Source organism: Halobacillus faecis (genome assembly GCF_007991335.1).
Lineage (GTDB): Bacteria > Bacillota > Bacilli > Bacillales > Halobacillaceae > Halobacillus > Halobacillus faecis.
Genome location: NZ_BJYD01000012.1, coordinates 57,672 through 382,740, shown reverse-complemented (window position 1 = coordinate 382,740; position 325,069 = coordinate 57,672). Strand labels below are relative to the sequence as shown.

Annotated in this window: 292 protein-coding genes, 2 tRNA genes, 2 pseudogenes and 5 riboswitches (1 of these 301 running past the window's edge); of the genes and pseudogenes, 98 read left to right on the top strand and 198 right to left on the bottom strand. The window is 44.1% G+C overall.

Annotated features, from left to right (window positions below):
• Positions 1-153 precede the first annotated feature (153 nt).
• A complete protein-coding gene (locus HFA01_RS08250) occupies positions 154-1,119 on the bottom strand; it encodes an NAD(P)/FAD-dependent oxidoreductase (protein WP_146815081.1) in 966 nt (321 codons plus the stop codon).
• A 138-nt stretch (positions 1,120-1,257) separates the two neighbouring features.
• A complete protein-coding gene (locus HFA01_RS08245) occupies positions 1,258-4,413 on the bottom strand; it encodes an efflux RND transporter permease subunit (RefSeq protein WP_146815079.1) in 3,156 nt (1,051 codons plus the stop codon).
• Between the two features lie 115 nt (positions 4,414-4,528).
• Between HFA01_RS08245 and HFA01_RS08240 the strand changes: the two genes are divergently transcribed.
• The gene (locus tag HFA01_RS08240) at positions 4,529-5,374 is read left to right on the top strand and encodes a TetR/AcrR family transcriptional regulator (RefSeq protein ID WP_146815077.1); all 846 of its coding nucleotides are present in this window, start codon (positions 4,529-4,531) and stop codon (positions 5,372-5,374) included.
• 59 nt (positions 5,375-5,433) lie between these two features.
• On the opposite strand, the gene HFA01_RS08235 is transcribed toward HFA01_RS08240, so the two are convergent.
• The 3 genes from HFA01_RS08235 to HFA01_RS08225 form a co-directional block, all read right to left on the bottom strand.
• Positions 5,434-5,889: a hypothetical protein gene (locus tag HFA01_RS08235; protein WP_115823467.1), complete on the bottom strand. Its 456-nt coding sequence runs from the start codon at positions 5,887-5,889 to the stop codon at positions 5,434-5,436.
• 36 nt (positions 5,890-5,925) lie between these two features.
• Positions 5,926-7,146, bottom strand: a complete 1,221-nt coding sequence (locus HFA01_RS08230; RefSeq protein ID WP_146815075.1) for an NAD(P)/FAD-dependent oxidoreductase — start codon at positions 7,144-7,146, stop codon at positions 5,926-5,928.
• A gap of 511 nt (positions 7,147-7,657) precedes the next feature.
• A complete protein-coding gene (locus tag HFA01_RS08225) occupies positions 7,658-7,855 on the bottom strand; it encodes a DUF2188 domain-containing protein (protein WP_146815073.1) in 198 nt (65 codons plus the stop codon).
• 135 nt (positions 7,856-7,990) lie between these two features.
• Positions 7,991-8,101, top strand: a riboswitch (SAM riboswitch).
• Between the two features lie 108 nt (positions 8,102-8,209).
• On the opposite strand from HFA01_RS08225, the gene HFA01_RS08220 reads away from it, so the two are divergent.
• Both HFA01_RS08220 and metX read left to right on the top strand, forming a co-directional pair.
• On the top strand, positions 8,210-9,904 hold the full coding sequence (locus tag HFA01_RS08220) for an O-acetylhomoserine aminocarboxypropyltransferase/cysteine synthase family protein (protein WP_146815071.1): 1,695 nt from the start codon (positions 8,210-8,212) through the stop codon (positions 9,902-9,904).
• Positions 9,905-9,927: 23 nt separating this feature from the next.
• On the top strand, positions 9,928-10,980 hold the full coding sequence (gene metX, locus HFA01_RS08215; protein ID WP_146815069.1) for a homoserine O-acetyltransferase MetX: 1,053 nt from the start codon (positions 9,928-9,930) through the stop codon (positions 10,978-10,980).
• A 54-nt stretch (positions 10,981-11,034) separates the two neighbouring features.
• Here the strand turns inward: metX and HFA01_RS08210 are convergent, their stop codons facing one another.
• From HFA01_RS08210 to HFA01_RS08165, 10 genes are all read right to left on the bottom strand, one after another.
• Positions 11,035-12,417: a polysaccharide deacetylase family protein gene (locus tag HFA01_RS08210; protein WP_146815067.1), complete on the bottom strand. Its 1,383-nt coding sequence runs from the start codon at positions 12,415-12,417 to the stop codon at positions 11,035-11,037.
• 301 nt (positions 12,418-12,718) lie between these two features.
• Positions 12,719-13,555 (bottom strand): tryptophan 2,3-dioxygenase, encoded by an 837-nt coding sequence (kynA, locus tag HFA01_RS08205; RefSeq protein WP_281290471.1) that lies wholly within the window; start codon positions 13,553-13,555, stop codon positions 12,719-12,721.
• A 13-nt stretch (positions 13,556-13,568) separates the two neighbouring features.
• Positions 13,569-14,213 (bottom strand): DUF4166 domain-containing protein, encoded by a 645-nt coding sequence (locus HFA01_RS08200; RefSeq protein ID WP_146815065.1) that lies wholly within the window; start codon positions 14,211-14,213, stop codon positions 13,569-13,571.
• 404 nt (positions 14,214-14,617) lie between these two features.
• A complete protein-coding gene (locus HFA01_RS08195) occupies positions 14,618-16,144 on the bottom strand; it encodes an RQC-minor-2 family DNA-binding protein (protein ID WP_146815063.1) in 1,527 nt (508 codons plus the stop codon).
• 82 nt (positions 16,145-16,226) lie between these two features.
• The gene (gene rpiA / locus HFA01_RS08190; RefSeq protein WP_146815061.1) at positions 16,227-16,925 is read right to left on the bottom strand and encodes a ribose 5-phosphate isomerase A; all 699 of its coding nucleotides are present in this window, start codon (positions 16,923-16,925) and stop codon (positions 16,227-16,229) included.
• Between the two features lie 701 nt (positions 16,926-17,626).
• Positions 17,627-18,259 (bottom strand): response regulator transcription factor, encoded by a 633-nt coding sequence (locus HFA01_RS08185; RefSeq protein ID WP_146815059.1) that lies wholly within the window; start codon positions 18,257-18,259, stop codon positions 17,627-17,629.
• The gene (locus HFA01_RS08180; protein WP_146815057.1) at positions 18,256-19,296 is read right to left on the bottom strand and encodes a sensor histidine kinase; all 1,041 of its coding nucleotides are present in this window, start codon (positions 19,294-19,296) and stop codon (positions 18,256-18,258) included. The genes HFA01_RS08185 and HFA01_RS08180 overlap by 4 nt, the downstream gene beginning before the upstream one ends.
• On the bottom strand, positions 19,293-20,012 hold the full coding sequence (liaF, locus tag HFA01_RS08175) for a cell wall-active antibiotics response protein LiaF (protein ID WP_146815055.1): 720 nt from the start codon (positions 20,010-20,012) through the stop codon (positions 19,293-19,295). The genes HFA01_RS08180 and liaF overlap by 4 nt, the downstream gene beginning before the upstream one ends.
• 67 nt (positions 20,013-20,079) lie before the next feature.
• Positions 20,080-20,721 (bottom strand): PspA/IM30 family protein, encoded by a 642-nt coding sequence (locus HFA01_RS08170; RefSeq protein WP_146815053.1) that lies wholly within the window; start codon positions 20,719-20,721, stop codon positions 20,080-20,082.
• A 21-nt stretch (positions 20,722-20,742) separates the two neighbouring features.
• On the bottom strand, positions 20,743-21,090 hold the full coding sequence (locus HFA01_RS08165; protein WP_146815051.1) for a lmo0954 family membrane protein: 348 nt from the start codon (positions 21,088-21,090) through the stop codon (positions 20,743-20,745).
• Positions 21,091-21,222: 132 nt separating this feature from the next.
• Between HFA01_RS08165 and HFA01_RS08160 the strand changes: the two genes are divergently transcribed.
• Both HFA01_RS08160 and HFA01_RS08155 read left to right on the top strand, forming a co-directional pair.
• Positions 21,223-21,885, top strand: a complete 663-nt coding sequence (locus HFA01_RS08160) for a nuclease-related domain-containing protein (protein ID WP_146815049.1) — start codon at positions 21,223-21,225, stop codon at positions 21,883-21,885.
• Between the two features lie 112 nt (positions 21,886-21,997).
• A complete protein-coding gene (locus HFA01_RS08155) occupies positions 21,998-22,177 on the top strand; it encodes a hypothetical protein (RefSeq protein ID WP_146815047.1) in 180 nt (59 codons plus the stop codon).
• A gap of 60 nt (positions 22,178-22,237) precedes the next feature.
• On the opposite strand, the gene HFA01_RS08150 is transcribed toward HFA01_RS08155, so the two are convergent.
• A complete protein-coding gene (locus tag HFA01_RS08150) occupies positions 22,238-23,338 on the bottom strand; it encodes a M24 family metallopeptidase (protein ID WP_146815045.1) in 1,101 nt (366 codons plus the stop codon).
• Positions 23,339-23,519: 181 nt separating this feature from the next.
• Here HFA01_RS08150 and HFA01_RS08145 point away from each other — a divergent pair, with 181 nt between their 5' ends.
• The gene (locus tag HFA01_RS08145) at positions 23,520-23,921 is read left to right on the top strand and encodes a hypothetical protein (protein WP_146815043.1); all 402 of its coding nucleotides are present in this window, start codon (positions 23,520-23,522) and stop codon (positions 23,919-23,921) included.
• Between the two features lie 34 nt (positions 23,922-23,955).
• Here the strand turns inward: HFA01_RS08145 and HFA01_RS08140 are convergent, their stop codons facing one another.
• Positions 23,956-24,543 carry a biotin transporter BioY gene (locus HFA01_RS08140; RefSeq protein ID WP_146815041.1) on the bottom strand — a complete coding sequence of 196 codons (588 nt, stop codon included), beginning with the start codon at positions 24,541-24,543 and terminating at the stop codon, positions 23,956-23,958.
• 129 nt (positions 24,544-24,672) lie between these two features.
• Positions 24,673-25,170, bottom strand: a complete 498-nt coding sequence (locus HFA01_RS08135; RefSeq protein ID WP_146815039.1) for a carboxymuconolactone decarboxylase family protein — start codon at positions 25,168-25,170, stop codon at positions 24,673-24,675.
• A gap of 113 nt (positions 25,171-25,283) precedes the next feature.
• Here HFA01_RS08135 and HFA01_RS08130 point away from each other — a divergent pair, with 113 nt between their 5' ends.
• Positions 25,284-26,732, top strand: a complete 1,449-nt coding sequence (locus HFA01_RS08130) for an HsdM family class I SAM-dependent methyltransferase (RefSeq protein ID WP_146815037.1) — start codon at positions 25,284-25,286, stop codon at positions 26,730-26,732.
• Positions 26,733-26,786: 54 nt separating this feature from the next.
• On the opposite strand, the gene HFA01_RS08125 is transcribed toward HFA01_RS08130, so the two are convergent.
• Positions 26,787-29,066, bottom strand: coding sequence for an ATP-dependent DNA helicase (locus tag HFA01_RS08125; protein WP_146815035.1), 2,280 nt, complete (start codon positions 29,064-29,066; stop codon positions 26,787-26,789).
• A gap of 173 nt (positions 29,067-29,239) precedes the next feature.
• Between HFA01_RS08125 and HFA01_RS08120 the strand changes: the two genes are divergently transcribed.
• The 3 genes from HFA01_RS08120 (at position 29,240) to cysK (ending at position 31,824) form a co-directional block, all read left to right on the top strand.
• On the top strand, positions 29,240-30,163 hold the full coding sequence (locus HFA01_RS08120; protein WP_146815033.1) for an SGNH/GDSL hydrolase family protein: 924 nt from the start codon (positions 29,240-29,242) through the stop codon (positions 30,161-30,163).
• A 17-nt stretch (positions 30,164-30,180) separates the two neighbouring features.
• Complete coding sequence (locus HFA01_RS08115) at positions 30,181-30,816, top strand: YpmS family protein (protein ID WP_146815030.1); 636 nt, start codon at positions 30,181-30,183, stop codon at positions 30,814-30,816.
• A gap of 78 nt (positions 30,817-30,894) precedes the next feature.
• Complete coding sequence (gene cysK / locus HFA01_RS08110) at positions 30,895-31,824, top strand: cysteine synthase A (protein WP_146815028.1); 930 nt, start codon at positions 30,895-30,897, stop codon at positions 31,822-31,824.
• 250 nt (positions 31,825-32,074) lie between these two features.
• Here cysK and HFA01_RS08105 read toward each other — a convergent pair whose 3' ends face one another.
• On the bottom strand, positions 32,075-32,686 hold the full coding sequence (locus HFA01_RS08105; RefSeq protein WP_146815026.1) for a trimeric intracellular cation channel family protein: 612 nt from the start codon (positions 32,684-32,686) through the stop codon (positions 32,075-32,077).
• A gap of 295 nt (positions 32,687-32,981) precedes the next feature.
• Here HFA01_RS08105 and HFA01_RS08100 point away from each other — a divergent pair, with 295 nt between their 5' ends.
• The 4 genes from HFA01_RS08100 to HFA01_RS08085 all read left to right on the top strand — a co-directional run bounded on the left by HFA01_RS08100 (position 32,982) and on the right by HFA01_RS08085 (position 35,496).
• Positions 32,982-33,518 carry a helix-turn-helix domain-containing protein gene (locus HFA01_RS08100; protein ID WP_146815024.1) on the top strand — a complete coding sequence of 179 codons (537 nt, stop codon included), beginning with the start codon at positions 32,982-32,984 and terminating at the stop codon, positions 33,516-33,518.
• An 11-nt stretch (positions 33,519-33,529) separates the two neighbouring features.
• Positions 33,530-33,676, top strand: coding sequence for a sporulation histidine kinase inhibitor Sda (gene sda / locus HFA01_RS08095; RefSeq protein WP_246139297.1), 147 nt, complete (start codon positions 33,530-33,532; stop codon positions 33,674-33,676).
• 82 nt (positions 33,677-33,758) lie between these two features.
• Positions 33,759-34,463: a YqjF family protein gene (locus tag HFA01_RS08090; RefSeq protein WP_146815022.1), complete on the top strand. Its 705-nt coding sequence runs from the start codon at positions 33,759-33,761 to the stop codon at positions 34,461-34,463.
• A 79-nt stretch (positions 34,464-34,542) separates the two neighbouring features.
• A complete protein-coding gene (locus HFA01_RS08085; protein WP_146815020.1) occupies positions 34,543-35,496 on the top strand; it encodes a ring-cleaving dioxygenase in 954 nt (317 codons plus the stop codon).
• Positions 35,497-35,545: 49 nt separating this feature from the next.
• Here the strand turns inward: HFA01_RS08085 and HFA01_RS08080 are convergent, their stop codons facing one another.
• Positions 35,546-37,495, bottom strand: a complete 1,950-nt coding sequence (locus HFA01_RS08080) for an aconitate hydratase (protein ID WP_146815018.1) — start codon at positions 37,493-37,495, stop codon at positions 35,546-35,548.
• Between the two features lie 319 nt (positions 37,496-37,814).
• Here HFA01_RS08080 and HFA01_RS08075 point away from each other — a divergent pair, with 319 nt between their 5' ends.
• Together HFA01_RS08075 and HFA01_RS19155 are read left to right on the top strand one after the other, a co-directional pair.
• Complete coding sequence (locus HFA01_RS08075; protein ID WP_146815016.1) at positions 37,815-39,095, top strand: helix-turn-helix transcriptional regulator; 1,281 nt, start codon at positions 37,815-37,817, stop codon at positions 39,093-39,095.
• The gene (locus tag HFA01_RS19155) at positions 39,092-39,217 is read left to right on the top strand and encodes a hypothetical protein (protein ID WP_281290470.1); all 126 of its coding nucleotides are present in this window, start codon (positions 39,092-39,094) and stop codon (positions 39,215-39,217) included. Before HFA01_RS08075 ends, HFA01_RS19155 begins: the two co-directional genes overlap by 4 nt.
• A 173-nt stretch (positions 39,218-39,390) precedes the next feature.
• On the opposite strand, the gene HFA01_RS08070 is transcribed toward HFA01_RS19155, so the two are convergent.
• The 6 genes from HFA01_RS08070 to HFA01_RS08045 all read right to left on the bottom strand — a co-directional run bounded on the left by HFA01_RS08070 (position 39,391) and on the right by HFA01_RS08045 (position 45,936).
• Positions 39,391-40,797: an MBL fold metallo-hydrolase gene (locus HFA01_RS08070; RefSeq protein WP_146815014.1), complete on the bottom strand. Its 1,407-nt coding sequence runs from the start codon at positions 40,795-40,797 to the stop codon at positions 39,391-39,393.
• A 175-nt stretch (positions 40,798-40,972) separates the two neighbouring features.
• On the bottom strand, positions 40,973-41,482 hold the full coding sequence (locus tag HFA01_RS08065) for a DUF6933 domain-containing protein (RefSeq protein WP_146815012.1): 510 nt from the start codon (positions 41,480-41,482) through the stop codon (positions 40,973-40,975).
• A gap of 91 nt (positions 41,483-41,573) precedes the next feature.
• Positions 41,574-42,287: a trehalose operon repressor gene (gene treR, locus HFA01_RS08060; protein WP_146815010.1), complete on the bottom strand. Its 714-nt coding sequence runs from the start codon at positions 42,285-42,287 to the stop codon at positions 41,574-41,576.
• 15 nt (positions 42,288-42,302) lie between these two features.
• Positions 42,303-43,988: an alpha,alpha-phosphotrehalase gene (gene treC, locus HFA01_RS08055; RefSeq protein ID WP_174787812.1), complete on the bottom strand. Its 1,686-nt coding sequence runs from the start codon at positions 43,986-43,988 to the stop codon at positions 42,303-42,305.
• Between the two features lie 25 nt (positions 43,989-44,013).
• The gene (treP, locus tag HFA01_RS08050; RefSeq protein ID WP_146815008.1) at positions 44,014-45,423 is read right to left on the bottom strand and encodes a PTS system trehalose-specific EIIBC component; all 1,410 of its coding nucleotides are present in this window, start codon (positions 45,421-45,423) and stop codon (positions 44,014-44,016) included.
• Between the two features lie 24 nt (positions 45,424-45,447).
• Positions 45,448-45,936, bottom strand: a complete 489-nt coding sequence (locus HFA01_RS08045) for a PTS sugar transporter subunit IIA (RefSeq protein WP_146815006.1) — start codon at positions 45,934-45,936, stop codon at positions 45,448-45,450.
• A gap of 294 nt (positions 45,937-46,230) precedes the next feature.
• On the opposite strand from HFA01_RS08045, the pseudogene HFA01_RS08040 reads away from it, so the two are divergent.
• The 4 genes and pseudogenes from HFA01_RS08040 (at position 46,231) to trhO (ending at position 50,611) form a co-directional block, all read left to right on the top strand.
• A pseudogene (locus tag HFA01_RS08040) lies at positions 46,231-47,418 on the top strand (MFS transporter).
• A gap of 59 nt (positions 47,419-47,477) precedes the next feature.
• The gene (locus HFA01_RS08035) at positions 47,478-48,026 is read left to right on the top strand and encodes a cysteine hydrolase family protein (protein ID WP_146815004.1); all 549 of its coding nucleotides are present in this window, start codon (positions 47,478-47,480) and stop codon (positions 48,024-48,026) included.
• Positions 48,027-48,222: 196 nt separating this feature from the next.
• Positions 48,223-49,584 (top strand): MFS transporter, encoded by a 1,362-nt coding sequence (locus HFA01_RS08030; RefSeq protein WP_146815002.1) that lies wholly within the window; start codon positions 48,223-48,225, stop codon positions 49,582-49,584.
• A gap of 85 nt (positions 49,585-49,669) precedes the next feature.
• Positions 49,670-50,611: an oxygen-dependent tRNA uridine(34) hydroxylase TrhO gene (trhO, locus tag HFA01_RS08025; protein ID WP_146815000.1), complete on the top strand. Its 942-nt coding sequence runs from the start codon at positions 49,670-49,672 to the stop codon at positions 50,609-50,611.
• Between the two features lie 198 nt (positions 50,612-50,809).
• Here trhO and thiD (HFA01_RS08020) read toward each other — a convergent pair whose 3' ends face one another.
• On the bottom strand, positions 50,810-51,613 hold the full coding sequence (gene thiD, locus HFA01_RS08020; RefSeq protein WP_146814998.1) for a bifunctional hydroxymethylpyrimidine kinase/phosphomethylpyrimidine kinase: 804 nt from the start codon (positions 51,611-51,613) through the stop codon (positions 50,810-50,812).
• A 108-nt stretch (positions 51,614-51,721) separates the two neighbouring features.
• On the opposite strand from thiD (HFA01_RS08020), the gene HFA01_RS08015 reads away from it, so the two are divergent.
• The 4 genes from HFA01_RS08015 (at position 51,722) to HFA01_RS08000 (ending at position 55,154) form a co-directional block, all read left to right on the top strand.
• Positions 51,722-52,033: an MGMT family protein gene (locus HFA01_RS08015; protein WP_146814996.1), complete on the top strand. Its 312-nt coding sequence runs from the start codon at positions 51,722-51,724 to the stop codon at positions 52,031-52,033.
• Between the two features lie 43 nt (positions 52,034-52,076).
• On the top strand, positions 52,077-53,015 hold the full coding sequence (locus HFA01_RS08010) for a PD-(D/E)XK nuclease family protein (RefSeq protein WP_146814994.1): 939 nt from the start codon (positions 52,077-52,079) through the stop codon (positions 53,013-53,015).
• An 84-nt stretch (positions 53,016-53,099) separates the two neighbouring features.
• Positions 53,100-53,735 (top strand): SDR family oxidoreductase, encoded by a 636-nt coding sequence (locus HFA01_RS08005; protein WP_146814992.1) that lies wholly within the window; start codon positions 53,100-53,102, stop codon positions 53,733-53,735.
• 147 nt (positions 53,736-53,882) lie between these two features.
• A complete protein-coding gene (locus tag HFA01_RS08000; RefSeq protein ID WP_146814990.1) occupies positions 53,883-55,154 on the top strand; it encodes a tetratricopeptide repeat protein in 1,272 nt (423 codons plus the stop codon).
• Between the two features lie 31 nt (positions 55,155-55,185).
• On the opposite strand, the gene HFA01_RS07995 is transcribed toward HFA01_RS08000, so the two are convergent.
• Positions 55,186-56,061, bottom strand: coding sequence for a 5'-3' exonuclease (locus tag HFA01_RS07995; RefSeq protein ID WP_146814988.1), 876 nt, complete (start codon positions 56,059-56,061; stop codon positions 55,186-55,188).
• A 195-nt stretch (positions 56,062-56,256) separates the two neighbouring features.
• Between HFA01_RS07995 and adh the strand changes: the two genes are divergently transcribed.
• Both adh and HFA01_RS07985 read left to right on the top strand, forming a co-directional pair.
• A complete protein-coding gene (gene adh, locus HFA01_RS07990; protein ID WP_146814986.1) occupies positions 56,257-57,777 on the top strand; it encodes an aldehyde dehydrogenase in 1,521 nt (506 codons plus the stop codon).
• A 53-nt stretch (positions 57,778-57,830) separates the two neighbouring features.
• A complete protein-coding gene (locus HFA01_RS07985; RefSeq protein WP_146814984.1) occupies positions 57,831-58,199 on the top strand; it encodes a DUF779 domain-containing protein in 369 nt (122 codons plus the stop codon).
• A gap of 67 nt (positions 58,200-58,266) precedes the next feature.
• On the opposite strand, the gene HFA01_RS07980 is transcribed toward HFA01_RS07985, so the two are convergent.
• Positions 58,267-59,001 carry a GNAT family N-acetyltransferase gene (locus tag HFA01_RS07980; RefSeq protein WP_167506205.1) on the bottom strand — a complete coding sequence of 245 codons (735 nt, stop codon included), beginning with the start codon at positions 58,999-59,001 and terminating at the stop codon, positions 58,267-58,269.
• 102 nt (positions 59,002-59,103) lie between these two features.
• On the opposite strand from HFA01_RS07980, the gene HFA01_RS07975 reads away from it, so the two are divergent.
• Positions 59,104-60,111, top strand: coding sequence for an NADP-dependent oxidoreductase (locus HFA01_RS07975; RefSeq protein ID WP_146814980.1), 1,008 nt, complete (start codon positions 59,104-59,106; stop codon positions 60,109-60,111).
• Positions 60,112-60,178: 67 nt separating this feature from the next.
• Here HFA01_RS07975 and HFA01_RS07970 read toward each other — a convergent pair whose 3' ends face one another.
• Positions 60,179-61,003 carry an STAS domain-containing protein gene (locus HFA01_RS07970; protein ID WP_146814978.1) on the bottom strand — a complete coding sequence of 275 codons (825 nt, stop codon included), beginning with the start codon at positions 61,001-61,003 and terminating at the stop codon, positions 60,179-60,181.
• A gap of 111 nt (positions 61,004-61,114) precedes the next feature.
• Here HFA01_RS07970 and HFA01_RS18885 point away from each other — a divergent pair, with 111 nt between their 5' ends.
• A complete protein-coding gene (locus HFA01_RS18885) occupies positions 61,115-61,276 on the top strand; it encodes a hypothetical protein (protein ID WP_167506204.1) in 162 nt (53 codons plus the stop codon).
• A gap of 436 nt (positions 61,277-61,712) precedes the next feature.
• Here the strand turns inward: HFA01_RS18885 and HFA01_RS07965 are convergent, their stop codons facing one another.
• Genes HFA01_RS07965 through HFA01_RS07955 form a run of 3 tightly spaced genes read right to left on the bottom strand, consistent with a single transcriptional unit; the run spans position 61,713 to position 64,453 of the window.
• On the bottom strand, positions 61,713-62,084 hold the full coding sequence (locus tag HFA01_RS07965; RefSeq protein ID WP_146814976.1) for a thiol-disulfide oxidoreductase DCC family protein: 372 nt from the start codon (positions 62,082-62,084) through the stop codon (positions 61,713-61,715).
• Positions 62,085-62,105: 21 nt separating this feature from the next.
• Positions 62,106-63,851 (bottom strand): aminodeoxychorismate synthase component I, encoded by a 1,746-nt coding sequence (pabB, locus tag HFA01_RS07960; protein WP_146814974.1) that lies wholly within the window; start codon positions 63,849-63,851, stop codon positions 62,106-62,108.
• Complete coding sequence (locus HFA01_RS07955) at positions 63,848-64,453, bottom strand: anthranilate synthase component II (protein ID WP_146814972.1); 606 nt, start codon at positions 64,451-64,453, stop codon at positions 63,848-63,850. Before HFA01_RS07955 ends, pabB begins: the two co-directional genes overlap by 4 nt.
• A gap of 177 nt (positions 64,454-64,630) precedes the next feature.
• Here HFA01_RS07955 and HFA01_RS07950 point away from each other — a divergent pair, with 177 nt between their 5' ends.
• The 3 genes from HFA01_RS07950 (at position 64,631) to HFA01_RS07940 (ending at position 67,368) form a co-directional block, all read left to right on the top strand.
• Positions 64,631-65,986 (top strand): sensor histidine kinase, encoded by a 1,356-nt coding sequence (locus tag HFA01_RS07950; RefSeq protein WP_146814970.1) that lies wholly within the window; start codon positions 64,631-64,633, stop codon positions 65,984-65,986.
• Positions 65,964-66,584: a response regulator gene (locus HFA01_RS07945; RefSeq protein WP_146814967.1), complete on the top strand. Its 621-nt coding sequence runs from the start codon at positions 65,964-65,966 to the stop codon at positions 66,582-66,584. Before HFA01_RS07950 ends, HFA01_RS07945 begins: the two co-directional genes overlap by 23 nt.
• Positions 66,585-66,645: 61 nt before the next feature.
• Complete coding sequence (locus HFA01_RS07940; RefSeq protein WP_146814965.1) at positions 66,646-67,368, top strand: Bax inhibitor-1/YccA family protein; 723 nt, start codon at positions 66,646-66,648, stop codon at positions 67,366-67,368.
• Between the two features lie 95 nt (positions 67,369-67,463).
• Here the strand turns inward: HFA01_RS07940 and HFA01_RS07935 are convergent, their stop codons facing one another.
• From HFA01_RS07935 to HFA01_RS07925, 3 genes are all read right to left on the bottom strand, one after another.
• Positions 67,464-68,750 (bottom strand): alpha/beta hydrolase family protein, encoded by a 1,287-nt coding sequence (locus HFA01_RS07935; protein WP_146814962.1) that lies wholly within the window; start codon positions 68,748-68,750, stop codon positions 67,464-67,466.
• Between the two features lie 136 nt (positions 68,751-68,886).
• A complete protein-coding gene (locus tag HFA01_RS07930) occupies positions 68,887-70,059 on the bottom strand; it encodes an MFS transporter (protein WP_146814960.1) in 1,173 nt (390 codons plus the stop codon).
• Between the two features lie 165 nt (positions 70,060-70,224).
• The gene (locus HFA01_RS07925; RefSeq protein ID WP_146814958.1) at positions 70,225-71,265 is read right to left on the bottom strand and encodes an ATP synthase beta subunit C-terminal domain-containing protein; all 1,041 of its coding nucleotides are present in this window, start codon (positions 71,263-71,265) and stop codon (positions 70,225-70,227) included.
• A 152-nt stretch (positions 71,266-71,417) separates the two neighbouring features.
• On the opposite strand from HFA01_RS07925, the gene HFA01_RS07920 reads away from it, so the two are divergent.
• Positions 71,418-72,170 carry an alpha/beta hydrolase gene (locus HFA01_RS07920; RefSeq protein ID WP_146814956.1) on the top strand — a complete coding sequence of 251 codons (753 nt, stop codon included), beginning with the start codon at positions 71,418-71,420 and terminating at the stop codon, positions 72,168-72,170.
• A gap of 299 nt (positions 72,171-72,469) precedes the next feature.
• Here HFA01_RS07920 and HFA01_RS07915 read toward each other — a convergent pair whose 3' ends face one another.
• Entirely contained in the window at positions 72,470-73,861 is a 1,392-nt protein-coding gene (locus HFA01_RS07915; RefSeq protein ID WP_146814954.1) for an amidase, read from the bottom strand.
• A 14-nt stretch (positions 73,862-73,875) separates the two neighbouring features.
• The gene (locus tag HFA01_RS07910; RefSeq protein ID WP_146814952.1) at positions 73,876-75,153 is read right to left on the bottom strand and encodes a sensor domain-containing diguanylate cyclase; all 1,278 of its coding nucleotides are present in this window, start codon (positions 75,151-75,153) and stop codon (positions 73,876-73,878) included.
• A 273-nt stretch (positions 75,154-75,426) separates the two neighbouring features.
• Between HFA01_RS07910 and HFA01_RS07905 the strand changes: the two genes are divergently transcribed.
• Positions 75,427-76,035, top strand: coding sequence for a hypothetical protein (locus tag HFA01_RS07905; RefSeq protein ID WP_146814950.1), 609 nt, complete (start codon positions 75,427-75,429; stop codon positions 76,033-76,035).
• Between the two features lie 223 nt (positions 76,036-76,258).
• Here HFA01_RS07905 and HFA01_RS07900 read toward each other — a convergent pair whose 3' ends face one another.
• From HFA01_RS07900 to HFA01_RS07885, 3 genes are all read right to left on the bottom strand, one after another.
• Positions 76,259-76,963: a CAP domain-containing protein gene (locus tag HFA01_RS07900; protein WP_146814948.1), complete on the bottom strand. Its 705-nt coding sequence runs from the start codon at positions 76,961-76,963 to the stop codon at positions 76,259-76,261.
• 80 nt (positions 76,964-77,043) lie between these two features.
• Positions 77,044-78,189 (bottom strand): DEAD/DEAH box helicase, encoded by a 1,146-nt coding sequence (locus HFA01_RS07895; protein ID WP_146814946.1) that lies wholly within the window; start codon positions 78,187-78,189, stop codon positions 77,044-77,046.
• A 733-nt stretch (positions 78,190-78,922) separates the two neighbouring features.
• Positions 78,923-79,363 (bottom strand): SRPBCC family protein, encoded by a 441-nt coding sequence (locus tag HFA01_RS07885; protein WP_146814942.1) that lies wholly within the window; start codon positions 79,361-79,363, stop codon positions 78,923-78,925.
• A gap of 137 nt (positions 79,364-79,500) precedes the next feature.
• On the opposite strand from HFA01_RS07885, the gene HFA01_RS07880 reads away from it, so the two are divergent.
• Both HFA01_RS07880 and HFA01_RS18880 read left to right on the top strand, forming a co-directional pair.
• Complete coding sequence (locus HFA01_RS07880; protein WP_371860322.1) at positions 79,501-80,910, top strand: Na+/H+ antiporter NhaC family protein; 1,410 nt, start codon at positions 79,501-79,503, stop codon at positions 80,908-80,910.
• Positions 80,911-81,074: 164 nt separating this feature from the next.
• Positions 81,075-81,245 (top strand): hypothetical protein, encoded by a 171-nt coding sequence (locus HFA01_RS18880; protein ID WP_167506203.1) that lies wholly within the window; start codon positions 81,075-81,077, stop codon positions 81,243-81,245.
• 139 nt (positions 81,246-81,384) lie between these two features.
• On the opposite strand, the gene HFA01_RS07875 is transcribed toward HFA01_RS18880, so the two are convergent.
• The 9 genes from HFA01_RS07875 to HFA01_RS07835 form a co-directional block, all read right to left on the bottom strand.
• The gene (locus HFA01_RS07875; protein WP_146814938.1) at positions 81,385-81,870 is read right to left on the bottom strand and encodes a GyrI-like domain-containing protein; all 486 of its coding nucleotides are present in this window, start codon (positions 81,868-81,870) and stop codon (positions 81,385-81,387) included.
• Between the two features lie 188 nt (positions 81,871-82,058).
• The gene (gene argF, locus HFA01_RS07870) at positions 82,059-83,015 is read right to left on the bottom strand and encodes an ornithine carbamoyltransferase (protein ID WP_174787811.1); all 957 of its coding nucleotides are present in this window, start codon (positions 83,013-83,015) and stop codon (positions 82,059-82,061) included.
• Entirely contained in the window at positions 83,015-86,017 is a 3,003-nt protein-coding gene (carB, locus tag HFA01_RS07865) for a carbamoyl-phosphate synthase (glutamine-hydrolyzing) large subunit (protein WP_146814936.1), read from the bottom strand. The genes argF and carB overlap by 1 nt, the downstream gene beginning before the upstream one ends.
• Entirely contained in the window at positions 86,007-87,071 is a 1,065-nt protein-coding gene (locus HFA01_RS07860; RefSeq protein ID WP_146814934.1) for a carbamoyl phosphate synthase small subunit, read from the bottom strand. Before HFA01_RS07860 ends, carB begins: the two co-directional genes overlap by 11 nt.
• 111 nt (positions 87,072-87,182) lie before the next feature.
• Positions 87,183-88,343 (bottom strand): acetylornithine transaminase, encoded by a 1,161-nt coding sequence (gene argD / locus HFA01_RS07855; protein WP_146814932.1) that lies wholly within the window; start codon positions 88,341-88,343, stop codon positions 87,183-87,185.
• Entirely contained in the window at positions 88,340-89,149 is an 810-nt protein-coding gene (gene argB, locus HFA01_RS07850) for an acetylglutamate kinase (RefSeq protein ID WP_146814930.1), read from the bottom strand. The genes argD and argB overlap by 4 nt, the downstream gene beginning before the upstream one ends.
• Positions 89,112-90,338: a bifunctional ornithine acetyltransferase/N-acetylglutamate synthase gene (gene argJ, locus HFA01_RS07845; RefSeq protein WP_371860320.1), complete on the bottom strand. Its 1,227-nt coding sequence runs from the start codon at positions 90,336-90,338 to the stop codon at positions 89,112-89,114. The genes argB and argJ overlap by 38 nt, the downstream gene beginning before the upstream one ends.
• Positions 90,339-90,358: 20 nt before the next feature.
• The gene (gene argC / locus HFA01_RS07840; RefSeq protein ID WP_146814926.1) at positions 90,359-91,396 is read right to left on the bottom strand and encodes an N-acetyl-gamma-glutamyl-phosphate reductase; all 1,038 of its coding nucleotides are present in this window, start codon (positions 91,394-91,396) and stop codon (positions 90,359-90,361) included.
• 437 nt (positions 91,397-91,833) lie between these two features.
• A complete protein-coding gene (locus HFA01_RS07835) occupies positions 91,834-93,141 on the bottom strand; it encodes a lysine N(6)-hydroxylase/L-ornithine N(5)-oxygenase family protein (RefSeq protein ID WP_167506202.1) in 1,308 nt (435 codons plus the stop codon).
• Positions 93,142-93,336: 195 nt separating this feature from the next.
• On the opposite strand from HFA01_RS07835, the gene HFA01_RS07830 reads away from it, so the two are divergent.
• Positions 93,337-93,798: a GNAT family N-acetyltransferase gene (locus tag HFA01_RS07830; RefSeq protein WP_246139296.1), complete on the top strand. Its 462-nt coding sequence runs from the start codon at positions 93,337-93,339 to the stop codon at positions 93,796-93,798.
• A gap of 265 nt (positions 93,799-94,063) precedes the next feature.
• Here HFA01_RS07830 and HFA01_RS07825 read toward each other — a convergent pair whose 3' ends face one another.
• Positions 94,064-94,774: a GntR family transcriptional regulator gene (locus tag HFA01_RS07825; RefSeq protein WP_146814920.1), complete on the bottom strand. Its 711-nt coding sequence runs from the start codon at positions 94,772-94,774 to the stop codon at positions 94,064-94,066.
• A 211-nt stretch (positions 94,775-94,985) separates the two neighbouring features.
• Between HFA01_RS07825 and HFA01_RS07820 the strand changes: the two genes are divergently transcribed.
• A complete protein-coding gene (locus HFA01_RS07820; RefSeq protein ID WP_146814918.1) occupies positions 94,986-96,338 on the top strand; it encodes a 6-phospho-alpha-glucosidase in 1,353 nt (450 codons plus the stop codon).
• A 78-nt stretch (positions 96,339-96,416) separates the two neighbouring features.
• Positions 96,417-97,973, top strand: coding sequence for a PTS transporter subunit EIIC (locus tag HFA01_RS07815; RefSeq protein WP_146814916.1), 1,557 nt, complete (start codon positions 96,417-96,419; stop codon positions 97,971-97,973).
• Positions 97,974-98,105: 132 nt separating this feature from the next.
• Here HFA01_RS07815 and HFA01_RS07810 read toward each other — a convergent pair whose 3' ends face one another.
• The 5 genes from HFA01_RS07810 to HFA01_RS07790 form a co-directional block, all read right to left on the bottom strand.
• The gene (locus tag HFA01_RS07810; RefSeq protein WP_146814914.1) at positions 98,106-98,759 is read right to left on the bottom strand and encodes a LysE family translocator; all 654 of its coding nucleotides are present in this window, start codon (positions 98,757-98,759) and stop codon (positions 98,106-98,108) included.
• 68 nt (positions 98,760-98,827) lie between these two features.
• Entirely contained in the window at positions 98,828-99,283 is a 456-nt protein-coding gene (locus HFA01_RS07805) for a cupredoxin domain-containing protein (protein WP_146814912.1), read from the bottom strand.
• Between the two features lie 229 nt (positions 99,284-99,512).
• Positions 99,513-100,415 carry a vanadium-dependent haloperoxidase gene (locus HFA01_RS07800; RefSeq protein ID WP_146814910.1) on the bottom strand — a complete coding sequence of 301 codons (903 nt, stop codon included), beginning with the start codon at positions 100,413-100,415 and terminating at the stop codon, positions 99,513-99,515.
• 55 nt (positions 100,416-100,470) lie between these two features.
• Complete coding sequence (locus HFA01_RS07795; RefSeq protein WP_246139295.1) at positions 100,471-102,288, bottom strand: ABC transporter ATP-binding protein; 1,818 nt, start codon at positions 102,286-102,288, stop codon at positions 100,471-100,473.
• Positions 102,288-103,988, bottom strand: a complete 1,701-nt coding sequence (locus HFA01_RS07790) for an ABC transporter ATP-binding protein (RefSeq protein WP_146814908.1) — start codon at positions 103,986-103,988, stop codon at positions 102,288-102,290. Before HFA01_RS07790 ends, HFA01_RS07795 begins: the two co-directional genes overlap by 1 nt.
• 346 nt (positions 103,989-104,334) lie before the next feature.
• On the opposite strand from HFA01_RS07790, the gene HFA01_RS07785 reads away from it, so the two are divergent.
• Positions 104,335-104,532, top strand: a complete 198-nt coding sequence (locus HFA01_RS07785) for a hypothetical protein (protein ID WP_146814906.1) — start codon at positions 104,335-104,337, stop codon at positions 104,530-104,532.
• A gap of 16 nt (positions 104,533-104,548) precedes the next feature.
• Positions 104,549-104,914 (top strand): winged helix-turn-helix transcriptional regulator, encoded by a 366-nt coding sequence (locus HFA01_RS07780; protein ID WP_146814904.1) that lies wholly within the window; start codon positions 104,549-104,551, stop codon positions 104,912-104,914.
• A gap of 45 nt (positions 104,915-104,959) precedes the next feature.
• Here the strand turns inward: HFA01_RS07780 and HFA01_RS07775 are convergent, their stop codons facing one another.
• From HFA01_RS07775 to HFA01_RS07730, 10 genes are all read right to left on the bottom strand, one after another.
• Complete coding sequence (locus HFA01_RS07775) at positions 104,960-105,946, bottom strand: Gfo/Idh/MocA family protein (RefSeq protein WP_146814902.1); 987 nt, start codon at positions 105,944-105,946, stop codon at positions 104,960-104,962.
• Positions 105,947-106,020: 74 nt separating this feature from the next.
• A complete protein-coding gene (locus HFA01_RS07770) occupies positions 106,021-106,716 on the bottom strand; it encodes an SGNH/GDSL hydrolase family protein (protein ID WP_146814900.1) in 696 nt (231 codons plus the stop codon).
• 66 nt (positions 106,717-106,782) lie between these two features.
• Complete coding sequence (locus HFA01_RS07765; RefSeq protein WP_371860319.1) at positions 106,783-107,568, bottom strand: CAP domain-containing protein; 786 nt, start codon at positions 107,566-107,568, stop codon at positions 106,783-106,785.
• A 342-nt stretch (positions 107,569-107,910) separates the two neighbouring features.
• Complete coding sequence (locus HFA01_RS07760) at positions 107,911-108,117, bottom strand: hypothetical protein (RefSeq protein WP_146814896.1); 207 nt, start codon at positions 108,115-108,117, stop codon at positions 107,911-107,913.
• Between the two features lie 75 nt (positions 108,118-108,192).
• A complete protein-coding gene (locus tag HFA01_RS07755) occupies positions 108,193-109,632 on the bottom strand; it encodes an aldehyde dehydrogenase family protein (protein WP_146814894.1) in 1,440 nt (479 codons plus the stop codon).
• Complete coding sequence (locus HFA01_RS07750) at positions 109,629-110,693, bottom strand: homoserine dehydrogenase (RefSeq protein ID WP_146814892.1); 1,065 nt, start codon at positions 110,691-110,693, stop codon at positions 109,629-109,631. The genes HFA01_RS07755 and HFA01_RS07750 overlap by 4 nt, the downstream gene beginning before the upstream one ends.
• Positions 110,690-111,886 (bottom strand): M20 metallopeptidase family protein, encoded by a 1,197-nt coding sequence (locus tag HFA01_RS07745; protein WP_146814890.1) that lies wholly within the window; start codon positions 111,884-111,886, stop codon positions 110,690-110,692. Before HFA01_RS07745 ends, HFA01_RS07750 begins: the two co-directional genes overlap by 4 nt.
• Before the next feature lie 12 nt (positions 111,887-111,898).
• Positions 111,899-113,092, bottom strand: coding sequence for a cystathionine gamma-synthase family protein (locus HFA01_RS07740; RefSeq protein ID WP_146814888.1), 1,194 nt, complete (start codon positions 113,090-113,092; stop codon positions 111,899-111,901).
• Positions 113,073-114,047, bottom strand: coding sequence for a cyclodeaminase (locus tag HFA01_RS07735; protein WP_146814885.1), 975 nt, complete (start codon positions 114,045-114,047; stop codon positions 113,073-113,075). Before HFA01_RS07735 ends, HFA01_RS07740 begins: the two co-directional genes overlap by 20 nt.
• Positions 114,048-114,060: 13 nt before the next feature.
• Positions 114,061-115,263: a M24 family metallopeptidase gene (locus HFA01_RS07730; protein ID WP_146814883.1), complete on the bottom strand. Its 1,203-nt coding sequence runs from the start codon at positions 115,261-115,263 to the stop codon at positions 114,061-114,063.
• 190 nt (positions 115,264-115,453) lie between these two features.
• Between HFA01_RS07730 and HFA01_RS07725 the strand changes: the two genes are divergently transcribed.
• Together HFA01_RS07725 and HFA01_RS07720 are read left to right on the top strand one after the other, a co-directional pair.
• Entirely contained in the window at positions 115,454-116,674 is a 1,221-nt protein-coding gene (locus tag HFA01_RS07725; RefSeq protein WP_146814880.1) for a threonine synthase, read from the top strand.
• Between the two features lie 108 nt (positions 116,675-116,782).
• The gene (locus tag HFA01_RS07720; protein WP_146814878.1) at positions 116,783-118,537 is read left to right on the top strand and encodes a methyl-accepting chemotaxis protein; all 1,755 of its coding nucleotides are present in this window, start codon (positions 116,783-116,785) and stop codon (positions 118,535-118,537) included.
• Positions 118,538-118,705: 168 nt separating this feature from the next.
• Here HFA01_RS07720 and thiE read toward each other — a convergent pair whose 3' ends face one another.
• The 5 genes from thiE to thiW all read right to left on the bottom strand — a co-directional run bounded on the left by thiE (position 118,706) and on the right by thiW (position 122,203).
• Positions 118,706-119,320, bottom strand: coding sequence for a thiamine phosphate synthase (gene thiE, locus HFA01_RS07715; RefSeq protein WP_146814876.1), 615 nt, complete (start codon positions 119,318-119,320; stop codon positions 118,706-118,708).
• Positions 119,320-120,075 (bottom strand): hydroxyethylthiazole kinase, encoded by a 756-nt coding sequence (thiM, locus tag HFA01_RS07710; RefSeq protein WP_146814874.1) that lies wholly within the window; start codon positions 120,073-120,075, stop codon positions 119,320-119,322. Before thiM ends, thiE begins: the two co-directional genes overlap by 1 nt.
• A complete protein-coding gene (thiD, locus tag HFA01_RS07705; protein ID WP_146814872.1) occupies positions 120,066-120,878 on the bottom strand; it encodes a bifunctional hydroxymethylpyrimidine kinase/phosphomethylpyrimidine kinase in 813 nt (270 codons plus the stop codon). Before thiD (HFA01_RS07705) ends, thiM begins: the two co-directional genes overlap by 10 nt.
• Complete coding sequence (gene tenA, locus HFA01_RS07700; RefSeq protein WP_146814870.1) at positions 120,875-121,561, bottom strand: thiaminase II; 687 nt, start codon at positions 121,559-121,561, stop codon at positions 120,875-120,877. The genes thiD (HFA01_RS07705) and tenA overlap by 4 nt, the downstream gene beginning before the upstream one ends.
• Positions 121,562-121,603: 42 nt before the next feature.
• Positions 121,604-121,709: riboswitch (TPP riboswitch) on the bottom strand.
• 5 nt (positions 121,710-121,714) lie between these two features.
• The gene (gene thiW / locus HFA01_RS07695) at positions 121,715-122,203 is read right to left on the bottom strand and encodes an energy coupling factor transporter S component ThiW (protein ID WP_146814868.1); all 489 of its coding nucleotides are present in this window, start codon (positions 122,201-122,203) and stop codon (positions 121,715-121,717) included.
• A 93-nt stretch (positions 122,204-122,296) separates the two neighbouring features.
• Positions 122,297-122,406: riboswitch (TPP riboswitch) on the bottom strand.
• Between the two features lie 108 nt (positions 122,407-122,514).
• Here thiW and HFA01_RS07690 point away from each other — a divergent pair.
• Positions 122,515-123,051, top strand: coding sequence for a DUF3221 domain-containing protein (locus HFA01_RS07690; RefSeq protein ID WP_146814866.1), 537 nt, complete (start codon positions 122,515-122,517; stop codon positions 123,049-123,051).
• Between the two features lie 22 nt (positions 123,052-123,073).
• On the opposite strand, the gene HFA01_RS07685 is transcribed toward HFA01_RS07690, so the two are convergent.
• From HFA01_RS07685 to ku, 5 genes are all read right to left on the bottom strand, one after another.
• A complete protein-coding gene (locus HFA01_RS07685) occupies positions 123,074-124,744 on the bottom strand; it encodes a PucR family transcriptional regulator (RefSeq protein ID WP_146814864.1) in 1,671 nt (556 codons plus the stop codon).
• A 17-nt stretch (positions 124,745-124,761) separates the two neighbouring features.
• Entirely contained in the window at positions 124,762-125,727 is a 966-nt protein-coding gene (locus HFA01_RS07680) for a threonine/serine dehydratase (protein ID WP_146814862.1), read from the bottom strand.
• A gap of 591 nt (positions 125,728-126,318) precedes the next feature.
• Complete coding sequence (locus HFA01_RS07675) at positions 126,319-126,966, bottom strand: Fic/DOC family protein (protein ID WP_246139294.1); 648 nt, start codon at positions 126,964-126,966, stop codon at positions 126,319-126,321.
• Positions 126,920-127,099 carry a hypothetical protein gene (locus HFA01_RS07670; protein ID WP_146814860.1) on the bottom strand — a complete coding sequence of 60 codons (180 nt, stop codon included), beginning with the start codon at positions 127,097-127,099 and terminating at the stop codon, positions 126,920-126,922. Before HFA01_RS07670 ends, HFA01_RS07675 begins: the two co-directional genes overlap by 47 nt.
• 74 nt (positions 127,100-127,173) lie before the next feature.
• Complete coding sequence (gene ku, locus HFA01_RS07665) at positions 127,174-128,010, bottom strand: non-homologous end joining protein Ku (protein ID WP_115823132.1); 837 nt, start codon at positions 128,008-128,010, stop codon at positions 127,174-127,176.
• A gap of 143 nt (positions 128,011-128,153) precedes the next feature.
• On the opposite strand from ku, the gene ligD reads away from it, so the two are divergent.
• On the top strand, positions 128,154-129,908 hold the full coding sequence (gene ligD, locus HFA01_RS07660; RefSeq protein WP_146814858.1) for a DNA ligase D: 1,755 nt from the start codon (positions 128,154-128,156) through the stop codon (positions 129,906-129,908).
• A 96-nt stretch (positions 129,909-130,004) separates the two neighbouring features.
• Here the strand turns inward: ligD and HFA01_RS07655 are convergent, their stop codons facing one another.
• The 9 genes from HFA01_RS07655 to HFA01_RS07615 form a co-directional block, all read right to left on the bottom strand.
• Positions 130,005-131,561, bottom strand: coding sequence for a fatty acid--CoA ligase (locus tag HFA01_RS07655; RefSeq protein WP_146814856.1), 1,557 nt, complete (start codon positions 131,559-131,561; stop codon positions 130,005-130,007).
• A 173-nt stretch (positions 131,562-131,734) separates the two neighbouring features.
• On the bottom strand, positions 131,735-132,502 hold the full coding sequence (locus tag HFA01_RS07650; protein ID WP_146814854.1) for a 3-hydroxyacyl-CoA dehydrogenase: 768 nt from the start codon (positions 132,500-132,502) through the stop codon (positions 131,735-131,737).
• 2 nt (positions 132,503-132,504) lie between these two features.
• On the bottom strand, positions 132,505-133,647 hold the full coding sequence (locus HFA01_RS07645; RefSeq protein ID WP_146814852.1) for a thiolase family protein: 1,143 nt from the start codon (positions 133,645-133,647) through the stop codon (positions 132,505-132,507).
• Between the two features lie 12 nt (positions 133,648-133,659).
• Positions 133,660-134,808, bottom strand: a complete 1,149-nt coding sequence (locus HFA01_RS07640; RefSeq protein ID WP_146814849.1) for an acyl-CoA dehydrogenase family protein — start codon at positions 134,806-134,808, stop codon at positions 133,660-133,662.
• A gap of 314 nt (positions 134,809-135,122) precedes the next feature.
• Positions 135,123-135,863 (bottom strand): Cof-type HAD-IIB family hydrolase, encoded by a 741-nt coding sequence (locus HFA01_RS07635; RefSeq protein ID WP_146814847.1) that lies wholly within the window; start codon positions 135,861-135,863, stop codon positions 135,123-135,125.
• A gap of 93 nt (positions 135,864-135,956) precedes the next feature.
• Positions 135,957-137,144 carry a M20 family metallopeptidase gene (locus HFA01_RS07630; protein ID WP_146814845.1) on the bottom strand — a complete coding sequence of 396 codons (1,188 nt, stop codon included), beginning with the start codon at positions 137,142-137,144 and terminating at the stop codon, positions 135,957-135,959.
• Positions 137,145-137,156: 12 nt separating this feature from the next.
• Positions 137,157-137,993: a MetQ/NlpA family ABC transporter substrate-binding protein gene (locus HFA01_RS07625; RefSeq protein WP_146814843.1), complete on the bottom strand. Its 837-nt coding sequence runs from the start codon at positions 137,991-137,993 to the stop codon at positions 137,157-137,159.
• 12 nt (positions 137,994-138,005) lie between these two features.
• On the bottom strand, positions 138,006-138,668 hold the full coding sequence (locus HFA01_RS07620) for a methionine ABC transporter permease (protein ID WP_146814840.1): 663 nt from the start codon (positions 138,666-138,668) through the stop codon (positions 138,006-138,008).
• Positions 138,658-139,686 (bottom strand): methionine ABC transporter ATP-binding protein, encoded by a 1,029-nt coding sequence (locus HFA01_RS07615; protein ID WP_146814838.1) that lies wholly within the window; start codon positions 139,684-139,686, stop codon positions 138,658-138,660. Before HFA01_RS07615 ends, HFA01_RS07620 begins: the two co-directional genes overlap by 11 nt.
• An 81-nt stretch (positions 139,687-139,767) precedes the next feature.
• Positions 139,768-139,887: riboswitch (SAM riboswitch) on the bottom strand.
• 351 nt (positions 139,888-140,238) lie between these two features.
• Here HFA01_RS07615 and HFA01_RS07610 point away from each other — a divergent pair.
• Positions 140,239-140,622 (top strand): DUF302 domain-containing protein, encoded by a 384-nt coding sequence (locus HFA01_RS07610; protein ID WP_146814836.1) that lies wholly within the window; start codon positions 140,239-140,241, stop codon positions 140,620-140,622.
• Positions 140,623-140,707: 85 nt separating this feature from the next.
• Here the strand turns inward: HFA01_RS07610 and HFA01_RS07605 are convergent, their stop codons facing one another.
• Positions 140,708-141,421: a DUF421 domain-containing protein gene (locus tag HFA01_RS07605; protein WP_246139293.1), complete on the bottom strand. Its 714-nt coding sequence runs from the start codon at positions 141,419-141,421 to the stop codon at positions 140,708-140,710.
• Between the two features lie 151 nt (positions 141,422-141,572).
• Here HFA01_RS07605 and HFA01_RS07600 point away from each other — a divergent pair, with 151 nt between their 5' ends.
• The 8 genes from HFA01_RS07600 to HFA01_RS07565 all read left to right on the top strand — a co-directional run bounded on the left by HFA01_RS07600 (position 141,573) and on the right by HFA01_RS07565 (position 145,986).
• The gene (locus HFA01_RS07600; RefSeq protein WP_146814834.1) at positions 141,573-141,830 is read left to right on the top strand and encodes a metal-sensitive transcriptional regulator; all 258 of its coding nucleotides are present in this window, start codon (positions 141,573-141,575) and stop codon (positions 141,828-141,830) included.
• Between the two features lie 63 nt (positions 141,831-141,893).
• Complete coding sequence (locus HFA01_RS07595; RefSeq protein WP_146814832.1) at positions 141,894-142,373, top strand: DsrE/DsrF/DrsH-like family protein; 480 nt, start codon at positions 141,894-141,896, stop codon at positions 142,371-142,373.
• 16 nt (positions 142,374-142,389) lie between these two features.
• Positions 142,390-142,686: a rhodanese-like domain-containing protein gene (locus HFA01_RS07590; protein WP_146814830.1), complete on the top strand. Its 297-nt coding sequence runs from the start codon at positions 142,390-142,392 to the stop codon at positions 142,684-142,686.
• Positions 142,687-142,719: 33 nt separating this feature from the next.
• Complete coding sequence (locus HFA01_RS07585; protein WP_146814828.1) at positions 142,720-143,283, top strand: sulfurtransferase TusA family protein; 564 nt, start codon at positions 142,720-142,722, stop codon at positions 143,281-143,283.
• Positions 143,284-143,327: 44 nt separating this feature from the next.
• The gene (locus HFA01_RS07580) at positions 143,328-144,458 is read left to right on the top strand and encodes an MBL fold metallo-hydrolase (protein ID WP_146814826.1); all 1,131 of its coding nucleotides are present in this window, start codon (positions 143,328-143,330) and stop codon (positions 144,456-144,458) included.
• A 67-nt stretch (positions 144,459-144,525) separates the two neighbouring features.
• Entirely contained in the window at positions 144,526-144,756 is a 231-nt protein-coding gene (locus HFA01_RS07575; protein ID WP_089654675.1) for a sulfurtransferase TusA family protein, read from the top strand.
• A 79-nt stretch (positions 144,757-144,835) separates the two neighbouring features.
• A complete protein-coding gene (locus HFA01_RS07570) occupies positions 144,836-145,612 on the top strand; it encodes a sulfite exporter TauE/SafE family protein (protein WP_146814824.1) in 777 nt (258 codons plus the stop codon).
• 188 nt (positions 145,613-145,800) lie between these two features.
• A complete protein-coding gene (locus HFA01_RS07565) occupies positions 145,801-145,986 on the top strand; it encodes a hypothetical protein (protein WP_146814822.1) in 186 nt (61 codons plus the stop codon).
• 98 nt (positions 145,987-146,084) lie between these two features.
• On the opposite strand, the gene HFA01_RS07560 is transcribed toward HFA01_RS07565, so the two are convergent.
• Positions 146,085-148,001, bottom strand: coding sequence for an LTA synthase family protein (locus HFA01_RS07560; protein WP_146814820.1), 1,917 nt, complete (start codon positions 147,999-148,001; stop codon positions 146,085-146,087).
• A 254-nt stretch (positions 148,002-148,255) separates the two neighbouring features.
• Here HFA01_RS07560 and HFA01_RS07555 point away from each other — a divergent pair, with 254 nt between their 5' ends.
• Entirely contained in the window at positions 148,256-148,828 is a 573-nt protein-coding gene (locus HFA01_RS07555; protein ID WP_146814818.1) for a biotin transporter BioY, read from the top strand.
• A 163-nt stretch (positions 148,829-148,991) separates the two neighbouring features.
• On the opposite strand, the gene HFA01_RS07550 is transcribed toward HFA01_RS07555, so the two are convergent.
• The 7 genes from HFA01_RS07550 to HFA01_RS07520 all read right to left on the bottom strand — a co-directional run bounded on the left by HFA01_RS07550 (position 148,992) and on the right by HFA01_RS07520 (position 155,019).
• Positions 148,992-150,650: a b(o/a)3-type cytochrome-c oxidase subunit 1 gene (locus tag HFA01_RS07550; RefSeq protein WP_146814816.1), complete on the bottom strand. Its 1,659-nt coding sequence runs from the start codon at positions 150,648-150,650 to the stop codon at positions 148,992-148,994.
• Positions 150,647-151,120 (bottom strand): cytochrome c oxidase subunit II, encoded by a 474-nt coding sequence (locus tag HFA01_RS07545; RefSeq protein ID WP_146814814.1) that lies wholly within the window; start codon positions 151,118-151,120, stop codon positions 150,647-150,649. The genes HFA01_RS07550 and HFA01_RS07545 overlap by 4 nt, the downstream gene beginning before the upstream one ends.
• Positions 151,121-151,132: 12 nt before the next feature.
• On the bottom strand, positions 151,133-151,258 hold the full coding sequence (locus HFA01_RS07540) for a cytochrome C oxidase subunit II (protein ID WP_146814812.1): 126 nt from the start codon (positions 151,256-151,258) through the stop codon (positions 151,133-151,135).
• A gap of 739 nt (positions 151,259-151,997) precedes the next feature.
• Positions 151,998-153,341: a sensor histidine kinase gene (locus HFA01_RS07535; RefSeq protein WP_146814810.1), complete on the bottom strand. Its 1,344-nt coding sequence runs from the start codon at positions 153,339-153,341 to the stop codon at positions 151,998-152,000.
• On the bottom strand, positions 153,338-153,769 hold the full coding sequence (locus tag HFA01_RS07530; protein WP_146814808.1) for a GAF domain-containing protein: 432 nt from the start codon (positions 153,767-153,769) through the stop codon (positions 153,338-153,340). The genes HFA01_RS07535 and HFA01_RS07530 overlap by 4 nt, the downstream gene beginning before the upstream one ends.
• 13 nt (positions 153,770-153,782) lie before the next feature.
• A complete protein-coding gene (locus HFA01_RS07525) occupies positions 153,783-154,439 on the bottom strand; it encodes a response regulator (RefSeq protein WP_146814806.1) in 657 nt (218 codons plus the stop codon).
• Complete coding sequence (locus HFA01_RS07520) at positions 154,414-155,019, bottom strand: hypothetical protein (RefSeq protein WP_146814804.1); 606 nt, start codon at positions 155,017-155,019, stop codon at positions 154,414-154,416. The genes HFA01_RS07525 and HFA01_RS07520 overlap by 26 nt, the downstream gene beginning before the upstream one ends.
• A 143-nt stretch (positions 155,020-155,162) precedes the next feature.
• On the opposite strand from HFA01_RS07520, the gene HFA01_RS07515 reads away from it, so the two are divergent.
• The gene (locus HFA01_RS07515; protein WP_146814802.1) at positions 155,163-155,411 is read left to right on the top strand and encodes a DNA alkylation repair protein; all 249 of its coding nucleotides are present in this window, start codon (positions 155,163-155,165) and stop codon (positions 155,409-155,411) included.
• Positions 155,412-155,439: 28 nt separating this feature from the next.
• Here the strand turns inward: HFA01_RS07515 and HFA01_RS07510 are convergent, their stop codons facing one another.
• From HFA01_RS07510 to HFA01_RS07455, 13 genes are all read right to left on the bottom strand, one after another.
• Positions 155,440-156,798: a hypothetical protein gene (locus tag HFA01_RS07510; RefSeq protein WP_146814800.1), complete on the bottom strand. Its 1,359-nt coding sequence runs from the start codon at positions 156,796-156,798 to the stop codon at positions 155,440-155,442.
• On the bottom strand, positions 156,798-157,490 hold the full coding sequence (locus tag HFA01_RS07505) for an ABC transporter ATP-binding protein (protein WP_146814797.1): 693 nt from the start codon (positions 157,488-157,490) through the stop codon (positions 156,798-156,800). Before HFA01_RS07505 ends, HFA01_RS07510 begins: the two co-directional genes overlap by 1 nt.
• A 144-nt stretch (positions 157,491-157,634) precedes the next feature.
• The gene (locus HFA01_RS07500; RefSeq protein ID WP_146814795.1) at positions 157,635-158,234 is read right to left on the bottom strand and encodes a hypothetical protein; all 600 of its coding nucleotides are present in this window, start codon (positions 158,232-158,234) and stop codon (positions 157,635-157,637) included.
• A gap of 9 nt (positions 158,235-158,243) precedes the next feature.
• Positions 158,244-159,431, bottom strand: coding sequence for a ParM/StbA family protein (locus HFA01_RS07495; protein WP_146814793.1), 1,188 nt, complete (start codon positions 159,429-159,431; stop codon positions 158,244-158,246).
• 399 nt (positions 159,432-159,830) lie between these two features.
• A complete protein-coding gene (locus tag HFA01_RS07490; protein ID WP_146814790.1) occupies positions 159,831-160,793 on the bottom strand; it encodes a S8 family peptidase in 963 nt (320 codons plus the stop codon).
• 1,070 nt (positions 160,794-161,863) lie between these two features.
• Entirely contained in the window at positions 161,864-163,219 is a 1,356-nt protein-coding gene (locus HFA01_RS07485) for a murein hydrolase activator EnvC family protein (RefSeq protein ID WP_146814788.1), read from the bottom strand.
• Positions 163,220-163,272: 53 nt separating this feature from the next.
• A complete protein-coding gene (gene ftsX / locus HFA01_RS07480) occupies positions 163,273-164,166 on the bottom strand; it encodes a permease-like cell division protein FtsX (RefSeq protein ID WP_146814786.1) in 894 nt (297 codons plus the stop codon).
• Positions 164,167-164,629: 463 nt separating this feature from the next.
• A complete protein-coding gene (locus tag HFA01_RS07475; protein ID WP_146814784.1) occupies positions 164,630-164,911 on the bottom strand; it encodes a hypothetical protein in 282 nt (93 codons plus the stop codon).
• A gap of 59 nt (positions 164,912-164,970) precedes the next feature.
• Positions 164,971-165,681, bottom strand: a complete 711-nt coding sequence (gene cuyB, locus HFA01_RS07470) for a cysteate racemase (RefSeq protein WP_146814782.1) — start codon at positions 165,679-165,681, stop codon at positions 164,971-164,973.
• A gap of 46 nt (positions 165,682-165,727) precedes the next feature.
• Positions 165,728-167,275 (bottom strand): Mur ligase family protein, encoded by a 1,548-nt coding sequence (locus HFA01_RS07465; RefSeq protein WP_146814780.1) that lies wholly within the window; start codon positions 167,273-167,275, stop codon positions 165,728-165,730.
• Between the two features lie 135 nt (positions 167,276-167,410).
• Complete coding sequence (locus HFA01_RS07460) at positions 167,411-168,601, bottom strand: carboxylate--amine ligase (RefSeq protein WP_146814778.1); 1,191 nt, start codon at positions 168,599-168,601, stop codon at positions 167,411-167,413.
• Positions 168,602-169,325: 724 nt separating this feature from the next.
• On the bottom strand, positions 169,326-169,490 hold the full coding sequence (locus HFA01_RS18875) for a hypothetical protein (protein WP_167506200.1): 165 nt from the start codon (positions 169,488-169,490) through the stop codon (positions 169,326-169,328).
• Between the two features lie 274 nt (positions 169,491-169,764).
• Positions 169,765-170,559 carry an RDD family protein gene (locus tag HFA01_RS07455; RefSeq protein WP_146814776.1) on the bottom strand — a complete coding sequence of 265 codons (795 nt, stop codon included), beginning with the start codon at positions 170,557-170,559 and terminating at the stop codon, positions 169,765-169,767.
• Positions 170,560-170,651: 92 nt separating this feature from the next.
• On the opposite strand from HFA01_RS07455, the gene HFA01_RS07450 reads away from it, so the two are divergent.
• A complete protein-coding gene (locus tag HFA01_RS07450) occupies positions 170,652-171,626 on the top strand; it encodes a stage II sporulation protein M (RefSeq protein ID WP_146814774.1) in 975 nt (324 codons plus the stop codon).
• Here the strand turns inward: HFA01_RS07450 and HFA01_RS07445 are convergent.
• From HFA01_RS07445 to HFA01_RS07425, 5 genes are read right to left on the bottom strand one after another with little or no spacing between them, the layout of a single operon-like run.
• Positions 171,604-172,962 (bottom strand): DUF58 domain-containing protein, encoded by a 1,359-nt coding sequence (locus HFA01_RS07445; RefSeq protein WP_146814772.1) that lies wholly within the window; start codon positions 172,960-172,962, stop codon positions 171,604-171,606. The genes HFA01_RS07450 and HFA01_RS07445 overlap by 23 nt on opposite strands.
• Complete coding sequence (locus HFA01_RS07440) at positions 172,913-173,839, bottom strand: AAA family ATPase (protein ID WP_146814770.1); 927 nt, start codon at positions 173,837-173,839, stop codon at positions 172,913-172,915. Before HFA01_RS07440 ends, HFA01_RS07445 begins: the two co-directional genes overlap by 50 nt.
• Positions 173,836-174,963, bottom strand: a complete 1,128-nt coding sequence (locus HFA01_RS07435) for a DUF4350 domain-containing protein (RefSeq protein WP_167506199.1) — start codon at positions 174,961-174,963, stop codon at positions 173,836-173,838. The genes HFA01_RS07440 and HFA01_RS07435 overlap by 4 nt, the downstream gene beginning before the upstream one ends.
• Positions 174,960-175,598 carry a DUF4129 domain-containing protein gene (locus HFA01_RS07430; RefSeq protein ID WP_146814766.1) on the bottom strand — a complete coding sequence of 213 codons (639 nt, stop codon included), beginning with the start codon at positions 175,596-175,598 and terminating at the stop codon, positions 174,960-174,962. The genes HFA01_RS07435 and HFA01_RS07430 overlap by 4 nt, the downstream gene beginning before the upstream one ends.
• Positions 175,599-175,613: 15 nt before the next feature.
• The gene (locus HFA01_RS07425; protein WP_146814763.1) at positions 175,614-176,543 is read right to left on the bottom strand and encodes a hypothetical protein; all 930 of its coding nucleotides are present in this window, start codon (positions 176,541-176,543) and stop codon (positions 175,614-175,616) included.
• Between the two features lie 99 nt (positions 176,544-176,642).
• Between HFA01_RS07425 and HFA01_RS07420 the strand changes: the two genes are divergently transcribed.
• A complete protein-coding gene (locus HFA01_RS07420) occupies positions 176,643-177,287 on the top strand; it encodes a GrpB family protein (protein ID WP_167506198.1) in 645 nt (214 codons plus the stop codon).
• Positions 177,288-177,313: 26 nt separating this feature from the next.
• Here HFA01_RS07420 and HFA01_RS07415 read toward each other — a convergent pair whose 3' ends face one another.
• The 4 genes from HFA01_RS07415 to gltB all read right to left on the bottom strand — a co-directional run bounded on the left by HFA01_RS07415 (position 177,314) and on the right by gltB (position 188,163).
• Entirely contained in the window at positions 177,314-178,696 is a 1,383-nt protein-coding gene (locus HFA01_RS07415; protein ID WP_146814758.1) for a dipeptidase, read from the bottom strand.
• Between the two features lie 1,076 nt (positions 178,697-179,772).
• Positions 179,773-181,809, bottom strand: a complete 2,037-nt coding sequence (locus HFA01_RS07410) for a catalase (RefSeq protein ID WP_146814756.1) — start codon at positions 181,807-181,809, stop codon at positions 179,773-179,775.
• A gap of 266 nt (positions 181,810-182,075) precedes the next feature.
• Positions 182,076-183,563 (bottom strand): glutamate synthase subunit beta, encoded by a 1,488-nt coding sequence (locus HFA01_RS07405; protein ID WP_146814754.1) that lies wholly within the window; start codon positions 183,561-183,563, stop codon positions 182,076-182,078.
• Positions 183,564-183,582: 19 nt separating this feature from the next.
• Positions 183,583-188,163: a glutamate synthase large subunit gene (gene gltB, locus HFA01_RS07400; RefSeq protein WP_146814752.1), complete on the bottom strand. Its 4,581-nt coding sequence runs from the start codon at positions 188,161-188,163 to the stop codon at positions 183,583-183,585.
• Positions 188,164-188,527: 364 nt separating this feature from the next.
• On the opposite strand from gltB, the gene HFA01_RS07395 reads away from it, so the two are divergent.
• On the top strand, positions 188,528-189,583 hold the full coding sequence (locus HFA01_RS07395) for a DmpA family aminopeptidase (RefSeq protein WP_146814750.1): 1,056 nt from the start codon (positions 188,528-188,530) through the stop codon (positions 189,581-189,583).
• Positions 189,584-189,653: 70 nt separating this feature from the next.
• On the opposite strand, the gene HFA01_RS07390 is transcribed toward HFA01_RS07395, so the two are convergent.
• From HFA01_RS07390 to glgB, 10 genes are all read right to left on the bottom strand, one after another.
• Complete coding sequence (locus HFA01_RS07390; protein WP_146814748.1) at positions 189,654-190,478, bottom strand: YihY/virulence factor BrkB family protein; 825 nt, start codon at positions 190,476-190,478, stop codon at positions 189,654-189,656.
• 59 nt (positions 190,479-190,537) lie between these two features.
• A complete protein-coding gene (rpoN, locus tag HFA01_RS07385) occupies positions 190,538-191,854 on the bottom strand; it encodes an RNA polymerase factor sigma-54 (protein ID WP_167506197.1) in 1,317 nt (438 codons plus the stop codon).
• A 334-nt stretch (positions 191,855-192,188) separates the two neighbouring features.
• Positions 192,189-193,553, bottom strand: coding sequence for an FAD-binding oxidoreductase (locus HFA01_RS07380; protein WP_146814744.1), 1,365 nt, complete (start codon positions 193,551-193,553; stop codon positions 192,189-192,191).
• 250 nt (positions 193,554-193,803) lie between these two features.
• A complete protein-coding gene (locus HFA01_RS07375) occupies positions 193,804-194,178 on the bottom strand; it encodes a PH domain-containing protein (protein WP_146814742.1) in 375 nt (124 codons plus the stop codon).
• Positions 194,179-194,189: 11 nt separating this feature from the next.
• Positions 194,190-196,109: a glycoside hydrolase family 13 protein gene (locus HFA01_RS07370; RefSeq protein ID WP_146814741.1), complete on the bottom strand. Its 1,920-nt coding sequence runs from the start codon at positions 196,107-196,109 to the stop codon at positions 194,190-194,192.
• A 24-nt stretch (positions 196,110-196,133) separates the two neighbouring features.
• Positions 196,134-198,572 (bottom strand): glycogen/starch/alpha-glucan phosphorylase, encoded by a 2,439-nt coding sequence (locus HFA01_RS07365; RefSeq protein ID WP_146815095.1) that lies wholly within the window; start codon positions 198,570-198,572, stop codon positions 196,134-196,136.
• A 29-nt stretch (positions 198,573-198,601) separates the two neighbouring features.
• Positions 198,602-200,032, bottom strand: a complete 1,431-nt coding sequence (glgA, locus tag HFA01_RS07360) for a glycogen synthase GlgA (RefSeq protein WP_146814739.1) — start codon at positions 200,030-200,032, stop codon at positions 198,602-198,604.
• 117 nt (positions 200,033-200,149) lie between these two features.
• Positions 200,150-201,256: a glucose-1-phosphate adenylyltransferase subunit GlgD gene (gene glgD, locus HFA01_RS07355; RefSeq protein ID WP_146814738.1), complete on the bottom strand. Its 1,107-nt coding sequence runs from the start codon at positions 201,254-201,256 to the stop codon at positions 200,150-200,152.
• A 12-nt stretch (positions 201,257-201,268) separates the two neighbouring features.
• Complete coding sequence (locus HFA01_RS07350; RefSeq protein WP_146814735.1) at positions 201,269-202,429, bottom strand: glucose-1-phosphate adenylyltransferase; 1,161 nt, start codon at positions 202,427-202,429, stop codon at positions 201,269-201,271.
• Complete coding sequence (gene glgB, locus HFA01_RS07345; protein WP_146814733.1) at positions 202,419-204,338, bottom strand: 1,4-alpha-glucan branching protein GlgB; 1,920 nt, start codon at positions 204,336-204,338, stop codon at positions 202,419-202,421. The genes HFA01_RS07350 and glgB overlap by 11 nt, the downstream gene beginning before the upstream one ends.
• Before the next feature lie 713 nt (positions 204,339-205,051).
• Here glgB and HFA01_RS07340 point away from each other — a divergent pair.
• From HFA01_RS07340 to HFA01_RS07330, 4 genes are read left to right on the top strand one after another with little or no spacing between them, the layout of a single operon-like run.
• Entirely contained in the window at positions 205,052-205,465 is a 414-nt protein-coding gene (locus HFA01_RS07340; protein WP_146814731.1) for a DUF948 domain-containing protein, read from the top strand.
• A 19-nt stretch (positions 205,466-205,484) separates the two neighbouring features.
• Positions 205,485-205,934 carry a DUF948 domain-containing protein gene (locus HFA01_RS07335; RefSeq protein WP_089650611.1) on the top strand — a complete coding sequence of 150 codons (450 nt, stop codon included), beginning with the start codon at positions 205,485-205,487 and terminating at the stop codon, positions 205,932-205,934.
• Positions 205,931-206,155, top strand: a complete 225-nt coding sequence (locus tag HFA01_RS19070) for a hypothetical protein (RefSeq protein ID WP_246139292.1) — start codon at positions 205,931-205,933, stop codon at positions 206,153-206,155. Before HFA01_RS07335 ends, HFA01_RS19070 begins: the two co-directional genes overlap by 4 nt.
• On the top strand, positions 206,155-206,676 hold the full coding sequence (locus tag HFA01_RS07330; protein WP_246139291.1) for a hypothetical protein: 522 nt from the start codon (positions 206,155-206,157) through the stop codon (positions 206,674-206,676). Before HFA01_RS19070 ends, HFA01_RS07330 begins: the two co-directional genes overlap by 1 nt.
• 223 nt (positions 206,677-206,899) lie before the next feature.
• Here the strand turns inward: HFA01_RS07330 and HFA01_RS07325 are convergent, their stop codons facing one another.
• The 3 genes from HFA01_RS07325 to HFA01_RS07320 all read right to left on the bottom strand — a co-directional run bounded on the left by HFA01_RS07325 (position 206,900) and on the right by HFA01_RS07320 (position 210,526).
• Positions 206,900-208,183 carry a globin-coupled sensor protein gene (locus HFA01_RS07325; RefSeq protein WP_167506196.1) on the bottom strand — a complete coding sequence of 428 codons (1,284 nt, stop codon included), beginning with the start codon at positions 208,181-208,183 and terminating at the stop codon, positions 206,900-206,902.
• A gap of 689 nt (positions 208,184-208,872) precedes the next feature.
• Positions 208,873-209,040, bottom strand: a complete 168-nt coding sequence (locus tag HFA01_RS18870) for a hypothetical protein (protein WP_167506195.1) — start codon at positions 209,038-209,040, stop codon at positions 208,873-208,875.
• 61 nt (positions 209,041-209,101) lie between these two features.
• Positions 209,102-210,526, bottom strand: a complete 1,425-nt coding sequence (locus tag HFA01_RS07320; RefSeq protein WP_146814728.1) for an NAD(P)H-binding protein — start codon at positions 210,524-210,526, stop codon at positions 209,102-209,104.
• 375 nt (positions 210,527-210,901) lie between these two features.
• Between HFA01_RS07320 and HFA01_RS07315 the strand changes: the two genes are divergently transcribed.
• From HFA01_RS07315 to HFA01_RS07305, 3 genes are all read left to right on the top strand, one after another.
• The gene (locus HFA01_RS07315) at positions 210,902-212,116 is read left to right on the top strand and encodes a dicarboxylate/amino acid:cation symporter (RefSeq protein ID WP_146814726.1); all 1,215 of its coding nucleotides are present in this window, start codon (positions 210,902-210,904) and stop codon (positions 212,114-212,116) included.
• Positions 212,117-212,312: 196 nt separating this feature from the next.
• Complete coding sequence (locus HFA01_RS07310; protein ID WP_146814724.1) at positions 212,313-213,707, top strand: sodium/glutamate symporter; 1,395 nt, start codon at positions 212,313-212,315, stop codon at positions 213,705-213,707.
• Between the two features lie 163 nt (positions 213,708-213,870).
• The gene (locus tag HFA01_RS07305) at positions 213,871-215,268 is read left to right on the top strand and encodes a DHA2 family efflux MFS transporter permease subunit (RefSeq protein ID WP_146814721.1); all 1,398 of its coding nucleotides are present in this window, start codon (positions 213,871-213,873) and stop codon (positions 215,266-215,268) included.
• Positions 215,269-215,330: 62 nt separating this feature from the next.
• Here HFA01_RS07305 and HFA01_RS07300 read toward each other — a convergent pair whose 3' ends face one another.
• From HFA01_RS07300 to HFA01_RS07285, 4 genes are all read right to left on the bottom strand, one after another.
• A complete protein-coding gene (locus HFA01_RS07300) occupies positions 215,331-215,681 on the bottom strand; it encodes a YidH family protein (protein WP_146814719.1) in 351 nt (116 codons plus the stop codon).
• A gap of 151 nt (positions 215,682-215,832) precedes the next feature.
• Complete coding sequence (locus HFA01_RS07295) at positions 215,833-217,137, bottom strand: PucR family transcriptional regulator (RefSeq protein ID WP_146814717.1); 1,305 nt, start codon at positions 217,135-217,137, stop codon at positions 215,833-215,835.
• A gap of 178 nt (positions 217,138-217,315) precedes the next feature.
• Entirely contained in the window at positions 217,316-218,863 is a 1,548-nt protein-coding gene (pruA, locus tag HFA01_RS07290) for an L-glutamate gamma-semialdehyde dehydrogenase (protein WP_146814715.1), read from the bottom strand.
• 32 nt (positions 218,864-218,895) lie between these two features.
• The gene (locus HFA01_RS07285) at positions 218,896-219,813 is read right to left on the bottom strand and encodes a proline dehydrogenase family protein (RefSeq protein WP_146814713.1); all 918 of its coding nucleotides are present in this window, start codon (positions 219,811-219,813) and stop codon (positions 218,896-218,898) included.
• A 340-nt stretch (positions 219,814-220,153) separates the two neighbouring features.
• Between HFA01_RS07285 and HFA01_RS07275 the strand changes: the two genes are divergently transcribed.
• Positions 220,154-220,852 (top strand): bacteriorhodopsin, encoded by a 699-nt coding sequence (locus HFA01_RS07275; RefSeq protein WP_167506194.1) that lies wholly within the window; start codon positions 220,154-220,156, stop codon positions 220,850-220,852.
• Positions 220,853-220,997: 145 nt separating this feature from the next.
• Here HFA01_RS07275 and HFA01_RS07270 read toward each other — a convergent pair whose 3' ends face one another.
• Positions 220,998-221,432, bottom strand: a complete 435-nt coding sequence (locus tag HFA01_RS07270) for a universal stress protein (RefSeq protein WP_146814709.1) — start codon at positions 221,430-221,432, stop codon at positions 220,998-221,000.
• Between the two features lie 266 nt (positions 221,433-221,698).
• Here HFA01_RS07270 and desA point away from each other — a divergent pair, with 266 nt between their 5' ends.
• From desA to HFA01_RS07255, 3 genes are all read left to right on the top strand, one after another.
• The gene (gene desA / locus HFA01_RS07265) at positions 221,699-222,748 is read left to right on the top strand and encodes a Delta(5) desaturase DesA (protein ID WP_146814707.1); all 1,050 of its coding nucleotides are present in this window, start codon (positions 221,699-221,701) and stop codon (positions 222,746-222,748) included.
• Positions 222,749-222,815: 67 nt separating this feature from the next.
• A complete protein-coding gene (locus HFA01_RS07260) occupies positions 222,816-223,946 on the top strand; it encodes a sensor histidine kinase (protein WP_146814705.1) in 1,131 nt (376 codons plus the stop codon).
• A 2-nt stretch (positions 223,947-223,948) separates the two neighbouring features.
• Entirely contained in the window at positions 223,949-224,557 is a 609-nt protein-coding gene (locus HFA01_RS07255; RefSeq protein ID WP_146814703.1) for a response regulator transcription factor, read from the top strand.
• Between the two features lie 131 nt (positions 224,558-224,688).
• Here HFA01_RS07255 and HFA01_RS07250 read toward each other — a convergent pair whose 3' ends face one another.
• Positions 224,689-226,317: a methyl-accepting chemotaxis protein gene (locus HFA01_RS07250; RefSeq protein WP_167506192.1), complete on the bottom strand. Its 1,629-nt coding sequence runs from the start codon at positions 226,315-226,317 to the stop codon at positions 224,689-224,691.
• A gap of 142 nt (positions 226,318-226,459) precedes the next feature.
• Positions 226,460-227,719 carry an MFS transporter gene (locus tag HFA01_RS07245; RefSeq protein WP_146814699.1) on the bottom strand — a complete coding sequence of 420 codons (1,260 nt, stop codon included), beginning with the start codon at positions 227,717-227,719 and terminating at the stop codon, positions 226,460-226,462.
• 277 nt (positions 227,720-227,996) lie between these two features.
• Positions 227,997-228,175, top strand: a riboswitch (Lysine riboswitch).
• Between the two features lie 122 nt (positions 228,176-228,297).
• On the opposite strand from HFA01_RS07245, the gene dapA reads away from it, so the two are divergent.
• On the top strand, positions 228,298-229,194 hold the full coding sequence (dapA, locus tag HFA01_RS07240; protein ID WP_146814696.1) for a 4-hydroxy-tetrahydrodipicolinate synthase: 897 nt from the start codon (positions 228,298-228,300) through the stop codon (positions 229,192-229,194).
• Positions 229,195-229,343: 149 nt separating this feature from the next.
• Positions 229,344-229,529: a hypothetical protein gene (locus tag HFA01_RS07235; protein ID WP_146814694.1), complete on the top strand. Its 186-nt coding sequence runs from the start codon at positions 229,344-229,346 to the stop codon at positions 229,527-229,529.
• A gap of 35 nt (positions 229,530-229,564) precedes the next feature.
• On the opposite strand, the gene HFA01_RS07230 is transcribed toward HFA01_RS07235, so the two are convergent.
• On the bottom strand, positions 229,565-230,632 hold the full coding sequence (locus tag HFA01_RS07230) for a branched-chain amino acid aminotransferase (protein ID WP_371860314.1): 1,068 nt from the start codon (positions 230,630-230,632) through the stop codon (positions 229,565-229,567).
• A 157-nt stretch (positions 230,633-230,789) separates the two neighbouring features.
• Here HFA01_RS07230 and HFA01_RS07225 point away from each other — a divergent pair.
• Positions 230,790-231,170 (top strand): annotated as a pseudogene (locus tag HFA01_RS07225) (bacitracin ABC transporter permease); the annotation flags it as partial.
• A 61-nt stretch (positions 231,171-231,231) separates the two neighbouring features.
• On the top strand, positions 231,232-231,852 hold the full coding sequence (locus HFA01_RS07220; RefSeq protein WP_146814690.1) for an NUDIX hydrolase: 621 nt from the start codon (positions 231,232-231,234) through the stop codon (positions 231,850-231,852).
• 178 nt (positions 231,853-232,030) lie between these two features.
• On the opposite strand, the gene HFA01_RS07215 is transcribed toward HFA01_RS07220, so the two are convergent.
• A complete protein-coding gene (locus tag HFA01_RS07215) occupies positions 232,031-232,942 on the bottom strand; it encodes a hypothetical protein (RefSeq protein WP_146814688.1) in 912 nt (303 codons plus the stop codon).
• Between the two features lie 404 nt (positions 232,943-233,346).
• Between HFA01_RS07215 and HFA01_RS07210 the strand changes: the two genes are divergently transcribed.
• Positions 233,347-234,807 carry a DASH family cryptochrome gene (locus HFA01_RS07210; RefSeq protein ID WP_146814686.1) on the top strand — a complete coding sequence of 487 codons (1,461 nt, stop codon included), beginning with the start codon at positions 233,347-233,349 and terminating at the stop codon, positions 234,805-234,807.
• Positions 234,808-234,820: 13 nt separating this feature from the next.
• Here the strand turns inward: HFA01_RS07210 and HFA01_RS07205 are convergent, their stop codons facing one another.
• Positions 234,821-235,513: an LppM family (lipo)protein gene (locus HFA01_RS07205; RefSeq protein ID WP_167506190.1), complete on the bottom strand. Its 693-nt coding sequence runs from the start codon at positions 235,511-235,513 to the stop codon at positions 234,821-234,823.
• Positions 235,514-235,742: 229 nt separating this feature from the next.
• Here HFA01_RS07205 and ymzB point away from each other — a divergent pair, with 229 nt between their 5' ends.
• Positions 235,743-236,084: a protein YmzB gene (gene ymzB / locus HFA01_RS07200; protein ID WP_167506189.1), complete on the top strand. Its 342-nt coding sequence runs from the start codon at positions 235,743-235,745 to the stop codon at positions 236,082-236,084.
• A 54-nt stretch (positions 236,085-236,138) separates the two neighbouring features.
• On the opposite strand, the gene HFA01_RS07195 is transcribed toward ymzB, so the two are convergent.
• Positions 236,139-236,507, bottom strand: a complete 369-nt coding sequence (locus HFA01_RS07195) for a hypothetical protein (protein WP_089650642.1) — start codon at positions 236,505-236,507, stop codon at positions 236,139-236,141.
• 197 nt (positions 236,508-236,704) lie between these two features.
• On the opposite strand from HFA01_RS07195, the gene HFA01_RS07190 reads away from it, so the two are divergent.
• Positions 236,705-238,207 carry an esterase/lipase family protein gene (locus tag HFA01_RS07190; RefSeq protein ID WP_146814681.1) on the top strand — a complete coding sequence of 501 codons (1,503 nt, stop codon included), beginning with the start codon at positions 236,705-236,707 and terminating at the stop codon, positions 238,205-238,207.
• An 89-nt stretch (positions 238,208-238,296) separates the two neighbouring features.
• Here the strand turns inward: HFA01_RS07190 and HFA01_RS07185 are convergent, their stop codons facing one another.
• From HFA01_RS07185 to HFA01_RS07170, 4 genes are all read right to left on the bottom strand, one after another.
• Entirely contained in the window at positions 238,297-239,748 is a 1,452-nt protein-coding gene (locus HFA01_RS07185) for a sucrose-6-phosphate hydrolase (RefSeq protein ID WP_146814679.1), read from the bottom strand.
• Between the two features lie 3 nt (positions 239,749-239,751).
• Positions 239,752-240,708 (bottom strand): carbohydrate kinase family protein, encoded by a 957-nt coding sequence (locus HFA01_RS07180; RefSeq protein WP_146814677.1) that lies wholly within the window; start codon positions 240,706-240,708, stop codon positions 239,752-239,754.
• Positions 240,709-240,810: 102 nt separating this feature from the next.
• The gene (locus HFA01_RS07175; RefSeq protein ID WP_146814675.1) at positions 240,811-242,184 is read right to left on the bottom strand and encodes a sucrose-specific PTS transporter subunit IIBC; all 1,374 of its coding nucleotides are present in this window, start codon (positions 242,182-242,184) and stop codon (positions 240,811-240,813) included.
• 205 nt (positions 242,185-242,389) lie between these two features.
• Complete coding sequence (locus HFA01_RS07170) at positions 242,390-243,220, bottom strand: PRD domain-containing protein (protein ID WP_146814673.1); 831 nt, start codon at positions 243,218-243,220, stop codon at positions 242,390-242,392.
• Between the two features lie 781 nt (positions 243,221-244,001).
• Here HFA01_RS07170 and ahpC point away from each other — a divergent pair.
• The 3 genes from ahpC to HFA01_RS07155 all read left to right on the top strand — a co-directional run bounded on the left by ahpC (position 244,002) and on the right by HFA01_RS07155 (position 248,388).
• Positions 244,002-244,565 (top strand): alkyl hydroperoxide reductase subunit C, encoded by a 564-nt coding sequence (ahpC, locus tag HFA01_RS07165; protein WP_146814671.1) that lies wholly within the window; start codon positions 244,002-244,004, stop codon positions 244,563-244,565.
• Positions 244,566-244,579: 14 nt separating this feature from the next.
• On the top strand, positions 244,580-246,115 hold the full coding sequence (gene ahpF, locus HFA01_RS07160; RefSeq protein ID WP_146814669.1) for an alkyl hydroperoxide reductase subunit F: 1,536 nt from the start codon (positions 244,580-244,582) through the stop codon (positions 246,113-246,115).
• A 395-nt stretch (positions 246,116-246,510) separates the two neighbouring features.
• Positions 246,511-248,388 carry an LTA synthase family protein gene (locus HFA01_RS07155; protein WP_146814667.1) on the top strand — a complete coding sequence of 626 codons (1,878 nt, stop codon included), beginning with the start codon at positions 246,511-246,513 and terminating at the stop codon, positions 248,386-248,388.
• 191 nt (positions 248,389-248,579) lie between these two features.
• On the opposite strand, the gene HFA01_RS07150 is transcribed toward HFA01_RS07155, so the two are convergent.
• The 10 genes from HFA01_RS07150 to HFA01_RS07105 all read right to left on the bottom strand — a co-directional run bounded on the left by HFA01_RS07150 (position 248,580) and on the right by HFA01_RS07105 (position 261,314).
• On the bottom strand, positions 248,580-250,577 hold the full coding sequence (locus tag HFA01_RS07150; RefSeq protein WP_146814665.1) for an acyltransferase family protein: 1,998 nt from the start codon (positions 250,575-250,577) through the stop codon (positions 248,580-248,582).
• Positions 250,578-250,763: 186 nt separating this feature from the next.
• Positions 250,764-252,602 (bottom strand): cell wall-binding repeat-containing protein, encoded by a 1,839-nt coding sequence (locus tag HFA01_RS07145; RefSeq protein ID WP_167506188.1) that lies wholly within the window; start codon positions 252,600-252,602, stop codon positions 250,764-250,766.
• Between the two features lie 427 nt (positions 252,603-253,029).
• Positions 253,030-254,016, bottom strand: coding sequence for an aldo/keto reductase (locus tag HFA01_RS07140; RefSeq protein WP_146814660.1), 987 nt, complete (start codon positions 254,014-254,016; stop codon positions 253,030-253,032).
• 91 nt (positions 254,017-254,107) lie between these two features.
• Positions 254,108-254,719, bottom strand: coding sequence for a TetR/AcrR family transcriptional regulator (locus tag HFA01_RS07135; RefSeq protein WP_146814658.1), 612 nt, complete (start codon positions 254,717-254,719; stop codon positions 254,108-254,110).
• Positions 254,673-255,935: an MFS transporter gene (locus HFA01_RS07130; protein WP_146814656.1), complete on the bottom strand. Its 1,263-nt coding sequence runs from the start codon at positions 255,933-255,935 to the stop codon at positions 254,673-254,675. The genes HFA01_RS07135 and HFA01_RS07130 overlap by 47 nt, the downstream gene beginning before the upstream one ends.
• Positions 255,936-256,095: 160 nt before the next feature.
• Positions 256,096-256,500, bottom strand: a complete 405-nt coding sequence (locus tag HFA01_RS07125) for a VOC family protein (RefSeq protein ID WP_146814654.1) — start codon at positions 256,498-256,500, stop codon at positions 256,096-256,098.
• Positions 256,501-256,828: 328 nt separating this feature from the next.
• On the bottom strand, positions 256,829-258,340 hold the full coding sequence (locus tag HFA01_RS07120) for a malate:quinone oxidoreductase (protein WP_146814652.1): 1,512 nt from the start codon (positions 258,338-258,340) through the stop codon (positions 256,829-256,831).
• A 278-nt stretch (positions 258,341-258,618) separates the two neighbouring features.
• Complete coding sequence (locus HFA01_RS07115; protein WP_146814650.1) at positions 258,619-259,308, bottom strand: LrgB family protein; 690 nt, start codon at positions 259,306-259,308, stop codon at positions 258,619-258,621.
• The gene (locus tag HFA01_RS07110) at positions 259,301-259,672 is read right to left on the bottom strand and encodes a CidA/LrgA family protein (RefSeq protein WP_146814647.1); all 372 of its coding nucleotides are present in this window, start codon (positions 259,670-259,672) and stop codon (positions 259,301-259,303) included. The genes HFA01_RS07115 and HFA01_RS07110 overlap by 8 nt, the downstream gene beginning before the upstream one ends.
• 370 nt (positions 259,673-260,042) lie before the next feature.
• Positions 260,043-261,314, bottom strand: a complete 1,272-nt coding sequence (locus HFA01_RS07105; RefSeq protein ID WP_146814645.1) for a COG3650 family protein — start codon at positions 261,312-261,314, stop codon at positions 260,043-260,045.
• A gap of 260 nt (positions 261,315-261,574) precedes the next feature.
• Here HFA01_RS07105 and HFA01_RS07100 point away from each other — a divergent pair, with 260 nt between their 5' ends.
• From HFA01_RS07100 to HFA01_RS07090, 3 genes are all read left to right on the top strand, one after another.
• Positions 261,575-262,126 carry a DICT sensory domain-containing protein gene (locus HFA01_RS07100; protein ID WP_146814643.1) on the top strand — a complete coding sequence of 184 codons (552 nt, stop codon included), beginning with the start codon at positions 261,575-261,577 and terminating at the stop codon, positions 262,124-262,126.
• A gap of 62 nt (positions 262,127-262,188) precedes the next feature.
• Positions 262,189-262,800: an ECF transporter S component gene (locus HFA01_RS07095; protein WP_246139289.1), complete on the top strand. Its 612-nt coding sequence runs from the start codon at positions 262,189-262,191 to the stop codon at positions 262,798-262,800.
• A complete protein-coding gene (locus HFA01_RS07090) occupies positions 262,797-264,020 on the top strand; it encodes a methyl-accepting chemotaxis protein (RefSeq protein ID WP_146814641.1) in 1,224 nt (407 codons plus the stop codon). The genes HFA01_RS07095 and HFA01_RS07090 overlap by 4 nt, the downstream gene beginning before the upstream one ends.
• Before the next feature lie 188 nt (positions 264,021-264,208).
• Here the strand turns inward: HFA01_RS07090 and HFA01_RS07085 are convergent, their stop codons facing one another.
• Both HFA01_RS07085 and rlmH read right to left on the bottom strand, forming a co-directional pair.
• The gene (locus HFA01_RS07085) at positions 264,209-266,044 is read right to left on the bottom strand and encodes a M6 family metalloprotease domain-containing protein (protein WP_146814639.1); all 1,836 of its coding nucleotides are present in this window, start codon (positions 266,042-266,044) and stop codon (positions 264,209-264,211) included.
• 376 nt (positions 266,045-266,420) lie between these two features.
• Complete coding sequence (gene rlmH, locus HFA01_RS07080; protein WP_146814637.1) at positions 266,421-266,900, bottom strand: 23S rRNA (pseudouridine(1915)-N(3))-methyltransferase RlmH; 480 nt, start codon at positions 266,898-266,900, stop codon at positions 266,421-266,423.
• A 162-nt stretch (positions 266,901-267,062) separates the two neighbouring features.
• On the opposite strand from rlmH, the gene HFA01_RS07075 reads away from it, so the two are divergent.
• Positions 267,063-267,368 (top strand): hypothetical protein, encoded by a 306-nt coding sequence (locus HFA01_RS07075; RefSeq protein WP_146814635.1) that lies wholly within the window; start codon positions 267,063-267,065, stop codon positions 267,366-267,368.
• Between the two features lie 110 nt (positions 267,369-267,478).
• Here the strand turns inward: HFA01_RS07075 and HFA01_RS07070 are convergent, their stop codons facing one another.
• The 9 genes from HFA01_RS07070 to HFA01_RS07030 form a co-directional block, all read right to left on the bottom strand.
• Positions 267,479-268,762, bottom strand: coding sequence for a GntP family permease (locus tag HFA01_RS07070; protein ID WP_146814633.1), 1,284 nt, complete (start codon positions 268,760-268,762; stop codon positions 267,479-267,481).
• Between the two features lie 18 nt (positions 268,763-268,780).
• The gene (locus HFA01_RS07065) at positions 268,781-269,959 is read right to left on the bottom strand and encodes a thiolase family protein (RefSeq protein ID WP_146814631.1); all 1,179 of its coding nucleotides are present in this window, start codon (positions 269,957-269,959) and stop codon (positions 268,781-268,783) included.
• 18 nt (positions 269,960-269,977) lie between these two features.
• Complete coding sequence (locus HFA01_RS07060) at positions 269,978-270,754, bottom strand: 3-hydroxybutyrate dehydrogenase (RefSeq protein ID WP_146814629.1); 777 nt, start codon at positions 270,752-270,754, stop codon at positions 269,978-269,980.
• 12 nt (positions 270,755-270,766) lie between these two features.
• Positions 270,767-271,447: a 3-oxoacid CoA-transferase subunit B gene (locus HFA01_RS07055; RefSeq protein ID WP_146814628.1), complete on the bottom strand. Its 681-nt coding sequence runs from the start codon at positions 271,445-271,447 to the stop codon at positions 270,767-270,769.
• 18 nt (positions 271,448-271,465) lie between these two features.
• Positions 271,466-272,161, bottom strand: a complete 696-nt coding sequence (locus HFA01_RS07050; protein WP_115823022.1) for a CoA transferase subunit A — start codon at positions 272,159-272,161, stop codon at positions 271,466-271,468.
• A 204-nt stretch (positions 272,162-272,365) separates the two neighbouring features.
• Positions 272,366-273,730: a sigma-54 interaction domain-containing protein gene (locus tag HFA01_RS07045; protein ID WP_174787810.1), complete on the bottom strand. Its 1,365-nt coding sequence runs from the start codon at positions 273,728-273,730 to the stop codon at positions 272,366-272,368.
• Positions 273,731-273,893: 163 nt separating this feature from the next.
• Positions 273,894-275,168 carry a M48 family metallopeptidase gene (locus tag HFA01_RS07040; RefSeq protein WP_246139288.1) on the bottom strand — a complete coding sequence of 425 codons (1,275 nt, stop codon included), beginning with the start codon at positions 275,166-275,168 and terminating at the stop codon, positions 273,894-273,896.
• 65 nt (positions 275,169-275,233) lie between these two features.
• On the bottom strand, positions 275,234-275,701 hold the full coding sequence (locus HFA01_RS07035; RefSeq protein WP_146814624.1) for an NUDIX hydrolase: 468 nt from the start codon (positions 275,699-275,701) through the stop codon (positions 275,234-275,236).
• Positions 275,702-275,875: 174 nt separating this feature from the next.
• The gene (locus HFA01_RS07030) at positions 275,876-276,979 is read right to left on the bottom strand and encodes an endonuclease (protein ID WP_246139300.1); all 1,104 of its coding nucleotides are present in this window, start codon (positions 276,977-276,979) and stop codon (positions 275,876-275,878) included.
• Positions 276,980-277,266: 287 nt separating this feature from the next.
• Here HFA01_RS07030 and HFA01_RS07025 point away from each other — a divergent pair, with 287 nt between their 5' ends.
• Positions 277,267-278,628, top strand: a complete 1,362-nt coding sequence (locus HFA01_RS07025; protein ID WP_146814620.1) for an FAD-dependent oxidoreductase — start codon at positions 277,267-277,269, stop codon at positions 278,626-278,628.
• Positions 278,629-278,890: 262 nt separating this feature from the next.
• Here HFA01_RS07025 and ltaE read toward each other — a convergent pair whose 3' ends face one another.
• Complete coding sequence (ltaE, locus tag HFA01_RS07020; protein ID WP_146814618.1) at positions 278,891-279,913, bottom strand: low-specificity L-threonine aldolase; 1,023 nt, start codon at positions 279,911-279,913, stop codon at positions 278,891-278,893.
• Positions 279,914-280,160: 247 nt separating this feature from the next.
• On the opposite strand from ltaE, the gene HFA01_RS07015 reads away from it, so the two are divergent.
• A complete protein-coding gene (locus HFA01_RS07015) occupies positions 280,161-281,501 on the top strand; it encodes an alanine/glycine:cation symporter family protein (protein ID WP_146814616.1) in 1,341 nt (446 codons plus the stop codon).
• A 108-nt stretch (positions 281,502-281,609) separates the two neighbouring features.
• Complete coding sequence (locus HFA01_RS07010) at positions 281,610-282,311, top strand: DUF2306 domain-containing protein (RefSeq protein ID WP_146814614.1); 702 nt, start codon at positions 281,610-281,612, stop codon at positions 282,309-282,311.
• 406 nt (positions 282,312-282,717) lie between these two features.
• On the opposite strand, the gene HFA01_RS07005 is transcribed toward HFA01_RS07010, so the two are convergent.
• From HFA01_RS07005 to HFA01_RS06965, 9 genes are all read right to left on the bottom strand, one after another.
• Positions 282,718-283,944: a S1C family serine protease gene (locus HFA01_RS07005; RefSeq protein WP_146814612.1), complete on the bottom strand. Its 1,227-nt coding sequence runs from the start codon at positions 283,942-283,944 to the stop codon at positions 282,718-282,720.
• 80 nt (positions 283,945-284,024) lie between these two features.
• Positions 284,025-284,819 (bottom strand): MBL fold metallo-hydrolase, encoded by a 795-nt coding sequence (locus tag HFA01_RS07000; protein WP_146814610.1) that lies wholly within the window; start codon positions 284,817-284,819, stop codon positions 284,025-284,027.
• Positions 284,820-284,833: 14 nt separating this feature from the next.
• Positions 284,834-285,748 carry a two-component system regulatory protein YycI gene (yycI, locus tag HFA01_RS06995; protein WP_146814608.1) on the bottom strand — a complete coding sequence of 305 codons (915 nt, stop codon included), beginning with the start codon at positions 285,746-285,748 and terminating at the stop codon, positions 284,834-284,836.
• Positions 285,749-285,762: 14 nt separating this feature from the next.
• A complete protein-coding gene (locus HFA01_RS06990; RefSeq protein ID WP_146814605.1) occupies positions 285,763-287,136 on the bottom strand; it encodes a YycH family regulatory protein in 1,374 nt (457 codons plus the stop codon).
• Positions 287,133-288,971: a cell wall metabolism sensor histidine kinase WalK gene (gene walK, locus HFA01_RS06985; protein WP_146814603.1), complete on the bottom strand. Its 1,839-nt coding sequence runs from the start codon at positions 288,969-288,971 to the stop codon at positions 287,133-287,135. Before walK ends, HFA01_RS06990 begins: the two co-directional genes overlap by 4 nt.
• 6 nt (positions 288,972-288,977) lie before the next feature.
• Positions 288,978-289,682, bottom strand: a complete 705-nt coding sequence (yycF, locus tag HFA01_RS06980) for a response regulator YycF (protein WP_146814601.1) — start codon at positions 289,680-289,682, stop codon at positions 288,978-288,980.
• A 230-nt stretch (positions 289,683-289,912) separates the two neighbouring features.
• Positions 289,913-291,196: a peptidoglycan DD-metalloendopeptidase family protein gene (locus HFA01_RS19150; protein WP_146814599.1), complete on the bottom strand. Its 1,284-nt coding sequence runs from the start codon at positions 291,194-291,196 to the stop codon at positions 289,913-289,915.
• A gap of 446 nt (positions 291,197-291,642) precedes the next feature.
• Positions 291,643-291,715: transfer RNA gene (locus tag HFA01_RS06970), tRNA-Phe, on the bottom strand.
• A gap of 168 nt (positions 291,716-291,883) precedes the next feature.
• Positions 291,884-291,960: transfer RNA gene (locus tag HFA01_RS06965), tRNA-Asp, on the bottom strand.
• 125 nt (positions 291,961-292,085) lie between these two features.
• Here HFA01_RS06965 and HFA01_RS06960 point away from each other — a divergent pair.
• Positions 292,086-292,568 carry a hypothetical protein gene (locus HFA01_RS06960; RefSeq protein ID WP_146814597.1) on the top strand — a complete coding sequence of 161 codons (483 nt, stop codon included), beginning with the start codon at positions 292,086-292,088 and terminating at the stop codon, positions 292,566-292,568.
• A gap of 26 nt (positions 292,569-292,594) precedes the next feature.
• On the opposite strand, the gene HFA01_RS06955 is transcribed toward HFA01_RS06960, so the two are convergent.
• Entirely contained in the window at positions 292,595-293,137 is a 543-nt protein-coding gene (locus tag HFA01_RS06955; protein WP_146814595.1) for an LOG family protein, read from the bottom strand.
• Between the two features lie 118 nt (positions 293,138-293,255).
• Positions 293,256-294,545, bottom strand: a complete 1,290-nt coding sequence (locus tag HFA01_RS06950; RefSeq protein WP_146814593.1) for an adenylosuccinate synthase — start codon at positions 294,543-294,545, stop codon at positions 293,256-293,258.
• Between the two features lie 347 nt (positions 294,546-294,892).
• Between HFA01_RS06950 and HFA01_RS06945 the strand changes: the two genes are divergently transcribed.
• Positions 294,893-295,675, top strand: coding sequence for a DeoR/GlpR family DNA-binding transcription regulator (locus HFA01_RS06945; protein ID WP_146814591.1), 783 nt, complete (start codon positions 294,893-294,895; stop codon positions 295,673-295,675).
• Entirely contained in the window at positions 295,666-296,523 is an 858-nt protein-coding gene (locus tag HFA01_RS06940; protein ID WP_146814589.1) for a Cof-type HAD-IIB family hydrolase, read from the top strand. Before HFA01_RS06945 ends, HFA01_RS06940 begins: the two co-directional genes overlap by 10 nt.
• A gap of 121 nt (positions 296,524-296,644) precedes the next feature.
• Here the strand turns inward: HFA01_RS06940 and dnaB are convergent, their stop codons facing one another.
• From dnaB to HFA01_RS06920, 4 genes are all read right to left on the bottom strand, one after another.
• The gene (gene dnaB, locus HFA01_RS06935; RefSeq protein WP_146814587.1) at positions 296,645-298,006 is read right to left on the bottom strand and encodes a replicative DNA helicase; all 1,362 of its coding nucleotides are present in this window, start codon (positions 298,004-298,006) and stop codon (positions 296,645-296,647) included.
• Between the two features lie 181 nt (positions 298,007-298,187).
• Positions 298,188-298,634 (bottom strand): 50S ribosomal protein L9, encoded by a 447-nt coding sequence (rplI, locus tag HFA01_RS06930; RefSeq protein WP_146814584.1) that lies wholly within the window; start codon positions 298,632-298,634, stop codon positions 298,188-298,190.
• Positions 298,631-300,604, bottom strand: coding sequence for a DHH family phosphoesterase (locus tag HFA01_RS06925; protein WP_146814582.1), 1,974 nt, complete (start codon positions 300,602-300,604; stop codon positions 298,631-298,633). The genes rplI and HFA01_RS06925 overlap by 4 nt, the downstream gene beginning before the upstream one ends.
• Positions 300,605-300,637: 33 nt before the next feature.
• Positions 300,638-301,582, bottom strand: coding sequence for a YybS family protein (locus HFA01_RS06920; RefSeq protein WP_146814579.1), 945 nt, complete (start codon positions 301,580-301,582; stop codon positions 300,638-300,640).
• Between the two features lie 163 nt (positions 301,583-301,745).
• Between HFA01_RS06920 and HFA01_RS06915 the strand changes: the two genes are divergently transcribed.
• Positions 301,746-302,561: a histidinol-phosphatase HisJ family protein gene (locus tag HFA01_RS06915; protein ID WP_146814577.1), complete on the top strand. Its 816-nt coding sequence runs from the start codon at positions 301,746-301,748 to the stop codon at positions 302,559-302,561.
• Positions 302,470-303,072 (top strand): NUDIX domain-containing protein, encoded by a 603-nt coding sequence (locus HFA01_RS06910; protein WP_146814575.1) that lies wholly within the window; start codon positions 302,470-302,472, stop codon positions 303,070-303,072. The genes HFA01_RS06915 and HFA01_RS06910 overlap by 92 nt, the downstream gene beginning before the upstream one ends.
• Positions 303,073-303,125: 53 nt before the next feature.
• Here HFA01_RS06910 and HFA01_RS06905 read toward each other — a convergent pair whose 3' ends face one another.
• The 3 genes from HFA01_RS06905 to HFA01_RS06895 form a co-directional block, all read right to left on the bottom strand.
• A complete protein-coding gene (locus HFA01_RS06905) occupies positions 303,126-304,643 on the bottom strand; it encodes an AbgT family transporter (RefSeq protein ID WP_146814573.1) in 1,518 nt (505 codons plus the stop codon).
• Positions 304,644-304,845: 202 nt separating this feature from the next.
• Positions 304,846-306,429, bottom strand: coding sequence for a phosphoglycerate dehydrogenase (serA, locus tag HFA01_RS06900; RefSeq protein ID WP_146814571.1), 1,584 nt, complete (start codon positions 306,427-306,429; stop codon positions 304,846-304,848).
• Between the two features lie 2 nt (positions 306,430-306,431).
• Positions 306,432-307,592 carry a pyridoxal-phosphate-dependent aminotransferase family protein gene (locus HFA01_RS06895; protein WP_146814569.1) on the bottom strand — a complete coding sequence of 387 codons (1,161 nt, stop codon included), beginning with the start codon at positions 307,590-307,592 and terminating at the stop codon, positions 306,432-306,434.
• Positions 307,593-307,863: 271 nt separating this feature from the next.
• Here HFA01_RS06895 and HFA01_RS06890 point away from each other — a divergent pair, with 271 nt between their 5' ends.
• Positions 307,864-309,537 (top strand): peptide ABC transporter substrate-binding protein, encoded by a 1,674-nt coding sequence (locus tag HFA01_RS06890; protein ID WP_371860323.1) that lies wholly within the window; start codon positions 307,864-307,866, stop codon positions 309,535-309,537.
• 122 nt (positions 309,538-309,659) lie between these two features.
• Positions 309,660-310,286: a YczE/YyaS/YitT family protein gene (locus HFA01_RS06885; protein WP_146814564.1), complete on the top strand. Its 627-nt coding sequence runs from the start codon at positions 309,660-309,662 to the stop codon at positions 310,284-310,286.
• Between the two features lie 79 nt (positions 310,287-310,365).
• Here HFA01_RS06885 and hmpA read toward each other — a convergent pair whose 3' ends face one another.
• Positions 310,366-311,565, bottom strand: a complete 1,200-nt coding sequence (hmpA, locus tag HFA01_RS06880) for an NO-inducible flavohemoprotein (protein ID WP_174787814.1) — start codon at positions 311,563-311,565, stop codon at positions 310,366-310,368.
• Between the two features lie 203 nt (positions 311,566-311,768).
• On the opposite strand from hmpA, the gene HFA01_RS06875 reads away from it, so the two are divergent.
• Positions 311,769-312,206, top strand: a complete 438-nt coding sequence (locus HFA01_RS06875) for an Rrf2 family transcriptional regulator (RefSeq protein WP_146814559.1) — start codon at positions 311,769-311,771, stop codon at positions 312,204-312,206.
• A gap of 147 nt (positions 312,207-312,353) precedes the next feature.
• On the opposite strand, the gene rpsR is transcribed toward HFA01_RS06875, so the two are convergent.
• The 7 genes from rpsR to HFA01_RS06840 form a co-directional block, all read right to left on the bottom strand.
• Positions 312,354-312,581, bottom strand: a complete 228-nt coding sequence (gene rpsR, locus HFA01_RS06870) for a 30S ribosomal protein S18 (protein WP_115822996.1) — start codon at positions 312,579-312,581, stop codon at positions 312,354-312,356.
• A gap of 21 nt (positions 312,582-312,602) precedes the next feature.
• Complete coding sequence (gene ssb, locus HFA01_RS06865) at positions 312,603-313,091, bottom strand: single-stranded DNA-binding protein (protein WP_115822995.1); 489 nt, start codon at positions 313,089-313,091, stop codon at positions 312,603-312,605.
• Positions 313,092-313,103: 12 nt separating this feature from the next.
• A complete protein-coding gene (rpsF, locus tag HFA01_RS06860) occupies positions 313,104-313,397 on the bottom strand; it encodes a 30S ribosomal protein S6 (protein ID WP_089650708.1) in 294 nt (97 codons plus the stop codon).
• Positions 313,398-313,536: 139 nt separating this feature from the next.
• Complete coding sequence (gene ychF, locus HFA01_RS06855) at positions 313,537-314,634, bottom strand: redox-regulated ATPase YchF (protein ID WP_089650709.1); 1,098 nt, start codon at positions 314,632-314,634, stop codon at positions 313,537-313,539.
• A 353-nt stretch (positions 314,635-314,987) separates the two neighbouring features.
• The gene (locus tag HFA01_RS06850) at positions 314,988-315,182 is read right to left on the bottom strand and encodes a DUF951 domain-containing protein (protein ID WP_146814557.1); all 195 of its coding nucleotides are present in this window, start codon (positions 315,180-315,182) and stop codon (positions 314,988-314,990) included.
• Positions 315,182-316,129: a mechanosensitive ion channel family protein gene (locus HFA01_RS06845; RefSeq protein ID WP_371860313.1), complete on the bottom strand. Its 948-nt coding sequence runs from the start codon at positions 316,127-316,129 to the stop codon at positions 315,182-315,184. The genes HFA01_RS06850 and HFA01_RS06845 overlap by 1 nt, the downstream gene beginning before the upstream one ends.
• Positions 316,130-316,181: 52 nt before the next feature.
• The gene (locus HFA01_RS06840) at positions 316,182-317,201 is read right to left on the bottom strand and encodes a YkvI family membrane protein (RefSeq protein ID WP_146814555.1); all 1,020 of its coding nucleotides are present in this window, start codon (positions 317,199-317,201) and stop codon (positions 316,182-316,184) included.
• A gap of 89 nt (positions 317,202-317,290) precedes the next feature.
• Between HFA01_RS06840 and yyaC the strand changes: the two genes are divergently transcribed.
• Positions 317,291-317,917, top strand: a complete 627-nt coding sequence (gene yyaC / locus HFA01_RS06835) for a spore protease YyaC (protein WP_146814553.1) — start codon at positions 317,291-317,293, stop codon at positions 317,915-317,917.
• Positions 317,918-317,920: 3 nt separating this feature from the next.
• On the opposite strand, the gene HFA01_RS06830 is transcribed toward yyaC, so the two are convergent.
• The 4 genes from HFA01_RS06830 to noc all read right to left on the bottom strand — a co-directional run bounded on the left by HFA01_RS06830 (position 317,921) and on the right by noc (position 321,318).
• On the bottom strand, positions 317,921-318,625 hold the full coding sequence (locus tag HFA01_RS06830; RefSeq protein ID WP_146814550.1) for a DUF554 domain-containing protein: 705 nt from the start codon (positions 318,623-318,625) through the stop codon (positions 317,921-317,923).
• A 106-nt stretch (positions 318,626-318,731) separates the two neighbouring features.
• Positions 318,732-319,580 (bottom strand): ParB/RepB/Spo0J family partition protein, encoded by an 849-nt coding sequence (locus tag HFA01_RS06825; RefSeq protein WP_146814548.1) that lies wholly within the window; start codon positions 319,578-319,580, stop codon positions 318,732-318,734.
• Positions 319,561-320,334 carry a ParA family protein gene (locus HFA01_RS06820; RefSeq protein ID WP_146814546.1) on the bottom strand — a complete coding sequence of 258 codons (774 nt, stop codon included), beginning with the start codon at positions 320,332-320,334 and terminating at the stop codon, positions 319,561-319,563. Before HFA01_RS06820 ends, HFA01_RS06825 begins: the two co-directional genes overlap by 20 nt.
• A gap of 117 nt (positions 320,335-320,451) precedes the next feature.
• Positions 320,452-321,318, bottom strand: a complete 867-nt coding sequence (noc, locus tag HFA01_RS06815; protein WP_146814544.1) for a nucleoid occlusion protein — start codon at positions 321,316-321,318, stop codon at positions 320,452-320,454.
• Between the two features lie 633 nt (positions 321,319-321,951).
• Here noc and HFA01_RS06810 point away from each other — a divergent pair.
• Positions 321,952-323,136 carry an MFS transporter gene (locus HFA01_RS06810; RefSeq protein WP_146814542.1) on the top strand — a complete coding sequence of 395 codons (1,185 nt, stop codon included), beginning with the start codon at positions 321,952-321,954 and terminating at the stop codon, positions 323,134-323,136.
• Positions 323,137-323,196: 60 nt separating this feature from the next.
• Here the strand turns inward: HFA01_RS06810 and HFA01_RS06805 are convergent, their stop codons facing one another.
• Positions 323,197-323,721 (bottom strand): GNAT family N-acetyltransferase, encoded by a 525-nt coding sequence (locus HFA01_RS06805; protein WP_146814539.1) that lies wholly within the window; start codon positions 323,719-323,721, stop codon positions 323,197-323,199.
• Between the two features lie 169 nt (positions 323,722-323,890).
• On the opposite strand from HFA01_RS06805, the gene HFA01_RS06800 reads away from it, so the two are divergent.
• Both HFA01_RS06800 and splB read left to right on the top strand, forming a co-directional pair.
• A complete protein-coding gene (locus HFA01_RS06800) occupies positions 323,891-324,151 on the top strand; it encodes a transcriptional regulator SplA domain-containing protein (protein ID WP_146814537.1) in 261 nt (86 codons plus the stop codon).
• A protein-coding gene (splB, locus tag HFA01_RS06795) for a spore photoproduct lyase (RefSeq protein ID WP_146814535.1) crosses the window boundary here: on the top strand, positions 324,145-325,069 show its 5' portion. The gene runs 104 nt beyond the window's last position; the window shows 925 of its 1,029 coding nt (coding positions 1-925); it begins with the start codon at positions 324,145-324,147; its stop codon lies off the right edge, out of view. Before HFA01_RS06800 ends, splB begins: the two co-directional genes overlap by 7 nt.

Genomic DNA, 325,069 nt, shown 5'->3' with positions numbered 1-325,069 from the left:
TTTGGCGCGATCCGGCGCTCCTTTGGCGCGATCCGGCGCTCCTTTGGCGCGATCCGGCGCTCCTTTGGCGCGATCCGGCGCTCCTTTGGCGCGAAAGGTCATCCTCGAAACGGATGACCTTTCGCTTTGTTAGGCAGAACGCCTAAAATAAGCTCACCAACTCAAATAGGCTGCTGCATCTTTCCCTGAGAGATAAGCACTTTCAAAGCGCGTGCGTCCTGCTCCATCATTCAATCTTAAGAACGCATCACCGGCGACTACGAGACGTCCATCCCCAGATAGATCGACATAAGGCTGCCTCATTACTTTTTTGGCCTGGGCATATCTCCAACGCTTCAACTGTTCAGACTCGAGCTGCTTCCAGTTCAAGTACCCAGCGGCTTTTTCTTTAATTAATGACATCACATAATCTTCGCCATAATGCTTACGGGACCATTCCGCTTCCATGTACACGCTTACAATCGTATCGTCTGATATCCCCTTTTTCCGATGATCAACCATTCGTTCCATTCCTTCAGGCAAGCCAACATCTACATGACCTCCGTCTGGCAGTTCTGTCTCTTCTTTGAATTGGAAAATGCCAACATACGTAGGTTCGAAATAAATGTCCTTGAGTTGTTTCAATTCTTCTTCATCGACCTCCACCTCACTATTTTTCAAAAGTTCGATGATTTGAGGGGCGGGCATCGTCAGAAGTACTTTATCAGATTGCCACTCCTTTCCATCTTCACTATAAAGGCGGTATCCTCCCTCTACTTCAAGCAGTTTGACTACTTTTGTATGTAGGGAAGTTGGAAGGTCTGCGGCTAACTGCTTCGCAAGGCCGTTCATCCCCTGAACAGCGGTGTAACGAGGGTATTTCTCTCCAAACCATTGTTTAATCCATCCTTGTTCAAGCCAATTCTCCACCTCTTCTCCAAGCTCATCTGTTCTCACAGTGAAAAATTGCGCACCGTGATCGGCCCGTCCATCTGCTACTCTTCTCGTTGCCAGTCTTCCGCCAACACTTTTACTTTTATCTGTTAACAATAGATTGCTTCTTCCTTGTTTCTTTAATCTCCGTGCTGCGGTTATGCCAGACAGTCCGGCACCTACGATCGTAATTTCATAATGTTCCATCCGAACCCCTCCATTCAACGATTTATAGTCCATTCCCACTGCCATATCAATAAAAACAATGAACTCTCTACGAATACAAAAAAAGAACATCCTCATCGTTTGAGGATGTTCTTATTCTACCAAAATCTATTTCGTAGTTTATGTCTTTTTCTGTCTACGGAACTTCATTAAAGTTTCGTACGCGAGTGGTACGATGAGTAGTGTCAGCAGTGTGGAACTTGCTAACCCACCGATAACCGTAACCCCAAGACCTTTACTGATGATCGAACCGCCTTCAAATCCAAGCGCCAGCGGAAGCAGGGCTCCGATTGTGGCAAGGGCTGTCATCAAGATTGGACGGAGTCTTGTCATTCCTGCATCCAGTAAAGCTTCACGTGTAGAGAAGCCTTCTTTTTCTTTATAGATGACACGGTCAATAAGAACAATCGCATTGGTTACGACAATTCCAATCAGCATCAATGCACCGATCATGGCAGAAATACTAAGCGTTTCTCCACTGATCAATAATCCGAGAACCGCTCCGATAATAGTAAACGGCAAGGAGAATAGAATCGCAAGTGGCGCAAGTCCTCCGCCAAAGAAGACAACGAGGATCAAGTAAACGATCGCGATAGCCGCGAGCATCGCTAACCCTAATTGGGAGAAGGATTCATTGATGTCTTCCGCTACTCCTCCCTGGGTAATTTCAACTCCGGATGGCGTATCGATATCCTGCACTTTTTCATTGACCTGTTGAGAAACGGCACCTACATCATCCACCGTAATCTCTGCGCTGACACTTGCATACACGCGTCCATTTCTCCGTGTAATTGTATCAGCTGTTGTTCCCTCTTCGACTTCGACAAGTTCACTGATGGCGACTGCCTGACCCGTTGGGGAGGTAATTTCTTTCCCAGTTAAGTCTTCAATTCCAGTAATGTCTTCTTTCTCTACTTCAAGATAGACATTCAGTTCGTCTCCATCCCGTTCAATTGTCGTAATCACGGGCTCCTGACGGTTCTGTCCGAGCTCCATGCCGATTTGAGCAGCTGTGAGACCTAATTCACTAAGACGTTCATGGTCGGCTACAAGCGTATATTCCTCGTAGGATTCTGAAAGGCTGGAATCGACGTTTCTCAAATTCTCTTCATCGGCAAGAAGTTCTTCAACTTCCGTTACGACTGGTTTGATTTCTTCTGTATTATCGCCGTACACACGCAGTTCAAGGCCACTGCTTGATCCTGCTCCAGAGAAGTCCTGACTCATCCATTCGCCGTTTTCAGTTTGTTCATTCAAGCTGTCTATAACGCGTTGCGTTTCTTCCGAAAATTCTTCGGTATCATCAGCATATTCCACGTAGAACATCGCCTGGTTCGAAGCCCCAGGGTTCATCGGGTTTTCGCCTCCGACAGAGTATTGAACCGTCTCTGCTCCATCACGGTCCATAAAGAACTGCTGTGCATCTTCAGCGATACGTTCCACGTCGTCTGACGTTTGGCCCGGTTCAGGGCTGAAGGTTGCAACGACCATCTTTTGTTCTTGCTCAGGAAGGAAACTTGTTCCTACAAGTGGAAGAAGTGCGATACTTCCGACAAGAACCAAGACAGCAATAATGCTAGAGATAATTTTATGGTTCAGCGTGCTGTTTAGGATCTTTTTATAAAAGAGAGCGAGTTTTCCTGCCCCTTCTTCATGTGTACGCCCCTTGATTTTCGATTCTTTTAATAGAGAATGAGAAAGCATCGGGACAATGGTAACAGCCACAAGTAAAGAGGCTAACAAGGCAAAAACAACGGTTAGTGCAAATGGTAAGAATATTTGACCGACTGTACCTTCAACAAGGCCCAGTGGTAGGAACACCGCGATCGTTACAAGCGTCGAAGAAAGAATCGGCATAAACATCTCTTTCGTCGACTCACGAATCAATGCTTTTCCTTTTAACTTCTCTTCCGATAACGACATCCGCCGGTATATATTCTCAACAACAACAATCGAGTCATCCACCACACGTCCAATCGCAACCGTCATGGCTCCAAGGGTCATGATATTCAACGTGATGTCCATCCAGTTTAAGAATAGAATGGCAATCAATAAGGATAACGGAATGGAAATGACGGAAATCAGTGTCGTCTTGATGTTGCGCAAGAACAAAAGAATAACGAGGACGGCGAATATTCCACCAAACAATGCCTTATTAAGCATGGTACTGACAGACTCTTCAATCGGCTCGCCTTGGTCAAAGGAGTACACAAACTCTACCCCATCCAGCTCTTCCTGGAAAGATTCTGTTTCCTCTTTTACAAGGTTTACGACATCAACCGTATTTGCTTCTTGTGATTTGATAATCTGCAGGGAAATGGAATCTTCCCCATTGGTACGGGAGATGGATTCAGCCTCTCCAACGACCTCCACATCAGCAATTTCGCCCAGGGTAACAGTCGGAATGCCATCCATCGCTGGCATGTCACCAGTCGTCGCTCCCTCTCCCTGACCTCCTTGCTGTGCTTCTGGAGGAATTTGCTCTGCTCCTTGTGAAGGCATTTGTTGACCTTGCTGAGCCCCTCCTGCAGAAGGAATAGCAGGGATCTGCAATTCTCTCAATTCTTCTACACTTGTAAGGTTTCCATCAATGACGACAGATTTTTGAGTATCATCAAATGTGTACAAACCTAACGGGAAAGAAACATCCGACCCTTGAATGAAACGTGTAATGGTTTCTTGGTCGAGACCCCGTTCATTCAATACTTCTTCATTCATATCAATCCGGACTTCCTCAAGCTGCTGACCGGAAACCTGCACATCCGCGACACCTTCAAGTCCCTCAAGAGAAGGCACAACCTCTTCTTCTACGGTTGTCGTCAATTGTTCAAGAGACCCATCTCCATTGATGGCACTCAAGCTCACAACAGGAAAAGCGTTGAAGTTCAGACGGGATACGGAAGGCTCTTCTGCCCCTTCCGGCAAAGCCACCTGATCGACTGCTTCTTGCAATTCATCCTCCGCTTCATCTAAACTTTTATCAAAGCTATATTCCAATTGAAGCGAAGAAGCATTTTGAAAAGAGGAAGAACTGACTGTTTTCACTCCACTCAAATTGCTTACTTGCTGTTCAAGTGGTTCTGATATTTGATCAGCCACCTCTTCTGGTGTAGCCCCTGGATACGTCGTGGTCACCGTAATGATCGGCGGCTCGATATCTGGTATCGTTTCAAGCTTCATATTCAATCCTGCATATAACCCTGCAGCGGTAATGAGGATTGTCATAAGCCAAATCGCAAATTTGTTATTCATCGAAAAATCGATGATTCGTTTCATACTTCAATCTCCCCTTTATTGACCAGTTAGTCATAGCACTATAAAATATAAATGACCAACTGGTCAGAGGTCAAGAGAAAACATCAACTTCTCCACATTATAAGGAGCGTCAACCATGGAACAAAAATCAATATATATTATCGAACAGTCCATCAAACTGTTTGCAAAAAAAGGATTCAGCTCTACTTCCGTTCAGGAAATCGCAAGTGCATGCGGAATATCCAAAGGAGCATTCTATCTCCATTTCAAATCGAAAGATGCTTTGCTCCTTGACATTTTCAATTATTACTATCAGCGGATCCAGACGCGCATTGATGAAATCCAAAAACTCGATGCTGATGACCGTACTAAGTTTATGAAACAGTTGCAGGTTACATTCGAAGAACTGGCCGATCATCGTGAATTCATCATTATGCAAATCCGGGAACAAGCCATACCATTCAATGAAAATATTGAACAATTCCTTACTCAAATGCGGGTGAACTCTTACCTTTTCTACAAAAGCCACTTGGAAAACATCTATCATAAGCGGGTGGACGAAATCGTATGGGAAGTCAGTCTAATTCTGCAGGGGATGTTCAAAGGATATATGGATCTAATCATTATCGAAGGGGCTGATTTGAACCTTGAAGCCCTATCGGAAGCGATGTTACGTAGAACAGACTACATCGTCGAAGGCTTTGAGAAGAGCGGTGACCAACCAGTCATTACAGGAGGAACCATGCGCCAGCTCTTACCTGTTAACTTCTCCGGGGAAGAAAAAGAGCAGCTGTTAGCGAGTTTAGAGGAACTAGCTAATGAAGGGGATCAGGATATTAAAGATACCGTGCATGTCCTGACGGAAGAGATGAAGAGAGACCAGCCTCGCCCTGCGATATTAAAGGGAATGCTAGCAAATCTCGAAGGATTATCGGGTTTCAAAGAAGCGATCGCTAGAATTAAGCAGTTCTACCAATTATAAAAAAGTCTCCCACCATCCTATAGGTATAACAAAAGCTCAGGCATGACCTGAGCTCTTAGTTATACTCGCTCTGCTTCTAGTACTTCATCCAAAATTGGATAGACAGCTTCCACGCCTTCTTCCGCGACTAAACAAGCTACACCAAGCGGGGTTTCCCAAAAGGAATCAGGAATATAAGGATTCTTAAGTCCTGCCGGTTGGTAAAGCGAACGGTAGATGCGATTCAAATGCTGTCGTGTCTCTTCTGGGTCTCTTTCTTTTTCACCACGAGCAATTAAAAATACGTAGCGCATCGACTGAAACAAGTTGTCTCCAGGCATAAACGTATACTCCTTAAAGAATTTCAGCTGTTCCTGCGCTTTTTCTTTCAACCCGGATTGGACCGCCAGATCATCGAGATGTTGTTGCAAATGGTTGTGCACTTGTTGAAAAACTCTCCGTTTTTCATCCTGCATGACTTTATCATTATAGATTTCCTGCAATTTTGTAAATGCGGTTTCTTTCGTCCATTCCATCTTGATCACCTCACTACCTACATTCGACTTTTATCGCTAGGATTCCTTTTTAAAACCGAACTGTTCTGCTTCCATTTGCATTGCTGTATGAAGAAGAGGAAAATCAGCAGCATCGTTTTCTAAATGGCGGGATAAATTCGGTACAAGTTTGTTCCATACCATTGGGTTTGCTGCCATCGATTGAAATAATGCCACTTCATTATCTGTCCATTTTCTTAAGGACTGGATATATTGAAGGGTCATTTGGAAACCAGGGAGAAGCTGCTCATCCCTCTTCCTTGCGAATTCCTTCATCGCCTCTTCTTTCGAGATTCCTTTATCTATTTTCAAGCAGGCATCAGCCAATAAGAATGATTGCATAAAGGCATCATTGATCCCTAAACCTGTACTCGGGTCTTTGCTGTGACCAGCATCTCCGATTAACGCCCAGCCATTACCATAAGCCGTTCGGAAAAAGTTCGGCATGCCTGGTGTTCCAATGATTTTCCCTTGAAGCTTAGCACCTTTCATTCTTGCTTTCATTCCGTACAGTTGATCAAACGTTTGTTTAAATGATTCTTCCGGGTTTTTCATCATCGCTTTGAATTCTTCTGGATGGATTTCTATACCCAGGCAGTCCCGGTTCGACTCCATTGGAAAAACAAAGCCGATGCGACCTTCATGAAGAAAGATCTCTGTAGCAGGTTCGGGCAAAGGTTCTATCCCCTCAAAATATCCGTAGATGACCGGGCGCAAGGGCTTCGTTTCTTCATACTTCTCTGCATCTGTCCAATGAGCAATGTTCGAGTTTTTCCCATCAGCCCCAACAACTAGATCAGCATGGACATCATGAAGTTCTCCTTTTTCTAATAGACGGACACCAACGACCTTCCCCTCTTCCCAGATCAGTTCTCTTGCCGATGTCTCAGGTTTAAAATTGACGGATGGGAAAGTGAGCGCACGTTGGATCAGCATAGAGTCAAGTTTGTCTCTTCTAGGGATAATGGTATAGGAGGTCCTCGGCCCTTCTACGAAACTACTTCCAATATAGGTCCTCATTCTCGCTACTTTTCTCAAACCTGACTCTTCGAGTTGCTCAAGCACACCTAATTTTTCTAAGAATCCTGTGTGGGACATAAAATGTGTGGATAATGTATCACTTGGAAAACTGGCTTTATCAACAAGGAGGACTTTCTTCCCCATCTCTCCTAATAAAATAGCTAAACTTGCGCCGGCTACACGTGCACCGACGATAATGACATCATAATGATCATTCATAATTGCACACACCTTCACGTATCGTTTACCTCCATCATAACTGGAGCACCACGAAAACTCTAGAGCGGTTTGTTGTAGATAAGCTCCCGTTTGTGGAAGACCCTCCAACTTGGTACAAGGGTTCGTTCCTCCCTTACATCGAAAGGGGTAGTTGGGAAGCTGCGAGACTCCCGTGGGAGAAAGGAGATAGGCGAGATCCCGCAGGAAGAAATCCGAGGAAGCTCCCCACTCCCCCACAGGAAAGTGTTCGAATGCGGAATCGCCCTGGTAGACACGACTGGCATAAGCAGAACAGCAATGGAATGTCCTCTTTCATTCCTTTGCTGTTCTGCTTATGACGCGAGTGTCTGGGCGATGGAGCTGGACGAGTAGCTTCCCAGCCACCCCTGACGCCCAACAAGGCAACGAACCCCGGAAACATCTCGAAACTTAGTCTTCAAGAATCGTGCCCTTTACTTTAATAACCAATCCATCTATGGACATAAAAAAACTCCCGCGACGGGAGTTTTCATTAGTAGGTGCGCTCTTCTTCAACTTCATGGTTTTGATCCATGATTTGAAGCTTGCTCGGTTTGTTTTCTTTTGCGATTTCCTCCGCTTTGGCAACAGCGGTATCACGCTCATCATAAAGGTCTGTCGGCGCGACATCCTCGATCTTTACGAACCAGCCGGTTACATCTTTATTAGGTACAACACTATATTGTTTCATGAACTTCACTCCTATCTCATAGACTTAATTATCCATTCCCACAGCAGGAAGGGTTCAAACGTATTGAAATGGTTTGACAATAAGAAAGGACGGCTTTATAATTTTAAAACAAGTCAGAAAAATTAAATAAAATTACTCTTATCGAGAGCGGCAGAGGGACTAGGCCCTACGACGCCCGGCAACCTTCAAGTTAAAACCTTGAAAAGGTGCTACATCCTACAGGTCACATGATCTGAAAGATAAGGGGAGGTATGAGATACATAAAGCCCTCTTCTTACTTAAAGAAGAGGGCTTTTCGTTTTCCCTCTTCTACAAAGTGGATGCCCTAGGAAAAAATCAGAGGAGGAATTTCCCATGAGTTTACCATTCCATACGTTCGGTCCTGAAACAAATTTGCTTCATGGCGGTCAAGAGCCTGATCCCGCTACAGGGTCACGTGCCGTACCGATTTATCAGACGACATCGTATGTTTTCAATGATACGGAACATGCTCAAAACCTTTTCTCGCTTGCGGAACCAGGCAACATTTATTCACGAATCGGAAACCCGACCGTCGATGTTTTCGAACAGCGGATCGCCCTTCTTGAAGACGGTGCTGCTGCCGTGGCGACAGCATCAGGCATGTCTGCCATCACCATGGCCATCCTGAATGTCGCTAAAGCCGGAGACGATATCGTGACTTCCACGAACCTTTATGGGGGGACATACAATTTATTTGTCCACACCCTTCCCCGTTATGGAATCAATGTCCATTTTGTTGAAGGAGAGGATCCCGAATCATTCGCCAAGGCGATTACTCCTCACACAAAAGCCATCTTTGCGGAAACCATCGGCAATCCGAGTTTAAATATCCTGGACATTGAAGCGATCGCAGATGTCGCGCATGATCACCACATCCCCTTTATCATTGATAACACATTCGCTACTCCGTATGTGTGCAGACCGATCGACTGGGGTGCTGACATCGTTGTGCACTCCGCCACGAAATGGATTGGCGGACACGGAACGGCCATCGGTGGAGTTGTCGTTGATAGTGGACGTTTTAACTGGAACCATGAAAAGTTCCCTGGATTCACAGAACCGGATGAAAGCTATAACGGCATCCGATTCGGGGTGGATGCAGGCCCTGCTGCTTTTGCTATAAAATTGCGCGTACAGCTGCTTCGAGATATCGGCGCCTGTCTAAGCCCTCAAAACGCATTCTTACTTCTGCAAGGACTGGAAACTTTACACTTACGAGTGAAGACACATGCGAATCAAGCTTTAGAAATTGCTGAATATTTAAATCAACACGAAGGCGTCGAGTGGGTGAATTATCCAGGCTTAAAAGACCACCCCACTCACACCTTAGCCGAAAAGTACTTTCATTACGGTCATGGATCGATCGTTGTTTTCGGGATTAAAGGAGGGCGCGATGCAGGTCGGAAACTGATTGACCAAAGTACCATCTGGTCACATGTAGCCAATGTCGGGGATGCCAAATCTTTAATTATCCATCCAGCCTCTACCACTCACCAGCAATTAAGCCATGAAAACTTGAGTAAATCTGGTGTAACAGAAGAACTTGTCCGCTTATCTGTGGGGTTAGAATCTGTAGAAGATTTAATTCAGGACCTGGACAACGCCATTTATCATGCCAATGGATTTAGAAAATCATACGGTAAAAGCAAGCACGCGGCGGAACCCGTTTTATCTTCATCCCTGGACCGTTCGAACGGGGAGTTGAGAAAAAGAGTCATCGGGATTGTATGCGCGAGTTCTCTTCTTGTGGAGCAGCACAAGTTGGAAAGACTGGGATTTGATGTTGTTTCCTTCTCTAACATGGAGGAACTACAAAGGGAAACGAATGTCAACTGGGATATCGTTTATGTTGAGGAAGCGGATGAGGAGATCTTGAACATAGCGAAAGAAGTAAAACCGACACTACTCTGGTCACGAAAACCAATCAACCACGAAGATGCAGCCATCATTTCCGGGGTGAGCCTTTATGAAGCTGTCGTGAACATCCGATCAGGGAAAGATCTATCCACTTCCCTCGTATCGGTCTAGTGAAAGAAAGGAGAATGATAAGCATGTCATTAAGAAACCCCGCCAGCCACCCACGAACCAATCAAACGATATCGATTGGCACTTTCATCTTTGAGTCTGGTGAAGAGCTCGGAAATGTCGAACTTGCCTACGAAAGATACGGGCCGACGAATGCTCCCGTCATCCTCGTATGCCACGCATTAACGGGCAACCAGCTCGCTGTCGGTTCAAGGGATGAACGTGGCTGGTGGGCCGGTTTGATTGGTGAAGATTGTCCAATTGATACCAATCGATACCAAGTAATCACCTTCAATGTTCTTGGCGGGTGTCACGGGTCTACAGGGCCTGCGAGCATCAACCCGGACACAGGCAAACCGTACCGTCAGACTTTTCCCAAAGTAACCATTCGCGATATGGTTCACGCTCAATATGAAGCATTAAACCGCTTAGGCATCACTCATGTCCATGCGGTAGCAGGCGGATCACTTGGAGGTATGCAGACGTACGAATGGGGGCTCCTTTATCCTGATTTTATGGATAAATTATTCATCCTCGCAGCGACGCCCTATCTAAGTGATTACGGCATCGCTTTTAATCATATTGGTGCTAGAGCGATAAAGAGTGATCCTCATTTTAGAAATGGAGACTATCATTCAAACGAAGACTTAAGGGGATTCGAGATTGCCCGGATGACCGGTATGGTCACGTACCGAAGCAGTACCTTATTTGAAAAAAGGTTTGACCGGTCCTATCACGCCGATACCTCTTATGAAATTCAATCTTATTTGGATTATCAAGGGGATAAGATTAAAGAACGTTTTGATGCTAACAGCTATCTCTACCTTCTCGAGGCGATGAACAACCACGATATCGGACGAGGAAGAAATGGATGGGCACAAGCAGCGAAGCAATACAAAGCGGAGGTTCATACCTTCAGTTTTGAACATGACCTTCTTTATCCAGAAGCATTAATCCAGCCATTCTCTGCCACCTGCGAAAAAGGAGAGCACCACCACATACACACCGACTATGGGCATGACGGATTCCTTGTAGAGTTTGACCGTTGGGGCAAATGGGTGGCAGAACAATTAATATAATTCCATCGTGATGGCTCTACCTGAAGAAGTGAAAAATAAAAAACCGTTCCGTTTTTAATTAAAAACGGAACGGTTTTCTTGTTTATCAATGATATGACCAACAGGAACAACTTCATACCCTTCAGCGTACAGCCCTTTTAATAGGAGATCCACGGTTTCTACTGTAGAATGTTGAAGATCGTGAAGCAGAACAATGGAATCTCCTTCCATTTCTGAAAGGATATCCTCAGCGACCGTCTCCGGTTTTAGATCTTCCCATTCCTCACTATAAATCGTCCATGGCGCAACAATGTTTTCTTCCTGATCGTTTGCAGAAGGAAGATTTCCAAAAGGTAACCGTAGTAAATCCACCTTCTGCCCTGTCACTTGCTCCAGAATCGTTTGAGTAGAAGTAAGCTGCTGGTTGATCTGATCGTCTGACAAGCGTCCCAAACGTGGATGATTCCACGTATGGTTTCCAATTTCATGCCCGCGTTCACTCACTTCACGAGCCACTTCAGGATAGTAACCTACCCGTTTCCCGATCATGAAGAAAGAGGCTTTCGCTTCATACTTGTCCAGTACATCAAGGATTTCCCTCGTTACTTCAGGGTGAGGACCATCATCGAAGGTTAAAGCCACTTCTTTCCTTTCCCCATGTAAATGGTTATCTAGAGAAAAGTCCTTGTAATGATTGTCGGTTCCCTTGTCCTCTGAAGTTGTGTTATCCACTACATCAGGTGCCTCTATAAAGGCATCTGTGTACTCTGAACGAAGAAGTCTGGATACTTTATCTTTCTCGATCATCACACGGTATGGTTCTTGACTAGCTGGGGCATCTATAAAAACAAGCAACCCTTCCCCCGTAAAAGCGACATCTTCGTAAAATTCAGGTTTCGCCTCAACCTTATCCATAAGCTGTGAGTTTCCTTCACCTGCATCGCCCATCTTCTCTTTCGTCCACTCGTGGAGACGATCGACATAATAGATATCTTCCTTAAATAATTCTTCCAGCGACAAAGCTTTTCCGTTCTTCTTATCGAAATTCATGATGGTCTGGTTGGTCATAACTCCGCCTGCACCAAGGTCCATCGTTTCTATGAATCTTACAACGAAAAACCGTTGATTTTGATGAATGACTTCAAAATCAATGTGCAATTCATGCGCCTGGCTTCCATCATTCTTTTGTTTACTTTTGTAGCTTTCTTGCTTAAATAAAGCTTTCTGCTGATTCACATAATCTATAATCGTTTGGTCGATTTGGTTATTCGGTGTTTGTGGATAATGTGCGGTCATATGATACTCTTCAAATTCACTAATATCTGTTTCTATACGAACGTCATACATGACCTGAATATCTGTCTTCTCTCCCGACTCTTCATTAGCATTTGCAATGAAAGAACAGCCGGACGCCGTCAACAAAACAAACAAGATGGTATATATAATCGGTTGTCTCATGCTTTTCCCTCTTTATCTCATAGTCACACAATCTATTGTAACACAAATGTAACAATGACGTAATTACTTCGATATATTCAGTAAATTAAGTTAATTCGGCAAACTCCTTTTCCAAAATCACTCCCTATTCTTAAAGACTCTAGTATCGGGACTTGGGTTGATTAGATAAGAGCTCCGAGGAATGGCACGCTTTCCGTGGGAGTGCGTTGAGCCTTCTGATACTGGGGCCTGTGGGGTTTCTGAGTCTTCCAGAATCCTATCATTTAGCGGAATAAAAAAGAACTCTCCCATCAGGAGAGTTCTAGATGTTGGTGCGGACATCCCATAATTCGGGAAAAAAACGATGATCGAGGACTTTCTTTAAATAGCCGACACCGGAGGAGCCGCCTGTCCCTTTTTTGTGACCGATGATTCGTTCGACTGTTTTCATGTGACGGAAACGCCATTGCTGGAGACTGTCTTCAATGTCAACAAGCTTCTCCCCCAATTGGTACAAGTCCCAGTATTGCTCTACATCTTTATAGACATTTGTCCAGGCAGCTTCTACACTGGCATCTTTTTCATACAGCTGCATGTAATCGCGGTCCAACAATTTTTCTGAGATTGGAAAACCCGAATCAGATAGCTTTTCGATGGCAGCATCATAGAGACTTGGTGCACGATAGGCCACTTCAAGACCACGTTGCAAATCAGGATCTTTCTCGTAGATTTTTAAAACGTGAGAAGTTTTGTACCCCAATGCAAATTCAATCATTCTGTACTGATAGGATTGGAAGCCGGAAGCCTGTCCAAGGTGATCGCGGAACTCCATATATTCTGATGGAGTCAATGTTGAAAGGACATCCCAGGCTTGAATAATCTGTTTCTGAATGCTGGACACTCGAGCCAGCATCTTAAAAGCCGCCTGCATGTGATTTTTTCTAATCGCTTCTATAGCTGCTTGAAGTTCATGCAAAGTCAACTTCATCCATAGTTCACTGACTTGATGAATGACAATAAAAAGCATCTCATCATGGTGAGTGGATAGACGATTTTGAGCAGATAGCAGTTCCTCCAAGTTCAAATATTCCCCATAGGTCATTCGGCTTGAAAAATCAGTATGGACTTTCTCGCTTCCATCATTTTTATGAGTGGTCACTGGTGATCCTCCTTTATTCCAATACGCCGCGTTCAGGAATGTTGTTGAAAGTCATCGGTAGAAATTCCGTATGAACCGTCCCCTCATACATAAGAAGCGTACCTAAGACGGGGTGTTCTGCGTGTACATGAACTCGAAAAGCGCCTTCCTCTTCATCATAATGTTCGTACACGCTGGTCGTCGGATTGGCCATGGACAAAAGGCCATCCACATTCATTACTTTCGACTCCATATAAAGACCGCCTTCTGCTGTGACATGGAGGTCCAGCTCGGTTTGTATGAGTCCTGTCTTTCCTAGATCATCAACGATACAACCTTTTTCTTCATCAAATCGCATGGCTGCATCAAACCCTCGAATAGAGTACGGAAAGAAAAACCTCCGAATCCAGCTGATGGTTTCACGTCCTCTTTCATCTTCATAGATATAATTCTCAAGAGTGAACGGGACATCTTTCCCTCGTTCTGCAAAGACGAGGTGATCTTTTGTTCCTACCTGAAGAAAAGGACGAAGCAATGGATGTGTCCCTCTGATTTCAGTCATTCTCCCTTGTCCAAGGATCATTAAGTTTTGTTTACTCGTCAAACCGTATTTCTTTTGAAGCTCAGGATGAAGATGATGGAATTGCTCACCTAGTGCTCGATGAAAAATCGACTTCATAGAAAAACTCCTCCCATAACAGGGTGCCATCGGTATTTCATTGGATGGTTATCCATTAATGGCCCTGCACATTTATGTAACGTTCCATTTTTAAATAGGGTGAATATAAAGCATGAAATGAATCAAATCAGAATATGGTTTTATTTAGAAACCTCTTTTCTCTGATGTATGTAATGGCATTATAGCACAAGTAACCGCTTTCTATTATACATGCAACGAAATAAGACCTGCCTTTCAGCAGGTCTTATTCCTTGAGTTTGTAAAATAGCGGAAGTATCACAAAAGCGTTTATCGTATTTCAAATTCATGTTGTGTCTGAGAAGACCTCCGTGATATGAGCTGACGAAAGATGGTGTAAGGAACGGCCATTCACACTTTGCTTTACCCTCCGTCATAAAAAGCCATCACATGACTTCTTCTGCGTAGTCGCTGATGGTGTAGCCTTTTTGTTGTTTCATAAGCCATCCCTGTTTTTCTAGCTGATTGAAAAGCTTTTGAATATGTTTTTCAGGCCAACTTGCAAGGATGCCGAACCACCGCGTTTCGTGCAAGTGGAGTTGTCTCAGCTTGTTAGTCGCTTTTCCGGCGAGCACTTGTACTAAGGTATGGGCCGGGTAATCCGTTCCATAATAGTAGATCAAGTCAAGCACTTGTTGAGTTTCTGCATAGGTGAGTGATCTCCCTTTGACGGTAATGATCACATCATTCTCTTCATAGCGAACCTCATTCAACTTACTTTTCAACTCTTCTAAGACGTGGCTTGTCATTGGATATACACTTTCCGGAACAATCTTTTGCCAATTACGTAGTTCCTTTAACATTCTTACGTCATCGAGCTCAATTCTAGAAAGCCACAACAGTTCAGAGTCAGACGTCCGTTCTGGGATCCGGCTCCGATTTAATTTATCATACATGTAAAGGAGCGGATGCGATTCCATATCTTCTGCTTTCCGCTGGTAGCGTTGAATTTGTTTGACGAGATCTAAACTCTCATCAAGCGTTTTTCTGGCGACAGTCAACTGTTTTTTCAAACCCCTTAACTGAACCAATTGTTCAAGGAGGCGCTGATTTTGCTCAGCGATTTCATTGAACTGCTTCTCAATGGTTATCACTCGCTTCGTGGCGCGCTCCACATCGAATTCCTCTTCAAGAGCAACTCTATCTTCATCAATATAATAAAGCAGGGTATAGTCGCACCTTTCACAAGAACAACAGATACATCGCTCCTTTGAAAGAAAGGTGAGCGATTTCTTATGAGCACAACTTCCTTCTCTTCCTTCCAACCAATCCGCCGGTAAAGTGCGGAAAGGGCGCATAACGATGTTGACTCTGTGCCGCCAATAGGCCACATCCTCCGGGTAATTAAGAACCGATAGGAGGGCGGATTGATTCATGACTTCAACCGCATCAATGACTTCCCTTTTTTCATGGAACAATCGTACGATGGGGTGATTATGAAAAGCGGCAGCTATTTTATCGAGCCAATCCTTGCGGTCGTGTTCACTTATATGGGATAAGAACAGATAGTCCTCAAGTACCTCCCCTACGTGTTCGTAAAGTTGTTCCGAGGAGAGTTGAGTGAAATCTGTACTGTATAAAAACTCTTCTTTAAAAGGTAGTCCATGTTCTTCCGACAAGGACCTCCATAAAAACAATTCTGGGCGCAACAAATGTGGGTGGATTGTTTCTTCTTTTTCAAAAGAAACCGGTAGGACAGCTCTTCCTGACAACCCTAGGTAGGGGCGAATTTTCGCAACATCAAGAGCTTTGTCGTTGATTTGATCCACGATTGCGTCGTTAAGCCTGGATAGTAACCCCCGTTCAAATTTATGTCCAATCGACCGGATTTGTTTGTTCTTCTTTCCGATCGGTGCAAGTACTACATACGGGTATCGTTGATCCTGGTAAGCAATCCTGTTTGGCAGTCCCATAATGATTCCCCTTTGAATAAGGATTTACTACTATTATAGAAAAAGTATTACGATGTACCAATAAATATAAGTAAAATGGGCGTCATACTGTTAAAATTTCCACGGAATACCCAATGAAAAGCCCCGTTTCTATGACACCTGGGATGGCACTCAACTCTTTTTCCAATGTATCGGGTATATGAGCAAACCTTACATCCATCAGCACATTACCAGCCTCAGTTAAAACCGGACCATCTTTTGCTTTCGCCATACGCATCTGCACGTGATCACAATCAAATTTTTGAAGGGTTGTTTCTACAAGATGAACCGCTCGTGGATCCACTTCTAATGGAATCGCAAACTTTTCTCCCAGCTTAGCTACATGCTTGCTATCGTCAACTAAAATATACGTTTTTGCAGCGCTTGCCATCACAAGCTTTTCAGCAAATAGCGCTCCCCCTCTTCCTTTTATGAGACGACCTTCCCTATCCACCTCATCCGCACCATCAAATCCCCAATCCGGTTGATGATTAAGAAGAGAAGTCGTTGTCAGTCCATAATAACTGCAGTTCATTTCTGCCTCCTTTGAAGTAGGAACAGCCAATATCTCAAGCCTCTCCTCTGCTACTCTTTTAGCAATCTTTTCAAGAGCAAGAAATGATGTCGATCCCGATCCAATACCAATGACATCTCCATTCTTTACAAAGTGGCTCACTTGTTGAGCGACCTTATCTTTTCGATCACGATTTGAAATTTCCCCAGACCAGATCGCCTGATCCGCTAGTTTATTCTTCCATTTCACAGGTATCACCTCTTTCTTTGGTATTCCCGAATGACTTGGAAAACAAGCATGGGTGATAAAGAAAGTGTATCAGAGGAAGGACCTCCTTCCTTTTCACATAACAAAACTTTGTCATTCTTAACGTTGCCTTCACATAAATATAAGGTAATCCATTGTTCTAAAGAAAGAAGGGGATGAAATGAAACGTGTGTACTGGAAGTTGTTCATCTTCTATCTCATCCTCATCACAGCCATCGTACTCGTCACATTGAATCAATAAACCCTAAGATGATTCTCCATAAATGCTCCCGATTGTGGAATACTCAGTTTCGATACTTTTGTTGAGTGGATAGAGCTGCGGGGAATATCTCGCTTTCCGCGGGAGCGGGGTAATCCTCCTCGAGCTTCGCTCTGTGGGGTCTCACCATGCGCTTTCATGCACATGGTAATCAGGAGGGAAATGAACTCCTAAAAACCCAATTCTGCATGCGAAAGGCTTGTTATAGAGTGCTTTATGCTTATACTATCAGGATAGTGGAAGGCGTCCTCCCACAGGAAAGCGATTAGCTCCCCAACCACCGTTGACGCTCAACCCGGCAACGAACCCCGAAAATTCTCGAATCCGTGCCTTCAACAATCCTGCCTTATTTTTGAACAAGCGTTTAATTCATGTGGAATCATCTATATATCCAAAAAACCTCGACCGCTCCATGGTCGAGGTTTTACTTGATTAAGTCGTGTTTGAAAGCATAGATGACCGCTTGGGTCCGGTCGGATACTTGGAGTTTTCCAAGGATGTTGCTGACGTGGACTTTTACGGTTTTCAGGGCGATGAACAATTGATCGGAGATTTCCTGGTTGGTTTTCCCTTCCGCCATTAAAAGGAGAACTTCTTTCTCTCTTGCGGTGAGCTGGTCGTGAAGTTCCACTTCATCAGGCGTACGCATTTTGGTCATAATCTTGCCTGTCACTTCAGGCTCTAGTATGGTCTGGCCTCCATATGTAGAACGAATGGCTTTGGCGATTTCTTCTGCTTTCGAAGTTTTTAACATATAACTCGTCGCTCCCGCTTCAAGTGCGGGGTACACTTTTTCATCATCCAGAAAACTTGTGACGATAATAACTTTAGCTTCCGGCCATTGTGCGGTTATACGTTTCGTTGCTTCTATACCATCCATCTCGTCCATGACTAAGTCCATCAAGATGATATCAGGCCGATGTTCCAATGCAAGGTCTACGGCTGCCTTTCCATCGTCCGCTTCCGCAATAATCTCGATATCTGGTTGTGCAGATAAATAGGCTGATACACCGATACGCACCATTTCATGATCATCAGCAAATAATACGGTAATCATTCTTCCTCGCCTCCTTTTATCCGATGAGGGACTTTCACTTCTAAGCGGGTTCCCTGTTCCTTCACGCTTACAACTTTCAATGTCCCCCCCATTTCAAACACTCGTTCCTGCATGTTCTGCAGTCCATATGAACTCGTCTTCGCTTCTTCCACATCAAAACCTATGCCATCATCGACGATGCGCAGGATAATGTTATGATCCCTTTCAATTAACATGACACTCAAGGAATGAGCTTTCGCATGCCTTAAGGTATTTGAAACCGATTCTTGAAGAATTCGGAAAAGCTGATCTTCGATGCCTTTTTCAAGCTTCAAGGGTTCAACGGACCATTCAATGTCCATTGGTACTTTTTGTGTAAGTTCATAAAGCAGCTCTTCTGCTCCTTCCGACAGAGACTTATCCTTGAGTGCTACAGGCCTTAAATGAAGAAGCAATGCTCTCATTTCAAGCTGGGACTGGTGGATCATGCGTTCAACCATCTGCATTTGTTTTTTCGTTGCCTGCCAATCACCTGAATCGGTTTCATTAATGGCAGACATCATCATGGAAGCTGCAAATAATTGCTGACTGACGGAATCATGAAGTTCTCGAGCAAGCCGGTTCCTTTCCTGAATCACCACTTCCTGCAGACTCTTTTCACGTTCTTCCGCTCTCTCTGTAACCATACGTTGAGCAAGCTCCGTTTGTTTCGTCATTTTTTCTTCCAGTTGCTTAAGAGCAAGGTCAATCTGCTCCATCTCTTTCAGATCAACCTCTTCATCCACAAGCTCGTTTCCCTTCGTCAATTCTGTCACACGATGTTCAATGTTGAAGAGCTGCCTGCGCCAAAACCATCCCTGGATGACTCCGACTACAAACCCGAAAGATAAAGAAATGAATAAAACGAAGAAAATATATGGAAGGTCAAATACCTCCCGTTCCAAAAGCTCTCCCCACGAGCCAAATGGAAAAGCATAGAATGTAATGGCCAACAACAATATAGTGAATCCGAAAAAAGTCAGGATGCCGGATAACAATTGTCTATGCCATACATTCATACGCGCTTCACCTCAAGCTCTCCGGAAACCACAGACGTGATAATTTTCACGCGTGGCTTTTCTTTTCGATATCCATCGGTTTGATAAGAAAGAACCTGGTTAAGCACTTTCGACTTTTTATATTGAAAGATGGAAGCACGTCCAATGAGCGCACTATGATGGATGCTGACCTCTACTTCATAAGGGACATAAACGGTCAGGTTACCCATCCACTGACGTATGGAGATAACCGCCTCATCGTGAGGGAGCACCGTCTGACTCAAATCGACAATTCGATCCCCAAACCCACCATGTATGTTAATGTCCGTCCATTCATAAGAGGTTTTAGGTGTAGCCTCATCTCCAAAGAACTTCTGCCTTAATACTGGTTCCTGATCAGGGATTTCCTGGTGATGCTCGATGATTTCAGGCCGGATATGTTCGGGCTTTTCTTTTGATTTAAAATAATCTCTCAGGAACATGAGAATCAATGCAATGACGAGAAATCTTACAGCAATCATACTTAAAACTGTGAAGATTAAACTGATCAAACCAATCCAAAAAAGGATCTTTCTCCACAACGGCCGATAGTTCTTCCATCCGATATACATTAGAACTCCGGAGAAAAGGACAGAAAATACAAGTCCACCGTTGAAGAAGACGATCTCTACAACGAGGAGAATCACCCCTATGATTAAAATTGTGTTGATCGTATCAGTCGATAGCTTTTTAAGCATAAAGGTCATCCCCCTCTCTTAAATCGATAAAGACGCAGAAATCTGCGCCTTCATCATACCATGTTTTCTATTTAGCAGGTACTTCCTCCCGTTTCTCCATTTCTATTTCCAACTGTGCCATCTTACTGTCAAACGTATTGTGGTAGTAGGCACTGTTCACTTTGTACTCCAGGTCCTCAATGTAACGGTCGATTTCTGAAAATCTGGAATAAGGCTTGTCCGCTGTGTCCTCAATCACACGATTCATCCGGTGATGAGCCCGTGCAATATTTTCGCGCCCCATCAGTTCCATCCGTTTCAAATGCATGTCCTTCAGTTTATGCTTCATTTCTTCATATTTGCGCTCAAGGGCCTCCAGCTGTTCCATGCTGTCCCTTCTAGATGCTTGAAGACGATCGGCTCTTGATTCATATTCCTTCTGCTCTTTGACGGCAAATTCATACATCGTGGATTCCCCTGCTTTTTCAGCAACTTCAGCCTGACGTCTGCGCTTGTCCGCCATATCCTGTGCTTTCTGGAACTCGCGGGAAAACTCATCTTTCAACCGATACTGCCGCTCCACAAGTTTTCTGACTTTCTCCGTTTCTTTTTCACTTTCACGCAAATATTGATTTAACATCGCGATTGGGTTCTTTTGTTCTTTTTGATCCAACGCCTCATGCAGGTCAGCGGTAATGGAATCTTTCAACCTCGTAAATAAGTTAGCCATACTGTGTATCTCTCCTTTGGTTTATTTGTTCATTTCTGCCCATTGACGTTCAAAGTTGGTAAAAGGATCATCGGACTTGGTTGAACGGATCTCTTCGCTTTTGCTTGTCCAATTTTTATAGATCCAGTAAAGCGCAAAAGCAGCGGCTACACCAATCACAGCATAAATATTGGAGACAGCTACGCTGAGAATGATCAGTCCGACAACGACCCAGCCGATCTTTCCGGCTGTGGAGTCACTTTTCATGAACTGTTTGAACACAACATAGAGCAACCAGACACTGACACCCAGGAGGATCATCGGTCCTAAATTGGCGAGCAATACGGTAAGAGCGACTAATCCAGCCAGGAATAGTAAAAATTTCTTCATCGTTTTTCCCTCCTTGCTGATTTCTTGTCTTTATCATATCGAGAATCAAATCATGTCGTAATGAGCCAGAGATATATTTTCAACTAAGACCAGAGGCGTATTGTATGATAAAGGAAAAGGAGAGTGATCGTATTGATTGAGAGCAGAACCAAATCGAAGGAGCATAGACAAGCAGAGGCTTTACTTCCTCGTCTGGATGGAACACACCCTTTCCATAAAGACATTCATGAACATCTTATGAAACTGAATGCCGGGCACCACGGTGAAACCACCACAGATTTCTACCTTCAGTACCTCCCCAACCTTCCCACGATGAAGAACGTCAAATTGTTCGATGGCCTTCAACACTTCCAACTGGATTTCCTTCTCTTCACCCCTTCTTCTTTAATCATCCTTGAAGTAAAAAACATGAAGGGTGAGCTCAATTTCGACTTTGATAACCATCAGCTCGTTAGAATTCTGGAAGGCCGACAAGACGTGTTCCAGGATCCATTTTTACAAGTCCATCATCAAACCTTTCAACTTTCCCGTTGGCTCCATATGAATCAACTGCCTGTGCTCCCCATCCATTCTCTGATTGTCATTCCCAATTATGGAACAAAGGTTACAACCATCGGCGAGGACGCGGAGAATAAGAGAGCTAGGATCGTCAGACCAAAACAACTGCCAAAGATCATTGAACAATTCTCTCGTGGTGACGCCTTTCTGCCCAACCAACAGGAACATTTAATGAAGTCGATCAAGCAGAAACGTTCCTCTTATCCATCATCAGTGATGAACAAATTTAAGTACTAAGGATGACCTCCTTCCTGGTGTCTCGTGCCCCGGTTGCCACATCATAGGCATGGAACGAAGGCGCGATCACTGGTGTTGCCCTAAATGCGGAGCGAAATCCAGGAATGCCCACATGAGAGCAATAAAAGATCAACAACTGATTTTCGGTAGAAATGAGATCACGAATGCAGAATTTCGCTGGTTTGTAGGACTTGAATCTAGAAAAGTCGCTCATAAACTATTGAAAGAAGGTTGTGTAAATGTAATCGCACGAGGAAAGTATTCGAAATATATCCTCTCCGATTTGGGTTAGAGGACATTAAACACTTGTTAGAGGACATTAAAAAGGCCGCCCAAAAAGGCGGCCTTTCTTTTATTCAATGATACGCAGTTCCTTTGGTGTTTTTGTCAATGTCACATATCCGTCTGCTGTAACGAGTACATCGTCTTCCAAACGCACCCCGCCGACTTCCGGATCATAGATCCCAGGTTCAATCGTGTACGTCATGCCCTCTTTCAAGACACCATCATTCAAATGGCTCATGGAAGGAAATTCGTGCACGTTGATTCCAAGACCGTGACCAATGCGGTGCGGGAACTTGTCTCCGTAACCTGCATCTGTGATGACGTCACGTGCGACTTGGTCAAGATCACCGATTCGTGTTCCCGGCTTACTGATGGCAAGCGAAGCGTCCAGGGCTTCCTTAACTTTATTGTAAATCGCCTTCTGTTCTTCATTTACCGAACGATAGGCAAACGTGCGGGTAATATCGGACGTATAGCCTTTCCATACGACGCCGAGGTCGAATAAGACAAAATCCCCTGCCTTCAGACGACGGTTACCAGGATTCCCGTGGGGTTGACCTGACTTTTCACCGAACAGGACCATCGTGGAGAAGGACATTTCCGCAACGCCTTTTTTCTTCAATTCATATTCAATCTTAGCGAGAACTTCCATTTCGGTGATTCCCTCTTCAAGGGCTTCCACACCAACGCTCACACCGAAGTCAGCAAGCTCCGCCGCTTCTTTCATAATGCTAATTTCATGATTATCTTTGACGACACGCATGTCGTTCAATTGTCCTTCAATATCTTCAACCTTCACATCTTCAAAGAGCTCAAAAAAGGATTCACTGCGCCCGTAGGAAAGAACTTGTTTTTCTATCCCTACCGTTTTTACGTTTGTAATTCCAACCTCATTCATCTTATCCGCCATCATCTGCCATGGGTTTTCGTGATCGGCATAACCAATCACTTCCTTCGTCCATCCGGCATCACGGAGTTGACCTTTTTCCATCCCAGGCAGGACTGCAACCGGATCGGCTTCAGGGAAAACAAGCAATCCCAGCAACCTTTCATGAGGATCCGTATGGAATCCTGTTAAATAGAAAAAGTTCTCTGTTGAATTAATAAACGCTGCATCAACGTTCGTATCTTTTAGGTATTGAGAAAATTCTTCTAATCGATGTTCCACATTCATCACTCCTCTTCGCTTCTTTTTTCATCATAGCTCAATCTTTGAAGCAATCCAAATGACACAAAAGTCCGACAAATGGGAGTGAACGTTTAGCGACACTTTCACCTTTTCCATTCTCATTATGGAGAGCATTCGATATAATGGCGAAAGGTGAATAAAAAACAGGAGGTGAACAGTTATGGACCGTACTCGTTTTTTTGTGCGGGTAGCTGCTATTTATGCACTAATTGGCGCATTTATGGGTTCTCATATGGCCGGCGGAGGAGGATTGCAACTAAGCGCAATTCACGCTCACATCCTCGTTGTTGGATGGCTTTCCCTTTTTGCTTTCGGTATTTATTATAGAGTGTTTTCCATACCCAAGGATTCTAAGCTCGCGACAGCGCACGTATGGACATCCTTCTTTGGTGTGTTCGGTTTAACCGTTGGAATGTGGCTGTATTATACCCAGCCACTTCCAGGTTTGAGCACGTTCAATACGATTTTCTTCATCGTGGGAGGGACAGTCCTTCTAATTGCTTTCGTATTATTCGCAATCATGACTTTCGTACATGGAAAACAAATTTCCGAAAACGCATAAAAAAAGATCCGCTCATAGAAGCGGGTCTTTTTTCTTAGGCGGCTTGCCTTAACGGCGTACGTTGTAACAGTGTCTTTTCTAGTCGGATAGCAAAGAACGCGGACACGATGGCTAAGCCGATATCTTTAATTAAAAATGGCACCATACTTGACCAAGCCAAAATAAAACCTATGCCATCCCCTCCAACCCAGAAGTTCATAGCAAGATAGAAAAGATTAACACCAATAAAATAGTTCAAGACAATCCCGACAAGAGCTGCCGTAATATAGGTCGGGAGGTTCCGTTTAGACTCTGCAATTTTTCCAACCGCATAAGCGACGACAATAAAAGATAAAATAAATCCAAATGTTGGGGAGATGAGTGTGGATATTCCCCCTTTAAATCCAGCAAAAATTGGCGCACCCACTAGTCCTAAAAGGGCATAAACAAGAACGGAGAATGAGCCTAATCTGCTACCCAGCACGAGTCCTGCGAGAATAGCAAAGAATGTTTGAAGCGTCAGCGGTACACCCATGACTTGTAGAAATGGCATGAATGCGGTGATGTTGGCTCCAATCGCCATGAGAGCAACGAATAAGCTTCCCAAGGTCATGTCGTAAGCCGATAAACGAGATGTTTTCATTACGGTGTCCTCCTACATATAAAATCTCTTTAACTATTATTAAGATACGAGAATCCACACCATAATGTCAACTGGATTTTTTTATAGTTAACAAAAAAGAGCGCCGTTTAAAAAACCGGCACTCTTTTTTTATAAACCCACCCCCATCGAAAGTTGGTTCGTATAACTTGTATAAGCAACGATTTGATTCAACGCTGCTATTTTCTCCTCATCATACCCCTGCTTTTTCAATCGTTCCACATCTTCTTTCGTCACTTCTACAGGTTTTGCAATTAAGCGCTCCGCATAAGTAAGTACAGCTTTCCATTCCTCACTCATGTCAGATTCCTTGTAATGGCTGAGCCAATTCAACACATCTTCTTGATCTACCAGCTCTTCAAGTAATTTGGAGTGACTAGCCGTGCAGTATTTACAGCCATTCTTCATGGAAACGAATGTGATGACCGCTTCTCGCAAGTCGTCCGGAATGTCTGTTTCTTTCATCGCTTTCTGCAAGGGGAGGAAAGCTTCATATAATTTTTCATTATTCGCCAGCAGCCGATCAAATAACGGAGCCGGGTTTGGAATAGTGTTTTGTACGTTAAGTTCCTTCATATCTTTTTGTTTTACAGGTTTAATCCATGGCATTGCTAAAACACTCCTTTGTCATTCTTTTTAACTAGGTAATAATTACTTAATAAATGGTGACTTATTCCTTTATTTGTAGTAGTATAGACTCAAAAAGTAGGAGGGGGGAGTATATGTTTTCTCCTCAAAGGACGATGGGGCAATATACAACCCCGAAAGAAACGGTGCATTATATGACTCGGAAGCTTTTATCAGAACTTCCTACAAAGAGCAACATGAAGATTCTTGATCCCGCAACCGGGGACGGAATTTTCATCCATACATTGTTGGAAGAAGGCCTTTCAGCAGAAAACCTCTATGCTTTTGATATCGACCGAAATACAGCGGCTCCTCATCCAGAAATTCATTTCCACTATGCAGATTTTCTAAAGGTTGATCAACCAGGGCAATATGACGCCATCATAGGCAACCCTCCCTACAAATCTAAACGTCAAAGTCCTTACTTTTCCAAAAACCGAGAAATAATTCAACGTGATTTTGGAAAGGTTGGTATTCATAACTTATACTCCCTCTTTATTCACAAAGGCATACAATGCTTGAAACCCGGCGGAGTAATGACAATGATTGTACAAGACTCATTCCTTACAAATATCTACTACAAAAGCTTTCGTGAATTTCTACTAAAAGAGACCGAAATCAAAGAAATCATTCTCGCTCCAAGACGCCTTTTCCATAAAGGGAAGGCCGATGTACGGACAGCCATCATTACGCTGAAGAAAAAAGGAACTGGAGCAGTTACCTCTTCACAAATGAGGCTTGTGGACCGTCTGAACGAGCAAAATTACGATCATCCACCAGCGGACCACATCCAGTACCTATCACAGCAAGCGTATGAGCAGATGCCCGCTAGAAATTTTGCGATCAATGTGCCTGAAGATATCCTGACACATTTCGAAGGCTCTTACCGAAACCTGGGAAATGTCCTTAAAGGAGGGACAGGTATATCTACCGGAGATGATCGTTCTTTCTTACGGTCATTCAAGGACGGACATGTGCCTCCCGAATGGATTCCTTTTTATAAAAATGGCGGAAGGAAAGATGCCTGGTATTATGAACCGAAATACTATATCCACAAAAATTGGCCGGACTATGTCGAGAAAAATACGAACTTCACGGTCCGGAACCGCTCCTATTTCTACCAGAAAGGCATTACCTGCTCGTCCATGGGGGTGGACTTCTCCGCTGCCTTACTTCCAGAAGGATCCTTGTTCGGTGTGAACGCCAACCTCTTTCCAGAACAGGAGGAAGATCTGTACTACTTTCTCAGTCTGTTAAACAGCAAGTTGATGAAATATATGGTGAGAAAAGTCCTCAACCGAACCAACATGATCACGTCTGGCTACATCAAGAAGATTCCGTACATAGAACCTGACCCTCTGCAAAAGCAGGTAATGATTGAAATAGCTCGTAGTATCGTTGAAAAGAAGAAAGAAAATCCATCTTTTCAAACGGATGAATGGCAGTCGCTGGTGGATCAAACCGTTTATGAAATCTATAACATATCGAATTCCAGTCGTTCAAAAGTCCATGATTTCTGCCATGATATAATGGAGAAGATTTGACTCTTCTCCCCCTCTCCTCTTCTTTTCCGTCACAATATTTCCTGGGAAATCAAATCATTTAAGAATTCGATAATTTCCCCAATCATCAGGTAGAAGCTGCAAATATTTGCGCGAAAGAAAGCGGTCATCGACAAGCTGAATCGACCCGTGGTCTTCTTCTGAACGGATCAACCGCCCTCCCGCCTGCAACACCTTGTTCATACCTGGGTAAACATAAGCGTAATCATAGCCATTTCTTCCTTTTTGATTAAAGTAATCTTTGATCAATTCCTTTTCGAAGCTCCTAGGAGCAAGTCCGATACCTACTACGGCTACACCGTTTAACCGATCTCCTCGAAGGTCTACACCTTCAGAAAATATACCTCCCAGCACTGCGAAACCGACGAGTCGACCTCCTTCCTCAAATTGAGCAAGGAAGTCTTCTCTTCTTTCTTCATCCATTCCACGCTCCTGCATGACCGCATTCACAGAAGAGAAGTTTTTGAATTCACGATAAACCATTTCCATGTAATGATAGGAAGGGAAGAAGAAAAGGTGATTCCCTTCGTGGAGCTCCACCTGATCTTGCAGGCGTTTGATCAGTTCGCCAACCGTCTTCTCCCTGCTCTTAAACCTCGTCGACAAAGGGGTGATCATCACATCAATTTGCGATGGGTCATAAGGCGACGGTAAATGTAAGATATAATCCTCTTTGGTTCCCCCAAGCATCTCTTTATAATAAGCAAATGGCGAAAGAGTCGCTGAAAAAAACACCCCTGACCTGAAGGTTTTCGTCGTTTCACGCAGGACGTGTGAAGGATCGAGACAAAACAGCTTTAATATAAAGTCTCCATCGCTCGTACTTTCCCCCAACAATCGATAGTGTTCGTCTACATATTCGAGAATTTTCATGAATCTCTGCGACTGAAAATATACATCCAGCAGCTGTTCAGATCTTTCCCCTTCCGTATTCTCCTGTAAAAGCGACTCCGCCTCTGCCAGAAAGCGTTCTATGTTTTCTTCCAACTCTCCAGGTACCTGTTCCAGTTGGATGAATTCCTCCGTGGGAGAATAAAAACGATCTAAATCTTTTCCAATTGCTTCAGCCACTTTAACCAAGTTCTCTTCCGCGCCTTCCCATTCAACCGCAACGCTTTCATAGGATTGCTTGGCAATGGAAGCTGAATACATCTCACGAGCACGCTCTACAAGGTTATGGCTTTCATCCACGAGCAGCGCTGTTTTTTTCTTCCGATCTGGCATCAGACGTTTCAGAGAAACGCGAGGATCAAAGATGTAATTATAGTCACCAATAATCACGTCACACACATCTGTGAGGTCCAATGAAAATTCGAAAGGGCAAACTTTATGTTTCCTTGCATAGGATTCAATAACCGAACGTGTCATTTGTGTTTCATGAAGGAGGATATCGATAATAGCTCCATTAATTCGGTCATAGTAGCCGTCGGCAAATTCACAGTATTCCGGCTGACAAATCGTCTCTTCCTGGAAACATATTTTATCTTTCGCCGTCAAGGTAACCGACCGGAGCCTGAGTCCCGTCTCTGCCATCTTCAGTAAAGCTTCTTCAGCTGTTGCTCTTGTAATCGTCTTGGCCGTTAAATAATAGATTCGTTCCAAGCCTTCCAGCTGCAACGCTTTAATTGCCGGGAAGAGGGTGGATATCGTCTTTCCAATCCCGGTCGGCGCTTGAGCAAACAGGTTCCTCTTCTCTTCAACCGTGCGGTAAACACTACCCGCTAGTTTACGCTGACCTTCACGATAACTCGGAAATGGAAAGTTTAAATCTGGGACAGTTTTTTCTTTTTGTTCTCGAATATGAAGAAGAATCCTTGCATAAGACGCGTATTCGCTGACTGTATCTTCCATGAATTGATGCAATTCCTCGTATGTAAATGTCCGGAGAATCCGCTTCTTTTCTTTCGTTTTTTTCTGGACATACGTCAACTGCACCCGGATGTTCTGAAGCTCTTCTTGGGCTGCATAGATAAAGGCATACCCTTTTGCCTGAGCCCAGTAAAGGGGATAAGTGGTATCATCAATTTCCTCAAGATCCCTTGAAGTAGACTTGATTTCATCAATCACCGGTCCTTCCTCCGTGTCTAATAAACCATCGCACCGGCCCTGGACTTTTAGGTTAACCCCTTCCTGATGAAACTCATATTCCAGAAATACTTCGGATTCGTCCTTTTCTTTATATTTCTTTTGCACCTCCTGATGTATGGCCGTTCCTTCCACGAGCGCTGTATTCGTTTGGAAACGCTCGTCGATACTTCCCGTCCTGTACACATAGGAAACAAGGTCTCGAACAGAAATCGTCATTTGTGTGTCCATCGATTTCCCTCCCTGCTAAGTGGTTTTGTTTTCTTACCCTCATCTTCTTACACTCTTTTCCGTATGTCTATTGTATAGGACCATGATATAATTGTGGTTAAAACTTTTCATTTCCCATCGGTTAGGAAGAACATATAATAGAAGTGAGATTACCCTTCAGGAGGGATTCAGATTTGAAAAAATGGAGATGGATGGCAGCCGTCGCACTCTCCTTCGTGATCGCCTTTTTTATCGTAGCAGCTTTTATATATACCCCCGAAGAAGAACCGTCGCCTGAATCAAGCAACTCAGAGCAAACAGCGGAAACCATTCCCGCTCAAGACCAACAGATTGAACCGGAAGAGGAAGAGGATGAACAGGAAAGTGAAGCAAATGAAGGGAAACTAAGCGAAGGGTTGCGTGAGGTCTTTACTAGTGTGATTGAAAATGCTCGGGATGTTTTCCTTAAAGATGACCTTCAGATCGTAGCTATAGGTGATTCTCTGACTCAAGGTGTCGGAGACTCTACAGAAAATGGTGGTTATATTGGAATCCTTGAAGAAACTTTCAATGCCAACCCGAATACAGAGACCTTGGATATAACAAACTATGGAAAAAGAGGGAATCGGACAGACCAAATGCTCGAACGGATGGAAGATGAACAAATCACTGATTCCCTGCAAGAAGCAGATTTGATTCTGATTACTATAGGTGCCAATGATGTCATGAAAGTAGTAAAAAATAATTTTACGAGTTTGAATTACCAGGACTTTGTTGAGGAACAAGAAGGTTATGAAGACCGTATGCGTGAGATCTTCACGAGGGTTCAAGAATTGAATCCTGATGCTCCTGTGTATCTACTGGGGCTCTACAACCCTTTTAACCAGTACTTTACGAACATTCCCGAACTCGGACAAATTATGGGGGATTGGAATGACATTAGTCGTCGAGTAACCGATGACTACGAACAGGCCACGTTCATTCCCATTAGGGACTTGTTTGAAGGAAACGAAGAAGAGCTCCTTTGGGAAGAAGACTTGTTCCATCCCAATGAAAGAGGTTATAAAAAGATGGCGGAGCGCGTGTTACAATACATTAGAGAAGACATCGAACAATAACAGGTGGAATGTATAAGATGAAACGACTATTGTTAAATAATAAATGGAGAACGTCCTTTTGGCTTTTAGCTCTAATCAATTTAGGAGTTGTCATTTGGCTTGTCGCTTTAGTTTTTCTGCCAAGCTCTTATACCATCGTTAATGTGGATCAGGAAAAAGAAAGCCCTGATGCAGAGTTCACCATCGTTTCTACGAAAGAAAACATGGAGCAACTCGCCAATGAATACCTCTCAGAACTTTCAACCCAGACCGTTTTCGACTATTCCATCACCTTAGACCGAAATGTTACGTTATCAGGGAACATTAAAGCCTTCGATCAGGTCATCCCTATCAATGTAGAGCTGCATCCTGAAGTGCAGGAGAATGGTGATCTTGTTTTAAGGCAAGAGAAAATTTCCTTAGGGAAACTCCCCCTACCTAATAAAAAGGTATTGGAATTCGTGAAAGACAACTATAACTTACCTGAATGGGTCATCGTAAACCCTAACGAAGAAAACATTTATGTTGCTGTCACTCAAATGGACACGGCAAGCAATTTTAATGTGAAGGTCGACCGCTTCAATTTAAATTCCAACCAGCTGGCATTTAAAATTGCTGTCCCAAGCAACACTTTCCAATTCGCACAACGAGTTGTAAATGAACATATGGAGTGATAAGCAAAGCAGATGAATCCGCCCATGCAATTATGATAAAATTGGACTACCATTCCCAACAATAAGGAAGTGACAGATATGCGTGTGGTTAACAATATTGCCGATCTAATTGGAGATACACCTTTAGTTAAGCTGAATCGTATTGCGCCAGAAGGCGGAGCCGATATCTATATGAAGCTGGAAAAGTACAACCCAAGCGGAAGTGTCAAAGACCGTGCCGCTTTCAACATGATGGAACAGGCGGAGAAAGATGGACACCTTAAAAAAGGAGCAACGATCATCGAACCGACCAGTGGAAACACAGGGATCGGAATTGCTATGAACGCTGCTGCAAGAGGATACAAAGCCATTCTTGTCATGCCGGATACGATGACTCAAGAACGGATCAACCTTTTGAAGGCCTACGGTGCGGAGATCGTTCTGACACCTGGGGATGAAAAAATGCCAGGAGCCATCGCCAAAGCGAAAGAATTGGTCGATGAAATTGAAGGAAGCTTTATGCCTATGCAATTTGAAAACATGGCTAATCCAGACGCCCACCGCCATACAACGGCGGCAGAAATTATAGAAGCTATGGAGGAGCTCGGCAAACCTCTATCCGCTTTCGTTTCTACTGCTGGAACAGGCGGTACCATTACAGGAACAGGTGAAGAGCTGAAAAAACGTTACGAAGACGTAACCATCCATGTAGCAGAACCCGCGGGCTCCCCTGTCCTTTCCGGTGGAAAACCTGGAAAGCATAAGCTTGTTGGGACAAGCCCGGGATTCGTTCCATCCATCTTGAACCAGGAAGTATATGACGAAATTTTCCAAGTGACAGATGAAGATGCCTATGACATCACTCGCAGGCTTGCTCGTGAAGAAGGCTTGCTCCTTGGGACTTCCTGTGGGGCCGCCTGTTGGGCAGCCATTCAGGTTGCAAAAAAGAAAAAGCCGGGAGAAGTGATCGTATGTATCGCACCAGACACCGGTGAGCGTTACCTCTCAGGTGACTTATTCCGCTATTAAAAACAATGAAGCACTCAGAGAGCTAAACCTCTGAGTGCTTTTTATATCCTTTTTCCACTATAGCTCTCGATTGTGGAAGACTCAGTTTCGAGATAACCGTGGTTCGTTTACCATATGGGGGGTCAGGGGTGGCTTGCCGCTCTATCGCGGAAAGCGAGTTACACCCCGAAGCCCCAATCCACTCAACAGGAGTCTCGAGATCAAGTCCTCCGGAGTTATTCCATACCCTACAAGATACCTCTTCAGTAATTTACAGACGGTATAGGTCTCTGAAGCGTAAATGCCAGCCTAGGTGGAAGGAAGCAACACGGCAAATGATAACGAGCAAGAATATCATATACGTTTGCCAGGCGCTTTCGATATCGACCCACCCTACCCCTATAAGGAGCCCCGCCATTAATGCCCACACGGCGTAAATTTCCTGGTGCATGACCATCGGCCTGCGCTGAGCCAGAACATCCCTTGTTACCCCTCCCCCGACGCCTGTCAGAATTGCTGCGAAGATAATCCCCCCAAGAGGAAAGCCATTTTCTATAGCAAAAGATGCTCCTTGAAGAGCAAAGGCAGATAAACCGATCGCATCCGGGTATATATTCCAACGGTCCCACGTCATAACCCACGTCTTAGGGAAGAAATAGACAATGGCAATGGTACCAAGGGCTACATAAAAGAGGTAGCCTTGTTCCCAAACATGGACGACCGGTACATCTAGAGCAATATTCCTGATGATTCCTCCCGCGAATGGTGTCGCAATACCAAGAATAAACGTGCCAAATATATCATACCTTTCATTTAACGCGACAATAGCCCCACTAAAAGCAAACGCCGCCACGGCTAGTATGTTCAATATATCCCATGTCATAATGATTCCCCTCCCTGAAGAAGCTTATTTTGTAATTTTTCCGTTTCTTTCAGACTGATTGATTATAACAAATTCTCATCAATAAAATAGGCGTTTTTTTATATTCTTGCTAGAATAATAATGGTAGAAAGAGAATGTATGAGGATACACCTCCTATGGTCCTTGTATCACCTTGAATGGAGAATGTAACGATAAATTTAAGGAAAATCCATGATATTGTAGCAATCTGCCACAAGGAATCCAGCTACAAAAAACGAACTAATTATATGAAAATAGAAATCAGGATGTGGAAAAAATGAGAAGATGGCTAATTCAATTAAGAAAAGAACAACAATTAACACAACAAGAAGTTGCAGCAGGAGCCCACATTGACCGTGCCTATTATGCTCAAATCGAGAATGGCACAAGAAATCCAAGCATGACGGTCGCTTCTCGCATTGCTTCCTACCTTCATATTAATCCTTCACTCTTTTTTTCCGAACATTTGAGTGAGCCTTTTGAAGCAGCACTCACAGGTTCCCCCATTACCATTGCCCACTGTGATCTTGAACATCGTTACACATGGCTCTTCAATAATCACCCTGACTTTACGATGAGTAAAGTCATCGGGAAAAGGGTGGACGAAATCTTTCAACATGAAGCGACAGAGGAATTACTGAATATAAAGAAAAAAGTAGTGTTAGAAAATAAACCAATAAGAAAAGTGGTATCTTTCCCCCTCTCAGAGGGGACCATCGTCTATGATACCTTCTGCAAGCCCATCCACGATTCCAAGGGCAATATCATAGGAACGGCCAGTGTTTCGATGGAAATGATAAAACCGACTATGTAGGGGGCCAAAAAATGATCATTGAGCAGCTCTCTTCAAGGTTATTAAAAGATACACTCCTAAGAGCTATAGACTTGAAGCTTGAAGACGAATTCATTTATATGTTGAAAGAGGAAATTTCAAAAAGAGAAAAGGAAGAGAAGTTAATGAATAAACTATAATTTTTAATACTCCATCATCATGAAAGCACTGAGATGTATGATTCAATGATCCTCAGGGTAAACCATGATAGAGGTGATATACATGGACCGAAATCATTGGATTATGCATCAAGAATGGAATGACTTGATTTTTATGCATTGGCCTGTCCCGGCAGAAGTATTACGCCCTTTCATTCCTTCTGCCTTTACTATCGACCAGTATGACCATTCAGCCTGGATTGCCATCGTTCCCTTCCGCATGCAAAATATCCGCTTTCGTGCTCTCCCCTCTCTCCCATTTGGAAATCAACTGCTTGAATTAAATGTTCGCACATACGTTACGTTCAAAGGTGAACCAGGGGTCTATTTCATCACTCTCGATGCCAACCACCCTCTTGGTGTGTTTTTAGCCCGTACCCTGTTTGGACTGCCTTATGTCCACGCGAAAATGAGAATGGACCATACAGAGACGGGGTATCATTTTACAAGCAGACGAACCCACGAAGGATATCCAGCTTCTCATTTTCACGCAAGCTTTCATACAGTATCGAAACCGGTACACGCTCAGCCCGGATCTCTCCTTTATTGGTTAACTGAAAGGTATGCCTTGTGGGTGGTAAAAGGCCGTTCTAAGATTTACAAAGGTCCTATTCTCCATAAGAACTGGAGGCTGCAAAAAGCGGAAGCGAATATCCAAATCAACCAACTTGTGGATTTCCTGCCCCCTTCTATATTTGAAACAAAGCCTATCACTTATTTCTCAAAGTCACTGCACACGAGGATTTTTCCTTTTGAAAGAAAAGGCTAAACAGGAGCTTTGACAGTTATATATAAAAATAATATAATTATCTCGAATTCAAGATTATTGAAAACAAGGAGGAATGACCATGCAACTCAAGGGCATTCATCACGTTTCAGCTATTACCGCCAATGCAAAAAGCAATTATGATTTCTATACAAAAGTTATGGGCATGCGCTTAGTCAAGAAAACAGTCAATCAGGATGCACCTTCCATGTATCACCTTTTCTATGCTGATGAGGAAGGTCGACCTGGAACAGACTTAACCTTTTTCGAAATTCACCGTGCAGGCCATACGTATCCCGGAACGCGAAGCATCTCCACCACATCGCTTCGTGTAAAAAGCGATGAAGCTCTGAAGTATTGGAAGAAACGCTTCGAAGAACATTCTGTTGAACAAGATGAGATTAGAGAAAGACACGGTCGAAACACGCTCTTCTTCCGTGATCCCGAAGGACAACGGCTCATTCTCATATCTGATGAAAGCAATAGCGGTGTAGAAGCCGGAAAAGCATGGGAGCATTCTACTGTACCCGAGGAATATGGGATTACCGGACTTGGTCCCGTTCACCTCACCGTAAACGATACAGCTAAAACGGAAAAAGTCCTTACCGAGCTCTTAGGATTTCGGAAAAAAGGAACTTATGAGCAATGGGTCGTTTATGAAACCGGAGAGGGAGGAACCGGAGCAGAAGTTCATGTGGAAGAAGAGCCCGATGGCCAGCCCGAAAAACCAGGCCGTGGAAGCGTTCATCATGTAGCCTTCCGTGTAAATGATGAGGATGAACTTAAGAAATGGCAGGAAATCATTCAAGCCGCAGGTTATCCAAACTCTGGCCTTGTTGATCGCTACTACTTCAAGTCCCTGTATTTCCGTGAGGCCAACCACATCCTTTTTGAACTTGCTACTGATGGACCCGGTTTCGCTACAGATGAGGACGTAGATCATCTTGGAGAGAGCCTTGCTCTCCCCCCCTTTCTAGAGCACAAACGTAAGGAGATTGAAGAAAGCTTGACTCCACTGGACACATCAAGATCATAAATACATCTATACTAAAAACTCCGGCGGGGTGAACCCAGCCGGAGTTTCTTTATGATTCCAATCTGTTTTTCACCCAGTTGATTAAGCCTCCCATTTGCATGATTTCAATCTGTCGATCAGACAGGGCATGCTCAAGTTTCAGAGTTTTATCTTTTCCTTTTACTTCAACTTCCACTTGAGGAGACTGCTTAATTTTATCTCTAAGACCTTTGAATACAAGGACATCTCCTTGCTCCAAGTCATTGAGGTCGGATGGGTCGGTAAAGGTCAATGGCAATACTCCAAAGTTAGCAAGGTTCTGCCAGTGAATCCGTGCAAAGTCTTCCACAATGGCCACTTTAAGACCGAGATATTTCGGTGCGAGAGCTGCATGCTCACGACTGGACCCTTGCCCATAGTTCGCCCCGGCCACGACAGCGTGACCGCCGTCCTCTCTCGCTTCCATTGCGCGATCGTAATACGTTTCGTCAACAATTTCGAACGTAAATTTACTGATTTCAGGTAGGTTGCTTCGATAAGGAAGGACACGAGCTCCACCTGCTAGTATTTCATCTGTGGAAATATCATTTCCCATCTTAAGTAAAATAGGCAGTTCCAGATCATCCGGAAGTTCACCCATCTCAGGGATGGAGGCCACATTTGGACCTTTGACTAATTCTACATCTTTCGCTTCCTCAAAAGATAAAGGTTCATCAAGTAATCTTGTGTCCACCGTTGGATTGTCCAAGTCCTTCACCTTTGGAAAGTCGAACGCTGATTTTCTCGGGTCTGTAATCTTTCCTGTCAGAGCTGAGACGGCAGCCGTTTCAGGACTGCATAAGAAAACACTATCCTCTTTTGTACCTGATCGCCCCGGAAAGTTCCTTGGGGTCGTACGTAAACTGTTCCTGCCTGTTGCAGGCGCCTGCCCCATTCCAATACATCCGTTACAGCCGGCCTGGTGCAATCTCCCCCCCGCTTGAAGGAAGTTAGCGATATGACCTTCCTGGGACAAGTCAATCAACATCTGACGGGAAGTCGGGTTCAAATCAAAGGATACACCATCCGCAATATGCCTTCCTTCTACAATTTTCGAAGCAATTGCGAAGTCCCGGTACCCAGGGTTCGCTGATGAACCAATATACGACTGGTAGATGGGCTCTCCTTCCACTTCTTCTACTGGAACGACATTTCCCGGACTTGATGGTTTGGCCACCATCGGTCCTAATGAAGAAAGATCCAGCTCATCATGTACGTCATACGTCGCATCATTATCTGCAACTAGTTCTATCCACTCATTTTCTCTTCCTTGAAGCTTCATAAAGCGCTTCGTTTCTTCGTCTGATGGAAAAACCGTACCTGTGGCTCCAAGCTCAGCACCCATGTTGGCAATCACGTGACGATCCATGGCTGTTAAGTTTTTCAAACCAGGACCATAGTATTCAAAGACATGGTTGACACCGCCTTTGACTCCATGCCTTTTAAGCATCTCTAAAATGGCATCCTTCGCACTGACCCAGTCTGGAAGCTCTCCCGTCACTTTTACTCCCCAGACTTTCGGCATTTTTACATAGAAAGGCTCACCAGCGATGGCCATAGCTACATCAATTCCGCCTGCGCCCATGGCAAGCATCCCCATACAACCATTGGCACATGTATGACTGTCCGAACCAAGCAGCGTCTTTCCAGGCTTCCCAAGCCGCTGCATATGAACAGGGTGGCTCACACCATTTCCCGGTCTACTAAAATGCAATCCGAATCGCTTTGCGGCACTCTCAAGAAAAAGGTGATCATCCGGGTTTTTGCTATCTTCCTGAATTAAGTTGTGATCCACATATTGCGCGGAAGCTTCCGTTTTTGCCCGATCAATGCCCATCGCTTCCAGTTCAAGCATAACCATCGTCCCGGTCGCATCCTGTGTAAGCGTTTGATCAATTTTCAGTCCAATCTCCGATCCCGGATTCATCTCCCCCTCTACCAAGTGATCCTTAATTAATTTTTGTGTGACGTTATATCCCACAATTATTCCTCCTTCTCACTTGTAGTTCATGACGGTCTTGATGATACTTTTTATAAAATTCCTATACCTTTTATACCCGTTATGTTGTATGATTACTCATAGGTTCCAAAAAGTTCCTCTTTGAAGGCGAAAGAGAACCATAAAATGGGAATCTATGAAAGTCCCCCTCCCAAAGTCCCCTTTAAGCCACAAATTTTTCCCGACTTGGGAAACTAGTGAATTTTGTTGAAAATCCCAGAACGAACATGTATTCTAAATATAGATTTGAAAGAGCAAACACTCTGAAAAATCAACAGTTGATCAACTAGGTGTGAGAAAAATGGAATATGGTAAAGTGCTTCGATTCCATCGCGTGAAGCAAGGTTTAACCCAAAACCAGCTCGCAGATGGGATAATCTCGCCGGCGTATTTGTCTAAGATTGAGAACGACCAAACCGTTCCCGCGTTCGAGGTACTTGAACACCTCTATGAACGTCTAGGGCTCGATTTCCATGACTCTTCTTATCATCACCCTTCCAAAGAAAAATTGAAGGAATGGTATGAAATGATCGTCTTTAAACGGAAAGAAGAGGCCAGGGAGTTAAAGGAAGAACTTAAACAACAAAAAGATACGCTGAATAATCATCATTTGTATATATTTTTCGAGTTGTTCCGCATTCGCCATCTGTTATTAGAAAATGAGGTGGAGGAGGCTTATGAAGCATGGAAAAATATCCGTCAGCATGAGGATACATTTGATGAAGAGATGAGGTATTATTTCCATTTAAGCACGGGATTACTCAAGTATTACCGTGGGGATTTTGAAGATTCCTTCCAACAATTAATGGAAGCTAAAAACTACAGTGTTTCAGTCGAGGTAAAAGAGTGGGAAGAAAGCGATCTATACTATTTACTCGCACTAAGTTCATCCCAATCCAACCATATCTCTGCATCCATATTTTATGCAGATCAAGCTCTATCCCTTTACCAAAAACAATATAACCTTGGTAAGAGCGCAGACTGTCATATCCTTTTAGGGATTAATTATGGTCGATTGAAAAACTATGCCAAATCACTTGAAAATTACCATCTAGTTAGCAAAATAGCTACCCAAACTAACAATCACTATCAATTAGGTGTGATCTATCACAACATCGGTGTGATAGAAGCTCGTAGAGGACAGTATGAAACTGCTCTTTTAAACTACAAAAGAAGCTTACCCTACCGTACTGATACAGCTTCCGATTTGGAAATCTTTGAAACTATTCATTGCTTAATATTAGAAAACTATAAATTAAGCAATTATGAAGATTGTAAAGAATGGATTCAAAGAGGATATACCCATTTAAGGTCCTCAAAGTTGGATACTACAACGGACGAAATTCATTTAAACGTATATTCCATGCTTATTGAAAAGGACAACCACACCATTGATTACCTGGAAAATATTGCAATCCCTCACTTTCAAAATAAAAAATTGCCTAGATTTGTTATCAGATATTCGATAATAGTTTCTGAACTCTTAGAAGGAGAAAGAAGCTATAAGAAATCAACAAAATACCTTAGGTTAGCAATTGATTTGTTAAATAAATACTCTAATTTAGGAGGGACTGTTTTATGAAAAAGCTTTTAAGCTTAATTGCACTAGTTGGCCTTGCTGTTTCTCTTTCAGCAGGTGTAACCTACACCGACAGTGCTATGGATGAAACTTATCCTAGACCACTAGTTGTGGATCAGATTTAATTTTCTGTAACATTAATTTTCATTTTTAATTTTGTGTGTTAATTCAATTTTTATATAATTAACACCTCCCCTAATCCTATACCTATACAAACTTTTGCCTCTATCTTTATGGTAGAGGTCTTTTTTTGCTTTAAAAAACCTGCCCGGAGATCTCCGGGCAGGTTTTTGAGTGACTAAGATTTTATTTTTTCTTTATGCTCTTTCCAGGCTGAAAATCCACCTTTCAAGTTCAATACATCCTTGTATCCATAGGCCTGCAATAAACTTGCAGCAATCGCTGACCTCATGCCTGACTGACAATGGACAATCGGTGTTTTATTGGAAGGTACATCCTCTATACTCTCTTTCAGCTTTCCGAGCATGATGTGCTGAGCTTCTTCGATATGGTCATCGTCCCATTCACTATCATTCCTTACATCGATGATGACATAATCCTCATGACCTCTGAATTTGTTTTCGAGCTCTTCTGCTGTAATGCTTGCATAGGTTTCTAATCCACCATAGCCATTAACCTCTGATTCATCCACATAACCAACAAGGTCATCCAACCCAATCGACTCTAAAGAACGCTTAATTGCCGGGATGGTTTCATCAGACGCGATGACTACAACCTTTTGATCATATTCAATCAACCAGCCTGCCCAATTCGTAAACGAACGATTATAAGGGATGTTGATTGTTCCTTTTAAGTGTCCGTTTGAGAATTGAGATGATGGTCTTGTATCCACCACCATATACTCATCAGAAATATATCCATCCAAATCCGAAACCGAAATATGCTCTACATCTCGACCCTTTTCCAGAGATGGACCCTCTTTGTTCAGCTTTTTCATCATGGAAAAATACTTTGGTGGTTCAGGTTGTCCCTCTAATAATTCTTCGGTGAAAGCTTTCTCATCGGTGTGCTTTAATGCCCAGTTGTTTTCTTTTTCATAGCCTATCGTGGAAGAAGGTACAGCCCCCAGTGATTTGCCGCAGGCACTTCCTGCCCCGTGTCCAGGCCATACTTGTACATAATCCGGAAGTTCTTTAAAACGTTGAACGGATTGGTACATATCCGCTGCTCCCTTATTTGCTGTACCCTCTGCGCCGGCAGATTTTTCAAGTAGATCCGGTCGTCCTACATCGCCAACGAAGACAAAGTCTCCGGTAAAGACTCCCATGGGTACAGAAGAACCTCCTCCTTCATCCGTTAACAAAAATGATAAGCTTTCAGGTGTATGACCAGGAGTATGGATGACGTCGAGTCTCACATTTCCTACATAAATTTCATCGCCATCTTTTACAAGCTTACAATTGATTTCATTCAGGTATTGATACTTCCAGTCCTCATCACCTTCATCAGAAAGGTACAATTTGAGGTTCTTTTCGTTCGCAAGCTCCCTTGCACCTGAAAGAAAATCTGCATGGATATGTGTCTCTGCAGCCGCTGACAGATGAAACCCTTCTTTTTCAGCTGTTTCATAGTAGGGGGATAAATTTCGAGCAGGGTCAATGACCATGGCTTCCCCTGTCTTTTGACAGCCAATCATGTAAGACATCTGTGCTAATTCTTCATCAAAAAAAGATTTGAAAAACATTATATAACCCTCCATTTATATGAAATCCTTATTATGTAATATACCCTCATGTGTATCATAGAAACATAACTCCTTATTATTATTATCCACCTAAGCTATAAAATCCTTCATAAAGGAAACGTATTCAAATTCTTGAACAACTGTTGAGAAAACAAAAAGCAGCAGTGCCTTAGCACTACTGCTTTTCAAAGTAACGAGTAAATTCTTTATATGGAGTAATCTGATCCAAATTAGAAAATACGAGTTGTTTATTATTAAATTCATTTATTGCAGCAGCATCTATATCTTCGTATGCCTTACCTGCTACCTTATCTTCAGAGAAAAATTTAACTTCGTTCAGCATACCGAGTACTTTCCGGCTTTTCGTTTTGGTATAAACGATTTCATCCGCCGCCTCTAACATTTGATCGGCGATCTTTTTCTCTATCCCTAACAGTTGAAACAATTGCTTTAATGAGCCTTTAATGACACTGTCGAGATGTTGAAATTGCTGCTTTCTCAAACCGAACAACGTCAGATTCAACCCCGTTGCGTTATTCATCAACAGAAGACATTTTCTACGATTGATTGTGACGACGTTTGCATGCCACTGGTATATTTCCGGTACATCCTTATATTCTTCTAAGTCTTCAATTGGTTGGTCGATTTCATTTTGTAACTTTTTTGTTGCCCCGATTACGAACATTTCGCCCACCTCGTCCTTACTATTCGATATTCCTATTCTAACGTGTAACGCTAAAAAAACAAAGAGGGACCCGACATGGTCCCCCTTCCCCTTACACCTTTGTTCTTCTTGCAAAGTCGACAAATTGAAATTTATCTGGTCTGTGCCTGGATTCTGTAAACTGAAAGGCGGTTGTATCTCCTAAATAGACATAACTGCGAATGACAACAACTTGGTTGTGACCATTTAAATCCAGAAATTCTTCATCTTCAACCGTCACGGGCTCGACCACAATTTCTTTCTTTGCAAAGCTGATATCGAGCCCCAGTTCATTTTCTATATAATGATAAAGCGACGTCTGAGCAATATCTTTTGTAAGATCAGGCACAAGATCCTGCCTTAAGTAATCTTTATCTAGAATGATTCGCTCCCCGCCAATTTCCCTTGAACGGACGACCTTCCAAAGATAAGAACCTTCCTGACAATTTAGTTGACGACAAACTTTTGCCTCTTTCACAAGGGTGAGTTCGTGAACATGCGTTTGAAAACTCTGGCCCAAACGATCCGAGAGCTCTTTAAAGCTCGTCAGCCCTGAGACCGGGAACTCAAATTTATCCCGGTCAAGAACAACCGATCCTTTCCCACGCACTTTTTGAATGTAACCATTCTGAGAAAGCAGGTTTAAAGCTTTACGGATGGTCTCTCTTGATGTCTCAAATCGTGCGCACAATTCGTGCTCAGAAGGGAGAGTACCTCCTGCTGCGTACTCTCCCTTCTGAATATCTTTGACGAGATTATGATAAATCTCGACATATTTGTTTTTCATACTGCGCCCCCTCACCTATTCATCGGTAAGATGATAAACGACCGACTCGTACGGGCGAAGGCTGATGTCACGGTAATCTTTTGTAGAATCATAATAGTTGCTTAGAAGGATGTCAGCCTCACCGGTTACATGGGCATCTTCTGGCAGTGTGAACGTCGTTTCTTCACTGTAGAAGTTATTCACAACAAGCAACTGTTCCCCATTCCATTCACGTAGATAAGCAAACACCTGGTTATGGTCTGGTGTCAACAAACGATAATCTCCGTGTGTGATGATGTCGTGAGACTTACGTAATTCAATTAATTTTTGATAGTGGTTGAAGATGGAATCTTCTTTGTTCATGACCACTTCTGCATTAATTTCTTTATAATTATCCGCTACATCAATCCATGGGGTTCCTTCAGTAAAGCCGGCATTTTCTTCTCTATTCCATTGTACAGGAGTACGAGAGTTGTCACGAGACTTCTGTTTTAAAATCTCAATGATCTCCTTTTCACTGACCCCTTTTGCTTTGAACTCTTCAAACATATTCAGCGATTCGACATCCCGGTAACGGTCGATGCTTTCGAACTTAGGATTGGTCATCCCAAATTCCTCTCCCTGATAAATGTAAGGTGTTCCCTGCATCATATGAATGGTCGTAGCAAGCATTTTGCCGGATTCTTCGGGATAGTTTTCATCGTCTCCGAATCTTGACAATACACGAGGCTGGTCGTGGTTACACCAGAATAAGGCGTTCCATCCATTTCCTTTATTCATTTCCCTCTGCCATTTGGAAAGAATCTGTTTTAACTCATGGAAATCAAAATCAGCGACCGTCCATTTTTCACCGTTTGGATAGTCCACTTTCAAGTGATGGAAGTTGAATGTCATACTCAGCTCTTCACGGTCAGGAGCCGTATATTTAATACAGTGCTCGATACTCGTTGATGACATTTCTCCAACGGTCATTAAGTCGTAGGGTTTAAAAACTTCACGGTTCATTTCCTGCATGAATTCATGCACACGAGGTCCGTCCGTATAGTATTTGCGCCCGTCTCCGGGTGCAACACTCCCATCATCATTCGGAAACTCCTGATTTTTGGAGATGAGGTTGATCACATCAAGGCGGAATCCATCCACACCTTTTTCACCCCAGAAACGCATCATTTCGTAGATGTCTTCACGCATCTGTTCATTTTCCCAGTTTAAATCGGCCTGAGTAACGTCGAACAAGTGCAAGTAGTACTGCCCTGTTTGCTCGTCATACTCCCACGCATTACCGCCGAATTTAGATTGCCAATTCGTCGGCTCTTCCCCGTTTACAGGATCACGCCAGATGTAATAGTTACGATAAGGATTGTCTTTTGACTTTTTAGCCTCTTGGAACCATTGATGTTCCGTAGACGTGTGGTTGACAACGATGTCCATGATGAGCTTCATGCCACGGTTATGTGTTTCTTCAAGCAGCCTTTCAAAGTCCTGCATCGTCCCGTATTCATCATGGATGTCATAATAGTCGCTGATATCATATCCATTATCATTTTGAGGAGACTTGTACATCGGGGTCAGCCAAAGCACATCGACCCCGAGTTTATGCAAGTAATCCAATTTCTCAATAATACCCTGGATATCACCGACACCATTTCCTGTCGTGTCATTGAAGCTTTTCGGATAAATTTGATAAACGACAGCTTTTTTCCACCAAGGTTGTTCAATCATTGTAGCACCACCGTTTTATTAATTTTTATACGTCTTTTTTACGCTTCGCATAGAGGTACGTTCCTACGAGCGGAAGGACAATGACGATGACCATACCGATAGCAAAGTCCAGCCAGTACTCCGCAACGATTGAGAAGATCCCAGGCACACCACCGACTCCGATAGAGCTTGCCAATACTCCTTGCGCAGAGATATAAAGACCAGCGATGGCAGAGGAAGTAATGGCAATGATGAATGGATACTTAAAGCGCAGGTTCACCCCGAATAATGCTGGTTCTGTAATCCCAAGCCATGCAGAGATACCAGAAGATACACCCAAACCTTTGAGCTTATCATCTTTTGAAGCTAACCAGATGGCGAATGCAGCAGAACCTTGAGCGATATTGGATAGAGCAAGCATCGGCCACAAGAATGTTGTTCCCGTGCTCCCAACCAACTGAATATCCACAGCAAGGAATGTATGGTGCATACCTGTAATGACGAGCACCCCGTATAAACCACCGTAAATAAGACCGCCTAACCACGCGAAAGTATCGAATGTTGCTACAAGGGCATCTGTGATCCAGTTACCGATAGCAAAAGTAATTGGTCCAATAATGATGAATGTCAAGAACCCTGTTACTAACAAGGAAATCGGTCCAACAAATAGCAACTGTATATTATCAGGGATACGGTTACGTAAGAATAGTTCTATTTTAGTCAATAAATAAGACGCAACAAGAACGGGCAGGACTTGTCCCTGATAACCGATCTTCTCAACGGTTAATCCGAATAAATCCCAAGTCGGTACTGACCCTTCAGCTACGGCATCCCCGTATGACCACGCATTCAGTAGATCAGGGTGTACAAGCACGAGACCTATGACAATACCTAAGATCGGACTACCTCCGAATTTCTTAACCGCGGACCAACCGATGAGTCCTGGTAAGAACACAAAGGCCGTATTGGCTATGATAATGATCATGTTCGCTATTCCAGACCATTGTGGATACACATCAATAATGGACTGTTCGTCCCAGAATATCCCCTGAGCTGTCAAGATATTATTAATACCAAGCAGCAAACCAGCGGTTACGATCGCTGGAAGGATCGGAATGAAAATATCAGCAAGCGTTTTAATGGCTCTTTGAAGAGGGTTCATATTTCCTTTAGAAGCCTCTTTTACTTCTTCTTTGGAAGATTCACCGACTCCAGCAAGAGCTACGAACTCTTTATAAACTTTATCAACAGTCCCCTGTCCGACTACAATTTGAAACTGACCATTTGTTGAGAATGACCCTTTTACCGCATCAATATTATTCAGCTTTTCCTGATCAACTATGCCTTCATCATGTAACGCCAATCGAAGCCGTGTGACACAGTGGGTTGCAGCAGACAAGTTTTCCTTCCCGCCGATAGCTTCTAAAATCTGCTCGGCCTGTTTCTTATGGTTCATTTTCTCTACCTCCTGAAGTGTTTTTTACTTTTTCTTCACCGTTATTAATGGTGTAGAACCTGCGGTCAATTCAACTTCTTCAGCCACATGCACATCAAAGTCATCACTGTTCGTGATAATGATCGGTGTTACTGTGCTCTTCGCCTTTTCTTTCACAAGGTCCAGGTCAAAGGAAATCAATTTGTCTCCTACTTTCACTTTGTCCCCTTGAGAAACAAAAGCTTCAAAGCCTTCTCCATCCATTGCAACGGTTTCAAGACCAATATGGATTAGAATTTCTGCACCACTCTTGGTTTCCAAACCTACCGCATGCTTCGTTGGGAACAATTGAACAATCGTACCTTCCACAGGGCTAAGTACTTCGCCGTCTTTTGGTTCTACTGCAATTCCTTCCCCCATCATTTTCTGTGAGAATACGGGATCTGGCACTTCTTCCAGAGTTACCTTCTTTCCTGATAATGGTGAAGCCACTTTCAATTCTGTCTCTTTATTTCCAAACAATTTCTTAAACATATGTTTCTCCTCCTCAAACGCTTTCAATGAAGCCCTTGTAACTTGTATATACATCAGTTATCTATGATTATAATTTGTATATACATGTTTTGCAACCGTTAACAACCAGGAGATATAATTGGAATTCCCTTCCTTACCAATAAAAAACTTATAACTGCAAAAAAATCTGGAACATAGTTGTTCAAGGTTCCCCTTTATATGGAATTGTGTTATATATTTAGGGTGTCGAAATAACAAGGAAGAAGGGATATTATCCTTACTAACGAATCCCAGGCGAAACGGAACCTGTGGATCATGTGGTTTGCCAATTTTTTTATAGCTGGCAGTATTACGATGGTCCTGCCGTTTTTATCTTTATATATAGAAGAACTCGGGAGTTATCCAGATGCCTATGTCCAAACCTAGTCTGGATGGGTGTTCGGTATCACGTTCGTGTCCGCTTTTCTATGTTCTCCAATCTGGGGGAAAATTGGAGATAAATATGGGAGAAAGAACATATTAATTATCTCTGCTACAGGACTTGCACTCTCTGTATTTCTTATGGGGAACGTATCCTCCGTGTGGCAACTCTTTCTCCTCCGTTTATTCATGGGTGTCTTCACAGGATTCATTCCCATGTCACAAGCACTGATTTCTACCCAGACGCCTAAAAATATCGCCGGCCAAGTTCTAGGTTCATTGCAGACAGGTAGTATCACTGGAAGTTTAATGGGACCGTTGCTCGGAGGTTGGATTGCAGATTCCATTGGATATGCGTCTACTTTTCAATATGTATCCATTACAATCGCTCTTTCTGCTCTCATCGTATTCTTTGGGATTCATGAACAGCGGATTAAAAAAGAAGGAGACCATGAGAAAACAAGCTATCAATCCAAAGAGGTGCTTGCCCACATCTTCAAGCACCCCGTGCTATTCATGGTTATGATTGTTTCTTTATTTGTGCAAATGGCCCATTTCAGTATTCAACCGATCCTTTCATTATTCGTCGGTGATTTGCACGGCCCGGAAAACATAGCTTTGTTCTCAGGAATCGCCTTTTCAGCAGCAGGGCTAGGGAACTTGATGATGGCCAAACAGTGGGGGAAAATCGCCGATCATATCGGTTATGTGAAGATCCTCGTTTTCCTTTTATTCATGGCAGGAATCGTTTATCTCCCTGCCGCCTTCGTAACGAACATTTGGCAACTGGTTGTCCTCCGCTTTTTGTTAGGAGTATCCATTGGCGGCATTATCCCTGTACGTACCGCTTACATCCGCCAAGAGGCCCCAGTCGCCATGCAGGGTGAAGTATTAGGTTATAACACAAGCATCCGTTTCCTCGGAAATATCATTGGTCCATCTATGGGCGGTATGATTGCTGGGGCTTACGGGTTTTCTATGGTATTTTTCGTTACAAGTGCTCTCCTTGTGCTCTCAGGGGCACTTTTGTTCATGGCTATGAATCGTAAAGTGACCTCCGCAAAGCATATTCCCGACTTTTGAGTGCACGCTTCTGCCTCCCTTCTGTTAAGATAAGTGTAAAGACACCGGGAGGGGATATAGTGAAACGTGCTTTAATTGTCATCGATTACACGAACGACTTTGTAGAAAATGAAGGGGCATTGACCTGCGGACCACCCGCTCAAGCGCTGGAAAAGTACATTCATGATGTAACGGAAACATTTATCACTGAGGAAGACCTTGTCGTATTTGGAGTCGACGTTCACGAAGAAGGTGACCCTTACCATCCCGAGACAGACCTTTTCCCTCCTCACAACATCCGGGGAACAAAAGGACGAGAGTTGTACGGATCACTAAAGAATCTTCACGAAGAGAATCAGCATAAGCCCAATACCCTTTACATGGATAAAACCCGTTACAGTGCCTTCGCTGGAACAGACTTGGATTTGAAGCTGAGAGAACGCGGGATCACCGATCTCCACCTTGTTGGAGTCTGTACAGATATCTGTGTGCTCCATTCAGCTATCGATGCATATAACCTTGGTTATCACATCCATGTACACAAAGATGGAGTTGCAAGCTTTAATGAAGCTGGCCATGCATGGGCTTTATCACACTTTGAGACAACCCTGGGTGCAAAAGTTCTATAACACGGAAGGCACTGAGTAGTTGTTGATCCATGGGACAATAAGTTCACCTCTGAACCTAACTCTGCCTCAGAACATAAATAAACTCCCGTTGCAGCCGTCAACGGGAGTTTTTACGCTTGTCATTTTTCTCTCTAGGAAACTTGTGGTATAGTATTTCGAGTGTCTAATGAAATAATAGAAAGGAAGAAGAGACGATATGCCACTGACCTCTCGTCCTTCCCAGGAACATTTTCGTACGGTATTCATTTTAGCAGCTACAATTTTGATTGTTGTGATGAACACAACGATGTTCAACATTGCTTTACCAAATATATTAAAAGATTTCTCGCTCATGCCTTCCGAAGGAGCCTGGATTGTTTCAGGTTACTCGATTGTGTTAGCGATTTTCACGATTACCTTTACGCGCTTGTCTGACTATATGCCTATCCGGACATTATTAACGATAGGGATCTGTATTTTCAGCCTTTCTTCCATCATCGGATTTTTAGCGGACAGTTACGTTTGGCTGTTGATTGCTCGGCTATGTCAGGCGGCAGGAGCGGCAGCGATCCCAGGTTTATCCATGGTCTTCGCCGGAAGGTACATCCCTATGACAAGACGAGGAAGCGCCTATGCATTGATTGCCTCAGCAACATCCTTAGGATTTGGACTTGGCCCCGTGATCGGCGGGTTAATTACCGATTATCTTAATTGGAACTACTTGTTCATCGTGACCATCATGGTTTTTCTCGTAATCCCGGTCCTGTACAAGTTTATGCCTGTTGAAAAATCTGAAAAAGGGCGTTTTGATGTTATCGGGGCTTTTCTATCCGGTATCAGTGCCACCATGTTTTTACTATACATTTCGACGTTAACTCCATACTACTTGCTGAGCGGGCTCTTGGCTGCTTCTCTCCTATGGTGGAGAGTCAATCGGACGAATGCGCCTTTTATCCAGCCTGAACTTGTAAAGAACAGCCATTACCGCCGAATTGTCTTTACAAGCTATATAGGATTCACTCTACACTTCGCTGTGCTGTTTTTAATGCCGATCATGCTTGAGCAAGTATATGGACGCGGGGCAGCCGCCATTGGATTTATCATTTTCCCCGGCGCTATGCTATCAGCTGCAGCTGCCATTTATGTGGGACGACTGATTGATGCCTACGGAAACATCAAAATCCTATTTTTGTCGCAAGTTCTACTCATGATCTCAGCCCTCATTTTCTTTTTCCTGGCTGGAAAGAGTCCGTATATGATTATGATTGCTTATATGTTTACAAGTTTCGGGTTCTCTAGTTTATCTTCCAGTTCAACAAATGAAGTTTCACGAATTCTGCCTAAAGAGCAGATCGGTGCCGGAATCGGTCTTAAACAACAGATGCAATTCATCGGTAGTGCGACCGGCTCTGTGCTTGCTGGTATATTATTAGAGTTTAGTTCTCAACCTTATACAGCCGAGAATTTTATCCTGCCGTTCGGTTCACTGATCGTTTTAATGACGGCTTCCATCATCGTCTTGTGCCTCTATTCATACAGGATCAGACGCATGGAATTTGTTCAAAAAACTGACATTTGAAATCCGGATACAAATCGAATAAGATGGAGTATGGACATTTCTGTTATTTACTACTGTATAGATATAAATATAGGAGGAATCACTTATGAGCTCAAAAGATTACCGAGTTCTGCTGTATTATAAGTATGTCGACCTTCCTGACTATGAAGAATATTGCCAAAACCACCTGAAATTCTGTAAAGACCTTGGTTTGAAAGGACGTATTATCGTTTCTCACGAAGGGATGAACGGAACGGTTTCAGGTACCGTTGAACAAGTGGAAGAATATATGAACTATGTACGCTCTGATGAGCGTTTTGCAGATATCCACTTCAAAATTGATGAGCATGAAGGACACGCTTTCAAGAAAATGCATTGTCGCGTGAAACCTGAGCTAGTCAACTGGAGTATTGAAGAAGATGATATCGATCCGAAAACGTTCGGCGGTAAACATTTGAAGCCAAAAGAATTCAATGAAATGCTGAAAGATGAAGATACCATTGTCATTGACGGCCGTAATGAATATGAATACCGCATCGGCCACTTCCGAAACGCGATTCAGCCGGATGTCAACCACTCCCGCGAGTTCCCTGAATGGATCGCCGAAAATGCCGATCAATGGAAGGATAAGAAAGTCCTTACCTACTGCACAGGCGGAATTCGCTGCGAAAAATTGACAGGTATTCTTAAGAAAAACGGTGTCGAAGACGTGTATCAGCTTGAAGGTGGAATCACCACTTACGGCAAAGACCCAGAAGTCAAAGGTGAGCTCTTCGATGGAAAAATGTATGTATTCGACGAGCGTATCTCTGTTCCGATCAACCAAGTAGAAGAAAAGGTCATTGCAGAGTGCGAACATTGCGGGAAAGCAGAAGATCGTATGGTCAACTGCAGTAACCCGGTATGTAACCGTCAATATGTATGCTGTAAAGAATGTGAAGAAGAGCAACATGCCGCATGTACAGCAGAATGTAAAGAACACCCAGAAAACCGCTGGGATGTTGTCCGCAAGAAACAAATTGATAAATACGACCGCATCAACGGTTAATCCCCATCCCCTCTCTCACCATGTGTGAAGAGGGGATTTCTTATATCATACATATGGATGGCAGAAGACTTAATTTCGAGATGTTTTCAGGTTTTGTTTGCCTGGTTGAGCACCTGGGTGGCGGGGGGTGACTCGCCGCTCCAGTCCACCTCACACAAAAGCCTCGAAACTTAGTCTTCCGCGATTCTGCCATATACTTTAATCACTGATCATTCTATGAGCGGCATGGTAGGTGGATCCTATGCCGCGGTCGAAGGATAAGGCGTGGCGAATGGCGCTTGTTACGAAGGACTTCGCCCGTCTGACCGCATCTTCGACAGAATACCCATTGGCAAGTTCTGCCGCGATGGCAGCGGAATACGTACATCCCGCCCCACTCGTATGAATAGTCTCCACTCTCTCCGTTTCAAGTTCGGTAATGCTTGATCCGTCATAGAGCATGTCGACCGCTGGGTATCCTTTTAAACTGCCTCCTTTTACAAGCACATACTCTGCCCCAAGATGATAAAGGTCCCTTGCCACAACCTTCATATCTTCAGGAGTTTCAGGGACTTCACATTGAAGCATTCTTGCCGCTTCATGTAAATTAGGGGTTACGACTTTTGCCAGAGGGACAAGTTCTTTTGTGAGGGATTCAATCGCCTCATCTTTTAATAACTGAGATCCCATCTTTCCAATCATCACAGGATCTACCACTACATTCGTGACTTCAGACGCTTTAATAAGACCGGCCACTTTTTTTATAATTTCGTCGGTGAACAGCATGCCCGTTTTAAGGGCATCCACTCCCACATGTTCGAATGAAGCATAGATTTGGGCTTCTATGGCATCGATTGGGTGGGTGAAAATTCCTCGTTCTGTTTGTTTATTATTCGCTACAATGGCAGTAACCGCACTCATGCCATAAACATTGAATTCTTGGAACGTCTTAAGATCTGCTTGAATGCCGGCACTCCCCTGTGCAGCAGAACCGGCAATTGTTAATACTTTAGGTATGCTCATCCTAGTCGTCTCCTCTCTGTCATCTATAGAAATTGTATCAGTAATAGGGGGAAGCTTCTATTCACAAAGCCCCGCCATCTTGTAAAATTTAAGTAAGGAGGCCGATTAATGCAACCATTCACACAACGGATTATTCAAATCATCCTTAGTATTCCAAAAGGGCGTGTTATGTCATACGGACAAATTGCGGCATGCGCCGGAAACCCCAGAGCGGCAAGACAAGTCGCCCGTGCGCTTCACAGTATGAGTGAAAAGCATGAACTCCCTTGGCATCGTGTAGTCAATGCAAAAGGAGAAATTGCTGTGAAGGACCCCTCCAGGCAACGTCAACTTTTAGAAAAAGAAGGCGTTGTTGTCATTCATGATAAAATATCAATGAGAGAATACCAACACGATGCTCTTCTCTGTTTTGAAGAATAGAAGTGGAACACTAAATCTATGAAACTAACGAAGGATGTTACTCATGTTTGAAGTGAAACCCTACCCGGAATTATCCTGGTCTCTGTCCAGGCATAAAACGATGTTATCCTGCCTTAGAAAATATGCGTACGATTATTATGTATCCCATAATGGATGGCTCCGTTCGGCTGACACATTGGCCAAGCAAGCGTACCGTTTGAAAAAAATGACCAACTTGGAAATGCACTTCGGAAGTGTGGTCCACGATTTGATCTATCAAACCATTCAACGCGTATTAAAAAACCAATCGGTCATGACGGAACAGGAATTTATGGATGAAGTCCGCCACCATTTAAACCGAGGATTCATTGAATCAACGAAGAAAGAGCATTTGTGGATGAACCGACCGAAGCACTATACGATGCTTCACGAAATCTATTACAGTCAGACAGACACACTCCCTGAAGCGAAAGTGCGCAAGATCACGGACCGCCTCCAAAAAACGGTCGCCAATTTTCACTCAAGTAAAACATTTACTGATGTACGCAACAAAGAACAGATGAAGTTTATGGAATCCGAAACCTTCCGCTTCCTTAAGACGGACGAAGCGAAAGTTTATATTGTGATGGACCTTGTATATAAGGATCTTGATAATGAGAAATGGATTATTGTGGATTGGAAAACGGGAAAATCTTCCGATGAGGACCGGAACCAACTTGCTCTTTATGCTCTTTATTTAAGACACGAGCATGGAATTGAATCCCTTGACGATATCATCATACGAAACGAATATTTAGTGGATGGTACACACGTCGAACATCTTTTAACAGAACAGGATCTCATCAATGTCCAGCACTTGTACCAGATCAGTATGGAGCAGATGAAACTCTATTTAGAGGATACAGGGAAGAATGAACCCCTTCCTATCGAACAATTCCCTATGCAGGATGACCCTAGAGTCTGCGCGCGTTGTAACTACCAGGAGCTTTGCTTCCCTTCTTGAGGGCAGGTCTGTATGTTTACCAGATACGGAAACAGGCTAAATAAGTATTGTAATCTTATTTCCCAGAAGGAGTCGTGATTATAGATGAAAGTACTCGTAGCAGGAGCAAACGGAAATACAGGACGACTACTTATTCAACATTTAAAGGCCGATGGTCATGAACCATACGGCATGATCCGTAAAGAAGAACAAAAAGCGACGGTTGAAAAATTGGGCGGCACCCCAGTACTCGCAGATCTGACGAAGGATGTCGGTTATGCGGTTAAAGGGATGGACGCTGTCATGTTCGCCGCTGGATCAGGCTCAAGTACAGGTGCGGACCAAACCGAAGCCGTTGATCGTGATGGAGCCATCAACCTTGCGAAAGCCACAGAAAATCTTGGCATAAAGAAATTCATTATGTTGAGCGGTATGGGTGCGGGCGATCCAGAACGAGGCCCTGAAGAATTGAAGCATTACCTTGAAATGAAAGGGGAAGCAGATGACTTCCTGAAATCGACTGAGCTTGACTACACCATCGTACGTCCTGGCGGCTTGACGAACGATGAAGGGACAAGCAAAATTCAGGTAGGCGAAACGGTTGAAAGAGGCACGATTCCTCGCGCAGACGTAGCCAAAACAATGATCGCTTCCCTACAAGAACCAAATGCTTATCATAAAACATTTGAAATGATTTCAGGAGATACTCAAATCGAAGAAGCCCTGAAGACACTATCTTGATCAAAAAGCTCAACCACTCCATGTGGTTGAGCTTTTTACATATCTCCTCCATATACCTATAAAACCCTTAAAAGTAAAAGATAACCATTGAATGCAACGATATTTTGCTATAATGTAAGTAATTGGCGCTTTAAAGGAGTAGTGAATATGAAAGGCTCGTTAATTAAACAACATCGCAAATTTAAGAATTTGACCTTAGAAGAACTTGCATCAGGTATTTGCTCTGTCTCCTATCTGAGTAAAATCGAACATGATACCATTAACGCCAGTGATGAAATTTACCGTCTGTTAGGAGAGCGGTTGAATATCAAGTTGACTGATATTAACCAAGAATTCGACGAATCCATTCATCAGCAGCTGCTGGAATGGCATGAAATTATTCAACGTCGAGACCTCCAATTAATGGAAGAGTATTTCCGAAAATGTACAGATGCATTAGAATCAAACCAAAATACAGAACTCAATCATTTATATACGATCGTTAAAGCTCGGCACACTATGAAGTTGAATGAAGGACCGCTCTCCGATGAAGATTTAAAAGAGATTGATGATTTATATCCATATACAAATGATGAATATAAATTCTTCTATCATAAAACGGTCGGAATCCATTATCTTTTGAAAAACCACCAACTAAAAAATGCCCTTCATCATTTCCACAAAACAGAAGAGCTTTTAAATAAGCTTCCATTTACGGATAGTGAAACCTATTTTCATTTAGCTCTGACTTATTCCCAAACAAGAGCATCAGTGGAGTCAAATTTTTATGCTCATACAGCCTTGGAAGGATATATTAAAGATTTTGATTATGAACGAATTGTTGATACCTACATGATCATTGCCCTTAATTATAGAGCTTTGGAAATATACCCTATCGCAGAAGAATACTTCTTAAAGTTAAAAAGGATTTCCAAGTATCATTTGAAGTCCATTGATGAAAGAAGAGTTTATCATAATCTTGGGTATATATATGCAAATCAGGAAAAATATGAAGACGCTATTGATTATTTAGAAAAGGCATATAATATGACGCTTGAGATGAAAGATGATTATTTTTACGTGAATACGATTTATTCTCTTGCCTCCACCCACTTCTATGCAGGAAATATAGAGAAAGCATGGGAGCTTATTGAGAAAGGCGAAAAAAGCGCAGAGGAATATGACATTAACTTCTTTAAGTATAAATTCTTTGTACTTAGGAACACAGCCTTAGAAAAAACAATGGAAGACTTTTTTATGGACAAGCTGGAAAATGAGATCATTCCGTATTTTAGAGAGAATAATGAATATGGAAGTTACAAAAATTATTGTGAAATGTTAGGTAACCTTTATTATGAGAAGCGAATGTACAAAAAAGCAGCCATGTATTTTAAAGAGGTTAACAACTACCGAAAAACACAAAAAAAGGATTTATTATAAAAAGGTCGGAGGGCACGCGCCTCCGACCTCTTTACATCCGTACGATATTTTTTTCCCAGTTTTTAAATTCAAGCTCATCAAACTTGGCGCTCATCTTTTCGTCATCGATATAGAAGAGGGCTTCTTCTAATGAACAATCCACATCTGCTTCACAATGAATGGCCGCTAGTTTTCTGGACAAGTGCAGCATTTCCAGGCTGTCTTCAATCTTCGTACGCTGCCCCTTTGTCAATTCTTCAATATTCTCCAGGATACCTTCGATGGATCCATATTTAAGAAGGAGCTTAAGAGCTGTTTTCTCTCCAATTCCTTTCACACCAGGATAGTTATCGCTAGAGTCTCCCATGAGAGCTTTCAAGTCAATCATTTGCTGAGGCGTAATTCCTTTTTCTTCTGTAAAGGTGTCCTCTTGATATTCCGCATAATTGCCATACCCTTTCTTTAATAAGACGACATGCACGTTTGGCTGCAACAGTTGAAGAAGGTCCTGGTCCCCTGTTAATAGGAAGACTTGGGAATGTTCACTGTACGCCCGACTCAGCGTTCCCATGCAATCATCCGCTTCATACCCAACTTGGCCAACGTTGGGAATATCGAGAGCCTCTACGACTTCTTTAGCTAGATCAAATTGTGGAATCAATTCTTCAGGAGGAGCTCCCCGATTCGCTTTGTAATCGGGAAAGAGATCATTACGGAACGTCTTACTCCCCATATCCCAACAGCAAATGACGTGCGTGGGCTGATAGGTTTCTATTGCCGTAAACATGTGTTTCATCATGCCATAGACTCCATTGGTCGGAATACCTTTACTGTTGATCATATAATAATTGCTCATAGCTGTGGCATAGAACGCACGGAAAAGCAGCGCCATGCCATCAATAAGCATCACTCGATTGGTCGTTGTCATTATTAAATAACTCCTTTTACCTATGAATAATTCTATTATAACAATCTTTCCCCTTTGTTCGTACTAGAAATTTTCACATATTTGTCTGTAAATTGACAATATTCTGTACAAGTGATAGTTTAAAAAGTAAGCGCGCCTACTTACATAAATATTTTTGTAAGCGGTTGCAAAGTAAACCACTAGGAGGATGTTTTTATGGTATATGCTTTTCCTAATACAGAAGGATCTAATGTTCAGTTCAAGAAACGCTATGACAACTTCATTGGCGGAGAGTGGACAGCGCCTGTCAAAGGACAATATTTTGATAATGTTACACCTGTAACGGGACAAACGTTCTGTCAGGTCGCACGTTCGACGGAGGAAGATATTGAGCTTGCACTTGATGCTGCACACAAAGCAAAGGATGCCTGGGGGAAAACGTCCGTGGCGGAGCGTTCTTTGGTCCTAAACCGCATTGCAGACCGCATGGAGGAAAACCTTGAGAATTTGGCCATTGCGGAGACGTGGGAGAACGGAAAAGCTGTCCGTGAAACTCTGAATGCTGACCTTCCGCTTGCCGTTGATCACTTCCGTTATTTCGCTTCGGTCATTCGCTCCCAAGAAGGTTCCATCGGCGAAATTGATAACGATACGATTGCTTATCATTTCAACGAGCCACTAGGAGTCGTTGGTCAAATCATTCCATGGAACTTCCCACTGTTGATGGCGACGTGGAAAATAGCTCCCGCTCTCGCTGCCGGAAATGCGATTGTCCTGAAGCCTGCCGAACAGACACCGGCATCAATTATGTATCTACTGGAATTAATTGAAGACTTGCTGCCTGCAGGGGTATTGAATGTCGTCAACGGTTTCGGTTTAGAAGCTGGTAAGCCGTTAGCCCAAAGCCCTCGCATTAGTAAAATCGCTTTTACTGGAGAAACGACAACCGGGCGAATGATCATGCAATATGCCTCTCAAAACATCATTCCTGTTACTTTAGAGCTTGGTGGAAAATCACCGAACATCATTTTTGAGGATGTCATGCGTGAAGATGACGATTTCTTAGATAAAACAATTGAAGGAATGGTCATGTTCGCTCTAAACCAGGGTGAAGTATGTACATGTCCTTCCCGCGCCCTCATTCAGGAGTCGATTTACGATGAGTTTATGGAACGTGCCATCAAACGCGTGAAAGAGATTAAGACAGGAAATCCACTTGATCCTGAAGTGATGATGGGTGCTCAAGCTTCATCAGAACAACTGGAGAAAATCTTATCTTATCTTGAAGTCGGTAAAGAAGAAGGAGCCGAGTGCCTCACTGGAGGAGCACGGAATCAAATGGAAGGTGATTTCAAAGACGGATACTACGTGGAGCCGACAGTATTCAAAGGCGATAACAGTATGAGGATCTTCCAGGAAGAAATCTTCGGTCCAGTCCTGTCTGTGACGACGTTCAAAGATAAAGAAGAAGCAATGAAGATCGCCAATGACACCCTTTATGGTTTGGGTGCTGGTGTGTGGACACGTGATATGAATACAGCTTACCGTTTCGGCCGTGGCATTGAAGCCGGCCGCGTTTGGACCAACTGTTATCACGCCTACCCTGCCCATGCAGCTTTCGGCGGATACAAAATGTCCGGGGTCGGCCGTGAGAACCACAAGATGATGCTCAGCCATTATCAACAAACGAAAAACATGCTCGTCAGCTACAGCCCGCAGAAGCTTGGATTCTTTTAAAATAAGCGCGTAAAAACTCCTTGATTTTCGGCATAACGAAAGGAGCTGAAAAGATGGTTGAACGTGTAAAAGCAACGGACGCTGCTCTTGATTTAATTGAAAGGCTGAAAGAGAAACACGGCCCTCTTCTTTTCCACCAATCGGGTGGATGCTGTGACGGCAGCTCTCCGATGTGTTATGAAGAAGGTGACCTCATGATTGGCAGTCAAGATGTGTTACTTGGAAGGATCGGAGACACTCCTTTTTATATCAATAAAAAGCAGTATGATTACTGGAAGCACACCCAACTGATCATTGATGTCGTTGAGGGACGCGGTGGGATGTTTTCCCTAGAAGGAGTCGAAGGAAAGAGGTTCCTTACTCGCTCGCGCGCCTTTACGGATGAGGAGTACAAAGAATTGAAGGAAAGTATAGAGTCGTAAAGAAAAACGTCCAGGGGATTCCTGGGCGTTTTCTTATTTCCTACATAAATCCTTCTCTACTCTTCCATCACTTGGAGTGTTTGTACACGCCAACCCTTTCTGTTACCGTACACCCGCATTTCTCAAAAACTTTCAACATCGGGCTATTTTGAACACTTGTCGCACCAATACTATAGGAAGCTTTGAAATGATGTTTAAGTAGGCTCAATCCCTCTTTATACAAAGCAGCTGCTTTGTTCTTCCCTCGTTCTTCCGGAACCAGCCCAAAGTAGAAAATCCTCCCTTCTTCCTTTGTACCCGGTTCAATGTGCGGCATGACCACTCCTATAGGGGTGCCATTTTCATAAGCGGTCAAACAGGTATCTACATAACCCGGCCCCAGTTCTTTTTTCACGCTTTTCATTTGCTCCTCCATGTTCAAGGACTGGGGAGCGTTTAAGGACCCTTCCATCGATCTGCGCCACGTCTCTTTAAAAACGACCTCCTCTTCCTTTCTTAGCGAAATGAATTTAAAACGTTGCGCTTTTCCAATCCCCTCACCTACCTCATCCAAGTGACACCGGACAAAATAAACCTCATCATGCTGCTTGTATCCAAGACCTTTTATGTATCCCTTTGTCTTTTCTTTAAAGGTGGAGGGGACAAGGATTGTCCGGTTTTTCACTTCATCATATGTTGAATCTTCGACAAACGTAAGAGCCAAGGATTGCAGTTCTTCATCTGTGAGATCCTGTGTGTTTTCAATGGTCACGAAGTTTTCTCCTTCCACGAACTTCACCTTTTCATAAAGTTTGTGATTCATACTTCCACCTCCCTTTTGTCTATCGTACCTTACATCTTCAAACATATCATTTCCCAATAAAGGATGAGACCCGTTATGATACAAGCAAGGAGAGTGATAAAAATGAACAAAGAAATTCAATTAGTCAAACGTCCAGAAGCCGCTCCTACACATGAACATATTAAAATGGCAGAAGCTGAGCGTCCTGTTCCATCTCAAGGGGAAGTACTGGTCAAACTGCTTTATGTCTCCGTGGATCCTTACATGAGAGGCCGTATGAGCGCCGCTAAATCGTATATTGCTCCCTTCCAACTGAACGAACCGATGGAAGGTGGGGTCGTCGGGGAAGTTGTGGAATCGAAAGCGGAGGCTCTACAAGAAGGTGATATTGTCACAGGGATGCTTCCGTGGAAAGAGTATGCAGCAGCTCCAGCAGACACACTCAGAAAAGTAGATCCAAGCCTTGGACCCGTCACTACATCTCTCGGAATTCTTGGCATGCCTGGATTAACTGCATATTTCGGACTGACGGATATCGGGCAGCCAAAAGAAGGCGAAACCTTAGTGGTTTCAGGCGCTGCCGGAGCAGTTGGCTCTGCTGTTGTCCAAATCGGTAAAATATCAGGCTGCCATGTGGTCGGTATTGCCGGTTCAGATGAAAAATTAGCGTACTTAAAAAATGAACTTGGCGTTGATGAAGTCATCAACTACAAATCAGAAAGTGTACCTGAACGTCTCGAAGAAGCTTGTCCAAACGGCGTAGATATTTATTTTGATAATGTCGGTGGCGATATTTCAGATGCTGTCTATCCATTATTGAACAAATTCGCACGCATCGCCCAGTGTGGCGCCATCGCATCCTACAATGTTCCGAACGACCAAGGACCACGGATGCAGATGCACTTGATTAAATCCAGTGCGCTCATTAAAGGGTTCACAGTCGGTGATTATCAAGATCGATTCAAAGAAGGATTCTCTCACTTGGCTCAATGGCTTCAGGAAGGTCGTTTAAAATATGAAGAAACGATTACAGAAGGGTTTGAGAATATCCCGGATGCATTCTTTGGATTATTTGAAGGTGCGAACCTTGGTAAACAACTTGTCAAAGTTGCAGAACCCTCTCAAAAGTAATGGTCTTTAAAAAATAGACGTAAAAAGGACTGAGAAATGTTATTTCTCAGTCCTTTTCTTTATCACATTATGAATCACCATGATGAATGTAAATGCCGATCTCTTCTAGAGCTTGATGCAAACCTGCCTTCGTATGGACTTGAGCGAAATCTACACCCATATCTACAAGGGATTTTGCTGTTTCCGGTCTTAATCCGGTTAAAGTCGCATGAACACCAACAAGTTCAAGAGCATGAACGACCTGGTAAATGTAGTTAGCTATTACCGTGTCAATCACCGGAACACCGGATACATCAATAAAAAGGTAATCCAATTCAAATTCCGAACTCTTATTTAAGGAGGTTTCCATGATTAACTGTGCACGGTTGGTATCCACTTCTCCGATTAATGGAAGCACAGCTACCCCCTTTGTGATCGGGACAACAGGCACAGACAGTTCAGCCATCCGCATTTCTTTTCTTTCCCACTCCATACGAATATTCCGGGAGTACGTTTGACTAAAATGTTTCGTAATTTCATCTAATACTTCATTAACGGTTTTGCAGACGTGGACCACCGTAGAAGAAGAAAACTCATCGTTGGATAACTCTTCGGAAAATATCCCCCAAATCGCTCGACGCACAAAGTTCATCGTTCGAATGGATTGATCCAACTCAACTTCCGCCTCTACCTTTTGCTCTCCTTCACGATCTGCCCACATTTCAATGTGCTGCATGGAAAAAGCGCCATCACCGATAATTACGTTACCGATATAGGAGAATAGTTCTTCCCAATTCGCTGTTCGAATGGTAGCTGCACCAAACTCCTCTGCTTTCAACTCTCGCACTCGTTCAGCTAATTGGTCCGAGTGTTTCTCGATTTTTTCACCGATATATGTAATTTCTTCTCTCATCTTGGATACCCCTCAGCTCAAATTATTATCCAATAATAATGTAACACAGAACACTAGATAAAACGAACGTCGTCCGGTATGATAAAGGAAGTTTACGCATAGGAGGACATTATGAATAAAGTATCATTGGTATTGTTTCTGATTTTATGTTTATTGTTTCTTTCTCACGGTCTTTATCAAGGCATCTCAAACGGCCAGTGGACATCCCTAACCTTCGCCATCATCGTCATCGCTCTCGGTTCATACAGCATGCTAAGAAAAAAACACAAATAACCCTTCCCCACAATAGCTCCCGATTGTTGCAGACTCAGTTTTTCATACTTTAGGGAGCTACAGGAGTATATACTTTTCAAGCAAACATTCTGATTGTGAAAGCTCGATATACAGATCTTTTTAACTAGAAATCATTGATTTTAGAAGATGTTTTACCTTGTATGTGGGTTCCACTTCACACCACCATCCAAGCTGATTTTCCAGAAGTGGTTTCGAGAATCTGCCTTGGCAAAGAGGCGAAGGGGAATGGCGAGACTCCTGCGGGAAAAGAGTGCTAGGTGAGACCCCGCAAGGCGTCAGCCTGAGGAGGCTCATCGCGCTCCCGCGGAAAGCGAGCTATTCCCCGTAGCCCCTATCCACTCAATAAAAGTCTTGAAACTGAGTCTTCCACAATCCTGCCATTTACCATAATAAAAACCCTCGTTAATGAGGGTTTTTATGCGTATCTGGGAAGGTCATAGCGGCCGAACCATTGGTGTCTGTGATCAGAAAACCAGCGATACAACGGAGAACCAATCCGGTCGACTCCCGGGAACGAGAGAAGAATGCCGATCACAGCGAATAAAGGCAAAGAAAGCAGTAGTTTCCGAATGGTTTCAAAACCTTGTTTCACTTCTCCTTCTTTTGTAAGCATATGAATCTCATCCAGCGTATTCCGGCCTTTCAAGTAAGGGTACTTCCCCGTCCCTTCTGTCTCCTGGACAGCTACCCATTTAATTTGATGAAGCCAATCGAACGTCAGGAACGTTTTCTTCACATAAAAACAAAACGGACATTGTGCGTCATAAAAAACAATATGTTTTTTCATAAGACCAAACACTCCTTTGATTTATTGAGCGTTCTCCTGGAGTTCAACCTTCACCCAGCCTCTAACTGCGTTAATCATCCATATTTCATCGAACTTGTGGATATCCTCTTTATAAAGAACCTTTTCTTTCAGTTTTCCACACCTTAATAAATCTTTCCTGTACGTTCCCGACAATAATCCACAATCAACAGGAGGCGTATAGTATTGACCGTTGAGGTGTACGACGAGATTAGCTATTGTGAATTCCGTCAACTCACCTCTTCGATTCCATAGCAACGTCGCTTCTGCTTCGTCGGATTGATGCCGTTGATAGACTTCCCGATGAGTGGTTTTATGAAACAGAAAACGATCCTCTTCGTTTACTGGATTTTCAGATAATGTACCTGTAACACAAGAAGCGGATGGCGTTAAACCATGGACTTCTAGTTCAGCTTTCCCTTCTTCATCAACAAGCATGCGTGTTTTATAGATTCCACTTGGATAAGCGGCCGTTACTTGAGAGCATTTATTTTCTAAATCATTTCTTTTAATGGGATAAGCGAAGTACGAAGCCGATGCCATGATTCGGTCCAGGTGATCGTCGAGTAAATCAATCGTGCCATTTTCAAGCTTCATTGTCTCCAAAAGTTGAAATCTTGGCCGATCTTCGGTGAGAAGGCGCGCCTTTGTCTTCAATTCCTCAAACTCTCCTTCTGATGTTGAGTCCCACGTAATGCCTCCACCTGTACCATAAACAGCTTTTTCTTGCTTTTGATCAATCATGACTGTACGAATAGGGACGTTGAAAATGGCTTCTTTATCCGGCGTCATATAACCGATGGCGCCGCAATACACCTCGCGTGGCGAGTCTTCTAATCTATGAATGTATTCCATGGTCCTCACTTTTGGAGCCCCTGTAATCGAGCCACACGGAAACAATGCTTGAAATAACTCGTACATCGTGTAATTCTCCGGTAAACGGCCTACCACCGTCGAAGTCATCTGGTGGACTGTTGGATAAGTTTCCACTTCGAACAGCTTGGGGACATGGACACTCCCAGGCACAGCGATTCTGCCTAGATCATTTCTCAACAAATCAACAATCATTAGGTTCTCGGAGCGTTCCTTTTCTGATGTATGAAGATGCCGGCACATGGATTCATCTTCTTCGTCATGACGTCCTCTTGCTGCTGTACCTTTCATTGGCTTTGTTTTCAATTGGTTTCCATCGACCCGGAAAAACAACTCTGGAGAAGCAGATAGGATCCGCCTTTCTCCCATGTTTAAGTAGGCACTATAGGAGGACTTCTGATTTCTCACAAGCTTTCTATAAAAAGAGTAATCATCTCCAGAGAAAGAGGCTTCCATTCTGGTTGTAAAGTTCACCTGATACGTATCGCCCCGTTCAATCCCCGCTTTCACTTCTTCTATCCCTTTTTGATAGGAAGCATAATTCCCGCGCAACTCCCAGTCCGATACTTGAAATGGCTCAGAATCTGCATTCACCCAATCTGATTCGAATCTATCGAACACTCCGAACCACACAAGCGGCCATTCCGGATTAGAATGAACGCGAAGGGCCTGATCAAAAGCTGGGGCAGCTTCATAGGATACATAACCAGCTACATAGTAACCGTCGTCGAGCCAATGTTCTACTCGTTTGAAGACTGACTTCACCTCGGTCAATTCATCTGTAGTGAGGACCTCTACCGGGTTTTTAAACACTTTTGGCTCACGATTCCCCTGAGCATTTGAGAATTCAAACTGCAAAAAAGGTGAGGTTGTCATACACCCACTCCCTCTCTTCTACTTGCCTTATAGCGAACAGCCCGTTCATAAAAGTTCCGAAGCAGGTCATACCCGTACTCCGTCAATATCGACTCGGGATGGAATTGGATCCCTTCCATCATCTTGTCCCGGTGGCGTACACCCATAATGACACCATCTTCAGATAGAGCAGTAACTTCTAGCTCTTCAGGTAATGAAGGGAAATCTGCCTGAAGAGAATGGTAACGGGTGACTCGGAATGATCCGGGTAGCTTACGAAACATGATTCGGCCATCATTCGTAATAGTTGTCACTTTCCCGTGCATGGGTCGATTTCCTTTGACGATGATTCCACCAAAATGTTCGACCATCAGCTGGTGCCCGAGACAAATGCCTAATAAGGGAATTTGTCCACCAAAATGGCGCAGGACATCCTTGCAGATCCCTGACTCCTCCGGTCTCCCTGGTCCTGGAGATAGGACAATAAGGCTGGGGTCGAGCGAACGAATCTCTTCAATCTGCCATTCGTCGTTCCTTTTCACCACCACTTCTGAGTCCATCTGTTTAAAATATTGCGCTAAATTGTATGTGAATGAATCATAGTTATCAATGATTATAATCATAGTTGCGGACACCTTTCATCCTGAATATATGTCTATTATACTACCGCGTGCCAGGTTTCCATAGATGATAAGAATGGAAAATCATCACTTTGTAGTGCTTCAAAGGAAAAAAGAATCGAAAATATCAGTCTCATATATTAGAATATATAGAAAGATCTCGTCGTTAGGGTGACTGCCATGATATCGGAATTGCTAAAGTCGAAGAGTATATGGATTAAAATCGTTCTCATATTGATTGGGATGACGATGCCGCTGTGGCTGAGCGTTGAGAGGTCGGGTCTAGCCGCTGTCATCGAGAGACTTCAGGCCGCTCCATCAGGGGCTACACTAATGATGGCTGCCTTCGGCCTCGTCATGTTAAACACGGTAAGAGCCCTCCCCCATTACATCGGGGCCCTTCTTCTTGGAGATGAGCTTGGAGTGAAGTTGAGCCGGCCATGGCTGAAGGTTGCCGTTCCTGTAGTAATCATCCCATTGGTTTACGCCATGATTAACGGGTACAATTCAATCAACTATCACTTCGGCGGGCCGGCCATTTTTCTTTTATTATCAATCGCCGTTCTTCATTTTTTAGGAAATGGTCAATTACGCCCTGTATTCAAAGCTTTCATTCTCGCCCAATTGCTTTTGGGTTTCCAATGGCTGGATACGGTACTTTTCCTAAGCTCCTTCGGATTTGGCGGTGGGGAAATTTCCATGGAAGTGAAAAGAATGGCCGCGGAGTTAGGATTCGGAAGTACGTTAAGTTTCTACAGCCTCGTCTTTTTTGCGGTATTCATCGTAAATGCAACCTTTCTTGCCGTGTACTTAACTGTTGCAGAACAAAAAGCCAAAATGAGACAGGACTTGGATATCGCCCGGCTCGACATGGTAGAGTCACGTTCTGGTAGAGAAGCACTCCATCTTGTTCATGACTTAAAAACTCCCTTATCCCTGATGGAGGGACTGAACAGCCTCATTCAAATGAAAACAAAGGACGAAGAAATCCTTCAGTACACCAACAAAATTTCTTCTTCTATTCAAGCAACCAGCGATATGGTTTCTGAAATCTTGTATCACGAGAAGAAAAATTGGTGCACATTGAAGACATTCATCGAATATGTACGCGCAAATAAACTATCAGATTCAGCCACCATCTATGCGTTCGATTTAGCCGCCGATGAAAATATTGAAATCTATATTAATAAAATTCGGATGACACGAGCGCTTGTCAACTTAATTGATAATGCCAGTGATGCCGTCGAAGGAAAAAAAGACGCCAAAGTGACCATCGCTACTAAAGTAGAGCAAGCAGGCATACGGATTGGTGTAAAAGACAATGGACATGGCATCAGCCAATCCAATATCAATAAAATTTGGAACGCAGGATACAGTACGAAATCCCATCCTGGTGTAGGGCTGACATTCGTTAAAAATGTCGTCCAAGAACACGGAGCAGAGCTATCGATTGAAAGCGAACAAGGGGTAGGAACGATATTCTGGATCCATTTACCGAAGGAGAGAGTACGAGATGAAAATACTGATCATGGATAATGACGAATCCTTACGTTACATGCTGACAGAGTTTTGTAAACATGCCGGGTGGGAATCAGACACAGCAGTGAACGGACGCGAAGGTGTCGGTATGTTTTTAAAAGGAACGTATGACGTCATCCTTGTCGATTACCATATGCCGGAAATGGATGGCCTTCAAACTGTCAGGGAAATTCGAAAACACAATACCTTTGTTCCTATTCTCGTGCTGACGGTAGATGAACGACAAGAAGTGGCTGACCGCTTCCTGGAGGAAGGCGCCACCGACTTTGCCTTAAAGCCAGTAAAAGCTCCTGACCTCATTTCCAGAATCAAGCTACATGCCCAAATTGCTAATATGAAAAACAAGCAAGAAGATGATGATGACGTATTCACCGCCAAAGGAATCAGCAAAGGAACATTAAGTTCCATATCAAACTATTTACAGGAAAATCGTGATGCCTACCCTGTGGACGTCATTTCAAAGGAGATTGGCCTTGCCTACCCCACCGTATACCGGTACCTCATGCACTTGCTAGAGGAAGGCAAAGTCAAGCAAGTGGTCAGCCATCAGAAAATCGGACGACCGAAAAAGCTTTACAAGTGGTATGCCCATTAAGTGTCTCTCGTGTCCAGGAAGGGTATATCCCATAGAAGATGCATAGAGAAGGAGTGGTAAGATGAGATCGGGAAATCCCGTTTTAAAAGATGATACATTTCAGCGTTCTGCGTCATCAGGAAAGGCGATGACCCTGGGCGGTACGACTGCAAAAATAGCCCTCCTGTTTATATTTTTGGTAGGTACAGCGGCGTACACATGGTACCAGTACTCACTGGGAGTCGATGTGACACTTATGATGATCATCGGCGCCATTGGAGGGCTTATTTTCGCTTTAATTACTGCCTTCTTCCCTAAAGCTGCGCCCGTCACTGCTCCAATATACGCAGCGCTCGAAGGCTTTTTCATCGGCGGCATTTCCGCCTTTGTCGAGGGAGCTTATTCGGGGATTGTCATTCAAGCAGTCAGCTTAACACTGGCCGTGATGGGAGCTTTATTGATTCTTTATGCAACAAGAGTCATAAAGGTCACCAGAAACTTCCGGCTGATGGTCGTTTCCGCCACGTTAGGTATTTTTCTCGTTTATCTAGTCAATTTCATCCTGAACTTTTTCGGTATGACCGTCCCCTATCTCCATTCCAGCGGTCCTATCGGAATTGGCATCAGCCTCTTTATTGTGGCCATCGCTGCTTTGAATCTCGTTCTTGATTTTGATTTCATTGAAAAAGGCGTCAACCGTGGCGCGCCCAAGCACATGGAATGGTACGGAGCTTTCGGCTTAATCGTAACCCTTGTCTGGTTATACATCGAAATTCTCCGCCTCCTTCAAAAACTTAGACGCTGAACGATCAAAAAGAGAGGGACCGCCTAAATAGGCGGTCCCTCTTTTTTCTTGCTTTATTCAAACTCCTTTATCTCTAAGGTTCAGCTTTACGTCCTTTACTGGTCAAAGCCGTGTTGGTTCAGAAATTCAATCATGCCCTCTACAAGTCCATCCGCAAGAGGCAGGTCAGGGTTTGTGTAGGTGGCTAAGTTTTCATCTCTATTCTCAGGAGCTTCCTTCAGCACATGATTCATCCCATCCACAAGCATGAGTTCCGCCTCTGGCTCTGCTTTTTTCAAGAGCTGCGCTTCCGAATCTGGTACTTGAATATCATTCGTGCCATTCACAATTAATGTCGGAACATCCAATTCAGCCAATTGCTCAGCAGGATCGTATGCCATCCATGAAAGGAGAAAAGGTTGGACATCTGGAGCAAAAACCCCTTGCAGAGACTGGCTGACATCATCAACCGTCTTTCCATCCCGCATTTCCCCAAGTATTGTTTGACTTTCTTTGAACAAGTCTTCCGGTAAACTGTCACCGAGTTGATTTTCTAATACATGATCGATGGTCTGACCTGCCCCTGCCAAGGAAATAAATGCTTCTGTCGTTTCAGCACCTGCCGCCATCATTCCGACAAGGGAACCTTGACTGTGACCAATCACAGCTATGTTCGTAATGCGTTTATCATCTTCTAACGTTTCCAGCCATTGTTTAGCATCATCAATGAAAACTTCAAATCTCATTTCACTGTTGCCAGTTACGGCATTCATATTTTTGCCTGCGCCTCTTTTATCATATCTTAAGGAAGCAATCCCTTTGTCCGCTAAGGATTCCGCCAAAAGTTTGAGACTATTATTGTTTCCTGCACCTTGAGAGTTTCCATTCCGATCCGTCGGTCCTGAACCCGGGATAATTAAAGCAACAGGATAGGGACCTTCATGATCAGGCAGCAATAACTCGCCATATAATTGTCCTGTAGAGGTTTCAATGGACAAGAACTCCCCTTCTTCTTTCCCTTCCCTTTCACCTTTTGTCAATGAGAATGGAAACGTTTGTCCGTTCTGTGTAAAAGTTCCGCTCAACCGCTCTCCATCTAGTTCTCCATCAAACTGAACAGACTGCCCTGGTAGAGGCATTTTAAAAGAAACATTTCCTTCCTTGGCAGCTATTTCAGTTAATGAAAAATCTGTAACGTTCTGTGCAGGAATAGTGATTGTCCCTTGCCAATCTTCTCCTGACTTAAAGTCGACCAAAATGTTCAATGGTTGATTGGGGATTTGAATTTCCCCCTCCCAGTGACCTTCCAACTGTTTATCTTCCTGGCCTTCAGCTTCCTCATTTTTTCCGTTGCAGCCGGTAATGATAAAAAGTACAAGACCTATTAAAAATAGCTTCTTCATCGTCATCCTCCCTCATATCTACCATTTTACAAGAGATGAAGGAAATTTATAACTAGATGAGAGCAAACCATTTCAATTGTTGTGGGTGATCGCCCTTCACAAAAACACTCCGCCAATAGTGACGGAGTGCTTACATCTAGGCTTGAGTCTGACTTGATTTCTTACTATTGAGGAAGAACGTTGTTATGAACATAAGAGCAAGGAAGACAATCACGATACTGAAACCACCGGCCATTCCGAAAGCTTCAGAAGCTAGTCCGACAATGTAACCCGCAATACCACCGCCGATTCCTGCAGCGATATAAATGAGTCCAAGCGCTGAACCACCTGTTTTAGATAACTGAGTACCAAACGCTGTCGCGGTCGGGAACAAGGTTGAGAAAAACAATCCTGCCCCAGCGAACAAGTAAGGGAAATTCTCAGCGACTAGGAAACTGGCTCCTACCATTAACAAAGCGCCGGCAGAAAACGTAATTAAAATAATGCGCTCATTAATCCAATTGGTCAAATAGGCGACACCAAGGCGACCTGCCATGAAGAAGATGGAGAAGACAGACAAGATGGTGGCTACCATGTCCTCTTTATTCGCCGTTGACATGCCGCCCAGGTCAAGTGACTTCAAATACGTCGGGAAGAAATTCATGAACGACACTTCCGCAGATACTTGGAAGACAAGAAAAATCATGAGAAAAACAAACTGAGCGTCTTTCAACATAGGGATGAATGCTTTCAAATCGATTTTTTCTGCTTTTCCTGATGGAAAAGCTACGCTTGTAATATAAATGATCACAGCAACTAAACTGACGGCAATTCCTATATAAAAATAACGCCACGATGCAAATTGGAACATGTAGTTTAGAAACTGTGGAAATAGCACCATTCCTAATCCGTAAACACCCATGGCAAGGTTGAACATCTGATTTTGCTTTTTCGGGTATGCCGCAGGAACGATTGCATTGGAAGCGACACCGAGTGCCCCTAAACCGAACCCTACAATCATATAGAAACCTAAGAAGAACATAATATTAGGTGCAAGACCTGTTCCGAGGAAACCAAGCCCCATGATGATAGACCCGATGATCGTCATCGTTCGCAAGCCTTTTTTATCGGTATAGTAGCCAATGAGAACACTAGCAAGCGTGAATCCGAGTTGGAAAATAAGAACGACCAGCCCGAATTGACTCATATCGAGTCCCAGGTCCTTTTCTACCTGATCGAGTACTATTCCTTTTGTATTGGTTACACCACCCGAAATAAATTGGGTGAACATAAGAATAATTAATGCATGTATACTTCTTCCCTTTGTCATTTGGGTACCTCCTGAAAAGTTGTTTATATTTCGAACGTTTTCAGGAGATTCCCCGCTAATTTACAGCTGAAACTGTCTTTTTTCATGTAAACGTTTTTTCATGAAAATTTTTTTCTTCCCTATATCCTACCGTATGCTTCTGTTTCATCCTCCATATATTTCAATTTAATCCATACTGCCGATCATAGAGAATTCGTCGACTCCTTTGTGATCGTAGACCCCATCCGTAATTTTCCTTACGTCTGCAAGCATCTTTTTAATTGGAACATGAGCCCCTTTCACACCTGTAAATGCCTCGGCTACAAAAAATGGCTGGGTTAGGTAAGACTCTAATCTTTCTCCACGCTTAAACAGCTGCTTATCTGCATCTGACAAAGGGTCCATCCCACTCGCACGAACGATAGATTTCAATTCACGGTACCGACGCAACATTTTTTGAGCTTTTTGTTGGGTTGAAAAATGCTCCTGATCCAAGTTGGCACCTTCTAAAACGGAAGACGTGGAGTAGATCGGATGGATTGCGGGATACATATGACGCGCAGACAGGTCCATATCAAACTGCCATAAGGTCTCAAGAGGTCCATATGGCAAATCTTCATCTACAGCTTCCCCTTTCAAATCCACGAGAAATGTAGTAACGGACGCCTCCCCTGCCCATTTTTCCTGAAGACGATAAATGCTTCCATTCTGCACATGAGAACGATCGGATACGAAAATAACTTCATGGGTTTTAGACGCTTGAACAACTGCCTTCTCCGCTTCGTCTATAGAGAGGTGGATGGAATCTACATCAGCTGTAATGTCCGAAACCTCCGGATGATCTCCTTTGGGCTGAAGCATGACAATGAAGTATCCTTCTTTTTTCAAGCGATGAAAGATTTCTGCTAAAACTACCAACTGCCCCATACCCGGCCTGGCTACTAAACCAGCCGTTCCACCTTTAGCCAATGGCGCGAACAAATCGACCGTCTTGATTCCCGTTTCAATCATTTCGAATTTCTCCCCTCTGATAATCAGTTCATCCACACTACACTCCGCTAAGCTTGCCAAAGCGACCAACGTCCGCACTTCGGTTCTACCCAACGCAATTTTACCTGTACAAAGATTCGAAACTGTTGCAGGCCTTAACCCCACAGACCTTGCCGCTTTCGTTAAGTTCGGCACCCGTCTTCTTAAAAGCGCAACATTCAAGTGAATAGATTCCATCATTTACCTCCTTTGTTACTTTATACAGTAATATAAATTACCCTTAAAAGCAATAACTTTTACTTTAAAAAGTGATTTTAATTACTTTTAAATTAAAAATTAAAATTTACTATTTTATGATAAACTGTTAAGAAAGCTTTGGAGGTAGGGAAATGGAGAAGATTACTTTTCGAAATAACCAAGGATTGAAACTAAGAGGGGTTTTTCAAAAGGGGACAAATGACAAGTTGATCATCATGTGCCACGGCTTTCGTTCCAACCGCTCATCGCGAGGTCGATTCGATCGCTTTGCAGAACGTTTCCAACACCTCGGATACAACGTGATGCGGTTTGATTTTGGTGGATGTGGAGAAAGTGAAAACCGCCCGTTAACCCTCGAAGCTGAAATCAGTGATCTTACAGCTGCCATTGATGATGCCGTATCCAGGGGATTTACTGAAATCGCTCTATACGGCCACAGCTTAGGAGCACGCGTCTGCCTGGAAAGCTATCAACCCACTTATATTAAAACCATGATTCTTACAGGAGCAGGGACCGGTCCTGTTACATACGATTGGACAGAAGAATTCACTTCCTCTCAACTAGAGGAACTAAAGGAAACCGGTTATCTGAAACAACCTATGGAAGACCTTTATCGTGAAGAGATTGTCATATCAAAGCAGATGTTAGTAGACTTTGAAAAAGTAAATCAGGAGGTGTTGCTGTCCTCTATCCAATGCCCTGTCCTGATTGTGCATGGGGACCAGGGAGAAGAAGAAATTTTACTGCCTTTGACCCAAAAGGGAATGAAATGGCTCCCACCTTCCTCGCAGTTGACGATCATTGAAGGAGCCCCTCACAGCTTTGAGGGTTACCTTGACCACGTTGAAAAAGCAGCGACCAACTGGCTCCACAAACACTTCTAACTAACGCTTCCTATACTTGAAGACTCAGTTTCGAGATGCTTTCGGGTTTCGTTTGCCAAAATGGGAATCAGGGGCGGAGGGGAATGGCGAGACTCCTGCGGGAAAAAAGTGCAGGGTGAGACCCACAGGACGAAGTCCGAGGAGGCTCACCGCGCTCCCGCGGAAAGCGAGCTATTCCCCGCAGCCCCCACCCACTCAAAAAAAGTCTCGAAACTATGTCTTCAAGAAACCTGCCATATTGTTTAATAAGGGACAAAAGTAAAGAACCAGAAATCCCATGGCAGGGACTTCTGGTTCTTTTAGATGATTTCGTTATACTTGTGCCACCACGGGCGTGCTTCTTCAAGCTGGGAGGCCAACTTCAACAGGGTTCGTTCATCGCCGAATCTCCCGGTGAAATGGGAACCAATCGGAACATTTTCTTCATTCCAATAGAGAGGAATACTCATCGCCGGTTGTCCCGTTACGTTTGCTACAGGTGAAAGATGGGCATAGGCGGCAGACACATTCAATATCTCATCAATTGTTTTTTCTTCCCCGTTATAACAACCTAAAGGTAAAGCGGACTTAGAATTGACGGGATGTAAGAGCACATCATACTGATCAAAGAACGAGTGAAATTTCACACTTTCCGTAGCTAGGAACATACGTGCTTGCTCGTATTCCATTGCGGTGTAGCCTTCCGCTTTCTTAATCAATGTCGAAAGCATTTTCTCCAAATTCTGCTCATTAGGCTTAACCCCATTCATTTTTGCAGCCCCTTTGACAGCCAATGCGCCACCGACGACCCATACAGTAACGAATGCATCCATGAAGCGATGGAGATCAAAATTTGGATAAGCAACTTCTACTTTATGGCCGAGCGATTCACAAAGCTCCGCCGTATTACGAATGGCAAATTGCACATCTTCTTGGATCGGCATCCGTTCTCCGAAGTCCGCCATATAAGCAATTTTCAATGAGCCCAGATCGTCATGAGAAATTCCGGCATAAGGGTCCTCTTTCGCCGGGGTTGCAAATAGATCACCTTTTTGCGGTCCTTCTAGTAGATCAAGGAGTGCAGCACTGTCTCTTACTGATTTCGTTACCCCATGGCTGACAGCAAGACTGTTCAAATGCATGGAAAAAGGAGTCCTACCCCTCGTCGGTTTCAACCCAAACAAACCACAGTTGGAAGCGGGGATTCGAATCGATCCTCCTCCGTCGCTGGCATGTGCAAAAGGAACCATACCGGACGCAACAGCAGCTGCTGCTCCTCCGCTTGAACCTCCAGGTGAATATTTCTTGTTCCATGGGTTCTTCGTAAACCCTAAATGGACAGATTCCGTAGCAGGCGTAAAGCCGAATTCAGGTGTATTGCTTTTCCCAATAAAGGTAAGCCCTCCTTTTCTGAAGCGTTTGACGATTTCATCATCCCCACTCGCCTCAAAACCTTCCATCATCTTAGAGCCGTAGGACAATGGATGTCCTTCGACAGCATTCAAATCTTTGATCAGAAAAGGAAGGCCCCGAAAATATCCGTCTGCATTCACAGGTTCATTTATGTAGTGGACAACAGCATTTAATTCAGGATTCTTACGTTCCATGACTGCTTTATAGTGATGAATGACTTCCGATATATCCAATTCTCTGTTTTCTAGTTTCGCTTTTAATGCAATAGCATCAAACTGATGAAGCTCTTGGATTTCCAATGCGGATTCCCCTTTCATGAACCATAAGTATAAACCGACACACAACTTCTCCCATTTTCTTTCGCCTTGTATAGTGCTCGATCTGCTTTGGTAAGAAGTTCTCCCTGATCCATCCCATGTTCGGGATATATGGAAACTCCAATCGACACACTGATTTCAATCTCACACCCTTGCAGATGAATGGGTTGGAGCACACGATCCAGCATTCGATCCGCCACTTTACGAGGGTGATTGGTGTCCGCTAAGTCTGATAAAAGAATAACAAATTCATCGCCACCCAGACGAGAGAGCATATCCGTTTTCCTTAACCCCTGACTGAGACGTTTTGTAAAGATGACAAGTAATTCATCACCGATTTGATGTCCATAGCGATCGTTGATTTGTTTGAAATTATCCAGATCAAAGAATAATAAGGCCAAAATCGAGTCTTGATGGTTTACCCTCTTCAACTCATCCTCCAGTTTTTCAAAAAAGTACCGCCTGTTCGGAATATTTGTTAACTGGTCATGGTAAGCCATCTCTTTTAATTGATGCTGCTGTTTTCTTCGTTCCGAAATGTTGCGGCAAATCGTCTGGACGGCCTTAATTTGGTGGTATTCAACAAGACCTCCATGTAACTCGACATCCATGATCGATCCATCCAATTTTTGAAGTTGACGTTCAATCGGACCTTTTACATATCCGCCCGACAATAACGTATTCAGACGTTTGCGCACATCTTCATACGGTTCATTATAGAGGAATTTTTTTATATCCTGACCAAGTAACTCTACAGCTTTCTCCGCTCCCAGTAAATCCATTCCTGCCTGATTCACATAAATGATGCGATCTTCTTCATCATGCAGAAAAATCGAGTCCGGAGAAGTTTCGACGACCGATTCATAACGACTTTCACTTTCTATACGTTGACGCTCTTTCTCTTCAATCAGCTCCATCATTTGGGCCGATTCCATTTTTATGTATAGCAGATAAGTTTCTCCCACTTCTACCGATTGAATAGAATAAGAAATCTGAAACGGATTAGGGGAACGCTCAGAGCTCTCCACTAAATGATTGCGATGGTTCTCCGATCTTTCCATCGTCTCCTCAATATGGTGTCGTTTCGCCTCACAATAAAGGTCATCTAAAGCACATCCTTCCAGGTCTCCATACACCCGTTGCATCGTGGCATTGATATAGGTGAAAATCATCTTCCCTTTTACATTTTGAATGATAGCTAGCGCATCACTCAAATGATGAGATATGTTTTTTAATAGTGATGGTTGGTTGATTAAGGAATGGATGGTATTCATATATAAGCACTTCTTTCCTGTTAAAAATAAGGTGAAAAGAACTAGAAAATAATGTATTAACTTAAAAAATTATAACACTAGTTCATTATTCCCTTCCATTTATAAACAGACTTTTTACATTTTTCTTAATCATCCGCCTTACTTACTCTCACTGACCAGCAAACCCAACATCCTGTGTTTTATTTTATTTCAATAATGGCGATCATTTTCTACATAGGTTTACCTGAATTTGGGGAGGGTAAATAAACCGAAAGCTTTCAGGAGATGAGCCAAATGAAGGTCTATAAAAATTTTGTCCTTCCATTCCTTCTATACTCCCTATTCATTCTCGCTGCTTCGGCGATCCATTACCTTTTATCGCCACCCCCGTTTCAATATGTCAGGAGTATCATTTTCTTCGGATTAGCCCCTGCTTTAATCCTTTATGCGAATGACAAACAACTTTGGTTCCGTTTCAGTCTCCGCTGGGTTATAAAAGTAAGCCGGCGCCCGGTTTTAAGTTCAATCCTCTTCGTAGCAGGGGCACTCGTAAGCTTCGATTTGGCTTTTCACCTTCCGTTTAGCCAGTATGTTCACCTCTTTCTTTTATGGTTCGGGTCTTTCTTTTACTGGGCACATTTATTGCTGCAGTGCTCTTTCATCAACCCCCCTAACTACATGAGACGCTTTCTGTATATAATGCTGACATCACTATTATTTGTGCTTTATCATGAAGCTTCTTCCTACTTCAATGGAGTGTATGAATCTGAGGCCTTTTTTTACACAGGTGTGATGATCATGATTATCCAACTGTTTGCCTTAATCATGCAGTGGGCCGATGCTGAGAAAAATACTGATCCTGTAAACGTAAAAGGATATTTCAAATCCGTCTCCAAAAACTAATCTCCCAACGCTTTCCTTTAAACTTGAAATGTTTAGACTGTTTCCGTTACATTTGTTCAATATAAGAGACGAGGGGAAACGAACAGCCATCCTGGTGAATAGTCTGCACCCTAGTGCTTTTACCTGAGGAAGCAAAGAGTTGCACAGCCTTCTCTGATATGCAGGAAAAGGATAGAAAAAGCCGGATTCCTGTAATTACAGGAATCCGGCTTTTTTTCATTCGTTAACGAGGGGTCATAAATAATTGTGTCCAGTATCTCTTATAAGGCCCTGCACCTTCCATGTATCCTACACCAATATGCGTGAAGTCTTCATGTAAGATGTTGGCCCTATGGCCGTCACTGTTCATCCAACCTTCTACAACTTCCTCAGGAGTCCGTTGACCTGCGGCAATGTTTTCCCCTGCTGCCTGGTAACGGAAATCGAACTCGTCCATCATATCAAATGGCGAGCCATAGGTCGGTGAGGTATGGCTGAAATAACGTTTGTCCGCCATATCCTGCGACTTCACATTGGCTAATGCGCTCAAACGATTATGCGTTTGTAATGGCTTGAGTCCCCGCTCTTCCCGCTCTTTATTGACCAAGGCAACAACCTCTTGTTCGAATTCTTTCAATTCATATCCAGAGAGTGAATCCCCTGATACCCGTTCAGTCGGGGAATCTGAAGCTGCTTGCTCTTCAGGAGGTTCATCGGGGTATTTCCATTCCACATCTTCAAGGAATTGAAAGAACGACTGGACATCTACTGCAAAGTTTTGAAACTCGTTTTTTATATCTGTATTCTCTACTAAGCCCTGCACATGTTGCGATACCCTTTCATAGGAAGCCCGTGGGCCTTCTTTCCAAAAGTCCTGGGCAGATACTGGTGTCGCAATGACGATGATCACAAACAAGGCCACAAGAAAGAGAAAAAACTTTTTAATCATATGGATTCTCTCCTTACTTCACGCTAGAAGTACTCTCTTCCAGTATTCCATGGCATCGCTACGAAGGCAAACGGCAATATTTAACGTTGGGAGAACCTTAATTTCCCTTTATAAATCTCTGCTTTGTGGAGGGACAGCTCCAAATCACGCGCAAACTTCTTCAAACGTTTCTCTTCTACAGGGTTTACCAGGGAAACCACCGTTCCTTCTTGAGAACCAATTCTCCCGGTCCGACCTGCACGGTGGATATAGGATGTCATATCTTTAGGAACATCAAGGTTAATGATATGGTTGATTTCTATAATATCCAGCCCTCTTGCAGCCACATCTGTTGCAAGTAGTAATGGATATTCCCCTTTTCGGAATTCCTTAATCGCCTTCGCCCGTTGTTCTTTTTTGGCATCACTGTGCAACAAGCCAATATCCAGGTGTTTGTACGTAAGTTTCTCGGCCATGACGTTAAGCTTGGCAATATCCTGCATAAAAGCAAGACCTTTAAATGCTTCCATACGCGCCAGTTTTCTTAATGTCTCGATTTTTTCTCTGTCTTCACAAACAATATAGGTATGAGTCACATCCGGTTTTTTCAGTTCTTCTGTGACCCGGATCACTTCTGCTTCTTCATCCATGAAAGTTTGAGCTATTTCAATGACCTCGTCAGGCAAGGTCGCGGAAAACAACAACGTCTGCGTATCACGCATCGTACTTTTCAACACATCTTCAACGGTATGGATGTGTTCTGGAACAAGTAGTTGATCTGCTTCGTCCATAATGACGGCTTTGATTTCATGCGCCTTCAATTTTTTCTTTTGTATCAATTCATACACACGACCTGGTGTGCCAACCACGATGTGGGGCTTTTTCTTCAGCTTGTCCATCTGTCTCTTGATATTCGCTCCACCAATCATCGTCATGCTGGTGATGCCGCTTCCCTTTGTCCAAGTCTGGACTTCCTGATGAATCTGCATAACTAATTCATGAGAAGAAGCCATAACCAACACTTGTGTATGCTTCTGCTCGGGGTCTACTTTTTCAATGAGAGGGAGTAAATAAGCCAGAGTTTTTCCACTGCCTGTAGGAGCTTCAGCTACTACATCTGTTCCTTGTAAAATGAAAGGAATGGTCTCTTCCTGAACTTTCGTCAAGCTCTCATATCCTGAAACCTGCCATGCCTCTTTCGTAGATGGGGATAATTCCTCAAACCACGATTGATTGATCTCTGTCATCTATAATCTTTCCTTTCCATATATCTTTAGAATTCCTACTATACCCTTCTATTACCCACCCCGCCCTTCAATTAAAGCTCCCGATTGTGGAAGACTCAGTTTCGAGACTTTGGTTGAGTGGGTGGGGGCTGCGGGGAATAGCTCGCTTTCCGCGGGAGTGCGGTGAGCCTCCTCGGACTGCGTCCTGTGGGGTCTCACCATACACTTTTTTCCCGCAGGAGTCTCGCCATTCCCCTCCGCCCCTTTGCCATATCAATATTTCGAAACCATTTTCGGAATAATCGGCTTTTATCCACTTGGTAATTGGAGGAGAATGAACTCCGAAGGTCGCTACTTTGAATGTGAAAAATCTTGCTATAGAGCGCTTTACGCTTATAACACCAGGATAGTGAAAGGCACCCTTCCACAGTAGAGGGGTTCGTTTCTCACCTTCTTGGAATGGGGTGGCTGGGAAGCTGCGAGACTCCCGTGGGAGAAAGGAGATAGGCGAGATCCCGCAAGGCGGTAGCCCGAGGAAGCTCGGCTCTCCCCCACAGGAAAGTGAGTTGCTTCCCAGCCACCCCTAACGCTCAACAAAGCAACGAACCCCGAAACTTCTTGTGATCGAGTCTTCCACAATCCTGCCATTTAGTTGAAGAGGGAGTTTTTTATATAAAAAATAGACCTCTTTCCATATTGGATAATGGAGAGGCCTTTCATACATGATCCATAGCTTATTCTTATTATACCACCATTAAGAAGAAGATTCGATAAACTTCTTCAAATGCTGAAGGTGGTCTTGGTCTTCTTTTTTGATGATCTGCTTGATGAGCGGTTTCATCAATTTGTTTCGTAAGCCTTCCGTGTAAAGCTCCCCTTGGAAGTCTACCCTTGTTCCTTCTGAAGTTTGTACGAACTCATAATGATACCGTAAATCCAATCCATGCTGATGACTGCGGACAGAGTATTTGCGATTGGGATCAAAGTCGGTGACCTCAATGATTGATCGTGCTTTTCTGCCTCTGATTTCACGAGTTTCCTGGAACCTGTACCCTTCTTTGACAGGACCTTCACTCAAGAGTTGTACATCAATGACTGTATCCATAATTTCAGGGCTGTTGCTGAAATCCGTAGCCATCTCAAAAACTTCTTCTACCGGCTTTTTGATGGTGATGGACTGATTCATAAAAGCCATAAGCATCCTCCTCTGTAAAAAGCTCTATCCCCTATATTCGCCTTCCACGCTCCGACTCCTTTTTTACGTGACAAGAATATCCTGGCAAAACACACACAAGCTAAAGGAAGCACTCAAGAAAAGCGAGGTATATGTATATGGGTTGGATCTCCGTCGTTCCTTTCATCGTGGTCATTATTGCAGCTATATGGACCAAACAAGTTATTCCTAGTCTATTATTCGCTGTTGTCGTGGCTGGTTACATTATCGACCCGCACTGGCTGGGCGGAATGATGACAGCCTTAGGGTTCATCATTGAAGGATTGAGAGATGAAGCCAACTTGAAGATCATCCTTTTTCTATATGCCTTCTCCGCTCTCATTGGACTTGTGAAAATGTCCGGAGGCATCAAAGGATTCGTCAAAGAAGCAACAGAACGGATTGATCATAAAAAAGGAGCGTTCATCCTCACCTGGTTGTCTTCATTAGGGACTTTCAGTGCCCCAAGCTTTCGGATCGTTACCATCGGACCTGTGATGAAAGCCTTGAGAAGGAATATTCCAATGACAAAACAGGAGCTTGGATTTGTCATTGAAACGACAGCCTCTCCTCTCGTTGTCTTAATTCCAATTGCCACGGCATTTGTAGGATACATGACTTCGGTTATTGAACTGTCTTTGCAGCAAGCGAACACCGAAGGAGACGCTTATTCCTTATATATCAGCAGCATTCCGTTTAATTTCTTCGCCTTTTCCATGCTGGCTGTCGGTTTCTACATGAGTTTTTTCCATAAAAATAAGAAGCCTGCAACCGATGCAGAAAACATGGATCAGGAAAAAAAGGAAGATGATGATCAGTGGGAAGACTGCCACCCAGCGGTTACGAAAAACCTCCCTGCTCAACCATGGCATTTAATTGTTCCGTTGATCAGCGTCATCGTCCTGACGTTCTTTCTTATGTATATGGTCGGAATCAGAGATGGAAAATCAGGGTTTGATGCTCTGATCAATGCCAATGTTCTTGATGCTATGGTGCTAGCCGTTGTCCTTACCTTAATTGGATTTGTCGTTTATTTAAAATTTCGTAACGAGGAGCTAAGGAAAATGATGAATACCCTCGTCGATGGAGGAAATGAAATGATGAGCGTCATCGTTCTTCTTGCCATGGTGTGGGGGTTGAGCAGCGGATCCGAAGCATTAAAATTTGCAGATACCATTTCTAAGTCTTTCGATTGGATTCCCGCAGGATTTGTAGCCGTTATCCTATTTGTAGTCGGCTGCGGGCTTTCATATTTCATCGGGTCTTCCTGGGGCACCTGGGGAATTCTCATGCCTGTTGGTATATCGATCGCCACTGTAGCCGGAAGTTCACTGCCCATTGTCATCGGAGCTGTTTTTGCCAGTGGAACATTCGGGGCTTTCGCATCTCCTTTAAGTGATGATACGAATACGACAGCTGGAATTTTGAATTTGAATCCGATTAAGTATGCAAAATTCAAGCTGAAACCGGCTCTCATTGCGGCCGGATTCGCTTCTGTCCTCTATTTTGGTTTGTCTTTCTTTTTATAATTAAAAATGAAAGAACCCTTCTCATATGTCCGTTGCACAATCCGAAAAAAATAAGCACAGCTTCCAGCTTGAGTAAGACTGTTCAGCCAGAGGATGTTTTTTGAATTGAAGCACCCTTCTTCCAGACAGTCCACTATGATACGGTATGGTCGGAGGGTTCCAAAATGAAAGACTATTCTATTTACCTTTGGTCTACGGTGTTTCTCAGTTCAATGTTCGGTTGGGGTCTATTCCCTTTAGTAGGAATAGGGGCTTTTGCCATACCTGTGATCGCTCTTTTAATCTTGATTTCTAATCAACTGAATCGATTGGAAAGTAAATGGGATCAAAAGTGATTGATGAATGTGAAGTTATGAACAGAAAGTCCAGTACACGCAGCCAATTCGTCGGTGCCTGGCACTAAAAGAAGAACATTAAAAAAAGACACGGAAAAGCAAGGAGACACTACAACGTGCATCCTTGCTTCCCTTTGTACTATTTAATTGGTAAAAATAAGCGATAACTCGTTTCAGCACCTGTATAAGGTTTGTATTCCTCGAATCCGAATCCTTCCACCTGTTGATAGCCTTCATCCTCGATCCACTTATGCAAATAAGCGTAAGGATTGAAGTCATGAACCGAAGGGTCATATTCAAGCATGGCATACGTATGAGCAGGGATGGTCTTTGTAATCATGTTTGGCGGAATTTTCTCGAAGCTATCGACCTCTACAGCAGCAATCCAATAAAAGGCATCGGTCATCTCATTCCAATTTGGCGGATCGACGAACATTCCGATGGAACGTGGCGCGTTGACCCTGTTTCTTACTTTCGGCAAATTGGTCGTATGGAACTGCTCCATCAATCGCGGAATTTTATATTCCCGTTCATCCATCATGGTTTGACAAGAGACACCCACGACCTTGATATTGGACCTACGAACAACCTGGGGTTCCACAGCGGTTGTCAATTGCTTACTCATTGCATGGCCACTCCTTTTGGTTTTGAATATTCTCCCTAACTACTTCCACATCGATCCTAGATTTCCTTGTAAAATTTGTGCGTTCGATGAAATTCGTAGCCTTTCGACCTTCTTTTTACATGATTTTATTTTATGAGGTCCTATTCCTATATCCTATTGTTGGTTCGGTCTGAATTATGCTCATAAATTCACTTCCATCCGACGACCGCTTGTAATATGGCCTTTTGGACATGCATCCGATTTTCAGCCTGCTGAAAGACCGCCGAATGACTCCCGTCAATGACGCTTGCTGTTACTTCTTCTCCTCGATGGGCAGGAAGACAATGCAAAAAAGAGACATTCGATTTAGCTTTGTTTATTAACGCTTCATTTACTTGGTAGTCTTTGAAATCCAACAGACGTTTTTCACTCTCCTCTTCCTGCCCCATACTTGTCCAAACATCTGTGTAAATAACATCCGCATCCTTCACGGCCTTTTCTGGATTCTGTTCCAGTACAACGGATCCGCCATATCGCTTGGCAAGCGCTTGAGATTTCTCAGTAATCAAAGGGTCAGGCTGGTATCCGTCAGGGGCAGACACGACCATTTCCATCCCCATCATAGCCGCTAATATCATCAGTGAATGAGCGACATTGTTACCGTCACCGATGTAAACAACCTTCACTCCGCATAGGCGACCTTTCAGTTCTAAAATGGTGAAGATATCAGCTAAAGCCTGACACGGGTGATAGATATCGCATAAGCCATTAATAACCGGTACAGAGGCGTGTTCAGCAAGCTCTTTTAATCTTCCGTGCGAGTTCGTTCTGAACATGATGGCATCAACGTATCCAGAGAGCACACGAGCCGTATCCGCAATGGTTTCACCGCGGCCGACCTGGATGTCTCTCGTGTTTAAATAAAGGGCATGACCGCCCATTTGAACCATGCCAACTTCAAAGGAAACACGTGTCCGCGTTGAAGATTTTTCAAAAATCATCGCTAGGTTTTTCCCTTTCAGTGATTGGGAATAGGGGTTTTCTTTTAAGTGTTGAGCCTGCGCTAACAATTGGGATACCTCAGCTTGATTATAATCAAGCCAAGTCAGAACGTCTTTCCCGTGCATTGAACCATCTGTTGAATACATTTGTTCCATTAAATTCATTACGATCGCACTCCTTCACGTTTATTACCCGGCAGAGGGGCGGGGACGAAATCTTTACAAGTCAACGATTGGATATAAGCATTGAACGTCGCTTTTTCACTAAACACTGTCATTCCATTTTTCACCGCCTGAATTCTGCGTTCGCTATCCTGTGAACTTGATCCATCATTGAGATAAATGGATGCTTCCTCAACCTTGAGCCACTCGTCAAAGTCCTTGAGTGAAAAAGTGGAATCCCCTTCAACAAAGCAGGAATCTCTTACTTCTAGCGCATTCGGTAAATGGGAGAACACTTTTCGTAAGGCTTCTTCTGTGGTCTTTCCAAGGCACATCCCCTCACCCGTTGATTTCATATTCGGACCAAGCTTATGATCCACTTCCGTCAATGCATAGGAGGAGAATACAGGATATTTCACGGCGGTTTGCTCAAACACAGGTGTTGGGATGGAGGTCACATCGACTTCACCGGATGTCAGTACGCGGACGGCTAAATCAACAAGGGGAACGTCTGCCACCTTGCTCACAATCGGTACCGTTCGACTCGCTCTCGGGTTCACTTCCAACACATACACGTTTTCTCCACTCAGTAAAAACTGGATGTTCATGATTCCTTTGTAATTAAAATGGCGTACGATTTTATGGCTGTAGGATTCAATGGTCTTCTTGACTTCATCACCAAGCGTGGATGGAAAAAGGGCCATACTGTCTCCGGAATGCACGCCTCCCGGTTCTAAATGTTCAATGACCTCAGGAAGATAGATATTTTCACCGTCCGCCACGAGGTCCACCTCTACTTCTTTTCCTTGCATAAAGGTGTCTAGAACAATCGGGTAGTGGCGATCATCCGCTTCTTGGAGTGACTGTCTCAACTCATTCATATCTTTGACAATGACCATCCCCTGACCGCCGATGACATAGGACGGACGGCAAAGAATCGGAAATGAGTAATGCTCTGCTGCTTTTAAAGCTTCATTTTTTGTATGACAAGTGGTTCCTGAAACATATGGGATGTTCAAATCATTTAAAGCCGCATAGAATTTATCTCTGTCCTCGAGCGCATCTAAAACGTCTGTCTCAACTCCAGCAAGCGGAACCCCTTCCGCCTCTAGATCGGCTGCTAAATTGATGGCTGTCTGCCCGCCAAATGATGTGAATACAAGGTCAATGTCTTCGTGATTAACGATGGACGTTATGATTTCTTTTTGAATCGGTTCAAAGTATAGGCGATCCGCTGTTTCATAATCCGTACTGACGGTTTCCGGATTGTTGTTCACCATAATTGTCGTCCATCCTTGTTTTTGCAGACTTTGGATGGCTTTCACAGCACTATAATCAAATTCAACTCCCTGACCGATTCGGATCGGGCCGGATCCGAGAATCAACGCTTTTTTCTTCCCGAGAAGTGGTGAAATTTCATTCACACCTGCAAATGTGCTGTACACATAGTTTGTAGCTGCTTCGAATTCTGCTGCACATGTATCGACAAGCTTGAATTGACGAAGAATCCCGAAAGCTTCTCTCCTCTTTTGCACTTCTTTTTCAGATATCTTAGCAAGGTGAGCAATCTCCTTATCCAAAAAACCACAGACTTTCACTTTTCTTAGAAGCGCTGCATCCAATGTTTGCTGCTGCAGACACTTTTCTAAATCGACAAGATTTTTCAGTACATGTAGAAAGAAGCGATCAATCTTCGTATTTTCGTGTATCGTCTCCAAACTTTCTCCTTTTCTTAGGAGGTGGAGAATAGCGAAGTAACGCAAGTCTGTTGGTTTCTCCAGGTGATCCCATGGATTCTGTATGTCGGGAATGTTCGTATCCAGAGATTGGACGGCTTTTTGAAAAGCCCCTTCCAACGTCCGGTCGATGGCCATGACTTCACCTGTCGCCCTCATCTTCGTCCCAAGCTTACGGTCCGCTTCTGAAAACTTATCGAACGGCCAGCGCGGGAATTTAACGACAACATAATCAAGCGCCGGCTCAAAGCTTGCGAACGTATAGCCGGTAAGTGGATTTTCGAGCTGGTCAAGTGTATAGCCCAAAGCCACCTTGGTCGCCATTTTGGCAATCGGATACCCCGTGGCTTTCGAAGCCAGGGCTGATGAACGACTCACTCGGGGATTAATCTCGATCACATAGTATTGACGACTTTCTGTATCAAGCGCGAATTGAACATTACAACCACCGATCACATCGAGTTCAGAAACAATCTTGAACGCCGCTGTTCGGAGCATTTGGTAATCGTTATCCGACAGTGTCTGGGAGGGAGCGACAACAATGGAGTCTCCCGTATGAACGCCCACGGGGTCGAAGTTTTCCATATTACAAACGGAAATACACGTCCCATTGTGGTCCCGCATGATTTCATACTCAATTTCCTTGAAACCTGCGATACTCTTCTCGACGATGACCTGGTGGATCGGACTCGCTTTGAGCCCCGTCGCAATCAACTCTTCCAGTTCTTCCGGTCTGTGAACGATTCCACCCCCACGTCCTCCAAGCGTGTAAGCAGGACGACTGATAATCGGGTAACCCACTTTTTTAGCAAATGCCTCCGCCTGCTCAATCGTCGTAATCACTTCACTCTCGGGAACGGGTTGGGACAATTCATGCATCAACCCGCGGAACAATTCTCTGTCCTCCCCTTTTTTAATGGAATGGACACTGGTCCCTAACAACTCGAGATCATATTTCTTGAGAACGCCTTCTCTTTCCAATTCAACAGCTAGATTGAGAGCGGTCTGTCCCCCGAGGCCAGCAAGAAGCGCATCCGGTCTTTCTAAATCAATAATTTTCGTTAGGCTTTCCACAGTCAATGGTTCACAATAAACTACATCAGCCACGTCATGATCTGTCATGATGGTTGCAGGATTGTTGTTGACGAGGACGACTTCACACCCTTCCTCTTTTAGAGCGAGACACCCCTGCGTACCTGAGTAATCAAATTCTGCGGCCTGGCCGATCATGATTGGCCCTGATCCAATGACTAGCACTTTATGAGACATGTGTCTTCACTCCTTTGTTCTTAACAATCGTAATAAAATCATCAAACAACCATTCTGCGTCTTTCGGTCCGGGATGCGCCTCCGGATGGAACTGTGCGGACATAATCAATTTCGACTCATGCATTAAACCTTCGATGGAACCGTCATTGACGTTGTAAAACCTCGGTACGAGCGGCGTACCATTCAAGCTGTCTTCTTTGACCACATAATTGTGATTCTGCGAGGATAGAAACACTTTACCTGACACTACGTCTTTGACTGGATGGTTCGCTCCTCGATGGCCGAATGTCAACTTCGTTGTGTCTCCTCCAAAAGCAAGAGCGATGACCTGATGCCCCATACAAATCCCGAAAGCCGGAAACTTTTCCAAAGCCTTTTTCAGAAGTGGTAAAACGTCCCTGGTATCCTTCGGGTCCCCTGGGCCATTCGATAGCACAATGGCGTCCGCCTGAAGCGTCTCCAGCATCTCGACCTGGGTGAAAGGAAGAACCGAAACCCGAATCCCTCGTTCAAGGAGGGCATTTAAAATCGATTTCTTCCAACCAAAATCGATCAAAGCCACGTGCATGCCCGTTTCTCCATAACTCTCAATTTTTTCACCACTTACCTGTTGAATTTGATCCGTCTTTTTAGGCAGGAAGCGATAATCAGCCTCGAAAGAAAGGGCGGCTTGCTGCGTTCCTTCTGCACGGATCGCCTTGGTCACTTCCCTCGTATCTACTTCTGTCATGTATGGAATGTTTTGTTCGTTCAAGTATGTGCCTAGAGACTTTTTTGATTGAAAATGCGAAGGAACATCTGCACAGTGGTACATGACCACACCACTGACTTGAATCTCCTGGCTCTCTCCGTCCTCATCGTTGATTCCATAATTACCTATCAATGGATACGTAAACACCACAATCTGTCCTTTATAAGAAGGGTCAGTGAGAACTTCCTGATAACCTGTCATGCCGGTGAAGAAGACAATCTCACCCTGAACGTTTCGGTCAAAATTCGGTGAAATTTCTCCTTCGAACGTTGTGCCGTCTTGTAAACTTAAGTATCCTTTCATTCCATCACCCCACAAAATGAATATTTATTATATATTACGTATTTTTATACATTGAATTTCCAGGAAAGACGGTGCTGAACACGACTGTGAACATCACCGTCTATACAATTGTTATGCTTTTTGCAGACTTTCTTCATGCTGTTGGATCGATTCAGTAATTAAAGCAACAGCTTGGTCCATTTCCTCATATTCCACAGTCAATGGAGGGAGCAGCCTCAATACATTCGGTCCGGCTACCACAGCCAGGAGTCCTTTTTCCCTTAATGAGTGAACGATTTGAATCGCTTCACCAGATATGGATATCCCCAACATCAAGCCTTTTCCGCGTACTTCATTCACAATATTAAACCGTTCCAATGAGCTTTCCAGCTTCTCTTTAAATACTGTGCCTTTCTCCGAAACAGCTTCCAGGAAATCAGAAACAAAGATTTTCTCCAGCGTCGCTTTCACCGCTGTTGAAGCTAACGGATTCCCACCGAACGTAGAACCGTGGGATCCAGCCGTGAAGGAATCTTTTAATTCAGCTTTCCCTACCATTGCCCCGACAGGGAACCCACTTCCAAGACCCTTAGCAGCTGTAACGATGTCAGGATCCAGTCCATGGTGTTGATAGGCAAAGGCTTTTCCTGTACGACCGATTCCGGTTTGAACTTCATCAATGATTAAAAGGGCGCCTAATTCCCGGCATTTATCTTCGACCGTTTTCAGAAACTCTTTGGTCCCCGGTACGACTCCACCTTCTCCCTGGATGACCTCGACCATGATTGCAGCCACATGGCCGTCATGCACTTCCTCTATTTTTTGTACATCGTTATAAGGGAAGTATTCAAAAGTCGGAAGCAGAGTACCGAAGCCTTCATGAATCTTTTCCTGCCCGGTTGCACTCATCGTAGCAAAGGTCCGCCCATGGAACGATTGCTTGAATGTAATAATCTTCTCTCGCCCTGTATGTTTACGGGCAAGTTTGATAGCCGCTTCATTCGCTTCTGCCCCACTGTTACAGAAAAAGACGTAATCGAGTCCAGACGCTTCACTCAATAAATCCGCCGCTTCCTGCTGGACGGGTATTTGGTACAGGTTTGATACATGCCAAACCTGGTTCAACTGTTCTTGTAACGCTTCCTGAACTTCTGGAGGTCGATGCCCGAGATTGCAGACAGCTATTCCGGATACAAAATCTAAATAGTCTTTACCTTCATCATCGGTCACCGTTGTTCCCTGACCAGATACAATGGTTAACGGAAAACGATTATACGTAGGAAATAAACTCACTCAACGGTCTCCTTTCTTTTCGCTCGGATGGATGTGCCATTCAACATGTCACCTTCCATCAAAGGTTTTTTTCCACTTACTATCTTAACTTCTTCTAAATGGTCGGATAAGGCTTCCGTTGCAGAATGAACTTTCGGAATCATTCCACCATAGATGGTTCCTTGATCAATCATTCCTTCAATTTCTTCGGGGGTTGTGAGTGCAAGTATTTCATCTTCGACGAGTATGCCTGGGACATCCGTCACATAAAGGAGTTTCTCAGCACCGACAGCTGTAGCAATAGCTCCAGCAGCCACATCGGCGTTGATATTTACCGTCTGATGATCATCCGTTCTCCCAAAAGGGGCAACCACTGGAAGATAGCCTTCATCAATAAGCTTTTGGAGTAGCACTGGGTTCACATCTCTAACCTCTCCTACAAGTCCGAGATTTTCCTTATCCAAATAATCGGCTTGCAACAATGAGGCTTCAGATCCTTTGACTCCGACGGCTTTCATTCCCTTTTTCATAAGATGGCCTGTGATTTTCCCATTTACAGAACCCCCAAGAACCATTTCTACAACCTCGAGCGTCTCCGGAGTCGTTTTTCGTAACCCGTCATAAAATTCACCTTCGATATTCAGTTGATCCAGCAATCTTGTAATCGCAGGACCTCCGCCATGAACAATGATCACTTGATAATGTTTCTGCAGGTCCTGAAAGCTGTTATAAAAATCATCGGTGAGTTGATCGAGCATACTTCCTCCGAGCTTTATGACAATAACAGGCTTAGGTTCTGTAACTGGCATTGATTTTGACGTAGTCATATGTCAAGTCACACCCCCACGCCGTGCCTTCTCCGTCTCCTTCACGAAGACGGATGGTAATTTTCACTTCTTCATTATCCAAGTCTTCAGTAGCCTGTTCTTCAGAAAATGGACACGGGGTCCCGTTACTGAATACCAATTGATCTTCAATGTAAATATCACACTGATTCGGATCCAATTCAGCCTCACTGTGGCCAATCGCACCGACAATCCTTCCCCAGTTGGCATCCAACCCATAGACAGCTGTCTTCACCAAGCTTGAACCAACCACTTTCTTACCTATAACTCTCGCTTCTTCGTTTGTACGAGCACCGGTAACCACTACTTCAATCAGCTTTGTGGCCCCTTCTCCATCTTTAGCGATTTGTTTGGCAAGATCTTCACAAACGAGCTGAAGAGCGGTTTGAAAAGCTTCCCAATCCGGGTGTTCTTCTGTCAATGGTTCATGATCTATTTCCCCATTGGCAAGCGTCAGCACCATATCATTCGTTGAAGTCTCTCCATCAACCGTTATCTGGTTGAAGGATTTATCGATAGAAGAATTTAACGCGCGTTTTAAATCACTGGATTCAATGGTAGCATCTGTCGTGATAAAGCCAAGCATTGTCGCCATGTTCGGGTGAATCATCCCGGAGCCTTTGGCTGCTCCACCGATGGAAACGGTCTTTCCTCCCACCTGCACCTGATAACATGCATGCTTTTGACAAGTGTCTGTCGTAAGAATCGCTTGCTGAAAATCTTTGTACCCTGTTCCTGAAATCTCTACGTTCTCACAGCCGTGGGCGATTTTCCCCATCGGAAGCTGCTGTCCGATCACCCCTGTGGACGCTACAGCCACGTATTCATTCGGGATATCAAATCTTTTTGCAATCATACGACGCATCTCATAAGCATTGGCAAGACCTTCTTCTCCTGTGCATGCATTAGCGACTGCACTATTGATGACAACGCTTTGTATTTTCCCTTGTTCCGCAATGCTTTCCTGCGTCACTTTGAGAGGCGGGGCCTGGAAATGGCTTTGAGTGTAAACAGCCGCTGCAGAAGCCGGTCGCTCACTCATAAGAAGAGCGAAGTCCTTTTTTCGGTATCTTAATCCGCTATGAATCCCACCAGCCTTGTAACCTTTCGGTGTCAGAATGGAACCATCCGCTATTTTTTCAATTGTTTGGGTGTTCTTCGCTTGTATCAAACCATCTCTCCCTCTCTTCATTAAGGATAAACCGGCAGTGGCGCAAGCCCTGTTCTCTCATCATATTGGAATACAAGATTCATATTCTGGACCGCCTGACTGGCCGCCCCTTTCATTAAGTTATCAATGACACTTACGATGGTGACCCGATTCGTTCGGGCATCGATCGTAAGACCGATGTCACAGAAATTAGATCCGTACACATCTTTCGTACACGGAAACCCACCCGATTCCCTCACTCTGACGAAAGGCTGTGACTCATAGTAGCTCTTAAACTTCTGACGTAAGTCCTCTTCACTCATCTCTTCTTTTAACTGAAGATAAATGGTCGCCATGATTCCTCTCGTCATCGGAACGAGGTGTGTTGAAAAGGTGACTGGCTCCATTTGATCGTCCCAAATGGATAATTGTTGTTCAATTTCCGGGATATGCTGGTGTTGATTCACTTTATAGATTTGAAAATTCTCCTGGGTGTGAGCAAAATGGGTGATTGGATTTGGATTTTTCCCAGCCCCTGACACCCCTGATTTCGCGTCAATCACGACCGAGTCAGACTTCACCAATCCTTCTTTGACTAGTGGTCCCAAACCAAGTAGTGTCGCTGTCGGATAGCACCCTGGATTGGCAATAACATCCGCCTTCTCTATTCGTTCTTGATTCCACTCTGGTAGCCCGTAGACGGCAGCTTCAAGCGTCACATCAGGAGCTGCTTCTTTTTTGTACCATTGTTCATAAGATCCAGAATCTTTCATTCTTAAATCGCCAGAAAGGTCAATGACCTTTGCAGGACCACCCTGCAGTTGGGGTGTCAATTTACTAGAAACACCGGATGGAGTCGCAAGGAAAATGACGTCCAAATCTTTCCTCATCTGCTCCGGAATTAAATCATGTAACACATAAGATTCTCCCCCTTGAAATTGAGGGTAAATGTCTTCAAATTGCTCCCCTGCCTGGGAAGATGAATATAAGGTTATCGCTTTAACTTGTGGATGATTTGTTAATAAGCGGAGCAATTCAATTCCGCCGTACCCGGTCGCACCTACGATCCCTGCTTTCACTTTGAATCCACCTCTATGTATATTTATTATTTCATCTGTATATTTACAATATTATTAACCCTTAGGAAGCAGATGTCAATAGATTACCATCACAATTTGTTAGTTTTACAGATTCTTAATGTGTACACTGCCTGATCTCAATAATTCCTATTGAGATCAGATTGTAAAAAGATAAGGAAGAACGGCGACTTATCCACATGTGTATAAATGGCCATCCCCCTTCACGCTATCTGCTTTTATTCACATATGCACAATTTTATACACATTATCAACAGTACCCCCTGCGCTATTGACTCCAATAAAAGTTCCCTTCCCCTACATACGAAGTATCAAGATTTCGCATGAGGAAAAAGCACGCTCCCTCTCCTGCTCCCCTTACAAACACCACGAAAGCATATAAAAAACCCCCAGCCGTGAATGGCTGGGGGAAATGATTTTCAGACGTTGAAGGACTGGAAAATGTTTTTTTCGTTCATTGGGAAAACTTCGCGTCCCACGAGGTGGTTGATGATCACTTTATTCCGGTGGATCGACAACCCAAGGTTGGTGGAACCTACGCCGTGGGTATGGGAGATCCCACTGTGCACATAAATTTCATTGGCTGTCTCTTCTGACGTGACAAGCCGATAATCTGCGGTCACCTTATATCTTCCTTCTTCATCCCATACAAGGAAGTCTTCCAAGTGGTGGACAAAGTCCGGAACATAAGGCTTATAGCCCGTTGCTGCAATCACAAGATCCGTTTGATGCGTGAATGTTTCCTTTTTCTGATAGTGGTAACATTCGAGTTCATAGCCACCATCAGCTTTAGGACGGACATCCTTCACTTCACTAAGCACCTGCAGTCCGACATTCAGGTCTTCTCGCCCGACTGAATACTCGTAAAGGAGGTTGTAAATATCATTGATTGTATGGTTACTGATTCCTTTATAATAGAGGCCCTGATTGGCGAAGATTTCATCTTTTTGCTTTTGTGGAAGCTGGTAAAAATAATTCACATAGTCCGGTGAAAAGTGCTCGAGGCTTAGCTTCGATTCTTCCATCGACTCAAAACTCGCCGAGCGTGTAATCCAATCAAGTCGATAGCCGCAATCGCGTTGTTCTTTCAGAAGTTCGCGGAAAGTTTCGGCAGCACTTTGGCCGGAGCCGACAACCGTAATCGAGTCCGCTTTTCTGCAGCGGTCCTGGTTCGGCAGGAAATCGGCTGTGTGGAAAACGTCTTCTGAAGGGGCATCTTGGAATGTGCGTGGCATGACCGGCACACTTCCGGTTCCCATTACTAAATTCTTCGTATGGTAAACCTCTGTTTCTCCATTTTCTACATTCGTCACTTCTACCTCGAAAAGCTCTTCGTTATCATTGTAATGTTTTATATTCGTGACTCTTTTTCCAAATCGGCAGCTGTCGACCTGTCGAGCTACCCATTGGCAGTAGTCATTATATTCTCTTCTCGGGATGTCGAGCCGCTGCAAAAAGTAAAACTGATACATCCGCTCATTTTTACTGATATAGTTCAAAAAGCTATATTTGTTCGTCGGATCCGCCATCGTCACCAAATCAGCGATAAAAGGAACTTGCATTTTTGTCCCTTCAATCAACATTCCTGGATGCCAGTCAAAAGCACTATTCTGTTCAAAGAAAAGGGGTTCAACATCCTCTATTTCATCCAGCAGGGCAGCCAGACTCAAATTAAAAGGTCCTACACCTACACCAATCAAATCATAGATCTTTTCTCTTTGTTCCATCATCGACGACTCCTTTATGTTACGTTCCTAAAATGTTTGGGGAATCTTCTATTCCCAAAAATCACCCTGAGCTTTCCCACTCCAAAGATGGTGTCTTTTCAGAAAAATTCCCGATTTCTGAAAAGGATGTACTACCCTTATGTTATCATATCCACATCCTTACGATAATAGCCGAACATGAAGGAGGAGGAACCTGTGAATCCTATTCATTTGGTGGAAACGAAAGACCGTCGCCGTTTCATGGCAGACCTTCTGCTAGCTGATGAATCAGAAACCATTATTGAGAGCTATATCGATGATGGTTCGTTTTATACCATTCACCTGGATGATGTCCATATTGGTGTGTGTTTGTTCGTGTTCTCTGGAGAGGACACGGTTGAAATCAAGAACATTGCCATACAAGAAGCCTATCGAGGAAAAGGATATGGGAAACAAGTCATTGACGCATCCTGTTCACTTTTTTATAAGAACGGGTACAAAGAAATGCTCGTCGGAACTTCTAATTCCAGCATTGAAAACTTAGCCTTTTACCAGAAAGCTGGTTTTCGGTTCCATGAAATCCACCATGATTTCTTTCTGCAATACTCGGAACCTTTTTATGAAAATGGGATAAGAGGAATGGACATGGTTTATTTCCGCAGACCTCTAACCCCCTAAGGTGGAGCTAAATGTAAAAAAACAGAAGGGGTATTTATCTTCTCTTTTTCTCAGTGTTGAATCCATGTTGTCATGCGTGATTCGATGCTTCATAATACCTCCCCGCCTTTGTAACAACGGGCCCCGGTCCTCCAGGGATTAGACATTACGGAAGAGTGACTTCATGATTAGGAAAAGCTCCTTATCAGAGGTCTGTACACGATTTAAATTGGAAGAAACGAAAAAAGCACAGGGGGTTATATCTCCTGTGCTTTCTATGAAATATTCATGGTCTTGAAGCCCTGAGTGTGAACTTGTATTCATCACTCTTGAAATGATTTTCACTATATTCAAAGATCGTTCCATCACTAAAAACACTATATGACTGGATTTTTAGGATCGGCATAGATGTCTCCACAGTAAGTGCTTCTGCAATATCTGGTGATGGCAGTACTGGAATAACTTCCTGGAAACTATCTTTAATCTTCATCCCCACTTCTTTTTCTATATAATCGTATTTCGAACCGGTCATGATCCCATAGGAAAGATTAGGAAACATGGAAACAGGCAAATACGTATCCTCCACTACATAGGGGACATCGTCCACAAGCCTTTGACGGCGTACATAGAAGACCTTCTCCCCATCGGAAAGTTTAAGCATTCGTTTCACCTGATCGTCTGCTTCTTTCAATTCGAAATGTAAAATTTTGTTTACGGGTTCTTTGTTTAAACTTCTCATTTCTTCCGTAAAACTCAACAGCTCGAAGATGTTGTGTTCAATCTTCTGTTCTTTTACATAGGTACCACTCCCTTGTACCTTCTCAAGAAGCCCCTCTTCGACCAGGCCTTTAATCGCCTGTCTGACCGTCACTCTAGAAGCCTCGTACCTCTCTGACAGATGCATTTCTGTAGGGATCGCTTCTCCTTCTTTCCATATTCCCGATTGGATTTCCTCTTTGATTTGTTGAGCAATTCTACGATATAACGGTGCAGCCATTCTTATTCCTCCTATTACTAAAGACTTGGAATGCGAGGATGCGGCGTTCCATTCCCACATATGTAACCAAGTCAAAACCTATCTTTATAACCATTATAACGAAATGTTCAAAAAAATACGATACAAATGTTGACGCTTTCAATAATATGTATTATATTCATATTAAGTTAAAAATAAAACAAATCCAATACCTTTACTGGAGGTCTAAAATATGAAAAAACAAAACCTTGTCGTTGTCGGTGGCGGCAGCACGTACACGATCGGTATGATCATGAGTCTTGTAGCAGAAAAAGAGCAGTTTCCTTTGAAAACGATTACCTTCTATGACACGAACGCAGAACGTCAAGAGAAAATTGCGAAAGCATCAGAAATCATCCTTCGTGAAAAGTATCCGGAACTGGAAAGCTTCCACTACACAACGGATAAAGAAGAAGCTCTTACAAATGCAGATTTTGTTTTCGTTCAGATTCGCACAGGTGGCCTCGCGATGCGCGAGCAGGACGAGCAAATCCCTCTAAACCATGGAGCCGTCGGTCAGGAAACGTGCGGACCGGGTGGGATGGCTTACGGACTGCGTTCCATCGGAGATATGATTGACCTTGTCAACGATATCCGTCATTATTCTCCAGATGCCTGGATCCTAAACTACACAAACCCGGCAGCAATTGTTGCAGAAGCCCTGCGCCGCGAGTTCCCGGAAGATAAAAAACTATTGAACATCTGCGATATGCCGGCAGCGATCATGGTCAGCTATGCAGGCATCCTTGGAAAAGACGTCTTTGACCTTGTACCAGAATACTTTGGACTTAACCACTTCGGCTGGTTTACTAAAATTCTAGATAAAGACGGAAACGATCACACGGACACGATCAAACGTGCCATCACAGAGGACGGCTTTATTCCTGAAGATGCAGAGATCGCCAACGACCCTTCCTGGATCAAAACGTTCAAACAGGTGGAGCAAATGGTGACGGACTTCCCTGAATACTTGCCGAACACTTACTTGCAATACTATCTTTACCCTTCCCAAATGGTAGAAAAAGAAGATGTGACCAATACACGTGCTCGTCAAGTCATCAATGGTCGTGAAAAACGCGTACACACACTTGCAGATCAAATTATTGCAGATGGTACAACTGAAAATGTTGAACTTGAAGTGGACATCCATGGACGTTATATGATTCGCGTTGCCGCTTCTATGGCTTACAATAATGGTGACATATTCATCGTCATGGTTGAAAACAATGGTACGATTGCCAACCTTCCAGATGATGCGATGGTTGAAGTTCCAGCGATGATTACAAACCGTGGACCGAAGCCATTTGCTGTCGGAAACATCTCTACATTCTATAAAGGATTGATTGAAGGGCAGCTTGCGTATGAGAAACTTGTCGTCGATGCGTATTATGAAAACAGTTACGAAAAAGCACTCCAAGCCTTGACGTTGAACCGTACGGTCGTAGACGCACCTCGCGCCCGCAAAATCTTAGATGACATGATTGAGGCGAACCAGCAGTACTGGCCTGAATTACATGCCAACAAACAGCTTGTGACATCGAAGTAATGCAATGGAACCCCGGCCCATTCCGGGGTCTCCTCTATCTCAAATAAGAAAGCGTTTCCCCACAAAGGAGGATCAGAAGTGAAGAAATACTTTGGAAGCTTACAGAAATTCGGAAAATCACTGATGGTTCCCGTCGCCTTGCTCCCTGCTGCCGGTATTTTGCTCGGGCTTGGAGCTGCGTTGACAGGGCCACTCGCTGATACACTCACTTTTCTACAAAATGGCATCATCCAACTGATTGGTAACGGAATGTTAGATATCGGAATCAGTATTTTCAACAACCTGGCTGTCATTTTCGCCATTGGTGTTGCGATTGGCTTAACTGGTGGGTCAGGAATTGCAGCCTTAGCCGCCCTGCTTGGGTATATCATTATGAACAAGACCATCTCCTTCGCATTAGAAATAACTCCTGAAATGGTCAATGAAGGCGGAGAATACGGCATGGCACTCGGTATTCCAACACTGGAAACAGGTGTTCTTGGGGGGATCGTCGTCGGTCTCTTAGCCGTTTGGATTTATAACAAATTCCATGAGTTCGATCCTCCAGAAGTGCTTGGCTTTTTCGCTGGTGATCGTTCTGTCGGGATTGCTATGGTTTTCTCGTCCATTTTCCTCGCCCTTGCTATGATGGTCGTTTGGCCACCAATCCAAGGCGGTATCAATGCTGTGGCAAACATCATTGCTAACGGCGCAACGAACCCGTTATACATCGGACTATACGGATTCTTAGAAAGAGCTTTAATTCCAACTGGTTTACACCACATTTGGTATGCTCCGTTCCTATGGACATCACTTGGCGGAACGGCAGAAGTAGCTGGAAGTGCGGTGTCCGGTGATCAGTACATTTTCCTTGCACAGATTGCAGAAGGCGTAGAGGTTACAGCAGGCCGATTCATGGCAGGTAAATTCCCTGTCATTATGTTCGGGCTAGTGGGGGCTGCTTTAGCGATGTATCGTCGCGCAGATAAGAATAACCAGCCTGTCGTGAAAGGAATGCTCATTGCTGCTGCAGGTACAGCCTTCTTGACAGGAATCACAGAGCCAATTGAATTCACATTCTTATTTGTTGCTCCACTGTTGTTCGTTTTCCATGCATTTCTTGCCGGTATTTCATTTGCGGTCATGTACATGCTTGATGTTCATCTGGGATGGGCAGGCGGTTCCGGGTTGATTGACTTCATCCTCGTAAACGCTTTGCCTGGAACAGGGAACTGGTGGATGAACCTTGTCGCAGGTGCTGTATTCTTCGTCATCTATTATTTCTCTTTCTCCTTTGCCATCAAAAAGTGGGACCTTGCTACACCAGGTCGTGGAGGACAGGAGAACAAGCTCTACACACGTAAAGACTTCAACGAGCAAAAGAAAGGCGGCAAAGGTAGTCAAACGAAAGAAACAGCCGCTGCCATCATGGAAGCCCTTGGTGGAGAATCAAACTTAAAGCACATCGACGCTTGCTTTACAAGATTACGCGTCGAAGTTTCTGAAGTAGGTCAGATCAATGAAGATCGATTGAAAGAACTCGGAGCTGCAGGTGTAGTAAAAGTAGATCACAACATCCAGGCCATTTTCGGCGGACGCTCTGATCTTTATAAAAATGAAATCAACCGCATCATCAAAGAATCCAATGCCTCTTAAATTGATCGTCTGATTAACACCAAAAAAGGAGTCCCTATCCATCAGGGACTCCTTTTGCATGTTATATAATAGCTTTATGACTTCAGACCAGCTCCCTATTCTTGAATTATTCACCTTTGGGTTCTGCCTTTATTAGGTGGGAAAGTTCTTGAAGAGGGTACTTATTCCTATCCACCCAAATTTAATCCCATAGTAAATCAAAACGAGACTAGCGACTCCTTGAATCCATTTCAAAAGTCTAGAATGGACAACGTACCTTCCGAAATGAACGAAAAAAGCTAAGTTCGCATTCCACAAACCAATCCCCAGAAAAACCATAGAACTGATGATAAATGACCGGAACATATTCTCTTCTTGTAAAGCACCGCTCAAAACGGAACCATAAATACTGATCCAGAACAACAGATTCATAGGGTTTGTCCCAGCAATGATCATACCTCTTATGTAGGAGAGGAGAGCTTCACCTTTATGTCCCCGTCTTTCAGGACCTTCCTCCAATCTCCACTCCTCTTTGGAACGGAGACTCGTCCAACCTGCGTGTACTAATACGAGACAACCGATGAGCATCAATGCAACCTGCACCCATGTCCATGTCAGAAAAACACCGATTCCAAAAAACATAGCCGCCATCAACAACAAATCTGAAGACATCCCTCCTAGTCCTACACAAAAAGCAGGCCAAAACCCATACGCGAGCCCTCTCCTCATTATTTCTATATTAATAGGTCCGACAGGTGCAGCGATGGATAATCCTAGTACAATAGAACTGACAACTAAGACAACCAAATCCTCCCCCCTTTTGTACAAAAGGACTGAAAAAGAGGGACGATTAAGCCTGTCCCTCTTTTTACCGTTTAATCCACAACGATGTATGCAATCATCGGACCATCAGAAGCAATTTCAGAATGAGTGGAGCAGATGAGGCGGTAAATACCTTCCTTCTTGAATTGAAGGTCTAAGACCGTCTCTTTCCCCTGCTCCACTACGCCTTTCAAATCCGTACCTTCAATGTAAAAAGGATGTTCTTTTCCATTCACTCCGTAAATGCTTAATTTAAATGGTTCATCTTTTTCCACAAAGATTGTTCCCGGATCCCAACGGTAAGCTTCAATTTCTTTTCCATCTGCTGTTTCTGCTTTGAATTCCCCTGTCACCAGGTTGATGACCCGTGGCTCTCCATTCACAGGTTCTGTTGAGGTCGAGATGGCTCCTTTCCAGAAAAAGCTTCCGATGTAGTAAGCGGCAAAAGCAATAATAATCGCTCCTAAAAGCAGGCCGATTTTCCTTGCAGACAATATCCATGCATCCACGCCATACCCCTCCTATTGTTTCGTTAGTACATCTATATGCATAGAACCACTGAAAACTTGTCTATTTTTTAAAGGAAAGGTTAGGATTGTGAAAGACTGAGTCAATCAATTTTGGTGTGAGGGAAATGGGGATCGGGCATGTTGAGACCCAACAGGGCAAGGTCCCAGGAGGCACAACATAATGCTGCCATTAACGAAAAGAACCACACCTTTGGCGTGGTTCCTTTCGTTAGTAAAATATTTTAGGATCAATCCATTCATGGAAGGATGAAGATTCTTCACTGTCATCTGAGCCAAGAAGCAAGGATCCGCATTTTTGGTCGTATCGAAACGGAATGACCTGCCTGTAGTCAGATGGAAAGATATCTGCATTTCGATATTCTGTAAATGGACGGTCGAGTGGCCGGCCTTCTATCTGATCTTTTTTCAACTCTTCTACAACGATACGGCCGATTTGTCGCCCCAGTCGTAACCCTTCGTTATTGTCCACTGGGTAGTGGACGCCGGCGAACAGTCTTGACTGTGCGTTTTCTTCAGCCATTTCCCTAAGCTTTCTTCTTTCGGCCGGGAAAAAATAACTAAGAATCACTTCCGCAGCCCCGGAGATGGTTGCGTGTCCGGACGGATAGGATGGGTGTTTCGGTGTACAGATGACGGTGCGCATATCCGGGTCCAACTGATTGGGCCGCGGGACGAGCCAGAGGTATTTTAACGACCAGCAAACGACAAAGGCATCATTCATTCCGCTAAAAACCGCTCCTATGATCCGGGCGGCTCTTGGGGCTTCCACTCCATAAGTATCTATCAAGCGGTCAACAATAGGGGTCCATTGTTTTGACGCCGGCCCCTCCCCCCAGTACACAGCAATTCTCCTTTGATCGGGTGTTAAATGTGCTAATGTTTCCTTGACTACCTTCAATTCCCTAAGCCAGTCAATAGTCTTTGGATCCTTGATCGCTAATCGAATCGGGCTTCCATCTAACGTCTTGAACCCGTACCGGCGGCTATGTTCGATAAAATAGGTTTTCCATTTCCCTGCTTCAAACTCTACCCCTTCGTTCGTTAACGGTGGACGGCTCTCGCCGGCGTAAGGCAAATCGGTCCAGTAAGGATATGGTTGATTTTGTGACATGGTCACCCCTCCCTTTTCCTCATCTTATGCCGGAAAGTGGGCGGAGGTGTAAGACTTATCCGTACCCTTTTACAGTCGCATTGGATTTTTGAGCTTGAATAAGAGCAGCATATTCCCCTCCTTTATCCATGAGCGCGCGGTGATTTCCTTTTTCAACGATCTTTCCACCCTTCAGGACGAGAATGAGATCGGCTGCTCGGATCGTGTGAAGTCGGTGGGCAATCACGAAACTTGTCCGCCCTTCCATCAAGTTGGTGAGACCGGCATTGATTTTCATTTCTGTCACCGTATCGATGCTGCTTGTCGCTTCATCTAAAATAAGCAATGATGGATCTGCAATCATAGCTCGAGCAATGGACAACAACTGTCTTTGCCCATGACTCACCCCTTTTCCATCTGAATCCAGAATGGTATCGTAACCATTTGGCAATTGAATGATAAAATCATGGGCTCTTGATGACTTGGCGGCACTTTCAACCTCAAGATCTGTGGCGTCCAGTCTTCCGTAACGGATGTTTTCCCGAATGGTGGTGTGAAACATAGTGGCATCTTGAAGGACAACCCCCATCCGGCTCCTTAGACTGTCCCTCTTCACGCTTTTCAAGTCCACACCATCGACCAGCACCCGACCTGAGTCCGGGTCATAGAATCGTGACAGTAAAGATATAATTGTCGTTTTTCCTGCGCCTGTAGGACCTACGAGCGCCACCGTTTGCCCAGCTCTCGCTTCAAATGTAATGTCCGAAAGGGTCTGCTGGTCATCTTCATAAGAGAAATCGACATGCTCAAAACGAACATTCCCCTTAATTTTTGACACATCCTGTGCATTTTTTTCATCCAGTCGTTCTTCTTTTTCATCAATGACTTGAAACACTCTGTCTGCGCCTGCCACTGCTGAGAGGATCATGTTGAATTGGTTGGCCAGGTCGTTTAACGGGCGAGTAAACTGACGGGAATAGGTTGTAAATGTAACGATAATCCCAATGGATACAGCGCCATTAAGCGCAAGCAGCCCCCCTGCTCCGACGATGATGGCGAAGCTTACATTATTCAGCATGTTCATCAACTTCGGAATAAAGCCTGTGTACACTTGCGCATAGTATCCGGATTCCCTTAATGCTTTATTTTTTTCTTCAAACTCATCAATCACATCTTCCTCTTTGGAAAACATTTTAATGATCGGCTGCCCAGAGAACATCTCCTCTACATAGCCGTTTACTTCACCAAGGTCCTTTTGCTGCTTTTTAAAATAGGGGCCGGTTCGGTTTGTAATCCATTTCATCCCAAAGTACATGACTGGAATGATGGTCAATGTCAGGAGTGTAAGCATCGGACTTAACCAGAACATAATGATTAAGGTACCGGTAATGGTCAATAAACTTGTAACAAATTGTACGACAGCGGTATTTAAGGTTCGACTTACGTTTTCAATATCGTTTGTAAGTCTGCTCATCAACTCCCCCTGCTGCATTTTTTGAAAGAAGAGAACAGGCAGCAGCTGCACATGTGTAAACAGATGGGACCTCATCGACCGAACCGCATTTTGAGCAATTCCGATCATCCAATAATTTTGCAGCCAGAGAAAAAGTGAATGAAACAAGTAGACAAGAAGTAAGCTGCCCAGCATGGCAAGGAGGGTATCCGATTCAGGGTTTTCTATGATCAGATCCACGGTAATCCCTAAAAGATATGGGCCCAGCAAGGATAAAGAGGAACTGATCAGAATCGCAGCTAATACGATTATGAACCTCACTCTTTCCTCCGCCATGTAACTCCATATCCTGTAAAGTGTACCTCCGATATTTTCAACTTTCGGTGGTTTTGAACCAATCCCATGAGGGTGACCCATTCTCGGTTTAGTACTCCTACTCATTACGTCACCCCCTCTTGTTGAGATTGATGGATTTCGGCGTAATATTCACTTCGCTGAAGCAGTTGGTCATGAGTCCCCTGAGCAATGATTTCTCCCCGGTGAAGAATCAGGATGAGGTCTGCCTTTTGGATTGAACTTACTTTTTGAGCAACAAGAAACACGGTAGATGGTTGTTCCTCAAGAGTCTGCAGAATTCTCCTCTCTGTATGAGCATCCAGTGCACTCGTACTATCATCCAGAATCAAAATCCTCGGCTTCCTCACAAGTGCACGAGCAATGGAAAGACGCTGTTTCTGGCCACCGGAGAAGACAATTCCTTTCTGTCCGATTTGCGTATCATAACCCTTTGGCAAGCTCGTGATAAAGTCGTGAATTTGCGCCTGTTTAGCCGCTTCCTCAAGCTCTTCCAGAGTCGCATCTTTCTTGCCCCAGGCGATGTTTTCCCTTACCGTCCCTGAAAACAAATGAACCTCTTGGGGGACCAGGCTGATTTGTTTTCTTATGTTTTTCACATCGAGGCGTTCAATTTCCACTCCATCCAGAAAGAGTTGACCCGCATTTTTTTCATATAATCGGGGTATTAAATGGAGCAAAGAGGTTTTCCCGGAACCTGTTTCCCCAATAATACCGACAGTGGATCCAGGCCTTGCATGGAAGTTCAGGTTCTCCAGCACTTTGTAACCCTCTCTTTCAAGAGAAACATTTTGAAAGCGGACCGCACCGTCCAGTTCTTTCCCTTTACCTGAGGTGCTCATTTCCGTGGTTTGGTTGAGTACGTCTGCAATTCGATCCGCCGAGGCCTGTCCTCGCGAAATGACCATGATTAGAAATGTAAAAACAGAAAAGGTAAATAAAATCCTTGTCGCGTAGTTGATCATGGCGACCAGTTCTCCAGCTTCTACGCCTGCACTGCTAAGTACTCTTGCACCAACCAAGAGGAGGACCAGAATGACGATGTTCATCCCCAGCATCACGACAGGCATAGCCACTTCCATGAGCCACAATGCTTTTTTACTTTGAAGAACCAATGATTCATTCGCCTTTTGAAATCTCTCCTCTTCATGCTCTTTTCTATTAAATCCTTTAATTAAGCGGATTCCGGCTATATTTTCCCTAATAATCGTATTCAGTCTATCAAGTTTATGCTGAACTTCCTTAAACCACTTGATCCCTTTTGTAAGAAGGAAGAATAAGAATAATAAAAATACAGGGACACTACCCAGTAGAAGGAGGGCAAGCTCCACATCAATTGTAAAAGCCATCACTAAAGCAAAGATGATGAAAAGTGGAGCCCTGAGCCCGATTCTTACAAACATAAATAGTAAGTTCTGAATTTGTATCACATCATTGGTGATCCTTGTGACCAAGCTTGGTGTGGTGATGGTCTGGAAATGACGGTCCGAAAACTTCTGGACTTTTGAAAATAGATCTTTCCTCAGGTCATAACCGACCCCCTGACTCAAATCGGCAGCAAAGAAAGAGTTGGTCACACCTGCAGTAAAGGCGAGCAACGATAGCCCTAAAAGCACACCACCCCATAACAGAACAGCGTTAAAGTCTTCAGCTATGATTCCATCATCGATAATTTTGGCCATCAGGATCGGCTGGGAAAGTTCAACCAATAATTCTATGAACATAAGAAAAAGGGCAATCGATGCAGACCTTTTATAAGGAAGGGTATAAGAAAAAATGGCACGCATACAAAATCCTCCAAACGTGTGTCAATATATGACCCGTTATACAGACAGGAAAAATATTCATTGTTAAAAAGATGATGTTCATGCATGGTTTGAGAATCAAGAACCTTTTTGTTGTACAAAAACACCAAGACCAGCTATTTTAGTATAACTTTTGTATAACACTGAACCTTTTGCGAATGTGCGCCACTGAGCCAAAACCACGGACTTATTTGTTGATTAATCACACTAGTTTAAGTCATAATAGGCAATGTAACACGCACAAATATGTAAGTACTTGTGAGACATATAAAAAGCAAATAGAATTATATTAATAGTATTTTCCGAACAAACAGGAAGGTGATCCTTTTTGGACAATATAAAACCGATTTTTCCCGTTTCTGAAGAATTGTTAGAACTTGTGGACTTATTAAACCAAGTCTCAGAGTCAGAAGAAGAAAAAGTCATCCCGCAGACAATGACTGTCTTAAACAAAGTTTATGCCCAGGGAGTATTGGAAGGCTACGAAAAAGCCATGCAAAAACAAGGACAGACCACAAAAAAATAACGTGAGGTGAAAGCGGATGAAGGAAGATGGGATCGGCCTTGATGTCACTCTTGAAGTCGTGTGTGGAAAGTGGAAAGGGTTAATTCTTTGGAAGCTCATCCACGAAAATCATCTGCGGTTCAATGCACTGCGTCGGTCCCTCGATGGAAACATCTCTTCCAGAATTCTTGCCCGAGAGTTGAAAAAACTCATCCAGGACGGTTTAGTCGAACGTATCGATTACGAAACGGTACCTCCCAGAGTAGAGTATCGCGTGACACCTTATGGACGAACCACGGCCTCATTCCTGGAGAAAATGAACGAATGGGGCATTCATCATAAGCGAAGGGCAGACCAACAAGAAAGCCTCACGGACGTATCAAATCAACTAAAAGAGCAATAGAAAAAAGAGGCACATCCGCAAGTGAGTGCCTCTTTTTGCAGGACCCTAATAGCGGTCGTTAGGATAAACCAGGCCGATTTGCCGGCGGGCTTCCTCCATGACTTTCGCTGTAATCAGCGTATGCTCCAACGAATTATTCTTTGACCGATCTTTTTCCTTCTTCACCAGACTGATAAATTCAGCCGCTTCATAATACATAGGTGAATACTGATCTTCGAAAGAAAGCTCTTCCACGGATCCATCTCTATAAATAATCTTTATACCTTTAGGCTCAGAAATATCCGGTATGAGCATTGTACCTTCTTCACCTTGGATTTCAGAAGGAGCGTGGGAATTAACGATCTTGGAGTGCATTATGACTGCTTCCATTCCATCATACGCTGCGATCACGCTGCCTTGCCCGTCCACCCCAGAATCCAAAAACACGGCATCCGTCTGGATATGGTTGGGTGCACCAAATAGGGTGACCATTGGATAAATCCCATAAATACCAAGGTCCATCAAAGAACCGTTCGATAGTTCAGGTTTGAAAGCATTTAGGACCTCCCCTCTTTTGTAAGCGTCATAACGAGAAGAATACTTGCTGAAGTTCCCCACAAAGCGTCTTACTTCCCCGATTTTATGTAAATTATCCTGAATGCTTAGAAAACCTGGCATCAGTGTAGACTTTACAGCTTCCATTAAAAGCACATTCTCTTCTTTGGCTACCTCAATCATAGAAGCGATCTCCTGTTGATTGGATGCCATCGGTTTTTCACATAAGACATGCGTCCTTTTTCTCATTATGGTTTTCGCCTGCTCCGCATGGAAAGCGTTAGGACTTGCAATATAAACTGCATCGACATGTGGATTTGCCGCCATCTCTTCTATATCCGTGTATGTTTCAGGTGCACCGTGTTTGGATGCGAATGTAGCAGCTTTCTCTTCTGTACGAGAATACACCGCCTGCAGTGTAAATTCAGGATGCTGTTTCGCTGCCTCTAAAAATTTTTCTGTAATGGTATTGGTTCCTATAATTCCAAATCTAACCATGTAAGTCACCTCCAAAATAACCGTACCCTCATTATACATCAATATGGAAGAAACCCCCACAGCAGAAGCTTGGCTTAATCCATGTGTTTCAATGTGATCTTAGCTAATACCTGTTGACCTTTCGCTGTTGGATGAACATCCCCTTTAATGATGTACTCAGGATGACCATGATAAGCCTTATAAGCATCGACAAGAGTCACAGAAGCAAAATGTTTCAGCAGCTTGATCAAGGAAGCATACTGCTGGTTAATATATGCGAGCGGCGTGTTCAATTGGTCACCGGCAGCAGGATATGGATTATATATATTGTAAACGAGGACCTTGCCATTCGTTAATTCATCAATCTCGAGAATAGTCGAATAAACATTGTAAATGAGATCGCGAATGACCGGAGCGGCCTCCTCCATTTTTAACCCCTCCAACCCACCATTCTTTTTGACGACATTCAATAAATCGTTGCCCCCAATGTACACGAGGACATAATCGGCATCTTTAAGACTTTCTCTGAAGGTATCATTGGACTGGACGGCAGTTAGCAATTCTGCAGAAGTTAGGCCGGGAATACTTAAATTAGTCACCTCTATATCTTTTTTCATTCCGATTAAAGATGGGAACGATTCTTTTGGAGGGTTTTTATTTTCTTTATTCAAATTATAACCAAATGGAATGGAATCCCCGATGGCGACTAATCTTTCTTTTTTAAAAGCTGCTAGGTCAGAAGGTGCCAGAATGACAGTAAACACCATGACCAGGATCCATATTCTCTTCATTCTCTACCCCTGCCTTGATTTGTATGTAAAACATGACGCCTGATGATAACCAAGCGTCACATCTACTTATTTTGCTATAAACATTTGCACCCAGTAATTGCCGTCTTTCGCATATCCGACACCGATGTGCGTGACATTCTTGTTCATAATATTCTTTCGGTGACCTGAACTGTTTAACCAGCCATCAACAACCGATTGCGGGGACTGCTGCCCTGCAGCAATGTTCTCAGCTGCGGTTGAATAATCCACTCCGAATTCCCTCAGCATGTCAAAAGGACTTCCGTAAGTTGGAGACGTATGGGAGAAATAATCGTTCTTCGCCATATCTTCAGATTTCGTTTGCGCTACTTCTTCTACATCATTGCTATTCTTCAGAGGTTTCAGGCCATTTTTTTCACGAGCTTTGTTCGTCAAATCAATCACCTGCTGTTGAAAATCACCAGTTGCCTCATCACTTTCTCGTGCAGTATTATCACGATTTTGCTCAGCTTGGTCCGGGGTTTGTCTTTGCGCCTGATCTCCACCTTGTGGCTCTTGTGTGTAACGACCATCTTGAGAATAACGACCATCTTGATCAAAAAAGTATGGGCCTTGTATGGATCCATTTGGTCCAGTTGGGTTCATTCCTTCAAAAGGAATGTTGGCATCAAAACGGTTTTGCCCGTATGCTCCAGGATCCATTTCTCTTGGTTGATTTCCATCTCCTTGCATACCTTGATCTTCAGGACCAAAACTGACTTGATTCAAATTGTTCCGTTGACTTTCACGTGCACGTTCTTCCGATGTATTACAAGCAGCTAACATGGCAATCATCATGAGTGCTGCGAATAGAATAAACCATTTTTTCTTCATCATGTATCCTCCTCAGGATTAATCTTCACGTTTACTATTTGCATGAAAGCAAACAATATCCCTGAGAAGAAGTACCATTTCAGCACACCAATTCCTACCCTATTCCATATACGCTCAGGTTCGAGACTTTTGTGTGAGTTTGGGGACTCCGGGAAACCGTTCGCTTTCCATGGGGCGGGCGCTGAGCCTCCACAGGAAAGCGAGTAGCTTCCAATTCACACCTGACGCTCAACATAGCTACGAACCCAGATTATTTCGAAATCAAGTCTTAAAAAATCCTGCCATATAGTAAATAAAAAACCTGAACAGTTCCTTTTATGGACGTTCAGGTTTTTGGTAAAGTTATTTGGTGTGGCAATCGGGGCAGCAATGCTTGCAGCCGTTGACATCATCATAAGTATTTCTGGCAACTTCGAGAGCTTTTGCACAGTCGTTGTGACCACCTAATTCCAATAAATTCTGCTCAAAAGGCATAAAATCACAACCTTCGATATGCACTTCGTGTTCGCCACCTGTCTGCTGGTTCTGATTCACATAATATTGCGCCATTCCATAACCTCCTTTTGTGGAGGCATTCCCCTACCAGATGAAGGATAAACAAAAGGACGGGCTGATGTGGCATTTCTAGTCGTCAAGATGGAAGCATACGACCTTTTGTTCCGTCATGGCTTCTATACTGAAACGTACACCCTCACGACCGATGCCGGACCCTTTCGTTCCTCCGAAAGGCATTTCATCAATTCGATAATCGCTGCTGTCGTTGATCATGATTCCACCTACGTCCATTTTTCTTATGGCTTTAAAAGCTTGGTTAATGTCATTTGTAAAGATCCCTGCATGGAGTCCATAATTGACGGCATTGGATTTCTCAATGGCTTCGTCCAAATCTGCTACAGGGTTTACAATGACCACAGGCCCAAAGATTTCCTCCATCATCACTTTCGCACCTGAAGGTACCTGGGTGAGAATGGTGGGACTATAATAAGCTCCTTCACGGCGCCCACCTACTTCCAATTGCGCTCCCATAGTCAACGCTTCCTCGACCCATTCAGAAACTCGGACCGCTTCTTTTTCATTGATCATCGGTCCTATATCCGTTCTTTCATCCATTTTATCCCCGACCCTGAGTGCTACAGTCGCTTCCACAAAGCGATCGATAAAATCCGGATAAAGTGCCCTACTTACAAAAACTCTTTGAACGCCGATACAATTTTGGCCTGCCGCTGAAAAAGCACCCGAACAGCAAGCGTGGACAGCCTTGGAAAGATCTGCGTCATCAAGGACAATAACAGGTGAGTTGGATCCCAGTTCCATGCTTACTTTTTTCGTTCCTGCTTTTTTGATGATGGCTTCTCCAGCATTAGATCCTCCTGTAAAGGACACCATTTTTATGGCCGGATGTGTAACCAATGCATCCCCGACCTCTCTTCCTGCCCCTGTAACAACGGATAAATAACCATCGGGCAACCCTGCTTCAACGAAGGCTTCCGCTAGTTTCAATGCACTAAGAGGCGTGGCGGAAGCTGGTTTGACTATAATCGCATTCCCTGCTGCAATGGCTGGCCCTACTTTATGTGCGACTAAATTGAGCGGGTCATTAAAAGGAGTGATGGCTCCTACGACTCCCATAGGAAAACGTTGATAATACCCGACTCTTTGTTCGCTGCCTGGATTTTGATCGAAGTTAATGGTCTCTCCTTTCAATCTCCTCGCTTCCTCTGCGCTGATCCGAATGGTTTGAATGGCCCGTGAGACCTCTGAACGAGCTTCAGTAATCGTTTTACTGCCTTCACTTGCAATGATGGCAGCGAACGACTCGTGATCCCTCTCCATGTAATCAGAAACTTTGCTTAGTATTCGGATCCTTTCATGGGTGGGAATGGGGTCTCTCATTTGGAAAGTACGATCGGCAATTTCTATAGCTTCCATCATTTCTTCTTTTGTGGCTGAGGGGACAGTGGCCAATACTTCATTGTCCTGAGGGTTGCTGACCTCAAAGCTGCTCAAGCCTTCGCGCCATTCCCCTCCAATCAGCATTTTATAACTCTTCACTTTCGTCGTCATGAGTGACTCCCTCCTCCGATTTTGGATCCCTGCTTTTGTTTGTGACAATGAATCAAATCGATCATTAGAGAAAATCCCGTTTCCTTTAACCCCGCCCCTGCACCTGTGAGCATGATCGTCCCGGACAGATCACATTCATAGACGATCGCATTTGTTGCACCACTCACACGTGCTAAGAGATCATCCTGATTCAGACGCTCCGGCTGGACAGTTGCCTTCACCTTGCCTTTGTTTTGAGAGATACGGGCAAGCAGTTTCCATTTCTCGCCGTCCCGTTTCGCTTCTTGGATATCTTCTACTGATAAACCAGTAATTCCGGCACAGAAAATTTCATCCGGGTCGAGATGAACTCCATACACATGGTTCGATAAGATAGCTGCTTTATACCTAACATCGTAGGCTTCAAGATCACTCGTCGGATCGGCCTCTGCATAACCGAGGGCTTGGGCTTTTTCTAACGCTTGATTCAATGTCATTCCACTTTCCATAGCGGTAAGAATATAATTGGTCGTTCCATTCAATATCCCTTTGATTTCTTTAATTTCATTGCCTGCTAAGGTTTCTAACGGGAGCCTTAAAGCCGGCGTCCCACTCATGACCGTTCCTTCGAATCCGAAAAACACGTCGTGTTTTTCCGCTTTTTCGGTTAACTCCTGATAAGCGAGGGCAACAGGACCCTTGTTTGTCGTAATGACACTTTTCCCTGTTTCAAAAGCACGATGGCAGTGAGTGAGTGCAGGCTCGCCGGTTTTGACATCCGTGTAGGTCACTTCTATAATGACATCCACCTGTGCTTTCTCTATCGTTTCTAAACTGTTCCACCCTTTGATTGTCTGACTGGATGATGGATAGGATTCTACAGAGCCCGTTCGTTTTACACACTCTAACAACTTTGTAATATTCAGACCATCCGGTTGATATATAGCGCCTTTCATGACATCCGATACAGCCACGATTTCAACATCAAGTCCGTGATTTTGCTGAAGCTCCTGGTGCTTTTCTTCCACAATTTCCGCAAACGCTTGACCTACGCCTCCAAATCCGATCATGGCTATTTTCATTTTGAGTGGACTCCTCCTCGCTCAAGTAATAAGTAAGCACTTTTTAAAAGCACTCTCACACCAATCGGCAGTGAGTGTTCATCAATATCAAAATCTGATTGATGGAGACTCCGTTCCTTTTCCAGACCGCAACCCAGAAAAAACATCGCTCCTGGGATTTTTCTAGTGAAGTAACTGAAGTCTTCGCTCCCCATCCCAAAGGGCTCTTCAAACATACTCAGTCCGGAAGCGGCTTCCTTTATGATGTAGTTGATTTCAGGGTCGTTGATTAACGAGGGTTCACCGCGATGGATACCAAGTGAATATTCTCCCCCCAGCGCTGTCACAACATCGGCCACCTGATGAATTCCCTGGCATAACACATCTCTTACATCATCCTTATAGGATCTGATCGTCCCCTTTATGTCTACAGTGCTTGGTATTACATTGTTGGCCTCTCCGGCATGCACCTGACCGACACTAATAGTGCCAACATCCAGCGGGTTTACTTTTCGACCATTCAGACTGTATAACGCCTGCAGGACACAAGTTGCCATCCATATCGGGTCTTTTACTTGCTGCGGATATCCAGCATGACCGCCGCTCCCTTGAATTCTCATATGAAATTCGTCGTTGTTTGCCATGCTTGGGCCATCATTCCATTGGATTTCCCCGGACTTCCTCCAAGGACACATGTGCAGGGATAACACGGCCTCCAGGTGTTGAAGTCTTCCGGACTCTAACATCTTTATTGCTCCCGTTTTTCCTTCTGCATCACAACTTTCTTCTGCTGGCTGAAAAATCAATTTGATTGTTCCTTGAAAACGTCCTGCTTTTGCATCTTCAGCCAACAACTGGGCGATGCCGAGCAAGATGGCCATATGCGCATCATGCCCACACGCATGCATCACACCCGGGTGTTGGGAAGTCCAGGGGGCGTCCGTCGTTTCTGTAATGGGGAGGGCGTCCATATCTGCACGAATCCCGATCACGGGACCTTCCCCGTGACTCAAGGTAGCGATGATTCCGTAACCTCCGACATTCTTTTCAATTTCAAACGTTTGGAAGCTTTCTAATATTCCTGCTATCTTTTCACTTGTTCGCTTTTCCTGAAAGCTGAGTTCGGGGAAGCGATGGAAGTCTCGTCGCCACTCAACTAAACGATCCAAAAGCTGATTCGAACGCAAGACGAGGTCCGTCTTATCGGTCTCCACATCCTTTCCTCCTCACTTTTTCACATAAGTGTGTAACGACTGGAAAGCCTGTGACAGGTCATTTTTCAGGTCCTCGATATCTTCAATCCCGGCCGAATAACGGATCAAACCTTCCGGAATCCCCATGGCTGCACGTTCTTCAGGTGTGCATTCCACATGACTCGTTGTTCTGGATGGTCCGACGACCGTTTCCACTGAGCCTAGATTAGCGGCACGGTTAGCAAATTGCAGCTTTGGTAAAAGGTCGCGTACAGTAGCTACTCCACCTTTCACAGCAAAGCTTAGCATCCCGCCATACCCTTTCATTTGTTGTTTTGCAATCTGATGGTTCGGATGAGAAGGGAGTCCTGGATAAAAAACTTCTTCCACGAGATCGAAGGTTTTTAAATGTTCCGCAATCGCTTCGGCATTTTTGTTTTGCTGCTCTACACGAAGCTTCAGTGTTTTCATCCCTCTCAAGAGCAAATAAGCCGCCATTGGATCGAGGGTCGCCCCGTTGATTTCCCTGTAGTGATAAATGGCTTCGACCAGGCTCTTCCTGCCACATACGGCCCCGCCTAAGGCATCCGCATGCCCGCCTAGAAACTTCGTTGCACTATGGATAACAAGGTCTGCTCCAAGATCAAGAGGGTTTTGATTGACAGGTGTAGCAAACGTATTATCAACGACTACGGTTGCCCCCACTGCTTTCCCGGCTGCAGCCATTCGCTTAATGTCGGTAATTTTCACCGTCGGATTCGTCGGGCTTTCCAAATAGAGGACCTTGCAACCTTTAGCCACTTCAGCTTCGAGTGCCTCATGATCTCCTGTTTCACACAGCACGACTTCCACTTGCTGTTTTGGGAGGAATTCTGTGAAAATTTTATTCGTTCCTCCGTACGTATCCTTGATGGATACCACACGATCTCCAGGGAAAAGCAAGGTGCCAAGTGTATTACTAATCGCTGCCATCCCTGTGGAAAAGCTTGTAGCCGCTTCGGCATTTTCTAAGATGCGAATTTTTTCTTCGAAAGCCTGAACAGTCGGGTTTGTATTCCTTCCATAAATATGTCCGGGCTTATTGCCGACGGCTACTTCATACCATTCATCCATGTCGTCATAACCAAAGGAAACACTGTGAACGACAGGCACTTGTGTCGCTCCGAAAGCAAGTTGTTCTTTTTCACCGGCCCAAATCGATTTGGTACTAAACTTCGCGTCTTTCATCCGTAACGCCCTCCCAATCTAAAAGTTGATGGTACACATGTCTTGCAATGGCTGTATCCTGCACACCCGTTCCTGTTAAATCACAAACTGTAATCTCTTCATCTGATTGTCGGAACGACCGCTTTCCACTCGTCACTTCCCCAAGCTCGATGGCACGTTCCATCTGCTCCGGAGACGAGCGTAACTCTCCCAAACGGACGGACTGAGATTTCACATCACAGACGACGACATCCGCTTTCTCTATGACTGAAGCATCTAATTCCTGCTTGTGCTCGGCATCCGAGCCCATAGCGGTGATATGAAGCCCCGGCCTCATCCAATCTCCATAAACCAACGGTTCTTTAGACGGTGTCGTCGTTACCACAACATCACTTTTTCGTACGACTTGCTCAGCTGTCTCACATACAGTCAGATGAAGACCTGTTTTCTGCTCCATCTTATGTTTAAATTTAACGGCTTTCTCACCATTTCTTCCATAAACGAATACATGCTCAATAGGACGAACCAGCATAAGCGCATATAGCTGAAGACGCGCTTGGGCCCCGGTACCAAGAATTCCTGCGATCCGGCTGGTTTCCCTGCTTCCATATTTCGCAGCCACCGCTCCGGCAGCTGCCGTCCTTAAGTCTGTCAGTCGTCCTTCATCTGCCAAAACCGCGAGTGGTTCACCTGTGTGACTATTGATTAAGATCATGAGGCCATTAGCGCTCGGAATTCCCATGGCGGGATTATCAAAGAATCCAGAAGACAGCTTTATAGCAAAGCTGTCTTCTCCTTTGATATAAGCGGACTTGATATCCACTTCACCATTATGGTCAGGCACATCAATGCGCATGATCGGGGGCATTGCGGTCTCTTTTTCCACTAATGAAGTGAAGGCTTCTTCCATTTTTCCAACAAGATCTGTATCGAGACGAATGACTTTTTCAATGTCTTTCCGACCAAAGAGTCTAATTTTCAGTCCCCCCTCAGCTGATTTGACCGCTCAAATCCATATGATCACGTATAATCAATTCCTGCGGATAAGTAGTGAACCGCTCACTGCCAGATTCGGTGACCTTAAACGTTTCACTTATTTCAATTCCATCTGTATCGAACCATAACGCCGGTATCAAATGGAACGTCATATTGGGTTCCAGTACAGTTGGATCCCCTCTCCGGATGCTCGCTGTATGCTCTCCCCAGTCCGGTGGATAATTGAGCCCGACCGAATAACCCAAGCGGGCTTCTTTTTCAAATCCATGTTTTTTAATACTCTTTCTCCACACTTCTTCAAGTTCTCCACAGGTCACCCCAGGCTTTGCGAATTCGAGGACATTCTGAATACCTTCCAATACGACCGGAGCGACTTGTTTCATTTTTTCATTCGGTTCCCCTATGGAGACCGTACGGGCAAGAGGTACATGGTAGCGTTTATAACACCCGGCAAGTTCTATGATGACGGCATTCCCTTTTACAAAAGGCCGGTCTGACCATGTCAGGTGGGGGATCGAAGTATGGTCCCCGGTCGGAAGCAGAGGAACAATCGCAGGGTATTCACCACCAAACTCCGAAGTTCCCCTGACCATGTGATAGTAAATTTCAGCTGCGGTATCGCATTCCCGGACACCAGGGTAAATACTTTCCACTCCTTTGGTCATCGCAAGATCTGCAATTTGGGCAGCCCGTCTCATATATTCAATTTCCTGATCCGATTTGACGATACGGACGCCGTTTACAAGGAGTGTCGCGTCCTCGAAGGTGGCATTTGGCAATCCTCTCTTTAACCTTTCCAACGCCTTGGCCGTAAAGTAGTAATGATCCATCTCCACTCCGATTTTCCTTTTTCCTTGACCGATCTGAAGGAGAATATCCGCCATGAAATCCATCGGGTGATAAACATCTGAATGCACGTAGTAGTCTGGGTAGGCAATGACATTCTCATCATAAATCCACGTCGTCACCCTTGCCCCATTCGCATCTTGATAACGACCAATCCAAAGCGGCTGCGGTTCATCAACGATAATCACAAGCATCTGGTGAACATAAAAAGACCAGGCATCATAACCAGAAAGGTAATTCATGTTTGCCGGGTCTGTAATCAAAAGCACGTCAATTCCTTGTTCAGCCATACGTTTCTTTGTTTTCTGTAAACGTTGGTGATACTCTAAAATGTCAAAAGGAAGAACCATTTCATCCCCTCCGCGCTATTTGTCTGAATTTTCAAAAGACTATATATCCATTGTATTCAAAGAATTTTTTTCTTGTAATGTAAAAAGTGTATGAAGTTTAGAGGATGTCCATAGTACAATGTCGTCAAAAGCCTCTCCATCCATTTCTTATGTTACGATACGAATAACCGGATCAAAGGAGGATATGAAGATGACATACAGTTACTTATCTCATTTGTACTGCCCGAAATGTGAGGAAAGCTATAGAGCTACAGAACCCCAGCATCTATGTACATGCGGATCTCCTTTACTCGTAAGCTATGACTTAGACAATCTGAAGAAATCATGGTCCCCCGAGCAACTGAAAGAAAGATCCCCCGATCTTTGGCGTTATCATGAACTTTTACCACTCCAGGATCCTACATACAAAACTTCTTTGGGAGAAGGCATGAGTCCGTTGATTCCCCTCCCTACCCTGCAGACAGATATGAATATCCGAAAACTGCATATGAAAGATGAAGGAATCATCCCTACCGGATCCTTCAAGGCAAGAGGCGCTGCAGTTGGTGTATCCAAAGCGAAAGAACTCGGCGTGAAAGAACTTGCCATGCCGACAAACGGCAACGCAGGGGCAGCCTGGTCCCTATACGCTTCAAGAGCATCAATGGAATCGACCATTGTCATGCCTATGGATGCACCCAAAATCACCCGGAACGAATGTGCCTTATCAGGGGCCAACCTTTTTCTCGTGAACGGGCTGATCAGCGATGCAGGAAAAATTGTCGCGGAAGCTGTAGAAACTTCCGAACTCTATGATGTATCTACATTAAAAGAACCATATAGGATTGAAGGAAAGAAAACGATGGGTCTTGAAATCGCAGAGCAGTTAGGCTGGAACGTTCCAGATGTCATCCTCTACCCGACAGGTGGCGGCGTTGGATTAATCGGTATTCATAAAGCCTTGAGAGAATTACAGGAGCTTGGCTGGATCGCTAAAGACCGGATGCCAAAGCTCGTAGCTGTTCAATCTGAAGGTTGTGCTCCGATCGTGGAAGCATGGCAGCAAGGGCTGAGGGAATCTTCGTTCTGGAAAGATTCTGAAACCATCGCATTTGGCATCAATGTACCCAAGGCGATTGGGGACTTCCTCGTCCTTGACGCCTTATATGATACAAGCGGATGTGCAGTAGCGGTCAGCGATGATGACCTTTTGAAAGAGCAAAAAAGAATAGCCCAAAAAGAAGGAGCCTTCGTCTGCCCAGAAGGCGCTGCAGCATTTGCTGCTGCGAGAAAGTTAAGAGCAGAAAACTGGATTTCCGCATCGGATGAAGTGGTGGTACTCAATACGGGCGCGGGAATTAAGTATCCGGATACCGTTCAAATCGAAATTCCAGTTCTTCAACCAGGGGATCGTCTGCAAAACAAGGTTTAAATTATCGCCACGAAATCTTTACAAATTTTGTCCGACTTATATAAATTCATCCCCTTCTTCCGATATTAGAAAAAAGAGAAAAAGACAGACGAAGAAGGGGTTTGGAGTATGAGAAGCTTTTGGAAAATCAACCGGACAATCCGGGCAAAGGTATTCATTATGGGGTTATTGCTTTTAGCCATCCCATCACTAATTATTGGATTAATCGGTTACCAGTCCAGTAAAGGAAGTCTTGATGAGCTTGGAAAGACAAACCTGAAAAACAGCGTAGAACAAGCAGTGGACATGATTGAAATCGCAAATCAATCGGTCCAGGCAGGGAACCTTTCCCTGGAAGAAGCTCAAGAAACAGTAAAAGAACAACTTCTCGGACCCATGCAGGAAGATGGAACTCGTCCGATTAACTCAACCATTGACCTTGGTGAAAACGGTTACTTCTTTGTTTTGGATGAAAAGGGAACCGAACTAGCCCACCCTTCCCTTGAAGGGGAAAATATATGGGAATCCCAAGACTCAAATGGAGTCATGGTCGCACAGGAGCTTATCTCAAATGGAACCAACGGAGGCGGTTTCACCTATTTCGAATGGCCATTGCCGGGGGATCCTGACACCGTTGCCCCTAAAGTATCCTACTCCCTTTACGAGCCATCTTGGGGCTGGGTTGTCGTCTCAGGCACATACATGATGGATTTCAACAGCGGAGCCAGTCAGATCTTAAACACATTATTAATCACGCTTGGAGTATCGTTGATTTTAGGTGCCTTCATCATATGGTTCTTCTCCAATCGCTTAACAAAACCGATCAAACAGCTATCTGACCACTCTACAAGGATTGCTGAAGGAGATTTCACCGCAGCCGATCTTCAAGTGTCGAATCAGGACGAAATAGGCGTGCTCGTGGAAAATTTCAATACAATGAAAAACAACCTGAAGGCGCTGATCGAGTCTGTTTCTGCTTCTTCAGAACAAGTGGCAGCCGCTTCCCAACAATTGAATGCCAACGCAGAAGAAAACTCACTTGCGGCAGAACAAGTCACAACAGCCATTCAAGAAGTTGCCGCAGGATCTGATCAACAGATGGACAATGCCAATGAATCTTCCGAATGGATTCATGATATATCATCAAATATTCAAACCATTTCCACACAAATGATCAACCTTTCAGAAAAGTCGAATCAGACAGCTGAAACATCCGGATCAGGAGAGAAGCTTATTCATACTGCCCTACAGCAAATGCATGAAATCAATGATCATACCAATACCACAAGCGGTACAATTCAGGTTCTCGAGAAAAAATCCAACGAAATTGGCAAAATCGTATCTCTGATTACAGATATCTCTGAGCAGACAAACTTGCTCGCGTTGAATGCGGCTATTGAAGCAGCACGGGCCGGTGAACATGGAAAAGGTTTTGCTGTAGTAGCCGAAGAAGTAAGGAAACTGGCCGAGCAGTCTAGTCAATCGGCGAATCACATTATGGACCTGGTACATGATATCCAACAAAAAACACAAGAAGCGGTGCAGTTTATGAATAAAAGTGATGAAGCTGTTAAATCCGGTGTGCATGTAGTTGGAGAAGCCGAACAGACATTTAAAACGATTACAACAGATGTTCATGATCTGTCTGGAGGGATGAACGATATCACAGGCTCCATTCAATCGATGACTCATCATATTCAAAGTCTCGTAGAATCCTTTGAAGCGGTTAAGAACTTCTCTGTCCAGGCATCAGAACAATCCCAGCACGTAGCCGCTACGACAGAGCAGCAAAATGCATCCATTCAGGAGATTACATCTGCGAGTGAAACACTAGCTCAAGAAGCTAGCAATCTTCAGGAACAAGTCAGCCGTTTCAGATACTAGGTCCCACACCTCCCACCATTTGGCCGTTATTATAGATTCGATTGGTAGAGGGGTTAAGATTAATCATTACACCTAGAGTCTGGTAAAGATAAGATTTTAGGGATAGATGGAATTGTCTTACGCCCCCACACAAAAGGAACTCATGCCCCTGCATGAGTTCCTTTTGTTTCATATCGCTTGTACAACGGCAGATATGTCCGCTGCGTGTGTAATGGCCGATATGACAGCCACACCGTCCGCCCCAGCTTCCATCACTTCAGCAGCATTTTCAGGATGAATGCCTCCAATCCCGACTACGGGCACCTCAGGAAACGCTTTTTTGACGACCTTCACCCATTCAGGCCCTGCTACAGGATTGGCGTCTTTCTTCGTGATTGTCCTGTACATCGGTCCCACACCTAAATAGTCGACAAGATGGACAGGGCTCTGTTCTAGTTCTGTACGATCAGAGACCGATAATCCAATGATTGTATCAGGGTATTTTGAACGAATCTCTTTCACACTTCGATCACTCTGTCCAACATGGATTCCATCGGCCTTCAACGCATCAAAAAGTTCGACGTCATCGTTGACGATGAATAAAATGTCCGCTTCGGCACAACGTTGGCGCAGCTTATGACCGAGACTGTACTTCGCTCCTCCAGTTAGAGCGCCTTCTCCTTTTTCCCTATATTGAAAGCACGTGATACCAGCTTTGATCGCTTCATCCAAAATGCTCAATGGATCTTTGTTACAGTTTTGACTGCCCATGACGAAGTATTTTCTAAGTGTAGAAGCTTTCATCATTCAACCCTCCCGGCTAATGCATCGACAAATCGCGGAATGAATGTCCCTGGTCCTTCGAGATCAGGGTGAACCGCCGCTTGTTCCGCTGCCCGGCCATAATGGCTTAATGTTGCCAGAACCTTATCTTTAGAATTACCTTCAACCGCTAAGCTTGCTGTGAGCAAGGAACCCAGCAAACAGCCGGATCCTGTAATTTGAGCAAGGAGAGGGTGTCCAGTTTCATTGACAAAAACTTCCCCGTCGATACATCCGACATCCTTTTCTCCTGTACAAACGGCCCCGGTCTGATATTTCTCTGCTACTAGACGAACGATGGCTTCAGGATCAGATTCTCCTGTAGAATCTACGCCTTTCGTTTCCACATACTGATCGACGAGATGGGCAAGTTCCCCCGCATTCCCTTTAATGACAGTCGGCTTCACCTCCTGCAAGATTCGCTGGCATGCATCTGAACGATAACGAGTGGCAGGGGCACCAACAGGATCCAAGACGACCGGAATGCCGATTTCATTCGCCGCTTTCCCTGCATGAATCATGGCTTTCACCTGGTCTTCATGAAGCGTCCCTATATTCAATAAAAGCCCTTGAGATAATCGTGTGACGTCTGCAACCTCCTGTTTAGCATTAGCCATAATCGGCGATCCTCCGAAAGCAAGAAGTCCGTTTGCTGTAAAATTCATGACAACCGCATTCGTGATGTGATGGATCAATGGGCGTTGTTCTCTCACTCTTTCGATCATATTTACAGCCATTGGTTGAAAACCTCCTCACGTAAAGCAAAATGATTGGTCGGTCCACTTCCTTTCCCTAAATGGAAGGAGTGGCGGATTGCTTCAGTTACAAAGTATTTCGCTTCTTTGACGGCTTGTGGCAAAGCGTGTCCCTGACTGAGGTAAGCTGTAATGGCTGCTGAATACGTACACCCTGTGCCATGCGTATTTGGAGAATCAATACGTTCCGATTCAAATTCATAGACACGCCCCCCATCATATAAAAAGTCAACCGCTCTTCCATTGAGGTGTCCCCCTTTGACAAGGGCCGCACCCGCACCTAAGTCTTGAACGATCACTTCGGCCGCTTCTTTCATATCTGCCTCTGTTTCGATAACCTCTCCGACAAGCACTTCCGTTTCAGGGATGTTGGGAGTCACGAGTGCTGTCTTTGGTACGAGGTATTCTTTCAAATAACGCTGGTCTTCTTTTTCAATCAATGGGTCCCCGCTTTGGGCAACCATGACAGGGTCCATGACGTAAGGAGCATCCACCTCATCCAACCATTCACTGATGACTTTCATCATATTCTTGTTGGCAATCATCCCTGTTTTCAGTGCATGAACAGGCATGTCCTCAGAAATAGCTTTCAACTGACTCAGAATGAAGTTTTCTGAAAGGTGATGAACATCCTTCACTCCTGTCGTATTTTGAGAAACAACGGAAGTCACAACACTCATGCCGTAACTCTTTAGCTCCTGGAACGTTTTCAGGTCTGCTTGAATACCTGCACCCCCGCTCGGATCTGTTCCGGCGATCGTCAACGCACATGAAACTCGTCTCATCTCACACCCTCCTTTTCACAAGGCCATTGCTCTTGTGTGTAAGCCATATCCCAAAAGGCATATTCCAGCTGACAACTTTTTCGGAAGGCTTCTCTCATCCGCTGCTTTTCCGGTTCAGAAGCACGTTCAGCATACTGATCAAGCCGTTCACATAAGACTGCCGTTAGACTCTTCACTTCCTTATTGGCATAAAACTCGATCCACGGGAGGAAGGGATGATCAAGCTCCGGCTGATAGCTATTCAACAGCTCAACTCCGATTTCATAATACGTCCACGGGCACGGAAGCAAGGCAGCTAATATTTCTCCCATATCCCCTTGATGGGCATGAAATAGCATATGTTTGATATAGTGATCAGCGGTCGGCGGCAATGGATATCCTTGCAGTTCTTCATAGGAAACACCAATCTGTTCACAAAAATTATTGTGAGGATGAACCTCGCTGTTCAGCACGAAATCGATCTGTTCATTGAACAGCTGTATATCTTCCCTTCCCTGAGACTTGGAAATGGCGATTCCATAGACGTGCATAAAGGCGTTCAAATACTCATAATCAGCCTTGATATAGTGAATCAACGCTTCTTTTGGAACCTCCCCTTTTCCGATGCCTTGGATAAAGGGGTGGGAGAAGATTTTTTGATAGATATCCTGATTTTCTTTTCTTAAATGATTGGAAAAAGACATGATGGAGCCTCCTATTATTCTCGGAAGCTACTAGAGGACAGAAAGGGATTCTTACTACTTCCCTCCGCCGGCATGACCCGGATCAGGTATTGAGGGACCAAGGAATATCTCCTTATCTCAGCGAATACTCGCGCCCCTAGCATTTTCCGTGTATTATGGTTGTAAGATCATGTTTTCAACTTTCACTCGTGATAAAATGAAGGCAGCAATCATAGCCCCCGAGACACTGCTTACGACAAAAGAAGGAACAAACGCGAAAACACCAGCTGAACTTCCCATCAAGACGTGTGCAATTGGAACAGATGCCAAAGCCCCGATGACTCCAGTGCCTAGAACTTCACCAATCACCGCAGACCTTTTTCTTTCAAACATCCGGTAACAAAGCCCTGCCAATAATGCACCAAACATTCCGCCCGGAAAAGCAAGAAAGGTGCCGAGCCCTAATAGGAAACGTAAAATCCCGATGACAAAAGCAACCATGACCGCAGGGACGGGTCCAAGCACCACCGCCGCAATCACATTAACCGCATGTTGCACAGGATAAGCTTTCGCAATTCCAGCCGGAAACCAGAGGAATTGAGCTCCAAGCGTCCCAATGGCAACAAGCACGGCCATCGTTGTAAGTCGTTTTGTATTTCTCATTTTTCACCACCTTTCCGCACAGGAGCTGAATGGATCCATATAAAAAAGCCAGATCCTTAGAGGACCTGGCCTGGTATGCAGTAAGTCGATACGTGTATCGTCAGACTACTTCCCTCCGCTGGTATTAACCAGATCAGGTTCGTAAGAGTCAGAAAGCTTGCTCGCTTTCCTCTCAGCCCATTCAGGCTCCCCTAGTAGTTTCATAAACTTATTCGCTTGGTGATTCTCATCATAACAAAGTTGGATGTTTCTGTCATGTGAAACTTTTCCACCTGTACAAACGTCAACATACGAAGATAAGGAGTGTGTGAATGATGAAAATGAGATGGATGCTGGGTATTTTCATAGTTTTCTCTCTATTCCTTCCTGCCTGTGGGCTTTCAGAGACAAAAGAAGTAGACCAGAATGAAGTGGAAGCAGGCGCATCTGATCCGGACATGAGCGGTTTTGTTATGGATCAGGACGAGGACAGTATCCTGGTTGTCACACCGATGGATGACGGATCAGGGGATGAAGGACGGGCCATGTGGGTCTCCGGAGCCCCAGAAGGTCTATGGATCGGCAAACAGGTGGAGGTATGGGTGGACGGAGATATTGCTGAATCCTACCCTGAACAAGCCACGGCCGAAAAAGTCCAGGAACTTGAAATGAGTGAAGTACAAGGAGCGGATTTGAAGGCTTCCGAAGCTCTTTCTACAGCGTTGTCCGAAACAGAACCAGAACAGACAGATGTCCTGATCGTTTCTCTGCTTTCTTTTGATGAAGAATCCGACCAGTGGACCGTCAAGCTGGACCGACGTGGGAGCGATCAGGGCGAATGGAAAACGACCGTTAAAGATGAAAAATAGAGCGCCATCCTGGAGGAGCGCTCTATGCATCCACTTTCTTCAAAAGCCATAACCTTACACTCAACTCCAGCAAGAAAAGGTCATCTGCATTGAGAAGAGATAGTCCTGTCAAATGCTCAATGTTTCTCAACCTGTGCAATAACGATTGACGGTGCAGATTAAGGGCACGGGATGTTTGACTGACATTACTGTTGTATTTGTTGTAGATCATAAACGTATGAATCAGTTCTGTCTGCCGTTTCTGATCATAATCAATCAGCTTTTCCAATGTATCTGAAACAATTGCTCCGATTTCTTCTTCGTGGGACAGGGCCATGAGCAAGCGATTCATCCTTGTGTCACTGAAAAATGTCCGCTCCCCTTCTTCATGCTGCTGACCGATTTTCAGTGCTGTTGCCGCCTCTTCATAGCTTTTATTAAAAGCCTGATACCCACCTTTATGACAAGAAATCCCCCAACTGATCGTAATTCCTTTCAATAACTCATGCAGCCTCCGTTCAATCAGGTCGAGAAACTGATTTGCGGTTTCTTCGTAATCTGGACGATCCGTTTCCAAATAAACGATGACCTCGCCTTCGTCAAAGGTAGTCATCGTCCTTCTGTGCAGCGTATCTCCTGCATGAGTGACTTCCTTCTGAATGTAATAATTCCGACTATTGATCGATGACGATTTTACTTGAGGCATCGTTGAAGAGGTGCGTTCCTCCTCCGGCTGCACGAAACGGATGTGGCCGACAAGACAAATGTAAGGCTTCTCCAAGTCATAACCAAGCAGCTGTGCTTTTGATAAGAGAGCTCTGTCCATCTCCCTTTCCTGCTTGGCTAAATCCAGCAAAAAGTTGTCCTTAAGTCTGATTTCAGTCATTTCAATGGCGTTCTCTTTTACAAAATAAAGCGCACAAGCTGTGAGTGCATGATCCAGGATGTGAAGGTTCACCCACGTTAAATCCTTTTCGTTCTTTGGTTTGAACAGAATATAACCCTGTTTCTTATAGTTTGATAAAATTGTAAGCTGGTAGCATTTTTGATTACCAATTTCATAGGTTTCAATGTAATGGCGGAGTGGGTGATCACTGTCTATATCCGTTTCTACCAATGTGCCTTCCTGTGGAAGCTCATGCCCATTTAAAACATCGATGTAATAACGATCAAAATACTGATTCGCCCGGATTTGCTTGTTATGATCGCTGATGGCCGTTGGAATACCCGTGTTCTGGTAGACAATGGATGTAATCTCCTGCAGCCCTTTTCCGTTCAGGACACAATTGATCAACTCCTGCCTGATCTCTTCCGTCCGTTGCTGCTCTTGACGCTTTTCCTCACTGATCAATCGTAAGACGTCCTGTAAAATATCTCCGAACCTTATCTCCCAAGGAATTTCCATCACGACCAACTCATGTTTCTCCGCAAGTTTTAACACGCGATCAGGAATTTTGTACAGATGACGGCCTGTGGCAAAAGCGAGGACAGATGCTTCTGATCGGATGACGTCCTCTACATATCCTTCTAGCGCCAATACATCATCCCCACAGCCAACACCTGTACTTAGCACAAATTCATTGTTCCTGACAAAGTTCTCCACAGGTGTTTCAATTACTGAAATCCAGTCCACTTGCCGATCATACAGATCTGTCTGCACTTTAGCTTTTTCGAGAACAGGAAGTTTCAAGACTTCCTCCACCGCAACCCCCATTTCCACTCCTCCCCCATTTACGATTTAGCCAGAAGATTTAAGACCACATCATGATCGATATTGTTTCCGCTCAAAACGACAACTACATGTTTCCCTTTTAAATCATTGCAATGAAGCAAGTGGCCGATCCCCGTTGCAGCCGCTCCTTCCACAACCATCTTGTGGTGCTCAAGGGTAAAGATCAGGCCTTCTTCGATCTGCGACTCTTCTACAAGAACACCCTTGTCCATGTAAGCTTGCGTCATCGGAAATGTGTAACGGTTCTCTGTCCCAATACCTCCAAGGAGGCTGTCTGCCAATGTATAAGATTCCTCAAGAATCACAGCTTTACCCTTCGCAAGGCTTTCCTGCATGACGGCTCCCTTCTTCATCGTCACTCCTGTTATGTGTATAGAAGGTTCAATTGATTTCATTACAAACGCAATACCGGACAACAACCCACCTCCAGACAAAGGGATAATCACTTCATCCACCTCAGGACACTGTTCCATAATTTCAAGCGCGATTGTGCCCTGACCGGCAATGATTTCCCGATCATCAAAAGGCTTGATCACCGTCATCCCTGCCCCTCTTTCCAATTCAGCACACCTAGCTTCTGCTTCATCTTGACTGCTCCCTACGACTTCCACCGAAGCGTGCAATTTTTTTAGACGGTTCACCTTAGCCTTCGGAACACGATTCGATATACATACCGTACAAGGAATTCCTAACTCTGCTGCTACATACGCAACAGAGATCCCATGATTTCCTGTTGAAAAAGTGGTCACACCCTTTTTTAAATCCTTATCGTCCAAAGATAAGATTTTGTTTGCTGCCCCTCGCAGTTTAAATGAACCCGTAGGATGGGTATGCTCCAGCTTCAAATGAACATGGGCCCCTGTGTGGTCAGAGAGAGGTTCTGAATACAGAATAGGAGTGGGATGAACAAACGAAGATATGCGCTTTTTTGCTTCCCAAACCTCTCTGAAGGAAAGGTAGGTCATTCATAACGTCCTCCTTCTTGGATTTTCACGATTCTAAGTTTGAATTTTCAGTTATTTTTATTATAGTGGAACATCCTCCTATGTTTAAAGAGTTAAAATACCATCTATATTTTTTAATTATGATTAAGGCAGTGTTTTTGGCACGACTTGCCCTCCTGGTGCGATTGGGCACCCCTTTGGCGCGACTCGGCATCCCTTTGGCGCGACTCGGCAACCTTTTGGCGCGACTCGGCAACCTTTGGCGCGACTCGGCGTCTCTTTGGCGCGACTCGGCAACCTTTTGGCGCGACTCGGCGTCTCTTTGGCGCGACTCGGCGTCTCTTTGGCGCGACTCGGCGTCTCTTTGGCGCGACTCGGCATCCCTTTGGCGCGATTCGAATCCTCTTTAGCGCGACTCGTCCACTCTTTAGCACGATTCAATCAAATATAAAAAAGGACAGATGCGCTTAGTTAGCATCTGTCCTTTCCCCTTTTGGTTAACCCGTGGCCCAAGCAAATGTATGCAAAACAAGTGAAAATAACAAAAAGAAAGAGTGGACATTCGTGGAAGTGGAATCCTTGGTCTTCATGCAAAAAAACCCCAGCCTTGTATCAAGCTGAAGGTTTTTGGTAGGTAGTTAAAGATTGACTGATGACCTGTGCCAGTGCACTCACATCTTTGACAGATTGAACACTCGCCCGAAAGATCACATCGGGGGGAACCGCGGACCAATCCAAGTCATACCCTGCTTCCAAAGCTATGCAGCGGATAAACTCCCGTAAGCTCCTCCCATTTCCTTCTCTGAAAGGATGGAGTACATTAATTTCTGACATGTAATAAACCAATTTCTCTACAACCTGTACTCTGTTCATACTTTTCCAATCTTCTCTCATCAACTGTTGAAATATGGGCTCAGCCGCATCGTGAATAAACCTGGCCTGAGCAAAAGAAAATCCATCCTTCGTTATGTTTTCTGTTCGAATTTCTCCAGCAAACGGGTAAAGATCTGAAAATAGACGCGCATGAATTCTCTGTAAATGCCGCAAGTCGAAATCCCCTTCAACCGGGTTGGATTGAAGTTCGGCAAGCCTTTGAGCCGTAAACATCGTTTCCAAGGCCGTCAGTTGTTTCTCATCTTTGATGTCATAATGGTTGATCAAAACGTTTGATCCCGGATAACAATACTTCGATTTTTCATTCCCGTACCTTGTGTCAGGCATGATGAGCCAGTTCCAACGCCTGTTTGACGAACTCCTCATGAGAAATCTCCCCTGTCAGGCACTTTTTCACAAGCAATTTCTGCTTCTTGTTCAAACGTTGTCCCTCGACAGCCAGAGACGCTAAAGCAGGGCGCATAAGTAATTCCACTTCTTCCTCGGAACGTACGGTCATCCAATCCCTCCGAACTATAATCATATCTTCTCCATTATACTACAGATAGAGGTTTTATAGACGATGAAGTCCTATCAGGAAGTCTTTTTCTTACCAGATGTCGTCGTCTTTTTCTTCGTGGTTTTCTTCTTCTTGGATCCTTTCGTTTTCTCTAAGGATTTTTCCAATGCGTCCATTAAATTTGTCACGTTATCCGGCTTGGGTTTATCTTTAGCCGTCGTAACTTCTTCATTGTTTTTCTTCGCTTCAATCAGCTCCATCAGCGCCGTCCTGTACTCATCCTTGTATTTTTCAGGGTCGAATTCCGCTGTCAACTGATCAATTAAAGTAACGGCTGTACTTAATTCTTTCTTACTTAGTTCTGTTTCTTCCGGAACATTCGGCACGTCCTGGACCGACCTGACCTCATCAGGATAATGGATGGTTTCCATGACCAGCGTGTTCTCATACACCCGGACAATGGCCAATTGCTCCTTGGAACGGATGATAATTTTTGCAATTCCGATCTTCTCCGTATCTCCGAGCGCCTGACGAAGGAGGCTGTAAGCTTTTGACCCTCCTTCACTTGGAGAGATGAAATAACTCCGCTCAAAATAAATCGGATCGATTTCTTCTAACTTCACAAAATCGATGATTTCGACCGCTTTGTCTTCTTGTTCCTTTTTCAACTGTTCCAGGTCTTCTTTGTCTAAAACGACAAACTTGTTCTTCGCATATTCATAAGCTTTTACAATCTCTTCACTCTCTATTTCCCGCTCACATACCGGACAACGCTTCTCATATTCGACCGGTGATTTACATTCTTCATGAAGCTGACGTAACTTAATGTCCTTGTTCTCAGTTGCCGCGTGCAGTTTCACAGGAATATTCACAAGCCCGAAGCTGATGGTCCCTTTCCACATCGTGTGCATCCCGACCACTCCTTTTTCCTATAGGTTTCACGAGAATCTTAAAAAATATGTTCCGCATCCATGGATAAACTCCTTAAAAAAGCCAAACCTATTCAACAAAATAAGTATTGTGGAAGATCACGGAATGGGAAGGAGATGCGGGAATGAAGCCGATGCTTTTGACGGGTACGATGGAACTCCCTGAAGGGGATGAGTGGGTGTATGAAGTGAAGTATGATGGTTTTAGAGCTATTCTCGATGCCCACGGGGAGGGAGTCAGGCTCCTGAGCCGGAATGGAAAAGACATGAGTGACCGCTTTCCTGAAATCGTTCAGATGGAGATTCCTAAAAAACTTCTACCATTCACGCTGGACGGGGAGCTGGTCATTTTGAACACTCCTTACCAAGCGAACTTCGAAGCTTTACAGACAAGAGGAAGAATGCGAAATAAAGAAAAAATACGAGTTGCTTCCAAACGAAGACCTGCTACCTTCATCGCTTTTGACAAAATAGAAAAAGGTACCCCCTTACTAAAAAGAAAAGAAAATATGAAAAAGCTTCTCGAAAAGCTTAATCACCCCCAAGTTCAAAGTATTGATGTATATGAGAAATTAGAGGAGATCCTATCCATCGCTGAGCTGCACTCTGCTGAGGGAATCATTTCAAAAATGAAAAAGAGCAAATATCAGCCAGGTGACCGTGGAAGACAGTGGTTGAAATGGAAACAATGGAGGACAGTCTCCGGCTTTTTGCAGAAGTACGACGCTGAGAACGGATATTATGATCTAGGGTTTTATAAAAACAAAAGCGCTGCCCACCTGGGAAAGTTTAAACATGGCCTGAAAGATGACGAGCGTGAGACGCTCCAGACATTTTTCAAAGAACACGGAAAAAAGAAAAAAGATGCATGGCATTTGGCACCTGGAACATGTGTAGATGTACATTGCCTGAGTGCTGAGGAAGGGGAACTTCGTGAACCTCTCTTTCATCAGTTCCGATTTGATCTTGTCCCTGAAGATTGCACAGAATCTAAAAAACAATGGGATCTTTCCCTGTTTCCTGACACCTTCGAACCATCCAATATAGATAAACCATTATGGAAAGGTATTTCTAAACAGGATTTTCTCGTTTACATCCGTCAGTTAGCTCCTCACATGCTCCCGTTCCTACAGGAAAAGAAGTTAACGCTGATCCGTTATCCTGATGGCATCTACGAAGAATCTTTCTACCAAAAACACTTCCCTGATCATGCCCCCGACTTTCTGAAAATGTGGATGGAGGATGGGGATCCATACATCATTTGTGATCAGCTGCTCTCTTTACTTTGGCTCGCTAACCAGGGGGCATTGGAATACCATGTTCCTTTTGAGAAAGCCGGTGGTCAAAAACCTGATGAAATTGTCATGGATTTAGATCCGAAAGATCGAAGTCATTTCAGTAAGGCCATTACGGCTGCTCGTTTATTAAAGCACCTCCTTGATGAACTTGCAGTCATAAGCTTTATCAAAACATCCGGAAATAAAGGCATGCAGATTCACATCCCTATCCGCGAGGGAGATTTAAGCTATGAGGAGACAAGGAAAATCACAGAAACGTTGGCTACACTCCTTGTTAATGAAGAACCTGACCTCTTTACAATTGAACGACTGAAGAAAAAGCGTGGAGATCGATTGTATATTGACTATGTCCAACATGCAGAGGGTAAAACGATTATTGCTCCGTATTCGACAAGAGCAACCGAAAACGCAACCGTCGCTACGCCGCTTCATTGGGAAGAGGTGAACGAAGATTTGCGGCCGGAATCATTTACGATTCATACGGTACCTGGCCGTATCGCTGAACTCGGATGTCCTTTTTCTATGTATGAAAAGGCAAGAGACAAGCAGCCCACCCAAAAGTTGAAACAATTCCTTCAATAACTTGTCGAATATTGCCCGGGAAATGTTAGCGCCATTTTCCTGAAAAAGTGTTCAAAAAAAGCTGCCGGTCGTCACCGGCAGCCTTTTTATTTGTTCTTATTCTGATAAGGTTTTACTTCGTTCCCGCAGTTTGAACTTTTGCAGTTTCCCGCTCGCGTTTCGTGGTAGTTCATCTACAAATTCATAACGTCTCGGCCGTTTGTACCGGGCCAGTCGATTTCCTGAAGTACAAAACTCATCCAGTTCTTGTTCAGTAACGCCGCTATTCTTTTTGACGATATAGGCGACCACCCTTTCTCCCCATAGATCATCCGGCTCTCCCACGACGGCTGCGTCCATGACTGCAGGATGCTCGTACAAGGCATCTTCGACTTCTCTTGAATAGATGTTTTCACCGCCTGAAATGATCATGTCCTTCACACGATCACTAACCCAGAGGTATCCATCCTCGTCAAAGGACCCGATGTCACCCGTATGGTACCAACCTTTGTACATGGCTTCTTCTGTCGCTTCCGGCCTATTGTAATACCCCGTCATCATGCTGGGCCCTCGCACGATAATTTCCCCGAGTTCGTGCGGTTTACAAATCTCTTCAGGCTCTGCGGGTCCGTGCTCATTCGTTCTCACCACTCGGACTTCATGGTTTAGCAACGCTCTTCCTGCCGACCCTGCTTTCGTGACTTGTTCTTCCTCGGTCAGTGCGGTGATTGCGGGTCCCATTTCCGTCATACCATAGGCCTGTAAGAGCTGGACACCTAAGGAATCATGCAGCTTCATCGTCAACGCAGGGGCCATTGGTGCTCCTCCGTAGAGACCTTGTCTCAACGTCTGGAAGTCCTCTTTGGTGAATTCCTCTTGCAGCATCATGTTCCACATCGTCGGAGCTGCAAAGAAGGACGTAATCTGCTCCTCCCTGACCGTTCCAATGACTTCAGGTGCATCGAAATGGTGCATCAGAACGTTTGTCGCTCCAATCATCACTCTCGGGAAGAACGCACAATGAAGCTCTGCACAATGGAAAATCGGGGCGACAGTCAGTCCACGGTCATCTTCCGTCAGTCTCAAACATGCGGTCATGATGAGCGCTTGATCGACCATATCTCGATGCGTATGGATGACTCCTTTCGGAAGTCCGGTTGTTCCGGAAGTGTACATGATGGCATAAGGATCGTTCTCGTCCAGTTCACACACAGGTCGTTCGGTCGTCACTCCATCCGTTCGTTCATAATAGTTCATGGCATAAGGCAAGTTTTCTTCGTCGATGGACCAAAACTCAATACTTGTCATCTCTTTCGCTACCGGAGCGATTTGAGCTGCCGTCGCTTTTTCAAACACGACCACCTTCGGATCGGCATCTTTCAAAATGAACTCGATTTCTTTTTCCATGAGACGGAAGTTCACCGGATTGAATATCGCTCCAATCTTCATGCAGGCGAACAGCACCGTTGCATATTCAGCCGTGTTAAAAAGCACCGTTGATACTTTATCCCCTTTTTCCACCCCTGAAGCCTTCAGCGCATTCGCTGTGCGATTCACTTCCTGGTCCCACTCTCCGTATGTCCATCGTGTTCCAAGCCGCAGGTCCACCAATCCTTCTTTATCCGCATACTTCGCTACCGTTTGCTCAAACATACTCCTAAGTGTTGGTCCCATTTCTCATCGACTCCTTTGATTTTTTATTAAAATCCCCATTAGCCAACGGCTCGATCCACCGAGAGCTTACTGAACGATCAAATACTGGAGTACTTCAGACAGGTTTTTCTTTGTAAAATAAGGCGTACTTTCCTTACCTTCTAAGTAAAGGGCTCATACCAGCACGGGTACATTTACTTGGGTTGTAATCGTATCGCTCCGTCTAGGCGGATCACCTCCCCGTTAAGCATTGGATTATCTAAAATGCTTAAAGCTAACTTCGCATACTCATAAGGCTTTCCTAACCGTGACGGAAATGGTGTAGCTTTACCTAGAGCATCCCGTGCTTCTTCAGGGAGTTGTTCAAACATTGGCGTTTCAAACAGACCTGGTGCAATAGCCATCACCCGGATGCCATGACGGGCGAGCTCCCTCGAGATTGGCATCGTCATCGCGGCTACTCCTCCTTTGGAAGCACTGTAAGCCGCTTGCCCTATTTGCCCTTCATAGGCCGCAATCGAAGCTGTGTTAATGATGACGCCTCGCTCCCCATATTCATTTGGCTCATTTTCCTGCATTTTTTCAGCAGCCAAACGGATGACATTGAACGTACCAATCAGGTTCACTTCAATGATTTTAGAAAAAGACTCCAGCGGGTGCGGGCCATTTCTTCCGACCACTTTTTCACCTGTTACGATGCCAGCGCAGTTGATGACCGTGTTTACCTGCCCAAAAGTTTCCACCGTCGCTTGGAGCGTGCGCTCAATTTCATCAGAGGAGGTAACATCCACTTTGGCAAACAGTACAGAAGAGCCCAATTCTTCTGCAAGTGCCCCGCCTTTGTCTGCATTTTGGTCTGCAATCACCACTTTCCCACCATTTCTTGCAATCTTCCTTACTGTCGCTTCTCCGAGGCCTGATGCACCGCCTGTCACAATCGCTACCACATCTTTAACATCCATCGTTATCCCTCCAGCCTTTCAATGACCGTTCCATTCGCCATCCCGTGTCCTTCACAGATGGCAAGCAGCCCGTACTTTCCTTCTATCCTTTCTAATTCATGAACGAGGGTGGTCATCAGCTTTGCTCCGGTGGCGCCTAACGGGTGTCCAAGCGCAATGGCTCCACCATTCACATTTAGCTTTTCATGTGGCACACCTGTCTCTTTCATCCAAAACAACGGTACAGGAGCAAATGCTTCATTCACTTCAAACAAATCGATATCTTCAAGACTCAGTCCAGCTTTTTGTAAGGCTTTATACGTAGCCGGCACCGGACCTGTCAGCATCAGGGTAGGGTCGGAACCGACGACAGCTCTGGAGACAATCCGAAAGCGAGGCTTCAAGCCCAGATCCTCCGCTTTTTTTCGTGACATTAAAAGGACAGCTGCCGCCCCATCACTAATTTGACTCGCATTTCCTGCGGTGATTTTGCCGTTTTCCTGAAAAACTGTTTTCAGGGTGGCTAGCGTTTCAATAGACGTACCTGCTCTGGGACCTTCGTCTGTTTTTATTACATTGGAATCACCGGTGGTCACAGGCATGATTTCTTTTTCAAACCGGCCTTCATCCATCGCCATTAATGCTCTTCGATGACTTTCAGCTGCATAAGCATCCAGCTCTTCTTTACTCAATTGCCACTGGTCTGCAATCCTTTCTGCTGAATGGCCTTGATTGATCATTTCGTATTTTGACGTCAATCGTTCGTTGAAAGATGTCCCCTGCATGTTTGAGAACATCGGAACTCGTGACATGCTTTCCACACCACCAGCAATGACGACATCCATGTCCCCACAGGCAATCGCTTGAGAAGCGAAATGAATCGCTTGTTGGCTCGACCCACACTGCCGATCAAGTGTCACACCAGGGACTTCCAGTGGGAAACCAGCTGTCAGGGCAGCAATCCTGGCGATATCCCCCGCTTGTTCCCCCACCTGACTCACACATCCTGCGATAACATCTTCTACCTCTACAGGGTCGAGAGAAGCTCGTTCAACCAGTTCCTTAAGTACATCTGCGAAGAGAATATCCGGCCTGATTTCGCTGAGCGCCCCATTCCTTTTACCTACAGGGGTTCTTACCGCTTCTACGATGACAACTTCATTCATATCTTTTTCCTCCTATACTAAGCCCATCTTTTTGGCAATAATTGTTTTCATAATTTCATTGGATCCCGCATAAATAGCGGTAACTGGAGCATCACGGAACCTTCTTGCAATTTCGTACTCTTCCATATATCCATAACCACCGTGGAGGTGCATACATTCCATCGCTACTTTTTTCACAAGATCGGTTGTCCACCACTTGGACATCGACACCTCTTTGACAACATCCTCCCCGTCCATATGAGCTTCAATCGTGCGGTCCAGAAATGTCCTTCCAATCTCAACTTCCGTTTGTAGTTCAGCTAGTTTGAACTGAGTATTTTGAAAAGAAGCAATGGACTTCCCAAAAGCTTTGCGCTCTTTCACATAAGCAACCGTCAACTCAATCATTCGTTCACATGCCGCAATGGCACCGATCCCTACAATCAAGCGCTCCTGTTGCAGCTGGTTCATTAAATAATAGAAGCCTTCGCCTTTTTTACCCAGCAGGTTATCCTTGGAGACGGCTGCATCCTCAAAGATCAGCTCTGATGTATCCTGGCAGTTTAGACCAATCTTGTCGAGCTTCCTCCCCCGGGAAAAACCAGAAGTGTCTCTCTCAACGACCACCAGACTGATTCCCTTATGCGCCGGAGATGCATGGGGATCCGTTTTACAAACCACCACTACCAAATCCGCGTGAATTCCATTCGTAATGAACGTTTTCTCCCCGTTCATCGTAAATCCCTGGTCACCTTCTATTGCAGTCGTCCTTATAGATGCTAGATCCGATCCTGCTCCCGGTTCTGTCATCGCAATCGCTGTAATGCATTCCCCTGTCGTACATTTCGGAAGCCATTTCTGTTTCTGTTCTTCTGTTCCATAAGCATCCAAATACGGAACGACAATGTCATTGTGCAAACCCACTCCAATTAAGCCTGTCCCCACTTTTTCCATTTCCTCATTGATGACAACTGAATAGCCGAAGTCTGCTCCAAACCCTCCATATTTCTCACCCAGCCAAGGACAAAGGTAACCCTGTTCACCAAGCTTTCTCCAAAACTCCCGGGGAACTTCCCCTGCCTTTTCCCATTCGTCATAATTGGGATAAGCTTCTTTTTCCAAGAACTTTCGTAGTGATTGACGGAGTATTTCATGTTCTTCTGTTATGTATGATGCCTTCATAATCTTCCTCCCTGAGCATTCTTCGCTATGGGATGTAATTCTCTTTTCATTCCTATCATTCCTGCCTCTAACAGAAAACGCTTACATTTTTATGTATTTAGAAGGATTTCGACACCCTACACCTCTGCCTTCAATCTTACCAGCTCGAAAAGTGGAGAGTAAGCTAACCAAACTCTTATCGGTGGGTTTATGTTTTCATGAGTGACTTCCGAGCTTCCACACTTTCATCAGTGCCTTTAATAGTTTTATTAGTGTTTACGAGAAAGCGAGTAAATACAAAAAACCAGCCTCCGTAAGGCTGGTTTTTTTTGGGATTAGTCTATTACTTTTTCAATGGCAAAAGCAACGCCGTCTTCTTTGTTAGACGCCGTAACAAAGTCTGCTTCTTTCTTCACCGGCTCCTGGGCATTGCCCATCGCCACGCCGAAGCCTGCTTCGCGAATCATCGCAATATCATTCATACTGTCACCAACGGCCATCACTTGATCCATTTCTAAATTGAGCCACTGGCAAACTTTCATAAGAGCTGCTGCTTTATTTACACCTGCAGGATTAATTTCAATGTTTGTAGGACTGGAGTTTGTAACTTCAAGGTCTTCATTCGCATTGACTTCGTCGAGAATAACTTGTCTTACTTCGTCCTCTTGTATATCGAAACCGAATTTCAACCAATCGTAGTCTACAATCTCTTGGTCGAATGGGTTTTGGCTGTTGTACAATCCTTGCACGGTTGAGGACCAAAAATAGAGACCATGCTCTTTTTTCAATTCCCATAGACGCTCCACATGTTTATGTTCCAGCCGATTTTGTTCGACAAGGTTATATTCATGATCATAAATCTCTCCGCCATTGATCGTCACAATATAGGAAGAGCGGCCGAGGGCTTCACTAATATTTCGGCATCGGGATAAAGATCTTCCTGTACTTAATACAACGTGGATGCCTTTTTCTTTGGCTTTTTTTATAGCTGCTTTATTGGCCTCGGATACTTCTCCTTCATGATTGACGGTGGTACCATCTAGGTCTAGCGCAATCAATTTGATGTCTTTTGTCATGTGATTCACGTCCTCTCTCTAATGTACCCATTTTAATATAAGCAACTTCCATACACAATTCATAAGCCAGACCTATGTAGGTCTGGCTTATGGTTAAAGTCTTTCATATTCTTCTCGGATATTCTTTAACAAATGCCCATCTGTTAATAACTCCAGCCCGGTTTGGGCAAGGGCTGTCGCTCCTTTGATAAGAGCATCATCCCCCTGTTTGGATTTGGCCGCTTCCCGGAATTCATCCGTGTGGGCGACCAGGCTCTCCGGACCAATTTTAATATAAGGATGGATGGTCGGGATAACTTGACTGATGTTGCCCGCATCCGTTGATCCTAGACCCTTCCTATCCTCATAAAAATGGTGTCCCAGTGCTGTGATTTTTTGTTGAAAGACTCGGTCGAAAAGCGGAGTCACTTTGAAATTGTCGACCCCATTCTGGATGCGGGTCATCTTATAAGCAGCTCCTGTCATTTCTGCTGCACCCTTCGCGATTTTCTCCGCTTTTTTCGTCAGCTCATCACAGGTCTCTCTTGTAGCGGCTCGTAAGTAAAACCTCGCCCTCGCGTAGTCGGGAACAATATTCGGCGCATCGCCTCCATCTAAAATTACGCCATGGATGCGGACATCGTCCGTCACATGTTGTCTTAGTGCGTTCAATCCGTTATAAAGCTGAATGACAGCATCCAGGGCGTTTACTCCATCCTCGGGATTACTGGCCGCATGAGCGGTTTTTCCAACGAATTCGAAATCCACAGGATCCACAGCAAGTGTTGGAGCAGAACCTGTCGTTCGACCTAAAGGATGGACCATCATGCATGCATCCAACTCCTGCACAAGACCATGTCTCACAAACGTACCTTTCGCACTACCGTTTGGTCCCCCTTCTTCCGCTGGTGTGCCGAGTACGATGACTTCTCCTCCTGTTTGAGGGAGGACCTCGCTTAGGGCAATGGCTGCAGCTACAGAGGCCGTACCAATGATGTTATGTCCGCATGCATGGCCAATCCCCGGGAGGGCATCATACTCGGCAAGGTATCCAATTTTCGCTCCAGGTTTCCCACAGGATTTTCGTGCTTTAAAAGCCGTTGGATGTTCAGGGATTTCCCTATCTACATCAAATCCTGCCGCTTCTAAAAGGGAAATGAGTTGCTGGGACGCGTAATATTCTTCATTCCCTACTTCTGGGTTTGCGTGGATAAGGTGACTTGTTTCTATATACTTTTGCTGCTGTTTCTTCAAATTTTCCAAAAGAATACCCTCTAAGGACTGGTCCAGCTCAATACTCATACGAACGCTCCTTTACCAACCAATGTCTTCTAACGGAACAAATGTCGGAATTAGCGACTGGTTATAAACCTCTTCAATATGTTGGGCTACATCTTCCTGCTGATAGATCTCCACAATTTTTTGATAGGTTTCATTGTCCGTTTCGTCTGCACGAGCCGCAATGATGTTGATATAAGGCTGCGCCGTCTCATCTTCAATCGCAATTGCATCTTCTACAGGAACAAAGCCTGCTTCAACAGCGACTCCATTGTTGATAATTGATGCAGCTACATCCGGCAGGACACGGGGTGTCTGAGCTGCCACAATCGGCTCGAATTCTAGATTTTTAGGATTTTCCTCAATTTTACTCAAATCTCCATTGCCATCAAAATCATCAGGCAGTCCAATTAACCCTGATTCTTCAAGGAGCAGCAATGCACGGCCCATGTTAGTCGCTTCTTTTGGTAGTGCGATGGAGCTTCCTTCCGAGATTTCACTAACATCTTCGTACTTATCAGAGTAGATCCCCATCGGGGCAATCAAGGTCGTCCCAATAGGTGCGAGGTCCAGGTTGTGTTCCTTAATGAAAGAATCAAAATAAGAGACGGTTTGGAAAGCGTTCAGATCAATGTCTCCATCTGCAAGGGCCATATTCGGTCTTACATAATCCGCAAATTCAACAAGCTCAATCTCAATATTCTCTTCTGCGGCTTTTTCTTTGATCTTCTCCCAAATGGGAACACCGGAACCATTCAATCCGACTTTAACTTTCTTCGTTTCTTCAGAAGCCGCTCCACTTTCATTTGAGCAGCCGCTAAGGACTAATCCTACGGTTAATAAAATACTTAGTGTAATGATCCATTTTTTCATGTAAAAAACCTCCTATTGTCTCCGAATCTTTTTAGATGTGAAATTACCAATGGTTTGGGTGATCTGAACAATGAGTACAAGCAATAATACAGTCGCAATCATAATGTCTGTTTCGAAACGTTGGTACCCGTAAGAAATAGCGAGATCACCAAGCCCTCCCCCGCCGACGAATCCAGCCATTGCGGATGCACCGACTAAACCAATGGTCGCAATCGTCAAATTAAGAACGATGGAGCTTAACGCTTCCGGTATGTACACCCGACGGATGATCTGCCACGGCGTCGCCCCCATCGCTTCAGCCGCCTCGATAACTCCTGGTTTCACTTCAAGTAAACTACTTTCTACTAACCTGGCAATATAAGGTGCTGAAAAGATCACCAGAGGGACCACCGCCGCTGCTGTACCTATAGACGAACCGACGATCAGTCTCGTAAACGGCAGGATAGCCACCAGTAAGATGATGAAGGGAATGGAACGGAAAAAGTTAACGACTGAGCTGAAGCCACGGAAGAGCGTTTTATTTTCTAACAACCCACCCTGTCTTGTTACGACCAGAATGATCCCTAAAGGTAAACCGATCAAAGTGGCCGCCGCCAATGAAATCCCTACCATCAAAAGGGTTTGATACGTCGCCTCCCAAATTCTCGGCCAAAAATCCATTAAATTAACCTGCATGAGAAGTCACCTCCTGGACAGATACTCTTTGTTGAATATGATTGATCACTCTTAGAATCTCTTGGTCCGGTCCTTGGAGCTCTACAACGAGATGACCGAATGGAATGCCTTGAAGCTCTGTAATCTGTCCGAACAACACATTGACTTCCACATCAAACTTTTTCGCCACTTGAGATAAAACAGGTTCTCCGGCACTTTCATCAACAAAAGTCACACGATAAATATTCCTTGAAGAACCTCTTTTTTCAATTCCACTGAGGATGGAAGCAGGAATATCATTCTCCATCACGGTCCGCACAAAATTTTGGGTTGTCGGGTGTTGAGGGTTGGAAAACAAGTCAAAGATCGATCCTTTTTCAATAACCCTTCCACTTTCCATCACAGCAATTCGGTCACATACTTCACGAACCACATTCATTTCGTGAGTAATCATCAATATCGTAATGCCGTATTCATCTCGAACCTTCCTCAAAAGTTTCAAAATTGATTTTGTCGTTTCAGGATCCAATGCTGACGTTGCTTCATCACACAACAAAATTTCTGGAGATGTAGCTAATGCTCTAGCAATCCCCACCCTTTGCTTTTGTCCACCGGATAACTCTTCTGGATACTGCTTTGCTTTATCAGACAAACCAACAAATTCGAGGATTTCTGCTACTCTCTGATCGATTTCTTTTTTTGGTGTCCCGGATAAAGAGAGCGGGAAAGCCACGTTATGATGGACCGTCTTAGACTCAAGCAAGTTGAAGTGTTGAAAAATCATCCCGATCCGTTTTCTCACGTGTCTCAAACCTGGTTTGGAAAGCTGAGTCAGATCCTCACCATTGACCAGGACCCTTCCTTCCGTCGGGCGTTCGAGTAAATTGACCAGTCGGATCAGTGTACTCTTACCAGCTCCACTGAATCCGATCACACCAAATATTTCTCCCTTATGTACAGTCAAGTCCACCTGATCGACAGCGCGCAAATCACTGCCATTGTGCTGGTAAACCTTTGATACTTGTTCAAATTGAATCATTCTGTCCCTCCTAGACGCAAAAAGAGCCCCTCTTCTAAAAAATAAGAAGAGGGGCTCTCAAAATATATGAGGTGCCGTCTCTTCTCATCTTTCACGTGCATACACACATGCTGGAGTTGGCACAGTTTCTGATCGTTTCGACGAATCAGTCCCGCTGCCGAGGTTTCGTAGGGCCAGTCCCTCCACCTCTCTAGATAAGAAGAAAAGTTATTTGCTTTTTTATTGATGTTGCCAATCATAATACAGTACAAATTCTTTGTCAATTTAATTTACTAAACTTTTAGAAAAGTTTTTCTTGTTTGACTACATTAAGGAATCAACAGTATGGCAGGATTCTTGAAGACTCAGCATGCACGGTAATCCCCCATAGGGTGCATGCTGAGGAGTCCCACCGCGCTCCCGTGAAAAGCGACCTATTCCCCGCAGCCCCCAGCCCTTCAACAAAAGGATCGAAGCTGAGTCTTATACAAACTAGAGCTTTCGTTTAAGATGATTATTTTTATACCTTAATGGGTATGGATAAGGAGAACTTATTTTATAAGGAGGTATTTCATGTTTCACTACACGGTAGAAACGGACAAAGGCATGGATGAAGCGATTGAAAGTCTTGAGGCAAATTTGAAAGAAGCAAAGTTCGGGGTATTATGGAACTTTGACATTAAGGATAAGCTTCATGAAAAAGGACTGGAATTTGAAAAAGAATTTAAAGTCCTGGAAGTCTGTAATCCTAAAGAGGCCCAGCGTATTCTGAATGAAAACGTAATGGCTGGTTATTTCCTCCCATGTAAAATGGTGGTTTATCAAGATGGAAGCAAGACGAAAATCGGTATGCCGAAGCCGACGGCTCTTACTCAGATGGTTGAGGATGAAAATATTCAAGAGATGGCCAGCGATGTCGAAGAGCGGTTAAAGCAATGCATGGAACAGAGTGTTTAACCTAAAAAAAGAGCTGCTAATTTTTAGCGGCTCTTTCCATTTCCTTATAAAAATTAAATGACTTCAGTAACGGGATCAAATAACATCAATGTTCAATAGGTGGTAAAGAATCTACCTTTTTTCCTTTTAATGAAAAGTGAAATTCTCCTTGGCTGGTCAGCGCACCATAAAAAACATCAGCGACATCATTGGTACCCAACTTAGTATTCAGCCATTCGATGTCCCGGCCTGAACGCATTAAAAGGTCTTTCTGTAATTGACCATCCAATATGAGGGGGATATCATAACCCCCACCCCTATACGGGAATCCCATATCTTCCCGGGTTACAGCTTCTTTAGCGTTTTTTAATTTGACTGAGAGTTGACCATTCGGTTCGATGATCCCTAGTTCGACCCCATCAAGCTCATATACATCCTTTTCTCGAAGCATGTGAGTGATGTTATCAAGGGAATATTGAATACGTGACAGGTTCTCTTCGATCATTTCTCCTTTATATATAACAATGGTCGGCTCAAACGTAAGAAACTTACCGACCTTCCTACTCCGTAACTTCAACCATACGATGAATTTTTGTAAAAGTGCAATGAAAATGATAGCCGTAACGGTATGAATATGGTCGATTTTCGGATCAGCAATATCTGCGCCGACAACAGACCCTAAAACAAGCACAACTAAAAAGTCGAATACAGGTAATTCTCCAATTGACCTCTTCCCCATAAATAACCCTACCCCGAGGAGTAATGGCAATATCGTCATGATCCTTGCGATCACTTTAACTGTGTCCATCCATAAATCCATATTCTTCACCTCACACTTAGTTTTACACCAGGAATAAGCTCTTATCCGAAAAATACGCACAGGGGTGTTGACATTATACCTTATGGGGTATATTATTAGTCATGTACTGTTCAACAGCGACAGAAAAAACTTCACAAGGGAGGTCAATTCAATGGAATACAACGACGCAATGAAGAACAGAGTGAAACGTCTAGAAGGTCAGTTGCGAGGCGTTTTGAAAATGATGGAAGAAAATAAAGACTGCAAAGATGTCATTACGCAGCTTTCCGCTTCCAGAAGTGCGATTGACCGTGCGATCGGGCTCGTGGTAAGCTCCAACCTTGTGGAGTGCATCCAGGACGCTGAAGATCAAGAAAACAAAGAAGCTTCCATTAACGAAGCTGTTCAATTGCTTGTCAAAAGCAGATAAATTTTTTTACAATAAAGTATACCCATACGCGTATAACTATAAAAATTATTAGGAGGATGAAACATGTCTGAAACAAAAAAGACGAATATTATTTTATTCAGCGGGGATTATGATAAAGCAATGGCTGCCTATATCATTGCAAATGGAGCAGCCGCTTATGATCACGAAGTTACGATTTTCCACACATTTTGGGGACTGAATGCCCTTCGTAAGGATGAAAACATCCAAGTTAAGAAAGGATTCATGGAAAAAATGTTTGGTAAAATGATGCCACGTGGAGCAGACAAGATGGGCATCTCAAAAATGAATTTCGCAGGATTTGGTCCTAAGATGATCAAAGACGTCATGAAAAAACACAATGCGATGCCACTGCCGGATCTTATTGATATGGCTCAAGAACAGGAAATCAACTTGGTCGCATGTACAATGACGATGGATCTATTAGGATTGCAAAAAGAAGAATTGCTTGATGACATTCAATACGCAGGCGTTGCTGCATATCTTGCCGATGCAGAAGACGGCAATGTTAACCTGTTTATCTAATTAGGAGGTATCATTTATGAAAACAATGACAGCAAAAGAAGTAGAACAACAACTATCTGAAGGTAAAGAACTGAACATTATCGATGTTCGCGAAGACGAAGAAGTAGCTGAAGGAATGATTCCTGGTGCGAAACACATCGCTCTAGGTACTGTCGAAGAGCGTGCAGGTGAATTAGATAAGGATAAATCTTATATTATGGTTTGCCGTTCTGGTGGTCGCAGCGGGCGTGCTTCCCAAATCCTTGAAGACAAAGGATTCGATGTGACAAACATGGAAGGCGGCATGATGAGCTGGGAAGGTCCAACGAAATAAATCCCCCTATAAGGGTAGAGGAGGAATGTAAGAATGGAACTGAAAACAGATCTTACGTTAGATGCCAAAGGATTAGCTTGTCCTATGCCGATTGTGAAAACAAAGAAAACAATGAAGGACATCAAAGCTGGTCAAGTCCTTGAAATTCAAGCCACAGACAAAGGGTCTAAAGCAGACCTTGAAGCATGGGCGAAGAGTGCAGGTCATCAGTACTTGGGTACGATCGAAGAGGGAGACGTACTCAAGCACTATGTCCGCAAATCCAGTGGTGAAGAAGAACAAGAGAAAAAGCACCCGAATGTTGTATATAATGAAGATTTGGATGCTCTTCGCAAAAACGATGACGTCCTTGTCTTAGATGTACGTGAAGCTGCTGAGTATGCCTTTGAGCACATCCCAGAAGCAACGTCTATTCCTCTTGGTGAGCTTGATGAACGTACAGATGAACTAGATCGTTCGAAAAACGTTTATATCGTTTGCCGTACAGGAAGCCGAAGTGACCTTGCTGCACAAAAGCTGACAGAAAAAGGTTTTGAGAATGTTTACAATGTCGTTCCAGGCATGAGTGGCTGGAATGGAGAAACGACGAAGCTTTAATTCTATATTTTTTTACAAAAATTAATACCCTGGGAGGTAATAAGATGACTGTTAAAAACATGACGGTAAAAGAAATTACTAATAAAGTGTTGAATAATGAAGAGCTATTTCTTCTTGATGTTCGAACAGAAGATGCGTACCAAGACTGGAAAATCGAAGGCGAAAACTTTTCTTACTTGAACGTTCCTTATTTCGATCTCCTTGATGGTGTCGAAGAAATCGCAGATCAGCTGCCAAAAGATAAAGAAATTGCTGTCGTTTGTGCCAAAGGCGGTTCTTCTCAAATGGTTGCTGAAATGCTTGTGGAAGAAGGATTCGAAAATGTTTACTCCGTAGAAGGCGGAATGAAAGCCTGGAGTGAGCACTTGGAGCCGATCAAAGTCAATGACCTGAAAGATGGCGGCGAGCTTTATCAGTTCGTCCGTATCGGTAAAGGCTGCCTTTCCTACATGGTCGTATCTAACGGGGAAGCAGCGATCATCGACTCTACAAGAATGACTGATGTGTATGTTGATTTTGCTAAAGAACTTGGTGTGAAAATCACAAACGTCTTTGATACGCACTTGCATGCCGACCACATTTCTGGTGGACGCAAGATTGCAGAACAAACAGGTGCCACGTACTGGTTGCCTCCAGAAGATGCTGGTGAAGTGACATTCGATTACCAACCCCTTCGTGATGGAGACCAAGTCACTGTAGGAAATACAAACATTGATATTCATGCCTTGTATTCTCCTGGCCACACGAAAGGATCGACTTCTTTCGTCTTGGATGATCAATACCTGATGACAGGCGACATCCTGTTCATCGACTCTATCGGACGCCCAGACCTTGCTGGGAAAGCCGATGACTGGGTGATGGATTTGAGAGAAACCCTTTATACACGTTATAAAGAGCTTTCTGACGAACTAATCGTCCTTCCAGCTCACTTCATGATCATGGATGAGTTGAACGAAGACGGTACCGTCGCTGAAAAACTAGGTACCCTTTTTGAAAAGAACCATGGTTTGAACATTGATGATCAAGAGGAGTTCAGAAAAATGGTGACAGAGAATCTGCCGCCTCAACCAAACGCTTATCAAGAAATCCGTGAAACAAACATGGGTAAAATCAGCCCGGACAATGAAGAACAACGCGAAATGGAAATCGGCCCAAATCGTTGTGCTGTAAGATAAAAACTCATGAGCCTGGGAATCCAGGCTCCCCTACAATCACTTAATAAACATTTGGAGGTATTCAATTATGAACGTTACAAAAACACTTGATGCAACAGGACTAGCTTGCCCAATGCCTATCGTAAAAACAAAGAAAGCGATGAAGGACATCGAAGCTGGAGAAGTTCTTGAAATCCACGCAACAGACCAGGGCGCAAAAGCAGACTTGACCGCATGGGCGAAGTCCGGTGGTCACGAACTTCTACAAACAGAAGAAGACAATGGTGTATTCAAGTTCTGGATTAAAAAGGGAGAATAATCAGGGATCACCTGATTGCCCCATTATGGAATAAAGGGAGCCTGTAACGGTTCCCTTTTTTATAGGAGGTAGACAGACTATGGAATTCGGATTAATCATCACGATCTTTCTTATCGGCTTCATAGGTTCTTATATATCTGGAATGCTCGGAATTGGCGGATCCATCATCAAATACCCGATGCTGCTTTACATCCCACCACTTGTAGGCTTTACCGCTTTCACCGCCCATGAAGTTTCCGGCATCAGTGCCGTGCAGGTCTTTTTCGCAACAATCGGTGGTGTATGGGCCTACCGTAAAGGCGGTTTCCTGAACAAAACGCTTATTATATATATGGGTGTCAGTATTTTGATTGGGAGCTTCATAGGTGGTTATGGATCAAGGTTTATGGCTGAAGACGGCATTAACATTGTTTACGGTGTTCTTGCTTTAATTGCGACCGTTATGATGTTTGTACCGAAAAAAGGTATTGATGACAAGCCCTTGGATGAGGTCACCTTCAACAAACCTCTGGCTGCTATTTTAGCATTGATCGTAGGAGTAGGAGCAGGCATTGTCGGTGCTGCCGGAGCTTTCTTATTAGTACCAATCATGCTTGTTGTGCTTAAGATCCCTACACGGATGACGATTGCATCTTCTCTTGCTATTACATTGATTTCATCCATCGGAGCGACAGTCGGAAAAGTGACGACAGGCCAGGTCGAATACTTCCCAGCTGCAATCATGGTTGTGGCAAGCTTGATCGCCGCACCACTAGGCGCCATGGCAGGAAAGAAAGTGAATACAAAGATTCTGCAGACCGTTCTAGCCTTATTAATCTTAGGAACAACAATCAAAGTCTGGATGGATATCTTTTAATACTGAGCATAGAAAAAGAGCAGGAGTCTATAAGGTTCCTGCTCTTTTTCTATGCTTGTGTCCAGATCCATCCCCATGAACGTTAGTCCTCCAAACTTTGTTTTTTCATCGTCCCCCTGCCGCATTTACCATAAAATGGATTAACAAACACACGGAGGGGTACAGAATAAAGAGATAGGAGGGAAAAGATGAGCTCAAAATGGAAGGTACTAATCTTCATCATCGCCGGACTGATTTTAATTGGTTTTTTCATTTATGACTTTATATCGGGCGATATCGGCTACAGAACGGGAAAATTAGCCGTGGTCATCTCCATTGTCATTTACATTCTCTACACGGTTTTCTCTAAGAATAAAAAAAGTAAACTGGACTAGATCAGCTTTGCCTTTTTTGAGGTTCTCTTCCACAAAAAACATCTAGGTGTTGTCACATAAAAAAACCTCTCTCCTTTAAAAGAAGAGAGGTTTTTTTATTATTTTTCTTGTTTATTTTGATTCGGTTCAGTACTCTCGCTTTGGACCATCTCGGTTTCATCAAGGTAGCGCAGCAAGTCTCCATAGATAATTGAATCAGACATCTCTAATTCCTCTTGAGCCTTCTCAAATCCTTCATTACAAAGATCAGCTTCCAGCTCTTCCCCAGTCTCACGATCGTAGCAGGTTCCTTGAATACCCACATGTTGTTCGCTTGCAAAGTTACCATCACGAGTAACCATCAATTGGCGACGATTTTCATCAAGCAGATCGTGGCCGAATTGGATTGGATTATCATCTTGAATACCTAACAAATTTGTCAGTGTTGGACGAAGGTCGACTTGACCACCAACTGTATGGTTTTTCTCCGCGTCAATTCCTTTTCCGTAAATCAACATTGGAACACGCTGCAACTGGAACTGCTCATAATCGTTAATTTCTTTATCTAAATACTCGCCCATCGCTTTTTGGTGGTTTTCAGAAATACCGAAGTGATCACCATAGATGACGAGAATCGTATCATCATAAAGCTCTGAATTCTTGAAGTCTTCAACGAATTTCTTCAACGCTTCATCCTGATAACGGATCGTTTGGAAGTAACGGTTCAACGTCCCACTGCCCGTCTCCCCTTCTTCAATGAACTTTTGCTCTTCAGGTAGTGTGAATGGATAGTGGTTCGTCAACGTAATCATCTTTGAGTAGAAAGGTTTTTCCATCTCTTTCATCATGTTCAATGAATCCTCAAAGAAATATTCATCCAAGTAACCCCAGCCATGAGATTTTTCCGGAGTGACCGTGTAATCTTCTTTGGAGAAATATTCGTCATAGCCAAGAGAATCATACATCACATTACGGTTCCAGAATGTTTTATCATTCGCGTGCATGGAGTTGGTAAAATAACCATTCTCTCCAAGTAAACCTGGAAGTCCTTCATATTCATTCGATGAATGAGTGAAGAAAACAGCCCCACGGTTCAATGGATACATGGAGTTCGCAAGCAGAAACTCAGAGTCTGACGTCCGCCCCTGTTTCACTTGGTGATAGAAATTATCAAAGTAGATGCCTTCTTCTTTCAAGTCGTTGAAATAAGGAGTTAATTCTTCGCCATGCAATGTATTGTCGACAACAAATGTCTGTGTACTTTCAAGAGAAAGCATAATGACGTTTTTACCTTCGGCGACACCTTCTAAACGGTCGCTATCTTCTGTTTTATTTTCGTTCAAATAGTTGATGACTGGTACAAGTTCGTTACTGTCCGCCAACGTTTTTTTCATCTCGGTTTTTCCCTGCAACACTACATCATAGACGTGATAATTGATGACACCGATATACTTCACGAGCATATTACGATCGAATGTACGCTCTAAAAGATCCGTACGCTCCTGTTCTGCCCACTGTAAGTTAATCATGAACAAAGGAATAGCAACAATAGCAAGAACGATTCCTTCCCAGCGCTTAGGCTTGAATGCCTGGAACCGTGAAGGCTTCAAGTAGAATAATAGAAAAGCAGCAATGAGAACATCTACAAACAGCAAGGCATCAACAGGACTCATAATCGTTGTGATACTGCCTCCTAAGTCTGCGAGGTTCGCCACCTGGTTTAACATCGGGATTGTAATAAAATCATTATATTCTCTATAAAAGAGAACATTTACGTATAAAAGAATGGAGCCTAAGATATAGGAAACGAACATTCCCCGACGTCCAGCCAGCAAAATCCCCAATCCGAATATGAGAAAAATACTGCTCAGTGGATTAAATGCCAGAATGCTTGCCTCATTGGAATTTTCCACATTCAGTGAAAAGATGCTTGTCTGTATATAATTCATTTTCAACCAGAAAAGTCCGATAACCAAAAGGTAGACTAGTAGTTTCAAACCAGTTTTTTTGTTGATATATTTATTGTTTGTAAACATTGTAAAACCTCCGTTAATTTTACATTACCCTATTCTACCTTATATCAAATCTTTTTTGTACCACCTTATAGATAGTTTAAAAACTCTGACACATTTGCACCTTTTATATCAATGATTGGTTAGAAAAAATGAAGCTCAATACCTATGCTTCCACCATATTTCCTATATAAGGAAAAACAGAGTGAAACTCTAACGCAACTCCTCTCTTTTATGTTAACTTATAATTATAAATGGTTAACAAAGGAGCAGAAGTCATGTCATCACAAAGTAAACGATTGAGATTCATTGTAAACGGAGCATTGTTTGCCGCACTGACAGCCATTATGGCGCAAATTGAAATCCCGCTTCCCATAGTTCCAATCAGTGGACAAACCTTAGCCGTCGGCCTCACAGCTACTATTCTAGGAAGCAGACAAGGAGCTGTTGCAATGGTTGGGTACGCGGCTTTAGGGGCTGTTGGACTTCCTGTTTTCGCAGGATTCAGTGGCGGAGCCCAAGTTTTGTTAGGACCAACCGGAGGCTACATATTCGGCTTCATTTTAACAGCATTCATCACCGGTTACATTTTAGAGAAGACGGCCTTTAACTTGCCCATGGCTATCGTTGCAAATGTGACAGGTATGATCATTACATTGATATGTGGAACCATTCAGTTAAAGTTTGTCCTTGATATGACTTGGAACCAGGCCCTGGCCGCTGGTGTCTATCCTTTCATCGCTGTGGGACTTATAAAAGCATTTCTTGCCAGCTGGATTGGCATTATCGTCAGAAAACGACTGATTCAGGCAAGATACATTAAAGAAGACACCCATCCAGCAGCCTCGTAAATTGATATTTCCTGGGAAATGAAAAGAACGCCGTGATTAGTCACGACGTTCTTTTTTATTCCTCTGTTTGTAGATCTACAAGAATGGTACTGACAATAATAAAAAGCGGAATGCATGCGACTGTAAATGCAAATGCGAATGACACGGTATTCCCTCCTCTCTCCTACCAGGTCTGGAACCTTCCCGAACCAGGTGGTGCATGTTGGATAAGATCCGCCAAAGGAATCGTGTAAGCGATAGCGATGAGTACAAAGGCGATTCCAACCCACAGTTTCCAATTTTCCAAAAATCCAGGTGTGGCAGATACATCACTTGATGCGATCGGAAACGTTTCTGCTTGGTGAACATCAGCCTTAGGCGCTATCCACCATAATTGAATCACAATGTATATCAGTAAGGAGGCCGACAGAAAGAGGATAGCCCCTCCGACAGCCATCGTCACATGATTGGATAAAACTCCATCAAACCACGCCAGTGCATCATCATGCGCATATCCTGTATAAGCGGTTCGTCTTGGCGCCCCCATCAATCCCAGTACATGTTGGGCCGTGCTCATGAGAAGCATCCCCACCGACCATGAAATGATTTGAATAAAAGCGAGCTTTTGTAAGGCCTTCGTAAGACGTCGTCCGCTCAAGTAAGGGATCAACCAGAACGTCAGGCCGAAGAAGGTCATAGCTACAGGTGTGCCGACCGTGATATGAAAGTGGCCCACGACCCATAGTGTGTTGTGGATCACTTCATTCATTTGAAAACTTGCATTGATAATTCCACCTGCTCCGCCAGGAATGAAGAAAGCCATGGCGATAAAGATAGAAGTAAATCGAACATCCTTCCATGGTAACTTGCGGAACCATCCAAACAAACCTTTTCCACCAAGTTCTCTGCCTCGCAACTCAAACGTGGCAAACATGGAGAAAGCTGTCATGAGAGATGGAATAATAACCATAAACGTCAAAACTGTTTGTAGAAACTTCCAGAAACTTGCAATCCCCGGCTCTGTCAACTGATGGTGAAAACCGACAGGAATCGAGAAAAGAATAAACAGAACGAACGATAGACGCGCTAGAGAATCACTAAAGACTTTTGTACCAAGAATTTTTGGTACAATCACATACCACGCCATATAGGCAGGAAGTAACCAGAAATATACGAGTGGATGACCGAAATACCAGAACAATGAGCGACTCAATTCAACATTAATCCCTTCCACCCATCCGAATGCCCAAGGGATAAACTGAAACAGCACAGCAGCTACAACCCCTAGACAGGCGATGATCCACATGATAAGAGTAGCGACTGTCATGAAAGCGAATAAAGGACTGAATTCTCCTTTGTGCTGTTTCCTCCAAACCCTATAATGGCCAATTAAAGCAAAACCCTGAATCCATGTACCGATGACAAATAAGGCGAGTCCGACATAGAAAAGGCCGTGAGCTTGTAAAGGAGCATAAAAGGTATAAAGAACAGAGGCCTGGCCTCCAATAACCATGGTGACAACCAAAAGAGTCCCTAAGGAAGTTACAATAAAGCCAATCCAATTCCATAAAAGTACTTTACGTCCGAATGATCCAAGCGTCCGACTCATCCCCGCCTGGAAAAAGGCAAAAATGAAAAATGTCGTAAAGACGATCGCTAGCAATAACCCATGAGCTGTTAACACTTGGTAATAATCCAGCCAACCTGGTAACGTAAGAGCGTCATTCCTGATGAAGACCTGAAGCAGACCACAAAGAGTCCCTATCAAGAAAGCGGCATAGGCAAAACCTAGGTTTGCGAGGGCCAGTTTCCGTTCGCCTTTTGCTATTTGTCCGACTATCATTGTTCAACCACCTCGATTTCTGTACTCATAAAATGGTGGCCGGATCCACAATACTCATTACAAATGACCAGATACGTACCAGGTTCTTGGAACGTATGCTTTTTATGGTTAATCTCACCCGGCACGACCATCATGTTCACGTTTGTCCCGACAACAGAAAAACTGTGAACGACATCTGAACTTGTAACTGTAAATAGGATCTCTTTTCCAGCAGGCACTTGAACCGCTCCAGGGTCGTACCCGAAAGCTTTGCCTACCATGACCACTTCATAGGTGCCATCCTCTTTTTCATACACGCCTGGCTGGTCGAAAGGGGCCGTTTCAGAAACCTTATCAGGATCAATTTTCATATGCCCTCCCGATGGTGTATGTCCCTGATGGAAGGCACTGACGCCAACGACAGATAAAAAGATAATGAGTGCCATAATACCGAAGATCAGCCATATTTTTTCGTATTTGTGTAAATGCATGCCCTTCCCCTCCTATAACCTCTGGATATATAAAAAGTAGACGCTTACCCACATGAATATAATGATGGTTCCTACACCCAGAACACTCACAAGTGTTCCCTTCAGGTTCGTTTGATCCTCCTGTTTTTTCATAACCATCCCGCCCCTCCCATTTGCTTCCTTTGATCTGCTTTTATTGTATCGAGCACAGTTGAAATTAAATATTGGGGAATCCCCTCATCTTAAAAAGCGAAATCCCCTATTCTTTTTTCTTTATAAAATCGCTAAACCAACCAGAACCTTAAGGGTAGATGTGAGAAACGATCCCCTTTACCAAGCTGGATTGTCTTCCGCTATCCCGATTGTTAGAAGCGTAAAACGCTCTGTATCGAGCTATCAGAGTTCAAATACCTAGGCATGGGAGTTTTAATCTTATACTCCAATCAAACGGAATAGCTGTTTATTCTGGAAGTGGTTTCGAGACACTGATATAGCAAAGGGGCGGAGGGGAATGGCGAGACTCCTAATTTATTTAAGTGTGCAGGCGCCTTGATCAGCGGCGTATGGACTGTACTGAGCTGACGGTGATAAAGGAAAAACGAAGAACGGAGTGATTCGTTGTTGACTTATCGTACAGAAGCGAGGGAAGTCTCACTAGCCGCTAGGCGCCGGAACCGGATAACAAAGAGGAAAAGAGTGCTAGGTGAGACCCCGCAAGGCGTCAGCCTGAGGAGGTTTATCGCGCTCCCGCGGAAAGCGAGCTATTCCCCGTAGTCCCCATTCACTCAATAAAAGTCTCGAAACTGAGCCTTCAACAATTCTGCCATTTAGTTTAATAACTTTTCTAAATGACCAGTAATTTTAAAACCTTACATAAAAAAAGAAGCCTGATTCATTCTCAGACTTCTAAAGGTATGTTCACTTTAATTGTAGTTCCTTTGTTTTCGGCTGATGAGATGGAGAGTGACCCACCGACGGCACGGGCCCTTTCTTCCATGCTGAACAATCCGACACCTTTATGGTTGTGACTAACCGAGAACCCGTTCCCTTCATCGGAGATCTCAATAAAAATAACACTCTCTACTTCTTTTATCAGGACCTCGGCCTCATCCACCCCCGCATATTTCCTTACATTAGTCAGCGCTTCCTGAATAATTCGGTATATGCTTGTTTCAACATTAGGGGACAAGCGACAACGGACGTATGATTGAAATCTCACATTCAATCTATATGAATTTTCCAATCGATTGATAAATGAGCGTACGGCAGGCATTAAACCGAGTTCATCAAGAGTGGATGGCCGGAGCGACCAAGACATATCCCTTACACTTTGAATTAGGCGGCTGATGTCTGTGGTCATCTGGTCAATTAATGGGTGCGTGTGCGTATATTCTTTCTCCAGCCTTTGAACGGTTATAAGCAGGCTATACAATTCCTGGCCGATTCCATCATGCAGCTCTCTTGATACATGCTTCCGCTCATTTTCCTGTACATCAATAATTTTTGTCATCATTTGTTGGAGCTCTTGTTCCACGCGCTTCCGTTCTGTGATTTCATTTCTTATAGCCAAATATTGATAGGGCTTTCCTTTTTCATCTAAAAAAGGAACAATCGTTGTATCAACCCAATAAAAAGATCCATCCTTTGCTCTGTTCCGAATTTCTCCTTTCCATACATGGCCGGTACCAATGGTACGCCACAACCCCTTAAAAAAATCTTTGGAGTGGTATCCGGAGTTTAAAATACGGTGATCTTGCCCAATCAATTCTTCCACGTCGTACTTCGATATCTCTGAAAATTTTTTATTAACGTACCTTATCCTTCCCCTTTTGTCCGTTAAAGCGACAATGGAAGATTCATCTAACGCATACTTAATATCAAGAAGTTCCTTGAATGGTTCATAACTTTCGCGGTCAAGGGTGCTTCTTTCTGCAAGATTTTGAATCGTAATATAAAAGTAGCGAATACCTGAAGCAATTGAATCGTGAACAACTAAGAAAACCGGAGAGGGGTTTTCCCCCTGCGGAGTAATATAATGCTCTAGAAGGACGCCTTTTTCACAGTTATGTAGATCGTCGAGGGACAGGTGAAGAAACAAATCTTCCAGCACCGCTTCCTCCCGACTTCTTTGAAATAATTCTTCAGCCCGATCATTCAAGCACGTTACAACGCCGTCTTCTCTTACTATCAGAAACCCTTCCCTACGGGCGGGAAGAATAGGTGAAAGTGTTTCCTTTTTCATTCCACCGCCTCCCTTTCTTGAAAATAAGTTTGGAAATAAAGTGACAATCCGTCACAAAGATCCTTGTCTGGCAAAGCGTGAGACGCACGGTATCCGATAAAAAGCACGGCGCCGAATAGTGATGGATTAGCGATTGGAATTGCTATAAAAGCTCGTATTTTTTCAGATAATACAATAGGATACTCTCGGAGCGGCAACGGTAAATTTTCAACATTTTCACACCTGAAAGACGTCCCTGTTTGCAAAACCCTTCCAGCTACCCCTCTTCCGTAAATGACACTCATTCGTTTATACCGTTCATTCAACGGGTGGTCGGCATACGTCCACCTGACCCCCTTGGAGGGGGAATGAAACTCTGCAATAGCAACTAAGGAAGCCTCTGTCTCTGCAGCGACTTTTGCACAAAGTTCTTCTAATGATCGTCTCACTCCTTCAGCCCCTTTACAGCGAATATCCAAGCAACCCTTTCTTCCATGCATACTCCACCAATTCAGGCCGGGTTTTAAGCTGCAATTTTTCCATTACATGCGCCTTATGAGCTTCGACCGTTTTCACACTTATGACCAGTTTTTCAGCGATATCCTTATTCGCATATCCTTTGGCAACCAAAGCCAACACTTCTCGTTCCCTATCCGTCAGCAAACGATAGGTATCTGACGTTTTACCGTTTTTCAGTTTCTTCATATAATCGTCCATTAACCGTCTCGTCGCTGATGGATAAAGGTAAGCGTCTCCTTCTGATACTTGACGGATCGCTTTCAACAGCTCTTCATGAGGAGCATTTTTCAAAATACATCCGGATGCACCAAGTTCAATAGCCCGAAACAAATACTCTTCATCGTCATGCATCGTCAAAATAAGGATGTGCGTATCAGGGAAATGCTTCTTTATTTCTGATGTTGCCGATAACCCATCTTTCCCGTGTGGCATTGACAAATCCATCAAGACAACGTTCGGCCGCTTTTCCTCTACTTGAGCAAAAGCTTCATCACCTTCTGAGGCTTCACCTGCGACGACAAAACCATCGACCGCATCTAGGAGCATCCGTAATCCAGATCGGACAACGGCGTGGTCATCGACAATCACAATGGAAGTCATCATCATTCCCCCTCTTCTTAAAATAGATCCAAAACCACAGCCCTGACCTCTGTTCAATTTTTAATTCCATACCTGTCCTTTTCTGTATAAGACGTAGAAAACCCTCCTCATCGACATTGACCTGTTCATGTGGGGAAAGGAATTGGAACGTTGCCGACTCCTCTTCCAAATGAATGTCGATTGCATCAGTATCCGCATGCTCAATGATCAAGAGGATGGTTTGTTGAATCAACCGGAATAGAATTCTTTGATCTATTGAAAAGGAGCCGTTTTCAGTCAAAAGCCGCACGGTTACTCCAAACCGATTTTCTATTTCCTTACTAAATTGCTTCACGGCAGGAATGACCCCTCTTTGCGCAAGAGATAAGGGGGTGGTCTCATTGGATTTACTTCTCATATCATCAATAATATGTGTCAACAAAAGAGCGAATTTCGCCCCCCCACTTTCCTGGTCCATTTGATGGAGCAGCCCTGTCAAAAGGTGACTATACCTTTCATGAAGATCATAAGATAAATCATGTAACATCTTTTCATACATATGGATGAGTTCATCCGCTTGAAGTTTTGTTGTCTCCTTCATCTGATTCCACCTCGATCACACGTAATCTTAGCTTCATGATACCTTCTAAAGCACAGAACGGATATTAGGGCATTCCCTGATTTTCACAGTCCTGTTCATATTTTTTTAAAACATGGAGAAGGTAAGAATGGAGGTGGACAAACATGCAGCCATATCTATGTCCCAATTGCAAGACCAACCGCTCCCGTTTTAATGTAATCGAACAGGAAGCAAAAGCTGTAAAAATGAATCCAAGAACAGGTGAACCAGATGAGGGGTACTCATCAGAAAACATGGACCCTTTTCATATGGCCTACAAAGGACCGCAAGTAAGAGTCCAATGCGGAGCGTGCGGTTTAATTGAAGATGAGAAATCTTTTATCGCTTTCGCCGAGCATAATCGCTTGGATTGATCCTCTGTAATGAACCAGAGGGTCTTTTTTATGAGATCAACTCTTTCCGTATCGACCGTCCTGGCTTGAAAACGACCAGGGGTACCCCGAGCAAAAATAAAGGATGGTACACTCCAGCTCCGAGTAAAATCAAACCCGCCACTCTTCTCCACTCTTCACGATAGAAGTTTTCCTTTTGGACCATCATCATACGTTCGTTGATCACTTGTGCAAGATCTACATAAACGAACAAGATGATTGCGATCAACTGCATCCCGATAGCAACAAACGATTCACCAAGAATCATTTGAATACTGAAAAAGCAAATGACAACAGGAAAAAAACCAATATAAGCCCAGTTTATATAGCTGGTTTTACAGCTTTCCTCCTCAAACGGCATGGAGTGGAATACATTCTCCACATCTGAAAAAAGCCCTCCTGCTACTTCATGATAAACAACAATAGCAATGGGTAGCGTAAACATTAACATCCAATCAACCCTCATGGGAATGACAAGTATAATTAAACAAACCGTGGGGATCGTTTTCCAGATTACATCGGCCGATCTTTGAAGATACCCGGTCCATATCCTTCCATAGAGATGCTGCACAGAATAATGACGGCCTCTCTTCTTTTTCCAAATCGACTTGGTGATCCCAAACCTTTTTGGTGGTTTGATCTTCACTTCGGTGAAATAGCCGACCAACCACATATTCCAAACACGCGCATCATTGATATCGATGATTCTCCCCCAATCCAAATCCTCCTTGCGCATGAAAAGCAATAAAAAAAGCACAGATATGCCTAGGTAGAGGAGCAGGACAGGATAGTCAAAGAAAAATAAAATGGAAAAGATGGCGCTGAATAAGATCACACTCATTTTGTATATGGAAGGCAGCGAAAATAATTTCCATTGTAACCATAAAGATAAAGGATAACTAAGAAAAAGAAGCGATACCCAAAGAACAGCAGACTCCCATGACATTAAAACAAATGCAAACGGAAGGGGGACGACGATGATAATCAGAATTTGAAGGATGTACTTTTCTAAAAACAGATAGTTGACGAGTGTCTTCCTTGAGTGAGGCAAAAAACTAAGCTGAAATTCTGAGGAAGTAAAACGAATGCCAGGGTCTGTAAAGGAGGTAATCGCCGCACTAATGACTGCCAGCAAAGGTAGAAACAAAGCGTAAGGAGCTATGATTCCTCCCCTTCCATCCAGGACAGTGAGTAACTGTTGCAGCCAGTCATAACCGATGAATAAACAAAAAATGATGAACAGTCCACTATAAAAGACCATAACGGGATCAACAACCATATTGTATGTTTGTTGATAAAGATCGATCTTTTTCTTCCACCTTTTCTTTCTCAGCCACTTATAAACGGAATATGTCGTCCTTGGTTCCATCATGTCGACCTTCTTTTCAACTCGTGAAATTCCGACACGTCTCCTGAAGAAGAAACCTTCCCTTCTACAAGCATGACATAGCGGTCGGCAAGTTCAGACACCTTATCCAGTTGGTGGGTAGTCAATACAATACTCGCCCCTTCAGTTTTCTTCCTTACTAACTCTTCCTCAAGAAAGCGTCCGGCATACACATCGAGACCCATGAAAGGCTCATCTATGAATAATACGGGCACATCAGGGATCAGCGCACAAATCGTTTGAACTTTTTGCCTCATTCCTTTAGATAGCGCTTCCGGATATTCATCCAACTTTTCCTTCAATTCAAATCCTTCGGTATAGGTTTGTATACGGCTCGCAAAAACGTCTTCAGGAACACCATAACTCTTTTGATAAAGTTTAAAGTGGTGATAGACCGTTAATTCGTTGAACAAAAGAGGTTCTTCGGGTATGTATGTAAAATGCCTTTTGTACCCTTTGTAATGCTTGTCCTGGTCATGCCCAGCAATGGATAATGTTCCTCCATTTTTTTCTCGCGAACCGATCATCGTTTTCATCAGTGTTGATTTTCCTGCGCCATTATGACCAACCAAAGCCATAATTTCATTTCTTTTCACATGAAAACTTATATCCTGCAAGATTTTTTCTTTTTGGATATCGACACTGCAATTCTTAACGTCTAACACCACTCCCATGCCAACACCTCCGTCTATTTTGATTTCTTTACGAGTATAGGCGGGAAATAGTTTCAATTTTCATCCAGGTGATTGTACTGATGTGTGTTTTTTAAAATTAGTCAATAAAAATAAGCCCTCTCCGCTTATACGAGGGGCTTATCATCATTTATTCATTCTTGATAAAAAGTCACCAAGCAAGTCGTCATCATCTTCTTCTTGGACATCTTCTTCTCGTTGTTCCTGAAAGTCAGCTTGGAAATTGTCTAGATCCAGGTCATCCAAGTCATCATCTCCGTCTACCTCAAGTGGGGTTTCCGGCAAAACAGCTTTCTCCTTCTCAGGCTCAACCTCTGTTGGAACCTGTGTTTCTTCCTCTGTAGCCGCCTCTTCTTGAAGGTATAGCGCATCATCAATATGATAGGCATTGCTATTTAACGACGCAAGTAAAGTTGTTGCCCTCACAGGATCCATCATAAGCTGATAAAGGATGCTGCCGATGAGAGCTTCAGAGTGTTCGTGTTTAATCCAACTTTTTTGCTCTTTTGTAAGAGCTTTGGGAAGCGGGATCGTCACGGTTTCCTTATCTTTCGTAAAGGACTGGTTCACTCCATCAAGGACGAATTGAGCGATCTTACTTGAGAAATTTCTACGTTCCTTCTCTTTCAACTGGGACAGCTGTTTCAACAAATGATCCGGTGTGTCCGAGGGGACCCGGAACGTAATGGACTGGCCCCTCTCCACACTTTTTCTAGAAGAACTCATTCAATCACCTTATTTAGAAGATCCGGCTTTTTGTTCTACTTTTTTATTGGACTTGTCTTCTAACTTGGAGTTCTTGCGGATATAGTCAGAAATAAGTTTGTAATAAGCATTGGCCATCATCCAGATGCTTTCATTTTCATCTTCAAAAAATTCAATGTTAAAGCCATCCAGTTTGTTGTTCAATGTCTTAATATAGTCCTTCAATACAGCTGAACCGCCACCTACGAAGTAGCAGATTTCAGACTGGGAATTTTTCTGCCATACATTTCTCAAATAACGGTATTGTTTCTTCGCCAGTTCAAGTAAAATGCGGTCCGTAATGTCGTGCACATTTGTACGGCTTCCTCGAACCATAATGTGGTGACGATCATTTTTACGCGTGATGATATCGACGACGTCACGACGGCTGTCTAGTTCAACCCCATGCTTCGTAAGGATCTCGTCACGGATCATCTCCAGTGATTCTGACACTCCCAAGTTGAATCCCTGAGCTTTGTCATCATCCACGTTTCGGTTTCTAATCACGGCGATATCCGTAGAAAGACCACCGATATCCTGGATCAGGATTTGTTTATCGACTAACTCTTTATTAATAATGTTCAAATCATTATCCATGACAAGGTTTACATAAGCAGCAAATCCTTCTGGATAAACTTTAACCTCATCAAACTTGATATTAACTTTCATTCCTTGGTATTTCGGTGTGACTAAAAATTCAACCTGGTGTACAGAACCAAGAAGTTGGGAGCGGTAACCCACATCTTTTCCTTCTTTAACTTCACGTAATGGTAATCCTGTACCAAGTGTATAATTCGCTTCAATCACATTGTTTTTAGCTGACTGCGCATCTTTGCCAGTTACAGCGTCCATAGCAAGAGATGCAAACAACATAATTAAAGTTTGATCTTCTTCTGATTTGTAACTGCCGGGATCCAACTCAGCAGAGTTAGTCGTCTTCGTAGCTAGATTCCCTACACGATAAATCGCATTATTTTCACGCAAAGCAGGGGAATGCACTCGAATATGTAGATTATCGAGTGGATCCTTATCATCTAGATCTTCAATTCCGATAACCGGACGGTCCTCAAGGTCTCTAGCGACCACATTAGGGATATATAAAGAGGATTCCAATTTTCCAAAGTTCGCCTTCACGGCATCATTACCAACATCAACAGCTGCAATTCTCGATTTTGTCATTAAACAGCTCTCCTTTTCTTTTGCTAGATTTGACCTCACCTTACTTTAAATCTATTAAACAATCAGAAAATAGTCAATGCGCCTTTTTACGTGTTCATAATTGTGTACTTGATTACAACACTGTGTGCATGTACACAATATTGCACACAAGCCTATATAACAGCATGTGTACTTCTTTGCACACTTGCATACATAATTGAAAACATAACGCAAACACTTTTGCAAACATGTGTACATTTATGTAAACTTGCATTCAAAAATGTACACAACAGATGTTTTTCCATTGTTATACTATTTTCGACACAAAATCACGGTCTTAGTTTCAATGGTATTTTCTAAATGGCGGACTTTATATGCACAAAAAAAGAGAGGTGAATTACCTCTCCGATAAAAGTATGGTTATGTGATGTAAGTACTGAATAACTCTTCTAATTTCTTTGTCAATGCCAAGGTCATCAGCCCATTTCCTTCAGCCGTTTTAGAATGACCTAACGGAGTTGTCCGCTTAATAAGTTGTGAAAACACTTCAGATTCGGACATTCTCCTCTGAAACTGGGACTCTACTAAAGGAATGATTAATGCAAGACCACCAGAAACATGTGGGGTTGCCATAGAAGTGCCTGATAAGCGAGCATATTTACCTTCAAGATAGGTGGAGAGGACATTCACACCAGGGGCAACAAGATCAATTTGGTCATTTGTGTTCGTAAAGGTGGCCAACCGTCGACTTTCATCCACTGCCCCTACTTGGATGACTTCATTATAAGCTCCGGGATAAGCATATTCCATCGTATCTTCCCGTCCATCCCCTTCATTCCCTGCAGCACATACCACAGAGACTCCTTCAGAAATGGCCTTCAAGATAGATTGTTTTAATTCTGGTGTGTCATCCGGTCCTCCAAGAGACATGGATATCACTCGAACACGCTCATTGTTCTCCCCTCTCCATTGAACCGCATAATCAATAGCATCTGTAATCCACTGATACTGCCCACTCCCCTCTTCTGAGAGCACCTTAAGAATTAGAAGTTTCGCTTGAGGTGCAACACCGACGACACCTTCTCCGTCTTCCTTAGCTGCTATGGTACCTGCTACATGAGTCCCATGTCCGTTATTATCCTGATAATTTTCTGGATCCCCATTATGATCGTCGGTAAAGTTTCGTCCCCCTACAATCTGTCCTTGTAAGTCTGGATGATCACTCTGACAACCTGTATCAATAACAGCTATAACACTGCTTTCTCCTTGGTGTGTCTCATCCCATAAACTTTGAGCCTCTACCATATGCACACCTTTAGGGACTTCATTCGTCGTATCCAAAATTGCATCCATTCGGTAAGGAATTAATTTCATTCGATTCATCATCTTCCTCCTTCATTTATAAACTGCAAACTGGAAGACTGGTCATGAAGAATGATCTTCTTTAAGTATAACACCGAACGTATGTTACGTTCACAATATAAGGAAAAAGAGGACTTATATACGATAAACTGTACGATTTATTGACTAAACATTCTTAACAGCACTTGTTATATAACATGAATAAGGTATAATAGACATCACTAGTTCTTTATAAAGAACACATTCGAAGTGGGAGGGGTTATTTCTTGATCATGAAATTGTGTACACACTGTCAGAGAGCATCCTACAGTAGTAGTAATACCGGACCCTGGAGTTGTCCTATTTGCAACGAAAACCTCACTCATTCGGCACCTATTCCTATAAAGGCTAAAGAGCTTCATACACCGAAAAAAAGAGTCACCCAAGCTTATACCAAAAGCAAGGCAGCTTTATAAAGGAATCTGCTGTATCATCAATTGAAAGCACTGTGGGTTTTTAGAATTATTAATTCGTTCAACAGAAGAATAAATGATGATGCAATAACGTCGGTAGTTTCCATAGTTATACACATGTGAATAACTGATAAGGAGAGCATGCTCAGCTTCCCTAATAACAGAATTTCCACAAATCCTTAAGATCCATGTTAGTTCCGAGGTCTTTAAAGAGGGGATTAAAGATACAAGGTTCTGCGAGGGTGGAGTGATGGACTTTGTATAGTAAGTACAGCACTAGCACCTTAAAGGGGTATAGAAGGGAAATCATAGGCTTGCGAAGTTCACATAAGAGGATCCACATTGTCCTGAGATCCCCATTAGGGGAGGTCATTAAACCTTCCTTGTGAGTCCTGTTAAGCTGAGTGTGTTACAGCAGTACGATACTATTCCCATAGTTATACTAAACACTTGTCATCCAATCCCAAATTAAACACATCAATCATACTTATAAGATCAAAATAAGTTCGGTTACCTTTACATCCTCCCCCTCTCCACACTTACTGAAATGCTGAACATCTAATACATAGAAATACAAAACGAAAAAACCGATGGAAAATCTTTATGATTTTCCATCGGTTTTTTTATAAGAATATGCTTTTATGGCAAGTATTTACGTGGGTTTACAGAATTAGAACGGGCTCCGTTCCAGCTTCCTTCATGAATTTCAAAGTGAAGGTGCTGCCCTGTAGAAGCTCCTGTACTACCCATATTACCTAAGAACTGACCTCTGGATACTGATTGGCCAGATGAAACACCAAGTCCACTTCTCATATGAGCATATACCGTCGTAAATGTTTGACCATTAATACGGTGAGAAATCATTACTACATACCCGTAGCTTGATGAGTAATTTGCACGGATGACAGTACCGTCTGCTGCTGCTCGGATAGGTACTGTACCACCTGCTGCTTGATCTATGCCCGAATGTAATTTAGGGACTCCAGTAATAGGGTGAATACGATTGCGGTCGTATTCAGATGTAACCCGGGCATTTGTCGGCCAGCTAAATAGTGAACCACTATTGGAAGAGGAAGAGTCACTTGTAGAGCTGGAGCTGGAATCGGAACTAGAATTAGAACTTGAGTTATTGCTGCTGGTATTTGAAGAACTAGCTTTCTTTTCAGCTGCTGCTTTTTCAGCGGCCGCTTTTTCAGCTGCTCTCTTTCTAGCTTCTTCTTCCGCTTTACGCTGTCTTTCGCGCTCGATTTCCTTCTGGATAGCAGCTTCCTGCGCAGCAAGAGTTTCCTGTTCTTCCTCAATATCCATCACATGGTTATGCGCAAGTTCTTCATCATGTTCAAGACTTTCCATAAGTTCGTTTTTCTCTTGTTTCTTCTGGTCGAGTTCTTGTTTCAAAGCTTCTAATTCCTGAAGCTTTTCCTCAAGGGATGCCAGTTCTTCTTCAACTTGTGCTTTTTTCTTTTCTACTTCTTCTTTATCTGCTTTATGCTGCTCTAAAATTTCTTTATCCTGATTAGCAATCGTATTTAGACTCATGACACGCTCTAAAAAGTTACCGAAACTTTCAGCGCCCATTAAAACGTCCAGATAATCAATGGCTCCACCGTTTTGGTGCATGGATTTAACGCGTTCCTTTAAAAGCTCATCACGCTCAGCGATCCTTTTTTCAAGTTCCGCAATTTCTGCTTTTAACTTATCGATATTTTCTCTGGTTTGCGCAATTTCATTTTCTTTTGTTTCAATCTTGTTCATCGCTTCCATCACTTGTTTGTCCAACTGAGCGATTTCTGCGTTTACCTCTTCTTGTCGCTGTTGTAGCTTTTCTATTTCTTCCTGCTTTTCCTGCTTTTCTTTTTCTATTTCAGACTGCTTGGAACGGTTCTCCTCTAATTTCTCCTGGTTAGTTTCTGCGTTAACTGTATGAGAGTAGAGTGGGAAACCGGATAGAATAAGACTGACGGTCAGAGCGGCTGTTAAAAATCTCAACTTCAAACTTTCTTCCTCCCCCGAATCCTTACCTTTTTATTTTTGGTAGTTCAATAGATTTAAACTTTTAAATACTTACGAATCGATGTGAAACTTCCCCATAAGCCAATGACAATACCCATCAGTATTAGCAGTGCGGATACTTTAATTACAAACGGGTACACAGGCAGTAATTGAATGGGCAATGTCGGGTATCTGGTAGTCACTTCTGTGTAAAGGTAGTCATACCCGAACACAACAACCGCGATCGGTATAAGTGATCCAAAAACACCTATCATTAATCCTTCAAACAGAAATGGCCAGCGGATAAACCAATTTGTCGCTCCGACCATTTTCATAATTTCGATTTCTTTCTTACGAGCAACGATTGTAATTCGAATCGTATTAGCAATTAAAAACATGGCTGTGAAAAGCAGACCAGCAATGATCGCAAGCCCTACATTACGGGCCACATCCATGAAACTAAAAAGACGCTGAACAGTTTCTTTGGCATATTCAACCTTGGCTACGCTATTAAAATCTTCAATCGTCTGCGCGACAGTGATCGTATCTTCAGGTTCCACCGTTTTGACGATGAAAACATCATTCAATGGGTTTTCATCCTTTAAGGATTCGAAAACTTCTCCATCATCGCCAAGACTATCAATAAGCTTGTCCAAACCTTCTTCTTTGGACTGAAACTCTACTGAAGAGACTGCTGATACTTCTTCAATTTTGTCCTTTAAGGCTTCACGACTCTCATCTTCTGCCGTTACATCTATAAAGACGCGAACTTCCACATCTTCTTCGATCTGTGATGCAAAGTCATTTAAATTCAAAAGCAATGTGGCGAAAACTCCAACCAGCAACAAGGTAACAGTCACAGCTGATATTGAAGCTATGGACATCCATCTATTTCTGGCTAAGCTTTTTACGCCCTCTTTTCCGTGACGACCAAATGTCTTAAATTTCATAATATTGGTCACCCCGTGTAATCCGTTCAATCTTTACACTGTATAGAACGGTATCCCTCAGAACATAAGGTGCTGGACTGCTGTGATGCAGATCGAACAATTTATATCACTTCCTACTAAACTCTCATTTTGTAAATCTATGTTGTCTGTTGTATGTACTTTAAGTCGTCTGTTGCATTTTCCTACCTCATTATATCAAAGATATTCGCTAAATAAAGACAAATTATTATTACATTTGTGTTTCAATTCATAACAAAACACACGTATGTTTGTCTTTTTTGTCGACAAAATACGACCTTAAATAGTGACCCAACCAGGATTAAAGGCTTAGGTTAATAGATTCAATAATGTCCTTCCAAACTCATTGAATTCATCTAAATTTCACTCTAAAAAAGTAGATATAGTTGAATATCAAAAAAAGACAAAAAAATAAGACAATCCTTTTAGAATTGTCTTCATTTGCTTAATTTTTCATCTTCTTTAAGGCCTCCAACTCACGTTTGAGTCGGAAATTTTCTTCACGGATAGAGTCCAGACTTTCAGGTTTTTTTCGAATTGGTGATAAGTGGACTTCATACCATGATTTTTTTAAAGCATCGTTGACTTCACTCGTTCTTCTTATGATGGCTGCAGGATAATGGGACTTCAAGTGAGATACTTCTTTTTCAGAAAGCCTTAATTCCCTGAAGGAAATCCCCTCTTTGAAGGACTCTGATAAAAACTGCTCAAACTCACTTTTAGACATGATAGGCACCCCTTCTGAAGAATGGTTCTTGTTACAAATATAAGAAGGGGCTAAGCTTTTCATGACTTTTGATAAACAGTTTCTTTTACGACGACGTTTGCAACGACTTCCATAGGGTCGATCAGAGGAACAGGAAGGTGGTAAGGTTTCAACACGAGACCAATTTCCGTACAGCCTGAAATAATCAACTCTGCCCCATTGTCCAACAATTCCTGAGAAGCGTCTTTCAGTAGTTGGAGGGGTTCTCCATCCGTGTTCCCACTTTTAATTCCGTTATCCCCATAGATGGATCGCATCACTTTTTCATTCTGAGTATAGGGTGTGGGAGCAATCACTTCTAAATGATCGAAATACTTTTGGAAAAGTCCGGTTTCCAAAGTACCGGTCGTGGCGAGCACCCCGATTTTTTGTACGGTTGGATAATGATCCTGGATGAACTTCTTCAGTTCCAAGAACGCATTCAGTAATGGGAAAGACACAGCCTTTTGGACTTCTTCAATGAAGTAATGGGCGGTCATACATGGAATACACGCCACATCCACTTCGAGTTTTTCTAAATTCTTTGCAGCATGGATCATTTCAGGAACAGGGTTTTCCCCTTTTCCTGCAATAGCTTCTGTACGATCAGGAATTTTCGCATTGCTGTCTATGATCACTCGATAATGCTCTTGATCATTGCTTGCATCCGTCGCTCGTATAATCTTCATATAACATTCGGCGGTTGCCTCAGGTCCCATTCCCCCGAGTATGCCGATAATTTTATCATTCACTGTTATGCCTCCTAACGAAAGACCGGGACCTTGCTGTAAGATTTAGTCAGAGAATTCCTGCTACTCTGTTTTTCAATGGCTTGAACAATTTCTCTTCATCCATTTCCGGACGTGTCTTGTTTAACTGTTCCAGGGCGATTTTCGCTCCAGCGTCCATCCCCTGACAACCTGCTAACAAGACCACATCGTCTTTTTCTGCTTCCGAGAGCGCATGATGGATGGCATCATCCAACTCTTTATACAAGTCTACATGGATGCCTGCTTCCTCCATCATTTCCTGGAAGACACGCAACTCTTCATCCGTTACCCGGTCTTTTTCATCCACATGGGAATGGCTGACGGTTGCAATCACTTCAGTCAGTCCCAATTTAGGCGCCCATTCCACAATGGCTTTTGCATTTTCTCTGTTTACTGTGATTCCTCGGCTTCCGCGAATCGCATAGACGAGTTTAAGGTTTGAATATTCCATTTGCTGCAATGTGCTCAAGGTTACGTTGATATTTCCATAGTTGGCGAAGTGGTCGTCCAAAATTTTAATATCATCCTCAAAGACCATCTCAAAACGTCGTTCTACACCACCAAATCCTTTTAATCCGGCTTGGATCGTTGGAATCGGTACCTCATTCAACAACCCTGCAGCGATGGCTACCATGGAATTGTACACAGAGTGATACCCTGGTGTGGCAAGCTCTATAGAGAACTCCTGTGGCTCATAGGTTGTCCCTTCTACGCTAAATGGCTTACGGATTTCGACCGTGAATTTAGCTCGCCCTGTGGAAAGATCCAAGTCTTTACATACTAGATCTCCATCTCCTGTTTCTACGCTGAATGTGAGTACATTGGCTTTCGTTTCGTCGATCAAGGACGCGGAATAAGAATCATCAAGGTTCAGAATAGCCCATTTATCTTCACCCGCATTGCGAATCAGGCTTGCTTTGCAATTAAAGTATTCTTCAAAAGAACCATGAAGATCGATATGCTCACGGCTGATATTGTTTAATGTAACAATATCAAAGTCCACACTCCCCACTCTGCTTAAATCAAGGGCAGAGGAGGAAACTTCCATTGTCACATGGGAAACATCCTGATCTCTCATTTGGGCAAAATAATGATGCAGGTCGAGCGACTCCGGTGTCGTAAGCTTTGTAGGCTCAGAGTAGTCACCAAACTTGACCACGACCGTTCCGATCAAGCCTGTTTTAAGTCCATGCTCTTCAAGAATGGCATTGGTCATAAATGAAGTGGACGTTTTCCCGTTTGTCGCTGTAATTCCGATTGTTTTCATTGCATTCGAAGGATGGTTATAAAAAGCATCACTGAGCGCTGCCAGGGCACGTCGGCTGTCTTTTACTTTATATTGAGGAAGGTCTTCCCAATCAGATTGATAATCCTCAACCACAATAGCAGACGCTCCATTTTTTATGGCCTCCGCCACATAACGGTGTCCATCTGTTTTGAAACCTTTAATACAGACAAATACGTCTCCCTGTTCTACATTTCTTGAATTGTATGCGAGTCCTTGGACGTCCAGGTCTCTATCATTCCATGACTCAAGTACATCGATGAATGATAATAATTCGTTTAGCTTAGCCATTCTTATCTACCTTCCCTGCGTTGTTTTCGCCTGTTCTATTAAAGTACCTATGAGCTCCGTACATAACGTTCGATTATTGGTTAGCCTTTCCAACGGTCCGTCAAATCTATTCTTCAGACTAAGTCGGTGTGTAATTTACTTGCTTTTCCTAGTGACTTTGTTCACCACCAGATTCGCCAACTTTTTCCCAAAGGAGAATGCTGGTTTTGGATCTTTCGGGTCCCAAATGGCATGGGCTTTCGGCCTGAAATACGACATCAACACTTTCTGAGGAGAGAGTTGTCCAGTCTTAATGTATTCTCTGACGGCCAGAAGGTCCTCATAGGCATACCAAAAGACAAGGTTCTGATCTTCTTCCACCGCTTTTGGCTCCACAGGTTCCCCAATCAAATCTTTATAAGTAATATAAGGGATGTTTATGCCTGTCTTTTGTAATAGGTGGTTTAAGTTCGTAATACGGACATTGATTTCAATCAAATAATATTGTCCGGTTTCCGCGTCCTTTTTGAATTCAATTTCAGCGAAACCTTTATACCCGATTCCTTCTAAAAACTTCGCACCGAGTTCGTAAAGTTCCGGTACATATTTTTGCTGGGTGTAGACAGATGCTCCGTAATTCACAGGGAATTGACGCAGCTTTTGGCAAGTCACCCAGTGCGTCACTTTGGAGTTTTGATCCAGATACGCATCGAAGGTGTACATATGGTCATCAAAACCAGGAATAATTCGCTGGACGATGACTTCTATATTCGCTTCTTTCGCTTGTTCTACTTTTTCTATTAATTCTTCTTTATTATGAACTTTGAAAAGCTTCCTTCTAAATTTAGAAACAAAAGCTGGTGAATCAACCGGCTTTACGAGACAAGGGTAATGGATTTCGTCTTCCACTTTTTGTACAAGGTTCTCATCATCCACTTGAACCGTTTCCGGAACAGCTACTCCGTGCTGGGATGCCAGCGTGTGGAGGGTGCCTTTGTCCATTATCTTAGTATATAACCCTTGTTCGGTTTGAGGAATAAGGAAATATTCCCTTAATTCCGGCAGATACTCATCCACGAACTCCACATACGGATCGGCTGTCGGAATAAGTACAGGGGCATCGTCCTGTTTTTGGGCATAGTCAATCAAGAAAGTCTTCAAACCTTCTGGGTCCTCCTTATAGTGAGGCCCGATCAATGCTTCTGAACAATATTTGGACTCTAGCCCGTAGGCACCTTCCCAGTCATAGTCCACTGCTGCAACATGAACATCATGAATACCCAGACATCTAATCGTACTCAATCCAATATAATAGTTCGCTCCTAGAACAACCGCTTTATTCGCCATGAGATATCCCCTTTTCCATCTGTTGAATTGTACTTGAAAATATATATAGAACTCGTATTTATTTTGGTTGTTTTCTTTCTTTATGTAAACATATCTATTTTACCACAAACAGGTACCTAACAAAACGTAAACCCCTATACCAAAGACAACCATAGTCCAAGTCACCCTCTTCGTTATTAAAGTAAATGGCAGGATTGTGGAAGACTTGATTTCGAGACTTTTGGGGGGGCTTAGGGGCTCCGGGAAAAGGTTCGCCCTTTTGCCATATGAGGTTCTCGAAATTCCTCTAATAGACTGTCGAGTCCTGTAGTGAAGATCTGCTCAGCCAAGCAGTTATAGGGTCTTTTTAACCAAAGATCCTACACGAATAAGCGTGGAATCAAGGTCTGGGAAACGTCCGCATGAAAAGCGAATGGAGACACGAACGTGTGTTTTTTTCTACTAACTCATCCAAAACACTGCAAATCGTCTTTTTCCTGACCCTGTATCTATGGCAAGGAAGTGTCATCCATTATTTCAACCAGGCCAAGCTTCCCTTAAGGGTGCGAGGTATGTGCTCTTCAGCCTCCCGCGGAAAGCGAGCTATCCCCCGCAGCCCCCATCCACTCAACAAAAATCTCGAAACTGAATCTTCCACAATAGGGAGCTAACCTGCAAGGTGCAAAGTTCGGACTAAAAAAGAAAGTGGCACCTTTTTATGAGGGGCCACTTTCTGTTGAAGTATTTATTTGAATGTCTGGTGGCTGAAATCGACTTCAGCTGGAATTTGGTCTTGTTGAATGGTAGGGCTTTGGATTTTCTTAAAGCGACGAACAACTTTATCGATGGCATATAAGACAAGGAACGTAAGCAGAACGGTTAAAGACAACACATAAAGAGATGTAAGCATAAGCTGTAATCCCCTTTCCTCTTTATATTTTCAGGTAGGAACAAACATAACCTCCCCCGTGGATAAGCCCGTTCATCCGCCTGTTTTTGATTAAATCCTAGTATATAATACCAAATTCTACACTGAAGTAAATATATTTTCGTAAATTCTTCTATATTCAGTAGAATACTTATAAATTCAAACGTACACATAAACATCAACAACGTGGAAACTTTCTTCTAGCCATAAAAAATAGCCGCTTCCCCTCCCGGAAAGCCGGCTTTTATTTTCTCCTTTATAACTGGAATTCCCACTCTTCTTTTATCTCTATATAAGCAGCATAAAGTCGAGTAGCTAACTCATCTTCACTCTTTGCTCCATCATCCAACCCGAGTTTAGGAAGAAGGATTTCAGCAACCTCCCTGGTCATGGTGTTTTTTTCTGCAGGTTTTAGTGTCGGGTACCGATGAACATAGGTTTTTAACAACGTCCAATCTTTTTTCGTAAGGCTTTGTCTTTCCCAGTCTCCAACGATTTGCTGATCCGATTTCAGTCCCCGGTTTTCAATCTCTTTCTCAACGAGCGTTTGTTTCTTTTTCGAGCGTTGTTTTTTCCTTTCATGGATGACGATCGTTCCACCCACAAGATCACCCAGTCTTTTATGCTGAGGATGGAAGAAAACCATCAACATCCCAATCAGATAATAAAAAGGAAGCATATCAATGATTCGTAATAAATTTCGAATCATTATGGATAGGACAGTTGCTTTTCCTCCATCTTCTTTGACGACTCGGAGACCAAGCATCATTTTCCCCAGTGTTTTCCCCCCGCTGAACCATTCGAATAAGAAGAAATATCCCCATTGAATGCCAAATAAGACAAGGATAACAAAAGCGATGACCCAGCCTCGCCCTTCCAACATGAAGTCTAAATGGTTTTCTGTAAAAATGAGAAGCGCAATCATTCCACCATATAATAAGCCTAATAGAATGGAGTCGACGATTTGAGCCGCTCCCCTGCTCCCTAAGCCTGCCATTTGAAAATTTAAGGTCACGTGTTCCGGTGTCTTCACTCTCCACCTTTCCTCCATCTTCTTCCACCTTTCTTATGGGTTCCCATATGTCTTTCGTTTTTCTATAATAGAAATAGAATGTAAAAAATTCCCGCATTGCAGGTGAAACCATGAACTATCGAACTTTCGTCCAACGCCACCGAGAAGAGTGGAGACGTTTAGAAGAACTGATTCAGTTGTTACATAAGAACAGACGCCAGTGGGCTCCGCAACATTTAGAAGAGTTTCAGCGCCTGTACCAAAAAGTCAACCAGCATCTTGCTTCCAGTCAAACATACTTTGCAGAAGAAGAAACGACCGATTACTTGAACGACCTCGTGACAAAGGCGCATAACATGCTTTACCAGGAAAGCACGTCCAATTGGAAACAATTGAAACAAATGTTTGGAAGTTCATTCATTACACTCATCGGTGAACAATGGAAGTTCGTTGTCATCAGCATGCTGTTGTTCTTTTTAGGTGGGCTGGCTGCTTTTCTTGCTGTCTATCAGGACCCGATGAGCCTTTACACGATTTTGCCTGATTCCATCGCTCAAGCTGTAGATCCGAGCCGCCTCGGCAGCCAGGACGGCGGGGTAAATTCTCCTGTAATGTCAGCGGAAATCATGACCAATAATATTCAAGTAGCTTTTCTTGCTTTTGCTGGAGGCGTGACTTTCGGGCTGCTGACCGTTTATCTACTCATCTACAACGGAATCATTGTCGGTGCCCTAGCCGCTTTGTTCATGGTTCATGGAAAAACCTATGATTTCTGGGCCTACATTGTCCCGCATGGAATGATAGAACTGACGGCTATTTTCATCGCGGGCGGCGCAGGACTTTTAATGGGCTATAAACTTTGGGTTCCCGGCAAACGCACGCGGAGCTATCAATTAAAAACCTATGCCTATCAATCTGTCCTGCTGTTAATTGGAACCATTCCACTCTTTATCATCGCAGGTTTTGTAGAAGGTTACATCACCCCTTCCAACTTATCCCTTGAAACGAAATATGCATTTGCATTCTTTACTGTCCTCGGGCTTTTAGCATACGTAATCATTGGGAAAATCAATGCCGGAAAAACTAGAGAAGGCCACGGTTCATAATGGTAATATAGTGGGAAACGGCGGCGGTTGCCAGCTCCTCTTCCGGTGCCTCTATCATTTGCAGGCCTTGTCTTTCCCATTTTTTTAACTCCTGTTTTTTATCCAACACATGCTTTTGGGCCATCGTCTTTACTAATGTCGTCTGTACATCTTCAGGCTCCCGCTTCGTCTCGGAGTCGATGACATTGTCTTCGATTCCGATCATTAAGAACAAATGCGAGCGCCGTAACCGTTGTAAATAATGCAAAGCTGCTTCTTCGTATAAAAAAGTGCTTACATCACTGAACAATAAAAGAAGGCTTCTCCTGCTTTGCACCTTCTGCAGGTGTTGGAACACAGCCGTATAGTCGGATTCGTATCCTTCGACTTTCAAGTTATAAATTTCTTTTAAAATGGTTTGCATATGCGCCATTCCTTTTGCCGGCGGCACATACACATGAACGTGTTTTGAAAAAGCGAGGACCGCCACGTAATCGCCGCGCTTCAAGGCAGCGGTCGCCACCGTCATCGCAGCCTCGAGGGACTTCTCCAATCGATTGCTCTCTTCAAGCTCCACGCCCATCATCCGTCCACAGTCAATCAATAAGGTGACAAATTTCCCATGCTCCGGTTCATATTCGTTGGTCATCAGGTTCTGAACTTTTGCGGTTTGTCTCCAATTGATTTTCCGGATATCATCTCCCACTACATAGGAACGGATTTTACTGAACTCCCCCGTTCCCACCTGACGTCTCTTCAAACGGGTTCCTTCGTAGAGAAGGAAACGCTGTGCGTCCTCAAGGAAGTTCCTGCTCTCCGTGAGGTCAGGAATGATCCGCACACTCTCGGTTTGATCCACCCTCATCTGTTTTTCCCATAAACCAAAACGAGAACGATAGCGAATATGAAGGTGAGGAAGCGTGTACTCTCCTCGTTCTTCGGAGTGAAAAGGATAGGTGATGCGTACTTGCTCATATCCCTGGATCTCTTTTTTGAGAGGAAACGGCTGGCTGAACGATTGCGGAAAGTGGTCGATGACTTTCATCGCCATCCCTTTGCCGGAAGTATTCCTGACCACCACAGAACCCTTATTTTCGATTCCCCGCTCCATTTCTTCATCCATTACCCTGCGAATTTGAAGCTCTTTCCGTTTAGGGGAAAAAGTAAGATCAACCAAGCTCAATAATAGAATCGCCCCATTTACGGCGATGATGAGAGGCCAGGAAAGACCTGTCCATGTTAGTAAAATCAATACGAATGATAAGGCGAGTATAAGCAAGAGCAGACGTTTCGTTGGAACAATCCCTTTATCGCGGAACAGGAACTGATCCCACAAGTTCTTGAATGATTTGGCCATGGGTCACTCCCTCCAGTTCCATATGCGGCGCTAAAATCACCCGATGTCTCAAGGAAGCGATCGAGACCTTTTTGACATCGTCCGGGGTGACGTAGTCGCGTGATTCAAGGTACGCCCACGCTTTTGCTGCCTTCGCAATGGCAATAGCTGCACGCGTACTTGCTCCGTGGCGGATGGATTCCGTTTCACGAGTCTTGCGAACGATCGACATGATGTACCCGTACAATTCGTCGGTCATCGTGACACTTGATATCTCTTCACTGATCCTGTTGAACTCTTCTACCGTCAACAGTGGCTGGACCGATTCCTCTTGTTTAGATAGGAGCATCTGTTTAAGCACGGCCACTTCGTCTTCCATAGAGGGAAAATCAATATGTAATTTAAACAAAAAGCGATCTTGCTGCGCTTCCGGTAATGGGTAAGTCCCTTCAAACTCCACCGGGTTTTGGGTCGCGACAACGAAGAAAGGAGCAGGAAGTGTGTACGTCTCACCCTGAATGGTCATTTGCTTTTCTTCCATCGCTTCAAGTAAAGCGGCTTGTGTTTTCGCTGGTGTCCGGTTGATTTCATCAGCAAGCAGGACATTCGTAAACACAGGTCCTTTCATCGTCTCAAATTCACCGGTTTTCATGTTGTAGATCATGCTTCCCGTAATATCGCTCGGTAAGAGGTCCGGGGTGAACTGAATCCGCTTGAAGTCGCCTCCAAGGAGGTTCGCTAACGTTCGCACCATTTTTGTCTTCCCCGTACCAGGGACACCTTCTAATAACACATGTCCACCAACAAGGACGGACGCGAGCATCAATCGGACATTCTCGGACTGCCCGTAAACTCTTTGTTCATAGGCCTGTATCAACTCTGTCAATTTTTCATTCATGACCCTTGCACCTCTTTCCTCATCTGATCAAACGTATACGACCAATCTAAAAATGCCCTTTTATCTACATCCGTTACGTTTTCCAACGGCTCCACGGTTTTCGTCCATTTCTCCCAATCCTGATAATCCTTTTCATTCAACCGATACGATAGCGTGTGACGAATCTCCTCCCAGGACGCCTGGGAGGAGACGCCGAACCGGTCCTGTAACAGCTTTCGAAGGTAGGATTCTTGGACGGCCAGCGACTCTCTGTAAAACTCACCTTTCCGGTACCAGGCAGCGAGAGCCTGCAGGCGTTCATCCCCGAAACGCACAACCGCTTCTCTCGGCATGAAGGACGGGCCGAACCTTTTCCCCTGCATCCACAAAAAGAAAAGCATGAATAGAGCAAGCTGGAGGGTAAAGACAAGCAGCCACTTCGGGTAAACGTCCAACCCGGTAAATAAACCATCTTGTCCGTGGATATATTCATCAAACCAAATCCTGCTGTCTTCAGCTTCTGATGCTAAGATCGATGCAATTACTTCATAATGTTCATGGTCTGCAATCCATTCATTAGTGAACCAATCCGGATTCATGCCAACTATCAGTGCACCATCCCCATAGGAGCGTTTAAAGGCAAGCACACCATGACGATCACTCAATAGGACATCATCCGACTTCTTCGTTTGCAGCCGGTGCTCCTGTTGAACCTCTACAGTATATGTACTCCCATCCTCACCCTCCACCTTCGTTTCACCTGCAGGTAAGACACCGTAGTCTACCTGGGTATCAAAATAGCCGACAGGATTGTTTTTCATCAGCCAGATGGTATTCCCCTCTTCCATCCACTTTTCATACTGACGCATCTCATCTCCGCTGACGGTGGAAAAAGGTTCAATCATCAAGAGGGTTTGTCGGCCACTTCCATTCGGAAGCCGGATGGGTTTGCTATCCCAGCGTGCAGGTTCCTCCCCTTGTTCATCAAGAAGCGTGTAAAAAGCTTTAACTCCTGTCTGGGAAGGGGATTCAGATAAATATGGAGGATACGGTTCCGGACGTCCGCTGGAGAGCCAATAGAGCACACCGGCAAGAAGGGTAAAGGTGACAGCGGCCCAAAGCCACGTTTTCTTTGTATTCGTCACGCTTCTTTCCTCCCTTCTTGATCCATCCATTGAAAGGCTCGGGAACGAAATTCATCAAACTCCTCTTTCAGAAGGGGCCGGTTTCCATAGGTGATCTGATCAAAAATCTTCGCAAGAAAAGAAAAATCAGCAACGAGCGTATGATTTGAGTCCTGCAGATCCTTTTCATAGTCGCCGTTCGTTTTCCAGGTTTTCACCTCAACAAGATCCCTCGCATCGAAATCCAACAGCATGCCCAGGAACACATGACGGGCCGCTTCGGAATATTGACCATCCGCCGCAAGCGCGTCCGCTTCCTTCATATGCTTTTGTGATGACCATGCCAACTCTGAAGTCCTGCTGAATGTACGCTGTTCAGACAAATTCTTCTCCCCTGAGAGCCGCCCCACAAGCTTGATGACAAGCAACAAAAGGATGCCCATTCCGATGAAACCAAAAAAATAGATCCAGCCGTTGATGGCAGAATCAGAGACTTGGAAATTAGGAAACCAAGTCTCAAGCAACTCTTTCACCCACTGGGCAATGACATCCAAAAGACGTTGACTCGCCGTCTGAGTTTCCTGCTCATACGCTTGATACTCGGGACGCTCAAGAATTTCCTTCAGTTGTTCTTTTCCTTCATTTGATCCACCCACATGATTCACCTACGTTCATGTTTCTTTGTAAGAAGCAATCATATCTTTCAAATCATCCGCTTCGTTCCTTGTTTTCAAGTCAAAAAACAGAACCGTATAACCGACCATCATAAACAGCGTGGTAATGATCGAGGCAAGGTCCGTCAGTACACGACCGAGAAGACTGCCACCTAAAAGAAGAACGGAGACACCCTCCATTACGGAAGTAAGCAGGATGGTAATGATGAAAAAGACGATGAACAATCCGAAAACGAACCAGAAACGCCCTTTCGTCAGCTGCCAGCTTTTTGAAAAGCCCGGGGCGACCTTCTGAAAAACAATCGCTCCAAAGAACATACTCAGTTTCGTCACAAAAAAAGCGACCGCTGCGAAAAACAACAGACCGAAGACGATTGACATGATGAATCCGACTCCAAAGCCATCCCTCGCAAAGCTAATGCCTCCTAAAACACCGAAAAGGAGAAACCCGATAAAAACGGCGGCACCGAAGATGACTCCCATCAAGGCTGTACTTCCGATGAGCGGCCAAAACCTTGAGAACGCCCCTTTAATCGCCTGCCCTTTCGACCAGGTTTCATTCTTCAGTGCTTTACTGGCCGCTACGATCACCGATGCCTGGGCAAGTGGATAGATGATAATGGCAAGAACAGTGGAAACAAGTAAATACAACATTTCCATGCCGATCCCGAGATTTGTTGCCACAAGTTCCTGGGTAGCTGCTGCTGTATCAAGATTGTTTAGAATGCCTTCTGTAAACCCTCCACCTGACGGTTCGCGGAAGAAGCTGATCCCGCTCAGTACCATGAATAAATAATCAAATATGTAGAGCGGCGCAAATATAATGAGTAAAGTAAGAAATAAAGGACCGAAGTTCTTCTTTGATATACTGAATGTATGATCGAGTATTTCGGCAAACGTCTTTGGTTTTCTCTGGAGTTGTTCCATCTTCATCCCCCTAACTAGTATCTTTCTACTATTCTAACATTTCAGCGTTTCATTTTGACAAAAAAAGACAGACTTATCCAAAATATAAGAGGTAAGGGAGTGACCGTCGTGCATGAAAAAGTGGGCACGTGTGCTGAATGCCGCACTACCATCTACTGTGAAAATGGGTTCTTGAATGGTGTTTTGTCAGAAAACAAAACACTGAAATGTTTCTCTTGTAACGAACGGAAGGTCAACAATTGTGTACAGCTTTCCCCTTATCAATCCAATTGGCCTGAAACATTCGCTAGTGAAAAAAACGCCATTCTTCAACAACTTGGTGATTCGAATATTCCCATTGAGCACATCGGAAGTACTTCTGTTCCAAACCTTTCCGCAAAGCCTATTATTGATATTCTATTAGGGATGGAAAGCCTTGATGAGTTCACACGCTACATCCATCCCCTTTCACAAGCAGGGTATGAATATGTCCCTAAACCCGAATTAAGGACAAAACGTTTTTTCAAAAAAGAGACCGATACGAACGACACCTTCCACTTGCACATCTGTGAATGGAAAGGCTCAGAGTGGGAAGAAAAAATTACATTTCGAGATCATTTACGAGCGAACCCGGCATCTGTCCATGCCTATGAATCCTTAAAAAAGCAGTTGGCTGAAGCCTATAGAGAAGAACGATCGGTCTATACAAAGAAAAAAGGGCCCTTCATCCAGTCCATTCTTAATCATGCATATAAAAAAGGCTGAGAACTACATTCTCAGCCCTTTTTCCTTTATAACTCTTGAAGGTATTTACAAACCGTTTCGATCCCTTTAGTGAAATTCTCCAGATGAAAATGTTCATTAGGTGCATGCAGGTTTTCTGTCGGGAGTCCAAATCCCATCAAGACAACCGGCGCATCTAACACACGACCGAAAACTTCGACAATCGGAATGGATCCGCCCTCTTTCGGAAAGTGTGGACGCACATCATACACACTCTCAAACGCATCTGCCGCTTTTTGAATATAAGGATTTTTAGAATCGATCGCCACTGGGTCTGCTTTAATGTACTGATGAAGACCAACCTTCGCACCCACTGGTCGGTTGTTAGCTACATGACGTTGAATCGCCTCAAAAATCGCCTGAGGGTCCTGCTCACCAACTAAACGACAACTGATTTTAGCACTCGCTTCTTTAGGGACGATTGTTTTCAACCCTTCGCCTTGAAAGCCTCCCGTAATCCCGTTGATTTCAAGTGTTGGGCGGATGCCGACACGTTCCTGGAACGTGAACCCTTCCTCTCCGAAAAGTTCATCAAGCTCAAGTTCCTGCTTTGTACGTTCTTCATTGAATGGAACTTCCGCAACCTCTTTTCTTAAGGCTTCTGTAGGCTCCGGAACGCCTTTATAAAAACCATCAACGGCAATGCGGCCATTTTCTTCATGCAGTGAATCCAACAGTTGGATGAGGGCGTGAATCGAATTTGGTACGCCACCGCCATAGGTACCCGAATGTAGGTCCGAATTGGCAGTAGTGACGGTCATTTCCATGGCCAAAGCCCCACGTAAAGATGTACAAATGGCAGGCTGCCCTTTCTCACTAAAGGACGTATCACTAATGACCACCGCATCACAAGCAAGTCTTTCCTCATTCTCCTGAATGAAAGGGCCAAGGTTCGGGCTTGCGATTTCCTCTTCTCCCTCTATGACAAACTTCACATTGACCGGAAGCTCGCTCTTTTCTTTCATAAGAAGATCGACAGCTTTGATATGAATGAAAAGCTGACCTTTATCATCCGTAGCTCCCCGGGCGAAAATTTTCCCATCCCTGATGACCGGTTCAAATGGCGGGGTTTCCCATAAGTCGAGCGGATCTTCCGGCTGCACGTCATAGTGGCCGTACACAAGAACGGTCGGCTTTCCTTCAGCATGAAGCCAATCCGCATAAACGATCGGATGCCCTTCTGTAGGGATAACCTCCACATTCTCCATGCCAGCTTCTTTCAAAGCACCAGCTGTCCAATCCGCTGCCTTTTTTACGTCTTCTTTATGTTGAGACAAGGAAGAAATGCTCGGAATGCTTAAATAATGTTTTAATTCTTCGATGAACTGATCTTTATGTAACTTAATGGCTTCCTTCACCTTAGTGACCTCCTTATATTCATGTGCTCTCATTATACCGAATTTTCCTCAATGACTGAAACACAGACAACTCTTCCATTCCACAAAAGCTCCCGTTTGTTGAAGACTTAGTTTCGAGGCTTTTGTTGAGTGGATGGGGCTGCGGGGAATAACTCGCTTTCCGCGGGAGCGCGGTGAGCACATACCGAACTACCTTAAAGGAAGCCTGGCTTGGTTGAAATAATGAATGACACTCCCTGGCCATGGATGCGGGGTCAGGGAAACGACGATTGGCAGTGGTTTGGATCAGTCAGTAGAAAAATACACATTTTCGTGTCTCCATTTGCTTTTTCATGCGGACGTTTCCCAGACCCTGCTTCCACGCTTATTCGTGTGGGATCTTTGGTTAAAACAACTCTAAAACGGCGTGGATGAGCAGGTCTTCACTACAGAACTTGTCGGTTTGTTAGATGAATTTCGAGAACCTCTTTATGGCAAAGGGGCGGAGGGAAACGGTGAGACTCCTGTGGGAAGTGCGTGGTAGATGAGACCCCGCAGAGCGTTAGCTCGAGGAGGCTCATCACTCGCCCACGGAAAGCGAACCTTTTCCCGGAGCCCCTAAGCTCCCATAAAAGTCTCGAAATCTAGTCTTCCACAATCCTGCCATATACTTTAATAACTTTTTCATTTATACAAGATCACAATGTGCCAGAGCTTTGAAAATGAAAAAGTGACCAGGTATGGTGTACCGGTCACTTTGGTTTGGTCTTATTAAAATAATTATTATAGCAGGGAAATAATGAAGCTAATCACAACAATTAAACCGATGATCATTAAGATTGTACGAATCATGGAATCACCTCTTCGTCTTTTTGTATTTATTCATCTTTTCCCTTATCATCACGAGATTTAAACAAACTATACGAAAAATCCTCCCTTTTTCCCTCTCCGTTCGATACCAATTTATAAGAACCAATGGCTTTTGGTCTATGGATTCATTGTTATTTTACAAATGTATTTCTCTAAATTTAGTTATGGAAGGCTGTACAAACCTCTATGACCCGCGTTGATGAGAGAAAAATAAAAACCCTGCCGACCCCGGAACGGTCCCAGGGTGACAGGGTTTGTTGTTAAATTAATTGACGATCCCAGTGACGATGGGCAGCCACTGCCTGCACGAAATCTTCTGTGAAGCCTTTAACATCATCACCAGCTACGACACCGCTGTGGTCAGCAAGCTTGTTATCGCTCAACCATTGTACAGCATTGTGGGTAGCACCCAGCGGTTTATAGTGAGAGAATGCTTCGTTAAGGAAATGGGAGGCATGCTTTTTGAACGCCTCTTCCTCATTGCTTCCTCCGACCGCATACAGCGCATCATAGAGAACAGAATCCGTAGTAAGGAAGGTGTGATCGACTTTGAATTCTGAACCGTCATCTCCTTGCACCATTCCCTGCTTGTCACTAATGATTTCTGTCATAATTCCTTCCGAAGAGAGCTCCTTCAATGCTTGGGTAACGTCTTTCCCGTTGAATCCGTTGGCTAAAATAACTCCCACTTTACGAGTGGATGGCTTGTGAACAGTATTCGCCTGGCTGAGTGCAGGAGAAGATTTCTTCACATCTGATCCGCCGCTCTCTGGAGGAGTGACACCAATATTCTTTGCAAATCCTTGTGCTAGCTCAAGGCTTACGTTAGCAAACATTTTCACCGCTTCTTCACGCACGGCTTCGCTCTCCACTTTTCCTAGTTCAAAGCTGAACGCATTGATGAGGTGCTCTTTTTCATGGTCACTCATGCTGTTCCAAAACAGGGTAGCTTGAGAGAAGTGATCTTTGAAACTATTGCTCCGTGCACGGATCTTATGCCCTTCTACCCTCTCTTGATAATGGGCATAACCACCATCTTCTTCGCTCGCAGGTGCTGGAGTGTTTTTCGCGAGAGAATTCTTATGATAGCTCACTTGGCCTTTATTGATGGTCTGACGTCCGTAACCATCACGCTGGTTGTTGAAGAACGGACAGACAGGGCGGTTGATCGGAAGCTCATGGAAGTTCGGGCCTCCAAGGCGGATCAACTGGGTATCTGTGTAGGAATGCAGACGCCCCTGCAACAATGGGTCATTGGTAAAATCAATGCCCGGTACGACGTTACCAGGGTGATAAGCTACCTGCTCATTCTCAGCAAACACATTATCGACGTTACGGTTCAGTGTCATTTTACCGACAATCTGAACAGGGACATCCTCCTCCGGCCATAGTTTTGTAGGATCAAGGATATCAAAATCAAACTTGAATTCATCTTCCTCAGGAATGACCTGGATTCCGAGCTCGTACTCTGGGTAATCTCCATCTTCAATCGAGTTATAAAGGTCACCGCGATGGAAGTCCGGATCTTTCCCGTTGATCTTTTGCGCTTCATCCCATACAAGAGAATGTGTGCCTAGGACAGGCTTCCAGTGGAATTTAACAAAGTGGGCCTTTCCTTCTTTGTTGACTAAACGGAACGTGTGAACTCCGAACCCTTCCATCATACGCAGGCTTCTAGGAATCGCACGATCGGACATCGTCCACATCACCATGTGAGCTGATTCCTGGTTTTGTCCTACGAAATCCCAGAACGTATCATGGGCGGATGCTGCTTGCGGCATCGCATTATGTGGTTCAGGTTTAACTGCATGGACAAGGTCAGGGAATTTGATAGCATCTTGGATAAAGAAGACAGGTATGTTATTTCCGACTAAGTCATAGTTTCCTTCTTCTGTGTAAAATTTCGTTGCAAACCCTCGTGCATCACGTACCGTTTCTGCGGAGCCCTTGGAACCTGCAACCGTTGAGAACCTTACAAACGTCGGCGTTGTTTTTGATGTATCATTTAGGAAATCTGCTTTTGTGTATTTCTCAAGAGATTCATATAATTGAAATTCTCCATGGGCAGAAAAACCTCTCGCGTGTACAATACGCTCGGGGATACGCTCATGGTCGAAATGCGTCATTTTTTCACGAAAATAAAAGTCCTCCATTAAAGTTGGACCGCGCTCACCGGCTTTTAGTGAAAATTCATCTTCTGACACTTTAACACCCATGTTTGTCGTCATATGTTTGCCAGAATCATCGACCCGGAACTGATCCAACTGTTCATCTTTTCTTGATCTTTTATTACTCATTGAGCTCCTCCTTAAGAAACCATAACTTAGAATGGTAAGTAATAAATAAACATTACAATCTACGTACCCCTCGATTCGACAGAATAAACACACAATTATTTTACTAGCAAAGTAGTTTGTCGGAAGGTGTTCCTAATAAGAGAGGAAACTCTAAAAGTATCTATTAAATCACAGAGATCATTTAGTTTGATTTTAATACAGCTTAAATCAAACAGAACAAGCCACCTCTATTTCAGAGGTGGCTTGAAATGGTTATCTTTATCATTTTATGGTAGCTGAGATGCGCCCATCATGTAACGATCACATTCGCGCGCGACTTCTCGGCCTTCATTGATAGCCCAAACAATCAGACTTTGCCCACGGCGCATGTCTCCGGCAGCGAATACGCCTTCGACATTCGTCGTGTACTTCCCATATTGGGCAGCGACGTTTGAACGCACGGTCGTTTGTATGCCAAGCTTTTCAATAAGGTCCTGCTCTGGTCCGCTGAAACCGATCGCAAGCAAGACAAGGTCTGCTTCCCATACTTTTTCAGTTCCTGGGATTTCCGTACGGACTTTGTTGCCATTTTCATCATAAGAAAGAGCGACGTCAATCGTGTGCACTTCTTTGATACGATTGTTCTCATCCCCGACGAATTTCTTCGTCATGACCGCATAGGCACGTGGGTCTTTATTGAATTTCGCTTCTGCTTCCTTTTGACCATACTCCACGCGGTGGATGATCGGGTATTGAGGCCATGGGTTGACTTCATTGTCACGTGTAGAACCTTTCTTATCATAAATATCAAACTGAGTGAGGCTCTTACAGCCGTGACGCATGGATGTCGCCATACAGTCGGTACCTGTGTCCCCACCACCGATGACAATCACATTTTTGTCTTTCGCACTAATGTAGTTTCCGTCTTCATGATCGGAATCCAGAAGACTCTTCGTGTTGGAGTGTAGAAAGTCCATCGCATAGTGGATACCTTTCAAGTTGCGCCCATCTACTTCCAGGTTCCTTGGCGTTGTCGCTCCCCCACAAAGAATGACCGTGTCATACTCTTCATTCAGACGAGAAACGGGATAGTCACGACCAACTTCTGTGTTCGTCATGAACTGGATGCCTTCTTCTTTTAGAATGTTCACGCGACGTTCAACCACGGAATAAGGCAGCTTCATTTCAGGAATTCCATAGGTGAGCAATCCACCAACACGGTCGTTACGCTCATAAACAGTCACCCAATGGCCCGCCTTGTTCAGCTGTGCGGCAGCTGCCAGACCAGCAGGGCCTGAGCCGACGACTGCTACTTTCTTACCTGTGCGATAAGCAGGAGGTTCTGGCGTGACCCATCCTTCATCAAATCCCTTTTCAATAATCGATCTCTCTACACTCCGAATGGCGACTGGTGGTTCGTTGATTCCAAGGACACAAGCCCCTTCACATGGAGCAGGACAAGCGAAACCTGTGAACTCCGGGAAATTATTCATTTCGTGTTCTTTGGCAAGAGCTTCCTTCCATTTCCCCTGATACACAAGATCGTTCCATTCGGGAATCAGGTGATAAACTGGGCAACCGCTCGTGATGCCGTTGATTTCCATTCCAGAGTGGCAAGTAGGAACGCCGCAGTCCATGCAGCGTGCCCCTTGCTTTTGTGCTTCTTCATCTGAAAGGGGAAGTTTGTAATCTTCCCAATCTTTTATTCTTGTTTCAGGATCGCGTTCAGGTGTGGATTGGCGTGTGTATTCCATGAATCCAGTAGACTTTCCCATCAGATCTCCCCCTTCTCCGTTATTTGACTGTTGCTACCGGTTTATTACGTTCTTCAAAAGCGGTCATTTCAGCATCAAACTTCTCAAGACCACTGTCTCTCAAGCTCTTGATCCGTTCTTGCATCGCCAAGTAATCTCTTGGAATGACTTTGACAAATCTGGATACATAGTCGTTCCAATTGGCAAGAATCCGTTGACCACGCGGACTGTTTGTATAGGAAACATGTTTGTCGATCATGTCATAGAGTTCTTGGATTTCATTCGCATCTGACAACTGCTGCAGATGAACGAGCTCTTTGTTACATTTTGTATCAAAAGGAAGTTCAGACTCATCCAACACGTAAGCGACGCCTCCGGACATTCCTGCCGCGAAGTTACGCCCCGTGCCCCCAAGGACGACGACTTTCCCGCCTGTCATATATTCGCACCCATGGTCACCGACACCTTCGACAACCACCTCTGCTCCACTATTCCGGACACAGAAACGTTCACCTGCAAGACCATTGATGTAAGCTTCTCCAGCTGAAGCACCGTAGAAGGATACGTTTCCGATAATTGTGTTTTCTTCCGGTACGAAGGATGACCGTGGTGATGGATGGACGATGATTTTACCACCGGACAACCCTTTTCCTACGTAATCGTTGGAATCACCGATAAGGCGTAGCGTGACTCCTTTCGGAATGAAGGCACCGAAACTTTGACCTGCAGAACCTTTAAAGGTCAACTTGATGGTGTCTTCTGGAAGTCCTTCCGCTCCATAACGACGTGTGATTTCACTACCAAGGATCGTACCCGTTACACGGTGAATGTTACGAATTGATCCTGTGCCTTCTACCGGTTCTCCGGTTTCAATGGCTTTCTTACACAGTGGAATCAATTCTTCCATATCCAGTGTCTTCTCAAGGCCATGATCCTGCTTTCTGACTGCAAAACGACCATAGTCTGCAGGAACATCCGGCTGGTAAAGCAAGGCAGACAAGTCGACACCTTTGGCTTTCCAGTGGTCGATGGCTTCGTTGGCCTGGAGCACATCGGTACGGCCGATCATTTCATTGATTGTACGGAACCCGAGCTCTGCCATGAGTTCACGGGCCTCTTGTGCGATGAAACGCATGAAGTTCTCAAGGTGATCAGCTTCCCCTGTAAATTTCTTACGAAGTTCAGGGTCCTGGGTCGCTACACCGACCGGACATGTGTTCAAATGGCAGACGCGCATCATAACACAACCGAGGACAACGAGCGGCGCAGTTGAGAAACCATACTCTTCTGCTCCTAACAAGGAGGCCACAACAACGTCACGGCCGGTCATCATTTTCCCGTCGGTTTCAACGACAATCCGATCACGCAGACGGTCAAGGACCAACGTCTGATGTGTTTCAGCTAGACCGATTTCCCAAGGTAGACCGGTGTGCTTAATACTTGTTCTCGGTGCCGCACCCGTTCCTCCATCGTACCCACTGATCAGTACAAGATCCGCGCGTCCTTTCGCTACCCCTGCAGCAATTGTTCCAACGCCGACAGCGGAAACGAGCTTCACACTGACACGCGCTTTCGGATTGGCGTTTTTCAAGTTATAAATAAGCTCAGCCAAGTCTTCAATGGAGTAGATATCGTGGTGCGGTGGTGGTGAGATAAGTTCAACACCAGGTGTGGAACCACGGACTTCTGCTACCCATGGATATACTTTTTTGCCTGGAAGGTGACCACCTTCACCCGGCTTCGCCCCCTGAGCGACCTTGATTTGGATTTCATCCGCATTGACAAGGTAATGACTGTTAACCCCGAAACGTCCGGATGCTACCTGTTTGATGGCGCTACGTTTCAAGTCACCGTTTTCTTCAGGAGTGAATCGTTTTGGATCTTCCCCACCTTCACCGGAGTTACTTCTGCCTCCGATCCGGTTCATTGCAATGGCTAGGGCTTCGTGTGCCTCTTCACTGATGGAACCGAAAGACATCGCTCCTGTTTTGAATCGTCTGCAAATATCTTCAACAGACTCTACTTCCTCCACCGGAATGGAAGGACGATCTTTGAAGGAAAGCAACCCACGCAAAGACTGTAGGTTGTTCTTTTCATCGGTCAACATCTTAGAATATTGTTTGAAAAGGTCATAGTCGTTTGAACGGCAAGCGTGCTGCAACGTCGCAATCGTTTGCGGATTATACTGGTGATCTTCACCGTTCTGGCGGTACTGGTATTCGTCACCCGCTTCAAGAGTACGGTTCGATCCACGTGTTTCCCCGTACGCAACTTCATGACGCATGAGCACCTCTTTTTCGATGATATCGAGACCGATTCCCCCAAGGCGAGAAGCTGTTCTCGTGAAATACTGGTCAATGACATCTTTATGAATTCCAACGGCCTCAAAAATTTGCGCCCCTCGATAACTTTGGATTGTGGAAATCCCCATCTTAGAAAGGACTTTGATGATCCCATCCGTTGCAGAATGAATATACGTCTGCACCGATTCTTCATGGGATTCTGCTTCAAGCAGGTCGCGCTCCATCAGATCTCTCAAGGACTCATACGCGAGATAAGGGTTGATTCCTTCGGCTCCATACCCGAGGAGTGTTGCGAAATGGTGAACCTCTCGCGCCTCACCCGATTCAATGATCAGACTCACTTTCGTACGTGTTCCTTTACGAATGAGGTGATGGTGCAGACCGGATACCGCAAGCAGAGAAGGAATGGCTGCATACCCTTCACTGATTCCACGATCAGAAAGGACAAGCAGCGTCGTACCATCCTCTACGGCTGCATCTGCTTCTTCACATAAACGATCAAGTGCAGGCTTCAAGCCCCCTTCTTTTGCATCGAAAAGAATGGAAAGCGTACGTGTAGCAAAGCCTTCTAAATTCTGCTGACGGATCTGTTCAAGTTCACGATTCGTCAAGATCGGTGTCTGCAACCTGATTTGACGGCAGCTTTCTGGTTTCGGGTCCACAAGGTTCCCTTCTGCACCAATCGTCGTTTCCACCATCGTGATCAGTTTTTCACGAATGGCATCAATCGGCGGGTTCGTGACTTGGGCAAACAGCTGCTTGAAGTAGCTGTAGAGCAGCTGTGGCTTTTTGGAAAGCACTGCAAGCGGTGAATCGTATCCCATCGAACCGACGGGGTCTTTTTTATCGTTGACCATCGGCAAAAGGATTTTGTTTAATTCTTCTGTTGTATAACCGAAAGCAAGCTGCTGGTCGATCAAGTTCTCAACCGGACGGTGTTCGGTCATCGGTTCAGGTAGGTCTTCTAAATCAAATTTGTTCTCTTCAATCCACTCTTTATACGGCTTTTCGCGCGCAATTTGCAATTTAATTTCATCATCAGGAATGATTTTCCCTTCCTCAAGGTCGACGAGAAGCATCTTTCCTGGTGCAAGACGATCTTTATACAAAATGTCGTCAGCGAAAATATCAAGGGCACCCACTTCAGACCCAAGGACAATCATCCCGTCTTTTGTTACGTAATAGCGTGCCGGACGCAAACCATTACGGTCCAGGCATGCACCGATTTGTTTTCCGTTCGTGTAAGCAAGGGCAGCCGGCCCGTCCCATGGCTCCATTAAGCAGCTATGATATTCATAAAAATTCTTCTTGTCTTCCTGGATCGTGTCATCATTTGACCATGGCTCAGGAACCATCATCATGGCTGTGTGAGCGAGTGAACGACCAGACAAGTATAAGAATTCAAAGGCATTATCGAACATGGAAGAGTCACTACCGTTGGAATCGATGACAGGGAGAAGTTTCTGTAAGTCTTCTTCACTGAAATACTCCGAATTGCAAAGCTCCTGGCGTGCTCTCATCCAGTTGACATTGCCTCGTAATGTATTAAACTCTCCATTGTGAATGGTGAATCGGTTCGGGTGCGAACGTTTCCAGCTCGGGAAGGTGTTCGTACTAAAGCGGGAGTGTACTAAAGCGAGGGCCGTTTTGAAATCCGGGTGGTTCAGATCGATATAAAAGGAATCCAGTTGTTCAGGGATCAACATTCCTTTATAGACGATCGTGTTTGATGACAAACTGCTGATATAAAAGTCATCGTACCCGTCTTTTCCAGCGATCTCGATTTCCGCTCGCTTACGAATGATGTACAGGCGGCGCTCCAAATCCATTTGAGTTTGAACATTTCCAGATGGAGCTACGAAAGCCTGACGAATAAATGGTTTGGTTTTCTTCGCATCTTCCCCAACGAACGAATCGTTTACCGGAACCGTACGCCAGCCTAAGAACTCTTGTCCTTCTTCAGCAACGATACGCTCAAATGTCTGCATACATTCAGTTCTTGTTTCATGATTTTCCGGAAAGAAAATCATGCCGATGCCGTATTTACCGGCTTCAGGCAAATATATATCTTCCTTCTCACATTGTGCTTCGAAAAAATGGTGAGGGATCTGTGTCAGTATTCCAGCTCCATCCCCCGTACTGACGTCAGCAGATTGTCCACCACGGTGCTCTAAATTACATAGAATAGTGATGGCATTCTCTACGATACTGTGACTCTTTGTTCCATCAATGTTGGCAATCACTCCGATACCACAAGCTTCATGCTCATTTTCCGGATGATATAGCCCCTGCGGAACAGGATATCCGTGTTTTTGCATATTTTTTCCCCCTAGCGGACATATTCTTGTAGGTTACAGGCAAAAATTAAAAAATTCTGTCTTTTCAGTTTCTTACTAGTATAGCATGAAAAACCTGAAGAATCACGCTCTTGACGCGTTCAAACATTGAATTTTCACGATAATGAGACAATTCAAATTCATAAGAAACCCGAATATTAAAAGGATGTAAGCGCAAACAAAAAAACTTAGAAAAACGAAGAATTTTTTTCTCTTATACTCGTTTTATACAAAATAAATCTTCTTTTCTATCGGAATGTGCATATAAAATCCTTACGTTGTATGAACATACATAAAGAAGGAATTTGCACCCTCTCATTCGAATAGGACATGTGGAGGTGGAACGATGAATAAAACGACCCGGCAACAAGGAATCACCATAGGAGGTATGCCTATAGGTGAGCGTAATCAGATCACAGATGTTCCTGGAGTAACTGTCGGACATTACACATTAAATAACAATAGAATCCAGACAGGGGTTACCGCCATTCTTCCTCATCAGGACAACCTTTTTCAAAATAAAACGGTGGCGTCCGCTCATGTTATCAATGGGTTTGGCAAGACTGCAGGAACGATTCAGCTTGAAGAACTGGGGACGCTTGAGACCCCCATTGTATTGACCAATACATTCGGTGTGGGAGCCGCTTATGATGCTCTTGTCACTTACACTCTTGAGCGAAACCCTGAGATCGGCCGGACTACGGGTACGGTTAATCCAGTTATTGGAGAATGCAACGATATGTTTATGAATGATATTAGGGAACAGGCGGTTACGAAAGAGCATGTTTTACAAGCCATCGATCATGCCAAAGACCACTTCGAAGAAGGTTGTGTCGGAGCAGGACGAGGAATGCTTTGTTATTCATTAAAGGGAGGAGTGGGTTCTTCTTCCCGGAAGGTAGAACTTACACACGGCACCTATACGGTAGGCGTTCTGACCCTTACAAATTTCGGTAAACTGAGTGATCTTAGGATTGATGGTTACGCGGTTGGGCAAAAATTGAAGGCGTGCATGGAGGCAGAAGAGGAAAAAGATCGAGGATCAATCATGATTGTGGTCGCAACAGACCTTCCCCTCTCTGACCGCCAATTGAAAAGGATTTGCAAACGGTCAGTGACTGGATTATCGAGGACCGGTTCGATGATTGGAAATGGAAGTGGCGATGTCGTGCTCGGATTCTCCACTGCCTCGACAATCCCACATGAGAAACCGGAAGAGGCGATCTCTCATCCAACGATTCATGAAGAAGATATAGACGAAGCTTTTCGTGCTGTAGGAGAAGCTACCGAGGAATCTATTCTTGAATCACTTTTTCAAGCGACACCGGTAATAGGGAGAGACAACCACCAGAGACCTACATTAACAGATCTTCTCGAAAGCTACCCCTTTAAGTTGAAATAGAAAAAGGTTCCGTCCACCTCTTTCGAGGCACGGAACCTTTTTTTCATTAACGAACCATGTTAAGAAATGGTTAAGCTGCTTTCTTTTCTCCTCCACCATGACGACGGTGGTAGATGACATTGATTTCCGCTCCAACCATTAAGATAATCCCTGTTAGGAAAAACCATAACATCAAGATAATAATTCCCCCAAGACTTCCATAAGTGGCGGAGTAATTTCCAAAATTACTGACATAGAAAGAGAATGCGAGAGAAATCAGCTGCCAGAGTACAGCCGTGATAACCGCACCTGGAAGGATATGTTTAAAGGGGATGTTCTTATTGGGCGCGAAGTGATAAAGGGCCATGAGAACAGCTCCAATGACCAAAATACTTAACGACCAGCGCAGCACTTGCAAAAGAATGGCTGTTTGAGATGGCATGTTAACCATATCAATCAAGACCTGGCCGAACACAGGGAGCACGAGGGCAACGATAATCGCTACGATCATTCCAATTGTCAATACGATAGAAAGAAGGCGAACTTTAATGAATGACCTTGTCTCTTCCACGTTATAAGCCAAGTTTGAAGACTGAATGAACGCATTGATTCCATTTGAAGCAGACCATAGCGTACCTAAAATCCCTACAGTGAGGAGCCCACCGCTTGGCTGCTCCACCACAGCGACGATGTTTTCCCTGAACACCTGGGCTGTATCACTCGGAATTACATTGCTCATCGCCTGTATGGCTGTTTCAGCATCGATATTCAAATAGGGAAGAATTGATAACACCAAAATTAAGAGCGGAACAATGGCCAATAAGTAATAGTATGCTTGTGCTGCGCCAAGCAGGGGAATGTTGTCTTTTTGAAATTCGGCGATTACATCTTTCACATAGGAAATCAAATTTTTCACCAGGGGATCCTCCTCATCTATCTTCTACTAGACTATCCCCTTTTTTTTAGGGAATTAACCTAGGAATGTAGAAGAATAGGAGATCCACCTTCCCGTGCTGATGCCCTTCGTTTTGAAGATGATGGGAGATTGAGAGACTCTCGATATTTGGCAACGGTCCGGCGTGACACTTTGACGTTATGCTTTTCCTTTAGTTCTGTTGCCATCTTTTGGTCTGACAAAGCCTTCAGAGGGTTTTCCTTTTGAATCATCTCTCTTATTAAAGTTTTAATCTGCTGAGAAGAAATTTCTCCTCCATCCGCAGATTGATATCCCGTTACAAAAAAGCTTTTTAATTCATATATACCTTTCGGTGTCTGCAAGACTTTGTTGGCAACGGTCCGACTGATCGTCGATTCATGGACATCCAGTTTTTCAGCCACCTTTTTCAACGTGAGTGGCCTTAATGAACCTCCATTCAAAAACCCTCTCTGGTGTTTAATAATCACTTCCGCCACTTTCAAAATGGTGTTTTGCCTTTGCTCTATACTTTGCAGAAGCCAGCGTGCTTTTTTATAACAGCCATCCAAATAATCTTGAGCATCTTTTCCCTCTTTGTACATTCGAACCAACTGCTCATCCCACTGAATGTGACCACTGACAGAAAAAGGGTCACGCAGGACATAACCTCCATCTTTTTTCTCTAGTATTAAATCAGGCATCGCCGGGATATCATTCTGTCTGCTATCCGGAAGTAATGGACGTGGTTCTAAAGACTGAATGGCTTCCATGGCTTCGACCACACACGCTTCGTCTATGTCCAGCTCACAGGCTACTCTTTTGAAGTTCTGAGCAGCTAGGTCCTCCAAATGATTCTCTATCAATACGGATAAGACAGAAGAGTCCGGATGCTTTTTATCTACTTGTAAGAGTAAGAATTCCTTGAAATTCATACATCCGACACCCATCGGTTCAAACTGTAGTAAAAGTCGTCTTGCCCGTTTTACCAAAATTAATGGGTGACCGGTTTGCAGCGCTGCTTCTTCTTCAGAAATTGTGCAAAACCCGCGTTCATCTAAATTTCCAATTAAAAATAGGAGTGCTTCTTTTAAAGACCGGTCAACCTTCAGCCAGCCTGCTTGTTCCACCAATCCCTCACGCCAGTTCTTTTCGTCGGGTACCATTTGATCAATCGGATCACGATAAGCATCTCGATGATTACGATTGGAAAGAATTACACTCGGGGTTTCTAACGTTAAAATGGGGTTCTCATGGATCTCATGCTGGATATATTCCCACAATTCAGCAGAGGTCCATTGAAGCATCGTGATTGCTTGACGCATTTGTGTTGTCATTACTAAGCCTGTCGTTTGCTTATGAGTCAATTCAAGCTTCATTTCCACACCTCGTTTTGATAACGCTTTCATTGTTGTTTAACAGTATATATCTATTACTTATGATGGGCTAATCAGACCAAAAATTCAAATATATATAGAATTTTTAGATTCCTAGTGTAGTTTTATCACTAATGCTCCCTATTCTTGAAGACTTATCTTCGAGACTTTCTTGGTAGAAAGGAGATAGGCGAGATACCACCCCTAACGCCAAACAAGGCAACAACTTCCGAAAACCACGACGAAACTGAGTATTCAAGTATCCTGCCAGATAGGTGAATAGTTTCTAAGAAAAATCCACCTTCTATAAGATACAGAAGGTGGATTTCTGGTTATTTTAGACTTTTTGCTTGGGTTTGATGTTATGGTTCCTTGAAAAGACGTTGTAAGGGTCGTATTTTACCTTGATTTCTTGTAAGCGTTGGTAGTTGGAACCATATGTCTTCTCAATGACACCTTCATCTGGATCAATGCCATTCAAGTATCCTGCACCGTTCAATGAAAGTGGAGCGAAGTTTTCATAGAATCGATCGGCCCAATCGCGAGCGACTTCATCATTGCCTGGTTCATAAACGAGGTCAAGCAGCAATAAATAATGACTGTCTCTGACGGAAAAGGCATTATAATCAGCAGGGATTCTATTGACTTGTCCATGCATTTCCCATAGCTGGAATAATAGTCCGCCTGGCGCTTTATCCTTTTCTTCTAGTAATTGTTTAAAAGCATCCTCACTGAGGTCTTTGAAAAACAGCGACGTCCCTTGAAAGCTAGCGCCCTGGGGTACCATAGGGTCCAGCTTTTTTTGCAGGTTTGAATATGGAATAACGCCAGTATTATCGATGATCGGTTCGGCTAATTTCCTCAAAGGATCAATGATGGACTTTCCGTCATTTGCATCACCTGCATACATCCCGGCAATCACCATAACCGCTTTATTGTGCAAGAATTCCGGGAGCATCGGTGCTGGGGGCAGATCCATGACAGTCATATTGACACTAACTTCATCAGGAGCATCCGATAAATACTTGTTCAATTCACGGAAGACCTGCATCCCGTCCTTCAAGTCATACATAATGTCAAACGCCAACACTTCAGGTCCAACGGGATGTAAATTGAATTTAAATTCAGTGACTACACCAAAGTTGCCACCACCTCCGCGGATAGCCCAGAATAAATCAGCATTCTTGTCTTCGTTGACCACTAATTGTTCTCCAGAAGCGGTCACGATGGTGGCCTCCACTAATTGGTCACAGGATAAACCTAACACCCCTCGTAGATACCCGACACCACCTGATAAGGCCAGGCCGGCAATTCCTGTTTCTGAAACGGTTCCGGTTGGCATGGCCAACCCATATTTTTGTGTTTCTTCATCGATATCCGCAAGAGTAGCCCCACCTTGGACAGATACGGTTTGCGATTCTTTATGTACTTCTACGGTTGTCATCTGAGAAAGATCGATGAGTAAGCCACCCTCTGTCAATGAGGTTCCTGAAACGTGGTGACCTCCGCCTCTGACCGCAACCTCTAAATCGTTTTCCGTTGCATACCTCACTGCTTCTGATACATCCCGCGCATCTTTACATACAACGATTACGGATGGTCTTTTTGTAATGGCTGCATTGAATATTTTCCGAGTCTCTTCGTATTGCTCATCACTAGGTACCAAGACCTTCCCTTGAATGCTACCTTTCAAGTTTGTCATTCTAAACTCCCCTTTTTCTAATAGTCACGATCCTCTCATGTGAAAAATGACACCTGAACATAATACTACTTCTATAGATAAAATACCATCCCTTCCTAAATTATCCCTTTTTTAAAATAAATAGTTTATGTATTATTATGTTTCATGATCGTTCGAAGAGAACCACCAAACTCCCGAAGCAAAAGGCATAAAAAATAAGCCTGGAATGTACATTCCAGGCTTATTTTCAGAATTGTTTCACGTGGAACATCTATAATACATAGGTGGCCAACGTTTGTTGAACTTCCTCAATCGGACTGTCCTTCTTAAAGAGCTTCCCGATTGGTTCATTCGATCCGGATAGCCAGATTTTCAATTCGGAATCAAGGTCAAAGCTCCCTGCTGTCTCGACACTGAAGTGAGTGATGCTTTTATAAGGAATCGAGTGGTATTCAACCTTTTTCCCTGTCATGCCTTGCTTATCAATGAGTAGCAAACGGCGGTCAGTGAAAATGAAAGAGTCTCTCAAAACTTTGTACCCGCTTTGAATGTTTTCCTCTTCAATAAGAATCCCTTCGAGCTCTCTTTCAAGCTTATCGATATCCACCTGACTGGCATTGCCCATCAGACCATCTAAAAACCCCATCGGAATTCCTCCTATTTCATTAACCGTAATAACATGGCCTCACATGGTTCGAGTTCGATGGTTAACACATTGTTTTTCGAACTGAATATCCGTTTTTTGTTTTCTAAATGCTGCCACTTTCCTTTTTGAATCGGCAGGTTGATCTCGATCTTCTTTCTTGAATTTCGGTTAAACAAATAAAGCATTCGTTCATTACTTGTTTCTCCATTGAAATGGTCCACACCATTTTCAGTCCAACGTTCGAAGCCAATGACATCTTTATCAAGAGTGAAAGACTTCCAATGACCGGTGCGGAGAGCCGTGTGTTCTTTTCTCCACTGTCCGATTTTTTGGTACCAATCGAGCAATTCTTTATTCTCCCGCCCCCAAGGGTATGGTTTTCGATTATCAGGGTCAGCCCCGCCTGTGACGCCGGCCTCGTCTCCATAATACAAGGAAGGCACCCCTGGAAAGGCATAGAGCCATAGACTGAGAGATTTGATTTGCTTGATAATCAGTTTCTCTGCTTCCTCTTGACTAAAATCATCTGGAAGATAGTCTTCCAACATTGTTTGAATTCTTTCTACATCGTGACTGGAAAGCATATTCATGACGGCATAGAAATACTCTTTCGGATAATGTTCACTTAATGTCATAAGTCGGCGATGGACGGTATAAGCGTCCATTTCACCCTTCATGAAATCGAGCATCAAGCGACGCATGGGGTAGTTCATTACGGAATCCAGGACACCACCCAGGAAGTAGTCCCGCCTTTTTCCATAAGCCGTTTTGTTGGAAGCATCCTCCCACACTTCACCAAGGAGAACACTTGATTCATCCTTTTTCTTCAATTGACGGTAGATTTGACTGATCAAATCGTCGGTCAGTTCATCAGCCACGTCCAGACGCCAGTTTTTCATTCCTGATTGCTGCCAAGTTTTGATAACACTCTCTTTATCATGGACAAGAAAGTCTTGATAGTCTTCGTTTTCTTTATTCAATGTTGGAAGCGTTCCGACGCCCCACCATGCATCATATTCATCCGGATAATGGTGGAAGGTGTACCAGCTGTAATACGGGGAGTTTTTAGACTGATAGGCACCGAGAGAATCATACTTTCCCTCTCGATTAAAATAAATGCTGTTACTTCCGGTATGGCTGAAAACTCCGTCCAGCATAATTTCAATCCCTTTCTCGGCTGCTTCCGTGATTAATGTTTCCAGATCTTCTTTCGTTCCAAGGAGAGGGTCGATTTTGTGGTAATCGCCGGTATCATACCGATGGTTGCTTTCCGCTTCGAAAATCGGGTTCAAATAAATAACGGATACACCTAAACCTTCAATATAGTCGAGCTTTTCCGTTATCCCTTTGAGATTTCCGCCGAAGAAGTCCCAACGAATGACTTCTCCGCGTTCATTACGAATATAGACAGGATCATTTTCCCAATGGGCATGGATCAGACTCGTCTCGGGCGCCTTCTCCATTTCAAGCTCCCCTGCAGCATAAAAACGGTCTGGAAAGATTTGATACATCGTGGCGTTCTTCCACCAATCCGGGGTTTTATATGAAGGGTCGTACACTGTGATCTGCCACGATGGAGGTATGTGATCATATACCTGCCCTTCCCCGCTTTCGTAGCTTTTTTCCCGTCCGTAAAAAAGGGTCTGGTCCTCCAGGGTAATTTCAAAAAAATACCAGATGAGCTGTGGCCTTTCAGGCATTCGGATTGTAGCTTCATAAGATACCTGCTGATGTTCCTGACTGCAAAGGTCCATCTCCTTCGTTTTTTCATCATCTGTGCGGTCTAAGATGTAGTGAAGGATGACGTGGGAAACCCGGTACCGATCACTGATGTCAATTTTGAGCGTAACAGGAGAACCCTTCGGCGCTGCACCGAAAGGCTCTCGATAAGATTCTTCAAAGCTATTATGATACATATCCTTTTGTCTCACACATCCGTCCCCCTAAATAGTACCTCACTTCAACGTCTTCACACGTTGAATGTCCCATATATCGCGGGCATATTCCTGAATGGTCCGGTCGCTTGAGAAAACTCCGGATTGAGAGATATTGACAAGACTCTTCAAGTTCCATTGACGTTTACGTTGGTAATCCTGACTCACTTTCTTCTGAGCTAATACGTAGCTTGCGAAATCTTTGAGCACGAAGTATTCATCGTTATAAGTCAGAAGGGCATCGTAAATTTCCTGAAAATCCGTCTCTCCTTTGGAGAACGGGCTATAATGAATGAGTTCATCCATGATGTGACGGACACGTTCATCATTATTATAAACCGTTCGGGAAGAATAAGATCCGTTTCGGTAATAGTCCCACACTTCATCAGACGTTAAACCGAAAATGTAAATATTATCATCTCCGACAAGATCATGGATTTCCACATTCGCTCCATCCATGGTTCCAAGGGTCAGTGCTCCATTCATCATGAACTTCATGTTCCCTGTTCCTGAGGCTTCTTTTGTGGCCATTGAAATCTGTTCACTTACGTTGCTCGCAGGAATGATCTTCTCTGCGATCGAAACCGAGTAGTTCGGCAGGAAGACTACTTTTATATAATCCTTCACATCAGGGTCGTTATTGACCACGGATGCGATGCGGTTGATGAGTTGAATCACTTTTTTTGCAAAGTGATAGCTTGGCGCTGCTTTTGCTCCGAAAAAGAAAGTTCTCGGAACGATATCGAGCGTCGGGTCTGATTTCAATTCATTATATAAATGCATAATATGAAGGGCATTAAGCAGTTGGCGTTTGTACCCGTGCAGGCGCTTGATATGGACATCAAAGATGGAATTCGGGTCGACCGTGATTCCTTGCGTGTGTTTGACCCATTTGGCAAAGTCCACTTTGTTTTCCTGCTTGATTTCATGAAGCTGGTCAAGAAAAGCCAAGTCATCTTTAAAGTTTAGCAAACGGGTCAGCTGTTTCGGCTCTTTCTTCCACTCCTCACCAATGGCCTCGGTAATGACAGAGGTCAACGGATTGTTGGCATGCATTAACCAGCGACGATGGGTAATGCCGTTCGTTTTGTTGTTAAAACGCTCAGGAAATGTATTATAAAAACGTTTCATTTCACGTTCCTTCAGTATATCCGTGTGGAGCTTAGCCACCCCATTAATGCTGTGACTGCCGACAATACTCAAATGGGCCATCTTCACCTGACCATCAGCCACGATGGCTAAATCCGCGATTCGATCAAATTCTCCAGGATAGGTTTTCCATAGACCCTGGCAAAATCGTTCATTGATTTCGTTGATAATCATGAATATTCGAGGAAGCAGTGTCCGTACGAGCCCCACCGGCCATGATTCGAGAGCTTCACTTAATGTCGTGTGGTTTGTGTAAGAAACAGAGGACTGCGTAATTTCCCAGGCTTCTTCCCAACCAATCCCTTTTTCATCCATCAGGATTCTCATCAGTTCAGGAATAACAAGGGCCGGGTGTGTGTCGTTGATATGAAGCGCTACTTTTTCAGGGAACGAGGACCATGGAAGTCCCAGCCTTTCAAAGGAACGCACAACCGATTGCACACCTGAAGACACTAAGAAGTATTCCTGCTTCAAACGAAGACTTTTGCCTTCTTCCGTAGAGTCGTCAGGATAAAGGAAATCCGAAATGGATTCGAGGGATCGTTTATGGTCTAGAAAGTGACCGAAGACCCCTTCCCTTTCTGCTTTTGTCATCGTATCTTCCACCGTAGGTTCAGCAGACCAGAGCCGTAACGTATTCACTGTATCGTTGTGGTAACCGACAACCGGTACATCGTAAGGGACGGCCTGGATGGGTTCATAGTTTTCGTATTTGAAATGTAGTTTTCCATCTTTATCTCTTGTCGATGAAACATTTCCGCCAAAGCGGACTTCAATCGCATCTTCCGGGCGGCGGACTTCCCAGACAAATTCTTTTGAGAGCCAATAATCTGGAAACTCTACCTGTTTTCCATCAATGATATGCTGATCGAACATGCCATATCTATACCGCAGACCATAGCCATGTCCAGCTAATTCTAAAGAAGCAAGGGAATCAAGAAAACAAGCAGCCAATCGCCCTAAGCCGCCATTACCAAGGCCTGCATCACTTTCCTTCTTTTCAAGTTCTGATAAAGAAAGCCCGAGATCCGCTAATCCTTCATCGACGAGCGAAAGTACGTCCAAGTTCAATAAATTGTTGCCCAGCAGACGTCCCATCAAAAACTCCATAGAGAAGTAATACACCTGCTTCGTTTTATTCATTTTGTACTCCCGATTCGTCTTCAACCAATCTTTATTGATCTTCTCGCGGATCAACGCCCCGAGCGCCCGATACGTATCGAACTCGGATGCTGTGTCAATGGTCTTACCAAACTTACTTTCCAACTGCGCTTTGAATTCTGACTTGAATTCTTCTTTGTCACTGAACATCACCATGAAGGTTCCTCCTATCACCCCTGCTAACGAAACATGGATTGATAAAGATCCATATATTGTTCAGCAGAGTTTTTCCATGTGAACTTACTCTTGCAAATGTTCTTCACAAGATTCTGCCAAGCAGCAGGTTCCTGATAGAATTCGAGTGCTCTGCGAATGGTGTACAGCATGTCATGGGCGTTGTAGTTTGTAAACGTAAATCCGTTCCCTTCTCCCGTCTCTTCATTATATGGTTGAACGGTGTCCACAAGTCCACCCGTTTCCCTTACAATTGGAGCAGCCAAGTATCGTAAAGCGATCAACTGGCCGATGCCGCATGGTTCAAAACGGGACGGCATAAGAAATAGATCACTCGCCGCATAAATCTGTCTGGAAAAAGGTTCTGAAAATCGGATGTTCGTTGACATTTTTTCTGGGTGTCGGTGCTGAACCCACTGGAGCATCTGTTCATATTGGTATTCACCGGTACCAAGCAGGACGATCTGAACATCTTCGTGATGTAATAACTCATCAATGACCCGTCCGATCAAATCGAATCCTTTTTGCTCCACAAGCCTGGAAACGATGCCAATCATTGGAACATCTTTTCTGACCGGCAAACCAAGCTCTGCCTGCAACCACATTTTGTTTTGGCCTTTCTTAATTAAAGAACTGCGATAAGGAAATGCCAGGGTATCGTCTTTCATAGGGTTATAGTTTTGATCGTCGATGCCGTTGACGATCCCAATCAATTCATCAGTACGTTTTCGTAACACTCCATCTAGGTTTTCCCCATAATAAGGCGTTTGAATCTCCTTTGCGTAAGTTTCACTGACCGTTGTAATGAAATCCGCGTAATTCAAGGCCCCTTTCATAAAATTGATGTCTCCAAAGAATTCAAACGCATCATCCGTCATCATGCTCTCATCAAAATCCATCAAATCATGAAGCACAGATTGGGCAAATACGCCTTGATACTTCAAATTATGGATCGTAAAAACGGTTTTCATACCTTGAAGTTTCTCGACATCCTTGTAGTGGGTATGTAAGTAAACCGGAATCAACCCAGTCTGCCAGTCGTGGCAATGCAAAACATCAGGTGTCCAGTCCATCTCACAGACCCAATCCATTACGGCACGGTTAAAGAATACGAACCGTTCTGCTTCATCGTCGTATCCATATAGATTGGAACGCTTGAAATAATACTCGTTATCTATGAAATAAACAGGAATGCCTTCATAATTGATGTATTCGATTCCTGCATATTGGCTGCGCCAGCCAAGCTGCACATTCATTTCACCTAGGTGTTCCAGCTGTTCTTTCCAGTGATCATCCATGTTTTCATATTTCGGTAGGACGACTCTGACATCCGCGCCCTGCTTTTTCAAGGCATGAGGGAGAGAACCGAGAACATCGGCAAGACCACCTGTTTTTATAAAAGGGGTACACTCAGATCCAATCATCAATACATTCACGTTTGACCCACTCCTTAAAATTTTGTTAGAAACATGTTCAAAACATCACGTATGCGCTGATTACATGAAAAGGACTGTCAGAGTGATGAGATCCGGACAGTCCCTTCCATTGGGGTGTTACATTGTTCTTCTTTTCGCTACGACATACGGCTTCTCTGGAGCACCGATTAATGTCTTTCCGTTTGAAATGCTGCAATCTTTATCCAGGATGACGTTTTCTAAAACGGCATTGCTATCAATTTCACAACGCTGCATAATGATGGAATTTTTGATAACCGCTCCTTCAGCAACTTTTACACCGCGGAAGAGAATGCTGTCTTCAACATGACCTTCAATGACACATCCATTGGCAACCATGGTATTGGAAACGTTGGATGTAGCCGTATAGTTGGAAGGTGCTTCATTTTTGATTTTCGTGAACACGGGAGCATCGTCTTTGAACAATTCATCGTGTTCCTCTGGATTTAATAGCTTCGCACTGTTGCGATAGTAGCTTTCCACAGAATTCACTAAGGCATGACCACCATGGTATTCATACGCATGGATGTTGATTTCAGGCAATTTGGCTTTGATCCCATCCAGGAAGAAATGGGAACAGCCGTGGGCGATGCATTTCTCGATCGAACTGTATAAAAGATCTTTCTCAATAATGTACATATCCATGTACACATTGTTATTGCTATGATCATTGTGGATCGCTGTCACCCGGTTGTCTTCATCTACGTCAAGCTTGTGGGCTCTTTGATGTTCTGGGTAAAGTTCATCCACTTTTTTATAGACAACCGTAACATCTGCACCAGAGCTCTTATGTTCTTGTAGGACATCTTGATAGTTGATATTGCAGATATGCTGAGAACCCGAGACGACGATATAGTTGGCTAACGTTCGATTGATGAAATCGATATTGTTGTGGAAATGCTGCAAGTCCCCTCGTGAGATGTCTGTTGGATCATTCCAGTCTGGAGGAAGGATGAACAACCCTCCACGCTTGCGGTCCAAGTCCCATGCTTTCCCTTGCTCCAAATGGTCCATCAGGGAGCGGTACTTTCTGCGGGCGAATACCGCCACGGATTCGATCCGGGAATTCGTCATATTTGAAATGGCAAAGTCGATCATCCGGTAACGCCCCGCAAATGGTACGGCTGCGCCACAACGGAAATAGGTCAACTCATCCAACATGTCTTGTTCGTGATCTAAGTTTATGATTCCTGCTATACGATCCATAAGATCCTCCCTTTAACTATTGGTAGCATAACTTGTGGCAAGGACACTTCCCTCATCTGCCACGAGTGTGATTTCGCTGTCTGGTGATGGGTCGCCGATGACCGCTCCATCTTCAATGACGCTGCCTTTTGAAATGATGGCACGGTGAATCTTCACATTTTTACCGATTTTTACATCAGGCATGATGACACTGTCTTTGACAACAGAAGTTTCATCCACGTGGACACCATAGAAAATGATCGATGTATCTATGGTCCCTTTAATTCGGCACCCTTCATTGATCAATGCATTTCTCACGTGAGCTGTTGGTGCGATATATTGCGGCGGCTGATTCGGGTTCTTTGAATAGATGCGCCACTTTTGGTCACTCAAATCCAACTCAGGCTCCTTCTTCAGAAGGTCCATGTTCGCTTCCCAAAGGCTGTCGACCGTCCCGACATCCTTCCAGTAACCTTCGAACGTGTAAGCCATCAATTTTTTATAATCATAAAGAAGAGCTGGAATGATGTCCTTCCCGAAGTCATGGGAAGAATTTTCTTTCTCCGCATCTTCAATCAGGTACTGTTTCAAAACATCCCAACGGAAGATATAAACACCCATAGACGCCAGGTTGCTCTTCGGATTCTCTGGTTTTTCATCGAACTCAGTAATTCTTCCATCTCCATCCGTGTTCATAATGCCAAAACGGCTGGCATCATCCCACGGCACTTCAATAACCGATATCGTTGCATCAGCACCGGACCCTTTGTGATAATCAAGCATTGCACCATAATCCATTCTATAAATATGATCACCGGAAAGTACGAGAACGTGTTCCGGGTCGTATTGATTCAAAAACTTCAAGTTACGGTAAATGGCGTTGGCTGTTCCGGTGTACCACCCACCGCCTTCGGCCTGCATGAATGGAGGGAGAACGGAAACACCGCCATACTTGCGGTCAAGATCCCATGTGTCTCCAATGCCGATATAGTCGTTTAAAATCAATGGTTCATATTGGGTAAGGACACCGACCGTGTCGATGCCTGAATTCGTACAATTGCTCAATGGAAAGTCTATGATTCTGTATTTTCCACCAAAGTAAACCGCTGGCTTTGCAATTTGTTTGGTTAATGACTTCAGTCTGGTGCCTTGACCGCCAGCCAGAAGCATTGCTACACATTCTTTATTTTTCATGATTTTCCTCCTTGGATACTGAAGTTCTTTTCAAGAAGCTCACACCGAGCGGGGGAATCGTCATGGTAATATGCTGATCTTGTCCTTGCCATGGAGAAGGTACGCTTTCTAAAGGCAGACCGTTTGTCTGTCCAGAACCTCCGAAATGTTCCGCGTCGCTCGAGAAGATTTCTTTATATGAGCCGTGTTTCGGTACTCCTACTTTGTAATCGTGGTAAACTTCTGGAGTGAAGTTGCAGACGACCACCAGTTGGTCATTCGATGTTCGACTGTTGCGGACGAATGATATGATGCTCTGCTCGTAGTTGTTGGCATCGATCCACATGAAGCCTTCTTCCTTATGGTCGAGTTCCCATAAGGCAGGCATATCTTGATACAATTGGTGCAGTTGTTTCGTATAATCCAATATGGAGGCATGGGAATCATAATCCAAAAGCTCCCAATCGAGATCCTCTAAATCTTTCCACTCATCGAACTGTCCGAATTCACCTCCCATGAACATGAGTTTTTTCCCTGGGTGGGCATACATATAGGCTAGAAAAGCTCGCAAGTTCGCAAACTTCTGCCAGTAATCACCCGGCATTTTATTTAGTAACGACTTCTTGCCATGAACGACCTCATCATGAGAAATCGGTAATACAAAATTTTCGGAAAAAGCATAGAACAAGGAGAAGGTGATCAAGTTATGGTGGTACTTCCGGTGAATCGGATCCATCTCCATGTACTTGAGCATGTCGTTCATCCAGCCCATGTTCCATTTATAATTGAAGCCGAGGCCGCCTATATACGTTGGCGCACTGACAAGCGGCCACGAGGTGGACTCTTCGGCCATCATTAACACATCAGGCGTTTCCTCAAAGATTGCTTCGTTCATTTTCTTAATGAATGATACGGCTTCAAGATTTTCACGGCCGCCGTACTCATTCAGCTCCCATTCGCCATCTTCCTTGCCGAAATCTAAATAAAGCATGCTCGCTACAGCATCCACGCGCAAACCATCGAGGTGGTATTCCTTCAACCAGTAGATCGCATTGGAAATGAGGAAGCTTTGTACTTCATGTCTGGCAAAATCGAATGTAAGCGTGCCCCACTGCGTTTTTTCAGCTTTACTGGGGTTCGCATATTCATAGAGAGCTTCACCATCAAACCGGCGCAACCCATGGGCATCCTTACAGAAATGACCCGGAACCCAATCCAATATGACACCGATCCCATATTTGTGACACTGGTCGACAAAATATTTGAAATCATCGGGGGTTCCATAACGGGAGGTGACAGAATAGTACCCGGTCGCCTGGTAGCCCCATGAACGATCAAAAGGGTGCTCTGTCAATGGAAGGAGTTCAATATGGGTGTACCCTAGATCTTTAACGTAAGGGATCACCGTGTCAGCGTAGTCCCGATAATTATAAAAGACCTCAGGTTCGATGTTTTTCCATGATCCTAGATGAAGCTCGTAGATGGACATCGGAGATTCATAGGGATTCTTCGCCTTTCTTTGCTTCATCCATTCGTCATCACCCCAAGAGTAATTGTCCAAAGGGTAGACGACAGAAGCCGTATCAGGGCGAAGCTCACTGGAGATTGCATATGGATCCGCTTTCAGCTGTAGATGTCCGTGAGCCGTTAAGATCTCATACTTGTAGATCGTGCCTTTTTCAAGACCAGGAATGAAGGCGATCCAAATTCCGTTATCATTGATTTTTTCCATCGGATTCTCCCGGCCGTCCCACTCATTGAACATTCCGACGACGCTCACTTGAACCGCATTCGGGGCCCAGACAGCAAAACGGACGCCTTTCTCACCGTTTCTCGTCTCCGGATGCGCCCCGAGCAGCCTGTGACTGTAGCGGAGGTTTCCTTCATGGAATAAATAGATATCATGCTCTAAAGTTGTATCTTGGACCACACCATCACTCCTCTTTAATTAGTAGATTGTTAGTTTTTGTAGATGAACATGCAAAAAAATTACGTGTTTTATTTTTGCCTATATTCATCATAAAATCAGAAAACCTCTTTTACAATTGCTATTAATAAAAATTTTCTGAAAAGTTTTGTCGAATCGTGACGGATTTTTATACATACCCCTTATTCCTGCTTACTTTTAAATTAACGTTTATAAGTAAGCGCTTGCATTATTATGTACTTCCCTCTTCCTTTTATGGAAAAACCTTACTCATACAAAAGATTCCAAATATAGGACTTTTATAGTGGTAAACAGACCGAGATTTTGATTGGAAGATTTCTTTTTATATTTTGACTGACTCTCAACCTTTAAATAAGAAAAGCCTCAGCCAAGAGGATTTTTATTCAAGGTATGGTCGGAAGACAACCTGATTAGATTCGTTGTGGTCAGGAATTATCTTGCAAAGATCAAGGAGTCATGAGTAGCCTATTAATCCCGGAAAGAAAGGAAACGCTATTCCTAGTTTTGAGGAAAATGGACGATTCTTCCGAATTACATAAACTTCTAGCGAGGAGAGTGTTTCATTGAAAAAGATTAGTGGTATAGCTTTACAAGAATTAACGGGTCGGCTGGAGGAAAATGCTCCAGTGGCTTTTTTCTCTATTGGCAAAAAGACAGATAGAGAAATCCCTAAAACATAAAAGAGGTGAAGAGTCATGTCATTAGCGGGAATCAGTTTACTCATCATCGCGATTGCCTTTGCATTCATAGCCATTTTCGTTGTGAAAACACTGAAAGCTGCATCGAGTACTATGACGAGTGTTTCACAAACATTAGAAAAAGTTGAAGGGCAGATGCAAGGCATCACAACAGAATCGGAAAGCTTACTTAAGAAAACGAATCACATTGCTTCAGATATTGAGACCAAAACGAAGACACTTGACGGTCTGATGGATGCCCTCAGCAATGTCGGTACGACTGTCGGTCATGTGAATCAATCCATCCAAGGTGTTTCTGAAAGTGTCGCGCACGCATCTCACGAAAGAGATGAAAAAGTCACAAAAGCACTCCGCTGGGGAGATGCAGCGATTGAACTGTATCTGAAATGGAAGAGAAAAAAAGTACAATAAGAGAAGAGAGGTTTTCCAGATGGACTTTTTAGGAATCGGTGTTTTGATTATCGGAATCGCCTTTGCGATTGTCTCTATTTTCCTCATTAAAGCATTGAACAACCTGGCAGGTGTTCTTGGCGGAGTCAAAAAAACCGTCGATCAACTTCCAGAGCAACTGGATTCTGTTATGAAAGAAACGACAGGTGTCCTGCATCACAGCAATGATACATTAGCAGATGTGAATGAAAAGATCAGGGCTCTCAGTCCTCTTTTCTATATCGTCGGGGATATCGGTGAGTCGTCCAGGAAGCTTACGTCTTCTCTTGTTGATATGACTTACTCACTGAAGCAAACCACACATGAAGGCGAACAAAAAATCAACGAAGAAGGTTGGCGCGGTGTTTACGGAGCTCTCGCTTTGACGTATTACTTTTCACAAAAACGAAAAGCATTGAAAGCGGCTCAGTTGGAGACAACGTCATCATGAAGGCACTTGAGTGGATCGTTGGCATCAGCGCCGGCTTTATTAGTGGATTAGCGTTGAGGATATGGATAAGGGAACCCTCTATATCCAAAATGAAGTATGACCGCAAAAAAGAGGAATTTTATGATACGGGTAGAAATCAATATGAAGACCTACAAGCAACGAAAGAAAAAATGCGTATCGAAGCTCAAAAAAATTTAACAATCGAAAGGGGAACTTCCTAATGGAAAACCAAAATGTAAATCAAACCGTAAACCAGCAACCACAAACGCAAACACCTAAAAAAAGAGGCAATAAGAAGCTGCCGATTGCTATTTTGACAGGGGCACTAGTCGGTGGAGCTTTTATTCTTATTAAAGACCCTAAAGAAAGAAAACGTTTGAAAGAAGGCACCCGTTCAACAAAAGACGCCGTTTCTGACTATGCCTCTGAAGTGAAAGAAGATCCATCTGCGAAAAAAGATGACTTGGTTACACGCGTCCGCAATGTCGTAAACATTGTTAGTGAAGCTGCCGCCACCGTTCAAGATGTATTTAACAACCAAGGAAAAGAAATTGCTGATAAAGCCAAGGATATTAAAGAAGAGTCTGAAGAAATCATAAATACCGCGAAAGATGCCGGAGAAGACTTACAGGAAGTTGGCGATAAAGCCAAAGAAGCGAAAAACGAGCTTAAAGAAGATTCGGATGAGGAAAACGCAACGGTACCTCAAGAAAAGGTCGTAGAGGTCAATCCGCAACGGTAATTCTATGGATGAAGGAAGCCCTGCACACAAACGTGCAGGGCTTCTTATTTTTTCACATCTAAGAAGGAGAAGAACTCCCATGTCCATCGGTTTTAATACGTGAAACAGTAGAAACTCCGCAATCGACCATCTGACCATGAATTGAACGCAATCGCAACGAAAAAAATCATGATCAAAATATTTAGGAGATGCTGGCATCTGGTTATATTACACTTCTTCCCTTCTAATCTGTAAGCTCCGTCAATTGTTGAGACGAAGCCGCTACTTTATAAACCGCCCCATTGATTTCCTCGATGACCTGAGCGAATTGCTCAAGCTCTGTTTCAATCCCTGCATTATACGTTTTGTTTTGGCCCATGGCAGAAACGATTTCTGTGAAAAATTGATTGATTTGCTCCATGCTGTCTGCTCCTTCAGAGATCATGGTGTTAATGTTGCCGACATTACTTGAAACATTGTGGATCTGACCACTCGTAGTGGAGATCAAATCCGAGACCTCGGCTACTGAATTCTGCGTCTGCTCAGACAATTTCCGCACCTCATTCGCAACAACGGTAAAACCTGCGCCATGTTCACCAGCTCGCGCGGCTTCAATCGATGCATTCAAAGAGAGTAAATTCGTTTGTTCCGCAATGGAAGAAACAATGGTTACGATTTTACTGATCTCTTCAGCGACATGCTTTAATTTTTCCATATCTCCAGAAATTTCATTAATGTTTTCTTGAATCTGGTTCATTTGTTTTTGCTGAATTTCCAGCCGCTGCTTCCCATCCATCGACTGCTTCTCCACTTGTTGAGCGACTATGGACCCTTTTTTAGAATCATCGACAATTTTATCTGTCTGTTCCGTCAACTGCTCTGTAGACGCACTCGCTTGTTGGGAGACAGCTGCTACTTCTTCAGACATTTGATCCACACGTCGGTAAGCCTCTTCCCTTTTCTCCACTTCAACCTGCCGGAGCTCCTCTGCTTCCCTCTGAAACATTTCTAGTACAAGCTGCTGTTCAATATTTAGGATTTTGGTCGTTGCACGAGTCGCCGGACCATAATGCTCACGTGGCAGGTCCTGCTCGTAAATATCCATGAACGATAACAAGAGGTCCTGAAAAGCACACATATACCATTTCGGCTCCAATCCAATCTTCAGGTGGACGGTCGCAATTGTTTTTCTTTTTTCTATAAAATCTGTATCAATAGTGCCGTTGAACATTTCCTGAATGTGAACTTCCAAGGTCTTTTTTAAACGATCGACAGAACTGTAGTCATGAATGATGCTTTCCAAGGATGTTTCATTTTCCAAGTTCTTATAAAATTGGGTCACGATTCGATCAATATGATTGCTAATCAATGGCTTTAATGATTGCAGAACCGCCAAATCCTGTTCATTAAGATGAACCATTTCGAACTGTGTATGTAGACTTGAATCTTTTGGTATGTCAATGACTCCTGTAAACCCTTCTCCGAGCGGTCTAACTTCCTCTTTTTTCTTTGTCATGAATAAACCCATGTCCATCCCCCTTAAGACTCTATCTTTTTGTAATATCGACTTAAACGAGTGAACAATTAAGTAAGATTCCCCTTCTTCCACAAACGGTTCCTTTTCTTGAAGACTCAATTTCGAGACTTTTGTTGAGCGGTGGGAGCTGCGGGAAATGACTCGCTTTCAGCGGGAGCGCGCTGATCCTCCTCGGACTGTGGGGTCTCACCAAGCACTTTTTTCCCGCAGGAGTCTCGCCATTCCTCTCCGCCCCTTTGCGATGTAAGTGTCTCGAAACCACTTCCCGAATCAGCTGCTTCTATGCCATGGTAATTGGAGGGAAAGAGATACTTAAAGACGCTATTATACATACGGAAAGCTTGTTATATAGCGCTTTATGCTTATAATTTCAGGAGAGTGGGAGACACTCCCTCTGAGCAAAGGGGTTCGTTCATCACTTTGACCGAAAGGGTTAGCTGGAAAGCTGCCAGACTCCCGTGGGAGAAAGGAGATAGCCGAGATCCCTTAGTCCAGCAGCTCGCCACTCCCCCACAGGAAAGCGCGTTGCTTCCTAGCCAACCCTTACTCTTAATACAGCAAACGAACACCGAAACTTCTCGAAATTTAGTCTTCGACACCCCTGCCAGAAAGCTGAACGACATGTTTTTTGAACAAGAAGAAAAACCCCCAAACGGCGTTACGCCGTTTGGGGGTTTTGGTTACGCGTCAGCGTTGTATCCTAAACGCTCACGGTCGACGTACTCATTCGGAACTTCTCCGAAATGTGTACTGTGGTTTTTGAATTGAGCTTTTCGGCCATTCCGGTGTTCGCCATGACTCTTTCTTTCCTTGAACTGGCGATCCACCTTTTTTTCCTTGTTGCCCATCCTAATCACCTCGTGTAAAACATAATGTCTTACACGGTTATTATGTTTCGTACTCACGAAATTATTCATGAACTTGGAAAGAAGGTTCGTGTGTCCCCCACTTCTCCAAGTGCCTGCGAAATAAGGCCATCACCATTAAATGTGCCTTTGCCTGGGTATATTTGTATAAGAACCATGGCAGTGATGGCATGTAATCATGAATGGCTACAATCGCTTCATTTTTTCCTGGAATTTTTCTGAATTCCAGTCTTCCCCTCACGTTTTTTTCTTTGTTGCTCAATCGGCCCCCGGAAATATAATATAAAGCACGGTCCTTCGTGCTTCTTTCAGCTGAATATGTGAATTCGAGGAGTGGGATCTCATTAAAAATCACGCCAATTTGACAACAATGCGTTTCATCTACGGTTGTTTTTACCCAAGGATTTAACACCTTTTCCAGCCATTTCACATAGTACTTCCCAATCCAGTCTGCCGAATGGCCCTGAGGGAGCGGGATACGCTGGACAGAGCGGACATCGTCCTGCATGGCGGGTATGTTAGGTCCGTTGGATTTTCTTTTGGTTTGCTTTTCATCTTCTCTTAGAGCCCATTCAGCTGCTTCTTCAAAGGGCGTTTCCCCATCACTGATTCCATCCACTTTGTTTTGAGACGATGCAACCATGGGGTGGACAAGGCTTTCAATGAGTGGATATACCATTTCTTTCGGCGCACCTGTTACCAGCCTTACCCATAACTTAGACAAATCAATGGTTAAAAAGGGGACATTGACCATAAATGGTTTCTTACCCATGACGCCTGCCACTTTTTCCATCATCTCTTCGTAAGTCATCACCTCCGGCCCCCCAACGTCAATCGAACGTCCCTTCAAGCTTTCTTCGCCAATACTTTGGTCGATCGACCCAATTACGTCCGGTAAGGCAATCGGCTGCGTTTTTGTCTTCGTCCATTGAGGGAGTACCATAAAGGGAAGACGCTTTACTAACTTTTTTAATATCGGAAAGGAAGATCCTCTTGGTCCAACGATCAGTCCTGCCCGGATCGTCGTCACGGGGACTCCGTACGAGCCTAGAATCTCTTCCACTTCAAGCCGACTTTTTAAATGACGGGAAAGTTCTTGTTCATCTTGAGGAATGATGCCGCTCAAATATACGATTTGCTTCACGCCTGCTTTTTTTGCCGCCTGAGCGAAATTATCAGCAAGGATGACATCCATATCTTCGAAAGATCCCTGGGTCAACTTAGCTGAAGGCATCATCGAGTGTACAAGATATACCGCGATATCTGCTCCATCCAACCCTTTTTCCGCATCAGCCATTGAGTATAAATCGCACGATCGCCAGGTCACCTGGTCGCTGTCTTCCTTATTGTCGCCATTTCGGGATAAGGCGATAATCTCAGAATGGTCTTTTAGCTTTTTCATCAAATTTTGTCCTATATATCCACTCGCCCCTGCAAGAGCGACGACAGTTTTCTTCACCACACACATCACTTCCTTTTCGCTTTTTAAACCTAGTACCCTCAGTCTCTACACATGTAACACTTATCCTTTGAGCAATACTTAACGATATGGCAGTATTGTAAAAGGCTCGATTTCGAGATGTTTATGCGAGTTTAACGGTTTTGAAAAAGCGATTCGACGTCTTGGTACATCACGCAGAATTTATCTAAACTGAGCCTTGAAATAAGGAACCTATACGGAAAATATATCATGGAAATTGAGGAAGACTTTGATTAAGAAATTGTAAATGGTAAGCAATACCGTTGACATCCTTGTTCACATGCCTTATCTTACCCTAGTAAACCTTAGTAAACCAATCAGCATTATACTGTTTAAATATTGTTAAAAAAGGAGGGGTTCACCATGAGTAAGTTGTGGAGAATCTACACACAAACATCATTGATCAAAAAAATCACCGTAGCCTTGGTTCTCGGTGTATCCGTTGGTCTCCTGTTCGGAGAAGGCGCTGCTGTCCTAGCCCCTTTTGGTGACCTATTGCTCCGTCTATTGAAATTTATCATTGTACCGTTAATTCTGTTTACCCTTATTGTAGGGATTAATCAAACGAACATTGGTTCATTGGGACGCATGGGCGGAAAAGTATTCTTTTATTACCTGGGGACTTCTGCCCTTGCCATTTTAGTCGGCGTGTCCGTTGCCACTTTGTTTAATCCGGGTACAGGGATGAGTCTTGGGAATGAAACCGTCGATGTTCCTGAAAATCCCGGCGTCACCAGCGTGCTCTTGAACATCGTACCTGAAAATATTCTTACAGCCTTAACCCAAATGAACCTGCTTGGAATCATTTTTACTGCGATCGTCTTTGGTTTAGCACTCTCTTACATGCGATCAACGAATGCTTATCAAAGTCTGGGAGGTCACCTCTACAAAGTCATCAATGCTTTGAATGAGGCGACTTTAATCGTGATGAAGGGTATCCTTCAATATGTACCCATCGGTATTTTTGCGATTATCGCTGAAGTTATTGGTACACAAGGGGCGAACACGTTGTTGGAATTAGGGAACTTCATCGTCGTTCTTTATATAGGTTTACTTGTACAATTAGCTATTTATATTCTTTTCCTATTTATGAGCAAACGAAAGCCGGCTGCTTTTTTCAAAGAAGCACGCACTCCTATGTTGACAGCTTTTGTTACACAGAGCAGTTCTGGAACGTTGCCTGTCACATTAAATGCTGCGAAAAACCTGGGGTTGAATAATAGCTTATATGGCTTCAGCTTACCATTAGGAGCAACAATCAATATGGATGGTGCAGCTATTCGAATTGCTGTATCAGCCGTATTCGCTGCGAACATTATTGGTGATCCATTAAGCTTTGTCTCCATTCTTCAAATCGTCCTTGTTGGAACACTGGCTTCTGTCGGAACCGCTGGGGTTCCAGGGGCTGGAATCATTATGATTGCGACTGTATTCTCTCAAGTCGGACTGCCTATGGAAGCTGTCGCCCTTCTTGCATCTGTGGACGTTCTCATCGGTATGGGAGCTACAGCCTTAAACGTGACTGGTGACCTTGTGGGTACCACTCTTATTAATAAAACCGAAAAGAACCAATCCTAAAACACGAAATCCTCCGTCTTAAACAGACGGAGGATTTTTTGGTTATATGGCAGGATTGTGGAAGCAGAGAACAAGTTTATAAATCGCTAAAGATTTTATAAAAATGTAGTTTCAACAAAAGAAATACCAGGGAAAGTGATTAAATGGTAAAACTACTTCAACGGGAAACTTACCCCTGTAAGAAAGAGGTGAACATATGACTCCGAATGAAATAGGTTTCGCACTTCTTTATATCGGTGTCTTCCTTTTGATCGGTAAAATTATCCGTGTCAAATGGACATTACTACAAAATTTATTCTTACCCTCATCCATTATCGGAGGGTTTATTGCGCTTTTCCTTGGTCCTCAAGTACTCGGAAAGTTCATGCCGGAAGACAGCTTCTTCTCAAACGGGATCATGACAGAATCCATTATGGAAGTATGGTCCGCCCTTCCCGGTCTCATGATTAATGTGGTATTTGCTGCTCTTTTCCTTGGAGCTGCCATTCCAAAGTTAAAAGATATTTGGTATTACGCTGGTCCGCAACTGGCGCTTGGATGGTCTGTCGGCTGGGGCCAATATGTGGTCGGGATCACTCTCGCTGTTCTCATCTTAGTCCCATTCTTTGATCTACCTGCTATGTCAGGGGCCTTGATTGAGGTCGCTTTTGAAGGTGGCCACGGGACGGCCGCCGGTATGGCGAGCACTTTCGAAGAGCTTGGTTTTGCAGAAGCTTTCGATTTAGCCATCGGCCTAGCAACAATCGGCGTATTATCGGGAGTCATTTTTGGAATCATCCTCATCAACTGGGGTGTTCGTAATAAGAAAACGAAAGTTATTGAAGATGTGGAAGACTTCTCTGATTTAAGAAAGCGTGGAGTTATGGAATATCAAAACCGTGAACCAGCTGGAAAAATGACCTTGCGTCCGGAATCAATCGAACCGTTATCATTCCATTTATCTATCGTTTTCATCGCAATTCTGATTGGCTGGTTATTGTTGCAAGGGTTGATTGGTCTCGAGTCGATCACCATTGGATCTGATTTTATGAGCTATATTCCATTGTTCCCGCTAGCGATGATCGGTGGAATTGCTCTTCAAATCTTTTTCAGCAAAAAGGATAAATACAACCTTGTTGACCGGAGAATGGTGAACAGAATTCAGGGACTTGCCCTTGATATCCTTATATTAACAGCCATATCCACCGTATCTTTAGATGTCATTGGCGAATACCTCGTTCCATTTGTCATTCTAGCAGCTGCAGGGATTGCTTGGAATTTATTTGGATTCCTTGTACTTGCTCCTCGAATGATTCCGCAGTACTGGTTTGAACGCGGAATTGGAGACTTTGGACAATCGATGGGCGTCACTGCAACAGGGCTACTTTTGATGCGAGTCGTCGACCCTGACAATGAATCTCCCGCTTTTGAAGCATTCGGATACAAACAACTCTTTTATGAACCTTTTTTAGGTGGCGGATTTGTGACCGCCTTATCCGTTCCGTTCATTGCTCAATTCGGGCCGTTGCCAACGCTGATTGTAGCGGTCGCCATGACAGCGGTTGGTATCTTCTTCGGACTTTTCTATTTCGGAAAACAAAAAGCGGCCTAAGCAAAACAACGTCTGCACATAAGCAGACGTTGTTTTTTTAACGATATAATCTTAGATGCCTAACTTATTAGAAGGAAATATATACAGGTTACTGAACAAAAAACCATTCTTATGGTATGATATTTCATTAGTTACCTAAGTATTTTAGAAAGAAGGTTAAATCATGTCATCTCAAGAAATCAACCGTGTCCCTTTAATGATCGTACTCATATCAGGTGCTTTTGTAGCCATATTAAACCAGACCCTGCTAGCCACCGCCCTGCCTCACATTATGGCTGATTTGAATTTGGATGCGAATACAGCGCAATGGTTGCAGTCGATTTTTATGTTAGTGAACGGAATTATGATCCCTATTACGGCTTTTTTAATTGAACGTTTTTCTACGAGAGGATTGTTCATGACAGCCGTTGGATTATTCGCTTTCGGTACACTTGTCTGCGGAATCGCCCCTAACTTTTCGATTCTTTTAACAGGAAGAGTGTTACAGGCCTCTGGTGCCGGTATTATTCTCCCGTTAATGCAGACGATTATGTTCCTCGTTTTCCCTATTGAAAAAAGAGGATCAGCGATGGGGATGTTCGGACTCGTCATTGCTTTTGCACCAGCCATCGGCCCGACATTGTCCGGCTGGCTCGTCGAGCAGTTTCCCTGGAGAAGCCTGTTCTTCGTTATTTTGCCCATTGCCATTGCAGACTTGATCGTCGCTTACTTCATTTTGAAAAATGTAACGAAGCAAACATTCCCGAAAGTCGATCCGATTTCCATCATCCTGTCTACCTTTGGTTTCGGTGGAATTTTATACGGATTCAGTGTTGCCGGCAGTGCCAGCTTCTTAAGTCAAGAGGTGCTCATTTCTCTAGCTGTCGGAGCGCTCGCGCTGACGCTTTTCATCACTCGCCAGATGAAATTAGAAAAACCGATTTTAGAATTCCGCATTTTTAAATATAAGACCTTTACCCTCACGACCGCACTCGGGATGATTGTTTTTATTTCCATGATCGGTGGGGCGGTCATTCTGCCCATTCTCATGCAGGACATGCTTGGATTCACAGCGTTCGAATCTGGCTTGATGCTATTGCCGGGCGCATTGTTAATGGGCATCATGAACCCCATCACCGGTCGTCTTTTTGATAAATTTGGTGCGCGTTGGCTTGCCATCATCGGTCTCGGACTGCTCACAGTTTCTACGTTCCTGTTTACGAACCTTGATCCATCGACGACCTTTCTATATTTAGCTCTCGTCAATTGTGTCCGTATGTTCGGGATTGCTATGGTGATGATGCCTGTGACGACAGCCGGACTTAACCAGCTACCACAGCACTTGATGCCCCACGGAACAGCCATGAACAATACAATGCGCCAAGTTTCCGGAGCTGTCGGTACGGCCATGCTCGTTTCTGTGATGACGAGCCAAACCATTCCTTCTGAAGGTGTGACAGGTCTGATTCATGGAGTGAACGTCTCCTTTATTGTAGCTGGGATCTTTGCTGTTGCCGGTTTTATTATGGCATTTTTCATTAAAAAATCCCGTCCGGATGAAGGTAATTTAAGTAACGCTTAAAAATTTCACACAAGGAAAGCCTCGCTGACAGGACAGCGAGGCTTTTTCTTTATTCAAAGGAATTATACGAAAAACAAATACGTCGTCACCAATATAAACAGCAAAAAGGCCACAGAGGTCATATAAACAATAATCCTGTGGGAAGATACAAAGCGGTTCTCATTGATATTCTTCCGCGTATGATAATAATTCACGGTTGCACCAATAATCGTCATTACGCCGAGAAACAAAGAGGATATGCTGACGAGCATAGCCAGATTGTTCGCTAAATCCCCTGCCGTCGGAAGAGCTGAAATATGGACCGTTGTAGCTAAAAAACCAATCCCTACAAGGGCGATACTCGTCCGAATCCAGGCCAAATAAGTGCGTTCATTGGCTAAATGCTGCTGAATGAGCTTTCTTTCATCAACCATCGATCACCATCTCCTTTTCCACTATCTTTATCTTATAACTTTAGGAGCCTCTCATACACGGATAGAAGAATTTGAGTGGCGACTACAAAACATACCAATGCGCTGTTCATCCATAAGAAAAAGGAGGAGGCATGATCAATGCCCCCTCCTTTCATTTTTGCAACGCTGCTTTGTACCTTTCATAATAGCTGTCTACATTATTCAGTAACAACAACTCGGTATATAAGTAGGCTTTCATATTGAAGTCAGAGAAGTCTATGTTCGTCAGTTCCTGGATTTGCTTGATGCGGTAATTCAACGTATTGGGGTGGATGAACAGTTCATTCGCTGTCTGCTTTCCTTTTCCATTATTCGCAAGGTACGATTCCAGGGTGAACAGGAGTTCTGTCTGTTTCGTTGTGTCATTTTTAATCAACGTCAGCAGATCTTCACTATAGTAATCCTCCGAACTATTTTTTTCATACAACGCCGCTAAGTATCGGTACAGGCCAAGTTTGGAAAACTCGCGCGGCATGGTTTCTGGACGCGGTCCGATGAAGTTTGCCGTCTCGATGACTTCCAACGCTTCGAGGAAGCTTTTTCGCATATAATATATCTTCGTATATTCTTTTCCGACACCTATAAGGAAATGATAAAAATCTTCCTCGCCTGTTTCTACTTTGACAACCTCAATGAGGTCACGGGCGATATCCCTTGATGAAAAGCGGTCAGATTCTCTTCCTTCAATAAAGAGAATCAACTGAAATTCGGTTTTCAAATAATACAGGTGGCGGTTTGTTCGGAAACGGTTGACCGTGTTTTCCAAGTCATCCAACATCGACTTGTACTGAGGAGCAGTCACTGAAAAAACGACGATTGAAAATCGATCCGGGATCTTAAGTTGAGCAAGAGAGGCATCATGACGAAACTGGCTTTCGCTGGCATATTCATGATGAAGCAGCTGCCAGAGAAGCTCTTCTTTACGTCCTTCTTTGGCGTTCTCTTTCATGAACTGATCATAAATCAACTTCCCGAGATGGCCGGTGATCTCCTCTAAAAATTCCATTTCCTCTGCGTTCAAGGTTTGCTCCGACTCCTGAACCCACACGTAACCCAGTGTATGTCCAAGATGCTTGGCAGCAATGACGACACGCTGTTGAAATCCAAGGTCCTCCATGGGATGGACACGGATTGGATCCGATTGTTTCTGCAGACGAGTGACGATTCCTTCTTTCTTTAAACGATCGATAATGAAAATCGGACATTTTTTCGAAAGGATCGTTTTCTGCTGGGTCTGATCGAAATCATCGAACGTTGAACTATAAGCAATCAACTCGAAATTTTTATTTTCAATAATGACAGGCTTCTTCAACTTCGAACTGATCAGCTCTGTCGCTTTATGAATATCTTCTGCCTGAAGGATCAATTCTTTGACTTCCATAGGAATCCTGACCTTTCCGAGTAGGTTGAATGTCATGTTTCGTTACCCTCCATTATATCGGTTGTGGATGGAAAGAAAAAGAAATATATCTAAGGCATCTTGAATAACTTCCAAGCTGTTCCTTCGTTCCGTTAAGTAATAGGTGATCATTCGCTTTCCTGCATGTGATTCTATGAAAAAAGCTCCCCCAAGTTTGGGAGAGCCTCAGGCTTTTTTAAAACATTTCAGAAATCGTCTTCGCTTGCATGTGAAGAGCCAGGTAGTCAGGTCCGCCGGCTTTGGAGTCTGTTCCACTCATCTTGAAACCGCCGAATGGCTGATAACCGACGATGGCACCTGTACAATTGCGGTTGAAATACAAGTTTCCGACGTGGAAATCGTATTTTGCTTTTTCCAAGTGTTCACGGTTATCAGAGATGACCGCACCTGTCAGTCCGTATTCTGTGTTATTTGCAATGTCGATCGCTTCATCAAAGTTCTTCGCTTTTGTGAAGCAGACGACCGGTCCGAAGATTTCCTCCTGTTGCATACGGGAATCTGGAGCAAGATCCGCAAATACCGTCGGCTCGATAAAGTACCCTTTCGAGTCATCCCCTTTACCACCAGTGACGAGACGGCCTTCTTCTTTACCGATTTCGATGTAGCTCATGATCTTATCATAAGCGCCTTGATCGACGACAGGTCCCATATAGACGTTCTCTTCAGATGCATTTCCGACGGTCAGCTGCTCAGCGCGTGCTTTTACCTTTTCCAACACTTCATCATACACATCTTCGTGAACAACTGCGCGTGAACCGGAAGAACATTTTTGACCGGAGAATCCGAAGGCGGAGACAATAATGGCATCGACCGCTGTTTCAATATTCGCTTCTTTATCGACGACCACGGTGTCTTTCCCGCCCATTTCAGCAATCACCTGCTTCAAGTGATTTTGACCTTCTTGAATTTCTGCCGCACGCTTGATGATGCGTGTTCCGACATCACGGGAACCTGTAAAGGAAATCAGGGCCGTTTTCGGGTGATCCACAAGATAGTCACCGACTTCGCCACCGCTTCCTGGCACAAAGTTCAAGACGCCTTTCGGTAGACCTGCTTCTTCAAGCACTTCTACGAATTTTGCAGCAATGACTGGGCTGTTACTAGCCGGCTTCATGACGACCGTGCTTCCTGTAACAAGTGGAGCAACCGTTGTACCTGCCATGATGGCAAATGCAAGGTTCCAAGGTGGAATGACGACCGCAACGCCTGTAGATGTATAGATGTAGCGGTTCTGTTCACCAGGACGGCTTTCAACTGGCTTGCCTTCCTTCAGTTCGATCATCTGACGTCCGTAATACTCAAGGAAGTCAATCGCTTCTGCCGTATCTGCATCCGCTTCTTTCCAAGGCTTTCCTACTTCATACACAAGATAAGCGGAAAACTCATGCTTACGACGACGGATGATGTGCGCAGCACGGAACAATAACTCAGCGCGAGCTCGGGGATCCCATTTTCTCCAGTCTTCAAAAGCAGTCGCTGCTGACTGGACGGCTTTTTCTGCTAAGTCTTCGTTCGCTTTGGATACGGTACCTACGACCTGCTTCGTGTCCGCAGGGTTTGTGGAGGTAATCGTATTGTCTGTGCGAATGCGGTCGCCATCGATGAGAAGATCATGATGCTGCCCTAATTCTTCTTTCACTTGCTTCAGTGCTTCCTCGAAAGCTTTCTTATTTTCTTCAATTGTAAAGTCTGTGAATGGTTCGTGTTTATAAGGCTGGACCATGATAAAATTCCCCTTTCTAATGTGTAGAAGTTTTATTTACTGAAAACACCTTTTAATGCAAAGGCGATGTTCGCTGGTCTTTCGGCGAGTCTTCTCATGAAGTACCCGTACCAATCTTCTCCATAAGGAAGATACACTCTCACTTTGTAACCTTCTTCAAGAAGATCTTTCTGCATTTGATTTCTCATTCCATAAAGCATTTGAAATTCAAAGCGGTCTTTCGGAATGTTGTGTTCTTCCACAAGCTTCTTCGTATAATCGACAATCGCATCGTCGTGGCTTGCGATGGCTGTGTAGTTGCCGTTCAACAAGTTCTTCTTGATCAGATGCTTCAAATTATCGTCGACAAGGTGCTTCTCAGGAAAAGCGACTTTGCCAGACTCCTTATAGGCCCCTTTTACAAGACGCAAGTAAGGTTGGCACTCATTCAGTCGATCAAGATCCTCATCGGTTCGATAGAGATAAGACTGCACGACCGTACCCAGGTTCGGGTAGTCCTTTTTCAATTCCTGGTAAATATCCAGGGTAGCCCCGCAACGTGACGAGTCTTCCATATCAATGGTGACCGTAATGTCATGCTTCTGGGCTTCCTTCAAAATAAGTTCCATATTTTCCATAACCAACTCGCGACTGATGTCCAGTCCAAGCGATGTTAGTTTAAGAGATACTTCCGACTGCAGCTGGTTGCTCGCAATCTGTTGAATACAACGGATGCATTCACCTGCGCGGTCTCTTGATTCTTCCTCACAGTCTACAAACTCCCCTAAATGGTCAACCGTAACGACCAGACCCTCATGGTTCAATTGCTGTATTAATGGAATTGCCTGGGAGAACGTTTCTCCCCCTACTATCTTGTCAGCCCCAAATTTACTGCCAAAGCGCTTAGCAAAGCGATCTAACAACTTATTGTTGGAAAGGTATAAGAAAAAGTTCTTACTGATGGCTTCCAAGATCACCACACCCTTTCATCATTCTCCTATTGATTCACCAAGTGGGCTCGTTAGGTGGAATGGAAGTAATAATGTTTGAACTGTTAAGAAAATTGTAACGAATAGCGCTTACATTCAGCAACGTGTGGCAAACACAAAGATAAGGCTGTAGTTTTATTGTTTAAACACAAAAGCGGCCAACCCCCGTTTATCATACGACTTGAGCGGGAACACACGGTCTTTTTATTTAGGTTTGGTGGGAATATATGTAAGACCTGGTACACCAGAATTTGTAAATGTCTAGTCTTCTTCTCTTTTGACTAGAATGAGAGGTAATGAGATCGAAGATTGAGGTGACATGATGAGTGATTATATTGTTTCTCTGCATTGGATTTATGTGTTCGTTATGTTGGCGGGAGCTTTGACATTTTTATATTTGAGCCGGAATCCACGCGGTGTTCCGAAGTATGAGTACGTGATTGCGATTATTATTCCATCATGGTCGGGTGCCGCTTACTTATCCATTGCCTTAGGACAAGGGTTGCTCGAACAACCGGACAAAACCGTGTACTTCGCCCGTTACTTAGACTGGGTGGTAACGACACCCCTGCTATTGCTCGCACTCGCTTTGACCGCCATGTTTTATGAAAAAAAGAAAGATAAAGCCTTGATCGCAGCTTTAATAGCAGCTGATGTGTTTATGATTCTGACGGGTTTGATTGCCGACTTTTCCTCTGAGACCATCAAATACATTTGGTATGTTCTCGGTGTCGTTGCTCTAGTAATCATCCTTTATATCATTTGGTATCCTTTAAGAAAGATTGCGATCAAAGGTGGTAAGGAGCTGAAGAAACATTACCAGCGCACGGCCGCATACTTGACTGCTTTCTGGGTTTGTTATCCGACCGCCTGGATCATAGGCCCTTCTGGAGTCGGATGGACAGAGCAGGCGACGGAAATTACAGCCTTCATCATCCTTCCCATCCTATCCAAGATCGGATTCAGCCTTCTCGACGTAACTGGACTTAGGCGTTTGAACCTTCCCGGTGTTGATGTGTGATTTATAGCTTGGGTGAATGTGAATGGTAATATATGTATGACCTGGTCACCCAAATGATGGATGAACTAAAATAAGGTCCATAACTATAGAACCATAAAAAAGAAAGCCTGAAAGGAGTACTTTCAGGCTTTCTTATAGTTTTCCACTATTTCATGACTAATACGGGGCAGTTTGCATGCTGGACAATGTTATTGCTCACACTCCCCAATAACATTTTCTTCACTCTCCCAAGTCCGCGGTTCCCGACGATAATCAGATCCACGGCTTGCTCCTCCGCATATTTACAAATACCAATACCAGGGTTTTCTTGTACCTCACTGATGATCACTTCTGTAATGACACCTACATCCGATGAAGCCATCTGCTCTTTCAACACATCCATTTCTGAACGCAGGTTCTCTGCCATTTCGTCCCCTATACTATGGGAGACCGCAGCATTTGTTGCTGGACCTGTAGGTTTCACGACAGATACGATATGAATTTCCCTATTGGCAGTTTCACAAGCCTGATTCCTTGCTTCCATAACCGCTTCTCTACTCAAGTCACTCCCATCGTATGCAACGAGTATTCGTTTGGTCATAGGGTAACCCTCCATTAATAGAGTGTCGATTCACACTTCCATTATATCACATTGTAAGCGCTATCTTAACAACCTTCTCGATTTAAAAGGAAGCGAGGAACCAACTTCTTTCATTATCCTCCACCCTTCATTTCCATGTTCATCTCCTAAGAATAGACAAACACCCATGACAAGTGTCATATAAATGTCCTGACGTTTATGCCTTATAAAATGATGGGGTTTTTCCTATCATAAGTAGCATGAAGAATTATGAAGGAGTCGTTATTATGAACAAGGATAAACAACGAGAGCTGAAGAAAAGCGTTTCAGCCTTTGCGAAACCTGATACAAAAGCAGGCATCCGCCAGTTGATCAATACAGTCATCCCGTTCGTTTTATTGTGGGTATTAGCCTATGCGAGTCTGTCCGTCTCTGTATGGCTTGCTGTTCCAGTCGCTATGATTGCTGGTGGGTTTGTCATCCGTCTTTTCATCATTTTCCATGATTGTACACACCAGTCGTTCTTGAAAAGTCAAAAGGCCAACCGCATCATAGGAACGATTACAGGTATTCTGACGTTGTTTCCTTTTGATAAGTGGAAACGAAGCCACTCGATCCACCATGCAACAAGCGGAAATTTAGATAAACGCGGCACGGGTGACATTTGGGTCATGACCGTGGACGAGTATATCGAAGCATCGTGGAAAGAAAGACTTGCCTATCGCCTTTATCGTAACCCCATCGTCATGTTTGGCTTAGGTCCACTTTACTTGTTCCTTGTCTCCAACCGTTTCAATCGTAAAGGCGCCAAAAAGAAAGAGCGCATCAATACGTATGTAACTAATATCGCTGTTTTTGCGCTGTACAGCCTGATTATCTGGGCCATTGGCTGGGAAGCTTTCTTAATTATTCAAATTCCGGTCCTGTATGTTTCGGGCGCCCTGGGCATCTGGCTGTTCTACGTACAGCACCAATTTGAAGATTCTTACTTTGAAGACGAGTCCGAATGGGATTTTGTAAAAGCAGCCGTCGATGGCAGCTCCTATTACAAGCTTCCTAAAGTGCTTCAGTGGGTATCTGGAAATATCGGCTTCCACCATGTTCACCACCTAGCCCCTAGGGTTCCGAACTATGCGTTGGAAGAAGCCCACGAGAAGACACCACCTTTAAAACACGCGACAACGATTACTCTGGCCACAAGTCTTGAATCCATTCGGTTCCGGCTCTATGATACAGAAAATAAAACATTCGTATCCTTCAAAGAAGTGAAATCACTGCTGAAGAAAAAGCGCCTAGCTATGCTCAATCAAAGGCAGCCAAGCTTCCAGGATAAATAAAGAAGTTGAAAGTCCATTCCCTCGAATGGGCTTTTCCTTTATGCTTAAAAAAAGGAGGTGCATCCACGTGCAGAACTGGTATCAAATCATTCCGAAAAATACAGGGCTCAGTATATATGTCTGGATTATCTTTTGTTTATTGCCCTTTTTCTTCATCTTCCGCTCTTCATCTATGTACGAAATGCTTTTCGGCATCCTGATGACACTGATCTTCTTCCTCGCTTACAGGCTTTCGTTCATATCCAACAGCCGATTCGTCTATTTGTGGGTCAGTGTCGAGATGGTCATCAGTATTGTTATGACCGCTCTGTTCGGATACATTTATTTCGCGCTTTTTATCGCCTATTTCATTGGAAACATCAAACATCTAGGTGGCTTTTTATCTCTATATATTGTCCATTTGACCTCAACGTTGATTGCAATTACAACGACATTCATTTACCAAATTGATTCTCTTTTTCCGAACCTTCCTTTCATTATCATCACGGTAATCGGAGTGATCCTTCTTCCATTCACGGTGCGTTATCGAAACCAACAACAAAAACTGGAAGGAGAATTGGAAGATGCGAATGAACGAATTTCGCAACTAATGGTCATTGAAGAACGCGAAAGGATTGCGCGTGACCTCCATGATACACTTGGACAAAAACTTTCGATGATCGGGCTAAAAAGTGATCTTGCCCGCAAGCTCATGACGGCCCATCCGGAAAAGGCCAACAAAGAAGTGGAAGATATCCGCAACACAGCCCGGACCGCTTTGAAGGAAGTCAGGGAGATGGTATCGAATATGAAAGGGACGAAGCTCGAAGATGAAATTGTCCGTGTCCAGCAAATTATTGAAGCGGCAGAAATGAATTTTCAATTCGAAGGCGATCCCCATATCACCAACACTCCACTGCTCGTAGAAAATGTGCTCAGCATGTGTTTGAAAGAAGCAGCGACGAACATTGTAAAACACAGCGAAGCAAAGACCTGTCGTGTGACCATTGACCAATCCCCTACTGAGATTCTTATCAGTATTGAAGATGATGGCAAAGGGATCCCCGACACATTGGACCCTTTTCGTGGCAACGGATTACAAGGGATGCGTGAGCGTCTCGAATTTGTGAATGGCAAGCTTGAAATTGAATCAAAAAATGGAACGCTCCTACAATTTCATATTCCAAACGTGATCAAAAACAAAGAAGAGGAGGAATAAATATGATTCGGATCGTTATTGCCGAAGACCAGCGCATGCTTTTAGGCGCGCTTGGAGCTCTTCTCGATTTAGAGGACGGCATGGAGGTTGTAGGCCAGGCTCAAAACGGTGAAGAAGCTTGTGCGCTTGTGAAAAAATTGAAACCAGATGTTTGCATCATGGATATAGAGATGCCTGTGAAGGATGGCCTGGATGCCGCTGAAGAATTATATGAAGAGCCGTGCAAGGTGATTATTTTGACAACGTTCGCCCGTCCCGGATACTTCGACCGCGCCCGCCGGGCTGGTGTCAGCGGATATTTATTGAAAGACAGCCCGAGTGAAGAACTAGCCACAGCCATTCGGAAAATTACCAACGGACAGCGGATCTTTGACCCAGAACTCGTCGACCTGGCATTCACACAGCAAAACCCTTTAACTGAACGAGAGCGTGAGGTAATTCAACTGATGGCCGATGGGAAAAATACCAAAGACATCTCTCAAGAGCTATTCATCACTCCTGGGACGGTTCGTAACTATGTTTCTGTCATTTTAGAAAAATTAGAAGTCACCAACCGCATTGAAGCCATATCTAGATTCAAAGAAAAAGGTTGGTACAAAAAATCCCGCTAATCCTACTCAGAAATACTCACTAGAAAGAGGTGCGTTTGGGGCACCTCGCTTTCCATCGGCTGTCGTTCCCCTAAAAACCTAGATGCACGTGAAAAAAACCTCGCCCTTTTTCATGAGCGAGGTTTCTGTATTTATAGCTTGAAGCGGCGGACTTGTTCGTTTAATTGCTCAGCAAGGTTCGATAAGTCTTCAGCCGTTTGTGACACTTCTTCCATAGAACTATTCGACTGTTGGGCGGAGGCAGCGGCCTGTTCGACACCTGCGGCAGACTCTTCTGTAATGGAAGCAATTTCCTCGATGGAGTGGTTCATCTGCATGCTGTTCTCAGCAATTTCTTTCAAGTGTGCAGAAATGGTTTGAATTTTGGCGACCATTTCTGAAACAGAGTCCTTAATCTCATCAAAAGTAGCTCTTGTCTCTTCCATCTGTTTTGAACCTTGGTCGACTTCACTGTTGCCTGCTTCCAGAGAAGTAACGACATTTCCAGTTTCTTTTTGAATACCTTCTACGATCTCAGTAATATCACCAACAGAATTCGTAACCTGTTCAGCAAGCTTCCTTACTTCATCTGCAACGACAGCGAACCCTTTGCCATGCTCTCCAGCCCGGGCTGCTTCAATGGCTGCATTTAAAGATAACAGGTTCGTCTGATCGGCAATGTCTTCAATGACTCGGACAAGTTTGGAAATTTCTTTTGATTGAAGATCCAATCCTTTTACTTTTTCAGTGGATTCCTTAACAATCCTGTCAATGGCACGCATTTGTGCAACAGCAAGCTGCATGGATACCCGTCCTCTATCCGTCATAGCAAGGACCTCAGTCGATGTTCCTGAAATCGACTCGCCATTGGCATTCGCTTCCTGAATTTTTTCACCAAACGTGCGCATTTGATCAGAAAGATGGGTAGCTCCATCCGCCTGTGATTCTGCCCCTGAAGATAACTCTTGCATCGTTGAGGCAATTTGATCACTCCCTTCTCTCACTTCATACGCTGACTGAGTCAAGGCTTCACTTTGCCCGGAAACTCTGTTTGAAGTGAAAGAAACGCACTGGATGACTTCATTCAGAGAACGCTGCATGTCGTTCGTCGCATCGGCCAGCTGGCCGATTTCGTCCTTTGATTTCACATGAACCGGCCCTCTACTGACGTCTCCTTCTGAAATCTGTTTCATCCGCTCCACTACTTTTTTTATCGGATTTGTAATGCGATTCGCGATGACCAGCGCAAAAATAATTCCTATGACGATGGATACGACGGATATGATGCTGCCGATCACCATCATTGTATGACCAGCTTGCAGGATGTTTTGTCCTTCTTCCTCCATCATTTGTTCACGTTGCAAAGCCATGTTTTCAAACCCTTCCATAACTCCTTGACCAAGAGGGGTAACTTCCTCCCTCATTGCTTGAAGGGCTGCTTCCACGTTGCCATTGTCAAAACGGTTAAAGACTTCATTTTGAACCATCTGTCCCCATTGATTGCTTTCTTCCACCAGACGCGCTGCTTCTTCGGAATTGGACATACTCAGAAGCTTATCCTGAATCTCTACGCTTTCTCGTGTATATTCATTAAACTGCTCCCGGTAACTTTCATCTTCAAAAAGTACGTAAGCTCTTGTCAGTGCGATTCGCTGAGAAAGGTTCAAAGCTAGTTTTTCATCAGCAATAAGCAAAGGGAGTTGGTGATCCACCATATCCTTTGTACGATCATTCGTATATTTTGTAGCAAAAAAATTGAAGCCGCTTAATATAACCGTCAACATAATCACTACTGAAAAAGAAATGAGAATCCTTTTTTTAGACTTTTCATGAGAACGCTCTTCTACCGTATTTTTCCTTTCTTCTTTTATCGGAAATAGGATGCGTTCCCTGAAGTCTATCCTTTCGATACTCCTAATTTTTTTACTCGATTTCTCTCAGCTCTCTAAACCTGAAGAAAATAAACATAGAATACAATGTCACTAGTATGGCACCAACAGCCATGATGTGATGGATGGATACGCCGAAAGCTAAAACTCCTGAAGTTAGGGCATAGCTGACAGGGATCAGTCCCATGGAAGCGAGCGATATGAGTCCCATTACCCTTCCCAGCATCTTCTCTTCAATTAAACTTTGAATAGCGGCAATGAATGGAATGTTGGAACCCGATAAGGCAAACCCGAAGATGCCAAGGCATAAAATGCTCATCCACAGTTCTGTTGTGAAGCTGAGCCCTGTAAAAGCCATTCCTGCAATGACTAATGCCAGAATACCAATTTTTCCGCGGTTCTTTTTCACATTCAACACACCAACCACTATAGAACCAAACAGCATCCCCACAGCCAAACCAGCTTCAAGAAAGCTAAAATCCATGGCTGTTCCTTCTAAAATGGTCTTCACAAATAACGGGAGGCCCATCGTTAAAGGTCCAACCAAAAAGAGGTTCATAAAAATTGTCGTCAAAACGACAAGGGAAATGACACGCGAGTTCTTCACGTAAAGCAGTCCTTCCTTAAAATCAACCCAAAACCTTTTCTGTTCCTCGGATTCTTCTTTCACTTTGGGTACACGCATAAAGAAAATCAAAGCACTTGCCACAATGAGCATAACCGCGGTGGTGGCAAACACAATTTCATAGTTTCCAAAGGCAATGATGACTCCGGCAAGCATAGGAGCGAGTATGAACGAGGTCTGGTTGGTCATCTGAATCATCGAATTCCCTCTGGTCAGATGATCTTTATGAATGATGGAAGGAATAATGGCACTTTCTGCTGCCCAGAAAAAAGCATCCAAAATGCCAAAGAAAAAGGCGAACGTCACAAATGTCCATAACGTAATCCCACCAAACATAAACCAAACGACAAGACCGATCAGGAGTAGCCCACGGATGAAATCAGACAAAAACATGATTTTCGCTTTATCGAAGCGATCTGCAACCGTTCCACTGATAATCATGAATAGCACCCTCGGTATACTTACGGCGATATACAGCATCCCAAGAGAAGCCTCTAAACCTAAGACATTAACGACATACCAGCTTTGTGAAAAAAGGAAAAAAGAAATACCAAAACTTGATAAAAGTGCCGCTCCCCAAAGCAGCAAAAAGTTTCGATTCTTAAATATGGAGGGAATCTCTTTCGTTTCCGTTTCTGAGTGTTGCAACGCCATTTCATTGACAGCCATTCGAATCACACCTTCGTTTGTTATTGGTTAATTCTATTGTATAAAAGGCCGGGGACCTCAACGATGTGCCACAGAATGATTCTCCATCCGCCCCGAGACCGATTTCTACAACCTTCCCTTAAAAGCTACCCTTGGTGTAAAACTTCCAGATTGCTTAAGATAAGAATCTGAGAGATATTGTCGAATCGCTTGTTCCCTTGTCTTCCCACTTGTAAGACGGAGACTTTTTTGATAATCTTTAACTAACTAAATATTTTCTTATTTCAAATGATTTTGAAGTAAGGATAGAGGTGCAATGACATGAGTACACTTGTCGGAGGAGAATGAGCTCCTGAGATGCAGGTGGAAAGGGGAATTTGCCGAAGCGAAAGGGATCTCATCTCCCTGATGCTGGTTCTGCTGCTGAAGAAGTACAGGACTGTCATATAGGAAACTATATGGAGGGCTATCTTACGCAGGAACGGTTAAAAGTTTCTACGGCAGCAGCGACGCCCTCGTTGTTGCCGTTTTTATTTTGACTGCCGTATGGCCCTCACTACCTCGGATGTATTCTAAATTCTAAGCAAAGGTGTGAGGTTATGAATTTCGGCCAAGTATTAACAGCGATGGTGACCCCTTTTGACCGCGAAGAGAACATTGACTTTGATGCAACACGAGCGTTAGTCAACCACTTGATCGAAAACGGATCGGATGGCCTGGTCATTGCAGGAACAACAGGTGAATCACCGACATTGACGACAGAAGAGAAAGTGAGACTTTACAAGTTCGTTGTCGAAGTTGTTGACAAAAGAGTTCCTGTCATTGCGGGTACCGGTTCCAACAACACAAGAGCGTCCATTAGCTTGACTAAAAAAGCGGAGGAAGCTGGTGTGGACGCTGTCATGCTCGTGACTCCTTATTACAATAAACCAACTCAAGAAGGCCTTTACCAGCACTTCTCTACGATTGCCAAATCTACATCGCTTCCCGTGATGCTTTACAACATTCCGGGCAGAAGCGTCATCAACTTGGATCCTGAAACCGTCATCCGTTTGTCTCAAATCAATAATATCGTTTCAATCAAGGAAGCAAGCGGCGATCTCGATGCGGCGACGGAAATCATCCGTGAAACGTCCGATGATTTTTCTGTTTACAGTGGTGAGGACTCCAACACGCTTCCATTCGTATCTATTGGAGGTACAGGAATCGTCTCCGTCTCCTCCCATGTCATTGGAAATGAGATGCAGCAGATGATCCAAAGTTTCCGTGAAGGCGATTTTGCTTATGCCGCCCGTCTTCATCAAAAACTTGTTCCTGTCATGCATGCCATCTTCTCTGCACCAAGCCCGTCCCCAGTTAAAGCGGCTCTGAATGCTAAAGGTGTGGAGGTCGGTGGGGTTCGTCTTCCCCTCCTGCCCCTTTCAGAAGAAGAAGAAAAGCAGGTACTCGGCGAACTTGAAAAAGTACAACTGAAAGAAGCGGTCAAAGCTTCATAAGAAAAACCGCCCGGCATGGGCGGTTTTTCTTATGAACAATTTCATATGGGTGTTTCTATTTTTATTCTCTTTTGATTGTCTCAACCCCTTTAGATTTAAAGGGTTAAGGATAGCGATCTTCGGTTAGAAGGAAGAAAAGGAGGGATACGATGTCCACGCAATGGAAAAAGAAAAAAGACATCGCCCGGTTTATTTTTCTTCTCGTCATCATCACCATTAGTCCTTTGCTGAATAAGAGTTTTGATTGGTTTGTGAGTCTTGCGATCGTTTTTTTCCTTTACTTTGTCCTGATGTTCCTGATGAATTGCTTGATTCAGGAAACGAATAAACATTAAAAAAACCTCAGGCACTAACACCTGAGGCTTTCCTTTTATACTTCCACTGTCCAACCATAACTGTCTTCTTTTCTTCCCCGCTGAATTCCTGTGATCGTATCATAAAGCTCTTGGGACAGGGCGCCGATTTCGTGGTCATTGATGACCATCTTCTTGCCGAGCCAGTTAAATTCACCAACGGGCGAAATGACGGCTGCGGTGCCTGTTCCGAAGGCTTCTTCGAGCTTGCCGTCTTCATAGGCCTGGTACAGTTCATCAATTGAAATACGGCGCTCAGACACAGGAATCTCCCATTTACGTAGAAGCTCAAGGATTGATGTACGCGTAATCCCCTGCAGGATGCTTCCACTCAAGGCTGGAGTCACGATTTCTCCATTGATTTTGAAAAAGATATTCATGCTTCCGACTTCTTCAATGTAGCGTTTCTCTACGCCATCGAGCCATAGGACATCGTTGTTCCCTTCTTCTACGGCTTTCGCTTGTGCCTGATAACCAGAAGAGTAGTTGCCGGCGGTTTTCGCCATGCCTGTTCCACCTTTGACAGCGCGGGTGAATTTGTCTTCTACGTTTATGGTTACCGGTTTGACGCCGCCTGAAAAATAGGGACCAACTGGTGATAAGATAATCATCAGTTTATATGATTTGGACGGAGCCACCGCAAGGCTCGGTTCTGTCGCAATAATAAATGGTCGTATGTAAAGCGACGTTCCTTCATAAGAAGGCACCCAGTTTTTTTCGAGTTGGACCAACTCTTTCAAGTAACCGAGCACTTCTCGTTCATCGACCGGAGGAATGCTCAAACGGTCACTCGACAAGTTCAGTCGCTCAAAGTTTTTCTCGGGGCGGAAAAGAAGCACGCGTCCATCATCCGTGCGATATGCTTTCAATCCTTCAAAAACGGTTTGTCCATAATGAAAAATCATCGCAGCCGGATCGAGCGTCAGCGGTTCATATGGAACGATCCGTGGTTCGTGCCAGCCTTTATTTTCTTCATAGTCCATCACTAACATATGATCTGTGAAGGTGCGTCCAAAAGGAATCTTTTCACTTTCTGGTTTAGCTTTTTTATGGGTTGCTTCGACGATGTTCAATGACATTTTCATGACTCCTTTTCTATGGTGGTCTTTGAATATTAGTATCCATTGTACGCCCATCCTCATCTTTTTTAAAGAGGATTTGACGGAATGGTCAAAATATTTTTACTACAGTACTGGATGAAGGAAGAGACAATGGGTCCCAGTGGCACAGTGCGATGTCACCAAAAAAAACATGGAGCTTGTCATGTTCATCGTCGGCTTCCTCGGTCTCAACTTCCTGATTACCTCCGGCTGCGTGCTCTATTTCAAGCAGATGGACGAAGGTGAAGACGAAAAAGGGAGCTATACGATTCTTAGAAAACTCGGTTTCACCCGCGGCGACCTCCTGCGAGGGATTCAAGGAAAGCAGTTGCTCAATTTCGGCATTCCATTACTGATCGGTCTCCTGCACAGCTACTTCGCCGTCAAGTCGGGCTGGTTCTTTTTCGGAACCGAACTATGGACACCGATGCTGATCGTCATGGGTCTCTACGCCGCTTTCTATTCGATTTTCGGACTACTGTCTGTTCTTTATTACAAAAAAATTATGAAAGAGGCACTCTGATGAGTGCCTCTTTTCTATTCCGAAGAATGTTCTGGTATAGTAAAAGGACGAGGTGAAAACTATGGACGCTAAAACCATTTTTGAGACAGTGAAAAAACACACCCCCTCTGTTCTCGGACACGAACAGTTCCGTAAGTTCGCTGTCCTTTTACCGATCATCGAGAAAAACAATGAGCTTCATGTCGTTTTTGAAGTGCGCTCGCATCAGCTGAGAAGACAACCGGGTGAAATTTGTTTTCCAGGTGGGAAAATTGATCCTGAAGATCCTTCTGCAAAACAAGCCGCCATCCGGGAGACCGAAGAAGAATTAGGCGTCAAGTCAGGACAATTTACAGAAGTCCATCCGCTCGACTACCTGATTTCTCCTTTCGGCATGATCGTTTACACGTTTGCAGGGTATTTAGATGTGACCGAAGATGAACTTGTGCGTAATCCCGATGAGGTCCGCGAGGTGTTTACGGTGCCACTTTCCTTCTTTATGGAAAATGGACCGCGCATCCATTACGTCCACTTCGAAGCCCAGCCGGAAGCAAATTTCCCCTTCGATCTGATTCCGGGTGGGGAAGAATACAACTGGCGGACGCGTCAACTTGAGGAATACTTTTATATATACGGCGATAAAGTGATCTGGGGAATGACAGCAAGAATCGTTTCCCATTTTGTGGATATCCTAAAAAAATAAAAAGGTGCTTGCTTATGCTCTGTGAGAGCATAAGCAAGCACTGTCTTTTTTTACTGATAGGGATTTATGAAAGGTCACTCTACAAATAGAGGTTCCTGGAATTTCATTTCCCTAAACATTAGAACATCAGTGGCATGGACGAAAAAACTCTGCGCCGACGGACGCAGAGTTTTTGGATTTAATTCAAACCCTCATAATTTTCCTTGATGACACCGATGATCGTCCCAAGTGTCTGCCCTTTGAAGTTGTCAGGCACAGACTCCCCTGTAGGATTAGCATAGTAGAGCGCTTCTTTCTCTTCACTATATTCAAAACCCAAAGCGGACAGGGCTACTTCCAATTCACGAGGGTTCCCTTCCAAACCCGTCTGCTTCTTGAAGTGATCCGTCGGATAAACCCACACGTCTACATCATCCGCTCCTGTATGGACAACAAACAAATCATTCTTATAATGGGAAATCCACTGTTCTTTTGAGAAAAGCGCAACTCCTGTGCCTTCAAGCCCGGATATGCCTGCTAAATTGATGCCAAAGATGGCGTTAATCATCTTCCGGATGTCATCGCCAGACATTTCTCCATCGAAGGCCTCCCAATATAAGTCCATCACTTCTACTTTTTCCATTTTGGAGATGGCCTCATCACTGACCTCTTCATCAAGTGCTTGTCTCACCATGCCAAGCACTTCATCAGGATAGGTGCTTGTCTGCTTGCCGGCGCCAAGTTCAGACACTGCCTCAAGGTCAATGCCATATACGCCATTGACGATATCACGAATATCTCTCGGATTCACTTTTTTGTAGTAGCTTTCCAAGTAAAGATCCATCGCTTCCACTTTACTTAAAGCATCAATCTTTTCTAAAGCATCTGAAAAAGGAATCCATTCCTTCTCCTCTTTGCACAATTGAATATACAGGCGTACGGTCGCCTCTGGGGAGAACTTCAAGTCCTTCGTCTGATTCATCTCACTCTCCCAACTTTTCGCTTCCGCTTCGTCAGTTCCTACAGTACAAGCCCCAATAATGGTAAGAGACAATACTGTGATGATGATGGTCATCGATCCCTTCCTTTTTTTCTTAAACCAATTAAACATTGTGTACCCTCCATGAATGTTTTGCTGCGGGCTCTCAGTGTAGACGCCGGGGTGTGAGGGAATTCTATGAAGGTACCGTCTACCGCTGCTCATATCTATGTTTACTATAACCGTTCTTGTCGAATAAAGGAAAGCGATAACTTAAACTTTTACAAACTCTTCAAGTACCTCAGCGGGGAAGTGAGTGACAACGGAAAGTAAAGCTGGTCCATTAAGGAAATTGAATTCCCCATGTTAGACATGTAACTTGTTTCCTCTTTTTTCACTCTGTTAATCAGCGGTATACAAGCAGTCTTCTCCTTTTCAGTGTCCTATTCTAAAACGCTTCAACAGGGGATCAGCCGATTGAAAGTTTATTGCTCCCACACCAAGAGGGTAAACTAGGCTAAAAAGGAGGCCATCGCATGGATTCTTGCATCATTGTCTGGTTCCGAAATGATTTGCGGGTGCACGACCATTTCCCCCTGTTACGCGCCTCTTCACGTGGGCTTCCGGTTCTCGGCCTTTATGTGTTTGATCAAGCAGCCTACAAAACGCTGTCCTACGGATTTCCTAAAACCGGTAACCATCGGGCTCAATTCATACGGGAGAGTGTGGAAGATTTACGACAGAACCTAAATCGATTAGGCGTTCCCCTTCTCGTGAGACATGGTTCTCCTGAAGAAGTATTTACATCCATATCGGACCGGTTCCATATACAAGAGGTCTTCCTGCATGAAGAAATCGGCAGTGAAGAACGAACCGTTGAGGGAAAGGTCCGTGAACGCCTTACGCACACCACCTTCACCATCGATCACGGCCATAATCTTTATCCTCCGGAAGACCTCCCATTCAACATCAGCGAACTCCCAGATACCTTTTCACAGTTTCGCAAGGTATTGGAGAAAAATGGCGCACCAGGTCTTACAGAAATATCCATCCCTTCATCAGTCAAAGGGGTGAATTTGCCGACGGATTTTCCTGAAGGTGATCTTCCTACTTTACAGGAGCTTGGTTTAAAGGAGTTGGTGCGGCCGCCGCGTTATCCGGGAGGTTCGTCTAAAGCTAAAGAGCGTCTGCTTCATTATATTTTTAAAGCAGACCGGCTGAAGGTGTATAAGGAGACGAGGAACGGGATGCTGAAGGAAGATGACTCATCTAAATTCTCTCCCTACCTTGCGAACGGATGTCTATCCCCAAAGGTCGTCCTTGACCAGATTCGCACTTATGAAAAGAAATATGGAAAAAATGAATCCACGTACATGCTTTATTTTGAACTGTTATGGCGCGATTATTTTCATCTGGTGCATCGTAAATATGGCGATCGGATCTTTTATCCTGAAGGACTCAAAGGAAACCGCATTCCCTGGCATGACGACCAAGAACTCCTGCGCCGTTGGATAGATGGGATGACAGGCTATCCTCTCGTTGACGCTGCCATGAGGGAATTGAAGCAAACAGGATTTATGTCCAACCGTGCCCGCCAGAATGTGGCAAGCTTCTTCACAAAAAACCTTGGGCTGGACTGGCGCATCGGGGCCGCCTGGTTTGAGTCACAACTGGTTGATTACGATGTAGCCAGCAACTATGGAAACTGGCTTTATATTGCAGGCGTTGGAAATGACGCTGTGCCCTTCCGAGCATTCAACGTAGAAAAGCAGGCACACGACTATGATCCGGATGGATCCTATTTGCGCTACTGGCTCCCTGAATTAAAGGAACTTCCTGCCCCATGGGTCCACCAACCTAGAGAGATGGGGATGCTCGAGCAACAGCAGTACGGTATTATTTTGGGAGAAGACTACCCGCTACCCGTTGTGAACTTATACGAATCCATGAAAAATAGAAAACAAGAGTATGAACAAGCACAAAAAAACTCCCGTTAATACGGGAGTTTTTCTATTTACGGCGGCGGTTTCGAATGAGGAAGAAAAGCAAAACGAACACAACTACTGCAGCTACACCTGCAATTATGATATTCTTCACGTTCGGAACAACCATCTCCACCATCATGTTCGTTTCACCGGCTGCCCGGATGTCCCATTGCAATACATTCCCGTCCACACGGTCAGCGTTATGTGACTTCGGTTTTATAGGAAGATCAAGGGTGAACGTAAGATCCATCTGATCCGCGACAAGTGACTGCATGCCCCCGATGACACCTGAATTTGAAAGGTCGAGCGCTGCCTCCACTCTGTAAGTCGTTGTAAAAATGCCACCTTCTGTCGTCATTTCGACTGGAACATTGCCAATTGCAGGCGCAACACCTATTTCTGTCATCCCGCCGGAGACCGGAAGAATCTCCATCTCCTGTACATCATCAAAGCTCTTTTTCGCCCTAAATCCAATGAAGTCATTTTTCTCATAAGGTTCCACATCGTAACCTTTTGACTCAAGCTCTTCAGAAACACCATCCATCATATTTTCAGCCCGGTCTCCGAAGCGACTTAAAGCTTCTTCTTCAACCCCTGCCGTAATCGTATGGTCACCGCTTCCATCCTTATTGATCTTCAGTTTCAGGTCCCCTTCCACGCATGCCGTTAGAAAAGTAAGCAAAAAGATCAACACGAAAACTTGTCCTGTATTCCTCATGGATTGTCCGCCCCCTTCATTTAGATTATGTATGAATTCTTTTTCCATTGATTTATTCTCAATTCATTCGATCTATCTAATTTTTGATATTTATTTCTTCGTTTAATTGAAGATAATGGATCGATGGAACAAAGGGAATAACTCCTCCCCATCATTTTACCATGATATGGGAAGCATCACCTGCATGTTTACGACCCTTGTGGAAAAGATAAACGCAGGAGGGATTAGCATGAACGATTTAACGATTGAAGAATTCAACCAGCGCCTGCAACAGTGGCAGGGGGAAAACATTCGTATTCAGAAACACGAGCTACGCGATGAGGATACCATCACGATGAACCTTGATTCCATATCATATGAGACTCACACGCGCCGGCTCGACGATTACACACCGATGCACGCGCTTTACTTACATGGCCAAGGACAGACAGAAACGGATGCACAAAGCGCCCAGCCGCTTCCATCCGCCTACTATGAAATTCCTCTGGAAGATTCGACGCGATATCAGTACTTGAATGACCGCTTCACACTGGAAACCGCACGAGGAACCTACACCATCGAAAAAGAATAAAGCAAAAGGACGTCTATTCGTGGAGGCGTCCTTTTTTATGTCCTTATTTGCATTCTAGAACTTAAACCCAATCACAACTAAATCCACGGCATCTACGCCCGAACCATTTTCTGCTTCCGCTTTAATCCCCAGGCCCAGCCCCGGCACATTATAGGTACGGTTGAACCTTTCTCCTGGGTAAACCGTGATCTGATCGAGGGTTAAAAAACTCACCTGATTGACTTTCATAAGTAACTTGAACGTGACGGCTCCTTCTGAGACCACCCGATTTCCTCCGGCCACGCGAATGGTATAAAAAGGGCTGACATCGATGCCCGCCGGATATTCTTCCGTCAAATCGACCGTTTGTCCTTCCTCGATGACCTGCCCGCCTGGTTCTGTGACGAAAAGAAGACGATTACCTGAAGTGATTCTGTGGGACATCCTCATTCCTCCCCCATTTGCTCATAATTTATCCTATGTTAGCCACCTTGGAAGCGGAAGGCCTAAGAAACATATTTCAACAAAACTTCTCATTTTCCAAATGGAGGAAATGAGCATTGTGCAACGAATGGTATAGAAGGAGACACCTACATAGCCCATCTACACGACTCCAAAAACTTTTTTAAAGGAGACAGGAAATGCTTAATTTTAAGAAGTGGTTCGTCGTTTTTACTGCCTTTTTTCTCACCGTACCATCCGTCACTTTGGCAGGGTCCATCAAAGACGGTTCCTCAGGTAACCCAGGCGAATGGTATGTCGGAGAAACTCCCTCTACTATAACCGCTAACTCTCACCCCATTCTTTTTGTACACGGACTGAATAGCTCCTCAGACACGTGGTATAAGAACAATAATATGTACACGACCGCATACCAAAGCGGCTACGAAACAGCGTTCATCGACCTCAATGCTGGAAAAAGCATGTGGGAGAACGGAGCCCTTTTATCCGAAAAGGTGAAAGAGATCTACAACTACTTCGGTGAAAAAGTTGTTGTCGTTGCCCATAGTAAAGGCGGTGTGGATACCCAATCCGCCCTCGTCCATTACGGAGCTGACCCCTACATTGAACGCGTGATCACCTTGTCCTCACCTCATAGCGGGTCGCAACTGGCAGACCTCGCTTACAGCAGCTGGGCGGGATGGCTTGCCGGCATCATAGGAACTAAAAATGATGGCACCTACTCCCTTCAAACCGGGTACATGGATTATTACCGCTCCGTTACCGACAGCCACCCCAATGTGTACAATACTCCTTTTTACACACTGGGAGGAACCAAATGGGGCAGTTTTGGAAGCGCTCTCTATTGGGGAGGCCTTTATCTGAGCGCCTATGGAAGCAATGACGGCGCGGTGACTGTTACAAGCTCAAGACTTCCTTATGCAGATGAAATCAGTGTAGGAAGATGGAATCACACGACAATAAAAGAAGGATCCTCCACCTTTAATCTCTTTAAAGGTTATCTTAATGAAACGATGGCCTCTTCAGCTTCTGCCGCAAGCTTAGAAACAGCTGCTATTACGGAAGAAAAGGAGACCAATGCAGGTCATTACGTCACCGGAGGAGAATACGTGGGAACACATAAGGAAAAGGTAGCGGTTGAAAAAGGAGTGGAGGCCGTCACCTTCGACTGGATTAGTAACCAAAGAACAGCATCCTTGTCACTGACATCCCCTAGTAAAAAAACATATGCTGACTTCGACGTGAGCTCAGACAATACTGAATTCTTCAACGGGGCCTATCACCACACCCTAACTATTGAAAAGCCGGAAAAAGGTGAATGGACCCTTGAAACAACAGCCGGTCAAAAGGAACGCTATCTTCTGAGCGCGAGTTTTGAGAGCCCCGTGGATGCCATGCTCAGTAGTGAAGTAGAAGGAAAGGAAATGAAGGTGAAAAGAAACAAAAAGCTGAATATCAATACTACCGAGATGACAATCGAGTACTATGACAAAAACGGGAAGTTGAAAGAGAAGAAAATGAAGGCGAAAAAGAATGGAAACGACTTTAAGATTCCAAGCCTCGGTGAAGGTATTTACAACATGACCATTGACGTAAAGGGAACCTACGAAGGTACCCCTCTTGAACGGACCATCATCCACTCCGTGTACGTTGATGATAAAGGAAAACTGTACTCCCCATAAACAAAAAGCCGGTCCCTGTTTGAAGGGACCGGCTTTCTTATAAGTTATATGGATAATTTTGGCGTACCAGGTCATACAGATAATGGAAATCAGAACACTTTCCTCAAATCCCACTTTTTCAGGGTGAGGGTTGTTTTGTCTGATGCAGTAAATTGGATGCTCTCGTTGTTTGGTGCTGGGTAGAAGCGGGCGGTAAAGACGTGCGCGCCACCGTTCACAAACACTTCTACAGATGATGTATCGATAAAGATGTGTAAATCATTCAAAGAAGCGACTTCGGTCTGGCGCTTCTCAACAACACCATCGACATAGCTTTCGCGTTCCATCGTAAAAATTCTTTGCTCACTTGAATAAACAAGACGTGCAGATCCGCCGATCTCCAGCGCAAACCAGCCTTCATAAATATTGATATCTTCCAGCTTAAGCTCTACCGCCTTGCCATTCACACCTTCCACTTCATGTGTCTCATGATCAAGCTCCAGGCGGCGTTCCACCACGCTATCCTCACGCAATTCCTCAAGCTCCGACACAGGTGTTTGATAGACCCGTCCATCCACGAGCTTCATCTCACGCGGAAGGGTCATATTGTGCAGCCAATGATGATTCACGGTCGGATGATTCTGTTCATCCTGATCCGGCACGCTCATCCAACCGAACAGAATCCGACGGCCGTGCTCATCCTCTGTGGTCTGGGGGGCATAAAAGTCAAAGCCGTGATCCAGCTCATAAAAGGCGCGATGTTCGTAACGTCCATTCTGAGAATCAAACGCACCGACAACATAGCCCGCCTGATAGACATTCTGGTATTTCATTCCTTCAGAATCAAGCCCCTGCGGTGAAAATACAAGGACATCTTCGCCTCCAAGATTGAACAAATCCGGGCATTCGAACATATAACCGAAATCACCGAGGGGACCTTCCCCTCCGCCGGCAAGAACTCCCACATGAGTCCACTCATGTAAATCCTCACTTTGAAGCAGCGCGACTGCTCCTTTCAAGTCTTCCGTTTGAGCCCCGACAACCATAAAGTAAGAACCATCCTGCTTCCATACTTTCGGATCACGGAAATGGGCAGTGTATCCTTCCGGCAGGTGTACGACCGGTCCTTTTTTATCAAAATGAATCCCATCTTCGGACACAGCAAGACATTGATATGACTCGCGATTGCCTTTCTCATCCTTCACGTTCCCTGTATAAAAAGCGTACAGTTCACCGTTATGCTCAATGGCAGATCCTGAATAGCAGCCGTTCTTCTCAAACCATTCAGAGGGCGTAAGGGCAATGTCTTCATGCGTCCAATTGACGAGATCCTCGGAAGAATAATGGCCCCAAAACTTCGCCCCATGCCCTGTTTTAAACGGCATCCACTGATAAAACAAATGATAGGTACCGTTCCACTGAATCCAGCCGTTTGGATCATTCAACAAACCGACGGGCGGCATGATGTGATAATGCAGACGATAAGGATCGGCTTCCACAAGATCCTGATGCTTTTCCACTTCTTCAAACGCGGCACGGCGCAACTCCTGATCTTTACTCATCGGTTACTCGCCTAACCCTTCAAGATGCTTAATCACTTCGTCCCGTGTCGGTAAGGCGGTCATCGCACCTTTCGTCGATGCCGCAAGCGCTCCGGATACACTTGCGAATTTCGCCATTTTCACCGCTTCCGGAAGCGTGATGGCACGGATATCCCCTTCGTACTCATTCAAGGAGAACAACATGCCCGAAACAAAAGCATCACCAGCTCCAGTAGTATCGATCGCTTTCACTTTCATGGCAGGCACATGCTGAATACCATCAGACGTACACACATAATTACCTTCTCCGCCCATTGTAATCAGTGTCAAAGGAATGTCATAAGCCGCTAGCTTCTCAAGCCCGCGCTCTATATCCGCTTCGCCTGTGATGAACTCCAATTCTTCCTCTGATATTTTCAAAAGGTCTGCTTCAGAAAGCATCGACTGAATCGTTTCCCTTGCCTGTTCCTCTGAATCCCAAAGCGGGAGACGTAAATTCGGGTCATACGAAATGATCATCCCTTTTTCCTTCGCCAAAGCGACCGCATGGCGCGTCGCCTCTTTGACGGTCTCACCAATCATTGAGATGGAACCGAAGTGAAGGACTTTATGATTTTCGAAATCTGACGGGGCGATCTCCCCTGCTTCAAGGAACTGGTCGGCACTCGGGTTGATGTAAAAGTCAAAGCTCCGTTCTCCGTCCTCAGCATTGGTTACAAAAACTACGCCAGTCCTGACATCCGGCGTCAAGAACATGCTGTGTGTCTGCACTCCGTAATCGGTGAGCGTATTTTTCATAAAGCGGCCGAGCACGTCATCGCCTACTTTCCCTAAAAATGTAGACGTTGCTCCAAGTCTGGCGACGCCGACGGAAACGTTCGCCGGCGCCCCGCCTGGACTTTTTTGATAGTTCGTATTGTCTTGATCCAACGGGATAAAATCAATCAACGCTTCCCCAAGCGAAATGACACCTTTTTTCATCGTTCATCCTCCTCTAAAATTCATGACTACCTTTATTATCTTCCATTCACCTATACAAAACAAATCCCTACCAGCCGGAAGACTAGTAAGGATTCGTCACTATTATTTGGTATCTTCGTTCCAACCAAGCAGCAATGTAGCAATGATGGAACCACCGATCGCGATTAGGCAACCAATACCGTAGTTGATCGGATCCTGTGCAATTGCGAACATCGGTAAACCAGTCAGACCGATTCCGTTCGCCATTACTTTTGTGAACACGACGTACGCGCCACCCAGTGCACCACCGATCGCCGCTCCGATGAACGGACGACGGTATTTCAAGTTCACACCGAAAATCGCAGGTTCCGTAATTCCAAGGAATGCAGAAATTCCTGCTGGAAGAGCGATTTCTTTCGTTTTTTTGTTTTTCGTCTTGAAGAAGACTGCAATCGTCGCTCCTCCTTGAGCAACGTTCGCCATCGCCCAAATAGGAAGCAAGTAGTTACCACCGACGTTCAATAGTTCCGCTTCAATAGCGTGGAAGCTGTGATGGACACCTGTCAGTACAATGGTTGAGTACAATCCACCGAAAATCAGCCCGGCAATCGGACCAGCCGTGTCATACACAACGCCAAGTACGGAGGTCAAGCCATTACCAAGTGTACGACCAAGTGGACCGACGACAAGCAAGGCAACAAAACCTGTGAAAATAACCGTCAAGAACGGTGTAAGCAATAGATCAATAGCATTCGGAACAATCTTACGGAAGCCTTGTTCCATTTTTGCCATCACATAAACCGTCAATAGAACAGGGATAACGGTTCCCTGATAACCAAGCATTTCAACCCCAAAGCCTAGAAAGTCGAGGGTTTCCGGCTTAGCATCAGAAAGTCCCCACGGGTTCAAAAGGTTTGGGTGGGTCATAATTCCACCGATAACAGCACCTAAATACGTGTTTCCTCCAAATTCCTTCGCAGCACTAAAACCGATTAAGATCGGCAGAATAATGAACGAGGCAGAGGAGAACATATCCAGCATGACGAAGATTCCACTTTCAGGATCCACCCAGTTGTATGTGTTCATCAGCCCGAGAAGACCCATTAGCATACCTGCAGCAACGATCGCCGGGATGATTGGAACGAATATGTTCGATAACGTCCTGGCAAAGCGTGCCAATGGGTTCATTTTGCTTTTCGCCGCATCCTTGTGAGAGACGGATTTGTCATTTTCCTCTTCTTCCAGTGAAGCTCCCACCATTGGACCAAAGTGGGTGAATACTTTGTTGACCGTTCCTGTACCGAAGATGATTTGGAACTGACCAGAGCTTGAGAACGCTCCTTTGACTCCATCGAGTTCTTCAATGGCTGCTTTATCAATTTGACTCTCATCATCAATGACGAGACGTAAACGTGTAGCACAGTGAGTGGCACTGACAACATTATCCTTGCCGCCTAGCAAAGAAACCAATTGTTCAGCTACTTCTTTATGATTCATGATGTTTCCTCCTTGTTATTTTTCGGAAAATAAAAAAGACCTAAAACGCGCACAGTCTGGATAGGTCATTCGCATACACGAGTCACCTAGCCAACTCTACACATTTTAGGTCTTGCCTGCTTTACCAGTAACAATCCTGCATTATTCAACTTTGAACAATTCCATTCTAAACACTGAAAACGCTATCGTCAATCCCTTTATAAAATTAATTCACATTTAACAGACGCTGAATATGCAAAGCAATGTAGGCGATTTCAGAATCTGGAAAATCAATGCCGTACTCTTCCTTTAAATACCCAGCTACCTTATCTGAGGTCTCATAAGCTTCCTTATATTTCGTCCGAATCAACGCCAACATATCTTCATCAATCGGTTCGAAGTTGCTGCCCTCTGCTACACGATTCAATGCAAAGCGAAGATGAGTGATCAAGCGTTGGTAGTTGATACTCGTATCTTCAATGGTAAGCCCTGCAATCGCTTCAACCTGCTCAACAAAATCACGCAAAATAGTCGCCGTCTGCAGCGATTCACTCATCGACGGTGTGTCCATTTTCGCAGTATGAACGTGAAGAGCAATATGAGCGACCTCATCCATGGGGACCTCAACTCCAAGCTCACGTTTGATTTCTCCTTTCGCCCACATCCCGACTTCAAATTCCTTCTTATAAAGAAACTTTATTTCATTGGTCAACTTGTTTTGGATCGGAAACCCTTGCTCCAAACGCTCCAAAGCAAACGATAAGTGATCAGTGAGTGCGATGTGAATATGGTCGTTCAACGGTGCTTCTAAATAACCTTCCGCATGACTGATGATTCGTTCGGCCACTTCAATATGCTTTTCAGGTAAAGTGGATAATAGCTGTTGGAATTTTTCTGAGGACTGATCGCGTAACAGGAAAATTTTCTCGATTTTATGTTTCGGCACAATGTCGTTCCGCTTTTTTTGAAAAGCGATGCCCTTCCCCATGACGATCTTCTCCTGTGGACCATCATAAACAACGACCGCATTGTTGTTCAGGATTTTGAAAATGCGCATAGTAAGCTCCTCCGCTCGAATGGTTACTCCTTCAATATTACCACGAAGAGAGTCTTCTATGACAATGGAATCGGTCGGAATCGCATGAAGGTATGTCTGTTAGTAAAAATTTCTAAGTGATGCTCTCCCCTCTTACTTAAAGGGTAAAGAGAAACAACACAGAAATTGGAGGAAGACCAAAAAAAGGGGGCGTACTAATTGAGTCAAGGAATTGGGCTGATCATTACATGTATAATAGGGTTTTTGTTGTGGCGTTACAGAAAATCAATTTTTCCACCGTCCAAAAATATCGGGGTAACCGCTTTAATTATTGTTTCCATTCCAATAACAGTAGGAGGGGTGCTTATTGGGTGGATCACTCTGACAAAGATGGACGTACCTGGTTGGCTGAGTTTAATAGCCGTAGTCATGTTGACTCTTGGTGCACTATACATCATAAGCGAATGCCTAAGAAAGAGAATGTAGATGAGAAAACACCTGACGAACAACAAAACCTCACGCGACCCTTATGAAATAATTTCCTCCATATGATTCTATAATAAACGAAAATCGGGAAGGCTAATTACTAAACCCTTTCCTTTTTTCTTGTTACACTAGAAAACGTGAGAATTTTTGTATAATCATTCTCATTCAGTTAGCTGAGAATCAATTTTCGACAAATTTTTTTCTTTGTTGACAAATACTCGATTTTATATAATAATAGCTACTGAATTAGAATAATTATAAAAAGCTGCAACAACCCAGCAGCTAACCAAACATACTTTACAGGAGGAATTCTACTATGGCTCTAATCGGTAAAGAAGTACAACCATTCCAGGCGAAAGCATTCAAAAACGGTGATTTCGTTGACGTTTCAGAACAAAACTTTAAAGGACAATGGAGCGTTGTTTGCTTCTACCCAGCAGACTTCTCTTTCGTTTGCCCTACAGAACTTGAAGACCTACAAAACAACTATGACGCACTAAAAGAACTAGGTGCTGAAGTATATTCTGTTTCCACAGATACTCACTTCGTGCACAAAGGCTGGCACGATGCTTCTGAAAAAATCAACAAAATCACTTATTCCATGATCGGTGACCCTTCTCAGCAGATTTCCCGTCAATTCGACGTACTGAACGAAGAAGATGGACTTGCTGAGCGCGGTACATTCATCATCGATCCAGACGGTGTCATCCAAACAGTAGAAATCAACGCTGGCGGAATCGGCCGCGATGCAAGCAGCCTTATCGGTAAAATCAAAGCTGCTCAATACGTACGCAACAACCCTGGTGAAGTTTGCCCAGCAAAATGGGAAGAAGGCGAAGAAACACTAACACCAAGCCTTGACCTAGTCGGCAAAATTTAAGGAGTGGAATATACATGGTTCTCGATGCACAAATAAAAGCACAATTAGAAGAGTATCTAAAGCTTTTAGAAGGTGACATCGAACTGAAAGTCAGCGCGGGAGACGATAAGGTCTCCCGTGACATGCTGGCTCTCACGGATGAGCTTGCATCCATGTCACCGAAAATCACAGCACAAAACACAGAATTGAAACGCACACCAAGCTTCAGCGTGAACCGCCCTCAAGAAGAAACAGGCGTTACGTTTGCCGGTGTTCCGCTTGGTCATGAATTCACGTCCTTGGTTCTTGCTTTGCTGCAAGTGAGCGGTAGAGCTCCGAAAATCGATGATACGATGATCGACCAAATCAAAAACATCTCCGGAGAGTTTCATTTCGAAACGTTTGTCAGCTTGAGCTGCCACAACTGCCCGGATGTTGTTCAGGCCCTGAATATCATGAGCGTGCTGAACCCGAACATTACGCACACGATGATTGATGGTGCAGCTTTTAAAGAGGAAGCGGAAGAGAAAAACATCATGGCTGTTCCTTCTGTACATCTTAATGGAGAATTCTTCAGTGGTGGACGCACGACGCTTGAAGAAATTGTGGCAAAAATCAGTGAAGGCCCATCTCCAGAAGAGTTCACGAACCGTGAGCCTTATGACGTTCTCGTGATCGGTGGTGGACCTGCAGGCGCAAGTGCAGCCATTTACTCTGCACGTAAAGGCATCCGTACCGGTATCGTCGCAGAACGATTCGGTGGACAAGTCCTTGATACGATGACGATTGAAAACTTCATCAGTGTGAAGAGCACAGAAGGACCGAAGTTCGCAGCAAGCCTTGAAGAACACGTCAAAGATTATGAGATCGATATCATGAATCTTCAACGTGCGAAAAGCTTGCAGAAAAACGATGACGATCTGTTTGAACTTGAACTCGAAAACGGCGGTGTTCTGAAAAGTAAAACCGTCATCATCTCCACAGGGGCTCGCTGGCGCCAGCTCGGCGTTCCTGGTGAGGACGAGTACAAGAACAAGGGTGTCGCCTACTGTCCACACTGTGACGGACCGTTGTTTGAAGGAAAAGACGTAGCTGTCATCGGTGGCGGAAACTCTGGTGTCGAAGCGGCGATCGACCTTGCCGGTATCGTTCAAAACGTAACCGTGCTTGAATTCGCAGACACATTGAAAGCAGACGAAGTTCTTCAAGAACGCTTGAATAGCCTTCCGAACGCGGAAGTGAAAACCAATGCCCAAACCAAAGAGATCACCGGCGATGATCATGTGAACGGAATCACTTATATCGATCGTGAATCTGGTGAGGAGCAGCACATCGATCTTGAAGGTGTCTTCGTCCAAATTGGCCTTGTACCAAACACCGAATGGATGGATGAATCTGTTGAAATGAACCGTATCGGTGAAATCATCACAGACAAGCGCGGCGCTACAAACGTGCCAGGGTTGTTTGCTGCTGGTGATGTAACTGACAGCCCGCACAACCAGATCATCATTTCTATGGGTGATGGTGCGAATGCGGCACTTGGTGCGTTTGATTACTTGATTCGTAACTAATATAAATCGAAGAGGTATAGGATTCCCTATACCTCTTTTTTATGGCTTAATTTTCACTCCACTTTTTTAATTGAGAAAAAATTTTCGTGAAATTCGTGGAATAAAGTGGCTGATCAATCCTTAAACCAACATCACAGCTCACTTAGGTCCATAGAACTCTCGTGTACATCCCCTGAAATCAATCGTCAATCCTTCCCTATAGAAAAAACCACTTCATCCTACACCGTCATTTCATTCTTTTTGTACTCAACCCCATTTAGTTCAACTTTCCTCCATTACTTTTGATTTAGACAACTATAATAACGTTTTGATTTGCATCCTTCTGCGCAATAAACTTTACAAAATATTTACATAAACTTAACATTTAGATAAACTAGTGTTGAGGTGTGTCTACTATGAAAGAATCATTAAAGAGATTATTAAAGAGTTACTTTTTCTTTTTTGCTGTTGTCCTTACGTTAAAATTTATTCTTCTAAGGTATTGGCTCCTGTACGATTTCAACCCGTTTGCAAGCTTCTGGTTTGAAATGAGCCTTGTCCTTATCGTGATCTCTATGTTCGAATTAATTTTCAAACGTGGAAAACTTGTTTTATATCTTTTTCTGGATTTACTGTTATCCTCATTATTTGTAGGAATGCTTATTTATGAAAGGTATTTCGGCACAATCCCTACATATTATGACCTATCTCAATTGAATCAGGTCGGCAGTGTGAACGAAAGCATGTGGATTCTCTTTGAGAAAACAGATCTTGTTTTCTTTGTAGATTTTCCCATACTTGTTTTGCTATGGATCTTCACTAGAAAGTGGTCTTACCCTTCGATCAAGACCTCAAAACTTGCTATGACAGGTGTACTTGTGGGGAGTTTAATTGTAACGATTGTCAATTTCCAAATGAACAAAGACGAAGCTGTTTTGGACAATGCCTTATTCGCTAAAGAAAATGGATTTTTCCAAACACAATTTGTGCAATATTACCATGAAAATTCTAAAAGTGAGACGACTCTAGCCTTTACCGGTGAAGAACAAAATGTAACACTCAAACGTATCCAGGAGCTTAAAGGCAATGATTATGTACAGATGAGTGAACACGAGAATTTTGGTATTGCAAAAGACCGTAATCTTATTGTGATTCAAATCGAATCTCTTCAGGATTTCGTCATTGGAAAATCCATCAATGGACAAGAAATCACCCCGACTATTAATCAGTGGCTTGGTGATAGTCTATACTTTCCCGATGTCTATCAACAAATTGGTTCAGGGAATACATCAGATGCAGAATTTCTAATGAACACGTCTCTGTATCCACTTGGAAACCAAGCAACTACGGAGCAGGTTGGCGGCATGCAGCTTCCTTCTCTACCACATATGCTAGGGGACGAAGGATACCACTCTGTAACCATGCATGCCGATGATGTAACCTACTGGAATAGGGACGAGTTGTACCCTGCCCTTGGATTTGATGACTATTATGCAAAAGAATTCTATGGAGAGAAAGATACCATTGGCTTTGGGCCATCGGATGGTTTGTTTTACGAAAGGTCTATGGATGCTCTAAAAGAGATCTCTTCCAATCATGAGAATTTCTACGCTCATGTTCTGAGTTTAACGAGCCATACTCCTTTTGAAATGCCAGAAGAAAAGAAAGGCCTCCGTTTGCCTGAAGCTTATGAAGGAACATTGACAGGGAATTACATGCAATCGGTACATTATGCAGATCAAGTCCTTGGTGATTTTTTTGAAGACCTCAAGGAGGCAGGACTATGGGATAATTCTGTGATTGCTCTTTATGGAGACCATTCTGGCCTACATGGGAAATTACTGAAAAGTGAAGATCAAGACCTTCTAAAAGACTTCCTTGGTGAACGATATTCGTTGTTAAACCGCTTCAACATTCCGTTCATTGTGAGTGTACCAGGGGAAAAAGAGGTGACAGGAGTCGTAGACCACATTGGTGGACAAATTGATATGATGCCGACACTCCTTAACCTGTTGGGAGTTGAGCCGGATACCATTTACTTCGGGCATAATCTTTGGCATTATTCCGAAAACCTTTTGGGGATGCGATATTACGTACCTACAAGCTCGTTTTTTAATAAGGAAACGTTTTTCATCGCTAAGAACAGTCGCTTTGATGAGCGCATTCTTGATTTAACTTCCAATGAAAGAATTGAGAATGACTTTGAGAACCCTTCATCTCACTTTGAAGATGAACGTAAAGATATTCTAAAACTCCTTCAATGGTCTGACGCCTACTTTGAAAGTTTGAAATAATTGAATCCCCCTTCTCATATAGAGAAGGGGGTTATTTTAATTGGAAACGAACCAATTACTTCTGTTTGTAGTGCAAAACAAGATCCCTTGAAAATGAAGCCGTGCTGCTGAGCTCACCCACACCGACCAAAAAGCGACTGGACTCTTATATACAAAAAGACGGGTGGAAATCCACCCGTCCTGTTTACTATTCATGATTTTTGGTCCACTTTTTCTAATACCTTTTGCAAGTGCTCCTCGACAGCTGGAGCGAGAGTTTTTGAATATAACGTACTCAGGTGATGCTGATCACGATAGACAATCACATTGCCTATGACTGGTTTACATAGATCATCATCACAAAAGTATTCGGATAAATCAGCAAATGTCACATGATCCGGGATTCCATCCGTGTTCTCCCACGGCACCTCTTCTGACAGTGCCTCATTTCTTGGGACGGCACAATCTTCAATATCCTCTTTTTCATCCACACAAAGGGGGGTGTCTTCCTCCATTCGCGGATTGTCACGGACGGCGAGGATTTCGGTTATGCCCTCGAGTTTCTCCCACTGTTTGATGTAACCTTCAGGAACATTAGGTTCACTATTCACTGTTGAAGTGGTAAATACAACATCAGGAGGGTTGTCCAATAAGTCATTTAAGACTTCTTCATTCCACTCCATACACGTTTCATTTAATAATCCATCAAAATCATCCGCAGAAAAGCGGCACGCATCCTTGTTATAAACATTGATTTGCAAATTCAAGTCATTAGATATTTCATTTAACGCCGGGAACCAGTGACCGGAATGTGAACCTCCCACAAGGGCAATCGTATAATCTGGATTTTCAGTTTCTCCACGTGAGCAAGTTTTCATGCCTCGTTCGCTTGTATAAGTGAAGCAGTCGCGCGTGTCGTAAAAGGCTGGTAATTCTTCCTGCACTTGTATGGTTGATGGGAATGGCTCCTTTCCGGCAGCTGGTTGAACGTTATCAGAGATCGCACGAGCTCCCGGATAATCCTCTATCTCATACGATTTACTTTGAACTTGACTGCTGTAGACATCCCAACTTAAATTGACAGCAAGGACCGGAATCATACATATCATCAAAGCCGTCCCGATCTGCTTCTTGGACGTTTTTACACTCAAGCTACGAACAGGGGTTTCAATGAAATGAACAGAAAGGTAAGCGAGCACACAGGTGATTAAAATAATGCTAAGTCCCGCTAGCGCCGAAATTTTATCAGTGTCAAAGTAGGTATAATAAAAAATAAGCAAAGGCCAGTGCCATAAATAAAACCCATAGGATATGCTACCGAATTTAAGCAGCAGCTTCGATCCAAGGAATCGATCCACCCCAAAGCCGCCGCTGTTCTCGGCCGAAATAATCACCAGAATAACCCCGGTCGTTGGCAAGAGGGCTACATAACCAGGAAAAACACTCGAGACTGGTAGTACCATCCCAGTGAACACGATAATCGCAAGTCCCAGCCAGCCCATCACCATAGAGACCGTCTTTTTAAAAGAAAGATAAGGAATTAAAAGGGCCAACATTCCGCCAAGGCTGAATTCCCAAACTCTAGCAAAAGTATCAAAGTATGCCCACGGCTGATTAACGGCTGTTTTGTAAATGGAATACGTAAATGACAGCATAAACATCACAACGAGTACCCCGAGTAACGTTTTTCTAACAGGGGTCTTCAAAAGCTTCTTTGCTATGTAATAGGCAAGCATAATTACAAGTGGCCATGTGATATAAAACTGCCCTTGAATGGACAATGCCCAAAAGTGTTGAAAAGGGCTGGCCTGATTATTTTGTGCTAAGTAATCCACAGAGCTGAATGCCAGCTGCCAATTTTGAAAATAGAGAGCTGACGAAAAACCTTCCGCAATAATCTGTTTCCACTGGGCTTCAGGCATAATCCAAATGGACGCAACCAGTATGAATAAAATAACCGTAAACGCTACAGGAAAGAGTCTTCTTCCAAGTCCTAATAAATATTCTCCAATATGGATCCGTCCTTCTTTCACCATCTTCGACAGCAATGAAGTCGTAATTAAGTACCCGGAAACGATGAAAAAGACATCCACTCCGCCTGATACTGACCCTAACCAAATATGGTAAATGGCCACCAACAGTGCTGCAATAGCCCTTACTCCTTCGATTTCTGGCCGAAATCTTTTTTCAGGTGCTCGTAAATCGTTCAATTGTACACACTCCTTCTATGGGACCTGCCCCTGCGTTCTTTATGTACCTTGAACAATCTTAACATGGATTTACTAGATTCGTGCTTTTCTGACTAGTTTTTTAGAATGAATTTACATTTTTATTGCCTAGTGATCCGTTTCTTTTCAACAAAAAAAGAACCGGAGTCGGCCCCCGGTTCTTTGTCATTATTTCACAATGTTTTGAGCTAATTGAGCCAATGGATCAGCAACATCGACAACATCAGATCCTCCGAGAAGAATATAGTTGTGAATTGTTCTCTCACGAATCGTCTGCTCCATTGCGGCAGGTAAACTTTCTTCTCTCACTAACAGAAGTGGTGCGTTTTTCTTCGCAGCTAGCACCGAGCCAGTTAAAGCATCGGCATAATTGTATCCTGTTGCAACAAGCGCCTGTTGATCACCAAGGTCAAAGGTATCGATGATGTCAGCCGCCGTTTCAAACCGTGTAGGGCCTGAAATTCGGTCCACTTTGCCGTTGAATTCTTTAAGGACAGCATTACTCACCACATCATCCCCACCAATCACATATACGTGGGATTGGTCCTTAAGGGCCGCTTTCGTTGCGGCAGGAGCAGCTTGAGGACGGGTCAATAGAATAGGAAGACCTTGACGGGCCGCATAAGGAGCAACCGCCAGTGCATCCGGATAATTCAGACCTGTCGTCAACACGACCTCGCCTTGATCAGACCCGAGCTTATCTGCAATCATTTGAGCCGTTTCATAGCGATCTTTTCCGCCAATCCGCATCACTGTATCCAAATTCATCGCTGTTAGTTCATCTTCTACAGTCTTGCTTACAGCTGCTTCGCTGCCAAGAATAATCACACGATCGGCATGAAGTCTCTCAATCTCTTCTTTTGTTGAAGCATCCAATGAACCCGTTCGTGTCAAAAGGATAGGTGCATCATACTTATAGGCTAAAGGAGCACCGGCTAGCGCATCTGGAAAATCGAAGGCCTTGGCCAACACGACTGTATCGGCACCATTCTGCCAGCCCTTCTCAGAAATATCGATAGCTGTTTCAATTCGTGTTTTACCTTCCAAACGTGAAGTAACCGGTTCAATTGCACCCGAAGCAACGAAACCTTCTCGTCCGTCTTCGAGCTTCACATGATAGCGAACCCAGTGACGTCCTGGGGATTGATCAGAAGTATCATAGAAAGTAGTCGCATCTTTAATTTCTACGATTTCCCGTTGATCTAGCCTTTCTCCGCCTTCCCCATTCTTTGTATCTCTCAGCATTGTTCCTTCAATTGTCAGACCTTTATCTTCAACTTTAAACATCTGTCTTGACTCTGTTAGAGGAGCTGGGACCTGGTAGTGCATTTGGTTGAAGTTTAAATCGGAATCATCGTCATTCGGGTCGTATGTAAAGTCGTTTTTTTCTAAAGGAAGGGACTCCAATTCCAATTCATTATTATATTCCTTAATAAAGGCAAACACTTTCTCCTGATAAGCGGACTCATTTACTTCTCCGTCCTTACGCTTAATCGGACTGTTCACTTCTTTCACTCCATTATAGGAAAGCACCGCAAAGTACCAGTGTTCAATCGTATCTTTGGAGTTATCATTGACCGTTGGAATCACACCACGGACACCAAGGCCCCACTTATCATTCAGAATATCGAGCCCAACGTTAATGTTGTATTGAATATCGTTTTTCAATTTTTCTTCATCATACCCGCCATCGGTTACCTGCATGATGCCAATACCACCATCATCTTGGAGGTTCGGTTCCGTTTGATCTTCATCTACCCATTGCTTCCAAGTAGATTCCGCAAATGCAACAGCTTTAGCTACTTCCGGCGGGATGCCCCGTTCTAAAGCGCTCTCTGTTAACATCTCATTAATATCACTGCATGTTACCTCTGCATCACTTTCCGCACATGGATAATTATCATTGGCTGATAGTGTTACAGAGTCTCCAACCGTAGCAAACGCCTGGTATGGAAATAAACTAAACACGAGTGTTAGTGTCAGTAAAAATCCGGTTATTTTCTTCATCATACCCCTCCTGAGCTTATATACACATCTATTATACTATCACTTCTACATAAAAATGGAAGGTTAACCCAGACATTTATACTATGAAAATACAAAAAATTACTATGAATCAAAAGTTCAGAATGCTCTTACATAATCATCCGAGCCAAGGATATAGAATAGGCTAACAAGTGTGTAGAGCAAGGATTTAGGCTCCGTCCATTGTATATAGTGGAATAAAATAACAAAAAACACCCTTCCCCTAAGAGTCAGGAAAAAGGTGCTTGGATATAAGTGGTCATATTGAATCTTCATCTATCTTTAAATGGAGCTTTCTCGTTTATATTCTCTCCCTAAAGGCATGCCGTCACAATTCATGAGAGAAACTTGTAGTTAACGACAAAATCAAAATAGAAGGAGGCTGCTCTCCCCTTCGTTTACTTCTCGGTTAAATTGGCAGAGGCGCGTGCCCTGCCACAAATCCTCTTTCCACAAGTTCATCCCAAAAAGCTTTCGGAATGTCCCGTTGAATCATTTGCAAATCTTCCTTAATCCGGTCCGGACGCGTTGAACCTGGAATGACCGATTTCACAGCTGGATGAGCTGTTGAAAATTGGAGTGCAGCTGCTTTTAACGGGACATTGTACTTGTCACCAATCTCTTTCAATTGATTCACTCTACCAATGACATCCGCTCCTGCTTTTTCATAGTTGTAATGGTCTCCACCCAACAAGACACCGGAGTTATAAGGGCTGCCGACAACGATGTCTACATCCTTCTCTTCTGCCATTGTCATCATACGCTGCAGCGCGCGGTCGTGTTGCAGAAGCGTATATTGCGTTGCGGATAAGCAGACATCCGGCTTTGTCTCCTCAAGCTCCATCGCAAGTTCAATCGGTTCTGTCGTGTTGACACCAAGGCCCCATGAGCGGATGACTCCTTCTTCACGAAGACGGGACAACACACGGAAAGCTCCGGTTCTGGCTTCTTCAAATTTAGCGACCCATTCATCGCCGTGGAAGTCAGGAGAAACGTCGTGTACGAAGACCATATCTAAACGGTCCGTTTTCAGTCGTTCGAGACTTTGCTCAATCGACCTTTCCGTTGCATCTTCTGTATAATCGGTAATCACTTTATTCTTACGGCCATGTTCAAAAAGCCCTTCGTTTTCTTCCGTCTCCTCCGTCATATAACGACCTACTTTTGTGCTTAACACATAGTCATCGCGGTTGTATTTCGATAACACGTCACCAACACGCATTTCAGCTAAACCTGCACCATAAAAAGGGGCGGTGTCAAAATAACGGACACCCTGATCCCACGCAGTCTGAATCGTTTCACGGGCTTCTTCTTCAGGGACATCCCTGAACATGTTTCCTAAAGGTGCTGTGCCGAGTCCAACTTTATGTTTCAATGCATTCTCCAGTGATCTCATGTGCATTTCCTCCTTTGATCGAATCATAATAGTTGTATATCCAACTATTATATCTACCAAACATGATCATAAGTACAAAAAATCCCCCTCATCAGGAGGAGGATACATCCAATGCCATTTTTAAGTAATCTACAAACAAAGCTGACTGCTCCTTCAGCTTCACTTTCTCATCCGGTAATATCGCATGATCGAGCGCAAGACCGTCGATGAAAGTGATGATCGACCGGGCTACAAGTTCGCTGTCGTAGCGGTCACTGAACTCACCGGATTTCTGACCCCTTTTAATAAGGTCATCATAAATTCGCAGCCCCATCTCATACCGTTTTTCCCCATACGCACGTCTTCGTTCATCATTTCGTCCCGTAATGAAAAATTCCAGCTTACTTGGTGCGAGTGGATCCATCTCTGTATCAGGACTTCCGTCTTCGCCGAACAAAAGCTGCATGAGTAAACTCCAGTAAGATTCTACTTTTTCCAGTGAATCTTCTGTCTCTTCCGTGAGTCCTTCTTCAAGCAAAGCTTCAAATAGGTCTTCCTTATTTGAGAAATATTGATAAAGCCCACCACGGCTGACATCAGCCGCCTCCATGACATGCTTCATCGTCGTATGCTCGTAACCATGCTCGATGAAAACCTGCCTCGCGGCTTCCAGGATATCAGCTCGTCGTTGCTTCAGGTGTTCCTTGCTCACTCGTGGTGACATGCCCCTTTCCTCCTTCCACTTTTCGCTTCGTAATAAATCCGATGACGGATACCAAAACAAGGAGACTAGCCGTAATCGTAAACGTCGGAATGACACCGATCATTGTTGCTATCCAGCCTCCGACTAGAGGACCAATGATTGTCGCTGTCGTCATGACACTGTTGATGACTCCAAATACACGCCCGGTCATATGGACAGGCGTGTTCACCTGGACGGTCGCCTGGAACGGAACAAAAATCAGACTTGCCGAGAAACCCGCGGTGAATCCGAGACCCGGTCCCCAAAGGATCGAATAGTTGAGGTCATAAAAGGTAAGCATCCCCATAATCCCAAAACTCGCTCCAATTCCACAGACCCCAAGAAGCATGAGGGGGTAGGCTTTATAATCCGTTTTCTTCGCTAACAAAAAGCCTGCTAAGAACATCCCAAGACCAGAACCTGTCACAAGATAACCGAACAAATCGGGAGACACGTGCGTCAGTTCACGAATCAGGACAATAAGCTGGGAATCAGCTGATTGGAGAATCAGCAAGCTGAGACCAACGAGAATCAAACCCGTCATCATAAATCGGTTCGATTTCAGAAAAGAGAAGCCGAGCATGAACTCTTTCTTGAACGATCCATCCTCTTTTTCTTCTTCGGTCGTTTCAAGAGGGAGCGCATTTGGAACAAACAAAAGGATGACCGCAGAGACAAGAAACGTTGCCGAGTCGATGATAAAAACTTGCTGGGCACCGACTACTGTGACAAGCAACCCACTAATGAGCGGGCCGAGAATTTTCGTTGACGAGTCAATCATTGAGGTGATTGACATGGCCCCTTTCATATCTTCCTCCGGCACGACTTCCTTCAACTTCCCGTTTTTCGCAGGGATGAAGACAGCGGAGAAGATTCCCACTGTAAGCAGTGTTGCATAAACCATCCAAAGCGATGTGGCGATCGTCAAGATAAGGATCAAAACCGCCCTTACGATATCAGAGACAATCATGAGCGTTTTACGGCTAAAGCGGTCAGCGACCATGCCGGCAACCGGTCCGAACAAAGCCATCGGCACGGCCAAACACAAAAAGATAAACGACACTTCAAGCGGTGATGCATCCCATTTCAATCCGACAAGGGAGATAATCGCGACGATACTGAGCCAATCGCCGATGCTTGAGATGGCTTGTGCGGTCATCAAGGTTATATACCCCTTGTTCTTCCATAAACGTTCCATTGGTTGAACCCCTCTCAGTTAAACGACACCGATGTCGTTTTGTTAGTTTCATTATATCGACACCGGTGTCGTTTTGAAATTGTTTTTTTAAAAAGAGTGAAATTGCACATAAAAAAGCATGAAGGCAAGAACATCGCCTCCATGCTTGATCAGGTCTGGTTCAAATTCCTTTCGTATTCATCAAAACGACTCTCCAACCATCAGGATCTTCTATCGTCACACCCTTTTCTTCCCAATAAAGATTCTCAGCTTCCACTTCCTTATATCCCATCTGACGAAGCCTTACTGTTACCTCCATCACCTCGCTCTGCTTTTCTATATAAAAAACGAGCAAATTATCTTTAGTCGGCGCAGGGCAAGGGCTGCCGGCTTCATGTCTAGTAAACTCGAGATGGTAGGGAAGACCGGGCAATCCATAAACTACTCCCTCATACCCCCTGTGACCTGCGAAGTCTGTCAGTCTCTCTAAACCAAGTCCGGACTCATAAAAATCAATCACCTTTTCGAATTGATCGGTCGGTCTTGCTATTCTTATTTGTGATGTTTGAAATCTTGGAAACTTCATTCATCTTCTCCTCCTAATTGTAGAGAGCACACTTATTAAAGGAACCGACAATAATTGAAAGGCCCCTTTAAAAACAATCGTAACTGATTCAGAAGAAAAGCCCATTAGCGGAAAGAATGAACTCCTTGTACAACTTTGGACTGAATAAGAAAAAAGAGGACGTTACCTTCTTGTTAGGGGACGTTAAAGCATCGTTAGAGGACATTGAATGGGAGTTACAGGACATTGGAACGCATTTAGAGGACATTGATCACGAGGTACGGGACATTAACCATAAGACAAAAAAAGTGCCCTTCCACCTGTGTGGAAAAGGCACTTTTCACTACGCTCAAATATTCACAGGACTCTCTTCCTGCTCCTCCGTCAACCCCAGCGTCTCTTCTGTTGTCGCATGAATTTCACGGATCAATTCTGGATTTTCAACTAGTTCTTTCCCATACGAAGGAATCATCTCTTTAATCTTCGGTTCCCATTCTTTTACCTGCTCTGGGAAACATCTTCCCATCAGCTCAAGCATGACTGAAACGGCTGTCGATGCTCCTGGAGAGGCACCAAGTAAAGCGGCGATGGATCCGTCTGCGGAACTGACGACTTCCGTTCCGAATTGAAGGGTTCCTTTCCCACCGCCTTCCGTATCCTTGATGACCTGCACACGTTGCCCTGCAGTGACGAGATCCCAGTCCTCTGCTTTGGCCGTAGGGATGAATTCACGCAATTCTTCCAGTCGTTTTTCTTTGGATTGGATGACCTGCTCAATCAGGTACTTCGTCAAGGAAGCGTTCTTCACTCCTGCCGCTACCATTGTAGCCAAGTTATCCTTTTGGACGGAGGTAATTAAATCAAGCAGCGATCCGGTTTTTAAAAATTTAGGTGAGAAGCCGGCGAACGGTCCGAAAAGCAAACTCTCTTTGCCGTCAATGAAACGAGTGTCCAGGTGGGGCACAGACATCGGTGGTGCACCGACTTTGGCTTTTCCATACACTTTCGCACGGTGTTCAGAAATGACCTCCGGATTGTTGCACACCATAAACAAACCACTGACAGGGAATCCACCAATCTGTTTGGATTCGGGAATGCCTGTTTTCTGAAGCAAGTGCAAGCTTCCGCCACCGCCCCCGATGAAAACAAAGTTGGACTTATGAAATTCCATCTTATTGTTTTGGAGATCGCGAACTTTCACTTCCCACGATCCGTCTTCTGCACGCTTGATATCTTCAACGCTGTGTTTATAGTTGATCTCAAGGTTTTCTTTTTCCAAGTGATCGAACATCTTCCGCGTCAATGACCCGAAGTTTACGTCGGTCCCCGCATCAATCTTCGTTGCGGCGATTGGTTCTGTGATTGTCCGGTTCTTCATAATAAGCGGAATCCACTCTTCCAGTTTGTCTGGATCATCCGAAAACTCCATGTCTTTAAACAACGGGTTCGTAACCATTGTTTTAAAGCGCTTTCTCAAGAAATCAACATTGTTTTCCCCCTGCACAAAACTCATATGCGGCAAAGGCATGATAAAGTCATTCGGGTTACTGATCCGGTTGTTTTTTACGAGATAAGACCAAAATTGCTTCGAGACTTGAAACTGTTCATTCACTTTAATGGCTTTTGACATATCGATTGTACCATCAGGCTTTTCGTTCGTGTAGTTCAGCTCACAAAGGGCTGCATGGCCTGTACCTGCATTGTTCCATACATTCGAACTTTCTTCCCCTGCACTTCCAAGCCTTTCAAACACGCGAATGTTCCAGTCCGGCACCAATTCTTTAAGCAAAGATCCTAATGTCGCACTCATGATCCCTGCACCAATTAAAATCACATCTGTCTTCGAGTATTTTTTGCTCATTTCCCTTTCATTCTCCCTATTATCAGATATTTTTATCTATGTTCAGTGTATCACTATTATCGAAAAATTAAAATATTTGGAAGCCCTTACGTTAGCGTTTCGCAGGGAAACTTTCCTGAGGGAAAGAAAACAACGCACCATCAGCCTATTCAAATAAGGGGAGTGGTGTTCAGCACAGTGATTTTTTTTTCTCACTACTTCTCTTCTTGAGGTCAGATTTTCACCTGAACGAAATAATAAAAAAGTGTCTGCGCTCTTAAGAGAAGCAGACACTTTTTTCACATGAACAATAACGTTAATCCAGGAGCCAGCACAGATACAATAACGGCACTCAACACCATCGCAATCGTACTGACAGAACCTTCAAGTGGATCCCGCTCCATTGATGTCGCTGTTCCGATTGCATGGGAGGCACTCCCCATCCCGACCCCTTTTCCAAGCGGATGGGTCAAACGGGAAAAGCGCATGACCACAGGGTGAATCAGCACCCCGCCTATTCCTGCAATCATGACAAAAACAGCCGCGAGCGGCATGACGCCACCGCTTGATTCCGCAATCGACATTGCGACAGGTGTTGTCACCGATTTCGGAACGATCGAGTGAATGATCAACTCACTGAAGCCCGCCCACTTGCTGAGCAGAAGGCCAGAAGTCACCCCGATAAACGCTCCAACTGAAGTTCCTACTAAAATTGGCAGAAGCATCTTTTTCAAAAGGTCACGGTACTGGTAAAGCGGGAAAGCAAGCGCAACGACTGCAGGCCCAAGCAAATGATCGATCCACCTGCCGCCAAGCATATACGTATCATAGGAAAGACCGAACACCAGTAAAAGAATGATGATAGTTACGGTCGACAGAATGATCGGGGCCGTATAGATGCGGCGAAATCTGCGGTAAACGAACAATGCTCCCTGATAGATAAGAATTGTCAGGAGGATCATAACCGAAGCCAGAAGAAGACTATTCATGAGCAGCCTCCCTCCTTCTTGCCATCCATTGGGCAACTACCCCTGAAATCCCCATCACCAAGGCTGTACTCAATAGGCCGATGAAAACTAACAAAACCCCTTTTCCTTCAAAAACATACGCATAGCTCATAACCCCAACAGTTGCCGGTATGAAAAAGAACGGGAGGTGTTTGATCATGAACCCTACCCCCTGTTTAAACCATTTTTCGGGGAGGAGTTTGAGAGAAAGGAACGCAAACAAGATAACCAGGCCGATGACGCTGCCTGGGATGAATAGGTTGAATGTATTCTGTATGAGTGTTCCGAGCAGGTAGATGATATATAACCCTGCAATTTGCACAATGATAGTGACTGCTTTTGACACGTGTGATCCTTCTTTCTAGTTGTGAGATGGAAGCTTTATTCTTTTATTATATAGGAATGTGAAGAGCATACAAAAATCCTGCTTTCCTTGCTTACTGGCTTTACAGCAGGAAGCGTAGGGACATTTATCCCCATTACATGAAGTTTAGATCATGGACGATATGATAATATTCTTCTATATTATTTCGTAATTATCTTTTCAAGATATGTGCGCGACATTCCGCCCGTATGGTGGGTTTAAAATTTTCTACAATAAAGATGAGTCGGTGATGACATCAGAAGAAGTGGGAAACTCGACCCAAGCCAAGCGGTTGTGAATGACCGATAAAAAGTGCCTGTTCCCTTAATGGGGAGCAGGCACTTTTTATTTTTCACTCTACCTTCAATTGAATCCCTTTGCTCTTCGCCAAGTCGTCGGCCACAATAGCTACCCCTTCCACTTTAGTTCCCGGTGTGACTTTCGGCTGGACAGATGGGTTCAGAGGATAGGTTTTACCATCAAACTTAACCTGAGCGAAAAAGTCTTCCATTCCCCCTCCAGTCACATACATAATCAGATCCCTATAGGCCTTAGTCGTTGTATTGGATACAATGACTGGGTTCCTAACAAGGGAGAATCGAGAAAGTACTTGATAGGCACCCTCTTGTTCTTTAAGAATGACAGCACTGCATCCACCCGTTCCACAGACCAATGGTCCAACTAAAAAAACGAAAACCTCTTGTTCCCCATCGTTATTCAAATCGATTCTATTATAATAATATCTGATGTTTTCTTCAGATAGTTTGAAATTATATTCCCCTTCAATAGCAGCTTCCAATTTTAGATCCCTTTCTGTTTCTGAACAAACATAGGTGAGCGAAGAAAAATCGATCCCTTTTTTATTGGAAAAATCTTTATACTCACAAAGACTCCTTTTTATATTCATGAGTTCATCCCTTGAAGGATAGGGATATTCAAATGCTAAAGCACGAGCAATAGACTTGTGAGCTTCCGATTTACGTCCTAACTTTATTTGGGCATCAGCTAAATAATACCAATACGTAGAAGAATCATATTCTCTTAAAAGGGCGCTGTAATACTGCTCCACCTTTTTAAAATAAGAGGGATACACGTCTCTCGCCCTCTCAAACCCTTCACGACCTAAACGAAAAACCTCTACACTGAAAGCCAAACCGGTATCATGCTTCCATAGAGCGATTTCGTAAAGTCCGTCTCCTTCTGGACCGGGATCCATGTCCTCCACATCAATCATACTGAAGTATTGATGACCTTTAACTAAATCTTTAAACCCTCGATTTTCCCATTGGTAAACGCTCAGGTCTGCCCAAATGGATCCTACTTGCCAACCGACAAGGATGTTGTATTCGTTTCTGTTTTTTAGTGGAGCCGCCCCTAAGGACTTGATGCCATACCCTTTACCTTTTTTCGTGTCAGCGACGTACCATCCATTCGGTTCTTGCTTCAAAATCATCAGATAGTTTTCACCGCGCCAATAGTAGATGCCTGCGATCTCCAGGACTCCATCCCCATCATGATCAGTGCTTAATACGGCCGGCTTGGGGCTGGGTATTGCAAGATGAGCCATGGTGGCTGTGGGAGGCAGGAAACGTTTGAAGATACTTGTAGCATCTTTTCCATCCATAAGGTATCACTCCTTTATTAATCAATATACGTAAGAATGGATGCGCCTTCCCAATTTTATGATCGCTACAAGGCTATCTTACGCGGCTAATACCGACTCTTTGGGATATCACCTACCCACTTAAAAAAATAATTATTCCAAAATAACGTTTACCTAGGGTTTTACAGGGTATAAGTTATCCATCAGAAGTCCTATTTTTTATATCTGATCCATTTGGGATTAAGGATAAAATAAAACATTTTTACCAGGAGGATAATCATATGAACATTAAAGAGCTATCTTTATTCAATGAATGCTTTGGAGCTGTAGAAGGGGAAACGCAGAACCTTGGAAATGCACACCTTTCCCGGATGCAAGCGAGCTCAATTAAATTCGAATCTAAAGTTCCCCAGCTGGAGTACATGTGCTTGATGATGGAAAACATGGTCTTGATGAAAAAGTTAAAAGGGAATGTTTACGCCGGATTTCAAAAGTTTTCTCGGGCTAAAAATGTGATTGAACGCTTCCAGGCGATGACCGAATACTCCAATGTGTACATATTTGGCGAAGAGGATGCACCTGTCGATCCAAATGACGGCATCCATTACATTGCCCTACCACCAAACAGTGAATTAGTCAGAGAATGGTTTCTCGTCATTGACGCTCCAAACTTTAAATCCATGATGGTTGCTTATGATTTGGATGGATTTGGAGTCCACGAAGTAGAGGAAGGACGTAATTTTAGAGGCGCTAAATCTTCCAGCCCCAAAGTCATTAACCATGCGTCCAGCTTATTGGAGAAACATACGAAGCCCATCACAGAACTTGCTTGAAAATTCCTGGAGGGGGGAAGGCATCTCTCCTCTTTATTTTATTTAAGGAGATGAACACCCACATGACCACACCGTCCAAATTACAACGTATGACAACCATCGGTATTTTGTCTGCCATCAGTGTTTTACTTTATTACATCAAGTTTCCCGTCCCATTCTTCCCTCCCTTTCTCACTTTGGATGTGAGTGATATTCCAGCCTTAGTCGGAGCGATCACACTCGGACCTGTAGCAGGGATTCTCATTCAGTTCTTAAAAAACATCGTGGACTACATATCCCATGGCAGCTACGTTGGGTTACCCGTAGGGCAAATCGCCAACTTTTTATCAGGGTCTTTAATGGTAGGATTAATTGGGGCATTTTACCACTTTAGAAAAAAGATCCATATAAGCAGTTACATCTTATCTGTGCTTCTTTTTATAACATCTATGTATCTCTTGAATTACTACTTTATCCTGCCTTCGATCATGAATCTCATGGGAATCAGTGAAGCACAATATGTAGAAGGGTTCACCCAGTTCAACCCAATGGCCACAGACTTTACGACAGCCGTTCTTTTCGTTATTCTTCCTTTTAATTTAATAAAAGTTGCCATGGTCTATTCTATTGGGCTCCCTTTCTCTTTACGTTTACAACGCATCATCCAACCAGGAAGGAAGAATCTAGCCGCATGAAAAAGAATACGATCCAATCCCCATGGTTTCACGCAATGGTCATCTTCGTGTATGGAGTTGGGAGTTTCTCTATGCCTTTTTTCTTGTCGCCCCTGTTAAGTGGCGTAGGATTCTTGATAATCAGTACCCTTATCGCATCCTCCTATTGGTTAGAGATGAGAAGAAAAAAAGAGAGCCATGTCGAAGATATTCAGGCAGAAGCTTTGCCAACAGTGGACCATCAGTCGATCACTGCTTCATTGGAAGAGTTGAGACATATAGAAGCTCACAGTGAACATTTGAATACAATGAACCAACAGTCTTCGGAAACATCCGAACAAGTCAACCAACAACTAATGACAATGGTAGAGAACATTCAAACCGAACAAGATCATCTCAACGATTTTCAAAAACAAATGGAAACCATCCAGGGTATGATTGACTCTTTAGGAAACACGATCAAGACATCTGCGGAGACCTCTAAAACCGTACGCAACCTCTCGACCAGCGGGAAAGAAAAAGTCGATGAATTCAATGCTGTCTTCTCAGAAATCCTTCACGCCACAGAGCAGTTTGGAAATTTTAATGAGAGACTACTTTCTCAAATGAAAAAGGTCACAGAGGCTCTCGGATCCATTGAATATATTTCAAACCAAACCAACCTACTAGCTTTGAATGCATCCATCGAGGCCGCTCGAGCTGGTGAGCATGGGAGAGGATTTGGCGTGGTCGCTGATGAAATACGAAAGCTTTCCGCCCAGGTGAAAGAGAGTGCAAGCGATATTGAGACGGTAATCAGTCATGTCAATCACAGCATTGCAGAGCAAAAGCAGTCGTATCAAACCGAAACCATAACATTATATGTGGGGAAAGAAAAAGCAGAAGAAATGACCCAGATCTTTGACGAGGTGTTGGGTAATATTTCAATCCTCTATCATCAATCGACTCAAGTTCAAGCCCTTTCCGATGAAGTCTTGGAAGAAAAACAGGCAACGCAGAATAAATTTAATGCCATTCATGAATTGACCGTTCAACTTTCTGCACACACCGAAGGATCTTCAGAAAAAATTATGGAACAGCAAGCTACTATGATGGAACTGGACATGACAGCTATGACGATGACACAGCACATCCAAGAAGTGAAAAAAACTCTCCAGCAGTATAGATCGAACACAGAAAATGTTCGTTGGTTAAGGCCTAGTGAAATAAACAAGCGTAAGGAAGAGAAAGTTAGCTCCTAACCTTCACTTTCCATAAGATATATCATTATCGTTTAAGTGGGGATAGAAGATTTTCTATCCCCACTTAAACTTTTGTTTTACAGTTTATGATAATATGAAAGCTTCTTTGAATAAGACCCTTAAATTTATAAGACTAATTAAAAATTCTGAGTCTAGCATTTGCTAGACTCAGAATTTGGTTGGATTATTTATTTTTTCTTTCCTTCATTTGTACTGTAGTAGAATTTTGCAGAAATTGAACCGTCTTTGTTTTCCACGATATCTGTTACGTGAATTCCTGAATCAGCTGGAGTAGATCCATAGCCTTTCCAGAAATAGTATGACCCAGTATGAACATTTGAAGAGTTTGGTTTTAATTTAGAACCTGTCTTAAAGAAGTCACCGGCATCTCCACGGTTCACATTTTTCTCTAAGTCATATTTTCCATCAGCCTGAAGAACAGACAGACCATAATGCGTTACCTCTGTACCATCAGTCGCTACAGCTGATTGATTATACTGGAATCGCTTGTTCATCCAATTCTCAACATTATTCGGACGGAAGCCAGTTGATTGATACAATTCAATAATGTTCTCATCAACATGCCATGCGACTAATCCGTGAGACTCCTCTCCTTGACGGATTAGTCCTTTGTTAAATCCACTTTGTTGAACATTTTCGAATAAGAAGTACTCTGTACCATTTGACCCTGGTACTTCCATCTTCACGATGCCATTATCAGCTTCAGCTTTATCTATAGAAGGTAACGTTATCTCCTTCACGCCATTTTCAGCTGTTACAGCAATCGGATTTGCCCATCCTAAGAAAATTTTCGAAAAAGGATCAAAGTGAGTAGGAGAGTTTCCAGAGAATTGGGGAGCATTTGGATAGCGCATCCAAGATCCACCTGCCATCATAGAGTAGTTTCCGACACCTTCAGAAGAGTAAGCGGTATCATAGAAATCCGGCAAGCCTAAAGCGTGACCGAATTCGTGGGCGTACACACCTGTTTGTGCCGGGTATGGACCTTGTTTTAACGCTTCATCATAACCACCATTCACAAAGTCATAACCAGCAACATTTCCACCAATCCCTGGCTGAATGTTGTAGTTATTTACTATAACCCCATCATAGGTCATATCGTTTGCGACAGTCTTATTAATCCACTCACCCTGAGATAATCCCTCATACTTCTCAGCAGTTACTCCTGTTTCATAATATTTTCCAAAGTATAAGGCGCTTAACACGTTCCATTTATGAGACCAGAACTGGGCAGGGTCCCGGCTGAATTCAGCACCCGTTCCTTCATGAATGACGAAAATGTTTGGCACTTCTCCATCTTCCGCATATTTGGAGAAATCCACTTGATCATCGGCAGCTTTTAGTAAATCACGGATAAATTCACCCGTATGGGCATCACCGTTAGCATTTCCAAGTACGTATGTACCATTCTCAGCATATGTTCCTTCCTGATCTAAATAATAGGAAGCGCCTTTCGGTAATTCAACCCAGGCAAAGTCAGTGTTTTCTTTTCGAACGAGGTTAACTGCCCCATTGCTAGATTCTTTATAAACGTTTTGCATTGTACGGTCTTTTGGAACATCTTCTCCATCATATTGCTTAAATACATCTAATTCATAAGGGTTATACTCATCTCCAAAAATTAAATCCTCGTAGTATCCAGCTGGAATTTGACCTTCCATATCACCAATCGGCTCATCACCATCTTTGTACTTGGCTAATAAAACTAGTACCGGTACATCACCTGTCGTTTGATTGTAGGCAACATGATTGTCACCAGCCTGCTGAAATTTCGCTCCAGCATTTGCAATTTTTTCAGCGGGATCCGCTTTTGAAACATCCACCCCTAATTCTTTCGCCTTCTCTACTAAATCTGGCGATGCCCCCACGTAATGAGCTGGACTCAAACCATATTCACTGCTAGTTTCCTTAGTTGCAGGACCTTCATTCATTTGGAATCCTGCAACAGCTACACCTCCAGCAAGTCCCAGAGCTAAACCTATCTTTGATAGAGCTTTTAACAATCCTACCACTCCTTTATATTTGGTACATTCCAAATATATCAGAACAGTCTGTCATTAGTTAGGTTTATCGTTTTACAGGATTCTACAAGCTTTTCGCGTAATAACTTTCTAGAGAGAAAAACTATTAATTTTCTGTTTATTTCAGCTTGAATTGACATATTAAATGTATTAAGAGTTTCTATATATTATATACTTTTGTCGATAATTCCATGAAAGTTTTTCTCGTTCTTCTAGGATAATATCACTTATAAGAGAATAATAAATACATACTCAAGTATTAACGCACTTAATCATTTCGTGAACCTTTCTAATTAATCATTGTTATCAGCAAATCCGCTTGAATATAATAATTTTTTAGCCATTCTTCGTTTCACTACTACTTATGATATGGCTCGTTTCGGATAATCTTAAATGCACGATACACCTGCTCAACCAGCATCAACCGCATCAACTGGTGCGGAAACGTCATGTTCGAAAACGACAACCCATAATCACTTCGCTCCAGGACCTCATTACTCAACCCAAGCGAACCTCCAATCACAAACGCTACTTTACTCTTCCCGTACGTAGCAAGCTCATCCATTTTCTTCGCCAGCTTCTCGGATGTGAGCTGCTTGCCTTTAATTTCTAATGTAATGACATATGTATCCTGCGAGATCTTTGAAAGAATGCGTTCTCCTTCTTTTTGTTTCACTTCCACCATTTGCGCTTCACTTAAGTTTTCTGGTGCTTTTTCGTCTGGGACCTCAATGACATCTACTTTTGCATAGGGACCTAGTCGTTTCACATATTCTGCGATTCCCTGCTTCAAATATTTCTCCTTCAACTTCCCAACACTAATGATCGATATCTTCATGCCATATTCCTCCGTCAAGCTTATTTGTCTCTAGTGTACCACGAAGGGATTTCCATAATTAGACGTACCAGGTCATACATAAAATGGGAATTATTCATAAGTGTCCATGATCAACATAGACATGGATTGTAAGCCATTAATTCCTAAAGAGGAGATGACTGCATGAGTGAATTCAAAAAGAACAACGACTCTAGGGAAAATGAGCAGGCAAAGAAGAAAGATGATGGGTTTGTAAAAGGGGTATCCAAAGAAGCCAATGACTTCATTCATAATACGGTCGACACTTCTGGCAAGATCATTAAGTCGATTACGGGTGAAGGTGGATTGATTGGAAAAACGGTGGATTCTTCCGGTAATATCGTTAAGAAAGCCTCTGAGAAAGGCTCAGATGTCATTGGAAAGACTGTGGACAATTCTTCCAAAGCGTTTAAATCCATCAAAGATAAGACGTTCAACAGAAAGAAATAGGCCGCATTACAAAGGAACCCGGGTTTTGCTGGGTTCTTTTTTTATATCAAACAGACCAGGTCATCCAATATATGGATGACCTGGTCTGTTAAATAATGGTTGTTTGACTCTTATAGAATTCCAATCGTGTTTAATAAAATAACGAAAGCAACAGAGATCACCGGAATTAGGACAGCAACGACAAAGATATCTTTATAGCTGTCTTTGTGCGTCATTCCTGTAATCGCAAACAGTGTCAAAACCGCTCCGTTGTGCGGGAGCGCATCGAGACCGCCGGAGGATAAGGAAGCGACACGGTGGAAGGCTTCCGGGCTGATGCCTGTGTTCATGGCAATCTCATAGTACTTGGATCCCAAAGCTTCAAGCGCGATTCCCATTCCGCCTGATGCGGAACCGGTTGCACCTGCGAGCACGTTAACAGCGATTGCTTCTGAGATCAATGGGTTTCCTTTGATGCCCATCAGCAATTGTGTCAGGTTGGCAAAGCCAGGCACTTCACGTACAACCGTACCGAAGCCGACCGCGGCACTCGTGTTGATGATGGCAATGACAGAACCGCCCGCTCCACTGTTCATGGATGGGATGAACTTCTTGTACATTGTTACATTCAGGAGCATGATGAGTACGATTCCCGAAATCAATGCCGTGACAACGTCCCAGTCTAATAGATTCAATGTAAGAAGAACCGTTAATAATGGCAAAAGGGACAAGAAGAAGTTCGGTGTTTCATCAGGTTGATCTATTTCTTTCTTTTCTTTCGGTTCAGTGAAAACCTCTCCTTGAGCGACAAGTTTCTTCTCACGCCACCTCAGGTAAAAGTAACCTCCACCACCCATGATGATCCCCGCGATTATACCCATGACAGGGGCTGCCATGGCATCCGTCTGGAAGTATTCCATCGGGATCAGGTTCTGAATTTGCGGTGAACCCGGAAGAGCTGTCATCGTAAACGTAAACGCTCCTAATGCGACAGTAGCAGGAATTAGCTTTCGACTGATGTTCGCTTCACGGAACAGGGATAATGCCAATGGATAGACTGCGAAAACAACAACGAACAGGCTGACTCCACCGTACGTCAGAACTGCGGCAGATACGAGCACCCCTAAAATCGCACGCTGTGTACCAATCAATTTTGTAAAAGCGACCGCGACGGATCGGGCCATCCCTGTGTCTTCCATCAGTTTTCCGAAAATGGCTCCGAGCATAAAGACCGGGAACCAGTCTTTAGCGAAGGCGACGAATCCGCCCATGTATGTATCTTTATAAGCTTCGAGTAGATCAAGACCGCCGGTGAGGGCGACGACACCAGCTGCGATGGGCGCCACCCAAATGATTGACCAGCCTAAGTAGGCGAGGGCCATCAATACGGCAAGTCCGAGAAAAATTCCGAGCATGGTTTTTCCTCCTTATGTTTATTGAGTCTCGACGACCATGGCGATGCCTTGACCGCCGCCGATGCATAACGATGCGACGCCGTAACGTCCACCTCTTCGTTTAAGTTCCTTGATCATCGTGTACAATACACGCGTGCCGCTTACGCCGATCGGATGACCGAGGGCAATCGCTCCCCCGTTGACGTTCACTTTGTCACGGTTGAGACCCAGTTCTTTTTCAACGGCAAGGTATTGAGATGCAAACGCTTCGTTCACTTCGATGAGGTCCATATCATCAAGTGAAAGCTCTGCTTTTTCCAATGCCTGACGAATCGCTGGTGCAGGACCGATACCCATGTATTCAGGCTCAACGCCGGCAACGGACCACGAAAGGATCTTAGCAACCGGCTGAACATTGTGATCGCTCACATAATTTTCGCTTGCTAAAACAACAGCACCCGCTCCGTCATTAATTCCACTCGCGTTCCCGCCTGTCACCGTGCCGTCCTTTTTGAAGGCAGGCTTCAGCTTGGATAAGGATTCAGGGTTCGTGTCTTCACGAATATGCTCATCTTGATCGACTACCTTTGTGCCTTTACGTGTCTTAATTTCAACAGGGACGATTTCATCTGCAAATTTTCCAGTGGAACGAGCTTCCGCTGCAAGCTTGTGGCTGCGTGTCGCATACTCATCCTGTTGTTCTCTTGAAATTTCATACTTCTCCGCAAGGTTTTCACCGGTTACACCCATACCCGCTCCGATATACTCATCCGTCAAGGCGGCCCAGAGCATGTCGTCAACTTTCGGTGTACCGAGCTTGGTGCCAAAACGGCTGCCGCGCATCGCGTGAGGGGCAAGGCTCATGCTTTCCACACCACCAGCTAAAGCCGTTTCCCCTTCCCCAAGCTGAATGGACTGGGCTGCCGATATGACGGATTGCATGCCAGATCCACACAAACGGTTGACCGCGAGAGCCGGGCTTGTGTGCGGCACGCCTGTTTTCAAGGAAATGTGGCGCGCTAAGTAAGGTGCATTTTGCGAAGAATGGATGACATTCCCCATGATGGTGAGATCGATATGTTCTGCGGAAATACCGCTTCGTTTCAATGCTTCTTTACTTGCTGTTACCCCTAAATCGGTCGGGTCGACGTCTTTCAGGGAACCTCCGAACGTGCCAAATGGGGTGCGGGCCCCTTCTACGATATAAACTGGTTTCATGTGAAAATCCCCTTTCGTTTATTGAGTCGTATAACCGCCATCAATGACGACTGCTTGACCTGTGACCCCTTTAGCCTTATTGCTTGCAAGGAACAACGTGTAATCCGCAATTTCCTGAACGGACAAAAGACGTTTTTGTGGAACAAGCGGATAAATGACTTCTTCCAGCGCTTTTTCTAAAGAAACGCCACGGTTTTTAGCCAGATCCTCCAGCTGATTGCGCACAAGTGGCGTGTCGACGTAACCTGGGCAGACCGCATTGACGGTAATTCCGTCTTCTGCACCTTCAAGAGCTGTCACTTTCGTAAGACCGATCACCCCGTGTTTCGCACTGTTATAGGCAGATTTTCCAGCGAATCCGATCAGACCGTTGATGGACGCCATGTTGATAATGCGGCCGAATCCTTGTTTCTTCATAATCGGGAAAGCATGTTTCGTTGCCATGAACGGGGCAACCAACATGATTTTCGTGATCAATTCGAACTTTGCTGTTGGAAAGTCCTCAATGGATGCAACGTGCTGCAATCCGGCATTGTTGACGAGTACATCAAGACGGCCGAATTTTTCTACCGTTTCATCGATCGCACCCTGAATCTGTTCTTCTTTCGTCACGTCACAGACCAGTCCGATTGCCTGGAAACCTTCCTGATTTAAGCGATCCGCTGCTTCTTTCACTTTTTCTTCGTTAATATCGCTGAGCGCTACTTTTGCTCCGTTGCGGGCGAATTCGGTGCCGATTTCATAGCCGATTCCGCTCGCTGCACCTGTAATGAATACCACTTTATTTTCAACCATGGGTGTTCCTCCTTATTTGCTGGATGGCATTTTTAAAAGTTCGTCACTGATGATAAGTTCTGCTTCTGTTTGTTCTTTGATTTCGTCTACCGACCATCCTTCAGCTATTTCAACGAGCTTCAATCCTTCGTCCGTTACGTCGATGACAGCACGATCAGTAATGATGCGGTCGACGACGCCTTTTCCTGTAAGTGGCAGTTTGCATTCCTTTAAGATCTTCGGATCGCCGTGTTTGTTAACATGATCCATGATAATGACGACCTTTTTTGAACCGTGTACGATGTCCATCGCACCACCCATGCCTTTAATCATTTTTCCTGGGATCATCCAGTTGGCAAGGTCTCCGTTTTCTGCGACTTCCATCCCGCCTAAAATGGCTAAGTCAAGGTGTTCCCCGCGGATCATGGCAAACGATTCCGCACTGTCGCAGTAAGCAGCACCGACAGACGCCGTCACCGTTTCTTTTCCGGCATTGATTAAATCCGGATCGACTTCATGCTCATAAGGCGAGCGGCCGATACCCAAGAGGCCGTTTTCCGATTGAAGCACGACTTCTTTATCCGGCTGGATGTAGTTCGCGACCATGGTCGGCATGCCGATTCCAAGGTTTACATAGTAACCGCTTTCAATTTCCTGCTCTGCTCGTCTGGCAATCATTTCGCGGATTGCCGCTTTGTCTTTTTGTACTGCCATTGTTCATCTACCTCCTATTTATGCTTCTGCTTTTACCGTATAACGTTCAATGCGCTTCTCCTGCTGGCCTTCAATCAGTCCTTGTACATAAATGCCTGGCGTATGAATCGCATCGGCTTCCAGTTCACCCGGTTCGACAAGTTCTTCGACTTCTGCAATCGTCACAGCACCAGCTGCCGCCATCATCGGGTTGAAGTTGCGAGCGGTTTTGTTGTACACGAGATTTCCGTGACGGTCTCCTCTAAAGGCACGAACAAGACTGAAGTCTGCCGTCAATCCTTCTTGTAAAAGGTATTCCTTACCGTTAAATGTACGTACCTCTTTCCCTTCCGCGATTGGAGTACCAACTCCCGCTGGTGTGTAAAAGGCCGGGATTCCCGCTCCACCTGCACGGATTTTCTCAGCTAACGTTCCTTGAGGCGTAAGTTCGACTTCAAGCTCACCCGCGAGTACCTGACGTTCGAATTCCTTGTTTTCTCCGACGTACGAGCCTATCATTTTATCAATCTGTTTATTTTTCAAAAGTAGTCCGAGTCCCCAATCATCGACACCGCAGTTGTTGGAGATGACCGTCAAATGCTTCACGTTCGATTCGACAAGGGCAAGAATCAAGTTCTCCGGTATTCCGACGAGCCCGAATCCTCCTACCATAATTGTTGAATGATCCTTTATATCTTTCACAGCTTCATGAAATGATGAATAAATTTGTTTCATGAGTCTTCACACTCCCTTCACTTATTTACATGCAAGTTTCATGCCAACTTTACGGTATTGATGCATCAAGGATTTTGAATCTTTTGTGAAATCTTTTTTACGGATTTCTGGAATAAGGCGCGCGCATTTAATGAAAACCCTTACATAAGCGCATAAAAAGAACCATTCCAGAATTCCGGAATAGATTCCTGATTTCTGGAATGGTTAGAGACTGTATTTCTTTACTTTGTCGTATAAAGATGATTTTCCAATGCCCAGCCGTTTTGCAGCCAAACTTTTATCCCCATCTGTTTCCTTCAACACTTTTTGAATCGCTTGTTTCTCGGTCTCTTCGACTATTTGTTTCAGCGTTTCCGCCTCGTGAGAAGGAGCAGATTCTTTTTGAAGATGGGCAGGAAGGTCTTCATATTGAACCGCTTCTCTGTCGGTCATATGCACCGCTGACTCGATGACGTTTTCAAGCTCACGGACATTGCCCGGCCAATGGTATTTGTAAAAGACGTCCTCGACCGCTTTCGAAAACTCTTCCACGCGTTTGCCTGTACGATCAGATATTTTCTGCAATAAATATTTGGAAAGGATTTTAATGTCCCCTCGTCTCGTACGGAGGGGAGGGATATCAATCTGGACGACATTGATCCTGTAAAAAAGGTCCTCACGGAAGCGCTGCTCCTGAATCATTTCTTCCAGCGACTGATTGGTCGCAGCGATGATACGGACATCTACTTCCTGTGGCTGAACCGCTCCCACCGCTTCAATTTCTCCTTCCTGGAGAGCGCGCAAAATTTTCACCTGAGCTCTTAAAGGCATGTCCCCAATTTCATCCAGAAAAAGCGTCCCGCCATGGGCGAGCTGGAATTTTCCAGGCTTGCCACCTTTTTTCGCACCCGTGAACGCCCCGTCCTGATAGCCGAACAGCTCTGCTTCGATGAGATCCTCCGGGATAGCCGCACAGTTCACTTTCACAAAAGGCTTTGTGCTCCGCTCGCTGAGGTGATGGATGCTGTGAGCGAAAAGCTCTTTCCCTGTTCCACTCTCTCCTCGCAAAAGAACAGAAACATCGCTGTGTGCCGTTTTACGAATCTTTTCTTTTAACTGTAAAACGTCAGGAGAGCTTGTAATGATGTCATGCAAGGAGTATTTGGCCCCGTTTTGCTGCTGCATTTGATTACGGTAGGTTTCAAGCTCAAGAAGCAGATCTTTAATATGTGTGTTCATAATTTTCCATTCATCCGTATCACGGAAAAGAACCATACCGAGGGCACCGATCACCTCACCGTTTTCCCAAAGTGGAATGCGATGAGCAATCATATAATCGCCACGGATCTGCTGAAGGTCAGCCATTTCTTCTTCTCCAGTATCCGCCACGATATGCATGCGCGTATTTTCAATGACGTCCGTTACATGCTTTCCTTTCACCGTTGATTGATCGACATCAATGAACCGGCAGTAGCTTTCATTCATATAAGAAATGCATCCTTCACGATCAACAACGACAATACAATGTTCCACATTTCCAAACAACGTCTCAAGCACTTGATTCCGGTAATCTTCAAGCATAGAAAGCATCCCAGACCCTCCTTTTTCTTCCTATTTAACATGATAACGTTTACAAACTCATTTATTAAGAGTCTATCAGAATCCCCGTGCACATACTAGATACAACCTAAAAAATGCCACACCAGGTCATCCATATTCTGGATGACCTGGTGTGGCATATATTGTAAGTTCATCACTCTTCTTTCACATCAATGCCTTGATAAGTTTCAAGCATATGAATGCGTTCCATCATGGTAGGGTGTCCGTAGCGTAAATATTTGACGAGCGCAGGTGGGTGCACATCGCTCAAACCGTTCACGGTAAGCTCCTGGAACGAACCGATCGCCGCATCCGGATCGCGGGTCATTTCAATTGCGTACTGATCCGCATCCGTTTCGGCATTTCTTGAAATAGCAAGCTCCACTGGACTGAATAAGAACGAAAGGAGGGTAAGGATAAGGAAGAACATAGGTAAACTAGAAATATCTGATACCCTCGTAAACCCAAGCCTTTCTCCCCATCTGCGCGTCGCGTATCGCAATAAATGATAGGTGAAATAAAGGCCAAAGAACGTCGCGACAATGACACCGGCGAGATTCCAATACAAGTGATTCATGACATAATGGCCGATTTCATGCGCCATAATAAACAACACTTCATTTTCCTGAAGACGATTCAGTGTCGTGTCCCAAAGCACAATTCGCAAATTCGAACCAATTCCGTTCACGTAAGCATTCATACTGTTCGTCTTCTCAGACATATTTACTTCATACACCCGATCAGCTGGAACATCTGCTTCATCCGCCAGCGTGAGGATTTTCTCTTCAAGCTGCTTATCTTGAAGCTCAGTAAAATCATTGTAAAGCGGATCAATGACGACCGGCTGTAAGTACATCATAAAAAATAAAAACGGGATCATGAGCACCCAGGCGATCAACCACCAGCGCTTTTCAAACTTTTTCATAAGGAAGTAAAGGACTGTGATGAGCAGGGCCATAATGATGAATCCGATCCAAAATCCGATCAGCTCATCGCGCATCCAACTGGAAAAGCTTTGTGTGGAAATGCCATATTCCACAGACAACCATCGTCTGGCGTAATCCAGTGGGAACAATAGAATCGTTGTCAACGTCTGCAGGAGTAAAACAAAGATCGGGATTTGAATGACGCGGAAACGGGAAATCTGCTTGCCAAAATTTCGAAAAACCACCGAGGCACCGAAAATCATCACACCAAGATAAATCATCCACTCAAGTGGCTCTCCGAGAAAAGATAAAAAGTTCTGATACCTCGAATACTCCTGACTAAGCTCAAGCTCCTTTTCTGTCATGAATGTCGCAGGATCCGCAGCAGTTCCTTCATAGGCTGGTGGAACACCGACATCGGTCCACTGGAAAAAATAAAGGCCTAGCAAAAGACCATAAATGACATACAACACGAGCGTCCAAGTGACGAACTTCTTCTTCACTTCCCCACCTCCGAAAAATAGGACTCGTACCATTGTACGAGCTTATATGAGTGACTAGAACTCCCTTATCCTTTCACAACGAGATGCGATGTTTCACATGGAACATTCCTTAATGCTTTTCCGAGAAATGGCGGTCGTACTTCAATTTCTTTCAAGTCTGCTAGCGGGATCCATTGATAGATCAACCGCTCCCCTTCAAGTCCATAGAAAGGTCCTTCTCTGAATATCGCTTCTTCTGTGTTTAATAAGTAGTAAAAAGCCACCTCATGCATATCATCCCCGCGGTGTTCAAAGAACGTCTCCGCCATCCATACCGTACGTTCTACCACAACAGCATAGCCAAGCTCCTCTTCCATTTCCCGAACGATTGTATCTTCCGACGCTTCCCCGAGTTCAATGCCTCCACCCGGAAGCGCCCAATACGTGTCATTCACCTGTTTATGTAGAAGCACATGATCGTTTTCTATTAATATACCAGCCGCTCGATAGTTGAACCGCTGTCCATCCACCTTGAACCGAACATCCCTCGCCATCCAATCCCCTCCTGAAAATTCTCATACCCTATAAACTACCACACCCAAAAACCAAACTCCTGCATCGGTGGAATAACATATCCAAATATTGTTGTACCAGGTCATACAGATATTGGTAATTAAAGCACCAAAAAACCGGACCTGAATTGTGGTCCGGTTCTTTCCTTTATCCATTTACCAGATCTGTTCAACGTATTCCGGATGATCAATGAAAGGATTACGATTCCCCTGATAATCCTTAAAGATGACTTCATTTCGGTTTTGTTCAAAGGCGTCGACAGGATCCTGCGCATGCCATTCCTTCAATATGGATAGCTTTCCTAAGTATGGACCGCTCGTCCCTACATAATCGGCAATTTCCAGATCCAATTCCCCCTGATCTCCCTCATAACGGACGGCCATATAAAATATCATTCGTGCGACGTCCCCTTTTACCTCGTCACGAGGCTCCCAGGAATCACCATCATAATACGTGCCCGGCGCTTCGTAAAAAGCAGATCCTCCTTCATCAAAGTCCAGATTACCGCGAGCTGAATTAACGGTTACATCCGTTGGGCGGAGGTGATGGATATCTGTCCCTGCTCCCATTGACGTCCCGAAATCTCCATGTGACTTCGCCCAGACGTGCTCACGGTTCCAGTCATCGACATACCCACCGTTGTCATACTTGCTGTAGGACTTTCCGGAGTATAAAAGCAGTACATTGTCCGGGTTTGATGGATCTTCATCTGTATGACGCAGGGCATCCCACACGTTGGAATAAGAAAGCTCGGTATGGTCATCAATGATCTCATGAAGCGATTGTTTAAGTGCATATCCTGTCAAACCTTCGGCCGCTTGATAGTAGCTGCCTGTGTATGTACCTCCATTGTCGCCTCCGCCATCATCCCCAGAAACTTTGGAGATCAAAGTTACGTATTCAATGCCCTGATGCGAGAAATAATCATCCCTCGTACCATCCACCCTGATTTTCGTACCCATCAATCCAGGATTGTTTTGCAGGCCGTATTGACTACGATACTCCGAATCCAACTTCACAAAAATCATGTTGTCCACCTTAGTTTCGGATGCATCATCCGCCAACGCTAAAGCATAATTACTCGTGAAATTGCTCTGTTCAACCGTATCAATGTTTACAGGAACCCCCACAATATACCCTTCTACAGATACATCTGTTCCATTCGGGGTGTACAAAGCATCGCCTACGGTTATCGTTCCAGCAGCCTGAACACCATGAGCAGATAAAATAAAGACAAGACTAAAAACAAAAACGAACATCCTTTTCAAATGAAGCACTCCCTTTATAGAAATTAGACCTTCGCCTACCTTTTCCATGCCGGGTATGAATATCCTTCAACTACCCGCAAAATTAATACAAACCTCACAAACCATTAACACTGCATCTATAAACTTTCCAAAATATGTATGACCTGGTCACACATAATAAGGAAAATTATTATGTGAAACATTGAGCAAAAGGGTTGTTTTTCGAAATGGACCGTTTTATAATAGAACCATATTCAACATGTGAAATATTTCACATGTATATTCAAGGAGGATTCACCATGAAAATTGCTGTTATTGGAAGCACACACGCAGGTACCGCTGCGGTTACGAATATGGCGAAACTGTACCCTGAAGCAGACATTACGGTTTATGAAAGAAATGACAATGTATCCTTTTTATCTTGTGGGTTAGCGTTATATGTTGGTGGAGTCGTCGAGGATCCGCAAGGGTTGTTTTATTCCTCCCCCGAAGAATTACAAAACCTTGGTGTGACGATGAAGATGCAGCATGACGTGGAACAGATCGATACAGTCAGAAGAACGATTGAAGCCACAAACCTTGTCACAGGTGAAAAAGTCTACGACACATACGATAAACTTGTGATGACGACAGGTTCCTGGCCAGTCACCCCTCCTATAGAAGGCATCGGACTTGATAACATCCTGCTTGCTAAAAACTACCACCAAGCAAACACAATCATTGAGCGAGCAAAGGATGCGCAAAAGGTGACTGTCGTAGGCGCTGGCTATATTGGTGTCGAGCTTGTAGAAGCTTTCGAAAAAGCAGGCAAAGACGTCACACTCATTGATGGGGCAGATCGAATTTTAAACAAATATTTAGATGAAGAGTTCACCACTATGGTTGAAGACGATTTCAAATCACGTGGCATTGAGCTTGCATTGAACGAAACGGTCCAGCGTTTTGAGGGAACCAACGGCTCCGTTTCTACCGTCACAACAAATAAGGAGACCTACGAAACAGACCTTGTCATCCTTTGCGTCGGTTTCCGTCCAAACACGGATCTTTTAAAAGGAAAAATCGAGATGCTCAGCAACGGCGCCATCAAAGTCAATGAATATATGCAAACGAGTGACCCTGATATTTTTGCAGCCGGCGACTGTTGTGCCGTTCCTTACAACCCAACGGGCGGACATTTGTATATTCCACTTGCGACGAATGCTGTTCGTATGGGAACATTAGCTGCTCGCAATTTGATGGAGCCGACGATGAAACATGTCGGAACCCAAGGCACATCAGGTCTTCACATTTTCGACCTGAACATGGCTTCTACTGGACTAACGGAGACTTCAGCTCAACTTTTAGACATCCATGTGAAAAGTATCACAATTGAAGATACTCATCGTCCAGGCTTTATGCCGACAGCAGAAAAAGTCATGCTGAAAGTGACGATCAACCCAGATACCCGCCGCATTCTTGGTGCGCAAGTCATTTCCAAAGCGGACGTGACCCAATCCATCAACACGATGAGCGTGTGCATCCAAACGGGGATGACGATCGATGAATTGGCTTACACGGATTTCTTTTTCCAACCGCACTTCAATCAGCCTTGGAACTTCCTGAACAAAGCGGGTCTCGAAGCACAGTCCCAGGAACCGAAACAGTTACCTGAACTTGTATAATAAATGCCCCCATGGATGCATCCATGGGGGTTTGGCTATTTTCGCTTATTCAATTCTTTTCTATATCGTTTCATTCTTCTCAAATCCTTGCCAAGCTCATCCAGCGGAATACCATCAACAAATGAATCTTTGTACAACATCTCAGCAAATTTTTCATCATTGACCGACGAACCTCGTCTGACCTTATTTGCTCGGATGTCCGCTATGAAAGCCACCTCCTGGGTTTATTGCCTAACTATACCCTATTCACAAAAAGATAACCCTAATACTGATAATGAGAAATAACCATATCGATCACCTGGTCAATCTCTCTTTCATTCACATCATAATTCGTAACGAACCTGACCGTAGTGGGACCAAAAGGCACAGCCAGAATACCAACTTCCTTCAGCTTATGTAAAAAGGATTCCGCGGTCTCTCCTAGCCCATCCACATGGACGAGCACGATATTCGTTTCCACCTTTTCGATTTTCAGACCTTCCACATGCCGAAGACCATTGGCCAGTTGCCTTGCATGTGCGTGATCCTCTGCTAACCGGTCGACCATCTCGGTTAAGGCCACATATGCAGGTGCAGCAACCATGCCAACTTGGCGCAAACCGCCTCCGAGACGTTTTCTCCACTTTCTCGCCCTTTGAATAAAGTCATAGGAGCCAGCAATGATTGAGCCGACCGGTGCACCCAACCCTTTGGACAAACACACCTGTACCGTATCGGTCTGGTCCGCGTACCGGTGCAACGAGGTGCCTGAAGCAACAGAAGCATTGAACAAGCGTGCCCCATCGAGGTGGACAGGAATCCCTGCTTCTCTAGCCACTTCATAGATCGCCTGCATATTTTCAAGCGGCACGACAACACCACCCGCTTTGTTATGAGTGTTTTCGAGACAGATCAAGCTCGTTTCCGGAAAATGAATATCGTCAGGCCGAATCGCTGCTTTCACGTCCTCAGGGTCCATCACCCCACGTCTCCCTTGAATCGTCCGAGGCTGCACGCCAGCGAGTGCCGACATCGATGCCCCTTCATATAGAAAAAGATGGGCGTTCGCTTCCAGAAGCACTTCATCCCCAGGGTTGCAGTGGGTTAAAACGGCAATCTGATTTCCCTGCGTGCCACTAGTCACAAACAAAGCAGCCTCTTTCCCGAGCATTTCCGCCGCCTTGTCTTCAAGCTTTTTCACAGTAGGATCTTCTTCGTACACATCATCGCCGACTTCTGCCTCAAACGCCGCCTGGCGCATTGCCAGCGTCGGTTTAGTCACGGTATCACTTCGCAAATCAATCATAAATGCTCCTCCTTTTTTTACTATTGTACGGAACTTCCTCAGCATTTGGAAAGCATTAGCGGTGACTCCGGATACTTAAATATCGTTGTGGATTTCTAAAATAATTGTGTCGAATTCCTAAATAGCTTTGTCGAATACTAAAATAATGCTGTAAATTCCTAAATAACATTTCCTCTTGTCTTAAAACGCTTGCAAGTGAGATACTCTTTTTCATGGTCATATGTTAAAGAAAGAAAGGATCTTACCCATGGAACAACTTACCAACGTATTCATAGAGATTAATAGCTTTTTATGGGGACCAGTTATGCTTATTTTCCTGCTTGGGACAGGCGTATGGCTGACGTTCCAACTGCGCTTCATCCAGGTCCGCTCCCTCGGACAAGGATTCAAGCAGACGTTTGCTCCCCTTTTTAAAAAAGAAAAAACAGAAGGGATTCACTCCTTCAAGGCACTTGCCACTTCGATTTCTGCGCAAGTGGGAACAGGGAACCTCGCTGGTGTCGCGACCGCCATCGCAGCCGGTGGTCCCGGGGCGATTTTTTGGATGTGGATCAGCTCCTTTTTCGGGATGGCAACCATATTCGCAGAAGCCGTTCTTGCTCAGCTTTATAAAGTGAAAAAAGGAGACCAGGTCCACGGTGGCCCTGCGTATTACATCCGAGACGGGCTTGGCAGCAAGTGGCTCGCGGGATTCTTCGCTATTGCCATCATCATCGCCCTTGGATTTGTCGGGAATATGGTACAATCCAACGCGATTACGACCGCGATGAACGAAGCGATGGGTTCAAGTTCCTTCATGCTTAACCTTGGTCTCGGAGTCGCCGTTGCCTTTTTCATTGGACTCATCTTATTTGGGGGCATTACACGGATTTCGTCCTTTGCTGGAAATGTCGTACCGGTTATGGCCTTGCTCTATATTATTGGAAGTCTCATCATTCTGGTGAACTTTTGGGACCAAGTGCTTCCAACACTGCAACTCATTGTTCAAGCCGCGATCAGTCCTGAAGCAGCCGGTGGTGGTGTCCTAGGTGCTACTATTAAAGAAGCGATTCGCTACGGAATTGCACGCGGCCTCTTTTCTAATGAAGCCGGCATGGGTTCGACTCCACATGCGCATGCAATCGCAAACGTCAAACGGCCATCCCATCAGGGACTCGTTGCTATGGTCGGTGTTTTCATCGACACCGTCATCATTTGTACGCTTACAGCCATGGTTATATTGATTACAGAAGCCCACCAGACAGACCTGCAAGGAAGTGCAATTACACAGGAAGGATTTGCACGCGGCCTGGGAGAGTTCGGCATTCCGTTTATCGCAATCTGCCTCTTATTCTTTGCCTTCACTACGATTCTCGGATGGGCTTATTTCGGAGAAGTGAACGTGAAGTTCTTATTTGGTGAAAAAGGAGTTCCTTTGTATCGCGGTATTGTATTGATCTTCATTGTGGCAGGTTCGCTTGTCCAAGTTGATTTCGTATGGCAAATGGCCGACACGTTTAACGCGCTTATGGTGCTGCCAAACTTAATTGCCATCCTCGCATTAACTAAAATCATTAAGAATACATGGAAACAAGATCAACTCCATTAAAAAGACCGGCGCAAGCCGGTCTTTTTTTGTAAACGTCTAGTAAAAAAGGAGGGGAGAAGCTTCTTAAGAGCGTATATATAGGAGAAGGTTAGGAAAGGAGCGGTGTCTATGTTATTATTTTCAATCATGCTTACCGTCCATATAATCGCAGGATTCAGCGCCCTTGGCGTTTTTTGGATCCCTCTTGTAACGAAAAAAGGAGGAAACATCCACAAAAAAGTCGGCTGGATTTACGTTACGGCCATGTACACTGTAGCAGCTACAGCTTTGTATATGGGAGTCTATCGCATCTTTTTCGATTATACGGTACCAGAAGCGCGAGCTTTTTCCTTTTTCCTGCTTTTCATCGCTACTTTAAGTGCAGCAACGGCATGGATGGGAATCCGCGTCCTGCGCTTTAAACGGCGTACAGAGAAACACCGCAATGGATACGACCTTGGAATTTCAGCTCTGCTTATCCTAATGTCAGCCATCACTATGGTGTTCGGCTGGATCTACGACTTCCCATTGCTACAATACTTCCCCATCCTGGGAATCATACTTGGTGGAGGACAACTGTATTACTGGCTGACCCCTCCGCAAAATAAAATGCACTGGTATTTTGAGCATTTCGGAAATTTGATTGGCTGTTCCATTGCTACTCTTACAGCCTTCACCGTCTTTGGTGCTCCACGTTTGTTGAATATATCAAGCATCAGCATCTGGTTATGGTTGGTGCCTACCGCTATCTTGACGCCATTGATTTATACGTTTAATTGGCATTACCGAAGGAAATTCAAAATCCAGAAAAGGAAAAAACAGAGCGCTTAATTAATTATCGTTTGTCGTTACCATTAGACAATTTTTGATGGAATGGAACAATGGAAAACAAGAAGAAACAGCGTGCAAAACCCGCTTGCATTTATACACATGTGGAAAATTCAGACTAACGAGAATAGTTACCCACAATTGTCCACAGACTTATGCACAAACCTTGTAAATTTTCTGATATTCACAGCTTTCCCCTGAATATAAACAGGTTATCCACGGAAATTATCCACATATACACAATCACTGAATCTATATGGTGGCGAACATATTTTCTGATACCATATATGACACTTATCCAGAATACTATTCACACCCTGTGGATAACATCAAGGTGAATATTGTAGAACTAGAGCGAATTTTGACCGTGAAAAAGAGTATCCAATGAAGGATACTCTTTTTCTGTGAATTACTCTTGGGATCCTAGTGTCAGAGTGGTGGTCGCTTGCTCACCATCACGGTAATACGTGATTTCCATCTCATCCCCCGGATCTTTTTCATTGTACAGATATTTACGCAAGTCAATGATATCCCGCACAGGTTCTCCATCCAGAGAGGTAATGACATCCAATGGCTCGAGACCTGCTTTAGCAGCTGGAGACATTTGTCGAATGCTGCGGATATACAATCCACCCTCTACATCTTGAGGAAGGTTTAGCGTATTGTTCCATTCAGAGCTCGGTACCTCATTTAGACCATAAGCTTCAATACCAATGTACGGACGATTCACCTGGCCATATTGTTCCAATTCATCAATAATGGGCTTGGCTGAATCAATGGGAATAGCAAAACCGATTCCTTCCACTGAAGACTGAGCAATTTTCATCGAATTAATGCCAATCAATTGACCGTCAATGTTAATAAGTGCTCCACCACTGTTTCCGGGGTTTATGGCTGCATCCGTTTGAATGACTTCCGCCTGCCAGTCTTCCATCCCATCTCCATTAAAGTCCTGAGGAATTGCTCGTTCCTTACCACTGATGATTCCTTGAGTGACCGACCCTGCAAAACTCAGACCAAGAGGGTTCCCGATAGCAATGGCCGGCTCACCGACTTTCAAGTTTTCTGAAGTCCCTAGCTCCGCTACTTGCTTGACTTGATCAGCCGGCATTTTTAAAACGGCGAGATCGGTAAACAAATCTCCTCCGATCAGCTGGGCTTTAACCCTTGTTTCATCGGCAAGGACGACTTCAATTTCACTCGCCCCTTCAATGACGTGGTTGTTCGTCACGACATATGCGGTACCGTCTTGTTTTTTATAAATCACACCGGATCCTACCCCTGCCTGTTGGGCGGAGTCGCCTTCCTGCTGCCAAAAATCTTGACGGGTCTGCAAATTGACGACTCCTACAACGGAGGGAGTCACTTTTTCAACCACTTCGGTGATTTGGGTACTTACATCTAGCTGGACGTTTTTAGTCGTGCCTCCCGTCAGCTCCTGATCATCTTCAACAAGTCCACTCTCATCCTCGGGGATCGTCATATCATAAGGAAGCAACTCTGTCTGAACCAACGCCGGCAAAGCCAGTAAGACAAGAACGGCTCCTAAAATACCTCCCACAATCGTCGGCATCACCCACCGCCTACGCTGTTGTTTCTGCTGACGGGTAGGGGAATGATCATCATAATAACCCACGCCTCTTTCACCTTACCTTTCTTACGCTCTCCGTAGATTTCTAAGGTACTGTTTCCTTATTCTTTACTATTTAAAACCTTTTAAACCTCAAAGATTGGTGTGGCCTCCTGTGGGTCCGTATCATGCAGTTCAATGTGGCTGCCCACTTCAAATCCACGCTCTTCTAAAACATTTTTAACAGACATATGGGCTAGATCTTTCATATTGTTGTCGAGACTCAAATGTGCAAGATAAATCCTTTTCGTTTGATCCGTAATAATATCCGTGAGCGCCAGGGCACAGTCCTCATTGGATACGTGTCCGGAATCCCCTAATATACGCCGTTTAACATTCCATGGGTAACGTCCCATACGAAGCATGCTTACATCATGATTCGATTCGAAGATGTAGGCATCGGCACCTTCCACTGTTTTTTTAATCCGTTCCGATACATAACCGAGATCGGTGACAAGGGCGATTTTCTTCCCATCCTTATGGAACGTATAAAACATCGGGTCTGCCGCGTCATGAGAAACGGCAAAGGATTCTACATCCAGCCCCCCGAATGTCCTCGTTTCTTCCATAGAAAAGTGGAACTTCTGGTCGATAGAAAGTTTGCCAATCTGTCCTTCCATCGCATTCCAAGTTTTTTCGTTGGCGTAGATAGGAAGATTGTAGCGCCTTGCCATGATGCCAAGACCTTTGATGTGATCACTATGCTCATGAGTGACAAGGATTCGTGATAATGATTGCGGATCAATGTTGACTTGATCAAGCAGCCCTTCCATTTTCTTCCCACTCAGGCCTGCATCTACTAAGATTCTCTCATCTCCCGATTCAATATAGAATGCGTTCCCCGTACTGCCTGAAGCAAGTACACTAAATCTCATGCTCATCCCATACACTCCATTTAATTGGTTTCTCTATTTTCATTTGCTGCCGTTTGCTCTTCTTCCGCACTTTTTAAGCCATACTCACTTTTAACATCCGAGATAAAGGATTCTTCATTGATATATTCAATGATCGTCCCGTCAAAGGTGTATAGAAAATGGTTGCGGTCTCCGTTGACCGTCACTTTCCAAGTGGAGGCAAACACTTGCGTTTCGTTTTCCTCCCCGGCCGGAAGACTGTAGCTTGTGTGATAGCCGATATCCATCGATGTGATTTCATCTCCGGGTTCAATGAGACTATGATTCAACAGGATGCGAATGGCGCTGAGAGGTTCAATGTTGACTTCCGTTTCACTGGAGGACCCTGAGTATTCTCCATCTTCAAAAGATAGTAACGTTGCTACATATCCCGTCATTTCACCGTCGACAATATTCAATAACAAGTATCCGTTATTGTTAAAATAAACGGTCTTATTATTTTTTGCCTGGAAAAAGAGAGCCGCGCCCGACTCTTCATTCCATCCCCAATACGAATATCGGGAAGCAAAAGGTACAACATCAGTGACCACACTTTGAATCGTATCTTCTGTCACTTCTATAGGTTCATCAAAAGTGACGTGCAATACTTGATTGTCTTCTTTGAGTTCGACCTCTTTATCACTTTCATCCATATCTTCGATTTGACTCATCACATCATCAGGAAACGAATGCGTACTCTCCGACTCAATGGGAGTAGCTTCTGGTAATTCCTCCGGGATTGCATCGTCCGCAATGGAAATGTCGTTCGCTTCCAGTTCAGCTTCAATACTTTCAGCAACGGTGGAGATCTGCCCCACTTCATCCTCCGCTTGCTTGCCTAACAATTGCTGCAGCAGGAAGAGGTCGAGGATTAAGAAGCTGATGATAAATAATGATTTGATTTGACCCCACTGCATGTTTTACCCCCTCGTTACGATACCTCTGCATTTTGAGACTTTTCTTCTGGATATACCTTCGTCCACCCGCTGTTTGTCAACATGTACCATTCAGGAATCAAGCTGTACACCAATTCGCTCCTTTGTTCTTCAAGTGTGTACATGATCTTCAAATCCCTGATTCTTGAGGTTTCTAATTCCCCATCTCGTTGAAGATCCAAAAGAACTTCCTCACCGGACAAGAGGTTCGTTTCGCTTTCGTTGATACTGCTGTACTGGACAAGCGGACGATCATATTCCTGGATCTGCCCTTGCTGGTAACTTAATTGGATACTTGCCAATTTATAAGTCTCCACGTTCTCAAGAACAGGCCGGTCATTAAAGTAAAGGCGATAGCGAACTTCATCCCGACCACTTAAGATTGAATTCAAACGATAGTCATCCGTCCATCCCAAGTGACTATTTATGTCCTCCATACTTTGGACAAACAACTCATATTCCGTCAAGTTCTTCTGGTTTGCTGAGTTCGGAATTGTCAAATCATATTCCATCCTCTTATCATACTGCGTCAACCTTCTTTGAATGGTTTTAGTGATATTTTCACCGCTATTCGTACGCGACTTAAACACGCGCGTATTTGAAGGGAAAATATCATTCTGAATCGGTTTTACGTTTACAGCTCCCGTTTGCAGCACATATTCCGATATACTCACAGGATTTTTAGGTACGTAGATGTGTGAAGCATTCGTGCGGTCCTCAGGGTTGATCTGCAGGAAGTCAGCCACACGGGACATTTCCACCATCTCATCTTTATTATCAACTTCCTGTATCGCGCGTTCTCCAGCTGCCGCACTGATATCTGCCTGAAGCGTAACTTCACTGCCTTCCCCATCGCTATTTACAAACCACAAATCATAAGAAGAGGAAGAAGCGGCACTTCCCTCTGTGGAATGACGCAATAAGAAGATCCGATTAAAGTTGGCCTGCTGTCCTTCCATCGGAATACCTTCGTTCACTTTAAAGATATCACTAATCACTTGGACCGGCAGATGCGCAGGGAAAATGATTTCCACAATCTCACTGTGGTTATCGACATTGATTGTTCTTGGACTCGTATCAAAATTTGATAAGTTCCACTGTTGCATCTGTTGTTGGTAAAAGGCTGTAAGGTCAATATTATCTTTGAATGTAAAATAGGAATTTTGCTCATGAAAAACGACCTCATCAGGAGGTGCGAGATTCGGAATCGTCCGCTCTGATCCTATTTTTTCTAATCTAGTATCTTCAATGAATACATCCTCTTCCAACGGTTCATTCATAGGCTGATACGTCCAAAGGGCTACGGTCAAAACTAAGCTAAAGGCGATGAGGATCACCAAAATCACGGACTTCATGGTTTCTTTTTTCATGACTGTCCCCTCCGCTTCTGACTCATGAGCGGTAACGTAAAGTGGACAGTCGTGCCCTTACCTTCGCGGCTTTCCGCCCATATTTTCCCATGGTGAGCTTCAATCATTTCCCGGGCAATAGCAAGGCCCAGTCCGGTTCCTCCCATTTCTCTGGCACGGGATTTATCGACACGATAAAAGCGATCAAAGATCTTATCGACGGTGTCTGGCGGCATTCCAATGCCTTCATCGGTAATGCTTACGCGCAGCTGTTTCTTCGTAGAATGAGCATTAAACCGGATGCTCCCGCCTTCTGGAGAGTACTTGATAGCATTGGATATGACATTATCCAGCACTTGAGTAATTTTATCTTTATCCATCCACACATACATGTTCTTGTTCGACAAGTTGCGAATGAACTCTACTTTTTCATTTTTGTTCATTTCAAAACGATCAATGACACGGTCAAAAAAGCTGACAAACTCCACCCGCTCTTTCATCAGACTCGTTTCTTTATGATCCATTTTTGTTAACTGCAAAAGATCGTTCACTAAACGGATCATACGGTCTGTCTCATTTTGGGTCACATCAAGGAATCTTGGAGCAATGTCCGGATCCTGCCATGCCCCATCGTTCAATGCCTCTATATAACTACGCATTGTCGTCAGCGGCGTACGCAGTTCATGAGATACATTTGAAACAAACTCCCGTCTTTCTTTCTCTACACGCTGTTGTTCGGTCACATCACTGATCACAGTAATAAAACCATTCATGTCATGGTTTTCATCTTCGACCACAGAAAAGTTTGCTTTAAGAAGAAGGTGGTTATCGTCACTGCTTAAATCAATGATCATAGAACCTGCTTCTTCCACCTCTGAGATATTTTCAACTTGATCATTCAAGTCAAGAACATCCACAAGAGATTGTCCCTGGACTTCTTCAAATGTCTGGCCAATTAATCTTGAGGCCGGTGCATTCATTAGTGTGATGGCACCGAGGCGGTCTGTTGCAATGACACCATCCGACATATTGGAAAGCACAGAGCTCAACTTCCGGCGTTCACCTTCTGTCGTCGCTGTCGCCAGCTTCAATTTATCGTTCAGATCATTAAATGTATGACCCAACTGTCCAATTTCGTCATTTCCTTTTACATCAACCTTCTGTGAGAAGTCCCCTGTGGCCATGACTTGTGCCTGGCGCTTCATTTCTGTCAGAGGTTTTGTGATGGTCCTTGCCACCAAAATCCCGAGCAAAGCCGTAACTGTAATGGCTAAGACCGTCCCTTTGGCGAAGATACTGATGATTTCCCCAAGTTGTTCATAGATATCGTTCATATAAACTTCATAATAAAGAGCCCCTACAATCTCTTCCCCGGACTCATCCGTAATCGGATTTGTACCACGGAACAGCCGGTTGTTGGTCCCTTCTTCCCGCCAAGGTTTAGGCTCTGTGGCCTCCCCAAACAAGAATACCTTCGTAATGGCGGAGTCCGTTACTTTTTTCCCGATGGGAGACTGGTCACTCGTTGTCGTAGCTGCAAGCACTTTTTGGTTATTATCTACAACCCATAGTTTCCCAATATCTGTGTTGTCATCGCTAAAATCATTAATAAGACTTTGTAGATCTGCGTCCAAAGGCAGCGTATCTTCTCCCCGCTCTGTATTAAACGCATTTTGCAAACTGTAGGTCAATGAATTCAGCTGTCCTTCGATTGAATTCGTGAAGTTCGTCTCGAGCTGCTCTTCCAATCGATCGACAAAATAGACACCAATGACTTGAATGCCCAATAACAATAACAAAATGTATACAAGAATCAGCTTCAGCCTAACAGACTGAAAGAAACCCACTTCTTTCATAAAAGCTTAATCCTGCTCTGGGTTTCTCAAATAATACCCAACCCCGCGACGGGTAACAATCCACATTGGGTTACTAGGATTCTCTTCAATTTTTTCACGCAGTCGTCTTACCGTTACGTCGACGGTACGTACGTCACCATAATAGTCATAGCCCCAAACCGTCTCAAGCAAATGTTCACGAGTCATGACTTGTCCGATATGACGAGCAAGATAGTGAAGCAGTTCAAACTCACGGTGAGTCAACTCAATATGATTTCCATCACGAGTCACTGTGTAAGCATCCGGGTGAATCGCCAGACGGCCGATTTCAATATCTTTCGTCTGCTGCGCGCTGTCTTCAGGCTCCTGCTGTTGACGACGCAGGTTTGCCTTCACACGGGCAATCAACTCCCGATTACTGAAAGGCTTGGTCACATAGTCATCTGCGCCCATTTCCAGTCCGAGTACTTTATCAATCTCTGCATCTTTTGCCGTCAACATGATAATCGGCATATTATGACGCTTCCTCACTTCTCGGCACACTTCATTACCGTCTTTGTTCGGCAGCATAATATCAAGAAGAATCAATTCCGGCTCTTCTTCATCTGCTTTCGTAATTGCCTCATCTCCGTCATATGCACAAACGACTTGATAACCCTCTTTTTCTAAGTTGAATTTCAATATATCAGCAATGGGTTTTTCGTCATCGACCACTAAAATTTTCTGTGCCATAGTGCTTCACATCCCTTTCCTCGTCATCTTTTCTTTCTTTTATTTTAACTTATTTACTGCTAAATGTCTTATTTCACCATAATCCTCTCTCGAAATCAGCCGTTTCACCTATACTTTTATCATGCCTATTTCTTAATCCTCTTACTAAATCTTACTCCAACCAACCATCGCCCGTTTCAATCCTTTGCTTACGGGGAAAGAAAAAAACCGCTATGACTCAATCATAGCGGTTAAGGAGAGACGTGGGAAAGAGGGTTTTCGAGTGAACCATCCTTGTGGACTTCAAAATGAAGATGCACTCCTGTGGATCGACCTGTTGTTCCCATGACTCCAATTTTTTCTCCTCTTTTAACGATCTGCCCTTTTTTGACACCGATCGAGGAAAGGTGAGCGTAAATCGTCTCGTATCCATTCCCGTGATCAATGACAACTTTATTTCCAAAACTGTTTCGATATCCTGCTTCAATCACTTTTCCATTGTCAGCCGCTTTAATTGTTTTATTAGAAACACCGGCAATGTCGATCCCTTTATGATAGCGACCCCAGCGTTCTCCCTGCTTACTGGTAATTTCACCGCCTACAGCGGGCCAGGCAAAGTCTCCAGTACCTCTAGAAGGGATTTTCTTCGTCCCTTGCAGAATAACCTTCTTCACGGGTTCTTTGACAACTTCTTTTTCAACCGTCTCTTCTTCTATTTCTTGATCATTTCGATACGTGCGCTCAATCAATAGCTCTCTTTTTCCATTTTCCCCTTCTTGTTTCACTTTGGATTCACCTTTATAGAGTTCATCCGTCTTTTTCGTTTCTACTTTATAGGGAATCTTCTCTTCCTTACGTTCTTTCTCAGTTATGACCACATCGGCAAGTGGCTTTTTAGATTTAGCCATCATCCCCATGAAAGTAGTCGTTTCAGAATGATTACTTGGATAAGGACGACCTTCTTCCACCCTTGCTACTGCTTCCTCTACCGTATGGACCTGCGGCAGAATGACTTGATCTTCTTCCATTGTGACAGGTACCGATAAACCGACATCCATCACCTTCGTTTCACCGACAGCAGGTAGCTCAGGCGTCCCTTTTTCTAATATCTCAAGTTCATCTTCTGCTACGTATTTCTCCTTCACGAATTCGATGACTTGTTCTGCCTTCTCTTCATTTGGAAGGTGTGCGACAGGATCTCCGTTGATGTGAAGGCGCATAACGTCCGCGACTAAGGTTAATTCACTTTCAAGAGAATCCATGACCTTTGATGATTCGTCTTTCACAGACAGCACTTTCTGCTCCTTAAAGGAGACTTCTTCCTTATAAGAAAGATTCAATTCTTTATGATCTTTTTCTGCCTCTTCCATGCGCTCGCGTAATTCCGATTTGACCTCTGCTTGATTTTCTACCATACCCACATGTTGTTCATCTATATATACGTGATAAACCGTCGGCAGTGAACTTTCGGCATAAGCCGTCCCTACACCAATACTAACGACGGAAATCGCTGTGACAGCTAGTTTCTTCCACATGATAATGATCCTCCTGATGCACCTGTCTAAACTATTCCTAGTTTAATCTATCACACGGAAGTTTTATAAGAAATAGATATTCAAATATGTAAAATAGTTATAATATTCTTACCAAAATTACGAAATGATAGTCATTTTTTCATATGAGATTATTCATTATAGTAAACTATTTTCATCTTACCTAGACTTCTTATTGTAGAAACTCAGTTTCGATACTTACGGCTAGCTTTGAAACTACTATGGGGGGTGCGGGAGACGCCTTAGGAGGCATTCCAAAGAGATTTTAAGCGCACGCCCTGGATATTTAACCATTCCCTCAGCTAAACGACCATCTCTAAATCAAGTTTTCAACATCCTGCAGGGTAGTTAACTAAAGTTCATAACAAATTCAGATGTTTTTCATACAAAAAAGCTTACGGAATAATTTCCGTAAGCTTTTTATGGAGTGGCTCGGGACGGAATCGAACCGCCGACACACGGATTTTCAGTCCGTTGCTCTACCGACTGAGCTACCGAGCCATAATGACTATAACATTTGCTTTCGCTCTACCTCTTGTCTTGAAGGAGATTCGATGATGTTTGTGCTCGACACGTTTGAATCTTACCTTCATTACCATTCGACGTTATAACCTAATGAGTGCATCACATTACGTGTGTATTCGACTACATCAAATGATATAATATAAGTGGCGGTCCGGACGGGACTCGAACCCGCGACCTCCTGCGTGACAGGCAGGCATTCTAACCAACTGAACTACCGGACCATATGGCTTGTTCACTGCAACGATAACTATCGTACCATACAGGATAACCGTAAGCAATAGTAATTTTACTAGAAATATAGTTTTTCCCGTAGAATTCTGTCGATCAAAAAGAAAGGAGGGTTTGTTTGAAGAAGATTTTTCGCTACGTTGTTTTCGTCCTTATCCTTTTATTTGTCTCCATAATTGGATTTTTAAAACTGAACCCGCCACTCACCCATGGGTCGATCGGTACCACAGAAGATAAGCAAACGGTCATTGTCGCTCTGGGAAACAAAAGCTTGCTTGGGAGCATTCAGATCACTGATGTGTCGATCAATAACGACCAACAGCCTAAAAATATTAAGATGCAGGTCAGTGATTCTAAAAAAGGTTTTATGATTACTGATACATACGCGCTTGTGGAAGATGCGTATGCCATCAATGAATATGAAACGATCCCGCTCGCCCCTGACACTTCGCCGCTCGCCTCTAAAGCAATGGCTGCTTCACCTGATACCTCGCCAACGACGATCTACGGATTAAGCATCACCGAAGAGTCCTCCATTGAAAGTATTAAATTGACGTACCGTTTTTTTGGACTCATTTTCTTTAAAACGATTCAAGTATAAGAGACGTGCCTGAATAGGCACGTCTCTTATACTTTCTTCTCCATTTCATTCAATAAAGAAAAAGGGTCATTGGCATCTATAAAAAGGTTACGGTTATCTTCGGGTACAAATCCTGTTCTTATCGCATGTTCTATGAGTTGAACAAGCGGAGTGTAGTATTCCGCAATGTTGTACAGGGCAAGTGGTTTTGTATGAAGACCGATTTGAGCCCAGCTGACCGTTTCAAAAAGCTCTTCAAACGTACCAAAACCTCCTGGAAGGGCGATGAATCCATCAGCCAGTTCGCTCATTTTCGCTTTTCTTTCATGCATGGTTCTTACCTCGATCATTTTGGTAATGTTCGGGTGAACGATTTCTTTTTCAAAAAGGTGACTTGGCATAATTCCGGTCACTTTTCCGCCACTGTCCAGCACCTGATCAGCCAGCACTCCCATCAAACCGCTTTTAGCACCACCATAGACCAACTCAACGTTCTTTGCAGCCAACCCCATTCCTAAAGCTTTCGTCTTCTCTATGAAAACCGGGTCGTTACCTGTACTAGACCCAGCGAAAACACAGATACGTTTCACGTGAAACACTCCTCCTCTTAATAACCTAAGTAGAGTTTACCCTAACTTGCACGTATTCGATTCTTTTCTCTCTATGATTTGTGAAAAAAAGCCCGGCTGAGTAAGCCAGGCTTCGATATTATTCACTATATACGCTGCGGACAACATTCGTTTGTGCACGGTCAGGACCAACGGAGAAAATGGATAACGGGATTCCAGTCAGCTGAGAAACACGCTCAATATAATGGCGTGCATTTTCCGGAAGATCACTCAGCGTTTTAGCGCCTGTAATGTCTTCTGTCCAGCCTGGCATTTCTTCGTAAACAGGCTCACATTCGGCCAGAACTTTCAAGCTTGCCGGGAACTCTTCCATGATTTCCCCTTTGTACTTGTAAGCCGTACATATTTTCAACTTTTCAATACCTGTCAATACATCAATAGAATTTAAGGAAAGGTCGGTAATTCCACTCACACGGCGTGCATGACGGACGACGACACTATCAAACCAACCGACACGACGCGGACGACCTGTTGTTGTCCCGTATTCACGACCCACTTCACGGATTTGATCTCCGACTTCATTCTCAAGCTCTGTCGGGAAAGGTCCATCTCCAACGCGAGTCGTATAAGCTTTCGAAACGCCGACAACGTGTTTAATTTTCGATGGTCCCACACCAGAACCGATGGTTACTCCACCCGCAATTGGATTAGAAGAGGTAACGAAAGGATACGTTCCCTGATCGATATCGAGCATAACTCCCTGAGCACCTTCAAAAAGAACACGACGCCCTTCATCCAGCCCATCGTTTAATACAACAGATGTATCGCAAACGTAGGATGCAATCTGTTGACCATATTCATAGTATTCATCAAGAATATTTTCCACTGCAAACGGTTCTGTTTCATATACTTTTTCCAGAAGACGGTTTTTCTCAGCAAGGTTCTGCTCGAGCTTTTCATGGAAGCTTTCTTTATCGAGTAGATCAGCGATACGGATTCCGGTACGCGCCGCTTTATCCATGTAGGCAGGACCGATGCCTTTCTTGGTCGTTCCAATCTTATTCGCACCCTTGTCTTCCTCTTGAAGAGCATCTAATTTCAAGTGATAGGGAAGAATGACATGAGCCCGGTTGCTAATCCGCAAATTGTCTGTGGATACCCCTTTGTCATGTAGGTATTTCAATTCTTCAAGCAGTGCTTTGGGATCAATCACCATTCCGTTTCCAAGCACGCACGTTTTATCTTCAAAAAAGATCCCTGAAGGAATCAAGTGAAGCTTATAAGTGACTCCATCAAATTTTATTGTATGGCCAGCATTATTTCCGCCCTGATAACGAGCGACAACTTCAGCATTTTGTGATAGAAAATCAGTAATCTTGCCTTTTCCTTCGTCCCCCCATTGGGTTCCGACTACAACTACAGAAGACATAAGGCACCTCCGCCAATAATTTGTTAAATATGTGATCCACCGTCAGTTTACCAATACATACCTTGTAAGTCAACGCTAAAACCGAACATTAAATTATATTTACATTATTATCGTTCGATTATAACCCTTTAATTTTTATACTCCTCTTTCGACACCTGGTGTTTGACATAATGAAACGCCATAAAGACTTCCATGATGCTTTATCCTATTGAATACTCTATTTTTATCATATAAGCGGGAAATTAACTAATATTTACAACAAAACTTAAAATACCTTATTTTTAATTGATTTCAATTAGTAAATTACTTATAATCACTTATAAGAGCACTAACGGAAGGGGGATTCGATGTATCAGGAAGAACGTCTGATTGGAATCTTGCAATTTTTAAAAGAAAATCGCCGGATCTCCATTGATCAAATGTGTGAGATGTTTGATATATCAAGAGACACAGCAAGGCGGGATTTAGTAAAGTTGGAGGATCGTAAGGCAATCGTGCGTACACGAGGGGGTGCGATTCTGCCACGCACGCATACGACCATACAGGATTATTCCCACCGTTTAAAAACCGTTTCCTTTGAAAAACAACAAATCGGAAAAAAAGCGGCTTCCTTTATCCGGCCAGGTGACAAAATCATTTTGGATACTTCGACGACGGTGCAGGCGTGTGCGAATCAAATCCGACCCATGGACGTTACGGTCATTACGAACTCTATTCACCAGGCTGAAATCTTATCAAATGTTGAAAGCGTGTCCATTCAATTGCTGGGTGGTTTTCTGCAAAAGGAGCATCAATTCCTATATGGAGCTTCCGTCATTGAACGGGTGAAAAGCTATCATGTGGATCAGGCGTTTATCGGTGTAGTGGGAATCTCTGAATCGGGACTCTCAATTGCCCACGAAGAAGATGGGATGGTCAAACGGAACATGATCAAACAGGCAGAACAAGTCATTGTTCTTGCAGACCATACGAAGTTCGGTGTGACCGAATTTTTCACTTTTGCAGAACTCGAAGACGTGGATGTCATCATTACAGACCAACTTCCTGATGAAGAATTCCAACAGAAATTACAGGAGCATCATGTGGATTTGATTGTTACAGAAGAGGAGGGATCAGATTTATGGACATGATCGCCATTGATTTGGACGGAACGTTATTAAATTCAGCGAATGAGATTAGCCCGAATAATAGGGAGGCTATACAGCGTGCCCAGTCGAAAGGCGTGGAGGTGGTCATCGCAACAGGAAGAGCATCCTTCGATGTCCATAACCTAGTCTCCGGACTTGATCTTCATACATGGGTGATTGCCGCCAATGGAGCGACCATCCATCGTCCGGACGGTACGCTTTTTTCATCCATACCGATGGAGAAAGCGGATGTCACTGAAATTTTAGAGTGGCTTGAAGAAAAAGAATTCTACTATGAAGCCATTGATGATGCAGAGATCTTGACCCCTCAAAATGCCAGGGAGCTTATGAACATTGAACTCGACAGGATTCGGAGTGCCAATCCGAAAACGGATCTTACCAAGCTTGAAAAGGCAGCCCAAAAACAGTTTAGTCAGTCCGGGTTTTCACCTGTAGACTCTTACAAGGAAATCGTAGATAAGCATAGGAATGTGTACAACATTCTCGCCTTCTCCTTTGAAGAGGAAAAGCTCAGAAAAGGATGGGAGAGGTTCAAAGATTACACTGACTTGACCCTTGTAAGCTCTGCCAATCATAACTTCGAACTGGAGCACAGGCTAGCCTCTAAAGGGAATGCCCTCGTGGAACTGGCCCAACAACTGAATCGATCCATAGAAAGAATAGCAGTCATTGGAGACAGTCTTAATGATTTATCTATGATGAATGTGGCAGGATACAGCGCAGCCATGGAAAATGCTAAAGATGAAGTAAAAGAAGTCTGCCACTTCCACACAAAAACGAATGACGAAGATGGTGTCGCCCATGCGATCGACCACTTCCTGACCCTTTAGGATCATCCATTTCCCAGCGTTACTTTTCGGGAGGCGTGATGGGGATGATGATATAGATGGCTTCTTTGAAGCTGCTTATAAAAAGACGCCCGAGACTTGAAGTCTAGGGCGTCTTCCTTTTCTATGCTGGCGGAACATCGGCATCTGAATACCGGTGGTCCAAATCCACGAACTTGTTGTATTCTTTCACAAAGGCAAGGGAGACGGTCCCCACTGGGCCGTTACGCTGCTTGGCAAGGATGATTTCAATAATATTCTGATTCTCTGATTCCTGATCGTAGTAATCATCACGGTAAAGGAATCCTACGATATCGGCATCCTGCTCAATCGAACCGGATTCACGCAAGTCAGACATCATCGGTCGCTTGTCCTGTCTTGATTCAACTCCACGAGAGAGCTGTGACAAAGCAATCAATGGAACGTTGAGCTCACGAGCTAGCCCTTTTAAGGAACGGGAAATTTCTGATACTTCCTGTTGACGGTTTTCCTTGGAGTTGGCGCTTCCCTGGATCAACTGCAAATAGTCAATCAGAATCATACCAAGTCCATGTTCTTGTTTGAGACGACGGCACTTCGAACGAATTTCGCTGACCCGGATTCCTGGTGTATCGTCAATATAGATTCCGGCGTTCGATAAACTCCCCATTGCCATCGTCAGTTTGTTCCAATCTTCTGTTTCCATCTGTCCTGTACGAAGACGCTGAGCATCGATGTTTCCTTCCGCACATATCATACGGGAGACGAGCTGGTCAGCCCCCATCTCCAAACTGAAAATCGCGACATTTTCATCGGTATGGACCGCAACGTTCTGCGCAATATTCAAAGCAAACGCGGTCTTACCCATAGACGGACGGGCGGCGATAATAATCAAATCATTCCGTTGGAAACCAGAGGTGATATGATCAAGATCGCGGTACCCTGTCGGAATTCCAGTCGTACTTCCGTCATTGTGGTGAAGCTGCTCAATATTGTCATAAACGTCAATCAGTACGTCTTTAATGCTTTTGAATGCACTGGAATTTTTCCTTTGTGATACCTCGAGAATGTCTTTTTCCGCAGCGTTCAATACATCCTCCAGGTCTTCTTCTTCCGAGTAACCCGTCGTCACAATATTCGTCGCTGTACGGATCAAACTTCTAAGGGTCGATTTTTCACTCACAATGCTCGTATAGTACTGGATATTCGCAGCGGTCGGTACGGAGTTTGCAATATCCGTCAAGTAAGAAACGCCGCCGACTTCTTCCAGCACCTGGTTGTTGGAAAGAGCTGCTGTTACGGTCACGAGATCGATCGGCTCCCCTTTATCTGAGAGAGAGAGCATCACCTCAAAAATGCGCTGGTGGCTCGCCCGGTAGAAATCTTCAGGAAGAAGATACTCAGCAGCTGTCGACATTGCATCAGGTTCTAAAAAGACCGCACCGAGTACTGCCTGTTCTGCTTCTATATTATGGGGCGGGGTACGGTCATTCCACATTTCACTCACTGTTGTTCCTCCTCTGAATCTAAAGCACGGATGGCCCGTCCGTCTCAAATAACCACACGTTGTATGGTTATTTTATACATCCTTCCTTTTCGTTATGAAAAAGAGGAATGTAGGCCAGAAATACAAAACAGAAGCGCCCAATAGCTCCAGAAAATGGATTGGGCGCTTAATCGTTCAATACTTACTTTTCCTCGACGTGGACTTTGATTGTCCCTGTTACTTCTGGGTGAAGTTTCACAGGAACATTGGTATAGCCCAATGTCCGGATCGGATCATCAAGCTCGATTTTACGTTTATCGATTTTAATATCGTGGGATTTCTTCAGTTGCTCGGCAATTTGCTTACTTGTGATGGACCCGAACAGGCGCCCGTTATCTCCGGATTTCGCCACAAGCTTTACTTCCAGGTTGGCAAGTTGGTCTTTCAGACGCTTCGCTTCTTCGACTTCTTCCTGTGCTTGCTGCTCAACTTTGGCATCTTTGGCTTTTTGAGCTTGAACGTTCCCCTTCGTCGCTTCTACCGCCAAATTGTTTTTAAGGAGGTAGTTGCGCGCGTATCCATCGTTCACTTCTTTGATTTCGCCTTTTTTGCCTTTCCCTTTGACATCTGCTTTGAAAATGACTTTCATTCTATGTCTCCCCCTTCGAAATATTCATCAATAATATCTTGCAACAATGCTTTCGCATCTTCAATCGTTGTATCTTCAAGCTGGGTGGCTGCGTTCGTCAAATGCCCGCCACCGTTCATTTTCTCCATGATGACCTGAACGTTGATATCCCCTAGAGAACGGGCACTGATGCCAATCCTTCCATCACTCCGTTCAGAAATAACGAACGAAGAAACGATTCCGCTCATCGTCAGTAAGGTATCCGCAGCCTGCGCAATAATGACTGGTCCGTATGTTTCTCCACGGTCCCCGGTGGAAATGGCAATGCCGTCACGGTAAACAGAAGCCCGTTCAATCAGTTTACTTCTACGAACATAGACATCTAAATCTTCTTTCATAAATTTCTGGACTTGTACGGTATCTGCTCCCTTGGACCTCAAGTAAGAAGCAGCATCAAACGTCCGTGATCCTGTACGGAGCGTGAAACTTTTCGTATCGACGATAATTCCTGCGAGCAGGGCCGTTGATTCCAGCATCGATAGTTTCAGTTTCTTCGGCTGATATTCGAGCAATTCAGTGACGAGCTCCGCCGTTGATGAGGCGTAAGGTTCCATATAAACAAGGGTCGGATCTGCAATGAATTCTTCGGCCCGTCTATGGTGATCGATGACGACGACATGCTCCGTTTTGGAAAGGAGCTTCTCCTCAATGACCATGGAAGGTTTGTGCGTATCTACAACCACGAGCAAGGTTTCATTTGTGACCATCTCTAAAGCATCCTCCGGCGGGATAAAATAATGCCAGAGGTCCTCATCTTTCTCGATTTCCTCGACCATCCGCTGAACGCCGGTATCAATATCGTCCGGATCGAGAACGATGGCAGCTTTCTTATCGTTCGCCTGAGCAATTTTCAAGATCCCGATTGAAGCGCCGACAGAGTCCATATCCGGGGATTTGTGTCCCATGATCAAGACCTTTTCACTTGCCTGTACAAGTTCTTTCATGGCGTGGGAGATCACCCGGGCGCGTACCCGTGTCCGTTTTTCCATCGGATTCGTTTTTCCACCATAGAAACGGACTTTTCCAGAATCATCTTTGATGGCGACCTGATCTCCGCCCCGGCCAAGAGCGAGATCGAGACTGGACTGAGCCAATTCTCCAAGTTCAGGAAGACTGACCGGACCCACACCGATTCCGAAACTTAGCGTCAAGGGAACGTTCTGGTCTGTAATCAATTCACGGACATCATCAAGGATTTCAAACTTCGCTTTTTCCAAAGTATAAAGAATTTCCTGATTCATGACAGCTATGAAACGCTCTTGAGAAGTCCGCTTCAAGTAAATGCCATAATCCCCCGCCCACTTGTTCAATATGGAAGTCACTTGTGAGTTGATATGGCTTTTGGCTGTATCATCCATTCCCTGGGTGATTTCTTCATAGTTATCAAGGAAAATAATCGAAAGAACCGTCTGCTCATTCTCATAACGATTATGGATTTCCGTCTGCTTCGTCCGATCGAACATATAAAGCAGACGTTCCTCCCTTTTAATAATTGTCTGGAACTTATAACCGCCAATCGTAATCCAAACTTCATCTTCTTCATCTTTCACACATGGGATGAGGTGATCGGATAGCCGTTTTAACGATTCTCCAACAATCGTATCTTCTTCTGTGAATTTGTTCATATAAGGGTTTGCCCACTCAATCGTATAGTTCTCACTATAAAGAACAATCCCTATGGGCATTTCCAACAAAGCTTCTTCGCCGACTTTTTTCACCCTGTAGGATAAGGTCGATATATATTCTTCCGTCTCATTGATCATGTTCTGTTCAGTACGGACACTGTAAAAGATGGACGCAGCTAAAAACAGCGTCATCATCAATCCCAACATCCATTGATAGTACCAGATAAAGCCAAGCAGAATGAGAGAGATCAAATAAATGATCCACAAATGTCCGCTCATCGTTGGTTTTTTAAAAAAATTCGGCATTGCATTCAGCTCCTACCATCTTCTTGAGAGCGATCATTCTTTCTTTTCTTCCACACGTTCCCTCATTGGAAATCCTATATCAATTATACCGATTATTCTTACAAGGTACATCACGATTCCTGGAAGAAGTATGGAAAATACAACCACAAGAATCGGTATCGCTTTGGACCACTTTTTCTTCCATGCATAAAAAAAGACGAAAGAGAATCCCTGCAGGACGATCAGGGCTCCCGTTAGAATGAAGACATTCAGGGCAGCTAAATAGGCCAGATCATTTCCATCCATCGTGACATAATTCAAGATCATCGCCACAAAGTAATACCATAATATCGATGTCGGCAGCTTGATGTTCTTAAAATCTGTGAATCCAAGGGTTTGATTTTCGATGCGATTGATCAGTTTATAGGTCGTCCATTGACTGACAAACGCAAGCATTACACCACTCATCGCCAATATACTTGGAACAATATCTGGAATGAACTCAATCAATTGACCAATCTCAGCCAGGTCCGTTTCTACCTCTTCCCCTTCAAGAAGTCCTGAGAATATTCTCTCAAAAGTTCCGTACCCCTGGTTCATCCCACTCTGCAGCTCATCCATTAAGTTGACACCAAGAAAGAGTTGAGTGATTAAGAGAATGCCGAGAAGACCGATGACAAACCCAACAGAACCTATGGCAAGAGCTTCATAGGAGGAACGTTTGTGATGCAAAGCGATTCCTAGGAAAAGCCCGCCAATGCCGGCAAGTAAGGTGAATACTGTAAATACGGTCGCAAATAAGAGTGTGAAAATGGTGGTGGCCATGAACATCAGGCCCCCGGCTTTCCCACCATAACGATAACTATAATAAACAAATGGAACAGGCAGGATCATTAGTAGTAGTGGTCCCATAACCGGCACAAAAATGATTACCAATAACAATAGCAGATATAGGCCGGTCATTAAAGCCCCTTCCGTTAACCTCTTTGTGTCATTCATGATTGATAAAGCACCTCTATTTCTATCGCGCTTGTCTTAACCTCCCTATTTTAACATATCATCCCCTTATACTTCTCGTATCAAATGCTTCCATCCACTTCTTCTTGGTGATTTTTTCTGATGTTTGTTATGATGAATAAAATTCGATAGAGGAGGGCCGCACATGCGCACTGATTACCACGTCCATATGGCGGAAACCGGAAACCTTGATGTCGACTACCTACGAACCTACATAACAAAAGCGAAAAAAGAAGGAATTGAAGAATTAGGCATATCTGAACATGCATATTTTTTTCAGGAAACGCGTGAAATCCTCTCTAATCCATGGGTGGAGAACCGCCGGACGCTTGACTTTGAAACCTACCAGAAGATGTTTGATGAAGCAGCCAAAGCAGACCTCCCCATCAAGATGGGCATTGAAATGGATTACATGCCAGGAAAAGAAAAAGAGATGGAAGCTTTCATTTCTTCCCACCCTTTCGATTACGTGATCGGTTCCGTCCACTGGATCGATGAATGGGGCATCGACCTTGCAATATACCGGGATGAATATGAAAAACGGGATCTAAAAGACGTGTATCAGCAATATTTTGACCGTGTCGTCACCCTTGCAGAGTCAGGACTATTTGATTTTGTCGGTCACATTGATGTCATCAAAGTGTTCGGTTACCAGCCGGACGATGAAGAATTTTTAAAAGAACAATACAAACGTGCAGCGAAAGCCCTTGCGAAAACAGATACGTGCATAGAAATCAGTACGGCAGGCTTGCGAAAGCCCGTCGGAGAACTCTATCCAGATCCGACGCTTCTGCAAATGTGTAAAGAGGAAGGTGTTGGAATCGTTCTCTGCTCGGATGCCCACAAGCCGGACCATATCGGGTACCGCTATGAAGAAGCGATCGATCTTGCAAAATCCGTCGGTTATACCGAAGTCCATACATTCTCTAATCGAAAAAAGCAGACCCATCCCATTGGCTGAACTCCCATTCAAAAAGCGGTTCGGAACTGAAATATATGATGGATACAAAACAAACAAGCGTCTTGCAGTCAGAGGGATACTTTCTCATGGTGGGAAAATCCTGATGGTGAATACCAATCTGGGGGATTACAAACTTCCTGGTGGCAGCGTTGACGATGGAGAGAGAGACGAGGATGCTCTTATCAGAGAGATTCAGGAAGAAACAGGCTACAAGAACTGCCGGGTGAGAGAATATGCCGGTGAGGTTGTGGAAAGCCACCTTGACGTGTATGACCCGCAAGCCCTTTTTGAAATGACCTCCCGTTATTATTATTGTGAATGGTCGGGAGAAAAGGGAGAACAAAGGCTGGATCCTTATGAAAAAGATCAGGACTTCTCACCCGTCTGGATAAGCGTTGAGGATGCCATTGCTCAAAATGAAGAGGTTTTGGATCGAACGAATAAAAATCCCTGGATCATCCGAGAGATATATGTCATGAAACATCTATTGAATTCGATACAAACTTCCTGACCCTTGAAGCGTGAAAAAAAAGCTCAACGTCACATCGACGTTGAGCTTTTTGATTAGTATTGAACAGGCGCACCTGGTCCTACCGGGATTCCTAGAAGGACCCAAACTAGTAACAGAAGCAACCAGCCAAGCAAGAAGGCAACGGAATAAGGAATCATCATAGAAATGAGTGTTCCAATCCCAAGCTTCTTATCGTAGCGCTGAGCGAACGCGATGATCACCGGGAAGTATAAAAGCAGCGGTGTAATCATGTTCGTCACAGAGTCTGCGATTCGATATAGTAAGGTTGTAAACTCTGGTGAATAACCGAGGTTCATCATGATAGGAACAAATACAGGGGCCAGAATCGTCCATTTGGCTGAAGAACTGCCAATAAAGAAATTGACGACCATCGTTAGTCCAATAAACGTTAAGATAAGCCCGATGCCATCAAATCCTGTAGAGTTCAAAAAGTCTGCCCCACGAAAAGCGATGACCGTCCCTAAATTCGTTTCACGGAAGTACGCGATAAACTGACCCGCCGTAAAGGCAAGAGCGATATAGCCACTCATGCTTGCCATCGTTTTTCCAAGCAGTTTCGTAAGGTCTTTATCATTGGAAATCTCATTTGTAATGATTCCATAGATCAAGCCTGGGACCAGGAATAATAGGAAAATAACGAAAACCAATGCACTGAAGAATGGTGATTCAATATAGGCCCCGTCTCCACGCAATGGCCCAAAAGACAAGTAAGCCATGACAGCGAACGTAATAAGAAAGCCGATGCCAGCATACCGCATCCCTTTTTTCTCAAGAGAAGTCAGTTCATCGATTTCTCCTTCCTCTTCGCCTTCATACTTACCCAGTCTGGGTTCTACGATTTTTTCAGTAACGAGTGTACCAATCAACGTGATTAGAACGACAGATACGGCAGCAAAAAAGTAGTTCATCGTGACTGTAATCGTTTCTGCATAAGCAGGATCGATCGTACGAGTCGCTTCAGCCGTCAACTCCTGAAGAATTGCATCAGTACTCGTGAGAGCCAAATTGGCACCAAACCCGCCAGATACCCCCGCAAAGGCGGCAGCAAGTCCAGCAAGCGGGTGGCGCCCAAGCCCTAAGAAAAGGACGGCTCCAAGTGGTGGAAGTACTACATAACCGGCGTTAACCGCCACACTGGACATGACTCCGGCAAAAACTAATGCGGCCGTCAATAATTTCTGAGGAAAGGAAAACACAATCCCCTTCAACGAGGCATTAATTAAACCTGTCTGTTCAGCAAGGCCAATACCAAGCATGGTCACAAGAACAGCTCCAAGCGGTGGAAAGCCGATAAAGTTATCGACCGCGCTGTTAAATATATAATCCAGTCCACTCAAACTGAAAAGGTTCTTCACTTCTACGGCTTCCCCTGTCGTCGGATTCGTGACAGATACACCGGCAAAGATTCCAGAAATAATAACTACAATAAATGCTAATATAGCAAACAGCAACAATGGTGATGGAAGCTTGTTCCCCAGCCATTCGATGCCATCTAAGATACGGAATAAAAACCTACGACCAGATGAAATCTCCGCTCTGTTTTCCTTCATTTTATACCCTCCTCATAAAGTCTATGAATTTAGTCGGAATTAAATTTACCAAGAGAAAGTCTCAAAGTCAAAGCTTTTGTACCATGTTTTACAAAACTATAAAATGAAATCGTTTTACCATAAGAAAAAGACAAACCCAGCAAGGTTTGTCTTTTTCTGCAACAATATTTCTTGTCTCTTTAGCTACTGAATTTGGATACCATCAAATCGTTAAACACTGCACTTGTTTGATGTCTGCAATTTGTGCAAGCTTATCGTCGCAGTCCCCATCCACTGGTTTATCTACCGTCAGCACCATGACAGCTTCTCCACCTTCGTTCGTACGTCCAACCTGCATGGTTGCGATATTGATTTCATGTTCGGCTAGTAGGCTTCCCACACGGCCGATCGCTCCTGGCTGGTCAGTATGGCGGATGACAACAAGATGACCTTCTGGAACAACGTCGATGGAATATTGATCAAACTGCACTATACGTGCACCCAAACCATTCAGCAACGTACCGGCGACGCTGCGCTTTTCTTGATCGGTCTCGATTTCTACGGTAATCAAGTTTGTAAATCCTTTCGTTTGGGTCGACTTCTGCTCATTTACTGTAATCCCTTTATCAGAAGCTGTCTTGAAGGCATTGACATCATTCACACGTTCGCCGATATGACGTTTCAAGATCCCTTTGACGGCGATCCGCGTAAGTGGCATGGTATCAACTTCAAGTAAATCGCCACTATAGTAAACATTCACACGTTCAAGCGTACCGTCTACCACTTTTGATAGAAAAGCGCCCAAACGTTCAGAGAGCTTAAAGTATGGAGAGAGCTTCTCCATCATTTCTGAGGACACAGAAGGCAGGTTGACCGGGTTTTTCACTGTTCCTCCGCGCAATAATTCCAGAACATCAAAGCTGACATCTGTCGCAACATTTTCCTGGGCTTCAATTGTACTGGCACCAAGGTGAGGGGTGGCAATCACTTCCGGTAAGGATAACAACGGATGCTCCGTGGCAGGCTCTTCTTCAAAAACATCAAGCGCAGCTCCAGCGATCTTCCCTGATTGAATGGCTTCATATAAAGCATTTTCTTCGACAATTCCTCCACGGGCACAATTCAATATACGTGCCCCCGTCTTCATCATGGCAATGGCCTCTTCGTTGATCAGATGCTTCGTCTTTTCGATTAGCGGGGTGTGTACAGTCAGAAAGTCTGCCTGTTTGAGAACTTCCTCTAAAGTCCCATGAGTGACGCCGGCTTTTTCTGCCTTTTCTTCATTCAAAAACGGGTCAAAGGCGATCACTTTCATACGGTGCCCTTTGGCACGCTGGGCGACTTCACGACCAATCCGACCGAATCCGACTATACCGAGTACTTTATCTTTTAACTCAACGCCAACGAATTTCTTACGTTCCCATCGCTTTTGTTGGAGCTGATGATAAGCTTGCGGGATATTCCGTGCTAACGACATGAGCATCGCCATCGTGTGTTCAGCTGTTGAAATCGTATTCCCATCTGGAGCATTCACGACGATAACGCCGTTTTCCGTTGCAGCATCAAGATCAATGTTATCGACTCCCACACCCGCACGGCCGATGATTTTCAAATGAGGGGCATGCTCAATGACTTCTCTAGTCACTTGCGTCTGGCTCCTTACGATCAACGCTTCTGCTGATCCGATTTCCTCCAACAATTGCTCATGAGATAGGTTCGAATTCATGACGGTTTCGATATCTTCCGCCTCTAATAGAGGTCTGATCCCATCTTCACTTAGTGGATCACTAATCAATACGCGATGCATTTCTATTCCTCCCTTGTACGTTCCAAATAAGCGGTTTGTGCAGCTGCGACACCCGCTCCCGGTTCGAATTCATGACCTAAACGTTTCAAGACGATTTCAAGAATCCCTATATATTGAAGAACATTCGCAGGACGGGAGTACCCCATGTGTCCGATCCTGAAAATTTCTCCCTTCATATGCTTCTGTCCACCGGCTAAAATGAGTCCGAACTCTTCATTCGCCACTTTTCTTAGTTGTTCAGCCTCAAAAGTTTCCGGGCGAATCGACGTTACAGTCGATGAAGCATCCTCATCTGAGACCAACAGAGGAAGATTCAAGGCGCGGCAAGCGCTCCTTGTCATTTCTTTCATTGTTTGATGACGTTCAAAAACCCGATCCAAGCCTTCCTCTTCCAACAATTCAAGGACCTGTTGGAGACCGAAGAGAAGGGAAAGAGCAGGAGTGAAAGGGGTCTGTCCTCCTTCGAGTTGTTGACGGTATTTCCGTAAATCTAAGTAAAACCGAGGTCGTGGATTTTCATCAATGACAGACCAGGCGCGTTCACTGACGGCCAGAAAAGCAAGCCCTGCAGGAAGCATCATCGCTTTTTGAGAACCTGAAACTAAGATATCGATTCCAGACTGATCCATCTTCACTTCGGCTCCTCCAATAGAAGAAACCCCATCAACGATGACGAGTGCTGAACTCTTGTTCTTCACAGTTTCGGCGACCTTTTCCACCGGGTGCATGACCCCTGTCGATGTTTCACAGTGCGTTAGGAATACAGCTTTCGTATCCGGATGTTCGCGAAGCGTTTCTTCCACTTGGGAGCCCTCGACCGCTTTTCCCCATGGCACCTCTATGCGTATCACATCTAATTCATACGTCTCACAAATCTGGGCAAAACGTTCTCCGAATGCCCCGGCGACCACGACGACCACTTTATCTCCAGGCTTGGTTGTGTTCACAACAGATGCCTCCAGAGAAGACGTGCCACTCCCTGTAACGACAAGCACCTCTCCCGATGTACCGAACACCGGCTTCAGTTTAGGAGCAATCGCATGAATCAATTCTTTGGCCTTTCCACCACGGTGGCCGATCATCGGCTGATTCATGCTTCGTTCGACACTCGGTGGAATCGGAGTGGGGCCTGGGGTGTGCAACAAATCCCATTCACGTTTCATACTTCCTTCAACCTCCTCTATATTCAGTGATTCATTTTTCTCCATAGATCCTTTTATGCTTTAGAAAAGCAATGATATTCTCTAATCCTATCAAAGAAAGAACCATTGTCAATTAAATTAGAATATTCTGTTTCACGACATTTTTTTCTTATTTTTATCGAATAAAGGACTTTGATTTTTTTCTTTTTTATCTGTATAATTCAAAAAGTAATTATTTTTAGAAAATTAAAAATAGGGGGAATTCACTTTGAGAAAACATCTATTGGTGTTAATGGCACTGATGTTTGCATTGTTCCTTGCCGCTTGTAGCGGGGGAGATAGCGAAACATCAACAGACACAGGTGAAGAAAGCACAGATGAAACATCAGAAGAAACAACTGAACAGTCAGATGAGGGAGAAGCTTCCGGAAATCAAGAAATTACCGTAACAGCGAAAAGTGAGATCCCTAGCATGGATCCATCTCTAATCACCGATTCTGTCGGGTTCCAATGGGCTGGAGAGACTTATGAAGGGCTATACCGCCTGGATGAGAACAGCCAGCTTGTAGATGGAATGGCAGAAAGCTCCGAAGTGAGTGAAGATGGCCTAACATGGACATTTAAATTGCGTGATGCAGAATGGTCCAACGGTGACCCTGTCACAGCACACGATTTCGTATATGCATGGAGAAGAGCTGTCGACCCTGAGGTTGGCTCTGAGTACGGCCCTTACTTCCTTGGAGGCATCATTAAAAATGCCCAAGCAATCAGTGATGGCGAAGCAGAACTTGAAGACCTAGGGGCTACTGCAGAAGATGATAAGACCCTTGTCGTAGAACTTGAAAAGCCTGTTCCATACTTCAAGTCCATGACGGTATTCATTACGTTCATGCCGTTGAACCAGGCGTATGTTGAAGAGCAGGGGGACAAGTTCGCTACAGAAGCTGAATACACAATTTCTAACGGACCATTCCAAATGACGGAGTGGAATCACGGCGAAGGCTGGACCGTTGAAAAGAACGATACTTATTGGGATGCAGAAACCGTTCAACTAGAGACCATTAATGCGAAAGTAATTAAAGAAGTTTCTACAGGTGTCAACCTTTATGACACTGGTGAAATTGATCAGACTGAATTGAACGCTGAATTCGTGGACCAGTACCGCACGAGCGACGCTTTCAACGTTGCTGAAAAACCATACTTATATTTCTTCAAGTTCAACCAGGAAAATAATGAAGCTCTTGCGAATGTAGACATTCGTAAAGCGATCTCTTATGCGATTGACCGTCAGTCACTCGTTGACGTCATTTTGAACGATGGATCTGTACCGGCAGAAGGCTATGTACCATCCAACTTTGTTTCTATGCCGAACAGTGACCAAGACTTCCGTGAAGCTCAAGGTCCGTTGGTGGAATATAACGTTGAAAAAGCAAAAGAACACTGGCAGAAAGGCCTGGAAGCTCTAGGTACCGATTCTGTTGAGATCGAACTGCTTGGTGACGATACAGGAACTTCCAAAGACGTTCTTGCTTATTACAAGAACCAACTGGAAGAAAACCTTGAAGGTGTAACGATCAACTTGATGGAAGTACCATTCAAAGAACGTGTTCGTCGTGACAACGAAGGCGAGTTCGAGATGGAAGCTGCTACATGGGGACCAGACTATGTGGATCCGAACACTTACTTGAACATGTATCTTACAGATGGGCAGAACAACAACATGGGTTACTCCAGCGAAGAATATGACGCGTTAATCAAAAAAGCAAACGACGAGTATGCTCAAGAACCTGAAAAACGTTTTGAAACATTCTTGGAAGCTGAAAAACTGCTTTTGGAAGAAGATCAAGCAGTAGCACCCATTTATCAGGATGCAAAAGCTCAACTTTTCCGTCCGTCAATCAAAGGTGTCTTCACAACAGCAACAGGCCCAGAATTTGAATTCAAGTGGGCTTACGTAGAAGAGTAAAAAGATCTTAACAAACGGCAGGGAATTTCCCCTGCCGTTTTTTTACATTCTTAGTCTTGAAATTTCCCATCTATTCACGATATAGTCTCATAAGGTATGAAAAAAGGAAGGGGTGGATCGACGTGAAGCGCATTTATATGAGGACGATGTATTATACGGTAGGCATTATCATTATGACGCTTGGTATCGCCTTGACGATTCAGTCTGCGCTAGGGACCTCCCCATTTGATGCTCTTCTCGTCGGGCTGCACCGGACGTTCGGATTAACAATCGGAAGCTGGGAGATTGTCGTCGGTTTCAGTATGATCGTCTTTAATGCCATTGCTGAAAAAAGACGGCCAGAACTCCTCGCTTTAGCGACATCTCTTTTAACGGGGATTGGCATCGATTTTTGGGTCTTCACGATTCGGGATACCATCCACCCGAGTGTATTCTGGTCGCAGATGATCTGTCTTGTGGCTGGTATGGTTATTGCAGGCTTTGGTATTGCGCTTAACCTTCAAGCAAATTTCGCCCCGAACCCATTCGACCGGATGATGCTTGTTGTCAGTAAGTTAACAGGCTGGAACGTTTCCATTTCGAGGGCGCTCATCAGTATTCTCCTTGTCATTCTCGCCTTCCTCTTCAGTGGGGCGATTGGCATAGGAACTGTACTGATCACTCTGTTCAGTGGACCAGTCATTCAAGGTTTCATGGGGCAAATCGACAAATTCGATCAACGGATGCAGCCGGTTGCTCCTTCTTGTTGATAAAAACAAAGGTTCAAGGACTTAGGATTTATCGAGACGAAGAAAGAGGCGGAATCACAATTGTGATTCTGCCTCTTTTTTATAACTCTCCTTGGGGCCCAAAAAATTCATAGTGAATACGGTCTTCAGGAATTCCCCAACGATCCAGCATGCCATAAACAGCTTTCATGAACCCTTCTGGTCCGCAAAAATAAAATTCCGCGTCTTCGGAAGCAATAGACTTCAGCCAATCAAGCGTCATATAGCCTTCAGACTTGTGCAGCCCTTTCGCTTGATCTTCTTTATCAGGCTTTTCGTAAATGAGATGGGCTGTACCCAGCTCCGCCTCTTCCATTTCCTGTTTAAACGCATGCACACGTCCGTTCCTAGCTGCATGGATGAAATGAACCAAGCGGTCTTTCTGCGCCCTCTCTGCATACTTCCACATGCTCATCAGAGGAGTGAGTCCTACACCTCCACTAATTAGGACGAGTGGACGTTCCGTATGATTATCGAGGTGAAAATCGCCTGCTGGGGCACTGACAGGAATAGAATCGCCGGGATTCACTTGATCATGCAGCCAGGAAGAAACCATGCCATTGGGATGATTGAAAAATCCCCGCTCTTTTTTCACACTAATTCTGTAGTAGGGCTTCCCTGGGGCATCAGAAAGGCTGTATTGTCTAAGGTGAGTATAGGTTTCTCCTGGTATTTCTGCCTTGATAGTTAAATACTGCCCAGGTTTGTAAGTAGATAAGGCTTTTCCGTCCTTCGGTTCCAGATAAAAAGAAGTAATTTCCTCACTTTCTTTAACCTTATCAACGACATCAAATAAGCGATAACCAGTCCAGCCGCCTTTTTGCTGTTCTGCTTCCTGATACAATTCTTTTTCTACATCAATAAAGGCATCCGCAATGACTCCGTAGGCTTTTCCCCATGCTTGGATGATGTCATCGGTAGCCGCGCTTCCAAGGACCTCTTTAATGGCTTTTAATAAGTATTCTCCTACGATCGGGTAATGCTCAGGTTTCACGTTTAAACTACGATGCTTTTCGGCAATTTGCTTAACACGTGGCAAAATAACTCCCAGTTGATCGATGTATTGTGCGGCAGCATATACTGCATTCGCAAGGGCTTTTGGCTGATCTCCCGCCCTCTGGTGTGTCTGATTGAAGATGTGCTTCAATTGGGGGTGATCTTCAAACATCCGCTTATAAAAGTGAGTCGTAATCGCTTCTCCATGTTCTGCTAAGACAGGAACGGTTGCCTTAATGGTCTTTTTTGTCTGTTGATCGAGAATTTCAGTCGCCTTTGTAGACATACTTAAAACCCCTTCCGCTAATTGATGTATTTTATATACATCTTTATTATAGGGAGCCCCACCTCACAAAAGCAATATTCATAATACATCTTTTGTGGCAAAAATCAAAACATTTCCCAATTAAGACAGTCATAACGGTTTATGATAAGATAAGAAAAAAACAAGAATGAGGGTTAAACTAGATGCGTCTCAAGAAATACACTGATTACGCTTTGAGGGTCCTGATTTTTACTGCATCGAAACGTGAAGGTGAGCTTGCGAATAAGAAGGAGATCTCCGAAGTTTTTCACATCTCTGAAAATCATTTAGGGAAGATCATCCACGAGTTAAACAAACTAGAGCTGATTGAAACCCTCAGGGGACGTTCTGGGGGCATTCGTCTGGCCAGAGAACCAGCAGACATCAACATAGGTAGTGTTATCCGTGCCATGGAAGACGACTTCCACTTGCTCGAATGCTTCGACTGTGCCACTAACTATTGCGTCATCACCCCGGCATGTCAGCTGAAAGGCGTCCTTCACGAAGCCCTATGTGCCTTTCTGAACGTATTAGATCAATACACACTTGAAGACCTGCTGACGAACAAACAGGAGCTGAGAGAACTAATGGGGTTGAAATAAAAAACACGGCTTTATTTCCAACAAGGAAATAAAGCCGTGTTTTTATTATTGTGTATTAGATCCCTATTCTTTTCTTTAATAATAAATAAGTATATAAAAACCCCTTGATGGCTCATTAGAGCTACCAAGGGGTTTGCAACGCTACTCTTACTCTGTAGTGTAAGGAAGTAGGGCCATTGTACGAGCGCGTTTGATCGCTTTCGTCAATTTACGCTGATACTTTGCAGACGTTCCAGTTACTCGACGAGGAAGAATCTTTCCACGGTCAGAGACGAAACGTTTTAGCAAATCAACATCTTTAAAGTCGATGTGTGTGATTCCGTTAGCTGTGAAGAAACACACCTTTTTACGTTTTCCGCGTCCACGACGTGCCATGTAGCATTCACTCCTTCCTATTTAGAATGGTAAATCATCATCTGATATATCGATTGGTTCCCCATTATCTGCGAATGGGTCATCATTTCGTTGGTTGTTGTTATTAGAACCGAAGTTGTTTCCTGATGGTTGTTGATTCTGATTTGGCTGGAATCCTGAACCTCCACGGTTACCGCCACCTTGGGAAGCACCTTTGGATTCTAGGAACTGCACGCTATCTGCAACAACTTCTGTCACAAATACGCGCTTGCCTTCTTGGTTATCAAAGCTGCGGGACTGTAAGCGTCCGTCAACACCGACAAGACTACCTTTACTCATAAAGTTAGCCAAGTTCTCAGCCGCTCTTCTCCAAACGACACAGTTAATGAAATCGGCATCGCGATCTCCTGAGTTGTTGGAAAAAGGGCGGTTTACGGCGATTGTAAAGTTGGCGACAGCTACTCCGTTTGGCGTATAGCGTAAATCAGGATCCTTCGTCAATCTGCCGGCTAATACGACACGATTTAACATCAGAACCACTCCTTATTTGTCATCTTCGCGTACAGCGATGTGGCGGATAATATCATCCGTGAACTTCGCTTGACGGTCGAATTCGTTGATTGCATCACGTGTACCTGTGAAATCAACTGTTACATAGATCCCATCACGGTAGTCGTTAATTTCGTAAGCAAGACGACGCTTGCCAACTTCTTTAACTTCTTCGATCTCCGCTCCGTTATCTGTTAGGATTTTGCTGAAACGATCTTTGACAGATGTTTTCGCTTCCTCTTCGATATCTGGGCGGATGATATACATGATTTCGTATTTTCTACTCATCCGTTTTCACCTCCTTATGGACTTGACGGCTCCTTTTCTATCAAAGGAGCAAGGAGTAATCTTCATTGAATTACTCACAATTTAGTATTGTATCAAAGTTGTCCAAGATTTACAACCTTTTTAACGGAAGGATCCTCGCTTATACGTTGAAACGGAAATGGATAACGTCGCCATCTTTCACCAAATACTCTTTACCTTCTAGACGGACACGACCACGATCGCGGGCTACAGCCATGGACCCTGCATCAACGAGATCATCATAAGAGACCGTCTCCGCACGGATAAACCCACGTTCGAAGTCTGTGTGAATGATACCGGCTGCCTGTGGAGCGGTCATGCCTTCTTTGAATGTCCACGCACGGACTTCCTGCTCACCAGCCGTAAAGTACGTGGCCAGCCCAAGCAAGTTGTAAGTGGCTTTAATCAGTTGGTCAAGACCGGATTCTTCAATACCGAGGTCCTCAAGGAACTCTTCTTTTTCTTCGTTATCAAGCTCAGCGATTTCAGATTCGATTTTTGCACAAACGACGATGACTTCCGCGTTTTCTTTTGCTGCGAATTCGCGAATTTGTTTCACTCGATCGTTATCTGCTTCACCGATTTCATCTTCACTTACATTCGCCACATAGAGGATAGGCTTTGAAGTCAATAGATGAAGGCCTTTGACGATCTTTTCTTGATCGCTGCTGAATTCGACAGCACGAGCAGGAGTTTCTTCCTCCAATGCATCTTTCAGTTTTTCAAGCACTGCATACTCCGCCACTGCTTCTTTATCCTTTTGACGTGCCATTTTAGCGACACGATCCATGCGCTTCGACACGGTTTCAAGGTCCGCCAAAATCAACTCCAAGTTGATGGTTTCAATATCCGTAATCGGATCAACCTGACCGGATACGTGGGTGATATTTTCATCTTCAAATGCTCGTACCACGTGACAAATCGCATCGACCTGGCGAATATGAGACAAGAACTGGTTTCCTAGTCCTTCTCCTTTACTCGCGCCCTTAACGATTCCTGCAATATCCGTGAATTCAAAAGCTGTCGGTACAGTTTTCTTAGGGTTCACAAGCTCAGTCAACTTCTCCAGACGACTATCCGGAACTTCCACGATCCCGACGTTCGGATCAATTGTGGCGAACGGATAGTTGGCAGACAAAGCACCTGCTTGTGTAATTGCGTTAAATAACGTAGATTTCCCTACGTTCGGTAAACCTACGATTCCTGCTGTTAGTGCCATATGAGACTTTCACTCCTTAAGGATTTACATACATGCATGTTAGTCCACTTAATTATAGATTCTGTACTTGAAAATAACAACCTATGCAAAAACGGGAAAGCTTCGGTTGATTCTCCTAAAAAACTCCTTTTTCTACAGTAACAAATTCAATATCTAGTGAGAAAGAGAAGAAGAACGATCTTTTCATTTGTGTTTGCGAATATTTTTTCATCCAGGCTGGGTGCCAGGCACTAATAATGAAGATCAGGTGTCTGGCACCGGCAAGTCAGCTACATGTAACAGGCTTTCTGTTCATAAATTCACATGAAATTCGCATAAGAAAATCCCCCTCTGAGTTACAGAAGGGGAGGGAATTATTCACTTGTTTCCAGAACCTTTTTCATCTTCGTTTCGAATTTCTTACGAGGGACGAGCACACTGTGGCCGCACCCCTCACATTTTATTCGGATGTCTGCACCCATACGGATAATTTTCCATCGGTTCTCCCCGCAGGGATGAGGTTTTTTCATCTGAACGATATCGTTCAAGTCATAGGATTTATCAGCCATCAGGAAACTCCTCCTTTTTCTTCGTGATCCATCGGTTCATTCGGTTCTTCGTCACGTGAATACATCACCATACGAGGGAATGGAATCTCAATTCCTTCAGCATCAAGTCTATTCTTCACTTCTTTACGGAGGACCCGAGCCATAGCCCAGTGCTCCATCGGATTTACTTCACAAATAATCCGCATGACGACATCTGATGCCCCAAGTGTTTGAACGCCAAGCAGTTCAGGAACGTTCAGCATCGATTCGTAACGTTCCGGCAGTTCTTTCAACAACTCCTGAATCACTTTTTCAGCGGCTTCAATGTCTTCCTCATACGCAATACTTACATCCACAACCGCTATGCTGTTATGCATGGAAAAGTTGGTCACCTGCGTGACATTCCCGTTAGGAAGAATATGGACCTCACCCGTCCATGCTTTCACTTTCGTCGTTCGGAGGCCGACTTCCTCTACAAAGCCTTCCACACCCGAGGTCTGAATATAATCTCCGACAGAAAACTGATCTTCAAAAATGATGAAGAAGCCGGAAATGATATCACGGACTAGGTTCTGCGCCCCGAAACCAATGGCAAGACCAGCCACACCAGCCCCGGCTAATAAAGCGCCGACTTCAAAGTTGAACGTTTCAAGAATCATGATGAAGGCCATAAAGTACACAACATAAGACATCGTGTTCAAAACAAGCTTGTTGAGCGTCGCTTCTCTTCGTTCAGTAATTCGAAAAGGCCCACGCCTTTTGTTAGCAAAAAACTGGGTGATGAGTCTCCTTCCAATACGAATGATCAAGAAGGATACCAATAAAATGAGAAAAATCCTTATCCCACCAAGAGCTACTTGGAACCATAGCTCCGGACCGGTTATATAATCAACAACCTCGTCCCATTTTGTTTTTGCTTCATCAACGACCGTTTTTGCTTCATCTACCACTTTTGTAGCATCGGCCACTACTTTCCCTCCTGTTTCCGTCTATGAATATGACATCTATTTTAACAGGTTTCTAGCGAATTTTGAATCGGGAAAGAATCGGGTATAAAAGAAGAGAAACTAAAACATACAAGTTCAGAATTCCGTATAACGGATACAAATATTCAATGAGAGTTGAGAATCCGAATGAGGTAAAAGGAAGCATCACAGCGATCACAGCCATAGCCAGAATCCAAAGTGGCTGCCTCACATATTCTCTGAATCTCGTGACAAGCCCGAGCGTTCCCGAAGCAGCTGTCGTAAAGATCGCGATCCAAAGCATGAGGGACATGAAGAGCATCATTTCATACGGGTAATGTTTTAAAATCGCGAAAAGGGGGATTTCATACAAAATGATGTCTTCCGAAATTTGGATCAGACTGTTGTTGTAAAGGTAAGAAACCGCCCCTAGAATAACCCCACTGCCGATACTCGCAATCCAGATTTCCCCTCTGTTTCTAACCTGGTTACCGATAGCCCCTAGAACAGCAATCAGTGGAAGGATGTTCAACGCGGTAAATGGAAAAGCAGACATCCAGTTGCTCATTTCATGGACATGTCCAAAAAGAGAAAGCTCCTGATCACGTATAAACAGAATCAAAACGAACAGAAGTCCCGATATGAGCAGTGGAAGAACAAAGCTGTTCACGATGACAATCCCTTTCACATCCCAAACGAACAAAAGAATGAGAGGAATGACAATGGCCAGGACACCAATGCGATAGGAAAAGTTGAATGCCTGCCATGTTGCGCCGCTCCCTGCCAGCATGATTACGGTCGTTGTAAAAAGGTAAATGATGATCATCCAATCATAGACACCGGTCAGATGTTTCCCCACAACTGCCCGGAGAACAGGTAAATAGTGCCCGGTCTGTTTTTTGTAGCTGATATCAAGTATGACTTTACAAGAAATAATGAACATGAGAGAGAACAAAAGAATCGCCAAGCTGCTATCATGTCCAAAAAACTGCCAAAGTTCTCTTCCAGAAGCATATCCGGCCCCGATCATCGTACCTATGATTAAGAACATCCACTTGAACCCTGCTTTTAACATGACCGTTCCTCCACATCTATGTATTTGTCACGTATAGAACCGCGGACAACCTTATATACTGTTACTACTATGTGTCTGGAGGAGAAGCTATGAATTTCAAGGACAAGTTTTCAAAAGAAGAGAAACGTGTAAACACCGATGATCCAACCATGAGCGATTTACTGAGCACTTACTTGCAAGAATGGCTTCCACCTTCCAAAGATATTGTAATTGCCTGTATCGGGACGGACAGATCAACAGGAGATTCCTTCGGGCCTTTGGTTGGTTCAATGCTTCACGATCATGCACTAGAAACGTTCCATATATATGGAACACTTGAGAAACCTTTGCATGCATTAAATCTGAAGGAACGACTAGCTGAAATCAGGAAAAACCACCCGAACCCTTATATTCTTGCGATTGATGCCTGCCTTGGAAAGTCATCCTCAGTCGGATCTGTCGTGCTTGGTAAAGGTTCGTTAAACCCCGGCTCGGCATTAAAAAAAGACCTTCCGCCTGTAGGTCAACTACACATTAGCGGAATGGTCAATGTCAGTGGGTTTATGGAGCATGTGGTGTTGCAGAATACCAGACTGCATGTCGTGATGCAGATGGCAGCAAAAGTAGCGGCAGCCATTCAATTAACCGAGGCAAAAAGGAAGCAGGTTCATATGGAAACGAAGCCTTTCCACACCTTTACCACCTCTTCTACAAACTTTAAAAAAAGCATTCAGTGATGTTTAAAACCACTCGGCGATTGTTAAAATGATGCCGACCGTAAGTAAGGCTGGAAGTAAATTTGCGACACGGATTTTGGTCAATTTCAATAAATTCAGTCCGATAGCTACAATCATCAATCCACCTGTGGCAGTCATCTCAATAATGAATAGGTCGAGCATATGTTGAGGGACCCAGTTATTGATTTGTGTCGCTAAAAGGGCAATGGATCCTTCATAGAGAACAACAGGAATTATGGAAAAAATGACACCTATCCCCAAGGTGGAGGTCAACACCAGTGAAACAAAACCATCGATGATCGCTTTTGTAATCAGCACTTCATGATCATTACGAAGTCCACTGTCTAACGCGCCGATGACAGCGAGTGCACCGATGACAAAAATAAGCGAAGCGGTAATAAAGCCTTGAGCAACACTGGAAGTCTGATTAGGCTTTGTGAATTTCCTTTCAATCCATCGACCGATGTATTCAAGCTTGTCTTCCAAGTGGATGGCCTCACCGATGATCGCACCGGAAAGCAAGCTGAGCAGGACAATGACGATGTTTTCGGTTTCCAACGCCATCTGCAAGCCAATCAAAAGGACGACAAGCCCGACACCGCTCATGACCGTTTCTTTGAACCGCTCCGGAATCTTCGTGAAAAAAAGCCCTAACAATGTACCGACGAATATACACAAACCGTTAACTAACGCTCCAAATAAAACCATCGCATTCTCTCCATTACCTTTTCTTTTTCTTGAATTCTCCACGTGGAGAAAAGAGGTATTGCTTCAAAAAAAAGAAAGAACCAGAGATTTCATAAATCTCCAGCTTTCAATCTTTATCGGCAAATAAATCAATGATACGTTCTAAATCTTCATTATTCGTGAACTCAATTTCAATTTTCCCTTTACGTTTTCCTTTATGGATTTTCACGCTTGTACCCAGGCGTTCTTTCAAATTCTTCTCACGTTCCTGCAGAAAAATATCCCGAGGTTTTTTATCTTTCTTTTTGGAAGGCCGGTTCGTCATCTCATGAATCAACCGTTCAACCTGACGAACATTCAGGGATTCTGCTTCAATTTTTTTCACCAATTCCAACTGTAGATCTTGATCTTTCACACCTAATAAGGCACGTCCATGTCCCATAGACAGCGTTCCTTCATTGATTTTATCTGTCACCGCTTTGGGCAGAGCTAAGAGACGGATAAGGTTGGCAATGTGAGACCGGCTTTTTCCTAAGCGTTTGGAAAGTTCGTCCTGGGTGACACCGAGGTCTTCAATCAGCTTTTCATAGGACTTTGCCTCTTCGATGGGGGAAAGGTCTTCTCTCTGTAAATTCTCCAGCAAAGCAATCTCCATCATTTGTTCATCCGTCATTTCCCTGGCAATAGCAGGCACATGAGTGAGTCCGGCTTTTTGGGCTGCCCGAAAACGACGCTCCCCGACAACAATCTCATAACCTTTAATGCTCTTCCTTACAATCAAAGGTTGCAAGATGCCATGTTCTGCAATGGATTGCTTCAACTCTTCCAAAGCTTCTTGCTCAAACTGTTTGCGGGGTTGATAAGGGTTTGGACGACAGTCTTTAATCGCTACGTGTTGAATTTCTTCTGTCGAAGTCTGGTTGTTGAAAAAAGCGCCTAAAGCCTCGTGGCCTTTGCTACCTAACCCTTTCGCCATTCACAATCACTTCCTTTGCTAAATCTAAATATACTTCGGCTCCGCGTGATTTGGCATCATAAAGTATCGCAGGTCTACCATGACTTGGCGCTTCGCTTAGACGGACATTCCGGGGGATAATCGATCGATAAACACGATCCCGAAAGTATTTCTTCACTTCCTCGATCACTTGGATGCCGAGGTTTGTACGTGCATCAAGCATAGTCATGAGTACACCTTCGATCATTAGATCATGGTTCATATGCTTCTGGACGAGCCGTACCGTATTCAGAAGCTGGCTCAAGCCTTCCAGGGCGTAGTATTCACATTGGACAGGAATTAAAACGGAATCAGAGGCAGTCAAAGCATTCAAGGTTAAAAGTCCGAGAGAAGGGGGGCAGTCGATAATAATATAATCATAATCACTTTTGATTTCATCCAGTGCTTTTTTCAACTTTACTTCCCGGGAAATAATTGGAACCAACTCTATTTCCGCTCCAGCCAATTGGATGGTTGCCGGGATGGCGTCAAGGTTACTTACAATTGTACTCGTCTTGACATCCTTTGCTTTTACATCATCCACGAGTACATCATAGACACACCGATCCATATCTCCTTTTTCTACACCAATGCCACTGGTTGCATTCCCCTGGGGATCAATATCCACCAAAAGAACTTTATAATTCAAGTGCGCAAGACATGCACTTAAATTGACGGCGGTCGTGGTTTTCCCGACCCCGCCTTTTTGATTGGCGATTGAGATCACTTTCCCCATGATGTCACCTGCCTCACTGTCTTTTTTATCATTCTACCATTTTATTGAAAGCATTAGGTAAATTGACTTAAAAAAAAGCCCCATCTCCACATACGTCAAGATGGGTCGTTCAGGCTATTATTTCTTCTTCCCTTTTGGAATCTTAATTGTGATCTGATAATAATCGTCATGATCTTCTTCGTCCGTTTCTAAGTCGATTCCTGTGTCCGTCACCATTGTCAAGGATTGGCGGATGGTATTCATCGCAATACGCATATCCTTGTTAACGCCTTTCATCTTCGGTTTCTTTTTCTTAGGTGCCGGGTCATTGATCTTAGCAATTCGCTCTTCCGTCTGCTTCACGTTCAACTGTTTTTCAATGATTTCTGCCAAAATCTTTTCCTGTTGTTCCTCATCTTTCAAAGCAATAAGAGCCCGTGCATGCCGTTCGGTAATTTTCTTGTCCATCACAGCTTGCTGGACAGACTCAGGTAATTTCAAAAGACGCAGTTTATTCGCAATGGTCGATTGACTTTTACCCAGCCGTTGCGCCAAGGCTTCCTGCGTAATCTGATGCAGTTCCAAAAGCTTCGCATAGGCGACAGCTTCTTCAATAACGGTCAACTCTTCCCGCTGCAAGTTTTCAATAAGAGCGACGGATGCTGTTTGTGAATCATTCATCTCGCGGATAATCGCAGGGACCGTTTCCCAGCCCAGAGACTGGACGGCACGCCACCTACGTTCACCGGCGATCAACTCATACTCTTCTTCATTTAACCGACGGAGAACGATCGGCTGAATCATCCCATGCGTATGTATCGTCTGGGCGAGTTCGCTAATCTTCTCGTTGTTGAAAATCGCTCGAGGTTGGTAACGGTTGGGCTGCACGCGTTCGACTGGAACTTGTACAACCTCATCGGGGTTGTAGCCTTCTTCTTCATTGCTGTCATTATCCGAATCCGGTTTGTCCCCTAGCCCGAACAAACGACCAAAAGGATGTAACACGATCAGACACCACCTTTATACGATCGAGCATACGCTGTTTTATTGTATATACCCTATATTTTGAAACATAAAAAGCGCCGCAGGCTTCACAGCTGCTGCGCGTACGTATGCCGTTTTTCATTTCTCTATTCATTTTATCACATTTAATCTATGAAAAGTATCTTCAAGATTGAAGAATTGATTGTCAGCTTTGTCGAAAACTCACATTCCCCTCATAAGAAACGTGTTTTTCCGCCATTTGACCGCCTCTGTTTCATGACTTTTCCTGACAAATCAAGTCGATAGATTTTCTCTATGCCAAAGCTTCTTCACCAAATGGAAGAATGATTGAAGACTTGATTTCGAAAGTTTTATGTGAGTACAACCGGAGCTTTGGAGAGCAACAAGCTTTCTCAACCACCACCCTTCATACAAACATTTCGAAACTTAGAAAAATATAGGGGCAAGTGTTAGGGAGGAATAGAGGGGAGAAATGAATAATATATAGAATTGGACTATATTTTAGGAGGATATCGATATGCAAAAAAATTCTACAGAACATTTCACACAATCAGCAGGGGGGAGAGCTTCTTAATTTTTACCTATGCTTGATCTCCTGCTTGCATCGGATTTTATATTGCAGGAGGAAACATTTTGAGAAGAGATACGTTAGCTTTTTATAACATTCGACTATTGTTTTGGGCAGAAATCTTTGGGAATTTCCGTTTTATCCAGCCTGTCCTGACGCTGTTTTATTTTGCGAGAGGACTTGATGAAACGGTGATTCTTCTCGTCATGACCTTTTTCAGTATTGGCGTACTTTTTGGTGAAATTCCTACAGGTGTCATTGCCGACCGGTTTGGTGCCAAGCAGGCTTTTCTTATCGGCTCTATGCTAAGCATCCTCGCCCACGGCCTATTAATTTTCGCCTTCGATCCATGGGTGTTTTTCGCTAGCAGCTTTCTTACGGGGTTCGCCGCTACTTTTTTCAGTGGTGCCGATGAAGCGCTTATTTATGAATCATTAAAAGAAAGTAATGAAGAGAATCTCATGGACAGGGCGATGGGGCAGATTGGTTCGGCTCGTTTTATCGTCTCCATTTTCGTAGTTATTATCGGGGCTCTCTTAGCAAAAGATCTGAATGAAAACCAATTCCGACTTCTACTCATTCTGGGTGTTTTCTTCATGTTCATACAATTGATCTTTCTTTTGTTCATTAAGAACCCTGAAAACCAAGGTGGGGTACGGACGCCCATGGTGAAACAAGTAGTAGAAGGATATCACGCCATCCGCAGAGCACCCCAAGTGCTATGGATGTTTATGAACATTTCCCTTGTTTTCATTCCAGCTGTCGCTATTTTTGAAACATTTGATCAAGTATTGATGGTGGATGCGGGCATGCCGGTTTACGGAATCGGAATTGTCTATGCAGTGACTGCTCTAATCGGTTTTGTAGCGGCACGATCGATTGGTTGGATGACAAAGCGTGTGAAACGAGTCCAGCTTCTGTTCATCACTGGTCTCCTTGCCGTGCTTTCCCTTGCAGCGGCTGCATTGCTGCACACGCACCTTTGGATGGTTCTTTTAGCGATCATCCTTTTGAAGCTAGTGAGTGCGATTCGCTATCCGGTATATTCCCAGTTGGCCAATGATAGGATTCCTTCGCACGTGAGAGCAACGACCATTTCTTTGCTTTCCATCTTGGATTCTTTGTTTGACCTGGTGATTTTCACGACGGTCAGCGGCATTGCACCTCTAGGGTTTATGTCTATGTTCCTTGTTTGTGCTGGAATCGCATTGATAGGGACATTGATTCCTATTCGCCAAGCTGCGACATAACTTTTCAAAAATGAAGAAGCCCGTCCGATGTTATCGGGCGGGCTTTGTTTCACGTGAAACCTAAACCTCATTTTTAATCCTTCCATACACATCAAGATCTTTATATTCTCCCCAATGATAGATGTCCTGTTTTAATGTTCCCTCATAGCTCAGACCGGCTTTTTGCATAACTTTCGTTGACCCTGGATTGGAAGTGATGGCCGCCGACCATATACGGTTCAATTGCAGTTCATTGAATCCGTATTCCACGACCCGAATAGCAGCTTCTGTTGCATATCCCTGGTTCCAATAGGGTTTCCCAACCCAGTAAGCGAGTTCTCCTTTATGGTGTTTTTCATCCACCCTTAACGTCATGGTGCCGACAAGCTCTTTGGACTCCTTTACGATCATCGCCAAAGGGTAAGCCATCCCTTTATCGATCCATTCCTTATGAAGAGCAATCCAATCTTGAGCCATTTCAAGTGTATAAGGGTGGGGAACGAAAGTGGTCGCTGCCACTGCTTCATCTCCTGCTAATTCGACTACCCGGCCGGCTAAATCAAGTGTGTACGGCTTCAAACAAAGTCTTTCTGTATGTAGCTCCATGTTCCACCCTCCTCCTGTGATATTGACTTTATTTCTAGTTCCAAAAGGGATAATCCTTTTTTACAAGCAAAATCGTAATAAAAGTCGGCATTTGTGGAAAAATGAGCACGATTAGATAAAAGATAGGACTGCCAGGGTGGAAATTAAATTATGAGAAGCAGGTGATTGGATGGATCTACAACAAAACTACAAAGCAGGAGATATCGTGTACGTGATTTATAGGAATCCCCACACGTATGATGTTGCTAATGTGCAAGAAGCTGCTGTCGTTAACAATCCTGAACAACCGGGAGAATTGGCCTTATTTTTGTATGAAACTTATTTTCCTCTGGATGAAAACATTGCCATATATGCATCCGAAGGAGAAGCCGAACGAGCATATTATGATGCCTTTGGTGGAGGAGTAGAATCGGAGGGTGAGCTGTGGTAAAACCTTTCATGCCAGAACTTGTCTATATCGAACCAAGAGCTCTTGAATACCCGTTGGGACGTGAATTAAAGGAAAAATTCGAAGGTTTAGGAATTGAAATCCGAGAAACTACCTCTCACAACCAAGTCCGTAATTTACCAGGCGAAAATGATTTTCAAAAATACCGGATGGCAAAGTCTACACTTGTCGTCGGTGTCAGAAAAACGCTCAAGTTTGATACATCGAAACCTTCGGCTGAATATGCCATTCCCCTCGCCACAGGATGCATGGGGCATTGCCACTACTGTTACTTGCAAACGACAATGGGGAGCAAACCATACATCCGTACGTATGTGAATGTTGAGGAAGTCTTTGATGCGGCTGAACAATACATGAAGGAGCGTGCCCCGGAGGAGACCCGCTTTGAAGCGTCCTGTACTTCAGATATCGTTGGTGTCGATCACTTGACCCACTCGTTGAAGCGGGCCATTGAATACTTTGGAGAATCTGAGCATGGCAGACTTCGTTTTGTGACAAAATTCGCCCATGTCGATCATCTGCTTGATGCTAAACACAATGGAAGGACAAGATTCCGCTTCAGCATGAATGCAGATTATGTAATTAAATACTTAGAACCAGGCACATCGCGTTTAGACGAACGCATCGAAGCGGCGGCTAAAGTAGCAAAAGCTGGATATCCGCTTGGATTCATCATAGCCCCGATCTATTTGTATGAAGATTGGAAAGAAGGGTACCGTATTCTTTTTGAGAAACTTCAGGACAAATTGCCGGACTATGCGACAAAGGATTTAACCTTTGAATTGATTCAGCACCGCTTCACAAAACCTGCCAAGCGTGTCATCCAAAAGAACTATCCCATGACAAAGCTCGAAATGGATGAAGAAAAACGTAAATACAAGTGGGGGAAATACGGGATCG

Coding starts and splice junctions, on each gene's coding strand:
- HFA01_RS07575 (WP_089654675.1), top strand. CDS start 144,526: ATGAACGTTACAAAAACACTTGATGCAACAGGACTAGCTTGCCCAATG.
- HFA01_RS06805 (WP_146814539.1), bottom strand. CDS start 323,721: ATGGAGCTACATACAGAAAGACTTTGTTTGAAGCCGTACACACTTGAT.
- HFA01_RS07905 (WP_146814950.1), top strand. CDS start 75,427: ATGAAGGTCTATAAAAATTTTGTCCTTCCATTCCTTCTATACTCCCTA.
- HFA01_RS07900 (WP_146814948.1), bottom strand. CDS start 76,963: ATGATTAAAAAGTTTTTTCTCTTTCTTGTGGCCTTGTTTGTGATCATC.
- HFA01_RS07640 (WP_146814849.1), bottom strand. CDS start 134,808: ATGAAGGCATCATACATAACAGAAGAACATGAAATACTCCGTCAATCA.
- HFA01_RS08170 (WP_146815053.1), bottom strand. CDS start 20,721: ATGGCTAACTTATTTACGAGGTTGAAAGATTCCATTACCGCTGACCTG.
- HFA01_RS06915 (WP_146814577.1), top strand. CDS start 301,746: ATGCGCACTGATTACCACGTCCATATGGCGGAAACCGGAAACCTTGAT.
- HFA01_RS08250 (WP_146815081.1), bottom strand. CDS start 1,119: ATGGAACATTATGAAATTACGATCGTAGGTGCCGGACTGTCTGGCATA.
- HFA01_RS07760 (WP_146814896.1), bottom strand. CDS start 108,117: ATGGCGCAATATTATGTGAATCAGAACCAGCAGACAGGTGGCGAACAC.
- HFA01_RS08135 (WP_146815039.1), bottom strand. CDS start 25,170: ATGCCATGGATTAAACCTGTAAAACAAAAAGATATGAAGGAACTTAAC.
- HFA01_RS06875 (WP_146814559.1), top strand. CDS start 311,769: ATGCGTCTCAAGAAATACACTGATTACGCTTTGAGGGTCCTGATTTTT.
- HFA01_RS07605 (WP_246139293.1), bottom strand. CDS start 141,421: ATGGATTTATGGATGGACACAGTTAAAGTGATCGCAAGGATCATGACG.
- HFA01_RS08010 (WP_146814994.1), top strand. CDS start 52,077: ATGTTTGAAGTGAAACCCTACCCGGAATTATCCTGGTCTCTGTCCAGG.
- HFA01_RS07965 (WP_146814976.1), bottom strand. CDS start 62,084: ATGAAAAAACATATTGTTTTTTATGACGCACAATGTCCGTTTTGTTTT.
- HFA01_RS07625 (WP_146814843.1), bottom strand. CDS start 137,993: ATGAAAAAATGGATCATTACACTAAGTATTTTATTAACCGTAGGATTA.
- trhO (WP_146815000.1), top strand. CDS start 49,670: ATGAGCTCAAAAGATTACCGAGTTCTGCTGTATTATAAGTATGTCGAC.
- HFA01_RS07065 (WP_146814631.1), bottom strand. CDS start 269,959: ATGAAACCAGTTTATATCGTAGAAGGGGCCCGCACCCCATTTGGCACG.
- HFA01_RS07610 (WP_146814836.1), top strand. CDS start 140,239: ATGTTTCACTACACGGTAGAAACGGACAAAGGCATGGATGAAGCGATT.
- HFA01_RS06905 (WP_146814573.1), bottom strand. CDS start 304,643: ATGAAGGAAAACAGAGCGGAGATTTCATCTGGTCGTAGGTTTTTATTC.
- HFA01_RS07635 (WP_146814847.1), bottom strand. CDS start 135,863: ATGACAAAAGACATCAAATTGATTGCGCTAGACCTAGATGGTACCACC.
- HFA01_RS08075 (WP_146815016.1), top strand. CDS start 37,815: ATGGAATATGGTAAAGTGCTTCGATTCCATCGCGTGAAGCAAGGTTTA.
- dapA (WP_146814696.1), top strand. CDS start 228,298: ATGAATTTCGGCCAAGTATTAACAGCGATGGTGACCCCTTTTGACCGC.
- HFA01_RS07195 (WP_089650642.1), bottom strand. CDS start 236,507: ATGTCCCACAGAATCACTTCAGGTAATCGTCTTCTTTTCGTCACAGAA.
- HFA01_RS07540 (WP_146814812.1), bottom strand. CDS start 151,258: ATGGTTATGAAAAAACAGGAGGATCAAACGAACCTGAAGGGAACACTT.
- HFA01_RS08090 (WP_146815022.1), top strand. CDS start 33,759: ATGGACCGAAATCATTGGATTATGCATCAAGAATGGAATGACTTGATT.
- HFA01_RS08005 (WP_146814992.1), top strand. CDS start 53,100: ATGAAAGTACTCGTAGCAGGAGCAAACGGAAATACAGGACGACTACTT.
- HFA01_RS07535 (WP_146814810.1), bottom strand. CDS start 153,341: ATGAAAAAGGAAACACTTTCACCTATTCTTCCCGCCCGTAGGGAAGGG.
- HFA01_RS07330 (WP_246139291.1), top strand. CDS start 206,155: ATGGAAAACCAAAATGTAAATCAAACCGTAAACCAGCAACCACAAACG.
- HFA01_RS08105 (WP_146815026.1), bottom strand. CDS start 32,686: ATGACATGGGATATATTGAACATACTAGCCGTGGCGGCGTTTGCTTTT.
- HFA01_RS07630 (WP_146814845.1), bottom strand. CDS start 137,144: ATGAGTATTGAGCTGGACCAGTCCTTAGAGGGTATTCTTTTGGAAAAT.
- HFA01_RS07350 (WP_146814735.1), bottom strand. CDS start 202,429: ATGAAAAATAAAGAATGTGTAGCAATGCTTCTGGCTGGCGGTCAAGGC.
- HFA01_RS07570 (WP_146814824.1), top strand. CDS start 144,836: ATGGAATTCGGATTAATCATCACGATCTTTCTTATCGGCTTCATAGGT.
- HFA01_RS07775 (WP_146814902.1), bottom strand. CDS start 105,946: ATGGTTAGATTTGGAATTATAGGAACCAATACCATTACAGAAAAATTT.
- metX (WP_146815069.1), top strand. CDS start 9,928: ATGTCATTAAGAAACCCCGCCAGCCACCCACGAACCAATCAAACGATA.
- HFA01_RS07460 (WP_146814778.1), bottom strand. CDS start 168,601: ATGGCGAATAAAGCGGTTGTTCTAGGAGCGAACTATTATATTGGATTG.
- HFA01_RS08180 (WP_146815057.1), bottom strand. CDS start 19,296: ATGAATGTATGGCATAGACAATTGTTATCCGGCATCCTGACTTTTTTC.
- HFA01_RS07520 (WP_146814804.1), bottom strand. CDS start 155,019: ATGAAGGAGACAACAAAACTTCAAGCGGATGAACTCATCCATATGTAT.
- ftsX (WP_146814786.1), bottom strand. CDS start 164,166: ATGAAATTTAAGACATTTGGTCGTCACGGAAAAGAGGGCGTAAAAAGC.
- HFA01_RS06895 (WP_146814569.1), bottom strand. CDS start 307,592: ATGAAACGTGAATGGGATTTGTTGCACACCCCAGGCCCCACTCCGATT.
- HFA01_RS07120 (WP_146814652.1), bottom strand. CDS start 258,340: ATGAGCAAAAAATACTCGAAGACAGATGTGATTTTAATTGGTGCAGGG.
- HFA01_RS07310 (WP_146814724.1), top strand. CDS start 212,313: ATGACTCCGAATGAAATAGGTTTCGCACTTCTTTATATCGGTGTCTTC.
- HFA01_RS08085 (WP_146815020.1), top strand. CDS start 34,543: ATGCAACTCAAGGGCATTCATCACGTTTCAGCTATTACCGCCAATGCA.
- HFA01_RS08240 (WP_146815077.1), top strand. CDS start 4,529: ATGGAACAAAAATCAATATATATTATCGAACAGTCCATCAAACTGTTT.
- HFA01_RS07105 (WP_146814645.1), bottom strand. CDS start 261,314: ATGGATGGAAAAGATGCTACAAGTATCTTCAAACGTTTCCTGCCTCCC.
- ku (WP_115823132.1), bottom strand. CDS start 128,010: ATGCACACGATGTGGAAAGGGACCATCAGCTTCGGGCTTGTGAATATT.
- HFA01_RS07565 (WP_146814822.1), top strand. CDS start 145,801: ATGAGCTCAAAATGGAAGGTACTAATCTTCATCATCGCCGGACTGATT.
- HFA01_RS07325 (WP_167506196.1), bottom strand. CDS start 208,183: ATGGGTTTATTCATGACAAAGAAAAAAGAGGAAGTTAGACCGCTCGGA.
- ssb (WP_115822995.1), bottom strand. CDS start 313,091: ATGTTAAATCGTGTCGTATTAGCCGGCAGATTGACGAAGGATCCTGAT.
- HFA01_RS08140 (WP_146815041.1), bottom strand. CDS start 24,543: ATGAAAACATCTCGTTTATCGGCTTACGACATGACCTTGGGAAGCTTA.
- HFA01_RS07650 (WP_146814854.1), bottom strand. CDS start 132,502: ATGGATGTTAAAGATGTGGTAGCGATTGTGACAGGCGGTGCATCAGGC.
- HFA01_RS19070 (WP_246139292.1), top strand. CDS start 205,931: ATGAAGGCACTTGAGTGGATCGTTGGCATCAGCGCCGGCTTTATTAGT.
- desA (WP_146814707.1), top strand. CDS start 221,699: ATGAACAAGGATAAACAACGAGAGCTGAAGAAAAGCGTTTCAGCCTTT.
- HFA01_RS07655 (WP_146814856.1), bottom strand. CDS start 131,561: ATGGGACCAACACTTAGGAGTATGTTTGAGCAAACGGTAGCGAAGTAT.
- HFA01_RS07380 (WP_146814744.1), bottom strand. CDS start 193,553: ATGACAAACTTGAAAGGTAGCATTCAAGGGAAGGTCTTGGTACCTAGT.
- HFA01_RS07050 (WP_115823022.1), bottom strand. CDS start 272,161: ATGAAACAAATTTATTCATCATTTCATGAAGCTGTGAAAGATATAAAG.
- HFA01_RS07885 (WP_146814942.1), bottom strand. CDS start 79,363: ATGGCTTTTATGAATCAGTCCATCACCATCAAAAAGCCGGTAGAAGAA.
- HFA01_RS07465 (WP_146814780.1), bottom strand. CDS start 167,275: ATGGCTAAGCTAAACGAATTATTATCATTCATCGATGTACTTGAGTCA.
- HFA01_RS07550 (WP_146814816.1), bottom strand. CDS start 150,650: ATGATAGTCGGACAAATAGCAAAAGGCGAACGGAAACTGGCCCTCGCA.
- HFA01_RS07590 (WP_146814830.1), top strand. CDS start 142,390: ATGAAAACAATGACAGCAAAAGAAGTAGAACAACAACTATCTGAAGGT.
- HFA01_RS07495 (WP_146814793.1), bottom strand. CDS start 159,431: ATGACAAAATCGAGAATTGCAGCTGTTGATGTTGGTAATGATGCCGTG.
- HFA01_RS07000 (WP_146814610.1), bottom strand. CDS start 284,819: ATGAGCATGAGATTTAGTGTACTTGCTTCAGGCAGTACGGGGAACGCA.
- treP (WP_146815008.1), bottom strand. CDS start 45,423: ATGAACCATAAGAAACAGGCCGAGCAGATTTTAGAAGCTATCGGCGGG.
- HFA01_RS07025 (WP_146814620.1), top strand. CDS start 277,267: ATGAAAATTGCTGTTATTGGAAGCACACACGCAGGTACCGCTGCGGTT.
- HFA01_RS07505 (WP_146814797.1), bottom strand. CDS start 157,490: ATGGGAGTGGTGTTAGACGTTAAGAATTGCAGTGTCGATATCCAAAAA.
- HFA01_RS19155 (WP_281290470.1), top strand. CDS start 39,092: ATGAAAAAGCTTTTAAGCTTAATTGCACTAGTTGGCCTTGCTGTTTCT.
- HFA01_RS06820 (WP_146814546.1), bottom strand. CDS start 320,334: ATGGGGAAAGTGATCTCAATCGCCAATCAAAAAGGCGGGGTCGGGAAA.
- HFA01_RS08230 (WP_146815075.1), bottom strand. CDS start 7,146: ATGAATGATCATTATGATGTCATTATCGTCGGTGCACGTGTAGCCGGC.
- HFA01_RS08225 (WP_146815073.1), bottom strand. CDS start 7,855: ATGAAACAATATAGTGTTGTACCTAATAAAGATGTAACCGGCTGGTTC.
- yycF (WP_146814601.1), bottom strand. CDS start 289,682: ATGGCACAGAAAATTTTAGTGGTCGATGACGAAAAACCCATTGCTGAT.
- HFA01_RS08065 (WP_146815012.1), bottom strand. CDS start 41,482: ATGTTCGTAATCGGGGCAACAAAAAAGTTACAAAATGAAATCGACCAA.
- HFA01_RS07925 (WP_146814958.1), bottom strand. CDS start 71,265: ATGGAATCTATTCACTTGAATGTTGCGCTTTTAAGAAGACGGGTGCCG.
- HFA01_RS07075 (WP_146814635.1), top strand. CDS start 267,063: ATGAGTGAATTCAAAAAGAACAACGACTCTAGGGAAAATGAGCAGGCA.
- HFA01_RS07315 (WP_146814726.1), top strand. CDS start 210,902: ATGAGTAAGTTGTGGAGAATCTACACACAAACATCATTGATCAAAAAA.
- HFA01_RS08245 (WP_146815079.1), bottom strand. CDS start 4,413: ATGAAACGAATCATCGATTTTTCGATGAATAACAAATTTGCGATTTGG.
- HFA01_RS07255 (WP_146814703.1), top strand. CDS start 223,949: ATGATTCGGATCGTTATTGCCGAAGACCAGCGCATGCTTTTAGGCGCG.
- HFA01_RS07615 (WP_146814838.1), bottom strand. CDS start 139,686: ATGATTCAATTTGAACAAGTATCAAAGGTTTACCAGCACAATGGCAGT.
- HFA01_RS07060 (WP_146814629.1), bottom strand. CDS start 270,754: ATGGTTGAAAATAAAGTGGTATTCATTACAGGTGCAGCGAGCGGAATC.
- HFA01_RS07680 (WP_146814862.1), bottom strand. CDS start 125,727: ATGACCTACCTTTCCTTCAGAGAGGTTTGGGAAGCAAAAAAGCGCATA.
- liaF (WP_146815055.1), bottom strand. CDS start 20,012: ATGCTTAAAAAGCTATCGACTGATACGATCAACACAATTTTAATCATA.
- HFA01_RS07405 (WP_146814754.1), bottom strand. CDS start 183,563: ATGGGAAAGTCTACTGGATTCATGGAATACACACGCCAATCCACACCT.
- tenA (WP_146814870.1), bottom strand. CDS start 121,561: ATGTCTTTTTCCAATCATTTAAGAAAAGAAAATCAGGATATCTATCAA.
- HFA01_RS07720 (WP_146814878.1), top strand. CDS start 116,783: ATGAGAAGCTTTTGGAAAATCAACCGGACAATCCGGGCAAAGGTATTC.
- HFA01_RS07560 (WP_146814820.1), bottom strand. CDS start 148,001: ATGTTTACAAACAATAAATATATCAACAAAAAAACTGGTTTGAAACTA.
- HFA01_RS07410 (WP_146814756.1), bottom strand. CDS start 181,809: ATGAGTAATAAAAGATCAAGAAAAGATGAACAGTTGGATCAGTTCCGG.
- rpsR (WP_115822996.1), bottom strand. CDS start 312,581: ATGGCACGTCGTGGACGCGGAAAACGTAAAAAGGTGTGTTTCTTCACA.
- HFA01_RS07320 (WP_146814728.1), bottom strand. CDS start 210,526: ATGTGTGTGGTGAAGAAAACTGTCGTCGCTCTTGCAGGGGCGAGTGGA.
- HFA01_RS07935 (WP_146814962.1), bottom strand. CDS start 68,750: ATGAAGAAGCTATTTTTAATAGGTCTTGTACTTTTTATCATTACCGGC.
- HFA01_RS07880 (WP_371860322.1), top strand. CDS start 79,501: ATGGGTTGGATCTCCGTCGTTCCTTTCATCGTGGTCATTATTGCAGCT.
- HFA01_RS07985 (WP_146814984.1), top strand. CDS start 57,831: ATGGTTGAACGTGTAAAAGCAACGGACGCTGCTCTTGATTTAATTGAA.
- gltB (WP_146814752.1), bottom strand. CDS start 188,163: ATGCAAAAACACGGATATCCTGTTCCGCAGGGGCTATATCATCCGGAA.
- HFA01_RS07145 (WP_167506188.1), bottom strand. CDS start 252,602: ATGAAGAAAATAACCGGATTTTTACTGACACTAACACTCGTGTTTAGT.
- HFA01_RS08125 (WP_146815035.1), bottom strand. CDS start 29,066: ATGGACACACAAATGACGATTTCTGTTCGAGACCTTGTTTCCTATGTG.
- ymzB (WP_167506189.1), top strand. CDS start 235,743: ATGAACGATTTAACGATTGAAGAATTCAACCAGCGCCTGCAACAGTGG.
- HFA01_RS07795 (WP_246139295.1), bottom strand. CDS start 102,288: ATGAGTAGGAGTACTAAACCGAGAATGGGTCACCCTCATGGGATTGGT.
- HFA01_RS06840 (WP_146814555.1), bottom strand. CDS start 317,201: ATGTTAAAAGCAGGGTTCAAGTGGATGTTCTTAATCATAGGTACGATG.
- HFA01_RS08165 (WP_146815051.1), bottom strand. CDS start 21,090: ATGAAGAAATTTTTACTATTCCTGGCTGGATTAGTCGCTCTTACCGTA.
- HFA01_RS07670 (WP_146814860.1), bottom strand. CDS start 127,099: ATGACCGTACGTTCCGAGGAAGAAGTGGAATTACTTATGCGCCCTGCT.
- HFA01_RS06825 (WP_146814548.1), bottom strand. CDS start 319,580: ATGGCGAAAGGGTTAGGTAGCAAAGGCCACGAGGCTTTAGGCGCTTTT.
- HFA01_RS07215 (WP_146814688.1), bottom strand. CDS start 232,942: ATGTTTAATTGGTTTAAGAAAAAAAGGAAGGGATCGATGACCATCATC.
- HFA01_RS08200 (WP_146815065.1), bottom strand. CDS start 14,213: ATGAAGTCGATTTTTCATCGAGCACTAGGTGAGCAATTCCATCATCTT.
- HFA01_RS07940 (WP_146814965.1), top strand. CDS start 66,646: ATGAGATCGGGAAATCCCGTTTTAAAAGATGATACATTTCAGCGTTCT.
- HFA01_RS07740 (WP_146814888.1), bottom strand. CDS start 113,092: ATGAAAGACGCGAAGTTTAGTACCAAATCGATTTGGGCCGGTGAAAAA.
- HFA01_RS07970 (WP_146814978.1), bottom strand. CDS start 61,003: ATGAGAGAAGAAATTACATATATCGGTGAAAAAATCGAGAAACACTCG.
- HFA01_RS07765 (WP_371860319.1), bottom strand. CDS start 107,568: ATGAAGAAAAAATGGTTTATTCTATTCGCAGCACTCATGATGATTGCC.
- HFA01_RS07835 (WP_167506202.1), bottom strand. CDS start 93,141: ATGGAACAAAGAGAAAAGATCTATGATTTGATTGGTGTAGGTGTAGGA.
- HFA01_RS07055 (WP_146814628.1), bottom strand. CDS start 271,447: ATGGCAGTACAAAAAGACAAAGCGGCAATCCGCGAAATGATTGCCAGA.
- argF (WP_174787811.1), bottom strand. CDS start 83,015: ATGAATTTAATGGAACAAATGTATTCAACAGATGGTTCAATGCACGGG.
- HFA01_RS07685 (WP_146814864.1), bottom strand. CDS start 124,744: ATGGGGGTTGCGGTGGAGGAAGTCTTGAAACTTCCTGTTCTCGAAAAA.
- HFA01_RS08000 (WP_146814990.1), top strand. CDS start 53,883: ATGAAAGGCTCGTTAATTAAACAACATCGCAAATTTAAGAATTTGACC.
- argB (WP_146814930.1), bottom strand. CDS start 89,149: ATGACTACGTCAAAATCAATGCCAGTTACAGAACCTAAGCCTGTTATT.
- HFA01_RS07305 (WP_146814721.1), top strand. CDS start 213,871: ATGTCATCTCAAGAAATCAACCGTGTCCCTTTAATGATCGTACTCATA.
- HFA01_RS07975 (WP_146814980.1), top strand. CDS start 59,104: ATGAACAAAGAAATTCAATTAGTCAAACGTCCAGAAGCCGCTCCTACA.
- treC (WP_174787812.1), bottom strand. CDS start 43,988: ATGATTGAACAACCTTGGTGGAAAAAAGCTGTCGTTTATCAAATTTAT.
- HFA01_RS07980 (WP_167506205.1), bottom strand. CDS start 59,001: ATGAATCACAAACTTTATGAAAAGGTGAAGTTCGTGGAAGGAGAAAAC.
- sda (WP_246139297.1), top strand. CDS start 33,530: ATGATCATTGAGCAGCTCTCTTCAAGGTTATTAAAAGATACACTCCTA.
- yyaC (WP_146814553.1), top strand. CDS start 317,291: ATGAATTTCAAGGACAAGTTTTCAAAAGAAGAGAAACGTGTAAACACC.
- thiW (WP_146814868.1), bottom strand. CDS start 122,203: ATGAGAAATACAAAACGACTTACAACGATGGCCGTGCTTGTTGCCATT.
- HFA01_RS07750 (WP_146814892.1), bottom strand. CDS start 110,693: ATGAAAATAGCCATGATCGGATTTGGAGGCGTAGGTCAAGCGTTTGCG.
- HFA01_RS07395 (WP_146814750.1), top strand. CDS start 188,528: ATGAATAAAACGACCCGGCAACAAGGAATCACCATAGGAGGTATGCCT.
- walK (WP_146814603.1), bottom strand. CDS start 288,971: ATGAAAGAAGTGGGTTTCTTTCAGTCTGTTAGGCTGAAGCTGATTCTT.
- HFA01_RS06800 (WP_146814537.1), top strand. CDS start 323,891: ATGGATCTACAACAAAACTACAAAGCAGGAGATATCGTGTACGTGATT.
- HFA01_RS07490 (WP_146814790.1), bottom strand. CDS start 160,793: ATGAATCGAATGAAATTAATTCCTTACCGAATGGATGCAATTTTGGAT.
- HFA01_RS07875 (WP_146814938.1), bottom strand. CDS start 81,870: ATGAGTAAGCAATTGACAACCGCTGTGGAACCCCAGGTTGTTCGTAGG.
- cysK (WP_146815028.1), top strand. CDS start 30,895: ATGCGTGTGGTTAACAATATTGCCGATCTAATTGGAGATACACCTTTA.
- pabB (WP_146814974.1), bottom strand. CDS start 63,851: ATGACAACCTCACCTTTTTTGCAGTTTGAATTCTCAAATGCTCAGGGG.
- HFA01_RS07595 (WP_146814832.1), top strand. CDS start 141,894: ATGTCTGAAACAAAAAAGACGAATATTATTTTATTCAGCGGGGATTAT.
- HFA01_RS08045 (WP_146815006.1), bottom strand. CDS start 45,936: ATGTTTAAGAAATTGTTTGGAAATAAAGAGACAGAATTGAAAGTGGCT.
- HFA01_RS18880 (WP_167506203.1), top strand. CDS start 81,075: ATGAAAGACTATTCTATTTACCTTTGGTCTACGGTGTTTCTCAGTTCA.
- HFA01_RS07820 (WP_146814918.1), top strand. CDS start 94,986: ATGAAAAAACAAAACCTTGTCGTTGTCGGTGGCGGCAGCACGTACACG.
- HFA01_RS07015 (WP_146814616.1), top strand. CDS start 280,161: ATGGAACAACTTACCAACGTATTCATAGAGATTAATAGCTTTTTATGG.
- yycI (WP_146814608.1), bottom strand. CDS start 285,748: ATGCAGTGGGGTCAAATCAAATCATTATTTATCATCAGCTTCTTAATC.
- HFA01_RS08030 (WP_146815002.1), top strand. CDS start 48,223: ATGCCACTGACCTCTCGTCCTTCCCAGGAACATTTTCGTACGGTATTC.
- HFA01_RS06830 (WP_146814550.1), bottom strand. CDS start 318,625: ATGGTTTTATTTGGAGCGTTAGTTAACGGTTTGTGTATATTCGTCGGT.
- HFA01_RS07295 (WP_146814717.1), bottom strand. CDS start 217,137: ATGACATTCAACCTACTCGGAAAGGTCAGGATTCCTATGGAAGTCAAA.
- HFA01_RS08210 (WP_146815067.1), bottom strand. CDS start 12,417: ATGAGACAACCGATTATATATACCATCTTGTTTGTTTTGTTGACGGCG.
- treR (WP_146815010.1), bottom strand. CDS start 42,287: ATGAAAAACAAATATGTCGAGATTTATCATAATCTCGTCAAAGATATT.
- HFA01_RS07365 (WP_146815095.1), bottom strand. CDS start 198,572: ATGTTCAGTGACAAAGAAGAATTCAAGTCAGAATTCAAAGCGCAGTTG.
- HFA01_RS07500 (WP_146814795.1), bottom strand. CDS start 158,234: ATGAGTTCTTCTAGAAAAAGTGTGGAGAGGGGCCAGTCCATTACGTTC.
- HFA01_RS06990 (WP_146814605.1), bottom strand. CDS start 287,136: ATGAAAAAAGAAACCATGAAGTCCGTGATTTTGGTGATCCTCATCGCC.
- HFA01_RS07995 (WP_146814988.1), bottom strand. CDS start 56,061: ATGACAACGACCAATCGAGTGATGCTTATTGATGGCATGGCGCTGCTT.
- HFA01_RS07825 (WP_146814920.1), bottom strand. CDS start 94,774: ATGGCTGCACCGTTATATCGTAGAATTGCTCAACAAATCAAAGAGGAA.
- HFA01_RS07895 (WP_146814946.1), bottom strand. CDS start 78,189: ATGACAGAGATCAATCAATCGTGGTTTGAGGAATTATCCCCATCTACG.
- HFA01_RS07770 (WP_146814900.1), bottom strand. CDS start 106,716: ATGAAGAGAATATGGATCCTGGTCATGGTGTTTACTGTCATTCTGGCA.
- HFA01_RS07175 (WP_146814675.1), bottom strand. CDS start 242,184: ATGAATCATAAAGAAGTAGCTGAACAATTGGTTTCTTTGCTAGGCGGC.
- HFA01_RS07130 (WP_146814656.1), bottom strand. CDS start 255,935: ATGGAACGTTTATGGAAGAACAAGGGGTATATAACCTTGATGACCGCA.
- HFA01_RS07155 (WP_146814667.1), top strand. CDS start 246,511: ATGAAAGAATCATTAAAGAGATTATTAAAGAGTTACTTTTTCTTTTTT.
- HFA01_RS07180 (WP_146814677.1), bottom strand. CDS start 240,708: ATGAAAAAAGGTGTCATTTCGCTTGGGGAAGCGTTGATTGATTTTATC.
- HFA01_RS07945 (WP_146814967.1), top strand. CDS start 65,964: ATGAAAATACTGATCATGGATAATGACGAATCCTTACGTTACATGCTG.
- pruA (WP_146814715.1), bottom strand. CDS start 218,863: ATGGTCCAGCCTTATAAACACGAACCATTCACAGACTTTACAATTGAA.
- HFA01_RS07030 (WP_246139300.1), bottom strand. CDS start 276,979: ATGTTCGTTTTTGTTTTTAGTCTTGTCTTTATTTTATCTGCTCATGGT.
- HFA01_RS07300 (WP_146814719.1), bottom strand. CDS start 215,681: ATGGTTGATGAAAGAAAGCTCATTCAGCAGCATTTAGCCAATGAACGC.
- HFA01_RS06850 (WP_146814557.1), bottom strand. CDS start 315,182: ATGGCTGATAAATCCTATGACTTGAACGATATCGTTCAGATGAAAAAA.
- HFA01_RS07800 (WP_146814910.1), bottom strand. CDS start 100,415: ATGTCACAAAATCAACCATATCCTTACTGGACCGATTTGCCTTACGCC.
- HFA01_RS07140 (WP_146814660.1), bottom strand. CDS start 254,016: ATGAGATCACTGGAGAATGCATTGAAACATAAAGTTGGACTCGGCACA.
- HFA01_RS07930 (WP_146814960.1), bottom strand. CDS start 70,059: ATGACAAAGGGAAGAAGTATACATGCATTAATTATTCTTATGTTCACC.
- HFA01_RS06925 (WP_146814582.1), bottom strand. CDS start 300,604: ATGCCGAATTTTTTTAAAAAACCAACGATGAGCGGACATTTGTGGATC.
- HFA01_RS08015 (WP_146814996.1), top strand. CDS start 51,722: ATGCAACCATTCACACAACGGATTATTCAAATCATCCTTAGTATTCCA.
- HFA01_RS07135 (WP_146814658.1), bottom strand. CDS start 254,719: ATGTCACCACGAGTGAGCAAGGAACACCTGAAGCAACGACGAGCTGAT.
- HFA01_RS08195 (WP_146815063.1), bottom strand. CDS start 16,144: ATGGGACTGCCAAACAGGATTGCTTACCAGGATCAACGATACCCGTAT.
- HFA01_RS07730 (WP_146814883.1), bottom strand. CDS start 115,263: ATGGTTCTTCCTTTTGACATTTTAGAGTATCACCAACGTTTACAGAAA.
- ahpF (WP_146814669.1), top strand. CDS start 244,580: ATGGTTCTCGATGCACAAATAAAAGCACAATTAGAAGAGTATCTAAAG.
- HFA01_RS07580 (WP_146814826.1), top strand. CDS start 143,328: ATGACTGTTAAAAACATGACGGTAAAAGAAATTACTAATAAAGTGTTG.
- thiE (WP_146814876.1), bottom strand. CDS start 119,320: ATGAAAGCTTCTACACTTAGAAAATACTTCGTCATGGGCAGTCAAAAC.
- ligD (WP_146814858.1), top strand. CDS start 128,154: ATGAAGCCGATGCTTTTGACGGGTACGATGGAACTCCCTGAAGGGGAT.
- HFA01_RS07375 (WP_146814742.1), bottom strand. CDS start 194,178: ATGGGGTTTTTAGATGGTCTGATGGGCAATGCCAGTCAGGTGGATATC.
- rlmH (WP_146814637.1), bottom strand. CDS start 266,900: ATGAAGATATCGATCATTAGTGTTGGGAAGTTGAAGGAGAAATATTTG.
- HFA01_RS07185 (WP_146814679.1), bottom strand. CDS start 239,748: ATGAGTAAAGATCAGGAGTTGCGCCGTGCCGCGTTTGAAGAAGTGGAA.
- HFA01_RS08115 (WP_146815030.1), top strand. CDS start 30,181: ATGAAACGACTATTGTTAAATAATAAATGGAGAACGTCCTTTTGGCTT.
- HFA01_RS07070 (WP_146814633.1), bottom strand. CDS start 268,762: ATGCTCGGAATTTTTCTCGGACTTGCCGTATTGATGGCCCTCGCCTAC.
- HFA01_RS07860 (WP_146814934.1), bottom strand. CDS start 87,071: ATGAAAGGATACTTAAGTTTACAAGACGGCACAACGTTCGAAGGAGAA.
- HFA01_RS07340 (WP_146814731.1), top strand. CDS start 205,052: ATGTCATTAGCGGGAATCAGTTTACTCATCATCGCGATTGCCTTTGCA.
- ahpC (WP_146814671.1), top strand. CDS start 244,002: ATGGCTCTAATCGGTAAAGAAGTACAACCATTCCAGGCGAAAGCATTC.
- carB (WP_146814936.1), bottom strand. CDS start 86,017: ATGTCTCATAAAGTGCTAGTCATTGGATCAGGGCCAATCATGATCGGC.
- HFA01_RS07335 (WP_089650611.1), top strand. CDS start 205,485: ATGGACTTTTTAGGAATCGGTGTTTTGATTATCGGAATCGCCTTTGCG.
- HFA01_RS07100 (WP_146814643.1), top strand. CDS start 261,575: ATGAACATTAAAGAGCTATCTTTATTCAATGAATGCTTTGGAGCTGTA.
- thiM (WP_146814874.1), bottom strand. CDS start 120,075: ATGGCTGTAAATATGATCGAAAGAGTGAGAGAACAACGCCCATTGATC.
- HFA01_RS07690 (WP_146814866.1), top strand. CDS start 122,515: ATGATGAAAATGAGATGGATGCTGGGTATTTTCATAGTTTTCTCTCTA.
- HFA01_RS08185 (WP_146815059.1), bottom strand. CDS start 18,259: ATGATTACCGTATTATTTGCTGATGATCATGAAATGGTGCGTATCGGT.
- HFA01_RS07780 (WP_146814904.1), top strand. CDS start 104,549: ATGAAGGAAGATGGGATCGGCCTTGATGTCACTCTTGAAGTCGTGTGT.
- HFA01_RS08155 (WP_146815047.1), top strand. CDS start 21,998: ATGAGAGCAATAAAAGATCAACAACTGATTTTCGGTAGAAATGAGATC.
- HFA01_RS18875 (WP_167506200.1), bottom strand. CDS start 169,490: ATGCTTACATCTCTTTATGTGTTGTCTTTAACCGTTCTGCTTACGTTC.
- HFA01_RS07600 (WP_146814834.1), top strand. CDS start 141,573: ATGGAATACAACGACGCAATGAAGAACAGAGTGAAACGTCTAGAAGGT.
- HFA01_RS07125 (WP_146814654.1), bottom strand. CDS start 256,500: ATGAAGTTTCCAAGATTTCAAACATCACAAATAAGAATAGCAAGACCG.
- HFA01_RS07115 (WP_146814650.1), bottom strand. CDS start 259,308: ATGAATAGTCTTCTTCTGGCTTCGGTTATGATCCTCCTGACAATTCTT.
- HFA01_RS08070 (WP_146815014.1), bottom strand. CDS start 40,797: ATGTTTTTCAAATCTTTTTTTGATGAAGAATTAGCACAGATGTCTTAC.
- thiD (WP_146814998.1), bottom strand. CDS start 51,613: ATGAGCATACCTAAAGTATTAACAATTGCCGGTTCTGCTGCACAGGGG.
- HFA01_RS07585 (WP_146814828.1), top strand. CDS start 142,720: ATGGAACTGAAAACAGATCTTACGTTAGATGCCAAAGGATTAGCTTGT.
- HFA01_RS08130 (WP_146815037.1), top strand. CDS start 25,284: ATGTTTTCTCCTCAAAGGACGATGGGGCAATATACAACCCCGAAAGAA.
- HFA01_RS07515 (WP_146814802.1), top strand. CDS start 155,163: ATGCAGCCATATCTATGTCCCAATTGCAAGACCAACCGCTCCCGTTTT.
- HFA01_RS06890 (WP_371860323.1), top strand. CDS start 307,864: ATGGCACTGATGTTTGCATTGTTCCTTGCCGCTTGTAGCGGGGGAGAT.
- HFA01_RS07455 (WP_146814776.1), bottom strand. CDS start 170,559: ATGGAGGAAAGGTGGAGAGTGAAGACACCGGAACACGTGACCTTAAAT.
- HFA01_RS07035 (WP_146814624.1), bottom strand. CDS start 275,701: ATGGCGAGGGATGTTCGGTTCAAGGTGGATGGACAGCGGTTCAACTAT.
- HFA01_RS07790 (WP_146814908.1), bottom strand. CDS start 103,988: ATGCGTGCCATTTTTTCTTATACCCTTCCTTATAAAAGGTCTGCATCG.
- rpoN (WP_167506197.1), bottom strand. CDS start 191,854: ATGAAGCTTGAATTGACTCATAAGCAAACGACAGGCTTAGTAATGACA.
- HFA01_RS07675 (WP_246139294.1), bottom strand. CDS start 126,966: ATGAGGAGTTCGTCAAACAGGCGTTGGAACTGGCTCATCATGCCTGAC.
- HFA01_RS07010 (WP_146814614.1), top strand. CDS start 281,610: ATGTTATTATTTTCAATCATGCTTACCGTCCATATAATCGCAGGATTC.
- HFA01_RS07445 (WP_146814772.1), bottom strand. CDS start 172,962: ATGGCCAAATCATTCAAGAACTTGTGGGATCAGTTCCTGTTCCGCGAT.
- ltaE (WP_146814618.1), bottom strand. CDS start 279,913: ATGATTGATTTGCGAAGTGATACCGTGACTAAACCGACGCTGGCAATG.
- HFA01_RS06945 (WP_146814591.1), top strand. CDS start 294,893: ATGTATCAGGAAGAACGTCTGATTGGAATCTTGCAATTTTTAAAAGAA.
- HFA01_RS07440 (WP_146814770.1), bottom strand. CDS start 173,839: ATGAATGAAAAATTGACAGAGTTGATACAGGCCTATGAACAAAGAGTT.
- HFA01_RS07220 (WP_146814690.1), top strand. CDS start 231,232: ATGGACGCTAAAACCATTTTTGAGACAGTGAAAAAACACACCCCCTCT.
- HFA01_RS07645 (WP_146814852.1), bottom strand. CDS start 133,647: ATGAATGAAGTTGTCATCGTAGAAGCGGTAAGAACCCCTGTAGGTAAA.
- HFA01_RS07475 (WP_146814784.1), bottom strand. CDS start 164,911: ATGTCTAAAAGTGAGTTTGAGCAGTTTTTATCAGAGTCCTTCAAAGAG.
- HFA01_RS07210 (WP_146814686.1), top strand. CDS start 233,347: ATGGATTCTTGCATCATTGTCTGGTTCCGAAATGATTTGCGGGTGCAC.
- HFA01_RS07045 (WP_174787810.1), bottom strand. CDS start 273,730: ATGCTTTCTATGCTTGAAGATTACCGGAATCAAGTGCTTGAGACGTTG.
- HFA01_RS07230 (WP_371860314.1), bottom strand. CDS start 230,632: ATGAAAATGTCATTGAACATCGTCGAAGCAACCCATAAAAAAGCTAAA.
- HFA01_RS08100 (WP_146815024.1), top strand. CDS start 32,982: ATGAGAAGATGGCTAATTCAATTAAGAAAAGAACAACAATTAACACAA.
- HFA01_RS07450 (WP_146814774.1), top strand. CDS start 170,652: ATGAACTATCGAACTTTCGTCCAACGCCACCGAGAAGAGTGGAGACGT.
- HFA01_RS07090 (WP_146814641.1), top strand. CDS start 262,797: ATGAAAAAGAATACGATCCAATCCCCATGGTTTCACGCAATGGTCATC.
- HFA01_RS07270 (WP_146814709.1), bottom strand. CDS start 221,432: ATGACCAAACGAATACTCGTTGCATACGATGGGAGTGACTTGAGTAGA.
- HFA01_RS18870 (WP_167506195.1), bottom strand. CDS start 209,040: ATGGGCAACAAGGAAAAAAAGGTGGATCGCCAGTTCAAGGAAAGAAAG.
- HFA01_RS07950 (WP_146814970.1), top strand. CDS start 64,631: ATGATATCGGAATTGCTAAAGTCGAAGAGTATATGGATTAAAATCGTT.
- HFA01_RS07205 (WP_167506190.1), bottom strand. CDS start 235,513: ATGAGGAATACAGGACAAGTTTTCGTGTTGATCTTTTTGCTTACTTTT.
- HFA01_RS07725 (WP_146814880.1), top strand. CDS start 115,454: ATGACATACAGTTACTTATCTCATTTGTACTGCCCGAAATGTGAGGAA.
- HFA01_RS06950 (WP_146814593.1), bottom strand. CDS start 294,545: ATGTCTTCTGTAGTTGTAGTCGGAACCCAATGGGGGGACGAAGGAAAA.
- HFA01_RS07555 (WP_146814818.1), top strand. CDS start 148,256: ATGTCATCACAAAGTAAACGATTGAGATTCATTGTAAACGGAGCATTG.
- HFA01_RS08145 (WP_146815043.1), top strand. CDS start 23,520: ATGGACCGTACTCGTTTTTTTGTGCGGGTAGCTGCTATTTATGCACTA.
- HFA01_RS07755 (WP_146814894.1), bottom strand. CDS start 109,632: ATGACGACGAAAGTGAAGAGTTATAAAATGCTGATTGGAGGGGAATGG.
- HFA01_RS07275 (WP_167506194.1), top strand. CDS start 220,154: ATGAGTGATTATATTGTTTCTCTGCATTGGATTTATGTGTTCGTTATG.
- HFA01_RS07620 (WP_146814840.1), bottom strand. CDS start 138,668: ATGCAGGTTAATTTAATGGATTTTTGGCCGAGAATTTGGGAGGCGACG.
- glgD (WP_146814738.1), bottom strand. CDS start 201,256: ATGGATCGTATAGCAGGAATCATAAACTTAGATCACGAACAAGACATG.
- HFA01_RS07910 (WP_146814952.1), bottom strand. CDS start 75,153: ATGAATACCATCCATTCCTTAATCAACCAACCATCACTATTAAAAAAC.
- HFA01_RS06940 (WP_146814589.1), top strand. CDS start 295,666: ATGGACATGATCGCCATTGATTTGGACGGAACGTTATTAAATTCAGCG.
- HFA01_RS18885 (WP_167506204.1), top strand. CDS start 61,115: ATGAATAAAGTATCATTGGTATTGTTTCTGATTTTATGTTTATTGTTT.
- serA (WP_146814571.1), bottom strand. CDS start 306,429: ATGCATCGCGTATTGATTAGTGATCCACTAAGTGAAGATGGGATCAGA.
- ychF (WP_089650709.1), bottom strand. CDS start 314,634: ATGGCACTAACAGCAGGAATCGTAGGTTTACCGAACGTAGGGAAATCT.
- thiD (WP_146814872.1), bottom strand. CDS start 120,878: ATGAGACGAGTTTCATGTGCGTTGACGATCGCCGGAACAGATCCGAGC.
- rpsF (WP_089650708.1), bottom strand. CDS start 313,397: ATGAGTAGAAAATACGAAATCATGTATATCATCCGCCCAGATATCGAA.
- HFA01_RS08220 (WP_146815071.1), top strand. CDS start 8,210: ATGAGTTTACCATTCCATACGTTCGGTCCTGAAACAAATTTGCTTCAT.
- HFA01_RS07425 (WP_146814763.1), bottom strand. CDS start 176,543: ATGGAACAACTCCAGAGAAAACCAAAGACGTTTGCCGAAATACTCGAT.
- HFA01_RS07235 (WP_146814694.1), top strand. CDS start 229,344: ATGTCCACGCAATGGAAAAAGAAAAAAGACATCGCCCGGTTTATTTTT.
- adh (WP_146814986.1), top strand. CDS start 56,257: ATGGTATATGCTTTTCCTAATACAGAAGGATCTAATGTTCAGTTCAAG.
- HFA01_RS07545 (WP_146814814.1), bottom strand. CDS start 151,120: ATGCATTTACACAAATACGAAAAAATATGGCTGATCTTCGGTATTATG.
- HFA01_RS06920 (WP_146814579.1), bottom strand. CDS start 301,582: ATGAATGACACAAAGAGGTTAACGGAAGGGGCTTTAATGACCGGCCTA.
- HFA01_RS07245 (WP_146814699.1), bottom strand. CDS start 227,719: ATGGCTGTCAATGAAATGGCGTTGCAACACTCAGAAACGGAAACGAAA.
- HFA01_RS07525 (WP_146814806.1), bottom strand. CDS start 154,439: ATGACTTCCATTGTGATTGTCGATGACCACGCCGTTGTCCGATCTGGA.
- HFA01_RS19150 (WP_146814599.1), bottom strand. CDS start 291,196: ATGTGGAAGAAACTAGCTGTCACAGCGATTTCCGTCGTTAGTATTGGT.
- HFA01_RS08235 (WP_115823467.1), bottom strand. CDS start 5,889: ATGGAATGGACGAAAGAAACCGCATTTACAAAATTGCAGGAAATCTAT.
- rplI (WP_146814584.1), bottom strand. CDS start 298,634: ATGAAAGTCATTTTCAAAGCAGATGTCAAAGGGAAAGGCAAAAAAGGC.
- HFA01_RS06910 (WP_146814575.1), top strand. CDS start 302,470: ATGAAGAAGCGATCGATCTTGCAAAATCCGTCGGTTATACCGAAGTCC.
- HFA01_RS07510 (WP_146814800.1), bottom strand. CDS start 156,798: ATGGAACCAAGGACGACATATTCCGTTTATAAGTGGCTGAGAAAGAAA.
- HFA01_RS07415 (WP_146814758.1), bottom strand. CDS start 178,696: ATGAGAGCACATGAATATAAGGAGGTCACTAAGGTGAAGGAAGCCATT.
- HFA01_RS07190 (WP_146814681.1), top strand. CDS start 236,705: ATGCTTAATTTTAAGAAGTGGTTCGTCGTTTTTACTGCCTTTTTTCTC.
- HFA01_RS07920 (WP_146814956.1), top strand. CDS start 71,418: ATGGAGAAGATTACTTTTCGAAATAACCAAGGATTGAAACTAAGAGGG.
- HFA01_RS07170 (WP_146814673.1), bottom strand. CDS start 243,220: ATGCGCATTTTCAAAATCCTGAACAACAATGCGGTCGTTGTTTATGAT.
- HFA01_RS07955 (WP_146814972.1), bottom strand. CDS start 64,453: ATGATTATAATCATTGATAACTATGATTCATTCACATACAATTTAGCG.
- HFA01_RS07095 (WP_246139289.1), top strand. CDS start 262,189: ATGACCACACCGTCCAAATTACAACGTATGACAACCATCGGTATTTTG.